Genomic DNA, 461,373 nt, shown 5'->3' with positions numbered 1-461,373 from the left:
AAATCAGGGTCTTCCTCAGGTGCGAACGTGACGATTCGAATAAGCTGTTCAGAAGCATCCAGCCATTTTTCAAAAAGAGGGCGATCGGGCTGCTTTATCCATTGAACAGGCTGTGCCCCTGCTTTATCTTTAGAAATAAAAGGACCTTCAAGATGGATACCTAAACATTGTGCCTGAACGCCTGCTTGTTCTTCATTGTATTGTTTCCACTGGGCGACATTTTTAAGTGCTTGCTCTATCTCATGATGGTTTTGAGTGATGGTTGTGGCTAAAAAACTTGTCGTTCCTTCTGATGGTAAGTTGTCAGCGAGTGTATTCATGGCTTCTGATGTCGCATCCATCATATCTGCTCCATATCCGCCATGGATGTGAATATCAATCATTCCGGGAAGTAAATAAAAGTTTTCCCGGGAAATATATACTTTTTCATAATTTCCTGTCGGTGGTGTTGTTGAAATATAGTCAATCTTGCCGCCGCGTAAACCGACAAAACCGTTTGCAATCATTTCGGTCTTTGTCACAATATGAATATTGGAGAGCAATAAAGAGTTGCTCATGATTGTGCCCCCTTTAGTCATTGTCTTTGACTTAGTTTACCCTTTTTAAGTATAGTTGTCTATACCAGTAAATGAACGGAAACAGGATCAGGATAAAATACTGTTTTGGGATCATCATTGAAAGTGATAAAATAGAGCTGTATTTCTGAATCGCCTGTGATAAAAGGAGGAAGAAGCGTGCCGAAAGTTCGTACGAAGGACATAATGGAACAATTTCATCTTGAACTGGTAAGTGGGGAAGAAGGGATTAATCGTCCCATTACAATCAGTGATCTTTCCAGACCAGGTATTGAAATGGCAGGTTATTTTACATATTACCCAAAAGAAAGAGTTCAACTTTTAGGGAAAACAGAGCTTTCTTTTTTTGAACAGCTCCCAGAACGCGAACGAAAGCAGAGAATGATGTCTCTTTGTACTGATATTACCCCTGCAATTATTTTGTCACGAGATCGTGAAGTGCCGAAGGAATTAATTGAAGCTTCAAATGAAAATGGTGTACCTGTGTTACGTTCAAGCCTAAAAACGACAAGACTTTCGAGTCGTTTGACCAACTTTTTAGAAAGCAAGCTTGCACCTACGACCGCGATTCATGGCGTACTCGTTGATGTATATGGTGTAGGTGTATTGTTAATTGGAAAAAGCGGAGTAGGAAAAAGTGAAACAGCCTTAGAATTAGTGAAGAGAGGACACAGGCTGGTCGCAGATGATTGCGTGGAAATCCGTCAAGAGGATCAGGATACGTTAGTCGGAAGCGCACCAGAGCTGATTGAACATCTTTTAGAAATCCGTGGATTAGGCATCATTAATGTGATGACCTTATTTGGAGCTGGGGCTGTCAGAAGCTATAAGAGAATTACGATTGTCATGAACCTTGAGCTTTGGGAACAAGGCAAACAGTACGATCGTTTAGGACTTGAAGAAGAGAAGATGCGAATCATCGATACAGATGTACCGAAGCTGACCATTCCTGTCCGCCCTGGTCGAAACTTAGCGGTTATCATTGAGGTGGCTGCGATGAACTTCAGGTTAAAACGCATGGGACATAATGCGGCGGAACAATTTACAAGTAAACTAGCCGATGTCATTGAAGACAATGGCCAAGATGAATAGGAGTTGTCTATATGAACGAAGCGATTCAGCCAATTGATCCGATTGCTTTTCAGCTCGGACCTCTTTCGGTTCATTGGTATGGTGTGATCATTGGGGTCGGAGCTTTACTAGGACTCTGGCTCGCACTGAGAGAATGTGAGAAAAGAGGAATCAATAAAGATACGTTTATTGATTTAATCTTATTTGCCATTCCAATAGCGATTATTTGTGCACGAATTTATTATGTATCCTTCGAATGGGATTACTATCAGCAGCACCCAAATGAAATCATTAAGATTTGGCATGGCGGAATTGCCATTCATGGCGGGCTGATAGGTGCTGTGCTGACAGCGATCGTATTTGCAAAAGTGAAAAAGGTGTCCTTCTGGAAAATAGCCGATGTAGCAGCACCTAGTATTTTACTAGCGCAGGCCATTGGACGCTGGGGGAACTTTATTAATCAGGAAGCGCATGGTGAGGCTGTTTCAAGAGCCTTTTTAGAGAATTTGCATTTGCCTGAGTTTATCATTAATCAAATGTATATTGATGGGACGTATTATCACCCAACGTTCTTATACGAATCATTATGGAATCTTGCCGGTGTTGTGATCTTGATTTTATTACGTAGAACATCGATGCGCAGAGGCGAAATCTTCTTGTCTTATTTAATTTGGTATTCAATCGGTCGTTTCTTTATAGAAGGTATGAGAACGGACAGTTTGATGCTGACAGAACATCTTCGAATCGCTCAAATGATTTCGATTGCCATTTTTGTAGTGGCTGTTCTGCTGATGATCTTTAGAAGAATAAAAGGGTACGCATCGATTCCGTATAAAGAGAACAACTCATCGAATTAAAGCAGGGGGATCAGAAGAGATGGGGGATACATGGAAAAACGGCTTAAAAGCAGGGCTATCGACAACTTGGACACTTGGAAAAGTCATCTTTCCAGTTACCATTCTCGTCAGTATCTTGCAGCATACGCCTGTTATGGATTGGATCATTCGATTCATACGGCCATTTATGGGGTTGTTTGGTCTTTCAGGAGAAGCGGCCATTCCACTTGTATTAGGAAATGTGCTGAATTTGTATGCGGGCATAGCTGCCATTTTGACACTAGATCTTCCTGTGAAGGAAGTGTTTATTTTGGCCGTGATGCTGTCCTTTTGCCATAACCTGATCATCGAATCGACTGTGGCAGCAAAGGTTGGACTGAGAGTGTCTGTCATTTTGCTTGTCAGAATCAGTCTTGCTGTTATTTCGGCTATTGTCATTCATCTCGTTTGGCAGGGAGGCCAGGAGCCGGCACAATATGGACTGCTGACAGCAGCTCAGACGGCTGATGTGCCTTCCAGCTGGTACATGATCGTCCTTCTCGCTTTACAAAAAGCCGTACTCGGTGTGCTCCAGCTCGCCTGTATCGTCATCCCTCTCATGATCATCATTCAATTCATGAGAGATTTAGGATGGCTCCATACGCTGTCTAAGTGGCTGTCTCCATTTACGAGAATGCTTGGAATGAAAGAAAATACGTCGATGACGATGGTCGCTGGGTTAACCATTGGTCTGGCATACGGAGCTGGCGTGATGATGAAGGCAGTGGAAGAGGACGGCGTGAGTAAAAAAGATTTAACCCTTGCTTTCATTTTCCTTGTTGCCTGCCATGCAGTGGTCGAAGACACGCTGATATTTATTCCACTTGGGATTCCTGTGTGGCCGCTTCTTGTCATCCGCCTGATATCTGCTATTTTATTAACAGCTGCCATTAGCTATATTTGGCGAAAGCGCGAGCTCGCAGCTGTTAGAAAGGAAGCCATATGAACGAATCAACTATTAACACCGTGCTGTTTGATTTAGATGGCACATTAATCAATACGAATGAATTAATTATTGCTTCATTTCAACATACGCTTGATCATTATTACCCTGGTCAGTACAGCCGTGAAGAGATCCTCCATTTCATTGGTCCGTCATTATTTGATACATTCTCTGCGATGGACCCTGATCTAACGAATGACATGATTCAGATGTACCGTACGTTTAATCATGAACAGCATGATCTGCTCGTGACTGAATATGAGACTGTTATAGATACATTGAAAGTCTTGCAGGATCGAGGATTTAAGCTTGGAATTGTCACAACAAAGATACGTGACACAGTGTTAATGGGATTGAAGCTGACCGGTTTAGAGCCATTCTTTGAGGTGATTGTGACGCTCGATGATGTCCAAAATGAAAAGCCGCATCCGGAGCCTGTCCAGCTGGCATTATCCAAGCTTGGCAGTGATCCACATGAAGCGGTGATGGTTGGCGATAATTATCACGATATTTTGTCTGGTCAAGCGGCGGGGACAAAAACAGCAGGTGTTGCTTGGTCAATTAAGGGAGAAGAGGCCCTTTTAAAGCATCGTCCTGATTTTATGCTAAAGAAAATGAGTGATCTCCTGGCGATTGTTGGAGCTGATTGAGTTGAGAAAAACAGATCGTTATCCTGTAAAAGGGGTCAATTCGTTACGACAAGTCTATCGGACGGTCCCCTTTTTCAAAGTGGTGAAAAACTTTATTTTCATTCAAATCGCACGGTACACGCCTTTTATGGGAATGAAAAATTGGATATACCGAACCTTTCTTCGTATGAAGGTCGGCGAAGATACAGCGTTTGCCTTAATGGTCATGGTGGATCTCATGTTTCCTGAGAAAATCACGGTCGGTCGAAATTCGGTGATTGGCTATAACACAACCATTTTGACCCATGAGTATTTGATTAAAGAATACAGACTTGGGGAAGTCTATATTGGGGATGAAGTCTTAATTGGAGCCAATTCCACCATTTTACCTGGTGTGACCATTGGGGATGGGGCGATCGTGTCGGCTGGTACACTTGTTCATAAGGATGTTCCAGCAGGCTCATTTGTTGGAGGAAATCCAATGCGCATGATTTATACGAAAGAAGAAATGAAAGCACGTCAATCTACGTCTGCTGAGTAGCTCGGCAGACTTTTTTGTTGACAATATGTTATGGTGTAACTATAATGATTACAACAGAGGTGAGAAAACATGAAAATCAGCAGCAGATTTACTGTCGCTGTCCATATTCTGGCCTTGCTATCACTTGAAAAAGGATCATTACAGACATCGGAGGATATCGCGGGAAGTGTGAATACAAACCCAGTGGTCATCCGCCGTATTATGAGTAAATTAAAAAAAGCAGGCTTAATCTCAACGAGTCTTGGCAAAGGCGGTTCTCAGCTGAACCGCAGTGAAGACGATATCACGCTGCTTGATGTGTATAAAGCGGTTGAAGTGGTGGATGAGGGAGAATTGTTTCAAATCCATGAAAGCCCAAATCCTGACTGTCCGATCGGTGCAAATATCCAGGCTGTGCTTGAGTTAATCTTGTGCCGCGCTCAAAGTGCGATGGAGCAAGTGCTTGCTGAGATCAAATTAAGTGAACTAACGCAGGTGTTAATCAAAAAAATTGGATGATCTATTCAATTTTTTTTACCTCTGTTGTAACTGAATTGGTTACATCTTTGTTTATCAAATAAAATCATTTTACAGGAGGAATTCATATGAAAATCGGTATTATTGGCGCTACAGGTAAAGCAGGACAGGAAATTGTAAAAGAGGCTCAATCAAGAGGACATGAGGTAACAGCCATCGTTCGAGATGCGAAAAAAGTGACAGATTCATCCGTAGCTGTTATTGAGAAGGATGTGTTTCATTTACAAGCAGAAGACATCAAAGGCTTTGATGTTATCGTCAATGCATTTGGCGCACCTGCTGGACAAGAGCACCTTCACGTAGAGGCAGGGAAAAAGCTGATTGATATTTTGAAAGAGGTACCCGATACGCGTTTAATCGTTGTGGGCGGAGCGGGCAGTCTATTTGTTGATGAAGCCAAAACAACAAGACTTGTTGATACACCAGAATTTCCAAAGGAGTATGTGCCTACTGCTTCACAGCAAGGTGAAAACCTAAAAGACCTTCAACAAACCGAAGGATTCAAATGGACTTTCCTCAGCCCTGCTGCATTCTTTGATCCAGCTGGCAAACGCACAGGTTCTTATGTGAAAGGGAAAGACCAACTGATTGTCAATTCTAAAGGTGACAGCTATGTGAGCTATGCCGACTACGCCATTGCGCTTGTCGATGAAATTGAGCAGGCTGCCCATGTTGGAGAACGTTTTACCGTTGTATCTGAAGGAGAATAAGTGATTCGTTGCCGCTAAAAACGATGAGTGAGGAGTTTAACGTATGAATGATCAAGAATTGTCTCTCATTTATGTATGGGATGCGTATTGTGGCTGGTGTTATGGGTTTTCCAACAGTATCCGTACTTTGCATGAGAACCATCCTGAAATGTCACTGACGCTCGTATCTGGCGGCTTATTTGTAGGAGAAAGAAGTCTTCCAATAAAGGAATATCCACATATATCAGAAGCAAATCAACGGATCAGTCAGCTAACTGGCGTTGAGTTTGGTGAACGTTATCAGAAGCTGCTAGCAAACGGGACATTTCTCTTAGACTCTGAGGCTGCAGCCATTGGGTTTTCAGCATTAAGATCCGTTGCTCCAGATCGTGCATTGTACTTGGCAGCATCGATGCAAAAGGCTTTTTATCAAGACGGAAAAAGCCTGAGCGATGATGAAACGTATCAGGAGATCGCTCTGGCACATCATCTTGATCCTAATGCCGTCATTGAACGAATGAAAACAAAAGAAGTCATCAATGATGCGTATGCCGACTTTGCGAAGGTTCATCAACTTCAAGTGAATGGATACCCTACCCTTTTATTAAAAAAAGGGGATGAATACTTCAGTGTAGGTGGAGGAGCGATGACAGCTGAAAAGCTTGAGGAGCGCCTGAAGGAAATCATAGAAGCATCATCATGAAAAAAACCATCCTCTATTCGGATAGAGGATGGTTTTTCATGTTTTCAAAGAGAAATTGTTCTAGGCTTTAATGATAATCGCCTGCCTGCCCATCTGTTCCCAAGAATCTTCAAACTGATCGCGATCGACTTTTTGATTCTTTTCTCCGTATGGGTTATTTAAGTAGACATGCTCCTTGTCATAGCCTGTGATGACCACGCTATGCATATTAAAGCTTACATCTATTTTGCCATTTGGTGTATTCCATGTTTCCATGTTATCTATTTTGTCAAAGGTGGATGTGGTAATCACCCAAACAGGATACCCTTTTTCAAGTGATTGATAGACGGCCTTTTTGACAGGTTTTCCGCTTAAGTCGACGACTTGAGCGCCCGCATGTTTTTTCGCAAGCTGATAAATAGGTTCATGGTATACACCAAGACCTGGTCCATTCTCCATATCGCCTACAAACCCGTCATGTGGGTCTCCTTTTAAGCCATTTTCATAATTGAGTGGAACACGTTTAATTTCATTTGCCAATGTGTCTTTCGTCACTTGCTCGTAGCCGCTGTAATGAAGAAGCATCGCTAAGCTTGTGACTTCGCATCCATTATAAAGCTTTGGGGCATCCATTTGATTGTAGAGGATGACGTCCATGGCTTTTTTGCTTCCTTTTAAGGAAGAATAGGTGGTATCTGTTTTTTTCGTTGATCGTGTTTCTTCAGCTGCGAGTGCCGTATCGTTTTCTTTTTCTTTGGCTGCTTCGTGTGGTGAAGCTGTCTTCTTGACTTGGTCGATTTGTGTCACGTATATAAATCCGAAATAAACAAGGCATGCGCACAACAAAGTTAAGATTAATGTCTGGATGAACTTCACTGTAATCTCCTGTGTTATTCAATATTTTTATGTATTATAGCACGTTCTTTCACCCAACATGCAGAAAAGAGACAGGTGTCACTTGAATGTAATAATTCCACAAATTTTTCGTGAAAATAGAGAGAAAATAAAAATGATTGATTTAATCACTTTATTTTGTTAGCATGTTATCATATTAGCGAACTAAAGGATTCGGAATTTTTTGTTTTAATGTGTTGGAGGTGCAGAAGAACATGTTTATGTTTGAGAAACCATATGGTATGCGGGATTCATTACCAGGATTGTATGAGACGAAGAAAAAAGTGAGACATTCCTTAACAGAGGTCATGAATGGTTGGGGTTACCGGTTGATGGAAACACCAACGCTTGAATTTTACGATACAGTCGGTGTTCAATCGGCGATTACAGATACACAGCTCTTTAAGCTGTTAGATCAGAACGGGCAAACCCTTGTACTCAGACCTGATATGACGGGACCTATTGCTAGAGTGGCAGCATCAAAGCTTCATGAACAGGCGTATCCACTTCGCGTTGGGTATGCGGCCAATGTGTTCCGGGCACAGGAAAGAGAAGGCGGGAGGCCATCAGAATTTGAGCAGGTCGGAATTGAGTTAATTGGAGACGGTTCGATTAGTGCAGATGCTGAAGTGATCGCGCTTGTCGTATTCGCATTAAAAAATGCTGGGCTCAAGTCCTTCAAAATCGCGATTGGGCATGTCGCTTTAGCAGAGACGTTATTTGTAGATGTACTGGGAAATACAGAGCGTGCAAACGTTCTTCGCCGATTCTTATATGAAAAGAATTATGTAGGATACCGTCAGCATGTGAAGCAATTGCCACTCTCCTCCATCGATAAAACGAGGCTGTTACAGCTTTTAGAGTTAAGAGGCGGCCAGGAAGTCACAGAGCGGGCAGAGGACATCGTCGTTTCACAAGAAGGAAAAGAGGTGCTTACGCAGTTAAAGTCGCTTTGGGAGACACTTGAAGATTACGGCTGTACAGAATATATCCGTCTAGATTTAAGCATGGTGAGTCATATGAGCTACTACACGGGTATTTTGTTTGAAGTATTTGCAGATCATGTTGGGTCAGTCATCGGAAGTGGCGGCAGATATGACCAATTGCTTGCTCATTTCGATGCACCTGCACCAGCTACAGGATTCGGACTTCGATTAGATCGTCTGCTTGAAGCACTTGATGCAAAAGAAATCAATGAACCGCAGGAGGCAGTGATTTTTAGTAAAGAACAAAGACTGGAAGCTTTTGCTTTTGCAGAAAAGGAGCGGTCAAAAGGGAAAAAGATCGTGCTGCAAGACTTAGCAGGGATTGAAAATATTGACGCGATGACCAAGGTATTTGAGCAGGTGACTTATTTTATCGGCGCTAGAAAGGGAGAGCAAAATGGGTAAAGTGTTGACGATGGCGATGCCAAAGGGCCGAATATTTGAAGAAGCCGCAGGGCTGTTAAGGCAGGCAGGATATCAACTGCCAGAGGAATTCGAGGATTCAAGAAAGTTAATCATCGATGTACCGGAAGAAAACCTCCGCTTTATTTTAGCGAAGCCAATGGATGTGACGACTTATGTAGAGCACGGTGTAGCAGATGTTGGCATTGCAGGAAAGGATGTCATGCTCGAAGAAGCTCGTGATGTGTACGAGGTGCTTGATTTAAACATCAGTAAATGCCATTTAGCGGTTGCCGGATTGCCGGGAGCCAGCTGGGGCGGTGTTGCACCGCGTGTGGCAACAAAGTACCCAAATGTCGCATCTTCCTATTTTAGAGAACAAGGGGAGCAAGTAGAGATCATTAAGCTGAATGGTTCCATTGAATTAGCACCGCTCATCGGACTCGCCGATCGTATTGTAGACATTGTCTCTACAGGTCAAACACTCAAGGAAAACGGACTTGTTGAAACGGAGCATATTTGTGATATTACATCACGGTTTATTGTCAATCCTGTGAGCTATCGGATGAAGGATGCGGTGATCGATGAAATGGCGCAGCGCCTTGCAAGAATCATTGAAGGGGAGGAAACATCATGAACATCACCTACATACAAGAAGGTGAGACAGAGACACTCTCGCTCAAACGGACTTTAGATACAGGCACGGAAGAGCAGCGCCTGGCTGTTCAGCGGATTATACAAGAAGTGAGGCTAAATGGTGATCAAGCGGTACAGTCTTTTACAAAGCAATTTGATGGGGTGCTGCTTGAAGATCCGCTTGTCACAGACGAGGAAATGACAAAAGCCTCCGAACGTTTGGACCCAGCCATGATTCAGGTGATCCAAACGGCTATCCGTCATATTCGCACATACCATGAGCGTCAGCTGACATCCTCTTGGTTTTATCACCAGCAGGATGGCTCGATGCTCGGACAAAAGGTGACACCACTTGATGCAGTTGGTGTGTATGTCCCCGGCGGAACAGCTGCTTATCCATCATCTGTTTTAATGAATGTGATTCCGGCGCTTGTCGCTGGTGTTAAGCGAATTGTCCTTGTGACACCCCCAGGGAAAGACGGCTACCTCTCTGACGCTGTACTCGTTGCTGCGAAGGAGCTCGGTATTACAGAGATGTATAAAATGGGCGGTGCACAGGCGATTGCGGCACTTGCCTATGGAACAGAAAGCATCCAGCCTGTTGATAAAATCACAGGTCCAGGCAACATCTATGTCGCACTGGCAAAGCGGGAAGTATTTGGTCAGGTAGACATTGATATGATTGCCGGTCCTAGTGAAATTGCGGTTCTAGCAGACGACACGGCCATAGCACATGAGGTGGCGGCCGATTTACTTTCTCAGGCAGAGCATGATGCGCTGGCATCTAGTATTTTGGTGACCCCGTCTAAGACACTTGCTGAAAATGTGCGAGCTGAGGTGCAAGCGCAACTGGACACCTTGCCAAGAAAATCAATCGCTGCACAATCCATACAACATCATGGCCGTATATACGTGACAGATTCCATGGATCGTGCAGTAGACGTCGTCAATCAGTTAGCGCCAGAGCATTTAGAGGTGCTGACAGCATATCCAGAATCATTTCTTGGTCAAATCAAGCATGCAGGGGCGATTTTTTTAGGGCGTTATAGCCCTGAGCCGGTGGGAGATTATTTTGCAGGACCGAATCACGTGCTGCCAACCAACGGAACAGCTAGATTTTCTAGCCCGCTTGGTGTGACCGATTTTCAAAAGAAAACGAGCATTATTTCATATAGTCAAGAAGCCTTTGAGACACACAGGGATAGCATTGCGGCTTTTGCCAGGTTAGAAGGGCTCGAAGCACATGCAAGGTCGATTGAATCGAGAAAGCGGGGGGAATCGTCATGAGACAGGCGGAAACAGCGAGACAAACAAATGAAACGAATATTTCATTATCGTTAGAGATTGATGGGGAAGGAAAAGCGGATATTCAAACAGATGTCCCTTTTATGACACACATGCTCGATCTATTTACGAAGCATGGACACTTTAATTTGACCGTCGATGCGAAAGGAGATACAGATGTTGATGATCACCACACAACAGAAGATATCGGCATCGTGCTTGGGCAAATGTTTAAGGAAGCGTTAGGTGATAAAAAGGGGATTAAGCGGTACGGGTCCAGCTTTGTTCCAATGGATGAAACGCTTGCCCAGGTCGTGGTCGACTTAAGTAATCGTCCTCATTTGGAAATGAGAGCGGCCTTTCCAAGTCAAAAGGTCGGTACCTTTGATACAGAGCTCGTACATGAGTTTCTTTGGAAGTTTGCGCTAGAAGCTCGTATTAACCTTCATGTAATTGTTCACTATGGAACCAATACGCACCATATGATTGAAGCTATCTTTAAAGCGATGGCACGTGCTTTAGATGAAGCAACAACCATTGATCCACGTGTGAAAGGGATTCCTTCAACAAAGGGGATGCTCTAATGATCGGAGTCATTGATTACGGAATGGGAAATTTGTTCAGCGTATCAAAAGCACTGGAACGAGCAGGTGCCCGTTATATCGTCTCCTCTGATGTGGAGGAGCTCAAAAAGGCAGATGCTTATATTTTGCCTGGGGTCGGTTCGTTTCGTGATGCGATGCAGCTGTTAAAACAGACAGGGCTTGAGGCGTTTATCCACCAAGTAGTGCAGGAAGGAAAGCTGCTATTTGGCATTTGTCTTGGGATGCAGCTGTTATTTGAAGAAAGTGAAGAGGCAGGGCGTACGAAAGGTTTGGGGCTGCTAAAAGGGCGTGTCGTTCTTCTAAAGGATCGTGACCAGGGTGGGCAAAGGCTGAAGGTGCCTCATATGGGGTGGAATGAGCTCACATTTCATCAGCCCTCCCCATTGTTTGACGGGGTATCCGAAGGATTTGCGTACTTTGTTCACTCTTATTATGTGAGGGATATGAATCCAGAAGAGCAATTAGCAAGCGCAGACTATGGCGTTCAAGTACCAGCAGTTGTTGGTAAGGGAAATGTGCTAGGCGCACAGTTTCACCCTGAAAAAAGCAGTACAACGGGCATGGCGCTGCTCAAACAATTTATTCAATTAGCAAACGAACAGAGGGTGAACAAATGAGTGAATTTACATTGTATCCAGCAATTGATATGAGAAATGGCAAATGTGTACGGCTCGTGCAAGGAGATTATGATCAAGAAACCATTTATGGAGATTCGCCGCTCGATATGGCGACGCGATTTGCAAATGAAGGAGCAAAGTGGATTCATCTCGTTGACCTAGATGGTGCGAAAGCGGGGAATCGCGTGAATCATGAGCATGTGCTGGCGATTGCTTCATCCTTAGATGTAAATGTACAAATTGGCGGCGGCATTCGGACAGAAGAAGACGTTGCCTTTTATATAAACAATGGTGTAGCTAGAGTCATCCTTGGCAGCTCGGCTGTTTCTAACCCTGCCTTTGTGAAAAAAATGCTTGCGCAATATGGGGAGAAAATAGCGATTGGCATCGATGCGCGAAATGGCTTTGTATCGACTGAGGGGTGGCTTGAAACGTCGAAAGTGAAGGCGGAGGATCTCTGCAAAGAATTGACAAAGGAAGGCGCGGAGGTCTTTATTTTCACAGATATTCAAATGGACGGCATGCTGGCTGGTCCCAATGTGGAAAGTACAGTTCGCTTAGCAGAAGCTACTGGCAAACAAGTTATTGCCTCAGGCGGTATCAGTTCGGTAGCCGATCTCCAAAAGCTGTCAGCACAAAAACAGTCAGGCGTTTCTGGTGCGATCATTGGAAAGGCACTTTATACGGAGCGGTTTACTTTAGCTGAAGCAATTGAAGGGCTTGACCGCGTATGATGACAAAACGAATCATCCCATGTCTCGATGTGAAGGAAGGTCGTGTGGTTAAAGGGGTGCAATTTCTCGGCTTAAAGGATGCTGGTGATCCGGTAGAATTAGCGCAGATATATGATGAGGAAGGGGCGGATGAACTCGTCTTTCTTGATATTTCTGCCTCTCATGAAGGCCGGAAAACGATGGTGGATGTGGTCAAGCAAGTGGCGTCCACTCTTGCCATCCCTTTTACGGTAGGCGGGGGAATTAACCACCTTGAAGACATGAAGCGCATATTAAGAGCAGGTGCAGACAAAGTATCTGTAAATACAGCGGCAGTTTTAAGACCAGAACTCATTTCAGAAGGCGCCGATTTTTTTGGTTCCCAGTGCATCGTCGTCGCAATAGATGCAAAGTACGATGAAGAGAAAAAAGCGTACATGGTTTATACACACGGAGGGCGTCGTCAAACGGATATAGAGGTTAGCGATTGGGCAAAAGAAGCCGTGCTGAGGGGGGCAGGAGAGATTTTGCTGACAAGTATGGATGCCGACGGTGAGAAAAAGGGCTTTGATCATCAATTAACAAAGCTTGTGTCAGAAGCTGTCACCGTACCTGTCATTGCTTCAGGAGGCGCTGGCAATGCTCAGCATATGCTGGAGGCATTTACAAAAGGAGAAGCGGATGCAGCTTTAGCAGCTTCCATTTTTCATTATAAAGAGACTTCAATTCAAGAGGTAAAGACATACTTGAGAGAACACGGGGTGAAGGTCAGATGAAACAGGCAAACGAATTATCCTTTCATGAGGCAGGCCTGATACCTGCGATTGTACAGGATGCTCAAAGTAAGGAAGTATTGACATTGGCGTATATGAATCAAGAATCCTATGAAAAAACACTAGAAACAGGAGAAACATGGTTTTACAGCCGATCAAGAAACGCGCTTTGGCACAAAGGCGCCACATCTGGACATACTCAGCGAGTCACATCCATTCGATATGACTGTGACAAGGATGCTCTGCTTATTCTTGTCTCACCAAGTGGACCAGCGTGTCACACTGGCAGCTATAGCTGCTTTTCGGAAGAAGGCGTGAAGCGTCAAACGGAAGAGCAGGATCGTTTTGCCATTTTAAATGAACTTGAACAGGTGATTGCGAAACGTCAGGCAGAAATGCCAGAAGGCGCTTATACAACCTATCTATTTGAAAAAGGGGTCGATAAAATACTGAAAAAGGTAGGGGAAGAAGCGTCAGAGGTCATCATTGCCGCAAAAAACCGGGATCAAGAAGAATTGAAATGGGAAACAGCCGATCTTCTGTATCACCTGCTTGTGTTATTACGTGAACAGCAATTGCCGCTTGATGATGTATTAAAAGTATTAAAAAAACGTCATCAAGGCGAGTAAAAAGCCGGGGGCACCTCTGGCTTTTTACTTTTGAGTGAAAAACAAATCCTTCCTTTTCTTTTGTTCTATGTGACGACTCTTGAAGTATGTTATACTACACACGGTACACTGTTCGAAATGGAGGGTATCAGTGAGTAAATACACTTCTCAAAATAATCACACACAAGTCGTCCAGCTATTCCAAGATGGGCATTACTTTTTTCATAAAGGTCTAAAAGCTTATAGAGAAAGAAATCTATCTAAAGCGAGTAAGCTAATACAGCGGGCTATCGTACTTGAGCCTGAAAATGTAGAAATGCTGTCACAGCTTGCTATTATTTATACTGAAATGGGTCATTTCCAACAATCAAATGAACTGCTTGATTTCATCCTTGAACATATTGATGAAAATATGTCTGAGTGTCACTATTTTAAAGCCAATAATTATGCGAATCTAGGACTCTTTCAAGAGGCATATAAGTCAGCGACTGCCTATGCTTCATTAGAAGAGAACGGGGAATTTGCAGATGAAAATGATGACCTTCTCGACTTGCTCGATATGAGTGACGAAGAGGACGAAGATTTTCCTTACGATCAGGATGACCTGATTGTGAAGCAGGATCAAGCAAATCACTTGCTGGAAAGCGGCAGGCTTGATGAAGCCATTGAGATGCTGGAACAGATGATTGTTGAGTATCCAGAATTTTGGTCAGCGTACAATAATCTCGCATTGGCCTATTTTTATTCTGGTCGAATCCATCAGGCGAAAGAAATGCTGAACCGGGTTTTAGATGAAAATCCGGGTAATCTGCATGCCCTTTGCAACCAGCTTGTCTTCTATCATTATGAAAAAGAAGAAGAAAAGGTCAATACGTTAGCAAAGCAATTAACGCACGTGTATCCAATATTAAGTGAACAGCGTTATAAGCTTGGCGCAACATTTGCCCTAGTTGGAGAATTTGAATGGGCCTTTAAATGGCTTTATTCTTTGTACAAAACAGGCTTTCAGGGAGATAGTACATTTTTATACTGGCTCGCAAGCGCAGCTTATTATACAGGTCACAAAACGCTTGCACAGACGGTTTGGGATAAGATGGTCGAAGAAGATATCGATGCAGATGAAATCAAGCCGTGGCAGGATAAACCTGAGGAGACTGAGCCAATGGTCTCCATTGAGGAGCGGCTGACGGCGTACTATGTAAGCAAACAAAAAGGGGAACGTGACGTTCTTCAATCTGTCCTTGATGCACGCGCAGCGAAAACCGCTTTTGAACAGCAATTCATTGAACTGCTCTTATACGAAGATGAAATGGAAGCACGGTCTTTTTCAGAAGATGCGGTTTTTGCAAAACAGGCGGCATCCAGCTTGGAAGAAGCTGTTCAGCCTGACAGCCATATGCCTTATTTTTGGTTATTCCATATTATTCAGCAGGCACGTGCTTCTGGCGTAGATAAGAAAAATGCGCCTGCATGGGCAGCAGCATCTTATTATTTATGGATAGAGGAGCAAGAAGAATCTATTAGCAAAAAAGAGATTGCAGCCTCTTTTCAAATCAGTGTTCAAACACTGTCTAAATATGAACAAGTCATTTGTACATTAATTGATTGAATAGGTAAATAGATTTAGAAGATTGCAGCATGGCCGAAAAGGTCATGCTTTTTTCTTGGATAAAAAGGTGGGATTTGCAAGGATTTGGCGAAGTATGACAATCACGACATGTTTTTGAAACATAAATGTAATAAAAATATTAGCTCATTTTGTCGATGTCTCATGTATAATGAAAATCGTGGATTAAAACAAAGACATATATTTAGATATTTTACTATACATAATGAAACACCTAGTGATAGAAACAATCTGGTCAACATCTGACTGATCAATCAGGAAGAAAGACATAGATAGCACAGATTGGACGCAGAGAATTTGCTGCTTTCTCATGTCGCTTGGAAATTGTCAAAGGAGGAACTATTCGTGAAAAAGTTTATTACTTTCGGTTTAGCTTCGGTCATCGGAGCGAGCAGTTTATTTATCCCATTTACTCATGAAGCAAACGCACAGAACTTTGAACAAAAGAAACAAGAGCTGGACAGCAAGCAATCTGAGGTTAACAAAAACCTTCAAAAGAAAAAAGATGAGCTTTCAAAGCTTGAAGCAAAACAAGAGGCACTTGCACTAAAGCTAAAAGAAATTGACGAGAAAGCTTTAAAAACAAGTGATCAAATCGAAGAAAAACAAAAAGAAAATGAACAAACGAAAAAAGAAATCAATGCATTCAAAAAAGACATTGCTGATACTGAAAAACGTATTGAAGATCGAAACAAATTCTTGAAAAAGCGTGTACGTGCGCTTCAAGAAAGCGGCGGTTCTACGAAATACATAGATGTATTACTAGGAGCGAAAAGCTTTAGCGATTTCATCAGCCGTGCAGGTGCAGTATCTACACTCATCAACGCAGACAGCGAAATCATTAAAGAGCAAGAAAAAGACAAAGCTGAGCTTCAAAAGTCTGAAAAGGAATTAAACACAAAGCTTGAAGATGTTCAAAAGACACTTACAAAGCTTGAAACACTTCAAACAGACTTGAATAAACAGCTTGATGAAAAAGACAAGCTATTCAAGCAAGTGAAAAAGCAAAAGGGAAGTGCTTCTTCTCAAATCAGCGAGTTAAACAGTGAGGCTAACAGCATTGCATCTGAAAAAGACGCAACAATCGCTGCTCAAAAACAAGCTGAAAAAGAAGCAAGAGAAGCAGCTCAAAAAGCTAAAGAAGAAAAAGTACAAAGACAACAGCAGCGTCAAGCTAGTGTTCAAGCAGAAGACAACAGCTCAACGAACGACAGCAGCCCGTCTTCAAATAACAGTAACAGTGGATCTTCAAATAACAACGATAATAACAACAACAGCAGTTCACCAAGCAAGAAGCCATCTACTGGCGGTGGATCACCTGTTAGCAGTAACGTAGGCGGAATCGAAGGTGCGATCAGCACAGGTTCTACCATTGTTGGACAATCTCCATATAAATGGGCTGGCGGCAGATCTCAAGCTGATATTGACGCACGTCGTTTTGACTGTTCTTCATTCGTTCGCTGGGCATTTGCATCAGCAGGCATCAACCTTGGACCAGTTGGCGGTACAACAACAGATACGCTTGTAGGTAAAGGAAGAGCTGTAAGTGCATCTGACATGAAACGCGGAGACCTTGTGTTCTTTGATACGTATAAAGTAAATGGACACGTTGGTATTTACTTAGGAAATGGTACATTCTTGAACGATAACAGCTCTCGCGGTGTTTCAGTTGACTCTATGAGCAATGTTTACTGGAAAAAAGCATTCAATGGCGTTGTAAGAAGAGTCGTTGAATAAATCATTACTTACTATATAACCGTAAACAGGCTTCCTTAAACAGCAGTTTAAGGAAGCTTTTTCTTTTTTTGAAGATATGAGCAAATGATTCGCTTATTATCCGCAGATTTAATAGGATATGGGTAAGGAATAAAACTAAGAGTGGGATGGATGCTTTCTGTCATGAATGGAAGCATCACCCAAGGGCATTCTAATAAGAAATGCTAGCAGCAATTGAAGAGGGAGTGACAGTTGTGTCAGAAGAAAAAATCTACGATACGATCATCATTGGAGCGGGACCTGCCGGAATGACAGCCGCTGTTTATACATCACGTGGAAATCTTTCAACATTGATGATTGAAAGAGGGATTCCAGGCGGTCAAATGGCTAATACGGAAGATGTCGAGAACTATCCTGGCTTTGAAAGCATTTTAGGGCCAGAACTTTCAAATAAAATGTTTGACCATGCGAAGAAATTCGGTGCTGAGTATGCATATGGCGATATCAAAGAAATCGTAGACGGTGAAGAGTACAAAATCGTCAAAGCCGGTTCGAAAGAATACAAAGGACGCTCTGTCATTATTGCAGCAGGTGCGGAATACAAAAAAATCGGTGCACCAGGTGAAAAAGAACTTGGCGGCCGAGGCGTCTCTTACTGTGCAGTATGTGACGGTGCTTTCTTTAAAAACAAAGAGCTCGTCGTCATTGGTGGAGGAGACTCTGCGGTAGAAGAGGGTGTGTACCTCACACGCTTTGCGTCAAAAGTAACGATCGTTCATAGACGCGATAAGCTTCGTGCACAAAGCATTTTACAAGCACGTGCTTTTGATAATGAAAAAATCGACTTCATGTGGAACAAAACCGTTAAACAAATTAATGAAGAAAACGGTAAAGTCGGCAGTGTGACTTTGATTGATACGGTGACTGGTGAAGAAGAAGACTTTAAAACAGATGGCGCCTTTATCTATATCGGAATGCTGCCACTGTCTAAACCATTTGAAAATCTCGGCATTACAAATAAAGAAGGCTACATCGAAACAAACGAAAGAATGGAAACGAGAGTGGAAGGCATTTTCGCCGCTGGTGACATTCGTGAAAAAACACTCCGTCAAATTGTGACAGCAACAGGTGACGGAAGTATTGCCGCACAAAGCGCACAGCATTATGTAGAAGAGCTTGCTGAAAAGCTCAAAGCAACGAAATAAAAGGCTGTCGTAAATCCTTAATATAGCGTCATGGGCTTTTAACTGGAATGTAACACGGGTGAAACAATTTTCCGTTATGATAAAACTAGTAATTGACCCCCTTTTATAAGGAATACATGTTTGGCACGGATGAGAATCCGTGTCCTTTTTTTTGCTTAAAATCAGAAATTCATGAGATGTTCACAAATGACGCATGGAGAACCATTAGTTGCTGTAAAATAAAGAGTAGAGAAATTGCCCGCCACTCCTTTCAGACGAAATTCGGTCTGATTTCGGTGAAGAAGGGGCATGTTCATTGTGGGAGTCAGGATGAACCTGTATAATAAGTTAAAGACATAAAAGAGTAGGTGACAGCTGATGCAACGAGTAACCAATTGTGTGCTGCATCACGAAGATCAAGTTCTCTTGCTGCAAAAGCCAAGACGGGGCTGGTGGGTAGCGCCGGGCGGAAAAATGGAAAGCGGAGAATCGGTCAAGGATTCAGTCGTTCGAGAGTATAGAGAAGAAACAGGAATTTATATTTTAAATCCACAGTTAAAAGGTGTTTTTACCTTTATCATAAAAGAAGGCGATCAAATCGTTCAAGAGTGGATGATGTTCACCTTTATGGCAGATTCATTTACTGGAAAAAACGTGACAGAGTCAGAGGAAGGCATTTTAAAGTGGCATGAAGTAAAGGATGTGCCGCATTTACCGATGGCACCAGGAGATTCCCATATTCTTGATTTCATGCTAAAGGGAAAAGGACTTCTTCACGGTACTTTTACGTATACACCTGATTTTGAATTGATTGCTTATCGGTTAGACCCTCAAGGAGACTAATACATGAACCGTTTTTATAAAGAAGGAGAGGAAGCAGGCATGAATACGCACAAACAAGGAGATATTCAGCTTGTGATTATTACAGGAATGTCAGGTGCGGGGAAAACCGTTGCCATTCAAAGCTTTGAAGATTTAGGTTACTTCTGTGTAGATAACTTGCCGCCATCACTTTTACCAAAGTTCCTAGAACTCATGAAGGATTCGAATTCGAAGATGAGCAAGGTCGCCCTTGTGATGGATTTACGCGGACGAGAATTCTTTGACAGCTTAGTTGCAGCCTTAGATGAAATGAGTGATCTTGGCTGGATCACACCAAGAATATTATTTCTAGATGCAAACGATAAGGTGCTTGTCTCAAGATACAAAGAAACGAGACGTTCGCATCCTCTTGCGACAACAGGTTTGCCGCTCGAAGGAATCGCAATGGAACGCGATCTGTTAGAAGAGTTAAAAGGCCGGGCTCAAATGATTTTTGATACATCGGATTTAAAACCAAAACAGCTTCGAGAAAATATTGTCACGCACTTTGCCACGACCCAAGGGCAGGTGTTTACAGTGAATGTGATGTCCTTCGGTTTTAAATACGGTCTGCCGATTGATGCTGATCTTGTATTTGATGTGAGATTTCTGCCGAATCCTTACTATATTGAGAGCATGCGTCCACAGACTGGAAACGATGAAGAAGTGCGTTCCTATGTAATGAAATGGAGCGAGACACAAAAATTCACAGAGAAATTAATTGACCTTCTCAGCTTTATGCTTCCGTCCTATAAACGAGAAGGAAAAAGCCAGCTTGTGATCGCTATTGGCTGTACAGGCGGACAGCACCGATCAGTGACGCTAGCGAACTACTTATCGGAGTATTTTAAAAATGACTACTACACTCATGTCACTCACCGGGACATTGAAAAGAGAAGCAGAAAATAGATGACGACACTTCCAAAGGTGGTCATTCTTGGCGGGGGCACTGGCTTATCTGTTTTGCTCAGAGGGCTAAAAACAAAGCCAGTGGATATTACCGCTATTGTAACGGTTGCTGATGACGGAGGCAGCTCAGGCAGACTGCGGCATGATTTGAATATTCCGCCTCCAGGCGATATTCGAAATGTCCTTGCAGCTCTCTCTGATGTTGAACCACTTGTAGAAGACTTATTTCAGCACCGTTTTAACAAAGGGAATGACTTAACAGGCCACTCACTTGGCAACCTCATTCTTGCGGCCATGACAAATATAACCGGTGATTTTTTTCATGCCGTCACAGAAATGAGCAAGGTCTTAAATGTAAGAGGAAAAGTCTTACCAGCAGCGAATTCAAGTGTTGTTCTACATGCTGAATTAGAAAATGGGCAAGTGGTAACAGGAGAATCAAAAATCCCAACCTACGGTGAGCGAATTAAACGCGTGTTCCTCACACCCAATACGATTGAGCCGCTCCCAGAATCGATTCAAGTCATTCGTGAAGCCGATTTGATCGTCATTGGACCTGGCAGCTTATATACAAGTATCTTGCCAAACTTACTTGTACCGCATATTGGTGAAGAAGTGATTCGTTCGAAGGCGAAAAAAGTGTATATTTGCAATGTCATGACGCAGCCAGGGGAAACGCTTTCCTACAGTGCAGCTGATCATGTGCAGGCATTAAACGATCATATGGATCGTCCATTTATTGATACCATTTTTGTGAACAATAAAGAAATTCCAGAAGAGATCAAAGCAAAATATGCAGAAGAACAGGCACAGCCTGTACAGTTCGACACAGATGTACTCAAGGCAATGGGACTGGAAGTCATCCCTGGGGAAATCATTACATACGACCAGCATGTGATTCGTCACGACACGCTGAAAGTAGCCGCGCTGCTTGTCGACCTGTTGCATAAGAAAAAATAGGAATGGGGGTGGCAAGGATGTCATTTGCATCCGAAACAAAAAAAGAGCTGACTAATCTGGACGTGAAGGACTGCTGCACAAAAGCAGAGCTTTCTGCCCTCATCCGTATGAACGGTTCATTATCTTTCTCTAATCGAAAATTAATTCTAGATATACAGACAGAGAACGCAGCCATCGCAAGACGGATTTATACGCTGCTAAAAAAGAAATATGATGTCACAGTCGAGCTGCTCGTTCGTAAGAAAATGAGATTAAAAAAGAATAATGTGTATATTGTCAGACTGGTAGAACGAGCGAAAACCATTTTAGAGGATTTGAAAATATTAGGTGAGCATTTTGTATTTGAGCGCAATATTTCAGAAGAGCTTGTAAAGAAAAGGTGCTGTAAGCGCTCCTATATGAGAGGTGCTTTTTTAGCAGGCGGTTCTGTGAATAATCCAGAAACGTCTTCCTATCACCTTGAGATTTTTTCACTATATAAAGAACACAATGATGCCCTTTGTGAGCTGATGAACCAATTTCATCTCAACAGTAAAACACTTGAGCGTAAAAAAGGCTACATCACATATATGAAAGAAGCCGAAAAAATTACCGAATTTTTAAGTGTTGTAGGTGCGCATAATTCACTTCTTCGCTTCGAAGACGTTCGGATCGTCCGTGATATGCGGAATTCCGTGAACCGGCTCGTCAATTGTGAAACAGCAAACTTGAATAAAACGATTGGTGCATCGCTGCGTCAGGTCGAGAACATCCAATTCATTGATGAAAAAATTGGACTTGATGCTCTGCCAGATAAGCTGCGTGAAATTGCAAAACTGCGAGTCGACTATCAAGAGGTCACGCTAAAGGAACTAGGAGAAATGGTAGAAAGTGGAAAGATTAGCAAATCAGGCATTAATCACCGATTAAGAAAGCTAGATCAAATTGCAGAACAATTACGAAACGGACAAGCTGTTACACTCAAATAGGAGAATGAAAAAGGGAGGCAGATCATATGGTGGAAAAAACGGTCACCATCCAGTTGAAAACAGGCTTGCAGGCACGTCCCGCTGCTTTGTTCGTACAGGAAGCGAATCGCTTTGGAGCTGAAATTTTTCTAGAGAAGGACGGAAAAAGAGTCAATGCGAAGAGCATTATGGGTCTCATGAGCCTTGCGATCAGCTCTGGGGTCACTGTTAAACTGATAGCAGATGGTGCGGATGAACAAGAAGCCATTGATGCGTTAACGGATTTTATCAATCAAGAAAACTGAGTCTCTTCACAGACTCAGTTTTTTTAGAAGGGAATGAACATGATGCAATCAGCATTTTTACAGAAGATCGGATACGAAGGACAGTCCATCACCTTTGATGACCTGCCTGCATTATTAAAAAAGATGGCCTACACCTTTCCATTTGAAAATAGATCTGTGCTGAACAAACAATCCTATGCCTTGAATCAAGAAGGATTGAAAGAGCATCTTCTTGAAGGAGGCAGAGGAGGTCTTTGTTACGATCTCAATCCTCTTTTATATTATGTGTTAAAAGAGGCAGGACTTGCTGTACAGCTCGTTCAAGGGACCGTGTATAACAAGGAAGCGGGCATATGGGCAATTGATGGTACGCACGTAGCCATGACGTTGAATCATCAAAACGAACGGTATCTTATTGATGCGGGTTTTGGTGTGAATTTACCTCTCCAGCCTGTACCCTTTACTGAAGAATGGGTGGAAGGAGCGTCTATTCGGTTTCGAGTCAAAGAAGAAGAAACTGAAAAAGGTACGCATCTTCTCCAATTAGATAGAGGAGAAGGCGCTGAAACAGGCTATGCATTTACATTGGAAGAGGTGAGTGAGCCTACATTGGTCCAAATGAGAGAGGAGATTTATGAAAATGAAGCCTCTCCTTTTAACAAAAGACCACTTGCTTCAAAGCTCACACCAACAGGACGTGTAATCGTCACCGAGGATCATGTCACTATACATGAACATGAAGAAGTGTCGAAAAAACCGCTGTCTCTGCCTTTTGAGGAATACGTGAAAACCCTGCTGCCATAAGTGGCATCAAAAAAACAGCCCTGCGTCAAATGGGGCTGTTTTTTGATTGATTATCGAATCCGTGTGAATGTCGCGTAATGGTCTGTTGTTTTGTAAATGAGCCAGTCACTTGAATACACGAGGCGGTCAGCATTGCGGAAGCCTGAGACGTAGTTGATATCTGCCTCACGCCATGTGCGGCCGCTTGCTGAAGGGAGACGTCCCTCCCGGTTAGAGAAAACATCTCCACCGATGCTTTTGCCTGGGGCAACCTCTGCTAGATTTCCCTTCGATGCCACCCATCCAAGAGCACTTGCTTGTGATTTTGTGATGTAGTTATCAGGCAGTCGTTTGTAGCGAATCAAATAATCTGCTACACCATCAAACGTATTAATGACGGCAAGGGTATGAACATCTGATGTCAGTTGAATAGAAGCTGTTTTATTTGTGGCGGTCGGTGTAAGTGGTGTTTCGGCATTGGCTTGCTGCGGAATAAAACCAGAAAACAGAATAGCAGCGATCAGAGCAAACATAGTAAAAACCGAACTGATTTTTTTCATCTTCATCCTCCTATTAAGGAAATCGGAAGCTGTCCTCTTGATGCTTGTCTACCTCATATTATAGCACCCGAATATGAAGGAAATGTAAAGAAACAGGATCTTTGCTAAAATGAGGCTTTTCTCCTGATATTCTTCTGATGAAATAAATAAAAAGACGCAGCTCTGAATCCTGCGTCTTTTCCGATTAAGATGAAGCAAGCTCCTTCACAATATCTACAGGGGCTTTGCCATCAATTCCATGAATCACATTATGAATGGCTCGTTTCAGCATAAGATCCCGCGTTGTTTCAGTAGCGGAACCGATGTGGGGAACAAGGGTGACATTGTTCATTTCTTTGAAAGGATGATTCTCCTGAAGCGGTTCCTGTTCAAACACATCAAGACCTGCGCCTTTGATCCATCCCTCTTGAAGCGCTTGAATGAGGCTTTTTTCGTCCACTGTTTTCCCGCGGGAGATGTTTACAAATAAAGCCGTTTGCTTCATTAACTTCAATTCTCGTTCGCCAATCATATGATACGTTTCATCGGTCAGCGGTGTAATCAACACAATGATATCAGCTTGCTTTAGTAGGTCATCAAGTGTGCAATATAAAGCGCCATATGCTGATTCAGCCTTTTCATTCCGGCTGCGGTTATGATACAGGACATTCATATCAAAACCATGTGCAGCTCGTTTGGCGACTTGCTCTCCGATTCGTCCCATGCCAATAATGCCAAGCGTTTGATGATGGACATCGATGCCAAAGATATCTTCTTCCTGTACAAATTTCGTCCATTTCCCCTCACGGATAAAACGATCAAGCTCGGCAATTCTTCGCGCAGAGGAAAGAATGAGTGAAAATGCAAGGTCAGCCACAGTATGATCGAGTGTATGAGGCGTGTGCGTTCCGATTATGCCTCTTTGCCTCATCACTTCTATATCGAAGTTGTCATAGCCAACAGAGTTATTGCTCACGACCTTGAGTTTTGGTGCGTGATCTAATAGCTCTTGATCGATTTTCGTCCCAGACGTTAAAAGACCATCAGCATGCTGCAATTTTTGAAACAAAATATCTTTTGGAATGGGGTCTTTGGATTGCCACACCTCGTATGTACAATGTTCCTTTAGTATTTCCTCAAATGAGGCAGGTAATGGTTTGGCGACAAAAATATGTGGTGTCACAGTCAACTCGCTCCTTTCACATGGTCATCTTGCTCCTTTTATTATAAAGCAACCATTTCGTCTGAACACGTTTGAAGGTTATCTGCTCAATATTTAATATACTAAAATAACGGAAAAGAGAGACATTTTCTTAGTGAAAAAGATTATTTATATGCCATCTGATGCATTTATTACTTAGATGGAAATCAGCTAATGGGAGATGTGACATATGAAGAAGCCGGTTTTTCTGAGAGATTATCTGACAAACTGGAAAATAGATCGAGATTTTTTGATAGAAAAAATTTGAAACATATTAAACGGGAAGGTCGTTTTCTACTAAACCATTTCATCGTCTTTTGGCGAGCAGAGAACGATAGATTGAAAGGAAGACCGCGTCCCCCTTGCGATGAAGCGTAAATGAGAGAAAATGATCGCATTTCTTCTCATCGTTTTCTCATTTTTTTCTTTTTTTTCTATCATTTTTCATCTTTAAGCTTGAGAACACACGAAAGAAAAGGAGGACAGGCAGGAGCTTACGTGACTTATAAAAAGATTGGGAGTTGGCAAAATGGGATCAAAATTAGAACAGATTCTTCAGCACAATTCAAAATTCGTACAAGAGAGACATTATGAGCCTTACAAAGTGGGGAAATTTCCTGAAAAGAAACTCGTCATATTAACTTGTATGGATACACGTCTTTTGGAATTATTGCCGCAATCCATGGGGCTGCGCAACGGTGATGCGAAGATCATTAAAAATGCGGGCGCCATCGTAACACATCCTTTTGGCAGTGTGATGCGGAGTATTCTGCTAGCAATCTATGAACTAAAGGCAGAAGAGGTATGCATTGTAGGACATCATGAATGCGGAATGGCAGGTCTTGCGGCAGATCCTTTACTTGAAAAGGCGAAAGCGCGTGGCATTGAAGAGAAATGTTTGAGCATTGTGAAAAACTCAGGAGTTGATTTAAAGGGATGGCTGACAGGCTTTGATTCGGTTGAAGAGAGCGTGTCCCAAAGTGTGAAATTGGTCAAAGAGCATCCACTTATGCCAAGTGATGTGGCTGTTCATGGACTTGTCATTCATCCAGCAACGGGAAAGCTGGATGTCGTTGTGAAAGATAATCAGATTGACGCACAGTATACCTAAATCATCTACACATACTTGAAGGAGGCCAACACATACCATGCGTTTTTATGGAAGATTTGAAGGATATGATTCATCAAAATTTAGACGTGATTTAATCGCTGGGCTTGTCGTGGGCGTTGTGGCAATTCCTTTAGGCATGGCTTTTGCCATTGCATCTGGTGTCGGACCAGAATATGGATTATACACAGTCATCGTTGCCGGCATTTTGATTTCATTGTTTGGTGGTTCAAAGTATCAGATCGGCGGGCCGACTGGGGCGTTTGTTCCAATTTTATTTAGTATCGTCAGCCAATACGGTATCGAAAACTTACTCATTGCCGGTTTTATGGCAGGGTGTATGCTTGTATTATTCGGGATATTCAAACTAGGGAAGCTCATGAAATTTATTCCTCGTCCGGTTATCATCGGCTTTACTGCTGGCATTGCTGTCATTATTTTTTCAGGGCAGATTGCCAACTTCCTCGGATTAAAGGGTGTTGAAAAGCATGAAAGCTTTTTCCTCAATATGAGAGAAATTGTGGTCCATCTCGGTACCGCAAACAGTCTTGCCATCATCACAGCTGTTATTGGGCTTATTGTGATTTTGGCGGCACAAAAATACATTCCCAAAATACCTGGTGCTCTATTAGGTCTATTGGCTTCAACGTTTCTAGCTGTTCTCTTTTTCCAAGGACAAGTTGAAACGATCGGCTCGGCATATGGGGAAATTCCTCGTCAGCTGCCAAGCTTTGCTTTTCCTGAATTAACGATTGAAAAAATGATCTACCTCCTCCCTCCAGCGATTGTCATTGCGCTTTTAGGTGGCGTGGAATCAATTTTATCGGCAATGGTCGCAGACAATATGAAAGGCTCAAAGCATGACAGCAATAAGGAGCTTGTTGGGCAAGGAATTGCCAATATGGCGGTACCGCTGTTCGGAGGAATTCCGGCGACTGGGGCGATTGCCCGTACGGCAACAAACATCAAAAATGGCGGAGCAAGCCCGATTTCTGGTGTTGTGCATGGCGTCGTCGTGCTGCTCATCTTAATGCTATTTGCGCCATATGCGTCGATGATTCCACTTGCTGCGATGGCACCGATTTTAATGTTTGTTGCTTGGAATATGAGTGAGAGAAAAGAGTTTATCAATATTGTAAAAGTGAAAAATGCGGATTCCCTTGTACTTGTTGTGACCTTCCTGCTGACGGTCATCGGTGATTTGATTATTGGCGTCACCGCAGGGCTCATTTTAGCCTTTATTGCTTTCATCAAAAAAATGAGCCAGACGACCAGCATTCATCCAAACGTTGCGGTTCCCCAGATGGAAACAGCAGCAGCTTTAGAAAAACAGACAGACCAGCAAGGCATTAGTATGTACGCCATTGAAGGGCCGCTGTTTTTCGGAACAACAGATTCACTCGAAAATTCGATTCTGGACCATGTTCAGACAAAGCCAAAAACGCTCATTCTGCTCATGAATAAAGTCAATTATATGGACACATCAGCAGAAGCGGTGCTGATGAATATCTCCAACCGGTTAAAGCATCATAATGGTAAGCTGATGATTGTCGGACTTCAATCACAGCCGAAAGAGCTTTTGCGTCGAACAGGTCTTTTCCATCATATTGGAAAACAGCATTTTTTTGAACGAACAGATGATATCTCACCACAGCAGCTATAAAGGTGGAAAAAAGCACGTGACGATGTGGTCACGTGCTTTTCAGTTCTGAAAAACGCTTTGTGAGTTTCTGTTGATGAGAGGAGAAGATCTCTTCTACTGTGACATCATAGAGATCGGTTAAAATAAGTAGATTCGCTAACACATCTCCCATTTCTTCAACGAGTTCTTTCTTCAACTCAGATGATTTTTGTTTTTGCTCGTCAGGCCGGTCACGTCCGATCTCGATGGCTCTAACAGCGCGAGCGAGTTCTCCTGTTTCTTCCATCAGGAACCCTAACCGGATAAACGGTCCGTATTCTGTCCAATTTCTCTTTTTGTAAAAATCCTTGATCCATTTCTCCATCTCATTTGTTTGCATTCTCTTTATACAGCTCCTTATATGGTGTGCACCTTTTGATTTTACACTATATATAGACGAAGCGGTTGTTTTTAAAAAAACAATTATAGTAGAATGAGTGGGTGAAGAAATCATAGAGAGAGATGGAGCTGTTTTGATGAAAACGATTTGTGTGTTTGCTGGTTCGAATCCAGGCGTGAAGGACGTCTACAAAGAAAAGGCTGTAGAGCTGGGGACTTATATGGCAGAGCATGACATCCGTCTTGTATACGGCGGTTCACGAATTGGATTGATGGGTGCCATTGCAGATGAGGTTTTAAGAAATGGCGGGCAAGTCATTGGAGTTATGCCTAAGGGGCTTTTTAGAGGAGAAGTTGTGCATCAAGAGCTGACAGAATTAATCGAGGTAACAGGAATGCATGAACGAAAAGCGAAAATGAGTGAGCTGGCTGATGGATTTATTGCGATGCCAGGCGGCTTTGGTACATATGAAGAATTATTTGAGGTGCTATGCTGGGCACAAATCGGCATTCACCAAAAGCCAATCGGCTTGTATCAAGTGAATGACTATTTCAATCCGCTCATTGACATGGTGAAGTTTAGTGTACAGGAAGGTTTCTCGAATGAATCACACCTCCAATTGTTACATGCCTCCAGCGAACCGGAGGAATTAATCACGCAGATGGCTTCTTATCAAACACCATCTCTTCAGCAGAAATGGACGGAGCTGTCTTAAAGCGTATTTCAACCACAAAAAACCGTCTGTTCGAGGAGCAGACGGTTTGTTTTGTCATATTATTTTTGTTCTTCTGCATTACGGGTCAAGACTTTGTCAATGAGTCCGTATTGAAGTGCTTCTTCCGCTGTTTTGAAGTTGTCACGATCTGTATCGCGCTCAATCACTTCGATTGGCTGACCAGTACGTTCAGCAAGTACTTGGTTCAGTTTATCGCGTAAAGAAAGGATTCGTTTTGCCGCAATTTCAATTTCTGTTGCTTGACCTTGGGCACCACCTAGTGGTTGGTGAATCATGACTTCACTGTTTGGAAGAGCATAACGCTTACCTTTTTCACCAGCAGCAAGCAGGAACGCACCCATAGATGCAGCCATACCAATACAAATGGTTGATACCTTTGGTTTAATAAATTGCATCGTATCGTAAATGGCCATACCAGCTGTGATTGAACCGCCAGGGCTGTTAATGTAGATAGAAATATCTTTTTCTGGATCTTCAGCTTCTAAGAAAAGCAGCTGTGACACGATGGAGTTGGCAACATTGTCATCGATCGCAGAACCAAGCATGATAATACGGTCTTTTAAAAGACGAGAATAAATGTCGTAAGCTCTTTCCCCACGATTTGTTTGCTCAATGACTGTAGGTATTAAATTCATAATGTTCCTCCTTCACCTTTTAGGTAAGTATGTAATTCAATGATACATTTTTGGTCAATAAAGGTCAAACAAAACGCAATCAAAAAATTCGACAGCCACATGTTATTTTTCCCAAAAATTATTTTTCTTAAACCATGGAAAAGGTTTAAAAAAATATGGTAAAACTTTGGCTATGCAGTGACCATGCTTCTCCTAGGATGGTTGACATTGTTCATTTGGCCATTTATTGATGGGATCATTTGTCTTGTCAAAACAGTGGATGAAGTAAATGAAAATATGGAACGAAAAATTATTGCATCTGTTAAAAGCGCATAAGTCGACATGTCTGCATCTTTTCGGTGCAGGCTTCTTCTTTGAAGTCATCAGAATATCATTGCTTTCTTGCAGCATTTCCCTTATAATTTGATATGCTGACGTTCAAAAACATATCGTGCGCTCGTAGCTCAGTTGGATAGAGCGGTGGTTTCCGGTACCACGTCTGCCGGGGGTTCGAATCCCTCCGAGCGCGTACTTGGCCTTGTTCACGATTGATAAAGGTCCAATTTAAACCCTCTCCTTTGGAGAGGGTTTTTTCGTTTTACTATATGTATCATTCACTTTTAAAACTGTTCATTTAATGGTTGTCTAATTATGCTATAATTAATAATTATTCTCAATTAAAGGTGGTTTCGCAAGTGAAAAAAATGATATGGTTGATCAGTTTGATGGCATTATTGTTAGTGGCATGCGGGCAGAAAGAGAATAAAGAGCAAGCAGCAAGTACACGTACATATACAACTGAAACGGGTGAAAAGATCACCATTCCTGCCAAGCCAAAGCGAGTTGTTGTTTTAACGGCGCAGCTTGGAAGTTTCCAAAAGCTTGGTGTGACACCAGTTGGGATGACGGATGTTTATCCTAAATCATCCTTTTTAGATGAAACAGGTGTGAAGCGGGTGCCTATCGAAAATGTGGAGGCGATTGCAAAGCTGAAGCCTGATTTGATTATTGCTTATTCTCAAAATGCACAGGTTGAAAAATATAAAAAGATTGCCAAAACGATCACATTCACGACAAGTGAACACAGCTTCAAAGAGATGCATATTGAAATCGGAAAGATTCTTGGAAAAGAAGCGTTAGCAAAAAAACAAATAAAAGAAATGGATGAGCAGTTAAAGAAAGACGGAGAAGAAGTCAAAGCAAAAATAGGTGATGACAAGACGTTCTCCATTATGGATGTCCAGCCAAAGCAAGTATACTTATTTGGTACTGATTTTGGCCGCGGCGGGGAAGTTATCTATCAAGGCTATGGATTCAGCCTGCCTGCAAAAGCAGAAAAGGCACTTCCAAAGGAAGGCTATCTTGGCATTTCGTTAGAAGAGATGAACCAGTATACAGGTGACTATTTACTTGTCCCCACAAAGGATGGAAAAGCGCCAAACCTAGATATCACGGGCAGCGGTGTATGGAAAAAGAATCGAGCGGTGAAGCAGGGACATGTTCTTTATTATTCAATCAATGAATTTATCTATGCAGATCCGATCTCAATTGAAAAACAGTCTGCTGCGTTTAAACAAATGCTGCTCAAAAAATAATAGAAAAAGGACAAAGCACTTAACTTGGGGCTTTGTCTTTTTTCTTCTAGTCATCTCTTAAAATACTGGTCATAAGACTCATTTCTTCCCTTTACAGGCGTATTTGTTGAGCCCGCTGGCTGTATATGATTAACATGGAAGAGAATTGACAATGAGGAGGGATTTCTTGTGGCAAAGATTTTATTGATTACATTTCCCGCTGAAGGGCATGTGAATCCTATGTTAGGGATCATCAAAGCATGGGCGGATCGAGGAGATGAAGTGCATGCGGTCACAACTGTACATTATGAGGAACGAATCAAACGCTTAGGCGCTCACGTACATAAACATCCAGACTATATTCGGACATTACACGTGGATGAAGGAAATCTCGATTCCATGCAGCCATTCTTTCATGCCATGTTGCAAACATCATTTGATATTTTAGAGGTGGTAGAAACACTTTCTCAGCAGCATTCATTTGATTTTGTCTATTTTGATATGTTTGGGGCAGGGGAGCTTGTTCGAGATTATTTACAAATTCGAGGAATCGGTTCAAACCCATCTTTTGTGCTGCAAGAGGCGCATTTTGATACACCGCTATACAGAAAGGATGAGAAAGCCGATCATCTGTTAGAAAGCATACAAGAGCGTTTTGGCGTTCAGCCAACGCGTTTGATGCAATTCATGAAAAATCGCGGAGAACTGAATATCGTGTATACAAGTGAATATTTTCAGCCGTCTGTCGATGCAGTGAACGACTCATTTGTTTTCATTGGACCGAGCTTTCTAAAAAGGGCAGATCAGCATGATTTCCCGCTGGAAGCACTTGAGCAAGAAAAAGTCGTCTTTATTTCGATGGGCACCGTTCTTGGGGATACAGAAGCATTTTTTAATATGTGTATTGATGCATTTGCCGACTTTGATGGAAAAGTGGTGCTCGCAACAGGTGAAAAAGTGGATCGGTCTCTCTTGAAAGAAGCACCTTCTCATTTTCTGATCGAGCCTTATGTGCCACAGCTTGAAGTACTTGAGCTGACAGATGTGTTTGTGACGCATGGCGGAATGAACAGTGTCAATGAAGGCATTCATTATCACGTTCCGATGGTTGTCATTCCGGTCGACAAAGATCAGCCGATGGTCGCACAAAGACTGACCGAGCTATCTGCTGCCCGTGCACTTGATAAAGACCAACTGACAGCAAAGCAGCTAAGAGAAACCGTGGAATCTGTTCTGGGAAGTAACACATACCGTGCTGGAATCGAAAAAATTGAAGAAAGCTTCCAAACAGCAGGCGGAACAGATAAAGCATTGCGGACGATTGATCAATGGATGCAGACGAAACAGACTCAATCATGAGTCTGTCAGCGTGTAGGCAAACCCTCGTATTTGGTGTCTGACGTGCATGAAAGTGGAATTGCTCTGCTTTGGTACCAGTCCTTCCAAGACTTCAAAGGTTTTCTATTACGCTGAAATGAATGGACTCACCTGTGCCATTTCAGCTTGACAAAAAATAACCAATCTTTTATTGTAAACGTAACAAACGACGGAAGGGTGACCCAATGCAATGAAGTACTAATCCTATGACCTGTAAGCAAAATGAAAAAACGAAGGCAGTGAGCAAACGATTGGTTTGCCATGTTTGCTGCGTTTTCATTTTTTAGCTTCGGAATAGGATGGTACAGCTTGGGAATCAAAGAATGAGGAGATTGATACGGGGATGTGTGTGTTCAAATAGGAACGGCACGTCATCCGAGATTGATCCGCTTATTTTTGTACACCATTTTGCCTCCTATTCTGAGAATGGGAGGCTTTTTCATGTCTCCTGATACGAAAGGAGTGGGTTGGATGTTAGTAAAAGCCAATCAGTTAAAGGTGTTTCGAAAAGATCGATTGTTATTTGATATTGAGGAACTTACCATCCATCAAAGTGACCGCATTGGACTTGTCGGGGCAAATGGCAGCGGGAAAACGACGTTATTGCATGTGCTCGCGGGACAAGAGACACCAGACAGTGGCACGTTTGCTGCCACAACGACCTGCACACTGCTTCCTCAGCTAAAACAAGCGGATGGCATACAGAGTGGTGGTGAGATGACCCAGGCTTATATTGAAAGCGCGTTAAACCGTCCTTCTGCCCTTTTATTAGCAGATGAACCAACGACTCATTTAGATACAGAGCACATTGAGTGGCTGGAAGAGAAGCTTCACAATTATCAAGGAGCCCTCATTGTCGTTTCACATGATCGTGCTTTTTTAGATGCGGTATGTACGGAGATTTGGGAGCTGGATCATGGACGGCTCAATCAATACAAAGGCAACTACACGCAATTTGCACATCAAAAAGAGCTGGCGCATCGTCAGCAGGTGGAAGCGTACGAAGCTTATACCCAAAAGAAAAAACAGTTAGAGCATGCGCTAGAAAAGAAAAAGAAAAAAGCCGACAAAGCTACAAAGCCATCCCAAAAGCTGAAATCCTCAGGGCCAAAAATTGCAAAGCCCTACTATGCAAATAAACAAAAAAAGCTGCAAAAAACAGCCAAATCGATTGAAACAAGGATGGAGAAATTAGAAAAGATTGAGAAAGTAAAAGACATTCAGCCCATTCAAATGACGCAGCATACAATGAAGGAAGTAGCGAGCCGTACCATTTTGCGAGTGAAAAATGTAGATGGCAAGGCGGGCGATCAATTGCTTTGGAAACAGGCGAATGTGGAAGTGAGAGGCGGGGACAAGGTCGCCATCATTGGCAATAATGGGAGCGGGAAAACGACATTTCTCCGAATGTTGGTAAATGGACATCTCGGAGTTTCTCGCTCAGAAGCTGTCAAGATCGGCTATTTTCGTCAAGATCTTTCAGGATTAAAGGTAGATGAATCGATTTTACAAAATGCGCTGAAAGAGGCAGTTCAAGATGAGACAGTGGTACGAACGGTTTTAGCGAGACTTGGATTTCGAGGAGATGACGTTCATAAACCTGTTGGGGTGTTAAGCGGGGGAGAACGGGTGAAGACTATGCTGGCGTCCCTGCTTGTCAGCGATGCCAATGTTCTCATGCTGGATGAACCGACGAACTTTCTAGATCTGGCGGCAGTTGAAGCGCTTGAAGGTCTATTGAAGGATTACCCGGGTACTGTTGTGTTCGTTTCCCATGATCGTAGACTGATTGAGAAGGTGGCGACTCGCATTTTCCATGTTCATGAAAAGCGTATTGAAGCATTTGATGGCACATATGAAGCGTATAAACAAAAAGGCGACAAACCAGCTGTTACCCAAAGAGAAGAGGAGCTTCTGTTAATTGATTTACAGCTGTCTGAAGTGCTCAGCCGGTTAAGTATTGAGCCATCTCAGGAGCTGGAGGAGACATTTCAAGTATTATTGAAACAAAAGAAATCTTTGGAGTCATAAAGAAAACCCCTGTGTTTATTGCACAGGGGCTTGTTCAAGTCGTTCTTTTTTTAATTGATCAAGTTCACTGACTGTGACGAGCTGATAGCCTTGTTTGGTGAGTTCATGAATGATCTTCACTGCTGCTTGAGCTGAGCTGTCATAAATATCGTGCATCAACACCGTTCTCCCATCTGCTGCATGTGAAAGAACGTGGTTTGTGATCTGCTGGCTGTTGCGAATTTTCCAATCCTCAGGATCAACATCCCATAAAGAGACCTTCATCCCAACTGCTTGATTGATGTCTTGATTTGTCCCACCATATGGCGGTCTAAAGTGCGTAGGTGTATACCCGCTCGCTTTCTCAATCAGCTTCTGAGTGTCCTTCACTTGTTTCACCGCCTCCTTTAAAGGCAGTCTTGTTAATAAAGGATGATTGTAAGAATGGTTTCCGATTTCATTTCCGCCTTTTAGAATATCGGCAAGCATATTAGGATAATACTGCACCCTGCTGCCTAATACGAAAAAGGTCGCATGTCCTTTATTTTCCTTCAGTGCTTCTAAAATCTTTGAGGTGGTCGCTGGATTCGGACCATCATCAAATGTGAGGGCGATGGCTTTTTTATTTGGATCAAGCTTTGATTTTTGCGGCAGCTTGACGGCTTTTCTTTTCGGATTTGGTTCTTTCATTTCATTTTGATTTTTGGTTTTATTCATATATTCTGGCTTCATTATATCTTTCAGCAGCGTCTTTTTAATCGCAAGTGTTTGGGGACCAAGATCTTCGCCGGCTACTTGAGATGCTGGGAAATAAAATTCTACATATTTCTCTTTCAAGGCAAATTGACTGAAGTTTTGAGCAGTAGGGGCTGTTCCTTTCTGAAGGAGCGTCTGATCCTTAGATAAGGTTTTGTCCTTTTGAAGCTCCGAATATGTAATGTAGGATAATTTCTTCAAAAAGTTGGTTTTAGGTAGAAATAAATCTTTTGTGTCAAGAAAGGTTTTTTTCTGAAAATCATAGTTGATCGTGAGATGATTGGTGATCCCATTTTGCTGACCTGTATAGGTATAAGTCGTAAAGCGAATAGCAGCCGACTGCTTCGCATAATGCACCATATCATAATCAATATTCAGTTCAAAGCGTTTGTTTTCATCGACGTCCTTGGCTTCACTAAACGTCTTTTTGAAATGCTCTAAAGCTGAATTGGCGTAGCTTTGAATCTTGTCATCTAGCTCTTTTTGATGAAAAAGAGGATAGTTGACTGCATATCTCATAAATTTCCCGTCATTTACGAGAGTGACGATTTCGACGTTTTTATAGTTCGTATCCTGCTTTACATTTTTCTTCTCGGTACCACTTGCTTGTTGATTCTGAAAGAAAGCAACGACTCCAATGACGATCGCAAGTGCAAATAGGCCGATACTCCATTTTCCCTTTAATGACACAACGTTCAAATCTCCTCTCAAGACGGGTCATTCTTTATCAGTTTGACATCTGTTTGTAATATTTTTATAACATTTGACTTACTTTTGTCATTTTAGAGGATATTCAGGCGGAATGTCAACTATTTTCCTATTAAACTATGAGAAAAAATGATAGATCATTTCAAACGAGCAAAGACTGTCATCTGCATACCTTCATTAATTAAAAAATAAGGTGTACATTGATTTTTGAGAGGCAGGCAGATATAATTTTGATGATTATGATTCTCATTTTCAAACAGACTTTTAATGAAGAAAAGGATGACACCGATTTTGCAGGATAAGCGAACACCTCAACAAAAACGATCATCATATATTCTGTTCTTTTTGATATTTTTTCTCGCCGTCCTTAGTTTGGCGGCTGCCATGTTTTTGGCTGTGTCATATGGTGCCAAAACATTGTCTCTGCAAACGGTTTGGACAGCTGTATTTGACTATCAGTCAGATGTCACAGAGCAGCAGATCATCCATGAATTAAGACTTCCTCGTGTTTTAGGAGCAGCTCTTGTTGGAGCGGCATTTGCCGTAGCGGGTGCGCTCATGCAGGGGATTACAAGAAACCCGCTGGCCGATGCGGGGATTTTAGGCATCAATGGCGGTGCGATGTTCGTGGTCGCTCTTTGTTTTGCTTTTTTCCCAGGAATCCCTTATTCGGCACTTATGTTGTTTTCCTTTATTGGTGCAGTGCTCAGTACGCTGCTGATCTTTGCGATTGGTGCGGCTGGTGGCGTTTTGACACCACTGCGCTTAACAGTAGCAGGAGCCGTTGTGGCTGCATTGCTTCATGCACTTAGCTCTGGAATCGCGATTTATTTTGACTTAAGTCAGGACCTTGCGTTTTGGTATGCAGGCGGAGTGGCAGGTGTGAAATGGCCGCAGCTGACAATTCTTGCCCCGGTCATTCTCGTAGTGATCGTATGGGCGATGCTATTAGGACGGTCACTGTCGCTACTGTCGCTTGGTGAAGATGTAGCGGCAAATTTAGGGGTGAAAACGCGACAAGTGCGAATACTAGGAATGGTAGCTGCTGTATTATTAGCAGGGGTTTCTGTATCAGCAGTCGGCTCCATTGGGTTTGTCGGTCTTGTCATCCCACATATCGCACGAAAGCTGGTTGGTGTAAACTATCGTTTCGTCATTCCGATGTCAGCGATATTAGGCGCGGTACTGCTTGTCTTTGCTGACCTTGCCAGCCGCACCGTTAATCCGCCGCGAGAGCTTGCCATTGGCGTGATGGTGGCACTTGTCGGTGTTCCTTTCTTCTTGTATATTGCCAGAAAAGAAGGGAGGAACCTGTCATGAGAGAGAAACAGCGGGCTCTTGTTGTGACAGTCGTTTTGTTTTGTTTAAGTGTGGCCGTTGTGCTGTATAGCTTAAATACCGGTACGCTGAAACTAAATCCTCTTGTAGTCGTCAAAACGTTATTCGGCTTTGGAGATTTTCAAAGTGAAACGGTGCTGTTTGACTATCGTCTGCCTCGAATCGTGGTAACGATGCTAGCTGGAATTGGTCTTGGTATTGCGGGAGGCATTTTGCAAAGTCTATCTCGTAACCCGCTGGCCGATCCAGGGATTATTGGACTGAATGCAGGCGCTGCATTTGGCTTAATCGTATTTGTGACGTATTTCCACGCACTAGAAGGCAATCCCTCTCTTCTTATTCCGCTCTTTACATTTGGCGGAGGGCTTCTTGCGGCAGCGGTCATCGTGCTTCTGGCGTATGACCGGCAGGAAGGGCTCGTTCCCATCCGGCTGATCCTAGTAGGAATTGCAGTTGCCGCGGGATTCAGTGCTTTGACGTTATTTTTGTCATTGAAGCTAGATGAAGATACATACACATTTGCTTCAAGATGGCTTGTCGGCAATGTCTGGGGGAGAGACTGGATTCATGTGTTAGCGCTTCTGCCTTGGATTGTATGCCTTGTACCGCTTACGCTGATGCAGTCAAGCACGCTCAATGCGTTGACATTAGGAGATGCTGTCGCCTCAAGTGTAGGTGTACGTGTTCAGCGTCAGCGTCTCCTTTTGCTGACCTTAGCTGTTGGTTTGGCGAGTGCAAGTGTTTCGATGACAGGCGGTATTGGTTTTATTGGACTTGTCGCTCCGCATTTGGCAAGGCGGCTTGTCGGCTCACTCCATCAATATTTTTTACCAGTTAGTGCGCTGATTGGCTTGTTGATTTTGGTCAGTGCCGATACAATTGGACGTTCCATCTTTGCCCCAAATGCCATACCAGCGGGTGTCGTTGTGGCTTTTATCGGCGCTCCTTATTTTCTCTATTTATTAGCAAAAACGAAATAAACAAGAAAGAGGAACTCATCATGAAAAAATTACTTGTGCTTGGTTTAACGCTCTGTTTTATCTTGCTTGCTGCTTGTGGTCAACAGGAAACAAAGAATACAACAACTCAAAATGATCATGGAACACCGAAAATTGCTTCCTTGTCTATTCATTTAACGAATGACTTATTAGCACTCGGTATCAAGCCAGCAGGCTCTGTTGTAGGAGGGGATTTAAAAGATTTCCTTCCACATGCGAAGAAGCAGCTGAGTGGTACGAAGAAGCTGGGCATCGCAGTCGATCCTGATATGGAGTCGCTGCTTGCATTACAACCAGATGTTATTTACGTTGATGAAGAACTAGCTGGACAAGATTTATCGAAATATAAGAAAATCGCCAAAACGGAAGTGTTTGATTTAAATAACGGCACTTGGCGTGATCATTTGAAAAAAATCGGCAAGCTCGTCAATAAAGAGAAAGAAGCCGATCAATATATTCAGGATTACAATCAAGAAGCAAAAGAAGTCAAATCGCTCATCAAACAAAAGATTGGAAACGGAAAAGTAATGGCGATCCGTGTGACGGCAAAGGAGCTTCGAGTATTTAGCATGAAGCGCCCAATGGGTCCAATTTTGTACAAGGATTTAGGCCTCACACCTGTCGATGGGGTGAAGAAACTGGACAGCAAACGGCCATTTGAAGTGATTTCTCAAGAGGTTCTTCCTGACTATGATGCAGATGCTATCTTTGTCGTCGTGAACCGTGATGATAAAGCGCAGCAGGCATTCAAGCAATTAGAAAAGACGCCGATTTGGAAGGGTCTAAAAGCTGTGAAGAACAATCAAGTCTATCCGATTGCCGATCAGCCATGGCTCGATTACTCAGCACTAGGCAATAAAATGGCTTTGGATGAAGCGAAAGAGATGTTTTCTACATCAAAATAAGATGAAATCAGGCATCATTCCTTATATAGGCATGATGTCTCTTTTTTTGATCCGGTCTTCTATTCTTTCGGTTTTTGCATACATATGAGAGAGAACGAGCCTTACCGGCCGTGAAGCGGAAGAAAGGGAGGGGTTACAGTTGGAAGTTCAAAAAATTAGTGCAGGTACAATCGCAAGGCTTGTGCTGCTTTTGCTCGCACTTGTCAACAGTGCGCTAACCGCTGCGGGAAAAAGCCCAATTCCTATTGATGAAGAAGGTATTCAGCAATTCATCACGTTAGCCTTTCTTGGAATTACATCTCTCTGGGCTTATTGGAAAAACAATGATATAACGAAAAAAGCACGAACAAAAAAAGCAGAATAAGAGGAAAAAGAGCCTTTTCATGATAAAAGGCTCTTTTTCAGCGAAGCGTCAAACGCTTCTCCCCGCAATTTGACTCTTCCTGAAAGGCTTACGCCCGTCGTTCTCCCATGTTGGCGAGGAATGCTTTTACTTCCTCAATGCTTAAGCCGATAGCTTTCGCCTCACTCATCAGACGCTTCCACTCTGTTATATTCGAATCCGTCAACTTTCTATGAGTGACATGTAACGTCTTTTCTTCCTGCTTCTTTCGGTACGTTTGGAGCAGCTGATAGAGTTCTTCTTTTGGCATGCCGGATTGGACGGCATTGACGATATGCTCCCGCCATTCGTGTTCACCACTCTCAGAGTCATGAAACATCAACGTCTCTGCATCAAATAGCTCTTGTAAATCAATCTCTAGCGAAGAGGATACCTTTTTTAAAAACTGGACAGATGGATTTCTGTGGACACCACGCTCAATCTTACTCAAATACGATTTAGAAACATGGGCATCTTCAGCCAACTGCTGAATGGAGTATCCTTTCCTCTTTCGGTAAATGCGTATCACCTTTCCTATCATTCGATCATCCCTTCTCCCTGGCGAATCGTACTGCGACCTTTTCGTTCATTATAAGAAATAAATTGTTCTTTATAAAATTCAAAAACGTAAGAATTAGGAAGTAAACAAAAGAAAACGAACGATTTCGTTCTTTAAAAAGAACTATAAGACCTATTATGACATTTTTCTTTGCGGGTATTATCTTTTATAATCCAATCATTAACAAAAAGAAACCATATATAACCTTTTTATGATGAAATCGGGAGGTATCTATGAATGAGATTATAGGTTTTAAGCAGCTGTTTTCTGTCATTAAAGAGAAAATGGCCCTTCTGATCCTGATTGTCCTGATCGTAACGGGCATTTCAGCCTACTATCAGTTCTATGTCTCGACTCCTGTATATCAGGCAACCACTCAAATTCTTGTTCATAAACGCAGCAATGACGCACAAGCGAACTTAAACGATATTCAGATGAACCTTCAATATACACGTACCTTTCAAGTTTTATTAAAAAGTCCGATCGTCATTGAAAAAGTAAAAGAAACACTCAACCTTACAGAATCAGCTGAAGGATTAAAACACAAAATTGCCACAAGTACAGAAAATGAGTCTGAGGTCATCAATATTTCTGTACAAGATGAGGATCGCGCAAAGGCAGTTGCCATTGCGAATACTGCAACAGAGGTGTTGCAAGAAGAAATCAAAAAAACCATGAATATGGATCGCATTAATGTTTTGTCTGAAGCCAAGCTGTCCAATACGATTCTTATGAATTCAAGAAAATTCGTTCATATCGTACTGGCACTAGGCGCCTCTTTATTAGGGGGGGTAACACTCATTTTCTTAATGAACCTACTCGATGATACTGTAAAACGAACACATCAAATAAGAGAAGAGATCGGATTGCCGTCGCTCGGCAGCGTCTATCGGATGCAGACAGACAGGAGGGCAAAAAAAGACAAGCAGTCCGTCATAACGGGAGGACAGAACATTGATCTTTAAAAGAAAGAAAAGAGAAAAGAGAGATTTATCCTGTATTTCTGTATTAGATCCTCACTCTGTCATAGCAGAACAATTTCGTACGATCCGAACGAACATCGAATTCACATCAATCCAAACAAGGCTGAAATCCATATTGGTGACATCCTCCTTGCCGAAGGAAGGGAAATCATTTACGGCTGCAAATCTAGCAGCTGTTTTTGCACAGCAGAAAAAGCGGGTGCTGCTAATGGATGCTGATTTGCGAAATCCGGTTGTTCATGAATATTTTGACCTGAGTCATCACACGGGCTTGACCAATGTGCTATTAAATAATTGCAGCTTGGAGGAAGCTATTTTACCCACACCTATTGAACATTTAGAGCTGCTTCCGAGTGGAACCATTCCGCCGAATCCAGCTGAGTTGCTCTCCTCACCTGTCATGAAGCAACTTTTTTATGAAATTGAACAGCAATATGACATGGTGATTGTTGATTCTGCGCCGCTTCTGCCAGTAGCCGATGCAAAGATCCTGGCGAACCGGACAGATGGAAGCATTCTTGTTGTCTTAAGCGGCAAAACCAAGATAGCTGCGGTGAAGAAATCAAAAGAAGTGTTAGACGGGACAACAGGTAAACTGCTTGGGGCTATGCTAAATGGCAAGAAAGAGAAAAAGGGAAGGCTGTATATGTATTAACAAGATTGATAGGTGATGTCTCCTAATCTTTAACAATGGAGGCACTCGATCCTGCTGTGGGCATGACCAATGCCTTAGATGCTCGTCATCAATAGTGGGATGTGAGGACGGGTTTGATGCCCATTTTACGTAAGAATAGTGATGCTTTAAAAAGGGGGAGGAGCGTTGACTTACGCCCAAAGATTATCAATCATCGTGGCACTAGATTCATATCTCATCTTAGTGGCTGTCTTTTTTGGTTTTCAATTTGTCCAAGAAGCGGCGTTAACTGTTTATACATTTGAAATGCTCGTCATTTCTTCGCTCAGTCTACTCATTGGGCACCATTTGTTTTCGTATATTTTTCACGTGTACAAGCAAGTATGGGCTTATACAGGGGTAAGAGAGCTATTTTCTTTAATGAAGACCTTTGTATGTTCTTTTTTATTTTCAATGGCAATGCTGTACCTCTTCGTGCAGACATGGCCCTTCCGTTTTTTATTCATCGTATGGCTTTTTCACGTATTATTCATCGGCTCATCTCGAATGGCGTCCCGGCTATTTCATGATGGGGCAAAGCGGCTGCAGGTAGAAAAGGAGCGGGCATTAATCATTGGCGCCGGATCAGCTGGGACGATCATCGTTCGTCAGCTACAGCAATCGAGTGATGTACATATTGAACCAGTCGCCTTCATAGATGATAACAAGACGAAGCATAAGCTTGAAATCATGGGACTGCCTGTTCTAGGGGGAAAAGAACAGATTCAAACAGCTGTTGTGATGATGGATATTCAAAAGATCATCATCGCCATTCCGTCCAAAAGCAGCCATACCTTAAAAGGGCTTTATAAAGAATGCGTAGCGACTGGGGTTAAAACGCAGATCATGCCGGAGATGGAGCAGATTTTAAAAGGAACCCATGCGCTGAATCAATTACGAGATGTACAGCCAGAGGATTTATTAGGTAGAGAACCAATTCAATTAGATTCAAGCCGTCTATCTGTCCATTTAAAGGGGAAAACCATCATGGTCACAGGGGCAGGCGGATCGATTGGATCAGAAATCTGTCGTCAAATTTGTGTGTTTGCTCCTCAAGCGATAGTGCTTGTGGGACATGGAGAATTTAGCATTCATTCTATTTTACTAGAGCTGAAAGAAATGTATGGGGATACCATCAGTCTCTATCCGCAAATTGCGGATATCCAAGATAAACAGAAAATGAGTGAAATCGTTGGTCAGTTTCAGCCGGATATGATTTATCATGCTGCGGCACATAAGCACGTCCCGCTCATGGAGATCAGTCCAAAAGAAGCAGTGAAAAACAATATTATCGGGACAAAAAATGTCGCAGAAGCTGCACATGAGCATGGCATTGAAACATTCGTCCTCATTTCCTCTGACAAAGCGGTCAATCCTGCCAATGTGATGGGCGCCACAAAGCGATTTGCTGAAATGCTGATCATGCAAATGGGGGCAAGCAGTGACACAAAATTTGTCGCGGTTCGGTTTGGAAATGTACTCGGAAGCAGGGGAAGCGTCATCCCAATTTTTAAGAAACAGATCGAACAAGGCGGTCCGGTCACGGTCACACACCCAGCCATGACAAGATATTTTATGACCATTCCAGAAGCATCAAGACTTGTTATTCAGGCGGGTGCCTTGGCGGAAGGAAGACAGATTTTCGTATTAGATATGGGGGAGCCAGTGAAAATTGTTGACCTCGCAGAAAACCTCATTCACCTCTCAGGTTACACCACAGACCAGATTCCGATTACGTTCACAGGCATTCGTCCTGGGGAGAAAATGTATGAGGAACTACTCAACCAGCATGAAAAAGCACAGGAACAAATTTTCCCGAAAATTCATATCGGCCATGCGCTGGACGGGGACCCATATGTGCTGAACCGCTTTATCCATGAATTTGACATGATGAGTGAAGAGCAAATGAGAGAAGCATTGTTTGTTGCCATCGAATCGGATGATTTGTTGTCTGAACAGATGAAAAGAGAGGGGGAAGCGCTTGCTGATGAAGAAAAAAGTCTTGTTTTGCGCAACGGTTGATTATCATTTTAAGGCATTTCACCTTCCGTATTTCCGGTGGTTTCAGGAACAAGGATGGGAAGTGCATACAGCGGCAAATGGTCAGCTGGAGCTTCCCTATGTGGATCAAGCGCACTCGATTCCGATTCAGCGATCTCCTTTTCATGTGCACAACCGGTTTGCGTATGTGGAGCTGAAGAAGCTGTTAGCGAAAGAGCACTACGACTTCATCCATTGCCACACACCAATGGGAAGTGTGATTGGCAGACTTGCAGCCAAAAGCGCGCGCAAAAAAGGGACGAAGGTTCTTTACACAGCACATGGCTTTCACTTTTGGCAAGGAGCGCCGCTTCAAAACTGGCTGCTCTATTATCCGATTGAGCGGTGGCTCGCCCGCCATACAGACGCTCTGATCACCATTAATGGAGAGGATTTTAAAAGAGCAGATCATCTATCAAAAGAGCGGACATCTGTTTATTATGTTCCTGGTATGGGTGTGGATATGAAACGATTTGCACCAGTTAATGAAAAAGAGAAGCAGCGTCTTCGTACAGTCCATGGCTTTTCTTCAGAAGATTTTATTGTGCTGTGTGCTGGCGAATTAAATGCGAATAAAAACCAAGGAATGCTCATCAAAGCATGTGCCCAGCTATATAGGAAAATACCAAATGTGAAGATCGTGTTTGCCGGGGAAGGGGCAAGGAGGCCGATGTATGAAAAGCTGGTTCACGAACTCCATCTTGAAAAGCATGTCCACTTTGCTGGTTTTTACAAACAAATTGAGGAATGGATGCATTTGAGTGATGTATGTGTGTCGACTAGTTTAAGAGAAGGGCTCGGCATGAATCTGCTTGAAGCGATGTCTGCGGAAAAGCCGGTCATTGCAACAGAGAATAGAGGGCACTGTGAGCTGATCAGACATGGCGTGAATGGTTTTTTAGTCAAACCGCATGATGTGAATGATTTGGCTGAATATTTGCACCAGCTTTATCACAAAAGAGATCAGCTGCCCCTCATGGGAAAAGCGGGGCGCTCCTTAGCCCATGCATTTGCACAGGAGCAGACGGTGAGTGCTATGGAAGAAATTTATACAACTTACATGGATCAAGCAGAGAAGGTGATGTGAGCATGCATAAGCCAAAGGTGTCTATCATCATGGGCGTCTACAATTGCCAAGACACAGTAGAAGAAAGTATTGAATCCATTCTTCATCAAACATATGACAACTGGGAGCTCATCATATGTGATGACGCATCAACAGACGGCACCTATGAAAAAGTGCTGTCCTATATAAAACGAGAACCTGAAAGAATTCGCCTTATCCGCAATGAGCATAATCAAAGACTCGCTGCCAGTCTGAATCGCTGTCTAGCTGAAGCGAGGGGAGACTTGATTGCAAGGCAGGATGGCGACGATATATCAGTACCTGATCGTTTAGAAAAACAGGTGCATTTCCTTGAATCACATCCTGAATATGATGTGGTCGGGACGGCGATGACCGTGTTTGATGAATCGGGTACAAAAGGTGTACGTACACTGATTTCAGAGCCTGATCGAAAAGTGCTGGCAAGAGGGACGCCTTTTTGTCATGGAACCATTATGATGAGGGTGGCTGCGTACAAGGCTTTAAATGGATATCGCTCTGTGAAAACAACGAGACGGATGGAAGATATTGATCTGTGGATCCGTTTTTTTGCTGCGGGGAGAAAAGGCTTTAATTTACAAGAGCCGTTATACCTTGTGAGAGAGGATGAAGCGGCTTTTCAGCGTCGTAAGTTTCAATATTCGATAGATAATGCTTGGCTCGTTTTAAAAGCATGCTGGTTATTAAAATTGCCGCCGGTTCATTATTTGTTTGCGCTAAAGCCGGTGGTCCGTGCCTGTTTATCACCGAAGATCATGAAATTTTATCACCAGCGGAAGCTGGAGGCGTCTTTGTTGAAAAGGAGGCCGATTCGGGATGAGTGAGCCAAAGCGTGTACTTCATATTGTGGGCGGGATGAACCGCGGCGGAGCTGAAACGATGATCATGAACATCTATCGTGCACTCGATAGAAATGTCCTCCAATTTGACTTCATTACCCACCGGAAGGAGGTCTGTGATTATGATGAGGAAATTCAGAGGCTCGGAGGACGTATCTTTTATGTCCCGAGTATTGGGGCTTCCTCTCCTTTGGCATTTGTTAGAACTTTGACAAAGACGATCAAACGAACAGGACCGTATCAAGCAGTGCATGCTCATACAGATTTTCAAACAGGCTTCTCTGCCCTTGCTGCGAAATTGGCGGGTGTGAAGGTGCGGATTTGTCATTCGCATAATACAGCTTGGAAACAGTCGCCAAATTGGGTAGACCATATGATGCTCAAAGGGTTTCGCCGGCTGATTTTTGCATTTTCTACAAAGCTTGTTGCATGCGGTGAGGATGCCGGCTCCTTTTTATTTGGGCAGAAAAAAATGAAGAATGGACAGGTTGAGGTGCTGCCGAATGGGATTGATTTATCCCTTTTCTTTCAGCCTGATCCAGAAGAAAAGGTGAAGATCAAAAAGCAGCTGGGTCTTCAGGAAAAGAGTATGGTGATAGGTCATATTGGCCGTTTTCATGAACAAAAAAATCACGTTTTTTTTATGGAACTGGCACAGACCTTAAAGAAGCAGGGGGTCTCATTTCAGCTCGTCCTTGTAGGGGATGGACCGCTGAGGCAGGTGGTTGAATCATATGCGGAGAAGGCCGGTTTGTTAGACAACATTGTCTTTACAGGCGTCGTATCGGACGTTCCAGAATATATGAAAGCATTTGATGTTTTTGTCATGCCTTCCTTGTTTGAAGGCCTTCCGCTTGTTTTAGTGGAAGCACAGGCATCTGGATTGCCTTGTGTGATTTCAGATCATATTACAGAGGAAGTAGATTTAGGCTGCGGTCTTGTGAAAAGAATGTCGCTACGGGATTCCGCGCATGAATGGATGAAGGCGGTGCTTGAAGCGTATCATGCAGAGCCTCCTCTTCAAGAAACCATTACGTCCCAGCTTGAACAAAGAGGGTTTGATGTCAAACAGAACATCACACGTGTGATGAGTGGATATGGACTGTAAGGAAGGAATGGCAGATGGCGGTATATTTGGTGAACATGATCATGGTCTATTTATGGTCGAGCTTTGCCGCATTTTACGGCAGGCGTGATGATACCATTCAAAGCGGATGGCGGCCTAACAAGATTCTCGTGTTATTTCCGTTTTTGTTTCTTTGTATTGTCGCTGGTATTCGGTACAAAGTAGGAACCGATTTTGTCACATATGGACAGATGTATGAGTTCTCCGTCAATTATGAAAAGCCTTGGCACATCTTCGGATTTGGTGTGGACAAGGCGGCCACTGACCCAGGATTTACATTTATTTTATGGATGCTCAATCAACTGTCCCATGATTCGCAAATCATGTATATCTCGGTTGGGGCGATCACTTATTTTTTTATCATCAAGACGCTCATTCAATATGGCCGTCCCTTTGAGCTGAGTATGCTGCTTTTTCTCGGCACCTTTCATTATTACGCTTCGTTTAATGGCATGCGTCAGTATATGGTGGCGGCGGTTCTTTTTTACGCCATCCGTCTTGTGATCAATGGTCAGTGGAAATTGTATTTTCCGCTTGTCCTCGTATGTTCATTGTTTCATTCATCGGCTCTTATCATGATTCCTGTGTATTTTATCGTGAGAACAAAATCGTGGTCATGGATGATGCTGGTCTTATGCATGATTTTCTTAGGGTTAACCGCTCTTTATGACCGATTTGTTTCCGTGTTTGTCGTGATGCTGCAAGGCAGTTCGTATGGGCATTACGAGGAATGGCTTACAACGAATACAAATGGAATGAATGTGACAAAAATCGGTGTATTGATTTTGCCGCTTTTGCTTGCTTTTCTTTATCGAAAACGGCTTCGTGAGCTGACGCCTGAGAGTGATTACGTTGTGAATTTTTGTTTGCTCGGTTTCTTGTTTGGGATCCTTGCCACAAAGGATGTCATTTATGCAAGATTTCACATTTATTTTGGCTTGTATCAGCTTATTTTACTGCCGTATTTCACACGCATTTTTGATCAGCGGTCTAATGTCTTTATCTATGTAGGGATTGCTGTTTGTTATATTCTGTACAGCATCATGCTGATGCCGTTCGATTCATCTGTGTTACCGTACAGGACGATATTTACAAAGTAGATTTTGAGAAAGGTGGGGCATGTTGTAATGCCAGCTATCAGTCTATTGGTCGCAGTCTACAATACGAGTCAGTATGTGGAGCAATGCCTTCAATCAATTGCAGATCAAAGTTTTTCAAATATAGAGGTCATTCTCGTAAATGATGGATCTACAGATCATAGCGGAGAATATCTTGAAGCATTTGCTTCGCAAGATCAGCGGTTTCGGGTCATTCATCAAACCAATCAAGGGTTAGGCGCTGTGAGGAACCGGGGCATCGAAGAAGCAAAGGGCACGTATATTGCCTTTGTTGATTCAGATGATATTCTAGCGCCTCATTACTGCGAAGCCTTGTATGAAAAAGCTGAAATGACCGGCGCAGATCTAGTTGTCAGTGAGTACTGGATTCAATTTGAACAGTCAAAGCGAACCATACCAACGACGTTTTTAGCCGAGCGGTCGGCCGAAAAAACGAGTTTAATTGAAGCGTTATTGCATGGAGACATTACGGGGTTCTCATGGAATAAGCTGTATCGACGTGCCTTTATCGAAGAACATCACATTCGATTTCCGCTGCGGGGGGAACTTGAGAACATAGAAGATCAATATGTGACGCTGCGCTGTTTTTCTTTATCACGCGGCATTGCCTTTGTTCATGAACCTCTTTATTACTACCGGGTTCATCTGTCTTCTATTGTGCAGCGATATCAGAAGCAGTATTTTCATCATGGACTAACCTTTTATCATGCGCAGCGCTTGTTTTTGACAGAATATGATGACATCTCTCTGTATGAAAAGGCACTTGATTTTTTTATTGTCAATCATACCCTTCATTGTATGCTCAACGAATGGAAGAGCCAAAATGCACTCTCTCTTCGGGAAAAGCTTGATCACATGCGGGAAATGGTGACACACGAGGCTTTTCAGCATGCTGTCAAACAAGTGGAACCATCGAAGCTCACCGCTCGAAAGCGAATGATTTTATTCCTTGCGAAGTGCCGGCTGGTTTATCCGCTGTCTGCCGCCGCTTCTAGCTATCAAAAATGGATCGAATATCAAACAAGGAAATAGGGGTGATGAGATTGACATTGCAGCAATTGAAGGCGCACGCCGCAGAGTGGCTGCTCTTAAAGGTTAAATATCCGCTTGAATATCGACTGAGCCGCCAAAGCCTGCCAGAGCGGAGTCATCAGAAGAAAATCATTCTCACGCTGCTGCCAGGACATGATAATTTAGGGGATCATGCGATTGCCTATGCGAGTTATTGTTTTTTAAAAGAGTACTTTCCCGCCTACGACATCATGGAAGTGGACATGAAGGAGATCTATCGCCTCGCCCGTCCGTTAAAGCGTATGCGGCACCCAGAAGATATCGTCTGTATCATCGGTGGGGGCAATATGGGGGACTTATACCGTTATGAAGAATGGACGAGACAATTTATCATGAAAACCTTCAAGTCCTATCCGGTGATTCAATTGCCGGCCACTGCCCATTTTACAGAAACAAAGAGAGGAAAAAGAGAGGAACGCCGCGCCATTCAAACATACAAACATCATCCAAGGCTGCTTCTCATGGCAAGAGATCAAACAACCTACACTTGGATGAAGCAGCACTTCCCTGATCAAGATGTGTGGAAACAGCCTGATATGGTGCTGACATTAGATGAATCAAACAAGGAACAAAAACGTGAAGGGGTTTTACTTTGTTTGCGAGAGGATAAGGAAGCGTATCTCACTGAAAAGGAGCGGCGGCAGCTAAAGCAGCATATTCAAGAGACATATGATCAAGTCGGTTTGATCACAACGACAATTGGCAAACGAGTGGATCGAACGACTCGCTTAGATGAATTATCTGCTTTATGGAAAGAGTTAAGTAAGGCGCAGGTCGTCGTGACAGACCGGCTTCACGGCATGATTTTTTGTGCGATTACGCAAACACCGTGTGTTGTCCTCAGGTCGTTTGATCATAAGGTGATGGAAGGGTATGAATGGGTGGCTCATCTTCCGTTTTTGACGCTATTAAAAGAACCGAATGAGGCGTCTGTGAAAGAGGCGATTCATCAGCTGATGAAAACGAGCAGACAAAAGGGAGAGGAAGCTGGATGAAGGCTTTTACACGCTGCGTGAAATCAAAATGAATCGAGCGTTTCTTTACAATGCCAGTGCAAACATCATGACGTTTGTCTTGATGATGCTTATGTCTGTTTGTTTAACACCGTATATCGTTCATACACTTGGAGTCGAAGCATTCGGCTTAATCCATCTGACGCAAAATATGATCAACTATTTATCGGTTATTACGGCGTCATTAAGTGCTGTGGTGGTGCGCTTTTTTTCTGTGGCGGCTCATAAAGGAGAAATGGAGAAGGCGCAGCGCTATCTCTCATCTTATTTCGTCAGTTCCATTTTTTTATCGATTAGCCTTTTTTTGTTTTGTCTGTTCATGTCCCGCCAGCTGGTAGAGTGGCTTCATGTGCCTGATGATCTCGCCAAGGACACACAGACCGCCTTTATATTAGGAGGTCTTTTATTTATGCTCAATTTTGTCATGTCCGGCATTGGGGCTGCGCCGTTTTATGCGAATAAGTTATATGTATCAAGTATTGGTCAGACCATTCAAATGTTTTTGAGGGCACTGATGATTGTGCTGCTGTTTACATGGATGGCACCCGCCATCTGGCATATTCCACTTGCGGCTGTGATAGGAAGCTTGGGGGCTATGGGAATTGGTATCTATTATTTTAAAAAACTCATCCCTTGGTTTTCGTTTAAGTGGCGGCACGTTTCACTATCTTCTAGTCTCACACTTGTTCGATCAGGGGTCTGGCATTCTTTTGAGCAAATGGGGATTTTGCTATTTTTACAGATTGATTTATTGATGACGAATCTGCTCATTGGAGCGGAAGCGACGGGACAGTATGCGGCGATATTACAATTTCCATTATTATTACGCACACTCGCAGGGACATTGGCGGTTGTATTTGCCCCAACGATTACGAAATTTTACTCGAATCAAGATGAAGAAGGTCTCATTCAATATGCAGCCAGTGCCATTAAGTGGAGCGGATTATTTGTCGCGTTTCCGGCCGCTCTGCTAGGAGGACTTGCCGGTCCGCTCATGCTTTTATGGCTTGGACCTGCCTTTGAAGAGCTGAAATGGCTTCTTATGATTCATGCTGCTTATTTATGCTTGACCTTGATGTTTTTACCGCTGACATATGTGCCGACCGCTTTTAATCGATTGAAGGTTCCAGCGGTGGTCACGCTCATATTAGGTGTATCCAATGTACTTTTTGCCTATGGATTGACTCATACGCTTCAGCTTGGTTTATACGGCATTGCATCAGCGGGAGCGATTGTTTTATTGATCAAAAATATTGTGTTTCTGCCATTTTATACGGCCCGCATCACGAATCAGAAACGCACCATCTTTTACAAACATACGATGGTTCCACTTGCAGGAGCGCTCATGATTTGGGGCGTCTGTGCAGGAATTCAAGCGATTTATGACGTGACGTCCTGGTGGGAGCTGTTTTGTATTGGCGGTCTATGTTTCTTTCTTTATATGGGCTACTTGTATCAATTTGCAGGAACAAAACGAGAGCGGCAACAGCTGGTGCATAAGGTAAAACAAGCTGTTTCCCGCTAGTGAGAAAAGGAGATTTCATGATGAAAAGAATGTTAGATGTGATGGTGGCATTGACGCTGCTCATCGCAGGCAGTCTTCTTTTTCTTCTGCTTTATGGACTGATTCGGTGGAAAATTGGGACGCCTGTGTTGTTTCGGCAGAAGCGGCCTGGTCTGTATGGCCGGCCATTTATGCTATATAAATTTCGGACGATGACCGATGAACGTGACGAGCACGGGGTGCTCCTGCCAGATCATCTTCGATTAACAAAAACCGGCGCCTTGATTCGCAAGCTCAGTCTTGATGAATTGCCGCAGCTAGTCAATGTCCTAAAAGGAGAGCTCAGTCTCGTTGGACCAAGGCCGCTTCTGATGGAATATCTACCGATGTATACAGAGGAGCAAGCAAGGCGCCATCTTGTCAAGCCTGGCATTACTGGATGGGCACAGGTGAATGGAAGGAACACGATCTCCTGGGAGGAGAAATTCACTTATGACCTCTGGTACGTCGAGCATCAATCGTTTTGGCTTGATATGAAAATTTTATGGATGACCTTGCTGAAAGTCATCAAAACAGAGGGGGTGCAGCAGCCGCATCATGCCACAGCTGAAAAATTCAAAGGAACCGATATGTAAAGAGCAACCGATTGGTTTAATTGGGGCTGGCGGGCATAGCAAAGTCATTCAAGAAATGATTGCTGCCCATCCCGATTACTCATTATGTGCCGTATTAGATGATCAATTTGAAGAGACTACGACTCAAAGCAGTATCTTGTATGGACCGATCTCCGTGAGTCAACAGCTGAGAGAGACAATGCCACATATGAAATGGCTGATTGCGATCGGACAAAATGAGAGCAGACAGTTAGTAAAGGAACGCCTCTCCTTTGAAAACACGGCATTTTCCACACTCATCCATCCACAGGCGGTCGTAAGTCCATCAGCGGTCATTGGAAGAGGAGCTGTCGTAATGGCAAGGGCAGTAGTTCAAGCCGATGCAGTAATCGGTGAACATGCGATTATCAACACAGGATCTATCGTAGAGCATGACTGTATACTCGAATCATTTGTCCATCTGTCACCGGGAGCAGTGTTAACTGGTTGTGTGTCTGTACGAATGGGAACCCATATTGGGGCAGGTGCTATTGTGATACCCGGGACATCAATCGGAAGCTGGACAATCATTGGCGCAGGAGCCGCAGTAACAAGAGATATACACGATCAGAAAGTCGCTGTAGGCGTTCCTGCAATAGAAATCAAAGATCGGAGAGAGGGTGGGAAATGATGCAAGAAAGAAAACGGATTTACTTATCACCACCGCATATCAGCGGAAAAGAGTATTTGAAAATAGAGGAAGCTTTCAAGAGTAATTGGATTGCACCGCTTGGACCTCTTGTGAATGAATTTGAGCAGGCAGTCGCGCGCTATGCAGGAGTGAATGCAGGAGCGGCTTTATCTTCTGGAACAGCAGCAATTCACCTCGCATTAAAGCTTATTGGCGTTGAAAAAGGGGACATTGTCTTTTGTTCCACCCTCACATTTGTGGCAACTGCAAATCCGATTTTATATGAACAAGCCACGCCCGTTTTTATTGATTCTGAAAGGGATACATGGAATATGTGCCCGCTTGCTTTAGAGAAAGCCTTTGTGGAATCAAAACGACTTGGAAAAAGACCCCGTGCAGTCATTGTCGTGCATTTATATGGACAAAGCGCAAAAATGGACGAGATCCTGGCGTTGTGTGAAGCATATGATGTGCCAGTCATTGAGGATGCGGCTGAATCGTTAGGTGCTCTATATAAAGGAAAAAAAAGCGGCTCAATGGGCAGGTTCGGCATTTATTCGTTTAATGGCAATAAAATCATTACAACATCAGGCGGCGGAATGCTTGTGAGTAATGATGAAGCTGCGATCGAACGCTGCCGCTTTCTCGCTTCACAGGCAAGAGAGCGCGCGATGCATTATGAGCATCAAGAAATAGGATACAACTATCGCATGAGCAACCTGCTAGCAGGCGTCGGGATTGCTCAGATGGAAATATTGGACGAGCGTGTTGAACAAAAGCGCCGCATTTTCAAGCGGTATCAGGATGCGTTATCTAAAGTAGAGGGTCTTTATTTCATGCCTGAATATCAAGACACCAAGTCCAACCGCTGGCTGACGACATTGACCATTGATCGCGATAAAAGAACCTCTCCAGTGGACATCATTGCTGCACTAGAAGAAGAACAGATTGAAGCAAGGCGTGTATGGAAGCCGCTGCACCAACAGCCGCTCTTTCGTGATTGTCCCTTTTATTCAGCGGCGAAAGGCACTCCCGTATCTGAATTGTTATTTGAAACAGGGCTTTGTCTCCCCTCTGGAACAAGTATGACAGACGCTGAACAGGATCGTATCATTGACACACTTCGTCATGCCCTGCGAGAAAAAACCTTCACCTCTTCACAGGCTGCTCACTCGTAAGCAGCCTGCCTCTCTTTTTATCAAATTCATCAATTTGTGGAATAAATAGGTTTATTTATTGTCAATTCGTTTTAAATATGATATTGACAACGGGGTCCTTCCTCCTTAAAATGAAAATGATTATCAGCATCAATTAGGAGGAACATCTTATGTTTATTAGGAGTCAATTTTTTCCGAAAATTAAAATAAATACAGTCATCCCTTTCCTGCTTATCTTTTTATTAGTAGGCTGTTCTCAAGCAAACAATGGGGCAGATGGAAACAAGGATCATCCTGACATGATCACGATGGCTTGGCCGAGAGATATTGGCGAAATGAATCCGCACGTATACAACCCATCACAATTGTTCGCGCAATCAATGATTTATGAGCCATTGGTCAGCTATCAAAAGAATGGAAAGCTAAAACCTGAATTAGCGAAATCATGGGATGTGTCAAAGGATGGCAAGGTGTACACGTTCCATCTAAGAGACAAAGTGACATTTTCAGATGGATCTGAGTTTAATGCAAACATTGTGAAAAAGAACTTTGATTCCATCTTAAAAAACAAGGATATACATAGCTGGTTAGGTGTGATAAAAAAGATCAAAAAGACAGAAGCAGTAGACAAGAAAACGTTTAAACTCACATTAACAGAGCCATATTATCCAACTGTTCAAGAATTAGCCGTTGTCCGCCCGGTTCGTTTCTTAGGCGAAGCAGGCTTCCCTAAAAACGGTGATACGTCAAAAGGAATTGAAAAACCAGTGGGGACAGGCCCTTGGGTATTAAAAACATATCAAAAAGATGACTATGCCATTTTCGAACGAAATGATCATTATTGGGGAGAAAAACCAAAGGTCAAAGAAATCAAAGTCAAGGTCATCCCAGATGCGGAAACGAGAGTCATGGCATTTGAAAAAGGTGATGTAGACATCCTTTACGGAGAAGGAACCATTAGCCTGGATGCCTACAAACAGTTAGAGGCGAGCGGTAAGTATGAAACAAAAATGTCAGAGCCTGTAGCAACGAGACAGCTTGTCATGAACACAAAAGTCGATCAGCTGTCAGATGAGAAAGTGCGACATGCCCTTCAATATGCGATCAATAAGAAATCAATGGTAGAAGGTGTCACCTCTGGCTTAGAGGATGAAGCAGATCACATATTGCCGACCAACATGCCTTACACATCTGATATTAAGGTGAAGTCGTTCCAATATGATGTAGACAAAGCGAAAGCATTGCTGGATGAAGCAGGCTGGACACTACCAAAAGGAAAAACCGTTCGTGAAAAAGATGGAAAAACGCTTGAATTTAGTATGATGTATGATTCAGCAGAATCGATTCAAAAAGCGATGGCTGAGACGCTTCAAGCAGAATGGGGTGCCATTGGCGTTGGTGTCAAACTTGAAGGTGTGGAACTGGCAACACAGGTGCAGCGCTTTAAAGCTAATAAGTTTGATATGAACTTCTTTAGCAACTACGGAGCGCCATATGATCCGCATACATTTATGAACGTCGTCTCATCAGATGGTTTTGGATTCAAAGAAGCCATCTCAGCCTATCCAAATAAGGACAAGCTGATCAAAGAAATGAGCGAAATTCCATCAACAACCAATGAAAACAAACGAAAAGCACTTTATTCGTCTGTCTTATCTTCATTACAGGATCAAGGGGCAATTGTGCCAATCTCTTATTTTAAAAAGACAGCCGTTTATCAAAAAAATGTGAAGGACTTTGAGTTCCCAGCAAATCGCGACGAACATCCATTCACAGGTATTAAGCTGAAGTAATAGAAGGAAGGTTAGGAAATGGGCCGCTATATCGTCAAACGCATGCTATCAATCATCCCTGTATTTTTATTAGCCACTCTTTTCACGACTGGTATGATTCACCTTTCGCCAGTTGACCCGGCTGAGGCATATTTAGCAGCGGCTCATATCCAGCCAACGGATGAAATATTAGCGCAAAAACGAAGTGAATTTGGTTTAGACCAACCGTTTTATATGCAGTATCTTCACACCATTGAAAAAGTCATTCATCTTGATTTTGGCAAGTCATATATGTCCAACCAGCCTGTGCTCAATGAGGTGATCTATAGAATACCAGCGACGATTCAATTGGCGCTGACTAGTCTACTGATTGCAATTTGTGTCAGCATTCCACTCGGCTTTTTCAGCGGCATGAGGAAAAATGGCATCGTTGATCATGTGAGCCGGCTCATTTCTTTCTTAGGAGCATCTATCCCTACGTTTGTCTTGGGGTATTTGCTCATCTTCTTTTTTTCAGTGAAGCTCGATCTTCTACCGGTAGAAGGGGTGGGAACATGGGAGCATCTCATCCTGCCGTCGGTCACACTGGCCGTCCCTTTAATTGCGATGTATACAAGGCTATTACGATCAAGTGTGAGTGAGGCGCTTCAAGAGCCGTTTGTTCAATATGCGAGAATCAGAGGATTAAAGGAACGGTCGATCATGTTCAAGCATGTATTGAGAATCGCGATATCGCCAATGCTGACAGGGCTTGGGGTGAATCTTGGCAAGCTGCTGACAGGAACCATTATCGTAGAGGCAGTTTTTTCATGGCCAGGGTTTGGGCGTTTCTTTATTGAAGCGATCTTTAACCGGGATCTGCCGGTCATTCAATTCTATGTCCTCATGGCAGCATGTATCTTTATCTTGAGCAGCTTGATTGTGGACTTACTTCAGCTGATCATTGACCCCCGTATTTCCAGAAAGGAAGGCCGCCAGACATGATGACAAAAGGAAAAAATCTCTTCTCTCATCAAAAGCTGATCTCGATCTGCGTGGTGCTCCTTGGTCTATTGCTGATTGTGACAATATGTGCGCCGTGGATCGCTCCACATGATCCGGCGGCTGTCAATCTAGCGATGAAGCTAAAGGGGTCTTCGTGGGAGTATCCTCTTGGGACAGATCAATTAGGCCGATGCAATTTATCTCGAATTTTATATGGTGCACGTGTTTCACTAGGCTGTGCGTTATTAATCTTTCTCTCTTCTTTATTGATTGGGTTAATCGTTGGTTTGTTGTCAGGTTACAAAGGTGGCTGGATCGATCACGTCTTAATGAGAATCTGCGACGGGATCATGGCATTCCCGAACCTAGTGCTGATCCTCGGATTAGTCGGCATCTTCGGTCCTGGACTTTCTCAAGTAGTGCTTGCCTTGATGCTTGTGCAGTGGGTATACTATGCTCGCGTCTTCCGAGGGATGGTGCTAAGTTTAAAAGAACAGAACTTTATTGCTGCTGCGAAAATTAGCGGAACATCCCACTGGAACATCATGAGAAAGCATATGATTCCAAATGTCCTGCCGCCACTCGCGGTCATTGGCACACTCGAAATGGGCTGGGCAATTATGGACATTTCAGCGATGTCCTTTCTCGGATTAGGCGTTCAGCCTCCTATGCCTGAATGGGGAGCGATGATCCATGAAGGGAAATCGTATATTCAAACGAATCCTCAGTTGATGCTGTATCCAGGTCTTGTCATCATGGCTGTCGTCGTCCTCTTTAATTTACTAGGAGAAGCCCTTTCAGAGAAATATGGTATCAAACGCCGTGTGTAAAGGAATGATCAATGTGCAAGAGTCCATTTTACAAATAGAGAACCTGCATGTGCAGACGAAAACGCCTCATGGGACAACCTCTCTTATTCAGGACGTATCGTTTGAAGTAGGGCGAGGTCAAATCGTTGGATTAATAGGTGAGAGCGGCTGCGGGAAAACGGTGACAAGTATGTCGATCTTACATATGCTTGACCGGAAAACAACGGATGTTACTGGTAGCATCACATTACAAGGACGAGAATTGATCGGTATGAGTGAAAGGGCTATGCGCTCTATTCGGGGCAAAGACATCTCATATATTATGCAAAATCCAATGAACAGCTTTACGCCAGTATGGACGATCGGTCATCAGCTGATTGAAACCATCCGCCGGCATACCACTGTCAGTAAAAGGCAGGCAAAAGCGAAGGCAATGGATGCGTTAGCGCAGATGAATCTGCCGCAGCCAGATAAGCTGTTAAACAAGTATCCTTTTGAACTAAGCGGCGGCATGCTGCAGCGTGTCATGATTGCCATGGCTGCCTGTATGCACCCGCCTCTCCTCATAGCAGATGAACCAACAACTGCTTTAGATGTACACACACAGAAGCTGGTGCTTGAGCATCTGAACCAAATTCGTCATGAGTATGGAACCGCCATTTTGCTCATTACTCACGACCTTGGCGTCATTGCAGAAATGGCAGATCAGGTTGTTGTCATGAGACAGGGAGAAATGGTTGAAAAAGCAGAAGTGCTTGAGCTTTTTGAAAACCCCAAGCATGATTATACAAAGAAACTATTAGCAGCTCGTCCATCCATCCCAGCTGTTTGCCCGATTTGAGGTGAGAAGGCCCTTGCATTTATTAGAAGTGAAAGCAGTTAGTCATTCATACAACAGCCGGTCGTTTCTGATGAGAAAAAAAGGCGCAGACCAAGTCTTAAACGGCGTCAATTTAATCATTGAAGAAGGCACGTGCGTCGGATTGCTGGGGCAAAGCGGCGCAGGGAAAAGCACGCTAGGCCGTATCATACTTGGTCTAGAGAAGCCAAAAGCCGGTCAGGTTCTTTTTGAAGGGCAGGATATTTATTGTGCAGATCAAAGAACACGCAAACATTATCGCCGGCATGTGCAAGCGGTGTTTCAAGATTCGTACTCGGCGGTGAATCCAAGGTGGACAGTCGAACAAATTTTATCCGAACCGCTTGAAAACTATGAAACCATGAGCCGAAAAGAACGCAAAATCGTGCTGATCCATTGGCTGGAAAGAGTCGGGCTCAGCGAAAAGGACTTGTCTAAATATCCGCATCAATTCAGCGGTGGCCAGCTGCAAAGGATCAACATTGCAAGAGCCTTATTGCTGCAGCCAAAGCTCGTCGTACTGGATGAATCCGTCAGCAGCTTAGACATGGTCACACAGGGTGTCATTTTAGATTTATTAGTAGAATTAAAGAAGGAACTAGGTGTCGCTTACTTATTTATTACACATGATATGACGGCAGCCTATCACTTAAGTGATCAATTGGCGATATTAGATCAAGGTGAACTTGTTGCTCAATTTCGATCAAAGGATGATTTCTTTTCATCTGAAGAGATAGCGGTGCAAAAGATGAGAGATGCAATGCTCGCAGACCATCCTTTGTCCCGAACAATTGGCAGACCGGTTCGATAAATCTTCATTACATCAATGCCTCTTTTAGAAGAGGCTCAGCGTGTAGACAAACCCTCGCATTCGTTGTCAGGTCTGCGCGCTGGTGCTCACGAATGTTCAATTCGCTCCGCGCCAGTGCTCGCCCTTCCTAGACTTCAAAGGTTTTCTATCACGCTGAAAAGAAGACAAAGTGCTAAAATAAAAATCATTTTAGCACTTTGTCAACAATCTAAGCCTCTTTTAGAAGAGGCTATTTTTCATGAAAGGCAGGTGGCATCGTGAACCATCGAGCGTATTTAGCTTTAGCCATTCCTTTAACCATCTCAACGATGACCACTCCATTACTTGGAGCTGTTGATACAGCAGTTGTCGGTCAGCTTGCCAACCCCGCGTATATTGGAGGCGTCGCGGTTGGCAGTCTCATTTTCAGTACACTCTATTGGCTCTTTGGTTTTTTGCGGGTGAGTACATCTGCTTTTGCCGCTCAGGCAAACGGGGCGCAGAGTGAAGAGCAGGGCGTACTTGCTTTTCTAAGACCCTTTTTAATCGCCATCATTGTCGGCCTTTGTTTTATTGCCCTACAATGGCCCATTATTCAATCTGCTTTTCTCGTGATCTCTCCGGCTGCGGATGTACGGCAATTTGCAGCAGATTATTTTCATATTCGGATTTGGGGTGCGCCGTTTACCTTAATGAATTATGTGATATTAGGCTGGCTGATGGGAATGGCAAAAATGAAAGAAGCCCTCTCTTTACAAATCTTGATCAATGTCATGAATATGGTCCTTGCCCTCCTGCTTGTTCATGTGTTTTCGTTTGCAGTCAAAGGGGTGGCGGCCGCGACATTGATATCTGAATTAACCGCCTTTGTATTAGGCGCATGGATCATCATGAAACATTCAAAAAACGGGTTCCAGATGCCGTCTATTAAGAAAATCATGGATACACAGGCAGTTCAGAAAATGTTTCATGTGAATAAAGACTTGTTTATTCGGACGATTTGTCTGCTTGTCGTGATTAACATGTTTACAGCAAAAGGTGCTTCTTTTGGAACAGAGATGCTGGCGGCCAATGCCATCTTATTTCAAATTCACTACATCATGGCTTATTTGTTCGATGGTTTTGCCAATGCATCCAGCATCCTTGTGGGGAGATCAGTTGGGGCAAATGATCGCACCCTTTATGAGAGAACTTTAACCCTTTCGAGGCAGTGGGCACTTGTCATGGCATGCCTAATTGCGTCGGTTTATTTTCTCTTAAAAGAGCCGATCTTGGGCTTGTTTACAAATCTTCCCCGTCTTTTAGATGTGACATTAGGCTATGCAGACTGGCTCGTTCTCTATCCGTTTGCCGCTTGTTTCGGTTTGGTCATATACGGTGTATTTACAGGTGCGACAGAAATTGCCCCTGTCAGAAATTCAATGCTGTTTGCGATGATCTTGTTTATCGTTGTTCAAGCAGCGGTTACGCCTATTTGGCATAATCACGGATTATGGTTTGCCTTTATCATCTATACTACCGGACGGTCTGGCTTTTTGATGATGTACAAATCAAGGCTGGATCAGAAGCTTTTCGCAAATGAAAAACACCCTTTGCCATCATGACAAAGGGTGTTCATGTTCATTCGCTTTCTTTTTTCACCTTTTGATACGCCTCATCAAGGTGCTGAATTCGCTTCAAAACCACAGCATTTTTGGTCAGCTGATCTTGTACAAGCGTTGACACCACTGAGCGGTAATAGGCATTCATGGCATGAATCTTGTCTTCATTTTGATTCATGGCGATGTGTTGTTTCAAGTTGTCAACAAAGTATGGAACGGAAAAAAGTTCAGACATGGGAATCACTCCTATTTCGTATATACGGTCCGTCAATCTTCATGTAAAATGATGAGAGGGAGGGGAGACAATGAGCCTTAATCTGCAACAAGAACAAGTATTAAAGCAGGTGCTCACACAAGAACTCAGGCAGGCCATTACATTGCTCCAGCTGAATAGCACTGAGCTTGGCGAGTATCTTGACCAGTTAGCGCTTGAGAACCCTCTGATTGAGCGGAAAGACACGGACAGCTATCAACCAGTTTATCATAAAAAATCTCAAGACCGAATGACAGAGCCGTATCGAACGCATCAAAAAGAAAGCCTGCAAATGTATTTAAAGAAACAAGCCATTGATTTGAATTTAAGTGAAAAGAATCAAAGGATCTTTCATTTTATGATCGAGTCCATTGATTCCAATGGCTATTTAAATGAACCAGTTGACGAGATGGCAGCAGTCTTAAAGGTGTCAGCTGAAGAAGTTGAAGCCGTCCTTCATCAGCTTCAATCGCTAGAGCCTGCCGGTATTGGCGCAAGATCTTTACAAGAAGGCATCCTGCTTCAGCTGAGAAGAAAAAAGGAGCGCTGGTATGAAGCTGAGCTGATCATCGATGAGCACTTCTTTCTCTTTGCAAGAAAGGCATGGAAGGAAATCGCGGCGAAAACAGGTATTTCCATGAAAACACTTCAAGCGGTACAAGATGAGGTGTCGCAGCTTGAACCAAGACCAGGCATCCATTTCTCATACGAAGAAGACCATGTGTATATAGAGCCGGATGTGACGATTACTGTCGTGCAAGACCACATCGCATTTGAGCTGAATCAGCGCGCTTTCCCAGACGTTGAAATGAATGAAGGATACTTCGCTATGATTCAAGACCGAAAGCGGCATGAAGCATATGTGTATCTAAAGGAAAAAGAGCAACAGTACAATTGGCTTCTCCAAGCGCTGAAGCAAAGAAAACAAACGATGACCCATGTCGTTCGTGAGATTATCTTACACCAGACAGATTTTTTCCTTACAGGGAAACATAAAATGAAACCGCTTACGATGAAGCGTATCGCAGATATATTGCAAGTGCATGAGTCAACAGTCAGCCGAACGGTGAAAGGGAAAATGGTGCAAACCCCTTATGGCCTCATGGAAATGAAGCAATTTTTCCAAGCAAAGCTAGAAGGACCCTCACTGGAAGAGGCGTCCAGCTACACAGTCAAGACGTACATCGCAGAGCTGATCCAAACGGAAAATAAGAAAAAACCGTATTCAGATCAGCAAATGATGACGCAGCTTCAGCAAACCTTTGGCATTCGAGTCTCACGCCGAACCATTGCGAAATATCGTGAACAAATGAATCTTCCATCATCTACACTGCGGAAGCGCTATGATTAAAAAGAAGTACTTGCCAGAAACATGGCAGGTGCTTCTTTTTTGTTGAAAGGGAGGCACATAGAAGATTTTTTGAAAATTAAATCGGGGAGACGTGTGAACGGAAATTTTGGGGTAAAGTATAAGATAGGGCATGAGCCGAAAAGGATAGACAACAGTGATGAGGTGAGACCAATTGAAATATAAACAAATCAAAACCAAAAAAATATATGAAGAAATTGCGGATGCATTAATCGAATCCATTCGCACTGGTGAGCTTCTTCCGGGAGAAAAATTAGATTCGGTTCAAGCGCTCTCAGAAAACTTTCAAGTCAGCCGTTCCGCTGTGAGAGAGGCGCTGTCTGCTCTCAAAGCGATCGGATTAATAGAGATGAAGCAAGGGGAGGGCACATATGTGAAGCAGTTCGATCCTGAACAGCTCGCATTTTCTTTATCTCCTGCATTTTTAATGAAGCAGCATGATGTCAGGCAGCTCCTTGAAGTGAGAACCATTATTGAAACAGGTGCTGTCAAAAAGGCGGCGCTGCTTCGGACGGACGATGACCTTCATCAGCTGCGTGATGCACTTGAACAAATGAAGCTGGCAGAAGCCCATGAAGAAATTGGTGAAGAGGCAGATCTCACCTTCCATCTCGCCTTAGCCAAAGCCTCGAAGAATGATGTATTAAAGGTGTTAATGAATCAGGTCTCATCCTTGTTAGTAGAAACGATGCGGGAAACGAGAAAAGTCGTGTTATTCTCAACGAAAGCCTCCATTCGGAAGCTTTACGAAGAACATGAACAAATTTACAAAGCCATCGTTGCAAGGCAGCCAGAAGAAGCAGAGAAAGCGATGCTTACGCATTTGAAAAATGTAGAAAATCTGCTCGGTGATGTGCTGCAAAAACCAGCAGAACAAACAGATACACAATAAGCTGTGCCGAATGATGGCACAGCTCTATTATTGACGAGAAATATGTAGCTTTTTCATTCGATATTGCAGACTTTGCCTGCTCATGCCCAATAAATTTGCAGTCTGTGAAATATTATCGTCCATTTTTTCTAAGTAATGGACGATGTATTGTTTTTCGAATCGTTCCATTTGGGTTTGGAAATCAGTCGTCTGATCTGGGCTTGTATACACAAAGGTGTCAGCAGCTGCGGTTTGCTGCAAAGAATTTGTTTGCAATTGCGCCTTAGGACGGTCTTCCCCGTGTTTAAATCTAAAATGATAGGGAAGGTGATGCATGCTTAAGTCGTCTTCATCCATCATCATATTCATCCCCGCCTCAATCACATGCTCAAGTTCTCTTACATTGCCTGGCCAATGATACGCCTTAAAAAGGGCAAGTACCTCTTCATCTGCCGCCTTCACCTTCATTTGAAACAGCTCATTATATTTTTGAATAAAATGATTCACAAACGTAGGAATGTCCTCTTTTCGTTCAGAAAGCGGCGGAATAAATAAGGTGACAATACCGAGACGATAAAATAAATCCTTGCGCATACGTCCACCTGCGATTGCATCCACAGGGTCCTCATTCATATTGGCAATCACTCTTACATCAACAGCAATTTCCTTTGTGCTTCCTAGCCTTCTCACACGTTTCTCCTGTAAGACGCGCAGTAGTTTTGCTTGAAGATGAGGATTTAATGAGTTGATCTCATCTAAAAGCAAGGTTCCTCCTTGCGCCTGCTCAAATAAGCCAGGCTGATCAGCTGCTCCCGTAAAAGCCCCTTTTTGTGTACCAAAGAGCAGGCTTTCAATCAAATTATCAGGCAGTGCCGCACAATTTTGGGTAATAAATGGTCCGGATGACCGGCTGCTGCCGTTATGAATGCTTTGAGCAAACAGCTCTTTCCCAGTCCCAGTTTCGCCAACAATGAGCACATAGGAAGAGGTGCGTGTCGCTCGTTTCGCATGCTCAATCACCTCTAAAAAGGCAGGGCTTTGTCCAATAATAGAATCGAAGGTAAAGCGGGTGCTTCCTTTTTTCTTCATATTGTGATGAATCAGCCGTTCCAGCTTGGTCACATCATTCGAAATTTCAACAGCCCCTTGAATGAGACCGTATCGAACGAGCGGGTATGTATGGTTAATCGTTGTGATTTCTTTTCCGTTGTAATTATGATACGTCTGCTTGGCATGTACGGTTTGTTTCCCGGTACGCAGCGCTTGGACAAGTGTACTGTGCATTTCATCTTGAAACGCGAAGAAATCGAGTACATTTTTATGGAGAACATCTGAGCGTTTCAATGATTCAATTTCCATCATTTTTTTATTATAAACAACAGTATTGCCATTCTCGTCAATGGCGTGAACCCCGACATCAATTAAATCGAGCATTTGTTTATATAAATCAATCTCATTTTCAAGCTTTGCGGTATGCATATCTTTTTTCACTTGCGCCACCTCCTGACGTTACCTCTATTTTACATGAAAAATTTTGCAGTTTCCTCTAAAAAATTTTGCGCATGCAAAGATATTTTGCGTAATGAATGAGGTAAACCCTTATGATCAAGCGGTCAGAAAGTTGGCACGATCCTTGCATAACATATGGATGAAGATGAACCCAATTGAAAAAAGCTACCTTACAGAAGGAGGAATAGATGATGACACAGACAAATGAATTGATTCAACAAACAGAACAATATGGAGCGGCAAACTATCATCCGTTGCCAATTGTAATTTCAGAGGCTGAGGGAGTGTGGGTGACAGACCCTGAAGGCAATCTATATATGGATATGCTGAGTGCGTATTCCGCAGTGAACCAGGGACATCGCCATCCCCGCATTATTGAAGCGCTCAAAAAACAGGCAGATCGCGTGACACTCACGTCGAGAGCCTTTCATAATGATCAGCTTGGTCCTTGGTATGAAAAAATTTGCAAACTGACGAATAAAGACATGGCACTGCCAATGAATACAGGTGCTGAAGCTGTAGAAACCGCTGTAAAAGCAGCGAGACGCTGGGGCTATGATGTGAAAGGAATCGAAGAGAATCGTGCAGAAATCATTGCGTGTGTTGGCAATTTCCATGGGAGAACGATGACGGCTGTGTCTCTTTCCTCAGAAGCAGAATACCAAAGAGGTTTCGGCCCAATGCTTCCTGGAATTAAGTTGATTCCTTACGGAGATATAGAAGCGTTACGTGAAGCTATCACACCACAGACAGCGGCTTTCCTCATTGAACCGATTCAAGGTGAAGCGGGTATTGTCATGCCGCCAGAAGGCTTCTTGAAAGATGCCAAAACGCTTTGTGAGCAAGAAAATGTGCTGTTCATTGCGGATGAAATTCAAGTGGGGTTAGCACGAACAGGTAAGATGTTTGCGTGTGATTGGGAAGACATTGAGCCAGATATGCTGATTCTTGGGAAAGCTTTAGGCGGCGGAGTATTCCCAATCTCGTGTGTTGTAGCAAACCGCGATATTTTAGGCGTGTTTAACCCTGGTTCTCATGGGTCTACCTTTGGAGGAAATCCTCTTGCGTGTGCGGTGTCGCTTGCTGCACTGGATGTTTTAATCGACGAAAAGCTTGCAGCCCGCTCTATGGAGCTTGGTGAATACTTCAAAGACAAATTGGCACGCATTCAAAGTCCTGTGATTAAAGAAGTGCGCGGCCGCGGACTATTTATAGGCATGGAGCTGACAGAGGCAGCTAGACCTTATTGTGAAAAACTGAAGCAAGCAGGTTTGTTATGTAAGGAAACTCATGAAACAGTCATCCGTTTTGCACCACCGCTGACCATTTCAAAAGAAGATTTAGACTGGGCGATTGGTCATATTGAAGCACTGTTTCAAGCTTAAATGGCAAAGGGGGAGGAAGCTTCACTTTCTCCCTTTCTTTTTCAACGAACAGCGAATTTTGTCAAAGGATGCTGAATAGAAGAGGGAAAGTGGGGAAGTGGATTTGATGCAAGAACAGCATAATGAACTAGAGCGTTCCATGAAAAGCAGACATCTTTTTATGATTGCCTTAGGCGGCGTCATCGGTACGGGCCTTTTCCTTGGATCAGGATTGATTATCCATCAGGCAGGACCGGGGGGAGCCATTCTATCGTTTATCATTGGCGGACTGTTAATGTATTTGGTCATGCTGTGTCTTGGAGAATTAGCAGTGGCGATGCCAACAGCCGGTTCCTTTCAGGAATATGCAACCAAATATATAGGCCCGTCCACAGGCTTTATGATTGGTTGGCTGTACTGGTTTAGCTGGGCGTGTACGATTGGTCTGGAGTTTACATCAGCAGGCATATTGCTCCAAAGGTGGTTTCCAGATATCCCGGTTTGGCTCTGGTGTCTAGCATTTAGCGTGATATTATTTGCCGTGAATGCCATCTCTGCTCGCAGCTTCGCTGAAACGGAGTTTTGGTTTTCAGCTATCAAGGTTGCGGCCATCCTATTGTTTATTATCATCGGAATTGGCGCAATTTTCGGAATGATTCATTTGAAAGGCGGAGAACCAGCCCCTTTATTTCGTCATTTGACGGATCATGGCGGACTATTTCCTAATGGTGTTTTTGCTATTTTATTAACCATGGTCACGGTCAATTTCTCCTTCCAAGGAACAGAACTTGTAGGGATCGCAGCAGGTGAGAGTGAAAGCCCTGAAAAAACATTGCCTCGATCAATACGGAATATTATTTGGAGAACGATGGTCTTTTTCGTTTTATCAATTGCGGTTCTGGCAGCACTTCTTCCATGGCAGACAGCAGGCGCTGTCGACAGTCCGTTTGTGGTCGTGCTGGACAAGGTCGGCATCCCATATGCCGCAGATATCATGAATTTTATTATCATCACCGCTGTCTTATCTGTAGCAAACTCTGGATTATATGCGTCATCACGTATGCTCTGGTCGCTTTCAAAGGACGGGAAAGGACCTGCTTTTACGAAAAAGCTGTCCAAGCGTAAAATCCCGATCAATGCATTATTGGTGACAATGGGTGTATCCGCTCTATCTCTGCTCACAAGTGTTGTGGCACCAAAAACGGTGTATGTGTGGCTTATTTCGATTTCTGGAATGGTTCTTGTTGTGGTGTGGATGTCCATTTGTTTGTCTCAATATTTCTTTAGAAAACAATTCATAAAAGATGGTGGAGATGTAAAGGATCTCGTCTTCCGTACACCGCTCTATCCATTTGTCCCACTAGCAGGCTTCATCGCATTTGGCATCGTGCTCATCAGCCTATTCTTTATTGAGGATCAGCGGATTGGCCTTTATTGCGGCGTTCCGTTCATGGCAGCCTGCTACATCATTTATTATCTCAAAATCAAACCGAAGGAAGAGGCAAAGCGTTTTGCCGAAGAGGAAGGAATCCCAAAAACATAAAAGACGACTATATCAAAAAAATGTGCATGCGGACCTCTTACGCATGCACACTTTCATTGATGAATTCATTCAATATAGAAAAAAATAAAATATTTTGAAAAGAAATATCATAGCAAGAACCTTGATGACAAGCAGGCTATCGGTGAAAATGTGTCTATTTTTTGTCTAAATGTGTTTGTAATAGTTGAAAATGCAAGATGATCCTGTTAAAATAATTAAAGAAAGCAGGGTTTGATTTTTTTTGGCTGTGGCGGGACGTTTTTTGTCACAGTGGGACGTTTTTAGTCCAACGTGAAAAGAAAGGGTCGTTAGCCATGAATCGTTTATTGGAAGCTCAAAAAAAATTATTGCCAGATCTTCTCATCGTTATGCAAAAACGCTACGACATTTTGCAGTACATCAGATTAGCTGAACCAATCGGCCGCAGAAGTCTTGCGACGAGTCTTGGTCTCAGTGAGCGCATCTTACGTGCTGAAGTTCAGTTTTTAAAAGAACAAAATCTGCTAGATGTCAAAACGAGCGGCATGATGCTGACGAGTGAAGGCCACGCTTTGCTTGAAATGCTTGAAGGAATGATGAAAGACGTTTTAGGTTTAACCTTTTTGGAAAATACATTAAAGAGGAAGTTAGGCCTAGAAGAAGTCGTGATCGTTTCTGGTGACAGTGACGAATCCCCGTGGGTGAAGCAAGAAATGGGAAGAGCTGCTGTCCAATGTATGAAAAAAAGGTTTACTGGAAATAATATCGTCGCCGTCACTGGCGGAACGACGATGGAAGCCGTTGCCGAAATGATGACCCCTGATGCCAAAAACAGAGACATGATGTTTGTCCCTGCGAGAGGCGGTCTTGGGGAGAATGTAAAAAATCAGGCAAACACCATTTGTGCCCACATGGCTGAAAAAGCTTCCGGTACTTACAAACTGCTGTTTGTTCCAGGACAGCTGTCAGAAGGTGCTTACTCTTCCATTATTGAAGAGCCGTCAGTCAAAGAAGTGCTTCAAACGATCAAATCATCCACGATGCTCATTCATGGAATCGGTGAAGCAAAAACAATGGCGATGAGACGAAACACACCAGCTGAAGATTTAAAAAAGATTGATGAGCATGACGCAGTGACAGAGGCCTTTGGCTATTACTTTAATCGTGATGGTGAGGTCGTCCACAAAGTGCACTCCGTCGGCATGCAGCTAGATGATTTAGAAAGCATTCCACACATCATTGCTGTTGCAGGTGGATCATCAAAGGCAGGGGCCATTGAAGCTTATTTCAAAAAACCCCGCCGAACGGTTCTCGTCACAGACGAAGGAGCCGCAAAAGAGTTATTAAGGGAGTCAATTGATCCCTCAATATAAACATTGTGACCTATAAAAGGAGGAAACATCATGGCAGTAAAAGTCGGTATTAACGGATTTGGACGTATTGGACGTAACGTATTTCGTGCAGCATTAAACAATCCTGAAGTTGAGGTAGTAGCGGTTAACGATCTAACAGACGCTAACATGCTTGCACACCTTTTACAATATGACTCTGTTCACGGAAAACTAGATGCAGAAGTTTCTGTAGACGGTACAAACTTAGTAGTGAACGGTAAAACAATCGAAGTATCAGCTGAGCGTGACCCTGCGAAATTAAGCTGGGGTAAACAAGGCGTAGAAATCGTTGTTGAATCTACTGGATTCTTCACAAAACGTGCAGACGCTGCAAAACACTTAGAAGCTGGCGCTAAAAAAGTCATCATCTCTGCTCCTGCTAACGAAGAAGATATCACAATCGTTATGGGTGTAAACGAAGACAAATACGATGCAGCTAGCCACGATGTCATCTCTAATGCATCTTGTACAACAAACTGCTTAGCTCCATTTGCAAAAGTACTTAACGATAAATTTGGTATCAAACGCGGTATGATGACAACAGTTCACTCATACACAAATGACCAACAAATTCTTGATCTTCCGCACAAAGACTACCGTCGTGCTCGTGCAGCTGCGGAAAACATCATCCCAACTTCTACAGGTGCTGCGAAAGCTGTTTCACTTGTATTGCCTGAACTTAAAGGTAAATTAAACGGTGGCGCTATGCGTGTTCCAACACCTAACGTATCTTTAGTTGACCTTGTGGCTGAATTAAACCAAGATGTAACTGTTGAAGATGTAAATGCAGCACTTAAAGAAGCAGCTGAAGGAGAACTTAATGGAATCCTTGGCTACAGCGAAGAGCCACTAGTATCTAGTGACTACAATGGTAATGCAAACTCTTCAACAATCGATGCTCTTTCTACAATGGTCATGGAAGGCAGCATGGTGAAAGTCATTTCTTGGTACGATAACGAGAGTGGATATTCTCACCGCGTTGTTGACCTTGCAGCTTACATTGCAAAACAAGGTCTTTAATTTCTCACACTGAAGGAACTCACTTGGTTCTTTCCTAGAGACACGATATAATGAAGACGGACAAGGGAAGGGGAAGCATCCCTTTCCCTTTTTCTCTGTTTTTATCCGTTCTGCACGATTTCTCGTTTTGATGAGGGCAAAATGGGAAAAGGATAAAGAGAGACTTGTCCAATGTGTAAGGAAACCAGAATAAAGGAGGATCTCCTGACGAGCATGAATAAGAAATCAGTAAAAGACATTGACGTAAAAGGTAAAGTTGTGTTCTGCCGCGTAGATTTTAACGTTCCAATGAAAGACGGAAAAGTGACGGATGATACTCGTATTCGCGCAGCATTACCAACGATTGAGTATTTAACAGGACAAGGCGCAAAGGTACTATTAGCTAGTCATTTGGGTCGTCCGAAGGGTCAAGTTACTGAAGAATTGCGTCTGACACCTGTAGCGAAACGTCTTCAAGAGCTTCTTGGACAAGAAGTGAAAAAAGCGGATGAAGCTTACGGCGACAACGTGAAAAAGCAAATCTCTGACTTAAAAGAAGGAGATGTGTTAGTGCTTGAAAACGTTCGTTTCTATCCTGGTGAAGAAAAGAACGATCCTGAACTATCAAAAGCATTTGCTGATTTAGCCGATGTGTATGTCAATGATGCGTTCGGTGCTGCACACCGTGCACATGCATCCACTGCTGGTATTGCAGCATATCTTCCGGCTGTTTCGGGCTTCCTCATGCAAAAAGAGCTTGAGGTTCTAGGAAAAGCCATTTTAAACCCTGATCGCCCATTTACAGCGATTATTGGTGGCGCCAAAGTAAAGGATAAAATCGGTGTGATTGAAAGTCTTCTTGATAAAGTGGACAACCTCATCATCGGCGGCGGACTTGCTTACACATTTGTGAAAGCACTAGGCCACGAAGTAGGAAAATCTTTATTAGAAGAAGACAAAGTAGATTTAGCGAAATCCTTTATGGACCGAGCAAAAGAAAAAGGCGTGAACTTCCTGATTCCAACAGATGTTCTGGTAGCCGACGACTTTTCAAATGATGCGAATACAAGCATTGTGCCAATCTCTGAAATTCCAAGTGATCTAGAAGCACTTGATATTGGAACAGAGACAATAGGCAAGTACGCTGATGTTATTAAAAACAGCAAACTTGTTGTTTGGAACGGACCAATGGGTGTATTTGAAATCGACGCATTCGCTAAAGGAACAAAAGCAATCGCAGAAGCACTGGCAGAAGCAAAAGATACATATTCTGTCATTGGCGGTGGAGATTCAGCAGCAGCTGTTGAGAAATTTGGTCTTGCTGATCAGATGAGCCATATTTCTACAGGCGGCGGCGCTTCACTTGAATTTATGGAAGGCAAAGAGCTTCCAGGTGTTACTGCATTAAACGATAAATAAGACCAAAACTGCTATAAGGAAGTGTCAATCATGAGAAAACCAATTATAGCTGGGAACTGGAAAATGAACAAAACACTTGGCGAAGCGGTTAGCTTCGTTGAAGAAGTCAAGTCATCCATTCCATCTCCTGACAAAGTGGAATCCATTGTCTGTGCGCCAGCCCTTTTCCTTGAAAAGCTAAACAGCCTTTCTAACGGAACAGACCTTAAAATTGGTGCACAAAACATGCACTTTGAAGAAAATGGTGCATTCACTGGTGAAATCAGCCCTGCTGCACTAAAAGATCTTGGCATCGGCTACTCAGTGATCGGTCATTCAGAGCGCCGTGAATTCTTCGCTGAAACAGATGAAACAGTGAACAAAAAAGCACATGCTGCATTCAAACATGGCATCGTTCCAATTATCTGTGTAGGTGAAACGCTTGAAGAGCGTGAAGCTGGCAAAACAAATGAACTTGTCGCTGATCAAGTGAAGAAAGCACTAGCTGGTTTAACAACTCAGCAAGTCGCTGAATCTGTTATTGCATATGAGCCAATTTGGGCAATCGGTACAGGGAAATCTTCTACAGCGAAAGATGCAAACGACGTTTGTGCGCATATCCGTCAAACGGTTGCAAGCGAATATGGTCAAGAAGCGGCATACAGCCTTCGCATTCAATATGGCGGAAGCGTGAAACCTGCGAATATTAAAGAATATATGGCAGAATCCGATATTGACGGTGCTTTGGTAGGCGGCGCAAGCTTAGAACCTCAGTCTTTCGTTCAATTATTGGAGGAAGGTCAATATGAGTAAGAAACCAGCTGCATTAATCATCTTAGACGGATTCGGTTTAAGAGGCGAAACAGTTGGTAACGCTGTTGCCCAAGCAAAGAAACCGAACTTCGACCGCTACTGGAACGAATTCCCGCATCAAACCTTAACGGCTTCTGGTGAGGCAGTAGGCCTCCCGCAAGGTCAAATGGGGAACTCTGAAGTTGGGCATTTGAACATCGGTGCAGGACGCATTGTGTATCAAAGCTTAACAAGAGTGAATGTTGCCATTCGTGATGGGGAATTTGAGAAAAACGAAACGTTCCTAGAGGCAATGACTTATGCAAAAGAGAATGACAAGGCCCTTCATTTATTCGGTCTCCTGTCAGACGGCGGTGTGCACAGCCACATTCAACATCTCTTTGCCCTGCTAAAGCTGGCGAAAAAAGAAGGCTTAACAAAGGTATACATTCATGGCTTCTTGGACGGACGTGATGTTGGTCAGAAGACAGCCAAAGTGTACTTAAAACAGCTTGAAGAACAAATCAAAGAAATCGGTGTCGGAGAAGTGGCAACACTTTCTGGACGCTATTACTCAATGGACCGTGACAAACGCTGGGATCGTGTGGAGAAAGCATATCGCGCGATGGCGTATGGTGAAGGCCCAAGTTATCAAAACATCTATGATGTCGTTGATGACTCCTATGAAAATGGAATCTACGATGAATTCGTTATTCCATCTGTCATCACGAGAGAAAATGGTGAGCCAGTTGCAAAAGTAAACGACGGCGATTCTGTGATTTTCTATAACTTCCGCCCAGACCGTGCGATTCAAATTTCGAACACCTTCACAAATGAAGATTTCCGCTCGTTTGATCGCGGAGAAGCACATCCGAAGAATTTACACTTCGTCTGCTTCACACACTTCAGTGAAACAGTTGATGGCTATGTTGCCTTCAAACCAGTGAATTTGGATAACACAGTAGGAGAAGTGCTAGCGCAAAATGGATTGAAACAGCTGCGGATTGCTGAAACAGAGAAATATCCTCACGTGACGTTCTTTATGAGTGGTGGACGTGAAGAAGAATTTCCTGGTGAAGACCGCATCTTGATCAATTCGCCAGATGTGGCAACCTATGATCTCAAGCCAGAAATGAGCGCTTATGAGGTAAAGGATGCACTTGTTGCAGACATCAATGCTGACAAGCATGATGCGATCATCCTGAACTTTGCTAACCCGGATATGGTTGGTCATTCAGGTATGCTCGAGCCAACAATCAAAGCCATTGAAGCAGTAGATGAGTGCTTAGGAGCTGTTGTCGACGCAATCCTAGCAAAAGGCGGACATGCCATCATCACAGCAGACCACGGTAACGCAGACGTGCTGATTACCGAAGAAGGAAAGCCGCATACTGCACATACGACAAACCCTGTTCCAGTCATCGTAACGAAAAAAGGTGCAACGCTTAGAGAAGGCGGCATTCTAGCCGATCTATCTCCAACGCTTTTAGACTTACTTGGTCTTGAAAAACCAAAAGAGATGACAGGAACATCATTGATTCAGAAATAACAAATTGATTCAAAAGGAGAGAAATAACGATGCCATACATTGTTGACGTATATGCACGCGAAGTATTAGACTCTCGCGGTAATCCAACAGTTGAAGTAGAAGTTTACACAGAATCTGGCGGCTTTGGCCGTGCACTAGTACCAAGTGGTGCTTCTACTGGTGAATATGAAGCAGTAGAACTACGTGACGGAGACAAAGACCGTTACCTTGGAAAAGGTGTTCTGACAGCTGTAAACAACGTAAACGAAATCATTGCACCAGAGCTTTTAGGCTTTGATGTCACTGAACAAGTAGCAATTGACAAAATGTTAATCGAACTTGACGGAACAGAAAACAAAGGGAAATTAGGCGCAAACGCAATCCTTGGCGTATCTATCGCTGTAGCACGTGCGGCTGCTGATTTCTTACAAATTCCACTTTACCAATACCTTGGTGGATTCAACTCCAAAACGCTTCCAGTGCCAATGATGAACATCGTCAACGGCGGAGAGCATGCGGATAACAACGTAGACATTCAAGAATTCATGATTATGCCTGTAGGTGCACCGAACTTCCGTGAAGCACTTCGCATGGGCGCACAAATCTTCCATAGCCTGAAATCTGTATTAAGTGCAAAAGGCTTAAACACAGCTGTAGGTGACGAAGGTGGATTCGCTCCAAACCTTGGTTCTAACGAAGAAGCACTTCAAACAATCGTTGAAGCGATTGAAAAAGCTGGTTTCAAACCAGGTGAAGAAGTGAAACTTGCAATGGATGCTGCATCTTCTGAGTTCTACAACAAAGAAGACGGTAAATATCATTTATCAGGTGAAGGTGTTGTGAAAACATCTGCTGAAATGGTTGACTGGTATGAAGATATGGTATCGAAATACCCAATCATCTCGATCGAAGACGGCCTTGATGAAAACGACTGGGAAGGTCACAAACTATTAACTGAGCGCCTTGGCAGCAAGGTTCAGCTAGTAGGAGATGACTTGTTTGTTACAAACACGAAGAAGCTTTCTGAAGGAATCAAAAACGGCGTTGGTAACTCAATCCTAATCAAAGTAAACCAAATCGGTACATTAACTGAAACATTTGATGCAATCGAAATGGCAAAACGTGCAGGATACACAGCTGTTATCTCTCACCGCTCTGGTGAAACAGAAGACAGCACAATTGCAGACATCGCTGTTGCAACAAACGCTGGACAAATCAAAACAGGTGCTCCGTCTCGTACGGACCGTGTGGCGAAATACAACCAATTACTTCGCATCGAAGATCAATTGGCTGAAACAGCACAATATCACGGCATTGCAACATTCTATAACTTGAATAAATAATGCCAGCAACGCGCTGCGTTCCGCTCTTATATCAGAGTGGGCGCAGCGTTTTTTTGTGTTGAATGAGATCCCGCAGCTGTTTCAATAGTCACATCCTATTTTTGTAAAAAATCGTCCTTCAGTCAGAGGGAAAGCGCGCAACTCCACCATTTATAAGCAATAGATCATGAAAAATCGACTAAAAATATGATCTGAAATGAACTTATGTTTTCTGTATGTGGGATGGTATCATTTTACATATATTAGGGGGTGATGAGATGCTGAATCCTTTTAGCCTTCGTTTTCCAGTAGGTGTGTATATGTATATCCTTCAGCTACTGGCGGCATATGATGAAAGGAAGCAACGAATTCTAACTTCTAAGAATGTACAGAAAAACGCATTTTGGATTTATGTCCTTGCCGCTATATTGGGCATTATTTCACTTGGAGCATTGATTTGGGCATGTAAGACCTTTGGAAAGGGCTCCAAATTTTTAGGAGAGTTCAAATTATTAGGCATGTACGTTAAAATCCAATGCGGTTTCTAACAGGGATGAGAACAGATGCAAGGTCATCTGTTCCATCTGAAACAAACGGAGGGATATGATGCTGTCACTACAATTACAAGAAAAAACGTATAGCCGCACCTTCTCTCTCCGTAATATTCAAATGAACGTGGAGAAAGGCCAGACGATGCTTCTTTTAGGGCATAATGGTGCAGGAAAGACAACGATGATTCAAGCTATGTTTGGGCTGACGCCATTTACTGGATACGTTTCCTTACATGGTGAACAGCTGAACCTTCAATCCTCAGCTCATATTTCCCTTTTGAAAAAACATGTTTCCTATATTTCTGACGATCATGCGTTGTTCGATTATTTAACACCGAGGGAATACTTTCAATTACTTCAGCTGCCAAATGAGAAAGATGTCACACGAGAAGAGACATTCACCGATTTGTTTGAGCTGAGTCCGTATATGGATCAGCCAATCGCTCAGCTGTCCCATGGCAATCAAAAAAAAACACAGATCATTTCGCAGCTTCTCAGACCATGTGATTATTATGTGTTCGACGAGCCAACGAACGGACTTGATCCAGATATGATGATCATCTTAAAAAATGTGCTCATGAAGCTGAGAGATCAAGGCGCTGGCATCCTGATTTCAACTCATCATTTGAGCTTTGGTGATACATTATATGATCATCTCATGATCTTAAGAAATGGTGACGTGAAGCTGAATATGTCCCGCCAAGAAACGAATGAGACATTTCCTCATCAGGCACTTGAAGAGATTTATAAAGAAGTAAATCGAGATTACTATATGCAGGTGGAGAGGTTACTCAATGATTTGGACACGACACGTTCTTCATAAAATCGAATGGGGCATGCTGACAACGAAAGGAAAGCAGCTTGGAAAAAAGTATCCTTTGCAGCTTCTCGCAGCTGCCGTTTTTTTCTTGCTCATCTATGCAATATACGTTGTCATCAGCCTGCGCTTTTACATGCAGGCAGGTGAAAGTGAGCCAGCTGCGCTATACCTCCAATTTGTCAAAATGTCGCTCTTACTATTAGGAGCAGGGATTGTGTTATCCCGCAATAAACTGAAGCGCCAAGAATATCAATTCTACTTTTTGAACAGTGCGATACAAAGTGTACCCTTTGTCCTTTGTGCGTATTTCTTTCCAGTGCTTTTTTGCTTCCTCATGGCTGGATTACTTTTTTTACCGATTGTATTAGGTCTTTTGATCACGGGTGTCACCCCATCTCTGTATTGGATCATCGTTGTTTGCATCACATGCGGCATATTGGCACTTTATACGCTCTCTTCATGGATGCTAATGCGGATCGGTGTAAGTCATTTCGTATCAAAAACAAAGGAGCATTTACTGCTACAAACAATCGGCTTTGCGGCACTTCAAGTACTCATATTTCTTCTTTTTCAAAAAGCAGTGGAGATGATCCATGTATGGCCGGCTGTCTATCTGACGTTGCTGGTGATTCTTCTAAGCGCTGGCTGGCTGTGGGTGAAGGGCTTAGCAGCTTGCTATGTTCATCAAATGTTTTTGCAGCTGAAAACAGAGATAAAGTCGTTCTCTTACCAGAAAATCAGGACGTATTCTTCCTTTCTGACGCACCTGCGGCAGGAAATGGTCTATTTCATTCGATCAGCTGTTTTTAAAGAACAAAGCATTTTGTTCCTCTTTCTCGTTTGTTTGACGATTGGGCTGCCATTTGTTTTTACGCCGGAAGAAACTGGATGGCTGTATGCCTTTATTGTGCAGTTTGCGTTAAAGGAAATATTGATCATGCTTCCACTGATGATTGGTAGAGAATATCATCTCAATCAACGGGCCATCTTTATGTTAAATACATCAAAGGGCGCGTATATATTGTCAAGAATTTTATTTTATTACACAATCAATTTACTCATTTATTTTGTGTATATTGGCCTTGCTTATTTGGTGATCGGTATTGAAAGTGAAGGTCATGGCTTGGCGAGTTTGTCTATTTTATTCATGACCGTCATGGCAGCCTGTACGGGGTTTGTCGTGAAAATCAGTGATTTTAATAAACTGTTTGTCATCGTGATGATGATTGCTGTATTCAGCTTCATCGATATGCTTTTATTAGAGTGGCTGTCAGCTAATATGTTTCTTCTTGCCACCGCTTATCTGCTTGGTTCACTTGCTTTTTTCAGTTGTATATATGCAGTGATGTTAAAAAGGCCGATATTGCGATGATGGGGCTTGTCATTAGTTTACTAGCGGTTGTGCTCATTCATGAACTCGGTCATATGCTGATGGTCATGGTGTGCAACAAAATTGAAAAAAGACCGCTCTTTGATTTTGTGGTCACGATTGATTGGAAGCATGTGGCGATCGTCCATGAGACATTTTCCCGGCCGAGCTTTAATCTGATGGTGGCACTTGCGGGTCCGCTGTTTCCGGTGCTCTGCTCGATTGTGCTTTTTTTAATGTGGAAGCATCCGGTGAGTCATCAGCTGCTGTTTTTTTCTTTACTGAACACTGTGATGCTGCATCCAGCTTGCCCAGACGGGAAAAATATCACAGCCAGTTTAAAAGAGATGAAGGAGAGAAAGAGATGATCAAAGTATTTCATTCGTTTTCTAGCGGCTTAACACTTGCGATGCTGTATATATTTTCTGTGTTTATGACCCCTGTCTTTTTACTGCTGCTAGAGGTCAATCATATTGAATCAAGTCCAACGCTGTTTGGCATGCCATTTTATAATATGAAAATTGAAGAGTATCAATTCAGCTCTGAGGCGACGCTTTTTGGATGCGTTGTCTGCTTTTTAGCTGGCGCTGGGCTTTATTTTTTCATTCAATATGTGATTCATGCTATGAAGAAGCGAAGAGCATAAAAAAAGCAGGCTGAACAAATAGTCAGTCTGCTTGAAATGTGAGAGACAGCCGTACCATATCCATACACTGAATCCCGTTTTCATAAATTGGTTCATCATAATGCTTAAGGAAGAAATCGCGATCGATCGACGTTAGGCGGAAGCCGCATTTTTGATAAAGTGCGAGCTGCTGAATACTCGAGTTGCCTGTGCCGATTTCAATCGTATGAAAACCAGTGGCTTTCGCTTCAGCGATCGCATGGCGGATCAGCTGCTTCCCAATTCCCCTTCCTTGCCATGACTCCTTCACAGCAACATTCATGATTTCCACTGAATGCTGAGAGAGCGATGATAGCACATAGACACCAATCACTTCCTGTTCATGAAAGGCGGCATAACAAGAGCCGGATTGCACATAAGCGAGAACCTTTTCCTTTGAAGGATCAGCTAATAGTAAAAGATCCATAGGGAGAGATTGATCATGAGATAATGGCCGAATCTGTATCACATTTTTTCATCCTTTCTATTCTTTAATATACCCTTGTTTCACGCCCCAATCATATTGGTCCTGTACCCACTGAGAGGGAGGATGATGAGTGACATTCGGGTCTTTTTTGACAGTTGGTTTCCTTGTAGATTGAGTGGTCTGCTTATTTGCTTGAGCAGTGGCTTTTGCTGCCGTCAGCTCTTTTTGAAGCTGGTCGACTTTTATCTCAAGCGCTTTACGCTGTTTGACCTCTTTTTCATAGGCTTTCTTTTCTTTTTTGAGCTTTTTTGTGACGGTGGCTATTTGCTTTTTTTGTTCATCGTTTTTATGCTTCATATCTGTTTGATCTGATGTTAACTGCGAGAGCTTCAGATCGCTCGTTTTGCTTTCTTGCTGGTGTGTTTTCTCTGCTTTTTCGATGGTCTGCTGCTGCCAAACAATCCAGCCACCTAAGGCAATAACTGCTACAGAAAGAAGAATGATCGTCATTGTTTTCTTCATGTGTGAACCCCTTTCTTTAAACCACTATTATCATCGGTTAAAGATATACAGGTTTTAACATCACAAGGGCATATTCACATCAGAATGGCAGACACTATGCAAAAAGGAGGGTGTCTGTTGATTTCCTTTATGATTCATGTTGTCGTCTCATTATTTGCTGTATCAAACCCCATAGGAAACGTACCTCTTTTCATCACCTTAACAGAGGGCTATACAGAAAAAGAGCGCTCCCAGACAGCCAAAAAAGCCACCGTGGTCTCTTTTATTATTTTGATTGCCTTTCTATTGGCAGGCAGGCTCATTTTCAAATTGTTTGGGATCGATATTCATGCACTCCGCATCGCTGGTGGTATTTTTATTTTTGGTATCGCTTACAATTTACTGAATGCAAAAGAATCACACGTCCAAAATCCTCATTCGGAGGAAAAGGCAGAAAGCAAAGAGAAGTCAGATATCTCCGTTACGCCGCTCGCCATTCCGATCATCGCTGGTCCCGGTACAATCGCTACAGTGATGAGTTTAACCCCGGGAAGTCAAGGGATGCTCCACATGTTTTCGATTCTAATCGGCATTGTCATCGTTCTTGCCATGACGTATTATGCCTTTCATTATTCAAGTTTTATTATGCGAAAAATGGGGAAAACAGAGATGAATGTCGTGACACGTTTGATGGGATTAATTCTGGCTATAGTGGCAGTTGAAATGATCGGCGCAGGCTTAAAAGGGATGTTTCCGATGTTTATGTCATAAGTGTATATAAAAAAGCTGTTTTTTTCTACAATGATGTAAAATAAAACAGCTTTTTTTAAGGTTTCGGCACATGCTTAAATACTTCTTCACTTTCAAAGAACTCAATTAAGCGGCTAATCCAATCATAGTAATCAAGACTTTCCTTGATTTCTGAAAGAAGCAGATTGATTTTATCCTCTGTTTCTTCTGGTAAATCTTCCTGTTCAAGCAGCTCTTGCAATTCCTTGCACGTTTTCTTATGTGCTTTACGGTTTTTACTGACAACACGTGTCCAATTGGCTGCAAACAATGAAATAAACGTTTGGTATTGATCTTGCTCAACATCATAAAGATCTTTACGTATTCCTTTTTCATAAACCTTTTCCGCAATATTTAAATCAAGCATTTCTCGAACGACTTGACTCATCCTCGTTTTGCTCATGCCGGTCGCCTCTGATAGCTCTTCCAGCGTCATTGGTTTACGGTTCATGTGAATGATACCAAGCACTCTACCCACTGTAGAAGAAAGACCAAAGGCATTCATGTTCTCTGCAGCTTTTTCAATATAATGATCCTGTGCTTTTTGAATGGCGCCTAGCGCTTGCTTGTCCACTCCCCGCTTCATCCCTTCACGACTGACAATTTGTAACACAATATATCATATACCTGTTTGTTGATGAAAACAATAAATATTGAGTAATTGCTAGTAATTTGGAGGAAAAAGGAGAGATATCTAGATATTACGGCGTTAACTGAAAATTTTATATAAATGTTATGCAATACAAACACATTATAAACTTTTTATTTTATAAAGTTTGCACTATAATGAATAAGGTGTAAATTTTCTGAATATATAGATCCAACTAATTGGAGGTGTCTCATTTGCTGAAACTAGAGAATGTATCTAAGACGTATAAAGGTGGAAAAAAAGCTGTCAAAAATATTGATTTAGACATAGCAAAAGGAGAATTTATTTGTTTTATTGGACCGAGTGGCTGTGGTAAGACCACAACCATGAAGATGATCAACCGACTCATCGAACCTTCCTCAGGAAACATTTTTATCGAGGGAGAAAATATTATGAAAAAAGATCCAGTTCAATTAAGAAGAAAAATCGGTTATGTGATTCAGCAAATTGGACTGTTCCCCCATATGACCATCGCGCAAAACATCTCACTTGTGCCGAAGCTCTTAAAATGGCCGGAAGAAAAACGGAAGGAACGAGCACGCGAACTGCTGAAGCTCGTCGACATGGGCCCAGAATTTTTAGAGCGCTATCCTCATGAACTCAGTGGAGGACAGCAGCAGCGCATCGGAGTTCTTCGCGCACTGGCAGCAGAACCCCCTCTGATCCTCATGGACGAACCATTTGGTGCACTTGATCCAATTACACGAGATACATTGCAGGAAGAATTTAAGAAACTGCAAAAAACGTTAAATAAAACCATCGTATTCGTCACACATGACATGGATGAAGCGATTAAACTGGCTGACCGAATTGTGATTTTAAAAGATGGAGAGATTGTCCAAGTAGGCACACCTGAAGATATTTTGCGTAACCCAGCCAACGAGTTCGTAGAAGAATTCATCGGAAAAGAACGCCTGCTTCAATCAAATCCGAATATGGAACGTGTAGAACAAATGATGAACACGTCACCAGTCACCATTACAGTCGAACAAACGTTGACTGATGCCATCTACATCATGAGAGAAAAGCGGGTCGATTCCTTGCTTGTAGTAGACGAACATGATGTGTTAAAAGGCTATATCGATATTGAAACAATTGATGCGAACCGCAGAAAAGCGGCTTTCGTTGGTGAGATCCTAAATACAGAGTTCTATACTGTACAAGAAGGCGCACTTCTCAGAGACACCGTTCGGAAAATCTTAATACGCGGTATTAAATATGTACCGGTTGTCGATGCCAAAGGGCATTTAAAAGGCATTGTGACACGGGCAAGTCTTGTAGATGTTGTGTACGACTCCATTTGGGGAGACGATACGCCAGCGTCTGCCATTGAAATGAACTAAGGGAGGTGGACACATGGATCAAATCATCGATTTTCTAGAGAAAAATGGTGGGGAACTCCTCACAAAAATGTGGGAGCATTTATATATTTCCTTAATCGCTGTCGTGCTAGGAATTATCGTTGCCGTTCCTTTAGGCGTCGTTCTCACGCGAATGAAACGAGGCGCAGGCTTTGTCATCGGTGTCGTGAATATCTTTCAAACACTCCCTAGTTTAGCGATTCTTGCATTTTTTATTCCTATTTTGGGGGTTGGGAAAATACCTGCAATCGTTGCTCTCTTTTTCTATTCGGTATTGCCTATTTTGAGAAATACGTATGCCGGCGTCCAAGGTGTGAACAAAAATCTGCTTGAATCCGGTAAAGGGATCGGCATGACGACATGGGAGCAAATTCGTCTTGTGGAACTTCCGCTTGCTGTACCGATCATTATGGCAGGTGTCCGAACGTCAACGATTTATTTAATTGGTTGGACAACACTTGCTGCTTTTATCGGTGGAGGCGGTCTTGGTGACTACATTTTGATTGGACTTCAGCTATACCAGCCGGAATACATTATTGCAGGTGCCATCCCAGTCACTATTTTAGCGGTTATCATTGACTTTACATTGATGAAGCTGGAGAAAAAAGTAACACCAGAAGGCTTAAAAGGATTGAAGGAAGTTTCATAAGGAGTTGGCTTATGTGAAAAATCGAAAAACAAAATGGATCAGTGCACTGCTTGCCGGATGCTTGCTATTGATAAGCGGCTGTTCACTTCCTGGACTAGCCGGCTCCTCAGGCAATACGCTGCGGGTGGGAGCACAAAACTTTACCGAATCAGAAATAATGGCCTATATGGTTAGCGAAATCATCGAACATTACACAGATAAAAAGACAACGATTGTGAAAAACTTAGGCTCCAATACCGTACAGCAGAAAGCAATGGAAAACGGTGATATCGACATTTCGGCGACAAGATATACAGGGACAGATTTGACAAGTACGCTTGGAATGGATGCGGAAAAAGACCCGGAGCGTGCAATGGAAATCGTCCAAAAAGAATTTAAGAAACGCTATGATTACAAATGGTTTGATTCCTATGGCTTTGATAATACGTATGCCTTTGCCGTGACGCAAAAGATGGCGAAGGAAAACAAGTTAGAAACGGTCTCTGACTTGAAAAAGAATGCGAAGAATTACCGGTTGGGTGTCGATAATATATGGCTCAAAAAGAAAGGCGACGGGTATGAAGGATTCGTGAAAACATACGGAATTGAATTTGGAAGCACGTATCCAATGCAGATTGGTTTAGTCTACGATGCATTAAAAAATGAAAAAATGGATATTGTGCTTGCCTATTCAACAGATGGACGAATCAAAGCCTATAACCTCAAAATCTTAAAAGATGATAAGCGGTTTTTCCCGCCATATGATGCATCGCCCGTTGTCCCGGAAAAAGTTTTAAAAGAGAACCCAGGGCTTGATAAGGTGATCAACAGACTGATCGGAAAAATTGATACAGAACAAATGCAAGAGTTGAACTATCAAGTCGACGGAGAGCTTCAAGAACCAGCCACCGTTGCGAAGAATTTCCTGGAAAAGCACAATTACTTTGAGTAAGATGGGGAGGTGTCACGGCTGATGGACACACTGCAGCAATTATGGACGTATTATCAGCAGAACGGTTCATATGTGTTAGAAGAATTTTATCGGCATTTTCTCATGTCAGCGTATGGGGTGCTGTTTGCGGCGATAGTCGGAATTCCAGTAGGCATCTTTGTGGCGCATTACCGTAAGCTGAGCAATTGGATCTTCGCCATTACCAACGTCATTCAAACCATACCGGCGTTAGCGATGCTTTCCGTGTTGATGCTCGTGTTAGGACTTGGCGCAAATACAGTCATCTTATCACTCTTTCTGTATTCGCTTCTGCCGATCATCCGCAACACGTATACAGGAATTGTCAGCATTGAACATGCTTATTTAGAAGCGGGTAAAGCGATGGGCATGACGAAATGGCAAGTGCTGAGAATGGTTGAATTACCGCTTGCTTTATCAGTTATTATGGCTGGTTTAAGAACTGCACTGGTCATCGCCATCGGCATTACAGCGATTGGGACATTTGTTGGTGCAGGAGGTCTAGGTGATATCATCATCAGAGGATCAAACGCCACAAACGGAACAGCCATCATTTTAGCAGGCGCTATTCCAACTGCACTCATGGCTATTATCGCTGACCTAGTCATGGGCTGGCTTGAACGCTATTTAAGCCCAACGAACAAGAAAAAAGAAAGAAAAGCATTAGCTGAAAAAAACATGACATCTGCTTAAGCGGTTGAAAAGACAAAACCTCCCTTACATCTGTAAGGGAGGTTGTTTTATAATGATCAGGCAGTTCACATGCGGTTATTTTATGATTCGAGCGTGATCCATTCAGTAGACCACTTCGAAATTTCCTCAAAAACGGGTGCAAGGGAACGCCCCATATCAGTTAAAGAATACTCAATACGCACGGGTGTTTCAGCAAAAACCTCCCGTTTTACAATGCCTGCTGCTTCCAGCTCTTTTAATCTCTCAGATAATACTCTTCCGCTTAAATTTGTCAGAGCGGCCTCAATTTCACTAAAGCGCTGCGGACTTGAGAGAAGCTGAAAAACAATCAGTGCAACCCAGCGTTTACTCAATAACTCAACTGCTTTTTCAAACCGCGGGCATATGTCAGATTGATTCATCTTTCTTCACTCCAATCTGAACTCATTATACCGTAAATTTGTCATAAATCAGCTCTAAAAGCTTGTCAATGATCAAAACATTCTATGATGACGAACGGCTGTTTAATATAAATAACAGATAGCGGTTAAGATCTTTTATTTCTTTTTTCGAAAGAGTTGACCAAATGTCTCCATCAAATAGCTCGAGATCACCAAGTTCATATTGCGTTGCGGCTTCCTTTATTTTGGATAATGCAATTTCCTCTTCCTTCAGCTGATGGACAGAAGAGGCTTCCTCAATATAGCCCGCAGCCTGCATCATTTCCTCATAAGGGACCTTTAATGCACCGGCTAGTTTTTTTATCGTAGGAGGCTTCGGAATGCCGCGTTTCCCATTTTCAATACGAGAAATACCAGCAGCACTGACCTCTGAATACATCGCTAATTGGTTCACTGACAGCTTCTTTTCCTCACGTAATGCTCTTAAGTATGCACCAAAGTTCATCAAGGCAAAACCTCACATGGTTATAGATTAGATATGTCTATTTTACTTGATTTGTTGACTATTGGCAACAAGTATACCATGAAAATATTGACATTAGTTAATAGTGAATGTATCTTAGGGTTATGCCCCGCTATTTGTTCGTCTTTTTTTGGTTGATGAGCGTGAGAAAGTATTCATTCAGCTGGCTGATGTCTTGTGCGGATAGCCTTTCCCATAGGTCTCCGTCAAAAATGGGAAGATGTTCTACATCCTTTTGAAGCGCCGTTTGATAGATTTTCAACACGGATTCATATTTTGGTTTCATTTCATGAACTTGTTCCTGTTCAATATGACCGGCAAGCAGCATTAAATCCTCATAAGGCACCTTCAAGGCGTGTGCTAATTTTTTTATGGTTAAAGGCTTCGGCACACCACGCTTTCCATTTTCAATACGAGAAATACCAGCAGCGCTTACACCTGAATACATGGCGAGTTGATTGACAGACATTTTTCTATTTTCTCTTAAAATGCGTAATTGTTCACCAAAGTGATTCATGACATCGAACCTCACATTTCAGTATATGACTTATTTTAGTATGATCATTGACCAAAGGAAATAGCAGAGGGGTAAAAGTGTTGACTTAAGTTAATGGATCTGTTTCATGTGAGCACCTACACGTTGTACATATTGATTCCATAGGAGGTTGTAATGATGGTCGAAAAGATTCAGATCAGGCGGACTTTTGTCATGCAGTATATGATCGAAAACGATATGTCTTTAAATCAGCTCGCTGATGAAATTGGCATTTCTCCTGCCACACTCAGCAGGGTATTAAATGGTCATCGGAAACCAGGCCAGCTTGTCATTGGCAAAATGATTCATTACTTTGATAAAAAATTTGAAGATCTATTTTACTATGAAGATGTTGACAAAAGTCAATGAACAAAATGATCAAGGAGGCAATGTCGTTGAAAAGAACTGGGATGGTCAGACATATTGATTCACTAGGCAGAATTGTTCTGCCTTCAGAAATGCGCAAGGTACTCAATATTAAAGAAGAGCAGCTTTTAGAAATTTTCATTGAAGATCAAACCATTATGCTGAAAAAATATGATGCAGATAAGAGCTGCCTGTTAACTGGACAAGTGACGAAGTATAACAAAAGCTATGGAAATGGGAAAGTGATGCTGAGTCTTGAAGGAGCTGAACGTTTGTTAGTAGAATTAAAACAGCTATTGAAAGAAGAAGCAACCCGTTAAAAACGTGTTTTTAACCGAAAATTGCATATAAAAAATGCTGCATACTACTCTTTGGAATGAAATTGAATCAAAATAACAAATAAAGTCGACAATATAGAGGGAATCTTTATTTTGATGTTTCGTGACATGCACCTTGTTTTCATGTAAAATAAAGTTATGTGTACCAGTTTGTCTGGAGGTGTTTTCATGCACGCATTTGTTATCACATTACTCGTAATTGTCAGTATCGCACTTATCATCGTTGTATTGTTACAATCTAGTAAAAGTGCTGGACTGTCAGGCGCTATTTCAGGTGGAGCCGAGCAGCTTTTCGGTAAGCAAAAAGCGAGAGGTCTTGACTTGATACTTCACCGTTTAACGGTTATTTTGTCAGTGCTTTTCTTCATCTTAACACTTGCATTGGCATATTTAGGCGTGTAAAGCGCGAGTAACAGAAGGTCTGATCTTTTTTCAGACCTTTTTTTATTATCAGCACTCTTTTGTTTTGTTTCATACATACAAGTGGAAAATATAAACCATATCGGAAGGAAAGGAAGTCACATCATGAAAGTTGTTACACCAAAACCATTTACGTTTAAAGGTGGAGAAAAGGCGGTGCTTCTTCTTCACGGTTTTACTGGGAATACAGCCGATGTTCGAATGCTTGGCCGTTATTTGAACGAAAGAGGGTATACGTGTCATGCACCACAATATAAAGGACACGGTGTGCCGCCAGAAGAGCTTGTCCATTCAGGCCCTGATGACTGGTGGAAAGATGTAGAAGAAGGCTATCAATTCTTAAAAGATGAAGGCTATGAGGAAATTGCGGTTTGCGGCCTATCCCTCGGAGGAGTTTTTTCATTGAAATTAGGTTACACTGTACCTGTAAAGGGAATTGTACCTATGTGTGCACCTATGTACATAAAAAGTGAAGAAGTCATGTATCAGGGTGTACTAGAATATGCCCGTAACTATAAGAAATTTGAGGGTAAGTCAGAGGAGCAAATTGAACAGGAAATGGAAGAGTTCAAGAAAACGCCAATGGATACACTGAGGAGCCTGCAAGAACTCATTGCAGATGTTAGAAACAATGTCGACATGATTTATTCACCTACTTTTGTTGTTCAGGCACGTCACGATCATATGATTAATACAGACAGTGCGAATATCATTTACAACGAAGTAGAGACAGATCAAAAGCATTTGAAATGGTATGAAGAATCAGGCCATGCGATCACGCTTGATAAAGAGCGCGAGAAGGTTCATCAGGATGTATATGCATTCTTAGAATCACTTGATTGGTCAGTTTAAATATATAGGGGGTTAGAGTGTGCAAAAAGAAGAATTTATGAATGAATTACTCGCTTTTATGAAAGATGAAGCGTATAAACCGTTAACCGTTCAAGAGCTGGAAGTGATGATGGAGATTACCAATCCTGATGATTATAAAGAGCTCGTCAAAGCACTTGTGATCCTGGAAGATCAAGGGCTCATCGTTCGCACGCGCAGCGATCGCTACGGTGTACCAGAAAAAATGAACTTGGTAAAAGGGAAGCTGTCTGCTCATGCAAAAGGTTTTGCATTTGTGACACCAGAAGAGTTTGGACAGGATGATATTTTCATTCCACCTAATGAGCTAGGCACAGCGATGAATGGTGATACGGTCATGGTTCGTGTCAGTCACAAATCAAACGGCACAAAAAAAGAAGGGACGGTCATCCGAATTCTGGAGCGTAATACTCAGACGGTTGTCGGTACCTACACAGAAACGAAAAGCTATGGCTTTGTCATTCCTGATGATAAAAAAATCACAACCGATATCTTCATCCCGAAATCCGCTAAAAATGGAGCGGTCGAAGGGCATAAAGTGGTCGTGACGCTGACTAGCTACCCAGAAGGAAGAATGAGTGCAGAGGGCGAAGTGACTGAAATTCTTGGTCATAAAAATGACCCTGGCATTGATATACTATCAATCATTCATAAACACGGCCTGCCAGGGGAGTTCCCTGAAGAAGCGCTTCAGCAGGCAGTAGACACACCTGAAACGATTGATGAAAAAGACCTAGAAGGCAGACGTGACTTACGCAACGAAACGATTGTAACCATTGACGGAGCAGATGCGAAGGACTTAGATGATGCCGTTACGGTGCAAAAGCTGGATGATGGCAAATATAAGCTAGGGGTGCATATTGCAGATGTCTCTCATTATGTCACAGAGAATTCCCCCATTGATCAGGAAGCTTATGAGCGTGGAACGAGTGTGTATCTCGTAGACCGCGTCATTCCGATGATCCCTCACCGCCTGTCAAACGGTATTTGCTCATTGAATCCGAAGGTCGATCGTCTCACGCTGTCTTGTGAAATGGTCATTGATCGAAATGGGAAGGTCGTCAAACACGAGATTTTCCAAAGTGTGATCAAAACGACGGAAAGAATGACCTATACTGATGTGAATAAGATTTTAGTCGATCAAGACGAAGAGCTTATAGACAAATACGAGCCGCTTGTGCCAATGTTCCAAGAAATGGAGAAGCTTGCAGAGATTCTTCGCGAAAAACGAATGGAGCGCGGGGCAGTAGACTTTGACTTCAAGGAAGCAAAAGTGCTTGTAGATGATGAAGGAGCGGCGAAAGAAGTTGTCGTTCGTGAGCGTTCTGTCGCAGAGAAATTAATTGAAGAATTCATGCTTGTTGCAAACGAAACGGTTGCAGAGCATTTCCACTGGTTGAATGTACCTTTCATCTATCGAATTCACGAAGAACCAAATCCTGAGAAGCTTCAGCGCTTTTTAGAGTTCGTGACAACGTTTGGTTACATTGTAAAAGGAACGTCGACAAACATCCACCCGCGTGCACTTCAAAGTGTACTTGATGCTGTGAGGGATCAACCAGAAGAAGTTGTGATACAAACTGTGATGCTTCGTTCGATGAAACAGGCGAAATATGATCCAGAAAGCATCGGTCATTTTGGTTTATCAACGGAATTCTATACACATTTCACATCACCGATCCGCCGTTATCCGGATTTAATTGTGCATAGACTGATCAGAACCTATTTGATTCAGAAAAAGACAGACGAAGCAACTCTAGAAAAGTGGGGCCAGCTGCTTCCTGAAATTGCAGATCATGCGTCTACAATGGAGCGCCGCTCAGTTGATGCAGAGCGTGAAACAGATGATCTCAAGAAGGCTGAATTTATGCTTGATAAAATCGGTGAAGAGTTTGATGGAATGATTAGTTCCGTGACGAACTTCGGACTATTTGTTGAACTGCCGAATACAATTGAAGGTCTTGTCCATGTCAGCTACATGACAGACGACTACTATCGCTTTGATGAGCAGCACTTTGCCATGATCGGTGAACGCACAGGAAATGTCTACCGTATCGGTGATGAAATCACAGTCAAAGTGGTGAATGTCAATAAAGATGAGCACTCGATTGATTTTGAAATCGTCGGTATGAAAGGCACTCGCCGTAAATCGGCAAAAGATTTTAAGTTTAAAAAACGAACAGATTCACCAGCGAAAAAAGGGCGCGGAGGCCAAAATGCCTCTGGGGATAAAGCCAAAGAGGATAAAGGCGGAAGTGACTGGTTCTCAGGCCGTAAGAAGAAGAAAAAGAAAAAACGCGTATTTGATAACGCACCAAAACAAAAGCGTAAAAAGAAAAAGTAACGTGACAAAAAGCAAATAGGGCATCACGCTCTATTTGCTTTTTGACCACATAGCGTCAGCGTTGTCTAAAGCTGGATTGTTTGATAAAATAATCCGTACGATTTGGACCGTGTTTGTGTCAAAAGGAGGGTGTACGCCAATGCCAAAGGGAGAGGGAAAGGTTGTTTCCCAAAACAAAAAAGCAAATCATGACTATTTTATAGAAGAAACATTTGAAGCTGGCCTTGTGTTACAAGGAACTGAAATCAAATCGATTCGTGCAGGAAAAGTGAATTTAAAAGATTCTTTTGCCAAAATCGAACGAGGAGAAGTGTTTCTTCATAACATGCACGTGAGCCCATACGAGCAGGGGAACCGTTATAATCATGATCCGCTGAGAACGAGAAAGCTGCTGTTTCATCGCAAGCAAATCAGTAAATTGATTGGTGCGACAAAGGAAGAAGGCTACTCACTCGTGCCTCTGAAACTCTATTTAAAAAATGGCTTTGCCAAAGTGTTGATCGGAATTGGTAAAGGGAAAAAGAAATACGATAAACGTGAAGATCTGAAGAAAAAAGATGCAAAACGTGAAATCGACCGTGCCTTCCGTGATCGACAAAAGCAATTCTAGATTCATGCAGATGTCTTGCTGAGAGCGGAAGCATTATGCTACAATATGTTATGCAGTAAACAATCATTGCTTTTCTTACAGAAACCACCAGTTGTTTCAAGCGATGAGATTGTTATAATAGTTATATACGGAAGCAGTTAAGCTGAACGTTTCCATCCCGTATATCCCTTTTACAAGGGGACGTTACGGATTCGACAGGGGCGGTTCGAGCTTGAGCTGCGAGCCGAGAGGCGATCTCGTTAACACGCACTAAATGTAACTGGCAAAACTAAAAGTTTTAACCAAAACTTAGCACTAGCTGCCTAATAAGTGCAGCGAGCTCTTCCTGACATCGCCTATGTGTCTGTGAGGAGCCCAATGAAGTAGGCTACGCTTACGTTTTCGTCTGAGGACGTAAGAAGAGATCCATCAGACTAGCTCTCCAAGCGCCCGTCAGCAGGCATGAGGATGAGTGAACACCAAATATGTTGACTACGCTCGTAGACGCTTAAGTAATCGATGTCTCTGGACGTGGGTTCGACTCCCACCGTCTCCATACATATGATTTCGAAGGAAATCAATGAGGTCAAAGTCCTTTCATATTAAGGGTTTTGGCTTTTTTCTATTGTCGGTGATTTATAAAACTTACAATGTAGTGAGCTAATAATAAGTGTTCTTTATATCAGGTTGACCTGAAGAGTTACCAATTCCAATGTCTTTGGTTAAAGTTTCTATTTTTTGCAGTTACGTTTTGTTGTTGGAGCATTTATAATTGAATGTACTATTGCATTATTTTTACAAGAATTATTTTCGGAAAAATAAATTTAAAATGAGGTACATAACATGATCAACTTCCAAGATAAAGTAGGCTTCATTTGGTCAATTGCAGAGATTTTACGTGGGCCATATAAGCCAGAAGACTATGGTGAAATTATTTTGCCATTAGCTGTATTACGCCGTTTTGATTGCGTATTAGAAAGTACAAAAGAAGAAGTGTTAGTGAAAGCAAAGCAGTATCCAAATATGACAGATGAAGCACGTGAACAAATTTTAAATCGTGTTTCTAAGCAGAATTTCCATAACATAAGTGAATACAATTTTAAAAAGCTATTAACAGACGCTGATAATATTGCTGAAAACTTACGTGACTATAAAAATGGTTTCTCAAAAATTGTTCGTGATATCATGGAGCACTTCGACTTCGATCGCCAAATCGATAAACTTGATCAAAATGACTTATTGTACTTAACGATTAAACGTTTTAGTGAAATTGATTTACATCCAGAAACAGTTTCAAACATTGAGATGGGTTATGTATTTGAGGAACTAATTCGTCGTTTTAATGAGTATGCTGAGGCCGGGGATCATTACACGCCACGTGAAGTCATTCGTTTAATGACACATTTATTATTTTCACATGATGATGCTAACATTTTAACAAAACCAGGTTTAACACAAACACTTTATGACTGTGCGGCTGGTACAGGTGGTATGGGTTCAGTTGCCCAAGAATATTTACTAAATCAAAATCCAACAGCACATTTGGAATTTTTTGGACAAGAGGTTAATCCTGAATCCTATGCGATTTGTAAGGCAGACTTACTTATTAAAGGTGAAGATGCACGTAATATCCGTTTAGGGAACACATTATCAAAGGATCGATTCCCACATGATACATTCGATTATTTAATTTCAAATCCACCGTACGGAGTGGACTGGAAATCATATGAGAAGGCGATTAAAAACGAACATCAGAAACAAGGTTTTGATGGTCGTTTCGGACCTGGTACACCTCGTACAAGTGATGGGCAGTTATTATTCCTCCTGCACTTAATATCAAAAATGAAGCCAGTCACAGTGGAAAATCCACAAGGCTCTCGTCTAGCCATTATTATGAATGGTTCGCCGTTATTTACAGGTGATGCAGGTTCTGGTGAAAGTGAAATTCGAAAGTATGTGCTTGAAAACGACTTAGTAGAAGGTATTGTGGCATTGCCGAACGACCTATTCTACAATACAGGCATTGCAACATACATTTGGATTTTAACAAACAATAAAGCGCCTCTTCATAAAGGGAAAGTGCGGTTAGTCAATGCAGTAGACTTCTCGAAAAAAATGAAAAAGTCGATGGGTAGCAAGCGTAACGAAATTACGGAAGAGCAAATTAATGAGATTGTTCGTTTATACGGTGATGCACAACCAAATAAGTACGTGAAGATTTTTGAGAATGAAGACTTTGGTTATGCGAAAATTACAGTAGAACGTCCATTACGTTTAAACTTCCAAGTAAATGAGGAGCGTTTGGCACGTGTAGTAGAGCAAAAAGGCTTTGCGAACTTAGCAATATCGAAGAAAAAAGGTGATGCAGGTCATTTTGAAATCGAAGAAGGGAAAAAGCTGCAAACACAAATTTTATATGTGTTACGCACGTTAGAAAGCGATACAGTATATAAAAATCGTGACGAGTTTACGAAAGTACTAAAAGATGCATTAAAACAAGCGGGCATTACTATCGGAGCACCTGTATTAAAAGCAATTTTAGCTGGTCTATCTGAAAAAGATGAAACAGCTGACGTATGTATGAAAAATAAAACAGACATCGAACCAGATCCTGATTTGCGTGATACTGAAAATGTACCGTTAAAAGAAAACATTCATGATTATTTTGCACGTGAAGTATTACCACATGTACCAGATGCATGGATTGATGAAACAAAAACAAAAATCGGCTACGAAATTCCTTTTACTCGCCATTTTTACAAATACACTGAATTACGTAGCTCAGCAGAAATTATGGAAGAGATTCGTGCATTAGAAGCGGAGATTACTGACCAGTTAAAGAAGGTGATGGTATGACTGTAGTTTTAAAGAAAAGCAAATTGAAATATCATTTAAAAGTTAAGAATGGTCGAGAAATAACAAATGAAGTGAATTATGGTAAAAATGTTATTAACGTATATGGATCGGGTGGAGTTTTTAAATATACTGATAAAAAACTATTTACTGGGCCTTCAGTATTATTTGGTCGAAAAGGAACGATAGGTAAACCTTTATATGTTGAAGGTGATTTTTGGGCTGTAGATACTATGTATTACACTGAGGTTTATTCAGGTAATTCTCCGAGATATTTTTATTATCTGTTAGAGGTATTCCCCTGGGGAAAAATTGTAACTCAAACAGCTTTGCCTAGCATTGTAGGGTCAGAGCTAGAAAATTATGAAGTAAATATCCCATCTGAAGAAGTCCAAAAAATCATAGCAAAATTTTTAGATCGTAAATGTGTTGAAATTGAGACTTTATTGAAGCATAAAGAACGTCTGTTAATATTATTGGAACAACAACGCCAATCAATCATCACAGAAGCTGTTACGAAAGGTTTAAATCCGAATGTGAAAATGAAAGATTCGGGTGTTGAGTGGATTGGTGAGGTTCCAGAGCATTGGGAGATAAAAAAAATTAAGCACATTACACAAGTAAAAAGAGGAGCGTCGCCTAGACCTATTGATGATCCAAAGTATTTTGATGATGATGGAGAATATGCATGGGTACGAATAGCTGATGTTTCAAGAGCAGGAATGTATTTAAATGAAACATCACAAATAATGTCTGAATTAGGTGCTTCATTAAGCATCAAACAATATCCAGGTGATTTATTTGTTAGTATTGCAGGTACTGTAGGAAAACCATGTATATCCAATATAAAATGTTGTATTCACGATGGATTTGTCTATTTCCCAAATTATAAGTATAATAAGAAATTTTTATACTATATATTTGCGTGTGGTCAGTCATATAAAGGTTTAGGGAAAATGGGGACTCAATTAAATCTAAATACAGACACAATTGGTGAGATAAAAATACCCTGGCCATCCGTAAAAGAGCAAGAGGATATTTTAAATAGACTTGAAGAAGAGGTAAATAAACTTGATAAATTGATAGGGTTGGTGAACTTTCAAATTAAAAAACTAACTGAATACCGTCAATCCCTAATCTACGAAGCAGTAACAGGCAAAATCGACGTATGTGATATGGAACTTGATTAAGTGAGGTGAATTGTAATGGCGATCGATACTACAGAAACAGGTTTTGAGACAAATATCGAATTAGCATTAATCGCGAATGGCTATAAAAAGCGTGTGTTAGAAGGTGAGGCAAGTAGTTCTTTCAAGCAGCATGCGATTGATGTTGAAGAGCTATTTGCATTTTTAGAAGATACGCAGGAAAAGCGGATGCGTACGTTAGAAAAATCGTATGGTCCTACTTATAAAGAACAAGTGTTAAAGCGCATTAAAGATCAGCTACATAAACAAGGTTTGGTTGAATGTTTACGTAAAGGGATTAAAGACCGTGGTGTGACATTACAGCTTGCGTATAATAAGCCACCTACGGATATGAATAAAACATTAAATGAGCAGTATGGGAAAAACCGCTTTAACGTTGCTCGCCAAGTGTTTTACAGTGATAAGCATAAAAACAGCTTAGATATGGTGGTGTTTTTAAACGGTTTACCACTTGTAGTGATGGAGCTGAAAAATCCATTAACAAACCAAACAGTTGAAGATGCGATGATACAATTAAAGAATGATCGTGATCCACGTGAGCAGCTATTTAAATTTAATGAGCGTGTTGCTGTCTACTTTGCCGTTGACCCAGATGAAGTGTTTATGACAACAAAGCTTGATAAAGGCAAAACGTACTTCCTCCCATTTAACAAAGGTAATAATGGCGGGAAAGGCAATCCGTTAACTTACGGTGACAACTATCGAACGCATTATTTATGGGAAGAAATTTTAGTACCTGATAGCTTACTCGATATTATATATCGCTTCATCTTTATTAAGAAAGACGACATTAAAGATTCAAACGGTGAAACAATAGGTGAGCGTCAAATGCTTATTTTCCCTCGCTTCCATCAGCTTGATGTTGTACGTAAGTTAGAAGCAGATGTTGCACAAAAACTTGTCGGTCATAATTATTTAATTCAGCACTCTGCGGGATCTGGTAAGACGAACTCGATCTCATGGCTTGCACACCGTTTAGCTAAGCTACATAACGAGGAAAATGAATCGATCTTTAGTAGTGTCATCGTGATTACCGATCGCCGAGTGTTAGATAAGCAATTGCAAGACGCAGTGTATCAGTTAGAGCATAAAGCAGGAATGGTCGAACCAGTCGATAAAAACTCAGAGCAATTAGCACGTGCTATTAATAGTGAAACACGCATTATTATTACAACGCTCCAAAAGTTCCCATTTATTTTGGAGAAAGTAGCGGGTTTAGAGCGAAAAAAATATGCAGTTATTATCGACGAAGCGCACTCATCTCAAGGTGGTAAAGCATCTACTGCCTTAACAAATGTTCTATCAGATAAGACATTAGAAGCAGCATATGAGGAAGACCGCATTGCCGAAGAAAACTTAGCTGATGTAGATGAGAAAATTGTAGAAGCCATTTTGAAAAGTGGGAAACAGGATAACGTATCGTTTTTTGCATTTACAGCGACTCCAAAGCCCAAGACGTTAGAGAAGTTTGGTACAGTTGGCATTGATGGTAAGCCAGAGGCCTTTCATCAATACACAATGCGCCAAGCAATTGAAGAAGGGTTTATTTTAGATGTACTTGAAAATTACACAACGTATAAAACGTTCTGGAAAATTGCCAAGACTGTCGATGATGACCCTGAAGTATCGAAGAAGCAAGCCACCAAAAAACTTGCTCAATACGTTTCATTGCATCCACACAGCATTGAACAAAAAACAGAAATTATCATTGAACATTATCGGAATTTTGTACAGCGGAAAATTGGTGGGCGTGCCAAGGCGATGGTCGTGACAGCAAGCCGTTTACATGCAGTACGTTATAAAATTGCTTTTGATAAGTATATTCATGAAAAGGGATATAACGATTTAAAAACAGTTGTGGCATTCTCAGGTACTGTAAAAGACGGTGGAATAGATTATACGGAGCCGGACATGAACAGTTTCTCTGAAAAAGAGCTACCTGATAAATTCAATTCAGATGAATTTAAAGTGTTACTTGTAGCTGAGAAATATCAAACGGGATTTGATGAACCACTGTTGCATACGATGTATGTAGATAAGCCATTAAGTGGTATTAAAGCGGTGCAAACCCTATCTCGTTTAAATCGTACTTGCCCAGGTAAAGAGGACACATTCGTACTGGATTTTGTAAATGAACCAGAGGTTATGAAAGCTTCATTCCAACCATATTACGAATCAACAAGCCTATCTGAAATTACGGACCCAAATATCCTTTATGATATGCAGGCTGACATCGAGCCTCATCAAGTATTTAAAGAAGATGAGGTGCAAAGGGTTAATGAACTTGAAGTAACAGACGGTGTGAAAAAGTCAACTAAGGCGCAAACAGAGTTAAATGCAATTCTTGACAAAGGTGTAGAGCGATATAAAAGGCTTTCAGAAGAAGAACAGTTTGATTTTAAACAAGCCGCAACAAAATTTATTCGTACGTATAGTTTCGTGCTACAAGTTGTAACGTTTATTGATCTAAGCTTACACAAGCAATATATTTATTTAACATACTTGTTGCGTAAGCTACCTCGTACAACTGGTGATAAGGACGTTTATTTAGCTGATGATATCGCACTTGAATACTATCGCAATCAAAAGGTATTCGAAGGGAGCATCGAGTTGGAAAAAACGGGTGGCATTGAACTTGATCCACAGAAGCATGGTGCTGGTGGTGTAGCTGAAGATGAGAAGGTGCGATTATCAAGCGTGTTAGAAAAGTTAAATGAGCGCTTTGGTACACAATTTACAGAAACAGATTTTCTTTCTCGTGAACAAGTGAAAGAGGACATGTTGAATGATGATGATCTCCGTCAGAAAGCGAAAAACAATACAAAAGAAAACTTCAAATTTGCTTTCGAAAAAACATTTATGAATTTTGTTATCGACCGAATGAGTAGCAATCAGGAGTTCTTTATGAAGATTTTAGAGAACGATGAATTTAAGTCGTACATTATGGAAGACATGTTGAATGAGGTATATGGAGAAGTGAATCGATGATGATTCTATCGAAATATCAGTCTAAGTCCTATAAGAAAAAAGATGACGGTCCGTCATCTTTTTTTGTAGGAATCACTGTTCAGTTTTTTGAGAAGGTTTAAGGAATCGAATAAACAAAGGGCTAACTACGAAAATAGCTATAATGAGTAAAAGTTTATTTGATATAAATTTCATAAACGTTGTATTAATGATATACAATGAAATGAGTAATAAATAACATACTAAGAATAGTAAACCAGACTTTCTTTTTTGAAACGGTTTATCTAAAAGAATGAGCATAAATAAACCTGCCATGATTATGATGAAGGTCATTTTTTTACCTCCCTATATTTATTGTGGGAATACACCAGATGGAACTGCTGCATAACCTAATCCGGTAAATCTTATTCTTACGCCATGTCCTTCATGTTCATCTTGAATCATTTGACCAAAGCCTACAAGCCCTCCACCTATTACTCCAGCAATAGCACTAGCTAGTTGAGTAGGAGGAATGGGTATGAATCTAGAAATGGCTGCGATTCCACTAGTAGCGCCCCCTCCAGCTTTGAAAGACTGATATAAAGATCTGGTCTCATTGCAATCAAAGTATAAGTTATATCCCCACCAATAAACATTGTGACCGTTCTTTCCGCATCCTTTAGATAATGTTGATACCTTATGATCAAGTGAATTAGTGTTAGATTCATCTAGCATTTTAATACTAAAATCAGGTTGAATAACAGCTTTCTTTTCAAGTACTAATTGGTTACTATACTTAAGCCACGCCTTTACTTCTGTAATTATTGAATGATCTAGATTCAAATCAGTATAATTTGACTTTAAAATAAGTGTTCCTTTTTTAGATAAATATAGATATGACTCTATCTTCTTTATGTCTTTCATACTTACCTTTGTTTTTTTAACATCTTTTTGTTCAGAATGAAGTGGTTGATTTTGTTCAGAGTTGTTAACATCTGATTTTTTTTCTTCCGCAGAGCCTACATTGGAAAAACCCGTTGTGGATATGATAATTGTTAACAAGCCTATCAATAGTTTAGAAAACTTTCTACGATTGTTTTTCTTCATTAAGTTTTCCCCTTCCATTTAATGTTTTCATCATTGTACTGCAAATAAAATATGGTGTGGTCATTATTATAAAAAAGGGTAAAAAAGTAGGTTTTAAATTGAGCTGGAAGATAATTTTCGGCGAATTTTTAATTAGTTAAAAAGGTGCCTTAAGACTCTTGTTGAGTGTGTTGTGAAAAAAAGAATAAACAAATGTCATAAAGATTTTAAAAAACCTCCAACCAAATCAAAATCACATCTTCCCATTTGTGACTTCCTCATATATAGTAAGATTAGACTAGTTCTAAATAACTGAAATTGGGGCGTTTACATGGATTCGATTGTTTTACATTTTATTGTGATCATGAGTGTTTCTGGCATTCTGTCCGTGATATTATCAATCATTGCTCATGCGAACCGCCACCGGTATATTGGCTGTCAATTGTTTATGTACATGTCTGGAGCAACTGCGATTTATATCTTTGGGCACACGTTTGAATTATTGGCAAGTACACCTAGGGAGATTATGTTCTGGGTTTGTTTTCAATACATGGGTCTTCCGTTCATCGCGCCATTCAGTCTAATGATTGTGCTGCAATTTACGGGATTCCATCAATATTTCACAAAGCGCCGCGTGCTTCTCATCTTACTGATTCCAACTCTCACCACCATTATGGTGTTCACCAATTCTTTTCATTCACTCTTTTATCGAAGCATCACGATGAATCCGGTAGACGGATTTTTATTGGCTGACTTTACGATTGGCTATTGGTATATCATTCATGGTGTCTATACATTTGGCTGTTCGATGCTGGCTATTTTTATGCTGGTTTGGTTTTTGCGTGTCACAAAAAAAGAATATTTAAAGCAGATTCTAATTTTGCTAGTGGGCATGTTACTGCCAATCACGACATCTTTTATCTATTTATTAGGTGTGACACCTCTTCATATTGACCCGGTCCCTGTGGTGATGTTTTTAACCAATGCACTCTACTTATGGGCGATTATGTCGTTCCAGCTCTTTAAGCTCTCTCCCATTGCGATGGAGCGTGTGTTTGAGCATATGTCTGAGGGGGTTCTCATTTTAGATCGATACCGGACACTCATAGATTACAACCCCGCTGCTGCATCGATCATTCCAGCACTTTCTAATAAAAAGGGGATTGGCTATAAAATAGACGATATTTTCTCAGGAATCATCAAAGATACTGACTTCATTCAGTGGCTGCGTTCTCCGCAGGATCATTCGCAATTTGATTTAATGTTGAAAAGGGAAAAAGATCATTCCAGCTATTATCACTTGACCGCATCGTCCCTATTTAATAGGAGAGGAGAGATCGAGGGCAGGCAAATTGTGATCAGTGATGTAACAGAGCAGCGTTTGCTTCAGGAAGAGCTGGAGCGCCGTGCGTATATTGATGGATTGACGAATATCTTTAATCGGTCTTCATTTATTGAACGAACGCAGATGATCCTAGAAGAGGATGCGCAAGATACGGCTGTTATGCTGTTTGATATTGATTTTTTTAAACAAATCAATGACACGCACGGACATCATATTGGAGACGAGGCGCTGCGTCATGTTGTCACCATTTGTCAACAGCATTTAAAAATGGATGATTTATTCGGACGATATGGCGGAGAAGAGTTTGCTATTTGTCTGCCGCATCATTCTTTTGAAGAGGCATGCCATATTGCGGAGCGAATTAGACATTCCTTTGAGATGAGTTTCTTTGAGAATGATGAGGAAAAAGTGCGGGTGACAGCGAGCTTTGGAATTGCTCACACAGCTTATGATCCCAATGTATTAGAAACTCTTCTATTTGAAGCAGACCAAGCTTTGTATATGTCAAAACGCCAAGGACGCAACCGGATTTATGCGTCCACTGGAGCGGACTATATGCTTTATGAAGAGCATTAACCTGCTGCTAGCTTCTCATTGACGGTTGTCCTGACATTCGATATGATAAACATAACATTTGAACGGTTTCCTAAAGGGGAGTAGCTTTTACGGTTTGGTCGTCATTACAGAAACATCCGTTGTTTCTCGGCCATTCCGGCATGAACATGTTAGCCAGACCTTTGCCTATCACACATGAGGCAAAGGTCTGGCTTTTTTAGGTCTTATTGCATCTGTGTGATGGGGGAGCGGGACAAATGATGCTTTCAATACCTCAGATGAAAGGATGATCAATCTTGAAAAAATATGTGATCTCTTTGCTCTTTTCCGGCACGCTTGTATTAAGTGGATGCTCTGGTTTGCTTGACCAAGTAAGTGATACAACGACATATGTCACAGAGGCAAATGAGTATGTGACGGACATTCAGCAATTTACGGAGAACTTTCCACAGCTCGCAGAAGAAGCTGTGAAAAACGCCGCCAAAAAAGCAGAATTAACCCAGCAGTTAGAATCATTGAAGGCAGACATTCAAGAATTTAATGAAATCACAGCACCCAAAATAGCAGAAGACCTGCATGCGCAGATCATTGAAAAAAATAAGGTGCTGTCAGAGGACATTCAGACGTATTTACAGCAATTGAAAGCAGACAACATCGACGTTGCTGCCATGCTTGAGGATCAGCAAGGATTGATCAAGCAGCTTCAGCAGTCCGTCAATCTATTGCAGGACATTGAACAATTAACAAACTAAAGCAAACACGATAGAGTGTATTCAGCATATCTTTGCCTTTTCCGGTGGAGATATGCTTTAATTTAAGTAAAGATAAGTCATATTAGAAAAAAGGTGATCACATGACAGAACATGAAGAAAGACATATGGCTTCGCCAAGAGCCGAGAAGGATAAAGATCAATTGATCAATCGGTTGAAACGAGTGGAAGGACAAGTGCGTGGGATTCAGCAAATGATTGAAAACGATCGTTACTGTATAGATGTTGTCAATCAAATCTCCGCTGTCAATGCGGCTTTGAAAAAGGTCAGTCTTCAATTGATGGAAAAGCATACCCATCATTGTGTAGCAGATGCAATCAAGAGCGGCAATGGGGATGAAGCCATTGAAGAGTTAATGACGGTCTTTACGAAACTGACAAAATCGTAGCATTTATATGTTTACATTGATACCCTACTAGTGTATAGTAAGGTGTAGAAAATGATTGATGGAGGCGATGAGAAGTGGAACAAGCAACACTTCAAGTGCAGGGCATGTCTTGCGGACATTGCGTGAAAGCAGTCGAAGGAAATGTAGGAGAACTAGCAGGTGTTGAATCTGTGAAAGTCCATTTAGACAAAGGAGAGGTGGAAGTTTCATTTCACCCAGATCAAGTCACGTTACACCGTATCTCTGATGTAATTGAAGAACAGGGATATGATGTCGTATAAATGAACATACGTGCTGCATAACAGCACGTATTTTTTTCAAAAAAAGATACCCCTATGGAGTATATGAAGAGGTGAGATGAATGAAAAAGGAAATTGATTTTCAAATTACGGGGATGACCTGTGCTGCCTGTGCAGGACGCATCGAAAAAGGATTGAACAGGCTGGAAGGTGTGGAGGATGCCAATGTGAATTTGGCGCTTGAAACATCTCATATTGTGTATGAAGCAGAACAACTCACACCAGATGATCTCAAGCAAAAAATTCAATCCTTCGGCTACGATGTGGTGATGGAGCAAGCGGAATTTGATATAGAGGGAATGACGTGTGCAGCGTGTGCCAACCGAATCGAGAAAAAAATAAACCGGATGGATGGTGTTGATCACGGATCTGTGAACTTTGCGCTGGAGACCCTTCAGGTCACGTATCACCCAGGCCAAACGTCTACAAGTGATATAAAGGAAGCGGTTCAGTCCATTGGGTATTCTTTAATTGAACCAGCTGTAGATGAAGCAGAGGAAGGAAAGAAAGATCATCGCCAAGTAGCAATAGAGAAGCAAACGGCACGCTTTTTATTTTCAATGATTCTGTCACTGCCGCTTCTTTGGGCAATGGTCAGTCATTTTTCTTTCACGTCTTTTATTTGGCTGCCTGAAGCGTTCATGAATCCTTGGGTTCAGCTAGCGTTAGCAGCGCCCGTTCAGTTCATTGTCGGCTGGCCCTTTTATGTAGGTGCGTATAAAGCGTTACGTAATAAAAGTGCCAACATGGATGTTCTTGTCGCACTTGGGACGTCAGCTGCGTTTTTCTATAGTTTATATGAAAGCATTCAGTCAGCGGTTCAAGGCACACATGAGGCAGCCCTCTATTATGAAACAAGTGCTGTACTCATTACGTTGATCGTGCTCGGAAAATTAATGGAAGCAAGAGCAAAAGGGAGATCATCAGAAGCGATTCAAAAACTGATGGGCCTACAAGCGAAAGAAGCGGTCATCGAGCGAGATGGGAAAGAGATGACCGTCCCTATTTCCGAAGTGAAAGTGAATGATCTTGTGTTTGTCAAACCGGGAGAGAAAGTGCCGGTAGATGGAGAGATCGTGGAGGGAAGAACCGCAATTGATGAGTCCATGATTACGGGCGAAAGTCTGCCTGTTGATAAAACGGCTGGTGATGCGGTCATCGGGGCAACGATCAATAAAAATGGGTTTGTGAAAGTGAAAGCGACAAAGGTTGGAAAAGAGACCGCCCTTTCACAGATTATTAAAGTCGTAGAACAGGCACAGGGCTCAAAAGCACCGATTCAAAGGATGGCCGATCAAATTTCAGGGATATTCGTTCCCATTGTTGTAGGAATTGCAGTGCTCACCTTCATGATCTGGTTTTTCTTTGTTGATCCAGGGAATGTGACTTCAGCACTTGAAACCTTTATAGCGGTCATCGTCATTGCGTGTCCTTGTGCACTCGGTCTTGCTACACCAACCTCTATTATGGCGGGTAGCGGCCGTGCGGCTGAATCCGGCATTCTGTTTAAAGGCGGAGAGCATTTAGAAGTGACCCAATCACTGGATACGGTGGTTTTAGATAAAACAGGGACTGTGACAAAAGGGGAGCCGAGTCTGACAGACGTAATAGTGTCTGCCAATTGGACAGAAAATACGCTCCTACAGTTAGCAGGATCAGCTGAACAACAGTCGGAACACCCGCTTGCCAGAGCGATCACAGATGGAATGAAGGAACAAGGTCTAGAAGCGGTCGAGATTGAAGCCTTCCAAGCTGACCCAGGTCATGGAATTGAAGCAAAGGCGGCAGGGCGCAAGCTTTTGATTGGAACGCGTAAGCTATTACAGAAACATCATATCCCATATGATCAAGTCGAAGCATCCGTCACAACGCTGGAGCAGCAAGGGAAAACGGCTATGCTTGTTGCCGTTGATGGAGAAGTCGCCGGCATTGTCGCGGTCGCAGATACGATCAAACCATCTTCACCTCAAGCGATCAAGCGTCTGAAAAAGCAAGGGATTCACGTCGTGATGATGACAGGTGATAACAAGATGACAGCAGAGGCGATTGCGAAACAGGCGGGCATTGATCATGTCATTGCTGAAGTTCTGCCTGAGGAAAAGGCTGCTCACATTGCGGCGCTTCAGGAACAAGGAAAGAAAGTCGCCATGGTCGGAGATGGCATCAATGATGCACCGGCCCTTGCGACAGCAAATATTGGGATGGCAGTTGGAACAGGGACAGATGTCGCCATGGAAGCAGCAGATATCACACTCATGACAGGAGACCTCCATGCCATTGCTGATGCGCTTGAATTTAGTCGAAAAACGATAAGAAACATCAAGCAAAATCTATTTTGGGCGCTTGCTTATAATTGTATTGGGATACCGATAGCTGCTTTAGGACTTCTTGCGCCATGGCTTGCAGGAGCAGCAATGGCCTTTAGCTCCGTGTCGGTTGTATTGAATGCGCTCAGATTGCAGCGACTGAAACCGGTTAGAGAGGGAGTGGCACAATGAAGCTGAATGTCAAATGGATTTGGACGATTAGTGCTTTGTTCTACGTTGCTCTGGTCCTTATTGGATATGCGATATACGATGGAGCTTATTTACAAAAAGATACACCAAGTGAACAAATACAAAATCATTAGGACTTCGCTCAAAAGCGAAGTCTTTTTTTAACAATTTTGTGGAAAAACCCACCTTTTAAAAGATTTTTCATAAAAAATTCACTTCTTTTTGTTCCTTTTTGTCGTTTTTTGTAGGTTCATCGTTAAGATGCGATTAAGCAACAAAGAAAGCGTTATCAAAAAAAGGGGGTTCACGTATGAAAAAGTTAGGTTTAGCTTCTCAAATACTCATTGCGCTTGTTCTGGGTGTTATCGTGGGAGCGCTGTTTTATCAAAATGAAACCGTTATTAATGTGTTAACGCCAATTGGCGATATATTCATCCATTTAATTAAAATGATCGTTCTTCCAATTGTTATTGCTGCGTTGATTGTAGCAGTAGCTGGTGTAGGGGATATGAAAACCATCGGAAGACTCGGTGGGAAAACGATTCTTTACTTCGAAATTGTCACAACGATTGCATTAGCAGTAGGACTGCTTGCAGCAAACGTCTTCCATCCTGGTACAGGAATTGACATGAGCAACATGGAAAAAGGCGATATCTCTAAATATGAAGAGACATCGAAAGCTTCTTCCGAAAAAGCAAGTTTCTCTGAAACGATTGTGCATCTAGTGCCAACAAACGTTTTCCAATCCATTGCAGAAGGTGATCTATTACCAACGATCTTCTTTACAGTCTTATTCGGATTAGGAATAGCCGCAGTAGGAGACAAAGGGAAACCAGTGTTAGGGTTCTTTGAGGGTATACTCGAAGCCATGTTCTGGGTGACCAATAAAGTGATGAAGTTTGCACCATTTGGTGTATTCGCGCTCATCAGTGTGACGGTGATCAAATTCGGGGTCGGAGCGCTTCTCCCGCTAGGTAAACTGGTACTTGTCGTTTACGGCACAATGGCATTCTTCGTGATTGTCGTACTTGGCATTATCGCAAAATTAGCTGGAACAAGCGTCTTTACACTATTTAGAGTGCTAAAAGAAGAAATCATTCTTGCATTCTCAACAGCAAGTTCAGAAGCTGTACTGCCTAGACTAATGGATAAAATGGAGAAGTTCGGCTGCCCGAAAGCGATCACTTCGTTCGTTATCCCAACAGGCTACACCTTTAACTTAGATGGAAGTGCCATCTATCAATCCATTGCCGCCATATTTGTTGCACAAATGTACGGCATGCCACTTTCCATCTATGAGCAAATTACGTTACTATTAATCTTGATGCTGACATCTAAAGGAATGGCTGGTGTACCAGGTGCATCAATCGTTGTTGTCATCACAACACTTGGTGCAATGGGACTGCCGCTTGAAGGACTTGCCTTCATCGTTGGGATCGACCGTATTCTTGACATGGTTCGTACAACTGTTAACGTATTTGGTAACTCACTTGCAGCCATTGTCATGTCTAAGTGGGAAAAAGTTTTTGATCAAGAGAAATCGAAGAAGTATATTGAGGAATTAAAACAACAAACAAAAGCAGCGTAAAAGGAGATCTTTTCAAATGACGAAGCTACAGGACAAGAAAGTTCGAATCGAACGAGACTTTCTAGGTGAAAAGGAAGTAGACACTCAAGCGTATTATGGAATTCAAACATTACGTGCAGTAGAGAACTTTCCAATTACTGGCTACCATGTTCATGAGGAACTCATCAAAGCATTAGGGATTGTCAAAAAGGCAGCCGCACTTGCAAATATGGATACACAGCGACTATATTCTGGTCTTGGAGACAAAATTGTTCAAGCCGCAGACGAAGTTATTGAAGGAAAATGGAACAATCAATTTATTGTCGATCCAATTCAAGGCGGGGCTGGCACTTCAATGAATATGAATGCCAATGAAGTCATTGCAAACAGAGCGCTTGAACTACTAGGAAAGGAAAAAGGTGCTTATACTGAGCTAAGTCCAAACACGCATGTGAACATGTCGCAATCAACAAACGACGTTTTCCCAACAGCGATTCATATTTCAACATTGAATATGATTGAAAAACTACTTTATACGATGGAAAACATGCATCAAGTCATGACAGAAAAAGCGCAAGAATTCGATCATGTCATCAAAATGGGACGTACGCATCTTCAGGACGCTGTTCCAATCAGACTTGGTCAAGAGTTTAGTGCTTATGCAAAGGTTCTTGCTCGTGATATTAAACGTATCAAGCAGTCTAGACAGCATTTATATGAAGTCAATATGGGAGCAACAGCAGTCGGAACTGGATTAAATGCTGATCCTAAATATATTCGCCAAGTGGTTGGCTATCTATCTGACATTAGCGGATTACCGTTAGTTGGAGCTGAAGACTTAGTCGATGCCACGCAAAATACGGATGCTTATACAGAAGTATCAGCTGCACTGAAAGTATGTATGATGAATATGTCCAAAATGGCGAACGATATTCGCTTGATGGCATCAGGTCCAAGAGCAGGCTTTGGTGAGCTTCACTTGCCGCCAAGACAGCCAGGTTCATCCATTATGCCAGGGAAAGTCAACCCAGTGATGCCTGAGGTCATGAACCAAGTGGCATTCCAAGTCATCGGAAATGACCACACGATCTGTCTTGCATCAGAGGCTGGTCAGCTTGAGCTGAACGTGATGGAACCAGTCCTTGTGTTCAACTTGCTTCAATCTCTCAGCATCATGAAAAATGTATTTGAGTCCTTCGTAGACAACTGCTTGCGTGACCTAAAAGCAGATGAATCTAGATTAAAAGAATATGTAGAAAAAAGTGCTGGTGTCATGACGGCGGTCAATCCGCATATTGGTTATGAAGCTGCTGCACGAATTGCCAGAGAAGCGATTCTTACAGGCGTATCTGTACGTGAGCTTTGTCTGCAAAATGATGTTTTATCAGAGGAAGAGCTTGATGTCATCTTGAATCCTTTTGAAATGACTAAACCAGGTATTGCTGGCGCATCACTTTTAGAAAAGGATCGTTTAGAAGATTAAGCGGCATCATGAGAAGCGCACACCGACAAAGTTCCGGTGTGCGCTTTTTCATGGATGTTTGTTTTTCTCAAGCCCACATAGTATACTATCGTCAATTATTAGGGATGTGACTGCGTTTGAATCTACTGAAAAAATGGCTAAATACAGAGCCTTATTTAATTGTGATGCTCATTGTACTGACACCGATTGGCGGAGAGTTTAAATTTTATCCTTTTGAGGACAGCTTTCGGGTCAGCTTTGGAACCGTTGTCTTTTTCTTTATCCTGCTTCAAATGAAAAAATTCCCGGCATGGGCAAGCGGTATCATTGCAGGGGTTTCTGTTTTTGCGTTTCGCGTGCTTCTTGATACAGCCGTCACAGGTCATCTTCCACTGGAAGAGGCAATTTCATTCAGATTTCCTCCCCTGCTTTATTACGTCGTCTATGGCACGCTCTTTTATTTATTAAAGGTCAGACGTTTCCGCGATCAGCCTTGGCTGATTGGAGCGACAGGTATCATCATGGAGCTATGTGCGAGCGTTGTTGAAATGATTGCACTTCGTGGCACCATCGATGAAATTTTAACGATGCGGACGCTGTTTCAACTTTTCGTTTTAGCGATTTTCAGAAGCTTTTTCGTGTTGGCTTGTTATACAATGATTCGCTTATATGAAGAGCAGGCGAGAGAGCGTCAAATGAAAAAGGAAAAGGAACATCTGCTCATGCTCCTGTCTAATCTTTACACGGAATCTACATACTTTCATAAAACACTTGCACATGCTGAGCACATTACAGCGACATCCTATCAATTGTATCAATCCTTGCATCACGCAAAGGATGCAGAGTCAGTGGATTTGAAAAAGCTCGGAAAAACAGCCCTGCAAATTGCAGGAGAGGTGCATGAGATCAAAAAGGATAACCAGCGGATTTTTTCTGCCTTATCAAAGCTGATTCATGAAGAAAATTTCCAGGCTTATGCAAGTCCTGCCCATATTGCTGGGCTTGTGATTCGTATCCATGAAAATTACGCAGAATCTCTTAAAAAAAACATTGTCTTTCATTATGATGAAGATGGGCAGCATCCCGCCTATCACGTGTATACCATTCTATCTTTGTTAAATAATATCGTTTCCAATGCTGTCGAAGCCATTCCGGTGGATGGAGAGGTGTCTCTCTCTATTTCCCAGAAAGAGAACCATGTGATTTTTCAAATTAGTGACAACGGGCCTGGCATTAAAGAGCGTAATCATCATGTGATTTTTAAACCCGGTTTTACTTTAAAATACGATCAGGCTGGGAATCCATCAAGCGGTATCGGGCTTTCCTATGTGAAGGATACAGCGGAGAAGCTTGGCGGAAGTGTTGAGATGAGGAGTATCCCAAATAAACAAACGATTTTCACGTTAACGATACCATTGGATCAAGTTAGTAGAAAAGAGGGGGTTGGGAGATGAGATTTTTTATTGTGGATGATGATGAAGCCGTGCGTTCTTCACTGGCTCAGCTTATTGAAGATGAAGAGCTTGGCATTGTCGCGGGGGAAGCAGAGGATGGCGCAGAGTTAACAGCAAGCTACTTAAATGATTTGCATATTGATATCTTATGTATTGATCTATTGATGCCGGAACGAGACGGACTTGAAACGATTCGAGCTATTAAGGATGAGTTTCATGGGAAATACTTAATGCTGTCACAGGTAGAAACAAAGGAATTAATCGGCCAGGCGTATACGCTTGGTGTTGAGTATTATGTGACAAAGCCAATCAATCGTGTAGAGGTCTTAAGTGTGCTCCACCTCATGATTGAGCGGCTTCATTTAGAGCATTCAATTGAAAATATTCAGCACTCACTCAAATCCGTCATGCAGTTTCAGCAGCGCGGTCAGACGAAAACGAAGCAGCGGGGGAAAAGTCTTGCAGAGGCAGGTCAGTTCTTGCTGGCGGAGCTTGGGATTGTCGGTGAGAAGGGGTCTAAAGATTTATTAGATATGATTCTCTTCACAGATCAATATTTAGCGCTGCATACCGATCATCATGATTCCTTTCCTTCTTTAAAGGTTATTTTCACGGGCGTCACCGAGGAAAAATTAAATGAGCCTTACACATCGGCAGACATTGCAAGAGAAGCGAAGGCAGCGGAACAGCGGGTAAGGCGTGCGATCAACCAATCATTGAAACATATCGCATCACTTGGGTTAACCGATTTTTCTCATCCGACCTTTGAAAATTACGCATCTAAATTCTTTGATTTCACCATCGTGCGAAAGAAAATGAGTGAATTAACAAAAGAGACGAGCGGTAGAGAAGAACATACCCGTATCAATGTGAAGAAATTTGTGCAGGTGCTCTACTACGAAGCAAAACGTATTTTTATGGAAGATTAAAAAAAGACATGCTCCCTCATGAGGGAGACATGTCTTTTTTGGTGATGGATTGCAGGTGCATCTGCAGTACGGAGCGTATGAGCTGAGGCGGTAAGCGATGAGGCTGCAAGATTCCATTCAATGCAAGTCCGTTGATGACCGCATAAAGCCGCTCAGTTTCGACTAAAAGATCGATATGATCAAGCAAGAGCCCATCCTCTTTTAATTTCATTAAACAATATTGGGTCATTTGGAAAAGCTCGTCATACATCTTTGCATTGAGCGGCTGTAAATCAGGTTCAGTCATCGACTTGACTGTAAAAGCCTGCCACACCTCCATTTCAAATCTTCGTTCTTCATCAAGTGGAAGAACCTGTTCCAATAACGCGAGGACATTTTCTTCCGTTGAACCGTTCAGCTGAAGTCCTGTCATCCGCTCTTTGACTCTTTCCTGAATCAATGTCATAGAGAAAAGAAATAGCTCCTGCTGTGTGGAGAAATAATGGCGCATAGAGCCCGCTGAAATGCCAGCTTCTACCGCTACTTTTCGTACAGAAGCGTTCTCCAATCCATCCTGTTTAATCACTCTCATGGCAGCTTGAGCGACTTTTTGTTTTTGTTTATGGTGATCGACGATTTTTGGCATACATTGATTTTAGCACAGCTATTGTTTTTTTAACACAGTTGTGTTACTTTTTATTTAGTACGATTGTATTAAAAAGGATGTGGTGAATATTGATCGGGTTATTGATTGTGGCATGTGAAATTGGATTTTGGCTGTTTATTCTGGTGGGTTTAACACTGCGTTATTTGCTTAGACAGAAAAAGTGGGGCGCCTTCTTTCTCATTTGTACACCGATTTTGGATCTCATTCTTCTTGCAGCGACGTATATGGATTTAAGGCAGGGGGCTGTGGCGAGTGTCATTCACGGGCTCGCGGCTGTTTATATTGGGGTGAGCCTCGCTTTTGGACAACAAATGGTGAAATGGGCAGATGTCCGGTTTGCTTATCGATTTGCAGGAGGCCCTAAGCCGAAGGGAAGACCAAAGTATGGGAAGGAACGGTCTGTGTATGAAATAGCCGGCTGGACACGGCATCTCGTCTCTTATGTCATCGGAGCCGGTCTACTATTTGGGTTATCTTTTCTCATCCAAGCACCAGAACGAACGGAAGCACTGATGCAGCTAGCGAGAGTATGGGGAATGGTCTTAGCCATTGATTTCGTCATTAGCATCAGCTATGTGATCTGGCCGAAAAAACACCCGCAAAATATAGCCAGCTAATAAAAAAGACAGGCGAAATCACTCCGCCTGTCTTTTCTTATGATGAAAGCCCTTTGTAAATGGTGTCAATATTCCATTTCATCATCTTATAGTAGCTGTCTCCATCTTCACCTTTCTTTCCAATGGAGTCAGTAAATACTTTTCCTTTAATCGGAACCCCAGTTTCTTCAGATAGGCTTTCAAGGCTGCGTTGATCGACACTTGTTTCAAGAAAGAGCGCAGGCACTTGATGATCTTTGACGAAATGAATGATGCGCTTCATTTGTCCAGGTGTTCCTTCATTTTCTGTGTTAATCTCCCAAATGTAGCCTGCCTTCAGTCCATAGGCATCTGCAAAATACTTGAAGGCTCCCTCACTTGTCACAAGACGCTTTTTGTCTTTTGGCAGCTGGTCGAACTTGTCTTTTGCTTCATCATGAAGCGCTTGAAGCTTTTTGATATAGGCTTCTGTATTTTTTTCGTAATCCTCTTGATGCTCAGGGTCCGCTTTAATAAGTGCATCTCTGGCATTTTTAGCATACAGAATCCCATTTTCGACATTTAGCCAGGCATGGGGGTCCTGCTGGCTTTCCAGTCCTTTTGAAGACAAGTGCTTTACTTTGACGCCTTTACTTAATTCGGCTACAGGTGCATCATCCCCGTCCTTGCCACTCGATTCGAGCAGCTTTTGAAACCAGCCATTCCCTGTTTCAAGGTTTAAACCATTATATAGAACAAGGTCTGCATCCGTTGTATGCTGAACATCCTTTGGCAGTGGGTCAAATTCATGTGGGTCTGTACCAATGGGAACAATGCTGTGAATAGAGACGTGCTCTCCGCCTACTTCCTTCACAATGTCATAAAGAATGGAGTAGGTCGTGACGACTTTTAATGTGCCGTCATCTTTGCCGGAATTATTTTGTTTTGTAGAACAGCCTGTGATGACCATAAGGGCAATGAATACTGCGGTCAAACGGATTGCAAATACCTTCTTCATATATGTCCTCCTTTTACATAGACGCTTCCTTTTTTAGCTGCGTTCGTTTTCGTTTAGACCTTAATGATCTCCATAGAATTCCTTGCTTTGGTGAAAGGATAAAGGCACTCCCGAATAAAATGGTCGCAACTAGCACGATAGAAGCGCCAGACGACAAGTTATACGTAAAACTAAGCCCAAGTCCGACGACGGCAGAAACTGCCCCGAAAAATGCAGATAAATAAATCATAATCCATAGCCGGTCTGTTAAGAGATACGCAGTGGCTGCCGGCGTAATAAGCATGGCAACGACAAGAATAATCCCAACAGTTTGCAATGAAGCAACGGTCACAAGGGTCAACAACGTCATGAGAAAATAATGGATCATTCGATTCGGTAAACCGTAAACCGAAGAAATCACCGGATCAAATGAACTAATGAGCAATTCTTTGTAGAAAACGATGACGGCCAGCAGGATAAAAATGCCGATGCCAAGCGTAATCCACATATCAGATGATCGAAATGCTAGAACGTTTCCAAACAAGATATGATATAAATCACTGGAACTTTTCAAAAATGTGATCAAAATGATCCCGATTGAGAAAAAAGCGGTGAAGACAATGCCAATTGCAGAGTCATTTTTAATGCGGCTGTTTTGACTCACGTATCCGATCCCAATCGCTGTTAATACGCCAGTTAAGACGGCTCCGAAGAAAAAGTTAATTCCCAGCATATAAGAGATGGCGACACCTGGCAGCACAGCATGCGATATGGCGTCTCCCATCAATGCCATGCCCCGTAAAATGATAAAGCAGCCAATGACCCCGCAAATAATGCCTACCATCACGGATGTAAATAACGCTTTTTGTAAAAACGCATATTCAAAGAGTCCGGTTAAAAATTCCATTACACGTCTCCTCCTGCTGATTTTAAGAATGGTAGCTGCGTTTCATATGCCTCCAGCATGACCTCTGGGCGAAGGATGTCGTGTACAGGTCCCGCTTTGATGAGTTTTTTATTTAACAGAACGAGATGACTGAAGTAATCATCGGCTTTACTTAAATCATGATGGACCACTAAAATGGTTTTTCCTTCATCCCGTAATTCCTTCAAAATGCGAATCATTGTTTCTTCACTTGCCATATCAATTCCAACAAATGGTTCATCCAAACAGAAGAGCTGTGCGTTTTGCGCAAGTGCTCTTGCAAGGAAGACACGCTGTTGTTGACCGCCGGATAACTCACCAATTTGTCTTTTGGCAAAGTCCTGCATGCCGACTTTTTCTAAACAGTGGTATGCATATGCCCGGTCTTCTTTTTTCGGACGTTTGATCAGGCCAAGCTTCGGATATGTTCCAAGTAGGACGGTATCCAGCACATGAATAGGAAACGTCCAGTCTAGATCATTTCTCTGAGGTACATAGGCGATCTGTTTTCTAACTTGTTTAAAGGGCTGTTCAAAAAAGCGAATATCCCCTTGGTCTTTTTCAATTAAATCTAAACATGCTTTGAGTAAAGTCGATTTACCGGCACCATTTGGACCTATGATTCCTGTCATCGTTCCTTCCTGTATGGAAAGAGAGATGTTCTCTAAAGCATCCTGCCCATGATATGAGACATGAAGACGGTCGATTGTTAAAGCATTTGGCATCTCTTGCGGCCCCTTTCAATCATCATTGCACTTCCTAAAGATATATGCATACATTAAATAATTTTGATTAAAGGATGAAATGATTCTCTAATCCTATTTTGTTTCCTTAGGGAAACTTTTATTTTATTCTAAGCGTCTGTCCTTCTTTTGTAAAGAGAAAAACTATATCTTATTCTGTAAGAGGGCAAATGATCGTTTTTATGTTATGCGCAGAGCGGTGGGCATGAGCTTGGTTTATTGAAAATCCGTGTGACAGAATGGGACACAAAAAAACCAATTATTTCTTCATAAATGATTGACAGAAGATAAGAAATCCTCATATAATAAGGGTAATCCAATATATGAATATATGCTCATATATAAAGTTTTTAATTTTTAATAGGTTGAATCGATCCAGGGAACGTTACTTATCATATAGAAAAAGGTGAGAACATGAAAAAGATGAAGGATGAATACGTATTAAGCGGTCTTGATTGCGGCAACTGTGCACGTAAAATAGAAACAGGTGTCAGCAAAATGGATGGAGTGGAAGCTTGCTCTGTTAACTTTGCGACAGGCACCTTGACTGTGACGCATGCAGATAAGCAAGAAACGATGTCAAAGCGAATTGAAAAAACTGTTCAGTCCATTGAACCTCATGTGAGTGTATCACCGAAAGAAGATGGTCATCATCACGATCATGATCACGGGACGAAAAATTTAAAAACGATTGTGCTGAAATTAATTGGCGGTGCAGTCATTGGAACAGCCGCTTTCTTTATACCTGAAGATGGTATATTAAAGTTCCTTATGTTCTTCGCAGCATATTTACTAGTCGGCGGTGATGTGGTTTTTAAAGCGCTGAAAAATATCGTGCGAGGCCAAGTATTTGATGAGAACTTTTTAATGACCATTGCAACAGTTGGTGCTTTTGTTATTCAGCAATATCCAGAGGCACTGGCAGTGATGCTCTTTTACCAAATTGGAGAGCTCTTCCAAGGGGCGGCAGTGAACCGTTCAAGACGTTCAATTAGTGAATTAATGAATATACGTCCAGAATACGCGAATCTAAAAGTCGGAAATGAAACGAAAAAAGTGAATCCAGAAGAAGTAAAAGTCGGTGACCGTATTGTCGTGAAGCCTGGTGAAAAAATTCCGCTGGATGGGCTCGTTATTGAGGGCTTCTCACTTGTTGATACATCCGCATTAACAGGGGAGTCGGTGCCGCGGGATGTAGAAGCGGGAAAAGAAGTTCTTGCAGGATTTGTGAATCAAAACGGTATACTTGAAATTGAAGTGCAAAAAGAGTTAAGCGAATCGGCCGTGACGAAAATTTTAGATTTGGTTGAGAATGCAAGCAGCCGAAAAGCGCAGACAGAAAATTTCATTACAAAATTTGCGAAATATTATACACCGGCTGTCGTCGTGCTCGCCTTATTGCTTGCCTTTGTGCCGCCGCTTCTTATTCCATCAGCACAATTGTCTGATTGGGTGTACCGGGCACTTGTCTTTCTCGTGATCTCTTGTCCTTGTGCTCTTGTTGTATCCATTCCATTAGGATTTTTCGGGGGAATTGGGGCAGCGTCTAAACGAGGCATCCTTGTCAAAGGCAGTAACTATTTAGAAGCATTGAATTCTGTGAAATATGCGGTATTTGATAAGACGGGCACGCTTACAAAAGGAAACTTTACAGTGACCAATATTGTCACAGCCAGTGACAAGTGGTCAGAAGAAGAGCTGCTTTCTTTTGCAGCACTAGCAGAAGCCCATTCCTCTCATCCTATTGCAGAATCGATTAAAGCGGCGTACAGCTCACCGCTTGATGAAAGTCAGATCGAAGCATATGAGGATATCGCGGGACATGGAATTAAAGCGACCATCAGCGGTTCTCACGTCTTAGCGGGAAATTACCGCTTGATGGAGCGAGAAGGTATTGCGTATGAAAAAGAAAAAAGAAGCGGAACCGTTGTGTACATGGCAATTAACGGTGAGTTTGCCGGATCAATCTTGATCGCAGATGAATTGAAGGACGATGCAATCGAAGCCGTTTCTGCTCTAAAAGCGTCTGGTATTCAAACCGTCATGCTCACTGGTGATGCTAAGCAAGTCGGAACTGCGGTCGCTAAGCAAATTGGCATTGATGAAGTACATGCAGAATTATTACCGCAGGATAAAGTAACGAAATTAGAAGAAATTGATCAGAAAAAAGCGCCTCAAGAAAAGCTATTATTTGTTGGGGACGGCATTAATGATACACCGGTATTAGCAAGAGCAGACATAGGAATTGCAATGGGCGGGCTTGGTTCAGATGCAGCTGTCGAAGCGGCTGATATCGTCATCATGACGGACCAGCCATCAAAGGTAGCTGAAGCCATCGCTGTTGCAAAACGAACAAGAAGGATTGTATGGCAGAATATCGCATTTGCCCTTTGTGTCAAAGGCGTTTTCCTATTACTCGGAGCATTCGGAATTGCGACGATGTGGGAAGCGGTCTTCTCGGATGTCGGTGTCACCGTACTCGCTGTTTTAAATGCGATGAGGGTCATGAAATAAAATTGTAAGGAAAATTTCATGAATACCATCTTTCATAATGGACCCCCTCTTGTTAAAATAGAAGAAGTTGGATAATGGCATTTTTCTAAGCTATTATCCAACTTCTTTTTTAAAGGAATGATAAAGATAAGGTAGGTGCTTATGTGAGTAAGAAAAATAATCAATCTTCATCCATTAAATTTGCTGTCATTTTAACCATTATCGCAGCTCTTCTCATCGGTATATTTGTTGTGATTGGAAACAAGAACAGCCAAGAAGCACAAACAGTTGACAGTAAGCCTTCGATTAAAGGACAGCCTGTCATAGGAGACAAAAACGCAGCGGTGCAAATTGTCGAGTTTGGGGACTACAAATGTCCGTCATGTAAATCATTCGAAACAGACATTTTCCCAAAACTGAAAGCAGACTACATAGATAAAGGCGATGTATCATTTTCATTTATTAACTTGCCACTGCCTGTTCATGGAGATGGCGCAGTGTTAGCAGCACTAGCTTCTGAAGAAGTATGGAAAGAAGATCCAAAAAACTTCTGGGCATTCCATGAAGCTGTCTATCAAGCACAGCCAGATAGTGAAGCAGAATGGGTTACGCCTGCTAAGCTGACTGAATTAGCGAAAAAGACAACAAAAATTGATACGGACAAACTCAAAGATAACCTATCAAAGAAAACGTATCAGCCGCAGCTGAACACAGACGATCAGCTTGTGAACAAATACAAAGTGAATTCAACACCAACGATTTTGATTAACAATAAACAAGTTCAAAACTTCTATGACTATGATGAAATCAAAGAATTAATTGATCAAGAGCTCAAAGGGAAGAAATCATGAAGAATAAGCTTATTTACTTGTACAGTGCTTGGATTGTCTCGATCGTTGCGACGATGAGCAGCCTGTATTTAAGTGAAATTAAGAAGTTTATTCCATGCGATATGTGCTGGTTCCAACGCATTTTCATGTACCCGCTCGTGCTTTTACTTGGAATTGCTACGTTCCGGGGTGATGTCAAAGTGAAGTATTACGTACTGCCTTTGGCTGTGATCGGTGCTGGCTTTTCCATCTATCATTATATGGAACAAAAGATCCCAGGCTTTGCGTCGATTCGCCCTTGCCTCAGCGGTATTCCTTGTTCTGTTGATTATTTGAACTGGTTTGGTTTTATCACCATTCCGCTGTTAGCACTTATTGCATTTATTCTGATCATCATCAGTATGCTGCTGTTAAATGCAAAAGAAGATTAAGAGATAGCCTGCTTTTTAGCGGGCTATTTTTTATTTTTGCAAAAAGATAAAATTTAAAGAAAATTTGTATTGCTTTTCGTTTATGTCAGATATACATTAAGGGAGTAGTGTTAGATGATCAGATCATGTAAGGAGATAAGCGGAAAATGGCATGGGAAGTCTTAAGTATCATTGGTATTATCGCATTCGCCATTAGTGGTGCGATAGTGGCAATGGAGGAAGAGTACGATATTCTTGGTGTGTACATTTTAGGGATTGTGACAGCATTTGGCGGTGGAGCGATTCGGAATCTATTAATCGGTCTTCCGGTGTCTGCTTTATGGTCACAGGGCAAGATGTTTACCATTGCTCTTGTATCCATTACGATTGTGTTTCTTTTTCCAAAGCTTTTGCTCAAGCACTGGAGCACATGGGGGAATTTCTCGGATGCGATTGGCTTAGCAGCGTTTGCGATTCAAGGTGCATTATTTGCTGTGCAAAGAGAGCTTCCACTCAGTGCGGTCATTGTTGCAGCCATTCTGACTGGAAGCGGTGGCGGAATTGTGCGTGATTTATTGGCAGGGCGAAAGCCGCTTGTGCTAAAAGCAGAGATTTACGCAGTCTGGGCAGCACTTGGCGGCTTACTCGTAGGACTCGGTTTAGCACAAGGAGAGATTGCTTTGTATTTGCTGTTTCTCATCCTCGTCGTATGCAGGGTTTGTTCCTATCTATTCAAATGGCGGCTTCCCGCTAGGTCTTATTTTTTAAATAAAGGGTAAAACGAGAAAAGAGCGATTTCGCTCTTTTTTTTGTGTTTGAAACGAGCTGGATGTCAGCAGGTAATGGAGTTTTCGTGTAAAATAAAAGCAGGGTCTTTTTGTTCATCATTGGAACAATACATATGATGAAAATTTTGTCAGCTGGCTGAATATCTGGATTCAGCCTTTTTTTGCCTAGATGGATTGTTATGTGTTGGTTTCACATTTTGCGGAATACTAAAGAAGCTCCTATGATCGGACGGATGAATCAACTCCAAATGAACACATCTTTGCATGTAAGCAAAACTTGACGAAAAAATTAAAAGAGGAGGGACACGTACTAGTGGAGATTTTTTTGGCAGTGCTCGTACTACTTGCACTCATTGCATCATCTAATATTATCAATCGTTTTGTCCCCTTTATTCCAGTCCCGTTAATTCAAGTGGGCTTAGGAATACTGGTGGCAGCTTTTCCTTCAGGTTTACATATTTCTTTAAATCCTGAACTATTCTTCGTTTTATTCATTGCGCCGCTGTTATTTAATGACGGGAAGCGTACCCCAAGGGACGAGCTGTGGAAATTAAGAGCGCCGATTCTTCTGTTAGCCCTAGGGTTAGTTTTTGCGACAGTCATTGTCGCGGGATATACCATCCATTGGATGATCCCAAGCATTCCGCTTCCAGCCGCATTTGCGCTTGCAGCGATTTTATCACCGACAGATGTGGTAGCAGTCAGTGCTCTTTCCAGCCGTGTGAACATGCCAAAGGGCATCATGAGATTGCTGGAAGGCGAGGGATTAATGAACGATGCATCAGGACTTGTTGCCTTTAAATTTGCCATTGCAGCAACAGTAACTGGCGCTTTTTCAATTGCTGAGGCATCCTTTAGCTTTGTCCTAATTGCCGCAGGTGGTCTATTGACTGGATTTATTCTATCCTTTTTTATCATTCGTTTTCGCTATTTTCTCCGCCGTTTAGGAATGGACGATGTCACGATGCATATCATTCTGCAAATCCTTACACCATTTGTCATCTATTTAGCAGCTGAAGAAATTGGTGTATCCGGTATTTTAGCCGTTGTTGCTGGCGGTGTGACACACGCTATTGAGCAGGATCGAATGGAAGCAAATTTAGCCAAACTGCAAATTGCTTCATCAAACACATGGAATATTATTTTATTTATTTTAAACGGACTTGTTTTCGTTATTCTTGGATTGCAGATTCCTGATGTATCGACAGTGATTTTCCAGGATGAAGCGTTTAATAATATGCAGGTCATCAGTTACATCTTAATCATCACGCTATGTCTCATGATCCTGAGATTCTTATGGGTATGGCTCTTCTGGGCAGGTAACTGGAGTGTAACGAAAAAGCAGAATGTGAAAAAACCGAAGCTGCGTGCTTCGATGCTGATGACATTCTCTGGTGTTCGTGGTGCTGTCACTTTAGCTGGTGCCTTCTCAATACCATTTACGCTTGCGGACGGATCACCATTCCCCGAGCGGCATTTGATTATTTTCCTCGCGGCAGGCGTCATTTTATGTACACTCATTTTAGCTAGTGTATTATTGCCTCTTTTATCTGAGAAAAAAGACAAGCAAATCGCCGTGGATTTGGATACAAAGGTTCAGCATGCGAAACGGAAGCTGCTGAGAAGTGCCATTAAAACCTTAAGAGAAGGAATGAATGAAGACAACAGGGAAGTGTCTCTAGCACTCATTAATGATTACCGAATGAAGCTGCGTAATATCCAGCGTGAGCCGTACCAATTCGGGATGAGAAGACAGGAACGAAAAATCAGATTGCATGGAATTAAAGCAGAACAAATGAAGCTTCAGCAATTAATTGATGAAGAGAAATTAGATAAAGAAGAAGCCTATGAGCTACAGGAGAGATTTCATGAGCTGGAAATGCTGTATTCAAACTCCTTCAAAATTCGTTTTTCAAAAGTGAAGTTCCTGCGCTTGCTTCAATGGCTCCAATTATGGCGACCGAATCAGCTCGTTTCCAGCGGTATTTTAGAAAACGAAGACTCGTACAAGCAAATCCGTAAGAAAACGGCAGAGGCTGCTGTGGACTCGATCAAACAGCATATGACCGATGAAAATAAACAAACGTGTCACCAAGTGATTGGCTTTTACAACCAAGTCATTTATCGATGTGAACACGGTCCAAGCTTCTTTCAGCAAAAAGATCGTTCGTTTGACCGGAAGAAAAAAGAGCTTAACTTCCAAGCTGTACAGACGATTCGAAATGAAATTCAAACTTTGTATGAAAATGGTGAAATCAATCGTGATATTGCCCATCATTTAAGGGAGTATATCAATGATATGGAAGCTGTTCTCTTGACCAATACGTAATGTTGTCATCTTTTTCCCTATGTTTTATGATGAAGAAAGAGAACGAGCAGGGGGAGATCAATGATGGCGTATTATGGAGCAATTGAAGCTGGCGGTACAAAGTTTTGTTGTGCAATTGGCAATGAGCACGGGGACATTCTCGAAGAAATGACGATTCCTACAGAGCACCCAGAAAAAACGTTGCAAAAGCTCATTCCATTTTTCGAGCAGCATGACATTGAAGCATTAGGGGTCGGCTCCTTTGGACCGATTTGTGTCCAAAAGGACGACCCTTCTTATGGTTATATCATGAACACGCCGAAAGTAGAGTGGAAGCATTACCCGTTCATCCCAGAGCTAGAGAAGCAATTAGAAGTCCCAGTATCTTTTACAACAGATGTCAATGCGGCAGCTTTAGGTGAATTAACAAAAGGAGCAGCCAAAGGGCTGAATAGCTGTATGTATATCACGGTCGGTACGGGGATCGGTGCTGGCGCTGTTGTAAAAAACGAGCTTCTTCACGGTCATTCGCATCCAGAGATGGGGCACATCCTTGTCAGGCAGCATGAATCAGACCCATTTGAAGGAGTCTGCCCAGCGCATGGAACGTGTTTAGAAGGACTGGCAGCTGGCCCAGCGATTGAGAAAAGGTGGGGGAAATCTGCCAAAGAGCTCACAGAGGAAGAAGCAGTTTGGGCACTTGAAGCCGATTATTTGGCGCAGGCACTGATGCAATACTCGCTCATTTTAAGCCCAGAGCGCATCATTATGGGCGGGGGCGTCATGAAGCAAAAACAGCTGTTTCCACTAATTCGAGAGAAGCTTGCTGTTTATCTCAATGATTATGTAGACCTGCCGCCGCTTGATACATACATTGTCTCTCCTGGACTTGAGGACAAGGCCGGCATGACAGGAGCTTTGCTGTTAGCCATCGAAGCGAAGAAAAACGCCTGATAATAGAGTTTTAATGGACAACGTGAGATAATGAAAAAGATGGAATCTATGAAAAAGGTGGTTGTTAAAATGGTTAAAAGCTTGAATGATACCGTAACACTGAATAACGGAGTGGAAATGCCTTGGTTTGGTTTAGGTGTATTCAAAGTGGAGGACGGCAATCAAGTGGTAGATGCCGTAAAAGCAGCCATACGAAACGGATACCGCAGTATTGATACGGCTGCCGTTTATAAAAATGAGACAGGCGTAGGCAAAGCGATTAAAGAATCTGGCGTGAAACGAGAAGATTTGTTCATTACGTCTAAAGTATGGAATACGGATCAAGGCTATGACAAAGCACTGGCTGCATTTGACGCAAGCTTGAATCGACTAGGTCTTGATTACTTAGACCTCTATTTGATTCATTGGCCTGGCCCAAATGCAGAAACATTTAAAGACACATGGCGTGCGCTTGAGAAGCTTTACAAGGATGGGAAAGTGAGAGCCATTGGCGTCAGTAACTTCTACATTCAGCATTTAGAAGAGCTGTTAAAAGATGCTGAGGTTGTTCCAGCCGTGAACCAAGTTGAATTTCATCCGAAACTGACACTTGTCGAACTGCGTCAATACGCAAAAGAAAAAGGCATTCAAATTGAAGCATGGTCTCCGCTCATGCAAGGAAAGCTATTAGATCATGACGTATTAAAGGACATGGCTGCACGCTACAACAAATCTGTTGCTCAGGTCATCTTGCGCTGGGATCTGCAAAGCGGCGTCGTGACGATTCCTAAATCAATCAACGAAGAACGCATTAAACAAAATGCAGATATTTTTGATTTCGAACTTTCAAAAGAAGACATGGAAAAAATCGATGCATTAAACAATAACGAGCGCGTCGGCTCGAATCCAGAGACGATGACGGTTGGGTTTGAATAAATGAAAAAAATCCTCTTTCTCATGTGAGAAAGGGGATTTTTTATGTACTGCTTCTTCGCACAGCCAAGAGCATAATAAAAGATAAAATCACAATACAAATCGTCCATGCCCAAGCAAGCTCCATGCGTCCAGAATCAATCGCCACATAAATAGCGGTTGGGAGTGTTTGGGTTTTTCCTGGGATGTTGCCGGCAAACATTAAGGTCGCTCCGAATTCTCCAAGGGCTCTTGCAAAGCTGAGGATGCTGCCTGACAAGAGGGATGGCAGGGCAAGAGGTACCGTAATATAGGCAAAGACTTGGAAGGAATGAGCGCCATCTACTTTTGCAGCCCCTTCAATATCTGACTCAACTGTAGAAAAGCCAGCCTTTGCTGATTGATACATGAGCGGGAATGCCACGACTGTCGAAGCAATGACCGCCGCCCACCATGTGAAAATGACCGGCTGATGGAAGATCCATTCAATCACGCCCCCTATTACACTATGCTTTCCGAATACGACGAGCAATAAAAAGCCAACGACTGTTGGCGGGAGAACGAGCGGCATCATCAGGAGCGTTTCCACAATCATTTTCCCTTTAAAAGTTGTTCGCTTCATCCAGAAGCCAATCGTTGTGCCAAAGACAGTGGCCAACAGTCCGCTAACGATGGCCACTTGAACGGACAGCCAAATGGGTGATAGAAAGTCTTCAGTGAGCATAGGCATTACGACACTTGAAAGCCGTATTTCTTAAAAATGGATGTGGCTTTATCAGATTGAAGAAATTGAAAAAAGGCCTTGGCTTCCGTTAGATGTTTTGTCCCTTTGACAATCCCTACTGGATATATAACCGGAGAGTGCATGTCCGAATTTGCTTCAGCTGCAATCTTTACCTTTTTGGAGACGAGGGCGTCTGTTTTATACACAACACCTGCTTCGACATTTTCAGTTTCAACGTAGCTTAGAACTTGTCGTACATCTTTGGCATAGACAGCATTCTTTTTCACTTGGTCCCATATGTTCAGTTTTGTGAAGATCTCTTTTCCATATGTACCAGCAGGAACCGATTCAGGTGTGCCAAGAGCCATCTTTCCTTTTATGTGCTGGACGTCTTGAAAGCTTTTAATAGAGGAAGAGCCATCTTTTGGCACAATAAGGACTAGCTCATTTTGTATGGCGTCCTTGATATAATCTTGATCAATGTCTCCAGATTGAACAAGTTCATCAAAGGGCTCTTCAGCTGCTGAGAAAAAGAGATCCGCTTTTGCTCCTTGAGCGATTTGCTGCTTCAATGCGCCGGATGACCCGAAGTTATTCGTTAATGTCACATGTGGATGCTGTTTGTGAAAGGAGACTTCAATTTCCTTTAGTGCATCCTGAAGACTTGCCGCTGCTGAAATCACAAGCTCTGTTTTTTTATTCGAATTAGATGGCTTCATCTCTGTTTGGCATCCACTCAGGAGCAAACATATGGAGATGAGGGCTAAGAATGTATACTTCATGTTCACACCTCTTATCATTCAATATCATGTAGTTCCCTTTATTATAAGCAAACTTATTTGAGCATTCATAGGCTTTCAGCAAAAAGAGAAAAGAAAAAGCCGCCAAATGGCGACTTTTAGCGTGACGACTAAGGAGATCGTTCTATCCTGTTTACTGCTGATAAAAACGCAGCAAATTCCCATTGATCACCTTGTCTGATAAGGAGAGCTCTTTATTGGCTTTTTCGATATAAGGCTGACATACCTCATCCTGCTTCACGGGTTCTTTTGTTTTTTGATCATAGCAGGTGTTTTTTGTATAGAGATAATCATCTGTAATAAAGTTACCGTTTCTCAGTACAGCGAAAGGCGTCCGTTCATTTGAAAATAAATCATTGCCGAATTGAATGGAATCCTTCGTTTCAATCCCTAGTAAGTGAAGAAGTGTTGGCTTTACGTCTATTTGACCAGCTGTTTCAGAAATCGTCTGCGGTGCTTGATCCGTGACACCAGGAATGTAAATTAAAAAGGGAACACGCTGCAGTTTGACCGCATCAAACGGTGTGATTTCCTCTTTATTGAGCAACTGTGCCATTGCCTCATGATGTGCCTCAGAGATGCCATAATGGTCACCCATGAGGACAAACATCGTATTGTTATACAATCCTTCTTCTTTCATACGGTCAAAAAATGTCTTAATTGCTTCATCTTGATAGCGGACGGTCGTCACATAGCGATTTAAAATGGTACTGGACGAATCATATTCATCAATAAACTGATCCTTCGGGTCAATTTCAAATGGAAAATGGTTGGTCAAAGTAATAAACGTACTGTAATAAGGCTGCTTCAACTTTTTTAAATGATCAACGGATTGATCAAAGAAGTCGATATCCTTTAAGCCCCAGCCAGTGGAATTCAGTTCATTGACATGATATGAATCGACATCATAAAAACGATCAATTCCTAGAGATTCATACATCACATCACGATTCCAAAACGTTTTATTATTTGCATGAAATTGGACGGATTCATAGTTTTCTTTTTTCAACTGCTTGTATAACGTGTCATATTCATTGTCACTTGCTGTGAAAAAGACAGCGCCGCTGCTAGAAGGATAGAGGGAATTAGCGACAATAAACTCTGAATCGGACGTCTTCCCCTGCTCTGTCTGCTGATAAAATTCATCAAAATAAAAACTCTTTTTAGCCAATTGATTTAAAAAAGGAGTGATATATTGTCCATTTACCTTTTGGTTCATGACAAATTGCTGCGTGGATTCAAGTGAAATGAACACAACGTTTTTGTCTTTAGCAAGTCCGAAGTACTCTTCGTTTGGTCCGCTGTAATCAGCCTTTGTGTAGTTTGCTACAGTAGAAAGCGTATCTTCATCTGCAAAGGCCTTTTGTCCAATGCGTGCCGTTTGGGCAGCACCGTCATACAGATGGAATTGGAACAGCCCGAGGTTTCTGACAATGACTTCACGATCATAAGAGCTTGTCAGAAATCGAGGGTGATCCATCATAGCTGAGCTGACATGAAACAATAGGAAGCTGCAACAGATCGCATAATATGTTTTGATCGTCTTGTATGACGCTTTTGGGGCTAATGGTTTGCGCTTGAGCAGCCAAGCAAGTACAACAAAATCAACGAGCATCAGCACAAAGAGCGGGTGGAATAATTCCGTCATACTGCTGCCCATATCTCCCATGTTCTTCGCTTGGAATAGCACGGGAATGGTAATGAAATCAATGTAAAAACCATAAAAGATCGTATTCGATATAAGAATCGCCGTAAGAATAAAATTTGCAGTCAATAAAAAGACCTTTTGTTTGGTTTCATTTAGAAAAAGAGCTATCCCAAACAAAGGGAGTAGAAAGCTAAGTGGATTGATCAAAAGTAGCCATTCATGAAACAGATTGGCCGTTCGTATGTGAAATCCTAGTTGATAAATGATGTATGTTTTCATCCACATGAAGAGGATGGAATACACTAAAAACCAGTGATTTTTGAAAAACGCTTTCATTTATGTATCTCCTCATCATTCTGTATTCAGCTGCAAGGCAAAAACACTTATCTTAAACCTACTAAAAAAATGAGGAATGATCAATTGATATCTTATTTTTTCGCAAAACTCTTTTTTATTCTGTTAGAACTGAATGGGGATAGATATGCCGCAGATGACGGCGATGTAATAGCAGGTGACGACAGTGAGAGCAGCTAGTACGACTTGTTCTCCTGTGCTGCCTGTTTTGACATAGAAGGGGAGACGCACTTTAATGGAAGCTGGAAATAAAAATTTAATGCCGTTTACTGTTCCAGCATCAAGGATAAGGTGGCTCGTCATTCCAACTAGTAAACCGATACTTAGGCTGTCATTTGGTATATATGTTGTCGCGAGAAAATAAATGATCAGCAGAAATAATAAACTGTGAGTGAACGTGCGATGACCGAATACGCTGCTGATCATTGCCGAGAGCAGCGGAAATTTTCTACCGATTTTACTTTTTGTATGGCAAAGGTCGGGGATCAAAGCACCTGCTGATCCAGCTGCAGCCATGATGACTGGGTCGAATCCGTAGTAGTAGGCGACGGCTGTTGAGGCGGCGATTCCGCCCATAATGTGTGTTTTTCCTGTCATGATGCGTACTCCTGTTCTATCTTTTGTTCAAGTACCCACTATATCAAGGGTGAATTCATTCAGCAAGGCTTATTTCTAAAGAAAAAGAGGACAAAAGGGTTGGCTGATTGGAAAAACATTCTATAATAAGGGGGAAGTCATGTTGATACTAACGATAAGGATGCGATTCGGATGGGTAATGCAGACATTTTAAAAGAAATTGTTCTTGTACATTATGAAGTCAGCCGTAAATTAAACCGCAAGTTACTTGAGTTAGAAAAAGACATCACGCCTCCGCAGATATATGCTCTTTCTATTTTGATACAAGGCAAAGTATCACATGCCGAAGAGCTGAAACAAAGACTCTCTTTAAACCCAGGTGCAGCCTCCATTGCACTCAATAAATTATGTGAGCAGGGCTATATTCAGAGAGAACGGGACAAAGACGACCCCTCGCTCGTCCGTTTAGAAGCCACCGAAAAAGGGCAGGCGATTTATGAGAAGCATACACGTCTTTTCGGAAAGGTGATTCAGCATATGATGTCAGACTTCACAAAGGAAGACTTAAAGACCTTTTTGACGTACCTGCAAAAAATGAGACAGACCTTTCATGATGATTGAGCCTTTCCACTTTGTATAATGCGGCGCACTGTAGCACAAATTAAACAGGCAACCGCATTTTATGAAAAGGGAGGAAACAGCGATGTCATTTTTCCAAAAGGATAAAAAGGCGAAAAGCGAGAAAGACCACAAGCAAGTAGATCAGCTGTTAGAAGAAGCAAGCAAAGAGCTAGCAGGCGATCCGCTTCAGGAAGCTGTACAAAAGAAGAAAAACAATGATCAATAAGCAGGTATAGGGCAGAGAAATGATTCTCTGCCTTTTTTCTATGTTTTTCCCTTTGACAGAAGTGAGAATGTTTGATAACCTTCGTGTAGTAAAAATGAATAGAAATCCTCACGCTATGTCTCAGTGAGGTAGAGGTTGCGCGGATGATGAGTCACTCATGGGAGAGATGGAATCGAAGATCATGAGAAAAAAGGCATCAGCGCCGAAGTGTAGAGAGAGCTCCAACTTTCTTTATGCTGGGTCTGCATTGAATAAATGCAGGACTGCCACGTCTTTGAAGCGTGGAGGGCTATCCGGAGATCAAGGTGTATGTTTTGAAAAGCATGGACTGTTGTTCAGGCTTTTTTTTATGTTCTGAGTACCGAAGATAAGGGTATGCTGTTAAGAAAGTGACCCATGATGAACATAAAGAATACAAGTCATTGCTTCACAAATATATCAATGAAGATACTGCCGGGTCTGGTCCGAAGTGAATATAACGGAGGTACGGAAATGGAACAGACAAAAAAATGGGGTTTTTGGTTATTGACGGCTTTTGTCGTCGGAAATATGGTAGGTTCAGGCATCTTTATGCTGCCAAGTACGCTTGCCCAGCATGCGAGTCCTTTAGGTGTGACGATGGCATGGCTTGTCACAGGTGGCGGTGTGCTGATGATTGCACTTGTTTTTGGGCATTTGTCCATTCATAAGCCGCAGCTAACGGCTGGACCACAAAGTTATGCAAGAGCGCTTTTTAACGATCCGAAAAAAGGGAAAGCGGCCAGTTTTACAATGGTTTGGGGATATTGGGTAGCAAGCTGGATTAGTAATGTCGCGATTATTACGAGTCTTGCCGGTTATTTAACGACATTTTTTCCTATTCTCACAGTGAAGACGGAGATTTTCACCTTTGGAAAAGAAGCGATCACACTTGGTCAGCTGACAACATTTATTGTATGTACCATTCTTCTTTGGGGAACACATACTATCTTAATTACAAGCTTAAGTGCTGCAAGTAAATTAAACTTTATTACGACCTTTTCAAAGGTACTTGGATTCGTCCTTTTTATTGTTGCGGGATTATTTGCATTCCAAACGGCATTATTTGAACATTATTACTTCCCAGTTGCAGCAAAAGGCGAAGGAATGCTCGGACTTGGAGGCCAAATTCATCATGCGGCCATTTCCACACTATGGGCATTTATTGGCATCGAATCTGCTGTCATTTTATCAGGAAGAGCGTCCTCGCAGCGCGATGTGAAACGTGCAACGATTACAGGTCTTTTAATTGCACTTTCTATCTACATGGTTATTACTTTGATTACAATGGGCGTCCTACCGCACGATCAGTTGCAAGGCTCAGATAAACCATTCGTTGACGTGCTTCAGCTCATTATAGGACCGGCTGGCGGAATTGTAATGGCATTGCTTGCGATTATTTGTTTATTTGGTTCGATGCTCGGCTGGATCTTACTTGGTTCAGAAGTACCGTATCAAGCAGCAAAGGCTGGCGATTTCCCGGCAGTATTTGCAAAAACAAACAAAAAAGGCAGTCCTGTTTTTGCTTTAACGGTTACAAACATTATGTCACAGCTGTTTATTTTCTCAGTGATGTCTCGTACGATTAATGAAGCTTTTACCTTTTTAACGACATCAGCGACACTTGCGTATCTCATTCCGTATATTGTGTCTTCGATCTATAGCTTTAAAGTCATCATGCAAGGTGACACGTATGATCTTCAAAAAGGGAAGCGAACAAGAGACGGAATCATTGCACTTGTAGCGATGGGGTATTCCGCTTGGGTCATTATTTCTGGAACAGCTGATTTGAAAACATTTGGACTTGGCATCGGTCTGTTTTTAGTAGGTATTTTGCTTTATCCATTCATGTCAAAAGGATTTGCCAAAGGAACAGAATAAGGGAAACGTTTCTTCACTTGTGGAGAAACGTTTTTTTATGATGCAGATGTTAAACGGTCCACAATAAACTCAAGCTGTCCTTCTAGTGACACTGGGTCATTAAAGAAGTAACCGACAGGATCGATTTCAAATACGTGTTTATTTTGTACAGCAGGAAGTGATGCCCAAATGCTGCTTTCATACACCTGGTCTCCTTTACTTTTTGAACCGCTCCATGGACTAGTGAAAATATAGTCGCCTGCGTATTCTGGCAGCTTTTCAAGGGAAATGTTTGCATAGCCGACCCCGCTGTCGATGGCATCTTTTTTAACTGCCTTTGGCGCACGTAATTTCAACTCGTCATAAATAATTTCGCCTCCGCGTGCAAAGGTGTTTCCAAAGATATAGATACCTTTATCAAAAGGTGACACGATTGAAACGGTTTTGCTGCCGACCGCTTTTGTTACTCTAGGCTTTACCTCAGCAATTTTGGTGTCCCATTTCGTGATCCATTCTGCTGCTTTTTTCGGTGTACCTGTCATTTTACCGAATTCTTTTAGTTGATCTTTAAAGGAATATTGATTGTATTTAATGGCAACGGTTGGCGCAATTTTTTTGTATTGATCAAATTTCTCGTCTTCTTCCCAAGCAATAATCATATCTGGATTCAAAGCGGCGACCTTTTCGACAGAAGGGGTTGTTCCAAGGTTTTTGACACCATCCGTTTTGCCTTTATAGAAAGGGTTTTTAAAGATGGGCGCAGTTGCAGCAATTGGTGTCTTGCCAAGTGTCACGAGGTCACCGTAGTAGCTTTCTGCTAGAAGCACAATTCGTTTTGGATCTTTAGGGAGTTTGACTTCACCTTTCACATCCTGATAGGTGATTGTGTCATCCTGATTGGCGCCAGATTTTTTATTTGAAGTGCTGCCGCAAGCAGCTGTAAACAGCATAAGAATGGCTAAGGAAATCAAAAGAAATCCAGATCGTTTTTTCACAAAGATTCTCTCCTATTCACTTTATTGTGATAATGATTCTCAATTTCAATTGTATCGTAACATGATGGGATGAAAAATGCATCGGCTATTTTAGGGCCTAAAGAAAAATGGTAAATTTCTCACGGTTTTTTGATGAAAATAAAGAAAATGTTCAGAACAATGATTTCAAAAAGAAAAGAAAGTGATATACTAGACTTCGAGATTGATAATCATTATCACTAATGAGGAATAGATTTGAACGGAAAGGAAGAGACTGGTTTTGGGCTCACAATCGAATAAACAGCTGCCGGCCAAAGACGATGCAATGGATATTGTCACAAAGCCCTTTGGAACAGCAGCTGTTGTCATCATAGGAATCATCGCTTTAGCATTTGGTCTTTTTTTATCGGTATCATTAGGAGCGGCAAACATTCATTTGCACACTGTGTGGGAAGCCATTTTTTATTTTGATCCACAACAAACTTCACATCAAATCATCCGGGAATTAAGGCTGCCTCGTACAATTGGAGCAGCACTCGTCGGTGCCTTTTTAGCCGTATCGGGGGCTATTATGCAAGGCATGACAAGAAATGCGCTTGCGTCTCCTGAAATTATGGGTGTGACAAATGGCTCTGCATTTGCGATTGCCATTGCGTTTGCTTTTTTCCCAGGACAATCTTCTTTTACATTAATTCTTTGGTCATTTGTTGGTGCGGCACTCGCTGCCTCTATTGTGTTTGGTGTCGGTACTCTTTCAAAAGGTGGATTGACCCCAGTGAAGCTCGCACTAGCTGGTACGGCTGTTGGGGCACTTTTAAGCTCCATCTCCTCAGCAATTGCCATCCGGTTTGACGTCGCTCAAGACATGAGCTTTTGGTATGCTGGCGGCGTGGCTGGTGTGAATTGGAGCAATATTAAGGTCATCATTCCAGTTGCGGTTGCGGGGCTGATCATCGCAATGATTCTTGCCCGCTCGATCACTGTTCTCAGCTTAGGTGATGAATTGGCAAAAGGGCTTGGACAGTACACGAAAACTGTCAAGGTACTTGGAATATTGGTCGTCATTCTTCTAACAGGTGCTGCTGTCTCAGTGGCCGGTTCTATTGGCTTTATCGGGCTTGTGATTCCTCATGTCACTCGTTTCTTGGTCGGAGTTGACTATCGATGGATTATCCCATGCTCAGCTATTTTAGGGGCGGTTCTGTTAATTTATGCAGACATTGCTGCAAGGCTGGTCAATGCCCCATTTGAAACGCCAGTCGGTGCCATTACTGCAATTATAGGCGTTCCTTTCTTCTTATATTTAGCTAGACGTGAAAGGAGCGGGATTTAGATGGAAATGGTGCAGCAGGCAAAGAAAAAGAAATACAAACGAACGATGCTCATGATCTTTTTGGCGATCGTGGCTGTGTTCCTTATTAGTTTAAATACCGGAGAAATTCGCATTTCTCCGATGGATACATTGAAAACATTTTTTGGATTCGGAAGTGAAATGGATGAGCTTGTATTATTCGAGTTCAGACTTCCAAGAATGGTCATCGCTTTACTTGTTGGCGCTTCTATCGCTGTATCAGGAGCGATTTGGCAAGGTGTTTCTCAGAACGGTTTAGCCGATCCAGGCATTCTTGGTGTCAATGCGGGCGCAGGCTTTGCAGTGGTTTTGTTTATTTTTGCTTTCCAAGGTACGATGTCAAACCTAGGTGATTTTACGATCTTTGTACTGCCGCTCTTCGCTTTTGTAGGTGCAGGCTTTGCTGCATTTCTCATCTATGTGTTAGCGTGGAAAAAGGGCATCACACCTGTTCGTTTGATCTTAACTGGTATTGGTGTCAATGCTGCATTTTCAGCAGCGATTGTGGTGATTCAATTAAAAATGAGCCCAAATGATTTTAACCAAGCCATTGTGTGGTTATCTGGAAGCATTTGGGGCTCAAGCTGGACGTATGTCCTGGCTGTCCTGCCATGGATGCTGATTTTCCTTGTATTAGCGGTTGTAAGAGCACGCTACTTAAATATCATGAATTTGGGTGACCAGCTTTCCTATGGCTTAGGGATTTCGGTTCATAAAGAAAGAAGCTTTTTTATGCTGATTGCTGTTGCATTAGCAGGTGCTAGTGTCGCTGTTGCAGGTAGTATCTCGTTCCTAGGGTTAGCCGCACCGCACTTGGCGAGAAAGCTTGTTGGACCAAAGCATCAAGGAATGATACCAGCCTCCGCGTTGATTGGCGCATTGTTATTATTACTGGCAGATACACTTGGCCGCGTCATACTTGCACCATCAGAGGTGCCAGTTGGTCTTGTCGTTTCGGCTTTAGGCGCACCTTACTTCATTTACTTATTGATGAAAACGAACTAAGAAGGAAGGAGAGTACAACATATGAAATCGCTCGAAACAGAAAAGCTTTGTATTGGCTATAATGACCGTTTGATTGTAGACGATTTAAATATCAGTATCCCAAAAGGCAAGGTGACGACATTGATTGGACCGAATGGGTGCGGGAAATCAACGATTTTAAAAACAATGTCCCGTATCATGAAGTCCAATCAAGGAGCTGTTTACTTAAATGGCCAGGCCATCCATCAAACGCCAACAAAAGAAATTTCAAAACAAATGGCGATCTTACCGCAGACTCCCGAAGCACCAAGCGGGCTGACAGTCTATGAGCTTGTGTCATATGGACGTTTCCCGCATCAAAATGGATTTGGACGCTTATCAAATGAAGATAAACGAATCATCAGATGGGCACTTGAAGAAACGGGTATGATTGCTTTTCATGACCGGCCAATTGAAGCACTTTCTGGTGGACAGCGTCAGCGTGTATGGATTGCGATGGCACTTGCCCAGGAAACAGAACTGCTTCTATTGGATGAGCCGACGACGTATTTGGACCTTGCACATCAGCTCGAAATTCTTCAGCTGTTAGAACGGTTAAACAGAGAGCAGGGACGAACTGTGTTGATGGTCATTCATGATTTAAATCATGCGGCACGTTTTTCTCATTACATGATTGCCCTCAATCAAGGAAAAGTTATCAAAGATGGGTCGCCTCATGAGGTCATGACCAAAGAGGTGCTTGGTCAGGTATTCCACATTGATGCAGAAATTGTACTTGATCCTAGAACAAATAAGCCGATCTGTTTAACATATGACTTAATGAATCATGAAAGAAAGCTAGAAGCTGTGAATGGATAATAGATGGACAAGGAACTCGGTGTGACTACCGGGTTTTTTTTGTCCTCGAAAATACCTAGTGTTTCCATTTTCTCCAGTTGATATTTTTCGCTTTTATGCAGAAAAGAGGTACTTTTTTACTTTAGACAATGGTAATATACGGTTAGAGATCATAGCTAGAAAGGAAAGAGATGCGTGGAAACAGCAAAAATATTGATTGCAGATGACGAAGAAGCAATTGTCAAAATGGTTGAACGCGTATTAAAAAAAGAAGGATTCAAGCATATATATAAAGCCTACCATGCAGATGAAGCATTAGATATTGTCAAAAACGAGGACATCCACCTCTTACTTCTAGACGTGATGATGCCTGGTAAGTCTGGCTTTGATGTTCTTCCTGAAATGAGAAAATATACGAAAGCGCCCATTTTCTATTTAACTGCAAGAACGTCTGATGTAGATAAACTGACCGGCTTTGCGCAGGGGGCAGATGATTACATTACAAAACCATTTAACCCGCTAGAGCTAGTGGCTAGAATTAAGGCTCACTTAAACCGAACTTATATCTCCTTGCAGGAAGACCAAGATGATGCCCAAAGCCGATATGAATATGCCCATTTCTCCTATCATCCTCATTCAGCCGAATTGAAAGTAAGAGGAGAGGTGACTGCATGCTCAGCCCAGCTTCTCTCCTTGCTGAAGTACTTTTGTGATCATCCGAATGTGGTTCTTTCAAAAGATCAAATCTATGAGAAAGTATGGGGCGTCCCATCATATGGTGATAACAACACCGTGATGGTTCATATCCGAAAGCTGAGAGAAAAGATCGAGTTAGATCCGAGTCAGCCAGAATATATTGTGACGATCCGTGGTATGGGCTATAAATTTATACCGCACCCAGCAAAGGTTCTTAAATAATTTATGAATTTACGAGCAAAACTCTTCTTTCACTTTGTTGGACAAATGTTTATTGTGATTGCCATTTTGATCATCGGAAATACGTTCTCTGATAATTTATATTTAAAAAAATACTACGAGAACATGGCTGAAACCGGTTTAACAAAAGCTGATGGAGATACACTCATGAGCTGGCTTTATTTTAACGAGGATGGAGAAATGGAAGCTGATGATCAGCTGAAACAAGCAGTGAGAAAACGAGACGGCTGGCTGCAAGTCATTGATTCAAAAAAACACAACGTCTATAGCTATCACCGCCCTAAGTCCATTCCAACTTCCTATCAAAAGGATGAAATGATCAAGATCTTTGAAAAAAGACAATTCAAAGATTATAAGATGTACTTCTGGCCAATTGAGATTGATCAAAAAAGCTTTATCGTGTTGTATGGGTTCAAAACGAACAGCACAAAGGTCGCCAATTATCTGAAGCAGCACGAGAAAGACTTGGCTGCACTCTCTCAATATTCGGTTGATACGAAAGAATTCTTGAAGAGAATGAATGGATCGGTGCATCTGTTCAATGATGAAGGGAAATATTTAAAGGGCATTCGAGCCAATACCAATTTGAAGCATGAGGTAACAGATGTTGAACTGCTCAAGTATCAATCAAAGCCTTGGGAGTTTAGAAGTGATCTGTCTTATATCAGGGTGAATAAAAACCGGTATATCATTATTTCTGTACCAAATAAAGTATACAGCCCAGATGGATTATACGATAAAGAAACAGACGCTTTAAATCAATATACGACCATCTTAATTGCAGGTCTTGCGATTACGATTATTATCGTCATGACATTATGGTACTCGTATCGCTATGGACTGCCGATCTATCACATTATCCGCTGGCTGATTTTCTTATCTAGAAATAAATTACAGGAACCAACAAATAGAAAAGGAATTCCAATTAGTAAAAATAAAAAAGGTCGTATTAAGCGGGAATACCGATTATTTGAGGATATTCTAAAAACAATGGATCAGCTCACGCTTACATTAAAAGAGAATGAAGCAAACCGAAGAAAAATTCAAACCACAAGGGAAGAATGGATTGCAGGATTGTCGCATGATTTGAAAACACCCCTTAGTACGATTTACGGCTACGGGCTCATGCTTGAATCTGATCAATATCAATGGTCCAAGGAAGAAGTCATGGAAATGGGACAGGTGATTCGTGAGAAATCAGAATACATGTCGACCTTGATTGAAGATTTAAACCTTACGTATCGATTGAAAAATGGGGCCTTGCCTATTAATCGAAAGCCGGTCGAGCTGGGTGAATTTTTAGCCTCTATTATGGACGAGTTTTCAAGAAGCTCTTTTTCTGAGGATTTTTCATCCTCTTTTGAAGATCAAACTAACGGTGTCATCTTTGAGATCGACAAAGCTTGGTTCAGACGAGTGATTGAGAACCTGCTGGCGAATGCAGTCAAGCATAACCAAAAAGGCACGCATATTACAGCTGTTTTGTCTGAAACAAATGAAGAAGTTCGGATCGAAATGAAAGACAACGGATGCGGAATGGCACAAGAAACGGTCGATCACTTATTTAACCGCTACTATAGAGGGACAAATACAAATGACCCAACGAATGGAACAGGACTTGGTCTGGCAATAGCAAAAGAGCTTGTCTTGCTGCATGACGGTGATATTCAAGTAGAAAGTGAACCAGGTGCAGGAACAACTATTGCGATTATCCTAAAAAAATCACCTCCTGTAAAATAGCCAAAAAACGATTTTCCTTTCTTAAGGAGATCGTTTTTTCCTGTTTTAGGATTGAAATCAACTTTATAAACGATTACAATTAAATTGTTAACGTGAACAAATTATTTTCATACGATAAGAGGGATGGGGGAATTTGATGAAAGCCTTTTTAGATGAGCAGTTTTTACTAAACAGTCCAACGGCGGAAAAGTTATACCATGAGTTTGCAAAGGATCTTCCAATCATAGATTACCATTGTCATTTAAGTCCTAAAGACATCTATGAAAATAAAACCTTCCGAAATATTACCGAGGCATGGCTTTATGGAGATCATTACAAATGGCGTGCCATGAGAGCAAACGGCATCCCTGAAACGCACGTCACGGGGGATGCATCTGATTATGATAAATTTTTGGCGTGGGCGAAGACCGTCCCTATGACCATAGGAAATCCGCTCTATCACTGGACCCATCTAGAGCTGAGAAGGTATTTCGGAGTCGAATACCTATTAAATGAAAAAAATGCAGATATCATTTGGCAGAAAATCAATGAAAAGCTGCAAGGAGAGGGATTTGGGGCGAGAGACTTCATCATGAAATCAAACGTTGAAACCGTTGTGACAACAGATGATCCGGTCGATTCACTTCAATATCATCAAAAACTGCGGGAAGAAGGATTTTCTGTACAAGTGCTTCCAGGGTTTCGACCTGATAAAGCACTCGATATAGCGAATGATCTGTTTGAAAAATATGTTCATGAGCTGGCAGAGGCTTCAGCTATCCCAATACAATCCTACCAAGACTTCTTGAATGCCCTCCGTGCGAGAATTGATTTTTTCCATGAACACGGCTGCTTGATCTCGGATCATGCCATTAATGAAATGACATATGAAGAAACGACACAAGAAGAAGTGGAGACCATCTTTCATAAAAGAATGTCTGATCATCCATTGACGGAAAAAGAGAAGATTAAATTTAAAACAGAGACATTCATTATGCTAGGTCAGGCTTACTGTGAGCGTGGCTGGGCAATGCAGCTTCATATCAATGCACTTAGAAACAACAATACGAAAATGTTTGAGAGGCTTGGACCAGATACGGGGTACGATGCGATGAATGACGAAGACATTGCAAAGCCGCTTTGCCGAATATTAGATCGTTTAGAACAAGAAGATGCATTGCCAAACACGATTCTGTATTCCTTAAATCCAAGGGACAATGTAGTGATATCAACATTGGCTGGAAGCTTTCAAGACGGGAAGACACCTGGGAAGATGCAGCACGGCACAGCTTGGTGGTTTAATGATACGAAGCAAGGAATGACAGAGCAGATGATGGCTCTTTCCAGTATCGGACTGATCAGCCGTTTTATCGGGATGCTGACAGATTCACGAAGCTTTTTGTCCTATACAAGGCATGAATATTTCCGAAGACTGCTTTGTGATATCATCGGGGATTGGGTAGAAAAAGGAGAAGTGCCCTATGACATTGAGCTGTTAGGGGAGATCGTGAAAGGAATCAGCTATGAAAATGCGAAGCGATATTTTCAATTTGACCGGGCAAAGCAGCTCCATCATCAAAGTAAAATCACATGAGGAAAAAGGCGAGAAAATGAAAGCGGTTTTATGATAAGATGGAAAAAAATCATAAAAGGCGGAATAGCATGACAGTCACAATTAAAGACATAGCAAAATTGGCAAATGTCTCTCATACCACAGTATCAAGGGCTTTGAATAACAGTCCTTTTATTAAAGAGAAGACAAAACAAAAGATTTTGTCGATTGCAAAACAGCTGAATTATTCACCAAATGTCCATGCCAGAGGCCTTGTATCACAAAAATCGTTTACAATCGGTCTGTTTTTTACGAGTTTAACAGAAGGCACATCCTCAAGCTTCTTTGTGGATGCGTTAAAAGGCGTCAATAGCGTCATGACAGAGCATTACAATCTGTTTGTTAGGGGTATTGACGATTTTCACGATTACACAACCATTCATAAACAGCGCTACGATGGCATTTTGCTGATGAGTCAAAGCGAGCACGATGAAGCGTTTATCCATCATGTCAAGAAACAGGGCATTCCAATCATTGTGCTGAACCGCCGTGTAGAAAGTAATGAAGTGATGAATATATTAGCAGATGATAGTCAAGGAGCATACCAGGCAGCGCACTATTTCATTCAGAAAGGCCATCAACAAATCGCCATCATTGAAGGAAAAGAAGGCTTTAAATCGACTCAGGAGAGAAAAGCTGGCTTTCTCCAAGCGTTAATTGATCACCATATTCCTATGAAAAAAGAATATATGATCAAGGGTGACTACCATATGAAAAGCGGCTATGAATCAATGGAATCCCTGCTGACACTTGATCATCCGCCAACAGCGCTTTTTTGCTCTAACGATGACATGGCCATTGGTGCGATGAATGCTTTATATGCAAAGGGCAAGACGTGTCCAGACGATGTCTCTATTATTGGTTTTGACGATATTGCATTTTCATCCTACACCACGCCTGCACTGACCACGGTAAAAAAGCCAATCGAAAAAATGTGTGCACTTGGAGCAGAAGCCATCCTATCGGTCATAAACGGTGAAGAGCAGGAAGAGGATCATATGGAAAAAGTGTATGTCCACACAGAGTTGATGATCAGAGATTCAGTCAAAAAGGTGCAGTAATCAGCATCTTTTATAGAAAAATGTTCACGTGTGCATAAATTGTAGAGAGGGGAATCCATTTGAAACGTTTATCAAAAACCATATACCCGGTGCCTGAGTATCCAGAAACGATTTTGCAGATTGGTGAAGGGAATTTTATGCGAGGCTTTATTAATTGGCACATCCAAAAGCTGAACGACTGCACAGATTTTAAAGGAAGAGCTGTTGTTGTTCCTCCGAGAAAAGGATCTGTTGCAGCTTTAAATGAACAAGATGGCTTATACACATTATGTATACAGGGCTATCATGACCAGCAAGAAATGAATGAGCGCATGGTCATTCAATCGATCAGCAGAGGAATCAGTACTTATACGGATTATGATGTTTTTTTACAAGTAGCTGAAAACCCCGATCTCCGTTTTGTCTTCTCCAACACGACAGAGGCAGGACTTATGTTCAGAAAGGAGGATCGCTTGGAGGATCGACCGCAAGCGAGTTTTCCAGGAAAGCTGACAGCGTTCTTATATCACAGGTTTAAAGCATTTGCTGGAGATGAACAAAAAGGGCTGATCATCCTTCCATGTGAGCTGGTCGAACATAACGGTGACCGCTTGAAGGGATATGTGATAGACATGGCAGCTGAGTGGGATCTGCCGCTTGCGTTTATCACATGGATCAAGGAAGCTAATACGTTTTGTAATACGCTTGTGGATCGGATTGTTCCTGGTTTTTCTAAGGAAGCAGCTGAAACTGTCCAAAAGGAAGAGGGGTATATCGACGAGTTGCTTGTATCGGCAGAATACTATCAGCTCTTTGTTATTGAAGCACCCGTCTTCGTACAAAAAGAGCTACCCTTTCAAGAAGCAGGTTTAAATGTCCTTTTTGTAGAGGATATTGCGCCTTATCGCATGAGTAAGGTACGGATTTTAAACGGTGCCCATACAGCGATGGTGCCAATCGCTTACTCATGCGGGGTAGAAACTGTAAAAGAGGCTGTGGATGATGAGGATGTTGGTACGTTCATCCGGCGGATGCTGGAGGAGGAAGTGCTGCCAGGGCTTGAGCTCTCTCGAGATGAGCTTCTTCTTTATACACAATCGGTTTGGGATCGCTTTTGCAATCCATTTGTGAAGCATCAATTGCTGGATATTGCGCTCAATGGTGTATCTAAGTTTCGAACCCGTATTCTTCCGTCATTGCTTGATTATGTTGAGCAAAAGAAACAGCTGCCAATGAAACTCGTGTTTTCACTCAGTAGCCTCATTTTTTTTTACAGATCACATGCAGATAAGATAAAGGATGATGAGACTGTACTGGTTTTCATGAAGGAAGCCTTTGAAGGAGAGAACCAATCTAATGAAGCGATCGCAGCTAAGATTCTATCATGTGAGTCATTATGGGGGAGAAATTTAACGGATATAAATGATTTGGTTCACGCTGTAGCTGATCAGCTTACCTTCATACAGGAGCAAGGGATGAGAGCGGCTGTTCAACGAATGCTGCAACATCATTATGAAAGTCAGGGGGAGAAGGCATGAAAGATTTTATTGTGATTCACCCTTCAGATAATGTCGGTATTGCTTTAAAAGTACTTGAACAAGGGGAGGAGCTGCAGCATCAAGATCATTCCGTTGTTTTAAAAGAGACCATCGCCAAAGGTCATAAGTTTGCATTGGCTGATATCAAGCAAAGAGAGAATATCATGAAATATGGCTACCCCATTGGGCATGCAACGACTGCCATTTCTGCTGGAGAATGGGTGCATACACATAACATCAAAACCAATCTATCAGGCAAGCTTGATTACGAATACAAGCCTTCATTCACAGATAACCCCTATGAAAAAACAAATCTTACATTTAAAGGATATAAACGAAAAAACGGGGAAAGCGGGATTCGCAATGAGCTTTGGATTGTCCCAACCGTTGGATGCGTAAATGGCATCGCCGATCAAATCATCCAAATTTTTACCGCTGAAATGGGCGGAAGCATCCATCCGTTTGAAACAGCACTCGTATTAAAGCACAATTACGGATGTTCACAGCTTGGGGACGATCATGAAAATACAAAAACCATTTTACAAAATGCCGTGAAGCATCCCAATGCTGGAGGAGTGCTCGTCCTCGGACTTGGTTGTGAAAATAACGATATTGACAATTTTCAGTCTACATTAGGTGAATATGACCGTGAGAGAGTGAAATTTTTAAGAAGCCAAGAAGTAGGTGATGAAATTGAGACGGGAGTCGCTTTACTCAAAGAAATTTATGAGGCAGCGAAAGAAGATCACCGTGAAGAGGTCCCGTTATCTGAGCTGAAAATCGGCTTGAAGTGCGGGGGATCAGATGGATTCTCCGGCATTACCGCAAATCCGCTTTTAGGAAGGCTGTCCGATTTTATTGTTGCTCAAGGAGGCACGACAGTGTTAACAGAAGTGCCCGAAATGTTTGGAGCTGAAACGATTTTAATGGAGAGAGCGGAATCAGAAGCGACTTTCGACAATATTGTGCAAATGATCAATGACTTTAAACAATACTTCATGGATCATCGACAGCCAGTATATGAAAATCCTTCCCCGGGAAATAAAGCAGGTGGAATTTCGACATTAGAGGATAAATCTCTCGGCTGTACACAAAAAGCAGGGACTTCTGACATTCAAGATGTGTTGAAATATGGGGAATTGCTGAAGCGAAAGGGCTTAAATTTATTAAGTGCGCCGGGGAATGATTTGGTTGCTTCATCTGCTCTTGCCGCTTCTGGCTGTCAGCTTGTCCTTTTTACAACAGGCAGAGGGACACCATTCGGCACGTTTGTCCCAACAATGAAGGTCTCGACGAATACAGCCTTATATGAAACAAAAAAACATTGGATTGACTTTAATGCGGGAGAATTGCTTGAAGATGTACAAGAAGATATTGTGTTAGAAAAATTCATTTCAACTGTCATTGATGTGGCGAGCGGAAAGCGATTAAATCATGAAAAAAACAATTTTAGAGAGCTGGCTATTTTCAAAACAGGTGTCACACTTTAAGGCGACTGGGGGATGAGAACATGTCTAAAAAACGGGATTTAATGTATATCACAGCAGGAACGGTACTCACAGGAATCGGACTCACTCGTTTAGCAAGGCAAGGGAAGAAAGACAAAGAAGCAAAAGGAATCGATCAAGTGTTAAAGCAGATAAAAGCACCGCTGTTCCCTGATCGTGAATTTAATGTGGTTCATTATGGTGCAGATGCGAAGGGGACCGAGCTTTCAACAGATGCTATCCAGTCTGCCATTGATGATGCGCACCGTTTGAAAGGGGGACGTGTGCTGATTCCAGAAGGGACGTTTGTGACAGGTGCGCTAGAATTGAAGAGTCATGTAGAATTGCATTTGCATGAGAAAGCGTATGTGGCATTCAGCCAAAACCGAAAGGACTATTTGCCGCTTGTACTGACAAGATATGAAGGGGTTGAGCTTTATAATTATTCACCTCTCATTTATGCACACCATGCAGAAAACATTGCCATTACAGGAGCTGGAACGCTTGATGGCAGAGGGGATGAGCATCATTGGTGGCCTTGGAAATATGGCACGAATGGCCAGCCTTCTCAAGATCGAGATCGTCAGCTTCTATTTGACATGGCTGAAAAAAGAATACCAGTAGAAGAAAGAGTGTTTGGAGACGGGCATTATTTAAGATCAAGCTTTATCCAACCTTACCAATGTCAGCAAGTTCTTATTGAGGGAGTGACAGTGAAGGATTCACCGATGTGGCAAATTCACCCTGTACTAAGTGAAAATGTGATTGTCCGTGGAGTCCATATTATCGGGCATGGACCAAACACAGATGGTGTCAATCCAGAGTCTTGCCGGAATGTGCTCATTGAAGATTGTTATTTTGATAATGGCGACGATTGTATTGCCATCAAATCTGGAAGGAACGAGGACGGACGGAGAATAGGGATTCCATCTGAAAACATTGTCATTCGTAGAAATAAGATGCGTGATGGACACGGCGGAGTGACGATTGGGAGTGAAATCACTGGCGGGGTAAGGTATGTCTATGCAGAGAATAATGTCATGGATAGTCCGAATCTTGACCGGGCACTGCGGATTAAAACCAACTCTGTCAGAGGTGGTACCATTGAACATATTTACTTTAAAAACAACACAGTCAAAAGCCTAAAGCATGAAGTGGTCTGTATCGACATGATGTATGAGGAAGGGGATGCGGGTCCACATCGTCCTGTTGTACGTCATATTCAAGTAGAAGGACTGAAAAGCAGCGGCGGACGATATGGTGTGAAAATAGCCGCCTACTCACATTCCCCCGTGACAAACTTCAACATGAAAAATTGCGTCATAGATCATGTGACGTATCCACTTTCTTTGGAGCATGCAGTAGCGCCTTCTTTTCAGAAAGTCGTCATCAATGGGGAACAAATTAATAAATAGATAGGCGAAAAACAGTCTTTTTAGAGGCTGTTTTTCTTTTATCAGAACGAAAAAGACGCTTTTAGAAATCACATATACAACCTATCTGCACTGTAGTATAATATTCCCGAAATTAGAAAAGAATTGACGGAGAGAATTCGTCAAGCAGTACATAAATCAGGGGGTTCATTCATGAAAAAGTTAACGGCCATTTGGCTATCGCTCCTGCTTGTGATGGGTGTTTTAGCAGGATGTGCAGGTGCTGAAACAGACCATAAAGCAAAGAGTTCACAAAATAACGAAACAACGACTGCGGCATTTCCTGTCTCGATTAAAGATGCAACAGGTAAAACAGTCGAAATCAAAGAACAGCCTAAACGAATTGTTTCATTAATTCCAAGTAATACAGAGGTTGCGTATGCGCTTGGTCTTGGAGATAAAATGGTTGGACGATCTGATTTTGACAATTATCCAAAGGAAGTTGAAAAGGTAGAGAAAATTGGCGGACTTGAATTCAATGTCGAGAAGGTGATTTCCTTAAAGCCTGATCTTGTACTAGCTCATGCCTCACAGATGGGATCAAAAGAGGGATTTAAACAGCTAGAGGATGCAGGAATTCAAGTACTGACTGTAAATGATGCCACTTCTTTTAAGGATGTGTACAAATCGATCAATATGATCGGTGAAGCAACAGGTGTAAAAGAAGTATCAACAAAGCTTGTAGACGAGATGAAAGCAAAATTGAATCACATCAAGAAACAAGCAGAAGCGATCTCCAAAGACAAACAAAAAACAGTCTTTGTTGAAGTTTCAGGTACGCCTGAAATTTATACAACAGGTACTCATACATTTATGGATGAAATGCTTTCTATTATCCATGCGAAAAATGCTGCTGGTGATCAAACTGGCTGGGTACAAATGACAGAGGAATCAATTATCAAACGAAACCCTGACGTGATCGTCACAATTGATGGTTCCAGTTTAGCTGATCTGAAAAAGAGAGACGGCTGGAATGCGGTCAAAGCAGTGAAGGAAAAACAAGTCTTTCAATTGAATACGGATCTCGCATCAAGACCGGGACCGCGATTGGTTGAAGGAGTCGAGGCTCTTGCGAAAAGCATCTATCCTGACACGTTCAAATAAATTCATCATCGCATACACACTAAGTGCTTTACTTCTTGTGGTGAGCATTGGAATGGGAATCTCCTTTGGAAGCTTAGGGATTCCCATTCCTTCTATTCTCCGTATATTTGTTCATGAACTATTCGGTGTGCAGATAGGCACAATAGATTCAATTGATCGCAATATTATGATGAATATCCGGCTGCCGAGAGTGATATTAGCGGCACTAGTCGGAGCAGCGCTGGCGTTATCTGGTGCAGCCTTTCAAGGTTTATTAAAAAATCCTCTTGCTGACCCATATACACTGGGTGTATCTCAAGGGGCATCAGTTGGAGCCGTCGCGACCCTATTTTTCAGTTTGCAGCTCCCTTTGCTCGGCAGTTTCACACTGCCTTTTTTCAGTATGATAACAGCGCTTGTGACCCTATGTCTCGTCCTCTTTTTTGCGCGTCTTGTTCATCGGGGGATGAGCATTTCCTCTTTAATTTTAACAGGAGTGATTTTCAGCTCTTTTTTGGGCGCGCTTATATCATTAATGATTGCTTTAACGGGTGATGATTTAAAAGAGATTATTCATTGGCTTCTTGGCAGTGTGTCCATGAGGGGCTGGCGCTATATTGCGCTTTTTCTTCCTTTCTTTCTGGTTGGGACCTTTGCATTAATGCTGATGGGGCGAGATTTGAATGTCATGACGTATGGCGAGGAGAAAGCAAAACTATTAGGTGTACATGTGAAAAGGAGCAAATATATCGTGCTGCTTGCTGGATCGATTCTGACTGGTAGTGCAGTAGCGGTGTCAGGTACGATCGGATTTGTGGGACTTGTGATTCCGCATTTTGTTCGCCTCTTAGCGATCACAGACCACCGGCACCTCCTGCCTTTGTCTATGCTGAATGGCGCTTCCTTTCTCGTTTTAGCAGATGTGTTATCACGCACGATCATTGAGCCGACTGAATTACCGATCGGCATCATCACAGCGTTAATTGGTGCCCCTGTATTCGGCATCATCCTCATCCGTAAATACAGAGGAGGGACGCATCTATGATTCAAGTGAAGGAAATCAAAGGTGGATATGGAGAGAAAGAGGTCATACGTGGCATCAGTTTTGAGGTAAAGCAAGGGGAATTTCTCGGTATACTTGGTCCAAATGGAAGCGGGAAGTCGACCTTGCTTAAAATGATCTCTGGGTTGCTGGAACCTGATAGTGGTGAAGTACGCCTGAGCGGTCAACTGATTCAATCCTATCGTCCAAAGGCGCTTGCGCAAAAAATGGCTGTTCTACCGCAGAAAACGGACCAAGCCTTCTCATTTACAGTGGAAGAAACGGTTCAATTCGGTCGTTATCCATATCAAAAAGGATGGTTGCAATCTGTTACCCAAGAGGATATGCGAATCGTAAACAAAGTAATGGAACAAACGGATGTTGCTCAATTTAAGGATCAATCTATTCATGAGCTAAGCGGGGGAGAACAGCAGCGTGTGTACTTGGCACAGGCACTAGCCCAGCAGCCTGAATATTTATTGCTGGATGAACCAACCAGTTTTCTTGATTTGGCCTATCAAAAAGACTTGCTTGATTTAATTAAAGAAGAGACCACTTCCTCTAGGCTAACGGTGATCGGTGTGTTTCATGATGTGAACATCGCCAGTTTGTATTGTGACCGGCTGCTGCTGCTTGATGAAGGAAAGACGGAAATAGTAGGGCTGCCGCATCACGTCTTGACGCCTGAGCGAATCAACCGTGTATATGAAACAGATGTAACACCGCTCCAACACCCGCGAAGGGCAAACCCTCAGTTGACCATTGAACCTGCGGGGGCTTCTGTAGCATCAAATGCAAAGTTAGCGGATGGGTGGAAAACGTATGGCGGAGAAGGAATGACGTTTTCCCTCAAACAGCCGCTCCGCATCCTTTCCTCACATCAGAAAAAGGGCGGCTTCTTTTGGAAAAGGTCTCTCGGAACGGGAAGTGAGATGCTTCGTGACGAGTTGGATGATCGTGAAGGACTATTGTTTTACGATCAAACAAGTGGACCAAAACAATTTGCTGCTGAAGACACAGACGACGACATGGTGCTTTACGGCATGCGTCATCAAGAAGAGTTGACCATTTGGCTTGTACTGAAAGAGTCTATATCAGACGGATCGTCTGTTCAGCTCATGGGGCAGCTTGTCCACATGATGAAACGGGAGACGAGCATGTTCATTCATCATCTATGTATCGCTGCTGCGGGTATGCAAGAAACGGAAGATGATGAGCATTTACACGAAAGATTAAAGCAGAAAGTGCACCTTCTTCTTTATTCATTGAATGCCATTTAAAAGTGAACCAAAGGGTTCGCTTTTTTGTTTATGATGCGATCACAGTACTTTAGTTAAACAAGTACATCCTTTTCACTTCAGGTTATACTAAAAGGACAAAGCAATAGACAAGGAGGAACACCAATGAAACTTTATACAAAAACAGGGGATCAAGGTCAAACAGGCTTGATCGGCGGGAGAGCCGATAAGGATGATGTGAGAGTAGAGGCGTACGGCACGTTAGATGAGGCGAATAGCTTCATTGGACTCGCGCATGCACATTTACGTCAGCATGGCGAATTGTTTCAAGACATTTTGTCAGAGCTGATTGTGATACAGCACGAGCTGTTTGACTGCGGCGGTGATTTGGCAGCAGTGAAACCACCGAAAGAAGGTAAATTAACTGAAATGTCTGTAGCAGTCCTTGAGCAAAGAATGGATGTCTATGTAGAAGAAGCCGCGCCACTCACGAAGTTTATTTTACCGGGCGGCCAGGAAGGTGCAGCTCTTTTACATGTGGCGCGGACAGTCGTCAGAAGAGCAGAGCGGCATATGGTGACGCTTGCGAAGCAGGAGGAGATTCCATCAGTTGCGCTCACATATGTAAACCGGCTTTCTGACTATTTATTTGCAGCTGCCCGAATCGTGAATCATCGGCTCGGTGAAGCGGATGTTGAATATGAACGAAGTGCAAACGTATTTCGGTCTAAATAAAGAACAGCACTCTTCAAATGAGAAGAGTGCTTTTTTATTGGATTCTACCGCTCAGTCTGAGCGAAGTTACGACTCTGGTCGCAACGAAAGATCAATCTGCGACACGTTTTGCCAGCTTTCTTTTTTGACTATAGTAAAAGCAAGGAGCAAGAAAGGAGGCATGAAGATGAAAATAACAAGTAAAACCATCATCGGTTCGATTTTAATGTTTGTCGGTCTATCCATCTTCTTCGGTGGTTCACTAGGAGGGCTGATCCCGATTCTGATTGGGGCGTGGCTCATCTATGTAGGTGTAAAGAAATATGAAAAAGGCAGTAAAACCTTCGGCGTCATTCTAGCAGTCATTGGTGTCATGATCGTTGTGCAAGCTCTGCCGTTTATCCTTGGAATCGCATTGGCTGGGGGGCTTCTCTACTTCGGCTGGACGATGATCAATGGTGAACAGGCAAAAGAATCATCAAGTAGATCATATATGGAGCCAAACACGTCACCGAAAATGGAAGAACCTATGCACACGTCATTTGATCAAGAATGGGAAGATTTTTTAAAGAAAAAATAAGAGGAGGAAATTCAAATGGTATTCAGAAGAATGAGAGATATGTTTGTTGCAACGGTCAATGAGGGCTTAGATAAAATGGAGAATCCACGTGTCATGCTAAATCAGTACGTTCGTGATATGGAGGACGATATTGCCAAAGCGAAACATGCGATCATCAAACAGCAAACGATTCAACAAGGCTTCCTGCGCAAAGCAGAAGAGACGGAAGCATTTGCTGATAAAAGAAAGAAGCAGGCTGAGCTGGCATTTCATGCAGGAGAAGAAGAATTAGCACGAAAAGCGCTCACAGAAATGAAGTATTTTGAAGAAAAGCATCAGGAATATCAGGAAGCTTATCAGCAATCTGTGAAACAATTAAAAGAGCTGAAAGAGCAATTGCAGCAGTTAGAAACGAAGCTGCGTGATATTAAAGACAAGAAGCAGGCACTCATAGCAAGAGCAAATGCCGCACAGGCAAAGCAGCATATGAACGAATCTATGAATAAAGTAGATAGTGAAAGTGCATATAAAGAATTTCTTCGAATGGAGAATCGTATCGAAGAAATGGAGACAAAAGCGGGCAGCTATACACAATTTGAGGATCAAGGATCATATGCTCATCTAGACTATGCTGATGAGGTTGAAAAAGAATGGCAGAAGCTCAAGCTGGAGAAGAAGCCTGAGCAGCAGCAAGCAAACTAAGAAATCAATGGCAGATCGGAAGAAAAGCAGGATTTTTCTTCCGATATTTGATTTCTTTCTGTTTCGCTTTTCCTTATAATGAAAAGGTCAGAAGATAAAGGGATGGTATGAATGAAGCGATTAATTGGTCTAATTTGTATACTTGTAGGTGTCTTTTTAATGATTGGGATGCTTTTCAAAAACGAAGATCTCTTTCATTTGAGTTTCTCCCGTGAAAAAGCAGTCACAACAGCTTCAGCGAAAAAAGATGAAATTGATCAATTAGATATTTCTCTTTCTGGATTTCGCGTGAAGGTAAAACCTGAAAATCGTTCCGATATTTCCGTGATGGTCGTAGGTGGAAAAGGGAAAATGTTTGCGGAACAATCAGGCAGTACATTTAACGTCCGTGCTGAAAATAAAGGATTCTTGTTTTTCTCTTCATTTGAAAAAGGAGAACTCTTAGTCAAAATCCCAACAGATTATCATAAAAATGTGAAGATTACGGGTGGAAGCGGGGTCAGTGAGATCGACGGCGAAGGGAAGCTTTCTCTTGAAGATGTGATCCTCAAATCAACAAGCGGAAACCTCAATGCCGAGAATTTCTCAGCAAACAAAGTCGAAATCAAAGCGACATCCGGCAGACTCTCTGTGTCTCACATCGATGCGAAAAATAGTGATATTGGAGCAACCTCAGGTCGTGCCGATATTAAAGATGTCAAAGGCGAAATGCAGCTAGAAATGACGAGTGGTAGATTGACGGCAAGCTTTGATACCATTGAATCACCTGTCTCCTTTCACATGACATCAGGCAGCGCAAAATTTAACCTGCCGGATGAAGGAGATTTTAACGTCAAAGTGAAAAAAACAAGTGGAAGTGTCGATCACTCCTATCATTTTGATCAAGCAGATAGTGAAGGTCGAGGCTTTACAGGTACGCAGGGAAAAGGGACACACTTAGTCGATATTGAAATGACAAGTGGAAACTTAAAGCTGCGGTAATGAACGGAAGAAAGGAAGGAGGCGAGTCAACTGCGTTTTTCAAGGAATCAAATTTTAGGCATCATTGTCGTGATTTTTGGTATTAATCTATTTCTCAAAATTATTGGGATCGGAGCCGAATTGTTTTGGCCCGTGTTTTTTGCGCTGGCTGGCTATTGGCTGCACTCAAGATCCAAACGTTGGCTCGGTTCAGTTTCCTATATTTTTGCCGGCTTTCTCTTTTTAAAATTCCTGCTCAATATTACATTTAGTCTCACAGGATATTTATTTGCGGCCTTTTTGATATATGCCGGCTATCGCTTATTGAAAAACAAACCCGTTTTTGATGTCGATAAAAAGGAAGCACCGGAGGGCGATAAGCCTTCTCTGAAAGTCAATCTTGAAAAAGAGGGCGAGCAAAAGAAAACAAAGAGCCAGACAAAGCCGCGCAAGGAGCATGACTTTTTTATCGGTGAAGTCAGGCTGATGAAAAAGCCGTTTCAATTAAGTGATTTGACGATTTCAGGGTTTATCGGGGATGTCAAAATCGACTTATCAAAGGCCATCATTGCAGAAGAAGAGAGCACGATCGTGATAAGCGGGCTCATCGGAGATGTGGATATTTTCGTACCGCAGGATATTGAAGTATGTGTGAGTGCTTCAGCTGCCATTGGTGATATGAAAATTATTGATGAAAAAAGAAGCGGATTCGGCAGTAAAGTGTATGTGATGACCGACAATTACGATGAGAGCAAACGAAAAGTGAAAATCTCCATCTCTTTACTGATCGGAGATGTGGATGTGAGATACTTATGAGGAAACTCCATCTAGGTATCCAGTGGCAATCTATTCGTCTTGGAGTAGGGATCTCGCTTGGTGTTGTCATCATGACGATGCTGCCCATGTTTTTTTATTATCAGCTTGATCCGATGATTCTCCTCTCTACCCGCTGGTTCGGCATCCCATTTTTTTGTATTTTACTGATCATTAGTCTTGCCATTGGGGTTTCTGCCTCACATGTATTTGGCTATCAGCATAAAAAGCGTCTTGATCAGCTTGTAGAGTCGATTTTAAAGTTTGAAAATGGGAACTTTGCATACAGACTGCCGTCTCTTGGCGACGATGAAATTGGCTTAGCGGCAGATCAATTAAATGAAATGGCGAAACGAGTGGAAGGTCAAGTAGCCTCTTTGCAAAAGCTCTCGAATGAGCGGGCAGAATGGCAGGTGCAAATGAAAAAGTCGGTCGTCTCAGAAGAACGTCAGCGTTTAGCACGAGAACTGCATGATGCGGTCAGCCAGCAGTTATTTGCGATTTCAATGATGACCTCTGCGATTCTTGAAGTCATGAAGGAAAAGGATGAAAAGATTTTAAAGCAGATGCGCCTAGTCGAACGAATGGCTGGAGATGCACAAAATGAAATGCGTGCCCTTTTGCTTCATCTCAGACCGATCACCCTTGAAGGAAAAGACTTGAAAAAGGGCTTGATTGAGCTCCTAAATGAATTTCAAGCAAAGCAGCCGATTGATATTGATTGGGAAATAGAAGATGATGTTCCGCTGTCTAAAGGAGTAGAGGATCACCTCTTCCGAATTGTACAGGAAGCCCTGTCAAATGTGTTCAGGCATGCAAAGGCGACAAAGGTGACGGTGCGTCTGCTCATTCGAAATCGGCAGGTGCAGCTGAAGATTATCGACAATGGGATCGGCTTTCAAACCGATCATGTGAAGACGGCCTCCTACGGACTGGAATCAATTCGTGAAAGAACAAGTGAAGTAGGCGGTGTCGCAGAGATTATGTCATTTGAAGGAAAAGGAACACAAATTGATGTGAAGGTTCCCATTTTTGATGAAGGAAAAGGAGAGAACGTTCGATGATTCGAGTGCTTTTAATCGACGATCACGAAATGGTGAGAATGGGGCTTGCTGCTTTTTTAGAGGCACAGGCTGATATTGAAGTCATTGGTGAAGCGTCAGATGGACAAAAAGGTGTAGAGCTAGCAGTTGAATTAAGGCCAGATGTCATTTTAATGGATCTTGTCATGGAAGGCATGGATGGCATCGAAGCAACGAATAGAATTTGTCAGGAAATTGAAGATGCACGAATTATCGTTCTGACGAGCTTTATTGACGATGATAAAGTTTATCCAGTGATTGAAGCAGGTGCTTTAAGTTATTTGTTAAAAACATCCAAGGCAGGAGAAATTGCAGATGCCATTCGGTCTGCAAGTATCGGCGAACCAAGACTAGAGTCAAAAGTAGCTGGAAAGGTGATGAATAAACTTCGTCATTCCTCAAATGGATCGATCCTTCATGATGCATTAACAGCAAGGGAAATGGAAATCTTGAAGCTGATTGCCGATGGGAAATCGAATAAAGTCATCGCTGAGGAACTATTTATTACAATTAAAACAGTGAAGACACATATTACAAACATTCTTTCCAAACTCGATGTAGAAGACCGGACGCAAGCGGCTGTGTATGCGCATCGTCATAAGCTGATTCAATAAAATAAAAAAAACAGCTTTCAAAAGAAAGCTGCTAGAACATGCGTAAATTTAGTCCTTCTGTCCTGTGATCGGACGTTCGGATAGTTGATGGAGCTCAGGAACTGGAAAAGCCTCCTGCTCCTCGGCCGATTTGTCTTCTAGGGCTTTCTTCATCTCGGATAATAGCTTTACGCTCTCCTTTGCCAATGCTGCCTTTTTCTCTTGCAAACCAATGATCTGTGAAAGTCCGACGAATATACCGCCTCCAACAAGAAGGAGCGCAGGGGTTTGTCCATAATAAATCACGATCAAAAATGTGCTCGAAAAGCTGTCGGCTTCAATGAAGAAATCTTCTTTTGATTGCATGAATACAACGACTAACAGGAGTATTCCTAGAATCAAAAATAGAATGCCGGCCGAAAGTAAAGCTCGTTTCATGATTGACACCCTTTTTTTCTTACCATTTTAACATACTCTATAAGGATTGTGTTGCGCCCTTAGTCCCGAAGTCACGGATTTTCACATTTACTTTGTAACGAATATCTGATTCACTAAAAATTTCATCCCAATGTTTTGCTTCTTTTCGAAAATCCTTCGGGTAGGCAATACTCGCCTTTTGATAGAACCCACAAATATCTGCTTTGATCTCATGCTGTAATTCACCGATGAAATCTTTAACGCTTGTCTCTAATCGACGCTTGACAACGCCTTCAATTTCTCTGAGATACTTTTCATTAAAAGCGTTTTCACGTTCATTCCAATCCTCAGACAATCGTCCATCAAGCTCCACTGACACATCAAATTGATATTTTCCGTTGGCTGATTTATTGGTTTTAATATGGTGCTTGAGTTTGAAAATCTCAAAAGAGTAGATGCTGTGTTCATATTCAAATTCAATGACTCCACCCAGTCCATCTCCAGTTAACAGATTGTATGACTGTACTGCTAACGGAGAGATATTGGTGAGAAATCGCTTATTCTTAATAATAGAGGCTCCATCGATCATTAATTTTCCTTGATCGACGCTGACTTTCGGAATAGCGAAAGATACATTGTTTTGCATGGCAGAAGAAATATCTCCTAATGAGACAGTCTTAAACATGAGAATGGTCGATTTTCTATTCTCAGAAAGATCGTATAAGGTCGTAGAGGCTGGCTGTCCCTCGTCATTGATTTTCAGCATGTCTCCAGGATTCTTAGAGGTCATAAAGACGAGGCCTCCTCTCCTCGTTTCATTGTCTCGAATGAATTGATTAATGACGAGGTCGAAATCATTCTCATTGATGAGTCCCTCAGAAAACAAAAACACCCGTAGCTGCTGTGCGAAAATGCGATGGCTTTTCAGCGCCGTTGTGAGGAATATTTGATGCACAGAATCCCCGTTTGTTTCAATGATTTTCGTAGGGTCTTTGATGTTTGATTCCTGAGAGATCTTTTGAGGAACGAGGACTTGCATAGATACCTTTAATTTATTCCCTTGGTCCCCTTTGTCTACTGCAAATCCAATCGCCATGTTAAGCTCCTCAATATTTGTACTATCCCAGCAACCGCTTAATAGAACCAGCGTCAAAAGAGCACAAGCTGCCTTCTTTTTCATGCTGTTTTCCGCCTCCTTTTGAAAAACACGATAATGAATAAGAGAAACGGGAGAATGCCGAACAGCAGGAAAAAGAGGTTGTTCACATAGGTTAAATAATTTCGCACTGTATCGACATCCTTTGGGAAAATCGCTGCAAAGTAAATGACAATTCCCATTAAAACAAGGACCACTTTTTTAGGAAACTTGGTCAGTTTAGACACCCCGATTGCAGCAAAAAATGTATATCCGACAAAGCTTGTATAAAGCTGAATCAGCCAAACGATAAGCAAAAAGGAGTCAATTCGTTCAATAAAAATCCCCTGAATATCAAATGATTGAAATAAGGCAATGGTCGGCCAAGTCAAAGTCGCCGTTTCTTTCACCGTGAACGCACCAACCACAAGAATATAGGTGAAAATATAGATGATCGCAGGAATCAAAAAGCCGACTGTACCATAAGCAAAGGTGTGTTTTTGCGTGTTCAAATAGGCAGGCATAAACAGAATCATTTCAATGCCTACAAACGAAATGGCTGATGCGTTCAAAGATTTGAAAACAGGGGAGAATCCCTCTCCTAAAACGGGACGGAGGTTATCTAGCTTAAATTCTTGCACGCTCAGTCCGTAAGCGACAAATAAGATGATGAGCGTCACAATCAGAATAAAAGGAAATAGCCTGGCTAAATCACCAATCCCTCCAATGACAAGATAAAAACCAACCAAAATAAAGCTGATCATTGTCATCGCTACAGGTGTGTTTTGAAGCAGAAAGAACTTCACCATTTCCGACATAGCCCGTACTTCATAGCTAGCAACGCCAAGAAAATAAATAATAATCAAGAGGTTGGCAAGCGTGCCAATCCATTTTCCAAGACCCTCATTCGTATAATCATAATATGAGGAGAAGGGGACTTTTTTCATCATCAGGACATTTGCAAAAATAAACACAATGTAAATGACACTCATGAGTAAGAGTGCAATCCAGCCGTCAGGTGTAGCCGCAGCCTGAGCCATTGCTCTTGGCAGAATCATCATACTTGCGCCTAGTGTTGTATTTGCAATAATGGCACTTGCCTGATAGCTTGATATCGACTCTTTATGATTGACCATCTCGTTCTCCTTTCTGTTGATTTCTTAAGGGCAATCGAATAATGGAATTGTCCTCGTTTTTATAGCTGAACACAAAATCTGGTGAGAAATATGGTGTGCCAAAACTTTTTTGCCGTGTGAGATGAGTAAGGAGTACGAGCATAAACAGCACAATCCCGTATAAACCAAAGGTAGCCGCAGCAAACATGGACACAAAGCGGAGCACACGAAAGGACATGCCCATCCCGTATTGAGGAACAGTAAAGGACGCAAGGGCCATCACGCTGACGATAATTACCATGATTGAGCTCACAATATGAGCCTGAACGGCTGCCTGCCCAATGACAACCCCGCCAACAAGTCCGATCGTTTGACCGAGCGGGTTTGGCAGCCTTAAGCCGGCTTCCCGCAGAAGCTCAATCGTCATCTCCATGATGAGTGCCTCCACAATAGGCGGAAAGGGGACATTTTCTCTTGTACTTGAGATCGAAATAGCTAGAGTTGTTGGTAAAAGTCCTTGATGGAACGACACAAGCGCAATATAAATGGCTGATAAAAATAATGTCAGAAAAATTGAGGTAAACCGCAGCATACGAATGAGAGAGGCGGCGATCCATCTTTCATAATAATCATCCGGTGATTGCATAATCGTCGCGAGCGAAGCAGGTACAATTAATACAAAAGGCGAATGATCGACAAAGATGGCGACTCGCCCATTGTTCAAAGCAGAGGCGACTTTATCAGGCCGTTCTGTGTTTTGAATTTGCGGAAAAGGAGAATACACATTGTCTTCAATGAGCTCCTCAAGAACACCAGAGTCTTGTATATCATCAATGGTGACTTGTTTGAGCCGTTTTTTTACCTCTTTTAAAACAGAGGTTTCAACGATACCGTCAATGTACATGATGGTCACTTGGGTGTATTTCTTTTCCCCGATCTTCATGTTACCTGTTTTGAGGTCAGGGTTTTTCAAGCGCTGTCGCACGAGAGCTAAGTTCGTGTTTAAATCTTCAATGAAGCCAACTTTCGGCCCTCTTACGACTGTTTCAGATGTAGAATCCCCTAAACTGCGTTTCTTTGTTCCCTTCGTTTCTAAAATATACGCATGCTGAAATCCATTAATCAGCACCACGCAATGCCCTTCAAAAATCGCATCGACCAATTCTTCAGAGGTCTTCACCGAACGTGTCGTCATCATGGATAAATTAGATTCCAGCTTCTCTTTTGTAAGAGACGTATGATCTTGGAGAAGCAGCTTTAAAAAGGTTTGAATCTCCATCTTTTCGTTCATTTCTTTTATGTATAAATAGTAAACAACCTGCCCGTGAGGCAGCGTTTTTTTCTCATGGACTAAATCATCCATTTCCTTTAATTGAGGGAGAATGACGGAGAGATTATCGTATAAGTGCTCTTTCAATGGAGTCTGATTCAAAATGATCACCCGCCTCAAATAACTTTTTCTTAGCATTACCTGCTTGAAAAAACAATATTCTGTGTTACATTATTTTGTGGTAAAAGAAAGAATGAGGGTTTTGGAGGAAACAAGATGGCACAAATTCGTTTAGCAGGAACAAAAGAGGAGATTGACCGTATTCTACAGTCGTTTGACAAGCATTATGAAGTGACATATACATCAAAGGATTACGGAAAAACGAACCCAAAATACAAATATTCGAAAGATGTCCGCGTTTATATTGAACTAAAATTAAAATAAAGATAAAATTTTAATTGAAAACGCTTAAAGGATTTTGGTTTTTTGTATAGAATAGAGTTGAGTGTATAAAGCTATGGAGGGATACATAATGACAGAATTTAGAATCGAAAAAGATACAATGGGCGAAATCAAGGTGCCAAAGGACAAGTTCTGGGGTGCACAAACACAACGAAGCAAAGAAAATTTCAAAATCGGTTCTGAGAAAATGCCAAAGGAAGTTGTGAATGCGTTTGCAATTTTGAAACGTAGCACAGCGATTGCCAACGAACGTCTTGGCAACCTTGAGAGCGAAAAAGCAGAAGCAATTGCTGCTGTATGTGATGACATCATCAGCGGAAAGTATGACGAGCATTTCCCGCTTGTTGTATGGCAAACAGGTAGCGGGACACAAAGTAACATGAATATGAACGAAGTCGTTGCAAATAGAGCAACTGTTTACTTGAAAGATAAAAATAGTGAGTTCAGCATTCATCCGAATGATGACGTCAACCGCAGCCAAAGCTCAAATGACACATTCCCAACTGCTATGCACGTGGCAGCTGTTTTAGCTGTGTACAAAAAATTATTGCCTGCGATTGATCAATTAAGAGCGACTCTTGATGAGAAAGCAAAAGCATATCAAGAGATTGTTAAAATCGGTCGTACGCATTTGCAAGACGCAACTCCACTGACAGTAGGTCAAGAAATTAGCGGCTGGGTGTACATGCTGGACCGTTCAAAAGAAATGATTCTAGAATCAACTGAAAAAATGAGAGAGCTTGCGATTGGCGGAACAGCTGTTGGTACAGGAATTAACGCACATCCTGAGTTTGGTCAATATGTCGCTGAGGAAATCAGCAAGCTGACAGGTCAAAAATTCAATTCTTCACCAAACAAATTCCATGCGCTGACAAGCCATGATGAAATTACGTATGCACACGGTGCCCTAAAAGCACTTGCAGCTGATCTAATGAAAATTGCCAACGATGTGAGATGGCTGGCAAGTGGTCCTCGCTGCGGAATTGGTGAATTGATCATTCCTGAAAATGAGCCAGGAAGCTCCATTATGCCAGGTAAAGTCAACCCAACTCAAAGTGAAGCTTTAACAATGATTGCAGCACAGATTATGGGGAATGATGCAACGATCGGTTTTGCTGCCAGCCAAGGAAACTTTGAGCTGAACGTATTTAAGCCGGTTATCATCTATAACTTCTTGCAATCAGTTGAATTACTTGCTGACGGTATGAACTCATTCCATGACAAGTGTGCAGTTGGAATCGAACCAAACCTAGAAACAATCGAGAAAAACTTGAACAATTCATTGATGCTTGTGACGGCACTTAACCCGCACATCGGATATGAAAATGCAGCGAAAATTGCAAAGCTTGCTCACAAAGAAGGTTTAACGTTAAAAGAAGCAGCACTTCAATTAGAGCTGTTAACAGAAGAGCAGTTTGAAGAGTTTGTGAAACCAGAAGAAATGGTGACACCGAAAGCAAAATAAGAACCAGGGGCGGCTGCCCCTGGTTTTTTTCATTGAACGTGATGTGGACAAAAATGAAACCAAGGTTGTGCCTTGGGTTCTACAAATGATCTTCTTTCAAAATACGCAAAAGTGATTCAGAGTGGGTTTGGAGCGGTGCGTATAATTTTAATTGATGCAGCATGCCTTTCACGATGACTTGTCTAGGTTTCTGTTTGTTTAATTCATTTTCTAGAATGCCGAGTGCTTCAAATAAATCAGGCTCGTCTTTCACTTCATAGTGTGCTTCAGCCTGCTCTCTTAATTCTTTTAAAAGAGATTCTGTCAGCGGGTCGAATGACCGTTCATAAATAGGACCAAACCAATCGCTCGCTTGATCTACAGAGATGAGCGGAAGATCATGTCGCTCCATCATACCGCCCATCAAATCATCGATACGGTGAATCATCGTTGCGGCTAGCTCCTCAGCCTCTAGCTGAAAATCATATAAAATCGCAAGCTCGAAATAAACGTGGCTCATTCCCTCAATCGTCAAACAAAGATCAGCCATATAAGGAATCGCTGCATCTCCATATACCTGCTTAATGTTATCAATGTGAAGCTGAATGGTGGCAAGTCTGATTTGTTTTGCGAGCTGCTGCGTTTCTTCATTCATTGGCAGTGCTCGATCGCTCAGCTGCATTTTAATAAAATCCTTTTGCTGCAAGATATTATCGTAGTAGACAGTGAGCTGCTTACGGTAGGCTTCCTTTGGTGTGCCTCCCTCTGTTTGAACCTCATGGATCCGGGTAAATACCTTATCGTAATAGTAATGTAAGATTGAAATGAGCAGTGCTTCCTTTGATTTAAAATAAAGATAAAAAGCACCCTTTGACATGTGGCATTCATCCGCAATTTCCTGAACAGACGTTGTATTGTAGCCTTTACTGGCAAACAATTTCATGCCGGCCTCAATGATCATTTTCTCTTTCTTCTTCAATATGAATGTCATCCTTTCTTACCGAGAGACAAATGTCTTAGGAAACGTGCGCAAAGAGATGTGACTTATCGGTCATAAACGACGAAAGTTTTCAAAAATTAATCAGATTGTAACTTGTTTTTTACAGTGTAATTCTTTATATTATAAAGTAAGGTGACCAACTGGTCAAAAAATGTGAAAGGATGATGTTCCATGAGAGAAATCGATGATATGATGAGACGCTTGCAAACAAAAGGAATTCAAGTAGAAAAAGTCAAAATGCCGAAAGAGACAACCATTGAAAAGAAATGGATGTATCAAGCTGGCAAGAAAATCAAAGCCACATACCGTGATTTCAATGGGTATTCATTCATCTAAAAAAGACTGCGATCAAAAACCTACAGTCTCTTCTTTGGTACCGTGATCGTATAACGTACACCTAGATCATCATTTTCAATTGATATAGACGCTTGATGCATGGAGAGAATTTTTTTGACAATGCTTAATCCAATACCGAATTCGCCCTTTTTTCCCTTACTAAAAGGTTCGTATAGGTTGGATAGCATATGTTCTTCAATTGGAGGACCGTCATTACGAATAACAATGCGTATTTGATCCTCTTCCTGTTTCATTTGAATATCAATTTTCCTTTTTGCGTAGCGAAGTTGATTTTCTAGTACATTCTCAAATAATTTGCTCCATTGTTCTGGATCGCCTTCAAGAGTAGCCTCATCATCTAAGTCCACGTTCCACTGTAATTCATTTTTCGACCAGCGTATTCGGTCGACCACTTCCAGCATCGTATTACTCAGTAGGAAGGAAGCATGTGCAGGGTGTTGATTTGATAAATAATCAAGCTTTGTTAAGTACAGCAAATCCTTGATTTTCTTCTCAAGCTTTTCCGCTTCACCTTCAATGACTTCCACCGTTTGTTCAAGATCTCCCTTAGGAAAAATACCATCTTTAATCGACTGCGTATAGCCGCGGATGACCATGACAGGTGTCTTTAAGTCATGTGATATATTTTGCAAAAGAGTCCGTTCTGTTTCATCCTTTTGAATGAGTTTTTGTCTCATTTCTTCAATGGTATGACCAAGCTTTCCGATTTCATCTTGCCGGTCAACGATGACAGGATCGTCCCAGTCCTCTTGTGCAATCCGCTTCACGTGCTTTTCAAACGCAACGATTGGACGGGATAAGTAGCGGGCAAGCCAAATCGATGGAATCCAGCTTAATAAAATAACGGTGCCCAAGATAAAGATCAGCTGTTTAAACAGCGTAAAGGACAGGTCATCTCGATAAGAGTCTGGCGCATAAGACAAAAGAATATATTGTGTATTGCCTGTTGATACTTTTTTGATGACAAAAAAGATGTGCTGGCCATTCACCTCTTCAGAATAGCGTTTCGTTGCGCTTTTTTGTTTTTTCACAAAGGATTGGATTTTCTCAATAAAGGCGTGCGGGAAAAACTGCGCCATTTGGTTTAATTCATCTGACGGAATCAGAATGTGCTGCACCGAGCGGTTTTCAGGTGTCGACTTTGGCGAGCCGTCTCGGTTCAACGGATATTCTGTGAGAACCTGTTGTTCATTTTCGATATTTTTATAAATTTCATTCGTGAAAAAATTTCGTAATGTATTGGAAAATAGAATGATCAGGACAATCGAGATGGTGAGCAAAATACCAGAGATGACGATCCAAATTTGAAAAGCGAGTGGTTTGTTCTTCATCCTTTTAGCATCCTATAGCCAAATCCATAGATGGTCTCGACCTTTAAGTCGGGCATTTTTTTGCGCAATCGTCTGACAAGGTCATCCACCACACGATCTGTCCCGAAGTAATCGTGTCCCCAAATTTTGACGAGAATATCTTCACGAGAAAAAGCATGTCCTTGATGATGTGTAAATATAAGCAGCAAGTCAAATTCCTTAGAAGTTAAGTTAATCAGCTGATCTCCTTCATACACCTCTCTTACATCCTCATGAATGACATAGGAGGAGACGGGTGTGACACTTTGCTGCTGCGGAGTATCGCTGTTTTTGTACACAAGCTCAAGCAGCTTTTGCACCCGAATGATCAGCTCGCGCGGAAGAAACGGCTTCGCAATATAGTCACTGCTTCCTAGCTCTAAACCGAGGACACGATCAATATCTGCGTCGCGTGCTGAAATGAAAATGACCGGTACGTCAGGTGATGCGGCTTTGATTTCTTTAATCAGTGTGTAGCCATCTGTATCAGGCAGCATGATATCTAAAATCCATAGATGCGGCGGCTTATTCATTGCTTCGCGTGCCGCTTCTCCGGTTAAAAAAGAGGAGACATTCCAATTTTCACTTTCTAAATATTTGGTTAAAAGTTCGTTTAAGTTTTGTTCATCTTCCACTAAATAAATGGTGTACGACAAAGTCTTCCACATCCTCTCACCGTCATTATAACGGGATACAAAGGCGGCATGTCAACAATCACATGCTTTTTTCACAATTTCACATATTCTTCTCATCATTATCCCATAATGTTTGTTTATGATAAGCTCAAGGGAAAAAAGGGCATAGATAAAAGGCAGATCAATAGGTGCTTTTCACGAATGTGCGCACCTTGCTTTTTTTCTATGAATAAGTATTATATAATTTGACATATTGTCATGTAGTATTTTCAATGATGTTGCCATTAAGAGGACATGAGTCCGATCTACACATATGAATCAAGCAAGTCATGAACATGATGTAAAGGAGTGTAAGCGATGGATTTCCGAAGAGAAGATGAAGAGAAGAAGCTGAATCAACAAGAAGATGTACATCAAGAGAATGAGAAACAAATAGACGAACCTGAAAAAGAAAAGGAACTCGTTTTTCAACCTCATGAAAAAGAAGCTTCTGCCACTCAGGAGAGTGTGACAAACCATTCTCCTCAAATGGGGGATGACCGTGTGTCGAAAAAGGAGAAAAAGCGGAAAGCAGCATGGCTCAGTCCGATCCTTGGAGGAATTATTGGCGGAGGCCTTGTGCTTGGCATTACACCGCTTTTGCCGCAGTCACAGGACACAGCAGCAAACACTCAAACGCAAACAGCGTCAAGTGAACCTGCAGCTTCTGAAAATTTCTCAACAAAACAAATTACCAATGCCACGAATGTCTCTGATATGGTAGAAGATTTAGAGCCAACCATTGTGGGAGTCTCAAACTATCAATCTACCCAAAATTCGTTTGGCCTTAGCGGTGATTCAACAGAAGCTGAAGCTGGAACGGGTTCTGGTGTCATCTTTAAAAAAGATGGCAAAAAAGCGTACATTATTACAAATAACCACGTAGTCGAGGGTGCCAATAAACTGAAAGTCACACTTTATGACGGAAAAACAAAAGAAGCGAAGCTTGTCGGCAGTGACGTGATGACAGATTTAGCTGTTGTAGAAATCAATGCAGACGGCATTGATAAAGTGGCGAGCTTTGGTGATTCTTCTAAGCTCCGTGCTGGGGACAAAGTGATCGCAATTGGGAACCCGCTTGGTGCCCAGTTCTCTGGTACTGTGACAGAAGGGATTATTAGTGGTCTTGATCGTACAGTTGAAGCGAACACATCGTCTGGTACGGTGGAAATGAATGTACTGCAAACAGATGCAGCGATCAATCCAGGGAACAGCGGTGGACCGCTTATCAATACAGATGGTCAAGTCATTGGTATCAACAGCTTAAAAATTAGCGAAAGCGGTGTGGAATCACTTGGCTTTGCAATTCCAAGTAACGATGTCAAACCGATTGTAGATGAGCTGTTGAAAAACGGAAAGGTTGAACGTCCTTACCTTGGCGTACAAATGATTGACCTTGAGCAAGTGCCTGAAACGTATCAAGAAAATACGCTCGGCCTATTTGATAAACAAATCGGCAAAGGGATTTACGTAAAGGATGTATCAAAAGGATCACCTGCACAAAAAGCAGGCTTGAAGTCTGGAGATGTCATCATCAAGTTTAAAGGAAAAAACGTGGCGAATAGCTCTCAGCTGAAAGAAATTTTGTACAAAGAAACAAAAGTCGGCGATAAAACGACAATGACTGTTATTCGTGAAGGGAAAAACAAGAACCTAGACATTACCCTCGGACAGTCTGAAACTGAATAAATGAAAAAACAGGTGGACGTTAAAGGTCTACCTGTTTTTTTATGCTTATTTTTTTGAAGAGAGTGTACGTAATATGATCTTTTCCCACATGCTCCAAGGCAGGAGCTGCTTTGCTGTAAATGAAAACCGCACTCCTTTCCCAATTGGATATCTCAGCTTTTTCAGTCGCTTCTTCTCGGCTAATCGAATCACAAGATCTGCGACTTCACGCGGGTCCCCGTAGTTTGATTTCTGGGCATTGATATGAGCCATCATTTTTTGATAGATGTGTATGTATTTCGAGCCTTCCTCTGGCTGCAACATGTGCTCGTTCATAGACGTGTTCCAAATATTCGTTTGGAAAGAGCCTGGCTCGATCAAGGCTACCTGTATACCGAACGAGGCCAGTTCAATGCGTAAGCTCTCTGTGTAGCCCTCTAAAGCAAACTTGGAGGATACATAAGGAGAAAGTGCGGGCATTCCCATTAATCCGCTGATGCTACTCATATTGAATATCTTTGCACCATTTGTCATCAGCGGAAGGACGGCTTGTGTCACTTCCATGACTCCGAAGACATTGACATCAAATTGGTGGCGGTACGTGTTAACTGGAACCTCTTCAGCAAAACCCGCATAGGCTGTTCCCGCATTGTTGACAAGCAGGGTAATGGGTGCGTAAGCATGTAGCTTTTTCTGAAATGCTTGAATTGACTGCGTGTCTGTCACATCTAATGCTTCAATATGTATCGATGCGGATAACGAGGCTTGCTCGATTTCTTCAGCAAGCTTTTTTGCATTGGCTTCCTGCCTGACACCTGCAATCACTTTATAGCCTTGCTTGGCGAGACCTATCGTGATGAGCTTGCCAAAGCCGCTATTGGCACCAGTTACAATGGCTGTCCTTTTCATCATCTCGTACCTCCTTTTTGTTTCAATTTACCATAGCCCGCTCTTTTATTGAATAACGAAAAGAAGGATGGAGAAGAATAAAAAGCGATGATAAGAAATAGGAGGTAGCACATGATGTGTTGGAAGAAGGCGGGACAAATAGGAGTGCTGCTTTTTATGCTGTCTGGCTGCCAATCGATTGAGCCGCTCCAGCAAACAAAGGAAGCAGAAGCAGAGAGTCTCTCAGCGGTTCAAATGAAGGAACTTCCATTTGAGCATCTCCACCTGTATGTTCAATACGGGCAGAAAAGCGAATTATACGAAGCCACCTATCGTCAGGCGAAAGGAAAAGAAGAAGCACTTATTCGTGATCATATGAACGGTGTCCGCTATGAAGGTGAAGAAGCATTACGCGAGATGAAGATGAAGCTAAATGATATGTCGATTCCTAGTGCGAAGATCAATGAAACGTATGTAAATGAGCTATTAGCTGCTTTTAATTTAGACGATGATTATCAGCGAATTCAGGTCGATATTAAGCTTGAAGATGGGACCAAACGTACATTCCAAAAGAAGAAGTAAAACGGAACTTTCTCATTTTTTAATTGAAAATGATTTTCAAGATCACTTAAATCTGATACACTAAATTGAGATAAGTGATCTTTTGCGTCTATATATAGACGATATTTCATATAAAAAATTTGCATGAGAAAAGGAGCGTTTGAGCGGAATGAGTGCCATTTCTACTGAAGCTTTAAGCTTAGGCTACGGAGAAACAATGATCATAGATGAACTAAATGTATCAATCCCTAAGGGTGAAATCACAGTATTTATTGGCAGCAATGGATGCGGTAAATCCACGCTACTTCGCTCTTTGGCCCGTCTCATGAAGCCAATGGGTGGTTCTATCCTGCTTGAAGGTCATTCCATTGCCAAATTACCAACAAAGGAAGTAGCGAAACAGCTCGCCATTCTTCCGCAAGGACCAGAAGCGCCAGAAGGATTAACCGTGCATCAGCTAGTGAAGCAAGGCAGATATCCTTATCAAAATTGGCTGAAGCAGTGGTCAAAGCAAGACGAGGAAGCAGTGAATCGTGCACTGAAGTCAACAAAGATGGAAGACCTTGCTGATCGAACGGTCGATTCATTATCAGGTGGACAAAGGCAGCGTGCATGGATTGCGATGACGTTAGCGCAGGAGACGGATATCATTTTGTTAGATGAGCCGACGACGTATTTAGATATGACGCATCAAATTGAAATTCTCGACCTTCTGTTTGACTTAAATGAAAAAGAGCAGCGCACGATTGTCATGGTTCTTCATGACCTGAATCTCGCATGTAGATATGCTCATCACCTTGTAGCGATTAAAGACAAGACGATTTATGCAGAAGGAAGACCAGAAACGGTCATTAATTGTGATCTTGTGAAAAATGTCTTTGATATGAACTGCCAAGTGACAACAGATCCTCTATTCGGAACTCCATTATGTATTCCGCATGGCAGAGGACGCTGTATTGTGCAGCAAGCGCAAGCGGAGACATTTCTCGCTGCAAGATAATCGTATGTCAAAAGCCTGACATCTGTTACGTACAGAGTCAGGCTTTTTTCTGAAAAAAGGAGCGGAAGATCAATGGGAAATGAACTAGACGAAAAGCTGGAAGGCTTGCTTGAGAAATATACTGAGCTGTTGCTTGGCGAATCAACAGACGCACTGAAACAAGATGTGAAACAGTGGGTAATCTATTCTCATATTGCAAAAAGTATGCCGCCTCTAGCAAAGCACTTTAATGAAACGTATCCAGAGGCTAAGGAAGAAATCAAAGAAACAATTCAGCGGATCAAACAAATGAACGAAGCTCATCGAGCGAATCAAGATCGCTAAAAAACTGCCAGCTCCATACTGGCAGTTTTTCTTTATGACATCTGTGATGGTCCGTATGGAGATTGTTCTGTCAGTGTTTGCTGGAATTTCTGGTGTGCCTGCTGGAGCTTTTGCTGCTCAGCGGCTTCAACAGAATACCACCCATATCGGAACATGACATCATATAAATGTCTTTGTGTTTTCTGAGTTTCTAGTGCAATTCGCTGAATATCCTGATAAAGAGATTCATGACTGAATTCATTGAGCGCTGTGTTGTATCCGCTTGTCATATATTTTTCAGTCGACAAGAGATCTGTGACAAAATCACGATCATTCATGTTTGTTGTCGTGGGAACCGGAGTTTGAAGATTCCCGATTTTTTGTTGGTTTTGTTGTTCCATGTTTTTTCCTCCTATTGCATAAAGCCAGTAGACTGGCCTTGTCCTGAGCTGCCTAAATGCTGAAGAATTTGTGTGTAATGCTGATGGTGCATTTGGCCCACTTGATTTAATTCTTGTTTCAATGTTTGTTCCTGGCAATGCTCGGCCATAAAGTGAGCCTTTTTCATAGCGATCAAGTTCCAATTCAGCATATCCTCTAAGTACAAGGAATCCTTCACTGAAATGACTTGCGGGGGCATATTCATTTGCTGATTGTTCAAGGTGTGTTCCTCCTTACGATTTTGTTTCCTTACTGATTCTTTTTATATTGTTGATTTTGACTAGTCTTTTTGCCGCCTAGGTCTGCTTCCTGTGATGGACCTGCGTTTCCTTTTACACTTGCAGCACTTACGCCTGCTTTCGATGGGTTTTTCTTCAAACGAGACATGTGGACATCACCTCCATTCTTACAATGCCCTCTCATCTTTAATTCATACGCCGCAAAGTAAGGCACATGAGAATGTGTAAATTTTTGAAATCCGCTCTTGAACTGTTTCGGAAAATCTTTTAAGATAAAGAAAGAGGCATTGCTTTTTTTTGGACAAAAAATGAATGACTATTCATTCAAAATGTTTAGGGGGATATATATGGGCAAACATATTCGCAAGGCGGCTGTCATTGGTTCAGGTGTCATGGGCTCAGGCATTGCTGCGCATCTAGCCAATATCGGGATACCAGTAACATTGCTAGATATTGTGCCAAACGAACTGACAAAGGAAGAAACGGCAAAAAAGCGAACGCTTGATCATCCTAGTGTTCGGAATAGATTAAGTCAAGAAGCGATGAAAAAATTGTTAAAGCAAAAGCCAGCACCTCTTACTTCAGCAAAAAACCTATCATACATCACACCGGGAAATCTCACAGATCACCTTTCCTTATTACATGATGCTGACTGGATCATTGAAGTCGTCACTGAAAAGCTCAGCATTAAACAACATGTATTCTCTCTCATCGACGAACACCGCAAAGAAGGCAGTATCGTATCAAGTAACACATCTGGAATTTCGGTTGAAAAAATGGCAGAAGGCCGATCAGAGGGATTTAAACGTCACTTTTTAGGTACACATTTTTTTAACCCAGCTCGTTATCTAAAGCTTTTAGAAATCATTCCTATTCAAGAAACAGATCCAGAAGTACTCCAATTTATGAAAACGTTTGGCGAGGATGTACTTGGTAAAGGCGTCGTTGAAGCGAAAGATACGCCGAACTTTATTGCCAATCGTATTGGTACTTATGGACTCCTTGTGACAGTGCGTGAAATGCTTGAAAACAAATACACCATTGGAGAGGTTGATTCGGTCACAGGACCCCTCATTGGAAGACCGAAAAGCGCGACTTTCCGTACTCTTGATGTTGTAGGGCTCGACACGTTTTTCCATGTAGCCCGCAACGTATATGACCAAGTAGAAGGAAAGGAAAAAGATATTTTCCAGCTGCCTGAGTTTATTGAACGAATGCTTGAAAAAGGATGGATTGGCAGCAAGGCAGGGCAAGGATTTTATCAAAAAAATGGAAAGTCCATTTTAGAACTTGACCCTGTGACGCTCACATACGGAGAACGAACGAAACTTAAAGATCCAGGCATTGAGATGGCAAAGCAGCAAAAGGGAACGAAAGCGAAATTGAAAGCGCTTATTTATCAAGATGGCCGTGCAGGACAATTGCTCTGGAACATGACGGCACCTGTGCTCCTTTATTCAGCTCAGTTAACAGGCGAAATTGCGGATGATATTCAGTCCATCGATAACGCAATGAAATGGGGATTTGGCTGGCAGCACGGTCCATTTGAGCTATGGGATGCAATCGGTGTGAAAAAAGCAGTCGAACGCATGGAAGCAGAAGGACACAGCATCCCGCAGTGGGTGCAAGACATGCTGTCAGAAGGACACGATACATTCTATCAAGAGAATGCTGATGGAGAGCGTGCGTTTTATCACAATGGGGCTTATGAACAGGAAAAAGGAAACGACAAGAATATTTCCTTAGCGAGATTGAAAAAGAAGCAGGGCGTGATTTTTAAAAATGCTGGTGCGAGCTTGATTGATATCGGTGATGATGTCGCCTTGCTCGAATTTCACTCCAAAAGCAATGCCATTGGACTAGATGTCATTGACATGATCAATCGCGCTGTCGATGAGGTGGAACAGAATTATAGAGGGCTTGTCATCGGAAACCAAGGGAAGAACTTCTGTGTTGGTGCTAACCTTGCTTTGATTTTAATGGAAGCTCAGGACGATAATTTCTTTGAAATTGACTTTGTGATCCGCCGCTTCCAGCAGGCAATGATGAAGGTGAAATATAGCGACCGTCCAGTCGTTGCTGCTCCGTTTGGTATGACACTCGGAGGCGGAACTGAGGTTTGTATGCCGGCAGCAGCTATTCAGGCGTCCAGCGAATCATACATGGGTCTTGTCGAAGCGGGAGTTGGACTGATTCCAGGCGGCGGTGGAAACAAAGAATTATACCTTCGCCATCTTCAAGGATCAGCTAAGCCGCCAGAGACCGCTATACAAGACGCCACGATGAAAACATTTGAAACAATTGCAATGGCGAAAGTGTCCACTTCGGCAGAGGAAGCGAGGGATATGAACATGCTTCGCGCGAGTGACCGAATCAGTATGAACGGAGATCACCTGATCTATGATGCGAAACAACTTGTGCTCTCTCTTGATGAAGCGGGTTATCGTGCGCCGCTCAAGCAAAAGGTGCCCGTCATGGGAGAAACAGGCTATGCAGCAATGATATTGGCGGCCGAAAATATGAGATTGTCTGGATACATTTCAGAGCATGACATGACCATTGTTAAAAAATTAGCTCATGTTATTTCCGGCGGGAAACTGCCATTTGGAACAGAGGTAGAGGAGCAATACTTATTAGAGCTTGAAAGGGAAGCCTTTTTAAGTCTTGTAGGAGAAGTGAAATCACAAGCACGCATGCAGCACATGCTCGTCAAAGGAAAACCTTTACGTAACTAAGGGGGAGTCAAAATGAGAGAAGCAGTCATTGTCGCTGGCGCGAGAACACCAGTAGGGAAGGCGAAAAAAGGATCGTTAAAACATGTTCGGCCTGATGATATGGGCGCATTGTGTGTAAAAGAAACAATAAAGCGTGCCGGTGATTACGACGGACAGATAGATGATTTGATCATCGGATGTGCAACACCAGAAGCAGAGCAGGGGTTAAATGTGGCTCGTAATATTGGAGCATTAGCAGGGCTTCCGTATACAGTACCTGCGATCACCATTAACCGCTACTGCTCATCTGGTCTTCAGTCAATCGCTTATGCGGGTGAACGAATCATGCTCGGTCAGGCAGAAACAATCTTAGCCGGTGGAGTCGAATCGATGTCACAGGTGCCAATGATGGGTCACTCCATTCGTCCGAATGCTCATTTGGCAGAGCAAGCGCCTGAATACTATATGAGCATGGGACACACGGCAGAGCAGGTGGCGCAAAAGTATCAGGTCACACGTCAAGATCAGGACGCCTTTGCGGTAAGAAGTCATCAAAAGGCAGCCAAAGCATTACAGGATGGAAAGTTTTCAGATGAAATTGTATCCGTTGATGTAACAGAGCGTCGGGTAGGGAAGCAATATCAATTAGAAGAACATCAATTCAAGTTTTCACAGGATGAAGGCGTGAGAGCAGGGACAACGGAAGAGATTCTTTCTACTTTGCGTCCGGCTTTCTCGACAAAAGGCACGGTGACCGCAGGAAACTCTTCACAAACAAGTGACGGCGCTGCATGTGTGATGATGATGGATCGTGAGAAAGCATCCTCACTTTCCCTTCAGCCTCTTGCCAAGTTCCGGGCGTTTGCTGTTGGTGGTGTACCGCCTGAGGTGATGGGAATCGGTCCGATTGAAGCCATTCCGCGTGCGCTGAAAATCGCTGGACTTGAGCTGAAGGATATCGGGCTGTTTGAATTAAACGAAGCGTTTGCCTCTCAGGCCATTCAAGTCATTCGTCATTTAGGAATCGATGAAGAGAAAGTGAATGTCAATGGCGGGGCAATCGCGCTAGGACATCCGCTCGGCTGTACAGGAACGAAACTGACACTGTCACTCATTCATGAAATGAAGCGGCGAAACGAGCAATTTGGCATTGTCACAATGTGTATCGGCGGGGGCATGGGAGCAGCAGGAATTTTTGAATTGATCTAAAGGGGGAAATCAGAATGAAAGCAATGGAAGAAGTAAAAAAGGGTGGAAGCTTCTTAATTGATGAGACGAATTATGAACATATCTTTACACCAGAGGATTTCTCTGATGAGCATCAAATGATTGGAAAGACAACAGAGGATTATATTTTACAAGACGTTGTTCCATATATAGATCAAATTGAAAACCATGAATTTGAGCATTCCGTCAGGCTTCTCAAAAAGGCTGGAGAGCTTGGGCTGCTAGGAGCTGACGTGCCTGAAGAATTCGGCGGACTTGGATTAGATAAAATTAGTTCAGCCATTATTACCGAGAAATTCTCCAGAGCAGGGAGCTTCTCGCTTTCCTATGGCGCCCATGTAGGCATTGGATCTCTGCCCATCGTGCTGTTTGGAAATCAAGCACAAAAGGAAACATATCTTCCTGGACTCGCTTCTGGAGAAACGATTGCAGCGTACGCCCTCACTGAACCAGGATCAGGCTCTGACGCCCTTGGAGCAAAGACAACTGCGGTCTTAAATGAAGCCGGAACTCATTATGTGCTGAATGGTGAAAAACAATGGATCACAAACTCCGCATTTGCCGACGTCTTTGTCGTATATGCGAAAATTGATGGTGAACACTTCTCTGCTTTTATCGTAGAAAAGGATTTTCCAGGTGTCCAAACGGGACCTGAAGAGAAAAAGATGGGCATTAAAGGGTCATCGACGAGAACATTAATACTTGAAGATGCTCAAGTGCCGAAGGAGAATTTACTAGGTGAGGCTGGCAGAGGTCACGTCATTGCCTTTAACATTTTGAATATCGGACGCTACAAGCTGGCTGTCGGGACAGTTGGTGCGTCAAAACGTGTCATTCAATTATCGGCAGAATATGCAAATCAGCGTAAGCAATTCCAAACGCCTATTTCTCGATTTAGCTTAATTGGTGAAAAAGTAGCCAACATGTCGGCAAAGCTCTATGCGATGGAAAGTGCTGTTTACCGCACAGTCGGATTATTTGAACAGCGCATGGGCCTATTAAGTGAAGAAGAGCAAAAGGACGGCAAAAAAATCGCCCAGTCCATTGCAGAATATGCGATTGAATGCTCTCTTTGTAAAGTGCTTGGCTCTGAAACTTTAGATTATATTGCGGATGAAGGTGTGCAGATTCACGGCGGATATGGATTCATGCAAGAATACGAGGTCGAAAGAGCCTATCGTGACTCACGGATTAACCGTATTTTTGAAGGGACAAACGAAATCAACCGTCTGCTTGTACCAGGCACATTCTTGAAGAAAGCGATGAAGGGAGAGCTTCCGCTGCTTCAAAAAGCGCAAACCTTACAGGAAGAGCTCATGATGATGATGCCGGAAGAGCCGGGTGATCAGCCGCTCGATCAAGAAAAATACTTGCTCGCCCATGCGAAAAAGATCGCCTTAATGGTATCTGGAATGGCGGCGATGAAGTATGGAAAAGCATTAGACAAAGAGCAAGAGATTCTTGTGAACATAGCGGATATCGTCAATGAACTGTTTGCTGTTGAATCGGCGATTCTGCGTACTGAAAAGGCAATCGCTGCATCAGGGCTAGATAAGAATACTCAAAAGCTTGCTTACACACAAATTTTCACGCAGGAAGCCTTCTTAAAAATTGAAGCCCATGCAAAAGAATCCTTGATCGCGATGGAAGAAGGAGATTCACTCCGCATGAATCTGTCAGCTCTTCGCAAACTGACAAGATTCACCCCGATCAATGTCATCGCCAAAAAGCGCGAAGTGGCGAAACGAATCTTTGAAGCAGAGAAATATATCGTATAAGACGGCTTAAAAGGTGCGGATATCACTCCGCACCTTTTTGTAAGCATACATTTAGGGTTTTAAAATATTTTGTGATAAAATGTTCTCACTACTTGCAGGAGGTGAAAATAGTGGCTTTAGATTTTTATGAATACCCATCTTGCGGTACATGCCGAAAAGCAAAAAAATGGCTGGAAGAACACAATAAAGACATCAACAGCATACATATCGTCGAAGAGACGCCTGATAAAGAAACATTAAAAGCGCTTTACGAAAAAAGCGGCTTAGAGCTGAAGAAGTTCTTTAATACAAGCGGACAGAAATACCGAGAGCTACAGCTGAAAGATCAACTTCCTGCAATGTCAGAAGGCGAGCAGCTCGAATTACTCGCATCTAACGGAATGCTGATCAAGCGTCCGATTACAACAGACGGTAAACGAGTCACAGTTGGATTTAATGAAGATACATTTAAAAGCGTCTGGAAATGATGTAACTTTCATTCAGATTGTGGTATCTTCAATATAGATTGAAAGAAAAGACTGGAGGGGTATTGAATGAGCACACCAAAAGATTTACGTTATTCAGAAGAACATGAATGGGTCAAAGTAGAAGGAGATAAGGTGCGTATCGGTATTACGCATTTTGCTCAATCTGAGCTAGGCGATATCGTGTTCGTTGAGCTTCCTGAAGTAGGAGACAAAATTACAGCGGACGAGCCTTTCGGAAGTGTAGAATCTGTGAAAACAGTTTCTGAGCTTTACGCACCGATCAACGGTACAATCGTCGAAGTGAACGATGAGCTGGATGACAGCCCTGAATTCGTCAACGACTCTCCATACGAAAAAGCATGGATGATCGTGGTAGAGCCAGCTGATACATCTGAAATTGAGAACTTGATGACTGCTGAGCAATATGAAGAAATGACAAAAGAAGACTAATTCACGTGAAATTGGACACTCTACCTTTATGGGGGGTGTCCAATTTGTCTTTTCAAAAAGAACATGTGGATATAACAGATCATGTCACTGGACGATTCAAAGAAAACGGCATGGTGCTGTATCATCAAAATGAAGAGATTGGCACGATGATTAGTGAAAACCAATATGAGTTAAAATCAGGTTATTCCTATGATCAAAATCGTTTTTATCGTCTGACGGATACATTGACCCACGGGACAGAAAAATATGTAGACTGTGATGATGAAAATGGCTGGTGCTAATCACAGATGAGGCTGCAGTGAGCATAAGGTGCAGTCTTTTTAGTGCAAGCGCCTAATCTTTACAACCTGAATGAAAAATTGTAATCTAAGGGAGAAGTGAACAACGTCAAAAGGGCCGGGTGATCGTGATGAATGTAGAGGTAGAAAAGGTCATCATTGTAGAAGGTAAAACAGACAAACAAAAGCTAAAAGAAGTCATAAGTGAACCTGTTACCATCATTTGCACCAATGGCACGATCAGTACATCGAAGTTGGATCAGCTCGTAGACGAATTATTGGGGAAAGACGTTTACATATTAGCAGACAGTGACGATGCAGGCGACAAACTGCGGAAGCAATTTCGAAAAGAATTCCCTGAAGCACTTCATCTTTTTGTCGACAGAACGTACCGCGAAGTGGCCGCTTCACCGTCAGCCCACATTGCATCTATCCTATTAGCTGCAAACATTGATGTTCATTCGAAATATATATGAGGGTGGACGTATATGAAAGAGATTGAAGAACACGAATTCAAGGAGATAAAGGACGATTTATTTCTTTTATACTTATATACACCGTTTTGCGGAACATGTCAGCTGGCAAAGAAAATGCTGGCTGTCGTAGACACCATGCAGCCGGATGTACCTTTTTATGAAAATAACTTAAACTACTCACCAGGCTTTGCGAAAACTTTTGAAATCGAAAGTGTTCCTTGCTTTCTACTGTTTAAAAAAGGTGAGCTGGTGCAAAAAGGCTATGCCTTTCACTCCGTTCCATATCTTCATGAAATGATTGAAACCGCTAAATAAAGCGGTTTTTTGTCATATTTCAAGCACTTCATCTGAAAATTTGTCGAGTTATTTATAAAGGACAAGCGAATGTTTGTAGAGAAATGTTATGTATAACCAAATGACAGGGAGGTTATACATGTGGAAAAAGTGAAAACCCATGGAAACACAGGGCAGCGATTATTGCTAAAGCCGCTGCTCTCATCATCATCCTTGAAGATTACATTTGAGGCGGAAACTGACTCTTGTACATTGATTGTGGATGAGCGTGGTGAAGTGAAGAAACTACCTGCAATTGAGTTATCGGATCTCATCTTTTATGGTGAGAGAAAAGAAATACTTCAATTATTAGATGGACATATGTCCTTACAGCAGTTAATTAGCAGGGGACAAGTGAAAGTAAAAGGGTCATTCCGTGCGCTCCTAAGACTAGAGGCGGTACTTTGGCTGACGAACGGTTTTTTTCGAAAAATGATAACTTAGTCGTTTACTTGGAAATTAGCGATTTACAGCGTTGACATATCTCGGGTAGCATGATATTCTACGTTAGTAAAAACATGAACATCACATAAAACAACATATTTTCTCTTATTAAGAGAGGTGGAGGGACGTGCCCTATGAAACCCGGCAACCGTCAGCATAGCTGAAATTGGTGCCAATTCACTCAAAGCCGCAATGCTTTGAAAGATGAGAGAAAGGCGTATTGAACATAAAAGGCCTTTCTGCTTGCATTGCAGTTAGGTCTTTTTTACTGACCTCACGTCAGGCACGAGGCATTGCAGCAGGAAGAATAAATAACGTATGTGATGGCAACCTATAGATTCAGCAAGAAAGCAGGTGAACAGACTGTGATCCATTTACAGAATGTATCAAAAACGTACCACTCAAAAAGCGGAAATGTTGATGCCGTGAAAGACGTCAACTTGGATATTGAGAAAGGTGAAATATTCGGAATTATCGGGTATAGCGGTGCCGGAAAAAGCTCGCTTATTCGCCTATTAAACGGTCTGGAGCTGCCAACAGCAGGAATTGTTGAAGTGGCAGGCAACCGGATCAATGAAGTATCGAATGCGAAACTTCGGATAGCAAGACAAGAAATCAGCATGATTTTCCAGCACTTCAACCTACTTTGGTCAAGAACGGTGAGACAAAATATTATGTTCCCACTTGAAATCGCAGGTGTAAAGGCATCAAAACAAAGAGAACGTGCGAATGAACTGATTAAATTGGTCGGTTTAGAAGGAAAAGAAAATGCGTATCCGTCTCAGCTAAGCGGCGGACAAAAGCAGCGTGTGGGAATTGCGAGAGCATTAGCAAATGATCCAAAGGTTCTTCTTTGTGACGAAGCGACGTCAGCGCTTGATCCGCAAACAACGGATTCTATCCTTGAGCTTTTAGCGGATATCAATAAACGATTAGGGCTCACGATTGTGCTGATTACGCACGAAATGCACGTTATTCGCAAAATTTGTCATCGCGTAGCGGTGATGGAGAATGGACGCATTGTCGAAGAAGGCGAAGTATTACGCGTCTTCAGACAGCCGAAGGAAGAAATGACGAAGCGATTTGTACAGCAGCTTGCTGAACCAGAGGAAGCGAAAGAAACAATCGAGCACGTCTTAGAGCGTGTAAAAGAAGGTCAGGTCGTACGGTTGTCCTTTATTGGCGATTCTGCCGAGCAGCCGCTCATCACTGAAATCGTTCGATCCTTCCAGGTCGATGTGAACATCCTTCAAGGAAAGATTTCTCAAACGCAGGAAGGCGCGTTTGGAACACTCTTTATCCATATTAATGGAGAAGATACCGAGGTAGAAAAAGCCATCGCCTATATCCAAAGTAAACAGGTTGAAATTGAGGTGATGACACATGTTTGAGAAATGGTTTCCGAACGTTGATTTAGATGTCATTTGGAATGCAACGGGTGAAACAGTCTATATGACACTCATTTCATTGGCGTTTGCATTTGTCATCGGAATTATTCTTGGACTCCTGCTTTTCCTTACAGGAAAAGGCGGTCTTTGGGAAAATAAACCGATCAATGCTGTCATCGGTGCAGTCGTCAACATTTTCAGATCGATTCCTTTTATCATTTTAATTATTCTTTTATTAGGGTTCACGAAATTCTTAATGCATACAATTCTAGGTCCAAATGCAGCACTCCCTGCCCTTGTCATTGGGTCAGCTCCATTCTATGCACGTCTTGTCGAAATTGCACTGCGTGAGGTAGACAAAGGAGTCATTGAAGCAGCACGGTCAATGGGAGCGAAAACATCGACCATCATTTTCAAAGTATTGCTGCCAGAATCATTGCCAGCCCTCATTTCAGGTATTACCGTAACAGCGATTGCTTTAATTGGCTCAACTGCGATTGCAGGTGCAATTGGAGCAGGCGGACTTGGTGACCTTGCTTATGTGGAAGGATACCAATCTGGTAATACAGATGTCACACTTGTAGCCACTGTGTTTATTCTCATCATCGTCTTTATTATTCAAATAATCGGTGATTTGATTACAAATAAAATTGATAAACGTTAAGGGAGGATTTATTCATGAAGAAATTGATTTTAAGTGCACTATTTCTAGCATTTGCAGGCATCTTAGCTGCATGCGGTTCATCTAATAACGCAAGTGATAGCAAAACCATTACGGTTGCCGCTTCAAAAACACCACATGCCGAAATTCTTGAAGAAGCAAAACCACTTCTAAAAGAAAAAGGCTACGATCTAAAAGTGAAAGTACTTAGTGATTATAAAATGTACAACAAAGCATTAGCTGAAAAAGAAGTGGATGCAAACTTTTTCCAACATATCCCTTACTTAAACGAAGAAAATAAATCAAACAAAGATTACAACCTAGTTAGTGCCGGTGCGGTTCACCTTGAGCCATTCGGTATCTACTCTAAGAAGTACAAATCAGTAAAAGATATTCCAAACGGCGGCACGATTATCATGACAAACAACGTAGCTGAACAAGGACGTATGCTTACCCTGCTTCAAAATGCAGGTGTCATCAAGCTTGATCCGAAGGTTGATACAATCAATGCAACGGTAAAGAACATCAAAGAAAACCCAAAGAATCTAAAGTTCAAAAAAATCGCTCCTGAACTAACAGCGAAAGCTTATGAAAACAGTGAAGGTGATGCTGTGTTTATCAACGTCAACTATGCGATTCAAAATAAATTGAATCCGAAAAAAGATTCAATTGAACTTGAGCAAACAAAGAACAACCCGTATGCAAACATCGTGGCTGTTCGCAAAGGTGAAGAAAAATCAGATAAGATCAAGACGTTAATGGAAGTTCTTCACTCTGATAAAATCAAAGAATTCATCGACAAAAAATATGACGGTGCTGTACTACCGGTATCTGAATAACCATGTGTTAACCTCGCTTTCATCAAAGCGAGGTTTTTTTGTGTATTTTTTCAAATCTCGCTCATAATAAAAATGTACAAATGACCTGAAGGGATGGAATGAAGATGAATGAACAGCATATGAGCGGATCCATGCAGCAATCACTGACTGATTATAAAACGGCAATGGGTGAATTTCAGAAGAAAATGCCGGTATTTGGGAAGAAATTCAATGAATTCACGGAGCAGTGCTTTCAGAGCGATTCATTAACGCAAAAGGAAAAACAAATGATTGCCCTTGGCATCAGTATTCATGCACAGGATGAATACTGCATGATTTATCATACAAAGGGAGCGCTCGACCAAGGCGCGACAGAAGAGAATTTGCTAGAGGTCGTCAGTGTGGCGGCAGCGTTCGGCGGCGGGGCAGCACTGAGCCAAGGGATTACTGTCGTTCAGCAATGTATTGACGAATTTGGAGGACAGACGCATTAAGGGAAGGATAAGATGGCATTTTTCCATCTCAAGGAGTTGAGTCGTTCTCAGCCAATTGTGTGAGAAAATATGCCAGCATAGCGCGTCATATCCCTTTTGAGTGAAGCCGCATGCCTTTGATACAATAAAGCTACACTCAAAGAAGGGAATGGTTTATTATTTGTTCGGACCATAGTACACTGGGATTGGATTATACCGCCGAGATGGAAAAGGCCATGCACAAGGCTCATGGCATGAGCTATGCAGAGTACGAAAGAGACCATGACTTACGGATGAAAGTGGAATATAAACGAGAGCAGTCCTATCGAGATGAGAAAAGGCAGCTCGCAAAAATGAATATACGAGGCTATTGATAGCTAAGGGGCGGGGAGAACAGTTTCCCGTCCTTTCTTTATGGAAACAGTCTTTTCGACATAAATCCTTTTATCCACCTGCATTTTTTGTTAGAATTTTGAGAGCATCCTCTCACGTATATCGTGAATGTGTTGTATTCAGTTTTAATTTGTTATAAAATTAGAATGAGAATAAATTGAGAATAATGATTATTTTGGAGGTATCGATATATGACTGCTTCGACATTAACAATTAAGGACTTGCACGTTGAGATTGAAGGGAAAGAAATCTTAAAGGGTGTAAACCTCGAGATAAAAGGTGGAGAATTCCACGCAGTAATGGGACCAAACGGTACAGGTAAATCAACTTTATCTGCTGCCATTATGGGTCATCCTAAATATGAAGTAACAAAAGGCAGCATTTTGCTTGATGGCGAAGATGTACTTGAAATGGAAGTAGATGAGCGCGCTCAAGCAGGTCTTTTCCTTGCGATGCAATACCCATCTGAAATTAGTGGTGTGACAAATGCGGACTTCCTTCGTTCTGCTATTAACGCTCGCAGAGAAGAAGGCGATGAAATCTCTCTAATGAAATTCATCCGCAAAATGGACGAAAACATGGAGTTCCTTGAAATGGACCCAGACATGGCGCAGCGCTACCTAAACGAAGGTTTCTCAGGCGGGGAGAAAAAACGCAACGAAATTCTTCAATTAATGATGATTGAACCAAAAATTGCGATCCTTGACGAAATCGATTCTGGTCTTGATATCGATGCGTTGAAAGTGGTTTCTAAAGGGATTAACAGATTGCGCGGCGAAAGCTTCGGCTGCTTAATGATCACTCACTATCAGCGTCTACTGAACTACATCACACCAGATCACGTTCATGTCATGATGCAAGGACGTATCGTGAAATCTGGCGGACCAGAGCTTGCACAACGTCTAGAAGCAGAAGGCTATGACTGGATTAAAAAAGAGTTAGGAATTGAAGACGAAACTGTTGGTCAAGAAGCGTAAGCGTTAGGAGGATTATTGATGACATTAGAAACGAAATTATCAGTAGATCAAGATTATGTCAAAAGCTTCTCCGAGAAGCATCAGGAACCGGCATGGATGAGTTCCCTTCGCTTACAGGCTCTTGAAAAAGCAGAAGACCTTCCAATGCCAAAGCCTGACAAAACGAATATTTCTAAATGGAATTTAACCAATTTCAAACAGCATACAGTCGAAAGTGCGCCATTTGGATCATTAGAAGAGCTTCCTGAAGAAGTGAAATCTCTCATTGATTTAGAGGACGCGGATAAGACAGTCTACATTCAGCGTGATCAAACGCCAGCATACTTGTCCCTTTCAACAGAAGCGAAAGACAAAGGCGTGATCTTCACTGATCTTCATACAGCGATCCGCGAACATGGAGATCTAGTGCAGAAATACTTCATGACTGATGCAGTGAAAGTAGATGAGCATAAACTAACCGCTTTACATGCTGCTTTAGTGAATGGCGGAGCTTTCCTTTATGTACCAAAAAATGTAGAACTTGAAGCCCCAATTCAAGCCATCTACCTGCATGAAAATGACGACACGACTTTGTTCAACCATGTCATCGTCGTAGCAGACGATCATAGTGCAGTCACATATGTAGAAAACTACATCAGTACAGCAAAACCTGAAGAAGCAATCTTCAATATCGTGTCCGAAGTGTTCACGGGAGCTAATGCCCGCGTCACTTACGGTGCAGTAGATAACCTTTCAGAAGGTGTCACAGTCTATGTGAACAGACGCGGTATGGCAAATGGCCGTGACAGTAAAATCGAATGGGCGCTTGGCTTGATGAATGATGGAGACGTCGTGTCTGAAAACATCACAAAGCTTATGGGCGACGGGACATTCGGTGATACAAAATCAGTTGTTGTCGGCCGCGGGAATCAAACGGAAAACTTTACAACAAGCATCATCCACTTCGGTAAAAACTCTGAAGGGTATATCTTGAAGCATGGTGTGATGAAGGATCAAGCATCCTCTATCTTTAACGGAATTGGTAAAATCGAGCATGGCGCAACGAAGTCAAATGCCGAGCAGGAATCACGTGTTCTCATGCTGAGTGAGAAAGCACGCGGTGACGCAAACCCGATTCTATTAATTGATGAAGATGATGTAACAGCAGGGCATGCTGCTTCTGTTGGACGTGTCGATCCAATTCAACTGTATTACCTCATGAGCCGCGGGATTTCCAAAGAAGATGCAGAAAGACTTGTGATTTATGGCTTCTTAAATCCAGTCGTCAAAGAACTGCCGATTGAAGGAGTTAAAAAGCAGCTCGTTTCTGTGATTGAAAGGAAAGTAAAATAATGAATATCAAAGACGTTCGTGAGCAGTTTCCAATCCTTCATCAGCAAGTGAACGGACATGATTTGGTGTATTTGGACAGTGCGGCGACTTCTCAAAAACCAAGAGTGGTCATTGATGCAATGAATGAGTATTACCGGTCTTACAACTCGAACGTCCACCGGGGTGTTCATACCCTTGGAACAAAAGCAACGGACGCATACGAGGGTGCCAGAGAGAAAGTTCGTGCATTCATCCGTGCTTCATCTGTCCAGGAGATTATTTTTACTAGAGGTACAACAACCGCACTGAATACAGTGGCGATTAGCTATGCCAGAGCAAACCTCAAAGAAGGCGATGAGATTGTCATTACGCACATGGAGCATCATGCGAATATCATCCCTTGGCAGCAAGCGGCAAAAGCAACTGGCGCCACATTGAAATATATTCCGTTACAGGAAGACGGCACGCTATCGCTTGAAGATGTGAAGCAAACGATCACACATCAAACGAAAATCGTCGCTGTCACACATGTCTCAAACGTACTAGGAACCATCAACCCGATTAAAGAAATCGCCAAAATTGCACACGATCATGGTGCCATTATTGTCGTCGATGGTGCGCAAAGCACGCCGCACATGCAAATTGATGTTCAAGATCTAGATTGTGACTTTTTCGCATTCTCTGGGCATAAAATGTGTGGACCGACTGGCATTGGTGTGCTTTACGGGAAGAAGGACCTTTTGAATAATATGGAGCCTGCTGAGTTTGGTGGTGAAATGATCGACTTTGTGGATCTGTATGATTCCACTTGGAAAGAGCTCCCGTGGAAATTTGAAGCGGGAACACCGATTATTGCCGGAGCAGTTGGACTAGGAAAAGCGATTGATTTCTTAAATGAAATCGGTATGGAGGAAGTCAGCCGTTACGAGCATCAGCTTGCCACTTACGCGCTTGAGCGCTTTAAGGAGCTTGAAGGTGCGACTGTTTATGGACCGCAGCACCGAGCTGGACTTGTGACGTTTAACTTAGACGACGTCCATCCGCATGATGCGTCAACTGTTCTGGATACAGAAGGTGTCGCCATTCGTGCTGGACATCACTGTGCACAGCCGCTCATGAAATGGCTTGGTGTATCAGCGACTGCAAGAGCAAGCTTCTATCTGTACAATACAGAAGAAGAGATTGACGAGCTCATCGCAGCGCTCCGTAAGACAAAGGAGTATTTTACGAATGTCTTTTAATGTAAACTTAGACACACTGTACAGACAAGTGATTATGGATCATTATAAAAATCCGAGAAACAAAGGTGTGTTAAACGACAGCATTGTCGTCGATATGAACAACCCAACGTGTGGTGACCGCATTCGTCTCACGATGAAAATCGAAGACGAAAAAGTCATTGATGCGAAATTTGAAGGAGAAGGATGCTCTATTTCGATGGCATCTGCCTCTATGATGACGCAGGCAATTAAAGGGAAAGATATTGAAACAGCTTTGAAAATGTCTCAGATTTTCTCCGATATGATGCTAGGAAAAGAATACGACGATTCCATTGATCTTGGTGACATTGAGGCGCTGCAGGGAGTGGCAAAATTCCCAGCCCGCATCAAATGTGCAACATTATCCTGGAAGGCGCTTGAAAAAGGCGCATCTGCCGAAGATAACGGCAAATCATAAGATTGGAGTGAAAATGGATGGCTAAAAAAATGCCAGATGTTGGTGAATATAAATACGGCTTTTCTGATAAAGACGTTTCCATTTTCCGTTCAGAGCGCGGACTGACAAAAGAGATCGTTGAAGAAATTTCTCGTATGAAAGAAGAGCCTCAGTGGATGCTCGACTTCCGTTTGAAATCTCTTGAGCTCTTTTACAACATGCCGATGCCACAATGGGGCGGAGATTTAAATGCATTAAACTTTGATGAAATTACGTACTACGTAAAGCCATCAGAGCGCTCTGAGCGTTCTTGGGATGAAGTACCAGAAGAAATCAAAGAAACCTTTGATAAGCTTGGGATCCCAGAAGCAGAGCAAAAGTACTTAGCAGGTGTATCTGCTCAGTATGAATCTGAGGTTGTGTATCACAACATGAAGCAAGACCTTGAAGATCTAGGCATTGTGTTTAAAGATACAGACAGCGCATTAAAAGAGAACGAAGACATCTTCCGTGAGCACTGGGCAAAAGTCATTCCTCCGACTGACAACAAATTTGCTGCGCTTAACTCGGCTGTATGGTCTGGTGGTTCATTTATCTACGTACCAAAGGGCGTCAAAGTAGATACACCACTTCAAGCATACTTCCGTATCAACTCTGAAAACATGGGTCAGTTCGAGCGTACACTGATCATCGTTGATGAAGGCGCACATGTGCATTACGTAGAAGGCTGTACAGCACCAGTTTACACAACAAACTCACTTCACAGTGCGGTTGTTGAAATCGTCGTGAAAAAAGGCGGCTACTGCCGTTATACAACGATTCAAAACTGGGCAAACAACGTCTTCAACCTTGTCACAAAACGTACAGTATGTGAAGAGAATGCGACAATGGAATGGATTGATGGAAACATCGGTTCTAAGCTGACAATGAAATACCCAGCGGTCATCCTAAAAGGTGAGGGCGCTCGTGGTATGACATTAAGTATTGCCCTAGCAGGTAAAGGTCAGCACCAAGATGCAGGTGCGAAAATGATTCACCTTGCACCAAACACATCTTCAACGATCGTATCGAAATCGATTTCCAAACAAGGCGGTAAAGTCACATACCGCGGAATCGTTCACTTCGGACGTAAAGCAGAGGGTGCACGCTCAAACATCGAGTGTGACACACTCATCATGGATAACAAATCAACATCTGATACGATCCCTTACAATGAAATCTTAAACGACAACATTTCATTAGAGCACGAAGCGAAGGTATCAAAAGTATCAGAAGAGCAGCTATTCTACTTGATGAGCCGCGGAATTTCTGAAGAAGAAGCAACAGAAATGATCGTCATGGGCTTCATCGAGCCATTCACAAAAGAACTGCCAATGGAATACGCCGTTGAAATGAACCGCTTGATTAAGTTTGAAATGGAAGGTTCGATCGGTTAATAATAAAAGACCAAAAACGTGAAATCAAACGTTTTTGGTCTTTTTGTTTTTGAAAAAATCCAATTCACATCTCGCTAGGCGAGTAAAACTCATCAAAGGCTTTAGACAAATCGTCAGCTGCAGATGTCAAGATCGTTTCTTCCTCTAAAATCGCTGTTCCTTGTGCTCGGACAATATGAAATTGTTGAAAGCCCATCAAGTTATGGAATATTTCATTTAGGTAATCATGTGAAAATTCCAGAGGTGTGTATCGATCGTTATTTGTGAAAATTGAGCCACTTGCTTGAAGCAAAAGTACACGATAATCGTCAGTCATCAGACCAACTGAACCATTTTCTGTATATTTAAACGTTTCTCTAGCAATAAAAATATTATCTATATAATCTTTCATACGTGAAGTCACATTGAAATTATGAACAGGTGACACGATCACAATTCGATGATGTGCTTTGAATTGAGCCAATAAAGCAGATGAAGCAGCAGCGATTTTTTCTTCGGTAGCTGTTAATGTTTGTTCAGATGCTTGCTTATTCCAAATACGTAGCAGCTGGTCTTTTTCGATACGAGGAATTTCAGTTTCATATAAATGTAAAATTGTTGGTTCATCATGAGGGTATCTTTCTTTAAACTGTTCTAAAAATAGTGTTTGCAGTTTGTTTGAATAACTTTCTCGATGAGTGAAATCAGGGTGCGCGTTAATGATTAATGTTTGCATATACATGCTCCTTTTCTTTTGATAAACTGAGTATAAAATATAAAGGTGACAAAACATGTCACCTTTTTCAGAAGGAAAATCAAAATGAAAAAATCAGAACGATTAAACCAAGAGCTTATTTTTTTAAGCGATAAGTACTCATTTCAATTAAAAGATTTAGAAACCGAATTTGGCATATCGAAACGTACGGCTTTGAGAGATATGGAAGAGCTAGAGTCCATGGGTTTAGCTTTTTATGTTGAAAATGGCAGACATGGGGGATATCGACTGGTGAAACAATCTCCAATGGTTCCTATATATTTCAATATCGATGAAGTTCAAGCTATTTTTTTCGCGCTTAAAGCGCTAGACCTAGTATCAGCAACACCATTTAAAAAGTCCTACTCACAAATTCGGCAAAAGCTGTTTGCGACAATGTCTGTTGAGAGAAAACAAATGATCACGGAGAATTTGGATGTGATTCATTACTATAATGTCGCACCAGTTAGTGAACAAAATCATTTGGAATTGATTTTACAGGCGATGATGGAAGATCAAATCGTGAGAATGACGTACACTCAATATGAAAATAAATGGATCAGGCTGCAATTTCTTGAGTTGTTTTATCGAAATGGGATTTGGTTCACCAAAGCATATGAAGTTCAAAATAAAAAGTGGGGCATCTATAGATGTGACTTTATGAAGGACTTGATCATTGAAGAAGAAGGCAGAGGCACCTTTACGAAGGAAGAATTAAAAGAATTGCAGCTCAAGTACGAAAAAACTTATCATGATATCTCATTTAAATGTCGTTTAACGGAACAAGGAAAAGAAAAGTTTTTGAAGAATCATTACCCGAATATGAGATTGGAGATCATTGATGATACTCCATATATTGTAGGTGGGTACAACCAAGAAAAATTATCGTATATGACTCACTATTTGATCTCATTTGGGAAGCATGTGAAAATTGAATACCCAGATGAATTAAAAGAGAGTTATTTGACTCAATTACAAGAAATGATTGAGCAGTATTGAAAGTGAACGGATTGTCTCTGAATTACAAACTTAACATATTAAAAAAGGCGAAATGTAGCCATTCGCCTTTTTTCTTTTCTTTTACTTCGCCGCATGAAATGTATTGGTTTTCGATCTGTCATTGACCTTCCCATACGTCAGCTGCCGCCAAATAAATTCCATCGGTCCATACTTAAACCGCTTTAACCAAAACGTACTGAAAAGCACAAGGAAGACATACACGCCAATAGCCATGAAGAACGTACCAGCCGGCTGAAGATGATCGACAAGCCCCGCTCCATATTTTAGAAATAGCATGGTTCCAATGATTGAGTGAAGCAAATAACAGGTTAGTGACATCCGCCCGACTTTGGTAAATACCATCAAAGCACCTCGCAGCTGAGGAACGTGTAGAAACAGCATCGCAAGTGTACTCATATAAAACATACTGCCAGTTAATCCTCCGTTTTGTTCCAGAGCAGTGGCCATGTTCACCCAGAGTGTATTTTCAAAAGGATTGATCGCTGCTATGATCGTACTGCCTTGTGTGATGAGAAAAGCGATGGTACAAATGATCCAAATGCGATTCCAAATCGTTTTTTTCGCCTCCATGTTTTTGAAAAACTCCATTTTCACAAAATAAACACCAAGCAAAAACATGAAGAACATGGAATAGACGATTGAAAATGAGCTGGAAGCCATCGTCACCATATCTGTCCATCGGTCACCAATAGATGCTAAATAAGTCAGACTGTTGTGGCTGGTCAAATCAAAATCGGCAAGGTCCGGCTTGCCCGATGAGCCTGTACTGATGGTATGAAGCAGCATTGTGAAAAAGGGTGTGAGCAATTGAATCACAAAGAGTGTGATCAGCCAGTATCGGATGGTTTTGGCTGTACGTTTGTAAAAGAAAAGCAATAAAAAGCCAGCGACTGCATAATACGCTAAAATATCACCAATCCAAACAAAAGTGACATGCAGAAGGCCAAATCCTAAGAGAATGGTTAATCTGCGGGCAAACAGCTTGTTCGGACTGTCCACCTTCTGAGCAGCTCGATCCATAAAAATCATAAAACCAACCCCGAATAGGAAGGAGAATAACGTAATGAATTTCCCTGAGGCGAACCAATTCACCAAGTTGTGAAAGACATCATTTGCTTCCATATCGAATCCCTTCGCCGAATCCACGATCAAAAAGTAATTCACCAGAATAATTCCCATTAAGGCAAATCCCCTTACGATGTCTAAGAAATGAACCCGATCTTTCAAACTCATCGCGTGTGCTACTTTGTTTGCATTCATATCCATGCTCCTTTTCTTGTTATAATAGATGTGATTCGGATCTAATCATTGATCCTTACAATGAATCAATATAAAGACCAATTCTTAACAATTTATGAAGAAGCAAATTTTGGGAAATGAATGTGACAAATTGATGGCAGACCTTCACTTTCATATCCTGTTAAGATTTATACCGTATTCTTTTCACGTTGTTAGATGATATATAGTAAAGACATAAAAGAAAGTACATCACGTATCATGAGGTGAGAGAGACATGACGCATCGAATATTAGTCGTAGAAGATGATCAGGATATTGGAGACCTTTTGCAGGAATCCCTTACACGCGCAGGATATGAGGTGCTGAGAGCAATGAATGGCGAGCAAGCATTGAAGCTTGTGAACGATTCACTCGATTTGGTGATTTTGGATGTGATGATGCCAGGTATTTCAGGCATCGAAACGTGCCAGCAGATGAGAGCCTCCTCTAACGTCCCGATTCTATTTCTGACAGCCAAATCAAGTACATTCGATAAAACCGAAGGCTTACTCGCCGGCGGGGATGATTATATGACAAAACCTTTTTCACAAGAGGAGCTTCATGCTAGAGTGATTGCACAATTACGCAGGTATACTGTCTATCAGGAAAAGAAGGAACAGGAAGAAACTTTTCTTGTTGGGGGCAAGCTAAGGGTGAGCGAAGAATTTAATGAAGTGTGGAAAGAAAATCAACAAATCAAGCTATCTGATTTAGAATATCGTATGTTGAAGCTGCTCATGAGCAGGCGAAACAAAATCTTTTCAGCCCAAAATATTTATGAGAGCGTGTGGGGACAGCCTTATTTCTATTGTTCCAACAATACGGTGATGGTGCATATTCGAAAGCTGCGTGCCAAAATTGAAGATGATCCTGCACGTCCTGTATATATCAAAACAGAATGGGGAAGAGGATACCGATTTGGCACATCGTAAATATACACTAGCCAAAAAGCTAGCACTATTGATTTTGACAGCTACGGTCGTGAGTGGACTTGTCTTTTTGACGCTGCAAAAGATCACCAATGACCTCATTGACGGATATTTGAGTTCGGACGAGTATTACGAGGAGGAGTCAGCCAAGTACATTCAAAAATTCAGCCGCTACGTGTCAGAGAATGAGCTGTCTTCTACAGATCGAAAAGCGTTTGGTGAGTGGGTGAAAAAAGAGAATTACATTAATTTGACCATCTTCAAGGATGAAGTGCTGCAATATAACTCTATCTATTCAGCTGCTGATGAATCGGCGTATGGAAAAGAAAAGGTGACCCAGTACGCTGAGCATCATTCGTATCCAGTTCAGTTTAGCGACGGTGAAGGCCGCGTCATGGTGGATGGTTTCTATTCATCTCGTTACCACGATCTTGCCTTTACACTCGAGCTGCTCGGAGCGACACTTATTTTTCTCCTCATTGTTCTGCTTGGCATTCGCAAAAGTTTACGCTACCTGCAAACGATTCACCAAGACATTCATATTCTTGAAGGTGGCGAGCTGGACTATGAGATGACGGTGAAAGGGCATGATGAATTAGCAATGATTGCCAAAAGTATTGAGGATCTTCGTAAAGCTTTTCTGGACAAGCTCCAAGCCATTGACGAGCTGCAAGAAGAGAGTCGCAGTCTGGTGACCGAGATGTCACACGATATGAGAACACCGCTGACGTCGCTGATGATGAATTTAGAGTTTGCGAAAAAAGAGGAGGCTGGAGCGGATACACGTAAAGATCAATATATAGTAAGTGCTTATGAAAAAGCACTGCAATTGAAAAATCTATCTGATAATCTGTTTGCCTATTTTCTACTTGATAAAGAACATGAACCTGAGCTTGAGACCGTTGCAGTCAAAGAGGTCATTTACGATCTCTTATCAGATCAGGTGGCGATCTTGCAGCAAGAGACATTCAAGGTTCATCTTTTAGGAGAGCTGCCCGACAGCTATATCAACGTGAATGTCGAGGAACTTGGCCGAGTGTTTGATAATCTGATGTCGAACATACTGAAATACGCCGATCCGAAAAAAGACATCAATCTCACGTTTCTATCCGATCAAGAAATGTTTGAGATCCATGTGAGCAATGCGATAAAAGAGACAAATGGCACGCAGGAAAGCACTGGACTTGGTGAACGAAGCATAAAACGAATGATGTCCCGCATGCACGGGCAGTTTGAAAGGATGGAAAAGAACGATGTTTACTACATCGTGCTGCGATTCTGGCACATCAAAATATAAATCACAAATGAATAACATGGAATGGAGAGACAATCTAATGAAACGATTCAACAACTTCCAAAAGGTACCCGATCTCTTGCAAGGTCTTCTGAATATCTGTCTATTCTTTCTGGCCATTGCATTAAGCGTCCTCTTAATTAGTGAAACTTGGTATATTGTCCAATTCGTCTACAAAACTTTGTTTAACAAAGGAGAAAGCTATTATGGGATGCTTGGAGAACTGCTGATCTTCTTTATGTATTTTGAGTTTATTGCCTTAATTATAAAATACTTTAAATCCAACTTTCATTTCCCGCTTCGCTACTTTATTTATATCGGCATCACAGCTGTCATCCGTTTGATTATCATCGATCATGAAGAGGCTGTATCGACGTTCTGGTGGGCGCTCGCCATTCTTGCTATGACCTGTGCACTCTTTATCGCCAATAAACGACATACCGCGCAGGAGCATGAAGAAGTGAAGTGAGGGAAGAAGACGAACGATTGCCGTTCGTCTTTTTTCGTGTAAGGGTATTGACGAGGTGAACACTTAGTCGTCATCTGTCTATTAATGAATAGAAGTGTATTTAGTTGAGTGATCAGCGGGATGAAAAAGGTTTTTAAAAAGCAATTTATCTGATGTACGTATTCTTATATGCTTTAGAAGCGTTTTCCTTCCAACGACATTCATCATCATGATTCTAGGAACAGGTGGCGATTGAATGCAAAGTTTTTTAGTAGAACAATTCCCTATACTTTAAACAAACAAGCGTTAAAATAAGTCATTGGTATTATACAAAGTCAGGCTTTTCTTATAAAGTAGGTATATATGAATCATTTAATATGTTAATTTATTTGTTGTGAAACTTTTTTTGGAGTGTACTTTCTTCTACACCATCATTTTCTATGGTAAAATACTCTAAAATACTATGTTATTGCTATAGAAAATCTTTATCTTTATTTAACAATAAAATTTTTGTTGGATTTCTTATAAAAGTATATAATTTAAAATAGGAAACTAAATTTAGAAGATTGTCTGGAAGCAAGATGATTGAAAGTAGAGGTCTTATATGGAGAAATTATTATCGATAATCATTCCTGTATACAATAAAGAAAAATTCTTAAAGAATTGTGTTAACTCCATTATCAATATTAATTTTGATAAAGAGAAAGTAGAAGCCATTTTTGTAGATGATTGCTCAACAGATTTATCTGTTGATATTTTGAAAGAATTTCAAAAACAACATTCATTTATAAAATTAATTCAATTAAGTAAGAACTCAGGCAGTCCTTCCTTACCGCGAAATGTAGGAATTTCAGAAGCAAAAGGAAAGTTTATAACACTTCTTGATGCAGATGATTGGCTAGATAAAGAGGGCTTTCCGAAATTATTACTTCAAGCAGAAAAAAATGATGCCGATATAGCTTTTGGTCTACTAGTAAAACATACAGATCATGCAATCAAAAAAGGAGCAAGGTTTACTTCCTTCGAAGAAAAAAATAGGTTAATTCCATATGAAATAGACAAAATTTTTAGATCTGTAGGTCCGCCTGCAAAAATCTTTAAAAAATCGATTGTGGACAATCATCAAATTGAGTTTAAACATATGAAGTATGGAGAAGATAAATTATTCTTTATTGAACTCATCTCTAAATGCAAAACAGCGTCTATGAATACAATTCCTGTATACCATATTAATCGATATAAATTTAATCAATCTCTTGTTGGAGAGACAAGTATACTTGAAAAAACAGAATATAATTTAAAAGTACTAGAAGCAGTCTTGAAATTAGACATTCCAAAACAAGCAGCATATAATGCCATAAATAGAATTATTGAGCTTGATTTTTTAATTAGACTTTTTAAGAGAAAACGATTTATCATAAGTGAAGAAAAAAATAAATATTATGAACTCTTTTTCCGTTTAGTTAAATTAATGAAAAGAAATGGATTGAATATTGAGGATTTTATTCAATGTGATAAACTTGCTCTTTTGTTTCAACTTATTTCAAATCAAGAAGAAGAACAATTGTTAGATTATCTTCTTATCTTAACAAATGAAGGAGCAGCTAATAAATATATAGAAGATAATAAGGTTTATTATACTTTGCCGCCTTCAATCTCATATGATAAACGAATATGCGAACCTTTTTTTGCAGTATATGATGGAACTAAAAGAGTAGATGGGGAAATGTATGAAACCGTCCGTATTTATTGTGATTCACAGAAGCTTGTAAATAAAGTGTTATTAGTTGAACTAGGTAACGATTTAAATGAAAAAGAAGTACCAACAATTATAAAAGACAATATAGTTTATATTAAATTGAACGACCTCGATAAAATTGATTATGACTATAATATTGTCATAATATATGATCGTTATAATCCTGTCATAGTTAATGCAACATACCCTAGTGCGAATCCATTACATCAATTAAATAGGCAAAAATTCAAAATTGAATTTATACAAGAAAAAAATCATAAAAATATAAATCTTGACCTTTATATAAACAAAGCACCTGTATCAGTTGTTACAACTTCAAAGATTAAAGTTTATGATGATCGTGATTTTAAACACTTTATAGGGCATGAAATTGAAAAGGGACAACTTTTAAAAATTAAAGATATTACCTATAGTAAAAAAGGTACTCCTAGATTAATTTTAAATACGAATCAATTTATTACAGCTAATAAAAAGTTTATACAAGAAATAGAATTGGATCAGTTAGTGAATTACATTACTGACATTCCGCAAAGAGTAAAAATATTAAAAAAATGCAATTTGTATGAAACTAAAAACTTCAAAAAAGATCCTATTTCTGTTTTGAAAAAAAACGATTTAATTGAAGTACACTCTATAGAATTTACAAAGAATTTAATCCCGAGACTCAAAACATCAGAAGGTTTATATCTAACAGCAAATAAAGAATTTGTGAATCAAGTTATTGAATAAAGATAAAAGGCTATAAGTAAAAAACTTATACTCTAAGATTGTAGAGAACTCATGTTTTTCTACAATCTTTTTTATTTGTTAACTTTTGTATGAAGAATTAAAGTATTTAAAAAGGTCTATTACCTGCTTAGTCTCGCTAAGCAGGTGTGTGGTAATCTGACTCTTAGCTGAATTTCGCACACTGGCATTTTGTTTTCCTGTCAATCAGTAGTAGTGAAGTCTTTCTTTTCATCGACATTCATCGTCAGTATTCTACCAACAGGGAGCGATCGTATGAGAACTATTCAAAGTTTATTACGAAAAAGAAATTTCATATAGTTGGTTATTTTAATCTATTCTTATAAGTTGAAATCAAATATCCAGATAAAGAGTCCAAATCTTCGGCATCATTGAAAGTAAAACCTTCCCATTGCGGAATATCACTCATTAGGATATAGGAATGAGGATGACTAGCGCTTGCTGGCCATTCTCGCTTCTGTTTGAAGGAGCGAAAAAAATTGAAAGATATCGAGACAGAACCGTTCTCATTTGCAAGTATGCAGCAGGCAGCTCCTGTTCAGATTCCAGAAAGACAATTCATGCCATCACACGACGGCACAAGCCTTGCGTATTATCCGTTTTTAGCAGAAAAAAAGAACGTGGCAAATGTCATTTTGATCCATGGCGGAGGCGCTCACAGCCTAGCTGGTTACGAGCATATCGCCGATACGCTGCAACATGATTTTCATGTGAATACGTTTTTAATCGATTTAAGAGGTCACGGCCATTCGGAAGGGAAAAAGGGTGATACACCTAGTGTCACAGATGTGTGGCACGATATTTCGCAGTTTGTGGATACGGTCAAACAGCAGCATAAAGGAGCCGTTTATCTCTGCGGTCATTCATCTGGAGCGGGATTACTGCTAAACTACCTATTTTGGCCGAAAAAAAGAGAAGTAGACGGTTACTTTTTTATTGCCCCTGAATTTGGCTATCAATCAGGCACTGCGAGCCCTAATCAAATCCCTTTTGCAACCGTTCAAGTATGGAAATTCGTGCTGTCTGCCATGACAAAAGGATTGTTGATGAGTCATTCTGAAGCCGTGCGTTTTCATTATCCGGCATGGGCAGTTGAGCAAGACCCGCTTTTGTTGACAGCCATCACCGTCAATCTAGCACTTGCCTTAACCCCATCTGTACCTAAAAAACAATTTGCGATGATGGATCGGCCATATGCGATGTTAGTAGGAAGTGATGATGAGCTGTATGATATAGAAAAATTTCCTGCCTATCATGAGCTGCCTGATGAAACGATTAGAAAACAATCAGTCTATGAAGTGATGGATGGACATACCCATTTGTCGGTGTTACTAGAAGCGGGAAAACGGATTGGAAGTGGCATCCAAATATGGAATCGTTCTATTTAGTATGAACAACTAGTCAACACTCTCCCTTTTTCTTAAAAATTTACATTGACACCATCCTTTTCTATGATAAAATCATAGTGTGATAATGAGAATCGTTATCAAACGATATGACTACATATAGAATGGATAGGTGAGGTACATGTTCAAAAAATCTTTTTGGTCGCTATTAGTTGTGCTCTCCATCGTTTTACTTGCAGCTTGCGGCAGCAATAGCAGTGAAGGCAAGTCAGATAGTAAAGAGAAAACGAGAACCGTTGAAAGCGCTATCGGTTCAACTGAAATTAAAGGATCGCCTAAACGTGTGGTGACGCTGTACCAAGGAGCAACCGATGCAGCAGTCGCGATGGGCATTAAACCAGTGGGTGTTGTAGAATCTTGGCTTGAGGCACCTACGTATAAATATTTAAGAGATGACTTAAAGGATGTCAAAATTGTTGGGCAGGAAATACAGCCAAACTTAGAGGAAATTGAAAAGCTTAACCCAGATTTGATCATTGCATCAAAAGTCCGCCATGAGCAAATTTTTGATCAGCTGAAAGAAATCGCTCCAACTGTTGCAACAGAAACAGTGTTCACATTTAAAGATACAGTGAAATTAATGGGTGAAGCGTTAAATCAGCAAGACAAGTCAAAAGAATTGCTAACGAAGTGGGATGACCGCGTCGCTGACTTCAAAGAAAAAGCGAAAAAAGACATCAAAAACTGGCCAATGAGTGTGTCTGTAGTGAACTTCCGTGCAGATCATGCTAGAATCTATCAAACTGGATTCGCAGGGTCAATTTTAACAGAGCTAGGCTTTGAAGGACCTAAGAATGTCAAAGATAAAAAGCAAGACATCATTACACTGACAGACAAAGAGAGCATTCCGCAAATGGATGCAGATGTCATCTATTACTTCATGGATGATCAAGATAAAGCCGTTGAAAAAGCATATAAAGAGTGGACGAGTCATCCTTTATGGAAGCAGCTTGACGCAGTGAAAGCGAAACAAGTGCATAAAGTCGATGAAATCACTTGGAACATGGGCGGCGGTATTATCGCTGCAAACATGATGCTTGATGATATTGATGATCGTCTCGGAATTGATAAATAAGGATAACAGAGGAGAAAATGTGAAAAACCATTTTCTCCTTTTTCCATAACAGATTGAAAGCGGGAATCAGATGAGAAGTTTATTAAAAAAGGATTCGAGCAAGGCGCTGCTGTTTGCTGGATTCGTCGTATTGATGGTGGTCTTTTTTATACTCAGCATTTCTCTTGGGCAAACCTCGATTTCCCTCAAAGCCACCATCCATGCGTTTCTTCATTTTGATGAATCGGATCCAAACAGTGTCATTGTCATGACATCCAGATTATCAAGAGCTTTAATTGCAACAGTTGTTGGATCAAGTCTAGCGATTTCAGGTGCACTGATGCAGGCATTAACGAGAAATCCGCTTGCAGCGCCAGATTTGTTAGGAATTAATGCAGGTGGACTATTTTTTATCGTCATTTCGATTGTTTTCTTTTCAACAGAGTCATTAACAGGCTATATGTGGACAGCCTTTTTAGGTGCGGCAATTGCAGGGATGCTCGTTTTTCTTTTGGGCTCCATTGGAAGAGATGGATTGACACCGGTCAAAATTGTCCTTGCAGGTGCGGCGATATCTGCACTGTTTGCGTCCTTTACACAAGGTCTTTTAATCGTGAATGAACAGTCGATTCAAAGCATCCTGTTCTGGATGGCGGGTTCAGTGTCTGGAAGAAGCATTGATATGCTGCTGCCTGTTTTGCCTTATATTTTAGGTGCAACAGTTGTGGCGCTGCTTCTTGGACGCTCCATCAATGTCCTTTTGTCAGGAGATGATATTGCAAAGGGGCTTGGTCAGCGTACCCTGGTGCTGAAAATCACGATGGGGGTACTCGTCGTCTTCTTAGCAGGTGGTTCCGTCGCTGTCGCAGGATCGATTGGGTTTGTTGGTTTTCTAGTGCCACATATTGTGAAAAAGCTTGTCGGACCTGACCACCGCTGGGTACTGCCGTATTGTGCCGTTGTGGGGGCGTCGCTTTTACTTGTCGCAGACCTTGCGGCTCGTTTTCTGATCATGCCGCAGGAAGTGCCGATTGGTGTCATGACGGCGGTAGCAGGAGCGCCTCTATTTGTTTATCTCGTGCGCAAGGGGTTGAAGACAGGTGGCTAAAACATATACAGTGCGTTCAAAGGGCGGGCGCATTTCATTTCAATTTTCAAAGCGGACGTTTTTGATTTTACTTTTATTGACGGCCATTGCTTTTGGGTTATTTATTCTCAGTCTCTGTATGGGCAGCCGATTTATTTCGCCTGTGGATGTGCTTCTTCATATAATCGGTCAGGGAGAGGGAAATACTTTTGTGCTCAATACACTGAGGATTCCAAGAACACTGCTGGCTGTCTTAGTGGGGGCCGCGCTTGCGGTATCAGGGCTTATTTTGCAAGGTTTAATTCGCAATCCGCTTGCATCGCCTGACATCATTGGGATTACGAGTGGTGCTTCGTTCGGTGCGATTATGTTTATTGTTTTTTGGATGGGCACTGTGCCTATTGCGTATCAATCCTTATGGGCGATTGCAGGGGCTTTTGCTGTCTCGTGTCTGATTTATTTGCTTTCATGGAAAAAAGGGGTCAAGCCGATTACACTTGTCCTAATGGGAATTGGGATTTCTGCCATTATGAAGGCGTGTGTGACGTTTACTCTTGTTCTTAGTGATACGATGACGACGACAAAGTCATATATCTGGCTGACAGGCAGTTTATATGGTTCTACGATGAAGGACGTCACGTCGATGCTTCCTTGGATCATGATCATTTTACCGATTGTCATGGTGTTAGCAAGAACGATGAATGTGAAGGAGCTTGGAGATGATCTCGCAACAGGTCTCGGGGTGAAAGTGCAGGCAAAACGGTTATTCTTTCTGCTGATGAGTGTGACATTGGCGGGGATTGCCGTTGCTTTTGCTGGCGGTATTGAATTTGTTGGACTCATGGCACCGCATGTTGCACGGATGATCATCGGCCGTTCGTTCATTGCGCTGGTCCCGGCATCTGCGCTTGTTGGAAGTATTCTCGTGATGCTCGCAGATTTAGTCGCTAGAACGGCTTTTCTACCGTTAGATGTACCAGCAGGTGTATTCACGGCCGCAATTGGGGCACCGTTCTTTATTTATTTGTTATACCAACAACGAAATCGATAAACGAAAGATGGAGGTTTTGATATGAGGCCAGAGTGGGTTGAGAGAGAATTACTTGATTTCGGGGTACACATCACAAATGAACCAATGACATCTGATCGCACACTTGCTGCGCTTTTTTCAGAAGCATCTGTCCTGCGTTTATTAGAGGCTGAAAAGGAAGCTATGCATGCACCGAATTTAGCTGTAGCGGCGTCGATGTTTTCAAAGCGTTATGCTTACTTAGCCGTCAGTTCCTCTTTGTACATGATGACGTTGTATGACGGTGTCTATCAGTTTCCACCGGAGGCATGTGTCTTTAGAGAGGATCGGAAAATTGAAATTGATGAGTCATTGTGTTCGTTTGTTCCATTAGAAGGAGATCGATATGAATGGAGAGAGCAGGTTGTGCATGCGCTGTTTACGGAGTGTGTCACACCTCTTTTAGATGTACTGAAGCGTACGTCAAGACTTCCGTATACCATTTTGTGGGAGAATATAGCGGTTCGTATCAATTCTCTTTATCGCAGCATGATGCGGGAGGCTGAAGACCCTGCGGTGAAGCAGCGCGTGCGGGAGGATTATCTGTATCTGAAGCAAGCAGCTGGTGATGTATTCGGAGCAAAACAAAATCCATTTCATCACAGCTTAAACTTAGATGACAGTTTACTAGTAACATCCAACCGTAAGACTTGCTGTATGTATTATAAGCTAGAGAAAAAATCGGAGAGTCTCGATTATTGTCTTGTCTGTCCTCTTGATAAAAAGAAAGGCACTGCTTGTTCGTAGCAGTGCCTTTCTTTTTTATTCCCAAATCTCACTTGCCCATTCTGGGTGATCGATAAAGGGATTGCGGTTGTTCTGGTATGTTTGATAAATGATCTCGTTGCGGTTCCGTTCGATTTGATCGACAGGATCTTGTTTGTGCCACTTGAGAAGTACGGACATTTTGCCGTGAAGAGGGGCGCTACCATTATTCACTTTGTCGTTTAATTCTAAATCTGGAAAGCGGTCATCTCCTTCGTACCGCACCGCCATATAAAAGAGCATTCTTGCCACATCCCCTTTCACCCGGCTATGAGGTTCGAATGAGTCGCTATCGTAGAAGTTGCCCGGCGCTCCCTTGTATTCATTTCCGCCCAGATCAAAATCTAAATTTCCTCGTGTGCTATTCGTTTGCACGTCTGTTGCTCGCAGATGATGGAGATCTGTACCTGGGCCCTGGCTTGTCCCAAAATTTCCGTGTGACTTAGCCCAGACATGCTCCCGGTTCCACTGGCCAACATTTCCGCCATTCGCTTGCTTTGAGCGAGAGACACCACTATAGAGCAAGAGCACGTTGTTTGGATTTTTTGGATCTTCATCTGTTTTCTTTAAGGCATCCCAAACTTGGCTGTAGGATAGCTGCTTATGATGATCAATAATATCGTGTAAAGCTTTCTTTAAAGCGGGTCCTGATTTGCCATTAGCAGATTGATAATAGGAATCGATTTGACTTGTAGCGGTTATTTTCGCTTGTTGTGCAGATGTTTCGTTTTGAAGCTGTAACGGGGAAAATGTGATGGTTTGGCTCGGTTCATTCAGAGTAAAGCTTTGAGCATTCGCAGCTTGCGGCAGTGGGGCGGCTAACGTACCGAATATCATGATTCCGGCAGCCACAGTTCCAAATAAGGTTCTCTTCATTCGATTTCCTCCTTGATAGGGAATGTATTCTCTTTATTTCTATCATAATGCCAGAAAGAAATAAATGGATTTATCGTAAATTTTATGTAATGAGTTCATAGGAAAAGAGATTGCTATTTTATCAGCATTACTGTATAAGTGGGCATATAGGATGACAGCAAGGGAAAGGATGGATAACGTGAAAGAACTGCAAATACCTTCAAGAACGATTATGACACCAGGACCTGTTGAAGTAGATCCCAGGGTGCTCCGTGTAATGAGTACGCCCATTCTCGGTCAATTTGATCCAGCATTTACACATATTATGAATGAGACGATGACCTTATTGCGGTCCCTTTTCCAAACAGAAAATGAATGGGCTTTTCCAATTGACGGCACGTCTCGTTCAGGGCTTGAAGCTGTGCTTGCCAGTGTTATTGAGCCGGGAGATTCAATGCTTGTGCCTGTTTTTGGCCGGTTCGGTCATCTTCTCATTGAAATAGGACAGCGCTATGGGGCTGATGTACATACAATGGAATGTGAATGGGGAACGGTTTTTGACCCTAGCGATATCATTCAGGAAATGAAGCAGATCAGGCCTAAAATCGTTGCGATGGTCCATGGTGAAACATCCACCGGACGGTTGCAGCCGCTTGAGCAAATTGGTGAAGCGTGCCGAGCACTAGATGCTTTGTTCATTGTAGACGCTGTAGCAACCATTGGCGGGGTCCAGGTGAAAGTGGACGAATGGAAGATTGATGCGGCAATTGGTGGTACGCAGAAGTGCTTGTCTGTTCCATCAGGCATGTCACCTATCACGTATAATGACCGGGTGGCAACTGTCGTTGAATCGAGAAAGAAAGTGGAAAAGGGAATTGCGACACAGGATGAATTGCAAGAGCAAATGGATATTTCTCCAATTAAAAGCAATTACTTTGATCTCAGCCAGCTCCAGGATTATTGGAGCCCTAGGCGATTAAATCATCATACAGAAGCGACAACGATGCTCTATGCACTTCGTGAAGGGGTTCGTGTTGTGCTGGAAGAAGGTCTGTCTGAGCGTTTCCAAAGGCACGCATTTCACGAGAAAGCCTTGATGAAAGGCCTTGAAGCGATGGGACTTGAATTGTTCGGTGATCCACATTGTAAAATGCCAGTTGTGACATGTATTGAAATTCCAAGTGGTATGGATGGAGAAGCGGTACGTGCCGATCTGCTTAAGCATTTTGGTATTGAAATTGCCAGCTCCTTTGGACCGCTAGCCGGACGTATATGGAGAATTGGCACAATGGGCTATAGCTGCCGAAAAGAAAATGTGCTGTTTGTGTTAGCAGGGCTGGAAGCAATTCTAATCAAACACGGTGCATCTATCCATTGCGGCGCAGGGCTTCAGGCGGCTCTTTCTATCTATGAACAAGATGAATAAAGTCAGACGGATACTCGCTATTTGCGGGTATTTTTTTATTTGGAAAAGAAAACTAAATTTTGAAAAACTAGACTTATAGACAGTGATATCGCTATACTGAAGAAGTTCTGATCATTTTTGTCATCATTTTCATTTATTTTGCAGAAAGAGGTTTTTTGATATGAAGAAAATGGGCAGATTATATATTTTGATGCTCAATATTTTTATTGCCATGCTTGGGTTTGGCCTCATTGTCCCTGTCATGCCAAGTTACATTGAAGCCTTTGGCGCAACTGGAAAAACACTCGGTTTTCTTGTCGCTGCAACTGGTCTTACACAGTTTGCTTTATCGCCGGTTGCAGGCGCATTGACCGATCGATTTGGACGTAGAAAATTGATCATTGCCGGGATTGCCGGCTTTACCATTGCCCAGTTTATTTTTGCATTTGCAGATCAGCTTTGGATGCTGTTTGTGTCTCGGTTTTTAGGTGGTGCAGCCGGGGCTTTACTCATGCCAGCCATGTTTGCATACATCGCTGATATCACAAGTGAGAAGGATCGAGGGAAAGGAATGGGGCTATTTAGTGCAGCAATGACGTTAGGCTTTGTCATTGGACCAGGCGTAGGCGGCTATTTGGTCGAGTACGGAATTGCTTTTCCTTTTCTCATCGCAGGTTCCTTTGCAGCTCTTTCTACCCTATTATCCATCCTGTTTTTACCTGAAACATTAACAAAGGAAAAGCAGGAAGAAGCACGGTTAAACAAAGACATTCATTTCAACCCGTTTGTACAAATGATGCAAGCTTTAAAGACATCGTACGGTTTTTTGTTTATATTGGCGTTTGTCCTCAATTTTGGCATCATTCATTTTGAATCGATTTTTGGCTTATATGTAGACCAAAAACATGGATTTACACCGAAGGATATTGCGTTTGTGATTACGGTTGCGGGTCTTGCTGGCGTGCTTGTCCAAGGTGCGTTGGTGAATGCCTCTGTGAAACGATTTGGTGAAATGCGCGTCGTGCGTTATGCACTGCTTGGAGCGGCTTTGATGCTCATCGTCTGCCGTGTTGCGCCGTCCTTTTGGCTGATCTTTGCAGGCTCTATTTTATTTTTGTCGGCTACTTCATTTGTTCGTCCAGCCCTCAATACATTGCTGTCCAAAATGGCAGGTAATCAGCAAGGAGTAGCGGGCGGCCTCAATACATCCTTTATGAGCCTTGCCAATATTGTCGGACCGAGCCTTGCGGGGATTTTATTTGATGTGAATATCGAGTTTCCTTTTATGCTTGGAACACTGGTGCTTTGCATAAGCTTCATTGCATCCATCGTGTGGGGAAAAAAAGTGCAGCATCCTTCTGCAATTTCTTAAAATTCAATTATAAAAAACCGATCAGCACAGATGGATCGGTTTTTTTATAATGGTCATCACCTTTTATATGTCACGACAGGTGATTTTTCTTTATGAAGCGCACGAATCATGGCATCATCTACATGCAAATGCTCTTTCACTAATTGAGGAGGGGTTAAGGCCATCCACTGATTCAACGAAATATCTGCAAAGCGATCACTTTTAAAAATTTCTAAAAACCAAAGGCTCGTTTGGCCGATATTTTGGATGTAATGTCCCATACCAAAAGGAACATATCCGACATCACCTGCTCTGTAATTAAAGGTGCGGGCAGTGCCCCCGGCTCCAAAGACCGTCATTTTGGCTGTACCGGTTAAATAGTATTGCCACTCATCATTATTAGGGTGCCAGTGCATTTCTCTCATGCCGTTAGGCTTTACTTCAACAAGCGCAGCTGCAATGGTTTTTGAAACCGGGAAATTTCGTGAATCGACGATGCGGACAGTTCCACCAGAGGTCGTCAGCGGTTTTTGGCGAAGCAGCTGGTACGTAAATGGCGGCTCGATACTTCCGTATGGATCAGATACCGTTTGGCTTTCTAATGATGCTGGCGGAGAGCCTTGAAACATGTAGCGCTGCTTATTCGGAATATCATCAAACAGCTTCTCAGGAACGCCAAAATTGTCGGAGAGAATGTTTTTCGGTGTATGGGCAAACCAGTCTGTGATGGTGAACGTATCAAATTCAGAAAAAGCGCCATCATCAAAGACTAAAAGAAATTCACACCCGTCCTCAAGTCCTTGAATGGAGTGCGGAATACCTGGGGGGAAATACCATAAATCTCCTTCTGCTACATCAGCGATCATATTTCGCCCTTCTGCATCTACAGAGGTGATGCGGGCTTTTCCTAAAATCATATACGCCCATTCAGCCTGCTTATGCCAATGAAGCTCTCGCACTCCGCCTCGAGTCAGCCGCATATTGACACCCGCAATCGTTGTGGAAACAGGCAGCTCTCGATTCGTAATTTCTCTCGACCAGCCGCCATGATTCAAATGCATATGTGTATCGGAATATGAAAATTTCAAATTGGGAATGGTTCCGGCATCTGTTTTAGGTGGAACAAGCATATCTGGGTTCTCAATATCTCGAAGGACGTCCCGCGGGCCTAGATCGGTGGCACCAGCGCCATCCTCTCGAATTGGCTGCGGGATGTGACGCAGCTCATCATCCATTTATCATCCCTCCTTGTGTATCACTTTCTCCTCCAAACTATATGAAGCTTCGGAAGAAAACATTCAATCAGGATGGGGTGAAAGAAGCATCTGAATACGTAATGCTAAGCGCAGCCTTAATGTGGTTTCAGGGTCTTTTAAGCTGATCCGAAGCAGCTCCTCACACTTCTCCAATCGATAAATGACCGTGTTGCGATGAATAGACAAACGTTTTGCTGTTTCTGAAATGTGGCAATGCGTTTCTAAATAGACAGATAAGGTGTGGAGGAGATTTTGACCGGCTTCATATAACGGGTGAAGGTGCATCTGGTGAAACGTGACTAAGTCCTTTCCTGGAATAAGCTTTAATAAATCTGGCACATCCTTTGCCTGATAGAACTGAATATATTCCCACTGCGCCGAGAGATGTCCGGCTTGAAGCGCTTCTAATGCTTCACTATAGCCCTCAGACAGATGGGTGATGCGACAACTAGTCAAGCTCGCGCCAAAGGAAATGGTGTGATTTACTTGAATGCTAACGAGCATCTGCAGCTGTTTCAAAAAAGAAAGGAGCCTTTCACTCATCTCTGACCAACTGCTCGTCTCTTCCATTAATACAATGCCCATATCACCTTTGACAAATAAAAAGGAAGGGAAAGGAGAGCTTGGAAGTGCGCTGTCGAGCAGATCAACGACTTGTTCTAACATCAGTTGCTGCTTCAAAAAATGAGTGGTCTCATGATACTGATCAAGCTGACAGATCATACATAGATAGCTGCTATCTACATTTAATCCAAACGCCTTCGCAATGTATGCAGCGTCTTGCTGAGAATACGATGGACCCTCTATCCATCTGCGAAACCCTTCATTTCTGGCACGCTTGGCCGTTTGCTGGGCAGTATATTGTCTCATTCGCGCAATCGAGATTTCGTGTACTGCTTGGTCAATGATGACTTGCAGTGTTTCATCCAGCGGAAGAATGAAGGAAGGGGTGATCACATACTCGCATGTTTGTTCGGTTAGATCAATCGGAAAGACAGAAAAGGTTTGCTTCGTATCTATTATCGAAAAATAATGAGGTGTCCTGCTTTGGAAAAAGGGGAGAATGCGTATCCAATCTGGGCTCGTGATGTGCGAGTTGCAGAGAAGACGCCCATGCTGGTTACACAAATAGACAGGCTTGTGAATCTTTTCGGCGATTTTTTGCAATGCTTCAAACTGGTTATCGTCTATGTTCATATCCACTAAGTCTCCTTTATTGAGAACTTAAGTTCTTGGTGAAGATGAATAAATAAATGGACAATCACTGTTCACTTCTCTGATATATATTATGTTATCAGCTCACATCATTTTAGATAGAATGTTGTCAACTAATATGACAAACAGAACTCATAATAAAATCACATACCATCAGTCATCTTCATTCAGAATTACCGGCAAATATGATATGTTGTAGACAGAAGAATTTCTTTCAGAAAGATGGGTATCCCAAGAGAAAAAGGCTTTCATGTGAGGAAGCCGTCTATACATGAAAGTGGCAAGAGGTGAGAAACATGATTTATATCGGATTAACTGGCTGGGGTGACCATGACAGTCTTTATCCGCCGAAAATCGGCAGCGCGCAAAAGCTGTTTCACTATTCATCTACGTTTCCCATTGTGGAGCTGGATGCCAGCTTTTATGCAGTTCAGCCTGAACGTAATCATGAAAAGTGGATCAAGGATACGCCAGATACCTTTCAGTTTGTCGTGAAAGCATATCAAGGAATGACTGGTCATCAGAGGGGCGAAATTCCGTTTACTTCGAAGGAAGAGATGTTTGACGCATTTATCCTTTCATTGACTCCGCTCATTCGTGAAGGGAAACTAGCCATGGTTCTATTTCAATTTCCACCATGGTTTGATTGCAAAAAAGAGAACGTCCTTTATTTAAGATGGTGTAAAGAGAAGATGGGGGACATTCCGTGTGCCCTCGAATTCCGTAACCGCACATGGTTCTCAGATGAATTTTATGAGCAGACCTTGTCCTTTATGGAAAAAGAAGGCTGGATTCATTCTGTCTGTGATGAGCCGCAAGTTGGAGAAGGCTCTATTCCGCCAGTCATACAAGCTACGCACCGTGATAAAACATTGGTCCGTTTTCACGGAAGAAATAAACAGGGCTGGCTTCACCCAGCAGATCATGAAAATTGGCGTGAAGTGCGATACTTATATTTATATAATGAAGCTGAATTAAAAGAGTGGAAAAAGAATCTCGACATCCTGCATCAGCAATCAAAAGATGTCTATGTCGTGTTTAATAATAACTCCGGCGGAGATGCAGCGACGAATGGCCAGCAGATGATTGATTTGCTGGATATTACGTATTCAAGCCTTTCTCCGAAGCAGTTAGATTTATTTAGTTAAATGAGAGCTGCGGCTTTCAATTTGAATGAGACGGTTCAGTGACAACTTGAGGGAGAGATCAACATGCTGCAGAAGCTATGGTTATATCATACAAACGACTTGCACAGCCACTTTGAGAACTGGCCAAAAATCGCAGCTTATATTGAGGAAAAGCGTCAAGTTCACGATCAGATGCTCTTGTTTGATATTGGCGATCATATGGACCGAGTGAACCTTGTGTCAGAAGCTGATTATGGAAAGGTAAACGTCAAGCTTCTCAATCAACTTGGCTATGATGGGGTCACGATTGGGAATAATGAAGGCATTACGCTGCCTCATGATCAGCTCGATCAATTGTACGAGCATGCACAATTTCCAGTGATCCTGTCTAATTTATTTGAGAAAGGCAAAAGGCCATCGTGGGCAAAGCCTTATCATATAATCCAAATGGAAAACGGACTGAAAATATGTCTCTTAGGCGTGACCATTGCGTATACACCTGTCTATGAAAAGCTGGGCTGGGAGATGACAGATCCGTTTGACAGCATACGGGACATGCTGCAGGAAGTGAAGGGACAAGCGGATATCATTGTGCTCTTATCCCATCTTGGTATCATCCATGATCGGGAGGTCGCCCGTGATTTTCCAGACATCGATATTATCCTAGGCTCACACACGCATCATTTGTTAGAACAGGGTGAAATGGACAATGGGGTACTGCTTGCATGCGCTGAAAAGTATGGGCATTATATTGGCTGTGTCGAGCTGACCATTGATACAGCGAGCAAAGAGTTAATCGAGAAAAAAGCAACGGTGCAGTCAGTGGATCAGCTGATCAGTGAATCAGATGAAGCGATCACTACCTTACACCAAGCAGAGAGAAGAGCGAAAGCCCTCATGCAGGAGAAAGTAACAGCGATTGAATCAAGGCTAGAAACGAAGTGGTTTGATGAATCCCCGCTTCCGCAGCTCTTAACAGATGCCATTAAAGATTGGTGCGGGGCAGATATCGGCATGATGAATGCAGGCATGGTGCTTGATTCATTAGAGGCAGGAATCGTGACAAGAGAAGAAGTCCATCGAATCTGCCCGCATCCCATTAACCCAATTAGGGTGACGCTTTCCGGTCAACAGCTCATCGAAACCGTTCGGCGTGCATGTGAAGAAAAAATGGAACAGCTACGCATCAAGGGCTTTGGCTTTAGAGGTGAACTGATGGGGAAAATGTTGTATAGCGGCCTCACTTATACAGTAGAAGAAGGCGAAACCAAACGGGTAAAGGATGTTTTTGTGCACGATCAATTGATCAGAAAAGACGCCTTATATACGGTTGGCACAGTCGATATGTATACATTAGGCTCTCTATTTCCTCATATCCGTGACCATGAACACATTGAATATTTCATGCCGGAATTTTTACGTGATGTGCTTACTTGGCGCCTGAAGGAAGCCACATGAAATCCGCTATAGCCTAACAACACTCGCCCTCTTGTCACATAGATTGTGATGAGAGGAGTGAAGGGATTTGGTGAATTTAACACCTATAACAATCGATGGACATTCCTTTACAGCCGTCACCGTCAAACTGCCGAAAACGAATTTTATGGCAGTGACAAATGAACATGGATATATCATGTGCGGTGCACTGGATGTCGGGCTCTTAAATGAAAAGCTTGCAGATAGAGGCATTATCGCAGGGAGAGCAGTTGGTGTGAGAACGATAGAGCAATTGCTTGATGCCCCTTTAGAATCTGTGACATACGCTGCAGAAGCGTTAGGCATTACAGCTGGAACCATTGGAAGAGACGCCTTATTAAAAATGGTCAAATAAAATGGAGAGATGATTCCTATCCCCCCGCCTGTCTGCATACACTTGTAGTGGAGAAGGGGGGATTTTTTATTGAGAATGAACCGCCGCTATCGCCCCTATAAAAAGGGCCCTTTGCCATTCCGATACGTCATGCTGCTTGCCATCTTATTCTTTGTACTCTCAACCGTCATTAGTCTATTTTTTATTAACCGCTCCATTAAACCAACCCTTATTCACATTGCTGAACTAGAAACAGAACGTATCGCCAATCATCTGATTCAATATTCCGTCCAAGACTTTGCAGACGATCAGGAGAATATGAAGGATATGGTGGTCATGAATACAAGTGAGAACGGAAAAGTAACGACCATCGATTTTAATGCGCAGGCAACATCGAAAGCAATGGCTGACCTGTCACGTCATCTTCAAAAAAATTTAGAGGACATTGAAAAGGGGAACTTTCAAAAAGAGGCAAAAGAAGCATTAAAGGATCAAACAGATGGACATGATGGCATTATATATAACATTCCGCTTGGGCAAGCGTCCGGAAATGCACTCATCGCCAACCTAGGACCAAAAGTGCCTGTACGGTTTAGTGTCATTGGTGATCCGCATACGGACGTTGAAAAAAACATTAAGCCTTATGGCATCAACAATGCCTTGATTGATATTAGTGTTCTAATCGAGGTCAAGGTGAGAGTCATTATCCCGTTTGCATCTGAAACAATCGTGGTCAAAAACTCAGTTCCCGTCTCCATCCAAGCCGTTCAAGGAGACGTACCAGATTATTACAATGGCAGCGGAACGAACTCAGGCGCTCCATCGATTGTTCTCCCAGAGAAAAAGGAGAAGAAAGAATAACAGCCCAAGGAATGATTGGGCTGTTTTTTGATGTGCAGTCATTGTAAATAAAAACCTCATTCACTACTTGATTCCATATGGATGAATGTGTCATGATCAATTTTAATTGTTATTAGGGGGAGCAGCTTTATGAAGAAACTTTATGTAAGTGGTATTTGTTTTTTGGTTTTTGCCATAGTATTTAGTGCTAAATATATCACAGCATCCATTTTACTGCTCAGAAATGAAAGTTTAAGTATCGATATTTTTAGAGGTATGTTTGACATGATTCCATTGGAAGTAACAGTTGTGTATTTCATTTTTCTCATCATGGGAATTCTATTTTTAATTTTAGGTTTGAAGGAGAAAAATGAGCAGTAACTTGCTTAGACATGAAAAAGGAGAAGAGTGCGAAAACGCTAAACTTCTCCTTTTCTTTAATGTCGTTTCCGCTCAGCTCTTTCCCACGCCCTTAAATGAGGGTATGGATCAAAAGACCATTCAGTTCTGCCATTGTCTTTATACATGCCATAGTGAAGATGCGGCGGAAATTTTCCTGCTGTGCCTGGAGGGCCATAACCGGAGCTTCCGACAGATCCAATGACCTGTCCGGGTTCAACAATTTGACCTGCTTTGAGTCCTTTTGCAAAGCCATTTAAATGAGCGAAGTAATGATAATGGTTATGAATATCTCGAATCCCAATCCGCCAGCCGCCAAAGCGGTTCCAGCCTTTCATTTCAATCACACCATACGATGTCGCACGAACGGGAAGTCCATAATGGGCAAATAAATCCGTACCCTCATGAATTCTTCTGCCTCCAAATCCTCTTGCATCTCCCCATGTACTCCGGTAGCTGTAGTCAGCTCCGACTGGAAGAGGGAAAGCGTGCTTTCCGAGGTCAAGATGACCATAGTGCTGATATAGCTTCATAAAAGATGAAATGATTCCAACGGTTTGATCTCGTCCATAATAGTCCCATAAAGCAATTTTTAATTGATCAATGCTGTTGCCGTAATGAAGCAAGTATTGAGCAAACGTGAATAATACATCCTCATCGTCATCGCTGTTCGCTTTTCCATCCCCGTTTCCATCAAGTCCAATTCCATCAAACACTTTAATGCTTAAAGGAGAGGTATCCTGCTTATTCGGGTTTTCAGGGCCGATCCACATTTCCCGGGGAATGTAGATACCAATGACGCCTTTTTGTTTCGGTAAATCTCTTCTGCTTTTTCGAATATTGTGCTCATACTGATCAACCGCAGCAAGTACATACCATGGAACCTGTGTCGTGATGGCGACTTTTTCGTATAGTGCCATTCGCTGCTTTAGTACATCTGGCTGCTTGCCTTCCCCTTGTGCATGAACAGGTAAAGGGAGCATTGAAAGAGCGATTATGATGGCTAAAACCACTTTCACAAACGTCCATCTCCTTTCATCAAGCATCGTCTTCTACCGTTTAGTGTGGTTAGATCACCCTATTTCATAAGAAGAAAATGTTAGTAATTTTCTTGTGATTTTTTTAGGAGGCTTTTGGGTATTTTTGCAGCTCATTCCCTTGTTGTTCAATCTGTACTATGTTAAAGTGTCTAAAGAAAAGGCTTTAGGCCGAAGATTCAATTTTTTGCAGCTTCTTAGCTGCATCCATCGTATATAGCAGGAAGATTTTTGTAGATGCACCTTTAACGAATTCATATGGAGATGATGGAATTGGCAAAGAAGGAAGAGCACGTAAGAAAACCGGACTGGCTTAAAATTAAGCTGAATACGAATGAAAACTATACCGGTTTGAAAAAAATGATGCGGGAAAACAACCTGAATACCGTTTGTGAGGAAGCAAAATGTCCGAATATTCATGAATGCTGGGCAGTGAGAAGAACCGCTACATTTATGATCCTTGGATCTGTTTGTACGCGCGCATGCCGTTTCTGTGCGGTGAAAACTGGACTTCCAACTGAGCTAGACCTGCAAGAGCCAGAACGCGTGGCAGATTCAGTGGCTTTGATGAACTTAAAGCATGCTGTTATAACAGCGGTTGCAAGGGATGACCAAAAGGATGGCGGAGCAGGTGTGTTTGCTGAAACCGTTCGTGCCATTAGAAGAAAAAGCCCATTTACGACAATTGAAGTTCTCCCTTCAGATATGGGCGGCAATTACGATAATTTGAAGACGTTAATGGACACACGTCCTGACATTTTAAATCACAATATTGAAACCGTTCGCAGATTAACGCCAAGGGTTCGTGCGCGTGCTACATATGATCGTTCATTAGAATTCTTGCGCCGTGCAAAAGAAATGCAGCCCGACATTCCAACGAAATCAAGCATTATGATTGGACTCGGTGAAACGAAGGAAGAAATCATTGAAGTGATGGATGATCTTCTTGCTAACAACGTCGATATTATGGCGATTGGTCAGTATTTACAGCCTTCGAAAAAACATCTAAAAGTTCAAAAATACTATCATCCGGATGAGTTTGCAGAGCTGAAAGAAATTGCGATGTCAAAAGGCTTTAGTCATTGTGAAGCTGGACCGCTTGTGCGCTCTTCCTACCATGCAGATGAACAAGTAAACGAAGCGTCTAAAAAGCGTCAGGCGCAAGCATAACAAAGAAAACGCCAGAGATCTCTGGCGTTTTTTCTCGTGTTAATTTTGGCCGTAAGGGGCATTTCTTCTCATGGTACGGTCGGAATTCGTCATACCATTTGCATCTTCTTTCGTAGAAATATCCCCACCTTGAGGAGAATATTTCATTTGTTGAATTGTTTTGGTTAAGATTTGATCAAAATCACGTGAATTGGTTTGAAGACGTGAAAAATTGGTAATGGATTGAAAGTGCTCTGGATTATCAGAGACGTATACATGATAATAACGAGGGAGAACAGAAACCGCCGTTTTCTTTACTTGATCGGCAGATTCATCCCGGTTTTTGTTGCCTGTTCGATACACAATCAGTGCATCCTCATCTGTCACAAGTGTGGCTGCATCTTTGATGTTTGGCAGCTGCACAGTTAAACTTGTAATAACGTGGGCAAGATGCTCGCGATTTAAAGCAGGTGTTCTTTCTTTCTGATCTGTTACTTGCTGGCGCTGATAACGAACATATCCTGCTCTGTTTGTGTCTGCTTCTGGCATGTTGGAATTATTCCCTTCATGACGATCCGACAAACGGATGGTTTTACTTGAAGAATCTTCATCCACTTGCCGGTTCATACCTGATTGAAAGCCGCACCCGCCTAAAAGCATGCTGAGAAGAATCGCGGCTGTCAGTTGTTTCTTCATAAAAGTGACCTCCTTTTTTCTTTAGCTTCGGCTAAAACGGAAAAAACATGCTTTAGCAATTGATGGAGTTCTTCCAATGAATTATCATTAAAGATGGATCGTTTAAAAAGAGGTGAGAAGATGATCGTCATTCAAAATGCTACTTTTGATCTTGTAAGAGATATTAAAGACGGTTTTGATGAAGAAGCGTTTAAAGCAAGGTACTCAGATATTTTAAATAAGTACGATTATATTGTGGGGGACTGGGGCTACAATCAGCTGAGATTGAAGGGGTTCTTTGATGACCAAAACCAAAAGGCCACATTTGATACAAAAATCAGCACACTCGATGAATACATTTATGAATACTGTAATTTTGGCTGTGCCTATTTTGTCTTAAAACGAATCAGAAAATAACGCAAAGGGGAGCGTCATGATGTATTTCGTAGACAGAAAAAAAATTGAAGAGACATTACGTTTTTTCGAGGATCAATATGAGTTGATGCGTAGTCATCAAACATGGACAAGTCCACTAGAGAAAAAAGCGCTGGAACGAATTGTTCATTTGCTCGTCGAATGTATTCTTGATACAGGAAATGACATGATTGATGGCTTTATTATGCGTGATCCAGGAAGCTATGATGACATCATGGATATTCTTGTTGATGAAAAGGTTGTACCAGAAGAGGAAGGCAGTCAGTTGAAAAAGCTTGTCTCGTGCCGTAAAACACTTGTACAGCAATACCAAGAAGTGGTTCATCACGACTTGCTGCAGGTGATCAGCGAGGTTGAGCATGCGCTACAGGTTTTCCCAAACCGCATCCGTACCTACTTAGAGCAGGAGCTTGGCCCAGTATCAGCATTTAAATAAACCATTGGAGATGTGAGCATCATGAAATACAAAGGCTATTTAATTGATTTAGACGGGACGATGTATAAAGGAACAGAAAAGATTGAAGAAGCAGGTCAATTTGTTCAAAAGTTAAATGAGCTAAACATTCCCTACTTGTTTGTCACGAATAACTCGTCACGCACGCCAAAGCAGGTAGCAGAAAAACTTTTTTCATTCAATATCCCAGCAACAGAAGAACAAGTCTTTACAACAAGTATGGCAACAGCCAATTATATTGCCGAACAAAAGAAAGACGCGTCTGTTTATGTCATCGGTGAAGAAGGAATCAAGCAGGCCATTGAAGAAAAAGGGCTGACGTTTGGTCAGGAAGACGCTGATTTCGTTGTTGTTGGAATTGACCGCGACATTACATATGAAAAATTCGCAGTCGGTGCGATTGCCATCCGTCAAGGCGCACAATTTGTTTCAACAAATGGAGACATTGCTATTCCAACAGAAAGAGGGCTTTTGCCAGGCAACGGCTCGTTAACATCTGTATTGACCGTTACCACTACAGTCCAGCCAACATTTATCGGAAAACCAGAATCCATCATCATGGAACAAGCCATGCGGGTGCTCGGGACCGATGTGTCTGAGACGCTCATGGTGGGCGATAACTATGATACGGATATTATGGCAGGGATGAATGCAGGAATGGACACATTACTCGTTCATACAGGCGTGACAACAAAAGAGCTGCTTCAGAAATATGACAAACAGCCAACCTATGTCATTGATTCATTATCAGAGTGGATTGAGCGATGATCATAAAAAAAGAGGACAAGCGTTATGCGCGCGTCCTCTTTTTTGCTTTATTCCACATTTCTCGCACTATGTGCCAGCCTGCTTGATGCTGCAGCAGCAATGGCGCCGACAATGTCATCTAAAAAGGTGTGGCACTCTCCTGTGGATTTATCGTTGAGTGTCCCGAGAATTCCTGGTTTTTCTTTATCGATATATCCGTAATTCGTAAAGCCAATCGAACCATAAATATTGACGATAGCAAACGATAAAATTTCATCAACACCATACAGGCTTTCGTCTGTTTCTAGAATAGACTGAAGCGGCTCGGTCAGTTTTTTTTGCTCGGCGAGTACGTCTAGTTCGATGCCTGTTAATATCGCATTTTGGACTTCTCGTTTTGCGATGACACGCTCCACATTGTGGATGCATTCTGTCATGTCTAAGCCAGGATGATATTTTTCCTGTAAAAAGTAGACAAGGTCTGCTATATCTTGAATGGATACGCCTCGTTCTTGTAAACGGCGTCTTGCTGTTTTTTCTACTTCGTTCATCTCATGATGATGTGGCATATATTCCTCACCCAATCCTCGTAATTTGTCCACAACGTGTAAAAAGCTTCGGATAGTAAATAGTATTCATAAATCCCTCAACCTGCGACTAAGATATGATAAGAGATCGATCATATGAACGCAGGTGAAAACATGAAAGAAACCATTTATCACACATTTGGTATTGATGTGCGTCAACTTATGCCATATGGCAGTTATCAGAGCTTTCAAACGTCGGAGGCTCTCTTTATCATTGTTCCTGTGTCTCATTTGCGAGAAGAAGAACTCACAGAGCTGTTTCATATCAGTCAGTATTTACTGAATGCCGGAGACCCATACGTCGCTGTGTTTGAATTAACAAATGAAGAGAAGCCCACCTTTACTCATGGAAAGGAGCTGTATGCTTTACTAAAGGCAGCACCGCCGATCTCAAGCCGTTCGTTTCAACAGGCGTCAGAGCTGGCGGCCTTTCATGTCAGGGGAAGAGGATTTCCATATGAGGTGTCTGAAACAAAACGAGTGGGAGCCTGGAAGGAATTGTGGGCAAAACGGTTAGATCAGCTTGAAGGCTTTTGGATGCAGCAAATGCACCAAAAACCACTGGAACGGTTTGAAAAAAAATTCATCGAATCCTTTCCGTATTATCTAGGATTAACGGAAAACGCCATTCAATATTTAGTAGATACTGAGCTGGATGATGAACCGAAAGAATGCGACTCAGGCACTGTCTGCCACCAGCGTTTTTCGCGGAGGACGTGGCCGCATGAGCAGCCGCTTCGTTTACCTGTAGATTGGGTCTTTGATCATCCAACCCGGGATATTGCCGAATACTTAAGAGAAACCTTTGTCCAGCATAAGGAAGATTTAATTGAAGAGGGTTTTTCCTTTCTTCAGCAATATGAGCAGGTGACACCACTTTCTTCTTTTTCTAAGCGTTTGTTATACAGCCGCTTGTTGTTCCCGCTTCATTATTTTGAAATTGTGGAAGGCTACTACATGTCGGGAGAAACTGAAAAATCATATTATGAAGAACGGCTAGATTACGTCTTAAATGATGCCAATCGCTATGAATACTTTCTAAAGGTCTTTCAAGAAATGAGTGCCATGCGAAGCGGCGGGAGCCTCATTCCACCTGTTGGCTGGATCACAGGTCCACTGATTTGAAGTTTCAGTGAACAGATGAAACGTCTCTTTTCTCTTGAGGCGTTTTTCGTTATGCTTAAAGAAATCAATCAAAGGAGTGTTCTTCTTGACGAAACCTTATGTCTATATCACAAGAAAGCTGGATGAAGCATCACTTACACCACTAAAAGAAGTCGCTCATATCGAGATGTGGCCAAGCGAAGATGAGTCGTGTCCACGAGAAGAATTAGAAAAACAAGCAGCGAAAGCGGATGCGCTTCTCACCATGCTGTCAGATCAAGTAGATGAAGCCCTTTTATCAAAGGCTCCACATGTTAAGGTGATCGCAAACCTTGCTGTGGGTTATGACAATATTGATCTTGAAGCCGCTAAAAAGCGCAACATCACCATTTGTCATACGCCTGATGTATTAACGGAATCCACGGCTGATTTAGCCTTTGCCCTTCTGATGGCATCAGCGAGACGGATTGTCGAGGCGAGTGATTGGATTAAGGAAGGAAATTGGACAGGCTGGGGCCCGCTTCTTCTTGCAGGAGCTGATGTTCATCACAAAACCCTTGGAATTGTCGGCATGGGCAGCATCGGAACAGCGCTTGCCAAGCGGGCAGCAGGTTTTGACATGAAAGTGCTGTACCATAACCGGTCAAGAAAGCCAGAGGCACAAGCGCAGCTCGGCGTGACCTATGCGGCTTTTGAGGACTTGCTCACGCAGTCTGATTTCATTGTCTGCCTGACGCCGTTAACCCCAGAAACGAAAGACATATTTAATGAAAAGGCATTTGATCTGATGAAGAACTCTGCTTATTTTATTAACGTATCAAGAGGACAGACTGTGGATGAGGATGCTTTATATGAGGCAGTCACGACAGGAAAAATTGCCGGCGCTGGTCTGGATGTATTTAGACAGGAGCCTGTCAGCCCATCTCATCCGCTAACAACATTACGTAACGTCACGGTTCTCCCTCATATTGGCAGTGCAAGTGTCGAAACGAGAAAAACGATGATGCGTTTATGTGCTGAAAATATTGCGCTTATCTTACAAGGTCAGCAAGCTAAAACGCCGGTTCGTTCATCATATCAGGCTCCCTGAGTTTCGAGAGCTTTTCTGACAAAAATATTTTGAAAATATAGAATCTTGATATAAATAGCTATTAAGCGGTTTCATTCTCACAATCTCATATTTTATTACCTTGTCAAAATGAGGATACCCCTTTATAATGTGTGTACATTGAATGTCTGTGTTAGGTTAACAAATGTCTTTTTAGAGAGGACATTGACGGAGAAAGGTGGAATTTCAGGTGAAGGCAATTCGAGTTGGACTATTAGGATTAGGAACAGTGGGGAGCGGTGTCGTCAAGATTATCCAAGATCATCAGGATAAATTAATGCACCAGATCGGCTGTCCGGTATTAATACAAAAAGTACTTGTAAGCAATCCTGATAAAAAGAGAGATGTGGATGTGGCAAGAGAGGTCTTCACAACTGAAGTATACGATGTGATTAGAGATCCAGAGATTGACGTCATTATTGAAGTGATGGGCGGCATTGAAGAGACAAAACAATATTTAATAGATGCGTTAAATGAGAAGAAGCATGTTATTACCGCCAATAAAGATTTAATGGCACTTTACGGAACAGAGCTTTTACATGTTGCGAAAGAAAATGGCTGTGATCTTTATTATGAAGCAAGTGTCGCCGGAGGAATTCCGATTCTGCGTACGCTGGAGGAAGGATTAGCCTCTGACCGAATTACGAAGATGATGGGGATTGTGAACGGCACAACGAATTTTATTTTAACGAAAATGAACGTCAATAAAAGCGCATATGAAGATGTCTTAAAAGAAGCGCAGGATCTTGGCTTTGCAGAAGCAGACCCAACAGCTGATGTAGAAGGACTAGATGCAGCAAGGAAAATGGCGATTCTTGCAAGACTCGGATTTTCCATGAATGTGGAATTAGAGGATGTAAAGGTCAGGGGCATCTCTGACGTTTCTGATGAAGACATTAATTTCAGTAAACGATTTGGCTACACAATGAAGCTCATCGGAATTGCCCAGCGAGACGGAGAAAAAGTAGAAGTTAGTGTCCAGCCAACCTTACTCCCTGATCACCATCCGTTATCATCGGTCAACAATGAATTCAATGCGGTGTATGTCTATGGGAGTGCTGTAGGAGAAACGATGTTTTACGGACCTGGAGCTGGAAGTCTGCCAACGGCAACCGCTGTTGTATCAGACTTAGTCGCAGTCATGAAAAACATGCGTCTTGGCGTAAACGGAAGCGGATTTATCGCACCGCAGTTTGAGAAAAAGATCAAATCACCATCGGAAGTATTTGCTCAGCAATTTTTAAGAATTCATGTTAGAGATCAAGTCGGGGCATTCTCCCGTATTACATCTATTTTTTCTGAAAGAGGCATCAGCTTTGAAAAGATCCTTCAGCTTCCTGTGAAAGGGCATGATGAGCTGGCTGAAATTGTGATTATTACACACCAGACCTCAGAAGAAGATTTCTCAAATATCCTGCAAAAATTAAACGATCTCGACGTGGTGGTTCAAGTGAAGAGCACGTACCGAGTAGAAGGGAACGGTTTAAGCTGATGAAGTGGAATGGACTTATTGAAGAATTCCAAGAATTCTTACCAGTAAACGAATCAACACCAAAACTAACATTAAATGAAGGGAATACCCCGCTGATCCACCTCGCCAAGCTTTCGGAAAAACTAGGGATTGAGCTTCATGTGAAAACAGAAGGCGTCAACCCAACAGGCTCTTTCAAGGACCGCGGGATGGTCATGGCTGTTGCAAAGGCAAAAGAAGAAGGCAATGATACGGTCATGTGTGCTTCGACAGGGAATACTTCTGCAGCGGCAGCGGCTTATGCAGCCCGTGCTGATATGAAATGTATCGTCATCATTCCAGACGGAAAAATTGCCTTTGGCAAGCTTGCACAGGCTGTGATGTACGGAGCAGAGATCATTGCGATTGACGGTAACTTTGATGATGCACTGAAAATCGTCCGCAGCATCTGTGAAAAATCGCCGATTGCCCTTGTGAACTCTGTCAATCCGTACCGAATTGAAGGACAAAAAACGGCGGCATTTGAAATCTGTGAGCAGCTAGGCTCGGCTCCGGACGTACTGGCGATTCCTGTTGGAAATGCAGGAAACATCACTGCCTACTGGAAAGGCTTCAAGGAATACCATGAGAAAAAAGGAACTGGGCTGCCTGTCATGCGCGGCTTTGAAGCAGAAGGTGCAGCAGCGATCGTGCGAAATGAAGTGATTGAACAGCCAGAAACTGTGGCAACTGCCATCCGTATCGGAAATCCTGCAAGCTGGAAACAAGCTGTGGCGGCGGCAGATGAATCAAACGGAAAGATTGATGAAGTGACAGACGAAGAAATTCTTCATGCATATCAATTGATTGCACGGTTAGAAGGCGTGTTTGCAGAGCCAGGCTCATGTGCGTCTATCGCAGGAGTGCTAAAGCAGGTGAAATCCGGAGAAATCAAGCCAGGCAGTAAAGTTGTTGCGGTATTAACAGGCAACGGATTGAAAGATCCGAATACGGCCATTGATATTTCACAAATCAAGCCGGTCACACTTGATGCAGATGAAGACCAAATTCTTGAACACTTAGAAAAGGCCGCGCGCGTATGAGTAAAGCCTCCATGCTTTTTTCAATCACAGTACCGGGAAGCACTGCCAATTTAGGACCAGGCTTTGATTCAGTTGGAATGGCGCTCAGCCGCTATTTAAAGCTATCGGTCTATGACCATGATAGCTGGCTGTTTGAAGCAGAAACAGATGTCGTGTCTGGGATTCCATCAGGCACCGACAACCTCATTTATCAAACAGCCAAAAAGGTCGCAGATCACTTTGGAAAAACACTCCCGCCTGTTTATGTCAAAGTGTGGAGTGATATTCCATTGGCACGGGGGCTGGGAAGCAGTGCTGCTGCAATTGTGGCAGCCATTGAGCTAGCCAATCAGCTTCTCGAATTAAATATGCCGGATGATCAAAAGCTCTTTTTTGCAAGTGAGGTAGAAGGCCATCCAGATAATGCGGGTGCCTCTTTATTCGGAGGTTTACTGATTGGTCTTCATGAAGAAGACAAGACACATGCTGTCAAAGTGCAGCATGTGGATATAGATGTTGTTGTCGTGATTCCTTTTTATGAAGTGCTGACAAAGGATGCCCGTGATGTCCTGCCAGAGGATTTTTCCTATAAACATGCCGTCAGTGCGAGTGCTGTGAGCAACGTGCTTGTTGCGGCATTAATGACGCAAAACTGGCCGCTTGTTGGAGAAATGATGAATAAGGATTTATTTCATCAACCTTACCGTACAATGCTCGTCCCAGAGCTGTCGAAAGTAGAGCATGTCGCTTCGCTAAAAGGAGCGTATGGAACGGCATTAAGCGGTGCTGGTCCGACAATCTTAACCTTAGTTGAAAAAGGGAAGGGAGAAGCGCTGAAAAAGCAGCTTGCCCAAAACTTCCCGCATTGTGAAGTAGATTTGCTGACAGTACCAGTAGAAGGTGTTGTCGTGGAGCATGATCCTGTCAATCAAGTAAAGAACGTGCTGTAAAAATGCAATTTCCAGCGTGTAGGCAAACCGTCAGTCCTGCGTGCTGGTGCTCACGAATATTAATTCGCTCCGCTCCAGTACTCGTCCTTCCTAGGGCTGCAAAGGTTTTCTATCACGCTGAAAAGAAGAAAAAGAGCTAAAATAAAGATCATTTTAGCCCTTTTTCAATAACCTGAGAACGTGCTGTAAAAATGCACGTTCTTTTTTTATTCTTGTTTTTATAAAATGAAGCAGGGATTATTATTTAGAGGATCGAACTATTTTTTATGCATAAAAGGAGGAGATACATTCATGAAGAAACTGATGACAGCAGAAGATTTAACGAAGATTGTTTCTGTTTCTCATCCGGTTTATTCACCAGATGGAAAAAAGGCGGTTTTTACAAAGGTCACGGTGAATGACAAAAAGGACGATTACAACATCCATTTATGGGTTCGAGATGAAGAGACAGAGGAGCTGTCACAATGGACATTTGAGGATGGAAAGCATCATCAGCCAGTGTGGTCAAAAGACAGCAGGCAGCTTGCGTTTATTTTGCAAAAGCCAAAGGGAACTCCCCAGCTTGCACTGATTCAGAGCGAGGGAGGCGGTGTGCGCACCTTAACGGCGATTCCTTACGGGGTATCTCATCCTGTCTTTTCACTAGATGGAGCTTTCATTTATGCGGCTGTGTCACTGAAACCATCAGAATCTGTTCATGATGAAAAGAAGGAAGAGCGAGATGAGTTCGCTCCTGCGGTATATGATGATTTGACCTATAAAGCAGATGGCAGAGGTTTTTTAGATGGGCGTTTTACGCAGATCATTCAAGTGGATACTCACTCAGGAGAGGTAGAGGCTGTCACAAGCGGGCAGCATCATCATGTGAATCACATGCTCTCTCCTTGCGGGAAATGGCTTGCCTATATTCAATCAAATCCTCAGAAACCTTACATAAGTGACGTGTGCCTCCGATCATTAGAGGATGGTACGACAAAGAAAATCACACAATCATCAGGCGCTTATTCTACCATGTCTTTTGCTCCTAATGGAGAAAGCCTCGTGTATATCGGACATGAGCGCGAATTTCAAAATGCTACTTTCCCAGCATTATGGCTGTATGATCTGAAGGAGGGAAATGTCGTTCAGTTGTCAGAAATGCTCGATATGTATGTGGGCAACTGTATGGCAGGGGATAGCGTTATGGGCGAAGCCAATCAGCTTCCGCAGTGGACAAAGGATAGCCAGGGATTTTATGCACTTGTTTCTGATCAAGGCAGTACAGGGATTTATTATTTCTCTGTTGAAGGCTTAGCCTATCCTGTTCGATTAGAGGCAGAACATATCACAAACTTCAGCCTTCATCCAGATGAATCCAAATTATTGCTTAGCCGACTGTCACCCGTTTCACCAAGTGAGCTGTATGAGCTGACATTAGGGGAGGCGGATCTAAAGCAAATCACGTTCGAGCATGATGAATTCCTCAAGGAGCATGTCCTATCGGTACCAGAGCCATTTTCGTTTCAGTCAAAAGAAGGCGACGAGGTGCAGGGCTGGTTTATGAAGCCCTCCCAAATGGAAGAGGGGAAGACTTATCCGCTTATTTTAGAAATTCATGGCGGACCGCATGCCATGTATGGTTATACGTATTTTCATGAATTTCAAATGCTCGCCGCTGAAGGCTATGCCATCGTATATATCAATCCTCATGGCAGTCATGGATACGGACAAATGTTTACCGACCGTGTGAGAGGGAGCTATGGTGACGTTGATTATGAGGATGTCATGCTGGCTGTTGATCATGTGCTGAAAGCCTATGATTTCCTTGATGAGACAAGACTTGGAGTGACAGGCGGCAGCTATGGCGGTTTTATGACCAACTGGATTGTCGGACAGACCGACCGTTTTCACGCAGCCGTCACACAGCGGTCCATTTCAAACTGGATTAGCTTCTATGGCATCAGTGATATCGGTTATTACTTCACAAGATGGCAGATTGATGGGAATATTTATGATTCAGTCGATAAGCTATGGGATCGTTCGCCGCTCAAGTATGTGAAACAGGTGAACACGCCGCTTCTCATCCTGCACAGCGACGAAGACTATCGCTGCCCAGTTGATCAAGCAGAACAGCTTTTTGTAGCACTGAAGGAGCTTGGGAAAGACACAAGGCTCGTCAAATTCCCGAAAGCTTCTCATGATTTATCCAGAAGCGGACATCCGGGGCAGCGTATTCAAAGACTGACCTTTATAAAGGACTGGTTTAGAGAGAAGTTAAGCTAATAATAAAAAAACGACCCAAATCGGGTCGTTTCAGCGTGATGACAAACCCTCGCATTCCGTGTCAGTCCTGCGTGCTGGTGCTCACGAATATCAATTCGCTCCGCGCCAGTACTCGTCCTTCCTAGAATTCAAGGGTTTTCATATCACGCTGAAAAAGGCTAATACTGAAAAAAACGACCCAAATTCGGGTCGTTTTCATGTCATATATGAATTAGAAAACCTGTTCAACTTCTACAACGCCAGGCACTTCTTCTAATAATGCGCGCTCAATACCGGCTTTCAATGTAATGGTTGAACTTGGGCAGCTGCCGCATGCACCAAGAAGACGTAATTTCACAATGCCATCTTCAATGTCTACAAGCTCACAGTCTCCACCATCACGTAATAGAAATGGACGAAGTTTGTCCAGTACTTCCTGTACTTGGTCTTTCATTTCGACTTCAGTCATTGGATATAATCGCTCCTTTCACAACATATCACCATTATATTCATCTGGACGATAAAAATCTATTGATTGGTTTCAAAGTTTCCTTCTCATTATAGCACAAACTCATCTTGAAACAAAAAGTGATTTTGACTTTTTTCATACAGAAAATTCAGCTAAAATAAAGAAAGAATAGGGGGCTTGCCAAATGAATCAAACCGTCGATCTTTATGTATATGGAAGAGATGTACTTTGCGCTAGCTGCGTGAATCTGCCTTCTTCAAAAGATACATTTGAGTGGTTAGATGCAGCATTAAAACGAAAATATCCGAATCAGCCGTTTCGCATCACATATATTGATATTGAGCACCCACCAGAAAACGAACACCAAAAGGAATTGTCTGAACGAATTCTTGATGATGAATTCTTTTATCCGCTTGTCTTAGTAGAAGATCAAATTGTCGGAGAGGGCAATCCAAAATTAAAAGACATCTATCAAGAAATGGAGAAATACGGATACAAGAAGAGCAGTGAATAAACTGTTCTTTTTTTCAAAAATAAATCGAACAAACGTTCCTTTTTAGGTTGAAAAAGAACGTTTGTTCGATTATAATCAAATGAAAGGAGCGTGAGCATCATGAATTATTTACTGAAACAATCTCTTCATCAGCAAATACCAATTGAGATGATTTATATGAAGAAAAACGGAGAGTGCACGAAGCGTAAAATCATTGTCCACCGTCAAACGGACCAGCTCATTCAAGCGTATTGTTTATCAAAAAAGACGATGAGAACGTTTCGTAAAGACTGCATCCTTGCCCTTGCTCCGATTAAATTGACCCGTTCATCGGCACATGCCGTTTCATAGAAAAAAGCTCCCTCGTCATGAAGGAGCTTCACATGATGTTAGCCATTGTGATGCTTGTACATCCAAAGGAGTCCGGATTTTAGAAGTCTTGGTACACGGCCAATAAGTGGACGATCTGCTACTAAGCCAAAGCCGGCTTTTTTCCCTAAAGAGCCTAAGACACCTTTTAGCTTAAACTGAGGATAAGCCTCAGGAAGCGGCTCGTTTTTCCAGCGTTTTTGCAGAGATTGGACAATTTGTTCTGCCTGCGCCTCGGCAAGCTGTGCACTTGGGGCATGCGGCAAGCTTGCGCAATCACCCACGACATAGACGTGCTCATCTCCGGGGAGATTGTGATGAGGTGTTAGTACGACGCGGCCTTGTGCGTCTTTTTCAACATCCATCTCTCGTATCACTTTGCTTGGCTGAATGCCTGCTGTCCATACGGTGACCTCTGCTTCAATGGCGTCATCATGGTTGTAAACAACACCTTCTTCAACCTTCGTAATATTGGCACAGTTAATGATCTTTACGTCATTTTCTTCAAACCACTTTTGCACATATAAACTTAATCTTTTTGGGAAGCTTGATAGAATCAGCTCTCCGCGGTCAAAAAGAATAATGTTTAAATCAGCACGGCTTTCTCTTAATTCACTGGCTAGCTCTACCCCGCTAAGTCCAGCACCGACGATACCAACCGTTGCACCTGCACCCAAATTGTTTAATTTGTTATACGTATGTCTTGACTGATCAATGGTTTGAATGCTGTATGTATGTTCTTTCGCACCAGGGACATTATGATACTTGTCCTCACAGCCGAGTCCAATCACCGTGTCGTCATAAGGAATGGGTTCACGGTCGCTGAATAAGATCTGTTTGTTTTCAATATCAATTTTTTCTACTTCCCCATATTGAATATCCAGCTTCGGATGCTCTGGAAAAGATACTCGGATGTGATGATCAGAGATCGTTCCAGCAGCGAGTGCATAATATTCTGTTTTTAAACAGTGGTAAGGATTTCGATCAATTAATGTGATAGTAACATCATCAGGTAATTGATTTGGCAATAAGCGGTGGAGAACCCGCATATTCCCGTAACCTCCGCCGATCAAGACTAAATTTTTCATGACGATTCTCCTTTTCCCCGTAGACATTGAAAAACACTTATACTAAAAAACTTTAAGTTAAAATACCAAATAAAATTATATCGAATTTACTGTGAAACCACAATAATTGTTTCAAAATAACCTACATATTCATTAGTTAGTCCTAAATAGTAAAACATTTTACGAGTAATAGGCGTAACGATACAGGTGAAGCTCATGTTTTGACTAATAGAAGGAATTTCGGTAGGATGGTAAAGCAATGTGAGGTGAAGCAAAGTGTTCCCACTGATCGAATTTTGTGTAAGTAATCTTGCGCAAGGGTCTCAAGAAGCAAAAGAGAAGCTTGATAAAGACCCAAACCTAGACGTTATGGAATACGGCTGTTTAAGCTACTGCGGCAAATGTATGGACTCCCCATTTGCACTCGTGAATGGAGAATTTGTTTCAGGAGAAAATGCAGAGCAGCTAGTCGAGCGTATTTATGCTTTTATAGAGGAAAATGAGATGTTTTAAATGCACCACATGGGTCATGAGGTGCATTTTTTTCATACTTTCAGTTTCCATTTTCAAGGAGAATTAATAGAAAGCGCATCCAATATGTTATGCTAATAAAATATCTTCAAAATGAAGCATCACACGAGAGAAAATGAGGCATATGCATAATAAAAGCCCCTTGCCATGGCAGCAAAGAGCTTTTATGTATGAAAAACGGGGGATGATAAGATTGTCTCCTGAATCGACTCCTTTTATACTATAAAGAAACAACATTTTTGGAGGACGCTCATGACATCATTTCAATTCACGAAAATGCACGGATTAGGAAATAATTATATTTACGTCAATCAGATGAAGGAACAGCTTCCAGAAGAGCAGCTATCAGAGATAGCAATCCGCGTGTCTTCTGTTTATACAGGAATCGGTTCAGATGGTATGATCCTCATTTGTCCATCAGATATTGCACCTGTGAAAATGCGCATTTTCAATAATGATGGATCAGAGGGTAAAAATTGCGGCAACGGTCTGCGCTGCGTCGCAAAATATGTGTATGAGCATCAAATCGTAACAGACACAACGTTTCAGATTGAAACATTGTCAGGACTCGTTGAAGCGACCGTTCATGTGCAGGATGGTCACGTACATTTAGTGACAGTTGATATGGGAAAACCTCGTTTTGAAAAAGAAGAAATGCCGATGCTTGGTGAACCAGCAAGCACAACGATTAATGAACCGCTTGATTTTGGCACGACGACCTTAAACGGAACGGCTGTTTCAATGGGAAACCCGCACATCGTTTTTTATTTAGAGGACATTGAAAAGGCACCGCTTGATACAGTTGGACCAATCATCGAAAAACATGACATGTTCCCAGAAGGCGTCAATGTAGAATTTGTAGAAGTGGTCAGTGAAACAGAACTGCATTTTCGCGTGTGGGAAAGAGGGTCTGGCATTACTCAAGCCTGCGGAACGGGAGCTTGTGCGGCGGCCGTATCCACGATTGTGAATGGACAGGCGAAAAAAGAAACGGACATGACGGTTCACTTAGCAGGCGGAGATCTCATCATTCGCTGGAAAGACAATGAGCATGTGCTCATGACAGGACCTGCTGAAACGATTTGTGACGGCACATTTTATTTGTAAACCATTTATTTGAGAAAAGGCACCATCACGTTTATAATTGAAAAGAAACATCCAGTCAAAAGGAGGGATGATCATGAGTACACCAGTAACCATTACAGAAGATGCTGCACTGCAGATTAAAGATATGATGAAAGAACATGAAGAAGAAAATGCGTTCCTACGAGTTGGCGTAAAAGGCGGCGGCTGTAGCGGTCTTTCATACGGAATGGGCTTTGACCATGAAGTTTCAGAGAAAGACACGCAGTTCGAACAGCAAGGCATCCAAGTCCTTGTCGATTCCGAAAGCCTTGATATCATGAACGGCACCATCATTGACTTCAAACAATCACTAATGGGCGGCGGTTTCACCATCGACAATCCGAACGCGATTGCTTCATGCGGATGCGGCTCTTCTTTTAGAACAGCGAAGAATACCGGTACGCCGGAAGAGTGTTAACAACTGATCATGGATTAAGATAAGCCTTCTTGTTCGTTTGTTTTTGTAAACAACACGATCGAGGAGGCTTTTTTATTGAGGAAAATCAACCATAAAAAAAGACACTCATTCAGTGTCTCTTTCTCATATAGCTTCTTCTATTTTCAACAGTTCTTTATCCAAGACATCCACCAGCTCTTGGGTGCTAAACATATAGATCACCACTTCTTTATTGCCATCTTCCACATGAACTTCAATCACAATTTTAATCTTTGCTTGTTTTTCATGGTACACCACTTCAAAAGTACCCACTTTTTTCGTTTCATTGTTTTTATTCATTTTTTGAACTTTAGAGAGTATCTGTTTGATTTCTTGATCACTCAAACCAGAATCTAAAATTGAAGTGGACACATGCTTTAAAAAAGGTTCTAGTTGATCAACATCCATATTCAATCCTGCTGCGAACTGAGCATAATGTTTATTGTAGTCTTTTGCAAACAGTTCAACTGAGCCACCAATCATCAGTAACAAGCTCAAACTGATTATTAAACGCTTAAACATCTTTCCACCTATCCTCCATTATATCTTCTTCATTTCCTATATCGGTTGATCAGATAAAACCTTCATTCTCACTTCAACAATTTATAAATCGCTCAATTTTGTTACAGCTTGCTCTCACAACTGGCTATTTCCACCCGAAAAGAGTATCATGAGAACCAAACATAAACTGTAGGTAGAAAAGAGGTTGCTGAGGTTTGAGTGAACAAATCAATTGCAGGAACTGTCATGAACTGATTCCGTATCGTTCCAAAACGTGTCCAGCTTGCGGGATTGAGAAGCCGCTTCCGAAAAAGGAACGTGTGAAGGATCGGGTGATTTTGGTTGTGGCAGGGATTGTTGTGGTGCTGCTTGCTGCAATGGTACTTGGAATGGCGAATGCCTATATTGGGGTTTTTAAATAAACGAAAAAGGAGTTCCGCTAGTGGGAACTCCTTTTTTTGATCTCGCTTATTTGTTTTCAAATAAGCTTGTGGAATGAAGAGGCTGTACACGGGCTTTCGGGTCCATGTAGGCTTTCGCATTATTGACAGCCGTTGGTGCTTCACCGAATCCGCTGGCAATTAATTTGACTTTTCCTTCATACGTACAGATGTCTCCTGCCGCATAGAAGCCTTCAATGTTTGTTTCCATTGTGGATTTCACGACGATCGAGTTCTTTTCGATTTCAAGACCCCATTGCTTAATTGGTCCAAGAGAGGAAACAAAACCGAAGTTGACGATCACGTCGTCCACATCAAGCACTTGTTTTTTATCGCCTTTGACTTCTTCTAGCACAATCTGTTCAATGCGGTCTTCACCAATGAGCTCGGTTGGCACAAATGGTGTCACGACATTGACTTTCGAATTGTGCAGGTTTTCTACACTGTGCTCATGTGCGCGGAATTTATCGCGGCGGTGAATAATGGAAACCTCTTTTGCGATAGGTTCAAGCATCAGTGCCCAGTCCACCGCAGAGTCTCCGCCGCCAAGAACAGCGACACGTCTGCCAGCAAATTGATTCAAATCATTAATGAAGTAATGCAGGTTGCTTCCTTCATATGATTCTGCTGCATCTAGTTCAAGCTTTCTCGGTTGGAATGCACCGTTACCAGCTGTGATGATGATCGTTTTAGAATAATGAATCTCTTGATTTGTCACAAGTTTAAAGATACCATCTGCCTGTTTTTCAACTGTTTCAACTGCTTGCTCTAAGCAAATGGTTTGATCAAATTTATCCATTTGTTCCTTTAAGTTATCAATTAATTCTTGTGCGCGGATTTTTGGAAAACCAGCCACATCATAAATGTATTTTTCAGGGTAAAGAGCGGATAATTGACCGCCGAGCTGAGGAAGGCTTTCAATGATTTTCACACTTGCCTGTCTCATGCCACCGTAAAACGCAGTAAACAATCCTACTGGGCCGCCCCCGATAACGGTAATGTCATATACCTTAGAATCTTCTTGCATTCCTTTAATCCTCCCAAATGAAAATTGTTATCACTATATCATATCATACCACACATCGTCGTTTGACTTGTTTTGAAAAACTTGTCGTTTTTTGATGTCGAAGCTTTGAAAAAGAGGAAAAAGTGAGAAAGACCGTTTATCATAAGGATTTTCAGTTTAAAGCCTTGAAAATTGGATCAGAACTCGCTATTATTGTTAAGGGAACTAAATATTAATTTTTTATGAATTTTTGTCGGATACGGTCAAATGCTTTCGTTTTATGTAGGTGAAAGTTCAGATTTTCACATACTTATTTTTTTGTTTAAATTTCATAAAATGCCGCAAAGCGGTTGAGAATAACGATATGTAATTCTTTATCCGTTTTACAGCAAATTTAAAAAAGGTGGATGTGATTCCAGTGAATAAACCGAAAATCGTTGTATTAGGTGCAGGTTATGGCGGATTAATGACTGTAACAAGATTAACAAAACAGCTTGGCACAAATGATGCGGACATTACTCTTGTGAACAAGCATAATTATCATTACGAAACAACATGGTTACATGAAGCAAGTGCAGGTACACTTCATCATGACCGCTGTCGTTATCAAATCAAAGATGTGATTAACAGTTCCCGTGTCAACTTTGTACAAGCAACAGTTGAAAGCATTAATAAGGAAGAGAAGAAAGTCGTGACATCAGATGGCGAACTTTCTTACGACTACCTTGTTGTTGCGCTTGGTGCTGTTCCTGAAACATTTGGTATTGCAGGACTGAAAGAATATGCATTCTCAATCTCTAACATCAACTCTGCTCGTCAGCTTCGTGAGCACATTGAGCTTCAATTTGCGACATATAATACGGAAGCTGAAAAACGTCCAGAGCGCTTGACAATCGTTGTCGGCGGTGCGGGCTTCACAGGTATTGAGTTCCTTGGTGAGCTTGGAAACCGTGTGCCTGAGCTTTGCAAAGAGTATGATATTGATCAAAAAGATGTGCGCATCATCTGTGTAGAAGCTGCACCAACAGCTCTTCCAGGATTCGATCCTGCATTGATCGACTATGCAATGAACTACCTTCAAGGTAAAGGCGTTGAGTTCAAAATTGGTACAGCGATCAAAGAATGTACGCCTGAAGGCATCATTGTTGGAAAAGACGATGATACTGAAGAAATCAAAGCTGAAACTGTTGTTTGGGCTGCTGGTGTACGCGGTAACCCAATCGTTGAAGAAGCTGGATTTGAAAACATGCGCGGCCGCGTAAAAGTATCTCCAGATCTTCGTGTACCAGAAAATGATGATGTATTCATCATCGGTGACTGTTCATTGATCATCAATGAAGAAATCAACCGTCCATACCCACCAACTGCACAAATCGCGATGCAGCAAGGTGAAACAGTAGCGAAAAACCTTGCTGCACTAGTGAAAGGTGGTTCTCTTGAAAGCTTTAAGCCAGACATCAAAGGAACAGTTGCTTCTCTTGGTGAACACGACGCTGTAGGTGTTGCGTTTGGTAAAAAACTTCAAGGAACAAAAGCTTCAGCAATGAAGAAAATCATCGACAACCGTTCTTTATTCATGGTTGGCGGACCAGGACTTGTTCTGAAAAAAGGAAAATTCAAGTTCTTCTAAACCATCATAGACAAAAACGTGTATCCTCGTGATACACGTTTTTTTTGACATATTTTCTTACTTGGTTATCGGCAGTAAAGTATGGTATGATAAATTATCAGAAAATTTAGATTAAGGGAGTGAGCAATATGAATGCACATACAAAAGAAAAGAAGTCCACCTGTCAATATTGTTCGGGGAAAGGATATTTTCAGCTATTGCTCGGCGGATCTGAAACATGTGAGGAATGTAAAGGGACAGGAAAGAAGCTTTAATCCATCTGCTTTTTCCATTGATTGACTTCATCTCTATTTCCAAGTTAAACTAATGATGGGATATTTGGGGGTGGAGATGAAGTGATCAGTTTACCAGTCGTTATCATTTCAGTTATTTTATTTTTCGTGTTATTCTTCGGCATTGGCTTTTTGCTCAATATGCTGCTGAGAATGTCATGGATTATGGCTATTTTATATCCAATTGTATGCCTTTTCATTATCAATAATCAAAAGATGATCGCTTATGTCAGAGAACCGGGCACCGCTTTTTCAGGAATAGGAGACCGCATTGTCTCTCTCGCTGCGGCCGATATCATGATCTTGTTAAGTGGTCTGATTGGTGCAATTGCATCAGGTTTTGTCATCAATGCACTTCGAAAAAGAGGATATCAAATGTTTTAACTCACTTGTGGACATGCAAGTGGGTTTTTTTGTTTCTCCTTTGCATAGTTTCCATTTTGTTTGGAAACAAATAGATGGGTAGAGGAGTGACAAATAAAGATGAAAACATGGATGAAACGATTGTTCATGACAGCCCTTTTTATGCTTGCTCTTTTGACAAGCTTTACGGGCATATCTGGAGTCGAACCAAGTGATGTAGCTGCCTGGGTGAAAGAGACTGACCCTGGCAAGCAAGTATCTTCTTTTTTCCAACAGCCAAAAAGAGAAACGATGGCACTCAAAAGTGATGACTTGCGGGCTATTTCTCTCGAAGAAGCGTTTAATTGGAACGATTACCCGAAGCAAAAGGTTGTCGCCACAGGCTATACAGCAGGTGTGGAATCAACAGGTAAAACGAAGGAACACCATGCATATGGCATTACATATTCAGGCGTCAAAGTGAAACGTGATTTATATTCAACCGTGGCTGCAGATCCATCAGTCTTTCCGATTGGAACTGTTCTCTTTATCCCAAACTACGGCTACGGAGTGGTCGCAGATACGGGAAAAGCCATTAAAGGTCATAAGCTTGATTTATACTATGAAACCGTAGATGATGTGTATAGAGAATGGGGTAAAAAAGTGCTCGATGTGTATATCATCAAAAAGGGCGAAGGAACGTTAACGGAAAAAGACTTAAACCAGCTTAATGAAGCAAAATCAATGCAAGTATTCCGTCAGCAGTTTCAAGCCAATAAAGAATAAAAAAGCTTTGGACAAGTTTTAGGTCCAAAGCTTTTTCGCTTCTACATGAAGTAATAATCTAAGATGAGTGTCAGTAAGACCCCTGTTAAGCCGCCAAAGAAGACTTCAATCGGCTTATGACCAAGAAGCTCTTTCAATTTCTTTTGCTTTTCTTTTTCTTCCGCACTCGGGAAATTCTTTGCTTCAGAAACAAATCGGTTAAAATCTGTTACCAGCTTGTTCAGTACAGTCGCCTGTTCTCCTGCCTGTCTGCGTACACCTGTTGCATCGAACATGGTAATAATCGCAAAGATGGCTGAAATCGCAAAGATCGATGTATTTAGCCCGTGCTCTAAAGCCACTGCTGTTGAGAGTGCTGTTACGGCTGCGGAGTGTGAACTTGGCATTCCGCCTGTGCTTGTAATGAGCGACCAATCTAGTCGTCTAGAAATGATAAATTGAATCGGTACTTTTACAAATTGAGCAAAAAAGATGGCTGCAAGGCTGGCAAGCAGCGGAAAATTCGTCAGTACGCTCATGAACAAGAAACATCCTCTCTGTAAGAAAAAATATCGTGCAAAATGGTGGACTGTGTACCCTAGTATGATGAAAAAATGATAGCAGATTCAAATGCTGCCAAGTCCATGTTCAATTATAACATTAAAGAAAGTAGATGTGGAACGAGGAGACGCGGACGGGCTGTACAAGTTTTCATCGCTTTTTCATGATGCCCTTCCGCGTGTGAAAATATAAATGTTCATCAAGTAAAGACAGACTGGCAATGATCGTATAGACCCGCAAATTTTGATATAATAGAAGTTCCAATGTGAAAAATGGAGTTCATTGAAGGAGCGTGTGATAAATATGTTTTTCTCGACAAATGAATGGCAACATAAAGATACACTGGCGATCGGACTTTTTCAAAAGAGCCAATTATCAGGAAAAGCAAAAGAAATGGATGAATTACTTGAAGGACGAATCACTGAATTATTAAAAGAAGGCGATATTTCATCTAAACGAAATCAGCTTTCGAAGTTTTTCCCATCCCCTGAAACAGGCATCAAACGCATTTATTTTGTCGGGCTTGGGAAGGAATCAGATTACACGTTTGAAGAGGCAAAAGAAGGGTTTGCCCATCTATTTAAAAAGCTTCATCAAGATAAAAAGCAAGCGGTTTCGGTCTTGCTGGACACGTTTATAGGAAAGGATCTGCCTGCCCAAGATGCAGCCCATGCCCTTTCTGAAAGCTGCCTTTTAGCTACATATGAATTACAAGATTTTAAACATAAAACAAATGAGCCGGATCGCTTCATCGAATTTGTTTATGCAATGACGGATCATGATACGACTGAAATTCAGGCAAGTCTGAAAGTGGGCGAGGTCTACGGACAGTCCGTCAATTCGGCTCGTACCCTTGTGAATATGCCGCCGAACATGCTCACATCCTCTGATCTGGCTTCGTACGCGGCAGAGCTTGCGTATAAATACGAATTTGAGATTGAAATTTTAGATAAAGAACAAATGGAAGAGCTCGGGATGGGCGGGATTCTAGCTGTCAATAGAGGCTCAACAGAACCACCAAAGCTCATCGTTCTGAAATATCAAGGCAAGGAAGAATGGACGGACGTGATTGGTCTTGTCGGTAAAGGCATCACATATGATACTGGTGGCTATTCGTTAAAGCCAAGAGCCAGTATGGTTGGGATGAAAACTGATATGGGCGGCTCAGCCTCTGTTTTAGGTGCTATGGAAATCATCGGTGAACTGCGCCCAGAGCAAAATGTCATTGCTGTCATTGCCTCAACCGATAATATGATCTCGGCTGACGCCATGAAGCCAGATGACGTCATTGTGTCGCTTAGCGGTAAAACAATCGAAGTACTGAATACGGATGCAGAGGGGCGTCTTGTTTTAGCAGATGGGGTGACATATGCGAAGCAGCATGGTGCCTCTGTCCTTGTAGACGTGGCGACATTAACAGGCGGAGTCATTGTGGCACTTGGAAATGAGACAACAGGCGTCATGACGAATAACGATGAACTGTATGCCCAGTTTAAAGAGGCATCAGAAGAATGCGGTGAAATGATTTGGCAGCTGCCAATCACTGAAAAAGATAAAAAGCGCGTACGAAACAGCAAAATGGCGGATCTCAATAACTCACCAGGCCGTGATGGACATGCGATCATGGCAGGAGCATTCATTGGTGAGTTTGCTGAGGATACGCCTTGGGTTCACTTGGATATTGCAGGAACAGCAACAACAGAAAAGCCTTCATGCTTTGGGCCAACAGGGGCGACAGGTGTGATGGTAAGATCACTCGCAACGTTTGTGGAACGATTTGAAGGAAAGAAATAAAGGATGAGGCTCTGCCAAATGGCGGGGCCTTTTTTATGTAGGACAAACGCCATTTGACGTAGTATTTTTTCTATGGTAACATACGTTGGTACTTTAATTATCTACTACATTAGTAAACTAAAGGATTTCGGGGGTTTCACCATGAATGCAGTTGTTTTAGCGGTTGTTTTAATGTTGATATTAAGCTTGCTGCGGGTCAATGTCGTGATTGCACTGTCACTTGGTGCTTTAGCTGGCGGACTTGCGGGTGGGTTAGGCCTGGGAGGAACAGTGGAAGCCTTTACTGACGGGCTCGGAGGAAATGCGACAGTGGCGATTAGTTATGCGCTTTTAGGGGCATTTGCTGCGGCGCTGACAAAAACGGGTCTTCCAGATGCGATGGTTGAAGGAGCAGTGAAGCTTTTAGGAAAAGAAGGCGACTCAAGAAGAAAAACATTATCAAAAGTACTGATCATTCTTGTGATTTTGATCGTATCTTGTTTTTCACAAAACGTCGTTCCTGTTCATATTGCCTTTATTCCAGTCTTAATTCCGCCATTATTAAAAGTGTTTAACGAGCTTCAAATTGACCGTAGACTGCTAGCGTGTGTCATGACCTTCGGACTCACTGCACCATATATTTTACTTCCAGTCGGTTTTGGACAGATTTTCCACGGAATGCTTCGTGATAATATGAAGGATGCAGGTCTAGCTGTGAATTTAGCAGATATTCCATATGCCATGCTGATCCCTGTTGGGGGGATGGTGCTAGGATTGATCGTCTCCCTTTTCATGTATCGTAAGCCAAAAGTATATGAGAATCGCGATATTACAGATGTAGAGAAATCAGCGTATACGACAAAAAGTCTATTCTTTGCCGGTCTTGCCATTCTCGTGTCCTTGATTGTCCAGCTTTATCTGTCTCAAAGCCTTGGCGTGGAAGGGATGATCTTCGGTGCACTTGCAGGACTGCTTGTCTTGTTTGTAACCGGAATGATGAAACGCGATGAAGCAGATCAACTGATTACATCTGGAATGAACATGATGGCATTTATCGGTTTTGTCATGCTTGTTGCGGCTGGCTTTGCCAACGTTTTAACCAAAACAGGAGACATTGAAACGCTTGTTAAAGCATCTTCTCAATTTATCGGCAACAGCCAAAGTCTCGCGGCCATTTTAATGCTGCTTGTGGGTCTGCTTGTGACAATGGGGATCGGATCATCATTTGCCACGATTCCGATTATTACGACCATCTTTGTTCCACTTTGTTTACACCTTGGATTTAGTCCAATGGCGACCATTGCCATTATTGGTTCGGCTGCGGCTGTTGGGGATGCAGGTTCACCTGCAAGTGACAGTACGCTTGGACCGACATCTGGATTGAACATGGATGGACAGCATCACCACATTTGGGGTACATGTGTCCCGACTTTTATCTATTATAATATTCCGCTTGTTCTATTCGGCTGGCTTGCGGCAATTATCCTGTAAGATGAAAAGCTTGTAGAGAAAACGATGATGTTTTTTCTATAAGCTTTTTTGTTGTTCACAAACGAAAAAATAATTAGGACTAAAGTATGTATTAAATGAATCTTTCTTCCTCTATTTTACGTATATATGCTGATAAAAATGAAAAGGGGAAGATGGGACATGTCATTTTTTAAAAAGCTAGCGGCAAGTGCAGGGATTGGTGCGGCAAAGGTAGATACCATTTTGGAGAAAAACGCTTATTATCCTGGACAAGAGGTAAGGGGAACTGTCCATGCAAAGGGCGGAAAAATCTCTCAGGACATCCGCTATATTGATGTTAAGATTCAAACACAGTATGTGATTGTGCAAGATGATGAAGAGCGTCGAAAATATGTGGATATCATTTCTTTACGGGTGACGGATTCTTTTACCATCCAGCCTGGCGAAAAACAAGAATTTCCGTTTTCATTTATTCTTCCGATTGATACCCCGATGACTATTGGAAAAGTAGAAATTGCCGTAGTGACAGACCTTGATATCCAAGGCGGAATTGATAAATCTGACTATGACCGTATTTTTGTGGAAGCACATCCTTGGGTGAAAAATGTACTGGAAGCAACTAGTCATCTAGGCTTCCACCTGAACGAAGCAGACTGTGAACAAGCGCCTTACTTCCAGCGTCGTCTGCCATTCGTTCAAGAATTTGAGTTTATTCCGACATCAGACGACTATCGTTATATGCTTGATGAGTTAGAGCTGATTTTTCTGATAGATGAAGGCGGATTAGACATTGTTTTCGAAGTCGACCGCAGAGCAAGAGGACTCAGAGGGTGGCTTGAGGAGATGTATCATGATGGAGAACAGCTTGTGCGCTACCGCTTCAGTCCATCAGATCTTGAAGATGTAGAAGTGCTTGTAGGGATGCTAGAAGGAATCATCAATCAATACGCTGAGTAATGATGAAAAAAAGAGCCTAAATGAAGAGAGGCTCTTTTCTCTATGTTCAACTTGTAGATGATGTCTGCACTTATGATGCGGCTTGTTGTTTTCGAAAGGACGTGGCTTTTGAAACAGAGCGATAAATTTTAGGTGCCAGCATCGCAAGCAATATCGTCAAAGCGTAGTCTTTCACCATAAACCAGATCATAAAGAACCACGTGGTTTGATAGGAAATGGGTGCATTCAGCCACACATTTAATGCGAGATACGTATAAGTCGTTCCGATCACATACATGACGGTCGTACCTGCAATAGCTGCAAGCAAAAAGCGGCCAAAGCCAGGATTTTTTCTTTTTTCTAAAATGAATCCAGCTAACCAAGCAGCAGGAATATACGATAAGACAAAACCACCGCTTTTACCTAAAATCACCCCAAAGCCTGCTGAGAACTGTGCGAATACAGGTGCGCCAGCAATTCCGACCAAGGCATATACAATCATAGCTAATGCACCAAGCCGTCTGCCGAGCAAAAGACCAGCAAGTACACAAAAAAACGGCTGCATCGTAAGTGGAATTCCGCCGACTTGCAAAAACGGCACAATGGATGTGATATTGGCTCCAATCGCCATGAGTGCAGCAAACATTCCGACTAACACAAAATCAGCGGTTCTTGTTTTCTGTTGCATGATGTTTCCCCCTGTCTTATCTGTACAAATAGATTAAGGGGAGGAGGACTATTTGTCAACCTGTTTTTATTGTTGGTTAACAATAAAACCCGCCCATCAAAAGGGCGGGTCTGTATTAAGCTTCTGTCATAGAAGACGCATCGATCGCTTGATGAACAGGTACATAATCATAGCCGAGATCACGAGCGACGGCTTCATATGTGATATGTCCGTTCATGACATTGACACCTTCTGCAATGGCTTTGTTTTCTTGAATGGCTTTTGCAGCGCCTTTATTAGCAATTTGCAGCGCATATGGAACGGTGACATTCGTTAAAGCAACAGTCGATGTCCGTGGAACTGCTCCAGGCATATTGGCGACAGCATAATGTAAAATACCGTGTTTTTCATAAGTAGGTTGATCATGTGTTGTGATATGATCTATGGTTTCGACAATGCCGCCTTGGTCAATGGCTACGTCTACGATGACGGAACCGGGCTTCATTTGCTTCACCATTTCTTCCGTCACAAGCGTTGGTGCTTTGGCACCTGGGATCAGTACCGCACAAATGAGAAGGTCTGCCTCACTGACTGAATCGGCGATGTTGACAGGGTTAGACATTAACGTTTTCATTTGATGACCAAATTGATCGTCCAGCTGACGTAAGCGTTCTGCGTTTACGTCAATAAGAGTGACATCTGCGCCAAGTCCAATCGCCATTTTCGCTGCGTTTGTTCCAACAACACCGCCGCCTATAATCGTGACCTTCCCTCTTGATACCCCTGGTACGCCTGCGAGCAAGATGCCTTTACCGCCTTTTGGCTTTTCTAAAAATTGTGCACCGATTTGGGCGGCCATTCTGCCTGCCACTTCAGACATAGGTGTTAAGAGAGGGAGTGATTTTCCGTCCGTTACAGTTTCATAAGCAATAGCTGTGACGCCTTTTTGTTTTAAAGCTTCAGCCAAGGAGGGCTCTGCAGCAAGATGCAGGTACGTAAATAAGATGAGTCCTTCTCTGAAAAATGAATATTCCTCAGGTAATGGTTCTTTTACCTTCATGATCATATCAGAAGATGCCCACACATCTTTCGCTTGATCAAGAATTTCTGCACCAACAGATACATAATCGTCATCAGTGAATCCGCTTCCAAAACCAGCGTTTGTTTCAATCAAAATCTGATGTCCAGCTGAAAGTAATTGAGAAGCTGCTCCTGGTGTTAATGCCACTCGGTTTTCATTGTTCTTAATCTCTTTCGGAATGCCGATGATCATGTTTATTCCTCCCATGCTTATCTATTCATATTGTATGTCTAGTGTATCCTGAATGTTTAAAAAATGCTTCGGTTGAAATAAAAAATAAAAAAACGCCTCTTTGTGAAATTTCACAAATGGACGTTTTTTAGCTTCATATCAAGGTATATGGTCATTTTCTCATTCATGTTTTTTAAATCGATTTCTGCAATGTCTGTAATGCGTTTTAATCTGTAATTCAATGTATTGATGTGGATGTTTAATTGCTTTGCCGCAATATTGGCATTGCTGTCACAGTCAATAAATCGTTCAAGGGTTTCGACTAGGTTGGAATGGTGCCTCAGGTCGTAATCTTCCAGCTTTGATAATGAGTAACTGGAGTAAGATGAGCCCCTTCGTTTTTCAGCGAGGACATCTAAATATTGATAAATACCAAGTTCAGAAAAACTGTGTAAACGTTCGGTTTCAACAGGGAAGCGCTCTTTTGTTTTTAATACAGCGAGTGCTTCTTTATAGGATGGCTGAATATGAGAGATGTTATCGTAAATTCCACCAATCGCTGCTTGAACGTGATGGATATGATAACGGTCAGACAGCTGCTGCAGCATGCCACTTGTGAATTGTTTAATATCCTGCAGCGGGTGCTCTGTTTTTGGTGAGACAAGAATAATGAATTCGTGAAAATCAACAGTCGTTAACAGCACTTGGACTTGCTGCGTTGTTTCAAGCAGATAAGATAGCTTTTTTTCTGTGTCCTCTGTGAGTTCGTCACGAAGGCGGAAGATGATGATGGCATACGTGTCTGGACATCTGATGCCGAGTCTTAAAAATAGGTCGAGCATCTCATCCTTTTCATGAATATGACCTGTGAGCATCTTCCAAAAAAGCTCCTGATTGCGTACTTCTGTTTTCGTTTTACGAATTTGTAAGTTAAGTAATTTGTTTTTAACAGCATGTGCTGCCATCTTCAGAAGGTCCATGTCTTCTTCTGAAAAAGGCTGCGTGGATTCAATCGCCCAGATAAATCCGAGTACTTCTTTGTCCTTCCAGATTGAAATGGCAACCCTGCTAGATAAACCCACCTCTGCAATTTGAGGGACACGAAGCGGTTCGTCTGTTTTAAGAAGTGTAGGAATGATGCCGTCCTTCCAAAGCCGATTAATGACCTTTTCCGGTACGCGGCGGGAGATAATGGTTGAAGTTCTGGCGGGATCAGTAAAATCATTATGTGTGCTATAAGCCAACAATCGATGATGCGTATCTTCTATAGTAATAGGGCAATTGAGCACATCACTAATTTGGTCTGCCACATCCTCTAAACGATCAAGACTATACTTAAATGGATCCGTCTTTTTTGTCATAAAAACCCCTGCTTTTTCGAATATTTCACGTACTTACATTATGAAGAGAAAGAGGTACGTAAATCAATAACAAAATGCCATAAATTTAAAAAAGAGATCGCTATGAGAAGCGAGCGCATCGATGCTGAAAGATGGCGAAAAAGAAATAGTACAATAATAACGTAGTAATAAATCAATAGGCGGAAAGATTCAGTGAAGTGTGTCTACACTTATTAAGAATATATGACCAAAAAAATGTTAAATAATAGATAAAAAGCGAAAATACAGTAATTCTATAGACTCATTTTGTAAAATAAAAACAGATTTGTTTGACTGTGTATCATTTCTGTTTTTATAATAATAACGTCAAAAAATAAGTGGATTAGCCCATTATATGGCGGCTATGCACGGGAGGTAATGAGGAATATGTCAGGAATTATTCGTGTAACCCCAGAAGAACTAAGAGCGACCGCTAAGCAATATGGTGTTGAAAGTCAAGAAGTGTTAAACCAAGTTGATCGTCTAAATAGAATGATCTCAGATTTAAAAGGAATGTGGGAAGGTGCTTCTAGTGAAGCATTTGCTGATCAATACGAGCAGTTAAAGCCTTCATTCATCAAAATGTCTGATCTATTAACAGATGTCAGCAATCAGCTTGATCAAACGGCAAATACACTTGAAAGCACTGACCAAGACATCGCCAGCCAAATCCGCGGCTAATCAAAGGGATTTCCTTTCTAAGTGTGAAAAGCAGAAAAAGCGCCGAGTCTGTCAATGGATGCCGGCGCTCTTTCTATTTTGTGAGGTGGAAATTTGTGTATATCGATATTACCATCGACTTAAAAAATTATGATGGCAGTGTGTTTGATTTGAGACTATCAAATTATTTACATATTAAACAAGTCATCCATATCGCCTGGCAGGCAAAACAAATCTCACTTCCTAAGCGAGAAGGCGGCTGGGTGCGAGTAGTCAATAAGAAAGCTGTGTTTTCAGGCGAATATAAGCTGTCAGACTGTGGAATCACCACAGGAGACAGGCTGGAAATACTATGAAAGGACTTTTGTAAATGGCAGATAAAAAGAGTTCCTATTTAGAAGAACAATTAGAAGCAGTGATGAAAAAAGAGGGCGTAACCTACAGCTTCATTTTTCAAAGAGAGACCATTAAACTCTTAGACGGTTTAGAAGCGGCACCAATCAAAGACATCAATCCTTCATTCAAAAAAGAGATTCAATTAACTGAAGATGAGGTCATTATTTCTATTCAACCGCCTCCTGCCTATCAGGAATTTCGTTTCATCCATGCGAAGGATGAAAAAAGCAAATGGATTTTTTCATACCAGCTTGTCGATGCAGTGTGCAAACACGACGTGAAGCGGCTGCATCCTATTGTTTCTCCTGAAAACATTGTTTTTCATCAAGGCTTAGCTCCTGCACTTTTGCATTACGGCGTCAAAGAAAGCATCCCGCCATATGAAACGGATGAGCATCGTCTGTTAAAAGAGGTCAAAGCCGTCATTCTTCGAGTGGTGGACCATGAATATCAGTTTCAAGAATATGTGGCTTACAGCGAGACGCTGAAATTATCTGAACTGGCAAAAGAGATCAGCGAAACGCAGTCTCTGGAAGAATTGTCTGCCCTGATTCAGCAAAAGATCGAAGCGATTGAAACGAAAGAGAAAACGCTATTGACCATTCCGAAAAAGAAATGGAAGGTCGAACGATATGTCGGACTAGGTCTGCTTGTCCTATTAATCCCTGCATTGGTGTACACCATCTACACCTTCTTTTTTGCAATGCCGAAACAAGAAGCGTATGTCGAGGCAAACAAATATTATCTCAACAAACAGTACAGCCAAGTGGTGGATACGTTAGAAAAATATTCAGCCAATCAAATGCCGGTCTCTCTTCAATATGAACTGGCCATTTCGTATGTACAAACAAATCAAGGCAATCTGTTACTCGATCAGCATAAAAAAGAAATCACAGATACATACACATTACAGACTGATCCGCAATATTTCCTTTTCTGGATTCATATCGGACAAGGCAATAGCAAGGAAGCACTTGATATTGCACGGGTACTTGGAGACGACCGGTACATATTTACGGCACTCGTCGCCTACCGCAATGACATTCAAAACGATGACAGTCTTTCTGCTGAAGAAAAACAAAAACAGCTAGATCCGATCATTAAGGAAATGGCGAAATATGAAGAAAAAGAAACAACGGAGACAAGCACCAATGACTCCTCGGGCGCAAGCCAAACAGATGAAACAGCTGAACAAAAAGAGCAGTCAAAAACCGATCAAGAGAAAAAAGAGAAAGAATCTGAAGCGAAAAAGAAAACCTCTCAGACGAAAAAAGATGAGAAAAAATAATTCTTTCGATACAACTGACAGTTGGTGCTGTCCCATGAGGAGGTGGAGCGTTTGGGTCTTCTTTGGGTTTTTTATGAGGAGGATTATCAAACCGTCCGTTTAGACGAGCAGTTCAATCGAGAAGCTGTGATTGGACCTGAAATAGAGCATACGGTGACAATCCCTTCACTTTCGTTTGATGAAGGGGTCATCCGTTTAACTCCCGATGAACCGAATGATGGCTTTTCCATTTATCAGGGTGAAGAGAAGAAAGGCACATTGCTTCCACATGAACCATATAAGCTTAATACACTGACACTTATTTTAATGGAAGCACATCATGATCAACACATTTATTACCTAGGAAATAGAGTCGAGCTGTCTTTTTCACGTGAGAACAAAGATGAGATCGATGTGTGGAAAGAACAAGCGCATTCTATGTTTCAAGATGCGAGACAGTTTACTTTGGAGAAAATCGAAGGAACTTGGTACGTCATGCCTCAGGACGAAACGATTTATGTGAACGGGAAAAAAATTCACGGTCCAGAGACAATTGATGCTGGAGATGAGCTGTTCTGGAACTTTCTGACGGTGACATTGAAAGATGATGATTTATTGCAGGTGACTGCATATGAACCATTTCAAACACGTTTGGAAAAAACAAGAGCACCAAGCACAGAAACAAAACAAAAATATCCTTTATATAGACGAACACCACGTTTAATTTATGATCTGCCAGATGACCGGGTTTCCTTTAGCTTTCCTTCGCAGGAGAGCGAAAATAACAGCAGAGGGCTTTGGCTTGTTGTCCTCCCGCCGCTTGTGATGCTTCTTGTGATGGGAATTGTCGCTCTTGTCCAGCCGCGCGGAATCTTTATTGTCGTGTCGATGGCGATGTTTATCATGACATTAATCACATCGTCTGTTCAATACTTTAAAGAGAAATCACAACGCAAAAGACGGGAAGAGAAACGGCAGCGAGTCTATTCTCTTTACTTAGAAAATAAACGAAAAGAGCTGCAAGAGCTTTACGACCGCCAGCAATATATTTTGACGTATCATTATCCGTCATTTGAACAAATGAAGTATTTAACGTCAGAAATTAGCGGCCGAATTTGGGAAAAAACACTTGTGAGTGATGATTTCTTGCAGCTGCGTCTTGGGACGGGCGCAGTTCCGTCAAGCTATGAACTATCGATGAGCGGCGGTGATATGGCCAATCGTGATATCGATGACTTAATGGAACAAACGCAGCACATGCAACAGGTCTATCGTGAAGTGAAGGATGTACCTATCACATTCGGTCTTGCCGATGGCCCAACTGGATTGATTGGAAAGCCAGCCATTGTAAAAAAGGAGCTTCATCAGCTTGTCGGACAGCTTGCTTTCTCGCATAGCTATCATGATTTAAGATTTGTGTTTATTTTTCATGAGCAAGAGTATGAGAATTGGGAATGGATGAAATGGCTTCCGCATTTCCAGCTGCCTCATACATACGGCAAAGGGTTTATTTACAACGAACAAACACGTGATCAGCTGTTGTCCTCCATTTATGAAATTTTACGTGAGCGTGATCTAGAAGAAGAAAAAGAGAAGAAGATCTTTACGCCTCACTTTGTGTTTATCGTGACAAATCATGAGCTCATTGCGGAACATGTGATTTTAGAATATTTAGAAGGCAGCCGAACTGACCTTGGCATCTCCATAATTTTTGCTGCTGAAACAAAGGAAAGCTTAGCTGAAAATATCTCGACGCTTGTCCGTTATATTAACGAGGAAGAAGGAGATATTCTCATTCAGCACAAGAAAGCCGTCCGAATTCCATTTCAGCTTGATACACATGAGCGCAGGGACAATGAGCTATTTGCCAGAACGCTGAGAACATTAGATCATCAAGTTGGCATGACCAATTCGATTCCTGAAACGGTCTCCTTCCTTGATCTTTTTCATGCCAAACAGGTAGACGAGATTGGCATTCGTGAAAAGTGGCTCACATCAGAAACGGCCAAATCACTCTCTGTGCCAATCGGTTATAAAGGAAAAAATGACATTGTGGATCTGAACCTGCACGAAAAAGCACACGGCCCGCACGGCCTGTTGGCGGGAACAACAGGATCAGGGAAAAGTGAATTTTTACAGACGTATATTTTATCGCTCGCTGTACACTTTCACCCGCATGAAGTCGCATTCCTATTGATTGACTATAAAGGAGGCGGAATGGCGCAACCGTTCCGGAATATTCCTCATTTACTTGGCACGATCACCAATATTGAAGGCAGTAAGAACTTTAGTGAAAGGGCGCTTGCTTCAATTAAAAGTGAATTGAAGAAAAGACAACGCTTGTTTGATCAATATCATGTGAATCACATCAATGATTATACGAAGCTCTATAAGGAGAAAAAGGCTGAACAGGCAATGCCTCATTTATTCTTAATCTCTGATGAGTTCGCTGAATTAAAAAGTGAAGAGCCGGACTTTATTAGAGAGCTTGTCAGTGCTGCACGTATCGGCCGAAGCCTCGGGGTCCATCTCATTTTAGCTACACAAAAGCCAGGCGGAGTCATTGATGATCAGATTTGGAGTAACTCCCGCTTTAAGGTCGCACTAAAAGTACAAGATGCGTCAGACAGTAAGGAAATATTGAAAAATAGTGATGCGGCGTCTATTACCGTTACAGGCCGCGGCTACTTACAAGTAGGAAACAATGAAATCTATGAATTGTTCCAATCAGCTTGGAGCGGTGCGCCTTATATGGAAGATGGCTACGGATCAGAAGATGATATTGCCATTGTGACAGATACGGGACTTATTCCGTTATCTGGGGTAAGTACAGAGCCGGCTGTGAAAAAGGAGACAGTGTCGGAGATTTCTGCTGTTGTGGATGAAATTGAACGTATGCAGCAGAAGCTTGGGATTGAGAAGCTCCCAAGTCCTTGGCTTCCACCGCTCGAAGAACGGATTCCAAAATCACGTTATGCGTCAAGTGAAGAGCATGTCTTCCATTTTGCGCTTGTCGATGAGCCAGATCAGCAAAGCCAGCATCCACTTTCTTATCACATGATGGAGGATGGAAACATTGGCATCTTTGGTTCCTCCGGCTACGGAAAATCACTTGCTGCCACAACACTGCTCATGAGCTTTGCGGAGAGATATTCACCGGAAGAATGGCATGCGTACATTTATGACTTCGGAAACGGAACATTGCTTCCGTTAGCCAAACTGCCGCACACGGCGGATTATTTCTTAATGGATCAAATGAGAAAGATTCAAAAGTCGATGACGCGTCTGCGGGAAGAAGTTGAATACCGCAAGCGGTTATTCAGGCAGCAAGAAATGAGTCATATCAAAATGTACAACGCCTTAAATGAGAAAAAGCTCCCATTCATTTTCATCGTGATCGACAACTTTGACATTGTCAAAGACGAAATGCATGAACTTGAATCTGAATTTATCCAGCTGAGCCGTGATGGTCAATCATTAGGAATTTACTTCTTGATTACAGCGACTCGGGTAAATGCAGTCCGCCAATCTCTTATGAACAACTTGAAAACAAAGGTCGTCCATTACTTAATGGATCAAGGAGAGGCGTACTCGATTATTGGCAGACCGAAATTTAGCTTAGAGCCGATTCCGGGGCGAGTCATTATCAACAAAGAAGAGCTTTACTTTGCACAAATGTTCCTACCAGTTGAAGGAGAGAACGATCTCGAGCTGTTTGAGCATTTGAAACAAGAGATTCAGCTTCTTCATGATCGCTTTGAATCAGCTGAAAAACCAAAACCTGTACCAATGCTTCCTGATAAACTAACCATTTGGGAGCTAGAGAATCGCTTAGAAGAACAAAAACAGCCTTATGACATTCCAGTTGGACTAGATGAGGAATCTGTTGCACCTGTTTACTTTGACTTGAAGAAGAATAAACACTGCCTCATCATCGGTCAAACGCAGCGAGGGAAAACAAATGTGACAAAACTGATGCTTGATCAGCTTTTAGCAGCAAAACCTGAGAAGCTGGCCGTCTTTGATTCGATTGATCGGGGTCTCTCTCATTATGCAAAAGAAGAGAACATTGATTACCTTGAAACAAAAGATGATATCACCGAATGGGCAGAGGAAATAGACCGTTTATTCAAGGTGCGGGAAGAGATGTACGTCGAAGCTGTGCGCCGGGGAGAGACTGATCAGTTGTCGTTCCCTCAAATTGTGCTTGTGGTTGATGGGATCACGCGTTTTCAGCAGACAATTGACCCGCGTCTTCAAGATCAATTGGCTGATTTCATGAAATCATATGCGCACCTAGGCTTTAGCCTGATCGCATCAGGAAATCATACCGAATTCAGTAAAGGCTATGATGCACTCACAAACGAAATCAAACAAGTTCGTCATGCCATGTTACTCATGAAAAAATCAGAGCAAAACATCATACCGCTTCCGTATGCAAGACAAGAACCAGATATTCAGCCAGGCTTCGGGTATTTGGTTGAGAACGGGAAAGAGAAGAAAATTCAGGTTCCTTTATGTGCGGTAGAAAGGAAGAGTGTTCAATGACAGAGCAGCAAAAAAGCTCCATCAAAATCGTATCGACGATGATATTGATTCTTGTTCTGCCGGTTTTATTTTTCCACCTCATTGGAGATGACCCGGCAAAACAGAAAAAGAATGCCACACGTAATATTGCTGTGGTCAATGAGGATATGGGAGCGAGCGAAAGTGAAAACACTGCTCGTTTCGGACAAGATGTCGTCGCCGCATTATCAGAGCGTCCAGATTATACATGGACCGTAGTGAACCGCAGTGCGGCGGAAAATGGACTGAAAAGCAGAAAGTATGACGCTGTCCTCTATATCCCGTCTGATTTCTCTAAAAATGTGCTGAGCTATGATAAAGACCATCCTGAAAAGGCATCCATTCAATTTTCCATTCAAGATCAGCTCAATTCAGTCAATAAAGAGAAAGTGCAAAGAGAGCTGGAAAATGCGCAAAAGAAAATGAATGAACAGATGTCGACGTTATACTGGAGTTTTGTATCACAGGAAATCGGCAATGTCAGAGAAGAGTTTGAGCATATTGTCGGCAAAGAAGTCGAATTCCAAAACACGATGTATAACTTCTATAAGCCAAACTCAAACAAACTATCAGACGCGGTTCAGCAGCAGAAGAAACAAATAGAAGAATTAAAAAATGCGATGACCGACTCGCAGAAACAGTATAAAGACGGTCTGACTACAACAGAAGAAGCAAAGAACCAGTTAAAGGACTTTGTGAAAGTAGTCGATCAGTACCAGCAGTATCAAGACAAACAAAAGGACCTCTTGATCAAAGCGCAATCGACAAACCAAAAACAAATCCAGCAGGGGCTCAAACAGCTTGCTGATATCCAAAACCAAAATGCCCGCAGCTTTAGTGATCAAATGGGCGGACTCAAAACAGACATCAACGGGGTACAAAGTCAGCTGAACACAACGGACAGCGCCATCCAATCTGTTCAAAAGTCAAGAGAAGAAGCCATTCCTAAGCAATCAACGGGATTAACGGAACTTGTGATAGCGTCTCAGAAGGAACTAATTAAAAACTATGAAGAGCGTTACTTAGAAGACTATCGAAATAAGATATCAGCCTTGCAGACAAAGCTATTGGCAAAAAGGCAAGAGTTGATGGACGAGCCTGAGCCGCCAGTTGATTCTGAAGATGACGGGCCATCAGATCAAGATAATGAAAACCCAGAAGATATTGGGATGAACCTAGATGAAGAAACAAATGAGCTCGCGCAAATTTCAATAGAAATGAACGACCTTGCGGATCAATTAGGAGAACAGGAGACACCGCCTTCGGCTGGAGATGGGGAAGAAGGTGAAAGTGGTGAAAATCCTGCTCAGCCAGATACCGGCAGCAAGAATTCATCACAGGATGACCTAAAAGCACTCTCAACTCGCTTAGATGAAGTGAAAAAGAAAATTCAAGAAAAAGCGGCTGCTCATAATGACGAATTGAAAGACAAAGTGAGTCAAATGAGTAAAGAGCTTGAGAGTCTGACGAAAAAAGTAGATAAACTTGAAAAGATGATTCTATGGTTACAAGATCGATATAACGTCATTCCGAATGAAATCAAAAATCAAGAATCATCCATTGTAAGCAAAGTAAAAGAGCTGAAGCGCAGTAACTCACCGATTAGTCATGCCTTTAGCGATCATCTTTTTGAGAAAAAGTTTGAAACAAAATCAACAAGAACTAAAAAATTAATGGAGTATTCTAATCAACTCTCTCAGCTAGAGCTGATGATCGCAAATGTCTACCTACCATCTAATAACTCTTCTTTATATGACGCAAAAGAAGAGAATATCCAGTCCATCCTCTCCATCAAAAAAGAGGAAACAGACAACTGGGATACGCTCAAAAAACAAATGCTGACGTCAAACGAGGATGTGTCTACTTTTATTGATGAGATGCAGAAGTTTTCAGATGGCTATGCAGAATACATTTCGACTCAGCAGGCAAGCATGGAACAGGAATTAAACACAATTTCTGAAAGTGCGGACAATGTTGCGGAGCAAATGGCTGATCAAGGAGATGCAGTGTATACGGCAGACCTTGCAGGCAGTTCTATTGTTGTCAGTGCACAGGATTCAATTGGTCAGGAAGTGCTTCGACTTTCTGAAAATATGAGTTCGTTAACCGACCGCCAAAAAGGGGTGGCGGATTATACGAATAACATTGAAGAGAGTGTCACAACGGTCCAAGAAAAAGCGGATACGCTGAATGAAAACTGGAGCAAGAATGTTCATTCCACGAAGCTTGTTCAGCAAGATTTGAAAGGTATTTTAGGAAACACATTAAGCGATCAAGGCAACAGCAACTATGTGTATAATCACTTAGCCAATCCGCTGAAAATTAGCGGTGATGTACCAGAAGAAAAAACGCAGACTGTACCGCCAGTGGTCATTTTGGTCATTGTGATGATCAGTAGTTTGTTAATTGGCTTTTTCAGCTCGTATTATGCGGCAGCTCCGATGCTGGTTAAAGGTGCACTGTTTGGCATCTTAAATCTATTAGTCGGACTCATGATCAGCTTGTTCGGACTGAACATTTACAAGCTTGCAGATGATCAAGCGATTCAATGGTCCATTTTCACGATTTTACTATTGGTGGCTTGCTCCGCCTTTATTCGCACGGCGTTCCATTTCGGCTCTATTGCCGGATGGATGGCAGCAACGGCGCTTATTTTCTTCTTTGTCGCACCATTAATTGATTTGGTGATGCCGAATTTCCATTTCACAAATCCAGTGACAGACGTGTACCTGTCCATCCAATATGGAGATGGAGATCACTTTGGAATGGGTGTTATAGGATTAGTGATTTTAACTGTCCTCTTCATGGCCATCCCGCTTGTGACAAAGCTATGGAAAGATAAAACGGAGGAACGTGATGTGACTCATGAGGCTTAATCTGTTCGTGAAAGGGATGGCACTTGGTGTCATGTCCCTTTTTCTCATCATTCCTGCTGCTTTCGCTGCTGGTGAAGATACGGATACAAATGTCAGGCCGAATGAATATCAAGAAAAAGAACTCAATATTAACTCAAGTATATTGAGGGATCAAACGAAATACGAACAAAGCAAAAAGACATCAACAGTTAAAACAGACATTCATTTTGCTGAACCGCCTAAAACTCCGGGAGGGTCTCTTTCTCCGCAGCTTTTCAGTGATCTAAAAGAGAACCCGCCCAAAACATCAGCACACATGATGGAAGAGATGAATATCTCTTTTCGTGATGCCGCTGTATCGGCACCTTCTGGCGATGATCACAAGAAGCAGTCATCCGCACTGCTTCCGATCATCTTTAGTTTCTTAATCGTCTTTGGCATCGTTGTGATGTTTATTCTAATTCCAAAGGTGAATGTGAAGGCTGAGAAGAAATAGCCTGTCTCTTTAAAAAGAGGCAGGTTTTTCTTTATGCAGATTGCTTGAAGTCGTACCGTTTCACTACGTAAAATAAGGTTATCAAGGGAGGAGATTGTCATTCGAATTTCAATCGTTACAGGCGGATCAAAAGGATTTGGCCTAGCACTTGTGAACCGGCTGCTCTCACGCGGAGATCATGTGTACACGGCAGCAAGAAGTGCATCACCGATTTCTCATCCGAAGCTTACACATACACAGGTCGACCTGACAGATGAGAAAGCAGCAGCCAAATGGCTTCAAGATTGTCTCACGCCGCAAACACTGGCAGCAGCTGATGACATCTTATTCGTTAATAATGCAGGCATGGTGACACCAATCAAGCGTGTGGGGCAAGGCGGACAGGATATGCTTCATCAGCATTATACGCTGAATCTTGTGATTCCTGTTTTGCTGAGCCATGTGTTTGTTAAGCAGACTCAATCATTTAATGGAAAGAAATCGATTGTTCACCTTTCTTCTGGAGCGGCGAAAAATGCTTATAAAGGCTGGAGTGCGTATTGCAGCTCAAAGGCAGGACTTGATATGTTTATGAGGACTTTGCATGAGGAACAGCAGGACGAGGCGTATCCAATCAACACGTTTTCATTTTCCCCAGGCACGATTGATACAGATATGCAGGGAGAGATTCGGAAATCATCAAAACAGGACTTCGAACAAATTGAACGTTTTCAGCAATTATATGAAACAGGTACTTTGAAGAGTCCAGATGAAGTCGCAAGTATTTTGCTCGATCTTTTAGCGGATGATCCAGCTGGCGGCTGCGTATACGATGCACGTGACTATGGAAAAAAGCAGTCATAACGACTGCTTTTTTCCGTCTTGTACAAGCAAAACCGGCTAATTTGACATAAGCTAATCTTGAGACTCATAGAAAATATAACAGAACATTTGAGTTTCTTTTCAGAATATGTTAGGATGCTAAAAATATAGATAAGGAGGGGTTTCCATGAGAAAGGTTACATTAATGGATGTTTACACCCATCCAGTTGCTCAAAAGTATTTAAATCGTTCAGGAAAAGCCCATGCGATTGCTTGTGCTTATCACGCATTCAAGCTGGCGATGAAGGCTGGGATTAACCCAGATCTGGCTGTGAAAGCAGCGCTCTTACATGACATTGGCCATTATGAATGGTATACAGCCGGCGGAGAGTGGGATTACGAGACATATAGACGAAATGATATTCATGCCATTAAAGGTGCAGAGCGGGCACATAAACTGCTCATACGGCTCGGGGAGGAACCAAAAGCAGCCAAAGATATTGCACTTGCGATTCTGCTTCATACAGATTCCTATTTGCCAGAGGGCGACCTTCATAAGGACACACTTCAACAAATTGTGAAGAAAGCAGATGAAATGGATGAAGAGCCTGGCGGACACCACCATTACAGACAAATAGACGAATCACTCGCAATGAAAAAAATTGCCGATTTGGATCAGAAAGTGCAGCAGGCACTTCAGCCCATGAAACGCTCTGTTTAATATGGAATGTCTCCATGAATCGTTCCGTGCTGATCGACATACAATGTTCGAATAACGGTACGGTTAAACGCAGATGTCCCTGACGTAGTGAGTCCAGTGTATTGCACCGTGACGGAATAAGCACCTTCTTTTTTCAATTGAATAGCTGATGAGGTACTTGTTTTCAGTGGATGATCCTTTTGTGCGTCTTTAAAGTAATTGGTTTCCACTGATTTGCTTAACCGCTTAATCAGACCGCTTGAATGGGTCGATGCGCCCCCTGATTTCGATGCAGCTTCTTTAATTTCTTCATTTAATGGTGAATCAAAGGATACAAGCAGCAGATAAGGAGCCTTTTTTCCTGAATTCGATTGAATCGTCCATTTTCCAGGAACGGGTTTATTGATTTTTACATGGTGTGAATATGCGCCTTTATAAGGGAAAGATGTTTCCGATGTCTTAAGGTTTGTTAAGACATCGCCATTTGGGGCAATGATTTCGGGCTGCGTCTCCTGCCTTTCATTTAACCACTGGATCGATAAGCCATTCGTTCCTTCCTCTACATAGAACGCTTCTGTTTTATCCTTTTCACTTTCTCCACCTTTCACATAAACATCTGTATTGAGCTCGGCAGAAACGGGCTCTTGTTCCTCTTTATGTTTATTTTCAGCGCTCGCGGCATTTGCCAGCAGCTGATGCTGGAACACAGGAAACATACTTGTGCCGTTTTTGATTGAATGGTGATCCCATTTTCCCGTTAAAATATTGTTTGCATACGATAGTCTTGTGCTGTTTACCGTGACAGCACCATCATTTGCACCAAAGCTCTTTAAATACATGCCGCCTAAATATAGCACACCGCCAAATGTTCCCCATTCCGAGCCAGAGTAGGTGACATATTTATTGGGAAACGCCTCAAGCTGGTCGGTTTCACTTCGAAAAGCCGCCATCAGACCGGTTTGCAAAGAATAAAGCGCGTCGCTTTTTTGTCCAAGAATTTCCGCAAGCCAGCTTCCGCCCTTGCTATACGCTAGATCCGCAAGCGGTGTCCCGTTATGAGGAGAGCCGAGAGTAATGACTTTTTCCACATAGGGATGGGCTTTGAAATACACCAGGGCGGACTGTGTATCGACCCCTCCTTTACTATGACCAATCACAATGAGTTTTCTACCAAACGCATCATAGATTTCTTTGAGCTTTTCTGCTAATAGTTTGCCGTTCTTTTTCATGTCCTGATCTGGATACAAATCTATGAATGCGCTTTCGTATCCGTTCAGAACAGCCTGCTTTGCCATATCGTTTCGATCGGACCAAGTGGAGGAGGAGCTGTTAATGCCATGAACAAAAACAAGTGGTGGTTTTGATCCGTCTTTTTGAACGGGCTCTTCTCCTTTAAACCACTTCCCTGGCGTCCCAGGTGGATCTCCAATTGTGCCTGCATACGCATAACTTGCAGAGGATAGAAAGAGCATGACAAAAACAATATAGATGAGTTTTTTCAAGACAATTCACCTCTTCAAATGATTTAAATGGTTGGCAGCACCAATCTATTATACTTCTAAAAAATGTAAAAACGTACCTGTTGTTAAAATATGGTATTGGTGTTGTGGGATTGCTCTGAGTGACATTCACATGGGTTCATGCATACGCTGTGGGTAAATACACAAGTAAAGGGGCGAGTAGTATGGCACAACAAGGAAGTCCACAGCTTGTTTCATTAGTTGATCCATATGTTTATCAAACATTGCAGAAAGTGGTCGGTATGAGATTAATTGTGCAAACAGTGAAAGATACGGTCCGTGGGAAATTGAAGGAAGTCATGCCGGATCATATTGTCATAGAAGCGGGGGCGAAATCAGTTTTTTATGTGCGGATCCAGCAAATCGTGTCGGTGATGCCTGATCACAGTGAAAGAGTGTAACAAGCAGACGCATAGGTGTCTGCTTTTTTTCATGCTTATAGAATGTATATCTAGAAAAAGTGCATGATATACCAATTGTTCTTTTTTTTTCAAAAAATGAGGTTCTAAAAACAAGAAGCAGTTGACAGAAGGTGGGTTGAATAGTAGTTTTTTAATAAGATCAATATGTAACAGGAGGAGCATCTTTGTTAAAATCTAAAGTTCATTTTTGGACATTCCAAATATTACTTGTTTTACTCATTGTGTATGTATCAACAAAGGTTTCGTTTTTATTTCAGCCGATTATTTTATTTGCGTCAACACTGTTTGTCCCTATCTTGCTGGCAGGTATTCTCTTTTTCATTTTTAATCCAATTGTGCGATTCTTGTCCAAGAAGATTCCTAGGTCACTCGCCATCCTGATTATTTATCTCCTGTTCATCGGACTCATCACATTCATCGTCAATGCTGCCGGACCTGTCATTGTCACGCAGTTAGGCGGACTTGTCAAAAGCTTCCCTGGATATGTGACGGACATGCAGAAATTTATCAATGACTTTTCGCATTCTAAAACATTTACTTGGATGATGAGCCAAGATTATGTGTCTGTCTCAAAGTTTGAACAGACGGTCGTTTCGACATTAAAGGCATTACCGGAAAACATTGCTTCAAGCATGTCTGCAGTGTTTGGCGTGATTGCGAATATTGCCTTAGCCGTCATCACAGTTCCATTTATTTTATTTTATATGCTGAAAGACGGGCATAAGTTTCCGGACAAGCTCGTTCAGTTCTTACCAATGCCTTACCGCAAGGAAGGGCTCAAGATCTTCAAAGAATTAAACGACACGCTCGCAGCCTACATACAGGGGCAGATTATTGTCTGTTTGTTTGTCGGAGTCGCTTGTTTTATTGGATATTTATTAATTGGTGTGAAATATGCGCTTATTCTCGGTATTATCATTGCGGTCACAAATGTGATTCCATACCTTGGACCATATCTTGGAGCGGCACCAGCTGTGCTGATTGCCTTTCTTGATTCGCCTGGAAAAGCAGTGGTGACAGTGATTGTGATTCTTGTCGTGCAGCAAATTGACGGAAATGTCATTTCTCCATTGATCATTGGGAAACGCCTGAACACACATCCTTTGACCATTATCTTGTTATTAATTGGGGCAGGAAGCTTTGGTGGCATACTTGGCATGATCTTTGCGGTTCCTGTCTATGCACTGCTCAAAGCCATCACCCTGAATATTGTCAGATTGGTTCAGCTGCGTCAGCGGTCTCGTAAAGAACAGCATTTAAACGTCTAAGTCAGGGCAAATGCACAACTTTTCCCTTTCTGCATAAGATGATTGACATAAGCAGATAGGGGGAGATTCTGATGCCTGCCATCGTTGGACCTATTCATATCGAGTCATTAGGAGGAAATGGTGCAGCTACTTTCGGTGATGTACTGGCCATTGCTCCTTTAGCTGTAGACCACTCGACTGGCGGGGCTGGAGCCTTTAATTCAGGTGATTATATGTCTCTTACAAGTGATCCAAATGCGACGATGCTTTGGGACTTCACATTGTTTGACCAGCCTCAATCATTTAATGCATAGAAAGACAGCTGGTGATGACGTATCAGCTGTCTTTTTTATTTGTGATACACGTATTGTTGAGCTGGGCATATGATGTAGATAGAAAAGGTGGTGGAGCAATGCCAGCGATTGTTGGACCTATTCATATAGATCGTGTGTACGGAAATGGGGCGGCACATTTCGGTGATGTTTTTGCCATTTCACCAAAAAGTGTTGATCACTCCGCCGGTGGTTCAGGTACCTATAATGCAGGGGACCTCGTCCAATTTTTTAACAGTCCAAACGTCACATTTGTTTGGGATTCAAATCTTATTAGTCAGCAAAAAAGCTTCAATGCGTAGCCAGCTTTGAAAGGGAATTCCTTTTCAGAAGCTGTCTTTTTTTATGGTACAATGGATATGGATGTAAGAAGAAAAAAGAGGTGTGAACAGAGTCAAATGAAAATTAGAAAAGCACACATCACAAGCCGACAACCAAAGACCTACAATGTATATTTACATGAAAATAAAAAAGAATATAAAACGCTTGTTGCCGTACCTGATATTGAATGGAGTATCTCCATTGCGTACGAGGACGAAAAAGAGCAGCTGATCCATACGCTCGAGCAATCCTTAATGGAAAGAGCAGAAACAGACGAAGCCCGTGAACTTGCACTAAAGATTGTGCACTGGGTCACAGAAATGTAAATTTTAAAACCAGGAGTGAAAACAGCGATGAAAGAAGAATCCGTAGACTTTTATTTGCAGCAAGGGATATTTGGACATGCTGAAACAAAACCCGATGAACGAAGAATGTTTCTCGGTTCATTAAGAGAACGAGCGCTTCTTGCCCTGACAAAGGGACAGGTATCACGAAATAAACCGTATCAAGAGGTCGAACAAATATTAAAGGTCAACCGTCAGGCCACTGTTCTTTTAAATGGTGAGTTGTCCTATGCTTCTTATTCTCAATATGTGAAAATGGCTAATGCCGCTGGATGTTCCTTTAAAGTGGTGAATCATCATGAGGCACATTCACCTTTTGGTCTTGTGATAGAGCTGCCGAATGCGGTCAATCAAGAACACATCTATATAGAAGATGAGCTGTTTCAAAAGGCTTTTGCTCACGAATCTGTTGAATAGGTTTCCCTAGTGAAATGAATAAGCTATAATGAGTCAAAAGAGCATATGGGAGAGATGCGGATGGGCAAAGCATTGATTTGTATTGATTATACCGTTGATTTTGTTGCAGACGATGGAAAATTGACATGCGGAAAGCCTGGACAGGCGATTGAGCCTAAGATCACAGAGATCACTTCTTCTTTTATTGATGAAGGGCACTTTGTCGTCTTTGCAGTCGATCATCATGAGGAGCAAGACCCTTATCATCCAGAGACAAAGTTATTTCCGCCCCATAATATTCGCGGGACAAAGGGAATTGAACTTTATGGCAAACTAAGTTCACTATTTCACACGTCAAAGCATTTAAAACATGTCTACTATATGGAAAAAACAAGATACTCTGCTTTTGCAGGCACTCAATTAGAAATGAAACTGCGCGAGCGTGGCATCACTGAACTTCATTTAGCCGGCGTATGTACCGATATTTGTGTACTTCATACAGCTGTTGATGCGTACAATAAAGGCTTTGAACTTGTGATTCACGAGAATGCTGTAGCGAGTTTTAATGAAGCGGGGCACGAGTGGGCACTTTCTCACTTTGAGCAGTCGCTTGGTGCGAAAGTGGTTAAGTAAGGGAAGGAGAATGGAAGTTGGAGCATCGGTTTATTGACGACAGTTTATCACTACATACAGACCTTTATCAAATTAACATGGCAGAAACGTATTGGAGAGACGGCATTCATGAGAAGAAGGCAGTGTTTGAACTCTTCTTCAGAAAGCTTCCATTTGACAATGGCTTCGCTGTATTTGCTGGTTTAGAGAAAGCGATTGAATATTTATCGGACTTCTCCTTCACCGAAAGTGATCTAGCGTATTTAAAAGACGAACTCGGTTATAAAAGCGATTTCATTGATTATTTAAGCGGGTTGTCCTTTACAGGCTCCCTTCATTCAATGCGGGAAGGCGAAATTGTCTTTGCAAATGAACCGATTATGCGCATCGAGGCAACGCTAGTAGAAGCGCAGCTAATCGAAACCGCCTTGCTGAATATTGTGAACTTCCAGACGCTGATTGCAACAAAGGCAGCTCGGATTAAAGGAATCATTGAAGACGAGACAGCACTAGAATTTGGAACAAGACGTGCACATGAAATGGATGCAGCAATGTGGGGAGCAAGAGCGGCACTCATCGGCGGCTTTCAGGCGACAAGTAATGTTCGTGCTGGGAAACGCTTCAACATCCCAGTGTCAGGAACACATGCTCACGCACTTGTACAAGCATACCGTGATGAATATACGGCATTTAAAAAATACGCTGAAACCCATACAGACTGTGTCTTTTTAGTCGATACGTATGATACCGTGAGATCCGGTATTCCAAATGCCATTAAGGTAGCGAAAGAATTCGGAGACAAGATCAACTTTATTGGTGTCAGACTTGATAGTGGTGATCTTGCCTACTTGTCTAAAAAAGCTAGAACGATGCTGGATGAAGCTGGATTTCATGACGCAAAAATCATTGCATCAAGTGATCTCGATGAACATACCATCATGAATTTAAAAGCACAGGGTGCCAAAATTGATGTGTGGGGTGTTGGAACAAAACTGATCACAGCATTTGATCAGCCAGCTCTCGGTGCAGTGTATAAGCTTGTGTCCATTGAAGAGAATGGTAAGATGAATGACACCATCAAAATTTCATCCAACCCAGAGAAAGTGACAACACCAGGACGTAAACGTGTGTACCGCATTATCAACCAATTGAATCATCACTCAGAGGGTGACTACATTGCGCTCGAAGAGGAAGATGTTCATAGTGAGGATAAGCTGAAAATGTTCCACCCTGTGCATACATTTATCAGCAAATTTGTCACAAACTTTGTGGCGAAGGATCTACATGTCCCGATTTTTGAACAAGGAAAACTTGTATATGACAATCCGGATATTCAAACAATTCAAGCCTATGTGCAGGAGAGCCTCGGACTTTTCTGGGAGGAATATAAACGAATCAGCAAACCAGAAGAATATCCAGTCGATTTGAGTCAAAAATGCTGGGATAACAAGATGCAGTTTATCCATGACGTGAAAAATAAAATTAAACTAGAGCTTTATGAAAGCTAATGTTGGAAGAAAAGGAGATCATCAAGCCGGGTGATCTCTTTTTTTTATTTTTTGACCGATTCAAATTGAACCATAAGCGCAATCATTTGGTATACTGAAAGCACATCTTGTTTGTCATTGCATAAAGGAGGATTGGAGCAGTTGAGGGTGTTTGTTGCGAGACAGCCTATTTTTAACAGAAAAGAACAAGTCGTATCATATGAGCTACTTTATAGAGATAGTGAAACCAATACATATAGCGCTGAAGATGGTGACCAAGCGACAACGGACCTCATTATTAACAGTTTTTTAAATATCGGCATCGAAACATTGACAGAAGGCAAAAGATGCTACATTAATTTCACCGAAAGCTTACTTTCGTCTGATCTGCTCACCTATTTTGATCCGCATCAGCTTGTGATCGAGATATTAGAAAATGTCCCGATTACCCCGGCACTTATTATGAGATGTAAGGAATTAAAAAAATGGGGATATACGATTGCACTTGATGATTTTTTTCTAAGCGGATCACATTTCAGTGACAAGTTGCTTGACGAACTCCTCTATTGCATTGATATTTTAAAAATTGACTTTCTAAAGACCACATCGGAAGAACGTAGAAAAATTCTACATACCTATAAAAAATATCGACTTCGTTTCCTTGCAGAAAAGGTGGAAACGCGAAGAGAATATGAAGAAGCGCTAGAAGCCGGCTTCCATTTGTTTCAAGGGTATTTCTTTAGTGAGCCGCATGTTATATCAGGACGAGCATTATCGACCAGCTTCCATGCGTACCACCAGCTTTTAAATGAGCTGAGCAAGGAACAGCCGAATATCCAGGTCGTGACACATTTTATTGAAAGTGACCTTTCGCTATCATACCAATTATTAAAAATGCTCAATTCAGGCGGCATGAGACGTCTTTATCAAATCAAAAGTATCCGGCAGGCGATTATTCTGCTCGGGTTTAATGAAATTAGGCGCTGGATCTTTATTCTTTCATTTAAAGAATTGAATGTTCAAGCCAATTCAAGCCAAAAAGAAATTATTAAAATGTCCTTCATTCGGGCGAAAACGTGTGAACTGATTGCGAGTCGTACCGAACGAGAGCACCCAGCCTCTTATATGCTGACAGGCATGTTTTCTCTCATTGATACACTTGTCAGGGCAGATATCACAGAACTTGTAAAAGAGCTGCCACTTTCTGATGAAGTGGGCGAGGCACTGCTTGGCTATGAAAATGATTATTCATTTGTACTCGGTGTAGCCAAACGGATTGAACGAAATGAATGGGATGATGAGATGTTAGATGGGAATCTCCCGAAGCAAGAAGCCTACGGATGTTATATAGAAGCCATTGAATGGTGTCATAAAATGTTTGAATCTTAAAAGCCGCTCACGTCAGAGCGGCTTTTTTTGTTATGCCCACTGTAAAAGAAGAAACAGTCTGCTAGAGGCGAGAGACAAGTAGATACGAATGCCTTCTGGACTAAAGCGGATGTCAATACCACTTTTCACACCGATTTGTTTCAGCATTCTGATGACACTTGTCGAATCAGAGCGCTCAGCAGCCTCCATGATCCGCTGTGCAAACGAAAGTGAGCTGGAAATCTGCTGTGTAATAAGTGAAGCATCAGCAACAAGTCGGGCTGATTCCTTTGCGGCTCGTTGAAACGAGTGGGCATCTACTGGAGGAAAAGTCATAGGCGTGCGCGAATATGCACGGCTCATTGCGGGACCTTGCAAAGCAGGATAAGGAACATAGTAAAACACGTGGTCACCTCTTCTCTCATTGACGTGAAATTGGACGGATATCTGTTCTAAATGTATGTAGAAAATCAGAATAAAGAATCAAAATGATCTTTCTATCTTTATAAATCCAACATAAAAATAGGTACTTTTGCGGTCAATTTCGGTGAATGTCGCCAAAAAATTGCGGTGTCCACAATGGGGTCTGTCGTCTGACCTATAACACGCAAAACCGAGGTTATAGAAGGGATCGTATGTTCTGTTGTGAGAGAAGTGTGACGAATGATGCCTATTCTTGTCGCAAAAATGACGAAGTTCCTTTGAAATTAAGATAAAAGTATGATTTGAAAAGTCAGAAAATGATGAAAAAAGACCTATTGAATTTTGCGGTATCACGCACACATTTTGTGCATACTTTTCGGTGAAAAAATACTCAATTACATTTACACTGTTAGTAACAGATCAAATACTTATGACCCAATCACCATACACAAATACATTGATCTTCCAAAAAAGGAGAGTGGAATCGATGGAAAAGTATGAAATCGAAGAACTTAAACAATTATTATGGAAACTTGAAAACGAAATTAGAGAAACAACGGCTTCTCTTCATAACATTAACAAAAGCATTGATCAATACGACAAATATGAATATGTGAAAATTTCTTAAAGACTTGATAATCATCAAGTCTTTTTTTTATCCAAATACATACAAAAAAAGGATATATTATTATATAATTGTTAAGTAGTGATGTCAGTGGACATTTGCTCATGTCTTTTTAGTAAAATAAAAGGCGGAAGGGTGAGGGACAAGACCGAGTATGCTAAACTATCTAGAGAATACAAAAATCAAGCAGAATATGTCTGATTTTATTCAACATGCAGTCAGGCAGAAAGATTTACAGCAACTGCTTTTAGAATTTACAGATATAAAGAATGAATTTCCCTTTGGGCAATTGGCTTACAAGCATTATGAGGCATTTGGCGGACAAGACAAGCAAGCGATTACACAATTGGCAGCAGGGATTGAACTTCTCATCTTATCAGCCGATATATTAGATGATATCGAAGATCAGGATAAAGATTCGTATCCTTGGATGAAATGTCAGAGCGGAATTGCGATTAATGCGGCGAATGTTCTTTTTACATTGAGTTTTGAAGTCTTTTCAAAGCTTGAGCATGCAACGGAAATTTTACACAGTGTATATACTTATTCTATTCAATCAATGCAAGGACAGCATATGGATATGACACTGGAGCCAGAGAATGAGCAGGATTGTTTAAATATCATGAAGTCAAAAGCAGGATCACTGTTTGTGTTACCCTGTGTGTTAGGGGTTATCTTGGCAACAGGTTCTTTTGAAAAGAATGTAGAAGAATATGCGTATTATCTTGGAATGGCGGAGCAGCTTGAAAATGACTATTTAGGTCTTTTTAATAAAGAGAATATTGATTTTAAAAGAATGCAAACATTACCGCTAGTTTACTTGAAAAATGAGTTTAATCCATCTAGTTCAGACTTGCTAAGGTATTTTCAATCAAAGGATAAGAGTGCCGGCTCTGAAGAATTAAAGGATAAATTAAAAAAATCTGGTGCTCAACAATATGTATTTATTATGAGAAACCTTCTCAGAAATAAGTTTAAAGAAACATTCAAGAAACTACATTTAGAGGCTTCAAAAAAGAAAAAACTGATACTTTTTTTAATTGGAGATGGAGAAGATGAAAATTCAGGAATTGGTTAGTTATTTAGTGGAGAATCCTTCAACATTAAATCAAATCGTTAATGGGAACGCATCACTGCTTCACGTTGATCAAGAAACTGCAAGTATTATTGTTGACGGATTCCAGAAAGAAGACGTTATTAAAGCAATCATATGGTCAACTGCTTGAGTAGATAAATATTATGAGAAAGTTTTACTCTAAGTTAACAGTTATATTAGTTATCCTTAGCTTCATCTATGTGATTTATATCTCTTATATCAACGTATTTAATATTTTTGTTGGAGCAGCTGTTAAGGAAAATAGTCACGGTCAACTTGAGGTAGTGGATGTCGATAATTTTACAGATAGCTATCTAGCTGGAGTTAGAAAAGGCGATATCATACTTGAAGTGAATGGGAATAAAAAACCAGTTGAAGAAGTTAAAAGAGGTTTTTTAGCTAATGTTAAAAGTTTAGTCGTTGATAGACATGGTGATAAAATTGATTTAGAGAATGTAAGGTTATTGAGTCAAGCGAATCTGTTTATTTATCTAATACCAGTCATTCTTTATTCCATCTGTCTATTTTGTATATTTATGATTTTAAAAATGAATAAAGCAAACCAAAAAGAGTCAGCTTATATTTTAGCTTTATTTCTTTTGGCGGTGTCTATAGGTTATGTAAGTTCTGGTGGTTCTGGAAAAGGAGAGGCTATCAGTCGTATTCTTGTAATCGTTACAATGAATATTGTACCTCCACTATATATGCACTTTATGTATCAATATTTAAAAGAATTAGGAACAGAAATTATTCGTCGTCGAGTTCTTTTTTATTTGTATCTAGTTCCAGTTACTAACGTTTTATTAGTTTTATTCTATAAAAATAAAGCTGGACCAGTAGATCTATTAGCATATGTCAATTTACTTTCATTTTTTGTTCTGGCTTTCCTTTCGATTATTATCACTATAAGGGCTGCTAAAAAATTGAAAGACAATGAAGTCAGCAATGTACTTCGAGCATTTGCACTCATTTTAATCTCAGCATTCAGTCCATTCATGCTATTTTTTATCATTCCTTATTTTTTTGGTATATATTTTATTTCACCATATGTTGTAGCATCGTTTGTTCTTTTAATTCCTTTTTTCTTAGTCTATCAATTTATGTCAAATAAGCTGTATAATGTTGATTTCTTTATGGGGAGGATTAAATACTACGGTTTTTTAGCGATTACACCAACAATACTAGTGGTTGTTCTTTTTGATTTTATTCAAAAGCCGAATGCAAATTTCTATACAGTGAAATTTACGATCATCACGTACATTCTTATGCTCACCGTTTTCTACTTTAAAGAAATCATCGATTTCCGCTTTCGTCTGAAGCGTTTTTCAGAGAAGCATAATTATCAGGACAGCATATTTAAATTCACGCAGCTCATTCGTGAGGCGTCATCACTTCATCAAGTATTGTATCATTTAAAATACACCATCTTAGAAGTACTTGTTGTGAACAAAGCCTTTGTGCTTGAAGTGAAGGCAGATGGACAAATTGTTGAAATTGATGAATCAATAGAAGAAAGCCAGCTATGGAAAGATTATGTGGATCAATTTCAAGATATTTTAGGTGAAGTCGGAAAAATCATTGCGCTTGATAAAGGGTTCATGATGAAAATTGGTGAGCGGGGCGGTCACTCTTTTGTGATTTGCTGTTTATCTAATTTACGTACACCTAAATTGACGCGGGATGAGATTTCTTGGTTGAAAACATTGGCATTTTACACAAGTGTCAGTTTAGAAAATGTCGTCAAGATTGAAGAATTGATGGAGCATCTTGAAGATTTGAAGCAGCGTGAAGCGAACCCCGCTTGGCTGAAAAAAGTCATGTTTGCGATGGAGGAAAAACAGCGCTCCGATTTAGCGAGGGATCTTCATGATTCCGTGCTGCAGGATTTGATATCGCTGAAAAGACAGTCAGAGATGTTTTTAACGAATTTCCAAAACGATCAATGCCCAACGTCTATTGAACAATCGCTTATCTCATGGAATGAACAAATGTCTAAGGTGATTCAAACGACGAGAGAAACGTGTCATGAACTTCGGCCGCAGCTGCTGTACGATTTAGGTTTAGTGAAGGCGATATCGAAGCTGACTTCTCAAATTCAGGAGGAAGCACCATTTCATATTCGGCTGAATACGACACGCTTTGATAAGGAGCTGGACATTGATATTGACTCCCAGCTCAATATTTACCGAATTGTTCAGGAGCTGTTATCCAATGCCTTGAAACATTCTCAAGCCAGCCAAGTGCTCGTAATGCTGATTTGTATTAAAGATCAGGTTGTTCTTCACTACGAGGATGATGGAGTTGGGTTTGACGCAAGACATCTTGATCAGCACACCATGAGCATGGGCCTTTCTGGCATCAGAGAACGAGTCAAGGCGTTAAATGGGAAGCTTCACATTCACACAGCACCTGAAAAAGGGCTGAAGGTGAAAATTGAAATGGAATTGTAACGATTTATTAAGGAATAAGACTTGGCATCTGCCAAGTCTTTTATATAAAATGGAAGTGAGTGATTTAAAGGGAGGAAGACATGAAGAAGATATTGGTCATTGATGATCATCCGGCTGTCATGGAAGGGACAAAAAGCATATTAGAATCAGATCAGCAGCTATCAGTCGATTGTTTAAGTCCTGATGCAGAAGCCGCCTTTTTAAAGACGCATGACTTTTCCATCTATGATGTGATTTTGATGGATTTAAATCTCGGGGATATCAATGGAATGGACATTGCGAAACAAATTCTAGAAACCAACCAACAAGTGAAAATCATCATTTATACAGGGTATGAAGTAGATGATTATTTTGAAGAGGCCATTCGGGCTGGATTGCACGGTGCAATTAGTAAAACAGAGACAAAAGACAAAATTATTGAATACATACACCGCACATTGCAAGGAGAAGTTGTCATTCAGCTATCCTATTTAAAGAAATTAATTTCACAGCAGCAAGAAAAGCCAGAACAGGCGCAGGAGACCGATCACGAGCTGTTAACAGAGCGAGAGTGTTTGATCCTCAGAGAAGTGGAAAAAGGATACACGAACCAAGAGATTGCCGATGTGCTGCATTTGAGCAAACGCTCGATTGAATACAGCTTGACGTCCATCTTTAATAAGCTGAATGTTGGCTCTCGAACCGAAGCGGTGTTAATTGCAAAATCTGAAAGTGTGCTGTAAACGTGTGAAGGGAGAGAACCCTGATGGAAGTGAGTGGATCAAATACACTGCTTGAGGCACTGGGGATTGAGATTGTAGAGTGTAATGAGTCTCGATGCGTAGCGACAATGCCAGTTGATCACAGAACAAAACAGCCATTTGGACTGCTGCACGGAGGAGCTTCTGCTGCTCTAGCAGAAACAGTGGCAAGCATGGGAGCTGCGGCTCATTTAGACTTAACTCAGCAAGTTTGCTCAGGGATTGAAATCAATGCCAATCACTTAAAATCTGTACGTGATGGAGTAGTGACAGCGACGGCTGTTCCTGTACATGTCGGGCGCCGTACAATGGTATTTCAAATTGATATTAAAGATGATCGAGACCGGCACATCTGTACGTCAAGATGCACACTTGCTGTCATTGATCGCATATAAAAAAGCTCCCGGTGCAGCGGAAGCTTTTTTAGGTTGGATTGATTCATAAAAAGGTTTTTCCATAGAAATAAAAGAAAGGACCCCACATGTGAGGTCCTTCTTTCGGTTTATAAGTACGAGTCTTCTTTGCGTTTAATCACGAAGTTACGAAAACCGCCATAATCATCCTGTACACTTCGTTTGTCCATCTTGACCCCCGTATTGTAGGCGGCTCTTCCGATCAAGTGTGCGCCGACTGGAGCTGTTAAAAAGATAAAGACAATCCCAAGTAGGATCTTCGCAGAAATAATCCCTGCAAGAAACCATTCGTGAAAGAACACCCCAACTAATATGAGGACAACCCCAAGTGTCGATGCTTTTGATGCAGCATGCATACGTGTATAAACATCCGGCAGGCGAAGAACGCCAATGGCTGAAATGAGACAAAGGATGGCGCCAAGCAGGATAAAGAAAATGACAATAGCTTTAGCGATGACGATCATTTTCAATCACTTCCCCTTTCTCAAGGAATTTGGAAAAAGCGACAGTGCCGATAAAGGCAAGGATACCGAGCAGTAAAATAATTTCAAAGAACGTTGTCGTTTTCAGCAAAATAGAAACGATAGCTGTCATCCCAATTAAATTGATTCCTATCGCATCAAGCGCACTTACACGATCAGGAATAGAGGGCCCTTTGATAACCCGTATCACAAAAAGAAAGGTGGACAGCGCAAGAATGCCAAGTGAAATTTGTAATATGAGCTCCATTACTTACCGCTCACCTCCTGAATCGCTTTTTCAAATGAAACCCGGATATCGTGAATGGCTTTTTCTGCATCTTCAATATCCATCGCGTGAATGTATAAAATGGAACGATCATCAGAAATATCAATGACGAGTGTACCTGGTGTCAATGTAATCATATTAGCCAGTATGGTGATTTCCCAATCCGTTTTCAAATCTGTACGAAAGGCGAAAATACCGGGCTTAATGGTGAGCTTTGGAGATAATACGGTCTTTAATACACTTAAATTGGCAAGAAGCAGCTCCCGAATAAAAATCAATACGAGCTTGAAAATCGCAAACAGGGCATAGCCGTAAAAACGCTGCGGAAAAAACCGCCGAAGCATAAAAATGGCGACCATCCCTAGTACAAAGCCTGATACAAAGTCTGCGGCTCTGTATGTATCATTCATAAACATCCATGTAAAGGCGAGGAGAGCGTTTAGTAATATTTGAAAGGCCATGTTCATCTACTCCTTCAGCACAGCTTGAATATATTTTTCTGGTGTTGAGAGCATTTCCGCTGCTTGATTGATATAAGGGGCAATGAACTCTGTCCCTAACCCAATGGCAAGCGACAAGATCACAAGCAGTACGCCAGGGTACACCATTCCTTTAATCGACGGTTTCCTTCTTCGCATATCTTGATCCTCGCCCCAAAATGCGAGTATGAAGATCCTCATAATCGAATACAGGACAAGAAGGCTGGACATTAAGACAAGGATAGAAAAGGTCATGTGTCCAGCAGAAAATCCACCTTCTACAATCTTTAGCTTTCCAACAAACCCACTCAGAGGAGGAATTCCTGCTAGGGATAAAGCCGAAATGAAAAACATCCACCCTAGTAAAGGCTGAGATTGAATCAGTCCGCCCATCTTTTTCAAGTGATTGGTGCCAGCATACACAAAGAGTGCACCTGCCAGCATAAATAAAGCGCCTTTAATCACCATGTCATGAATGAGATAATAAATGGCCCCTTGGAGTGAGGCGGGTGTATTGGCTGCAATCCCAAACAAAATGACCCCAACTGCTGTGACAATGTTATAGATGACGATCTTTTGCACATCAGAATAGGCAATAGAGCCAATCACACCGAATATCACCGTAAGTGCGGCAAACCAAGCCATGAGTGTATGTGTAAACCCTGTATCATGTATAAAAATTAACGTAAAAACTCTGGCAATCGCATATAAGCCAACCTTTGTCAGCAGTGCACCAAATAGAGCAGAAATAGCCGCTGGCGGTGCATGATATGATCCTGGCAGCCAGAAATAAAGCGGGAAGATCCCAGCTTTTAAACCAAATACAATGAGAAACAGAATAGAAATGACAGTGATTAATCCTGTTTGCCCTGATTCAGCTATTTTCACGCTTAAATCAGCCATATTCAAAGTGCCCGTGACTGCATATAAGCAAGCGACACCGACGATAAATAAAGCCGATGAGATGATATTAAACACAATGTATTTGAGTGATTCTCGAAGCTGCGGTTTTGATCCGCCCAGTACAATGAGCATGTATGATGCCATCAGCAGCAGTTCAAAGAATACAAACAGGTTAAAAATATCGCCTGTTAAAAAGGCCCCACTTACGCCAGCTAACAAAAATTGTACGCCAGAGTAATAGAAAAGCCGCTCCTTTTCCTTCCCAATTGTTTGAAAGGAGAATAGAACTGTCACTAGCCCAACAACGGAAGCGGTGAGCACAAGGAGCGCAGCAAACTGATCGGCCACAAGGGCAATCCCAAATGGTGCTTTCCAGCCTCCTAAATAGAGAGTTTGAATCCCATTAGTAAAGATGGTTTGGACTAAATACACATTACAGACAATGGCTAAGAGCGAAGCAAACACACTAAAGCCTCTCGACAGCATGATGTTCTTATTCATAAAGATCAATAGTGTAGCAGCTAATAATGGAATTAAAATTGGCAGGATCACGAGATTATTCATGCTGATCATTTCCTCTCATTTGATCCATGTCATCTGTTCGCAGCTCTTGGAAGGCACGGAAGGCCATGACAAGTAAAAAGGATGTCACACCAAAAGCAATGACAATGGCTGTTAAAATTAATGCTTGTGGTAATGGATCTACATAGGATGTGAGCCCCTCTTTTAAAATAGGTGGAGCTCCTTTTTTTAAGCCGCCCATTGTCAAAAGAAGCAAATGGACGCCGTGGCTCAAAACAGCAGTACCGACGATGACCCGTAGAAGGCTTTTTGAAAGCATTAAATAGGTCGCCGCCATAAAAATAATACCGACGATTATAGACATTAGAAATTCCATTATTCCTTCTCTCCAATCGTTTGAATAATGGTCATGGTGACACCGACAACAACTAAATATACACCGATATCAAACAGTACGGCTGTCGCCAGTTCTGTTTTCCCTAAAAACGGCAGTTGAAAATAATCAAATGCATGGGATAGAAAAGGTGCACCGAATAGAAAGGATCCCATACCCGTCAGGATCGCGACGAGCAGCCCGGTCGCTGCAACATAAATAAAGTTAAAGGGCAGAATACGTCTCACTGTTTTCAGATCGTAGGCTAAGAGCAGAAGGACGACAGCACTGGCACTCATCAGGCCGCCAATGAACCCCCCGCCAGGATTGTTATGTCCCGCAAGAAATAAGTGAAGGGAAAAAAGCAAGATGATGAATGCTGTGATTTTTGTTGTGACTTGTAAGAGCATATCATTCGTATCAATCTTCCTCATCGCCGCACGCCTCTCTTCCGTTTTCCTTGTGCCTGTGCCTTTAATAATCCATAAATACCGAGTGCCGCAATGGCAAGTACGGTAATTTCAAAGAGTGTATCAAAGCCCCTGAAATCTACAAGAATGACATTGACAATGTTGTCGCCGCCAGCAAGTTTATAGCTGTTTTCAATAAAGTAAGTTGAAATGGACTCAAGTGACTGCTGACTTGTGGAAGCAAAAGCAAGACAAGTGACAGTGAGACCAACACCTATTGAAATGATCAAATTGGTTAATTTGAATTTTCTCGTTTTTTGCTTCAAGCTTAGCTTCGGCAAATGATAGAAGCAAAGTAAAAACAGTGCGACAGAAATCGTTTCAATAATCAGCTGTGTCAGGGCAAGGTCAGGTGCCCTGAAAATCACGAAGAATAATGACAGCGTGTATCCCATGACACCTAGAGCAATAATGGCAGTTAAGCGTGAGCGGGCGAATACGGTCGTGACCGTCGCCGCCACCATCACAAGTGAAAGAATGGCTTCATACGTGCCAATTGGCGCAGCTTTTTCTGTTTCAAATGAGAAAGCTTGCTGATAGAACATCACGCTGCCAAGTACAATAATCATGAACCCAAACACATAGACAAGGTAATCACGAAGGAAACCGGTCATATAACTGTTTGTCAGGCGGTATGAACCTTTTTCTAAACCGATTAGAGAACGATCGTATAACGTGTTAAATGACCATTTTTCCTTAAATATATTGTACATTGGACGCCATTTTGACAACGTTAAATAGCCGATTGTACCAAGTACAACAACACCTATCGTCATATAGAGCTCTGGTTGGAAACCGTGCCACGCTTCAATTTTTACTGCAAAACGGCTTCCTGTTTCAATGGCTTCCGGGATGATCGCAGCAATCGCGGGTTCAATGACCGAGTAGGCAAGAATATTAGGGAAAAAGAAGAAAGTGACCACAAGTGCAGCGAGAATGATTGGCGGAATGAGCATGCCAATCGGTGCTTCATGCGGTTTTTTCTCTAATTGGTCTACATTCAGACGACCTCTAAATGTTTTAAAGAGAAGCATCATACTGTAAATGAACGTAAAGACACTAGCGAGCCAAGCAATTGCTGGAAAAATAGCGCCCCATGTCGAAATATCTGTAAAGTTGATCTCAGAAATACGTAACATACTTGTGAAAAACAGCTCTTTACTTAAGAAGCCGTTAAATGGCGGTAGTCCAGCCATTGAAAATGTACCGATTAGCGTAATCGTAAAGGTAATCGGCATGATGGTCATTAAACCACCTAATTTCCGAATGTCACGAGTACCTGTTTCGTGATCGATAATACCTGCTGCCATAAAGAGACTGCCTTTAAACGTAGCATGGTTAATGAGGTGAAAAATAGCAGCAAGAACGGCTGCGCCAAAAAAGGCAGGGTTGTTTTCATGAATCGCAGCTGCGCCGACGCCAAGCATGAGCATAATCATGCCGAGCTGACTAACTGTCGAGTAGGCCAGAATGGCTTTCAAATCATTTTGCCGGACGGCATGGAATGATCCCCAGAATAATGTGATAAGTCCGACAATGGATATGGTCCAGAACCACACCTCTGATATAGCAAAGATCGGACTGAAGCGGGCAACAAGATAAATACCGGCTTTCACCATCGTAGCAGAATGCAGATAACTGCTCACAGGGGTAGGTGCTTCCATTGCATCAGGCAGCCAGATATAGAATGGGAATTGCGCTGATTTCGTAAAGGCACCTAGTAAGATCAGGATCATGGCAGGGATAAAGTAAGGTGATGCCATAATGAGCTGAAGCTGATTGACTGCTTCACGAATACTGAATGAATCAGTGATCAGGTAGATGAGGATGAAGCCACCAAGCATAGCTAATCCGCCAAAAACAGTAATAAGCAGTGATTTGGTTGCACCATATCTAGAGCGCTCCCGCTTATACCAATACCCAATTAAGAGGAAGGAAGAAATACTCGTTAGCTCCCAAAACAAGTACAGAACCACCATATTGTCAGAGAGAACCACACCAAGCATAGCGGTCATAAACATTAACAAATACGTATAGAAAGAGCCAAGCTGTTCTTTTTCTTTTGATAAGTAGAAAATACTGTACAAGACCACAAGTGCGCCAATACCTGTAATTAATAATGCAAATAACAGGCTAAGGCCATCGACATATACAGTAAAATTCATCCCTAAAGATGGAATCCATTCAGCTTGTGAGAAAAGCGTTCGTCCATTCGAGGTAATGTGTAACATTTGGACAAAATAGCTAAATAATAGAATAGGCAAGATAAGAACAAACCACCCTGTATGTATACGCTTTACGTATTTAAAAAGAAAAGGCACAACAAACGCAAGCAAAAAAGGCGATAGGATGGCGAAGTGAATAAGCTGCAAGAATATAAACCTCCTTCAATCAATATAAATTTCACGTTCTAAAGAACTGGTAAATAAAATTATAGCGTAAATACAGACATAGTGCATTGGTTTGAACTGAATTACAGCAAATTGTATTTGTTTTGAGTTCTTTTGACCACAAAAAATATTTTATCAAAAATAAAACTCGTTGTATATTGTTTTGTATTTCGTACATGCTTTTCTTAAAGGAGCTGATTACATGAAACTAAAAGCGGGCATCAGCTTAAGCATATTCTGCACGATTTTAGGAGGAGCATTCTTCATAGAACGAAATGATCAAAAAAGGTGGCAGGCGGAAAGTGAATGGCCGTTGTTTTCAGAACATCTTCTCTATATGACCTATCAAGAAGCAAGACAATATCCATTCCAGCCAAGAGAATATATACGAGTAGTTTCTGCTGAAGAATAAACCCTTATAGGATAAAAGAAATATAAAAAAAGCATGTGCCCGGGGACTGACCCCCGTTTTTGAGACAGGGATCAAAACACCTTTATACAGCCAATTGCCGATAGTTTATCGGTGATTGGTTGTTTAGTTTCGTTTGAATACGAATGTTGTTATAATAATAAATGTATTCTTTGACAGTGCGTTCTACGATGCTGGTCGTAGTGCGGTCAATCCTGTTAAGATAGAACGTTTCAGACTTTAGTGAGGAATGAAACGATTCGATGGAGGCATTATCAGCGGGCGTCCCTTTACGGGACATGCTCATGGTAATGCCTTTTATATGAACAGCTTTCTGATACTCGTAAGATGTATACACAGAACCTTGATCGCTATGTAACACGCAATTCTCAGGCAGTGCTGGGAGCTGATTAAGTGTGTTTAAGATAAAGTCTGTGTCCTGCTTATCACCAATCGTAAAAGCAATCACTTCTCCATTATATAAATCCAATATACTGGAAAGGTACAATTGTTTCTGTCCATAAGGCAAATACGTGATGTCCGTTACTAGTTTTTCAAGAGGGCGATCAGACTGAAAGTTCCGATCCAGTATGTTATCGGCCACGGCATAGGGCTGCCCATTCTTCTTACGCTTTTTCATTTTAACCCGGCATTGCCACTGGTTTTTCTGCATGATGCGTTGAACAGTTTTATGGTTAATACGCATTCTCCTTTTTAGTATGGCTGTGATTTTTCGATAACCATATCGATATTTGTGCTTTCGGCACAACGTGCCGACCTGTTTCTCTAGTTGTCTTTTAGAATGATTCTGAGTCAGATCCTTTTTCCATCTATAATACGAAGTACGTAAGATGCCTAAATGGACACAGATGTCCTGTACCGTCATCGTTTTGCACAATTCTTCTACCAGTTTGATTGACGTTTCCTTATCAACTTCCTTTCCAATTCGTTGTACTTTTTTAAAACTTCATTCTGTTGACTCAAATAGCGATTTTCTGCCTGCAGTCTCTCTAATTCGGAAGAGTACTCGGGACCCTTTCCATAGGTATATTGTTTTCCAACAGGCTGTTCGAACCGGTGTGTATCCCCAGCTTTATGCCACCTCACCCATGTCTGAACCTGCGTCTTATTCTTGATATTCAATTTCTGCATGATCTCTTTCATAGGTACGCCTGCCAATCTCATTTCTACAGCCTTCTGTTTGACTTCAACCGGATAACTCACTCTTGTCCCCATAGAAAAAACACCTCCATGTTTTATTTCGGATCACAACGATCCATTTTCAAACTTGAAGGTGTTTTTTATTTGTCTCATCTTATGGGGTCAGTTCCCCGTAATAGAGCCCATGCTTTTTATTGTTTGATTAAGTAAACATTCTAAGTAAGATTGTTGCGCAGATCACAGTTGCTGCTCCGCCAAGACGTGTAGATACTTGTGCGAAAGGCATGAGACCCATTCTTCCAGAAGCTGAAAGGATCGCAACGTCACCAGTACCGCCAAGTCCGCTGTGACAGCCTGTCACAATCGCAGATTCTACTGGGTACATGTTCATCAATTTCCCAACGAAATAACCAGAACCCACCATTCCAAGAACGACAGCGATACATACACAAACGAATGGAATAGAAATCACTGTTGCTACATCATCAAGTGGAATGTATAGAATCCCTAGACCGACCATAAGTGGCCATGTAAAGCTTCTTGATACAAACTTGTAGAACTGCTGTGAGCCATCTTGCAGATGCTGAGGCATCACGTTTAAGTATTTGATTAAAGCGGCAAGGACAATCATTAAGATTGGACCAGGAATATGAACAAAGCTTTCTAACAAACCACCAAAAATGAACGTTGTACAAGCAACGAGTACACCAGCACCCATTAAACCAAAATCAACTTTTGGATCCATATCAGGCTGTTCAAAAATTTCATTTGCCTCTTTAGACTTTACAAGACGACCATTTCCGTTTAGTTCAGGACGTTTTTCACCAAGCTTCTTCATTGCGCCAGCACAGATAATGGCAATGACGTTCCCAATGACGGCAGCAGGAATTAATTGAGAGATTAATGACTCTGCTGATACACCAAGAATTTGTGAATAAGCAATAGATAATGGCAAAATCCCTTCTCCAACACCACCGGCAATAATCGGAACAATAATAAAGAAGAACGAATGATGCGGTGTGTAACCAACTAAAAGACCAACAAGAATTCCGGCAGTCACAGCTGCAATTGTACCTGCAACAAGAGGAACAAACATACGAATAAGGCCTTGTACTAAAACAGTTCGCTGCATCCCAAGAATACTACCTACTACAAGAGCAGAAATATAGAAGTAAAGGAAGTTCGACGTCTTCATAAGAGACGTAACCGCTTCCAACGAGTTCGGATTCAGAACATGAAAAAAGACCAGGAACGATGGTACGAATAAAGAAAGAATCGCCGGTCCACCAATATCTTTTAATATCGGAATACGTTGTCCTATATCTCCAAGGAAAATCCCCAAAATCATAATAACAGCGAAACCACCAAGCATATTTGCTGGAATTTTATTAAAATAAGCGGCAGTTAAAATAATCGCTGCAAGTACTAAATACACAGGTAAGTCAATAACACCAATTTTCCAAGACATGATCTTACGGAAAACGCTTTTATTATTGTCAGAATCGTCTGTAATCGATTTCAATTGTTGTGTATTAGCCACATAAACACCCCCAAATGCTATTTGTCTCAATTGTAGAAGATTCTGTGACACTCATCTATTTATTAAACTAAATTAAGTGTAATAAAAGTAAAATAAACAGGAGTTTTTATGTTTTTATCATACAAAAATCCCCTGAAGGTAGTTTATCCTTCAGGGGATTGATCATACATCGTTATTATCGTTTTCCTTTTAAATAAGGTGTCCCAAGTGCTTTCGGTGCATCTGCTCGGCCGATGAAGCCAGTGAGTGCTAGGATGGTCAGCACATATGGTGCAATGAGCATATACACGTTCGGTATATCTTGGAATAGCGGCAGGAGAGAGCCAATAATGCTTAAACTTTGAGCAAATCCAAAGAATAAAGCAGCGCCCATTGCGCCGAATGGGTGCCATTTACCGAAGACAAGTGCAGCTAGTGCGATGAAGCCTTGTCCAGTAATGGTCGCATGTGAGAAATCAAGTGCGATGGTTGACGCATAAACAGCTCCGCCAAGACCACCAAACAGTCCACTAATAAAGACACCGATATAGCGCATCCGGTACACTTTGATTCCCATTGTATCAGCAGCCATTGGATGTTCTCCGACTGCACGAAGACGAAGACCAAACGGCATTTTAAATAAAACAAACCAAGCTACAACCGCAAGCGCTAATGCGAGTATGGACGTATAATAAACATCTTTAAAGAAGATATCGCCAATTATCGGAATGTCACTTAAAAGGGGAATATCCCCTTTATAGAAAGGCTCTGTAATTTTATCTGTTTGAGCTTTCCCGTAAATGAGTTTCACGACAAACAGCGTAGCGCCAAGTGCCAGCATATTAATGGCAACACCACTGACCGTTTGATCTGCACGGAATGTAATGGTCGCAACTGCATGAATCAGAGAGAACAATCCGCCAATCGCCATTCCGACGAGGAGCCCAAGCCACGGGGTCAAGGCGCCAAATGTATCAGCAAAAAACAAGTTAAAGATAATACTGGAAAATGCTCCGACGACCATCAAACCTTCAAGACCGATATTCACAACACCTGATCTTTCTGAAAAGACGCCTCCAAGAGCGGTTAAAATAAGTGGTGCAGCATAGACAAGTGTTGCTGGGACGATGATTTCAAGAATTTGCAGAAATCCCACTTATTTTCCCCCCTTTTTCTTCATTTGGTTCATCACAAGACGGATAATATAGCTTGAGGCGACGAAAAGAATAATGATCGCAATGACAATATCAACGACCTCAGTCGGTACGCCAGATTCAAGTGGCATATTTAAAGCGCCGACCTTCAATCCACCAAGCAATAATGCGGCTAATACGACACCAATGGCTGTGTTACCGCCTAATAAAGCAACAGCGATTCCATCAAAACCGACGCCAGTGAAGGCATCTTTTATTGAAGCATATTCGAAGGTTCCTAATCCCTCCATTGCCCCTGCTAAACCTGCAAAAGCACCAGAAATTAGCATTGAATATATAATATTTTTTCTCACATTCATTCCTGCATATTGGGAGGCGTGTGGATTCATACCAACAGCTCGCAATTCAAAACCTTTAGAGGTTTTTTGGATAATGATCCACATAATAACGGCAGATATAATAGCTACAATAATTCCGTTATGCATGCTTGAGAAATCAGTTATTTTTTCAAAAAAGTCAGAGTGCAAAGAGGCTGTGGATTTGATATTATCTGTTTTATCTTTATGATCTGTAAGAACATTTGTAATAATAAAATTTGTCACATGAAGGGCAATATAGTTCATCATAATGGTGACGATCACTTCATGAACATAAAAACGAGCTTTTAAAAAACCAGGAATAAAGCCCCATAATGCACCAGCAGCAGCTGCAGTGATGAGTGCAAGCGGCAGATGAATATACATAGGTGCATTGACAGTTGTTCCGATCCAAACAGCAGCTATCCATCCAATGAGCATTTGACCTTCTACACCGATATTAAATAGGCCTGTCCGAAATGCAAAGGCAACCGCAAGACCTGATAAAATATAAGGTGTCACTTGCCTGATGGTTTCTCCCATATAATAGGTTTCCCCGAAAACGCCATTCCAAAGGGCGCTATATCCTTCAATGACACTATAACCGCTTGCCAGCATAATAATGGCCCCAACTAAAAGGCCAAGTACAATGGCTATAAGCGGAATCAGCAGATTTGTTAAGCGATTAGACATTTGCTTCTTTCCCCACTTCCTGTTGCGTACTTCCAGCCATTAATAGACCAAGTTCTTGCTCTGTTGTTTCTTTTGGATCAACGATAGCAATAATGCTGCCTTCAAAAATAACAGCAATTTTATCACTGACATTCATAATTTCATCAAGCTCGAATGAGATGAGCAGGACGGCTTTGCCTTTGTCCCTTTGCTCAATGAGGCGCTTATGAACAAATTCAATCGCACCAACATCAAGTCCACGTGTCGGCTGAGCGGCAATTAATAAATCAGGATTGCGGTCAACTTCACGGCCAATAATGGCTTTTTGCTGATTCCCGCCTGACAGGGCGCGCGCCTCTGTGTATTCACTCGGTGTTCTGACGTCATACTCGGCAATGATTCGCTTTGCCTTTTCATAAATATTTTTCATATTCATCAAGCCAAATTTTGAGTATGGACGCTGATAATACGTTTGTAAGGAAATATTTTCTCCTATTGAAAAATCAAGCACGAGTCCGTGTTTATGACGGTCTTGAGGAATATGTCCAATTCCAGATTCGGTCACCTTACGAGGCGGAAGATTTTGAATGGCTTTCCCGTTCAGCATGATCGTGCCAGATTCTGATTTTTTTAGACCAGTAATGGCTTCAATTAATTCAGATTGACCATTGCCATCGACTCCAGCAATACCGACAATTTCTCCAGCCTTTACTGAGAGGTTGAGATGTTTGACTGCTTCAATTCCTCGCGCGTCTTTTACCGTAAGGTCTTGAATGTGAAGTACTTCCTCAGCAGGAGAGGCTTCTTTTTTGTCTGTCTTAAATGAAACTTCACGACCGACCATGAGGCTTGCAAGCTCATCTTTGTTTGTGCTTTCCACATCAAGTGTACGAATGCCCTGGCCTTTTCGAATAATGGTGACGCGGTGACAGGCATCCATAATTTCTTTCAGTTTATGCGTAATTAAAATAATGGATTTGCCTTCATTAATTAAGTTTTTCATAATTTGTATGAGTTCTTTAATCTCTTGAGGTGTTAAGACGGCTGTTGGTTCGTCGAAGATCAAAATATCAGCGCCGCGATAAAGTGTTTTTAAAATTTCTGCACGCTGCTGCATGCCGACAGAGATGTCAGATACTTTTGCGGCAGGGTCTATTTTTAAGCCATAGCGGTCAGAAAGCTCTTGTACTTGCTGTATGGCTTGTTCTTTGTCGATCTTTCCAAATTTCTTGGGCTCTTTTCCTAAGATAATGTTTTCAGCGACGGTGAAGGTATCGACAAGCATAAAGTGTTGATGCACCATACCGATGCCTAAATCACTTGCATCATTCGGGCTAGAGATGGACACAGGTTTTCCATGAACCTTGAGTTCACCTTTTTCAGGCTGGTAAAGACCGAAAAGCACGTTCATGAGCGTTGATTTTCCAGCGCCGTTTTCACCAAGCAGCGCATGAATTTCGCCCTTTTTTAGCTGCAGCGTAATGTTGTCGTTTGCTACAATGCCAGGGAATTCTTTGCGTATATTCAACATTTCAATGACATAATCCACAGGTTTAACCGCTCCTTTTTTAGGGTGCTGATGAAGATAAAAACTAGCAAAAGAAAAGCTGCAAAACGAGGCTGCAGCTTTTCTTTTACCACCTTTTACGAATAAAGAGGAGGTAAAGGAGAGGCAAGGGGATAAGACGCGCTTATCCCGATGCTCAAATTAAGCTTTAAAATCTTTTAGTTCATCACGTGTTGCAGGGATTTTCACTTCGCCCTTGATGATTTTTTGTTTCCATTCTTCAATTTTCTTTAACACATCTTTATTAAGGTTGTCCTGAGATGGAGAGATGTCAACGCCGCCTTCTTTCAGACCGTATGTGATCACTTGACCGCCAGGGAATTTACCTTCTTTTGCTTTTGTTGTTAAGTCTTGTACTGCTGTGTCAACTTTTTTAATCATAGAAGTAAGGGTGACACTTTGTTTTGTTCCAGGTACTTTTCCTTCGTCATACTGATCTTTATCAACACCGATGACCCAGACATTTCGATTTGGATCTGCCTTTTTTAAATTAGTTGCTTCTGTGAAGACACCATTTCCAGTGCCGCCAGCAGCATGATAGATGATGTCGACGCCAGATTTGTACATGCTTTCAGCTGTTGCTTTTCCGATGTCAGCTTTATCGAATGCACCAGCATATTTCACTTCAACTTTTGCTTTCGGATTAGCTGCTTCAACGCCTGCACGGAAACCAACTTCGAATTTTCTGACTAATTCAGAGTCAACTCCGCCGACAAAACCAATTTTGTTCGATTTTGTTGTAAGAGCAGCCGCAACACCCACAAGGAAGGATCCTTCGTTTTCGTTAAACATTATGCTTGCTACATTGTCTTTTTTTACAACTGCATCAACGATAGCAAAGTGGTTTTTCTTACGTTGATCGGCTATTTTTGAAATGGCGCTCTCCATTTTATAACCGATACCATAAATGAGGTTGAATTTTTGCCTGACAAGTGTATTTAAATTTGTTGGATAATCTGCATCGGTTTTGGATAGTAGATAATCAAAGCCGTTTTTACCTTTTTTTAGATTGTTGTCTTTTCCAAATGCTTGTAAACCTTCCCAAGCTGATTGGTTAAACGATTTGTCATCGACACCACCGACATCAGTTACCATTGCAACAGTGAATTGATCTTTATCTTTTTTGCTTTCACCGCTGTTTGAGCCAGAGTTGCCGCATGCTCCAAGGATGGTTCCTGCTGCTACGACTAAGGACAATGCTAGTCCAATTTTGCGCTTCTTCAAAACATAACCCCCTATAAAATTTAAAAGTTTCAGAAAAGTCTCGCGAAAAAAGGCCGACCTACCTCTTCTCACCCTTCTGAATAGGGTATTTTATCCTGCTTTCTTCTGAAACTTATGGAGGGCAGGAGAGAAGGTGTAAGACATCAGACTTATATCTCGTTGAACTAATCAATCATAATTTATCATTTCCAATCGAATAAATAAATAGAAATTTGTTTTATTTTTAAAAAAATGTTAAAAGGCTAAATTCGATGTCTTTTTATGTGCTGAAATATGATATAATGCCGCTTTTGTGATGTGATCTACTACAGTGGAACCGCTGATATCAAGGGGTTTGTCACATCGTGTTCCATAAAAAAACATCTGGCCTCTGTTTAAGGTCAGATGTGTCAAATTATAGATATTGCTGAATTAAATTCATATTTGTTGTACTGAGTTTATATTGGAAAACAGGGCGTCCAATTGTCCCGTATGCCATTTCAACATCAACTACTTCGATGTCCTCAAGGAATTTCAAGTATTTTCTAATAGAGACTTGAGAGATTTCTGTATGATTCGCTAGGTCTTCGGTCGTGAAAGCCTGATGACCGAATGATTGAATACTTGTCCAGATGAGTTTGAGTGTGCTTTTGGTCAGGCCTTTTGGCAGAAGGACTTTTTCCGTCTCTGCTTTTTTATGAAAGAGCTTCGCATCTAAATCATTTTGCGAGATGCTGTTCATCGTTTGGTACAACGCGTGTTTTCGTTTATATTCTGAGAGCGCTGATTGGAAACGTTCAAATTCAAACGGCTTGATTAAATAATCAACAGCCCCGTTTCGCATCGTTTGCTGGACCACGTCGACTTCATTGGCAGCTGAAATGACAATGACATCAACCGAATGATTTTGTTTGCGAATTTCTGATAATAATGCCAGGCCATTTTGTCCAGGCATATAAATATCGAGCAGTACGAGGTGAATGGCTTCTGTTTTTAAGATGTCCAGTGCCTGCTGAAAAGAGGTGGCAATCCCTTTTAATTCAAAGCCCTCGATTTGGGTCAGGTAGCGTTTGTTCAGCTCCCCAACCATTGGATCATCTTCTACTATTAACACATTAATCATGTGAATCCTCCTTTTGTTTATACGGAATGCGGAGACTAAAGGTCGTTCCTTCTCCTTTTTCACTCGTGACAATCAAATGTCCGTTCAATTTTTTGATGCTTTGGTCAACGAAGTAGAGACCGAATCCTCTGTCTTCGCCTTTAGTTGAAAAGCCTTGATCAAACATGATGTCTTGTTCTTCTTTTGTGAGACCAACACCTGTGTCTGTAATTTCAATATGAAGCTGCTCCTGAACGTATCGGAATGAGATCGAGATGTTTTTCGTCTCAGTATGAGAAACAGCATCGAGTGCGTTATTTAACAGGTTGCCAATGACGGTAATGAGATCATGCGTCACTGCCGGGTCCTCTGAATTTGGGACTTGTGTGCTGCATATGACTTCTAAGGTCGCGCCTTGTTCCCTGATATAGCTTTGTTTTCCTAGTAAAAATCCTGCTAAAACAGAGTTTTTCACATGGTTGATGATTTCATTTGTTTCCGTCTGCTGATAGATCGCAATATCTTTGATATAAGTGCCAAGGTCATCGTAGTTTTTGAGCTGAACCAATCCTAAAATGACATGAAGCTTGTTCATAAATTCATGCGACTGGGCACGGAGGGCATTTGCATACATTTTGACTCCGCTCAGCTGCTCAGCCAAGTGTTTGACTTCTGTTTTGTCACGGAAGGTGGCGATTGCTCCAACGATCTCGCCCTTTACCGTAATCGGGACTTCGTTAAATACGAGCTCCAGTCCGTTCATTCTCACGTCGCGGTCAAGCAGTGGCTTGCGTGTTTCAATGACTTGCTTTAGGCCGCTTGAAGGGAGGAGCACCTGAACATCTTGTTCTCTAGGATCAACCATAATGCCCATATTATGAAAGAGCCGTTTCGCTTCAGCATTGGCGAGCTTGATTTTACCGTGCTGATCGACGGCAAGAATCCCTTCTTTTGTTGATTCTAGCATGGCGCTTCGTTCTTTTAATAATGTAGCAATCTCATCGGGCTCTAGTCCAAACATAATTTTCTTCACTTTTCGTGCCACAATGAGTGCTCCGATGATACCAGAAAGAAGACTGAGCGATATGACGAAGTAGAGTGGGAGTAAGCTTTGGTGAATAATCAAGTCAATTTCCTTTAACGTAATCCCTACTGCCACAGCCCCGAGCTGCTTTCCGTCTTGATCATAAACAGGAACAAAAGCGCGCATGGATCTGCCTAGTGTTCCAGAAGCTGTACTAATATGTTCTTTACCCTGTAATGCTAGTTTTTCATCACCGCCAGCAAACCGCTTCCCGATCTTCTGCGGATTTGGATGGGTTTTGCGAATGCCGTTCATATCCATCACGACAACGAATTCAGTTTTGGTGATTCGCTGAACACTTGTTGTATATTGACGCAGTGCAGAGTATGAATGCTTTTCTAATGATTTCGCCGTGATCGGTGCCTCTGCGACCATTTTGGCAGTGGAGAGGGCGATGTCACGTTCCTGCTGATGAATGTTCTTAGCTGTTTCTGACCAGATCGTAAAGAAAGTGATACAAAGGGAGATCAGGACAACGATACAAACAAAAATCGTCAGCCGTGTTTGCAGTCTTAATGTTTTTTTCACGAGTATACCCCTAACGCACGATTTTTTCGTAATAGTAATACTTTAACGGGAAAATGTAAGTTTGTGAAGGAATGTACGTGCAAAATCACAAATTTGATTTTGCTGCCAGTTTACTTTGAAAGCATCTTGTCAATCCGTTTTAAGTGAGCCATAATAAATGTGAGCTTATGAGAAAGGATCTATTTATGAAAAATACATATTTGACTGGATATTTTCCGCTGATTTCGATTTTACTATTCAGCTCTGCTTTTTCGATTTTCACAGTAGGGATTACGACTGATTTCTTGACTCAAGCAGGTATTTTAAAAGGAATGCTGGAATTCTTCTCGGAACAGGGCATCCGGCTTGCTCTTTTTGCTGCTTTTGCACTTGTTTATTTTATGATTTTATCTGCCTTGAAACTGATTGCAGATACGGTGTTAGAGTTGGCGCTACTCTTTTTCGCGAAAGACCCTGAAGGAGAGAACTTAAAGAAAATTCGGATTGCATCCGTTGTTTATTTATTTGCCAGCTTGCTTGCATTTCTGCTGACGCAGCAGCTGATTCTGCTTGTCGGACTATTTGTTTTAGCAGGTCTTGTCTATTTTATCTGGGTAGTGGTCCGCATTTATCAATCGCTTTCCATGCTAAATTTAATTGGATTTATGATGTTTATTTTGCTGTTTTGGGCCACGTTTTTAATCGGCATTTTGTACTTATTTATTAAGCTTTATAATAGTGTTATGGCAAGTCTTCCTTCATAAACAGACAAAGAAAGCATCCTCCGATAGTGGAGGATGCTTTTTTTATGATAGAAACCGTTTTTGAATATCCGGTGTAGGTATCATACAAGATGTTTTTTGACCGAACCATTTGTAGCGATTTTTCGCTATCCGCTCATAAAACCAATCACGGATAGGGCGCGGAATGGCAAGGAATAAATAACTCCATCTGTAGATCCCTTTTAAATGCCGCGTGGCTTTTAAAATGCCTGTCGACTTCGTATAAAGGGTGCCTTTTTCAATATAAATGAATGAATTAAACTCATCTAGAGGCAAACCGTTTTCTTTTAAAATGCGCTGCCCTGTCTCTGATTGTAATGAAGCAAACATCATTCGCTCATTTGGATCACGTTTAATCACAAACTGAACAGCGCCGCTGCACACGTTGCAGACACCATCAAATAAAATCAAATGGGGTGGATGTGTTGAATGCATTGCAATCAAACCTCCTGTTTATCTGGCGTATTGCATCGTATTCTTCCAAATACGTAAGTGCGGACTTGAGCTGTAAATAGATTCAACCGTTCCTCTATCTCTTCCAACCCATACACCCATTGTATATTGATCTGTCAGTCCAACAAACCAAATGTCTTTGTAGTCATTGGATGTCCCTGTTTTACCACCAATGTAAGGGGAACTGAAATTCGCTTTTTTCCCTGTTCCGCTTTTTACAACGGAGGCAAGCAGTTTACGCATGGTGTCATTTGTCCGCTGAGAATACACTTGCTTCGGTGACTCTTTCCACTTGTAAAGGGTTTTACCGTTTAAGTCTGTCACCTTTGTGATCGAATGATTTTGCGTGTAAGCACCTTGGTTGCCAAAGACGGTATACGCATCTGTTATTTCTAGCGGCGAGAAGCCCTTCGTAAATCCGCCAAGTGCAGAAGGCAGGCGATAATCATCCGCTACGATATGTTCGAATGAGAATTTCTCTAAGTAGCTAAATCCCTTTTTGACACCAACTGTATCCAGCATTCGGATCGCAGGTGTATTGTAAGAGTTCTTAAAGGCTGTTTCAAGTGTGACGGTTCCATACGTTTTATGATTATAGTTCTGCGGACAGTATCCGCTGCTACAAAACTTGCCGGCACTAATTTTGCTTGAAGCTGTTGCACCGGTTTGGTCGATGTAAGGACCATAGTCTAAAAGCGGCTTAATCGCAGAACCAGGCTGTCTTTGCGCTTGATAGGCGTAGTTGAAATCAAACTTTTTATAGTTCTTCCCGCCAGCAAGTGCAACAATTTGATGTGTTTCATGATGAATGACCGCTGATCCGCCTTCTACACCTTGGTAAGGTAGTTGCGCATTGAGCTGATAGACGGCTCGCTGCTGTAAGGAAGGATCAAGTGCCGTATAAATTTTGACACCATCCTGAAGCAGAGCACTAACCTTTTCAGATAATTCTTTTTGAATGGCTTTTTTTGCTCCATCTGTTTTGGCCTTCTTCAAGCGTTTTGTAAAGCCTTCCTGATCTGACACAAGATCGGTAAATTCCTCATTGGCATATGTCACATAGTCAGGGTAAAGGTTTTTCTTTTCACTCAAGGACAGGCTGATTTTTTGTTTGACGGCTTTTTTGTATTGCTTTTTGGTGATGACGCCGTCTTTCTTTAAAATACCTAGCAGTCGTTCTTGGCGTTTCTTTGTGTGTTTGAATTGCTTCAATGGGTCATACAGTGTTGGGTTGTTTGGAATCGCAGAGATAAATGCCATCTGTGCAAGCGTTAAAGAACTAAGCGGCTTATCAAAATAGTAATTAGCCGCAGAACCGACACCGTAAACACCATTACTGAAATAAATCGTATTTAGATAGCTTTCGAGAATTTCATCTTTCGAGAATTTCCGCTCTAATTCATAGGAATAGAGCAGCTCTGTAAACTTTCGGGTGAACGAACGTTCATGGCTTAAATATAAATTACGAGATAATTGCTGTGTGATCGTACTTGCGCCTTGGCTAATGCCATGGTTTTTCACATTTGAGGCAAGGGCACGAACAACTCCCATAAAGTCAATGCCTTTATGGTCATAAAAGTTACGGTCCTCTGAGCGGAGGAACAGCTCCTTCACATGATCAGGAATTTTATCATACGTGACGAACACTCGGTTTTCATCGTTTGATACGATCTCAGAGATGAGAGAACCATCCCGGTCATACATATAACTGTTTTGGGAAAAATCTATCTTTTCCAGCTTGATTTTTTGATCAAGCACTTCGTTCACAGGCTTCACACTTGCAGCTTCTTCCTTTGATAGATAAAAAGTCAGAACAAATAATGGAATGAGGGCAGCAAGTAATAACCAACCAATCATTGCACGAAACATGAGGTCACTCACTTTCTTCAATTTTCTAGCCATATCGTACCATTCTTTTGCGAATACGAGAAGGTTATTTTTAGAAAAGAATGGGCTTGAAGTCTAGTGAATAAGGCTTCTACACAAGAAAAAAGAGTATCTGATGTTGGATCAGACACTCCTTTCTTTTGCCTTGGACTGTGAGCGGACTGCCCATAAAAATAATGCGCCAAATAGAAAAATTCCGGCGGTGACATAAAAGACAGCTGGAATCCCGTAATGACTCGCCACAATGCCGCCAATCACCGGACCGACAACATTCCCAAGAAAGCGGAAGCTGACATTGTATCCAAGCACTTCCCCTTGCATAGAGGCAGGTGCTTTGATCCGAATATATGCCGTCGTACACGGAATAATCCCGCCAAGTGCCATCCCGTATAGAAAGCGGAAAAGTACTAACATCGCATAGGAATCCGCCATTGCTTGCGGGATGAATAAAATAGAGGAGAGGATGAGAAGGGCAAGCAGCACCTTGTCGTGACCAATTCGATCTCCGAGATCTCCCCATTTTCGTGTAAAGAGCAGGTTGCCAAGTCCAGTTGCAGAGAACGCAAGACCTGCATAAAATGCGAGATTAACAGGACCGTGTAAATCATGAATGTATAAAGCCAAAAGTGGCTGAATGCTAAAGTTCCCTACTTGTGTAATAAACGTTAAAAGCATCGTGACGACAAGCAAAGGCTGTTTGAAAATATGAACGAGCACATCCTTCCGTGAGTAAGAAACGCGCCTCGCTTCTTTTGAACGGATGGGATGTTCTTTCACTCCGAAAATAATCACAATTGCTGACGCATAAATGACAGCCGCTGTGAGGAAAAACGTATAAATAAATCCGACGCTGTCTGCCATGAATCCGCCCATTAATGGACCAAACAATCCTCCGGCAACATTACTCATCTGCATCGTACCAAGGGTTTTACCGGCAGTTGCCTTTTCCGTCTGTGCAGAGATGAGTGCCATTGAAGTCGAGATAAAGCCTGTGACAAGCCCCATGAAGAGCCGCAGGGCGAATAGCTGATAAACGGTTTGCACAAGCCCCATTAATAGAATACTTGTTGCAATCCCAATCCCGTTAATGAGCAAAATCTTTTTATAGCCATGCCGGTCTCCAATCCGTCCCCAAATCGGAGAAATCAGAAAGGCCGTTAAAAATGTGACGCCAAAGACATAGCCGCTCCATCTTTGGACAAATTCATTTGAATAACTGCTATCAAGAGATTCTATGTAAAGTGATAAAAAAGGGACGATCATTGTAATGCTGGCAGATACAAAAAAGTTCACAAACCACATGATGTATAAGTTTTTCTTCCTGTTTGTGATAGAGACCACCTTCTTTATTTATTTCGTGTTCCTTAATAATTATAAAGGAAAATAAACGATCTTTCATCTGATGGATAGGTTGGGCATAGTGAATCTGCATTATTTTCAAGAAAATGAAGTGATTTCAAGGTCCGTCTTAATATAATGGTATCAGAATGAAAAACTGACGAAAAAGTGAGGTGAGACTGGTGGAACAGAAGACGGTGCTTGTGGTCGATTTTGAATTTACGATGCCTGATGGAAAGTATCATCCGCAAAATTTTTTTCCTGAAATTATTGAAGCTGGGGTAGTGAAAGCGGCAAGTGAAACGATCATAGACACGTTCTCTAGCTACGTCAAACCGAAAAAGTTCCCGAAGCTGACGAAGCGCTGTAAATCGTTCCTCGGCATTACGCAGCAGGATGTAGAGAGCGGGATTTCCTTTGAGGCATTTATCGAGAAGCTTGTGTCGCTTGATGGGGGAGAGGATTGTGAGATTATTACATGGGGCAATATGGACATGAAAGTGCTGAAGCAAAACTGTATGCTCAATCACATTGCCTTTCCTTTTAAGGGGAAGCTGAGGGACCTTGCCTTTGAATATAAAACTTTTTTTGGTGATCGCACACTGACAGGGCTTCGGAAAGCGGCAAAGGAATACGGCAGTGAAGGAGCTGGTAAGCATCATAAGGCACTAGATGATGCCATGACGACTTATCAGCTGTTAACCCTTTTTGAAAAAGACAGAGCCTATGTGGAAAATCCGCAAACAACCAAAATTGGTGAGCTGATTGATTTCTCACACTTTTTTGATTCGGCTGATTAGCGGGCGTCTTCTGGAAAATAATCTTTTTCGAGAGAAGATAGGCATGCTCTTGATTTTTCAGCCCATTTTGAATCATCCGCATGGAGCGCTTGTTTTAATTTTTCTACAGCTTCTTTTAGTGATACTTGATAATCTGGTATAACGCCATCATAAGGCTTCACCATATGATGAGGGATATTCGTCTGTTCACGATAGGCCAAAGCCCGTCTTTCTTGGAAAAAAGGCACGTCTGCTTCTTTTGGGTGATGCAGGTCGCCTTGAGTGGGATGTGTCAGAACGGCTTTTACTTGAACGAGATAGGCCGATGGTTTCACTGCTGTCACTTCCCCAACGTAAACACCTGTTTTATAAAATCCTTTCACAACTTGTCCAATTTGAATGTCTGTCATGTGAAATTCCTCCATTTCCTTCTCATAGGAAGGTATTTCATTTCTTTTAGCCAATATAGTGAAGTAAACGAGCAAAAGGGGGAATGGCGAATGCTGTCGTTCATCGCACTCTTTCTACTGTATTTTCCTGAAGATAAAAGGGAGTACATCCCAGCGGCAATCACCACGGTGATTTTCTTTATGGCTGCATTTATTTGCTTTCGTCTGATCGTTCGTGCGTCTAAGAAGCAGGAGCGGATAGATGAAAAAAAGACAAAAAAAATGGAGTGATCATTTTCTTCTTGTATCTTCAGGAAACTTCACGGTAACGGTTGTACCAGACTGAAGCGAGCTTTTGAAACGAATGGTGCCATGGTGATTTTCAATGATAGAAAATGTTACGGTCAGCCCAAGTCCAGTCCCTTTATTTTTCAAGGTGTAATAGGGTTCGCCAAGCTTTTTCATTTGGTTTTCTGTCATTCCTACACCGTTATCTACGAAATAAATGCATATTTTATGATTTTCTTTTGAAGCAAAAAGTTCAATTTTCCCTTCGTGTTCTGGGGCTGCTTCAATCGCATTTTTGATTAAATTAATCATGACTTGCTTAATCTTCGTTTCATCACCTTGAATGTATAAGTCTGGTTCAATGGATTGATGAATCGTGACCGATTTGAAATTCGCATAGGATGTCATCAGTGATGCACATTCCTCGAGTAATTTAGATAGGTTGAGAGATTCAATTTGATAATAATTTTGTTTCGCAATGTCAAGATAACTCGTAATAATATCCTGCGCCCTGTCTAACTCGGACAGAACGAGATTTTTATAATCTTTATTGGTTGACGTCTCTTTTGTATTGTCACTAGAAAAGAGCAATTGGATAAAGCCTCTCACCACTGTCAGCGGATTGCGTACTTCATGGGCAACGCTTGCAGCGAGTTCACTTACAATGGTCAGCTTTTCTGATTGGACGAGCTGTGTTCTCATTTGCGCATTTTCTTTCACGAATTCAATGGAATAGATACTTAGCACGAGAAAGAATATGTAGTAAAGAGTTGAGAAAAATAACTCAAGTAACTTCTGCTGCATAATAAAGGCCGGGCTGTATTCCATTATGCTGACCGCAAATAGTCCAATGTAAATAAAGAATCCTTTGGATAAACCGATAAGCACTCCATACATCAGCTTTTTCAGCTTCGGATATTGACGCCATTTCCGGTAGAACAGAAATGGGATGAAAAAGTAAATCGGTACGACAATGAGTCCAACCCATAAAAAAGAGCCATACATCACGAATTTGACCATGGAACTTATCAAGATGGCGACGATCCCAGCTGTGTAGCCTCCGTATAAAATGGCAAGTACAAGAGGGATGGATTGAAGGCCAGTCTGCAAGTCTAAAATCGAACCAACTGGATACATAATACATAGTGCTGAAGAGATGGATGCGAATACTGTGATGAGCAGTTTATTCGTTTTTGGGAAATGAGCAGGGGTCCGGCTTAGCCATAGCGCATGATATAAAAAGATTGGAAATAGAATAAAAGATACATGGAGCAGAAAATCCTTGAACATTTCCATTTAAATGCTCTCCTCGTAAATAATAGTAATTCCTCTCATTATATCATTTCATGTACAAAGTAGATATGATAAAAGGAGGGTTTTTTTCTTTAAAAAGAACACCCGTGAGGATGTTCTTTCGATCATATAGGCCTTATTCAGATGATTGCGTAAACGCTTGTTGAAGGCGTTTCAATCCTTCTTTGACTGTTGAAGCAGGACAGCCGAGATTCATCCGAATAAAGCCGTCTCCTTCGAGTCCGTACACGTGACCAAGCTCTAGGATCACTTTGCCCTTTTTTAGCAAATTGCGTTTCAATTCCGCTTGACTGAATTGATAATCCCGAATGTCTAGCCACAATAAATAAGAAGCATCTGGTTTCATATAACGCATGTTTGGAAGATGTTCGTCCATATAGTCCATTGCCATTTTCATATTGTTTTCGAGATAAAGAACAAGTGCATCAAGCCACTCATCCCCATGGCGGTATGCTGCTTCCATCGCAGGGATCGCAAAAGCATTCAGTTTGGCCAGTCCGTTTCTTTGCATTTCATTGTTGAAAAGGGTTCTTTTTTCTTCATCGGAAATGATAATGGCAGATGCTTGGAGGCCAGCTAAATTAAATGTTTTACTTGGTGCAATGCAAGTCACTGTGATATGTGCTATGTCGTCAGAAAGACTAGCAAATGGTACATGCTGCTTTCCGTATAGCATCAAATCAGAATGAATCTCATCTGAAACGACTGTGACACCGTGCTTGATACAGAGGTCTCCTACTTGCTTTAGTTCCTCTTTTGACCACGCTCTTCCGGACGGATTATGCGGATGACAGAGGAACATGAGCTTCGCTTCAGGTCTGCTTAATTTTTTCTCTAAATCATCAAAATCCATGACATAGCGGTTGTTTTCTATTTTTAAAGGATTGGTTGAGACTGTTCGTCCATTTCGTTCAATCATTTGATAAAAAGGTGTATACACAGGGGACTGTATGACGACTTCGTCACTTGGTTCTGTATAGGCTTGGACTGCAAAACTAAGTGCCGTGACAATCCCAGGTGTGAAGGTGACAGCTTCTGTCTGGATCGACCATCCATGCCTTCTTTTGAGCCATTCAGCTACTGCCTGCTGCGTATCCTGATCTTGAAAAGCATAGCCAAATACACCGTGATCCAATCGCTTTTTTAATGCATCAAGGACGACCTGCGGCGCTTTAAAATCCATATCGGCTACCCACATTGGCAGCGCATCTGTTGTAAGGAATAAAGACTCTGCTTGATCCCATTTCACTGATTTTGAACCTTTACGTATGATCTGTTCGTCGAAATTCATGAAACCCACCTCTAGCCGTTTTTCAACCATTGTTGGTTGTGCTAAAATAAACATCACAAAATTTATTATAAGCGGTGATACCGATGAAAGATAGTCAAGCTGTAGAAGAGATGATTCAACTCATTAAGGCATGGGACCCTTTTCAATATGGGGAGGATTTTTATGAAACGGAGCCTGCTGACGTCATCAGTGCATTATACGACGCAGAAGACTCTTTATCTTTAGCAAAAGACATTCAAGCCATTTATCATCACTCATTTGAGCAGCTCCTGCCTTTTGAGAGCTGTCAACATATAGCGAATCAGCTTTTCGTCATACGAGACAGCAGCTCCTGCACACGCTAAGACAGGCTGAAATGTCCGATTTGATCAGACACAAAGACCGGATTTTCCTCAGGAACGAGGTGCCCGGTTTTTTTTAATGCGTGCAAGGTCGAGTTTGGCAGATCCTTGTGCAGCCTCTCTCCTATTTGGATGGGAACGATTCGATCTTCCTCACCCCAAATGAGCAGCACGGGTGTCTCCATTTTCTTTAGGACATCCGAGGTCAAATCCCCTTCCCGGTGCCGAATCAAGCGGAAAATCCCTCGGAAAATTTGATCATCAGAAAAAGGCTTTAAATATCCATCCACCATCTCTTGATCAATGATGGAATGATCATGCACAACAGCCGTTAAATTTTTCATGATGCCTTGCTTCAAGAGCTTTCTTTTAAGATAGAGATAAAAATAAGGAATATATGTGCTGTAAACAACTGATCTCTTTGATTTATTTAAATATCCTGAGCTGCACAAAAGGACCGCCTTTTCAAATAGGTCTGGCCGTTCAGATGCGGCATATAAAGCAATTTGGCCGCCCATCGAATGACCCACAAGGATCGCATGCTGAATCTGTAAGTAACCAGCTAGCTCGATAATGATCTTTGCCATGTTGCGATAGCTGTAAATAAACGTATTCGACTTCTCGGACTGTCCAAATGGCGGCAGATCGATCGCGATTAAATTGAAGTCTTGTTTCAGAAGCGGGATGAGCTTTCGATAGCTGAAGGTAGAAGAGAAAAGACCATGAATTAAGATCAATGTTTTCTTCCCCTGATTTGGATAGTGCTCGTAATAGATGTCTAAACCGAATTTACTTTTCATATAAGCTGGCTGAACAATGTCCATACTCATCACTCCGATACTTGATACTCTCTCTGTTAGGTGACTGTATTGTACCCTAAAAAGTGGATTTTAAGCTATGGTTAGCATCTTTTCCCTGCTTAGCATAATGGGAAAAACGTGCTATAATGTTCAGAAGATTTTTTAAAACTAGCTTTTTACAATCTGAGGTGTGAAATCAAATGAAACTAACAGAAAAAGAAACTGAAATATTAGAGATTTTAGATGAAAACAGCCGTGCCGATTTAAATACAATTGCAAAAATGGCAGGCGTGACAACAGAAGAAGCAGAAGCGATTATTCAAAAACTTGAAGATCAAAAAGTCATTATTGATTACTCAACCATGATTGACTGGCGTAAAGTAGATGGTCACGAAGGCGTCACAGCAATGATTGATGTCAAAGTGACACCAAAAAGAGGCGTCGGATTTGATGAAATTGCTGAACGTATTTACCGCTTTCAGGAAGTGGAGTCTGTCTATCTCATGTCAGGTGTTTACGATCTATCTGTTGTGATCCGCGGAAGATCTATGTCTGATATTGCCCGCTTCGTGTCTGAAAAATTATCGACACTTGATTCCGTTGTTTCAACAACTACCCACTTTATTTTGAAGAGATATAAACATGATGGGAAAGTGTTTGAAACAGGAGACGATGACAAAAGAATCGTGGTGTCACCTTAAATGAAAAAGTCTTATTTATCTGAAACGGTGCAAAGCATTCAGCCGTCAGGTATTCGGAAATTCTTTGATTTGGCAGCCACAATGGAAGGGGTCATTTCCCTTGGTGTTGGCGAGCCAAATTTCGTGACAGCTTGGAATGTCAGAGAAGCAAGTATTATGTCATTAGAACAAGGGCTTACCTCTTATACGGCGAATGCAGGGTTATTATCTTTGCGAAAAGAATTGAGCAACTATTTATATAAGCGGTTTTACATTGACTACAGTCCTGAAGAAGAACTGATTATCACAGTTGGCGGAAGCCAGGCACTTGATTTGGCGTTTCGTGCGATTTTAAACAGCGGGGATGAAGTGATCATTCCAGAGCCTTGTTTCGTAGCATATGGGGCCCTTACGACACTTGCGGGCGGAGTACCTGTTTATTTAAGTACATCGGCTGAAAAAGATTTCAAAGCAGATTCTGCGGATCTTCGCACGAAGCTGACGCCTAAGACAAAAGCGATCCTGCTTTGCTCACCATCAAATCCAACTGGCTCAGTCTATTCAAAGGAAGAGCTTGAAGATATTGCTCAATTTGCAAAAGAGCATGACCTTCTCATTATCACGGATGAGATTTACGCAGAGCTGACGTACGATGAAGCTTTTACAAGTGTGGCGGCAATTCAAGATATGAAGGAAAGAACGATCCTCATTTCAGGCTTTTCAAAAGGGTTTGCTATGACTGGCTGGCGCTTAGGATATGTGGCAGCACCACCTGTACTGCGCGATGCCATGCTGAAAATACACCAATATTCTATGATGTGTGCGCCCTCTATGGCACAATATGCAGCAGAAGAAGCCTTGAAAAATGGGCTTGAAGATGTAGAGAAAATGAAGAAAAGCTACAGAAGGCGGCGAAATTTGTTTGTCGGCTCTTTGAATGAACTAGGGCTCACATGTCACCAGCCAAACGGCGCATTTTACGCTTTCCCGTCCATTAAAACGACGGGCATGACGTCAGAACAATTTGCTGAGGAGCTGCTCCTAAGTGAAAAAGTAGCCGTAGTCCCTGGTAATGTCTTCGGACCGAGTGGTGAAGGTCATATTCGTTGTTCATATGCTTCGTCTCTTGACCATCTTCAGGAATCACTTTCAAGAATCCAGCGCTTTTTGCAGGAACGACAAGTGAAAGAAGAAGCACCTGCCATCATCAAATAAAAAAAGGCATCAATCCATTAGGACTCATGCCTCTCAAATTAGGGGGGAATACTAGAAAGCATTCTTGTTTTCAGGTATTCCCCCTTTTGAACTGATCTAAACCCAATTAAAAAATATTTTGCGTAAAAGACCGTTCTGTGATATAGTTTTTAATTGCGTATAAACGAATATTAAAACATTTATTTAGGAGTTGTTATCATGGCGACAAAGTTTGAAGTAGGCAGTGTTTACACTGGTAAAGTAACAGGATTACAAGCGTATGGTGCGTTTGTTGCATTAGATGAAGAAACTCAAGGACTTGTGCATATTTCTGAAGTAACACATGGTTTCGTAAAAGACATCAACGAGCATCTTTCAATTGGTGACGAAGTTCAAGTGAAAGTTCTTTCTGTTGATGAAAAAGCTGGTAAAATCAGCCTTTCCATCCGTGCTACACAAGAAGCACCTGAAAGAAAAGAAAGCAAACCAAAGAAACAAAGACCACAGCAAGTGAAAGAAGAAGCTGCTACACCACAAGGTTTCAATACGCTTAAAGATAAACTTGAAGAGTGGATTGAGCAGTCTAACCGTAAAGACTTAATCAAGAAATAAAAAAAGCACCGCTTCAAACGGTGCCTTTGGCTGCCTCGTATAGGCGGCCTTTTTTATGTCTTTTTGTTTAGCGAACCTCTGGATTCGGCTCGTCACGGCGAACAGCTTCTTCGCTTGGCTTGAACAATAGACCAAGGTTAACAAGACCTGCAATTCCAACAAGACCATAAATAATACGTGATAATGCAGAGCCTTGTCCGCCAAAGATCGCTGCTACTAAGTCAAATTGAAAAAAGCCGATTAGTCCCCAGTTAATAGCACCGATAATCGTGAGCACGAGGGCAATACGCTGAATAGCACTCATCGTGATTCCTCCTTTCGCTACAGCATCAATACATTTATATTTTGCAGATTTTTAGCCAAACTATGCGTAAGAAAATGGATTAAAGCAAATTACTTTACTTTTGGAATGATTGAGGCGCATAATGTAGCGCGAGGAGGAGATCAAATGGATCGATTTACTTATTGGAACCCAACGAAATTAATATTTGGAAAGGGAGAAGTTTCAGCCCTTTCAGATGAACTCAAACACTACGGAAAAAACGTATTACTTGTATATGGTGGAGGCAGTATTAAACGAAACGGCCTTTATGACCAAGTTGTCAGCATCCTAAAAGAATCAGGAGCTGCAATCACTGAACTTGCTGGTGTTGAGCCAAACCCGCGCTTAACAACGGTAAGAAAAGGGGTTGAGCTTTGCAAAGAGAACAACGTTGACTTTATTTTGGCAGTTGGCGGCGGCAGTGTTATTGATGCAACGAAAGCGATCGCAGCCGGAGCCAAGTACGATGGAGATGCTTGGGATATCGTGACGCGTAAGCATGTCCCAATGGAAGCAATTCCGTTCGGTACGGTGTTAACCCTTGCTGCAACAGGTTCTGAAATGAACTCTGGATCAGTGATCACAAACTGGGAAACAAATGAGAAATATGGCTGGGGAAGTCCAGCAGTTTTCCCTAAATTCTCTATTCTTGATCCAGTGAACACATTCACTGTACCAAAAAACCATACGATTTATGGCATGGTTGATATGATGTCTCACGTGTTCGAACAATATTTCCATCACACGGAAAATACACCTTACCAAGACCGGATGTGTGAAGGGCTTCTTCGTACAGTCATTGAAACAGCACCGAAGCTGATTGGCGATCTAGAGAACTATGAGCTGCGTGAAACGATCTTATTCACTGGGACCATTGCGCTCAATGGTATGCTGTCAATGGGAGCACGCGGTGACTGGGCATCTCACAACATCGAGCATGCGGTATCTGCTGTCTATGATATCCCTCATGCAGGCGGACTTGCGATCTTGTTCCCGAACTGGATGAAGCATGTCATTCAGGAAAACCCAGGCCGCTTTAAACAATTAGCGGTACGCGTATTTGATGTGGATCCTGCGGGCAAAACAGACGAAGAAGTGGGCTTAGAAGGAATCGACAAATTGTCAGCTTTCTGGACAAGTCTTGGCGCACCGAACCGTTTAGCGGACTATGATATCAACGATGAGAAAATTGATTTAATCGCAGATCGTGCAATGGCACGCGGTGAATTTGGTCAATTTAAAAAGCTAAACAAAGAAGATGTTCTAGCTATTTTGAATGCTTCTTTATAATCAAACAATGAAAAGATAATTGCTTTCGAGCAGTTATCTTTTTTTGAGTTCGACGTGTACATATGTTAAAGTAGTCTTTCATGTTTTTGGATATATACGCTGTAAGGAGATGTATCAACAGATGGAAAATTTTATTTATTATAATCCAACGAAATTAAAGTTTGGAAAAGGACAACTAGACGGACTAAAAAGCGAACTCGCTCGTTATGGAAAACGAGTGTTACTTGTATATGGTGGAGGCAGCATTAAGAAAAATGGCCTTTATGATAATGTGATCAGCGCGTTAAATGAAGCAGAAGCTGACGTATTTGAGCTGTCAGGTGTTGAACCAAACCCGCGCCTCACCACAGTGAAAAAAGGAATCGACATCTGCCAAAATGAAAAAATTGATTTCTTATTAGCTGTTGGCGGCGGTAGTGTGATCGACTGTACAAAAGCGATTGCAGCCGGAGCGGAATATGACGGAGATGTGTGGGACATTATCTCAAAGAAAACAACCGCTCAAAAAGCATTGCCGTTTGGCACAGTGCTGACACTTGCGGCAACTGGTTCTGAAATGAATCCAGACTCTGTCATCACAAACTGGGAAACAAATGAAAAATATGTGTGGGGCAGTTCAGTCACTCATCCTGCTTTTTCAATTTTAGACCCTGAGCATACTTATTCAGTGCCAGAAAACCAGACGGTGTACGGCATGGTCGATATGATGAGCCACGTCTTCGAGCAATACTTCCATAATGTCAAAAACACGCCGCTACAGGATCGGATGTGTTTTGCTGTTCTTCAAACAGTCATCGAGACAGCACCAAAACTGCTTGAAGACTTACAAAACTATGAGCACCGTGAAACGATCCTTTACGCAGGAACGATCGCTTTAAATGGCACGCTGCAAATGGGTTACTTTGGCGACTGGGCGTCCCATACGATTGAGCATGCAGTATCGGCTGTCTATGACATTCCGCATGCAGGCGGACTTGCGATCCTCTTCCCAAATTGGATGCGTCATACACTCGATCACAATGTGGAGCGCTTTAAAAATCTCATGCTGAACATGTTTGACATCGAGACAGAAGGAAAATCTGATCGTGATATCGCATTAGAAGGTATCGACAAGCTGTCAGCATTCTGGACAAGCCTCGGTGCACCAAGCCGTCTAGCCGATTATGACATTGGTGAAGATCAGCTGGACAAAATTGCCGACATTGCGGCGAAAGAAATGGAATACGGTGATTTTGGTAACTTTATGAAACTTGGTCGTGATGACATTCTTTCTATTTTGAAAGCTTCTTTATAATCCTGCGTGCCGTTTCTCTCTATGAGAAACGGCTCAGCGTGTAGACAAACCCTCGCATTCGGTGTCAGTCCTGCGTGCTGGTGCTCACGAATGTCAAATTCGCTCCGCGCCAGTACTCGTCCTTCCTAGACTTCAAAGGTTTTCTATCACGCTGAAAAGAAGACAAAGGGCTAAAATCAAGATCATTTTAGCCCTTTGTCAACAATCTGTGCCGTTTCTCTCTATGAGAAACGGCTTTTTGCTATCGGAGTGACGATCACTTGATTTCAATAGCTAGTTCCGCTAAAGTGAAAGGGACAGAACTAACGTAATGGAGGGCTTACAAGCGATGACACATATTCAATTTGACTACTCAAAAGCGTTACCTTTCTTTCAAGAACATGAGCTTACATATTTAAAAGATTTTGTGAAGGTGGCCCATCATAATATTCATGAACAAACGGGTACAGGCAGTGATTATTTAGGCTGGGTTGACTTGCCGAAGCAATATGATCGCGAAGAATTTGCCCGCATTAAAAAAAGTGCAGATAAAATTAAGTCAGACTCTGATGTCTTGCTTGTTGTCGGAATTGGCGGTTCGTATCTCGGCGCACGTGCGGCGATTGAATTTTTGAACCACTCTTTCTATAACACGCTGCCAAAAGGCAAACGCAAGACGCCACAAATCATCTTTATTGGAAACAACATCAGTTCTTCTTATTTAACAGATGTGATGGATCTATTGGAAGATGCAGATTTCTCTATTAACGTTATTTCAAAATCTGGTACAACAACAGAGCCAGCGATTGCGTTCCGCATCTTTAAAAAGCTCCTCATTGAAAAATACGGTGCCGAAGAAGCGAAAAAACGTATTTATGCAACAACTGACAAGGCACGCGGTGCATTGAAAACATTAGCAACAGAAGAAGGCTACGAATCATTTATCATCCCTGATGATGTAGGTGGACGCTATTCAGTCTTAACAGCAGTAGGTCTATTGCCAATCGCTGTGAGCGGTGCAGACATTGATCAGATGATGGAAGGTGCGGCAAAAGCAAGCGAAGACTTCGCTTCATCTGAGCTTTCTGAGAATGCGGCATACCAATATGCTGTCGTCCGTAATGTCCTTTACAATAAAGGCAGAACGATTGAAATGCTGATTAACTATGAGCCAGGACTGCAATACTTTGCAGAATGGTGGAAACAATTATTCGGTGAAAGTGAAGGGAAAGATGAAAAAGGAATCTATCCTTCATCTGCGAACTTCTCAACAGATCTTCATTCACTTGGTCAATATGTTCAAGAAGGAAGAAGAGACTTGTTTGAAACAATCGTTAATGTAGACAAGCCTCGTCATGAGCTTGTCATCGAAGCAGAAGAACAAGACCTTGATGGCTTGAACTATCTAGCAGGAAAAACGGTTGATTTTGTTAATAAAAAAGCATTTGAAGGAACGATGCTTGCTCATACAGATGGAAAAGTACCGAATCTGATCGTCACAATTCCTGAGATGGATGCTTATACATTCGGATATCTCGTTTACTTCTTTGAGAAAGCATGCGCGATGTCTGGATATCTACTAGGCGTCAATCCATTCGACCAGCCTGGCGTAGAAGCTTATAAAGTGAATATGTTTGCTTTATTAGGAAAACCAGGCTTCGAAGAGAAAAAAGCCGAACTTGAAAGCCGACTGAAACAATCATAAGAATGAAAAGCACACCTTTGAAGGGTGTGCCTTTTTTATTTTCTCACGGTTCCTGTGCAAGCCTCCTTACGCTCTGTACATAGAATAATGAGTAGAGGAGGGTGAAACATGAGAACGAATCATATTTACATTCACGATATTTCAGACCAGGCAATCGTCAACTTTGGCAATGTCGGACGCATTTGTCCTATGAGTGCTACGAAGGAAACATCAGGTTCCGTCAGTGCGAACGAGACGAATCAATCATCCAATCAAAACTTATTTGATGCCACTTTTTCAAACAATGTACAAATCACGAGAGATAGATGTATGAATTCTTCTCTTTAACGAAACCTATTAGACAAAAGGAGGGTTTCGTATGATTCATGTACCATCCAGGCTGCCTGGTGAAAGCTTTTCACTTTACCATTTAGAAGAGACGATGAAGCCGCTCGGTTATGTTATTAATGGTAACTGGGATTACGATCACGGATACTTTGATTATAAAATTGATAATCGTGATGGCTATACTTTTCTCAGAGTTCCTTTTACAGCCGAAAAGGGCCAGCTGGATCAGCCAGGCGTTGTGGTGAAACTGGGAGATCCATTTCTCTTAAAGCATGTCTATCAAGATAAGTTAGATGATCATGCGATGGTTGGAAATGTGGGAGCATCCTTTAACCAATTCCAAGAACCAAAAGAGAAAGATGGAGATGTATCAAAAGCTTATACTGAGATTGGCTTTTCGCTCGTCAAGGAATTAGAAGACGCACTGCTTTAAAGGCTGATTAGTTCATCCTCTGGATGAAGCTCATAATCAAAGGGAGGATTCATCATGGGTCCTTCTTTTTTTTGTACACCGACAATGATCACATGATGCTCTAAAAAATGATGGAGCGCTGTTAAGAATGTTTCTCCGGCTAACGAAGCTGGAACCGGTATGATGGTGATCTGTTTATGCAAGGTCATATGTCGTTTTTTCTTTAACGCTTTGAACTGTTCCTTTAAAAGAAAATGCTCGACCATTAAATGATTGACTGCATCAGAGGTATGAATGACTTGATTGGCGCCAGCCCGCTCGGCATTTTTCACGTAACGATCTGTTAAAATTTCAATTAAACAGTATAGAGAAGGGTTTAATCCTTTTGCTGCAAGTAATGTTAAAACACTCTGCATATCAGCTGTCACTTCATTCTCGTGCTGATCTGCGGTAATCATCAGTGCATCTGCACCTGAAATATTGGCTTTGCGAAGTGTGCCATCTTCGGTGCCATGTCCTTTAATAAAATGAACATTCTCTAAAAGCGGCCCTTCCTTCAAGGAGTCATCAATCAGCACAATCGGCATAGCTGGATCAATTGTTTGAAACGACTGAAGCAGTTTGTTCGTTTTCTCATTCCAGCCGACGATAATGAGATGTCCTTTCCCTTTAAAGGCGACCTTTCCTTCTACATAATGGTGCTGCTTGCTGAACACAGCGGCGGCAAGTGTGGCGAAATAAGCCGTGACAAAGCTTGCCCCGATCAGAATCAGCGCCATACCTGCGATTTGTCCGGGCATGGTTTGCGGCACAAAATCACCGTAGCCGACCGTCGCAACTGTAATGAGGGCCCACCAGATCCCATCAAAGATCGTATGATACTGCTTCGGTTCAAGTAAAACGATTAATTGTCCAAAAAAAAGAAGCAAGAAACAGATGATGATGGCAATTCGAAGATACAGTGGCCACCTTAGCCAAGCGATAAAGATACGATTTGATTTCATTGGACTCTTCCTTTCAGGAAACTGCTAATGTCAGTATGCCCGATTGAGGAAACATTTTTTCATCTTCGTCATGTAGATCCCATATCTTAAAATAAGAGAGAAGAAGGAGGGAATGCGAATGTCGTTCGTTCAAAAGACCGTACTTCTTTTTATCGGCGCTCACTTTTTATCATCAGCTATGATCTTACTTGTTTTTGACTTAAATGCGGTGAATCATTTTATGAATGATTTTTCATGGCTGCACTTTTTTCAAAACCTATACGGAACGGTGACCTTTTATACAGCATGCTTAGGTGTGTTCTTCTTTTTCATTGGCGTGGTGATCCCCCTTAAAAAGACCTAGTGCTTTTTTCTGTACACGTTACATAAAAGTCATTAAAATTGTAAATAAATATATAAAATAAAAAGGAAGCTGATGAGCATGCTGTTTTTTTATTTTTTAACTTTTGCCGCATTGGGATTATCATTTTGGGCACAATTTAAAGTAAAGAATAATTTTGAAAAGTATTCAAAGGTTGAAGCATCCAGTATGAAAACAGGTGCGGAAACCGCTCGACATATTTTAGATCTCAACGGGTTATACGACGTGCCTGTTGAACCGGTAAGAGGAACTTTGACTGATCATTACGACCCGACGCAGCGTGTGGTTCGCTTATCTGAACCTGTGTACTACGGCCATTCCATTTCGGCCATTTCAGTCGCATCACACGAGGTTGGACATGCCTTGCAGCATCAGGAATCCTATGGTGCGCTTGTCTTGAGACATAAGATCTTTCCTGTCGTGAACTTTGCATCTGGTGTTGCCCCGCTTCTTTTCCTTGGTGGAATCTTACTTGGCAGCCTTAACTTAATCGGGCTTGGGATCATTTTGTTCTCAGCGGCTGTGTTCTTTCAGCTTGTGACATTGCCTGTCGAGTTTAATGCAAGTTCTCGTGCGAAAGATATCATTGTTTCAGAAGGAATCATTAGAAGCAGTGAAGAAAGAGGCGTGAACAAGGTGTTAAATGCTGCCGCTCTTACGTACGTCGCAGCAGCCCTTGTCTCCTTGTTTGAATTGCTCCGTTTTGTAATGATCTTCCTAAATGGCCGTAATGATTAATTGATGCCAGAGGAGGTGAGCCCTTACCATTGTTAGGTAAGGGTTTTTTTGTATATTTTAAACGTATTTTTAGTCATATTACTCATTGCTGCGACAGCATTTTTTGTTGTCACTGAATTTGCGATTGTGAAAATTAGAGGCTCTAAAATCAATCAACTGATTGAGAGCGGAGATAAGAGAGCCATTCACGTACAAAAGCTTATATCAAATCTCGACGAATATTTATCCGCCTGTCAACTCGGCATTACCATTACCGCTTTAGGCTTAGGGTGGCTGGGCGAGCCGACGGTGGAGCATTTTCTGCATCCACTGTTTGAGGATTTGGGGCTTCATTCCGCATTAACCGACATCCTATCGTTTATCATCGCATTTGTGATCATTACGTTTTTACATGTCGTTGTGGGAGAACTGGCGCCTAAAACGATTGCCATTCAAAAGGCAGAGGCGGTCAGCCTTGTGACAGCAAAGCCACTCATCTTTTTCTATAAAGTCATGTACCCGTTTATTAAAGCATTAAATGGATCTGCGCGAGGCATTGTGAAATTATTCGGTTTTCATTCTGTCAAAGAACATGAAGTGGCGATCAGTGAGGAAGAATTGCGTCTCATTTTATCTGAAAGCTATGAAAAGGGTGAGATTAACCAATCTGAGTACAAATATGTGAATAAAATTTTTGAATTTGATAACCGAGTGGCGAGAGAGATCATGATTCCTCGTACAGAAATTTCAGCCATAGAGATTGAACAGACGCTTGAAGACGTGACACATTATATGCTGAACGAAAGATACACACGCTACCCCGTCATTAAAGAAGACAAAGATCATGTGATTGGTGTCATCAATAGCAAAGATGTGTTTAAGGCGAGTTTCCTGAATCAAGATGTGACAATTGAAGACTTAATGCGTCCTGTGATACGGGTGATTGAAAGTACGCCTGTTCAAGAATTGCTCATTTTGATGCAAAAGGAACGAATTCATATGTCAGTGCTCGTAGACGAATATGGAGGAACAGCCGGGCTTGTTACAGTAGAGGACATATTAGAGGAAATCGTGGGCGAAATTCGTGATGAATATGATCAAGATGAAACACCTCATATCGTCAAAAAAGGTGACTTCCATTATGTAATGGATGGGAAAGCCTTGATTGATGAAGTGAATGATTTATTGGATTTAGCTATAGAGAATGATGATGTTGATACAATTGCTGGCTGGATGATGACACATAAATTTGATATTGAGATTGGAGATACGATTGAAGCAGAAGGCTGTGAATTTACCATCATAGATGCGGAAGACCATCATATTCGGACCATTGACATCAAAAAGGTCCACTTTTCCTAAAAACCTCGTAACACTTGACGAGGTTTTTTTACTTGGTAAACTTTAGGTGGGAGAATACCTTCCACCGATAAACAGTGATTGATTTCACATAAAAAGGGTATGGTTTTATAGAAATAACAAAAGGGAGCCGCTCATATGAAAAAAATCAATGTACAAACAAACAGACGTGATGAGATGATCGACGTGACGAACGAGGTCCATCAATATATTAAGGAAACAGGTATTCAAAACGGAACCGTCATCGTCTACTGTCCTCATACGACAGCAGGGATGACCATTAATGAAAATGCGGACCCAGATGTGAAACGAGATATGCTCCGCCGGCTTGACGAAATCTTTCCGTGGGAACATTCGAAGGACCGCCATATGGAAGGAAATACAGCCGCACATATGAAAGCGAGCTATATGGGTGCCTCGCAGCATGTTCTCATCCATCATGGTGATCTTGTCCTTGGCACATGGCAGGGAATCTATTTCTGTGAGTTTGACGGACCGAGACATCGCCATTTTTATATACAGGTGTCATCAAACGAGTAAGAGATGGGGGACATAAATGGGGGATATCACGAAATTACTGCAAATCAAATATGGGATGATCCAAGCACCAATGGCAGGAGGTGCCGTGACACCGCAGCTGGCAGCCGCTGTTTCGCAATGCGGGGGACTTGGCAGTTTGGCAAGTGGATATGTGCAGCCTGACCATTTGAGGCAGCAGATCAAACAGGTCAAACAGCTGACAACGGGCCTGTTTCAGGTCAATGTATTTGTACCAGAGCCAATTTCTGAAGTCAAAAAAGAGGATGTGGCTTTTTGGGAGAAGAGATTGCCAGCAAGACAAGTAGCTGATAGTCTGCCGAGCGAAGAGGAATTGTGGCATGATTTTGAACAGAAAATTAACATTCTTTTGGAAGAAGACGTACCGGTCGTTTCCTTTACCTTCTCTTGTCCAAATGAACAAACGATACATCGCTTAAAACAAAAGGGGATCTTTTTGATCGGAACCGCCACAACAAAAGAGGAAGCACTGCTTTTAGAGGAAAAAGGGATGGATGCCATTGTTCTGCAAGGAAGTGAAGCAGGGGGTCACCGAGGTACCTTTTTACCTGCAAAAGGAGATGCCCTGATGGGACTCTTTAGCCTAATCTCTGACGTCCAGACGCTCTGTCATGTGCCATTGATCGCCGCAGGCGGGATTACAGATCGAACAGGTGTGGAAGCCGCTCTAGCGCTTGGAGCGGATGCGGTGCAAATCGGCACACGATTTTTAGCCAGTCAGGAAAGTGCTGCGGCAGACGTATACAAAAAGGCGATTTTACAGGCAGAAAGCAGTGAAACAAAGATCACAAGGCTTTTTTCTGGAAAAAGAGCAAGAGGTATTGTGAATCAGTGGATGGAGGAAGAAAGACAGAATGAAGATAGGGTTCTTCCTTATCCGGCTCAGCATGTATGGACGACACCGATGCGAAAAGCAGCAGCCGCTGCGGGTAACCCTGATCAAATGGCTCTTTGGGCGGGACAGGGCGTCGGTCGCATTCACTCGATTTTAACCGTTGAGGAGATCATGCATGAACTGACGCACATATAAAATCATGTTGGGTGGTGTGAAAGGGTGGACATCTTAAAACATTCATACCGAAAAAAAGGACAAATTGAATTTTGGTTTGATGAATTTCCGCACTCTCCTGCCGTCCTTACGCCCATTCGTCATTACTATTTTGTTCGTTATGTAAAATGGAGCCGGCACGATCCGCCGGTCACAAGAAAAGACTTAGAAAAAATGGAGCTCCTTGCGAACACGATGCTTGGCACGCTGCAAGATTATCGAAAGCGCAAGGCATACAAAAGCGCAAGGCATACAAAAGCCCCTTGTCATAACCACTAGACAAGAGGCTTTTTTTAGCTGCCAAACATTTGCCTGAGATAAATCACATCCATCCGAGTAGTCTGCGGCAATAGATAAGCAGATTGAACAGCACCTGGCCGCCTTCTCTTATTCAATTTATCGATAATTTCTGCCGCTGTTAAAATCCCTAGTCCATGTCCGTAATATTGATCTTCACCTAAGTAAATCACATTTTCCCCGCGCCACTGTGACTGCTGATAGCTAAATTCTGGATTCTCGAAATATAAGCAATCCCCATAGATAAAGTCATTCCCGCGCTCTGTATAAATCGACAATGTATCATAATGCCAGTCATACAGGGTTAGACTGCGAAGCCTTCGGTTAAACTTCTCGTCTCCTACCGTTTGCAAGACGCCCATATAAAACACGATGACAATGGCGGTGGCACATTCAAATGCATATTGTGAGCCATTTTCAAAAATGTCTTTAATGCCTCTAGATGGTTCGACTTGATAGCGCAGCTCTAATGCCCCTGCTTCCGATACGCGCCAAAAGGCGTCATTTGCACGGGACCTTTGAAAGATGGCAAATGAGGCACCACTTTTATGCAAATCTCTTGCAGCATTCATAATGTTCGATCTCAATGTGACCTCAAATAACAAATCAGATGCTTGCCTGTAGCGGAACGTATCATTTGAGGCTTGTAACTGCATCAAAATGATCCGCTTTTGTCCTTCTAGCTGAAATGAAGCCAGCTGCTCATTTGTCACTGGCTGTCCTGAAAGGATAATCATATGAAAAGCGCCCCCTTTTGTATTAGCGTATGCAGGGTGCTTGGGCAATGAATCAATTTGTGGAAATAAACAAAAAGGCATCCATTTTATTAGAAAAACATGAAAATAATATGAAGATGTCCGATATATAACATATCGTTTAAAAGGAGGAAAAACATGAAAAATGCATTAAAATGGTTGAAAAAACCATCGATTTCTAAGAGACTGATTATTTCATTCACTCTCGTTCTTGTCTTGCCAATTATTACACTCAGTACGATTTCATATCAGATTGCCAAAGAAGAATTAGATCATGAAATCATGTACGGAGCAAACACAAGAGTCAATGAACTGAATGATATGATCCAGCAAAAGCTTATGAATAAGGAAAACGCAGTAAAACTCTTTACTGAAACATCTACTGCTGCAGACTTTAAGAAGAACAACCAGGATGAACTGTATGAGCATTTCGAGATATACAGTAAAATCAATGAAGATGATGTGGTTGGATTTTATGCAGCAAGTAAAAAGCGTGATTTCATTCAGTTTCCTAAAGTAGACATGCCAAAAGGCTATGATCCAACAACGCGCGATTGGTATCAACTAGCTATGCAGGATGACAGTGGTAATCCAGTTGTAACCAACCCATACATCTCTGCTACAACAAACGGTATGGTTGTCACGATTGCCCAGCGTCTGAAGGACGGATCTGGGGCGATCGGAATTGACATTGATGTGCAAGACATTGTCGATAAAATAAAAGAGATTAAAATCGGACGTCAAGGATATCCAATTATTGCAAATAAAAACAAACAAATTGTGGCTCATCCAGAAGAAAAGTCAGGATCTAAGGTCACTGAAAATATTTCATCTATCCTTTACAGCGGAAAAGAAGGAACGTCAACTTATGAGAATAAAGGAGAACAAAAGCGTCTCGTTTTTGTGACAAATGATTTAACAGGTTGGAAAATTGCTGGAACGATGTTTGTATCAGAAACAGAAGAAGCAGCACAGCCAGTTTGGAATTCTGCCATTATTCTTTTAATTTCTTCTTTTATCCTTGGCGGTATTGCGATCTTCTTTATCGTTCGCTCCATCACAATTGGACTTCGAAAGCTTGTTGATTTCTCAGAAAAGGTGAGTGATGGTGATTTAACCGAAACCCTTGAAACCAAATCGAAGGATGAAATTGGAGATCTCACGAGAAGCTTTAGCAAAATGAGTGAATCCCTTCGTGACGTCATTCGAGCGGTACAGCAATCTGTCGACAATGTGGCTTCCGCTTCCGAGGAGCTGACGGCAAGTGCCAGCCAAACAAGTCAAGCAACCGAGCATATCACAATGTCGATTGAACAATTTTCAAACGGAAATGAAGCACAAAACGAGAAAGTCGAATCTAGTACGAATCAGCTTGTGGCAATGAATGAAGGATTACAAGGCATGTCACAAACGTCATCAGAAGTGGCTACTGTCTCACTTCAATCGACAGAGGCAGCTGGTCAAGGCGGCCGAATTGTTGAAAGCACAGCGAGCCAAATGAAACATATTGATACATCTGTACAAGAAGCAGAACAAGTCATGAAGCAATTAGAATATAAGTCTAAAGATATTACGAGCATTTTAAATGTCATTAACGGCATTGCAGATCAAACGAATCTTCTTGCGTTAAATGCAGCCATCGAAGCAGCTAGAGCAGGCGAATCAGGACGCGGCTTCTCTGTCGTGGCAGAAGAAGTGAGAAAACTAGCTGTCCAATCGGCAGACTCAGCGAAAGAAATAGAAAAACTCATTCAAGAAATTGTGTTAGAAATTGCTAAATCTCAAGATATGTTCAAAACGGTCAATCGAGAAGTACATGCAGGACTTGGTATGACAGAAGAAGCAAAAGAAAGCTTCCAGAACATTTATGAGGCGGCAGAAGGAATGTCGAAAAAACTGACGCAATTAAACGATACAGCCATTGATCTATCGAGCGGTTCGAAGCTAGTTTCACAAGCTATGCAGGAGATGCGCCAAGTCTCTAGAGAAAGTGCGGCGAACATTCAGGACATTGCGGCTTCTGCTGAAGAGCAACTTGCATCTATGGAAGAAATATCATCTTCTTCAGTGACACTATCTAACATGGCAGAGGAACTAAAAGAGCTCACAAGTCAATTTAAAATTGATTAAATAATGATGAAAAAATACCCAAAATTGTCTGGGTATTTTTTTTATATTTTAAACATCGTTTTCAGCCTGTAAAAATAAACCTTTCATCCGATAATAACTTTAGAGAAGTAAAGGGGGAAAGAGAAAATGGGGAAAATGATCCAATGGTTAAAAAAACCATCCATTTCAAAAAAATTAATTATGGCTTTTTTGGTAGTCCTTATCCTGCCAACCACTGCACTGACAATTAGTGCATTTTTTACATCAAAGACAGAGCTAGACAAACAGATTATGGGCAGTGCAATGAGTCAAGTCAATGCATTTGATACTTTAATCAATGAGAATATAGGAAATAAAGCAGATGCTGTGGCTCTGTTTACAGACTCACTCAAAGCGTCTAATCTCCAAGAAAAAAATAGAAATTCGACCATTAAAGAATTGCAGCAATTTGGAAAAATTAATGAAAAAGATGTTTCCGCTATCTATGCAGGCTCCGAAAAGGGATTGTTTATGCAATATCCTGTTCAAAAGATGCCTGATGGCTACGATCCGAGAGAGCGCCCATGGTATCAAGAAGCGCTCAATGCAGAAAACGGTAAACAAGTCATCACAAAACCATATGTAGCAGCCTCCACAGGCAAAATGGTCATCACCATTACTCAAAAAATGAAAGATGGTTCAGGTGTTATTGGACTTGATATGGAAATTAACACCCTGATTCAAAAGTTAAAAGAAATCAAAATTGGGCAAAAAGGTTATGCCTTCATCATGGAGAAAGATAAAACAGTTTTAGCAGATCCGACCCAAAAGGCAGGAAGTCAAGTCAATGAGAATCTAGCAAATATTATTTATAAAAACAAAGAAGGAAGCGGCAGCTACACACTCAAAGGAATAGATAAAAAGGTTGCGTATGTGACCAATGAATTAACCGGCTGGAAAATAGGTGGAACGATGCTCGTATCAGAAGTAGAAGATGCAGCAAAGCCCGTTTTCAATACAGCCATTATTGTGTTCAGTGTGACACTTATCGTAGCAGGTACCCTCATCTTCTTTATCGTCCGCTCTATATCTAAAAGATTATCCAACCTTGCCCGCTTCTCGAAAAAAGTCAGCGAAGGTGATTTGCGCGATAAGCTTCAGATCCAATCAGATGACGAAATTGGCCAAGTTGGGAAAGGCTTTAATACAATGATTGACTCATTAAGAACCCTCATTGGTGCCGTCCAAACCTCAGTCGAAAATGTCGCTTCTTCATCAGAAGAACTGACCGCCAGCGCAGGGCAAACAAGTAAAGCAACAGAGCATATTACACTAGCCATTGAACAATTTTCAAATGGAAATGAAAGTCAAAATGACAAAGTCGAATCCAGCTCAGAAGAGTTAGATGAAATGAACCGTGGCCTTCAGCACATGAATGAGTCGGCTGAATCCATTACTGCTTCATCGATCAAATCAACAGATATCGCAGGGGAAGGCGGACAGCTTGTCGAAAAAACCGCTTCTCAAATGAATGTCATTGATCAGTCCGTGAAAAAAGCAGAGAATGTCATCAGCGCTCTTGAAAGTAAATCAAAAGACATTACACAAATTCTAGGTGTCATCAATGGAATCGCCGACCAAACGAATCTACTTGCGCTAAATGCAGCAATTGAGGCAGCAAGAGCTGGGGAATCCGGCAGAGGCTTCTCCGTTGTAGCAGAAGAAGTAAGAAAACTGGCTGTTCAATCAGCCAATTCAGCGAAAGAAATCGAGAATTTGATTAAAGAGATCGTTCAAGACATCGATGTATCACAGGAAGTATTCACTGCGGTGAATCGAGAAGTTCAATCAGGCTTAAGCTTCACTGAACAAACAAGAGTCAGCTTCCACAATATTTTCGAAATGACAAAAGAAATTTCTGACCAGCTTCAAACAATGAATCAAACGGTTGTCCAGCTTTCAAATGGCTCTGCACATGTGTCAGAGGCTGTCCGTGAGATTGCAGACGTCTCACGTGAAAGCTCCGCAAACATTCAAGACATTGCGGCTTCAGCGGAAGAACAGCTGGCATCTATGGAAGAAATCAGCTCCTCCTCTGCTACGCTTTCATCAATGGCAGAAGAATTGCGTGATTTGATCAGTAAATTTAAAGTCGAATAGACATAATGAAGAGCCCTTCAGCTAGAGGGCTCTTTTCCAATTGAGTAAATCAAAAGAAATAGGTAATTTTACTTATTTTTATTTATTTTCGAACATTAAGTCTTGAAAAATAATTCATATTACCTAAGAATAGAAGAGAAAGACCACAAATCATAATCCAAAAGGAGCAGAGTCATGAAAAAAATCAACTTTTTTAAGCACTTTACAATGTCGAAGAAATTAATTACTGCATTCTTAGCGATTCTCCTAGTGCCAATTCTCGTATTGGCAGCATTTTCTTATGAAGTGGCATCAAAGTCTCTCAATGATGAGATTATGTCTAGTGCTGCAAATGGTGTTCAGCAATTAAACGAACTCATTAATAAAGATGTACAGCCTAAAATTGATATCGTTTCTTATTTATCGAAATCGGTGAAAAAGAGTGAATTGACTTCTAAAAACAAGGATTTACTCAAGGTGAAATTAGAGCAATTATCGGAAACAGATGAAGATGTAGTGGAAGTATTCATTGCAGATCAAAATGGTAAACTAACCGAATATTCCGAGATTCATAAAGGTAGTGCGGCGAGTGCAAAAAACGAACCGTGGTTTCAACAATCGATGGGAGATGAGAAACTCATCATTTCAGATCCTTTTGTCGACAAGTCATCAGATGACCTGCTCATCACAATATCAGAACAGTTAGCAGATGGTTCTGGTGTGATTGGAATCAATGTGCGCTTGAACACGATCGTGAAAGATACAAACAGTATCAAAATAGGCAAAGAAGGCTATGCGTTTGTCGCGACTCCAGATCAGCACTATGTTGCCCATAAAACAGACAAGCCTGGGGCGAAATTGACAGGTGATTTCATCACGAAATTGTATGATAAAAAACAAGGCAGTTTCAAATATGAATACAATGGACAGCCGAAGCAAATGTTCTTTGACACAAATGAAGCAACAGGCTGGAAGCTTGCTGGAACCATGTATGTGGACGAAGTCCATGAAGCTGCAAAACCAGTGCTCGACTTAACAATGATCATACTGGCAGTTGCGATTGCCATAGGCGGAATTGCGATTTATTTTATTATTAAATCGATCCGAAAGCCACTGATAGCACTCTCTGAATCGGCTGAGAAAATCAGTCAGGGTGATCTGACCCAGCACATTGAAGTTCGTACTCATGATGAAATCGGTAAGCTTGCGCAGAGCTTTAACGAGATGTCAGCTAAGCTGAAACAAGTCATTCAAGCTGTTCAAAATTCCATTGAAAATGTGGCCGCCTCTTCTGAAGAATTAACAGCAAGTGCGGGACAGACCGCTCAAGCGACTGAGCATATCACATCATCTATTGAACAGTTCTCAAACAGCAATGAACATCAAAATGATATGATCGAAAAAAGCTCAGTCCAGTTAAACGAAATGGATCGCAGCTTATCCCATATGGTCGATACGACCTCTCATATGATGGAATCGTCGATTGATTCAAGCAAAACGGCTCAGGCTGGTGGAGAACTTGTTCAAAAAACAGCAGGGCAAATGCAAACCATCGAGCAGGCAGTGAAAGAAGCAGAGCTTGTTATTCAAGGCTTAGAGCAGAAATCAAAGGACATTACGAACATTCTGGGGGTCATTAACGGCATTGCCGACCAAACCAATCTCCTAGCTTTAAATGCTGCGATAGAAGCCGCTCGGGCAGGAGAAGCAGGTAGAGGTTTCTCTGTTGTTGCAGAAGAAGTTCGTAAGCTGGCAGAGCAATCCGGAAGCTCTTCAAAGGAAATTGAAAGCTTGACGAACGAGATTGTAGAGGAAATTCAAAAATCACAGAACATGTTTAAACAAGTAGCAGGTGAAGTACAATCTGGATTAAATATTACAGATGAAACGAAAATCAGCTTTGAGAAAATCACCGATAAAACATCAGAAATGACAGAACAAATGAAACAAATGAACGGAACGGCCAAAGAACTATCGCATGGCTCAAATGATATTTCACATGCGGTGAATCAAATCAAAGAGCTTTCACGAGAAAGCTCCGCAGGCTTCCAAGATATCGCAGCATCCGCAGAAGAACAGTTGGCATCTATGGAAGAGATTAGCTCCTCCTCTGCTACGTTATCTCAGATGGCAGAAGAGCTAAGAGAGCTCATTAAACAATTTAAAATGTAAGAGTATAAGGAAGCACCTGACGTTTTGGCGTCAGGTGTTTTTCCATTCAATGCATATAATTTGGGTATTTTGGTCTTATTTAGACTTTAATAAGTTAAAAAAGTAAAGAACGTAGTAGTGCTTCCGATATATATACTATCTTACTAAAAGGAGTTTTCTTTTTTATGAAATTCATACAGTATTTCAGAAAGCCATCTATTTCAAAAAAGCTCGTATTCTCTTTCTTATTCATTCTTTTATGCCCAATCATTGTATTGGCATTCTCTTCATATCATACGGCGAGCACCTCCTTAAATGATCAAATCATGCAAAGTGCAAAGGAGAACGTCGAACAGCTAGATAAAAATATTACGAAGGTTGTGAAAGTGAAAACAGACGCAGCCGATTTCTTTAGCAAATGGATCACGGAGAAAAAGCTTAAGCAAAAAGGCACGACAGATATTCAAGGGCGCTTTGAACAGTTCATGAGTATGAATGATGACACAGAAGGCATTTTTGTCGCTTCAAGTGATGGCAAAGTGTTTTCAAGATATCCTAACAAAAAAATGCCTGCTGACTATGTCGCAACGGAGCGGGATTGGTATAAAGACGGCTGGGCGAAAAACGGAGAGCTGTCTGTTTCAGCACCGTATCCAACAGCTTCCACAGGTACGCTTGTGGTCACCATCTCTAAAAAGTTAGAGGACGGATCAGGAGTCATTGCAATGAACCTAGATATTGCAAATCTAGTAAAAGAATCAAATAGCATAAATATCGGGAAACAAGGCTATGCCTTTATCGGAAGTCCGGATCGTACCTTTGTTGCCCATCCTACGAAAAAAGCTGGAACAAAATTATCTGGTGAATGGCTAGAAAAGCTTTATTCACAAGATGAAGGTTCTATGAGTTATATGTTTGAAGGAAAAGAAAAGCAAATGGAATTCACCACAAACAAAGCGACTGGCTGGAAAATTGTCGGTACGATGTTTGTGACAGAAGTAGAAGAAGCTGCACAGCCAGTCTTTAACATGGCCGCTATCATTTTAGCAGGCGCGCTCATCATTGGCGGGATTCTGATCTTCTTGATCATCCGTTCCATTACAAAACCACTATCTATACTTGTCTCTTCTTCAAAGAAAATCAGTGAGGGAGATTTAACAGAAAAAATTGATGTCCGGTCAAAAGATGAGATTGGACAGCTAGGCACAAGCTTTAATGAAATGAGTGAATCATTAAGAGATGTCATCCAAGCAGTACAAACATCTGTAGAAAACGTGGCTTCTTCATCTGAAGAACTGACAGCAAGCGCAGGTCAAACAACAAAAGCAACCGAACATATCACATCATCTATTGAAACATTCTCAAACGGAAACGAAAATCAAAGCGAAATGGTGGAGCAAAGTGCGGCTCATTTAAAACAAATGAATGAAGGTCTGAACGAAGTCGCAGAAACATCTAATGTCATCACAGCATCATCTATTCAATCAAGAACAGTCGCGGAATCAGGCGGACAGCTTGTGGAGCAAACCGTTGGCCAAATGAAGACGATCGACCATTCAGTGAAAGAAGCTGAAGGGGTGATCAACGGGCTAGAGCATAAATCAAAAGACATCACAAACATCCTAGGCGTGATTAACGGCATTGCGGATCAAACGAATTTACTTGCACTCAATGCTGCCATTGAAGCAGCACGTGCAGGTGAGTCAGGCAGAGGCTTCTCTGTTGTCGCAGAGGAAGTACGTAAACTTGCAGTTCAATCATCAGATTCAGCAAAAGAGATTGAAAAGCTTGTGAAAGAAATTGTATCTGAAATCGAAACATCTCAAAATATGTTCAAATCAGTGAATGAAGAAGTGAAGAATGGTCTTTCCATTACAGATCAAACGAAAGAAAGCTTCTCACAAATTAATCAGCAAACAGCGGAAATCGCTACAAGAATGAATGAAATGAATACAACAGTACGCGAGCTTTCAAAAGGATCTGAGCAAATTTCTAAAGCAGTGCATGAAATTGCAGATGTATCACGAGAGAGTTCAGCAAGCATCCAAGATATCGCTGCATCTGCTGAAGAGCAGCTTGCTTCTATGGAAGAGATTAGTTCTTCCTCTACGACTCTTTCCCAAATGGCGGAAGAATTACGTGATTTAATTAAAAAATTCAAGATCAGCGAATAGGATCAAGTGGTTCTCCTCAAGGGGAACCGCTTTTCTTTTTAAGAGGTCATCTCGTACAATAGAGGAAATCGAAAGAATAGGAGAGATGTTATGCGTTTATCAAATAAGAAGGTCATTGCGTTTGTCAGTGATGATTTTGAAGATTTAGAGCTATGGTATCCGGTTCTACGTTTAAGAGAAGAAGGGGCAACTGTGCATCTTGTAGGAGAAAAAGCAAATCATGAGTACACCGGGAAGTATGGTGTGCCGGCCGTATCTGATGCAGATTTTTATTCCATTCAAGCGGATGAATATGATGCTGTGCTTGTCCCAGGAGGATGGGCGCCAGATAAACTGCGCCGTTATCCAGAAGTGTTAAACATCGTTCGTTCATTTGATGAAAAGGCGAAACCAATCGGGCAAATTTGCCACGCTGGCTGGGTGCTGATTTCAGCAGGAATCCTGCACGGCAAAAAAGTGACAAGTACACCTGGTATTAAAGATGATATGACAAATGCTGGAGCGGACTGGTTTGATGAAGCAGTTGTCACAGATGGTCACCTCGTCTCGAGCAGACGTCCGCCGGACCTTCCTCCATATGTGAAAGCATTTGCGGATGTGTTAGCGGCAACATAAACAATGGATCCACAACAAAAAACAAAGGGCGAACTTGCACATCATGTTCGCCCTTTGTTTATCATTTCATGCCCATTCATTTTATCTATCGGCAGGAAACCTCACGCCCATTTGTTTTCTCGCCTCGTCCATGACGGACATGGTTTGAACAGATAAGGCAAATGTATTGACCGGAGACTGACTCATTCCTTGCTGAATACACTCAATAAAATGACAGATTTCATAATACATGGCTGGCTGATCATCTTTGAGAGAGATGTCGGTATGGTGTCCTTGCCGATCATGGATCGTGATATGCGAAGGACGGTGGAATTGATCAATCACCATCGTCGCATCCTCTCCTTGAATTTCCGCAGATAAATGAGACGTTGAAATTTTAGAATGAAAAAGGAGTGCTTGATGCCCGTCATATTGTAAAAGGACAGAGCCGCTCCCATCTACACCAGAAGAAAGCTTATAGCCTCTTGCGGTGATTTGATTCGGCAGACCAAATAAATAGACCACCGGGTAGACGAGATACACACCGATATCCATTAAAGAACCATTGGATAATTCAGGCTTAAAAGCATTTGGAATCTCGCCATTTCGGTAGGCATCGTATCTTGAGGAATATTTACAGTAATGAGCGACCACTTGCCGAATGGGTCCGAGCTGATCAAGATGCTGTTTGATTTGAAGGAAGTTGGGCAGAAATGTCGTTTTCATCGCTTCCATCAAACACACTTGATGTTTTTTCGCTGCAGCAATCATCTCTTCCACTTCTTTTCGGCGAGAGGCGAATGGTTTTTCGCATAAAACGTGCTTTTGGTGCTCCATCATCAACATGGCCTGCTCCTTATGAAGGGCATTTGGACTCGCAATATACACGGCATCAAACGCATCACTTTCTGCCATTTGATGTAAGTTCGTGAAAACTGTATCAATACCGTATTTTTCGGCAAATGCCTGGCCTTTTTCAGCGGACCGTGAATAGACGGCTGTACATGTAAAATCAGCTACTCCTTCACCGGCCTGTAAGAATCGATCTGTAATCCAGTTCGTTCCGATGACAGCAAATCGAATCATGTCGTTCCCTCCTTCTACTTTTCTCTGATTATACATCCTTTGAAAGCGTTTGTATGAAAGAACATTCTTTTTATTGAAAAGCGGATGAAACCTTTATATAGGCTGATGCGTCTTACATAAAGGATATAAATGTACGAAAAGGGGTAGTTTCTTCCTTCATTCGGGTAATACTCTGATAGAAGGGAGAGGAGGAAACGACCATGAAGCGCGTCCTGCATATAGGAAGTACATACGTCTTTGCGCTTTTATTCATAGCAGCCGGTATTTTTCATGTGATAGAGCCGAGCGGCTTTGCCCGTATGATGCCAGGCTGGCCATATCCATATGTAATGGTCTATGCGACGGCATGCTTAGAATGGCTGCTTGCTGTCTTGCTGCTTTTGCCAAATGTCAGGATCGCAGCAGCAAAAATCATTGCTGTCTATCTTGTCCTCATTTTCCCTGCAAACTTATTTGCTGCACGAGAGGGAATTCCATTTCCAGGTCAAGAAAGCACAGAGCAGTCTTTGCTATGGATAAGACTGATAGGACAGCCAATTCTGATTGTATGGGTGATGTCCATTGCAAAATGGGAAAAAAAGCTGAAACAATGACCACCATATCATGATCAGGTAGTGTACAATTTATTCATAAATAAGCCCGAGTTTGGAGGAACGATATGAATTCTATGCAAATGTGGAGCAGTCGATTTAGAAAATTTTTTCTTGATAACAAGTTTGTTCTCTTTTTACTCGTCCTGCTATTAATCGGATTGAATATCCTTGTTTTCATGAAAACATCCTTTATTTTCACACCGCTCATTGTACTCGTCAAAACCATTGCCTTACCGATTATTTTAACGGGGGTCGTGTATTATTTATTAAATCCGATTGTCAATTTGTTAGAGAAGTTTAGAGTCAAACGGATCTTTTCGATTTTGCTTTTATATATTGTCATTATTGGCATTATTACAGTGACGATCGTGTCTATTATTCCGTTTTTACAAGCGCAAATGATGAGTCTGTTTCATAATCTTCCGAAATATGTTGATACGGTAGAAGATCAGATTAGACAACTAACGGGAAGCAACTTCATTAATCAAGCGCAAAAAGCGATGAATTTTAACGTTTCTGAATTGGTGAGCAAAGCGTCAAGTCAAGCGACGAAAATTTTGGAAAGTACCTTTACCGGAGTGGGGACATTCTTAGGGGCGCTCACTGAAGTCATCATCTCGATCGTGACCGTTCCGTTCATTCTGTTTTATTTATTAAAAGACGGCAAAAAATTACCTGACTATTTCTTGAAATTTATTCCGAATAAGTTTAGAGAACATACACATATCGTGCTTCACGAAATGAACCATCGCCTGAGCTCTTATATTCTCGGACAGATCATTGTCAGCTTTTGTATAGGTGTTCTTCTTTTAATTGGTTATATGATCATTGGGTTAGACTATGCCTTTTTGTTAGCTATCATTGCGGCATGTACAAGTATTGTGCCTTACCTTGGTCCAACGATTGCCATTACACCAGCGATTGTGATTGCCCTTGTTACGTCACCAATTATGCTGCTCAAACTAATCATTGTCTGGACAGTTGTTCAGCTCATTGAAGGGAAATTTATCTCACCTCAGGTCATGGGGAAAAACCTTCATATCCATCCAATCACGATTATCTTTGTTCTCTTAACAGCAGGTAAATTGTTCAGCGTAGTCGGCATTATTGTTGCGATTCCGACATATGCCGTCCTGAAGGTCATCACGACCCACTTGTTTGATTGGTTCAAAATGCGATCCAATTTGTATAAAGAAGAAAAGGTTTAATGTCATAATCTTTTTTTGAAAAAAATATAGTATCATAAAGACGAGCTTTCGATGAAGGAAGCTTGTCTTTATGCGGACATAGATGGTTGCCTGTTCAAAAGATCAGAATTGAAAGGAAAGAAAATCATGAATCTATGGGATTTATTCGTGGCACTGGTTTTAGGAATTGTCGAAGGATTAACAGAGTATGCACCTGTCTCGTCTACAGGTCACATGATCATTGTCGATGATCTATGGTTAAAATCAAAGGAAATCATTACGCCAGAGGCGGCAAACACATTTAAAGTCGTGATTCAGTTAGGCTCTATTTTAGCTGTCATGATTGTGTTCAAGGATCGGATTTTGAACTTGTTAGGCTTAAAGAAAAATATTACTGAAGAACAAAAGCGCAGCGGGCATAAGCTGACCATTGCTCAAATTGCAGTAGGACTCGTCCCAGCCGTCATTTTAGGATTCTTATTTGAAGATTATATTGATAAATACTTGTTTGACGTGAGAACAGTTGCTGTCGGTTTGATTTTAGGCGCAGTGCTGATGCTTGTCGCTGACTGGATCAATAAACGTAAAACAGAAACAAGCTCTGTCGATAACATGACGTACAAACAGGCGCTTTATATCGGACTGTTTCAATGTTTGGCGTTATGGCCAGGCTTCTCTCGCTCAGGTTCAACAATCGCAGGTGGTGTTATTCTTGGTTTGAATCACCGTGCGGCAGCTGACTTTACATTTATTATGGCGATGCCGATTATGGCGGGCGCAAGCTTCTTAACACTTGTGAAAAACGCCGAATATTTAACAACAGACATGCTGCCATTCTTTATCGTCGGCTTTGTGAGTGCATTTGTTGTGGCTCTCTTTGTTGTTCGATTCTTCCTAAAACTGATCAATAAAATCAAGCTGGTGCCTTTTGCAATATACCGAATTATCCTAGGTGTGATTTTATTTATCCTATTCATGTAATGCTGAAAACTACTATTTAACTACTCTTTAAAAAGAGTAGTTTTTTTGTTATTCCAACTCTTTTAAACAGTAAAATCACCCTCTTAATTGGTAGAAAAAGAAGTTTTTTCATAAATTAGTGTTTAAGAGACAAGAGAAGGGGTAGTACATAAACATACCAATTAAAGGAGGAGTTAGAAATAATGAGAAAAACAAGCAAATTTTTTGTTAGTTCTGTGATCGCTACGTCAATGGTTGCTGCCCCTCTATCTCTTACGACTTTTGGTCAAACGGCTGAAGCTGCAACGACAACAGGTGTTGATGGAAGTGTCTCTATTGATCCAGTAGCCATTGCCGATAAAATTGAACAAGCAGTAAAATCATCTCAAAATCGTGATGGGTTCGTTAAAAATGCAGCTTACAGCGCCTTCTATGAAGCAGGTCAAAACTATAACGTCGTAGTCCAAAACTTAAGCCAAGACCATGACTTTAGCGGACTGAACAATGTGGTTTACTATGATAGTGTTGAATATGATGGTATTACGTTTGGTATTTGGGTATTCGAAGATGGGACGTTCGTCAATAATGGAGACGGTGGCTATATTAACTGGACATTTGTTGGTAGCTTTGACCGTGAGGAAGGAAGCGGCACTGTCGACTTCCATAAAAGATTCTAATCTTATTGTTAAAAGTCTGCCGATTCACCGGCAGACTTTTTTTATAACGCACATTCTTCTATGTCAAAACCTAAATCTTCAATGATATGATGATCCATTTGGACTTGCTGACCTTTTGTTGTCAAATAATCGCCTACGAAAATGGAATTTGCCGCATAAAGGGCAAGCGGCTGAAGCGTCCGTAAATTGAACTCTCTGCCTCCAGATACTCGAATTTCCTTGGTTGGATTGACAAACCTCATGAGTGCCAACACTTTCAATGCTTTGACCGGATGTGTTCGTTCTTGATGCTCAAGTGGTGTTCCTTCAATTGCATGAAGAAAGTTGACTGGAATAGAATCCGCATCAATGGCTCTGAGCGCAAAAGCCATTTCGACAATTTGCTGGTTGGTTTCACCCATTCCAATGATAACCCCTGAGCAAGGTGACATGCCCGACTGTTTGACCTCCTCAAGGGTCGACAAGCGGTCATGATATGTATGAGTTGTCGTAATGTGAGCATGATGATCTTGATGTGTATTGATATTGTGATTGTACCGATGAACCCCTGCTTCCTTCAGCCGCTTCGCTTTGTCTTCATTTAATAACCCAAGACATGCACACACCTTCAAAGGCATGGTCTCAGTGATCTCTTTTACTGCTGCCGTCACCTCATCTAATTCTCTGTGAGAAGGTGCTCGGCCGCTCGCGACAATACAATAAGTCCCCGCTTTTCTCTTGAGCGCCTCACGCGCGCCAGCCACAATCGTTTTTTGATCAAGCATTGTATATCGTTCAACCGGTGCTTTAGAAATGATCGACTGTGAACAATAACCACAGTTTTCAGGACAATAACCGCTTTTTGCGTTAAAAATCATATTTAATTTCACCTTATTTTGAAAAAAATGAAATCGTACTTGATAGGCTGCATGCATGATAGATAATAATTCTCTATCGTCAGCTTCAAGAATATCTAGACCTTCTTGCAGCGTGATCCGTTCATTTTTCAGCGCTTTCTCTGCTATCGCTTCCCAAGACAAAGACATTGGTTTTCCCATCATAAGCTCCTCTCATTATGTTAACTTATTTTTATTAAAAGTTAACATAATGGATAGTCGTTGGCAAGCATTGGATAAATGAAGTCTACAAAAATACTTGAAGACACACAAAAAGGCGATGATCATGAAGTCATCGCCTTTTTATATGTAAAGCTTTATAGCTTATCGAACAGTAATATAGTTAATCACAAGCTCGCCTAGTGAATTATAGTAGGAAACTGTGACAGAACCACGTTGTACGGCACGAATCCAAGTGAAGTTCGGAGCTGTTTGATCTAATTGAATGGCATATGTTGCGCCTGACACAGAAATTTGACTTGCTGGAAGAGAGACGGCGATTGAAGAACCTACAGTAAGCGTACGGTTCACTGTAATCACTTTATTCATAATAGGAGCTTTTGCTATAACTGGTTCTTTTGGCTGTGCAGCTACATGAGCCCCTTCAGTTTGAGAGAACGTAAGAGCACCTAAAGCAGCTAAAGACAGTGTACAAGCTTTCATTAATTTTTTCATCGGTAACACTCCTTTTTTTGGTATATACATATATTAATAATAATAGTATTATATGTCAATTAAATATGTGGAAAAAAGAGTATTTATGGTGAAATTTGTCACATATTATTCATGGGTCGTCTCTTTTTTCGGGGAAAAAGAGACATAAAAAAAAGCTGGGCGTATCCCAGCAATGTAAAGCTTTATGAAAAGAGATGATCAATCGTCGTCTCGCTGTTTTGGCTGACGGCCTTTTTGCTTCTCTTTTTCTTTAATGTAGTGAATAAAATCGATGGTTTGTCTTCGTGCTTCTTCGGAAAAATCGGAGGCAGCCTTAAATGCAATTTGCAAATCAGGATCGTCTGCAAGGTCGGCATCAATTCCGCCTTTGTCCTTACCTGTGAGAAGATAGTCCGTTGAGACCCCGTATAACTCGGCGATTTTCACAATCATTTCACCGTCAGGCTTTCTCAAGCCATATTCCCAATTTGCATAAGTGGACATCGCCTTTAATCCGAGTTTTTTAGCAACCGTTGACTTGCTCCATCCATGCTTCTCTCTTAATTCAGTTAAAATCTTTCCAGTCAAATTATCCATTGGAAACACCTTTTTTCATGTTATGAGTAAATTTTATCATGAATTACACGGAAAAGATAAATAATTACACAAAAAGAATAAAAAATGATTGACTTACTCGTTTTGTGTATATTATCATAATGAATATAACTTACACATATTGAGTAAGAGGTAGAAAGATGAAACTTGAAAATTTACGAGAAGAACGCATTTTACAAGGAAAAACACAAACCTATATGGCGAAAAAGTTAGGGTATAAGTACACGAGCGGCTATGCAAATATAGAAATGGGCAGAACGAAGACCAGCTTAGAAATAGCAAAGCATATTGCAGATTTGCTAAATAGGGGTGTTCAAGAGCTTTTTTTTTGATCAAAAGTTACACGAAATGAGTAACTTCTTTAAAGGAAAAGCACTTCTTTGAAAAGGAGAGACAAACAAAATGAATATTGAACATCCAATGGTAGCGCAGATGAATGACTTTGGATATCTAAAAAGCTACTGGTCATATGACATGACACGTTATGGGTATCAAGCAGAGATTGAGGAAAGTCTGGAGGGATTTGAAGAAGATGAAACATCAGATGACGTTTGATGCCAGAAAGGAAGCGCAGCTTTGTTTAGTCCAAGCTGGCGGCTGGATGACCTTTCATCATCAGAAACCGGTGTTTGTTTTTTCCACATCAGAAGACAAGCAAACATACATGACCCTCTTGGCGGAAAAGGTCGCTGAAGCAAAAAAGGAGGAATCAAGACGACATGAAACGATGGAAGAAAATCATGGCAATCCTCAAATGCTTGCTCAAAGCGAGTAAAAACGAACAAAACATCCGTCAGTGGGAAAAGGATGACGGGAGATCATAACATGGTCATCCATTTCATTATTGAGGCAGAGTTTTTGTTAACAAAAGATACATTGATAAAAAGAATACGAGCAGCAGCAAAAGCGCAATGCCCGCATAAAATAAAAGACGCACTATCACTCGAGATTCGTTTATTTGACGACATGCCGCTTGACATAGCTGACTGTCAAATCAAGCGTACATACGCAGAAAAAGGTTTGATACGTCCAGTGAACGTCAGCATCTTTCAGCCCCGACTACACCATATTCAAGAAGCACTTCATTCTATTGCGGATAGGGCCCCTCTACAGATTGTCGATTTAAGAGTTTCCCAGTTTTATAGTATGCGTCCAAGAATTGAAATCATTTTAAATACGATAGGTGATGGCACGAAGTCCTCACCAATTAAGGAGACAAGCATATGAACGAGCCAAAACAATTATTCATTCAAGAAAACCAGACATTTGTCGGTGAGATGGAAACAGGAAAAATTCAAGTCATCGTGTTAGATGGGAATGTAGGAACAGCTTATCAGATAGATGTACCTGAACATGGAAAAACCATTATCCAAACGGCAAAAGGTCATTTTGCAAGAGTAGACCACGAGATTGGTTTTAAAATCAGCTAGATCACTGAACAGATCACAACATCATACGTCCAAGACGGAAAGCCTGCGGACACTGATCAAGACCCTATGAAAAGGGGACTGATTGGTGTCCGTTTTTTATTTTCTTAAAAAAGGGAGAGAGCCAATATGCAAGATTTACTTATCGAATACAAACGAGCATTAAAGGATGCTAGAAAAAGATATGAACCATATAGAGAAAAAGAAGACAAACAGCTGTCAGATCAAGAGAAGCATGATAAAAAAATTATCGCTAGTATGGTCAGCGATCTCGAATACGTCGTGGAATGGCTTCAAATTGGCAGACAGCCAGGCGCACGCAGAGGATTAGACAGACGTTCAGTCTATCAGCGCACCATTCTAGCAAATCCAGAAGTGTTAGAGGCTTTATCACATGAATATACACTCATCCAAGAAAATGAAAAAGAAGTCAGTGAGCGGGACAAGAAACGAATTGACGAAGCCTTGTCCGTTTTAACGGATCGAGAAAAGGACGTATTCTTCATGCACACAACACAAGGATTATCGTTTAGCGAGATTGCGATTATGCTGGATGTGAAAAAAGGAACTGTCCAAAAACATATGGAGAGAGCTCGGACAAAGATGTCCAAAAAAGTACAAGAACGCCTATTCGAAGCAGCTGAATAGGCGTTTTTTCTTTTACAAAATAAATGGAGCAACACTTGTCTTACAGTTGCCACCTATAGTTAGAAAGACCAAACGGATGTTTGCTAGCCCTACACAAATGATTCCTTCACAGAAAATCGTTCGAATTAAAAGGAGGCGGCAGGTGAATGTAAATGAAAGATAAACGGATAGAAGCCAAGCAAGATTATATGAAAGGGATGACGTACCAGCAAATTGCTGATCATTACAATGTCTCGATCCATACCGTGAAATCATGGAAAAGACGATACGGATGGCAAAGGCAAAAAGGTTCGTCAAAGCAGGCACACTCGATCTTCAATCAGTTTCTTTCAGATGAAACAATTGAAATCATGGAGAAAATGAGCGGGCGTACATCGCTTGATTTAATCTGGGATCAAATTCAAATTCAATATGCTGCCATTATTCGGGCGCAGCGCATCATGTATGTGTCAGATCAAGATGACATGATCAAAGAGCTGAAAAAGGCGGCATACATGCCTTCTTCATTAGAAGAAACAGTAGAAGGCATTCAGCCAGAACAAGAAATCAGCACAGAAGAATATTCGTTTCAATTTTCATGGGATCGGCATGCCACCTTTTTAAATGCCCAATCCCGTGCAATGGGAGAGCTCAGGCGTCTCATTAAACAGTTTGAAGAGCTTGCACATGCGAAGGATGAACGAAGATTAAGGCTAAAGCAAATTGAACTGACCATCGAAAAAACAAAAAAAGCAGTGCGCGAAGAAAAAGAGGAAGATCTTCACATCATGATCAAGCGAAAAGAGGATAACTCATGACGTCATTGATTGAAAAAGAAGTCAATCCTCACTTTGAACATTTTCTATTCGATTGGAATCAAAAGTTTCAATTTTTAGTAGGCGGCTACGGCTCCTCGAAAAGCTATCACATTGCGTTAAAACTCATTTTAAAGCTGCTGGAAGAAAAACGGACAGCACTTGTCATTCGAGAAGTATATGATACGCACCGTGAATCAACATTTTCTCTCTTACAAGAGATCGTCAGCGATCTTGGCATCGATCATTTGGTGAAGTGCCGCAGTTCGCCGCTTGCCTTGACGTTTCGAAATGGCAGCAGCATCTTATTCAAAGGGCTGGACAAGCCTGAGAAATTGAAATCGATTAACAACATCTCGATGATTTGGATTGAGGAGTGTTCAGAGGTTTCTTATGAAGGCTTTAAAGAGCTGCTTGGAAGATTGAGGCATCCGTCCTTACCGCTTTATATGATGTTATCGACCAATCCTGTTGGTCAAGATAATTGGACGTACAGACATTTCTTTCGAGATGAACAGCTGAAGCGATTTGTCCTAGATGACGAAACCTTATACAAAAAACGCACCGTTGTGATCAAGGATACGTACTATCATCACTCCACAGCGGAAGATAACCTATTTCTCCCTAAAAGCTATGTGAAACAGCTGGATGAGCTGAAAGAATACGACCCAGACCTCTATCGAATTGCGAGGAAAGGCTATTTCGGCATCAATGGAACAAAGGTTTTTCCTCAATTTGAGGTAAGAAATCATTCTGATGTATTAGAAGCGATTCAGCAGATTGACCGGCCGCTAAAACGAGCAGGCATGGATTTTGGATTTGTTGAATCATACAATGCCCTCATTCGATTAGCCGTCGACCATGAAAAAAAGTACTTATATATTTACTGGGAATATTACGACCGCGGGAAAACAGATGATGAAACAGCTGTTGACCTAAAAGAGTTCATTGAATCAAAGGAACTCATCAAAGCCGATGCAGCCGAGCCTAAAACCATTCACTATTTTCGGCAACTTGGATTTCAAATGGTGGCAGCACATAAGTTCCAAGGCTCGCGTTTGCAGTATACGAAAAAGATCAAACGGTTTAAGAAAATCATTTGCTCTGATGCTTGTCCGTATACAATCTATGAACTTCAATCACTGACCTATAAGGCAGATAAGGATGGACGTTTAGAGGAAGATACATTTCAAATCGACCCGCACACATTATCAGCGATCTGGTATGCGCTGGATGATTATGAAGTGACGGATTTGAAACAGTCCGCCTCAGAGCGTGTCCGTCCAAACAGAGAGAGGAGGTCCATACAATGAAACAATTGAAAGCAACGATTATGAAGGCAAACATGTCTGATCATACAAAACAAATGTATGCAGATGAATTTTCCTATGAAAAAGATGACATTGTTCCCCCTCCTTACAACATCAATGAATTAAAAAGCATGGCAGAATATTCAACCATTCTTCAGCAATGTATTGATGCGTACAAAACGAATATTTTAGGCTTTGGATTTGGGGTGGAATACGCCTTTGACTTTAATGCAGAAGGTGTAAAACTGGCAAAAAAGAAAGCCGCAGAAAAGGAATGGACAAGACTTGAAGAGTTTACGAAGTACATGAACTATGATGAGTCCGCTGATGTGATTCTTGGCTATGTCCTCGAAGACCGAGAGAAAACGGGCAATGGTTTTTTAGAGGTGCTGAGAGATGGACAAGGAAAGCCGGCCGGAATCGAGTATTTAGATGCGCTTCATATCCGCATTTGCAAGCTTAGTGAGCCAGTCGACGTCGAATTCAGGTACACCGAAAATGGCGAAATGAAGACAATGAATCGAAAGAAACGATTCCGTAAATATGTACAGGTAATCAACGAAAAGAAAGTCTTCTTCAAGGAGTATGGTGATCCGCGCATTTTGCACTGTGAAACAGGCAAGTACGATGACACTACACCAGAGCCGCTTCGCGCAACAGAAGTGATTCATTTTAAAATTGGCAGTGGAACGTATGGGATTCCCCGCTGGATTGGCAACATCGTCAATATGTACGGAGCACGCAAGGCAGAGGAGCTGAACTATCTTTATTTTAAACAAGGGCGGCATGTACCAGGTGCCATCATTGTCGAAAATGGCATGCTGTCAGAATCCTCTTATCAGCAGCTTCAAGATTATATGGACGATATTGAAGGATCTGATCATGCACATAAATTTCTATTGCTTGAAGTTGAAGGTCTGCCGACAGAAAAAGGGTTAACGGGAGAAGAAGATGTCTCAAATGTCAAAGTAAACTTCAAATCTCTAGCTGAGATCCTGCAAGAAGATGCGCTTTTTTTAGAATACGATGAAAAAACAAGAAACAAAATCCGCTCTGCGTTTCGCCTTCCGCCAATTTACACAGGTGAGTCTCAAGACTATAACAAAGCGACAGCAGATACAGCGCGTAAAACAACAGAAGAGCAAGTATTTCAGCCGGAACGTCATCTCATCACAGGAAAACTCAATACTCTTTTCCTGCCGGATCTTGAAATTTGGCATGTCCGTTTTCTATTAAATGGTCCTGATTTTAGAGACCCATTAGAGATTGCCAAGGTACTGACACCATTTATTCAGGCGGGAGCAGTGTCACCAAACGATTTGCGCGATCTAGCAGGAAGAATTCTCGGAAAAACGCTAGAGGAATGGCCTGAGGAACTGTATCACCGCCCTTTAGAAAGCCGCATGAAATCAGCTGAAGAAAAGCCTCAACCAGAGCCGGACCAGCTGACGAAATAAACAGAAGCGAGTGCGCTTTTTTGAAAGGGGGTGAACATATGCCAAGAGAACTAAAAAACGCTAAAATTACGCATGTTTCCTACGTGGACAAAGCAGCGAACAAGAAGAAATTCTTTCTGATGAAAGCAAAGAAAAAGCGGCCTGACTTTCAAAAGGAGGTCAGTGTCCTGACAAAGGCAGAAGATGCTCATCGCCTCGTGTACGGAGTCGTGTATGAGCCGAATACGCCTGATGCACATCAAGACTTTATGACAGCCAAGGAAATTGAAAGAGCGGCACACGGCTTTATGAAGGATGCCCGTCATATTGACAAGCAGCATGATTTTCAGGATGGTGTTGGCGAAGTGGTTGAATCATATATTGCTCCGGCTGATGTTGAAGTGGGAGGGGAGCTGATTCGCAAAGGATCTTGGGTGCTTGTGACAAAGGCTTCCCAAGAGATTTGGGATCAAATTCAGAAAGGCCACATTACAGGCTATTCAATGGCTGGAACGGCGGACATCGTCGCCATAGAAGAACAAGATCAGCTTCTATCTCAAGATACAAATGAGAGAGGGCTTTTTTCTTTGCTGAAAAATTTCTTTTTAAAAGAGGAAGGTGCAAACATGTCACAACCATTTTGGAACGTTTTAGACCATCTGCTGGAAACCTTACAGTCAAGTGATGGTGATGAGGCGGAAGTAAGAGCTGCCTTAGAACAGCTCATTCCAATCATGCAGGACATCCTGAAGACAGAGGATGTACTTCAAACGATTGGTGAAAGGCCAGCAGACGTACAAAAAGAAGAGGCCGCTTTGACGACGGATCAAGTACGAGAGCTCGAAAAAGCAAAAAAGGCCATCGAAAACGTCTTGCAGCAGGCTGAACAGCAGGAAACAGAACAAACAGGGGAAGAACCTGTCCAAAAAGTGCTCGAGCAAGTCGTTGCACCGATTCGTCATCAGCTCTCTTCCTTAGAGAAATCAGCTAGCAGAGAAAAAGCAGCAATGCAGGAAGTGCTTCAGCAGCAGCTTTTGCCTATTTCAGAGCGGATTCACATGCTTGAAAAGGCAAGGGGCATATCAAAACAAACAATCCATGATACACAAAACGACACGACAAAACCCATATGGGATGGCTTACTATAAGCCGAAATAAGGAGGAAACAGTGTGAGAAATCAAGAGTTGATTCGTAAGGCTGAAATGACACTTGCCAGCTTAAAAACCGGCGGTCTCATGAACGCAACCCAATCCAACACATTCATTAGAATGATGCAAAACACACCAACCGTTTTAAATGATGCACGCATCATTCCGATGGAAAGTGATTCACAAAAAATCGAAAAAATCGGCTTTGGCCAGCGTATTTTGCGCCCGGCAGAGGAAGGCAAAGCGCTTGATGCGAAAGACCGTGTTGTCCCAGCGACAAGCACTGTCCAGCTAAATGCAAAAGAGGTCATTGCAGAAATTCATATGACCTACGACAGCATTGAAAACAATATTGAAAAAGACGGAATTCAGCAGACCATTATGCAAATGCTTGCTGAACGAGCGGCCGTTGATATTGAAGAGCTCATCGTCAATGGGGATACGACTTCATCAGATCCGTTTTTAGCCCAAATGGATGGCGTGAGAAAACAAGCAGTATCTCATATTGTTGATGCAAATGGAGCGGAAATTAGCCGCCAAATGTTTAAACAAGCCTATAAAGCGATGCCGTCAAAATATTTACGTGTACCTCAGGATTTCCGTTTCTACACATCCCCAAGTTTAGAGGTGGAATGGAAGGATCAAGTAGCAAACCGTCAGACAACTCTCGGAGATGCGGTGATTCAAGGCGGACTTTCTTCTGCATTCGGTGTGCCGGTCAAAGGTCTTGCCAATATGCAGCCATATGACGAAGCGGGAACAGACGTATCAGATATTTTGCTGACACACCCTAAAAATATTATCGTAGGTTTTTCTCGTCATATTCGAATTGAAGTAGAAAAAGATATTCGTAGCCGGAAATTTATTATAGTTCTGACAGCGAAGCTAGACAGCAAATTTGAGGAAGAGGATGCTGTAGCAAAAGTGATGAAAGTGAAAGAGTAGGTGACGGCAGGTCATGATTATTTCTCCTGAAGAACTGCAAGCCTATTCTGTATTTGAGCGTGTGAAAAATCGATCTGTAGAAAGACTGACAGCAGATATTATCGAAGCAGAAGCTGCGGTATTTCAGATCGTCGGTCATGATTTCTCAAGCGAAAAATATCAGCCCCTCCCTGAAAAAGCAAGAATCGCATTATTAAAAATGGCTCAATATTTTGCCATGCTGAATGATGATGAGTCTATGATGAAAGGCTTTACGTCAGAGAAAATGGGTGATTATTCATATGCGAAGGCAGCTGATCAAGTGAAAGGCAAACCTTATGTATATGCCCTGCTTGTCGATTACATTGAACCATCATTATCGGGCGGCAGTACCAAATTAAAGGTGAGATCATTATGAGTTATCAATCTCTCTTAACAGACCGCTGTGATCTTTTTCACCTTGAACATCAGGAGGCTTCCCGAGGAAAATTTGGGATTCCAGCTGATGACTTACAAATGACTCTTTCCTATCCTGATGCGCCTAGCCTGACGGACCTGGCTTGTTATGTCATAGAAAAAAATCAGTCACTTGTGCAAGAAGAGCCGAATACAGTGATTTATCAATCCTATCTTGTCCATTTTCCTTTAGCAAGTGATATTCGCCTACATGACAAAATGGTGTGGAACGGCGTCTCACTTAAGTTGCAGCAGCCCAAAATAATGAAAAATCATCACATTGAAGTGATGGCAGTCAGGAAGGAAAATCTATGAAAATTGATGGACTTGACCGGCTACTTTCACAGCTGGAAACAGCGTGTGCTGGCGGCTTAAAAGCAGAATATCAAGATTGGCTAGAGGATATGGGCCTAGAGCTTTTGGACATCATTCAAGATGAGCTAATCAAGGAGAATACTGTCGATACAGGCCGGCTTCTAAGCTCTTTTACGCAAGGAGACAAGGAGAATCATTTTCTCATGTCAAAAGGTGGTCTCACACTTGAAGTGGGAACGCAGCTTGAATATGCCTCCTATGTCAATGACGGACATGCTACTTCTTCAAGTGGGGAGCGAAGATGGGTGCCTGGCAGGTGGGCTGGCAGCCGCTTTGAATATGATCCGAATGCAAAGACAGGAATGATGCTTGCCTCTCAATGGATAGATGGAAATGGCTACTGGGATCATGCTGTCATGCTCTATGAGCAAATGTTTGAACGGTCGCTGGATCGAAAGCTTCAAAGCTGGTTCGATCGACATTTTGGGAGGTGATGAAATGAATCAAGAAGTCGGGGCAATCATGCATTATATTTACACACACTTTCCTGTGACAATGTATGATCGTCTTTTACCAGAGCGTTTTCAAGTACCATCCGTTTATGTGCCGCCCGTAACAGTCATCAGCGGTCCAGATACGGTATCTACGTTTATGAAATCTTATTCGCTGCAAGTGAAAGTGTTTCATATGGATTCAGAAAAAGCGCATGACGCGGCAGAAACGATTGTTGATGCATTGCTTGCTGATCGTCAAATGATTCAGATGATGAGTGAAGATGGAGAGGTGCTTGATGATTATGTCCGCATAAAAAGAGTGGAAACCAGAATGTTAGATCAAGGCGTAGCAGCGATTGTCCTGACGTGGGATAGCAGTTATTGGTACAACCGAGACAAACAAGCAAGCCTTGAAGATATCAATTTTTCAGATGGGGTGATCAAACGTGAGCAAGACTAAAAAAGCAGAGCCCGCTCAAACAGCTGGCGAAGAAAAAGAATTTGGCTTTTCATTTGAAGCCTTAAAGGAGCACAGTAAGGATCTTTTTGGTGTTAAACCAGAAATCCTTGAAGGTGCTCTTTTTTATATCAAACATCAACCAATTACAAAAACAGAAGCGAAAAAGCACATTGATGCTTTTTTGTCCAAGGAGGTTTAAAGGATGAACGGAGGCACATTTACACCAGGTACAGAGAAAAAGCGTCCTGGCATTTACTTTAATTTTAAAACAACAGCAGAGCAGCGAATTACTTTAGGCGATCGAGGTACGGTGGCACTTCCTCTTGTGATGAGCTGGGGAGAACCAAAAACCTTTATTTCCATTTCCAATATGGAAGACTTAAATAAAAAGGTTGGACTTAATATTGATGACAAGTCGCTTCTTCTTTTCCGTGAAGCAAAGAAAAAAGCGCAAACAGTCTTGCTTTACCGTCTAAACGAAGGGGAGCCAGCCAAAGCTGAAATCTCAGAAAACTTTGTGGTTACAGCCAATTATGGCGGTCTAAAAGGAAATGAGATCACCATTCAAGTGGCAGAAAATGTACTCGACAGCACCAAACGTGACGTCATTACTTATCTTGGAACAGATATTGTGGATAAGCAGATTGTGACGGATGTCAAAGATCTTGTGAAAAACAAATATGTTCAATTTTCTGGTGAAGGTGAAGCAGTTATCACAGCTGGTGTGGCACTAAGCGGCGGAAAAAACGGTGTGGCAAGTGTCGCAGATTATACAGCTTTCCTAGAAGCAGCAGAAACAGAATACTTTGATGTCATTGCGCTCCCAGTCGATAATAGTGAGCAATTAAAAGCAACCTTCGCTTCATTTATCGAGCGTCTACGTGATAAGCAAGGACGTAAGGTGCAAGGCGTTGTCGCTAACTATGCAGCTGACCAAGAAGGCATCATTAATGTGACAAGTGGTGTTGTGCTGGAAGATGGAACAGAACTAACACCTGCTCAAACAACAGCTTGGGTCGCAGGGGCTAGTGCAGGTGCAAACTTCAATCAGTCACTCACCTTTGTGGAATACGAAGGAGCGGTAGATACATTAGAACGCCTTGATAATGATCAAGTAGAATACCGGTTATCACAAGGGGAGTTCCTCTTCACCTTTGATGCGAGAGACCGCACGGTGAGTGTTGAAAAAGATATTAACTCTTTAACAAGCTTCACAGCTGAAAAGAATCAGCAAATGGCGAAAAACAAAATCATTCGTGTGCTTGATGCCATCAACAATGATTTAACGTTCGAATTAAAAAATCTGATTAAATTACGCAAAGCCAATGGCAATGACATTCCAGCATCCGATGATGGAGTGCAGCTTGTGAAAACACTGATTACACAGTATCTCACACAGCTTCAAGATGGCAGCGGCATTACAGGCTTTAACTCAGAAACAGATATCGTCATCGGTCTCAATGAAGATCGTGATGGATTTATCATCGATCTAGCTGTTCAACCAGTAGATGCAGCAGAAAAATTCTATTTCAATGTGGAGGTGAAGTAAGATGGCTTTTAAAGCGCAAAATACAATTTCAGGTAAAGAGGGTCGTCTTTTCTTAGAAGGTGAGGAACTTGCCTTTATCAAAACGTTTGAAGCAAACGTGGAAAAAAACAAATCAGAAGTCAACGTGATGGGCCGCCGAATGACTGGTCATAAAACAACTGGGGCAAACGGAACAGGAACGGCAACATTCTATAAAGTTACGTCTCGTTTCGTTCAATTAATGCTCAACTATGTGAAAAAAGGGGAAGATCCTTATTTCACTCTTCAAGCGGTGATTGACGATAAATCATCAGGCCGAGGTACTGAGCGTGTAACATTATTTGATGTCAACTTCGATTCAGCTAAAATTGCTGGACTTGATGTCGATTCAGAAGCACTAGAAGAAGAAGTACCGTTTACGTTCGAGGACTTTGATCTTCCTGAAAAGCTGAAGAATTCCTTTTAATGAACAAAAGGCATACAAATGACGAAAATATATGTTGTTTTTATTTTATTCAGCAATATGGTATAATTTTTCATAGTTACAGAGTAGCTACAAAAGAGTGACTGTGTAACCCCAAAGATTTTCTTAGAAATATGTTTACATGCAAAGTACTTTGCATAAAATAAAAAGAAGCCAGGATGCGTCAACATCCCGGCAATGTACAATTCGGCCCTCAAGGGGCTGGCTAATCGAATAGGATACTTTAGGATAGACTTCCCTTTTACCTACCAAAGCTCAAGGGGGAGTCTATTTTTTGTCTATATACGTCAACAGGGTTATAATAAATGACCCGAAAGCAAGCATTAACATTAGTGCTTGAAATGTTGACATGAGCATCACCCCCTTCCTATCGGGGGATGAGCCAGACACCCTTGAGCTAGCCGTTCAATTGTACAATTTAAATTATACATGAAAAGATTGGAAAGCACATTCAAAAATGGATGTGCTTTTTTGCATTCAAAAAAACATAACAAAGGGAGTTTTTAAACATGAGCGAAAAACAAACATTTGATCTTTCATTTTTTATGCCAGGACAAACAGTAGAAGCAGAAGAGGTCAAAGTGCCAATTTCTAAGCGTTTTGTTGATAAAAAAGGGAATGTCATTCCTTTTGTCTTTAAAGCCATTACAACTGAACGCATTGATGAACTGGAAAAAGAAAACACCACGTTCAAAAATGTCAAAGGAAGAGGCCGTGTGAAAGACTTAGACAGCCAACGCTTCTACGCACGTATTGCCATTGAATCAACGATTTACCCAGATTTCCGCTCAAAGGAATTAAGAGAAGCCTACAGCACACAAGATCCAGTTGAAGTCGCAAAACGTGTATTATCTGTCGGCGGTGAATACGCAAACTGGTTAAACAAGGCCATTGAAATCAACGGATTCGAAGACGAAATTGAAGATTTAGAAGAAGCAGCAAAAAACTAATAAAAGATGGGGATAAAGAAGCCGTGTTTTTATATTACGCCATGCATGAGCTTCACTACTCCCCATCTGAACTCCTAGATTTATACGAATCACCAAGACCGTTCAAAGCACTCCTATTCGGACTCATCAGCTACAAGCTCGACATGCTAGAAAAAGAAGCAAAGAAAGGAGGGAAATAATTGGCGAAACTCACTGCACGATTTGAATTAGAAGACAAAGTATCGAAGAAGCTGCTGCGAATACAAAAGCGATTTCAAACATTTGAGAAGCAGCTCAAACCATTTAGAAAACCGGTGAAAATAAACCTGGATATAGATGACAAGAAATTAAAAAACTTCAGTTTATCGCTTCGAAAAATTTCAGTGATTTCCATGAGACTGGATCAAGGAATCTTTCGTGATCTTAAAGCATTAAACAATCAGTTAAATATGCTCCCGAATCACTTGGTCTTATCCATTCAAGCGAAGGGGCTAAATGTCATTAAATCCAGCATAAATCGTTTAAAGCAAGCGGGAACAAGCCCCATTATGCTGACGTTTAAACTAAACGATCAATTGTCAGATAAAATGTCATCAATCAAAAAATCTATCTTTCAGCTCATGAACAGAACGTACTATATGAGATTAAACATGGTTGACCAAGCCACCGCTGCAATTCAACGAATCAAAAAGACACTCAAAAGCTTGACGATGTCTAAACACGAAATCAGAGTGTCTGTTCAAGACAATGCAAAGAGTAAGTTGAAAAAACGAGATCAAGCAGAGTCGGTTGTGAAAGAACAAAACATAAAAAAAGAACCTGAGGCTGTTAGTCCGTCAGTGAAAGCGGAAGATCCTAAACAGAGCTGGCTCCAGAGCCTTGCCAATAAGGGATTAAGTGAAATTCAAAAATATGCAGGTGACGTTGCAGATAAAGTGAAGGAAAAATTGAGTCCTAGAAAATTTTGGGATGAAAAGGCACTTCCTTGGGTTGAAAATAAAATAGAAGAGTACAAGCAAGACGTGATCGGAAGAATTAAAGAGAAGATTAAATTTAATCCTGAAAAAAAACTAGATCAATTAGTGAAGGCTGGATTAGATCGACTCTTAGGTGCAAGTGATCAATCAAGTGAAAGTACCACTCAGACACCAACAACAGCGCCAACAACAGCACCAACATCTACACCATCAAATCCAGCTCCCAAAACGAAACCACAGTCACGAGGTGGAAAAGGCTTGTTTCGCAATAGTTGTTGCCCCTGTTGTGCAAGAGGTTTAAGCAGGGGAGGATCTACTAAAACTAAAAATCGAAATGGTCGCTCACCAAGACAGACAAGAAATCCAAATGCTACATCAAGGGCCGAAATGAATAGAAGACCCCCAAGTAGATTAGGGAAGCTGAAAACAAATGCAGGTAAATTATTTGGAAAAATCCCTAATGGACTAAAGAAAGGTGCGGGTATCGCAGCTTCAGCTGGTGGACTTACGGGTTTAGTGAAAGGTAGCAAGGGGTTAAGTGGATTAGGGAAAGCGATGAAAAGTATAGGTAAAGGGAGCGGCAAGTTATTAAAGAAAGTACCTATTCTAGGAAGTGTACTTAGTGCAACAAATCTAATCGGTATGAACAAAGAGAATGCTGGTGAAAAGATTGGTACGACTGGAGGCGGCATCGCCGGCGGAATGGCAGGTGCTGCAGCAGGTGCAGCTATTGGAAGCGTAGTCCCGGGGATAGGTACAGCCATCGGCGGTCTAGTAGGTGGCATCGCTGGAAGTATGGGCGGAGAATCTATCGGTGAAACAATTGGGAAATGGTTTGATGGCGGCGGATTTGAAAAGATTGGCCAAAAAGCCATTGAAATCAAAAATCAAATTGTCGAAGTTTGGTCAACAGTCGCGGCTTGGTTCACAGAAAATGTCTGGACACCATTAAGCAGTACGGTTGTCACAGTAGCGTCAGCCATTTGGTCAAGTTTAGTCAATGCCTGGACATGGATACAAGAAACGTTCAGTGCAGTAGCAGGCTGGTTTATTGAAAATGTCTGGACACCGCTCAGCGACACAGTCGTTACAGTAGCAACGACCATTTGGACAAATCTAGTCAATGCTTGGACATGGATACAAGAAACGTTTAGTGCAGTAGCAGGTTGGTTTATCGAAAACGTTTGGACACCGCTCAGCGACACAGTCGTTACGGTAGCAACGACTATCTGGTCAAGTTTAGTCAATGCCTGGACATGGATACAAGAAACGTTCAGTGCGGTAGCGGGTTGGTTTATTGAAAACGTTTGGACACCACTGAGCAGTACAGTTGTTACAGTCGCTACAGGGATTTGGACAGCATTATCAAATGCATGGAAAAAGATACAATCAATCTTTGGAGCTGTATCGACATGGTTTATGGAAAATGTGTGGAATCCACTTGTAGATACGGTAGGAACCATTAAAGACAGTTTCGGTAAAAAGTTTGAAGAAGCATATAAAGTGGTGACAGATATATGGGATGGATTATCCAAATGGTTTGAGGACAACATTCAAAAGCCGATTGTAAAAGTAGCAGAAGCTATTGGTGATGGGTTTTCTAAAGCGTTTGGCTGGGTTAAAGATTTGTTTAATAAGGCTGGCGGTGGGGTTGATTTTGTATTGAAACATGTCTTTGGAGGTGCTGATAACAATGCCACAGGCGGCTATATCACCCAGCCAACCTTATCATGGGTCGGTGAAGCTGGTAACGAATTTGTCATTCCAACTCAAAATAACCGAGGGCGCGGGAAGATGCTGCTTGCTCAGGCTGCTTCTCAACTTGGAATGTCTGTTATGCCAAGCGGAGCAGCTGGAAATCAAGTATCAAGCTCTCCAGCTCCTACAGCAGTAGCTTCATCATCTTCTGTCGGTTCAATAGACGGATCGGTCGCGATGACTGGGAACATTCAAGCCTCCAGCATAGGCGAGCAATTTAATAAGGATTTTGAACAAGGATTAAATCAAAAAATGATTACACTTGATCAATGGAAACAAAAGAATATTCAGCAGCCTTTTGGTCAATTGACCTCAGACTCAAATAAGTATGGTCAGCAAACAGTTGCTGCTTTTGCGAATGGTCAGCAGGTGACACCAACAGGAACAGACAGCTTTTTGCAAAGTCGTGTAAAAGCACCATACCAACAAATGATGACAGCATCGCCAACTTGGGGTTCTGGAACGGTTAGTGGTTTTGCCACAGGTCAAAATGCCACATCAGTTGGTACTAGCCAATACGTAGATCAGCACATCAAACAACCATTTCTACAAGCAAAACAAGAATCACCAGGCTGGGGCTCAGGAATGATGGATGCCTTTAACAGTGGCATGCGTTCAAAAGCAAGTGAAGTCACACAAGCCGCCAAAGAAATGGCGAAGAAAGTAGAGCAGGCGTTTAGAGAGGAATTAGACATTCATTCCCCTTCACGCGTCATGATGAGTCTTGGGAAATTTGCATCGATCGGTGTCGTCAAAGGGCTCGACTCAGTGGATGTGAAAAAGTTTGCTGAAAATCAGGCTGGTTCATTAATTGGAGCTTTCAGCGGTATGGGGGCTTCGGGTCTTAGTGTTCAGCAATGGCTCATGGCAGCTCTCATGGCAACTGGCACATCGATGAACTGGCTTCCAGGTCTGATGACCATTGCGCAGCATGAATCGAATGGAAATCCGAGAGCAATCAACTTATGGGATTCTAACGCCAAGAAGGGAACACCTTCTAAAGGCTTAATGCAAACCATTGGACCGACGTTTAACTCCAATAAAGGCAAGGGCATGAATAACATTTGGAACCCAATTCATAATGCCGTAGCAGCCATTAACTACATTAAGGGCAGATATGGAACAGTCTTCAATACACCGGGATTACGAAGTATGAGAAGAGGCGGACCTTATAAAGGCTACGCAAATGGTGGACTGATTACTCAGGAGCAGGTTGCTAGAGTCGGTGAAGGAAACAAACGCGAATGGATCATTCCTGAAGAAAGAGGCATTCGCGGAAGGTATTTATTAACGCAGGCAGCCAAGGCACTTGGGATGCAAGTATATGATCCAGCAAATGCGTCTGCTCCTTTACCAGAATCACAGATGCAGCAAGTCACCTCAGCTCAGTCTTCTAGTCGTACGGCATCGTCAAGTAATAAGCAAATCACCATTCAATTGAATGGGGATCAGCATTTTCATAATGGACAAGATCAGCAATCGCTTGTCGAAAAAATTAGACAAATGCTCGTAGATGAACTGGAAGTAGAGCTTCATACAGGAACGAAGGGGGTCGTGATCGATGGGTAAATCAGTGTATCAATTGTGGATTTCCCAAGGAAAGGACAAGTTGCGATTCCCTGTCCTTCCATCTGAACTTGAAATCACAAATAACGTACAAAATGAAACGGTAAAGGTTGCCTCTTTTGGAGAACTGACCTTTATTGATGTCCCATCGGCTAAACAAGTATCATTCACTTCATTATTTCCTAAGAAATATTCGCCAATTGCTGAATATAAAAGCATTCCATCACCGGAGAATGCGATAGCGAAAATAGAACGAATGATGCGTTCGAAGAAGTCTGTGCGGTTGATTGTAACGGGGACAAAAATCAATATGACGTGCAGCATTGAAAGCTTCACCCATAAAGAAGGATCCTACGATATTGGCGATCGTGAATTTACGATCGAGTTAAAGGAATACAAAACCGCATCGCCTAGGAAAATTAAACGAAAGAAAAAAGCAAAACAAACGAAAAAGAAAAGGCCTTCAAAAACACCGCCAAAAATGTACACCGTCAAAAAAGGGGATACGCTATGGACCATTTCAGGCAGGTTTTATGGCGACAGTACAAAATGGCGGCGTATTTGGAATGCCAATAAATTAGCGATGATTAAACGGAGCAAACGCAATATTAAGCAGCCGGGGCATTGGATTTTCCCTGGACAAAGGTTAAAAATACCACAATAGGGGGGCTGGCATTGATCGAGCTTTTTGCCATCAGAAGCGGCACCATGTATGAGCTTGTCACAGAGAGTGTGACACTTCAGGGGCAAAGGTATCAAGCCCCTCGCTCTATTCAAGCAAATATTATCACAAAGCAAGGGAGTCAAACATATTACCGTATCTCAGAAGGGGACACGGTTCTTTTTAAATGGAAAGGAAAAGAGCTGTTCAGAGGCATTGTGTTTTCTCGGACGCCTGTTGAAGGGAAACTGACCTTTACCGCATACGACATGCTTCAATATTTGGTGAAAAACCAAGATGTTTATGTTTTTTCAAAACAAAGAGCAGATCAAATCTTGAGACGGATTGGGGCTGACTTTCAAATTCCAATGACCTCCATCGCCAATACAGGTCATGTCATAAAATCACTAGTGTTTAAAAACGATACGAGCCTATATGACATGATTCTGAAAGCATTAAAAGAGACAAAGCGGCAAACCGGCAGAAACTATCAAATCTATTCTGCTAAAGGAAAGATGGGGCTGAGAGCTTGGCCAGATCCAGAGGACGTATGGGTCATTGAATCAGGTGTCAATCTCATTGGCTATCAGTACAGCACCTCGATTGAAGAGACAGCCACTCGTGTCAAGCTGCGCACGTCTGCAGATGAACAAGGGAAAAATAAGAAAAAAGGCAGCAAATCAGAGATTGTAGTGGTCGAACAGGATAAAGCAGGTCAGAGTAAATACGGTATTTTACAACATGTTGAGACGGTTACAGGACAAATCAACCAGCCGCAGCTGCAAAAAAGAGCCAAAGTACGGCTGGCAGAGAAAAAAGGCGTGAAACAAGAAGTCAAAAGCATCCAAGCGCTAGGCATTCCTGAACTGCAAAGCGGTCTTCCAATCTATTTGAAAATCCCTGAAATCAACGTAAAAAAAACGTACTGGATCGATCAGGACAAACATGAATTCAGTGGGGTGAAACACACCATGACAATTGATGTCGTTGAGAAAAATTCCATTCCAAAGGGTGATCAAGCGTGAGGTTAAGTGAAGCGATTAAACGATTAGCAGTGAATGCTGTAGACGCCGCCTCTCCAATTGATCTGGTGGTTGGAGAAGTCACGGCAGTTTCTCCTGTAAGCATCCGGTTAAATGAAAACCATAAACTGATCATCCCGGAAGAATTACTGATTTGGCCAAAGCGTCTAAACAAGGGTGAGGATGATGAACTGAAAAGGGGAGACAGCATTATGGTGCTGGCAATGGCAGGAGGGCAATCCTTCTACATCATCGACAAATTGTAAGGGAGGTGATGAACGTGGCACTTTCACCAGAGGAAGAAATTGAGGAAACAGAAGAAGACGAAGAGGTGGAAACCTCAACGACGTATCGAATAGATGTTGAAACTGGCAGACTGACAGGTGAAACCATTTCAGGTATTGAAGCAATTCGTCAATTCGTTTATATGACACTTAGGACAGAGCGGTATGCACATCCTATTTACAGTCACGACATTGGCACTGAAATTCAGGAGCTCTTGACGGATACAGAAGCCACGGATGAATACAAAGAAATGGAGATTCCGAGGCTACTAGAGGAAGCATTGATTGTGGACGAACGGATTGATCATATTGAAGAGATAGAGGTCACTAAGGAAAATGACTCGTTTCATGTCAAGCTAGCTATTGTCACAGATGAAGGCACATTAGAAATAGAGGAGGTGATGGAGAGCGATGTTTGAGGAACAAACGTACGAAGCATTAATGGAAAGAATGCTAGACAGACTGCCAGATGACATAGATAAAAGAGAAAACAGCGTCATTTGGAATGCCTTGGCACCTGCTGCCGCTGAACTGGCCCAGTCCTATATTTGGCTTGATCAAGTATTCGAGCTGGTCTTTGCAGATACAGCACAAGGAGAGTTTCTAGATCGGCGGGCTGCTGAAGTAGGAATTGAAAGAAAACCAGCGACTAAAGCGGTTTGGTCCGCAGCTATTCAGCCGGAGGATATCAATATCCCAGCTGGCTCACGGTTTTTTATTGAAGACGTCTATTTCCAATATTCGATTGATGGCACGCTAGAATGCGAGACACCTGGCAGGGTCGGCAATGGTCAATTAACAGATCAGCCGCTACTTTCACTTGATACAATCCCAGGGCTTGAATCGATTATCATGAAAGATTTGGTGATACCCGGACAAGAGGAAGAAGATGACGCTACGTTATATGATCGCTACTTAATACGTGCTAGGCGGGAGGCTGTCAGTGCCAACAAGGCACATTATAAAAAATGGGCTGAGGAAGTGACAGGGGTTGGCAGAGCGAAGGTATTCCCGCTTTGGAACGGAGAAGGGACGGTCAAAATTGTCATTACAGACGGCAATCTAGATGTTGCATCAGATCTGCTTGTTAAAAGAGCACAGGAATATATTGACCCAGTACCAGGCGAAGGAGAAGGACAAGCGCCTATCGGTTCAAAAGCGACCGTCGAAAGCGCCAAATGGCTGAATATTGACATAGAAGTAGCCGTCGAACTTCAAATGGACTGGACCCTTGAAGGAGCGCAGAAAGAAATAGAAGAAAAGGTCAAAGCGCTGTTGAAATCAATCGCATTTGAAAAGAGTACCATTCGAATGTCCGCATTAAATGACATTCTGTACCATTCAGAAAGTGTATCAGATTATGCAAACGTGTTATTGAATGGGGAGTCAAAAAACTTAGTGTTACAGGACATTGAGATACCGCGTCTGAGGCAGGTGAAGGTTATTGAGCAAACAGGATGAAATGAAAAACTACTTGCCGCCATATTTTACAGAGATTTATGAAGTCGATCACCTGCTCAAAACAGAAGCGCCAGAGTTTGAGCAATTGGATGAATCCATTTTCGATTTAACGGATCAGTTCTTCCCTTTGACAGCGACATGGGGATTGAATAGATGGGAAAGAATGCTGAAGGTGCAGCGAGAATCAGATGATTCCATTGAACTTCGCAGAGCACGCTTACTCAATATGATGTCAAACATTCCACCGATCACGTATCTTTCATTAGAGAAATCGGTGAATCGCTTTCTCAAAAATCCAAGTGCCAGCATCCGTCTGACCACCAATCGCTATCATTTCGCCTTACGTGTGAACCTAGATGATCTGCAAAACACTAGATATATTGTAGAAATACTTGAAACGTTAAAGCCGGCTCATTTGGCTTATACGTTCACTGCATTTCATCATACCGATGTACATGAAAAAAATGATCATCACGGGAGGCTCACACTGCGAAGCAGAGTGGGTTTTTTCGATCATATCCCAATTTTACTCAATGGTGAATTTGTATTAAATGGTACGTTTTATCTGAGCGGAACTCGAGGGACAACCGATGTACCTGCTCGTTTTCGGCATTCGTTGAAGATGAGAATGCCGCTTCAGCACAAGTCAGAAACCACATATCGCATGAATTATGTCATGACTGGATCGGTACATGAAACAAGGCAAAAAGCGGCACTGACATTACGCACAAAAAACCAGCTGTCAAATCAAACCAAAAAGAAAATGACGTTCCGATTGCCAGTACAAGTCCAAACTGAACAGGGCGGCAGCTTACTAATTAAGGATCATTACTGGATTCTCGACGGATCTGTTCCGCTCGACGGATCAAAAATGCTAGCAGCTACTTCTCAAAAAATAGAGCTATAAGGAGGATCACAATGGCTGATCAATTAACCGTAACAACACTATATGCACGTCAACAAATGGCAAAGGCAAGAGCAGAAGGAACAAAACTCACAAAAGTCGTCAAAATGGCATTTGGAAATGGCGGGACGAAGGATGGGAAACCGATCTCACTAGACGGCACTGAACAAAAACTCAAAAAAGAACTCGTCCAAAAAGAGATTGATTCGTTTACATTCATGGAACCAGCAAAAATCCGCTACACCTGCACGATCGCCGAAGGAGAACTTGCAGGAGAAGTCATCAACGAACTAGCACTTGTCGACGAAAGCGGCAAATTCACCGCCATCCGCACCATGACAGACAAACAAAAAGACGGCGACATCGAATTTGTTTTTGAGATTGATGATATTTATTAATGGAGGGGAATGAAATGGACATCAAATCACCTTTACCGTTTGAAACCTCTGACAAAGCACATGCCAACTTATTTAACCGGATGGTCGACACTCTAGTTGAGAATGACAATGCGCTCAGGCTACAAATAGAAGGAATCACAAATGAAAGCTTATTTAAACTTACAGGCGATCAAGCCATTCAAGATGCATCAGTCAGCGGTGAGGAATATCCAGATGGCATTACGTTCATGGATATTGGACAAGCGAATGATACCGGATATCCTACGAGATTTGGCTTTGTGAAAAATGAAAAATATAGTAACTTTCGATTTGTTCAATATTACTATGGGACTGGAAACGAAGCGGGCAGTTATTTTGATAGCACGGGTACATGGTGCCGTCATTGGTGGACTGGATCTGGTTGGACCGACTGGCATAAGCTCTCTGGATTCTGTCATGCCAATATAGGTACAACTGGAAAACAGTTATTAACCAAAGGTGAGTATCAAAAAGTCCTTTTTAATCGAAAGATAAAAGACAGTCATAACAATTTTGATATCAAAAATAATCGCTTCATCTGCCCTGAAAACGGAATGTATTCAGTGAATGCAGGTGTTTATGTTGAAACCTTTCAACGATACGCAAACTTTGAATTATCGATCTATTTAAATGGTAGAAGGTATAAAAATATTGCACATCAAAGACAGAGTCCGACAAGCCCATCTGATGTGTTGAGCTTTAGTATGGGACTTTATGGTGCTGCGAACGTACCGGCTAATAAAGGGGATTATATAGAAATTTACATGTATGCAGGATATGACGGAGATGTTAGTCGTTATGTATCAGATAATTCAGGCTGGTACAACTATTTCGATATTACGGAATTAGGCGGCCGCAATTTCCCGAGAGTGTAGGAGGATTCTAATGATTTTATATGAAGCCATTAAATATAAATACCCTGATGCGGACCCGCAAAAGGATTTTGAATTAAGAAATGACGGTGCTGGTTCGTATATAGATGAGTGGCATCTAGATGTGCCAAAGCCAACGGCAGAAGAATTGAAAGAATGGTGGGAGGAATCTCAAATCAATCCAAGGTATCAACCGCCTCTTCCGCTAGATTATCTAGCACAAGAAGTAGCCAAAGAAAAGCTCATGAGAAAACAGCTTGAACATCAATGTGATCATCTAACAAACGAAATAAAAGCGCTAAAAAATGAGCTCCTTTTATATAAAAGAGAGCGTGAATCATGAATTATTGGGTGATGGCGTTGTATTTTAAATGGGTGACCCCTGAATTGGTCAAACAAGCGGTGGAACTAGGCGATTGTTCAATGGAAGATTTAAAAACAGGATATGAACAAAGGATGCTCACTCTAGAGCAGCTACAAGAAATGGAACCAAGCATCAAAGCAAGGGAGTGAAAACTGAATGGAAATAAAAGAACCAAAACCTTTTGAAGTAAATGATAAAGCACATGCTGATTTGTTTAATGACATGGTCAAAGTACTTCTTGAAAATGATCATGGATTAATAGAGCAGTTCTTAAAACATACAAATGATTCGAGAGTACACGCATCTGAAACAGAAAAGAAGAAATGGAATAATTCACAGAACTATAAGATCACAGCAGATAGTGGAAGACAGCTGATTAATGTATCTGCTGACGGCAGAATATTTGATGCGATAAAAGATAAAGGAACATGTACTTTTTATGCAGCTGCTGGTGTGGAGGATTCTCCGGCTTCATCAAATGTCTCAATCAGAGGGCTGCAGACAGTAGGTCAAGAAAATATTGGCTCTGGTTTTGCGATGGATAGTTCAGGTAATGCTTATTTTTTCTATTACGAAGCCGGACATACGTCGATTAAATGGACAAAGCTGCCTACAGAAAGCGATAGAAAAAGATGGGATAACGGTCAATTAGTAAAAATCACACAAGATGATGGAAAGCCCTTTTATCATGGATTTGCTAGCGAAACAGACTACAATACCCTTATGGAGACAGGGATGTATCTTATATATAATACTGGAGTGAACGGTCCATCGCCTTCCCATAATCGAGTGTTTTTATTGGTCATGAGTTATGGCAGTACATTAGTACAAATAGCATACGAATCTGTTTATGGGAAGAACACATACTTTAGAGTTCTTAGACACAAAGCACAATCATGGACACCATGGGAGAAGCAAATCACGCTATCAGATCTATTAGAAGGTTCATGGGAAACACCTAAAGAGATTAGTGGCAATTGGAAGGAATATGACCCTATTAATTTGCCAGTGAAATATCGAAAGAATCTCTTGGGGGAAGTTGAGATAGTAGGTGCTATAAAAGGTGGGATTTTAGGAAATAACCCAGTGTTTATTTTGCCTGAAGGATATCGGCCGCAGCAGGCAATCCATTTTGTGGGTATCGCTTCGAGTATAGGGACACCTGGAGTACCTCAATTCCATCGAACCTTAGTAGATAAGAATGGAAATGTATGTGTGCAATCATCTTCAAATAATGCTAATCCAACTGAGTTTATTACATTTGGTTTTAAGTTCAGTACAAGATAATTCCATAAACAATGTGAAAGGAGAATCACATGAAGATAAAAGACACCACGTACTTTCAAAACAAGTGATACAGCCCATGCAGATCTGTTTAATGACATGGTAAAGGTTATTATTGAAAATGATGCTGAACTATTAAATCATATCAATCAACACGAAAATGATGTAACATCTCATGCATCTAAAACAGAAAATCAGAAATGGAATCAATCTCAGCTATATAAAATGACGAATGATAACGGATCCCAGTTGATCAATATCCCATCTGGCGGCAGTATTTATAACGGGATAAAATCGTTAGGTGCCTGCTTTTTATAAAGCTGCATTTGATGTGGAAAAACAACACGGGTATGAATCAGCGACACAGGAGTATATAGATAGCCTAAAGCAAGCCCCTCTCCCGCCAAGTGATATAGAACTTTTAAAGAAACAAAATGCTTTGTTATCGAAACAACTCATGCAACTATTAACTATGCAAAAAGTAGGTGCTTCAGAATGATGTTTCCGACTGTAGCGGATATCAAACAATTCTGGGACTGGCAGTGTTACGACTCAGAGGACATAGCAATTTATGTAAGCATTGGCTGGATCTCGGCAGAAGACTATCAAAATATAACTGGAGAAATATACGAAGCCTAATGGCTTTATTTTTTTGCCGGAAAGAAGGTGATTTCAATGGAAGTAGATGTTGTTCAAAACTTAATGACACAAGGCCCGTTTGCCGTTCTTTTTTGTTGGGTGCTGTTTTATGTATTAAACACAACAAAGGAAAGAGAAAACAAGCTCAATGAACAAATCGAGGCGCAAAATGATGTGTTAGCAAAGTTTAGTGAGAAGTATGATGTGGTGATCGACAAACTCGACAAAATTGAACGGAATTTAAAATAGGAGGAGAAATCATGAAGACATTCGACAAAGGCACTGTGATTCGCACAGTGCTTCTTTTTATTGCGCTCATCAATCAAACGCTTGTCATGTTTGGACAGACGGTGCTGCCGATTAGTGAGGAGCAAGTACAAACCGCTGGTGAGGCACTATATGTAGCAGGTTCCACCATTTTTACGATGGTTACAGCCATTATCGCTTGGTTTAAAAACAATTATGTAACCTACAAAGGTCAATTACAAAAAGATACCCTGAAACAAAGAGGGCTAACAAAATAATCGTTTAAGGAGAAACAATATGGTCAATATCATTCAAGCCTATATTCCAAAACACAACCGCAACAGACCAGGAAATACGATGAAGCCGCTCTATATTACGGTGCATAATACCTCTAACACGGCAAAAGGTGCAAATGCGGGGAGTCACGCTGCGTTTGTTGCACGTTCAAGTACCGGAGTCAGTTGGCATTACACTGTCGACAATCAAGTGATTTATCAACATTTACCGTTAAACGAAAACGGCTGGCACGCAGGAGATGGCAGAGGCAATGGCAATATGAAATCAATCGGAATTGAAATTTGTGAAAATGCAGACGGCAACTTTGAACAAGCAGTCGAAAATGCCCAATGGCTCATTCGAAAGCTAATGGGCGATTTGGGAATTCCTTTATCAAATGTAGTGCCTCATAAACATTGGAGCGGGAAAGAATGTCCAAGGAAATTGCTCGGACGGTGGGATCAATTTAAAGTTGGAATAGCCACAGATCGTACCGGCAGCAAAAGCACAAGAAAGCCAGTTCGAACAGAGAGCTTGAGTCACAAAGCACCAGTTACCAAACAGAAATCGTCAAATCTGCCATCTGGCATCTTAAAAATAACCAAGCCCTTAACAAAAGGACCACAAGTCATAGCCGTGCAAAAAGCCTTATCCTCCCTCTATTTCTACCCAGACAAAGGGGCAAAAAACAACGGGGTTGATGGCTATTATGGATCAAAAACAGCGAATGCGGTCAAGCGGTTCCAGCTTATGAATGGTCTAGCGGCAGATGGGATATACGGTCCGAAGACGAAGAACAAAATCGAACGATTGCTGAAAAAGTGATCATTCATAAAGTGCTATCAGCAGGTGAATGGATTTCCCCTTGCTGATAGCTAACAAAAAATGACATCATTTGTGATATAATCGACCGAATCACTATCATAAGGGGAGAGTGAAATGAAAAAGGAACTGTTCCAAGTCATCATACTGTCAGTGCTGCTCATCTATTTCTTTTATCACGGAATGACGAGTGATTATCCTGTGTCTTACACAATTATTCTCATCACGGCTTATGTCTCTGTGATTGCGTACCGCATCATAAAGATATTAAGGTTAAGAAAAAACAAAGAACAAACAGAGCTGTAAGAAATAAATACATAAAAAAACCATCCTTGATTTCTCAAGAATGGTTTTTCGTTATGGAGCATAGCGGGATCGAACCGCTGACCTCTACGCTGCCAGCGTAGCGCTCTCCCAGCTGAGCTAATGCCCCGATGTGTTACGACATAATTTATTATAATCAATCCTCCTGTAAAATTCAAGCTTTAAAACGCACACACATCTTCTATTTATCTTTCTGATCAATCGGGATATAGTCAAAGATTTCCCCTGAATGAACAGAGTCTGCTAAGCGTCTCAGCCAGTCATAGTAGGCTTTTGAGCTTTCAAGCTGCTCTATGAGCTGCTGCGCTTCCTCTCTTATATGTTCCTCCAGCTGATCATCACGAGCCACCTCTTGAAGCCGCACTTGCGCTTCTTCTATCGCCGCTAAATTGACCTCGACCTCTCGTTCCCATTTTTGTGGAAAGAAGTTCATGAAAAACTTAAAAAAGTCTTTTTCAGCAACAAAGCTATGTTTTCTTCGTCCTCGGTGAAAGGTCTTTTTGACAATATTCATGTCTTGGAGTTTTTTCACACCCGTACTCATACTTGGCTTGCTCATTTGCAGCTCTTCACGCATTTCATCCAGCGTCATTTCTTCATTTAAATACATGGTCCCATAGAGAATACCAGCACTTCGTGTAATTCCATAGAGATCCATCGTTTCAGCTATGGAATCAATGACTAGATCTTTAGCAGCTAAAAAACGATCCTCTGCTTGTGACTGCTCCTGCTTTTTCATCTTGTCCCTGCTTTCTATTTAGAGAATTCAATACGTTCAAAAAAATCTTTATGGACTATATGTTAACGAAAGAATGCAAAATGTCAAAAGAAAATGAAGCATATCTCCCTTTGACAGAAAAATTTGAACATGATACGTTAATTATGTTCAAAACGTTAAAATTTTATTTAACAAATTTATTGAAAAGAATCAGAGGAGGTTCCTTCTATGAGTCAAACACTATTTATAGATGGACAATGGGTTGGCGCCAAAAGTGGCGACACGCGGGATATCATCAATCCATTTAATCAAGAAGTGATCGCGACAGTCAGTGAAGGATCAAGAAATGACGCGCAGCTCGCCATTAAGGCAGCGAGAAAAGCCTTCGATCAAGGTGACTGGGCAAACTTGCCTGGACTTGAAAGAGGAAATATGGTGTTTAAGATTGCTGAATTGATTAGACGTGATCTTGATGAACTAGCCAAATTGGAATCGCTTGATACTGGTAAAACAGTAGAGGAAAGCAAAGCTGATATGGACGATATTGCGAACGTGTTCCAATATTATGCAGGGCTTGCCGACAAAGATGGTGGGGAAATCATTGCGTCGCCGATCCCGAACTCAAAAAGTGAATTAGTCAGAGAGCCTGTCGGTGTATGCGGGCAAATTACTCCTTGGAACTATCCATTGCTTCAAGCGAGCTGGAAAATCGCTCCTGCTCTAGCGGCGGGGAATACAATCGTATTAAAGCCAAGTGAAATTACACCACTCACCACGATCAAAGTATTCAAACTCATGGAAGAAGCAGGCATTCCAGCAGGGGTTGCGAACCTAGTCCTTGGGCCAGGTGCAACGGTTGGTGATGAGCTTGCTGTGAATGATCAAGTAGATTTGATTTCATTTACAGGCGGTATTGAAACAGGCAAGAAAATCATGCAGGGAGCCAGTGGGAATGTGAAGAAAATCGCCCTTGAGCTCGGCGGAAAAAATCCGAATATTGTGTTTCAAGATGCTGATTTAGACGTAGCGGTTGACCAGGCAATGAATGCTGTGTTTTTCCATTCAGGGCAAGTGTGTTCAGCAGGTTCACGTTTGCTAGTGGAAGAATCCATTCATGATGAATTTTTAGAAGAACTGGTGAAGCGTACGAAAAAAATCAAGCTAGGCAACGGCTTTGATGAAGAAACCCAAAGCGGCCCGCTCATCTCAGCTGAGCATCGAGAAAAAGTAGAAAAATACGTCAGCATTGGGTTAGATGAAGGCGCCAAATTAGAAACAGGCGGAAAAAGACCTGACGCAGAGGAGCTTTCAAATGGGTTCTTCTACTTGCCAACGATTTTCTCAGGCTGCACGTCAGAGATGCGGATTGTCCAGGAAGAAGTCTTTGGCCCAGTATTGACAGTTGAATCCTTCCGTACAGAGGAAGAAGTGATTGAGCTGGCAAACGATACGATTTATGGATTAGCAGGAGCCGTGTGGTCTTCTGATATCAGCAAGGCCGAAAGAGTCGCTCGTCAATTAAGATTAGGCACAGTTTGGATCAATGATTTCCATCCTTATTTCGCTCAAGCACCTTGGGGCGGATATAAACAATCAGGTCTAGGACGTGAATTAGGGCGCACCGGGCTCGAGGAATATACGGAGCTGAAGCATGTATATCGTAATACAAAACCTGAAGCGATTCGTTGGTTTCAATAAAAATCACACATTTGGAGGAGATTCTATATGACATTAAATATGAAAATTGAAAGCATGCAGAAATTCCATACATTTGAAATTCCGACTGTCATCAAACATGGCATCGGTGCAGTGAAACATGTTGGGGAAGAAGTAAAAGCATACGGTGTCTCAAAGGTATTACTTGTAACAGACCCAGGTATTTACCTGGCGGGCGTGGTAGATCCAGTGATTGCTTCATTAAAAGAAGCACAAATAGATGTGGTGCTATTTGATAAAGTAGAGCCAAACCCGCCAGTCCGTTTAGTGAATGAAGGCTCTGCGTTATATGAAAAAGAAGGCTGTAATGGATTAGTTGCAGTAGGCGGCGGAAGCTCAATGGATACAGCGAAGGCGATCGGTGTAGAAGCGACGCATGAAGGCTCAGTCCTTGATTACGAAGCGGCAGAGGGAAAAAAACCGCTTGAAAAGAGAATCCCACCTTTAACCACTATTCCAACAACGGCTGGTACAGGTTCAGAAGTAACGCAGTGGGCAGTGATTACAGATGAAGAAAGAGAATTCAAATTCAACACAGGTGGCCCGCTCATTGCAGCTCACCTCACAGTCATTGATCCAGAGCTTCATGTATCCATGCCGCCTCATGTGACAGCAATGACTGGAATTGATGCACTTGCACACGCCATTGAATGCTATACAATGAAATTTGCTCAGCCTATTACAGATGCGGTCGCGCTCATGGCCATTGAATATGCAGCTCATTATATTCGCCGTGCCTTTGCCGATGGTGAGGACTTAGAAGCCAGGTATGGAATGGCACAAGCTGCAATGCTTGCCGGGCTTTCTTATGGAAGCGAATCAGCTGGAGCTGCACATGCGATGAGTCAAACACTCGGAGGCATTATTCCTGTAGCGCACGGTCAGTGTGTCGCAGCAATGATGGGACCGGTGATGGAGTATAACTGGAAAGGGTATCCCGAAAAATTTGCTCGTATTGCGCAAGCATTTGGAATTAATATTAGCCGAATGTCAACAGAGGAAGCCGCAAAAGCAGCAGTGAACTGGATGTATGATTTAGTGGAAGACCTAGAAGTTCCTTCATTAGAAGAACAAGGTGTATCAAAAGATATGATTGACCGCTTATCTAAAGAAGCAATGAAAGATCCGCAAACAATTGGAAACCCAAGAGATCTAAACGAAAAAGCGTACAACTGGATTTATGCTCGCTGTTTTGATCTAACACCTAAAACAGTGTAACAATGAAAAAAGGCTAAAATGATCTTTATTTTAGCCCTTTGTCTTCTTTTCAGCTCAGCGTGATAGAAAACCTTTGAAGTCTAGGAAGGACGAGTACTGGCGCGGAGCGAATTTGACATTCGTGAGCACCAGCACGCAGGACTGACACCGAATGCGAGGGTTTGTCTACACGCTGAAAAGGCTCCCAAAAGGGAGTCTTTTTTATGTCTTATAGCTGTTCTTTAATTTCTTTGATTTGATGGATATGGCGTTTTTCGTGTGCGCCGATAAAATCAAGATATTGCTTAAGGGATAACTCTTCAAACACAGGGTGTGCAATGACGCGCTTGAAATCATCCTCAGTAAATGTTGATAAAATTTGATTGAGCTGCTCACGTGCTGTATCAAGCTCATCTTTTAAATGTGTAGGTGTCACATGCTTGCGCTCAGGCTCAACAATACTAGGCGCAGTCGCTTTTCTAGAACGATTCTCTGCCATTTCCACCGGCTTTGGCTCATATTCTTTGATCGGTGCTTTTTTTCCCTCAGCAGCTAGATGTTTTGCTGCCACGAGGTCCATCTTCTTTAAATGATCTGCCACCTCTTGAATACTCCAAGTATCATCAGATAATTTTTGATTCAATTGTTCTTCGTTCAAACCTTGTAGCTCTTGCCACAATTCTTGTCTTGCATCATGTAATAAACTCATTTTCATCACCTCAAGATCAAATTTTAACATACTGGTACATGACAATCATTCTTTAGCTATCGGCGAATTCCTGTGAAGAATTGTGAGGAAATTTGAAACCTTTACAAAAGTGGTTCGTATTACCTGTTAGAAGGAATACATTGGAGGTGAGCATGGTCTAAATGAAACAAAGGCTGTTCATTTCATGAAGAAAGGGTGAGGAAGATGGATGTGTTCGGGCTGCCACTTCAGACGCTGTATTTATACATATTGATGATATCAGGAATCCTGACACTTGTTTTCGTCTTTTTCGGCGATGTATTTGATGGATTGTTTGAAGCGATTCCTGTTCCATTCCTTCAACCAACATTAATTCTCGCATTTCTTACCTTTTTCTCGGCTGGAGGGTTTATCTCTGAAAAAACAGCAATTGTAGGGAGTGGACTTGGCGCAGTCTTATCTGCCATCCTCGCAGTAGTTCTTGTGACCTGTTTGAATGTATTTGTCTTAGTCCCGCTTTCCTCAGCTGAAGAATCTCTCTCATATACGGAGGCCGACTTAAAAGGAAGAACTGGGGAGATCATTGTATCTGTTCCAAAAGACGGGTTTGGAGAAGTGCTGTTAATTAGTAATAGCGGGAAAATCTCAAAGCCTGCCGTCAGTTTCGACGAAGAGGAGATTCCATATGGAACTCAGGTACTGGTCGTCGAAGTGAACAAAGGCGTCTTATCAGTTATACCAAATGAAGAAATCTAGGAGGGAATGCTATGCCAGGAACAACCATTTTGATTATCATTGGAATTGTGCTTGTGATTCTGATTGCACTTATTGGTGTATTTGTTTCGAAATACCGGACTGCAGGTCCAGATGAAGCGTTAATCGTCACAGGAAGTTACCTAGGAAGTAAAAATGTCCACGTGGATGAAGGTGGAAACAAGATTAAGATTGTAAGAGGAGGAGGTACCTTTGTACTCCCTGTTTTTCAACAAGCAGAGCCGCTCAGCTTACTATCTAGCAAGCTAGATGTTTCAACACCTGAAGTCTATACTGAACAAGGTGTTCCAGTCATGGCGGACGGAACAGCCATCATTAAAATCGGCGGATCGATTGAAGAAATTGCTACTGCTGCAGAGCAATTTTTAGGTAAAACAAAAGAAGACCGCGAAAACGAAGCGAGAGAAGTTTTAGAAGGACACCTTCGCTCCATTTTAGGGTCAATGACAGTTGAAGAGATTTATAAAAACAGAGAGAAATTTTCTCAAGAAGTACAGCGTGTCGCTTCTCAAGATCTAGCGAAAATGGGCCTTGTCATTGTATCGTTTACAATCAAAGATGTCCGTGATAAAAATGGCTATTTAGAATCACTAGGTAAACCTAGAATTGCCCAAGTGAAACGCGATGCAGATATTGCAACAGCAGAAGCAGATAAAGAAACACGTATCAAACGTGCAGAAGCAGATAAAGATGCGAAGAAATCTGAGCTTGAGCGTGCCACTGAAATCGCTGAAGCAGAAAAGATCAATGAGCTGAAAAGAGCAGAATTCAGACGTGAACAAGATACAGCAAAAGCAAGTGCCGACCAAGCGTACGATCTTGAAACAGCACGTAACCGTCAGCACGTAACTGAACAAGAAATGCAAGTGAAAATCATTGAACGTCAGAAGCAAATTGAATTAGAAGAAAAAGAGATCCAGCGTCGTGAGCGTCAATACGATTCTGAAGTGAAAAAGAAAGCAGATGCGGATCGTTATGCGGTTGAGCAGTCAGCTGCGGCGGAAAAAGCGAAACGCCTCGCTGAAGCAGATGCCAAGAAATACAGCATTGAAGCAATGGCAAAAGCAGAAGCTGAGAAAGTCCGAATTGACGGGCTTGCCAAAGCGGAAGCTGATCGTGCGAAAGGGGAAACAGAAGCAGAAGTCATTAGACTGAAAGGACTTGCGGAAGCGGAAGCGAAAGAGAAAATCGCTGAAGCATTCGAACAGTATGGTCAGGCAGCAATCCTTGATATGATTGTGAAAATGCTTCCTGAATATGCGAAGCAAGTCTCTGCACCACTTTCTAACATTGATAAAATTACGGTTGTGGATACGGGAGGTAACGGAGAAGGTAGCGGTGCCAATAAAGTCACTGGCTATGCTACAAACCTCATGTCCAGTCTGCAAGAAAGCCTGAAAGCATCCTCTGGAATTGACGTCAAAGAAATTATTGAGAACTTTTCCGGCAAAGGCAATGTGAAGCAAAGCATTCAGGAACTAACGAATGAAATCAAACAACCAAGAAAAAAAGAGATCGCTGATACTCAAATAGAAGAATAAAATCAATAGACACCTTCCATCAGAAGGTGTCTATTTGGCATGCGCCCGATATGGATTCCTTTTTACATATGAAGAAAGATTTACGAGAATACCAGCAGATATCATCATGAACACTAGGGAGGAGCCGCCATAACTAATGAAGGGAAGCGGAATGCCTGTGATCGGAAGAAGACCAAAGACAGCACCTAAATTAAAGACTGCTTGGAGCATGATTTGAAACGTAAGCCCGATCGTTAACAGTTTTCCAAAAGGGTCATGTAAAGCCCGCACAATTCGCATTGCGCGATACATGATGAGTAGATATGCACCCATCACAATCAAAATCCCCATGATGCCCAGCTCTTCACTGATAATGGCCATAATAAAATCCGTATGGGCTTCGGGGAGAAAGCCTAGCTTTTGAATACTCCCGCCTAAGCCATTCCCTGTCAGTCCGCCTGAATTCATTGCGAGATACGAATGAATCAGCTGATAGCCATCTCCATCTTCATACTGAAAAGGATCACGAAAAGAAGTCAGCCGCTTCAAACGGTAAGGTGCTGTCACTGCAAAAAAAGTGATACCTGCTACGGCAGTCGATCCTAGCAAAATAAGATGGCGCGTTTTCAGCCCAGCACATAATAAAATGATGCCACAGCTTGATAAAATAGACACAGCTGTGCCTAAATCAGGCTGCTTTAAGATTAATAAAAAAACAAGACTTAAAAGGATGAGTGGCGGTAGCACGCCTTTTTTAAAAGATGTAATGTACGCCTGTTTTTTCGCGTACACATAGGCAAAATAGATCACCATCACTAGTTTCACAGCTTCAGAAGGTTGGAGCATAAGAGAGCCCAGCTGAATCCACCGCTGTGAATTGTTTTTGACAACACCGATTCCAGGAATCAGGACTAGGATGAGACATAGCAATGACAGCATGACAAGCCATTTCATCCATTTACGATAAATCTGATAAGGGAAAAGAGCGGCAATGAAGAAAAAGAATCCCCCAATCAGGAGCCATTGCCATTGTTTGATAAAGAAATAGCTGCCCTTCTCATACTTCACTTCTCCTAAAGGATAACTTGCACTGTACACCATCAGTAAACCAAATAAGCAGAGGAACACAATCGTTCCAACAAGAACGCGGTCAACTTTTTTGAAATGAGATAGAAGAAATGCCATCATCTTCAATTCCAGTTGTCTCCAAACATATAGGATGATGACCTGATATTGACACTAAACACGAGGCCAATGGCGGTCATGTTAGTCAATAGCGCACTGCCTCCATAGCTGATAAAAGGAAGCGCAAGTCCCGTCACAGGCATTAAACCGATTGTCATCCCTACGTTTTGGAAAACTTGAAACACGATCAGCCCAACGACACCTGCACATATGTACAATCCATAAAGCGTATTAGCATGCATAGCCACATGAATGATTCGGTAAATCATCATTAAGTACAAACACATCAAAAGGGAGGCGCCGATAAAACCAAACTCCTCACCAATGACGGCAAAGATAAAATCCGTATGCGCTTCAGGGATATTACCTCCTTGTACTTGATGCCCCTGTGTAAAACCGCTACCTGATAATTGACCTGATCCAATGCCGAGCATCGATTGTTTCAGCTGATACCCGTATGTTGAATCAAATTCATCGGGAGAGAGCCAGCCATAAATGCGATCAAGCTGATGTGGCTTAATGATTTTTGTGAAATGCTCAAAGTGTTCGTTGTGTAAGTAGACCAAAAATGAAAGAAGTGCAAGAAAAGAAGCCATTAATGCGGCCATCATCTTGCTAGAAATTCCTGACACAAGCATCAGTGTAAAGGCGATAGATAATATCACGAGCGCTGTCCCTAAATCAGGCTGAATTAAGATGAGGAAAAAAGGGACAACGGTCCAGCAAACGATTTTACTTGTAGGAATGATGCTTTCTTTAAACGAAAATCGCTGATGCTTGTATTGGTTCAAGACAGCCGCTAGCAGCAGGATCACAAAAATTTTCATGAACTCTGATGGCTGAACTTTAATTGAACCGAAGCTGATCCATCTTTGGGATCCGTTTTGACTCGTTCCGAAAAAATGCACAAGAATAATGAGAAAAATACCACCTGTAAATAACCGAAAAGATAAACGCTCAAGAAGTTCATAATCAAAGTATGCAGCAACGGCCATAAGACCGAAACCGACGATATACCAGAAAATTTGTCTTTTGACGAAATAAAACATATCCTGCGATTCATACTGTCCTGATCCGCTATATACAGCTATCAGGCTGATGACAAATAAACAAATCACAGTGAGTAAAAGTATGAAGTCAATGTTGTACTGTTTTTTCATAGCTTCTTTTCCTGCTACCTATTTGTCAGCTGGTCTATGACGATTTTCACAGCCGCAGCATCATCAATATAGCCGATCGGAAAAATAAAATCTGGTATTAAGTCAACAGGCATAATGAAATAAAGGAGTGTGCCCCCCATCAGCATTAATTCTCGAGAAGTACCTCGTTCGGTCATAAATAAGCTGTACATGTCTTTCAAATGCTGAAGGAATGGCCCGGCGCCGTTTACCGCCTCCATCTTTTTCTCAAACTTTGCTGAGATCGTTTCTTTTCCCTCGTTTGTTTGGCTATAGGTCTCATATTCGTTTAGCTTTTGTTTCAATTTGGTCTGACTAAATGTACCGTCGTAGACCTTCTCATCTTTCAGTGTTTTTTCGATCTCTACGACCGTTTGTATGAACGTATCACTATGTACCTTTTCGTTTTTGATTGGAAACCCTGAAGCAGCTAATAGTTGATCTAATGATAGGTTCAGAGAATCTGAAAGCCGCTGCAGATGATTCAAAGTTGGTTTTCTTTTTCCATTCATGATTCGAGACAGTGTCGCTTTATCAATTCCTGTGTACGTGCTGAGCTCTCTTAAAGATAGAGAACGTTGTTGCAATCTTTCCTTTAAGAGAGACCCAAGCTCAGTTGTTTTAGAATCCATTTTACGCCATCCTTTGTATGATGTATCAACTCTTCTATAAAAGAAGTCGTACCCAATATAAAGGCATGTTGACAAAATGTCAACGAATATCCTTTATTGATTGAATTATAGGAAATAGGAATTTATCATAATAAAGATAGGATGAAAACAGTGAGAAGGAGTGGCGCGAATGAAGGTGAGGCATGCTGTACAACAAGATATTCCTAAAATTTCCGAAATACATGTGAAGAGCTGGCAGACGACTTATCAAGGCATTATTAATCAGGATTATTTGGATGGTTTAAATATAGAAGATCGAGAAGAGAGCTGGAGAAGAAGGTCACTTGAAGGGACGTTTGTCGCAGAAGATGCCGAGGGGGTATTTGGTTTTGCTTCTTTTGGAAAACAACGTGATGAGCGCTATCCAACATATGATGGAGAACTTTACGCGATCTATTTATTGCAAGAGAAACAGAGATCAGGAGCAGGTATTGCTTTAATTGCAGAAGGAGTGAGTTATTTAATAGAGAAAGGGTATCAGAATATCATGCTGTGGGTATTTGAACAAAATTCGGCAAAGCATTTTTATCAAAAGCTTCAACCTCATTTTGTCGTTACCAGCCAGTTCGAGCTGGCTGGCGAGAAGCATGATGAAATAGGGTATGGGTGGGAGCTGCCTGTATTAAATGACCATCTACACCGAATTAAATCGTCAGCTTCCAGTAATAATGAGAGAAAAAAGTGAAAAGCACAGCTAGCAACATATAAGAGATAAGAGGAGAAGCTTCTACTTTTCCTTTTATTCCTGCTATTTTTAAAGCTTCATGGAAACCTGCCAAAAAATAAGCAAGACTGAGAATATAGCAGCACAGCATAATGGAGTAAGGGTTCATTGGCGTACCTCCAACATGAAATCTTCTACTATTAATAGATTCCATAGAGCGGCAAATTATGCATAAAAAAATAACCAGCTGAAATCAGCCAGTTATTTTTGGTGCGGAAAAACCAAACGAGATGCACTTGGTATGAGTATGCAAAGAACGATACTGCAAATAATAAATGAAGGAACCATATATGTGCTGTTATAAATTAAAGAGTAAACCCAACCTGGAGTTCCTTTTGGTGCATAATGAGAAAAGAAAACAACACCAGAGATAAAGAACGTCAACAGTCTAAAGAAACTTGCAACAAATACGGATAAGGTAATATAGAAGAATTGCTGCTTTCGCTTTTGATCCTGAATGGCTTTTTTAATCAATCCAGAAAATAGGCCGCTTAGGGAAATGACAACAGATGCGACGAAATAATCGAGAAATCCTTGAACTGGTGTAGCGATAATAGGGCCATTCATCAGCTGAAGGCCTGCAATAAGCACACCAATGATAAACCCGGTTGATATTCCCCATCTAATAGACATAAGAATGACGGGTATCATAATCAGCGCAAGAGATCCGCCGTTCGGCATTCTTAAAAAGAGACCTGATAAGTAATCTAATACTAGTGCAAGTGAAGTCATAATTGCGATTTCCATCAGTCGTACCAATTGATTTGATTGCTGCATAAAAAAATCTCCCTTTTCATGAATTGAGCAAGGAGAGACCGTGTAAGGATGAGTATGTTATTCATAGAAAAACATATCGAGTTGAATACACCACATGTATTCAATTGAATCCACATTCCTACTTCAGTATTAACTGACAGGTTCAAAGGGTCAGAACAACGAATGTTCACTCTCAGCACAAAGCTCCCCCTGCGGTTATTTAGTTTTCTTCTATTATAAATATACTAAAGACCTTCAGGATCAACAATAGAGAATTCCTGTGACAATCAATTTTTGTATAATTATATAGGAAGAGATAAGAAAAAATAAATTATTTAGAAAAAATACTTGTTTCCTCTCTCAAAAGGTGTTATATTTGTATTCGCCGCTAAAACAGCGCGGTTATTAAATAACATAAAGAAAAAAGTTGTTGACTTTATCTTGATAGAATGTTATATTAATAAAGTCGCCTTTGAGAGACGGAGAAGATGATCTTTGAAAACTAAACAAGACAAAACGTACCTGTTAATTCGAGTTTTTATAAAAAAATCCTATGTTATATCATAGGTAGTCAGTCAAACGCTGACGAAAAACAAAACTTCGGTTTTGTACTTTTTCGGAGAGTTTGATCCTGGCTCAGGACGAACGCTGGCGGCGTGCCTAATACATGCAAGTCGAGCGAACAGAAGGGAGCTTGCTCCCGGATGTTAGCGGCGGACGGGTGAGTAACACGTGGGTAACCTGCCTGTAAGACTGGGATAACTCCGGGAAACCGGAGCTAATACCGGATAGTTCCTTGAACCGCATGGTTCAAGGATGAAAGACGGTTTCGGCTGTCACTTACAGATGGACCCGCGGCGCATTAGCTAGTTGGTGGGGTAATGGCTCACCAAGGCGACGATGCGTAGCCGACCTGAGAGGGTGATCGGCCACACTGGGACTGAGACACGGCCCAGACTCCTACGGGAGGCAGCAGTAGGGAATCTTCCGCAATGGACGAAAGTCTGACGGAGCAACGCCGCGTGAGTGATGAAGGTTTTCGGATCGTAAAGCTCTGTTGTTAGGGAAGAACAAGTGCGAGAGTAACTGCTCGCACCTTGACGGTACCTAACCAGAAAGCCACGGCTAACTACGTGCCAGCAGCCGCGGTAATACGTAGGTGGCAAGCGTTGTCCGGAATTATTGGGCGTAAAGGGCTCGCAGGCGGTTTCTTAAGTCTGATGTGAAAGCCCCCGGCTCAACCGGGGAGGGTCATTGGAAACTGGGAAACTTGAGTGCAGAAGAGGAGAGTGGAATTCCACGTGTAGCGGTGAAATGCGTAGAGATGTGGAGGAACACCAGTGGCGAAGGCGACTCTCTGGTCTGTAACTGACGCTGAGGAGCGAAAGCGTGGGGAGCGAACAGGATTAGATACCCTGGTAGTCCACGCCGTAAACGATGAGTGCTAAGTGTTAGGGGGTTTCCGCCCCTTAGTGCTGCAGCTAACGCATTAAGCACTCCGCCTGGGGAGTACGGTCGCAAGACTGAAACTCAAAGGAATTGACGGGGGCCCGCACAAGCGGTGGAGCATGTGGTTTAATTCGAAGCAACGCGAAGAACCTTACCAGGTCTTGACATCCTCTGACAACCCTAGAGATAGGGCTTTCCCTTCGGGGACAGAGTGACAGGTGGTGCATGGTTGTCGTCAGCTCGTGTCGTGAGATGTTGGGTTAAGTCCCGCAACGAGCGCAACCCTTGATCTTAGTTGCCAGCATTTAGTTGGGCACTCTAAGGTGACTGCCGGTGACAAACCGGAGGAAGGTGGGGATGACGTCAAATCATCATGCCCCTTATGACCTGGGCTACACACGTGCTACAATGGACAGAACAAAGGGCTGCGAGACCGCAAGGTTTAGCCAATCCCATAAATCTGTTCTCAGTTCGGATCGCAGTCTGCAACTCGACTGCGTGAAGCTGGAATCGCTAGTAATCGCGGATCAGCATGCCGCGGTGAATACGTTCCCGGGCCTTGTACACACCGCCCGTCACACCACGAGAGTTTGTAACACCCGAAGTCGGTGAGGTAACCTTTATGGAGCCAGCCGCCGAAGGTGGGACAGATGATTGGGGTGAAGTCGTAACAAGGTAGCCGTATCGGAAGGTGCGGCTGGATCACCTCCTTTCTAAGGATATATGGAGCAGTGTGCGTTTTCGTCTTGTTTAGTTTTGAAGGATCATTCCTTCAAGACATGTCTCTAGCGAGACAGGATTGTTCTTTGAAAACTAGATAACAATAAGTAATACATTCACATTGAATGCAATGCAAAGTTCATCACACATAGTGATTCTTTCTAAAGTAAGAAATGGTTAAGTTAGAAAGGGCGCACGGTGGATGCCTTGGCACTAGGAGCCGATGAAGGACGGGACGAACACCGATATGCTTCGGGGAGCTGTAAGCAAGCTTTGATCCGGAGATTTCCGAATGGGGAAACCCACTGCTCGTAATGGAGTAGTATCCATACTTGAATACATAGAGTATGAGAAGGCATACCCGGGGAACTGAAACATCTAAGTACCCGGAGGAAGAGAAAGCAAATGCGATTCCCTGAGTAGCGGCGAGCGAAACGGGAACAGCCCAAACCAAGAGGCTTGCCTCTTGGGGTTGTAGGACACTCTATACGGAGTTACAAAGGAACGATATAAGCGAAGAGGTCTGGAAAGGCCCGCCAAAGAAGGTAACAGCCCTGTAACTGAAATGTTGTTCTCTCCAGAGTGGATCCTGAGTACGGCGGAACACGTGAAATTCCGTCGGAATCCGGGAGGACCATCTCCCAAGGCTAAATACTCCCTAGTGACCGATAGTGAACCAGTACCGTGAGGGAAAGGTGAAAAGCACCCCGGAAGGGGAGTGAAATAGATCCTGAAACCGTGTGCCTACAAGTAGTCAGAGCCCGTTAAAGGGTGATGGCGTGCCTTTTGTAGAATGAACCGGCGAGTTACGATCCCGTGCAAGGTTAAGCAGAAGATGCGGAGCCGCAGCGAAAGCGAGTCTGAATAGGGCGCATGAGTACGTGGTCGTAGACCCGAAACCAGGTGATCTACCCATGTCCAGGGTGAAGTTCAGGTAACACTGAATGGAGGCCCGAACCCACGCACGTTGAAAAGTGCGGGGATGAGGTGTGGGTAGGGGTGAAATGCCAATCGAACCTGGAGATAGCTGGTTCTCTCCGAAATAGCTTTAGGGCTAGCCTCAAGGTAAGAGTCTCGGAGGTAGAGCACTGATTGGACTAGGGGCCCCTACCGGGTTACCGAATTCAGTCAAACTCCGAATGCCGATGACTTATCCTTGGGAGTCAGACTGCGAGTGATAAGATCCGTAGTCGAAAGGGAAACAGCCCAGACCGCCAGCTAAGGTCCCAAAGTATACGTTAAGTGGAAAAGGATGTGGAGTTGCTTAGACAACCAGGATGTTGGCTTAGAAGCAGCCACCATTTAAAGAGTGCGTAATAGCTCACTGGTCGAGTGACTCTGCGCCGAAAATGTACCGGGGCTAAACGTATCACCGAAGCTGCGGACTGTTCTTACGAACAGTGGTAGGAGAGCGTTCTAAGTGCTGTGAAGTCAGACCGGAAGGACTGGTGGAGCGCTTAGAAGTGAGAATGCCGGTATGAGTAGCGAAAGACGGGTGAGAATCCCGTCCACCGAATGCCTAAGGTTTCCTGAGGAAGGCTCGTCCGCTCAGGGTTAGTCGGGACCTAAGCCGAGGCCGAAAGGCGTAGGCGATGGACAACAGGTTGATATTCCTGTACCACCTCCTCACCATTTGAGCAATGGGGGGACGCAGGAGGATAGGGTAAGCGCGGTATTGGATATCCGCGTCCAAGCAGTTAGGCTGGGAAATAGGCAAATCCGTTTCCCGTAAAGGCTGAGCTGTGATGGCGAGCGAAATTTAGTAGCGAAGTTCCTGATTCCACACTGCCAAGAAAAGCCTCTAGCGAGGTGAGAGGTGCCCGTACCGCAAACCGACACAGGTAGGCGAGGAGAGAATCCTAAGGTGATCGAGAGAACTCTCGTTAAGGAACTCGGCAAAATGACCCCGTAACTTCGGGAGAAGGGGTGCTTCTTAGGGTGTTAAAGCCCCGAGAAGCCGCAGTGAATAGGCCCAGGCGACTGTTTAGCAAAAACACAGGTCTCTGCGAAGCCGTAAGGCGAAGTATAGGGGCTGACGCCTGCCCGGTGCTGGAAGGTTAAGAGGAGCGCTTAGCGTAAGCGAAGGTGCGAATTGAAGCCCCAGTAAACGGCGGCCGTAACTATAACGGTCCTAAGGTAGCGAAATTCCTTGTCGGGTAAGTTCCGACCCGCACGAAAGGCGCAACGATCTGGGCACTGTCTCAACGAGAGACTCGGTGAAATTATAGTACCTGTGAAGATGCAGGTTACCCGCGACAGGACGGAAAGACCCCGTGGAGCTTTACTGCAGCCTGATATTGAATGTTGGTACAGCTTGTACAGGATAGGTAGGAGCCTTGGAAACCGGAGCGCTAGCTTCGGTGGAGGCATCGGTGGGATACTACCCTGGCTGTATTGACCTTCTAACCCGCTGCCCTTATCGGGCAGGGAGACAGTGTCAGGTGGGCAGTTTGACTGGGGCGGTCGCCTCCTAAAATGTAACGGAGGCGCCCAAAGGTTCCCTCAGAATGGTTGGAAATCATTCGCAGAGTGTAAAGGCACAAGGGAGCTTGACTGCGAGACCTACAAGTCGAGCAGGGACGAAAGTCGGGCTTAGTGATCCGGTGGTTCCGCATGGAAGGGCCATCGCTCAACGGATAAAAGCTACCCCGGGGATAACAGGCTTATCTCCCCCAAGAGTCCACATCGACGGGGAGGTTTGGCACCTCGATGTCGGCTCATCGCATCCTGGGGCTGTAGTCGGTCCCAAGGGTTGGGCTGTTCGCCCATTAAAGCGGTACGCGAGCTGGGTTCAGAACGTCGTGAGACAGTTCGGTCCCTATCCGTCGCGGGCGCAGGAAATTTGAGAGGAGCTGTCCTTAGTACGAGAGGACCGGGATGGACGCACCGCTGGTGTACCAGTTGTTCTGCCAAGGGCATCGCTGGGTAGCTATGTGCGGACGGGATAAGTGCTGAAAGCATCTAAGCATGAAGCCCCCCTCAAGATGAGATTTCCCATTCCGCAAGGAAGTAAGATCCCTGAAAGATGATCAGGTTGATAGGTCTGAGGTGGAAGCGTGGTGACACGTGGAGCTGACAGATACTAATAGATCGAGGACTTAACCTATATTCTAATGTGAAGCTTGAACATTGTTATCTAGTTTTGAGAGAACATTCTCTCCATCAGGTTTGGTGGCGATAGCGAAGAGGTCACACCCGTTCCCATACCGAACACGGAAGTTAAGCTCTTCAGCGCCGATGGTAGTTGGGGGTCTCCCCCTGTGAGAGTAGGACGCCGCCAAGCTTTTCTAAGGATCAGTTCCATACGGAACTGGTCTTTTTTGTGCTTCTTGAGAAAATATGCTGTTGGTTGCACTTGTTTGATGAACGTTTGGACACTCTAACTCATTTACAAGCATGTGAAACACATTAAAACAAAAGAGATCGAGCGTTTCAGTTAAACCAGTAGAGAGTTAGGTTAATAGATGATAGAAGAGCTCTGTATCGTTATTAGTAGATAATTCTATTTCGGACATACTGTATCTAATGTGAGATGTTAATATTTATAAAGGAATTGCCCGTTTTTAAAGAGAATATAGAGTGGACAAGTTTAAGTGATGAACGTTAGATCACGCTGTTTGAATAGAGGAAATAACGGTCATTTGTTAAAAGAAATACGTAATGAAAATTGAAATAAATTTTTTTTAATATAGCCTTTACAAATGATGAAAACCTGTATATAATAATCTTTGTCGGATCGAGAGATTCCTACATAGTGGAGGATTAGCTCAGCTGGGAGAGCATCTGCCTTACAAGCAGAGGGTCGGCGGTTCGAGCCCGTCATCCTCCACCATATTTATTCTTACATAATGTTGGGATAGATAAAGCCGGTGTAGCTCAACTGGTAGAGCAACTGACTTGTAATCAGTAGGTTGGGGGTTCAAGTCCTCTTGCCGGCACCACTTTCATATGGTAAGATAGACAAGTCGCTTTTAAAGCGAGCCATTAGCTCAGTTGGTAGAGCATCTGACTTTTAATCAGAGGGTCGAAGGTTCGAGTCCTTCATGGCTCACCATTTTCATGCGGGTGTGGCGGAATTGGCAGACGCGCTAGACTTAGGATCTAGTGTCTTTATGACGTGGGGGTTCAAGTCCCTTCACCCGCATAGCCAAACAAAATAAAGAAATCCTGTAATGCGGAAGTAGTTCAGTGGTAGAACACCACCTTGCCAAGGTGGGGGTCGCGGGTTCGAATCCCGTCTTCCGCTTATACCATCCACGCCGGGGTGGTGGAATTGGCAGACACACAGGACTTAAAATCCTGCGGTAGGTGACTACCGTGCCGGTTCAAGTCCGGCCCTCGGCATTATACAATAAGCGCCCGTAGCTCAAGTGGATAGAGCGTTTGACTACGGATCAAAAGGTTAGGGGTTCGACTCCTCTCGGGCGCGCCATTAAGATCGGGAAGTAGCTCAGCTTGGTAGAGCACTTGGTTTGGGACCAAGGGGTCGCAGGTTCGAATCCTGTCTTCCCGACCATCTTTTATGGGGCCTTAGCTCAGCTGGGAGAGCGCCTGCCTTGCACGCAGGAGGTCAGCGGTTCGATCCCGCTAGGCTCCACTTTTAAAAGATTATTTTGATCATGGCGGTGTAGCTCAGCTGGCTAGAGCGTACGGTTCATACCCGTGAGGTCGGGGGTTCGATCCCCTCCGCCGCTATAAAGGACCTTTAGCTCAGTTGGTTAGAGCAGACGGCTCATAACCGTCCGGTCGTAGGTTCGAGTCCTACAAGGTCCACCATCTATACGGAGGAATACCCAAGTCCGGCTGAAGGGATCGGTCTTGAAAACCGACAGGGGTGTCAAAGCCCGCGGGGGTTCGAATCCCTCTTCCTCCGCCATATTTTTTAAAAACTTATATCATCGCGGGGTGGAGCAGTTCGGTAGCTCGTCGGGCTCATAACCCGAAGGTCGCAGGTTCAAATCCTGCCCCCGCAACCAAATTATTTTATTTACCAATGGGGAATGCTCTTTGAGTACAACCAAAATGGTCCGGTAGTTCAGTTGGTTAGAATGCCTGCCTGTCACGCAGGAGGTCGCGGGTTCGAGTCCCGTCCGGACCGCCATTTTTAAAATGAATACTTGGCTCGGTAGCTCAGTTGGTAGAGCAACGGACTGAAAATCCGTGTGTCGGCGGTTCGATTCCGTCCCGAGCCACTTTTATAAAAAAATATTGATAGTATGGCGGTTGTGGCGAAGTGGTTAACGCACCAGATTGTGGCTCTGGCACTCGTGGGTTCGATTCCCATCAATCGCCCCATACATATTTTTGCGGGTGTAGTTTAGTGGTAAAACCTCAGCCTTCCAAGCTGATGTCGTGGGTTCGATTCCCATCACCCGCTCCATTTGTATATCCGTTCATGGGCCTGTAGCTCAGCTGGTTAGAGCGCACGCCTGATAAGCGTGAGGTCGGTGGTTCGAGTCCACTCAGGCCCACCATGATATTCCGCAGTAGCTCAGTGGTAGAGCTATCGGCTGTTAACCGATCGGTCGTAGGTTCGAGTCCTACCTGCGGAGCCAAATGGAGAAGTACTCAAGTGGCTGAAGAGGCGCCCCTGCTAAGGGTGTAGGTCGCGCGAGCGGCGCGAGGGTTCAAATCCCTCCTTCTCCGCCATTTATCTGGCCCGTTGGTCAAGCGGTTAAGACACCGCCCTTTCACGGCGGTAACACGGGTTCGAATCCCGTACGGGTCATGTTTAAAAGAGATCTTGTCAAAGATCTCTTTTTTATTTTCTTCAAAAAAGAAAGACCGCCATTATAGCGGTCTTTTTTACATGTTCATGGAATAGATCGTATAAGACAAGTATGTTGCAAAGAAGCCCCATAAGACATAAGGAATTAGTAAAATTGGAACGACTTTGCTTAGTTTACGTGAGACGATGACAAGAGCAAGTGCTGTCAGTGCTACAAGCAGGCAGTCGATCGTAGCGGCAAATAGATCTTTTTGTGTAAATTGAAAAAAACTAAAGGCTTGATTAAATACATAATTTAAAAGAAAAAGAATCCAAAATGGTAAAGTGATTTTTTGAAATCCGTACTTTCCATAAATGATCGCTGCGGACAACGAGATGAGAGCAAATAAGACAGCCCACACAGCACCAATTACTCCACCACTCGGTGTCCATTCCGGTTTATTTAATGCATCATACCACTCTCTGTCAATCGGAAACAAGAACCCGGCAATAGAGAATAATGCGTATGTAATAAAGAAGACAACCACTGCCCAAACGATACTTTTTCTAGCCATTAAGAATCTCCTCCAATCAAATTCACTCTTAAAATGATTTCCCAATCATTACATGATATAAACATAAAGCCCCCAATATGAGGGGACTAATGATTTTCTTCTGTATAAGGTTCTTTTTCGTACGGCTTCAAGTCACCAAATACCGTCATGATGCCTTCTTCGTCTAATGCTTTTTCATAGGCTTCGTGAGCTTTATTTGGATATACTTTACTTGCCTTGCCTTCAATATCAGCAGCTGCGAATCCTTCATAGTCTTCGACATAATCTTCATCTTCTGATTGTGTATACACATCATCGTATGTCAATGGAGGAAATTCCATATCAGACGGCGTATCAGAGTTTCCGTAGCGTTCTACGTCTTGATATGCATCCTCTCCATCATAGGCTGCACTTTCTTCATTTTCGAATTTCCCTGATGGCGGACTTAATAAATCCTCTTCAATCGGACGGTTTTGTGAAACGGTTTGTTCTTTTGAATGCTCTGTGCATGTGACGGCACTAGGTAAGGCTTCTAAGCGTTCCTTTGGGATAGGTGATTTACAGACCTTGCATAGGCCATAAGAGCCGTCTGTGATGGCTTGAAGTGCTTCATTAACGTCTAACAGATGTTCATGTTCCAAACTGTTTAACGCAATATCCTTCCCGCGTTCGAACAGCTCTGTCCCTTGATCACCTGGGTGATTATCATAGGCTGACAGGTCTCCTACCGAATCATAAGGAAATGATACTTTTTGTTCATCGTCATGGCTTTTGGCTTCGAGTTCGTGCTTTTCATCGAGAAGTCGCTGCTTCAAATGATGTAATTCGTCTTTAGACAACAAAGCGATCATCCTTTCATATCAAACATAATGTTAGTATGAGCAATTTTATCTGTAAGACTAGTTCCAATTTGAAGCAATTCCTCATGAAAAAACGCCTGCGGCTGCAGGCGTTCTTTGTTACGCGATATAGTATTGTAAGATCAAAGCGATTGTCAGCAGAAAACCGAAAAATGTATTGGTTTGAGCTGTAGATTTCATGGCATTCATTAATTGAATTGGTTTTTCTTTTTGCCTAAATTCTTTGATAGCTGTATATGCTTTTGGCACACTGAGTAAAACAAGAAGACTCCAAAGGCCGACAATATCTGTGAAGATATAAACAAAAATAAGTACATAAGAGAGCAAAAACATGGAAAGTAAAATGTTCACAGCAGCCTTTCGCCCAGCAAGAATAGCAAGTGTTTTTCGTCCATTTTCTTTGTCGCCGTCTAAATCGCGGATATTGTTTGATAGTAAGATGGCACCAACTAAAATAGAAATTGGTAATGAGACGAGAACAGCTTTAGACGTTAGTGTGCCTGTTTGAATATAGAAACTGATCAGGATGATTCCTAGTCCCATAAAAGCACCTGACACAAGTTCTCCAAACGGTGTATATGCAATAGGAACAGGACCGCCTGTATAGAAATAGCCTGCTGCCATACAAATGAGTCCTATCAGTGCAATCCACCAGCTAGACATCATGCAAATATACACTCCTAGTAGTAAAGAAAGCGCAAATAGTGCATAAGCAAGGCCGAGAACGGTTTTAGGCTTCACGCCATTTCTGACAATGGCGCCGCCGATGCCGACAGATTTCTCATTGTCCAATCCGCGAACATAATCAAAGTACTCATTAAACATGTTCGTTGCGATTTGGATAAACATAGATGCAAACAGCATAGCTAAAAATAGCCCAACATGTATTTGACCACTTGGAAGTGCTAGAACAGTTCCTAAAGTAACGGGAATAAATGCTGCTGTTAATGTATGCGGTCGTAGTAAATTCCACCAAATCCGCCAGTTCTTATCAGGCTTAATCGGTGAAAGCTGATCTGATATCGATTGATGCTGCATAAAATATACTCCTTTAAATAAAAAAATACGTACACGTCCAAATTCCAGTTTAGCAAAGTTCAAAAAGGTGTCAATATATTGATGCGATGAAACCTGAAAAAGATGTTTGCTAATCGTTGCCATATCCAGAGAAAGCTTGATCTTAGAACAAGACTTTCCATTTTTCTTATAGATGCTCTCGTTTCAAGAAGCAGAGCGAAAAAATCTAGAAAGCGTGATATAATAAGGATTCGAGGTTTTAAAAGCTGTTTTCTTTACTAAGTTCATCTGTTAAGGTTTATAATAGAAAAGCAGGTCATTCGACATACTCGAATGTTCATGTATTTTTTCATTATGGTTTTATTTTTTTATGTTATTTCATGGATTTTGGAGGAATGTATCATGGTGACAACAGTGCAAAGTACTTTCCGGCAGGAAGCGCTTGCGACATTAGAAGAAGCGAATAACGTCAACCATGCTGTTTTGATAAGCTACTCCAGAAGAGTTGACGATCTGGATCCTCTTGCCTTTTTCCAAAGCGGCGAAGCGGATTTTTTAGGCGAGCGGTTTTTTTGGTCTGATCCAGAAAGCCAAATGATATTTTCTGGACTTGGCAGAGCGGCCGTTATTAAATCATCTGAGCAAGGCAAGGAACGATTTGATACAGTCCATCAAGAATGGGAACAGCTGAAGCAGCACATGTTCCATTTTCATGATGAGAAGGAGTTAAGGCAAGCGGCTGTTGGTCCGCTTTTATTTGGAGGATTCTCATTTGATCCGTATGAAGAGAAGGCGCGTCACTGGGAAGCTTTTGGCGAGGCTCATTTTTTTGTGCCATCGATGATGCTCACTGTCTCGAAAGAAGGCACGTTTCTTACGATCAATGAATGGAAGCAGGTGGACGGTAATGTTCATCAGCTCATTCAAGAATTAGAACAAAAAGCCTCTCATTACGAAACATTACCGCTCAGACATGGTGGACAAGCTGAACTTGTTCATATGGAAGAACGAGATGTGAAGGAATGGATGAAGGCGATCCAAGAAGCGACAGACCACATTCGTGCAAACGAATATGAAAAGGTTGTTTTAGCAAGAGAAGTCTTGCTTCACTATAAAAATCAAATTGAACTCGCTCCACTGTTATCAGAATTATTAAAGCATCAAACAACGAGTTATGTATTTGCGGTTGAGCAGGGGAGACAAGCATTTGTCGGAGCTACGCCGGAACGCTTAGTGAAAAAAAGCGGCGGAGAGGTCTTTTCATCTTGTTTAGCAGGTTCGATTGTTCGTGGAAAAGATGAAGAGGAAGATCGAGCATTAGGCAAGGAACTGCTGCATGATGAGAAGAATTTGATTGAACATCAAATTGTTGTCAATATGATTGAGCAAGCATTTGAGGCCAATTGCCTTCGCGTGCATAAACCAAATCAACCTAGTCTTTATAAAACAAAAAACATTCAGCATTTGTTTACACCGATTGTAGGAGAAATTAAAAGCAGCTGTTCTCTTTTTTCATTAATTGAACAGCTCCATCCGACGCCAGCATTAGGCGGATATCCGAAGGAAAAGGCGGTTGAGGTCATTCGTGAAATCGAACCGTTGAAACGTGGCTGGTACGCAGCGCCGGTAGGGTGGATTGACTCTCAGGATAATGGAGAATTTGCTGTTGCCATTCGGTCAGGTCTTATTGAGGAAGACCATGTTCGTTTGTTCGCTGGCTGCGGCATTGTAGAGGATTCCCTTGCAAAGCAGGAGTACGAGGAAACGCAAGTGAAATTAAGACCAATGCTATCTGCTCTTGGAGGTCGTCCTATTGAATAATCAAATCATGACAATATATATTGGCAGATTGATGGATGAATTTGTCCAAGGTGGCGTACAAGAGGCAGTTGTCTGTCCAGGTTCTCGTTCGACCCCGCTTGCAATGCTGGCTCTAGCCCACCAAGACATCAATGTCCATGTATTAGTGGATGAACGGTCTGCTGCTTTTTATGCGCTTGGTCTTGCAAAAGCAAGTCAAACTCCAGTGCTGCTTATTTGTACGTCAGGTACAGCAACAGCTAACTTTTACCCAGCCATTGTAGAGGCACATTATTCCCGTGTCCCACTTATTGTTTTAACTGCTGATCGACCGCACGAATTGAGGGAAGTTGGGGCACCTCAAGCGATTGATCAGCAATTCTTATTCGGTAAGTTTGTTAAATGGTTCACAGACTTAGCGTTGCCAGAAGAAAGTCAGACGATGTTACGCTATGTTCAGACGGCTGCGGCAAGAGCAAATCATATGTCGATGCAAGAGCCGAAGGGACCTGTACAAATCAATGTCCCTCTGAGAGAACCATTGCTTCCTGATTTGTCTATTGATCCTTTCGAGCGAGAAGAAACAGACCGGAAAAAAGTATTAGCTACAGGACAGGCTTTCCCAAATGATGATGCGATATCTGAAATTGTGACGGTCATGAACCGTTCCAAAAAGGGACTGATTGTGTGTGGCGAGCTTCATACGGAGGAAGAGAAAGAGGCAGTAATACGTCTTTCAAAAGCCTTGCATATACCGATTTTAGCGGACCCGCTTTCTCATTTGCGAAATGGTCATGAGCATGCAGATCTTATTATTGATGCGTATGATTCTTTATTGAAAGATGAAGTATTGCAGCAGCACCTATTGCCGGATATGGTTATTCGTTTTGGACCGATGCCTGTGTCTAAGCCTTTATTCAAGTGGCTGGAAAAACATGCGGAAGTGAATCAGATTGTTGTTGATGCTGCTGGAGGTTTTCGAGATCCTGGGCTGAGTGCTTCATATGTCATTGAAAGTGATGTGGCAGCTTTTGTAGATGAAGTAGTCAATAGAGCGGATCAACGTGAGGATACAAGTTTTCTAAAGCGCTGGCAGCATGCTAATTCATCATTCAGAACGCATGCTTCCCATTATTCTGATGAGGATCTGTCATTTGAGGGGAATGTGTACCGTCAGCTTCAGCATCTTTTGCCGAAGGAGAGTGTCCTGTTTATCGGGAATAGTATGCCGATTCGTGATGTGGATACATTTTTTGAAGCGCAATCGAAGCCTTTTCGAATGATGGCGAATCGAGGAGCAAATGGTATTGATGGTGTTGTGTCTACAGCACTTGGCACGTATGCAGCTTTGAAACAGCCGGTCACCTTAGTGATTGGAGATTTATCATTTTACCATGATATGAATGGTCTCCTTGCAGCGAAGTTGATGGACATTCCACTGACGGTTGTGTTGTTAAACAATGATGGAGGAGGCATCTTTTCTTTCCTTCCGCAGGCGTCTGAGGAACCGTATTATGAAAAACTCTTTGGTACACCGACTGGACTGAATTTTGAGTATGCTTCGAAGTTGTATGGGGGAACCTATGCGAAACCGTCAACGAAACAAGAATTACATGATGTCTACAAGGCGCATATAGAAGAGCCTGGACTTCATTTAATTGAAATTGATACAGATCGGCATTCTCGTGCAAGCAAGCATCGTCAAATGATGGATGACATATTGGAAGAAGTGAAAAAAGAATGTCTTCTTTCATAATACGGATGCGTGATGGTGTGGCGTACGAGGTGGTGGATCAGAATCCATCAGGTGAGAATGCCACGCTATGCTTACACGGCTTCACTGGAAGCGCGGCTTCTTGGACATTCTTGAATGCTTATATGGGAAATACAAGATTGATTCAAGTCAGCCTGCTTGGACATGGCCGCACGGACTCACCAGAAAGTATAAGAAGATATGCGATGTCGCATCAGCTAGCAGATCTTGCAGAGATTTTAAACCAATTAAAGCTTCACAAAGTGAATATTCTCGGATATTCTATGGGAGGACGTATTGCTTTATCATTTGCCTCTCGTTATTCAGAGCGAGTCAACAAGTTGATTCTAGAGAGTACCTCTCCAGGGCTTCGTACGTTTAAAGAGCGGATGGCAAGACTCAAACATGATCATCAGCTGGCTCAGAAAATGAGACATGAAGGTTTAGTGAAGTTTGTGGATTTTTGGGAGAGTATTCCACTGTTTGCTTCGCAGAAAACTTTATCAGCTGACACGCAGGCTCAACTACGAGAGGAAAGGCTAAAAGCCAATCCACTTGGACTGGCTCGCAGTTTAGAAGGCATAGGAACAGGTTCGCAGCCCTCTGTTTGGAAGGCTTTAAAGCATATGAATTTACCTGTTTTGTTGATTTGTGGAGCGCTTGATGAAAAGTTCTGCAATATCGCCACATGTATGCAGCAGGAGCTTGAAGGCAGTCAATTTATATTAGCTGAGCAGGCTGGGCATACAGTTCATGTGGAACAACCACATTTTTTTGGTAAAATAGTTAGTGAGTTTATTACCCAAGGTTAGAGGAGGAACTATTGATGGCTATTGAATGGCAAACTGAGCGTCAATATGACGAAATTTTATATGAAACATGCAATGGGATTGCAAAGATCACGATTAATCGTCCACATGTACATAACGCGTTTACACCAAAGACTGTGAGTGAATTGATTGATGCATTTTCACGTGCTCGTGATAATTCAAATGTTGGTGTGATCGTACTTGCAGGTGCTGGCGGCAAAGCATTCTGTTCTGGTGGAGATCAAAAAGTACGCGGTCATGGCGGTTATGTAGGAGACGATCAAATTCCGCGTCTAAATGTACTCGACTTACAGCGTTTAATTCGTGTGATTCCAAAACCTGTTGTTGCGATGGTTGCTGGTTATGCAATCGGCGGCGGGCACGTTCTTCATATTGTATGTGACCTGACAATTGCAGCAGATAATGCGATTTTTGGACAAACTGGTCCAAAAGTAGGCAGCTTTGATGCTGGTTATGGTTCAGGCTACCTTGCACGTATTGTTGGTCATAAGAAAGCGAGAGAAATCTGGTACTTATGCCGTCAATACAATGCACAAGAAGCGCTTGATATGGGACTTGTTAATACTGTTGTACCATTAGAGCAGCTTGAAGAGGAAACAGTGAAGTGGTGCGAGGAGATGCTAGAAAAGAGCCCGACTGCTTTACGATTCTTGAAGGCTGCATTTAATGCAGATACGGATGGATTAGCTGGAATTCAACAATTTGCAGGAGATGCGACACTTCTTTATTACACAACAGATGAAGCAAAAGAAGGACGCGATTCCTTTAAGGAAAAACGCAAGCCAGACTTCGGTCAGTTCCCGCGTTTCCCTTGATTCAATCATACCGATGAAAAACAGCTTAGTGCATCAGACTAAGCTGTTTTCTTTTACGAAAAGGAGGTGTCGTGATGAAGCAACCGAATTGGCTGCTGCACCGTGCTTATTTAACACCAGAAAGAGTCGCGCTCATTTATCAGGATAAAAAGTGGACATTTCGCAATTTAGCTTATGAAGTCAATGAGCTTTCAAATAGACTTGCACAAACATTATTAAAAAAAGGGGAAACGGTCGGGATTCTGATGAACAATCATCCTCAAATGGTGATGCTTGTTCATGCTTGTTTTTCATTGGGATTCAAAATCGTGCTATTGAACAATAAGTTAACAAAAGCTGAAAGGCGCTATCAACTTGAAGATGCAAAAGCAGCCGCCTTATTTACTGAACCGGTTTATGCAAGTGATCATAAGGGTGATCTACCCGTTTATACAATGGAGACTTTACCTGAAGCAGGTCACGACAATGTAAAGAAAATCGAAAGCGAATTTGATTTGAATGAAACAGCAACGATCATGTATACATCTGGCACAACAGGACAACCAAAAGGGGTCGAGCAAACGTTTGGCAATCATTTTCATAGTGCTGTTTCCTCTGCACTCAATGTGGGCCTCAGAGAGGATGACCGCTGGCTTATTGCACTGCCTCTTTTTCATATTAGCGGGTTATCCGCTTTATTTAAGTCTGTGATTTATGGGATGACTGTCGTACTTCATCAAAAGTTTGATGTCGATGAAGTAAAGGGTTCGATTGAACACCATCGTGTGACGATGATATCTGTTGTTCAAACGATGTTATCCCGTTTATTAAGCAGGCTGGAAGAATGTCCGTCTTCTTTGCGCTGTCTTTTATTAGGCGGAGGACCTGCGCCTTTTGCGATGCTTCAAGAAAGCAAAGAGAAAGGTTTCCCTGTGTTTCAATCCTACGGCATGACAGAAACCTGTTCACAAATTGTGACCCTTGCGCCTGAATTTAGTGTAGAGAAGCTTGGATCAGCGGGAAAACCCCTTTTTGGATGTGAGCTGAAAATTCAAGATGGTACACGCATTTGTCGTCCTTTTGAGCATGGCGAAATTATGGTGAAAGGGGCAAATGTCATGAAAGGGTACCTTTACCGTGAAGAGGCGACCGTGGCTGCTTTTGATCAAGGCTGGCTGAAAACGGGTGATATCGGCTATGTGGATGAGGAAGGATTTTTATTTGTGCTTGACCGCCGTTCAGATTTAATTATTTCTGGCGGTGAGAATATTTATCCTGCTGAAATTGAAGCGATCCTGTTAACACATCCGCATGTAAAGGAAGCCGGAGTGACGGGTATGTATGATGATAGATGGGGAGAGGTACCAGCTGCCTTCCTTGTCACAGACCATAAAATACCGGAGAACGAGCTCTATGCTTTATGTGAGTCGCATCTAGCAAAATATAAATGGCCTGCCGCTTTTCACTTTGTGGACGAGCTGCCAAGAAATGCGTCAAATAAATTGCAGAGGCACAGACTCAAGTCAAAGGGGTTTTTAGATGATTCAAATTGAACGAGTGATTTTATATCATGTCACGATGAAGCTCAAGCAGCCATTTACCACAAGTCTTGGGACCATCTCGGAGCGTGAGTTTATTATTGTCGAGGTAAAAGATCAAACGGGATTGACTGGATGGGGAGAGGTGTCAGCCTTTTCTTCTCCTTGGTATACAGAAGAAACCATTGAGACTTGTTACCATATGCTGAGAGCTTTTTTTATACCAAATGTGCTGACACGCACCTTTACACACCCTTCAGAAATACCAGACAGCCTGTACCAATTTAAAGGCAATAGGATGGCGAAAGCGGGAATTGAAGCGGCTGTTTGGGATATTTATGCGAAGCGTGAGAATAAGTCGTTACGAGATGTATTAGGCGGCACCAAGGATAGAATACCTTCTGGTGTTGTGGCGGGGTTAGGACCCGTTGATGACCTGCTGAAGCAAATACAGCAATTTGTGGACCAAGGTTATCAGCGGGTGAAGGTGAAAATTAAGCCGGGGCAGGATATTGGACTCCTTAAAAAAATTAGAGAGTCTTTCCCTCATCTCCCGCTAATGGCGGATGCAAACTCTGCTTATGAGTTAAAGGATATTAGCAAGCTCAAGCAGCTCGATGACATTCGTTTATTAATGATTGAACAGCCATTAGCTGCAGATGATATCGTCGATCATCGCCATTTGCAAAAGCATTTAAAAACACCGATATGTTTGGATGAAAGTATTTGTTCCTTAGATGATGCTAGAAAAGCGGTAGAGCTTGGTAGCTGTCAAATTATTAATGTGAAGCCTTCACGAGTTGGTGGGCTGACAGAAGCCCTTAAAATCCATACATTCAGTAAGGAGCATCAAATTCCGTTATGGTGCGGTGGAATGATTGAAACAGGTATTTCCCGCGCGCAGAACGTGGCACTTGCTTCGCTTCCGCAATTTACAATTCCAGGTGATATTTCAGCTTCGTCAAAATATTGGGAGCAGGATATCATTTTTCCTGAAATCAAGGTTGAAAATGGTTTTATAGAGGTACCTCGTTCCCCAGGAATGGGCGTAGAAGTGGATTATCAAGCGCTTCGTTCCTTTTCAGATAAAATTGACGTCTTTACAAAACATGATTTTGTGATGTGAAAATGAGGTATTCACCTTTTGCACATCCAATAAAATCTATATATAGTGAGAGAAAGTTTTTCCTTCCTGTCTCAACAAAAAAGAAAGAGCGGTGATCCGCTCTTTCTTACTCTTCTACCAGTTTGCTGTCATAAGCAAGCTGTCCAATATAGTGATCCATTTCACTGGGCATGTCTGCTGCATGGCCATATTCATAATCCCAAAGGTTTAAAAAGGAGTGAGCAGCCTGATAAAATGCGGCTTCGTCCGCGTCATGAATTTCGTCAAAAAACGTTTGAAGCAGCCGATCGTGTTTCAATGCGATGCGCCTCCTTAAATGAGACTTAAAGATCTTGTGGTTTAAACGTTTTACAATCCGTTTCTTCACTTTTTTCAGCCGTTTTTCCTGTGTGGCTGACGACATAGATTGCATCTGCCCCACAGCGGTTTCCAGCATTCCAATAGGAACAGTTATTGACTTCACAAAGGATTTTTTGACTCATACAGATGACCTCCTTTTGAGTATGTCTTTCTTCTATAATGTAACCGAAATGAACCTCATCCATTCACGTTAATCTTCCTGGCGAATATAGCGCTTATCCTTCATAAACAATTTCCAGAAGAAATAGAACCCAGGGAATAAGATGATAAAACCTACAATATACGTGATAAATAATGCTCTAAATGTCACAGGGTCTGTAAATCCAGACATGATTGTAATATCTGGATAGGCCATATAAGGCAAATGGGCACGTCCGTACACATAGCTTGCTAAAAAATATTGAACGGTAATCGCAATGACAGCTAAACGCGGCCGGCCTTTCCGATGCTTAAACCGGCTATTTGGTAAAAATAGAGCCAGCCCTGCTAGCAAAAACATCAGGAGTGATACAAGAAGAATAGGGATGTTCTGCATCATTTTTGTGAACAGCCAATTTGCCTCGCTTCTTAATGTCAGCATGATGAAAAAGGCCATCATGAGTGAAAGCGGACCCGTAATGAGCGCTCCTCTTCTATAAATGCTGTAAGCTTCATCTTCATCAGCCACATTCGAGAAATCAGCTAAAAGCAATGACGAAAGAAAAAGGGTGCTAAAAATGGCAAAGCCGACAAAAGAATAGACATTTGCACTTGTAAAGACCAGTCCAAGATCTAATGAGTAGTTGTTGTTCTCCTCAAAGATAAATCCACCATGTGTAATCGGAAGAACCATGATCAGGATCGATGGAATGATAAAGCCGCTAATCCCTGAAATATAAGTCACTGCTTTTCTGTATTTTTTAGGGAGAGAATGAGAAAACACGAGAAATCCGCTTCGCAGTGCAAGAAGCAATAATATGATGCTACCGGGTATTAATAAAACAGTACCAAGGACAAAGGTCGCACCTGGAAACATGCTAAACAACGCAACAACAATTGCCACAATGAATACGTTAGTTACTTCCCATGTTGGAGAAAGGTACTTATTTGCGATATTAGCGGCCTTTGTTTGTTCTTTATTCATATAAATCATGGACCAAAATCCTGCGCCGAAATCCATTGATGCCATCACTGCATAGATAAAAACGAACCCCCATAAGATGGTGATTGCAATGAGTGCATCAGTTGTCACATCCATTTGCATCTTGATCGCTCCTTTTTAAGATTCTGTTAACCGTAGGTCTTCTTCAATCGAATGTTTTCTAAAGTAGTACGTTAGCACAATCACAGTTGCTATGCCTAAGATGAGATAGACAATGGCAAAAAGGATAAAGAGTGTGCCAATTGAGCCTGATGATGTGACGACCTCTGAGGTTTTGAGCATTCGATAAATAACCCATGGCTGACGGCCTGTACATGCAAAGATCCAGCCGAACTCAATGGCCAAAAGACTAAGGGGCCCGCCGAATAAGTAAAGAAAAAGGAGCCACTTCGGATAATGATCGCGTTTTAAAATTTTACGGTAAAGCAGTGCTAACACCGCAAACAAAATGAGGACTGAGCCAATAATGACCATGCCGTTAAATAACGTGTGAATAAATAAAGGCGGCCACTCATCACGAGGGAAATCATTTAAGCCTTTGACCACCGTATCAAAGCTATTTCCTGCCAGAAAGCTAAGCGCCCAAGGGATTTCAATTGCTCCTTTAATTTCCTTTGAATCGGCATCAGTAAAACCACCTATTGCGAGCGGCGCATGTGATTGTGTTTCAAATAAACCTTCAGCACCAGCTAACTTTTCTGGCTGATATTCATACAGAAGCTGAGCAGACTCATGACCATTTATGGCCGTTAGAAATGAGAAGAGGCCTCCTACAATAAGTCCAAGAAAAAGGGCTTTTCGATGAAACGTATAGAGTTTCTCATTCTTTCTTGTTTTGAGCATTTTAAAAGCTGCCACTGATGCAATCACAAAAGCACCTGTTGTAAAAGCAGACAGCACGACATGTGTCGCAGTTACGACAAAGCTTGGATTGAAAAAGGCCTTCCAGGGCTCGATATTCGTAATTTCTCCATTGACCATTTGAAAGCCAGCAGGAGTTCCTTCAAACGCATGTACGTTTGTGATCAGAATCGCTGAAGCGGCTGCGCCGATCACGACAAAAATAACGGTAATGATGCGCATAGCAGGTGATAGGCGATCCGCTGCGTACACATAAATAGACATAAATAATGCTTCAATAAAGAACGCATAAATTTCAATCTGAAATGGAAGTGACATGACCTTTCCGATGACCTCCATAAAACCTGGCCATAGAAGAGCGAGCTGGGTACCAGCAATCGTGCCTGTTGGAATGGCGACACCTAACAAGACAGCCTGCGCTTTCGTCCACCGTTTGGCCATGACAGCATAGTGAGGGTCCTTCGTTTTTTGGAAGATGAGTTCAGCTAACAAAATCATTAGCGGGATGCCGACGCCAAGCGAGGCATAAATAATGTGAAAGCCCATGGTTGTGCCGAACAGGCTTCTAGCTAAAACGAGATCAGTCAATTTTTTCTCCGCCTTTCTTATCACTTCTCTTTTTCATGATGTTATTATTCTCCACCATTTTTAGATTATTCTTCCTGACTAAGAAAGCTTGATTTTTGACAAGTTGTAAAAGAGGGAGTAGAATATAAATATAAAACGTAATCATTACGTTTTGATAACGAAAGGAGTTTTGACATTGAAAAGAGATATTCATCCAACCTCACATGAAGTTGTATTTATGGACGTAAACAGCGGTTACCGCTTTTTGAGTAAATCGACAAAGTCATCCAATGAGACAGTAGAATGGGAAGATGGGAAAACGTATCCTGTCATTAAAGTAGAAACAAGCTCTGATACGCATCCTTTTTATACAGGACGCCAAAAATTCGGAGAAAAAGGCGGAAGAGCCGAGTTGTTTAAGAAAAAGTATCAAATGTAATATAAAAAGCACACCCTACAATGGTGTGCTTTCAGCATGTAGACAAACCCTCGCATTCGTTGTCAGTCCTGCGTGCTGGTGCTCACGAATGTCAAATTCGCTCCGCGCCAGTACTCGTCCTTCCTAGACTTCAAAGGTTTTCTATCAAGCTGAAAAGAAGACAAAGGGCTAAAATCAAGATCATTTTAGCCCTTTGTCAACAATCTGAAAGCACACCCTACAATGGTGTGCTTTTTTACAGCAAGAAACCCCGGATAATCACCCGGGGTTTTAACAATTAATCATTTAAAGCGGTTTTTAAGGTCTTTAGATTTTGTTTCATTAAGCTGACGTAGCTTTCGCCATTTTTGGCATCATCTTCAGTAATAGATTCTAGATTTTTAAGTGTGAGGCTTTTTGCCCCAATTTCACTGCGGATCGTATCTGAGACTTTGCTGCTGACGTTGTTTTCAAAAATCACATATTGAATGTGATGCTTTTCAGCTTTTTGTACAATGCTTTCGAGCTGCTTTTGTGAAGGCTCTTCAGAAGCGGATAACCCTAATACACTGATTTGTTCAATGCCGTAGCGCTTTTCCCAATAACCGTAGGCTGCGTGGGAAACAAGGATTTCTTTATGTTTTGCTTTAGATAACGTTGTGTTGAACTCTTGATCTAGCGATTGCAAATCCTTTTTTAGTTTTTCGTAGTTTTTTGTGTATTCGTCTTTATGATCTGGATCTAATGAAACGAGTGTATCTTTAATGTTTTTCGCCATTTGCTGTGCATAAACAGGGTCTAACCATGCATGAGGATCTTTATCTCCGTGATCGTGTCCATCATGGTCATGATCTTCCCCTTCATGATCGTGATCATGGTCTTCGCCGTCTTCATGTGAATGCTCTTCTTTTGTCGATAACAACTTGATGCCTTCGGCTGCTTTGACTGTTTTCACGCCTTGGTCTTTTAACGTAGAAGCGGTTTTGTCAGCGAATGCTTCAGCGCCTGTGCCGCTGTAGATGAAGGCGTCTCCTTCAGCCATTTCAACCATCGTTTTTGAACTTGGTTCAAAGCTGTGTGCATCTGCATTGGCAGGGTACACGCTTTGCGCATGAACATGAGAACCACCAATTTTTTCAGTGAAATCTTGAATCGGGAAAATTGTGGTGTAAACGGTTAGTTTTCCGTCTGCTTTCCCTTTTGAAGCATTTGTCCCCGCACTGCTTGAGCAAGCGGCAAGACCGATCGCAAATAAAGCAGCTGTTAACATATAAAAGATTTTTTTCATGTGGAAAATGTCTCCTCTCAATCTATTAGATAGAAATGATTACGATTTAATGTCCTGAGTTATTGTATCGTAATAATTACGATTTGAAAAGAGGAAAATAAAAAATTTTCATCAGCAGATGTTTCCTTTAAAAAAAATGCGCTGCAAAACGTGACGAAATTTCTCACATTGTGCTATATTTATTTTTAAAAAAGATAAAGGAATGGACAACGTATGAAACTTTTAGAAGAAATCATCGAATATAATCAACAATTTATTGAAGAAAAGAAATACGAAGAATTTACAACAACGAAGTTTCCACAAAAAAAAGCTGTCGTTCTGTCATGTATGGATACAAGACTTGTCGAGCTGCTTCCACGTGCAATGAACATGAAAAATGGAGATATCAAGATCGTTAAAAGTGCTGGTGCTCTTGTGTCTCATCCATTTGGAAGTATTATGCGAAGCATTTTAGTGGCTGTTTATGAATTAAATGCTGACGAGGTTTATGTCATTGGGCATCATGATTGCGGTATGAGCAAAATAGACAGCCAAACACTTTTAAACAAAGCCATTGAGCGTGGTATCCCAGAAAAACGTATTGAAGTACTGGAATACTCAGGAATCGATTTTAAACAGTGGCTCAAAAGCTTTAGTTCGGTTGAAGAGAGCGTGAAGGACAGTGTGTCCGTTGTGAAAAATCACCCGCTTCTCCCATCAAATGTGCCTGTGCACGGTCTTGTCATTGATCCTGGAACTGGCAAGCTTGACGTAGTCGTCAACGGATATGAAGAAAAATAATTTATTTTTCCTTTTTCGGCGGGACAGGATCGATGCCGCCAGGATGGAGCGGATGACATTTTAAAATCCGTTTGATGGTGAGCCAGCCGCCTTTTAAAGCGCCATGCGTTTTGATCGCTTCTAGCCCATAGTTTGAGCATGTTGGGTAAAACCGGCAGCTAGGCGGTGTAAGAGGGGAAATACATTTTTGATAAAAGCGTATGATGCCGATAAAAATTTGTTTCATAAAGGTTCCTCCTTGTCTATCTTTCACAGTATAAGAAAAAAGGACAAGGAAGGAAAGTTTTATAAACTAAACTGGTCGGAGAAATATGTTATAATATAGGAAATTGCAATTATAGGAGTGGTGATTATGCCTTCAGTTGAAAGCTTTGAACTTGATCATAATGCTGTAAAAGCGCCATACGTTCGTCATTGTGGCGTTCATAAAGTGGGATCAGATGGAGAAGTCAATAAATTTGATATTCGTTTTTGTCAGCCAAACAAACAAGCAATGAAACCTGATACGATTCATACATTAGAGCATTTACTTGCGTTTAACATTAGAACACACTCAGAGAAATACGATCATTTTGATATCATTGATATTTCTCCAATGGGCTGCCAGACAGGCTACTATTTAGTGGTCAGTGGTGCACCAACTCCAAAAGAAATCGTTGAACTTCTTGATGCAACATTCAAGGATGCAGTTGAGGTAACAGAGATTCCTGCTGCAAACGAAGAGCAATGCGGTCAAGCGAAGCTTCATGACCTTGAAGGTGCAAAACGTTTGATGCGTTTCTGGCTTTCTCAAGATCAAGAAGAGCTTCTCAAAGTATTTGGTTAATCGATCATAAACCGGACATGATGATGTCCGGTTTTTTTGTATTCGATCATGAGATGTCAAAATAGGGGATATTTGTTAAAATGGACATGTCAGTAAAAGAAGGGGGAACTCGGGATGCGAAAAATGTTGGGAATGATATTGATGCTTTTGTTACTAAGTGCATGTGGGAACTCTGCAGCAAATAGTGGCAAAGGGGAGGTACCTGAGCTATTAGAAGTGAAGCTTACAGGACCTGAACAAGTGGAGAAAAATGAAAGCGTTATAGTAAAAGCAGCTGTCACATATGGTGATACGCCTATTGATGATGCAGACGATGTTCAATTTGAAGTGTGGAAAGATGGCGATAAGGATAACAGCAAGATGATTCAGCCAAAGAAAGAGAACAATGGTGTATATGAATTGCATACAGCCTTTAAAAAAGATGGCCTTTATATCATACAAGTCCATGTGACAGCTAAACAGCAGCATAATATGCCAAAGACAAATATCCATGTAGGTGATGTGAAAAAAGAGAGTTCATCTACTGAAGAAGAAACCTCACATCATTAAGTGTCATTTTATTTCGGGTTAGGACGTTGGTTTGGTTCAGCATCCTGTGGTGAATCGATTTTATGCTTATATTCATAAGCCTTCGATGTTGTCCACAACGATAAAAAGACAACGATTGAGATAATGATAAAGCTGATAATTCCAAGTAGCAGCATCTAACTCCCTCCTTATTTCCATATTAACATATATTTCATGCAGTCAAAATAGAAGAAATTCATGGCAGGTTTCAGTATAATAGGAAAAGGGTATTCTCATACTAAACGCAATTACATAAGGAGGAATAAACATGTCTGAAAAATTATTACACGTCGTCAATAAACAAGTAGCTGATTGGACTGTGCTTTACGTAAAATTACATAACTATCACTGGTACGTAAAGGGAAAAGACTTCTTTACACTCCATGAGAAATTTGAGGAACTTTATACAGAAACAGCGACATACATTGATGATTTGGCTGAGCGTATGCTCGCGTTAAATGGAAAGCCTGTTGCGACAATGAAAGAATGCTTGGAAATTTCTAGCATTCAAGAAGCTGAAGGTAATGAATCAGCGGAGCAAATGGTGAAAAATCTATATGATGATTTCTCCAATATCGCTGAGGAATTAAAGCAAGGAATGGAGCTGGCTGGAGAAGTTGGCGATGAAACAACAGGAGATATGCTGCTTGCGATTCATCAATCTATCGAGAAACACAACTGGATGCTTAAAGCATTTTTAGGATAATACGTATGTGGAAGGAATGTCGATCATGAAGAGATCGACATTCCTTTTTTGTTGGAATCGGGACAGACAGCCCATTGAAATCATAGGGCTTTCAGCCGAAGAGAAAAGAGAAGGGAGGGGAGAAGATGTCTTCTATTGCAGGAATGATGAGTCAGCAAGTCGCGAGCATTCAAAAAACACTTAATATTAGTTTGTTGAATTCACAGCTTGCTACGAATACAGCACAAGCCATGGTCATGCTGGATCAAGTTCAGCAGCAGCCTCAAGCTGTTCAACCAAAGGATTCAGACGCTCGCTTTATTGATGTGAGAGTCTAAAGATGGAAGCCGCCGCACAAGGCGGCTTTTTTTCTTGTCATCACTCTGTCTGATTTAAAAGGCAACGCCTTATTTTTTGTCGTCCAAGCTATTGCGAAGATCTAGCATATAATATTGAGGTAAGGAGTTCCACTCTGAAAGGATGTTGATGCCAAGTGAGCAAGGATTTAGGCATCTTTTCGTTGTTTACAGTCAGTTTGTCAGCGATGGGCTTTCTGTTTGGTGGAGCAGGAAATTTACTGATGATATTAGTAACACTCATGGCCATTGAATTAATTTGTTCAAGCCTAAGAGAATCTTTGACAGGGCAGCTCACAATGAAACGTTTTTCTACACGGCTTGTTCGAAAGATTGTGACGGTCTCCTTAATATCCATGGCGCATTTCTTCGATGTCATGCTGAAGACAAATGGGATGATTAAGGATTTAGCGATCATCTTCTATATTATTTATGAATCTTACCAAATCGTCTCGACAGCCAATGCCCTCGGAATTCCCATTCCACAGTTGTTTATTGATGTGTTGGACATGTTAAAAAATAAATTGCGCAAAAAGCCGTAATTTCTTCATATCTGGTCATACTAAAGGAAAAAGGATGAATCAGATGACGAGACACACATATTATGTATCCGTACAGGATGGGTCGATATCGCAGCATAGAGATGCGGCGGCTTGGCAATTTCAAATAGAAGCAGACGATGATCAAATTTTGCAGCTGAGAGACTATTTCGATGAACAGTATATGACAGATTGGAAAGGCTTCTTTCGAGCGCATGTTCCGTATCTTGAATATCATTATGACAGTCCGAATGATGAAATGGATCGAAAAAGAAAAGAGATATACTCAATGATTTTCGAGCTCGGGAATGAAGAGACAAAGAGCTTTATTGAAACAAATGGATTAATGAATTGAAAAAGCATGTAGAGATTTTCTACATGCTTTTATTTTCGCGGTTGTAAGATGCCTCCGATCAGGTCACTAAGCCCGCCTCTATTCTCTTGCTGAGATGTCTGTGAATTAGTGAATTCATGAGAGGAGTTCTGGCTCTGAGGCTTATAACGGTTATCATCTAAACCAACCCGTAAGCCGGATGTACGCTCAGATGGCTGGATAATGACAATTTGGTCTTGTTCTTGGAACTCAAATAAGTAGGATTCACCAGATGTTTGTCCGATGAGGGTCTTCCAGTTCACATCTAATTTGACCTTCGGTGCTTTACCTGTCCAAGCAACGATGGCGTCAGGGTCTACACGGCAAGGGGCTTTTAAAATGAGCGGGTTTCCATTTGTTTTAATGGCGACCTGCGCCCCGTGGCCTTGATAGGAGAGCTTTGATGTAAACAGTCCTTTCTGTGATAAAATCCCTACGCCTACTGGTGTCACGCCGTAATGACATTCCTCAGTAAAGGCAAGTAAATCCTCACTTTCTACACTTACATGCTGCCAAGGACCGCTCGGCTCAAGATTAATCACTGTCACGTGCTCGCTGGAATCAGCCAAATAACAAGTACCTTGTCCACTTACTTCCATCACCTCAAGGTTTTCACCTGTCAATTTTCTGCTGATATGGTTAAATACTTGACTGACCATATTTCCTTTGTTCGTACCGAGTAGTCGTTTGCGGTATTGAAACGTACCTTGATCGGCAATCATTGCGCCTTTTTTCGCAAAAAAGATTCCGCTGCCTTCTGCTTGTAAAGTGAGTTCTTCTATCGTGTTGAAATGAAATCCCATTGGTGCCGGCTCCTTTCCTGCGTCAAGATGTGAATCCGTAGATGCGGCATAAGTCATTTAAATCTAGCGTAGTTCCTTGTCCGGTTGCGATGATTTTCCATTCTTCTTCATCTCTTGTGAGTTGAGCGCAAATGATGGAGGTACAATACGAATAATCTTCTGTTAATTGAAAGGTACAAATCTCTTGTTGTGAGATTTGATCAGTCAGATGCACGTAAGCGTTCTCCACTTGTCCAAAATGATGCTTGCGCTCGTGTGCATCATGTATCGTGGCTGTTACAACGATTTTATGAATATTAGGAGAGACTCTGCTTAATTGCATAATGATCATTTCATTGTCTCGATACCCGCCGCCAAATTGATGATCACCAAGATGGCGAACAGCCCCGTCTAAGCTTTGCTGCTGATGATAATAGATCAGATGGCTTGGAGACAACAGTTTGTCCTCTTCATTTAAGAGAAACACTTGCGTATCTAAATCAATTGGCTGGCCAGCCAAATCCCAGCCAAGCCCGATTTGAATTTGGTCGATATTTGGATTGTCTTTAGTTAAATCTAGCTTTTGCCCTTTGATGAGGTGTTTCTTGATCACCTCATGAGGGGCGTCTTCTTTTTCAATTTTACTGGGCGTAAGCGATTGATCTTTTTCTTGTTTTGACCCATTTGTTATCCTCATGCTGTTTTCCTCCTCGTCGTAATAGGACAAACACTAATTGATTTACGTCATTAAGGGATAAAAGGTTTCATGATTAAAATGGGGTGAAGTTGGGGATGATAAAAAGGTTTTAGCAACGATACCTCATTTTAAATACAGACGAAATGAAACCACTCGTTTGTTTCACTTTTGATAAAAATTCTTCAGAGAAATGTGATCTGTGGTATGATGTTTTACAAGAAGCAAGGACAGGATATGAGGGATTTTACATGCATGTATTTAAAGACTATTATCATAATACGGTCAAGCTCTCCTTTGAAGAGAAGCCTTTTTCAAGTCATCCAAAGCATGTTTGGGCCATCTGCCGTTACCAGGGGAAATGGCTGCTCACTGAACATGAGGATCGGGGCTATGAGTTTCCAGGAGGGAAAGTTGAGCCAAATGAAGAAGCAGACCAAGCCGCTATACGTGAGATTCAAGAAGAGACGGGTGCTGTTGTTCGTGAATTAACGTATATTGGCCAATATCAGGTGCTAGGCAGAGAAAAGATCATCGTAAAAAATATTTATTTCGCTGATATTGAAAGGCTAGTGAAGCAAGACACGTATTTTGAAACGAAAGGTCCTGTTCTTTTCGCAGACTTGCCAAGATCCATCGCAAAAAATAAGAATTTCAGTTTTATTATGAAAGATGATGTGTTAAGACAAAGTCTTGCTTATTTAGAAAAGAACGGTTTGATTCGTTAAAAAAAGCGAGCGCAGGGAGACCATCCCTGCGCTTTTTATTTTTGGAGAAAACGGCGTTCGAGCCATTCCACAAGCTGGTACATGATGGTAGCAAACACAGCAATAATGAAAAGACTTAAGAACACGAGTGTAAAGTTGAAGACTTGAAAGCCGTATATGATCATGTAGCCAAGCCCTTTTGAGGATACAAGAAATTCCCCTACAATGACCCCAACCCAAGAAAGACCAACATTCACTTTGATGGCAGAAATCATCGTTGGAATACTAGCTGGCAAAATGACCTCACGAAAGACGACGCTTTTTTTCGCGCCAAAGGTTTTCATCACCTTTAAATAATTCTCATCGATCTCTTGAAAGGCAGTGTAAATGACGATCGTCGTAATGATCACACTAATGATCGCACCCATGGCGACGATGCTAATCATACCAGGTCCAAGGGCAACAATTAAAATGGGGGCGAGGGCAACTTTTGGCATGGCATTTAAAATAACTAAATAAGGATCAAGAACGTTTGCGAATCGGGTAGACCACCATAAGGCGGCAGCGAGCAAAATGCCGCAAAAGGTACCAAGTAGAAAACCGAGCACCGTTTCAAATAATGTAATACTCATATGATTCATTAGAGAACCATCTTGAATTTTTTGCACAAACAATTGGCAGACTGCAGATGGTGAACTGAAAATAAGCGGATCAATGAACCTGAAATGACTGGCAAGCTCCCAAAGCGAAAAGAAGCTGGCGAATATGATGAGCTGATAGATACGTGTGATCCGTTTTTCCATTCGGTATTTTTTGCGATAGGCTTCATGTAAAAGGTCACTGTGTTTCAACTGTTTTCAGCTCCTTCCAAATCGTTTGAAAGAGCTCTTGGAAATGCGGGGTCTGTCTCGCTTCAAAAGGAGAGAGAGCCCTTATGTCGTCTGGAACGGTAAAGATTCGCTGGATAGAGCCTGGATGTTTTGAGAATAAGAAAATGCGGTCACTCATCGCAATGGCTTCGCCAATGTCATGTGTCACAAGGACTGCTGTTTTTTGATAGTCTTTTAATGTGTGAAAGACGAGATCTTCTAATGTGAGTTTGGTTTGGTAGTCTAGCGCTGAAAATGGCTCATCTAGTAAAAGCAGACCGGGATCAACTGCAAGCGTTCGGGCGAGAGCCGCACGCTGCCTCATTCCGCCAGACAGCTCCTTCGGATATTTTTCCTCGACTTCAGGCAGTCCAAGCTTTGGCAGTAAATCAAGGGCAGCTGAGGTGGCCTCATGCGAATCTTGTTTCGCAATTTTCAACCCGAGAATGACATTTTCCTTGATGGTCTTCCAAGGAAACAAATAATCTTGCTGGAGCATATAGCCGATTTGATGCTCCTGTTGATTTGGTTCTTTTCCTTCGATTAAAATTCGACCTTCAGAGGGCGGCGTAATTCCTGCGATGATAGACAGCAAGGTGGTTTTTCCGCAGCCGCTGGGACCAATAAATGAGATGAATTCACCTTGGTCTATCTCCATATTGATGTGCTGTATAGCTGTTGTTTTTTCTTTTAAAGAGAAGTACGTATGGGTCACATGGTCAATTTGAAGGAAAGACATGTGCTACCTCCTATTCTATTTGTGATCTGTGACCTTCTTTGCAATGGATGAATCGACAAGTTGTTTGTACGGGATAAATTCCGGCAATTCACCGCTCTCCTTCATGATTTCCTGCAATTTGTTCCATTCTTCTTCATTTAGAAGGGGATCTGTTGCATAGGAATCTTGCTGTTTGTAGCGTTTGATGGCAGTTGATAAGACTTCAAGATCTGTATCAGGAAAATGAGACTGAATGGCCTTTGCGATCTCCTCAGGCTGCTTGGCTTCTACCCATTTCTGCGCTTTGTAAATGGCTCGGATGAAGGCTTCAGCGGTCTCTTTGTTTTCCTCTAAGTAACTCTTCTTTGCCATGAAGGTGGTATATGGCACCTTGCCAGAAGCTTCTCCAAAGGAGGCGGTAATGTACCCTTTCCCTTCTTTTTCGAGTAAGGAAGCGGTCGGTTCGAATAACTGTACAAAATCGCCAGTTCCAGAGGAGAACGCACCTGAAATGTTGGCAAAATCAATATTTTGAATCATACGAAGATCCTTTTTTACATCAATGCCTTCTTTTTTCAAGACATATTCACCAACCATTTGCGGCATGCCGCCTTTCCGCTGTCCTAAGAAGTCTTTTCCTTTTAATTGATCCCAAGAGAATTGGTTTACTTTCTCCCTTGAAACAAGAAATGTGCCGTCTGTTTGTGTCAGCTGTGCAAAGTTTATGACAGAATCCTTTGTGTCTTGAGCCTCTACATAGATAGAGGATTCAGACCCAGTCAGGGCGATATCAGCACCGCCTGATAAGAGAGCTGTCATCGTTTTATCGCCGCCCCAAGTGGTTTTTAGTTCAACCTCCAGGCCTTCTTCTTTGAAGAAATCCTCTGATAAGGCGACATATAGCGGAGCATAAAAGACCGAATGGGTCACCTCGGCTACTTGTACGGTCTGCTCTTGTTCTTTTTTACAGGCGACAAATGGAATAAAGAGCAGGACGACGACGATGAATGCCAGTCTGACTTTGATGGAACGATTCAAGAGTAATTCGCCTCCTTTGTTCTAGATCACTATTAAAGTATGTGAAAAGGGATTTTTGGTGAGTGCCTAGACGAAAATAAGAAGCGCATTGTTTATTTATAGAACGCGTCTTTTTTTCTATACTAGAGGCATGAAGGCTTTCTTGAATTTGGCAGAAATAAAGGAGCGGTTTCGTGTATAGATTGAGTTGGGTATTTATTGGATGGTATTTAGTAGGTCTGATCTTAATGGTCTTTTTTGAAGTGCCAGCATGGCTTCAGTTTGCAAACGGAATCTTTCTTGTGCTGTATGCTTGCTGCGTCATCGAGATTGGGCGACAGATATATGGGTCATGGGGGTTTGTCATCAAAAGGGCAGTCATTGTCGGGGTGCTTACATTTACGGTGGAGTGGGTAGGGATCACAACGGGGTTCCCATTTGGGGCCTATGACTATTATCCGACGCTAGGTTTTCTAGTGGCGGGGGTACCGTTAACCATTGCATTTGCTTGGGTTGGCGTGTTTTTAAACAGCCTTTTTTTATCCAGTCAGCAGTCAAAGTGGAGACGAGCCGTCGAAACAGGGATATGGATTGTGTTGCTTGACCTCATATTAGATCCAGTAGCAGCTGAGCGGAAGTTTTGGGTGTGGTATGACGGCGGTGGGTTTTATGGTATTCCTTTTGAGAATTTTGTGAGCTGGGGTATGATTGGAGCAGGACTTTCATTTCTTTTCCCGCTTGTCTCAATTGATCAAAAGGTACTCAGCTGGACGAGTCGTATTTATCAGGCGATGGTGTTCTTTTTTGGTCTTTTGGCATTAAAGGGCGGACTCGATGTCATTTTTTATTTAGCACTGATCATTGTCATTTTGTGTGAAGGAAGGGTTCGATTTGAAAGAAAGCGACAAAAGCCGATCGTTTAGACGTCTATTTTCACTTTATCTAGAGCGATATTTACTCCATAAGCATTTCCGCTGTGTCATGATGAAAGGTTCGGTGGACCCGAAGGAAAACCTGCCAGTTCTTTATCTCGCCAATCATAGCTCATGGTGGGATGGACTGATCATTTTTCTTTTAACAGAAAAGGCGTCTGAACTTGATCACTACATGATGATGGAAGAGAAGCAGCTGAAGCAATATGCTTTTTTCCGAAAGCTTGGAGCGTTTCCAGTTCATAAAGAGAATCTGAAAAGTGTGAAGCAAGCATTAATGACTGCAAGAGAGAACATGCAGGATGGCGGAGCGGTATGGCTTTTTCCACAGGGGAAAATTATGCATCAGGACGTGAGACCGCTTGAACTGGAAGGCGGGGCTTCTTTTTTAGTGAGGCAATTTGAACAAGTCGTGGTGAAGCCTGTAACCTTGCAGTATACATTTAATCAATATCAAAAGCCGATAGTTTCTGTTGTGTTCGGTGATGATGCCATCGTATCTGGAAGCTCCCTGCGAAGCAAGGACATGACGCGTATACTTGGCGATCTGCTTGAAACGCAGTTAAACAGACATCAATCACAGATCATTGCGGATCCTGATTTTTCAATTAACGAAGAATTTAAACAGGTCACAAGGACAAGTCAGTCAACAAGTGATGCGTTTGATTCTTTTAAAAAGTGGGTGAGAACATGGCGCTCTTCTTAACTGTAATCAGTGTGCTGTTGCTTTGTCAGTTTCTATTCACCATATGGAATATGAAGCAGTTCCCTGTGTTAAAGCCCGCTTCCTTTTCGCCAGATGAACCTATTTCGTTATCGATCTTGATTCCGGCTAGAAATGAGGAGAAACGGATAGAAGCCTGTCTTCAGTCGATCGTTGATCAACGTCTTTATCCGAAAGAGGTAATTGTACTTGATGATCATTCGGCCGATCAGACAAGAGCGATTGTGGAGCGCTTCTCACAAACATATCCATGGATTCGTGTGCAGTCAGGCCGGCCATTAAAGCCAGGCTGGCTAGGAAAATCATACGCCTGTTCTCAGCTCGCTGAGGTGGCGGCTTCTGATTGGCTGTTATTTTTAGATGCGGATGTCCGGTTGAAACGGGGAGCAATTGAAGCTGTGTATGAGCAGTTATGCGCGCAAAAAATGGGCATGCTGTCAGGTTTCCCAGAGCAAAAAACAGGAACATTCTTTGAGCATCTTGTCGTTCCCATGATGATGTTTACGATTGGCTGTCATCTGCCTGTGAAGTGGGTCAGAAAATCAAAGAATTCGGCTTTTGCCGCCGCACATGGGGGCTTTATTGCCATTGAAAAGAGTTGCTATCACAATATCGGCGGGCATGAAGCGATTAAGGATTCGCTAGTGGATGATATGGCATTGGCTAGACGGGTGAAGGAACAAGGCTTTCCGTTCACACTTGCAAGCATTCATCCGTTTGTGTATATGAGAATGTATGAGAGTGGACAAGAGGTATGGGAAGGTTACAGGAAAAATTTGTTTCCAGGTGTCAATCGAAGCATTGCTTTGTTAAGCAGTGTCTTTTGTTTATACACCCTGCTTTATTTGGCTCCAATCATTTGCTTGATGGTGGCTTTGCTAAAGCTGGATGTGCTTAGTATATGCTTAGCCATTCTTTGCTACGGACTAGGTGTGTCGATCAAAGCGGCAATTGATATTGAGAACGGAAGAACATCTGCAATGGCCTTTTTATTACCGCTCAGTATTTTGAGTCTGATCGCCATTGGCTTTGCTTCTATGAAAATCGGGCTGAAAAAAGAAGGGTATGAATGGAAAGGGAGAAGGTACGAATGAAAAAAGTGATCATCATCGGCGGCGGGCTTGGTGGATTATCAGCAGCGATCCGCTTACAGTCACGCGGGGTTCAGGTCACCATATTAGAAAAAGAAGCAGCTTTAGGCGGGAAATTGCAGCGCCATCAAGGGGCTGGCTATTCTTTTGATCTAGGACCGAGTACCATTACAATGAAGTCATACTTTGAGGAAGTATTTGCTTCCTGTCATAGACGGATGGAAGATTACGTCACATTTTATCCGATTTCTCCTCTGACCAAAAATGTTTTTTCAGATGGACATACGGTCGAATTTACGCCGAATATTGAGCAGATGGAATCACAAATTGCAGCATTCAGTCCTGAAGATGCGAAGCAATACCGTGCATTTTTACAGGAATCAAAGATGCTTTTTCAACAGGCTGAGGATCAGTTTTTAAATCGTTTGTTATTGACGTGGAAGGATAAGGCGGATGTAAAGCTCGTGAAAGCATTTCTCTCTGTCAAACCGTTTACAACCGTTCAACGTTTGCTGCGTCAATATTTCCATCATCCGCATACATTGGCGATGTTTGGACGGTATGCTACATACATCGGCTCTTCTCCCTATGAGGCTCCGGCTATTTTTAATATGATGGCGTATTTAGAAGGGGAGAAAGGGATATATGCAATAAAGGGCGGTACATATCGTTTAGTTGAAGCATTTGAGACTTTGGCAAAGGAATTAGGCGTACAGATTCACCTGAATGAACAAGTCAACAAGATTCATGTGAAGGACCGGCGAATCAAAGGAGTAGAAACGGCTCACCAGATGTATGAAGCAGATCAAGTCATTGCCGGAGCGGACGCGCTGACTGTCTACCGCCATCTGATTGATGAGAAAGACCGTCCGAGCTTTTTAAATCAAAAGTTTGCTGCCATTGAACCGTCACTATCTGGCTTTGTTCTCTTATTAGGTGTACCTAAAGTCTATGAACAGCTGTCCCATCACAATGTGTTTTTCCCAGAGAATTATGAGCAAGAATTCAAGGATATTTTTCAGAAAAAACAACTGCCTCAGGATCCAACGCTTTACATATGTTATTCAGGTCATTCAGAACCAGCTTTAAGCGGAGGACCGGGAAGAAGCAACTTGTTTGTACTGGCGAATGCGCCTTATGTGACAAAAGAGCAAGATTGGGACATGCTAAAGGAGACATACCCGCAGCTTATGAAAACAAAATTAAAGGAAAAGGGTCTCTTTGATCTGGATAATGTGGCCGAATATGAAGCGGTTCAAACTCCGCTTGATCTGCAGCAGAAAACGGGCGCATATTATGGAGCCATTTATGGTATGTCTTCCAACTCGTTCAAGCAGGCGTTCTTCCGCATCAATAATCAGTCAAAGGACATTGAAGGACTTTGGTTTGTTGGAGGAACGAGTCATCCAGGCGGCGGCACGCCGATGGTGACTAAATCAGGCCAGCTTGTGGCAGAAGCGATCATCAAGCATTTGACGTAAGAACAGATGAAAAGGAGAGAAATCAAGTGATTGTGGAAAAAAGAAGGTTTCCGTCCCCCCATCCGCATATTCACTTATTTACAGTGACCTATGAGGCAGATGGACTTCGGATCAAAGGGTTGCTCGCTGAACCAGCCGGAGAAGATCTCTATGATGGCTTTTTGTATTTAAGAGGCGGCATAAAAAATGTGGGGATGGTCAGACCAGGCCGGATTGTGCAATTTGCCGCGCAGGGATTTGTTGTATTTGCGCCCTTTTACAGAGGAAATCAGGGAGGCGAAGGAAACGAAGACTTTGCCGGAGAGGACCGGAAAGATGCTTTTGCTGCCTTTCAATTGTTAAAGCATCATAAAAAGGTGAAGCAGGATCGTATTCATATCTTTGGTTTTTCGCGCGGAGGCATTATGGGCATTTGGACCGCTGTTGAAATGAAACAGGAGGCCGCTTCCTTTGTGACATGGGGAGGCGTCAGTGATATGAAGCTCACCTATGAAGAGCGTGTGGATATGAGAAGGATGATGAAACGTGTGATTGGCGGTCCCCCGCACAAGGTGCCAGAGGCCTATGAGGATAGAACGCCTTTAAATGATGTGGATAAAATTGAAGCGCCTGTTCTCATCATCCACGGAGAAGAGGATCAGAATGTATCCATTGAGCATGCGTATTTATTAGAAAATGCGCTGCGTCAGCACGGAAAGTCAGTGGAGACTTGGTATTTCCATGGATACAACCATTATTTTCCGCCGCAGCATAATCGGGAAATTGTCAGAAGGCTGACGACGTGGATGCACAGCCGGAAAAGCGGAAATGTGGTAAAATAAGCAGTATAACGAAATTTAGAAAGTAGGGGGATTTTCAATATGGGAATGCCTGTTGAATTTAATACAATGATTGTCACGAAGGGAAAAGAGACAAGAATTGAAGAGAATGTATTTGAACTCATGAAGGAAGGGTACCGCATTTATCCATTAAATATTCCGCTTGAGGTGCGTAAAACGAAAGACGGAGAAAAAACAGGGACAGCACTCGTTGAAAAGCTAGAGCTTACAGACAATGTGACAAAGGTGACTTACCGTCTCGTATCATTACATTCAACGAACTAACAAAAAAAGCTGAGGGAATGATTCCCCTCAGCTTTTGTCATTTGATTATACGAGTGGTCCGCCTTTGGCTTCAATGTCACTTGCTGCATGGCTGAATTTTTGGAAGTTCTTTTTAAATTCATTGGCAAGGAAGTGTGCTTTTTCTTGATAAGCCTCTTGGTCATCCCATGTTTTAGATGGTTGAAGCACTTCATCTGGTACGCCAGGAATATGAAGCGGGATGTGTAATCCAAAGATGTCATCAGTGATCATTTCGGCGTTGTCGAGGTCGCCTTCGATCGCTGCTTGCACCATTGCTCTTGTATGCGCTAGGTTCATACGTTTGCCTGTACCATAACCTCCGCCAGTCCAGCCTGTATTCACAAGGAATACTTTTGCGCCGTGCTCATCAATTTTCTTGCCAAGCATTTCAGCATAGACGTGAGCTGGAAGCGGCAAGAATGGTGAACCAAAGCAAGTAGAGAATGTCGTTTCTGGTGATGTGACACCGCGCTCAGTTCCTGCTAATTTACTTGTGTAACCGCTCAAGAAATGGTACATCGCCTGTTCTTTTGTTAAACGGCTGATTGGAGGTAAAACGCCAAATGCATCAGCTGTTAAGAAGACAATGGCAGATGGGTGTCCTGCGATACTTGGCTTCACGATGTTATCAATCATTTCGATTGGGTAAGCAGCTCGTGTGTTTTCAGTGAAGAACGTATCATCATAATCTGCTTCACGTGTTTCTTCATCAAGCACAACATTTTCAAGAACTGATCCAAAGCTGATGGCTTTGTAGATTTGCGGCTCTTTTTCTTCGCTTAAGTTCACACATTTCGCATAGCATCCGCCCTCAATATTGAAGACTCCTGAGCCAGACCAGCCGTGTTCATCGTCACCGATCAGCTTGCGGCTTGCACTTGCAGAAAGCGTCGTTTTCCCAGTACCTGAAAGGCCGAAGAATAGTGCGACATCGCCTTCTTGACCGACGTTTGCTGAGCAGTGCATGGATAAAATATCTTGCTCAGGAAGCAGGTAGTTCATGACAGAGAAGATGGACTTTTTCATCTCTCCTGCATACTCTGTTCCACCGATCAGAATGGTGCGTTTTTCAAAAGAAACGATAATAAACGTTTCAGAGTTTGTGCCATCTGTTTCAGGATCTGCTTTAAAATGCGGTGCAGATAAGATGGTGAATGGTTTTTCGTTTGAAGAAGGTGTTGATCCGTCAGGTCTGATGAATAGTTGCTTTGCAAAGAGATTGTGCCATGCAAATTCGTTTACCACTGTAATTGGCATACGGTATCTTTCATCTGCGCCGGCAAATCCTTCAAAGACGAATAGTTCATCACGTTCTTTTAAGTATGACACAACCTTTGTATATAAACGGTCAAATGCTTCTTTAGAAATCGGCTGGTTGACTTGACCCCAATCAATTTTATGTTCAGAGCTTTCTTCTTTCACGATAAATTTATCTTTAGGCGAACGTCCTGTGTAGGCACCCGTTGTAGCACGGACAGCTCCTGTTGATGTTAAAACGCCTTCATCACGTGCCAAAATCTTTTCAACAAGTTTCGGAACAGATAAATTTTGGTGCGTATTTTCTAATGAGAGCAATGACTGCAAATCTTCTTTTAAATCCACTGAGTTCATAAAAAAACCCTTCCTTTACCGTTGAATTTGTTTTGTTTCAATTAGTATAACACATTCATAACAATAGTCTATACTATTTAAATATTTTTGTGTGTGTTTTTTCATTTCTGCTATGAAAATATGCTTTTTGGTGATGCTCATATTGTGGTGAAAAAAAGGGAAGATAATTCTGATGAAGCATTGACATGACGCAAGTGTTTAAGATAAGATATCTTATTGAACGGATACTCTTATCCCGAGTTGGTGGAGGGACAGGCCCGATGAAGCCCAGCAACCGGTTTCTTATGAAAAGGCATGAATATGCTGAGAAACCAAGGTGCTAACCTGATGCAAGGTACAAGAACACCTTGAGCGATAAGAGTGAAAGGCATGCGATCCCAGACCCTTTCCTCGCAATGAAGGAAATGGTTTTTTTATTTTTGGGACATCATATGAACAAATTGCCAATAACATCTCTAATAGAAACGTTTTCAAATATAAGAGGGAACGAGTTCCGTATCATATTGGAGGCCTCATCTTGGGATGATGTGGTCTTGTACAGGAGGAAATAGCCATTATGAGTCAAAATCGTCGTTTATTTACTTCAGAATCAGTGACAGAAGGACATCCGGATAAAATCTGTGATCAAATTTCAGACAGCATTTTGGATGAAATTTTAAAGAAAGATCCAAATGCACGTGTTGCCTGTGAAACTTCTGTTACAACGGGTCTCGTATTAGTAAGCGGAGAAATTACAACGTCTACTTATGTCGATATTCCAAAGACGGTGCGTGACACGATTAAGGAAATTGGCTACACGCGTGCGAAATATGGTTTTGATGCGGAAACATGTGCAGTGCTCACATCTATTGATGAACAGTCTGCTGATATTGCGCAAGGTGTAGACAAAGCGCTTGAAGCACGTGAAGGCACAATGACTGAAGAAGAACTTGATGCGATCGGTGCAGGTGACCAAGGATTGATGTTTGGTTTTGCCAACAACGAAACCGAAGAACTTATGCCGCTGCCGATTTCACTAGCGCATAAATTATCTCTCCGTTTAACTGAAGTTCGCAAGGATCAAACACTTTCTTATCTACGTCCAGATGGAAAAACACAAGTAACAGTAGAATATGATGATCAAAATAAACCTGTTCGTATTGATACAGTGGTTATTTCTACGCAGCATGCACCAGAAGTGACGCTTGAACAAATTCAAAGCGACTTAAAAGAGCATGTCATCAGCCCTGTCGTTCCAAGTGAACTGATTGATGAACAGACAAAATACTTTATTAACCCAACTGGCCGTTTCGTGATCGGTGGACCTCAAGGGGATGCTGGTTTAACTGGACGTAAAATCATCGTTGATACGTATGGCGGATACGCTCGTCATGGCGGCGGTGCTTTCTCTGGGAAGGACGCAACAAAGGTTGACCGTTCAGCGGCATACGCTGCTCGTTACGTAGCGAAAAACATTGTAGCTGCCGGCCTTGCAGATTCTTGTGAAGTACAACTTGCTTATGCAATTGGTGTTGCACAGCCTGTATCGATTTCAATTGATACTTTCGGAACAGGAAAAGCTTCTGAAGAAAAATTAATTGAAGTGGTTCGTGCGAACTTCGATCTTCGTCCAGCTGGCATTATTAAAATGCTTGACCTGCGTCGTCCGATCTACAAACAAACAGCTGCATACGGACATTTCGGCCGTCATGATTTAGATCTTCCGTGGGAAAAAACGGATAAAGCCGATACACTTCGCAAGGAAGCATTAGGACAATAACAACATATAAAACCGCTTATTTTAAGCGGTTTTCCTTTTGATTAAAAAAAATTCTACAATAAGCGAAAAAATGTGAAACAAAATCGGACAAATAACTGTCTAATTATAGGTCTACTTTTAAGAAATAACATAACGTGGAGGCAATAATATGTGTGGGTTTGTTGGTGTGTTTAATCACCGTCCATTGTCCGAAACTACTGAGCAGGAAGAGTTAATTAAACAAATGAATCGTCTCATCGTTCACCGTGGTCCGGATGATGAGGGTTACTTTCATGATGAGCATGTAGGATTTGGATTTAGACGTTTAAGTATTATAGATGTTGAGCACGGAAAGCAGCCGCTTTCTTATGAAGATGAAAAGTATTGGATTATTTTTAACGGGGAAATTTATAACTATGTGGAGCTGAAGGAAGAGCTTGTGAAAAAGGGCTATACGTTCAGCACAGATTCTGATACGGAAGTACTGCTTGCCACATACCGTCATTATAAAGAAGAAGCGGCTTCTAAGCTTCGCGGCATGTTTGCATTTTTAATTTGGGATAAAGAAGCGCAGCAATTATATGGCGCAAGAGATCCTTTTGGTATCAAACCGCTTTATTTTACACAAATGGATGAGCAAGTGTATTTTGCGTCTGAGCGCAAAAGCTTGATGGCTGTGAACGAGAACATTTTATTTGATGAGACTTCATTGCAGCAGTACATGTCGTTCCAATTCGTTCCTGAGCCAAATACGCTTGATCAAAAGGTGCATAAAGTTGAGCCTGGTCATCAGTTTATTTTACGCCCAGGACAGGAGATCGAATTTAAGACATACTGGAAAGTTCAATTCAAGCCTGAGCAAACACAAGAACAGAAGTTAATCGAAGAAGTACGTGATGCGATCTATGATTCTGTGAAAGTTCACATGAGAAGTGATGTACCTGTTGGTTCATTCCTCTCAGGTGGTATTGATTCTTCCTTCATCGTGTCTGTCGCAAAGGAATTACACCCTGAACTGAAGACATTCTCTGTTGGCTTCCAGCAAGATGGCTTTAGTGAAGTCGATGTCGCGAAGGAAACAGCTGATAAGCTAGGCTTACAAAACTTCAGCGCCGTCATTTCTCCAGAGGAATATATGAACGAGCTTCCGAAGATTGTCTGGCATTTAGACGATCCTTTAGCTGATCCGGCGGCGATTCCATTGTATTTCGTGGCAAAAGAAGCGAAGAAACAAGTGACGGTTGTTCTTTCAGGTGAAGGAGCGGACGAGCTGTTCGGTGGATATAATATTTACCGTGAGCCTATTTCTCTTAAACCATTTGAATCTGTACCATCTATGCTGAAAAAGCTTCTTCTTCGTCTGGCTCGTTTAATGCCAGAAGGAATGAAAGGGAAGAGCTTTATCGTTCGCGGCTGTACGCCATTAGAGGAACGTTATATCGGTAATGCGAAAATCTTTGAAGAGCCAGTGAAGAAAAACCTCTTAAAGCATTATGATCCAAGCATCACGTATCGTGACGTAACGAAGACATACTTTGAGGAAAGCGCAGGCTACAGTGATATTAACAAAATGCAATATGTTGATATCCATACGTGGATGCGCGGAGACATCTTATTGAAAGCAGACAAGATGACGATGGCGAATTCTCTTGAGCTTCGTGTTCCATTCCTTGATAAGGTCGTTTTTGAAGCGGCTTCTAAAATTCCAGAAGAGCTGAAAACAAAAGATGGCACAACGAAATATTTATTGCGTAAAGCAGCAGAAGGCATTGTGCCTGACCATGTGTTAAACCGTAAAAAGCTTGGTTTCCCTGTGCCAATTCGTCATTGGTTGAAAAATGAGATGAATGCTTGGGCAAAAGACATCATCAAAAACAGTCAAACAGATGAATACATTAACAAAGAGTATGTGCTTGATTTATTAAATGAGCATTGTGCTGGTAAAGCAGATCATAGCCGTAAGATTTGGACCGTCCTTATCTTTATGATTTGGCACAGCATTTATGTGGAGCGCAGCATTGATCCAGAGCAGTTGAATCATCAACCGAAAGAAGTTATCTTTAGTTAATGAAAAAAGGTTTTCAGCACAAAGCTGAAAACCTCAGCGTGTAGACAAACCCTCGCATTCGGTGTCAGTCCTGCGTGCTGGTGCTCACGAATGTCAAATTCGCTCCGCGCCAGTACTCGTCCTTTCTAGACTGCAAAGGTTTTCTATCACGCAGAAAAGAAGACAAAGGGCTAAAATAAAAGTCATTTTAGCCCTTTGTCAACAATCTGAGGTTTTCAGCACAAAGCTGAAAACCTTTTTTGTTATGATAGAAAGCGGCGGAAAAGGGTAAAATAACAAGCGGTTCATAGTTATTGCTTAATATCCTGAAAAAAACATGATAAAGTGAAGATACGCGTATGATGTTAACGGGATATAAGGGAACGATAGTATTGTCCTTTTTCTACATATTCTCTACGGATTCTGTCCATGTCTTGGATATCTTCATCTGTTAACTGCCGGACGACCTTGGCTGGACGGCCGAAAGCGAGTGATCCTTTTGGAATGACCTTTCCTTGAGGGACAAGACTACCTGCACCGATAAAGGCACCTTCGCCAATTTCTGCACCATCGAGAATGATAGACCCCATACCAATGAGGGCATTTTTTCGAATGATTGAGCTATGTAATGTGACTTGGTGTCCAATGGTAGCACCATCTTCTATAAGAAGTGTTTTTCCAGGACTTTGATGCAGACAGGATAAATCTTGAATATTGACGTTTTTTCCAATTCTCACAGGAGCGACATCGCCTCTGATGACGGTTTGGAACCACACGCTCGAATATTCTCCAATCGTGACATCTCCAGTAATGGTGGCGTTATCTGCAACAAAGACCGATTCATGAATCTCAGGTGTAAACTGATGATATGGATAAATCACTTTTTCGACTTCCTTTCTTAATACAACATTTGTGAGGTGTTTACTTTGTGGACTTGGCATGCTGAAAGACCAGTTGGTACAATTGTGATTGTACATGGTGCGAGTGAATATCACGGCCGATATAAATGGGTGATCGAAATGTGGCGAAATGCCGGCTATCACGTCGTCATGGGTGACCTCCCTGGGCAAGGGACATCGACACGTGCGCGCGGCCACATTCGTTCGTTTCAAGAATACATTGATACAGTAGATGAATGGATCGAACATGCGAAATCATTCAGACTTCCTACTTTTTTACTTGGACACAGTATGGGCGGACTCATTTCAATTGAGTGGGTCAAGCAGTATACCCATACGAAGATTGATGGCCTTATTTTATCATCACCTTGTTTAGGTCTGCAATTTAAACCGAAGAAGCTAATGGATTTTGCATCAAAAGGTCTAAATGTGCTCGCACCGTCCTTTAAAGTCGAGTCAGGGCTGTCGATTGAACTAGCCACACGAAATCAGGCTGTGATTGAGGCAGACTCAAATGATTCCCTTTACGTAACAAAGGTGTCGGTTCGCTGGTACCGAGAGCTGATCAAAAATATTGATGCAGCCATGCAGCCTACGAATGTCTTTAAATCGATTCCGCTCCTTTTAATGCAGGCGGGCGATGATAAAATCGTCGATAAAACGAGGGTGATCAAATGGTTCAATGGCATTGAATCAACCAATAAATCATATCGTGAATGGGAAGAGCTGTATCACGAAATTTTTAATGAACCGGAAAGAGAAGATGTGTTTAAGGCAGCAAGAGCCTTTACAGATCAATATATTTGATGGTGAGCTTTTAAGTTAGGGGTGGATTGATTTGTCAGTACCAGAGCGTCCTTTTGCACTGATGACAAAGGTGTATAAAGATATTTTTCCGCTTGTTCATCAGGAGCTAAAAAAGTGGCGAGCTCATGCAGAAATGATTGAAAATGAAGAACTGCGAACGCAGGCATTAGCAAGCATATCGAGTAAAACCTTTCACTGCGAAGGCGGAGGTATTTTATCTCTTCTAGCAGGTGAGGCGAAAGAAACGTGTATTGAATTCATTGTGGCGTATCAAACCATCAGTGATTACTTAGATAACCTATGTGACCGCAGTACGTCGCTTGATCCAAAAGATTTTCATATGCTGCATCAAGCAATGAGAGATGCGCTTGATATTCATGCTGAGCTCAAGCCGTATTATCAATTCCGTGATGAGCAAGAGGATCATGGGTATTTACATGCGCTTGTCCGCACATGTCAAGACGTGCTGTCACGCCTTGAGCATTATTCGATTATTCAGCCGTATTTACACACGCTGTGTGATTATTATAGTGATTTACAAGTACATAAACACGTGGTCCCTCATGAACGTGTGCCTCGACTAGAGTCATGGTTCCGCCAATATGAAAAGGATTTGCCTAAGATGGAATGGTATGAATTTTCAGCTTGTGCAGGATCAACGTTAGGGATTTTCTGTCTTGTGGCGTACGCGCTGCAGCCGGACTTTACAGAAAAGCAGGCGAAGCAAATTTACGAAAGCTATTTCCCTTATATTCAAGGTCTGCACATTTTACTTGATTATCTAATTGACCAAGAAGAGGACCGGCTTGGAGGAGATCTGAACTTTTGCTCCTACTATGCCTCTCATCATGAGATGATGGATAGACTTCAGCATTTTATTGAAAAAGCGGATGAACAGCTGAAAGGCATTCCGCACGAAAACTTTCACAAATTAATTAACAGAGGATTATTGGCAGTCTATTTGTCCGATGAAAAAGTAACAGCCCAAAAAGAGATGAATAAGCTGGCAAAACGGCTGATCAAATCAAGCGGGAAAACATCGTTCTTTTTCTATATCAACGGAAGAGCTTACCGGACCTATCAGAAAATGCCTTGGATGAAATCCTCATAAAAAAGCTCAAATCCATTAGGATTTGAGCTTTAGCTTTTTTTCAATGGCGACCACAAAAGGCGGGTCGTTTTGAATATTCATGTATTGATATGATAAAACTTGTACCTCTTCATGAGGAAGTGATCTGCAATAGTCGAGAAGCACTTCTTTTTCTCTTTTCCCTTCTGGGTGTCCATGATAAATCACAAGGACGATCAGACCTCCGGGTTTAAGCCAGTCGAGGAGCTGCTCAATGGCTTCAATGGTTGTATCGGCATGAGTAGTGACGGCTTTATCGCCTCCGGGCAAGTACCCAAGGTTAAACACCGCACCAGAGATATGTGCATATACATCTCTTGGCAAGTGTTGAGCCAGTTTTTCATGACCATCGTGAATCAGATGAACATATGGATATCCCTCGCCAAGCCTTTGGCGCGTCTGCTGTATGGCTTCTTCTTGTACGTCGAATGCGAAAACTTGTCCATCATGACCGACAAGATCAGCTAAATAGAGTGTATCGTGGCCATTTCCCATCGTTGCATCAATGACGATGTCGCCTTTTTGACAAGCCCGTTCTAACAGCTCTTTACTAAAAGGGAGCATGCGTTTCAAGATCATTTTGCTGCTTCTTCCAATCTGACGAAACGTTTGCCTTGGTAGCTGTTACGTCTTTCAAGCTCAGCATTAATGGCATTTAATACTTCCCACTTATTTACACTCCACATTGGACCGACCATTAATTCAATAGGGCCATCGCCTGTAATACGATGAATAATCATTTCTGGCGGCAGGATCTCTAGCTGATCACAAACAAGCTGGACATATTCTTCCTGGCTTAGAAACTCCAATTTGCCTTTTTCATATTGCTTGACCATTGGGGTTCCTTTTAAAAGGTGAAGCAAATGAATTTTAATTCCTTGCACATCTAAATCAGCAACAGCTTTTGCTGTCTCCATCATCATGTCCCGGTTTTCAAGAGGCAAGCCGTTGATGATATGCGAGCAGACACGAATGCCGTGTTTTCGCAGTTTTTCTACACCTTCTACGTAGCATTCATAATCATGGGCACGGTTAATGAGCATCGCTGTCCGTTCATGAACCGTTTGAAGACCAAGCTCTACCCAGAGATAAGTGCGCTCATTTAATTCAGCTAAATACTCCACCACGTCATCTGGCAGGCAGTCAGGTCTTGTCGCAATAGATAAACCAACCACACCATCCAAATTCATCACGGTTTCAAATTTTTCCTTTAAAACAGGAAGCGGGGCGTGTGTGTTTGTATACGCCTGAAAATACGCCATATATTTTCCGTCTTTCCATTTTGTATGCATCCGGTCTTTGATTTCGTTAAATTGAGTGACGAGATCATCCGCCCGGTTTCCTGCAAAGTCACCAGATCCTGCGGCACTGCAAAATGTACAGCCTCCGTGGGCTACAGTACCATCACGGTTTGGGCAGTCAAAGCCGCCATCTAATGCCACTTTAAATACTTTATGACCAAAGTGCTCTCGCAAATGATAGTTCCATGTGTGATAGCGTTTTTCGCTGTTTGAATATAAAAAAGGGTTATGCTGATCCAAGTCAGTAACCTCCTTGCGTAATAATAGGCATCCTTAAAGTTTAACAAAAATCATGAAGGAGGACAATTGAATCTGTCCAACATTTTCTTTAGTGAAAAAGCTTTACGTGGGCAAAATAGGCGTGAGCAATGATGAAATGGAGGGAATGCAGGATGGCAACAAGGCAGTCGATCGACGAATTTATCCAAAAAAGTACTGAAACCCTTGAGTTTGCAAATGAGCAATTTGATTTGAACTTACGCCAAGAGCATTATAATGAGGACGAATTTTCTAAGGCGCAGCTTATGCTTGAAGATGCAGTCAACGAATTAGAAAAATTAAAAGATATCGCCAATGACCAGCAAAGAGAGCGGTTAGATAGGGCGCGTGTTCAAATTCAAAGCTTGCAAAATCAAATGATTTTAGGTATTTCTTACGACAACGAATGATAAACAGATCCTTTTTTAAAGGGTCTGTTTTTTATTTTTGATAGGCTATTGATTTTTTATTTGAGTGTCTATATTGTATTGAGTGTACTACATCAACTAATACACTAAAGACACTTAAAAAGTGAAGAAAGGTGTTCAACCATGAAAAAAGAAAAAAAACCAATCAATTTGAAGTGGATGGTGCTGGCTGTTGTGTTAGCATGTACATTTTTTTTCGTTCTCGTTTTCATTGGTTTTGAAGTTCAAAAAGATTTGATACTTAATTCAATCCCTTTAATGCAAGGGCATGAACAAGCAATAGGACTGCAAAAGCATGAATGAGGAAAGAGGGAGCCGTCATGATTCAAATAGATCCACGAAGCGCTGCGCCAATATATGAACAAATCATTGAGCAACTCAAAATTTTATGTCTAAAAGGTGTAATGAAGCCTGGTGACAAACTGCCCTCTGTCAGAGAGCTCGCCACTATTATCATCGCCAATCCAAACACCGTCAGTAAAGCATATAAGGAGCTTGAGCGGGAAGGGATTATTGAAACACTAAGAGGTCGCGGTACGTATGTAACAGTAGAGGCTCAGTTAAAGCTGAATGAAGGGAAGGTATTGGAGATGAAGGAGCAATTAAGACAACTCATTATAGAAGCTCATTATGCCGGTATTGATATTCAACAACTGAAGGAATGGATAGAAGAGATCGGCTCAAGTCTTGAGGGAGGAAAAAAAGTTGATTGAGGTTAGAAATGTATCGAAGACATTAAATGGTCGTGAAGTACTCAGTAACGTTTCCTTCAAAATAGGCGAAGGTGAGATCTTTGGTTTGCTTGGCAGGAATGGCTCTGGTAAAACAACACTTCTCCGCTTGATTCAGCAAATTCTTCTTCCAGATGAAGGAGAGATTTATTTTAAAGACGTGCTTGTGAAAGACCACCCGTTAGTAAAGCAAAATATTGTGTATATGCCAGTCGTCAATCCCTACTTTGACAGATACAATTACGGGCAGCTTGTCCAGCTGTTAAAGCATATTTATCCGAAGTTTGACGTGACATATGCCAATGAGCTTGTGAACCGCTATGAAATTCCGGAAAAAGTAAAATACCGTGAACTATCGACAGGGTTAAAAAAGCAGCTCTCATTAATTTTAAGCTTTGCGATCAAGCCAGCCGTGATTCTGTTAGATGAACCGACAGATGGTATTGATGCCGTCACAAGAAATGATGTTCTTCAGCTCATGATCGACGAGGTAGCGGAACGTGAAACGTCGATTCTCATCACATCGCACCGATTAGAGGATATTGAGCGTATGTGTAACCGAATCGGGTTTTTAGAAGGAAATCAACTCACAAGTGTCATGGATCTTGATGAATTAAAGAATGATTATCTCAAAATCCAGATGGCTTTTGAAGAAGATATGAACTTGAGTATACGAAAAAATGGTGTTGCTATATTAGATCAAGCTGGCATTTTTTATACAGCGCTTGTTCTTAAAACCGATGTAGAGGCTAAAGAGTACTTAAAGTCGCTGCAACCAAAAGTATGGCATGAACTGCCTGTCAATTTAGAAGAAGTATTCATTGCAAAGTTTGGAGGGAAACGGAGATGGTGAAGCGGCAATTATTATATAAGGAATGGAAGCAATCAGAGCTGACATTTATTTTAGTCATGCTGGTTGCGGTGTTTGCAACGCCCTTTGCATTCTTAATGGAATATTCGTCTTTTCAAACATGTCTAAAGGATGCAGAGTGTATTGTAGATTCACCGCGTTTTTCTTATTTCTTTAATACAGATGTGTTTCTCTCCCTTTCTTGGTTAATGGGGGTCTTCTTTGCTGTCATTCAGCTAGGATTTGAGAGAAATAAAGGGCATATGGACTTTACCTTATCTTTGCCGTTTAACAGAAGTACAATATATCATACAAAGTTTTTCTTAGGTGCTGGAATCATTGCAATCGTTCATGCCGTATCGTATGTTCTTACGTATTTACTTATTTTGGGACTGAATCCACTAGAGACATCTGGCTTTCATAGCGGTTATGTCATTTCATTTGTGACCTCCTTAATGTTTTATAGTTTATTTTTTGCAGCTGGTACTTTAACCGGAAGTTCCATTTCACAAGCAATTGTTGGGTTCAGCACAGCTATTTTACCCTTTTTAGTGATCGGATTACCGATTGTTCATTTAGATTTTATCTTGAAGACAAGTGGGGATTGGTTAGATAAGAGCTTCGTTCATTTGATATCGCCTATGTCTCCAATTATTTACATTACAACTGAACCTTTCCAATCTGATTATCCTCATTGGTTCTCGGGTGAAAAAATTATTATCCCTATTGTCATGATGGTTCTATTTTATCTAATTGGTTTAATTAGCTTTATAAAACATCCAATTGAACGAAATGGCCGTTTCTTTCTTTATCAAAAAATCGACCGGCCCATTCAGATTATGGTTATTGTCTTCGGTGTTCTAGGATTTGGCTGGGTTGGATTTTCTTCAGATAATTCTATATTTGGTTATATCGCTGGCATGCTTATTGGTGGAGCTGTAGGCGCACTAACAAGTTATTTCTTAATATATCGAAAAAGATAAACAGAGAGTAGGGGAGTAGAGATGATTCAGGTTCAAGCGTTAGATCATGTGTTTACAATTGGTAAAAAAGGCAGAGAGAATGAGATTCCTGTGCTAAAAGGGATTGACCTATCCATCAAAAGAGGCGACATTGCTTGTATTGTGGGTCGGAGCGGTTCGGGGAAATCGACCTTATTGAACTTAATTTCAGGATATATTACGCCAACGAGCGGACAAATTGTCATTGATGGGACCGATGTGACTGGCTTTAATGAAAAAGAATGGGCGGACTTCCGCTTAGATCATTTTGGTTTTATCTTTCAAAGCTTTCAATTGATCGGGAGCTTAACGACGTATGAAAATGTTGAACTTCCGCTCACTTTAAAAGGTGTGAAGCCGTCTGAACGAAAGGCGAAAGTAGAAGAAATGCTGAAACGAGTAGGTCTAGAACATCATGCAGGGCATTACCCGAATGAGTTGTCAGGCGGGCAGCAGCAGCGTGTGAGTATTGCAAGAGCCTTGATTTTAAATCCATCTATTATTTTAGCGGATGAACCAACAGGCAGTCTAGATTCAGAAACCGAAGGAGAAATTTTAGCCTTTATCCAGCAGCTCAATCGTGAAAAAGGAATCACGTTTGTTATTATTACACATGACGATGAAGTCGCTTCAATCGCAGATACCACGTTCCAGCTTCATGATGGTGTATTAAAGAAAGGGGAACAATCCATTGAAATTTAGAGATCAGGTCAAATTCATTAGAAGAAACATGAAGAAAAATAGATTGCGTGTGTTTATGACCATTCTTGCGACGACAATGGCATGTTCTTTCTTAATCGTTTTAGCATCTGTTGGTTTTGGTCTGCAAAAATCGGCGCAAGATGAAATCATGAAACAGCAAATCATCACAGAAGTGAAAGTGTTAGGCAAGGAAAAAGGTGACGTCAAAGTAGATGATTTAAAGAAATATGATCATGTGAAATCTGTCGTCTCGAGAACGGCGCTCATTCCAACGGTAAACGTCGAGCTCGATGATCGCTCAGGTGAAACGCAGGCTGCTCTAACCGATATGAAAGAAGAAAAAGAAGCAGGGCTTGAGCTAGACCGAGGGAAAGTCCCAACATCAGCGAACGAAATTGTGGTCGGGTATCATATGGCTGAACAACTGTGGACAAAAAAAGAACGCCAAGCCTATGAAAAAAAATTAAATCAGACATCAAATGGTGAAGAAATGCCAAAGGAGCCTAAGGGCTACACGAAAGATATTTTAAATAAAGTGATTCAAGTCAAAGTACCAAAACTCAATGAAGAAAATGAAGTCGTCAAAGAAAAAACATTTGATTTCCGTGTAGTAGGTGTGTTGAAAAAGCCGAATCTGGAGTGGCAAGAGGATCATAAAATTTTTATTCCGAATGCGTATGAAAAGGAATTTGGTCAAATACTCGATCTGTCTCCTGAAGCAGGAAATGTCGAGAAAATGACTTCTGTTTATGCAGATAAATTCGACAATGTCGGTGCACTCACGAATAAGCTGACAGATGAGGGCTACCAAGTCATCTCTGTGACGAATCAGCTTGAAGGTATGGATATGTTCTTTACAGTCTTCAAAATTGGACTTATTTTTGTTGGATGTATTGCGGTCATTATTTCTGCAATTGGTATTTTTAATACGATGACAATGGCAGTAACAGAGCGAACACAAGAGATTGGTATTATGAAAGCCATTGGCGCGAATCCATCGATTATCAAGCGAATGTTCCTGATGGAAAGTGCTTATATTGGGGCGATTGGGTCAATCATCGGAATTATCATCTCATATATCATTAGTTTCGCCGTCAATTTAATCATTCCAGCTATTTTGTCGTCCATGTCAGAGGGAGGGTCAAGTGATCAATTCTCGATCACCTTCTCCTACATTCCACTCAGCCTTGTGATTACGGCAACAGTGATTAGCGCAGGGGTAGCGATCCTTTCAGGGCTCAACCCAGCACGTAAAGCAACAAAAACGAATGTATTAGCAGCATTAAGAAGAGAAATCTAAAAAAAGAACCTCCTAAGGCACCCAATTGGGCTGACAGGAGGTTCTTTTTTTCGTGACAAAAATGGCTATTGCTTAGGTGCCCGGTACCCTGCACGCTCTGCTTCTTCTACGGAGCAAAACATTTTGGTTACATTTTTGGTTCTAGAGTAGTATCTGCTGCTCGGTGTGTGATAAATACCGTTGACACTTCCTTTAATGTTACAGGCTGCAGATTCTTTTTTTGTTTCCTTCTGTGATTCATGACCGCCTGTACTTTTTCCTTCATCTTTAGGAGCGGAGCGCTGAACGGTAGAAGACTCCGTATCGCTGCTATTTTTCTTGTTCTCTTTTTTAAGTGTTTCAATGCTTGAGGCAAGCTTGTCTATTTTCTCTTCAAGCGCTTGAATGGTCTTTTCTTGCTTTTTGACTGTTTCTTTTTCTGAGGTGATGGTTTCTAGCTTTTTCGCTAGTTTTTCTTTATCCTTTGTTGCGTCCTCTAAAGAAGCGGTAAGTTCCTCTTTATCAGCTTTTAAGCGCGTTATGTCAGATGTGAGCTGCTTTTGATCCTTTAACAGCTGTTCTGAAGATGGATCTGCTTGTGCCTTCGGTGCATCTGTGGCAGCAAACGGTAATGACATAATGGAAAAGATGAGACCCAAGATCAAGAAAGGATAAAATAGTTTCTTTGAAAAGATCTGCGCATTCTGGTGTTTGAGTAATAAGAAATTGACGGCATATCCTATGGCAAAACAAACACATAAAAGACCTATGATGAGTAACATCATCATCTAGTAGCCCCCCTACATCTTTCATTACACCTATCATACCTCATTTTTCCATTTTTAGGGGGCGTATCAACTAAAAAAACCCTGTTTTACACAGGGTTTTCAGCTAATGGTAATCCTTTGATTGCTTCCTTAACCGTCAAATAAGTGATTGTATCCTGAAAATCTGTATCCAAGTCTTTCATTTTCATTGCAAGCTGCGGTTTGATCCCTGTGATGATCAGTTCGGTTCCGGTTAGATTAAGAAGACGATGCAGCTTGAAAATGCGTGCTGCAACGGAATCATCGACATCGATTAAACCAGAAAGATCGACAATTAAATAATCATCCTTTGAATCATCTAATATACAAGTTAACTTCGCGACAATCGCATCAAAGCGTTCTTCAGATAGTTTTCCAATGAGTGGGAGAGCAGATACACCATTTTTGATTGGGACGATTGGCGTCGAAAGAGAGGTGACTTCCTGTAAGGAATCTTCTAGGAGCTGTTCATATTCTTTCTGTTTCGTAATATCCTTTTGAAAGCCAATGAAAAATGTTTTATCATCTTGTTCAATGTATAGAGGATCTATATTGAGTTCATTCCAAAAAAAAGTACCGTCTTTTTTATAATTTTTTAGCTGTGTGGTAATAGGTGTTTTATTCTGTATTCCATGACGTATTAAATCGAGCTGCTTTTGATCTGTGTCTTTCCCTTGAAGGAATCGACAATTACGCCCAAGAATCTCATCTGGTTTGTATCCAGTCATGTGTGTAAAGCCATGATTCACATAAACGATAGGGTTATCCTCTAAAGAAGGGTCTGTAATGACAACACCGATCCGCGCATGATCTAGCGCTTTTTTTATGAGTTCAAGCTGTTTTTGTAAGCCGAAGATGTTCGAGCTGACCATATTACCCTCCTTTGTTGCTGCTATCAGACATATCAAATGGTTGTCTTTTCAACCAAAGGTATTCCTTACTAACGTAACATAACATATGTTCTGTTTCAACGATTGCAATGGCTTTGTTAAATTTGTCATCATAGTTTGTCCTCCATTAGAATATAGTAAGTAAGGAGACTTTTCTTTAGAAAAAGAAGGAATCAATTGCTTATAATTCATAAAATGACATAAATAGTTAATATGAATTAGGTAAAAATGATTCCAATGCATCAAGATTGTTTTGGGTCATTCACATATAATGGAAGAAACAAGCTTTTTTTCTTCGTTAGAGAGAATAGACCTTTTACATGGATTATGACGGAACAGCAGAATGGCATTACAGGGGGCTGGACAGCCTGAAGTCGCTTTACTATTCTAAGGGCTTTAGGAAGGTGATGAAAATGCTGCAACAAGTCATTATTGCTTGCGCCATTGGAGGGGTCATGGGCATTCTCGGTCACGTAAAGAAAAAAGGCAGGCTAGAGAAGCCCAGAATGACAAAAAAGTTTATTTATTTAGGGTTTATTGAAGATTGGCTCGTTGGGATGATTGCCGCTACACTGCTTGTCTTATCCTCAAATCCCGATTCTAGTCTGCACTTGGTCATCTTATCAATTATTTCAGGTTACGGAGGAGAAGCAGTTCTGCGAAGCTTTGATTTTGTAAGAGAACAGCATTCACAGAATGCAGACTCCAACCGTCATAACCGATCTCCACACGAATAATATCCTCTACTTTACCCTGATCTAGGGTACATTCCCATTGTATACAAACCTGCTTGCACTTATGATCATAATTCTATAAAATACTACTTAGATGACGGTTACGATAAGAACAGTGAAGAGGAGTAGTAGGAAAGCAGTATTTGTCTTTAGAGAATTGACGGCTGGTGAAAGTCAATCAAATCTGCTTCTGAACTCGCCTCAGAGTTGCAGTTGCGTTAAAGCTTCTGTCGCATGTCTGCGTTAAAGATATTAAGTGAGCGTACAAACAGAAAGTTACGCTAACAAGGGTGGTACCGCGGGAACCAAAAAATCTCTCGTCCCTTTCCAGGGATGAGGGTTTTTTGTTGATTTTAGAAAAATCTGAATTCTTGCAGTGGTCATCTGAGCAGATACAGCCGTACATATTAAAGGAGGTTTTCACATTGAGTTTTCAGCATCGGGAAATTGAAAAGAAGTGGCAGGATTATTGGCTGACACATAAAACATTCGCCACATCTGACTCGGAAGATAAACCAAAGTTCTATGCACTTGATATGTTTCCATACCCATCAGGAGCAGGACTTCATGTCGGGCACCCTGAGGGCTACACAGCAACGGATATTTTATCACGCATGAAACGTATGCAGGGATATGATGTTCTTCATCCAATGGGATGGGACGCATTTGGTCTTCCAGCAGAACAGTATGCACTAGATACAGGGAACGATCCGGCGGTCTTTACAGAAGAGAACATCAATAACTTCCGCCGCCAAATTCAATCACTAGGGTTCTCATATGATTGGGATCGAGAAATCAACACGACTGATCCAAATTATTATAAATGGACACAATGGATTTTCTTGAAATTGTACGAAAAGGGATTGGCGTATATCGATGAAGTACCAGTGAACTGGTGCCCAGCGCTTGGTACAGTCCTTGCAAATGAAGAAGTCATTGATGGAAAAAGTGAACGCGGAGGGCATCCGGTTGAAAGACGTCCGATGAAGCAATGGATGCTAAAGATTACGGCATATGCGGACAGGCTGTTAGAAGATTTAGAAGACATTGATTGGCCTGAAAGCATTAAAGATATGCAGCGTAACTGGATCGGACGTTCAGAAGGTGCACATGTTCATTTCGAAGTAGAAGGACATGATGAACAGTTTACTGTATTTACAACGCGTCCTGATACATTATTTGGTGCAACCTATGCGGTACTTGCACCAGAACATGCACTTGTTGAAAAAATCACAACAGCTGCTCAAAAAGAAGCAGTCGAAGCATATATGAAAGAAATTCAATCTAAGAGCGACTTAGAGCGGACAGATCTTGCAAAAACGAAGACGGGTATTTTCACAGGCGCTTATGCCATCAATCCATTAAATGGTGAAAAGATGCCGATCTGGATTGCAGATTACGTGCTGGCTACTTATGGAACAGGCGCGATTATGGCGGTACCTGCCCATGATGAGCGTGACTATGAATTTGCCAAAACATTTGATCTGCCAATCAAGGCAGTTGTCGAAGGCGGAGACATTGAAAAAGAAGCTTACACAGGTGATGGAAAACACATTAACTCTGATTTCCTCGATGGATTAGGAAAAGAAGAAGCGATTGAAAAAGTCATTGCATGGCTGGAAGAACATCAAAAAGGCGAAAAGAAAGTCACTTATCGTTTAAGAGACTGGCTATTTAGCCGCCAGCGTTATTGGGGTGAGCCAATTCCAATTATTCATTGGGAGGATGGAACTTCTTCAGCTGTTTCTGAGGAAGAGCTTCCACTGATTTTGCCTAAGACGACTGAGATTAAGCCAAGTGGTACAGGTGAATCACCTTTAGCCAATATTAAAGATTGGGTTGAGGTTGTCGATCCTGTTACAGGTAAAAAAGGACGCCGTGAAACCAATACAATGCCGCAATGGGCAGGCAGCTGCTGGTATTTCTTACGTTATATTGACCCGCATAACTCAGAAGAGCTTGCATCTCCTGAGAAGCTAAAGAAATGGCTTCCTGTTGATGTATATATCGGCGGAGCAGAACATGCTGTACTTCATCTTCTATATGCACGCTTCTGGCATAAGTTCTTGTATGATATCGGTGTTGTTCCGACAAAAGAACCTTTCATGAAATTGTTCAACCAAGGAATGATTCTTGGGGAAAATAATGAAAAAATGAGTAAATCAAAAGGAAATGTCGTCAATCCAGATGATATCGTAGAATCTCATGGTGCGGATACATTACGACTTTATGAAATGTTCATGGGACCTTTAGATGCATCAATCGCTTGGTCTGAAACAGGACTTGATGGCGCTCGCCGTTTCCTTGATCGTGTATGGCGTCTATTCACAAATGAAGATGGCACAATCAGTGATAAAGTAACGGAGCAAACTGGAGGCGCATTAGAACGAAGCTATCATGAAACCGTGATGAAGGTAACAGACCATTATGAAGGCCTGCGCTTCAATACAGGGATCTCACAATTAATGGTGTTTATCAATGATGCCTACAAGGCTGATACACTTCCGAAAGAATATGCAGAAGGCTTTGTGAAACTACTTTCTCCAATTGCACCGCATGTAGCGGAAGAGCTTTGGAATAAACTTGGTCATGAAGGGTCTATTTCTTATGAAGCATGGCCGCAATATGACGAGTCAAAGCTTGTCGACGATGAAGTAGAAATTGTCGTACAATTGAATGGGAAAGTGAAAGCAAAATTAACCGTTCCTGCTGATGCAACAAAAGAACAGTTAGAAGAGCTTGCGAAAAATGATGCACGTGTAAAAGAACAGCTTGAAGGGAAAACCATTCGCAAAGTGATTGCGGTTCCTGGGAAGCTTGTCAATATTGTTGCGAATTAGTGATGACACCCATCGGTATGAACCGGTGGGTGTTCCTTATTTCCCGGGACATAATTTTGTCGAAAACAAGGTGATTGCACTATCGATCTCGTATGTTAACAGATGATCAACAAAAGGAGGAGTGACGTCAATGGAAAAGGAAAGCAAACGTGAACAACTGCTCAGTCTGTTAGGAGAAATGCCAGAACGCCATCGCGTGGAGGCATATACGTTAAAGATCGAGGATCGTGAATCGTACGTAGTCGAAACACTCATTCTTTCAATTCATGGTGTGGAGGAAGTGCCCGCTTATTTTGTGAAGCCAAAGGATACGGTGAAAAAAAGACCCGTTGTGCTCTTTCAGCACTCTCATGGTGGGAACTACGTCGATGGGAAGGAAGAGCTCATCAAGGGTGCTCATTATTTGCAAGAGCCTTCATATGCGAAAGAGTTCACCTCAAAAGGCTATAGTGTCCTGGCTATTGATCATGCAGGATTTGGTGAGAGAAGAGGAAGAACCGAAAGTGAAATTTTTAAGGAAATGCTTTTAACAGGGAAAGTGATGTGGGGCATGATGCTGTATGAAAGCATGTGTGCAATTGATTATGTGCTGTCTCGACCTGATGTGCTGCCGGACCGGTTAGCTGTTTTTGGAATGTCAATGGGCGGGCTTCTTTCCTGGTGGACGGCTGCGCTTGATGAGAGGGTCAGTGTGTGTATTGATCTTTGTGCACAGGTCGATCACCACACATTAATTGAAACGAACAATTTAGACAGGCATGGCTTTTATTACTATGTACCAAGCTTAGCAAAGCACTTTACGGCAGCTGATATTCAAGCAATGATTTTTCCAAGGCCGCATTTAAGCTTAGTTGGAAAACTTGATCCACTCACGCCTGCTGAAGGCGTCGCACGCATTCAAAAGGGATTGAGCCAAACTTATCAAGCGGCTTCATTGAAAGAACGGTATCAGCTTGTTGGTCTTCATGCAGGTCATTTTGAAACAGCCGCTATGCGTCACGAGGCCACTCGATTCTTAAAAAAATGGCTGTAATCTATAAAGGCTTGGACATACTACGTCATTAGAAAGGAGGAGACACATGAAGAAGATCACGATCATTGGCGGGTGCGGTGTGATCGGCCGTATTTTAACAAAAACGCTCTCTTCTGAGTATGAGATCACCATTATTGATCAAGCGAGCTGTGTAAAAGGAGTTATTATTGCAGATGCAACGAATGAACAGGAATTATATGAGGCGATTCCGCGAGATACAGATGTCATCATACACCTTTTAAACATGGAGATGACGCATGATGTGATGAATCATGAGGAGTTTGAAAAAATGAATGATATTTTTTGGAGGAGCTCTTATTCTATGTTTCGATCAGCTATAAGTCTCGGCATACGAAAAGTCATTTTTGCAAGCAGCAATCATGTGACTGATCGTTATGAAAAAGATGGACGCTCCTTACTAGGGAGACATATTACAACAAACGATGTACCTGCGACTAAAAATGTCTATGGCATTTTAAAATTTGCTTCTGAACAGCTAGGCCGTCTGTTCCACGATCAAACGGGAATGTCTGTTATCAATTTACGGATTGGAACGGTTGTGACAGATGAGATGGAGGCATTACACGAGAAAGAACGGACGAAACGAACACTTCTTTCACATGAAGATCTAGCAGGGATGATAAAGGCAGCGATTGAAACGGCCGTTCCCTTTGGGACATATTATGCCGTATCAGAAAACGAAGAAAAGCCTTGGTCTACGGAAAACACGAAGCAGGAGTTAGGCTACAGACCTGATGTGAATACGACGGAAATCCTTGAAGAAAATGATCGGGCGTAGGGCATAATCATGTCATTAGCTGATGATCTTATTCTTTTGTTTCATGAGCATAAAAGCACGACTGACAGGATCGACCCAGTTGGACTGTCAAGATGATTATAGACGCTTTCTTCCCCCATTTGTTACATTTTAATCACGATATCGTCACAGGCTGCAGCTTATTTTCGGATAAAATGATAACGCTTTCAAAGAAAGGGTGTGATGAACATAGATCGTTCTATTAAAGGCCGATTGTTCAACTTATTTAATTACTCTTTTCTACTCATGTTCGCATTAATATGTGTGCTTCCGTTCATCCATGTCATTGCAGCCTCTTTTGCTACAGTAGAAGAGGTCATCACGAAGAAGTTTATCTTGTTCCCGACCACGTTTTCTTTAGAGGCCTATCGGTATATTTTCTCTACGGATATTGTGTACCGCAGCCTTATCGTGTCCATTCTTGTGACACTCGTTGGAACAGCTGTCAGCATGTTTTTGTCCTCACTCATGGCATATGGGCTGTCTCGTCAGGAGTTAAAAGGCCGGAGAACATTGATGTTTCTCGTTGTCTTCACGATGCTATTTAGCGGAGGCATGATTCCGACGTTTATTGTGGTGAAAACACTTGGTCTACTTGATACCTATTGGTCACTGATTCTACCGGTTGCGATCAATGCGTTCAATTTGATCATTTTGAAAAACTTCTTTCAAAACATTCCGGCAAGCCTTGAGGAATCAGCAAAGATGGATGGCTGTAACGATTTAGGGATTTTCTTTAAAATTGTGCTGCCACTTTCTTTGCCAGCTATTGCGACCATTTCACTTTTTTATGCCGTGACGTATTGGAATACGTACATGACCGCCATCCTGTATTTAAATGATTCAGTGAAATGGCCGATTCAGGTACTTCTAAGGCAGATTGTCATTGTTTCGAGCGGAATGCAAGGGGATATGTCGGATATGGGATCATCCACACCACCGCCAGACCAAACGATTAAAATGGCTGTCATTGTGGTAGCCACCATTCCTGTTCTGCTTGTCTATCCATTTATTCAAAAGCATTTCAACAAAGGGGCATTACTAGGTTCTGTAAAAGGTTAAAAAGAAGGAACAACGGAGGGATCTTATGGGGAGAAAGAAATTATGGTTGATTGCGTTTGTCCTGTTATTTGCAGCAAGCGGTATTCTATCCGCATGTTCAAGCAAAGGAACAAGTTCATCAGATGAAAAGGTTGATTTAGACAAAAAAGTGAAGCTGACATGGATGGCCATTTTGTATCATCAGCAGCCGCCGAAAGATTCGGTTTTAAAAGAGATTGAGAAGCTCACAAATACAGAACTTGATATTACGTGGGTGCCGGATGCTGTGAAGGAAGACCGGTTAAATTCTGCACTTGCCGCCGGGAATTTGCCGCAGATCGTGACGATTCAAGACATTAAGAATTCGTCTGCTATTAATGCGTTCAGATCAGGTATGTTCTGGGAAGTTGGTCCGTATTTAAAGGATTATCCAAATTTAAGTAAGATGAACGAACTGATTAATAAAAACGCCTCTATAGACGGTAAGCTTTATGGCATTTATAGAGAGAGACCACTTTCAAGACAAGGAATTGTCATTCGAAAGGATTGGCTTGAAAATTTAAATTTGGATACACCAAAAACCTTAGATGATCTTTATGAGGTAGCGAAAGCCTTTACTGAAAAAGATCCGAATCAAAACGGAAAAGCGGATACAATTGGCTTTACGGATCGGAACGATTTGATTTATGGCGCATTTAAAACACTTGGTTCATATGAGGGAATGCCAACAGACTGGAAAGAAGAAAACGGCAAATTCACGCCAGACTTTATGACAGATGAGTACATGAATACGATGAATTATATGAAAAAACTGCGTGATAATGGCTATATCAACAAAGACTTCCCTGTGACAAGCAAAACACAGCAGCAGGAATTATTCTCACAAGGAAAAGCAGGAATCTATGTTGGAAATATGGTTGATGCTGTGAACTTGAGAGATGACGCGACAGATAAAAACATGAAAGTCGATATCTTGAACCGAATCAAAGGTCCAGATGGCAAAGAACGGGTGTGGGCATCAGGTGGTCATAATGGCATCTTCGCATTCCCTAAAACAAGCGTGAAATCAGAGGCAGAATTAAAGCGAATTTTGGCCTTCTTTGATCGCATTGCAGAAGAAGATGTCTATGGTCTCATGACGTACGGTATAGATGGTGAGCATTATAAGAAAGAAGAAGGGAATACATTTGTCAGGGAAGAAAGCCAAGTGAAAAGCTGGCAGACAGATGTACAGCCGCTTGTCAGTCTAGTAGGCATTGATAAACGTTACTTGAAAAATAAAGGGGATGCAGTTCGTACAAAATATGAAGAGCTAGAAGAAGACAATCAAAAGATCATCGTCGCCAACCCTGCTGAAAGCCTGTATTCAGAAACAGCCTCAGAACGAGGAAATGAATTGAAAAAAATCATCGATGATGCGACCTATAAGTTCATTCTTGGAGACATCAGTGAAGATCAATTTAAGAAAGATGTAGAGAAGTGGAAATCAAATGGTGGTCATAAAATCATAGAAGAATATGAAGCTTCCTTTAAAAAATCAAAATGATCAACATCAACACCCCCGCACAGTTAAAGAGCGGGGGTGTTTTTATTAAAAATCAAAGTTGTCTGGGTCTGGACCGATACGTTTGTTTTCATTTAAGTCAGAAAGACGTTTCATATCCTCATCAGATAAGACAAAATCAAATATATCTGCATTTTCTTTTAAACGATGCGCTTTCGTTGATTTTGGAATGGTAATGACGCCTTTTTGCACATCCCAGCGCAAAATAATTTGAGCAGGTGTTTTGCCGTATGTGTCCGAGAGTTCTTTGATCACCGGATGATGAAGCAGTTCCCCCTGCATTAGCGGTGACCAAGCTTCCATTTGAATACCATGTGTGTTCAAATACGTATAGAGTGCTTCCTGCGTTAGTTTTGGGTGAAACTCGACTTGATTGATGGCTGGTATGATGTCTGCATCTTTTAATAGTTCGTCTAGATGATGCGGCTGGAAGTTGCTCACACCAATGGCTCTAACCTTTCCTTCACGATACAAGGTTTCCAGCGCACGCCAAGCGTTTTTATATTTTCCTTCAACCGGCCAATGGATTAAATATAGATCCAAGTAGTCAAGCTGAAGTTTTTTCAAGCTTTCCTCATATGCTTGTAGAGTGGATTCATATCCTAAATCGGCATTCCACACTTTTGATGTCACAAAGAGGTCTTCGCGGCGCAGTCCTGTTTCTGCAAGACCAAGTTGTATGCCTCGTCCAACCCCTTCCTCATTGCCATAAATAGCCGCTGTATCAATACTGCGATATCCTATTTGAATGGCTGTTTTGACGGCGTCTATTAATTCTGCACCATCTTCAACCTTGAATACACCGAGACCAAATCCTGGCATGTGGACCCCATTGTTTAATGTTTTTGTACTTTGTAAATGATTCATTTTGAACACTCCTTAGATGGTTTGATTTTGTTCTTGTTGTTCCATTCGAAAACTAATCATCGTGAGAATCGCTGCGATGAGGACCATGATACCGCCGACCCAGCCTGTATGCACAAGCCCAAGAGTATCTGTCACGATGCCTCCTAAAAATGAGCCGATGGCGATACCAGCATTAAAGGCAGCAATATTCATAGCGGAAGCGACGTCGACTGCTCCTGGTGTGTATCTTTCTGCAAAATCAACGACAGCTACTTGAAGCCCTGGTACATTCATGAAAGCAAACAGTCCCATCAGCATGACGGTTGCGATGCCTAGCACCGTAAATCCAGCAGTCAAGCTAAGGATAAACAAAATGATGCTTTGGATGATAAACATGTAAATCAGTGCTTTCATTGGCTGCTCATTAGCAGCCTTTCCGCCAATGACATTTCCAGCTGCGATCGTGATCCCGTATAAAAGCAAGATCAATGCCACCGCCCCAGGCGCAAGACCTGTCACATGCTGTAAGAGAGGGGATAAATACGTAAAGACGACAAAGGTTCCTCCGTATCCTGTTGCTGTAATGACAAATAGAAGCAAGATTCTTTTTGTTTTTAATAAGACCGCTTGATCCTTAAATGATGTTTTCACGCCTTGCTTTAATTGAGATGGAACAAGAAAATAGTTAGATATTAGTGCAATCAGACCAATAATGACAATCACACCGAATGATGTCCGCCACCCGAGCTCATGGCCAAGAAATGTCCCGAATGGCACGCCCGTCACAGTAGCAACTGTTAATCCAGTGAACATGAAGGCAATCGCACTTGCCCGTTTTTCTTTCACTACAAGTCTTGCAGCAATCGTAGAGCCAATGGACATAAAGATTCCATGGGACAAGGCTGAAATGATCCGTCCGATTAAAAGTACTGAAAAGGTCGGAGCCATCGTGGCAAGTGTATTTCCAATCAAAAAGACGAGCATAATGAGCAAAAGCAATGTTTTTCTTTTCATCGTTGAAGTCAGAGAAGTCAAAATAGGCGCGCCGAATGTCACACCAAGTGCATATAAAGAGACGGTCCAGCCCGCCTGGCTGACGCTCACTCCAAAGTCCTCCGAAATCATTGGCAAAAGACCGACACTAATAAATTCAGTGGTTCCTATAGCAAAAGCACTAATAGCTAGTGCGAGAAGGGCAAAGTGGTTTTGTTTTTTCTTCATGAATCAGTTCACATCCTTCTGTGATGACATTTTGATAGACGAAGCCGATCGGCAAGAGTTATTATCTAACATAGATGACGAAAAAAAAAGTACGTACTTTTTTGTAATATAGGTACTAAAAAGTGCCTGTTCGTATAAAGAGGAGTGAGGATTTAATGGAAAAGAAAAAATATAATATCTCCGTGGAAGCGACCCTTGAGGTCATTGGCGGAAAATGGAAGTGCGTGATTTTATGTCATTTAACACATGGGAAAAAACGTACAAGTGAATTGAAGCGGCTCATGCCAAACATCACACAAAAAATGCTTACACAACAGCTGAGAGAGCTTGAAAGTGATGGGGTGATTAACCGGATTGTGTATGAGCAAGTGCCGCCTAAAGTGGAATATGAATTAAGTGAATACGGTCAGTCGCTTGAAAGAATTCTCAATGCGCTATGTGATTGGGGAGCAGCTCATATTGAACGTGTGTACGGAGAGCCGCTTTCAGTGCTAGAAGACAGCATTTTAAATGAACAGTTTAAATAAAAAAGTCCCGCTTCCTATGAGAGCGGGACTTTTTGTCTTATATGCCTTTTTTCTGGTCACGGTATTTGCCAGGGGTCGTGCCTTCTAGTTTTTTGAAGGAACGGATGAAGTTTTGCGGGTTTTTATATTTCAGTTTTTCCGAAATTTCTTTGACGGACATATCGGTCTCCACGAGCCAGTTTTTGGCGACATGGTGTCTGTAGGATGAGAGATATTCACTAAAGGAAATATCCATTTCCTTTCTAAAAATACTGCTTAAATAATTTGGGTTGTAATGCAGGCGTGTGGCAATTTCATCCAATGTGAGATCTGAGTCGAATTCTTGATGAATGATATGGATGATCTTTTCTGAGATGTTTTTGTATTGTGATTCCTCGCGTGCACCTAGCTGGTCAATAATCGGCCGAATGATCTCATGTTTCAGCCATGCTTCGGTATCTTCAAACGTTTTAAATTCAAAAATCGTATCATACAGCATTTTATTGTCTTCGACCTCAAATAATTCAATGCCAAGCAAATGCATCAGCTCAATCAAATTGTTTAAAAAACGGGCGAGGGCGATATGGTACTCGTGCGGTCCTGCATTTTTAGAGAAAATGGATTGCAGGAGCACATGTAAATAGTGATCTGCCTTGCCTTGATCACCTGCTTTCATCGCATCAAATAAATCATGCTGCAGCTGCTTTGGAAAATGGGTTTTAAACGTTTTTCCTTGCTGGATATGTTCATATAAGATAATGGACTTTTTCTCTGCTTTGAGTCTGTATTTTAAGGCCTCTTTTCCTTCAATGTAAGCCTGTTTTGCCATCGTGAGCTCCTGAAACTGGCGGCTGATTCCGATGCTGATCGATAAACCAAGCTGTTCCTCGATACGCAGCTGAATCGTTTCCGCTAATTGGTTTAAATATTCAGTAAACTCTTCATCTGACTTTGAGTGATTTAGGATAATCGTCGTTTGATGCTGATTGACAACTGTTGGCTGAAGGTGCTCCTCTTGCGGAATAATCTGCTCAATCAGTCCATTGATCGCAAATAAAAGTAAGTCAGCATCCTTTTTTTCATAAGGTGTTCCTTTTAGCGTATCAATTTGGGTCACAAGCATGGATAAGTGAGACCAGTCCTGAGGGAATCCTAAACTTTGGAACCGGTTGTTAATCTCTTCTTCTGTCAATTTTCCGAGTAATAGCCGCACCATAAAGTATTGCTGGAGGTGCGTGACTTGCTGCTCAATACGTTCCTCTAAATCATTGTTTTGATCCTTCATTTGTTTAATACTCGATTCAATCAACTCAAATTCATTTTGAAAAGGCTGCTTTTGCAAAAAGGATTCATTGCGTGCAAAGGACTCATATAACAAGCGGATTGGTTTATAAAAATGTCTGGACCCAAACCATGAAAATAGTAATGAAAGCGCTAACAAAATAAAGCAGATAATAAAGGTGATCCACCCAATTGATTTCGTTTGTGCCTTGAGTTCTGGTATGGAAACAAAGGATAGGTACGTCCATTCGTTATAGTCTGATTTTTGAAACGTAATTTGATAGTTTAGTTCCTCGATCTTCATGTTAAATTGACCTGATCGCTCTTCACGTGATAGGACATGCTTGACGAACTCTTGATTTTTCAAGGATTCACCAATTTGTTCTTTGCGGTTATGTAACAGCACTTTTCCATTAGTATTAATGACAAACATACTGTCAGATTGAGAGAAGTCCGGCATATTGTCAGCAATCATGCAGCTCGGAATGCTGGCGACAGCGATCCCTTTTTTCTGGACACTGTTCATAGGGAGTTGTTTGATTAAGTTCACATTGTATTTGCAAAAGGAGGCTTTTCCTTCTTTTGTCGCAACAAGTGGATTATTCTCTTCAAGTGCCCAGCTGGAATGACTCGGAATATTGAGGTAAGAGGTGAGCGCTTTCTCTTGGTCTCCACTTGTGACATGATAAAGCCCCGAATTGTTCATGTACCAGTCTTCCATTTTACTGACGAGCGTAATATTGGAAAGATCGGTGTCAAAGGTTTGCAGGTAGTTCAGTTCCTGCTGTACTTGATTATAAAGCTGGAATTGGTCTGGATTTAAAGGTTCTGCCAGTGTTTGAAGGAGAGGCGGCGAACTGACATAGTGAGTGAGAGAATGATCAACTGTCTTTAAAATATGCTCAATATTGGATTGCGTTTGTTTAACGCTGTCCAGCTTTTCATTTGAGATATTTTCGAGTGCTGTTTTTTGTGAATGCTGATAAGAAAAAATACCGACAATGATGACAGGAATCGTACTAAGCATGAAAAAAAACGTGACGAGCTTGTAATAAAATTTATATTGCCTTCTTTTCATAAAACCCCCCATTTCAAACGGAACAATCTTTTCCTCTTTATTTATTAATCCAAAAATCTGGTAGGTTTGTCAATAATCATTTTCTGAGATTAGGATCATTTTCTCATGTTTTATGTAACGTTTTGAGTAGCTTCCCCTAAGTAAATATGATCTGATGATATGATTGTAGACGGATTTTTCATCCTTAAGATACAGTTAACACATGCACCAGCATGAGGGGAGGCTTTATCTATGAAAACAGAGGATGTCACTGCCAAGGGTGTGCCTGCGGCAGCTTTGAAAAAAGAAAGAAGAAAGCGCTTACTTAATCAAATGCTTAGTCAAAAGTTTTTGTATGTCATGATTTTGCCAGGGCTCATTTATTTTCTTGTCTTTAAATATGTGCCGATGTGGGGGCTGATCATTGCCTTTCAAGATTATCAGCCGTTTCTCGGTATTCTTGGCAGTGAGTGGGTTGGCTTCAAACACTTTATTCGATTGTTTACAGAACCAACATTTTTCATCTTATTAAAAAATACACTGATTTTATTTGCCATGAATGTCGTGATTTTCTTTCCAATTCCGATCTTATTGGCCTTGCTTTTAAACGAGGTCAGATTGGCATTGTTTAAGAAATTTGTGCAGACGATGATATACATTCCTCACTTCATGTCATGGGTGATTGTCGTGTCCTTATCCTTTGTTTTGTTAACAGTAGATGGCGGGTTAATCAATGAATTGATTGCTTTCTTTGGAGGGGAAAAGATTAACTTCCTTCTTAGTCAGGAATGGTTTAGGCCGATGTACATTTTACAAGTGATTTGGCGGGAAGCAGGTTGGTCGACGATCATTTACCTTGCGGCGATTACAGCGGTAGATCCGCAGCTATATGAAGCAGCGAAAATGGATGGAGCCGGCAGACTGAGACAAATGTGGCACATCACTCTCCCTGCCATTAAAAGCGTAATTGTCGTTCTGCTTATTTTAAAAATTGGTGACACATTAGAGCTTGGCTTTGAGCATGTCTACTTATTACTCAATGCAACGAACCGGGAAGTAGCAGAAATCTTTGATACGTATGTTTATACAGCTGGTCTTAAGCAAGGGCAATTCAGCTATAGTACCGCTGTTGGTCTATTTAAAGCAGCCGTTGGACTCATTTTGGTTATGCTGGCGAACCGTTTAGCGAAGAAATTTGGGGAAGAAGGTATTTACTAAAAAGGGAGATGAAAAAGAATGACATTATCGACTAAAAAGGAATCACCACTTGAGCATGCAGAGAAATTAGCACAAACAATTATGAAAGCGCATACACCGATCGAGCTACCTCCAGCTGGAAGATGGCATTATCATCAAGGCGTTTTTCTTTGCGGTGTGATGAAGCTATATGAGTCAACGGGGAACGAGACATATTTCAATTATGTGAAAAGCTACGCAGATTCGCTCATTGATGAGTATGGAAACCTGTTATTCCGGAGAGATGAGCTTGATGCGATCCAAGCAGGGCTCATTTTATTCCCTCTTTATGAACGAACAGGAGAGAAGCGGTATGTGCTGGCAGCGGAGAAGCTCCGCGGGCTTTATCGCACATTGAATCGCACATCTGAGGGCGGATTTTGGCATAAAGACAATTATGCTTATCAAATGTGGCTGGATGGTCTCTACATGGGCGGACCTTTTGCCTTAAAGTATGCAAAGCTGAAAGATGAAGAGGAACTGGTGGATATGGTGATCGAGCAAGAGCATCTCATGAGAAAGCATACAAAAGATGAAAAAACAGGTCTGTATTATCACGCGTGGGACGAACGAAAAGTGATGCCATGGGCTGATCAAAAGACAGGCTGTTCTCCCGAGTTTTGGGCAAGGTCATTTGGCTGGTATGTCCTTGCATTAGCAGATATGATCGAGGATCTGCCAGAGCAGCATGAGGGGCGAAAGGTGTGGAAGGAAACGCTGACAGACATGCTGGAAAGTGTAGCTAGGTACCAGGATCAAGACACAGGTCTCTGGCATCAAATCATTGATAAAGGTACTCATAGCGACAACTGGCTTGAAAGCTCTGGATCGTGTTTATTCATGTACGCCATGGCAAAAGCCATGAACGAAGGGTATGTCAGCCTTCGCTACGCTGATCATGTGGTGAAAGCATATCAAGGCTTAATTCAGCATAAGACGGCTGAGACAGAAAACGGTGATTTTACCATCAATGATATTTGCATCGGAACATCTGCTGGATTTTATGATTACTACGTCGGTAGAGAGAGAAGTACAAATGATTTGCACGGGGTAGGCGCTTTTATTATGGCGTTAACTGAGCTAGAGAAGCTGCCTGTTTTTCAAAAGGCATGAAGAGGCAAAAAAGGGCTGCGGCATGGCTCCTCAGCTTCATCGCTGCCTTTTGTTTGTCAGCCTGTCATGGGAAAACAAACGGTATCGATGTTCTGATTTTTTCTGACATGTCAAAGGGGATGAAGGATCAATTAGTCGAGAAGGCTTTTCAAACGGACCAAGAAACGTATAGCGTCCACATCTTTCCCGCGATTCCTGAAAAACTTCTTGTTGAAATTACCGCAAAAGAGGGGGATATCATGCTTGTCCCGGAAGAAATGTTTCGAACGTATGATGATCCTGAAAGCTTTCAACTGCTTGAAGAGATGGGTATAGATGATCAAGTGGCAGGGCCATATACGATCGAAGATCAAAAGACAGGGAAAACGGTTGATTATGCGGTTCAAGTCAATAAAGGCACGAAAAAGCTAAACGGCTATACCTTTCGATTACATCGAGATATGGTCGCTTTTATTCCCGTTTATGCAGACAAGTCCAAAGAGGCGCTGTCTCTCATGAAACAGCTTCGTGAAAATCGATAGAAAAAGGGGTGAGGCCTGTGAAACGGATCGTGGTTTGCGGACTCAGTCATCGTGCGTTCAATATGTTTATTAAACCACTCACAGAGGATTTCAATGAGCATTACAGGATTACAGGGCTTTTAGATATAGATCATCATCGGTATACACTTTGTCAGGAGCGTTTTCCATCACTGCGGGGCGTCTCGTTTTTTCATGAAGAGGCATTTGATCAAATGGTGAAGGAAGCAAAGCCAGATATCGTCATTGTGGCAGGCAGGGATGACACACATGTCACCTATATTTTGCAAGCACTTGACCATGATCTCGACGTCATCACTGAAAAGCCGATGGTGACAACAGCAAAAGACGCCAAAAAAGTAATGGAAAAAGAAAAGGAAAGTAAAGGAAAGGTCACAGTCACTTTCAATTATCGCTACAATCCATTTCATCGAAAGATCAAAGAACTCATTTTAGAAGGGAAGATTGGAAGGGTCACATCTGTTGAACTGAGCTGGCTCATTGATACGTATCATGGTGCTAGTTATTTCAAAAGGTGGAACCGAACGCGGCGATTCTCTGGCGGGCTATCCATTCATAAATCGACGCATCATTTTGATTTGGTCAATTGGTGGATCAATCAAAAGCCGAAGCAAGTATTTGCCTATGGGGCGCTGAACTATTACGGAGATAAAAGTCCTTGGAATCCTTTGCAGGGGGAAGAAAACAGGTATTGCGGAACATGTCATGTGAAGGATAAATGTCATTATGAAGCAAGGTGGAATCCGAGGGTAGTACGCTCAAAGGTCGAGGACGATCATATCGAATCCGGTCAGGAGCAAACGCAACAATACACCAATTATCGCCCAGACGCCTGTATTTTTGATGAGGAAATTGACATTGAGGATACATATGTGGCATCAGTGGCATATGACCAAGGGGCTCTCTTCAGCTATTCGATTCAATTCTCAGCGCCTTACGAAGGATATCGGCTTGCCATAAATGGGACGAAGGGGCGCATTGAAACAAATGAGTTTCATGTGCCATCAAGAATTCCTTTTCAATTCCCAGAACAGACGATTTCTTATTATCCGATGTTTGGAGCAAAAGAGACGATTGAAGTTGTGAAGCAGCCTGGGGGACATGGCGGCGGAGATCCTCTGCTTTTGGCCGATTTATTTATAGGGAAAGATCCTTTAATTCACTATGACATATCAGCAGGGGCAGAGGCTGGTGCTTATTCAATTGCACTTGGGGAAGGCATGTGGCGGTCTGTTGCAGAGAAGCGCCCAATTGACATAGAAGAGTTGCTTCAGAAAGAGACGGTGTCATAAAAAAAGAGAGGAGGGGAAAGAGATGGATCATGATGGTTCAATGAGCAGAATGCTTCGAATGTGTGAGTGGGTGATGCGACTCGCCTATACAAATTTGCTATGGCTACTGTTCACCATGCTGGGACTTGGGATCTTTGGATTGATGCCTGCGACCACTGCGTTATTTTCGGTGATGAGAAAGTGGATACAAGGGCATGAGCAAGTTAGCGTTTTCCGGACTTTTTGGAAGGTGTACCGTGAGGAGTTTGTACGCTCTAACTTGATTGGAGTGGCGCTTTTGATCATAGGAACGATTATATACGTAGACCTTGCGTATATTTATCCAACAAGCTGGTTTTTGCATGTGCTTCGTTTTGCCATTTATATCTTTGGTTTTCTCTTTGTTGTGAGCTTGTTTTATATTTTTCCGCTGCTGGCTCATTATGATTGGAAAAAACGTCTCTATCTGAAATTCTCTCTTTTGCTTGGTATTTCATATTTGCAATATACACTCTGTATGCTCGTTTTCTCGGCTCTGCTGTTTGTTCTCTTTGCTTATTTGCCGGGGATCGTGCCGTTCTTTAGTGTGAGTATACTCGCCTATGGTCATATGTGGCTCGCCTACCAAGTATTCAAAAAAGTAGAGTTCGAAAGTGAGCAGCAGACAGCCGAAGTAAAGAAACGCCTGCCGTCTTTCCTGCAATCGAAGCGGGTGAATACACAGTGATGCAGTTCATTTGCTATAATGGTGTCACCGTGATTAAAAGGAGAGATGAGCACCGTGTCAGTAAAAGAAATCTCAATAGAAGAATTAAAACAAAAGCTAGAGCAAGAAGAAGCCATTCAGCTTGTTGATGTGCGTGAGGACGAGGAAGTAGCAGAAGGAATGATTCCAGAAGCTGTCCACATCCGAATGGGAGATATCCCCGAGAAACTGGATGCATTCGATCAAACGCAGGAGTATTATATTATTTGCCGCTCTGGTAAACGTAGTGAAAATGTCTGCTATTTCCTAGAAGACCAAGGCTATCAAGCGACCAATGTCGTTGGCGGAATGCTTGCTTGGACAGGAGAAACAAAACCGAAGCTGTAAACAGAAGTCCTTTCATCTCATAGATGAAAGGCTTTTTTGTTCATATGCCCGCCCTGATGTGCATAAAGATAGAGTAGCGAGAGAAGGGAGAGTGGCATATGTGCTAAAGGTAGCTGTATTTGATGAAGAGCATGAAAAAGATTTGCAGAGCGAAATCAATCTTTTTTTAAAAGGAATGGATGACGACCAAATCATTGACATCAAGTACAATGTAGCGGTGATCTGTGAGCAAGGAGGAGAACAGCTCTACTGTTTTTCTGCACTCATTTTATATAAAAAATAGACGGTATCAAAAAAAGGACCTGTTTGAAGGGTCCTTTTACTTTGTTTAACTGGCGTCAATATATAAACGATGCTTGTTGCAGTGAACACATTGAAAGAGATAGCCTTGCAGATCCCCGCCGTTGACAAGCCATTGCTTTAGGTTCTCTTTCGTTAATCCTCCGCCGCTGCAAATGTCTTCGATATCTTCTGTGAGCTCTTCCTCTAAATGTTCTATCTCTTTCCATCCGACATACTGGACGATCGCACAAAAATCTCCGCAATGGCTTAACCAATATTCCTGCTGCCAGCCGCGATAACCTGGTGTTCTATAGATCAGTTCATCTATATATTCCTCTTGCTCAACGTCGTCACAGCTTGCATCGTCTTGAAAGATGCCATCGTATTTTTTAGCGGCTGAACCATCTTTAATGCACCAAGGGCAAATTCCCTTCACATCTTCAACAGAATAAAATGGACCATGATACACATATTCTCTTTCTTTTTCACAAACAGGACATGTCGTAGGCTCTTTTTTGATCACGTTTAACGAAACTGGATCTGGGTTGTACTTGAATGTAGGCAGCGTCATATAAACCTCCATTATGTAGAAATGATTTCATCATTATTTTACAGGAGTCATCCTGCTTGCAACAATCTTAAATTGTATATATAGATAGAAAAAAGCCGTTCTTATGAGGAACGGCTTTTCAGCGTGTAGACAAACCCTCGCATTCGGTGTCAGTCCTGCGTGCTGGTGCTCACGAATGTCAAATTCGCTCCGCTCCAGTACTCGTCCTTCCTAGACTTCAAAGGTTTTCTATCACGCTGAGCTGAAAAAGAAGACAAAGGGCTAAAATAAAGATCATTTTAGCCCTTTGTCAACAATCTGAAAAGCCGTTCTTATGAGGAACGGCTTTTTTCGCTTGAGATTATGCTTTTTTTACTCTTGGACTTCGTGGTTTACTGACTTTATTGGCTTGCTTGATGGCTCTTCGTTCATCATTCAATGACTTATACAGTGAGATAATCATCAAAATAATGACAACGGAGAATGGCAAGGCTGCGAGCTTGGCTGTATTTTGCAGGGCTTCAAGTCCCCCTGAAAATAAAAGTACGGCAGCAACAGAAGATTGGATGATACCCCAGCTAACTTTGACACTGCCAGAAGGGTTCAATGATCCATAGGTTGTCTGCATTCCAAGCACAAATGTAGCTGAATCAGCCGATGTAATAAAGAATATAGCGATTAAAATAAGTGCTAGAATCGATGTGATCATCGCCAGCGGATATTCATTTAGTACACCGAAGAGCATTGTTTCTGTTGATAGACCCGCAACAGAAACAATATTCTTTTGCTGTAAATCCATCGCAGATACACCGAAAATCGAGAACCATAGGAATACTAGGATAGAAGGAGCCACTAAGACACCTACTAAAAATTCTCGAATCGTTCGTCCGCGTGACACCCTTGCGATAAAGATACCGACAAATGGTGCCCAAGAAATCCACCATGCCCAATAAAAGATTGTCCATCCATTAATCCATTCTCTCTTCTCAGGATCATTTGGAGATAGACGGAAGCTCATTTGAACGATGTTGGATAAGTATTGCCCAATTGAGTCAGTAAATGAATTTAAGATAAAAACAGTTGGACCTACCAAAAGTAAGAAAAACATCAGAACAGCTGCTAATACCATGTTGATATTACTTAAATATTTAATGCCTTTTCCAATCCCGCTTAGAGCAGATGCAAGGAAAAGCACCGTCACAATCATGATAATGATCAATTGTGTGCTAAAAGCATTCGGAATTTGAAACAGGTAATTCAATCCACCGTTTATTTGTGCCGCGCCTAATCCTAGGCTTGTCGCAACACCAACTACAGTTGCAAATACCGCAATACAATCGATGGTTTTTCCGATCCATCCATTCGTTTTATTTCCTAAAACCGGCTGCAACGTTGCACTGATTAAGCCAGGTGCATCTTTTCTGAATTTAAAGTAAGCAATACAAAGTGCAACAATGGCATAAATAGCCCATGCATGAAGCCCCCAATGGAAAAAAGTATATCGAAGGGAATCTCGGAATGCCTGCGCCGTTTCAGTATCACCTGTTGGTGACTGGATAGCATAGTGGCTGATTGGTTCAGCTGCTCCGTAAAAAACAAGACCAATTCCCATACCGGCACTAAATAGCATCGCAAACCAAGAAAATAAGCCGAATTCAGGCTCTTCCCCAGGTTTTCCTAGCGTAATCTTACCGATCGGGCTAAAGATAAAGAATAGACAAAAGCCGACGAGTAGTGACACCACTAACAAGTAATACCAGCCAAAGTCATTTGTAATGTATGTTTGGATTTGATCTGTGACATTTTGCAGTGTTTCTGGAGAAAAAGCTCCCCATATGACGGTAACAAATGTGATCGCAATCACAATCCAAAATACACTTGATACGTTTTTCACACCATCTCACTCTCCTGTTGTTCTACACGTTTAAGCAGAGGATTTACTTAATATCCCCTAACTCAACTAATTTCAAACAAAAAGAGGCGAGCTTCTCACTCGACCTCTACTTTACCGTAACATGTTTTGCTTCCATTAATCAACTATCGATATGTGAAGATGATTTTTCTTCGATTCGTTTACGAAGACGGTAGACGTATTCTTTTAAACAAACAGCGAAGATGGTAAACGCCAAAACAATGGCTACTTTTAACGGGTTAATGGACAGCTTCAAGAAAAAAGCGGCTGTCAAGCTAATAACGACTGCAAATACAATTGGAAATGCACGTCTGATCATTGATCTCTCTCCTTTGCTTCTAGTGCAGCATTCATACCAGCAAGTCTGCCTGTTACAAGTGCTGACGTGATATTGTATCCGCCTGTATAACCATGGATGTCTAGAATTTCTCCGCAGAAATAAAGACCGGGCATTTTTTTAGACGCCATTTTTTTCGGTTCAATTTCTTTCACAGAAACGCCGCCTCCTGTGACAAACGCTTTGTCCAAAGAGAGTGTACCGTTCGCATGAACGATAAAATGTTTGCAATCATGGGCGAATGCACGCAGTTTGTCCTTAGCAAGACCAGAAAAAGTGTCTTGCGGATCTATACCGTTCCTCTCTAACAGAAACAATAAATAGCGTTCTTGCATCCAAGACTTTAGGACATTTTTAATGGCTTTTTTTGGTTCATCTTTTAGGTCTCGATGAAGCTTTTGGAACAGATCTTCGTCATTAAGCTTCGGATATAAGTCTATTTGCAGACGGACGACCTGCTGTTTTTTCAATTCTTTCACCACAAATCCGCTGCATCTAAGAACAGCTGGGCCGGATAAGCCAAAGTGTGTAAAGATCATATCCATGACATGTGTGACGACGGGTTTTCCTTTTTTATTTAAAACACTGACAGCCACACTTCTTAAAGAAAGCCCTTGGAGCACTTTTTCTTTTATAAAACGTTCATCTGATGTGACCGGTACTTCTGTTGGGAAGAGCTCTGTAATTGTATGACCAGCGGCTTCTGCCCATGCGTAGCCGTCACCAGTAGAACCAGTATGCGGCACACTTTTTCCGCCAACAGCAATCACAATGGAATTACTTGAAATTTTTTCATCATTATTTGTAACAATTCCGGCTGCTTGTCCGTCTTGATACAGAACTGTTTTAATCTTTTCATTCGTTCGAATGGTAACATTGAGGTTGCGGAGCCTGTCTAAAAGGGCATCCACAACAGATTGTGCTTTGTTTGAGACAGGGAACATACGTCCATGGTCTTCTTCTTTAAGTTCAATGCCGAGGTTTTCAAAAAATGAAATAATATCCTCGTTATTGAACTCAGAAAATGCACTATATAAAAAACGGCCGTTTCCGGGAATATGCTTGATGATTTCTTCTACTGGAAGGCGATTGGTGACGTTACAGCGTCCACCGCCAGAAATGGCAAGCTTTCTGCCAAGCTTGGTTCCTTTGTCAATTAACAGAACAGTTGCACCGTGCTCTGCTGATGCAATCGCGGCCATCAGTCCAGAAGGTCCACCGCCTATGACAATGACATCATAATGTTTCATGTTACATTCCTCTTTCTACTTTCAGTCATTCATCTATTATAACGAAAATTGGGGAAGGCTGAAATATGAATTGATTGGTTTTGTACCTTCTGTATTGGATTTGTTACCTGTGCGTCGAAATGATGTGGTAAAATAGTTGAGTTGAATATTCATTAGAAAAATGGTGGTTAAGCGCATGTCTAATAAACTGCTTCGTGGTACGTTGGTTTTAACGATAGGGACTTATCTCTCTCGTATTCTTGGTATGATTTATTTAATTCCATTTAGCGCAATGGTTGGAGCTACTGGTGGAGCGCTATTTCAATATGGATACAATCAGTATACGATCTTTTTAAGTATTGCTACGCTTGGTTTTCCAACAGCGGTATCAAAATTTGTTTCTAAATATAATGCAATCGGCGATTATGAGACAACGAGAAAAATGTTCAGGGCGGGTATGTCGGTCATGCTTGTCACCGGGATTATCGCCTTTTCTATTTTATATTTGACCGCACCGATTTTTGCCAAGATTCAGCTTGGCGGATCAAATGAAATAGGCGGTTTGACTGTCGATCAAGTGGTATATGTGATTCGGATGGTCAGTTTAGGTCTTTTGGTTGTACCTATTATGAGTCTTGTGCGGGGGTTCTTCCAAGGACACTCTATGATGGGACCGACAGCTGTTTCCCAAGTCATTGAGCAGCTTGTCAGAATCATCTTTCTACTAACAGCAACGTTTATTATTTTAAAAGTGCTTGATGGCGGTCTTGTCATCGCTGTCGGATATGCCACATTTGCAGCACTTATTGGCGCATTTGGCGGTTTATTCACGCTTTATTTATATTGGCTGAAGCGCAAGGATCGACTCTTATCCATGCAGCCGAATACAGGTGCTTCCTCTGACTTATCTTATAAGCAAATGTTTACAGAGCTATTTAGCTATGCGGCACCGTATGTGTTTGTTGGACTAGCGATTCCAATTTATTCTTATATAGATACAAACACTATTAACAGAGCCATGATTGCATCAGGACATCAGGATATTAGTACAGCGGTATTGTCTATTGTGACGTTATATTTACCGAAGCTCGTGATGATTCCTGTGTCGCTTGCAACAGCGTTTGGCTTAACCTTGATACCAACGATTACAGAATCATTTACAGCTCGTAACTACAAGCTGCTCAATAGACAAATTGATCAGACAATGCAGGTCATATTATTTTTCGTGCTGCCTGCTTCATTTGGTATCTCGGCATTGGCTGGACCGGTTTATTGGTTTTTCTATCCGTCTGTTCATCCTGAGATTGGGATGTCAATTTTGTTCTGGTATGCACCTGTTGCGTTATTGTTTTCTTTATTCACCATTAATGCAGCGATTTTGCAGGGAATTAACAAACAAAAATTTGCCATCGTCAGTCTGTTGTTAGGGATCATCATTAAAACGGTTCTGAACATTCCGTTAATCAGTTGGCTGCAAGGAAATGGTTCTGTGCTTGCAACTGCGTTAGGCTATAGCGCGTCCATCTTGTATATGTTTATCATGATTAAGCGCCATGCCGGCTATTCGTTCCGCAGGATTTTCAAACGATTTATTCTCATTGGTATTTTGACTGCGATTATGGCTGTAGTGGCGTATGTGACATGTCAGCTTGTGAACCAAGTGATTTCGTATGAAGGTGGAATTGTTAATGCGGGTATTGTCATTTTGATTTCAATGATCACTGGTAGCGGTGTGTATCTGTTCCTGTCATATAAGGTAGGATTACTTGAGCGTGTACTCGGCAGCCGTATGCCGAAATTTTTAAGAAAAAAGAGTTAAGAAGAGGTGGAGTTTCATGAGGCTTGATAAATTGCTTGCTAGCAGCGGCTTTGGTTCAAGAAAAGATGTAAAGAAGCTGGTCAAGGCACGGGCAGTCACCGTGAATGGAGAACTGGCGAAGCAGGTGAAAGATCATGTTGATCCATCGAATGATGAAGTGCTCGTACACGGAGAGCGTGTAGAATATAAAGAATTCATTTACTTAATGATGAACAAACCAGATGGGGTCATCTCAGCAACTGAAGATTTGCGGGATGAAACGGTTGTCGATTTACTTGAGCCGGAGGATATCGCAAGGGAGCCATTTCCTGTCGGGAGACTGGACAAGGATACAGTCGGTCTTCTCCTCCTCACAAATGATGGACAGCTTGCACATCAATTACTTTCTCCAAAAAAGCATGTGCCAAAAACGTACGAAGTTCATTTGAAATATCCATTAGGAGATCAAGACATCAAGCGCCTTGAAGAGGGTGTTATCATTTTAGATGATTACCGTACGAAGCCGGCAAAGGTTGAAGTAGATGCGAATGAAAGTGAAGATACACGCATCCGTTTAACGATTACTGAAGGAAAGTACCATCAAGTGAAGCTGATGGCGCAAGCGGTGGGAAATGAAGTCATCTTTTTAAAAAGGCTCTCGATGGGGGCTGTCACTTTAGATGAAGACCTAGCGCCTGGAGAGTACCGTGAATTAACGGATGAAGAATTAGACAGCTTAATCAATCGACCATAAATATAGAACAAAAGACAAAAGAAAAGAACCGGCATGTCGCCGGTTCTTTTTGTTATATGGACAGTTCATTATACGCTTAAGATGATATTTTTACTTTTTTTCTCGTTGTTTCCCATTTGCCTCTGCTTGGACTATGAACAAGATCGTTATAGGCAAGCACGTTTAAGTCTCTTTGAATGGTTCTAGGTGTGATCCCGAATTCATCAACCAGCTCTTGTGTCGTCACAAGACCTTTCTCTTGAATGAACATATAGACTGATTTTATTCGAGTCATCATACGGTTTGTTGAAGGTTTCAAAAAACCACTCCCTATCAATAAGATCGGATGGACTTGACTAACCACAACTTACTACACTAAAACTGCGAAATAAGGACATGCAACAATGGTAAATGTTCGTGTTTCTTAATGTTTTATTCTATTATACACGTTATTATGCATCTAGTTCCACCAAAAAGTCAACTTTACATGTTATTTAACTTGTCTTCATGAATCGAAACATGGTATATACCATGTTTTGAATTCGGTTACAACCCAATGGGGGTAAGGCGTATGGAGAATACTGTCACATTCAAACGCCCAAAAATGAAACACAGAAAATTTACAAAATAAAAAATTCACTCATCTTAAAAAGACACATCCCTTGTTAGAATGTGCCTTTTTTGTTTCTGTTATCCTTCTAAGAAAAAGAGCTGAATGAAAAATAAAATGGCAAAGATAAGGACAAGAACATGTACTTCTCTCCATTTCCCTTTTGCCAGTTTCACAAGTGGATATGAAATAAATCCAAGTGAAATTCCGGTTGAAATACTAGATGTCAGCGGCATGGAAAGGATCACTAGAAAAGCAGGGAATGCTTCGTCTAGCTCGTTCCAGCGAATGCGTGACACGGAGTTCATCATCAAGCACCCGACAATGATGAGAACAGGTGATGTGATGGATGGTAAAGAAGAAATAGCCTGAACGAGCGGACCGAAAAACAATGCCACAATAAACAGTGCAGCGACCGTTAAAGACGTTAGCCCGGTTCTTCCGCCAGCAGCAACCCCAGAGGATGATTCAATATAAGCTGTTGTTGGGCTTGTCCCAAACATAGAACCGATCGTCGTTGCAGCAGAGTCAGCGAGCAGGGCTCTGCGTACCTTTGGCAGCTGGCCTTTTTTCATGAGTCCGGCTTGTTCAGCCACTCCGATCATTGTGCCCGTTGTATCAAAAATCGTCACTAGTAAGAAGGAGAAGACGACCGCATATAAATGATGAGAGAATACATCACCAAAGGCAGCGAATGGATTTGTAATCAGCATACCTTCTGGCAGTGCAGGGATGTCCATCAGCATCTTAGGGAAATGAAGCTGTCCTGTTACAAGGGCAATCAGTGTCGTTGCTAACATGCCGATAAACAGAGCACCATTGATTTGAAGTACCATTAAAATAACAGAGATCATTAAGCCGACAAGCGTTAAAATGACAACAGGCGAGCTTAAGTTGCCAAGCTTCACTAGATTTTCCGGGTCAGCTGTGATAATCCCAGACTGACGGAGGCCGATAAATGCAATAAAAAGCCCGATTCCGGCTGTAATGCCGTATTTTAAATTATCTGGAATGGCTTGAATCAGTTGTTTTCTAAGGGATGTTAACGATAAAATAAAAAAGAGTATACCAGCAACAAATACCGCACTGAACGCTGTTTGATAGCTGATGCCGCCACCACCGACAACTGTAAAGGTGAAATAGACATTCAGCCCCATACCTGGTGCAATCGCAATCGGATAGTTTGCAAAAAGTGCCATCCAGAGTGTACCGACGACAGCAGCGATAATTGTTGCAGTAAAGACTTGGTCAAAAGGAATGCCTGCTTTTGAAAGAATTCCTGGATTAACGGCAACAATATATACCATGGTAAAGAATGTCGTCATACCAGCGATTAATTCTCTCTTTATGTTGGTTTGGTTTTCTTTTAACTGAAACATAAAATCCTCCATTTACGAACATTATTACAAAACAATTAATATAATATTCGTTTTAAGGGTGGATTGCAACCTTTTTTCAAGGAGGAATGGAAAAATGAATTGGGAAGCTGAAGTCATACGAAAAAAAGACGACTTAATAAAGGACACACAATCTTTTTTGCAAATTGAAAGTGTCCTTGATGAAGAAGGTGGAAAAGAAGGACAGCCATTTGGTGAAAAAGTCGATCAGGCCCTTCAGTATATGCTGAAGAAAGGGGAATACGAAGGCTTCACAGTCAAGAATGTGGATGGCTATGCAGGTCATATTGAATATGGAGAAGGCGAAGACATTGTAGGTGTGCTATGCCATGTGGACGTTGTGCCTGCTGGTGACGGCTGGACAACCCCGCCATTTTCAGCAGACATAAGAGAAAATAAAATATTTGCACGAGGCGCCATTGATGATAAAGGGCCAACCATGGCGGCTTTCTACGCACTGAAGATGTTAAAAGATACTGGGATGAAGTTGTCAAAAAAGATTCGAATGATCATTGGAACAGATGAAGAAAGTGATTGGCGCTGTGTGGACCATTATTTCAAGCATGAGGAGATGCCACAAATTGGATTCGCGCCAGATGCTGATTTTCCGATTATTCATGCTGAAAAAGGGATCGTTGATGCCATTGTGTCATTTACATATCAACGTACAGAACAACATCAGCGCTATACGCTCAAGCAATTCACATCGGGTATGCGGCTGAATATGGTGCCGGATGATTCAACTGCCACTGTGACAGCGGCACAAGAACGCGATGCTGAATCATTAAAAACAGCTTTTGAAGCTTATCTTGCTGACAATCAATTATCAGGTGAGGTAAGGAATGTAGCGGATGGACTGCATTTCACATTAAAAGGTGAATCAGTTCATGCCATGGAGCCAGCGCATGGCATCAATGCGGGCATTCATATGGCCAATTTCCTATGTGGACAAGAATTAGATGAAGACGGGCTTGCGTTTACCTCTCAAATCAATGCTTTATTTGATCAGGATACAAGAGGGATAAAGCTGGGGATTGCTTGCAAAGATGACATTAGCGGAGATTTGACTTTAAATGTTGGCACGATCCGCTATACACAAAGCGAGGAAGCGAAGCTAGGATTAAATGTCCGCTATCCAGTGACAGCAGACGGCAAGGACGTTAAAAAAGGGATCGAAGGCATCAAAGGGGCTACCCTTCTGAAATTTGACGACAGCCCTCCGCATCACGTCTCAAAAGATCATCCGCTTGTGAAAACATTGCAGCGGGTATATGAGGAACAAACGGGAGATCCAGCTCATCTGATTGCCATTGGTGGAGGAACGTATGCGAGATCTTTAGAAGCGGGCGTTGCCTTTGGTCCTCTCTTCCCTGGCAGACCAGATTGCGCACATCAGAAGGAAGAATATATCGAAATCGACGACTTACTAAGAGCAACCGCTCTATATGCTCAAGCCATGTATGAATTGGCAAAATAGAAAAAGAGAAGAGGGGATTCACAGTGAAAAAAATGTTCTTATGCTCTTCATTCAAAGACAGCTATTCTCTCTTGTCTGACTTTGCGGGTGAATCATTAAAAGGAAAACGCGTGACATTTTTTCCAACAGCAAGTGCTGTGGAAGAAGTCACGCACTATGTGGAGGCAGCGAAAGAAGCCTTTCATCAACTCGGTATGCAGCTAGAAATCGTTCAAATAGCTGAGCAGTCTACCGAAGAAATCATAAAGATGATAAAACAAAATGATGTGGTGTACGTATCAGGAGGCAACACCTTCTATTTGCTGCAGGAATTGAGAAAGCACGGTCTCGATGACGTGCTAAAAGAAGAAATCAATAAAGGCAAGCTGTACATTGGTGAATCCGCAGGGAGTATCATCATGGCGCCAAGCATTGAATATATTTCCGTGATGGATGATCGGCAGAAGGCACCAGAGCTTTCATCTTATCAAGGATTCAATGAGATAAGCTACTGTCCGGTACCGCATATGTACAATACCTATTTAGGCGAGGCTGCGCAGCAAATCATGGAGCAGTATGAGCAGACGCTCGATTTATGCCCGCTTACTGATGAGCAGGCTTTACTCATCACAGGGGAGCAGGCTGAGGTGAAGGCTGTCAAATCGTCCTAACCGAGAAAAGAAGAAAAAGGAACAGGGATTCATTGCCCTGTTCCTTTTTTAATCTTGAAAAACATCACTTGATAAGTATCGTTCGCCTGTATCTGCTGTCATACAGATCACAATTTGATCTGCCGGCAATTGCTTGGCTTTTTCAATCGCAGCATAGCAGGCTGCACCAGATGATGGACCAACTAAAATTCCTTCAAGACGGGCAAGCTGACGTGTGATAGTGTACGCATCTTCATCGCTTACTTGCACGATCTCATCATAGACATGCTCATTTAAAATATGAGGAATAAATCCTGGACTTGTGCCAACAAGTTTATGTTTGCCAGGTTTCCCGCCAGATAAGACTGGAGATCCCTTCGGCTCTGCCACACGTATGGTTAAATGAGGGAATGCTTTCTTTAATTCCTCACCAGTGCCTGTAATGGTTCCGCCAGTTCCTGCTGTTGCGACAAAGGCTCCAAGGGGCTTGCCAAGTTGTTTGACAGCTTCTATGATTTCAACAGCCGTTGTGCCTCTATGAGCATCTGGATTCGCTCTATTATCAAATTGCATCGGGATAAAGCTATGAGGAATTTGAGCTGCCAGCTCCTCTGCTTTGCGAATACAGCCTGGCATTTTTTCTTCTCCTGGGGTTAAAATGACCTGCGCCCCGTAAGTCTTCAAAATATTGATTCGTTCCTTTGTCATCGTATCAGGCATCACAAGGATGGCTTGATACCCTCTAGCTGCTGCGTTCATAGCTAAACCAATCCCTGTATTCCCACTCGTCGGTTCAATAATGGTCGCTCCTTTTGTAAGCTTCCCTTGTTTTTCAGCCTCAACGATCATATTGTAAGCAGCGCGGTCCTTCACACTGCCGCTAGGATTAAACGATTCCAGCTTTAAATAAACAGCTGCCGCATTGTCTGGCTGAAGCCGCTGTAATTGAACAAGTGGTGTATCGCCAATCAGCTCAGCTATATTTTGTGCAACCTTCATCATGTGACACCCTTTCTTCTCATTCCGCATTTCTTTAGTTATACTATCATCAATGGGGATTCGTAAAGTTTGTTATAAAAGGACAGGTGATATTGTGTCAGAAAACCGTCATTATTTTATTGGGGTTCACATCCCTGAACAACTTGCGCATCAAATCAAAAAAGACATTGATCAAAGAAGCGGACTGTCTTTTCAAAAATGGACAGCACCACATGATTATCATGTGACCTTGATCTTTTTAGGTGCCATTCCAGATGAGCGCTTAAAGAAGATCATCGAGCTGCTTGAGATCCTCTCAAAGGAAGCCGCTGCATTTTCACTTGAGCTGAATGAGGTCGGACAGTTTGGCACGAAGGAGCGTCCGAGAGTCTTTTTTGCAAAACCTGATGAAAGTGAACCGCTCATGCAATTAAGAGAAAAGGTGAAAGAAGCCGTATTGTCAGCAGGACATCCTGTTGAAAAGAGACCGTTTCATCCGCATATGACGATTGCACGCAAATGGAACGCGGATCACTCTTTTGCAGAACAAGCGCCTTTACGCAAAGAGCCATACGTGATAGAGGTTTCTTGTATGACTCTATATGAAATACGTCCGAGAGAAACCCCGCGTTATCACGCAATCAAACAATTTGCACTACATAAATGATTCTAAAAGTTGGAGTGAGCAGCAGATGGCGCAAATTATCAAAATTCAAGATTGTATATCACGATATGAACAAGACCCGCATCACTACATCAATCAATTCATTCGATTGAAAAAGCAAAGGTGGGACGAGTTAAAAAAAGCTTCAAAAGAGAAGACGCAGCATTCATTTGACCAAATCTCTGAACAAGTGCCTAAACAAGAGGAGGAAAAGAGAAAGAAATTCTCCTTAAAGAGAAAGCAAAAAGAAGCCGATATGAAGAAGGAACGGGACCTGAGTCTTTTTAACGAGCCGACAGATATAGAGCAAGGTGTCTTTACAAACGTTCCTACAGATGAAACGAAGCTCATTCATTTTTTTAAAGATCATCTATTCGATGTTCAATTAAAATGGGCGAGCTCGACGATTTCCAACATTTCGACCGTTTCCCATCACATTCGATATGACGAAAAGCTGCGCATGCTTGCTAGGCAGCTTCCGGATTCATATTTTGTGATGTACAAACCGGTGCTGCTCATTCAAAAAGCAGAGATGGAATTATGTCCAGTCCTCATTACGCCGCTGGAAGTGATTTGTTTATCCTTCTTAGAGGCAGAGCCTGACAGCGTATATATCGGAACGAAGGAACGTTTTTGGGAAAAGCGGGCGAATGGGAAAGCGGTTCAGTCCGTTTTGAATCCTTGCGCAAGCCTTCTACGCTCTGGCACCGTCGTGTCAAAGATCTTACAGCAAAGCGGTGCCCATCTTCCTGTGAAAAAAATCTTGATCAGCCGTACCTCTTATATTGACTTACCGGAAGTTCCATACGGGATGGAGGTTGTCGATAAGAAGAAGGCGGAAGATTGGTTTGAAAAGCAGCGGAAAAATACTGCGCCGACAAAGCATCAGCAATTTAAGGCGACAAAAGCATTGCTTGCTTATGGTGAATCAGACAGCAAAAGAAGGCAGGAATGGCTCGATTAAAGGCATAATGGAAGGTCACGAAAAATGAGACCTGAGTGGAGCTAATATATGAATGAATGGTACTTTATCGTTAATCCAGCAGCAGGACATGGAAAAGGACTTCGTACATGGAGGAGCATAGAGAAAGAACTACAGAAGGTGGAGATCTCATATCGATCGTTTCTCACCCAGCATGAAGGTCATGCAGAAGTATTGGCAAGACAAATTAGCGCCATGCAAGATGACAGGCTGAAGCGCCTGATTGTCATTGGCGGTGACGGAACCATTCATGAAGTCCTAAATGGCTTAAAGGAAATGGATCATGTGCAGCTAAGCTTTGTCCCCGCCGGTCATTGGAATGATGCGGCGAAGGGCCTTGGCATCCATCGTCAAGATGTCCTAAAAGAAGTGAGAAAGCAAAAGAGAATGCTCACCAAAACATTTTCACTCGGCTCCTTTCAAGATCACGCAGAAAGCGCGCAATCCGTTCTCTTTCTCAATCATATCGGTGCGGGGTTTGATGCGCATGTGCTAAGGAAAACAGTGTATTTCAGAGGAAAAAAGTGGTTGAAACGACTGGGGCTTGGGTTTATCATCTACCCGCTGTCATTTCTCCATTCTTTATGGTCCTTTAAGCCGTTCGACCTTGCGCTGTTTATTGAAAACGAGAAGAAGGTCTTTCGCCAAGTGTGGTTTGTGATTGTTTGTAATCACCCCTATTACGGAGGCGGGCTGGAAGCAGCACCAGAAGTGAGCGCGAGGCAGCCAGGCTTTCAAACACTCGTTGTCACAGATTTGAATCCATTTAAAGTGCTCTTGTTTCTAAGTGCGATGGTGTTTCGCAAGCACCTTGGAATGAAGGGCGTTACCCTGTTTCAGCACGAAGAAGCGTACTTGGAGGCAGATGGAAAAATCTTATTTCATGCAGATGGAGAAGTGATTGGTGCAACGCCTGTTTTTGTGAAGACGAGTGATCGCTCCTTAAAATTACGTGCTTAAATCATGTCTCATGAATGTCCTAGTCAAAGAACCATGAAAAAAGCCTTTCTTTTCATAAGGTTCTTGTCCTGATTTTCTAGTTTTGCTTGACGAGTATAAGAAGGTAACGATAAAATCTATAGGACGGCTATTGTTTAGCATCTCATTCTCAATAGCTGTCCTTTTTGTTTTTATGATCATATAAATAAAAAAAGAAACAGCCTATTGACCTTCAATCGGCTGAATTTTGTCGACTAAAAAAGCACGATTTAAAATATTTTAAGAAATGATGGGTTGAAAATTGATATGAACTGGTTGGGACAAATATTAGGTAGCGAATGGCACATCTCTCCTGCTGGAGGCGCTACGGGAGATGCGTACTTCGCAACACACAATGACCAAAAGCTATTTTTAAAACGCAATACGTCACCGTTTCTTGCGGTTTTGTCAGCTGAAGGCATTGTGCCGAAGCTTGTCTGGACAAAACGGATGGAAAATGGGGATGTCATCACTGCGCAGCACTGGCTGAGCGGCAGAGAGCTGAAGCCAAAGGACATGAATGACCGTCCTGTCGCAGAGCAGCTAAGAAAAATTCATACATCGAAAGAATTGCTTGATATGCTGAAACGATTAGAGAAGCACTCTCTAGACCCAGCATCCATTCTGAAGCATTTAAAACAGTCCATATTTAAAGAGCAAATTGATTCGCGCGACGTCACACGTGCCATCCAGTACTTAGAGAAGCATGTGGAGGCAGTTCAATTTGAAGACAAGGTCGTGTGTCATTGTGACCTCAATCATAATAATTGGCTGCTGACAGATGAAAACCAGCTTTACTTGATCGATTGGGATGGGGCGATGATTGCTGACCCAGCCATTGATCTTGGACCACTTTTATACCATTATGTTGAAGAAGAGAACTGGGAAAGCTGGCTCTCAATGTACGGTGCCCCACTGACGGACAATTTGCGAAAACGCATGGCTTGGTACGTCCTCGCTGAAACCGTATCGTTTGTCGTGTGGCATAAAAGAAAAGGAAATGAAAAAGCGCAGCAAGAAGTGCAAGCGGAGCTGAGCGCACTCTTACAGCGGTTAAACATTCATTAAGACAGAGGAATATTCTCGACCCACTCTGACAAATGCGATTGATGCGCCTCAATATGTGCATCAATAGAACTGACAGAAGTGCCCTTTTGGCTGTAATCATAAATATCTGTTAATAATTGACGAATGTCGGCATCAAGGTCTTCTTTTGCCAGCATGAATTGAATCACGCGTCCCACCTGTTCATATTCTGCAACAGTCCCGCAGCAATCCAACTGGTGATCGGTTAAAATATCTTTGATTAATTGAAGCTGATGTTGACGGTTTAATCCCATACGTATGCTCCTTTTCTGCGTGTCATTTATGTGGTTAAACTGTGCATTCAGCGCCCAATTTATACATGCGGCAGACCAGCTCAAGCGAAGGGCTGGTCTTTTTCATATGCGCATAAAGATGCTGTCTTGCGGGTCTTTATGTTTCATGGTATCTTGATAAAATGTAAAGAAAATAGAGGTGTATCAAATTGAGAATGCGACATAAACCATGGGCTGATGATTACTTAGCTGAAAATGCTCATATTGCCTTAGCAAGCCCCGAGCAATATAAAGGGAAATGGCATGAGCTATTTGGAAATGATCATCCAATCCATATCGAAGTTGGCACAGGAAAAGGGAGCTTTATCGCTGGAATGGGCAAGCTTCATCCTGATATCAACTATATTGGCATTGAATTATTTAAAAGTGTCATTGTGACAGCAGTAGATAAAATCAAAGAGACAGATGTTGAAAATGTAAAGCTTTTGAACATTAATGCGGAAACGCTGACAGATGTGTTTGCGGCAAATGAGATTGACCGAGTGTATTTGAATTTCTCTGATCCGTGGCCAAAAGCAAGACATGAAAAGCGCAGATTGACGTTTAAGGCCTTTTTAGAGCGATATGAACATATTCTTCGTCCAGGCGGTGAATTGCATTTCAAAACAGATAACCGTGGGTTATTTGAATATTCTATAAAGAGCTTTTCTGCATATGGCCTTCTTTTAACGTATGTAAGCTTAGATTTACATAAGGACGGACTAGAAGGAAATGTGATGACGGAATACGAAGAGAAATTCTCGTCTATGGGACAACCTATCTATCGATCAGAAGTGAAATTTCCAGAATAACAAGTGACATCAAGCTGGCTGCAAAAAAAATTGCAGTCAGTTTTTTTCATGAAAAGATTGATGCATGCGATTTTTGGCTGTATTTGCTACGATAGAAAAAGGAGGGATGACAGCAATGGAGACAATGAACATAGGTGACATGGAACTGTTCTGGTTAAACGGGGGAGATACACACATGGACGGCGGTGCGATGTTTGGTGTGGTGCCAAAGCCGTTATGGTCAAAAAAATACCCGGTGAACGATCGCAATCAAATTGAACTGCGGTGTGACCCAATCCTTATACGGTGGAATGGTCTCCATTTTTTAGTGGATTCCGGCATCGGATCAGGTAAGCTGACGGATAAACAAAAACGCAATTACGGTGTAACAGAAGAGACGAAATTGGAAGAGTCACTCGCGGCACTCGGCCTGCAAACAGCAGATATTGATTACGTTTTAATGACGCATCTTCACTTCGATCATGCAAGCGGATTAACAAAACGTGAAGGAGAAAAGCTCGTGTCTGTTTTTCCGCAAGCAAAAATCATCACATCCAAAATCGAATGGGATGAAATGAGGGCGCCTAACATCCGCTCAAGAAATACATATTGGAAAGAAAACTGGGAGCCTGTAGCAGATCAAGTGGTGCCATTTGAAGAAAGCATCGAAGTAATAGAAGGCATTCAGCTGCATCATACAGGCGGTCATAGCAATGGCCATAGCATCTTAACGCTCACAAGTCAGGGCGAAACAGCGATTCATTTAGCTGACATTATGCCAACGCACGCTCATAAAAATCCATTATGGGTCTTGGCATATGATGATTACCCAATGACTTCAATTCCAGCTAAGCAAAAATGGCAGGCATATGCAGAAGAAAAAAATGCGTGGTACTTGTTTTATCATGATGCGATTTACCGCGCTGTTAAGTGGGATGAAGATGGGCAAATCACACATGAAGTCAAAAGAGAAACAGGGAGATAAAAGATCATCTGCATGTTTTTTCGCCTTTCACACAAAATAACGACAAAATGAACTTGTGAAAGGAAGAGTGCAGGTGAACCAATTTTATCGTGTACATGGTGATGTCATTGAAACACCATTAAGAGGGATGGAAGTCATGTCCGTCCCTTATTTAAACAAAGGGGTTGCATTTACGAAGGAAGAGCGGGAAGAGCTTGGTTTAAAGGGATTTCTACCGCCTAAAGTTTTAACATTAGAGGATCAGGCAAAGCGTGCATATGAGCAGTTCAAGGCACAGCCGGATGAACTTGGGAAAAATGTGTATTTAACATCACTTCATGACAGAAACGAAGTGCTTTTTTACAAATTATTAAATGAGCACTTGGCAGAGATGCTGCCGATTGTCTATACACCGACGGTTGGAACAGCCATTCAGCGTTATAGCCACGAGTATCGAAAGCCAAGAGGGCTTTATTTATCAATTGATGACTTGGAAGGCATGGAAGAGATATTTGCCTCTTACGGTGTGGATGAATCCATTGACTTAATCGTTGCGACAGATGCAGAAGGTATTTTAGGTATTGGAGACTGGGGTGTTGGCGGTATTGCCATTTCAGTCGGGAAACTTGCTGTTTATACAGCTGCAGCAGGCATTGATCCTAGCCGCGTGCTGGCCGTAGTACTTGATGCCGGGACGAACCAAGAAAGTCTCTTGAATGATCCGCTTTATGTTGGAAATCAGCATTCTCGCGTTCGAGGCGAGCGTTATGATCAGTTTATCGATCAATATGTAGAGCTTGCCCGCGCAACCTTTCCAAATGCACTCCTTCACTGGGAAGACTTTGGGACAAAAAATGCACGAGCCATATTGGAAAAATATAAGGAACGGATCTGTACATTTAATGATGACATTCAAGGAACTGGAGCTGTTTCACTTGCTGCGGTTCTGGCATGTGCAAAAGCTTCGAAGGTTCCGCTGAAAGATCACCGAATCGTCATTTTCGGAGCGGGTACGGCAGGGATTGGCATAGCGGAGCAGATCCGTGATGCGATTGTCAGAGACGGAGTCAAAGAAGAGGAATCATATGATCATTTCTGGTGTATTGATAAAACAGGTTTACTTACAGATGATTCGCCTGACATTCAGCCATTTCAAAAGCCATATGCAAGACGTTCTGACGAAGTAAAGGATTATGCCCGTAATGGTCCTAAGCATTCCATTGATTTATTAGAGGTCGTCAAACAGGCTAAACCAACCATCTTAATTGGCACCTCGACAGTAGGAGGAGCATTTACAGAGGAAATTGTGAAAGAAATGGCGTCACACGTAGAGCGCCCAGCCATTTTACCGATGTCGAACCCGACACCTCTTTCAGAAGCAAAGCCTGCAGATCTCATTGAGTGGACAGAAGGTCGCGCCCTTGTGACAACGGGAAGCCCATTTGACCCTGTCGAATATGGTGGCGTGACATATGAAATTGGGCAAGCGAATAATGCTCTTGTGTTCCCAGGGCTTGGTCTTGGAACGATTGTGTCTAAAGCACGCCTCATGACAGACAGCATGTTTGTTGCGAGTGCTGAAGCGATTGCCAGCATGGTCAATGTCGGAAAGCCGGGTGCAGCGATGCTGCCAAGTGTTGATCAGCTTCGAACCGTTTCAGCGACAGTAGCTGTTCGTGTGGCGCAAGCAGCGATCGATGAAGGAATTGCAGAGGAAACGCCTGAGTACCTTATTCAGGCAGTACAGGACGCTATGTGGCATCCTGTGTACAAAAAAATCAAAGCCATATAAAAAAGAAGCTTCGCAAGGACACCCTTTGCGAAGCTTTCTTTATCAAGCCACAGAATCAATGACATCCACAATCATGCCTGTTTTGGCATCAATCATGACTTCGTACTGTTCAAGCTCGCCAAAGGCTGAGCGAGTAATGCCAGATTTGTACACATCAATCGTTTCACCATTTACGTTATACGGTTCTGGTACAGTATAAATCCAAGAGCCATCAATTGGGCCGCGCTGTTTAAAAGCGGATTTCACAATTTTTAATGCTTTTTCAGACGAGATATACGTAGGGAAAAATACTTTCTTTGCAACAATTGCAGCGGCTACGCCAATACTCGCACCAATCAGAACATGTTTTAACTTCAACGTGCTGCACCTCCGTATTGCTGTTTTTTCCATTATACAAAACTTGTCCATTGATGTTAAGGAATCCGAATAGTTGAAAGCATATTCAAAATTTCTGGAGAGATACTTGGAAAACCGAAAGAATTCTTATAGTATAAAGTGAGTGTTATTTTTATAGGAATATATATGGTCATTACATAGAAACGAGGTAAATCGTAGAATGAATGAAGAAACATTGTCACTTTTCCGAAATTTAACAGAATTACAAGGTACTCCAGGTAATGAGCACCATGTGCGTGCTTTTATGAAAAAAGAACTTGAGAAATATTCTGACGAACTCATTCAGGATCGTCTTGGCGGTGTGTTTGGGGTTCGCAAGGGACCGGAGAACGCACCTAAAATCATGGTGGCTGGTCATATGGATGAAGTGGGATTCATGGTTTCATCCATTACAAAAAACGGGATGATACGCTTCCAAACACTCGGCGGCTGGTGGAGTCAAGTCATGCTGGCGCAGCGTGTCGACGTTCATACCGATCACGGGCCAATTCCTGGTGTCGTCTCTAGTACACCGCCTCATCTTCTAACACCAGAACAAAAAAGCAAACCTGTGAAACCATCAGACATGCTCATTGATATTGGTGCAGACAGTGAAGAAGAGGCAAAAGAACTTGGCGTTCGCCCAGGACAGCAAATCGTGCCTGCAACAGTCTTTACCCCTATGGCGAATCCTAAAAAGATTTTAGCGAAGGCTTGGGATAACCGCTATGGCTGCGGACTTGCGATTGAATTATTAAAAGAAATAAAAGACGAACCACTTTCATGTCATCTGTATTCAGGTGCAACGGTTCAGGAAGAAGTAGGGCTTAGAGGGGCAGAAGTAGCTGCGAATATGATTCAGCCGGATCTGTTTTTTGCTTTAGATGCAAGCCCTGCAAACGATGTGACAGGTGACAAAACCCAATTCGGCCAGCTTGGTAAAGGTGCACTTTTGCGTATTTTTGATCGAACCATGATTACGCACCGCGGGATGAGAGACTTTGTGCTTGATACGGCTGAGTCAAACAATATTCCATACCAATACTTCGTATCACCAGGTGGTACGGACGCTGGACGTGTGCATATTTCAAACCAAGGCGTGCCTTCTGCTGTCATTGGAGTGTGTGCTCGCTACATTCACACAAGTCATTCAGTATTGCATGTGGATGATTATGCAGCGGCAAAAGAATTAATTGTCCGTCTTGTGAAAAACTGTGATCAAAGTACAGTGGATTCTATTTATCAACAGGTGTAAATATAATCAAAAGGCTGCCTCTTTCAAGAGAGCAGCCTTTTGTTATTGCTGTTCAAACACGTAAGATAACGCCTTGATCGCTTGGTTCACGGTTTCCACAGTGATATTCGCTTTGTTTGATAGTTCCTTTAACGGATGGTGCAGTTCTTTTGGGCGGATCAAAATGAGAGGTTTCCCTTTAGCGATGGCAGCAGACGCATCCATTGCCGTGTTCCACTGTTTATATTTCTCACCAAAGCGGGCAATGACGACGTCTGCCTTGTTTAATAGCATCTCAGTACGGAAATTGTTCAAATCAGAAGCAGCATCATCTTTGTAAATGGCATTCGGCTGCTCACCTAAAATGTCCTCACCAATGTGATCGGAGCGGTCATGATTTTCCATTGGACCAACAAATGTCACTGGCAGTTTCAACGATTGGCTTTTCTCCTTGATTTCATCACGCCACTTGCTATGAATTTCTCCTGCTAAATAGACGGTTAATTGCATAACGATCTCCTCCTTTTGTACAAACTTAGTAAAGGTTTGCCCTGTTTCTTTTCATGTTACACAAGAAGTGCTTGATAAAGCAAAAAAAATATGATTATGATATTCATGGTAGAGACTATTTTTTCATCGTAAGAATACTACATATAATGGGAAGGACAGGCCTCTTCGTCTTTCCTATGAGAAAGCAGGAAGACGACGTTGATGACTTATTTGAAAAGAAAGGGAATCTCCCTTTCGCCAAAAGTGTACTTCATTGATGCACTCTCTTATATGGCTTTAGGTCTATTTGCTACATTAGTAGTAGGTCTGATTTTAAAAACAGCAGGCGGTTTGTTATCACTTCCGCTCATCATCAAAATGGGAACACTCGCAATGGGGCTCATGGGACCAGCAATTGGTGTAGCCGTAGCGTACCGGTTACAGGCATCTCCATTGATCATTTTTGCAAGTGTTGTTTCAGGTGCTGCAGGAGCAGAGCTTGGTGGACCTGCTGGAAGCTTTGTCGCAGCATTAATTGGTGTAGAACTCGGCAAACTGGTCAGTGGTGAGACAAAAATTGATATTATTTTGACACCGCTTGTCACCATCATCACTGGTTTTTCCACCGCCGCTTTGATCGGTCCAGGGATTGAAGCCGTGATGACAGGGCTTGGCAGGCTCATCATGTGGGGGACTGACCAAAGTCCGCTGATCATGGGCATGCTAGTAGCAACCATTGTTGGACTTGCCCTCAGCTCACCAATTTCAAGTGCTGCGCTTGCGCTCATGCTTGATTTAAGCGGTCTTGCTGCTGGTGCTGCAACGATTGGCTGCTGCGCTCAAATGGTCGGTTTTGCCGCTGCTGGCTTTAGAGAAAATCGTTTTGGTGGTCTTGCTGCTGTCGGTATTGGCACGTCAAAATTGCAGCTGCCGAACATTGTAAAAAATCCCCTTATCCTTATTCCGCCGACGATAGCGGGCCTCATTCTCGCGCCAATTGGTATTATTGGCTTTGGGATGGTCAATAATGCGGCAGGGGCAGGAATGGGAACGAGTGGCCTTGTTGGACAGCTCATGACACTGACGGTTATGGGATTTCATCCATCTGTTTTTCTAGCGATTGCTCTTTTGCATATCGTTGGCCCGGCAGTGATTAGTTTGGTAGTATCAGAATGGATGAGAAAGAAAGGCTATATACAATTCGGAGATTTAACCATACAAACTGGAGGAATGAAACATGAAAAAAATTGAATCAAACGAAGAATTACAAAAAGTGATTCAAGAAGACTTAACAGTATTGCTATTTTCAGCGGACTGGTGCCCAGACTGCACCTTTATCGAACCATTCTTGCCAGAGCTTGAAGCAAACTACCCAGAATTTGAGTACTTCTATGTGGATAGAGATCAATTTATTGACACTTGCGCAGAGTGGGAAATTTACGGCATTCCAAGCTTTTTAGTATTTAAAAATGGGCAAGAGATTAACCGCTTTGTCAGCAAGGATCGTAAAACGAAGGAAGAGATTGAAGCATTTTTAACAGATTCTCTTTCTAAATAATGAAAGGAGAGTCTAAATCATGGCAAAAATGACATCAAGACAGCTTGCGAACGAACTCAAAAGCCGTCTGACAAATGACAGCTGGTCACACCAGTTTGACCGAGAAAAAGACACGCTTCGTATTGAAGATAAACAAACAGGCAAAGGGATCACACTAGAGCTCCCGCCAATCATTGCAAAGTGGGAAGTAAAGCCTGATGAAACATTGGATGAGATCGTTTATTATGTGAAAGAGGCGCTAAGTGCCATGAAAGGCGAAGCGCAGCACATCTCAGGAAAAGAAAAGCAAATTTATCCGGTCATTCGATCCACTTCCTTTCCCGAGACATCAAGTGACGAGATTCCGCTCGTTTTTGATGAGCATACAGCTGAAACGAGAATCTACTATGCACTTGACCTTGGAAGCACCTACAGGTTAATTGATGAAAAGATGCTTCAAAAGGAAAACTGGACAAAAGAGCGAATCAGGGAAACCGCAAGCTTCAATGTCCGCTCACTTGAAACTGTGGTGAAAATGGATGAAGTGGCAGGCAACCGGTTTTATTTCTTCCGTGCGAATGACGGATATGATGCAAGCAGACTTTTAAAAGAATCGATTTTACAAGAATACGCGCAAAAAATAGAAGGACAGATGGCCATTTCTGTCCCCCATCAAGATGTATTCATCATTGCAGATGTTCGCAATGAATCAGGCTATGATATTTTAGGACAGATGTCGATGAGCTTCTTCGCCAGCGGCACGGTTCCGATTACCGCATTGTCATTTTTATATGATGAGGGCAAGCTTGAACCGATTTTTATTCTTGCTAAAAGCAGACCAAAACAGCAGTAGAAGGGAATTTTGAAGAATGAACGTTTTTTATAATGCAGAAGGTGTAGGCGACACACTCCTTATTTCATTGAAAGATGTGACGAGAGAAGAAGTAGGTCATGAGACGTTTGGAGATGTCGTAAGAATCTTCAATCAAGAAACAAAAGAAACAACAGGTTTTAATATCTTCAATGCGTCCACTTACATGAAAATTGAAGAAAACGGATCTGTACCGCTTTCTGAAACACTTGTTCAAGATATCAACGAAATTTTAAACCGCAATGGTGTCAGTGAAACGTTGACTGTGGATCTATCACCAAAATTTGTTGTCGGTTATGTAAAGGAAAAAGAAAAGCATCCGAATGCAGATAAATTAAACATTTGCCAAGTGGATGTTGGCGATGAAACATTACAAATCGTGTGCGGTGCACCAAACGTTGATCAAGGTCAATATGTCGTGGTTGCAAAGGTTGGGGCAGTGATGCCAAGCGGTTTAATCATCAAAGATGCTGAGCTAAGAGGTGTTCCATCAAGCGGAATGATTTGTTCAGCAAAAGAATTAGATCTTCCAGACGCGCCTGCTGAAAAAGGAATTCTTGTTCTAGAGGGAAGCCATCAAGCTGGCGAACCCTTTCAAGCATAACCTCCCATAAACGGGCACATCAGAGCGAAGATTGTGTTATACCAAAAGTCACTAAGTACGTACTTAGTGACTTTTTTTCATCTACAGACAGCACAAATAGCAAAGAGCGGCACTTTTCTCGCTTTTCTGCATGAAAAAGCAATGGTATACTAAAAATCGCCCAAGAAAACGTAAGGGGAGTTAAAGTGAGTGATAAATGATGAGTTGGTTAGATAAATTTTTTAGTGTATTTTTAGGAGAAGAAAAGAAAGAAGAAAAAGCTGTGAGACCTGAGGAAGGTCCAGTTGCACCAAAGCAGCCAGTTTTTGAACAGCATAAAGAATATAAAAAAATTGAAGATACAAAAGTCTATTATGAATATCCGACAGGCAACTTCCGCTTTCCGCTCGTTCCAGATGAACCTCAGCGTGACGGAGTAAAGCGGGAAAGAAGACGCTCAAAGCAAGGCCAGTCAAAGGCTAAGCAGAAGACCTATGAGTCAAAACAAACGGTTCAGCCTGACATGAATAAAAAGCCATTCAAACCAGAGCAAATTCCATCACCGATCTATGGCTATCATCAGGATATGCGTCCGAAACGAACAGAGTCGAAAGAAGAATCATCTTCTGTTCAAATGAAAGCAGCAGAAACAGCGCAGCGTGTCACCCTGTTATCAGAAGAGGCAGAGCGTGAACGAAATGTCAGACAGCAAATGAACATTCCATCAATACGAAAAGAAAATCGTATGGAAGAAACAGTTCCAGCGCCATCAGAAGAAAGAGTGGACATGCAAACAGACGTGACCCCGCTTACTTTGCAAGAGGAGCTCGCTTATCACGATCACGTTCAATCAACGATGGAGCGTTTAAATGACGAGCCTTTCATTCAAACAGAGGAAAAAGAGCCAGCCTTTTCTGAGCCTCAAGACCACATTGAAGCTGACTTACATCATCAGCCAGCCGAAGTATATCACAAGCCGCCGGTAGAGTCTGAGCCTGTACAGGATGTTTCCAGTGAAAACGAAGAAATACAAGACAAACCGGTAGAACAGTTTGTAGATCATACTCAGGAAATAGAAATAGAACCGTTGACATTCGAAACAGCGGAAGACACGCATTCCGCTATTGAAATGGAAGTAGACATACCGGCAGAAGAAGTAGAGGTACTAGACGTCATCTCAGCAGAACCAGTCGAGGAAATAGAAGCTGATTCCTTAGAAGACCATCAAGAAGAAGTGCCAGCGGCAGCATTGGAAGAAACAGAGCCAGTTGCCGAGCATGATCTGCAAGAAGAGCAATTGATAGAAGAAGCGGAAATAGTAGAAAATCAAGTGATGCCAATAGAACAAGAAGCAGACGATGAGACCCCTACTGAACGAGTAGAACCTGTCATAGAGCAGCAAGAAAAGCAAGAACAAGTGCATGAAGTGATGGAAGAAAAACCGAAACAGGCATCTCCTCAGCCACAACGTGCAAGCGGACAAACCTCAACGGTTCCTTTTAACGTCATGATGTTAAAAAGTGATCAACGCGTGCAAGGACAAAAGAAAGCAGCAGATGGACAAGGATATGTGTTTCCAAGCCTCGCCCTTTTAGATGTACCTCCGGCTCAAAAAGGAGAGGACGGGACATGGGTGAAAGAGCGGGCAGAGCTGCTCAATGCCACGCTGAAAAATTTCAATGTCAGAGCAAGTGTTGTTCATGTCACGCAAGGCCCTTCTGTGACAAGATTTGAAGTACATCCAGAACCAGGTGTCAAAGTGAACAAAATCACGAACCTGTCAGATGATATTAAACTCAGTTTGTCCGCAAAGGATATACGAATTGAAGCACCGATTCCAGGAAAGAACACGATCGGGATTGAAGTGCCGAACCTTCACAGTAAAATGGTTTTCTTACGAGAGATGATCAGAAGCAGTGCGTTTAGAGACAATCCATCTCCTTTAACAGCAGCACTTGGATTAGATATCTCAGGACAGCCTGTTGTCGTTGATCTGCAAAAAATGCCGCATGGCTTAATTGCTGGAGCAACAGGTTCAGGAAAAAGTGTCTGCATCAATACCATTTTAGTAAGCTTAATGTTTAAAGCATCACCAGATGAAGTGAAAATGCTTTTAATCGACCCTAAAATGGTCGAATTAGCGCCGTATAATCATATTCCGCATCTCGTGAGTCCTGTTATCACTGATGCTAAGACAGCGACAGCTGCTCTGAAATGGGTAGTGGATGAAATGGAAAGACGCTACGAGCTGTTTGCGCACTCTGGTGTGAGAGAAATCAAACGATTCAATGAGCTTGTCAAAGAAAAACAAATGGGTGAAAAACTACCTTATCTTGTCGTGGTGATCGATGAGCTCGCTGATTTAATGATGGTCGCACCAAATGAAGTCGAAGAAAGCATTTGCCGAATCGCGCAAAAAGCAAGAGCGTGCGGCATTCACTTATTGATTGCGACACAAAGACCTTCTGTAGATGTCATCACAGGTCTGATTAAAGCCAATATTCCAACAAGAATTGCTTTCTCTGTCTCAAGTCAGGTAGATTCTAGAACCATTATTGACATGGCAGGTGCAGAAAAGCTTCTCGGAAAAGGAGACATGCTCTTCTTAGAAAATGGCTCCGGCAAGCCTACGAGGCTGCAAGGGAACTTTGTATCAGACCGCGAGATCGATCAAGTGGTGGCACATGTGAGGAAACAACGCAAGCCGGTGTTCCTTTTCGAACAGGAGGAATTAATGCTCCAAGGCTCTGCGATTACAGATGAAGACGAATTGTTTATGGATGCCTGCCGTTTTGCCATTGAGCAGAATAGCGCTAGTACATCGAGTTTGCAGAGAAGATTTAGAATTGGCTACAATCGTGCAGCCAGATTGATCGACATGATGGAACGCGAGGGCATGATCTCTGGTGCAAAAGGCAGTAAGCCAAGGGAAGTCCTCATGACACTGAGTGACTTAGAACAGCTGATCTAAACAAACCACTTCATTTTTTTCATAAACATGGTATGATAGCACATAGGTGCAATTTTGGAATTGGACGCTTTTCGCATGCCTGTCAGAACGCTTTTTTATGTAAAATGAGCGAAAGCAGGTGTTAGAAATAGGAAAGTTGTCGGATACTAATCATAGTTAATATTGATTAGAATAGGAAGATCGGAAAAAAATCTTTATTTGGAGCTGCGATCTGTGAGCCGCTAGAGACGAAAATCACAAGTTGCAAATTGAAATGAGCGTCATATACTGTAAGTCAGATAGACGTTTGTTGGAGGTACAATTATGACTGTTTATCATTTTGTTGGAATAAAAGGGACAGGTATGAGTCCACTGGCCCAAATTCTTCATGATACTGGGTATACTGTCCAAGGATCGGATATCGAAAAACATATCTTTACACAAAAAGCATTAGAAGAGAGAAATATTAAAATTCTTCCATTTGACCCAGATAATATTCAGCCAGGGATGACCGTCATTGCAGGTAATGCATTTCCTGATACACACCCTGAGATTGAACGCGCCCTTTCTGAAGGGATTCCTGTCATTCGTTACCATAAATTCCTTGGAGAATACATGGATACATTCACAAACGTTGCGATTACTGGTGCTCATGGTAAAACGTCAACAACAGGTCTGCTTGCCCATGTGATGCAATCAGCGAAACCAACTTCATACTTAATCGGTGATGGATCTGGTATGGGGAAAGAAAACAGCGAGTATTTTGTATTTGAAGCATGCGAATACCGCAGACACTTCCTCAGCTATCATCCAGACTATGCGATCATGACCAATATTGATTTTGATCATCCTGATTACTTCTCGGATATTGACGACGTGTTTGATGCGTTTCAAAACATGGCACTTCAAGTGAAAAAAGCCATTATCGCTTGCGGTGATGATGAGCATCTGCCTAAGATTCAAGCGAAGGTACCTGTTGTGTACTACGGTTTCAATGAAGAAAATGATTTCCAAGCACGCAATGTTGTGAAAAACACGGAAGGCACTACATTTGATGTCTTTGTACGAAATACGTTTTATGATACCTTCTACATCCCTGCCTATGGAAATCATAATGTCCTTAATTCATTAGCTGTGATTGCATTATGTCACTATGAAGCCATTGATGTAGAGCTCATCAAAGGGGCACTCACGACATTTGGTGGTGTCAAACGCCGCTTTAATGAAAAAGTAGTCGGTGAGCAGGTTTTAATTGACGACTATGCCCATCACCCAACGGAGATTGAAGTCACAATTGAAGCAGCACGCCAAAAGTATCCAGACCGTGATATTGTCGCTGTCTTCCAGCCACATACCTTCACACGTACACAGCAATTCTTAAGTGAATTTGCTGATAGTCTGAAAAAAGCGGACTATGTATACCTATGCGATATTTTCGGTTCAGCCCGTGAAAACATTGGGAAGCTGAGTATCGAAGATTTACGAGAAAAAATCCCGCAGGCCCAATTGATTGCAGAAGAAGATACATCTGTGCTGAAAGCGCATAGAGATGGGATTCTGATCTTTATGGGAGCAGGAGATATTCAAAAATATTTGCGTGCTTATGAAAAAGTCGCTGTATAAATACTTAAACGAAAAGTGCCGTTTTGATCGGCACTTTTTTTATTTTGAATAAAATGTGACAAAGGGGCTAAATGTGTCAAGAACTGCTGCTTTTTTTCATTCGCTGTGGACAGGAATTAGTCAATAAGTGTAGAATTATTAATCAATCGGTCATTCTAGGCGATGTTTGAATGATACAACGAGAGGGTATTGAATTAAATATGCCCGCAACAAAGGAGGTATCAGATGATTATTATTCTATATCTAAGCGTTGCACTGATCGCAATTGCTTTCCTCATTCTTGTCATCTACTTGTCCAAAACATTAAAATCCTTACAGCTGACATTAAAGAATGTTGCATCAACTTTAGAAGGTCTTGAAGGTCAGATGCAAGGGATCACCACAGAGACAGCACAGTTGCTACATAAGACGAATCAGCTTGCTGAAGATATTCAAGACAAATCGGCAAAACTCAACACAGTTGTGGATGCGGTGCAGGGAATTGGCGGCTCGATCAACCAATTTAATACAAGCATAAAGCAGGCAGCTGGTGCGGTTTCTTCATCCGTTGAACGAAATCAAGAAAAAGTCACGGATGTGATAAGCTGGAGTAACGTAGCACTTGAAATTTATAAAAAATGGAAACAACGAAAACACCAAAAATAAACCATTTTCGCATAGGAGGAATAATCATGAGCAAAGACGGAATCAATAGCAAAGACTTTTTGATCGGAACACTTATTGGTGGCATAGTTGGTGCAACAACAGCATTATTCTTAGCGCCGAAGTCAGGGAAAGAGCTTCGCGATGATTTGAACAACCAAGCGAATGCTTTAAAAGACAAAACAGATCAACTCACAACAGATGCAAAGGAAAAAGGCACTGAATATGTGACGATTGCGAAAGATAAAACGTCTGAATTATCTCAGCTGGTGGCAGAGCAGTCAAACCAAATTTTAGACAAAGTGAAAGACATAAAAGAACGTGCAGCTGGAAAAGCTAATCATATGAAAAGTGAAGCAGAAGATGCGGCAGCTGACCTAGCAAGTGAAGCATCAGATGTAGCAGATGAAGCCAAAGTACGAGCACAAGAAGCGAAATCAGAAATTGAAGATGGCATTAAAGATGTCAAAGAAAAAGTAGAACAATCGACTAAAGGCTAACTCTTACTGCACAGAGTGAAGAAGGAGAACATCATGTCAAAACAACTCATTGAAACAGAAGAACAGTTTGATCAACTAACGAATCAAGATGGGACCTTTGTCTTTTTTAAGCACAGTTTGACATGTCCGATCAGTCAAGCGGCTTTTCAAGAGTTTGAAGCATTTGCGTCTGCACATGAAGACGTGCCAACTTATTTCTTGCAAATTCAAAACACAAGAGAGCTTTCATCCTATGTGACAGAAAAGTCAGGGGTAAAGCACGAAAGTCCCCAGGCACTCGTCTTTAGCGGTGGAAAAGTAAAATGGCATGCATCCCACTCAAGCATTACAAAAGAAGCACTTGAACATAATGTGTAGAAGAAACGTCAGCAATTGCTGACGTTTTTTTGATAAAAAAAGGTTTACTTCAATCAAAACTATGCTATAATCTTACACATAATACTTTATCGCTTAAAAGCGTTTGGGTAATAAAGAAAATTTTCGTGACAATTCCGAAATCTTTGTTTATAATAAACCCTATCATGAGAGAATGAAAAAAAAAGCGAGAACAGGCAGAGGAAAGGATGACAAAAATGAGCAACAATGAACTAGAACAATTGAGACAGCAGGCAGATGAACTAAATCTTCAAATCTTAAAACTGATCAATGAAAGAGGAAGCATTGTAAAAGAAATTGGAAAAGCGAAAGAAGCGCAGGGTGTCAACCGTTATGATCCTGTCAGAGAGCGCACAATGCTGAACCAAATTCTTGAAGCAAATGATGGACCATTCGAAAACTCAACAATTCAGCATATTTTCAAAGAGATTTTCAAAGCAGGCCTAGAGCTTCAAGAAGATGACCACAGCAAAGCACTTCTTGTTTCTCGTAAGAAAAAATCGGAAAATACAATCGTGAACATCAATGGAGAAGCGATCGGTGATGGGAAACAGCGTTTCATCGTTGGACCATGTGCTGTTGAAAGCTACGAGCAAGTCGCAGAAGTGGCGGCAGCAGCGAAACAGCAAGGACTAAAACTACTTCGCGGAGGTGCATTTAAACCACGCACAAGTCCATACGATTTCCAAGGACTTGGTGTAGACGGTCTGAAAATTCTAAAGCGTGTAGCGGATGAATACGGTCTTGCTGTCATTAGTGAAATCGTCAATCCTGCTCATATTGAAGAAGCGATTGAGCATATCGATGTCATCCAAATTGGTGCACGAAACATGCAAAATTTCGAGCTATTAAAAGCAGCCGGATCTGTGAAGAAACCAGTTCTTTTAAAACGTGGTCTTGCAGCGACTATTTCAGAATTCATCAATGCAGCTGAATACATCATCGCCCAAGGAAATGACCAAATCATCCTTTGCGAGCGCGGTATCCGCACATATGAAACAGCGACAAGAAATACACTAGATATTTCTGCTGTGCCAATCTTGAAACAAGAAACACATTTACCAGTCTTTGTTGATGTGACGCACTCAACTGGACGTAGAGATCTTCTCCTTCCGACAGCGAAAGCAGCTCTTGCGATTGGAGCAGACGGTGTCATGGCAGAAGTACATCCAGATCCATCTGTTGCTCTATCTGACTCAGCGCAGCAAATGGACATTCCTCAATTCGAAAAATGGTTAGATGCGTTAAGACCACTTGTCAACATTCACGCATAATCATAGATAGAAAAGCCGCCGGATGACTGCCCGGCGGTTTTTCTATGGATAAAATACGATGAAGATTGGGAATGAAAGGAAAAGAGCACATTGCAAGCTTTAAAAGTGCTTGTTCACAATGTTTTCATTTTTAAAATTCAATAGAATCTGCTAAGATCGTTGTCATAGCTGACGTTCTCGACGATTTTTCATGAAATATGATTCAATTTACAGGTAACAAGCTCATTAAAGTTTGTTTAATTTAGTTATAAAAAGAAAGGGAACGTTTTCATATGGTGAAAAAACGTGTATAATTTCATAAAAGAATGTCATTTTGATGTAGATTGAAAAATTATGTGTCTCTTTTCATCGTTTTAATGACAAATAGGATATTATTTTCCTCGTATCTGACATGTCTCTATCCAATTGGTGAATGCTATAGATATGAAGTGTATTTGAAGGAGTGATTTATGTGAATAATGTTACAATATATGATGTAGCAAGAGAAGCAAATGTAAG

At 42.0% G+C, this 461,373-nt stretch carries 477 protein-coding genes, 23 tRNA genes, 3 rRNA genes, 1 other RNA gene, 4 pseudogenes, 4 riboswitches and 1 other annotated feature (2 of these 513 cut by a window edge); of the genes and pseudogenes, 382 read left to right on the top strand and 126 right to left on the bottom strand.

Annotated elements, in window-relative coordinates; genetic code table 11:
- A protein-coding gene (nagA, locus tag MHI33_RS18750; protein WP_106067322.1) for an N-acetylglucosamine-6-phosphate deacetylase crosses the window boundary here: on the bottom strand, positions 1–557 show its beginning. The gene continues 634 nt to the left of window position 1, outside the view; 557 of the gene's 1,191 nt are visible here — the first part of the coding sequence; it begins with the start codon at positions 555–557; its stop codon lies off the left edge, out of view.
- Positions 558–734: 177 nt separating this feature from the next.
- On the opposite strand from nagA, the gene hprK reads away from it, so the two are divergent.
- From hprK to MHI33_RS18710, 8 genes are all read left to right on the top strand, one after another.
- Positions 735–1,667, top strand: a complete 933-nt coding sequence (gene hprK / locus MHI33_RS18745) for an HPr(Ser) kinase/phosphatase (protein WP_003212943.1) — start codon at positions 735–737, stop codon at positions 1,665–1,667.
- An 11-nt stretch (positions 1,668–1,678) separates the two neighbouring features.
- A complete protein-coding gene (gene lgt, locus MHI33_RS18740; protein ID WP_106067321.1) occupies positions 1,679–2,503 on the top strand; it encodes a prolipoprotein diacylglyceryl transferase in 825 nt (274 codons plus the stop codon).
- A 19-nt stretch (positions 2,504–2,522) separates the two neighbouring features.
- Entirely contained in the window at positions 2,523–3,467 is a 945-nt protein-coding gene (locus MHI33_RS18735) for a nucleoside recognition domain-containing protein (RefSeq protein WP_044139376.1), read from the top strand.
- Entirely contained in the window at positions 3,464–4,114 is a 651-nt protein-coding gene (gene ppaX / locus MHI33_RS18730; protein ID WP_065097960.1) for a pyrophosphatase PpaX, read from the top strand. The genes MHI33_RS18735 and ppaX overlap by 4 nt, the downstream gene beginning before the upstream one ends.
- A 1-nt stretch (position 4,115) precedes the next feature.
- Positions 4,116–4,634 (top strand): acyltransferase, encoded by a 519-nt coding sequence (locus MHI33_RS18725; protein WP_106067319.1) that lies wholly within the window; start codon positions 4,116–4,118, stop codon positions 4,632–4,634.
- 69 nt (positions 4,635–4,703) lie between these two features.
- Positions 4,704–5,132, top strand: a complete 429-nt coding sequence (locus MHI33_RS18720) for an Rrf2 family transcriptional regulator (RefSeq protein ID WP_003213266.1) — start codon at positions 4,704–4,706, stop codon at positions 5,130–5,132.
- A gap of 86 nt (positions 5,133–5,218) precedes the next feature.
- The gene (locus MHI33_RS18715; RefSeq protein ID WP_340913097.1) at positions 5,219–5,860 is read left to right on the top strand and encodes an NAD(P)-dependent oxidoreductase; all 642 of its coding nucleotides are present in this window, start codon (positions 5,219–5,221) and stop codon (positions 5,858–5,860) included.
- Between the two features lie 43 nt (positions 5,861–5,903).
- Positions 5,904–6,542, top strand: coding sequence for a DsbA family protein (locus tag MHI33_RS18710; protein ID WP_268483126.1), 639 nt, complete (start codon positions 5,904–5,906; stop codon positions 6,540–6,542).
- Positions 6,543–6,602: 60 nt separating this feature from the next.
- On the opposite strand, the gene MHI33_RS18705 is transcribed toward MHI33_RS18710, so the two are convergent.
- On the bottom strand, positions 6,603–7,397 hold the full coding sequence (locus MHI33_RS18705; protein WP_340913093.1) for a C39 family peptidase: 795 nt from the start codon (positions 7,395–7,397) through the stop codon (positions 6,603–6,605).
- A gap of 233 nt (positions 7,398–7,630) precedes the next feature.
- On the opposite strand from MHI33_RS18705, the gene MHI33_RS18700 reads away from it, so the two are divergent.
- The 17 genes from MHI33_RS18700 to MHI33_RS18620 all read left to right on the top strand — a co-directional run bounded on the left by MHI33_RS18700 (position 7,631) and on the right by MHI33_RS18620 (position 23,331).
- Positions 7,631–8,806, top strand: coding sequence for an ATP phosphoribosyltransferase regulatory subunit (locus MHI33_RS18700; RefSeq protein WP_268483124.1), 1,176 nt, complete (start codon positions 7,631–7,633; stop codon positions 8,804–8,806).
- A complete protein-coding gene (gene hisG, locus MHI33_RS18695) occupies positions 8,799–9,440 on the top strand; it encodes an ATP phosphoribosyltransferase (protein WP_003213329.1) in 642 nt (213 codons plus the stop codon). The genes MHI33_RS18700 and hisG overlap by 8 nt, the downstream gene beginning before the upstream one ends.
- On the top strand, positions 9,437–10,726 hold the full coding sequence (gene hisD, locus MHI33_RS18690) for a histidinol dehydrogenase (RefSeq protein ID WP_217012123.1): 1,290 nt from the start codon (positions 9,437–9,439) through the stop codon (positions 10,724–10,726). The genes hisG and hisD overlap by 4 nt, the downstream gene beginning before the upstream one ends.
- Complete coding sequence (gene hisB / locus MHI33_RS18685; RefSeq protein ID WP_058013608.1) at positions 10,723–11,307, top strand: imidazoleglycerol-phosphate dehydratase HisB; 585 nt, start codon at positions 10,723–10,725, stop codon at positions 11,305–11,307. The genes hisD and hisB overlap by 4 nt, the downstream gene beginning before the upstream one ends.
- Positions 11,307–11,945 carry an imidazole glycerol phosphate synthase subunit HisH gene (gene hisH, locus MHI33_RS18680; protein WP_268506826.1) on the top strand — a complete coding sequence of 213 codons (639 nt, stop codon included), beginning with the start codon at positions 11,307–11,309 and terminating at the stop codon, positions 11,943–11,945. Before hisB ends, hisH begins: the two co-directional genes overlap by 1 nt.
- Positions 11,942–12,679 carry a 1-(5-phosphoribosyl)-5-[(5-phosphoribosylamino)methylideneamino]imidazole-4-carboxamide isomerase gene (hisA, locus tag MHI33_RS18675; RefSeq protein WP_106067313.1) on the top strand — a complete coding sequence of 246 codons (738 nt, stop codon included), beginning with the start codon at positions 11,942–11,944 and terminating at the stop codon, positions 12,677–12,679. Before hisH ends, hisA begins: the two co-directional genes overlap by 4 nt.
- Positions 12,676–13,434, top strand: coding sequence for an imidazole glycerol phosphate synthase subunit HisF (gene hisF / locus MHI33_RS18670; RefSeq protein WP_106067312.1), 759 nt, complete (start codon positions 12,676–12,678; stop codon positions 13,432–13,434). Before hisA ends, hisF begins: the two co-directional genes overlap by 4 nt.
- Positions 13,431–14,060 (top strand): bifunctional phosphoribosyl-AMP cyclohydrolase/phosphoribosyl-ATP diphosphatase HisIE, encoded by a 630-nt coding sequence (hisIE, locus tag MHI33_RS18665; RefSeq protein WP_340913084.1) that lies wholly within the window; start codon positions 13,431–13,433, stop codon positions 14,058–14,060. The genes hisF and hisIE overlap by 4 nt, the downstream gene beginning before the upstream one ends.
- A 130-nt stretch (positions 14,061–14,190) precedes the next feature.
- Positions 14,191–15,648, top strand: coding sequence for a tetratricopeptide repeat protein (locus MHI33_RS18660; RefSeq protein WP_268506828.1), 1,458 nt, complete (start codon positions 14,191–14,193; stop codon positions 15,646–15,648).
- Positions 15,649–16,011: 363 nt separating this feature from the next.
- Positions 16,012–17,403, top strand: a complete 1,392-nt coding sequence (locus tag MHI33_RS18655) for a C40 family peptidase (protein ID WP_340913082.1) — start codon at positions 16,012–16,014, stop codon at positions 17,401–17,403.
- 233 nt (positions 17,404–17,636) lie between these two features.
- Complete coding sequence (gene trxB, locus MHI33_RS18650; protein ID WP_034620189.1) at positions 17,637–18,587, top strand: thioredoxin-disulfide reductase; 951 nt, start codon at positions 17,637–17,639, stop codon at positions 18,585–18,587.
- Between the two features lie 357 nt (positions 18,588–18,944).
- A complete protein-coding gene (locus MHI33_RS18645) occupies positions 18,945–19,409 on the top strand; it encodes an 8-oxo-dGTP diphosphatase (protein ID WP_003213484.1) in 465 nt (154 codons plus the stop codon).
- Positions 19,410–19,448: 39 nt separating this feature from the next.
- A complete protein-coding gene (rapZ, locus tag MHI33_RS18640; RefSeq protein ID WP_340913873.1) occupies positions 19,449–20,336 on the top strand; it encodes an RNase adapter RapZ in 888 nt (295 codons plus the stop codon).
- Entirely contained in the window at positions 20,337–21,296 is a 960-nt protein-coding gene (locus tag MHI33_RS18635; protein WP_126740918.1) for a gluconeogenesis factor YvcK family protein, read from the top strand. It begins immediately after the preceding gene.
- 17 nt (positions 21,297–21,313) lie between these two features.
- Positions 21,314–22,264 (top strand): DNA-binding protein WhiA, encoded by a 951-nt coding sequence (whiA, locus tag MHI33_RS18630; RefSeq protein ID WP_044139391.1) that lies wholly within the window; start codon positions 21,314–21,316, stop codon positions 22,262–22,264.
- A 26-nt stretch (positions 22,265–22,290) separates the two neighbouring features.
- Positions 22,291–22,548 (top strand): HPr family phosphocarrier protein, encoded by a 258-nt coding sequence (locus MHI33_RS18625; RefSeq protein WP_044139392.1) that lies wholly within the window; start codon positions 22,291–22,293, stop codon positions 22,546–22,548.
- A gap of 39 nt (positions 22,549–22,587) precedes the next feature.
- Complete coding sequence (locus MHI33_RS18620; protein ID WP_340913074.1) at positions 22,588–23,331, top strand: arylamine N-acetyltransferase family protein; 744 nt, start codon at positions 22,588–22,590, stop codon at positions 23,329–23,331.
- A 50-nt stretch (positions 23,332–23,381) separates the two neighbouring features.
- On the opposite strand, the gene MHI33_RS18615 is transcribed toward MHI33_RS18620, so the two are convergent.
- Positions 23,382–23,876, bottom strand: a complete 495-nt coding sequence (locus MHI33_RS18615) for a ribonuclease (RefSeq protein ID WP_376765241.1) — start codon at positions 23,874–23,876, stop codon at positions 23,382–23,384.
- A 178-nt stretch (positions 23,877–24,054) separates the two neighbouring features.
- Positions 24,055–25,032, bottom strand: a complete 978-nt coding sequence (locus MHI33_RS18610) for a 2-hydroxyacid dehydrogenase (protein WP_065097976.1) — start codon at positions 25,030–25,032, stop codon at positions 24,055–24,057.
- A 547-nt stretch (positions 25,033–25,579) separates the two neighbouring features.
- Here MHI33_RS18610 and MHI33_RS18605 point away from each other — a divergent pair.
- Together MHI33_RS18605 and MHI33_RS18600 are read left to right on the top strand one after the other, a co-directional pair.
- Positions 25,580–26,161: a beta-class carbonic anhydrase gene (locus MHI33_RS18605; protein WP_065097977.1), complete on the top strand. Its 582-nt coding sequence runs from the start codon at positions 25,580–25,582 to the stop codon at positions 26,159–26,161.
- A 37-nt stretch (positions 26,162–26,198) separates the two neighbouring features.
- The gene (locus MHI33_RS18600) at positions 26,199–27,821 is read left to right on the top strand and encodes a SulP family inorganic anion transporter (RefSeq protein ID WP_340913071.1); all 1,623 of its coding nucleotides are present in this window, start codon (positions 26,199–26,201) and stop codon (positions 27,819–27,821) included.
- A gap of 28 nt (positions 27,822–27,849) precedes the next feature.
- Here MHI33_RS18600 and MHI33_RS18595 read toward each other — a convergent pair whose 3' ends face one another.
- Positions 27,850–28,179 carry a MazG nucleotide pyrophosphohydrolase domain-containing protein gene (locus MHI33_RS18595; RefSeq protein WP_113768112.1) on the bottom strand — a complete coding sequence of 110 codons (330 nt, stop codon included), beginning with the start codon at positions 28,177–28,179 and terminating at the stop codon, positions 27,850–27,852.
- 136 nt (positions 28,180–28,315) lie between these two features.
- Here MHI33_RS18595 and MHI33_RS18590 point away from each other — a divergent pair, with 136 nt between their 5' ends.
- Positions 28,316–28,894, top strand: a complete 579-nt coding sequence (locus MHI33_RS18590; RefSeq protein ID WP_044139006.1) for an LOG family protein — start codon at positions 28,316–28,318, stop codon at positions 28,892–28,894.
- Between the two features lie 59 nt (positions 28,895–28,953).
- Here the strand turns inward: MHI33_RS18590 and clpP are convergent, their stop codons facing one another.
- The gene (gene clpP / locus MHI33_RS18585) at positions 28,954–29,550 is read right to left on the bottom strand and encodes an ATP-dependent Clp endopeptidase proteolytic subunit ClpP (RefSeq protein ID WP_003212962.1); all 597 of its coding nucleotides are present in this window, start codon (positions 29,548–29,550) and stop codon (positions 28,954–28,956) included.
- A 432-nt stretch (positions 29,551–29,982) separates the two neighbouring features.
- Here clpP and MHI33_RS18580 point away from each other — a divergent pair.
- The 4 genes from MHI33_RS18580 (at position 29,983) to abc-f (ending at position 34,511) form a co-directional block, all read left to right on the top strand.
- A tRNA-Arg gene (locus MHI33_RS18580) sits at positions 29,983–30,058 on the top strand.
- Between the two features lie 175 nt (positions 30,059–30,233).
- Positions 30,234–31,124 carry an ABC transporter substrate-binding protein gene (locus MHI33_RS18575; protein WP_268453913.1) on the top strand — a complete coding sequence of 297 codons (891 nt, stop codon included), beginning with the start codon at positions 30,234–30,236 and terminating at the stop codon, positions 31,122–31,124.
- A gap of 168 nt (positions 31,125–31,292) precedes the next feature.
- Positions 31,293–32,462, top strand: coding sequence for a macrolide family glycosyltransferase (locus MHI33_RS18570; protein WP_268506832.1), 1,170 nt, complete (start codon positions 31,293–31,295; stop codon positions 32,460–32,462).
- A 489-nt stretch (positions 32,463–32,951) separates the two neighbouring features.
- The gene (gene abc-f / locus MHI33_RS18565; RefSeq protein ID WP_340913872.1) at positions 32,952–34,511 is read left to right on the top strand and encodes a ribosomal protection-like ABC-F family protein; all 1,560 of its coding nucleotides are present in this window, start codon (positions 32,952–32,954) and stop codon (positions 34,509–34,511) included.
- 15 nt (positions 34,512–34,526) lie between these two features.
- Here abc-f and MHI33_RS18560 read toward each other — a convergent pair whose 3' ends face one another.
- Positions 34,527–35,936 carry a polysaccharide deacetylase family protein gene (locus MHI33_RS18560; RefSeq protein ID WP_340913062.1) on the bottom strand — a complete coding sequence of 470 codons (1,410 nt, stop codon included), beginning with the start codon at positions 35,934–35,936 and terminating at the stop codon, positions 34,527–34,529.
- 309 nt (positions 35,937–36,245) lie between these two features.
- Between MHI33_RS18560 and MHI33_RS18555 the strand changes: the two genes are divergently transcribed.
- The 4 genes from MHI33_RS18555 (at position 36,246) to MHI33_RS18540 (ending at position 39,559) form a co-directional block, all read left to right on the top strand.
- On the top strand, positions 36,246–37,274 hold the full coding sequence (locus MHI33_RS18555) for a FecCD family ABC transporter permease (protein WP_181462028.1): 1,029 nt from the start codon (positions 36,246–36,248) through the stop codon (positions 37,272–37,274).
- Positions 37,271–38,272: a FecCD family ABC transporter permease gene (locus MHI33_RS18550; protein WP_065097981.1), complete on the top strand. Its 1,002-nt coding sequence runs from the start codon at positions 37,271–37,273 to the stop codon at positions 38,270–38,272. Before MHI33_RS18555 ends, MHI33_RS18550 begins: the two co-directional genes overlap by 4 nt.
- Positions 38,273–38,289: 17 nt before the next feature.
- A complete protein-coding gene (locus MHI33_RS18545; protein ID WP_340913871.1) occupies positions 38,290–39,195 on the top strand; it encodes an iron-hydroxamate ABC transporter substrate-binding protein in 906 nt (301 codons plus the stop codon).
- A gap of 139 nt (positions 39,196–39,334) precedes the next feature.
- The gene (locus MHI33_RS18540) at positions 39,335–39,559 is read left to right on the top strand and encodes a phage holin (RefSeq protein ID WP_012011330.1); all 225 of its coding nucleotides are present in this window, start codon (positions 39,335–39,337) and stop codon (positions 39,557–39,559) included.
- An 88-nt stretch (positions 39,560–39,647) separates the two neighbouring features.
- Here the strand turns inward: MHI33_RS18540 and slrR are convergent, their stop codons facing one another.
- Positions 39,648–40,118 carry an HTH-type transcriptional regulator SlrR gene (slrR, locus tag MHI33_RS18535; protein WP_106067304.1) on the bottom strand — a complete coding sequence of 157 codons (471 nt, stop codon included), beginning with the start codon at positions 40,116–40,118 and terminating at the stop codon, positions 39,648–39,650.
- Between the two features lie 251 nt (positions 40,119–40,369).
- Between slrR and MHI33_RS18530 the strand changes: the two genes are divergently transcribed.
- The 19 genes from MHI33_RS18530 to MHI33_RS18440 all read left to right on the top strand — a co-directional run bounded on the left by MHI33_RS18530 (position 40,370) and on the right by MHI33_RS18440 (position 60,867).
- On the top strand, positions 40,370–41,101 hold the full coding sequence (locus MHI33_RS18530; protein WP_065097983.1) for a YveK family protein: 732 nt from the start codon (positions 40,370–40,372) through the stop codon (positions 41,099–41,101).
- The gene (locus tag MHI33_RS18525) at positions 41,091–41,774 is read left to right on the top strand and encodes a CpsD/CapB family tyrosine-protein kinase (protein ID WP_065097984.1); all 684 of its coding nucleotides are present in this window, start codon (positions 41,091–41,093) and stop codon (positions 41,772–41,774) included. The genes MHI33_RS18530 and MHI33_RS18525 overlap by 11 nt, the downstream gene beginning before the upstream one ends.
- A 165-nt stretch (positions 41,775–41,939) precedes the next feature.
- Positions 41,940–43,814, top strand: coding sequence for a polysaccharide biosynthesis protein (locus MHI33_RS18520; RefSeq protein ID WP_106067303.1), 1,875 nt, complete (start codon positions 41,940–41,942; stop codon positions 43,812–43,814).
- The gene (locus MHI33_RS18515; protein ID WP_185107823.1) at positions 43,780–44,919 is read left to right on the top strand and encodes a glycosyltransferase family 4 protein; all 1,140 of its coding nucleotides are present in this window, start codon (positions 43,780–43,782) and stop codon (positions 44,917–44,919) included. The genes MHI33_RS18520 and MHI33_RS18515 overlap by 35 nt, the downstream gene beginning before the upstream one ends.
- Positions 44,920–44,921: 2 nt before the next feature.
- Entirely contained in the window at positions 44,922–45,761 is an 840-nt protein-coding gene (locus MHI33_RS18510; RefSeq protein WP_340913052.1) for a glycosyltransferase family 2 protein, read from the top strand.
- The gene (locus MHI33_RS18505) at positions 45,754–46,884 is read left to right on the top strand and encodes a glycosyltransferase family 1 protein (RefSeq protein WP_340913049.1); all 1,131 of its coding nucleotides are present in this window, start codon (positions 45,754–45,756) and stop codon (positions 46,882–46,884) included. Before MHI33_RS18510 ends, MHI33_RS18505 begins: the two co-directional genes overlap by 8 nt.
- A 14-nt stretch (positions 46,885–46,898) precedes the next feature.
- Positions 46,899–48,002 (top strand): EpsG family protein, encoded by a 1,104-nt coding sequence (locus tag MHI33_RS18500; RefSeq protein WP_340913045.1) that lies wholly within the window; start codon positions 46,899–46,901, stop codon positions 48,000–48,002.
- Positions 48,003–48,029: 27 nt separating this feature from the next.
- Positions 48,030–49,052 carry a glycosyltransferase family 2 protein gene (locus MHI33_RS18495; protein ID WP_340913042.1) on the top strand — a complete coding sequence of 341 codons (1,023 nt, stop codon included), beginning with the start codon at positions 48,030–48,032 and terminating at the stop codon, positions 49,050–49,052.
- A gap of 5 nt (positions 49,053–49,057) precedes the next feature.
- Positions 49,058–50,086 carry a polysaccharide pyruvyl transferase family protein gene (locus MHI33_RS18490; RefSeq protein ID WP_340913039.1) on the top strand — a complete coding sequence of 343 codons (1,029 nt, stop codon included), beginning with the start codon at positions 49,058–49,060 and terminating at the stop codon, positions 50,084–50,086.
- Positions 50,087–50,114: 28 nt separating this feature from the next.
- Entirely contained in the window at positions 50,115–51,629 is a 1,515-nt protein-coding gene (locus MHI33_RS18485; RefSeq protein ID WP_065097991.1) for an MATE family efflux transporter, read from the top strand.
- A gap of 20 nt (positions 51,630–51,649) precedes the next feature.
- On the top strand, positions 51,650–52,243 hold the full coding sequence (locus MHI33_RS18480; RefSeq protein ID WP_012011319.1) for a sugar transferase: 594 nt from the start codon (positions 51,650–51,652) through the stop codon (positions 52,241–52,243).
- Entirely contained in the window at positions 52,206–52,892 is a 687-nt protein-coding gene (locus MHI33_RS18475; protein WP_340913034.1) for an acetyltransferase, read from the top strand. Before MHI33_RS18480 ends, MHI33_RS18475 begins: the two co-directional genes overlap by 38 nt.
- A complete protein-coding gene (locus tag MHI33_RS18470) occupies positions 52,892–54,070 on the top strand; it encodes a DegT/DnrJ/EryC1/StrS family aminotransferase (protein ID WP_340913870.1) in 1,179 nt (392 codons plus the stop codon). The genes MHI33_RS18475 and MHI33_RS18470 overlap by 1 nt, the downstream gene beginning before the upstream one ends.
- Positions 54,071–54,219: 149 nt before the next feature.
- Entirely contained in the window at positions 54,220–55,842 is a 1,623-nt protein-coding gene (gene nikA, locus MHI33_RS18465) for a nickel ABC transporter substrate-binding protein (protein ID WP_065097994.1), read from the top strand.
- A gap of 18 nt (positions 55,843–55,860) precedes the next feature.
- Positions 55,861–56,805, top strand: a complete 945-nt coding sequence (gene nikB / locus MHI33_RS18460; protein ID WP_044138987.1) for a nickel ABC transporter permease subunit NikB — start codon at positions 55,861–55,863, stop codon at positions 56,803–56,805.
- The gene (nikC, locus tag MHI33_RS18455) at positions 56,802–57,635 is read left to right on the top strand and encodes a nickel ABC transporter permease subunit NikC (protein WP_044138986.1); all 834 of its coding nucleotides are present in this window, start codon (positions 56,802–56,804) and stop codon (positions 57,633–57,635) included. Before nikB ends, nikC begins: the two co-directional genes overlap by 4 nt.
- A 4-nt stretch (positions 57,636–57,639) precedes the next feature.
- A complete protein-coding gene (locus tag MHI33_RS18450; RefSeq protein WP_181462029.1) occupies positions 57,640–58,455 on the top strand; it encodes an ABC transporter ATP-binding protein in 816 nt (271 codons plus the stop codon).
- A 13-nt stretch (positions 58,456–58,468) separates the two neighbouring features.
- Complete coding sequence (locus MHI33_RS18445) at positions 58,469–59,284, top strand: ATP-binding cassette domain-containing protein (protein WP_106067301.1); 816 nt, start codon at positions 58,469–58,471, stop codon at positions 59,282–59,284.
- A 257-nt stretch (positions 59,285–59,541) separates the two neighbouring features.
- Entirely contained in the window at positions 59,542–60,867 is a 1,326-nt protein-coding gene (locus tag MHI33_RS18440) for an MATE family efflux transporter (RefSeq protein ID WP_106067299.1), read from the top strand.
- A 16-nt stretch (positions 60,868–60,883) separates the two neighbouring features.
- On the opposite strand, the gene yvfG is transcribed toward MHI33_RS18440, so the two are convergent.
- Positions 60,884–61,099 carry a protein YvfG gene (gene yvfG, locus MHI33_RS18435; protein WP_003213121.1) on the bottom strand — a complete coding sequence of 72 codons (216 nt, stop codon included), beginning with the start codon at positions 61,097–61,099 and terminating at the stop codon, positions 60,884–60,886.
- Between the two features lie 70 nt (positions 61,100–61,169).
- Between yvfG and rpoN the strand changes: the two genes are divergently transcribed.
- Both rpoN and MHI33_RS18425 read left to right on the top strand, forming a co-directional pair.
- Positions 61,170–62,468 (top strand): RNA polymerase factor sigma-54, encoded by a 1,299-nt coding sequence (gene rpoN / locus MHI33_RS18430; protein ID WP_106067298.1) that lies wholly within the window; start codon positions 61,170–61,172, stop codon positions 62,466–62,468.
- Between the two features lie 172 nt (positions 62,469–62,640).
- On the top strand, positions 62,641–63,378 hold the full coding sequence (locus MHI33_RS18425) for a FadR/GntR family transcriptional regulator (protein WP_106067297.1): 738 nt from the start codon (positions 62,641–62,643) through the stop codon (positions 63,376–63,378).
- A gap of 27 nt (positions 63,379–63,405) precedes the next feature.
- Here MHI33_RS18425 and MHI33_RS18420 read toward each other — a convergent pair whose 3' ends face one another.
- Positions 63,406–64,848 carry a sigma-54 interaction domain-containing protein gene (locus MHI33_RS18420; protein ID WP_106067296.1) on the bottom strand — a complete coding sequence of 481 codons (1,443 nt, stop codon included), beginning with the start codon at positions 64,846–64,848 and terminating at the stop codon, positions 63,406–63,408.
- Positions 64,849–65,057: 209 nt separating this feature from the next.
- On the opposite strand from MHI33_RS18420, the gene MHI33_RS18415 reads away from it, so the two are divergent.
- The 13 genes from MHI33_RS18415 (at position 65,058) to MHI33_RS18355 (ending at position 78,568) form a co-directional block, all read left to right on the top strand.
- Complete coding sequence (locus MHI33_RS18415) at positions 65,058–66,251, top strand: ornithine--oxo-acid transaminase (protein WP_340913020.1); 1,194 nt, start codon at positions 65,058–65,060, stop codon at positions 66,249–66,251.
- A gap of 106 nt (positions 66,252–66,357) precedes the next feature.
- Entirely contained in the window at positions 66,358–67,773 is a 1,416-nt protein-coding gene (locus MHI33_RS18410; RefSeq protein ID WP_065097999.1) for an amino acid permease, read from the top strand.
- Between the two features lie 314 nt (positions 67,774–68,087).
- The gene (locus MHI33_RS18405) at positions 68,088–69,125 is read left to right on the top strand and encodes a sugar-binding transcriptional regulator (protein WP_003212739.1); all 1,038 of its coding nucleotides are present in this window, start codon (positions 68,088–68,090) and stop codon (positions 69,123–69,125) included.
- A 30-nt stretch (positions 69,126–69,155) separates the two neighbouring features.
- Complete coding sequence (gene gap / locus MHI33_RS18400; RefSeq protein WP_044138978.1) at positions 69,156–70,163, top strand: type I glyceraldehyde-3-phosphate dehydrogenase; 1,008 nt, start codon at positions 69,156–69,158, stop codon at positions 70,161–70,163.
- A 213-nt stretch (positions 70,164–70,376) separates the two neighbouring features.
- Positions 70,377–71,561, top strand: coding sequence for a phosphoglycerate kinase (locus tag MHI33_RS18395; protein ID WP_044138977.1), 1,185 nt, complete (start codon positions 70,377–70,379; stop codon positions 71,559–71,561).
- A 30-nt stretch (positions 71,562–71,591) separates the two neighbouring features.
- On the top strand, positions 71,592–72,353 hold the full coding sequence (gene tpiA / locus MHI33_RS18390; protein WP_340913015.1) for a triose-phosphate isomerase: 762 nt from the start codon (positions 71,592–71,594) through the stop codon (positions 72,351–72,353).
- Positions 72,346–73,881 carry a 2,3-bisphosphoglycerate-independent phosphoglycerate mutase gene (gene gpmI, locus MHI33_RS18385; RefSeq protein ID WP_003213111.1) on the top strand — a complete coding sequence of 512 codons (1,536 nt, stop codon included), beginning with the start codon at positions 72,346–72,348 and terminating at the stop codon, positions 73,879–73,881. The genes tpiA and gpmI overlap by 8 nt, the downstream gene beginning before the upstream one ends.
- A gap of 29 nt (positions 73,882–73,910) precedes the next feature.
- A complete protein-coding gene (gene eno, locus MHI33_RS18380; RefSeq protein WP_003212752.1) occupies positions 73,911–75,203 on the top strand; it encodes a phosphopyruvate hydratase in 1,293 nt (430 codons plus the stop codon).
- 257 nt (positions 75,204–75,460) lie between these two features.
- Positions 75,461–75,730 (top strand): hypothetical protein, encoded by a 270-nt coding sequence (locus tag MHI33_RS18375; RefSeq protein WP_044138975.1) that lies wholly within the window; start codon positions 75,461–75,463, stop codon positions 75,728–75,730.
- A 58-nt stretch (positions 75,731–75,788) separates the two neighbouring features.
- Complete coding sequence (locus MHI33_RS18370; protein WP_185107835.1) at positions 75,789–76,556, top strand: ATP-binding cassette domain-containing protein; 768 nt, start codon at positions 75,789–75,791, stop codon at positions 76,554–76,556.
- Positions 76,528–77,925 (top strand): hypothetical protein, encoded by a 1,398-nt coding sequence (locus MHI33_RS18365; protein WP_340913008.1) that lies wholly within the window; start codon positions 76,528–76,530, stop codon positions 77,923–77,925. The genes MHI33_RS18370 and MHI33_RS18365 overlap by 29 nt, the downstream gene beginning before the upstream one ends.
- Positions 77,922–78,290, top strand: coding sequence for a hypothetical protein (locus tag MHI33_RS18360; RefSeq protein ID WP_340913004.1), 369 nt, complete (start codon positions 77,922–77,924; stop codon positions 78,288–78,290). The genes MHI33_RS18365 and MHI33_RS18360 overlap by 4 nt, the downstream gene beginning before the upstream one ends.
- Entirely contained in the window at positions 78,287–78,568 is a 282-nt protein-coding gene (locus MHI33_RS18355; RefSeq protein WP_340913002.1) for a hypothetical protein, read from the top strand. The genes MHI33_RS18360 and MHI33_RS18355 overlap by 4 nt, the downstream gene beginning before the upstream one ends.
- A gap of 22 nt (positions 78,569–78,590) precedes the next feature.
- On the opposite strand, the gene MHI33_RS18350 is transcribed toward MHI33_RS18355, so the two are convergent.
- Positions 78,591–79,055, bottom strand: coding sequence for a GNAT family N-acetyltransferase (locus MHI33_RS18350; RefSeq protein WP_050944183.1), 465 nt, complete (start codon positions 79,053–79,055; stop codon positions 78,591–78,593).
- A gap of 15 nt (positions 79,056–79,070) precedes the next feature.
- Positions 79,071–79,535, bottom strand: a complete 465-nt coding sequence (locus MHI33_RS18345) for a hypothetical protein (RefSeq protein WP_268484135.1) — start codon at positions 79,533–79,535, stop codon at positions 79,071–79,073.
- Between the two features lie 117 nt (positions 79,536–79,652).
- On the opposite strand from MHI33_RS18345, the gene MHI33_RS18340 reads away from it, so the two are divergent.
- A complete protein-coding gene (locus MHI33_RS18340) occupies positions 79,653–80,285 on the top strand; it encodes a MarC family protein (protein WP_340912996.1) in 633 nt (210 codons plus the stop codon).
- A 55-nt stretch (positions 80,286–80,340) separates the two neighbouring features.
- Here the strand turns inward: MHI33_RS18340 and MHI33_RS18335 are convergent, their stop codons facing one another.
- Complete coding sequence (locus MHI33_RS18335) at positions 80,341–80,877, bottom strand: GbsR/MarR family transcriptional regulator (RefSeq protein ID WP_012011291.1); 537 nt, start codon at positions 80,875–80,877, stop codon at positions 80,341–80,343.
- A 269-nt stretch (positions 80,878–81,146) separates the two neighbouring features.
- Here MHI33_RS18335 and MHI33_RS18330 point away from each other — a divergent pair, with 269 nt between their 5' ends.
- The 4 genes from MHI33_RS18330 to MHI33_RS18315 are packed head-to-tail and all read left to right on the top strand — an operon-like array spanning position 81,147 to position 84,604.
- Positions 81,147–82,295 (top strand): betaine/proline/choline family ABC transporter ATP-binding protein, encoded by a 1,149-nt coding sequence (locus MHI33_RS18330; protein ID WP_282061676.1) that lies wholly within the window; start codon positions 81,147–81,149, stop codon positions 82,293–82,295.
- A 13-nt stretch (positions 82,296–82,308) separates the two neighbouring features.
- Positions 82,309–82,962 (top strand): ABC transporter permease, encoded by a 654-nt coding sequence (locus tag MHI33_RS18325; protein WP_003213477.1) that lies wholly within the window; start codon positions 82,309–82,311, stop codon positions 82,960–82,962.
- Between the two features lie 13 nt (positions 82,963–82,975).
- On the top strand, positions 82,976–83,893 hold the full coding sequence (locus tag MHI33_RS18320; protein ID WP_340912987.1) for an osmoprotectant ABC transporter substrate-binding protein: 918 nt from the start codon (positions 82,976–82,978) through the stop codon (positions 83,891–83,893).
- 21 nt (positions 83,894–83,914) lie between these two features.
- Entirely contained in the window at positions 83,915–84,604 is a 690-nt protein-coding gene (locus tag MHI33_RS18315; RefSeq protein ID WP_065098005.1) for an ABC transporter permease, read from the top strand.
- Positions 84,605–84,684: 80 nt separating this feature from the next.
- Here the strand turns inward: MHI33_RS18315 and MHI33_RS18310 are convergent, their stop codons facing one another.
- From MHI33_RS18310 to MHI33_RS18300, 3 genes are all read right to left on the bottom strand, one after another.
- Positions 84,685–85,005, bottom strand: a complete 321-nt coding sequence (locus MHI33_RS18310) for a winged helix-turn-helix transcriptional regulator (protein ID WP_044138965.1) — start codon at positions 85,003–85,005, stop codon at positions 84,685–84,687.
- Between the two features lie 82 nt (positions 85,006–85,087).
- Positions 85,088–85,489 (bottom strand): helix-turn-helix domain-containing protein, encoded by a 402-nt coding sequence (locus MHI33_RS18305; protein ID WP_340913869.1) that lies wholly within the window; start codon positions 85,487–85,489, stop codon positions 85,088–85,090.
- Between the two features lie 130 nt (positions 85,490–85,619).
- Positions 85,620–86,024: a helix-turn-helix domain-containing protein gene (locus MHI33_RS18300; RefSeq protein WP_044138963.1), complete on the bottom strand. Its 405-nt coding sequence runs from the start codon at positions 86,022–86,024 to the stop codon at positions 85,620–85,622.
- A 153-nt stretch (positions 86,025–86,177) separates the two neighbouring features.
- Here MHI33_RS18300 and MHI33_RS18295 point away from each other — a divergent pair, with 153 nt between their 5' ends.
- The 10 genes from MHI33_RS18295 to MHI33_RS18250 all read left to right on the top strand — a co-directional run bounded on the left by MHI33_RS18295 (position 86,178) and on the right by MHI33_RS18250 (position 98,018).
- Positions 86,178–86,411 carry a helix-turn-helix domain-containing protein gene (locus MHI33_RS18295; RefSeq protein WP_106067294.1) on the top strand — a complete coding sequence of 78 codons (234 nt, stop codon included), beginning with the start codon at positions 86,178–86,180 and terminating at the stop codon, positions 86,409–86,411.
- Positions 86,412–86,437: 26 nt separating this feature from the next.
- Positions 86,438–86,728, top strand: a complete 291-nt coding sequence (locus MHI33_RS18290) for an AbrB/MazE/SpoVT family DNA-binding domain-containing protein (RefSeq protein WP_044138961.1) — start codon at positions 86,438–86,440, stop codon at positions 86,726–86,728.
- 186 nt (positions 86,729–86,914) lie between these two features.
- The gene (gene secG / locus MHI33_RS18285) at positions 86,915–87,148 is read left to right on the top strand and encodes a preprotein translocase subunit SecG (protein WP_003212746.1); all 234 of its coding nucleotides are present in this window, start codon (positions 86,915–86,917) and stop codon (positions 87,146–87,148) included.
- A 123-nt stretch (positions 87,149–87,271) separates the two neighbouring features.
- Positions 87,272–88,018, top strand: a complete 747-nt coding sequence (locus tag MHI33_RS18280; RefSeq protein ID WP_044138960.1) for an alpha/beta hydrolase — start codon at positions 87,272–87,274, stop codon at positions 88,016–88,018.
- 19 nt (positions 88,019–88,037) lie between these two features.
- Positions 88,038–90,380, top strand: a complete 2,343-nt coding sequence (gene rnr, locus MHI33_RS18275) for a ribonuclease R (protein WP_065098008.1) — start codon at positions 88,038–88,040, stop codon at positions 90,378–90,380.
- Between the two features lie 139 nt (positions 90,381–90,519).
- The gene (smpB, locus tag MHI33_RS18270) at positions 90,520–90,990 is read left to right on the top strand and encodes an SsrA-binding protein SmpB (RefSeq protein WP_065098009.1); all 471 of its coding nucleotides are present in this window, start codon (positions 90,520–90,522) and stop codon (positions 90,988–90,990) included.
- A gap of 176 nt (positions 90,991–91,166) precedes the next feature.
- Positions 91,167–91,528: a transfer-messenger RNA gene (ssrA, locus tag MHI33_RS18265) on the top strand.
- Positions 91,529–91,812: 284 nt separating this feature from the next.
- Positions 91,813–93,825, top strand: coding sequence for a type I restriction-modification system subunit M (locus MHI33_RS18260; RefSeq protein ID WP_065098010.1), 2,013 nt, complete (start codon positions 91,813–91,815; stop codon positions 93,823–93,825).
- On the top strand, positions 93,822–95,012 hold the full coding sequence (locus MHI33_RS18255; RefSeq protein ID WP_065098011.1) for a restriction endonuclease subunit S: 1,191 nt from the start codon (positions 93,822–93,824) through the stop codon (positions 95,010–95,012). The genes MHI33_RS18260 and MHI33_RS18255 overlap by 4 nt, the downstream gene beginning before the upstream one ends.
- A gap of 15 nt (positions 95,013–95,027) precedes the next feature.
- A complete protein-coding gene (locus MHI33_RS18250) occupies positions 95,028–98,018 on the top strand; it encodes a type I restriction endonuclease subunit R (protein ID WP_065098012.1) in 2,991 nt (996 codons plus the stop codon).
- 330 nt (positions 98,019–98,348) lie between these two features.
- Here the strand turns inward: MHI33_RS18250 and MHI33_RS18245 are convergent, their stop codons facing one another.
- Positions 98,349–99,083: a hypothetical protein gene (locus tag MHI33_RS18245; protein ID WP_223252853.1), complete on the bottom strand. Its 735-nt coding sequence runs from the start codon at positions 99,081–99,083 to the stop codon at positions 98,349–98,351.
- 310 nt (positions 99,084–99,393) lie between these two features.
- Here MHI33_RS18245 and MHI33_RS18240 point away from each other — a divergent pair, with 310 nt between their 5' ends.
- The 10 genes from MHI33_RS18240 (at position 99,394) to MHI33_RS18195 (ending at position 110,327) form a co-directional block, all read left to right on the top strand.
- Entirely contained in the window at positions 99,394–100,983 is a 1,590-nt protein-coding gene (locus MHI33_RS18240) for a histidine kinase N-terminal 7TM domain-containing diguanylate cyclase (protein ID WP_340912973.1), read from the top strand.
- A 275-nt stretch (positions 100,984–101,258) separates the two neighbouring features.
- The gene (locus MHI33_RS18235) at positions 101,259–101,714 is read left to right on the top strand and encodes a DUF6376 family protein (protein ID WP_106036520.1); all 456 of its coding nucleotides are present in this window, start codon (positions 101,259–101,261) and stop codon (positions 101,712–101,714) included.
- Between the two features lie 101 nt (positions 101,715–101,815).
- Positions 101,816–102,121: a metal-sensing transcriptional repressor gene (locus MHI33_RS18230; RefSeq protein ID WP_003212640.1), complete on the top strand. Its 306-nt coding sequence runs from the start codon at positions 101,816–101,818 to the stop codon at positions 102,119–102,121.
- 74 nt (positions 102,122–102,195) lie between these two features.
- Complete coding sequence (gene copZ / locus MHI33_RS18225) at positions 102,196–102,402, top strand: copper chaperone CopZ (protein ID WP_012011271.1); 207 nt, start codon at positions 102,196–102,198, stop codon at positions 102,400–102,402.
- Positions 102,403–102,482: 80 nt separating this feature from the next.
- Complete coding sequence (locus MHI33_RS18220; RefSeq protein ID WP_340912966.1) at positions 102,483–104,918, top strand: heavy metal translocating P-type ATPase; 2,436 nt, start codon at positions 102,483–102,485, stop codon at positions 104,916–104,918.
- The gene (locus MHI33_RS18215) at positions 104,915–105,049 is read left to right on the top strand and encodes a hypothetical protein (RefSeq protein WP_260564453.1); all 135 of its coding nucleotides are present in this window, start codon (positions 104,915–104,917) and stop codon (positions 105,047–105,049) included. The genes MHI33_RS18220 and MHI33_RS18215 overlap by 4 nt, the downstream gene beginning before the upstream one ends.
- Positions 105,050–105,225: 176 nt before the next feature.
- Positions 105,226–106,503, top strand: a complete 1,278-nt coding sequence (locus tag MHI33_RS18210; RefSeq protein ID WP_003213370.1) for a cation:dicarboxylate symporter family transporter — start codon at positions 105,226–105,228, stop codon at positions 106,501–106,503.
- 16 nt (positions 106,504–106,519) lie between these two features.
- A complete protein-coding gene (gene aspA, locus MHI33_RS18205) occupies positions 106,520–107,965 on the top strand; it encodes an aspartate ammonia-lyase (protein WP_340912960.1) in 1,446 nt (481 codons plus the stop codon).
- Between the two features lie 116 nt (positions 107,966–108,081).
- Positions 108,082–109,398 carry a sensor histidine kinase gene (locus tag MHI33_RS18200; protein WP_065098019.1) on the top strand — a complete coding sequence of 439 codons (1,317 nt, stop codon included), beginning with the start codon at positions 108,082–108,084 and terminating at the stop codon, positions 109,396–109,398.
- Entirely contained in the window at positions 109,395–110,327 is a 933-nt protein-coding gene (locus MHI33_RS18195) for a response regulator (protein WP_044138951.1), read from the top strand. The genes MHI33_RS18200 and MHI33_RS18195 overlap by 4 nt, the downstream gene beginning before the upstream one ends.
- A gap of 16 nt (positions 110,328–110,343) precedes the next feature.
- Here the strand turns inward: MHI33_RS18195 and MHI33_RS18190 are convergent, their stop codons facing one another.
- A complete protein-coding gene (locus MHI33_RS18190; RefSeq protein WP_111913089.1) occupies positions 110,344–110,952 on the bottom strand; it encodes a TetR/AcrR family transcriptional regulator in 609 nt (202 codons plus the stop codon).
- A gap of 89 nt (positions 110,953–111,041) precedes the next feature.
- Between MHI33_RS18190 and MHI33_RS18185 the strand changes: the two genes are divergently transcribed.
- Positions 111,042–111,590, top strand: coding sequence for a hypothetical protein (locus tag MHI33_RS18185; RefSeq protein WP_113768087.1), 549 nt, complete (start codon positions 111,042–111,044; stop codon positions 111,588–111,590).
- Between the two features lie 37 nt (positions 111,591–111,627).
- On the opposite strand, the gene MHI33_RS18180 is transcribed toward MHI33_RS18185, so the two are convergent.
- The 3 genes from MHI33_RS18180 to MHI33_RS18170 are packed head-to-tail and all read right to left on the bottom strand — an operon-like array spanning position 111,628 to position 114,195.
- On the bottom strand, positions 111,628–112,566 hold the full coding sequence (locus tag MHI33_RS18180; protein WP_113768086.1) for a metal ABC transporter substrate-binding protein: 939 nt from the start codon (positions 112,564–112,566) through the stop codon (positions 111,628–111,630).
- A gap of 13 nt (positions 112,567–112,579) precedes the next feature.
- Positions 112,580–113,452: a metal ABC transporter permease gene (locus MHI33_RS18175; RefSeq protein WP_340912951.1), complete on the bottom strand. Its 873-nt coding sequence runs from the start codon at positions 113,450–113,452 to the stop codon at positions 112,580–112,582.
- On the bottom strand, positions 113,452–114,195 hold the full coding sequence (locus MHI33_RS18170; RefSeq protein WP_058013687.1) for a metal ABC transporter ATP-binding protein: 744 nt from the start codon (positions 114,193–114,195) through the stop codon (positions 113,452–113,454). Before MHI33_RS18170 ends, MHI33_RS18175 begins: the two co-directional genes overlap by 1 nt.
- Positions 114,196–114,627: 432 nt before the next feature.
- Here MHI33_RS18170 and MHI33_RS18165 point away from each other — a divergent pair, with 432 nt between their 5' ends.
- The 7 genes from MHI33_RS18165 to MHI33_RS18135 all read left to right on the top strand — a co-directional run bounded on the left by MHI33_RS18165 (position 114,628) and on the right by MHI33_RS18135 (position 122,911).
- Positions 114,628–116,727: a heavy metal translocating P-type ATPase gene (locus tag MHI33_RS18165; RefSeq protein ID WP_321160727.1), complete on the top strand. Its 2,100-nt coding sequence runs from the start codon at positions 114,628–114,630 to the stop codon at positions 116,725–116,727.
- 143 nt (positions 116,728–116,870) lie between these two features.
- Positions 116,871–117,557 (top strand): DsbA family protein, encoded by a 687-nt coding sequence (locus MHI33_RS18160; protein WP_058013689.1) that lies wholly within the window; start codon positions 116,871–116,873, stop codon positions 117,555–117,557.
- Complete coding sequence (locus tag MHI33_RS18155) at positions 117,554–117,967, top strand: disulfide oxidoreductase (RefSeq protein WP_003212957.1); 414 nt, start codon at positions 117,554–117,556, stop codon at positions 117,965–117,967. Before MHI33_RS18160 ends, MHI33_RS18155 begins: the two co-directional genes overlap by 4 nt.
- Positions 117,968–118,113: 146 nt before the next feature.
- Positions 118,114–118,725 (top strand): trimeric intracellular cation channel family protein, encoded by a 612-nt coding sequence (locus tag MHI33_RS18150; RefSeq protein ID WP_003212961.1) that lies wholly within the window; start codon positions 118,114–118,116, stop codon positions 118,723–118,725.
- Positions 118,726–119,047: 322 nt separating this feature from the next.
- Positions 119,048–121,063, top strand: a complete 2,016-nt coding sequence (locus MHI33_RS18145) for a Na+/H+ antiporter (protein WP_003212699.1) — start codon at positions 119,048–119,050, stop codon at positions 121,061–121,063.
- Positions 121,064–121,126: 63 nt separating this feature from the next.
- Positions 121,127–121,996 (top strand): ROK family protein, encoded by an 870-nt coding sequence (locus tag MHI33_RS18140; protein ID WP_113768083.1) that lies wholly within the window; start codon positions 121,127–121,129, stop codon positions 121,994–121,996.
- 69 nt (positions 121,997–122,065) lie between these two features.
- A complete protein-coding gene (locus tag MHI33_RS18135; protein ID WP_012011253.1) occupies positions 122,066–122,911 on the top strand; it encodes an aldo/keto reductase in 846 nt (281 codons plus the stop codon).
- Positions 122,912–122,951: 40 nt separating this feature from the next.
- Here the strand turns inward: MHI33_RS18135 and modB are convergent, their stop codons facing one another.
- The 4 genes from modB to MHI33_RS18115 form a co-directional block, all read right to left on the bottom strand.
- Positions 122,952–123,617, bottom strand: coding sequence for a molybdate ABC transporter permease subunit (gene modB, locus MHI33_RS18130; RefSeq protein ID WP_044140928.1), 666 nt, complete (start codon positions 123,615–123,617; stop codon positions 122,952–122,954).
- Positions 123,617–124,393, bottom strand: coding sequence for a molybdate ABC transporter substrate-binding protein (gene modA / locus MHI33_RS18125; RefSeq protein ID WP_265208506.1), 777 nt, complete (start codon positions 124,391–124,393; stop codon positions 123,617–123,619). Before modA ends, modB begins: the two co-directional genes overlap by 1 nt.
- 151 nt (positions 124,394–124,544) lie before the next feature.
- Entirely contained in the window at positions 124,545–126,395 is a 1,851-nt protein-coding gene (locus tag MHI33_RS18120) for an LTA synthase family protein (RefSeq protein WP_126740890.1), read from the bottom strand.
- A 123-nt stretch (positions 126,396–126,518) separates the two neighbouring features.
- Complete coding sequence (locus MHI33_RS18115; RefSeq protein WP_044140925.1) at positions 126,519–127,010, bottom strand: metal-dependent hydrolase; 492 nt, start codon at positions 127,008–127,010, stop codon at positions 126,519–126,521.
- A 171-nt stretch (positions 127,011–127,181) separates the two neighbouring features.
- On the opposite strand from MHI33_RS18115, the gene MHI33_RS18110 reads away from it, so the two are divergent.
- The 3 genes from MHI33_RS18110 (at position 127,182) to MHI33_RS18100 (ending at position 129,735) form a co-directional block, all read left to right on the top strand.
- Positions 127,182–127,610 carry a MarR family winged helix-turn-helix transcriptional regulator gene (locus MHI33_RS18110; RefSeq protein WP_044140924.1) on the top strand — a complete coding sequence of 143 codons (429 nt, stop codon included), beginning with the start codon at positions 127,182–127,184 and terminating at the stop codon, positions 127,608–127,610.
- 82 nt (positions 127,611–127,692) lie between these two features.
- Positions 127,693–127,836 carry a small acid-soluble spore protein SspJ gene (sspJ, locus tag MHI33_RS18105; protein WP_003213383.1) on the top strand — a complete coding sequence of 48 codons (144 nt, stop codon included), beginning with the start codon at positions 127,693–127,695 and terminating at the stop codon, positions 127,834–127,836.
- A 121-nt stretch (positions 127,837–127,957) separates the two neighbouring features.
- Positions 127,958–128,136, top strand: a riboswitch (Lysine riboswitch).
- 192 nt (positions 128,137–128,328) lie between these two features.
- Entirely contained in the window at positions 128,329–129,735 is a 1,407-nt protein-coding gene (locus MHI33_RS18100) for an amino acid permease (RefSeq protein ID WP_319610284.1), read from the top strand.
- A 35-nt stretch (positions 129,736–129,770) separates the two neighbouring features.
- Here MHI33_RS18100 and MHI33_RS18095 read toward each other — a convergent pair whose 3' ends face one another.
- Complete coding sequence (locus MHI33_RS18095; RefSeq protein WP_185107868.1) at positions 129,771–130,709, bottom strand: iron-hydroxamate ABC transporter substrate-binding protein; 939 nt, start codon at positions 130,707–130,709, stop codon at positions 129,771–129,773.
- A gap of 259 nt (positions 130,710–130,968) precedes the next feature.
- Between MHI33_RS18095 and MHI33_RS18090 the strand changes: the two genes are divergently transcribed.
- The 20 genes from MHI33_RS18090 to MHI33_RS17995 all read left to right on the top strand — a co-directional run bounded on the left by MHI33_RS18090 (position 130,969) and on the right by MHI33_RS17995 (position 152,432).
- Positions 130,969–132,021: a FecCD family ABC transporter permease gene (locus MHI33_RS18090; RefSeq protein WP_065098029.1), complete on the top strand. Its 1,053-nt coding sequence runs from the start codon at positions 130,969–130,971 to the stop codon at positions 132,019–132,021.
- Positions 132,022–133,044: a FecCD family ABC transporter permease gene (locus tag MHI33_RS18085; protein WP_065098030.1), complete on the top strand. Its 1,023-nt coding sequence runs from the start codon at positions 132,022–132,024 to the stop codon at positions 133,042–133,044.
- Between the two features lie 21 nt (positions 133,045–133,065).
- Positions 133,066–133,881 (top strand): ABC transporter ATP-binding protein, encoded by an 816-nt coding sequence (locus tag MHI33_RS18080; protein ID WP_065098031.1) that lies wholly within the window; start codon positions 133,066–133,068, stop codon positions 133,879–133,881.
- 174 nt (positions 133,882–134,055) lie between these two features.
- Positions 134,056–134,778 (top strand): response regulator transcription factor, encoded by a 723-nt coding sequence (locus tag MHI33_RS18075; RefSeq protein ID WP_113768078.1) that lies wholly within the window; start codon positions 134,056–134,058, stop codon positions 134,776–134,778.
- 3 nt (positions 134,779–134,781) lie between these two features.
- Positions 134,782–136,536, top strand: a complete 1,755-nt coding sequence (locus MHI33_RS18070; protein ID WP_340912935.1) for a sensor histidine kinase — start codon at positions 134,782–134,784, stop codon at positions 136,534–136,536.
- A gap of 136 nt (positions 136,537–136,672) precedes the next feature.
- Entirely contained in the window at positions 136,673–138,109 is a 1,437-nt protein-coding gene (uxaC, locus tag MHI33_RS18065) for a glucuronate isomerase (protein ID WP_185107872.1), read from the top strand.
- A gap of 68 nt (positions 138,110–138,177) precedes the next feature.
- Positions 138,178–139,188, top strand: a complete 1,011-nt coding sequence (locus tag MHI33_RS18060; protein ID WP_065098035.1) for a LacI family DNA-binding transcriptional regulator — start codon at positions 138,178–138,180, stop codon at positions 139,186–139,188.
- A 59-nt stretch (positions 139,189–139,247) separates the two neighbouring features.
- A complete protein-coding gene (locus tag MHI33_RS18055; protein ID WP_340912928.1) occupies positions 139,248–140,705 on the top strand; it encodes a tagaturonate reductase in 1,458 nt (485 codons plus the stop codon).
- Positions 140,702–142,195, top strand: a complete 1,494-nt coding sequence (locus MHI33_RS18050) for a UxaA family hydrolase (RefSeq protein WP_106067288.1) — start codon at positions 140,702–140,704, stop codon at positions 142,193–142,195. The genes MHI33_RS18055 and MHI33_RS18050 overlap by 4 nt, the downstream gene beginning before the upstream one ends.
- Positions 142,196–142,215: 20 nt before the next feature.
- Positions 142,216–143,607 carry a glycoside hydrolase family 28 protein gene (locus MHI33_RS18045; protein WP_106067287.1) on the top strand — a complete coding sequence of 464 codons (1,392 nt, stop codon included), beginning with the start codon at positions 142,216–142,218 and terminating at the stop codon, positions 143,605–143,607.
- Between the two features lie 171 nt (positions 143,608–143,778).
- On the top strand, positions 143,779–144,729 hold the full coding sequence (locus tag MHI33_RS18040; RefSeq protein WP_106067286.1) for an ABC transporter substrate-binding protein: 951 nt from the start codon (positions 143,779–143,781) through the stop codon (positions 144,727–144,729).
- Positions 144,695–145,753: a FecCD family ABC transporter permease gene (locus tag MHI33_RS18035; RefSeq protein ID WP_106067285.1), complete on the top strand. Its 1,059-nt coding sequence runs from the start codon at positions 144,695–144,697 to the stop codon at positions 145,751–145,753. The genes MHI33_RS18040 and MHI33_RS18035 overlap by 35 nt, the downstream gene beginning before the upstream one ends.
- Positions 145,750–147,030, top strand: a complete 1,281-nt coding sequence (locus MHI33_RS18030; RefSeq protein ID WP_106067284.1) for a heme ABC transporter ATP-binding protein — start codon at positions 145,750–145,752, stop codon at positions 147,028–147,030. Before MHI33_RS18035 ends, MHI33_RS18030 begins: the two co-directional genes overlap by 4 nt.
- Before the next feature lie 123 nt (positions 147,031–147,153).
- Positions 147,154–147,723, top strand: a complete 570-nt coding sequence (locus MHI33_RS18025) for a cob(I)yrinic acid a,c-diamide adenosyltransferase (protein WP_106067283.1) — start codon at positions 147,154–147,156, stop codon at positions 147,721–147,723.
- Positions 147,724–147,889: 166 nt separating this feature from the next.
- Positions 147,890–148,282: a hypothetical protein gene (locus MHI33_RS18020; RefSeq protein WP_065098043.1), complete on the top strand. Its 393-nt coding sequence runs from the start codon at positions 147,890–147,892 to the stop codon at positions 148,280–148,282.
- Between the two features lie 15 nt (positions 148,283–148,297).
- Entirely contained in the window at positions 148,298–148,963 is a 666-nt protein-coding gene (gene liaH / locus MHI33_RS18015; protein WP_340912917.1) for a stress responsive protein LiaH, read from the top strand.
- Positions 148,964–149,074: 111 nt separating this feature from the next.
- Positions 149,075–149,944, top strand: a complete 870-nt coding sequence (gene liaG, locus MHI33_RS18010) for a LiaG family protein (protein ID WP_340912914.1) — start codon at positions 149,075–149,077, stop codon at positions 149,942–149,944.
- 30 nt (positions 149,945–149,974) lie between these two features.
- Positions 149,975–150,739: a cell wall-active antibiotics response protein LiaF gene (liaF, locus tag MHI33_RS18005; protein WP_268508373.1), complete on the top strand. Its 765-nt coding sequence runs from the start codon at positions 149,975–149,977 to the stop codon at positions 150,737–150,739.
- Complete coding sequence (liaS, locus tag MHI33_RS18000) at positions 150,736–151,800, top strand: two-component system sensor histidine kinase LiaS (protein WP_044140903.1); 1,065 nt, start codon at positions 150,736–150,738, stop codon at positions 151,798–151,800. The genes liaF and liaS overlap by 4 nt, the downstream gene beginning before the upstream one ends.
- Positions 151,797–152,432: a response regulator transcription factor gene (locus MHI33_RS17995; protein WP_340912909.1), complete on the top strand. Its 636-nt coding sequence runs from the start codon at positions 151,797–151,799 to the stop codon at positions 152,430–152,432. The genes liaS and MHI33_RS17995 overlap by 4 nt, the downstream gene beginning before the upstream one ends.
- A 48-nt stretch (positions 152,433–152,480) precedes the next feature.
- Here MHI33_RS17995 and MHI33_RS17990 read toward each other — a convergent pair whose 3' ends face one another.
- Genes MHI33_RS17990 through MHI33_RS17975 form a run of 4 tightly spaced genes read right to left on the bottom strand, consistent with a single transcriptional unit; the run spans position 152,481 to position 156,510 of the window.
- Complete coding sequence (locus MHI33_RS17990) at positions 152,481–152,849, bottom strand: hypothetical protein (RefSeq protein WP_003212877.1); 369 nt, start codon at positions 152,847–152,849, stop codon at positions 152,481–152,483.
- A gap of 37 nt (positions 152,850–152,886) precedes the next feature.
- Positions 152,887–154,008: a Ger(x)C family spore germination protein gene (locus MHI33_RS17985; protein WP_340912907.1), complete on the bottom strand. Its 1,122-nt coding sequence runs from the start codon at positions 154,006–154,008 to the stop codon at positions 152,887–152,889.
- Positions 154,005–155,099, bottom strand: coding sequence for a GerAB/ArcD/ProY family transporter (locus MHI33_RS17980; protein WP_339160467.1), 1,095 nt, complete (start codon positions 155,097–155,099; stop codon positions 154,005–154,007). Before MHI33_RS17980 ends, MHI33_RS17985 begins: the two co-directional genes overlap by 4 nt.
- Positions 155,086–156,510 (bottom strand): spore germination protein, encoded by a 1,425-nt coding sequence (locus tag MHI33_RS17975; RefSeq protein WP_340912903.1) that lies wholly within the window; start codon positions 156,508–156,510, stop codon positions 155,086–155,088. The genes MHI33_RS17980 and MHI33_RS17975 overlap by 14 nt, the downstream gene beginning before the upstream one ends.
- Before the next feature lie 114 nt (positions 156,511–156,624).
- Here MHI33_RS17975 and MHI33_RS17970 point away from each other — a divergent pair, with 114 nt between their 5' ends.
- Together MHI33_RS17970 and fumC are read left to right on the top strand one after the other, a co-directional pair.
- On the top strand, positions 156,625–156,792 hold the full coding sequence (locus MHI33_RS17970; protein ID WP_003213147.1) for a YvzF family protein: 168 nt from the start codon (positions 156,625–156,627) through the stop codon (positions 156,790–156,792).
- Positions 156,793–156,880: 88 nt separating this feature from the next.
- Positions 156,881–158,275 carry a class II fumarate hydratase gene (gene fumC / locus MHI33_RS17965; protein ID WP_065098049.1) on the top strand — a complete coding sequence of 465 codons (1,395 nt, stop codon included), beginning with the start codon at positions 156,881–156,883 and terminating at the stop codon, positions 158,273–158,275.
- Between the two features lie 79 nt (positions 158,276–158,354).
- On the opposite strand, the gene MHI33_RS17960 is transcribed toward fumC, so the two are convergent.
- On the bottom strand, positions 158,355–159,233 hold the full coding sequence (locus MHI33_RS17960; protein WP_065098050.1) for a TetR/AcrR family transcriptional regulator: 879 nt from the start codon (positions 159,231–159,233) through the stop codon (positions 158,355–158,357).
- A 192-nt stretch (positions 159,234–159,425) separates the two neighbouring features.
- Here MHI33_RS17960 and spxO point away from each other — a divergent pair, with 192 nt between their 5' ends.
- Positions 159,426–159,590: an anti-adapter protein SpxO gene (gene spxO, locus MHI33_RS17955; RefSeq protein ID WP_278176507.1), complete on the top strand. Its 165-nt coding sequence runs from the start codon at positions 159,426–159,428 to the stop codon at positions 159,588–159,590.
- Positions 159,591–159,610: 20 nt separating this feature from the next.
- Here the strand turns inward: spxO and MHI33_RS17950 are convergent, their stop codons facing one another.
- Together MHI33_RS17950 and MHI33_RS17945 are read right to left on the bottom strand one after the other, a co-directional pair.
- Complete coding sequence (locus MHI33_RS17950) at positions 159,611–160,942, bottom strand: HAMP domain-containing sensor histidine kinase (RefSeq protein ID WP_065098051.1); 1,332 nt, start codon at positions 160,940–160,942, stop codon at positions 159,611–159,613.
- Positions 160,939–161,616 (bottom strand): response regulator transcription factor, encoded by a 678-nt coding sequence (locus MHI33_RS17945; RefSeq protein WP_340912893.1) that lies wholly within the window; start codon positions 161,614–161,616, stop codon positions 160,939–160,941. Before MHI33_RS17945 ends, MHI33_RS17950 begins: the two co-directional genes overlap by 4 nt.
- Positions 161,617–161,952: 336 nt before the next feature.
- Here MHI33_RS17945 and MHI33_RS17940 point away from each other — a divergent pair, with 336 nt between their 5' ends.
- On the top strand, positions 161,953–163,323 hold the full coding sequence (locus MHI33_RS17940) for a S1C family serine protease (RefSeq protein ID WP_340912891.1): 1,371 nt from the start codon (positions 161,953–161,955) through the stop codon (positions 163,321–163,323).
- Between the two features lie 45 nt (positions 163,324–163,368).
- Here the strand turns inward: MHI33_RS17940 and MHI33_RS17935 are convergent, their stop codons facing one another.
- The gene (locus MHI33_RS17935) at positions 163,369–164,214 is read right to left on the bottom strand and encodes an oxidoreductase (protein WP_223252852.1); all 846 of its coding nucleotides are present in this window, start codon (positions 164,212–164,214) and stop codon (positions 163,369–163,371) included.
- Between the two features lie 111 nt (positions 164,215–164,325).
- Here MHI33_RS17935 and MHI33_RS17930 point away from each other — a divergent pair, with 111 nt between their 5' ends.
- From MHI33_RS17930 to MHI33_RS17920, 3 genes are all read left to right on the top strand, one after another.
- Positions 164,326–164,772, top strand: coding sequence for a YusW family protein (locus MHI33_RS17930; protein ID WP_340912887.1), 447 nt, complete (start codon positions 164,326–164,328; stop codon positions 164,770–164,772).
- Positions 164,773–164,920: 148 nt separating this feature from the next.
- Entirely contained in the window at positions 164,921–165,751 is an 831-nt protein-coding gene (locus tag MHI33_RS17925) for an ABC transporter ATP-binding protein (protein WP_340912884.1), read from the top strand.
- 72 nt (positions 165,752–165,823) lie between these two features.
- Positions 165,824–166,075: a YusU family protein gene (locus MHI33_RS17920; protein WP_044140890.1), complete on the top strand. Its 252-nt coding sequence runs from the start codon at positions 165,824–165,826 to the stop codon at positions 166,073–166,075.
- A 32-nt stretch (positions 166,076–166,107) separates the two neighbouring features.
- Here the strand turns inward: MHI33_RS17920 and MHI33_RS17915 are convergent, their stop codons facing one another.
- From MHI33_RS17915 to MHI33_RS17905, 3 genes are read right to left on the bottom strand one after another with little or no spacing between them, the layout of a single operon-like run.
- A complete protein-coding gene (locus MHI33_RS17915) occupies positions 166,108–166,455 on the bottom strand; it encodes a spore coat protein (RefSeq protein ID WP_044140889.1) in 348 nt (115 codons plus the stop codon).
- An 11-nt stretch (positions 166,456–166,466) separates the two neighbouring features.
- Positions 166,467–166,700: a hypothetical protein gene (locus MHI33_RS17910; protein ID WP_235355586.1), complete on the bottom strand. Its 234-nt coding sequence runs from the start codon at positions 166,698–166,700 to the stop codon at positions 166,467–166,469.
- A gap of 44 nt (positions 166,701–166,744) precedes the next feature.
- Positions 166,745–166,882 (bottom strand): YuzL family protein, encoded by a 138-nt coding sequence (locus MHI33_RS17905; RefSeq protein ID WP_003212904.1) that lies wholly within the window; start codon positions 166,880–166,882, stop codon positions 166,745–166,747.
- A 199-nt stretch (positions 166,883–167,081) separates the two neighbouring features.
- On the opposite strand from MHI33_RS17905, the gene MHI33_RS17900 reads away from it, so the two are divergent.
- The 19 genes from MHI33_RS17900 (at position 167,082) to sufB (ending at position 184,014) form a co-directional block, all read left to right on the top strand.
- The gene (locus MHI33_RS17900; RefSeq protein WP_340912881.1) at positions 167,082–169,469 is read left to right on the top strand and encodes a 3-hydroxyacyl-CoA dehydrogenase NAD-binding domain-containing protein; all 2,388 of its coding nucleotides are present in this window, start codon (positions 167,082–167,084) and stop codon (positions 169,467–169,469) included.
- A gap of 12 nt (positions 169,470–169,481) precedes the next feature.
- Entirely contained in the window at positions 169,482–170,657 is a 1,176-nt protein-coding gene (locus MHI33_RS17895; RefSeq protein ID WP_106067274.1) for an acetyl-CoA C-acetyltransferase, read from the top strand.
- A gap of 14 nt (positions 170,658–170,671) precedes the next feature.
- A complete protein-coding gene (locus MHI33_RS17890; RefSeq protein ID WP_340912878.1) occupies positions 170,672–172,453 on the top strand; it encodes an acyl-CoA dehydrogenase family protein in 1,782 nt (593 codons plus the stop codon).
- A gap of 110 nt (positions 172,454–172,563) precedes the next feature.
- The gene (locus MHI33_RS17885) at positions 172,564–172,920 is read left to right on the top strand and encodes an arsenate reductase family protein (RefSeq protein WP_003213086.1); all 357 of its coding nucleotides are present in this window, start codon (positions 172,564–172,566) and stop codon (positions 172,918–172,920) included.
- A 66-nt stretch (positions 172,921–172,986) separates the two neighbouring features.
- Positions 172,987–173,370 (top strand): glycine cleavage system protein GcvH, encoded by a 384-nt coding sequence (gene gcvH, locus MHI33_RS17880; protein ID WP_003213614.1) that lies wholly within the window; start codon positions 172,987–172,989, stop codon positions 173,368–173,370.
- A gap of 44 nt (positions 173,371–173,414) precedes the next feature.
- Positions 173,415–173,651, top strand: coding sequence for a YusG family protein (locus tag MHI33_RS17875; protein ID WP_106066273.1), 237 nt, complete (start codon positions 173,415–173,417; stop codon positions 173,649–173,651).
- A 128-nt stretch (positions 173,652–173,779) separates the two neighbouring features.
- Positions 173,780–174,124, top strand: coding sequence for a toprim domain-containing protein (locus MHI33_RS17870; protein ID WP_044140882.1), 345 nt, complete (start codon positions 173,780–173,782; stop codon positions 174,122–174,124).
- 12 nt (positions 174,125–174,136) lie between these two features.
- Positions 174,137–174,439 carry a thioredoxin family protein gene (locus MHI33_RS17865; RefSeq protein ID WP_106067272.1) on the top strand — a complete coding sequence of 101 codons (303 nt, stop codon included), beginning with the start codon at positions 174,137–174,139 and terminating at the stop codon, positions 174,437–174,439.
- Positions 174,440–174,559: 120 nt separating this feature from the next.
- Positions 174,560–174,901, top strand: coding sequence for an SCP2 sterol-binding domain-containing protein (locus tag MHI33_RS17860; RefSeq protein WP_340912875.1), 342 nt, complete (start codon positions 174,560–174,562; stop codon positions 174,899–174,901).
- Positions 174,902–175,003: 102 nt separating this feature from the next.
- Positions 175,004–175,112, top strand: a riboswitch (SAM riboswitch).
- Positions 175,113–175,266: 154 nt separating this feature from the next.
- Positions 175,267–176,292: a methionine ABC transporter ATP-binding protein gene (locus tag MHI33_RS17855; RefSeq protein ID WP_265208478.1), complete on the top strand. Its 1,026-nt coding sequence runs from the start codon at positions 175,267–175,269 to the stop codon at positions 176,290–176,292.
- The gene (locus tag MHI33_RS17850) at positions 176,285–176,953 is read left to right on the top strand and encodes a methionine ABC transporter permease (RefSeq protein ID WP_044140880.1); all 669 of its coding nucleotides are present in this window, start codon (positions 176,285–176,287) and stop codon (positions 176,951–176,953) included. The genes MHI33_RS17855 and MHI33_RS17850 overlap by 8 nt, the downstream gene beginning before the upstream one ends.
- A 14-nt stretch (positions 176,954–176,967) precedes the next feature.
- Positions 176,968–177,789 (top strand): methionine ABC transporter substrate-binding lipoprotein MetQ, encoded by an 822-nt coding sequence (metQ, locus tag MHI33_RS17845; RefSeq protein ID WP_044140879.1) that lies wholly within the window; start codon positions 176,968–176,970, stop codon positions 177,787–177,789.
- 104 nt (positions 177,790–177,893) lie between these two features.
- Entirely contained in the window at positions 177,894–178,262 is a 369-nt protein-coding gene (locus MHI33_RS17840; RefSeq protein ID WP_003212803.1) for a carboxymuconolactone decarboxylase family protein, read from the top strand.
- Between the two features lie 215 nt (positions 178,263–178,477).
- Positions 178,478–178,615 (top strand): hypothetical protein, encoded by a 138-nt coding sequence (locus MHI33_RS17835; RefSeq protein ID WP_162839378.1) that lies wholly within the window; start codon positions 178,478–178,480, stop codon positions 178,613–178,615.
- Positions 178,616–178,825: 210 nt separating this feature from the next.
- A complete protein-coding gene (gene sufC, locus MHI33_RS17830) occupies positions 178,826–179,611 on the top strand; it encodes a Fe-S cluster assembly ATPase SufC (protein WP_044140878.1) in 786 nt (261 codons plus the stop codon).
- 18 nt (positions 179,612–179,629) lie between these two features.
- On the top strand, positions 179,630–180,943 hold the full coding sequence (gene sufD / locus MHI33_RS17825) for a Fe-S cluster assembly protein SufD (RefSeq protein ID WP_044140877.1): 1,314 nt from the start codon (positions 179,630–179,632) through the stop codon (positions 180,941–180,943).
- A complete protein-coding gene (locus MHI33_RS17820; RefSeq protein WP_106029292.1) occupies positions 180,943–182,163 on the top strand; it encodes a cysteine desulfurase in 1,221 nt (406 codons plus the stop codon). The genes sufD and MHI33_RS17820 overlap by 1 nt, the downstream gene beginning before the upstream one ends.
- On the top strand, positions 182,153–182,599 hold the full coding sequence (gene sufU / locus MHI33_RS17815; RefSeq protein WP_008347017.1) for a Fe-S cluster assembly sulfur transfer protein SufU: 447 nt from the start codon (positions 182,153–182,155) through the stop codon (positions 182,597–182,599). Before MHI33_RS17820 ends, sufU begins: the two co-directional genes overlap by 11 nt.
- 17 nt (positions 182,600–182,616) lie before the next feature.
- Positions 182,617–184,014 carry a Fe-S cluster assembly protein SufB gene (gene sufB / locus MHI33_RS17810; protein WP_003213112.1) on the top strand — a complete coding sequence of 466 codons (1,398 nt, stop codon included), beginning with the start codon at positions 182,617–182,619 and terminating at the stop codon, positions 184,012–184,014.
- Positions 184,015–184,078: 64 nt separating this feature from the next.
- Here the strand turns inward: sufB and MHI33_RS17805 are convergent, their stop codons facing one another.
- Positions 184,079–184,729 carry an FMN-dependent NADH-azoreductase gene (locus MHI33_RS17805; protein WP_265208472.1) on the bottom strand — a complete coding sequence of 217 codons (651 nt, stop codon included), beginning with the start codon at positions 184,727–184,729 and terminating at the stop codon, positions 184,079–184,081.
- An 84-nt stretch (positions 184,730–184,813) separates the two neighbouring features.
- Here MHI33_RS17805 and MHI33_RS17800 point away from each other — a divergent pair, with 84 nt between their 5' ends.
- The gene (locus MHI33_RS17800; RefSeq protein WP_340912867.1) at positions 184,814–185,746 is read left to right on the top strand and encodes a helix-turn-helix transcriptional regulator; all 933 of its coding nucleotides are present in this window, start codon (positions 184,814–184,816) and stop codon (positions 185,744–185,746) included.
- 81 nt (positions 185,747–185,827) lie between these two features.
- Here the strand turns inward: MHI33_RS17800 and MHI33_RS17795 are convergent, their stop codons facing one another.
- A complete protein-coding gene (locus MHI33_RS17795; protein ID WP_265208470.1) occupies positions 185,828–187,027 on the bottom strand; it encodes a DUF418 domain-containing protein in 1,200 nt (399 codons plus the stop codon).
- 253 nt (positions 187,028–187,280) lie between these two features.
- Here MHI33_RS17795 and MHI33_RS17790 point away from each other — a divergent pair, with 253 nt between their 5' ends.
- From MHI33_RS17790 to MHI33_RS17750, 9 genes are all read left to right on the top strand, one after another.
- Complete coding sequence (locus MHI33_RS17790) at positions 187,281–187,976, top strand: response regulator transcription factor (protein WP_106067267.1); 696 nt, start codon at positions 187,281–187,283, stop codon at positions 187,974–187,976.
- Positions 187,963–189,270: a HAMP domain-containing sensor histidine kinase gene (locus MHI33_RS17785; RefSeq protein ID WP_268508364.1), complete on the top strand. Its 1,308-nt coding sequence runs from the start codon at positions 187,963–187,965 to the stop codon at positions 189,268–189,270. The genes MHI33_RS17790 and MHI33_RS17785 overlap by 14 nt, the downstream gene beginning before the upstream one ends.
- A 37-nt stretch (positions 189,271–189,307) precedes the next feature.
- The gene (gene psiE, locus MHI33_RS17780) at positions 189,308–189,736 is read left to right on the top strand and encodes a phosphate-starvation-inducible protein PsiE (RefSeq protein ID WP_034659895.1); all 429 of its coding nucleotides are present in this window, start codon (positions 189,308–189,310) and stop codon (positions 189,734–189,736) included.
- Between the two features lie 583 nt (positions 189,737–190,319).
- Positions 190,320–192,203, top strand: a complete 1,884-nt coding sequence (locus tag MHI33_RS17775) for a glycosyltransferase family 2 protein (RefSeq protein ID WP_217012159.1) — start codon at positions 190,320–190,322, stop codon at positions 192,201–192,203.
- 497 nt (positions 192,204–192,700) lie between these two features.
- On the top strand, positions 192,701–193,609 hold the full coding sequence (locus MHI33_RS17770) for an alpha/beta fold hydrolase (RefSeq protein ID WP_340912859.1): 909 nt from the start codon (positions 192,701–192,703) through the stop codon (positions 193,607–193,609).
- Between the two features lie 139 nt (positions 193,610–193,748).
- Positions 193,749–194,702, top strand: coding sequence for an ABC transporter substrate-binding protein (locus MHI33_RS17765; protein WP_065098068.1), 954 nt, complete (start codon positions 193,749–193,751; stop codon positions 194,700–194,702).
- Between the two features lie 70 nt (positions 194,703–194,772).
- On the top strand, positions 194,773–195,789 hold the full coding sequence (locus MHI33_RS17760) for a FecCD family ABC transporter permease (protein WP_065098069.1): 1,017 nt from the start codon (positions 194,773–194,775) through the stop codon (positions 195,787–195,789).
- Positions 195,782–196,819 carry a FecCD family ABC transporter permease gene (locus tag MHI33_RS17755; RefSeq protein ID WP_003212627.1) on the top strand — a complete coding sequence of 346 codons (1,038 nt, stop codon included), beginning with the start codon at positions 195,782–195,784 and terminating at the stop codon, positions 196,817–196,819. The genes MHI33_RS17760 and MHI33_RS17755 overlap by 8 nt, the downstream gene beginning before the upstream one ends.
- 21 nt (positions 196,820–196,840) lie before the next feature.
- Positions 196,841–197,584 (top strand): IucA/IucC family C-terminal-domain containing protein, encoded by a 744-nt coding sequence (locus MHI33_RS17750; RefSeq protein WP_113768052.1) that lies wholly within the window; start codon positions 196,841–196,843, stop codon positions 197,582–197,584.
- Positions 197,585–197,599: 15 nt separating this feature from the next.
- Here the strand turns inward: MHI33_RS17750 and MHI33_RS17745 are convergent, their stop codons facing one another.
- Positions 197,600–198,478, bottom strand: a complete 879-nt coding sequence (locus MHI33_RS17745) for an endonuclease I family protein (protein WP_217012161.1) — start codon at positions 198,476–198,478, stop codon at positions 197,600–197,602.
- A gap of 169 nt (positions 198,479–198,647) precedes the next feature.
- Here MHI33_RS17745 and MHI33_RS17740 point away from each other — a divergent pair, with 169 nt between their 5' ends.
- Both MHI33_RS17740 and MHI33_RS17735 read left to right on the top strand, forming a co-directional pair.
- Positions 198,648–199,883 carry a pyridoxal-phosphate-dependent aminotransferase family protein gene (locus MHI33_RS17740; protein WP_217012196.1) on the top strand — a complete coding sequence of 412 codons (1,236 nt, stop codon included), beginning with the start codon at positions 198,648–198,650 and terminating at the stop codon, positions 199,881–199,883.
- A 160-nt stretch (positions 199,884–200,043) separates the two neighbouring features.
- Entirely contained in the window at positions 200,044–201,234 is a 1,191-nt protein-coding gene (locus tag MHI33_RS17735; protein WP_044140861.1) for a tetracycline resistance MFS efflux pump, read from the top strand.
- A 56-nt stretch (positions 201,235–201,290) separates the two neighbouring features.
- Here the strand turns inward: MHI33_RS17735 and MHI33_RS17730 are convergent, their stop codons facing one another.
- Together MHI33_RS17730 and MHI33_RS17725 are read right to left on the bottom strand one after the other, a co-directional pair.
- Positions 201,291–202,448, bottom strand: coding sequence for an oxalate decarboxylase family bicupin (locus tag MHI33_RS17730; RefSeq protein ID WP_340912851.1), 1,158 nt, complete (start codon positions 202,446–202,448; stop codon positions 201,291–201,293).
- Between the two features lie 63 nt (positions 202,449–202,511).
- Positions 202,512–203,666 carry a PucR family transcriptional regulator gene (locus tag MHI33_RS17725; protein WP_126740862.1) on the bottom strand — a complete coding sequence of 385 codons (1,155 nt, stop codon included), beginning with the start codon at positions 203,664–203,666 and terminating at the stop codon, positions 202,512–202,514.
- 314 nt (positions 203,667–203,980) lie between these two features.
- Here MHI33_RS17725 and MHI33_RS17720 point away from each other — a divergent pair, with 314 nt between their 5' ends.
- From MHI33_RS17720 to MHI33_RS17700, 5 genes are all read left to right on the top strand, one after another.
- Positions 203,981–204,832, top strand: a complete 852-nt coding sequence (locus tag MHI33_RS17720) for a DUF72 domain-containing protein (protein ID WP_278176430.1) — start codon at positions 203,981–203,983, stop codon at positions 204,830–204,832.
- Between the two features lie 63 nt (positions 204,833–204,895).
- Positions 204,896–206,269, top strand: coding sequence for a bifunctional metallophosphatase/5'-nucleotidase (locus tag MHI33_RS17715; RefSeq protein ID WP_340912846.1), 1,374 nt, complete (start codon positions 204,896–204,898; stop codon positions 206,267–206,269).
- Positions 206,270–206,336: 67 nt separating this feature from the next.
- Entirely contained in the window at positions 206,337–206,642 is a 306-nt protein-coding gene (locus MHI33_RS17710; RefSeq protein WP_012011159.1) for a YunC family protein, read from the top strand.
- Between the two features lie 75 nt (positions 206,643–206,717).
- Positions 206,718–207,482, top strand: coding sequence for a sporulation protein YunB (yunB, locus tag MHI33_RS17705; protein WP_034282711.1), 765 nt, complete (start codon positions 206,718–206,720; stop codon positions 207,480–207,482).
- A gap of 129 nt (positions 207,483–207,611) precedes the next feature.
- Complete coding sequence (locus tag MHI33_RS17700) at positions 207,612–207,842, top strand: hypothetical protein (protein ID WP_113768047.1); 231 nt, start codon at positions 207,612–207,614, stop codon at positions 207,840–207,842.
- A 56-nt stretch (positions 207,843–207,898) separates the two neighbouring features.
- On the opposite strand, the gene MHI33_RS17695 is transcribed toward MHI33_RS17700, so the two are convergent.
- Entirely contained in the window at positions 207,899–208,843 is a 945-nt protein-coding gene (locus tag MHI33_RS17695; RefSeq protein WP_223250688.1) for a M23 family metallopeptidase, read from the bottom strand.
- A gap of 327 nt (positions 208,844–209,170) precedes the next feature.
- Between MHI33_RS17695 and lipA the strand changes: the two genes are divergently transcribed.
- The gene (gene lipA / locus MHI33_RS17690; RefSeq protein ID WP_034317455.1) at positions 209,171–210,067 is read left to right on the top strand and encodes a lipoyl synthase; all 897 of its coding nucleotides are present in this window, start codon (positions 209,171–209,173) and stop codon (positions 210,065–210,067) included.
- A gap of 39 nt (positions 210,068–210,106) precedes the next feature.
- Here lipA and MHI33_RS17685 read toward each other — a convergent pair whose 3' ends face one another.
- On the bottom strand, positions 210,107–210,742 hold the full coding sequence (locus MHI33_RS17685; protein ID WP_185106880.1) for a YhcN/YlaJ family sporulation lipoprotein: 636 nt from the start codon (positions 210,740–210,742) through the stop codon (positions 210,107–210,109).
- Between the two features lie 120 nt (positions 210,743–210,862).
- Here MHI33_RS17685 and MHI33_RS17680 point away from each other — a divergent pair, with 120 nt between their 5' ends.
- From MHI33_RS17680 to MHI33_RS17670, 3 genes are read left to right on the top strand one after another with little or no spacing between them, the layout of a single operon-like run.
- Positions 210,863–211,138: a YutD family protein gene (locus MHI33_RS17680; protein WP_003213192.1), complete on the top strand. Its 276-nt coding sequence runs from the start codon at positions 210,863–210,865 to the stop codon at positions 211,136–211,138.
- Between the two features lie 19 nt (positions 211,139–211,157).
- Positions 211,158–211,592, top strand: a complete 435-nt coding sequence (locus tag MHI33_RS17675) for a DUF86 domain-containing protein (protein ID WP_126740932.1) — start codon at positions 211,158–211,160, stop codon at positions 211,590–211,592.
- 18 nt (positions 211,593–211,610) lie between these two features.
- Complete coding sequence (locus MHI33_RS17670) at positions 211,611–212,378, top strand: TIGR01457 family HAD-type hydrolase (protein ID WP_340913863.1); 768 nt, start codon at positions 211,611–211,613, stop codon at positions 212,376–212,378.
- A 47-nt stretch (positions 212,379–212,425) separates the two neighbouring features.
- On the opposite strand, the gene MHI33_RS17665 is transcribed toward MHI33_RS17670, so the two are convergent.
- Entirely contained in the window at positions 212,426–212,926 is a 501-nt protein-coding gene (locus MHI33_RS17665) for a phosphatidylglycerophosphatase A family protein (protein ID WP_113768044.1), read from the bottom strand.
- Between the two features lie 132 nt (positions 212,927–213,058).
- Here MHI33_RS17665 and yutH point away from each other — a divergent pair, with 132 nt between their 5' ends.
- The 6 genes from yutH (at position 213,059) to MHI33_RS17635 (ending at position 220,900) form a co-directional block, all read left to right on the top strand.
- The gene (gene yutH / locus MHI33_RS17660; protein ID WP_065099109.1) at positions 213,059–214,069 is read left to right on the top strand and encodes a spore coat putative kinase YutH; all 1,011 of its coding nucleotides are present in this window, start codon (positions 213,059–213,061) and stop codon (positions 214,067–214,069) included.
- Positions 214,070–214,154: 85 nt separating this feature from the next.
- Positions 214,155–215,138 carry a 2-hydroxyacid dehydrogenase gene (locus tag MHI33_RS17655; protein ID WP_340912837.1) on the top strand — a complete coding sequence of 328 codons (984 nt, stop codon included), beginning with the start codon at positions 214,155–214,157 and terminating at the stop codon, positions 215,136–215,138.
- 208 nt (positions 215,139–215,346) lie between these two features.
- Complete coding sequence (locus MHI33_RS17650) at positions 215,347–216,648, top strand: homoserine dehydrogenase (protein WP_044140849.1); 1,302 nt, start codon at positions 215,347–215,349, stop codon at positions 216,646–216,648.
- Entirely contained in the window at positions 216,648–217,709 is a 1,062-nt protein-coding gene (thrC, locus tag MHI33_RS17645; protein ID WP_340912832.1) for a threonine synthase, read from the top strand. The genes MHI33_RS17650 and thrC overlap by 1 nt, the downstream gene beginning before the upstream one ends.
- On the top strand, positions 217,706–218,638 hold the full coding sequence (gene thrB / locus MHI33_RS17640) for a homoserine kinase (protein WP_111912001.1): 933 nt from the start codon (positions 217,706–217,708) through the stop codon (positions 218,636–218,638). The genes thrC and thrB overlap by 4 nt, the downstream gene beginning before the upstream one ends.
- Before the next feature lie 291 nt (positions 218,639–218,929).
- The gene (locus MHI33_RS17635) at positions 218,930–220,900 is read left to right on the top strand and encodes a S9 family peptidase (RefSeq protein ID WP_340912828.1); all 1,971 of its coding nucleotides are present in this window, start codon (positions 218,930–218,932) and stop codon (positions 220,898–220,900) included.
- 211 nt (positions 220,901–221,111) lie between these two features.
- On the opposite strand, the pseudogene MHI33_RS17630 reads toward MHI33_RS17635, so the two are convergent.
- Positions 221,112–221,411: pseudogene (locus tag MHI33_RS17630) on the bottom strand (NifU family protein).
- 121 nt (positions 221,412–221,532) lie between these two features.
- Between MHI33_RS17630 and MHI33_RS17625 the strand changes: the two are divergent.
- Complete coding sequence (locus tag MHI33_RS17625) at positions 221,533–221,862, top strand: YuzD family protein (protein WP_106029275.1); 330 nt, start codon at positions 221,533–221,535, stop codon at positions 221,860–221,862.
- 99 nt (positions 221,863–221,961) lie between these two features.
- Entirely contained in the window at positions 221,962–222,192 is a 231-nt protein-coding gene (locus MHI33_RS17620; protein WP_058013767.1) for a hypothetical protein, read from the top strand.
- Positions 222,193–222,230: 38 nt separating this feature from the next.
- On the opposite strand, the gene MHI33_RS17615 is transcribed toward MHI33_RS17620, so the two are convergent.
- A complete protein-coding gene (locus tag MHI33_RS17615) occupies positions 222,231–223,298 on the bottom strand; it encodes an NAD(P)/FAD-dependent oxidoreductase (protein ID WP_106066299.1) in 1,068 nt (355 codons plus the stop codon).
- Positions 223,299–223,553: 255 nt separating this feature from the next.
- On the opposite strand from MHI33_RS17615, the gene MHI33_RS17610 reads away from it, so the two are divergent.
- The 3 genes from MHI33_RS17610 (at position 223,554) to erpA (ending at position 225,351) form a co-directional block, all read left to right on the top strand.
- Positions 223,554–223,790, top strand: coding sequence for a YuzB family protein (locus MHI33_RS17610; RefSeq protein WP_003213414.1), 237 nt, complete (start codon positions 223,554–223,556; stop codon positions 223,788–223,790).
- 270 nt (positions 223,791–224,060) lie between these two features.
- Entirely contained in the window at positions 224,061–224,915 is an 855-nt protein-coding gene (dapF, locus tag MHI33_RS17605; protein ID WP_044140842.1) for a diaminopimelate epimerase, read from the top strand.
- Positions 224,916–224,988: 73 nt separating this feature from the next.
- On the top strand, positions 224,989–225,351 hold the full coding sequence (erpA, locus tag MHI33_RS17600) for an iron-sulfur cluster insertion protein ErpA (RefSeq protein WP_340912823.1): 363 nt from the start codon (positions 224,989–224,991) through the stop codon (positions 225,349–225,351).
- Between the two features lie 123 nt (positions 225,352–225,474).
- On the opposite strand, the gene MHI33_RS17595 is transcribed toward erpA, so the two are convergent.
- The gene (locus MHI33_RS17595; protein ID WP_065099088.1) at positions 225,475–225,891 is read right to left on the bottom strand and encodes a hypothetical protein; all 417 of its coding nucleotides are present in this window, start codon (positions 225,889–225,891) and stop codon (positions 225,475–225,477) included.
- Positions 225,892–226,085: 194 nt separating this feature from the next.
- Here MHI33_RS17595 and MHI33_RS17590 point away from each other — a divergent pair, with 194 nt between their 5' ends.
- Positions 226,086–226,292, top strand: a complete 207-nt coding sequence (locus MHI33_RS17590; RefSeq protein WP_012011136.1) for a hypothetical protein — start codon at positions 226,086–226,088, stop codon at positions 226,290–226,292.
- 46 nt (positions 226,293–226,338) lie between these two features.
- On the opposite strand, the gene yumC is transcribed toward MHI33_RS17590, so the two are convergent.
- Positions 226,339–227,337, bottom strand: coding sequence for a ferredoxin--NADP reductase 2 (yumC, locus tag MHI33_RS17585; RefSeq protein WP_044140839.1), 999 nt, complete (start codon positions 227,335–227,337; stop codon positions 226,339–226,341).
- A gap of 391 nt (positions 227,338–227,728) precedes the next feature.
- On the opposite strand from yumC, the gene MHI33_RS17580 reads away from it, so the two are divergent.
- The 4 genes from MHI33_RS17580 to MHI33_RS17565 all read left to right on the top strand — a co-directional run bounded on the left by MHI33_RS17580 (position 227,729) and on the right by MHI33_RS17565 (position 230,346).
- Positions 227,729–228,946 (top strand): NAD(P)/FAD-dependent oxidoreductase, encoded by a 1,218-nt coding sequence (locus tag MHI33_RS17580; protein WP_161792789.1) that lies wholly within the window; start codon positions 227,729–227,731, stop codon positions 228,944–228,946.
- A 128-nt stretch (positions 228,947–229,074) separates the two neighbouring features.
- Entirely contained in the window at positions 229,075–229,200 is a 126-nt protein-coding gene (locus MHI33_RS17575; protein WP_157957789.1) for a YuiA family protein, read from the top strand.
- A gap of 81 nt (positions 229,201–229,281) precedes the next feature.
- Positions 229,282–229,602, top strand: a complete 321-nt coding sequence (locus MHI33_RS17570) for a YuiB family protein (RefSeq protein WP_044140838.1) — start codon at positions 229,282–229,284, stop codon at positions 229,600–229,602.
- A gap of 99 nt (positions 229,603–229,701) precedes the next feature.
- On the top strand, positions 229,702–230,346 hold the full coding sequence (locus tag MHI33_RS17565) for a 3D domain-containing protein (RefSeq protein WP_340912818.1): 645 nt from the start codon (positions 229,702–229,704) through the stop codon (positions 230,344–230,346).
- 41 nt (positions 230,347–230,387) lie between these two features.
- On the opposite strand, the gene MHI33_RS17560 is transcribed toward MHI33_RS17565, so the two are convergent.
- Positions 230,388–230,864, bottom strand: coding sequence for a divergent PAP2 family protein (locus MHI33_RS17560; RefSeq protein ID WP_044140837.1), 477 nt, complete (start codon positions 230,862–230,864; stop codon positions 230,388–230,390).
- 325 nt (positions 230,865–231,189) lie between these two features.
- Here MHI33_RS17560 and MHI33_RS17555 point away from each other — a divergent pair, with 325 nt between their 5' ends.
- The 3 genes from MHI33_RS17555 to MHI33_RS17545 all read left to right on the top strand — a co-directional run bounded on the left by MHI33_RS17555 (position 231,190) and on the right by MHI33_RS17545 (position 235,086).
- Positions 231,190–232,680 carry a leucyl aminopeptidase gene (locus MHI33_RS17555; RefSeq protein ID WP_050944058.1) on the top strand — a complete coding sequence of 497 codons (1,491 nt, stop codon included), beginning with the start codon at positions 231,190–231,192 and terminating at the stop codon, positions 232,678–232,680.
- A 141-nt stretch (positions 232,681–232,821) separates the two neighbouring features.
- Entirely contained in the window at positions 232,822–234,150 is a 1,329-nt protein-coding gene (locus MHI33_RS17550) for a Na+/H+ antiporter family protein (RefSeq protein ID WP_340912814.1), read from the top strand.
- Between the two features lie 159 nt (positions 234,151–234,309).
- Positions 234,310–235,086: a sporulation protein gene (locus MHI33_RS17545; protein ID WP_340912813.1), complete on the top strand. Its 777-nt coding sequence runs from the start codon at positions 234,310–234,312 to the stop codon at positions 235,084–235,086.
- Between the two features lie 70 nt (positions 235,087–235,156).
- Here the strand turns inward: MHI33_RS17545 and MHI33_RS17540 are convergent, their stop codons facing one another.
- The 3 genes from MHI33_RS17540 to MHI33_RS17530 form a co-directional block, all read right to left on the bottom strand.
- Positions 235,157–235,753 carry a biotin transporter BioY gene (locus MHI33_RS17540; RefSeq protein ID WP_003212636.1) on the bottom strand — a complete coding sequence of 199 codons (597 nt, stop codon included), beginning with the start codon at positions 235,751–235,753 and terminating at the stop codon, positions 235,157–235,159.
- Positions 235,754–235,868: 115 nt separating this feature from the next.
- Positions 235,869–237,005, bottom strand: a complete 1,137-nt coding sequence (ald, locus tag MHI33_RS17535) for an alanine dehydrogenase (protein ID WP_061409499.1) — start codon at positions 237,003–237,005, stop codon at positions 235,869–235,871.
- A gap of 110 nt (positions 237,006–237,115) precedes the next feature.
- On the bottom strand, positions 237,116–238,345 hold the full coding sequence (locus tag MHI33_RS17530; protein ID WP_044140830.1) for a PucR family transcriptional regulator: 1,230 nt from the start codon (positions 238,343–238,345) through the stop codon (positions 237,116–237,118).
- A gap of 405 nt (positions 238,346–238,750) precedes the next feature.
- On the opposite strand from MHI33_RS17530, the gene MHI33_RS17525 reads away from it, so the two are divergent.
- The 8 genes from MHI33_RS17525 (at position 238,751) to MHI33_RS17490 (ending at position 250,125) form a co-directional block, all read left to right on the top strand.
- Positions 238,751–239,044, top strand: coding sequence for a WXG100 family type VII secretion target (locus tag MHI33_RS17525; RefSeq protein ID WP_003213769.1), 294 nt, complete (start codon positions 238,751–238,753; stop codon positions 239,042–239,044).
- A 95-nt stretch (positions 239,045–239,139) separates the two neighbouring features.
- On the top strand, positions 239,140–239,379 hold the full coding sequence (locus MHI33_RS17520) for an EsaB/YukD family protein (RefSeq protein ID WP_003213579.1): 240 nt from the start codon (positions 239,140–239,142) through the stop codon (positions 239,377–239,379).
- 14 nt (positions 239,380–239,393) lie between these two features.
- A complete protein-coding gene (essB, locus tag MHI33_RS17515) occupies positions 239,394–240,707 on the top strand; it encodes a type VII secretion protein EssB (RefSeq protein WP_065099081.1) in 1,314 nt (437 codons plus the stop codon).
- 51 nt (positions 240,708–240,758) lie between these two features.
- Entirely contained in the window at positions 240,759–245,234 is a 4,476-nt protein-coding gene (gene essC / locus MHI33_RS17510) for a type VII secretion protein EssC (RefSeq protein WP_113768037.1), read from the top strand.
- The gene (gene esaA / locus MHI33_RS17505; protein WP_340912811.1) at positions 245,231–248,128 is read left to right on the top strand and encodes a type VII secretion protein EsaA; all 2,898 of its coding nucleotides are present in this window, start codon (positions 245,231–245,233) and stop codon (positions 248,126–248,128) included. The genes essC and esaA overlap by 4 nt, the downstream gene beginning before the upstream one ends.
- A complete protein-coding gene (gene essA / locus MHI33_RS17500) occupies positions 248,118–248,603 on the top strand; it encodes a type VII secretion protein EssA (protein ID WP_340912808.1) in 486 nt (161 codons plus the stop codon). Before esaA ends, essA begins: the two co-directional genes overlap by 11 nt.
- A 99-nt stretch (positions 248,604–248,702) precedes the next feature.
- Positions 248,703–249,446, top strand: a complete 744-nt coding sequence (locus MHI33_RS17495; protein WP_065099077.1) for a (S)-benzoin forming benzil reductase — start codon at positions 248,703–248,705, stop codon at positions 249,444–249,446.
- Positions 249,447–249,591: 145 nt separating this feature from the next.
- Complete coding sequence (locus MHI33_RS17490; protein WP_003212819.1) at positions 249,592–250,125, top strand: HD domain-containing protein; 534 nt, start codon at positions 249,592–249,594, stop codon at positions 250,123–250,125.
- On the opposite strand, the gene MHI33_RS17485 is transcribed toward MHI33_RS17490, so the two are convergent.
- Positions 250,122–251,606: an esterase/lipase family protein gene (locus tag MHI33_RS17485; RefSeq protein ID WP_268454910.1), complete on the bottom strand. Its 1,485-nt coding sequence runs from the start codon at positions 251,604–251,606 to the stop codon at positions 250,122–250,124. The two genes, MHI33_RS17490 and MHI33_RS17485, sit on opposite strands and share 4 nt — an antisense overlap.
- Positions 251,607–251,788: 182 nt before the next feature.
- Here MHI33_RS17485 and MHI33_RS17480 point away from each other — a divergent pair, with 182 nt between their 5' ends.
- From MHI33_RS17480 to MHI33_RS17440, 9 genes are all read left to right on the top strand, one after another.
- Complete coding sequence (locus MHI33_RS17480) at positions 251,789–252,025, top strand: YuzF family protein (RefSeq protein WP_003213721.1); 237 nt, start codon at positions 251,789–251,791, stop codon at positions 252,023–252,025.
- A 185-nt stretch (positions 252,026–252,210) separates the two neighbouring features.
- Entirely contained in the window at positions 252,211–253,314 is a 1,104-nt protein-coding gene (locus tag MHI33_RS17475) for an AI-2E family transporter (protein WP_003213254.1), read from the top strand.
- A 71-nt stretch (positions 253,315–253,385) separates the two neighbouring features.
- On the top strand, positions 253,386–253,607 hold the full coding sequence (locus tag MHI33_RS17470) for a spore germination protein (RefSeq protein ID WP_065099075.1): 222 nt from the start codon (positions 253,386–253,388) through the stop codon (positions 253,605–253,607).
- 98 nt (positions 253,608–253,705) lie between these two features.
- Positions 253,706–253,927 carry a spore germination protein gene (locus tag MHI33_RS17465; protein ID WP_050944046.1) on the top strand — a complete coding sequence of 74 codons (222 nt, stop codon included), beginning with the start codon at positions 253,706–253,708 and terminating at the stop codon, positions 253,925–253,927.
- Positions 253,928–254,023: 96 nt separating this feature from the next.
- The gene (locus tag MHI33_RS17460) at positions 254,024–254,272 is read left to right on the top strand and encodes a YueH family protein (RefSeq protein WP_034660684.1); all 249 of its coding nucleotides are present in this window, start codon (positions 254,024–254,026) and stop codon (positions 254,270–254,272) included.
- A gap of 27 nt (positions 254,273–254,299) precedes the next feature.
- Positions 254,300–254,707, top strand: coding sequence for a YueI family protein (locus tag MHI33_RS17455; RefSeq protein ID WP_044140823.1), 408 nt, complete (start codon positions 254,300–254,302; stop codon positions 254,705–254,707).
- Between the two features lie 60 nt (positions 254,708–254,767).
- Positions 254,768–255,319, top strand: a complete 552-nt coding sequence (locus MHI33_RS17450) for a cysteine hydrolase family protein (RefSeq protein ID WP_012011112.1) — start codon at positions 254,768–254,770, stop codon at positions 255,317–255,319.
- Positions 255,320–255,336: 17 nt separating this feature from the next.
- Entirely contained in the window at positions 255,337–256,806 is a 1,470-nt protein-coding gene (locus tag MHI33_RS17445; RefSeq protein ID WP_058013789.1) for a nicotinate phosphoribosyltransferase, read from the top strand.
- Positions 256,807–256,947: 141 nt separating this feature from the next.
- Positions 256,948–258,174: an EAL and HDOD domain-containing protein gene (locus MHI33_RS17440; protein ID WP_106066310.1), complete on the top strand. Its 1,227-nt coding sequence runs from the start codon at positions 256,948–256,950 to the stop codon at positions 258,172–258,174.
- A 30-nt stretch (positions 258,175–258,204) separates the two neighbouring features.
- On the opposite strand, the gene MHI33_RS17435 is transcribed toward MHI33_RS17440, so the two are convergent.
- Positions 258,205–258,558 carry an inner spore coat protein gene (locus MHI33_RS17435; RefSeq protein ID WP_113768032.1) on the bottom strand — a complete coding sequence of 118 codons (354 nt, stop codon included), beginning with the start codon at positions 258,556–258,558 and terminating at the stop codon, positions 258,205–258,207.
- A gap of 505 nt (positions 258,559–259,063) precedes the next feature.
- Here MHI33_RS17435 and degQ point away from each other — a divergent pair.
- From degQ to MHI33_RS17405, 6 genes are all read left to right on the top strand, one after another.
- On the top strand, positions 259,064–259,204 hold the full coding sequence (gene degQ, locus MHI33_RS17430) for a degradation enzyme regulation protein DegQ (protein WP_003213123.1): 141 nt from the start codon (positions 259,064–259,066) through the stop codon (positions 259,202–259,204).
- 151 nt (positions 259,205–259,355) lie between these two features.
- Complete coding sequence (locus MHI33_RS17425; RefSeq protein ID WP_106029260.1) at positions 259,356–260,279, top strand: polyprenyl synthetase family protein; 924 nt, start codon at positions 259,356–259,358, stop codon at positions 260,277–260,279.
- Entirely contained in the window at positions 260,257–260,427 is a 171-nt protein-coding gene (gene comX / locus MHI33_RS17420) for a competence pheromone ComX (protein WP_012011107.1), read from the top strand. The genes MHI33_RS17425 and comX overlap by 23 nt, the downstream gene beginning before the upstream one ends.
- A 13-nt stretch (positions 260,428–260,440) precedes the next feature.
- Positions 260,441–262,747: a sensor histidine kinase gene (locus MHI33_RS17415; protein WP_340912795.1), complete on the top strand. Its 2,307-nt coding sequence runs from the start codon at positions 260,441–260,443 to the stop codon at positions 262,745–262,747.
- A gap of 80 nt (positions 262,748–262,827) precedes the next feature.
- Complete coding sequence (locus tag MHI33_RS17410; RefSeq protein WP_003213500.1) at positions 262,828–263,469, top strand: response regulator transcription factor; 642 nt, start codon at positions 262,828–262,830, stop codon at positions 263,467–263,469.
- A gap of 23 nt (positions 263,470–263,492) precedes the next feature.
- Positions 263,493–263,882 (top strand): hotdog fold thioesterase, encoded by a 390-nt coding sequence (locus MHI33_RS17405; protein WP_003213775.1) that lies wholly within the window; start codon positions 263,493–263,495, stop codon positions 263,880–263,882.
- A 107-nt stretch (positions 263,883–263,989) separates the two neighbouring features.
- Here MHI33_RS17405 and mnhG read toward each other — a convergent pair whose 3' ends face one another.
- From mnhG to MHI33_RS17370, 7 genes are read right to left on the bottom strand one after another with little or no spacing between them, the layout of a single operon-like run.
- Positions 263,990–264,364, bottom strand: a complete 375-nt coding sequence (mnhG, locus tag MHI33_RS17400; protein ID WP_003213369.1) for a monovalent cation/H(+) antiporter subunit G — start codon at positions 264,362–264,364, stop codon at positions 263,990–263,992.
- Entirely contained in the window at positions 264,348–264,629 is a 282-nt protein-coding gene (locus MHI33_RS17395) for a Na(+)/H(+) antiporter subunit F1 (protein ID WP_003213177.1), read from the bottom strand. The genes mnhG and MHI33_RS17395 overlap by 17 nt, the downstream gene beginning before the upstream one ends.
- Entirely contained in the window at positions 264,629–265,108 is a 480-nt protein-coding gene (locus tag MHI33_RS17390) for a Na+/H+ antiporter subunit E (protein WP_044140819.1), read from the bottom strand. The genes MHI33_RS17395 and MHI33_RS17390 overlap by 1 nt, the downstream gene beginning before the upstream one ends.
- 6 nt (positions 265,109–265,114) lie before the next feature.
- Positions 265,115–266,593 (bottom strand): Na+/H+ antiporter subunit D, encoded by a 1,479-nt coding sequence (locus tag MHI33_RS17385; protein ID WP_034620106.1) that lies wholly within the window; start codon positions 266,591–266,593, stop codon positions 265,115–265,117.
- Positions 266,586–266,927 (bottom strand): Na(+)/H(+) antiporter subunit C, encoded by a 342-nt coding sequence (locus MHI33_RS17380; protein ID WP_003213576.1) that lies wholly within the window; start codon positions 266,925–266,927, stop codon positions 266,586–266,588. Before MHI33_RS17380 ends, MHI33_RS17385 begins: the two co-directional genes overlap by 8 nt.
- Positions 266,927–267,358, bottom strand: coding sequence for a Na(+)/H(+) antiporter subunit B (locus tag MHI33_RS17375; protein WP_034620105.1), 432 nt, complete (start codon positions 267,356–267,358; stop codon positions 266,927–266,929). The genes MHI33_RS17380 and MHI33_RS17375 overlap by 1 nt, the downstream gene beginning before the upstream one ends.
- Positions 267,355–269,766: a Na+/H+ antiporter subunit A gene (locus MHI33_RS17370; RefSeq protein ID WP_106067672.1), complete on the bottom strand. Its 2,412-nt coding sequence runs from the start codon at positions 269,764–269,766 to the stop codon at positions 267,355–267,357. Before MHI33_RS17370 ends, MHI33_RS17375 begins: the two co-directional genes overlap by 4 nt.
- 220 nt (positions 269,767–269,986) lie before the next feature.
- On the opposite strand from MHI33_RS17370, the gene MHI33_RS17365 reads away from it, so the two are divergent.
- Positions 269,987–270,196, top strand: coding sequence for a hypothetical protein (locus MHI33_RS17365; RefSeq protein WP_012011099.1), 210 nt, complete (start codon positions 269,987–269,989; stop codon positions 270,194–270,196).
- 82 nt (positions 270,197–270,278) lie between these two features.
- Here MHI33_RS17365 and MHI33_RS17360 read toward each other — a convergent pair.
- The 8 genes from MHI33_RS17360 to malK all read right to left on the bottom strand — a co-directional run bounded on the left by MHI33_RS17360 (position 270,279) and on the right by malK (position 280,539).
- A protein-coding gene (locus tag MHI33_RS17360; RefSeq protein WP_340911867.1) for an IS3 family transposase occupies positions 270,279–271,429 on the bottom strand; the annotation gives its coding sequence in 2 pieces (ribosomal slippage) (positions 270,279–271,156 and positions 271,156–271,429; 1,152 coding nt in all).
- 127 nt (positions 271,430–271,556) lie between these two features.
- Complete coding sequence (locus MHI33_RS17355) at positions 271,557–272,894, bottom strand: 2-hydroxycarboxylate transporter family protein (protein WP_003213451.1); 1,338 nt, start codon at positions 272,892–272,894, stop codon at positions 271,557–271,559.
- Between the two features lie 175 nt (positions 272,895–273,069).
- On the bottom strand, positions 273,070–274,029 hold the full coding sequence (locus MHI33_RS17350) for an ABC transporter permease (RefSeq protein ID WP_003213713.1): 960 nt from the start codon (positions 274,027–274,029) through the stop codon (positions 273,070–273,072).
- Positions 274,030–275,076: an ABC transporter permease gene (locus MHI33_RS17345; protein WP_065099073.1), complete on the bottom strand. Its 1,047-nt coding sequence runs from the start codon at positions 275,074–275,076 to the stop codon at positions 274,030–274,032.
- Complete coding sequence (locus MHI33_RS17340) at positions 275,069–276,604, bottom strand: ABC transporter ATP-binding protein (RefSeq protein WP_065099072.1); 1,536 nt, start codon at positions 276,602–276,604, stop codon at positions 275,069–275,071. The genes MHI33_RS17345 and MHI33_RS17340 overlap by 8 nt, the downstream gene beginning before the upstream one ends.
- A 159-nt stretch (positions 276,605–276,763) precedes the next feature.
- Positions 276,764–277,846 carry a BMP family lipoprotein gene (locus MHI33_RS17335; RefSeq protein ID WP_065099071.1) on the bottom strand — a complete coding sequence of 361 codons (1,083 nt, stop codon included), beginning with the start codon at positions 277,844–277,846 and terminating at the stop codon, positions 276,764–276,766.
- A gap of 394 nt (positions 277,847–278,240) precedes the next feature.
- Complete coding sequence (locus tag MHI33_RS17330; protein WP_044140812.1) at positions 278,241–278,948, bottom strand: response regulator; 708 nt, start codon at positions 278,946–278,948, stop codon at positions 278,241–278,243.
- Entirely contained in the window at positions 278,941–280,539 is a 1,599-nt protein-coding gene (malK, locus tag MHI33_RS17325) for a malate sensor histidine kinase MalK (protein WP_044140811.1), read from the bottom strand. The genes MHI33_RS17330 and malK overlap by 8 nt, the downstream gene beginning before the upstream one ends.
- A 185-nt stretch (positions 280,540–280,724) precedes the next feature.
- On the opposite strand from malK, the gene MHI33_RS17320 reads away from it, so the two are divergent.
- Positions 280,725–281,282, top strand: a complete 558-nt coding sequence (locus tag MHI33_RS17320) for a YufK family protein (protein ID WP_044140810.1) — start codon at positions 280,725–280,727, stop codon at positions 281,280–281,282.
- 42 nt (positions 281,283–281,324) lie between these two features.
- Here the strand turns inward: MHI33_RS17320 and MHI33_RS17315 are convergent, their stop codons facing one another.
- The 3 genes from MHI33_RS17315 to MHI33_RS17305 all read right to left on the bottom strand — a co-directional run bounded on the left by MHI33_RS17315 (position 281,325) and on the right by MHI33_RS17305 (position 284,942).
- Positions 281,325–281,735: a thiol-disulfide oxidoreductase DCC family protein gene (locus MHI33_RS17315; RefSeq protein ID WP_106067615.1), complete on the bottom strand. Its 411-nt coding sequence runs from the start codon at positions 281,733–281,735 to the stop codon at positions 281,325–281,327.
- Positions 281,736–281,753: 18 nt separating this feature from the next.
- Positions 281,754–283,655, bottom strand: coding sequence for a transglycosylase domain-containing protein (locus MHI33_RS17310; protein WP_044140808.1), 1,902 nt, complete (start codon positions 283,653–283,655; stop codon positions 281,754–281,756).
- A gap of 108 nt (positions 283,656–283,763) precedes the next feature.
- A complete protein-coding gene (locus MHI33_RS17305) occupies positions 283,764–284,942 on the bottom strand; it encodes an MFS transporter (protein WP_044140807.1) in 1,179 nt (392 codons plus the stop codon).
- Between the two features lie 218 nt (positions 284,943–285,160).
- Here MHI33_RS17305 and kapD point away from each other — a divergent pair, with 218 nt between their 5' ends.
- Positions 285,161–285,778 (top strand): 3'-5' exonuclease KapD, encoded by a 618-nt coding sequence (gene kapD, locus MHI33_RS17300; RefSeq protein WP_003213730.1) that lies wholly within the window; start codon positions 285,161–285,163, stop codon positions 285,776–285,778.
- Here kapD and MHI33_RS17295 read toward each other — a convergent pair.
- Positions 285,775–286,167: a kinase-associated lipoprotein B gene (locus MHI33_RS17295; protein ID WP_044140805.1), complete on the bottom strand. Its 393-nt coding sequence runs from the start codon at positions 286,165–286,167 to the stop codon at positions 285,775–285,777. The two genes, kapD and MHI33_RS17295, sit on opposite strands and share 4 nt — an antisense overlap.
- Before the next feature lie 90 nt (positions 286,168–286,257).
- Between MHI33_RS17295 and MHI33_RS17290 the strand changes: the two genes are divergently transcribed.
- A complete protein-coding gene (locus MHI33_RS17290) occupies positions 286,258–286,437 on the top strand; it encodes a hypothetical protein (protein ID WP_044140804.1) in 180 nt (59 codons plus the stop codon).
- On the opposite strand, the gene MHI33_RS17285 is transcribed toward MHI33_RS17290, so the two are convergent.
- Both MHI33_RS17285 and MHI33_RS17280 read right to left on the bottom strand, forming a co-directional pair.
- Positions 286,438–287,730, bottom strand: a complete 1,293-nt coding sequence (locus MHI33_RS17285; protein ID WP_340912779.1) for an ATP-binding protein — start codon at positions 287,728–287,730, stop codon at positions 286,438–286,440.
- Positions 287,731–287,863: 133 nt separating this feature from the next.
- Entirely contained in the window at positions 287,864–289,039 is a 1,176-nt protein-coding gene (locus MHI33_RS17280; protein ID WP_265208429.1) for a MalY/PatB family protein, read from the bottom strand.
- Between the two features lie 83 nt (positions 289,040–289,122).
- Here MHI33_RS17280 and MHI33_RS17275 point away from each other — a divergent pair, with 83 nt between their 5' ends.
- On the top strand, positions 289,123–289,383 hold the full coding sequence (locus MHI33_RS17275) for a YugE family protein (RefSeq protein WP_003213422.1): 261 nt from the start codon (positions 289,123–289,125) through the stop codon (positions 289,381–289,383).
- Here MHI33_RS17275 and MHI33_RS17270 read toward each other — a convergent pair.
- Positions 289,380–290,204 (bottom strand): alpha/beta fold hydrolase, encoded by an 825-nt coding sequence (locus MHI33_RS17270; RefSeq protein WP_050944033.1) that lies wholly within the window; start codon positions 290,202–290,204, stop codon positions 289,380–289,382. The genes MHI33_RS17275 and MHI33_RS17270 overlap by 4 nt on opposite strands.
- Before the next feature lie 176 nt (positions 290,205–290,380).
- Here MHI33_RS17270 and MHI33_RS17265 point away from each other — a divergent pair, with 176 nt between their 5' ends.
- The 3 genes from MHI33_RS17265 to yugI all read left to right on the top strand — a co-directional run bounded on the left by MHI33_RS17265 (position 290,381) and on the right by yugI (position 292,666).
- On the top strand, positions 290,381–290,881 hold the full coding sequence (locus tag MHI33_RS17265; RefSeq protein WP_003213765.1) for an Lrp/AsnC family transcriptional regulator: 501 nt from the start codon (positions 290,381–290,383) through the stop codon (positions 290,879–290,881).
- Positions 290,882–292,075, top strand: a complete 1,194-nt coding sequence (locus MHI33_RS17260; RefSeq protein ID WP_340912775.1) for an aminotransferase — start codon at positions 290,882–290,884, stop codon at positions 292,073–292,075.
- A gap of 198 nt (positions 292,076–292,273) precedes the next feature.
- Positions 292,274–292,666 (top strand): S1 domain-containing post-transcriptional regulator GSP13, encoded by a 393-nt coding sequence (yugI, locus tag MHI33_RS17255; protein ID WP_003213420.1) that lies wholly within the window; start codon positions 292,274–292,276, stop codon positions 292,664–292,666.
- Positions 292,667–292,733: 67 nt separating this feature from the next.
- Here yugI and MHI33_RS17250 read toward each other — a convergent pair whose 3' ends face one another.
- Positions 292,734–292,970: a DUF378 domain-containing protein gene (locus MHI33_RS17250; RefSeq protein ID WP_003212952.1), complete on the bottom strand. Its 237-nt coding sequence runs from the start codon at positions 292,968–292,970 to the stop codon at positions 292,734–292,736.
- Between the two features lie 144 nt (positions 292,971–293,114).
- On the opposite strand from MHI33_RS17250, the gene MHI33_RS17245 reads away from it, so the two are divergent.
- The 5 genes from MHI33_RS17245 (at position 293,115) to MHI33_RS17225 (ending at position 298,016) form a co-directional block, all read left to right on the top strand.
- A complete protein-coding gene (locus tag MHI33_RS17245; protein ID WP_044140798.1) occupies positions 293,115–294,278 on the top strand; it encodes an iron-containing alcohol dehydrogenase in 1,164 nt (387 codons plus the stop codon).
- Between the two features lie 121 nt (positions 294,279–294,399).
- Positions 294,400–295,572 carry an iron-containing alcohol dehydrogenase gene (locus MHI33_RS17240; protein ID WP_265208427.1) on the top strand — a complete coding sequence of 391 codons (1,173 nt, stop codon included), beginning with the start codon at positions 294,400–294,402 and terminating at the stop codon, positions 295,570–295,572.
- Positions 295,573–295,900: 328 nt separating this feature from the next.
- Complete coding sequence (locus MHI33_RS17235) at positions 295,901–297,256, top strand: glucose-6-phosphate isomerase (protein WP_012011080.1); 1,356 nt, start codon at positions 295,901–295,903, stop codon at positions 297,254–297,256.
- 108 nt (positions 297,257–297,364) lie between these two features.
- A complete protein-coding gene (locus MHI33_RS17230) occupies positions 297,365–297,583 on the top strand; it encodes a spore germination protein (protein WP_265208425.1) in 219 nt (72 codons plus the stop codon).
- 31 nt (positions 297,584–297,614) lie between these two features.
- Entirely contained in the window at positions 297,615–298,016 is a 402-nt protein-coding gene (locus tag MHI33_RS17225) for a YugN-like family protein (RefSeq protein ID WP_012011078.1), read from the top strand.
- On the opposite strand, the gene MHI33_RS17220 is transcribed toward MHI33_RS17225, so the two are convergent.
- Positions 298,013–298,999 (bottom strand): potassium channel family protein, encoded by a 987-nt coding sequence (locus tag MHI33_RS17220; protein WP_003213017.1) that lies wholly within the window; start codon positions 298,997–298,999, stop codon positions 298,013–298,015. The genes MHI33_RS17225 and MHI33_RS17220 overlap by 4 nt on opposite strands.
- Positions 299,000–299,117: 118 nt before the next feature.
- Here MHI33_RS17220 and MHI33_RS17215 point away from each other — a divergent pair, with 118 nt between their 5' ends.
- From MHI33_RS17215 to MHI33_RS17190, 6 genes are all read left to right on the top strand, one after another.
- Positions 299,118–299,342, top strand: coding sequence for a hypothetical protein (locus MHI33_RS17215; protein ID WP_003213467.1), 225 nt, complete (start codon positions 299,118–299,120; stop codon positions 299,340–299,342).
- Positions 299,343–299,423: 81 nt separating this feature from the next.
- Positions 299,424–300,098, top strand: a complete 675-nt coding sequence (locus MHI33_RS17210; RefSeq protein ID WP_265208607.1) for a zinc metallopeptidase — start codon at positions 299,424–299,426, stop codon at positions 300,096–300,098.
- Between the two features lie 48 nt (positions 300,099–300,146).
- Positions 300,147–301,439, top strand: a complete 1,293-nt coding sequence (locus MHI33_RS17205) for a hemolysin family protein (protein ID WP_268492720.1) — start codon at positions 300,147–300,149, stop codon at positions 301,437–301,439.
- A 135-nt stretch (positions 301,440–301,574) separates the two neighbouring features.
- Positions 301,575–301,976 (top strand): secondary thiamine-phosphate synthase enzyme YjbQ, encoded by a 402-nt coding sequence (locus MHI33_RS17200; RefSeq protein ID WP_044140792.1) that lies wholly within the window; start codon positions 301,575–301,577, stop codon positions 301,974–301,976.
- Between the two features lie 16 nt (positions 301,977–301,992).
- Positions 301,993–303,024, top strand: coding sequence for a nitronate monooxygenase (locus MHI33_RS17195; RefSeq protein WP_340912767.1), 1,032 nt, complete (start codon positions 301,993–301,995; stop codon positions 303,022–303,024).
- A gap of 24 nt (positions 303,025–303,048) precedes the next feature.
- Positions 303,049–303,321 (top strand): hypothetical protein, encoded by a 273-nt coding sequence (locus MHI33_RS17190; RefSeq protein ID WP_044140790.1) that lies wholly within the window; start codon positions 303,049–303,051, stop codon positions 303,319–303,321.
- A gap of 14 nt (positions 303,322–303,335) precedes the next feature.
- On the opposite strand, the gene MHI33_RS17185 is transcribed toward MHI33_RS17190, so the two are convergent.
- Complete coding sequence (locus MHI33_RS17185; protein WP_044140789.1) at positions 303,336–304,076, bottom strand: protein-glutamine gamma-glutamyltransferase; 741 nt, start codon at positions 304,074–304,076, stop codon at positions 303,336–303,338.
- 156 nt (positions 304,077–304,232) lie between these two features.
- Here MHI33_RS17185 and MHI33_RS22120 point away from each other — a divergent pair.
- The 8 genes and pseudogenes from MHI33_RS22120 to MHI33_RS17160 all read left to right on the top strand — a co-directional run.
- Positions 304,233–305,282: pseudogene (locus MHI33_RS22120) on the top strand (cache domain-containing protein); the annotation flags it as partial.
- The gene (locus MHI33_RS22115) at positions 305,274–306,224 is read left to right on the top strand and encodes a methyl-accepting chemotaxis protein (RefSeq protein WP_372706104.1); all 951 of its coding nucleotides are present in this window, start codon (positions 305,274–305,276) and stop codon (positions 306,222–306,224) included. The pseudogene MHI33_RS22120 and the gene MHI33_RS22115, both read left to right, overlap by 9 nt.
- Positions 306,225–306,350: 126 nt before the next feature.
- Positions 306,351–307,397: pseudogene (locus MHI33_RS22110) on the top strand (HAMP domain-containing protein); the annotation flags it as partial.
- Positions 307,392–308,342, top strand: coding sequence for a methyl-accepting chemotaxis protein (locus tag MHI33_RS22105; RefSeq protein WP_371475563.1), 951 nt, complete (start codon positions 307,392–307,394; stop codon positions 308,340–308,342). The pseudogene MHI33_RS22110 and the gene MHI33_RS22105, both read left to right, overlap by 6 nt.
- 174 nt (positions 308,343–308,516) lie before the next feature.
- Positions 308,517–309,554 (top strand): annotated as a pseudogene (locus tag MHI33_RS22100) (HAMP domain-containing protein); the annotation flags it as partial.
- Positions 309,546–310,493, top strand: coding sequence for a methyl-accepting chemotaxis protein (locus tag MHI33_RS22095; RefSeq protein WP_376699979.1), 948 nt, complete (start codon positions 309,546–309,548; stop codon positions 310,491–310,493). The pseudogene MHI33_RS22100 and the gene MHI33_RS22095, both read left to right, overlap by 9 nt.
- A gap of 164 nt (positions 310,494–310,657) precedes the next feature.
- Positions 310,658–312,646 carry a methyl-accepting chemotaxis protein TlpB gene (gene tlpB, locus MHI33_RS17165; protein ID WP_268453834.1) on the top strand — a complete coding sequence of 663 codons (1,989 nt, stop codon included), beginning with the start codon at positions 310,658–310,660 and terminating at the stop codon, positions 312,644–312,646.
- Between the two features lie 90 nt (positions 312,647–312,736).
- Positions 312,737–313,261 (top strand): type 1 glutamine amidotransferase domain-containing protein, encoded by a 525-nt coding sequence (locus tag MHI33_RS17160; RefSeq protein ID WP_044140784.1) that lies wholly within the window; start codon positions 312,737–312,739, stop codon positions 313,259–313,261.
- Between the two features lie 81 nt (positions 313,262–313,342).
- On the opposite strand, the gene MHI33_RS17155 is transcribed toward MHI33_RS17160, so the two are convergent.
- A complete protein-coding gene (locus MHI33_RS17155) occupies positions 313,343–314,326 on the bottom strand; it encodes a Gfo/Idh/MocA family protein (RefSeq protein WP_340912753.1) in 984 nt (327 codons plus the stop codon).
- Between the two features lie 200 nt (positions 314,327–314,526).
- Between MHI33_RS17155 and MHI33_RS17150 the strand changes: the two genes are divergently transcribed.
- The 4 genes from MHI33_RS17150 to MHI33_RS17135 all read left to right on the top strand — a co-directional run bounded on the left by MHI33_RS17150 (position 314,527) and on the right by MHI33_RS17135 (position 317,743).
- The gene (locus tag MHI33_RS17150) at positions 314,527–314,919 is read left to right on the top strand and encodes a DoxX family protein (protein ID WP_065099051.1); all 393 of its coding nucleotides are present in this window, start codon (positions 314,527–314,529) and stop codon (positions 314,917–314,919) included.
- 65 nt (positions 314,920–314,984) lie between these two features.
- Positions 314,985–316,127, top strand: coding sequence for an AI-2E family transporter (locus MHI33_RS17145; RefSeq protein ID WP_003213553.1), 1,143 nt, complete (start codon positions 314,985–314,987; stop codon positions 316,125–316,127).
- Positions 316,128–316,253: 126 nt separating this feature from the next.
- Positions 316,254–317,087 carry an undecaprenyl-diphosphate phosphatase gene (locus MHI33_RS17140; protein ID WP_034660680.1) on the top strand — a complete coding sequence of 278 codons (834 nt, stop codon included), beginning with the start codon at positions 316,254–316,256 and terminating at the stop codon, positions 317,085–317,087.
- A gap of 182 nt (positions 317,088–317,269) precedes the next feature.
- Complete coding sequence (locus MHI33_RS17135) at positions 317,270–317,743, top strand: hypothetical protein (RefSeq protein WP_003212767.1); 474 nt, start codon at positions 317,270–317,272, stop codon at positions 317,741–317,743.
- 41 nt (positions 317,744–317,784) lie between these two features.
- On the opposite strand, the gene bioB is transcribed toward MHI33_RS17135, so the two are convergent.
- From bioB to MHI33_RS17120, 3 genes are all read right to left on the bottom strand, one after another.
- Positions 317,785–318,780: a biotin synthase BioB gene (bioB, locus tag MHI33_RS17130; RefSeq protein WP_065099049.1), complete on the bottom strand. Its 996-nt coding sequence runs from the start codon at positions 318,778–318,780 to the stop codon at positions 317,785–317,787.
- A gap of 162 nt (positions 318,781–318,942) precedes the next feature.
- Positions 318,943–319,293: a hypothetical protein gene (locus MHI33_RS17125; protein WP_065099048.1), complete on the bottom strand. Its 351-nt coding sequence runs from the start codon at positions 319,291–319,293 to the stop codon at positions 318,943–318,945.
- 198 nt (positions 319,294–319,491) lie between these two features.
- Positions 319,492–319,869 (bottom strand): helix-turn-helix domain-containing protein, encoded by a 378-nt coding sequence (locus tag MHI33_RS17120; RefSeq protein ID WP_044140780.1) that lies wholly within the window; start codon positions 319,867–319,869, stop codon positions 319,492–319,494.
- A gap of 158 nt (positions 319,870–320,027) precedes the next feature.
- Between MHI33_RS17120 and MHI33_RS17115 the strand changes: the two genes are divergently transcribed.
- The 18 genes from MHI33_RS17115 (at position 320,028) to MHI33_RS17030 (ending at position 331,294) form a co-directional block, all read left to right on the top strand.
- Positions 320,028–320,219 carry a helix-turn-helix transcriptional regulator gene (locus tag MHI33_RS17115; RefSeq protein ID WP_340912747.1) on the top strand — a complete coding sequence of 64 codons (192 nt, stop codon included), beginning with the start codon at positions 320,028–320,030 and terminating at the stop codon, positions 320,217–320,219.
- Between the two features lie 70 nt (positions 320,220–320,289).
- A complete protein-coding gene (locus tag MHI33_RS17110; protein ID WP_185106834.1) occupies positions 320,290–320,442 on the top strand; it encodes a hypothetical protein in 153 nt (50 codons plus the stop codon).
- Complete coding sequence (locus MHI33_RS17105) at positions 320,420–320,662, top strand: hypothetical protein (protein ID WP_065099047.1); 243 nt, start codon at positions 320,420–320,422, stop codon at positions 320,660–320,662. Before MHI33_RS17110 ends, MHI33_RS17105 begins: the two co-directional genes overlap by 23 nt.
- A gap of 50 nt (positions 320,663–320,712) precedes the next feature.
- Entirely contained in the window at positions 320,713–321,114 is a 402-nt protein-coding gene (locus MHI33_RS17100; protein WP_044140778.1) for a hypothetical protein, read from the top strand.
- Complete coding sequence (locus tag MHI33_RS17095; RefSeq protein ID WP_012011053.1) at positions 321,111–321,317, top strand: XtrA/YqaO family protein; 207 nt, start codon at positions 321,111–321,113, stop codon at positions 321,315–321,317. The genes MHI33_RS17100 and MHI33_RS17095 overlap by 4 nt, the downstream gene beginning before the upstream one ends.
- 126 nt (positions 321,318–321,443) lie before the next feature.
- Complete coding sequence (locus MHI33_RS17090) at positions 321,444–321,962, top strand: sigma-70 family RNA polymerase sigma factor (protein ID WP_044140776.1); 519 nt, start codon at positions 321,444–321,446, stop codon at positions 321,960–321,962.
- Positions 321,963–322,114: 152 nt separating this feature from the next.
- A complete protein-coding gene (gene terS, locus MHI33_RS17085; RefSeq protein ID WP_044140775.1) occupies positions 322,115–322,759 on the top strand; it encodes a phage terminase small subunit in 645 nt (214 codons plus the stop codon).
- A gap of 8 nt (positions 322,760–322,767) precedes the next feature.
- Entirely contained in the window at positions 322,768–324,069 is a 1,302-nt protein-coding gene (locus MHI33_RS17080) for a PBSX family phage terminase large subunit (RefSeq protein ID WP_340913860.1), read from the top strand.
- Positions 324,066–325,523: a phage portal protein gene (locus MHI33_RS17075; protein WP_340912740.1), complete on the top strand. Its 1,458-nt coding sequence runs from the start codon at positions 324,066–324,068 to the stop codon at positions 325,521–325,523. The genes MHI33_RS17080 and MHI33_RS17075 overlap by 4 nt, the downstream gene beginning before the upstream one ends.
- Positions 325,524–325,561: 38 nt before the next feature.
- On the top strand, positions 325,562–326,650 hold the full coding sequence (locus tag MHI33_RS17070) for an XkdF-like putative serine protease domain-containing protein (protein ID WP_065099044.1): 1,089 nt from the start codon (positions 325,562–325,564) through the stop codon (positions 326,648–326,650).
- A 22-nt stretch (positions 326,651–326,672) separates the two neighbouring features.
- Positions 326,673–327,596, top strand: coding sequence for a phage major capsid protein (locus tag MHI33_RS17065; protein WP_065099043.1), 924 nt, complete (start codon positions 326,673–326,675; stop codon positions 327,594–327,596).
- 13 nt (positions 327,597–327,609) lie between these two features.
- Positions 327,610–327,993: a protein YqbG gene (gene yqbG, locus MHI33_RS17060; RefSeq protein ID WP_065099042.1), complete on the top strand. Its 384-nt coding sequence runs from the start codon at positions 327,610–327,612 to the stop codon at positions 327,991–327,993.
- Positions 327,990–328,346 carry a YqbH/XkdH family protein gene (locus MHI33_RS17055; protein WP_044140769.1) on the top strand — a complete coding sequence of 119 codons (357 nt, stop codon included), beginning with the start codon at positions 327,990–327,992 and terminating at the stop codon, positions 328,344–328,346. Before yqbG ends, MHI33_RS17055 begins: the two co-directional genes overlap by 4 nt.
- A complete protein-coding gene (locus tag MHI33_RS17050) occupies positions 328,343–328,840 on the top strand; it encodes an HK97 gp10 family phage protein (protein WP_065099041.1) in 498 nt (165 codons plus the stop codon). The genes MHI33_RS17055 and MHI33_RS17050 overlap by 4 nt, the downstream gene beginning before the upstream one ends.
- A gap of 4 nt (positions 328,841–328,844) precedes the next feature.
- Positions 328,845–329,300 (top strand): phage tail terminator family protein, encoded by a 456-nt coding sequence (locus tag MHI33_RS17045; RefSeq protein ID WP_065099040.1) that lies wholly within the window; start codon positions 328,845–328,847, stop codon positions 329,298–329,300.
- On the top strand, positions 329,287–329,499 hold the full coding sequence (locus MHI33_RS17040) for a hypothetical protein (protein ID WP_003212736.1): 213 nt from the start codon (positions 329,287–329,289) through the stop codon (positions 329,497–329,499). Before MHI33_RS17045 ends, MHI33_RS17040 begins: the two co-directional genes overlap by 14 nt.
- A gap of 3 nt (positions 329,500–329,502) precedes the next feature.
- Positions 329,503–330,849, top strand: coding sequence for a phage tail sheath family protein (locus MHI33_RS17035; RefSeq protein WP_065099039.1), 1,347 nt, complete (start codon positions 329,503–329,505; stop codon positions 330,847–330,849).
- Between the two features lies 1 nt (position 330,850).
- Positions 330,851–331,294, top strand: a complete 444-nt coding sequence (locus MHI33_RS17030; protein ID WP_003213309.1) for a phage tail tube protein — start codon at positions 330,851–330,853, stop codon at positions 331,292–331,294.
- Between the two features lie 285 nt (positions 331,295–331,579).
- On the opposite strand, the gene MHI33_RS17025 is transcribed toward MHI33_RS17030, so the two are convergent.
- The gene (locus MHI33_RS17025; protein ID WP_080772987.1) at positions 331,580–331,669 is read right to left on the bottom strand and encodes a putative holin-like toxin; all 90 of its coding nucleotides are present in this window, start codon (positions 331,667–331,669) and stop codon (positions 331,580–331,582) included.
- Positions 331,670–331,821: 152 nt separating this feature from the next.
- Here MHI33_RS17025 and MHI33_RS17020 point away from each other — a divergent pair, with 152 nt between their 5' ends.
- From MHI33_RS17020 to MHI33_RS16925, 20 genes are all read left to right on the top strand, one after another.
- Positions 331,822–332,262 (top strand): phage tail assembly chaperone, encoded by a 441-nt coding sequence (locus MHI33_RS17020; protein WP_012011040.1) that lies wholly within the window; start codon positions 331,822–331,824, stop codon positions 332,260–332,262.
- 41 nt (positions 332,263–332,303) lie between these two features.
- On the top strand, positions 332,304–332,441 hold the full coding sequence (locus tag MHI33_RS17015; protein WP_088002055.1) for a hypothetical protein: 138 nt from the start codon (positions 332,304–332,306) through the stop codon (positions 332,439–332,441).
- Positions 332,442–336,545, top strand: coding sequence for a transglycosylase SLT domain-containing protein (locus MHI33_RS17010; RefSeq protein ID WP_231129538.1), 4,104 nt, complete (start codon positions 332,442–332,444; stop codon positions 336,543–336,545).
- A complete protein-coding gene (locus MHI33_RS17005) occupies positions 336,538–337,206 on the top strand; it encodes a LysM peptidoglycan-binding domain-containing protein (protein WP_065099038.1) in 669 nt (222 codons plus the stop codon). The genes MHI33_RS17010 and MHI33_RS17005 overlap by 8 nt, the downstream gene beginning before the upstream one ends.
- An 11-nt stretch (positions 337,207–337,217) precedes the next feature.
- The gene (locus MHI33_RS17000) at positions 337,218–338,228 is read left to right on the top strand and encodes an XkdQ/YqbQ family protein (RefSeq protein ID WP_065099037.1); all 1,011 of its coding nucleotides are present in this window, start codon (positions 337,218–337,220) and stop codon (positions 338,226–338,228) included.
- A complete protein-coding gene (locus MHI33_RS16995; protein ID WP_065099036.1) occupies positions 338,225–338,491 on the top strand; it encodes a DUF2577 family protein in 267 nt (88 codons plus the stop codon). Before MHI33_RS17000 ends, MHI33_RS16995 begins: the two co-directional genes overlap by 4 nt.
- 14 nt (positions 338,492–338,505) lie before the next feature.
- The gene (locus MHI33_RS16990) at positions 338,506–338,928 is read left to right on the top strand and encodes a DUF2634 domain-containing protein (protein WP_012011034.1); all 423 of its coding nucleotides are present in this window, start codon (positions 338,506–338,508) and stop codon (positions 338,926–338,928) included.
- Positions 338,921–339,970 (top strand): baseplate J/gp47 family protein, encoded by a 1,050-nt coding sequence (locus MHI33_RS16985; RefSeq protein ID WP_065099035.1) that lies wholly within the window; start codon positions 338,921–338,923, stop codon positions 339,968–339,970. Before MHI33_RS16990 ends, MHI33_RS16985 begins: the two co-directional genes overlap by 8 nt.
- Positions 339,954–340,877, top strand: coding sequence for a YmfQ family protein (locus MHI33_RS16980; RefSeq protein ID WP_065099034.1), 924 nt, complete (start codon positions 339,954–339,956; stop codon positions 340,875–340,877). The genes MHI33_RS16985 and MHI33_RS16980 overlap by 17 nt, the downstream gene beginning before the upstream one ends.
- A gap of 11 nt (positions 340,878–340,888) precedes the next feature.
- On the top strand, positions 340,889–341,272 hold the full coding sequence (locus tag MHI33_RS16975) for a phage tail-collar fiber domain-containing protein (RefSeq protein WP_065099033.1): 384 nt from the start codon (positions 340,889–340,891) through the stop codon (positions 341,270–341,272).
- A gap of 14 nt (positions 341,273–341,286) precedes the next feature.
- Entirely contained in the window at positions 341,287–342,165 is an 879-nt protein-coding gene (locus MHI33_RS16970) for a hypothetical protein (RefSeq protein ID WP_065099032.1), read from the top strand.
- A 10-nt stretch (positions 342,166–342,175) separates the two neighbouring features.
- Positions 342,176–342,505 carry an XkdW family protein gene (locus MHI33_RS16965; protein WP_065099031.1) on the top strand — a complete coding sequence of 110 codons (330 nt, stop codon included), beginning with the start codon at positions 342,176–342,178 and terminating at the stop codon, positions 342,503–342,505.
- The gene (locus tag MHI33_RS16960) at positions 342,502–342,675 is read left to right on the top strand and encodes a hypothetical protein (protein ID WP_003212881.1); all 174 of its coding nucleotides are present in this window, start codon (positions 342,502–342,504) and stop codon (positions 342,673–342,675) included. The genes MHI33_RS16965 and MHI33_RS16960 overlap by 4 nt, the downstream gene beginning before the upstream one ends.
- A 7-nt stretch (positions 342,676–342,682) precedes the next feature.
- On the top strand, positions 342,683–343,813 hold the full coding sequence (locus MHI33_RS16955) for a pyocin knob domain-containing protein (protein WP_065099030.1): 1,131 nt from the start codon (positions 342,683–342,685) through the stop codon (positions 343,811–343,813).
- 96 nt (positions 343,814–343,909) lie between these two features.
- Complete coding sequence (locus MHI33_RS16950) at positions 343,910–344,128, top strand: hypothetical protein (protein WP_065099029.1); 219 nt, start codon at positions 343,910–343,912, stop codon at positions 344,126–344,128.
- A 177-nt stretch (positions 344,129–344,305) separates the two neighbouring features.
- Complete coding sequence (locus MHI33_RS16945) at positions 344,306–344,449, top strand: XkdX family protein (RefSeq protein WP_185106824.1); 144 nt, start codon at positions 344,306–344,308, stop codon at positions 344,447–344,449.
- Between the two features lie 36 nt (positions 344,450–344,485).
- A complete protein-coding gene (locus tag MHI33_RS16940; protein ID WP_003213245.1) occupies positions 344,486–344,698 on the top strand; it encodes a BhlA/UviB family holin-like peptide in 213 nt (70 codons plus the stop codon).
- Between the two features lie 11 nt (positions 344,699–344,709).
- Entirely contained in the window at positions 344,710–344,973 is a 264-nt protein-coding gene (locus tag MHI33_RS16935; protein ID WP_003212734.1) for a phage holin, read from the top strand.
- A 19-nt stretch (positions 344,974–344,992) separates the two neighbouring features.
- A complete protein-coding gene (locus tag MHI33_RS16930; protein ID WP_065099028.1) occupies positions 344,993–345,796 on the top strand; it encodes a peptidoglycan recognition protein family protein in 804 nt (267 codons plus the stop codon).
- A 114-nt stretch (positions 345,797–345,910) separates the two neighbouring features.
- Complete coding sequence (locus MHI33_RS16925) at positions 345,911–346,099, top strand: hypothetical protein (RefSeq protein WP_044140750.1); 189 nt, start codon at positions 345,911–345,913, stop codon at positions 346,097–346,099.
- Positions 346,100–346,153: 54 nt separating this feature from the next.
- Here MHI33_RS16925 and MHI33_RS16920 read toward each other — a convergent pair.
- Both MHI33_RS16920 and cudC read right to left on the bottom strand, forming a co-directional pair.
- A tRNA-Ala gene (locus tag MHI33_RS16920) sits at positions 346,154–346,226 on the bottom strand.
- Positions 346,227–346,298: 72 nt separating this feature from the next.
- Positions 346,299–346,856, bottom strand: coding sequence for a choline uptake/conversion transcriptional regulator CudC (cudC, locus tag MHI33_RS16915; RefSeq protein WP_265208383.1), 558 nt, complete (start codon positions 346,854–346,856; stop codon positions 346,299–346,301).
- Between the two features lie 207 nt (positions 346,857–347,063).
- Here cudC and betB point away from each other — a divergent pair, with 207 nt between their 5' ends.
- Together betB and MHI33_RS16905 are read left to right on the top strand one after the other, a co-directional pair.
- Positions 347,064–348,533, top strand: coding sequence for a betaine-aldehyde dehydrogenase (gene betB, locus MHI33_RS16910; RefSeq protein ID WP_126741612.1), 1,470 nt, complete (start codon positions 347,064–347,066; stop codon positions 348,531–348,533).
- A gap of 27 nt (positions 348,534–348,560) precedes the next feature.
- Positions 348,561–349,769, top strand: coding sequence for an iron-containing alcohol dehydrogenase (locus MHI33_RS16905; protein WP_065098974.1), 1,209 nt, complete (start codon positions 348,561–348,563; stop codon positions 349,767–349,769).
- A gap of 208 nt (positions 349,770–349,977) precedes the next feature.
- On the opposite strand, the gene MHI33_RS16900 is transcribed toward MHI33_RS16905, so the two are convergent.
- Positions 349,978–350,457 (bottom strand): DinB family protein, encoded by a 480-nt coding sequence (locus tag MHI33_RS16900; RefSeq protein ID WP_217013237.1) that lies wholly within the window; start codon positions 350,455–350,457, stop codon positions 349,978–349,980.
- 204 nt (positions 350,458–350,661) lie between these two features.
- Here MHI33_RS16900 and MHI33_RS16895 point away from each other — a divergent pair, with 204 nt between their 5' ends.
- Together MHI33_RS16895 and MHI33_RS16890 are read left to right on the top strand one after the other, a co-directional pair.
- On the top strand, positions 350,662–351,192 hold the full coding sequence (locus MHI33_RS16895) for a hypothetical protein (RefSeq protein WP_065098973.1): 531 nt from the start codon (positions 350,662–350,664) through the stop codon (positions 351,190–351,192).
- 11 nt (positions 351,193–351,203) lie between these two features.
- Positions 351,204–352,751 carry a flotillin family protein gene (locus tag MHI33_RS16890; RefSeq protein ID WP_003213366.1) on the top strand — a complete coding sequence of 516 codons (1,548 nt, stop codon included), beginning with the start codon at positions 351,204–351,206 and terminating at the stop codon, positions 352,749–352,751.
- Between the two features lie 30 nt (positions 352,752–352,781).
- Here MHI33_RS16890 and ftsW read toward each other — a convergent pair whose 3' ends face one another.
- Genes ftsW through MHI33_RS16875 form a run of 3 tightly spaced genes read right to left on the bottom strand, consistent with a single transcriptional unit; the run spans position 352,782 to position 355,725 of the window.
- Positions 352,782–353,915, bottom strand: a complete 1,134-nt coding sequence (gene ftsW, locus MHI33_RS16885; RefSeq protein WP_445661792.1) for a putative lipid II flippase FtsW — start codon at positions 353,913–353,915, stop codon at positions 352,782–352,784.
- A gap of 5 nt (positions 353,916–353,920) precedes the next feature.
- The gene (gene rodA, locus MHI33_RS16880; RefSeq protein ID WP_106067637.1) at positions 353,921–355,075 is read right to left on the bottom strand and encodes a rod shape-determining protein RodA; all 1,155 of its coding nucleotides are present in this window, start codon (positions 355,073–355,075) and stop codon (positions 353,921–353,923) included.
- A gap of 14 nt (positions 355,076–355,089) precedes the next feature.
- Complete coding sequence (locus MHI33_RS16875) at positions 355,090–355,725, bottom strand: DUF1232 domain-containing protein (protein WP_126741614.1); 636 nt, start codon at positions 355,723–355,725, stop codon at positions 355,090–355,092.
- A gap of 169 nt (positions 355,726–355,894) precedes the next feature.
- On the opposite strand from MHI33_RS16875, the gene MHI33_RS16870 reads away from it, so the two are divergent.
- Positions 355,895–356,449 (top strand): GNAT family N-acetyltransferase, encoded by a 555-nt coding sequence (locus tag MHI33_RS16870; protein ID WP_326480578.1) that lies wholly within the window; start codon positions 355,895–355,897, stop codon positions 356,447–356,449.
- A 240-nt stretch (positions 356,450–356,689) separates the two neighbouring features.
- On the opposite strand, the gene thiT is transcribed toward MHI33_RS16870, so the two are convergent.
- Entirely contained in the window at positions 356,690–357,265 is a 576-nt protein-coding gene (gene thiT, locus MHI33_RS16865) for an energy-coupled thiamine transporter ThiT (protein WP_044140737.1), read from the bottom strand.
- A 98-nt stretch (positions 357,266–357,363) separates the two neighbouring features.
- Positions 357,364–357,465, bottom strand: a riboswitch (TPP riboswitch).
- A 392-nt stretch (positions 357,466–357,857) separates the two neighbouring features.
- Here thiT and MHI33_RS16860 point away from each other — a divergent pair.
- The 24 genes from MHI33_RS16860 to MHI33_RS16745 all read left to right on the top strand — a co-directional run bounded on the left by MHI33_RS16860 (position 357,858) and on the right by MHI33_RS16745 (position 365,141).
- Positions 357,858–359,406, top strand: a 16S ribosomal RNA gene (locus MHI33_RS16860).
- A gap of 182 nt (positions 359,407–359,588) precedes the next feature.
- Positions 359,589–362,519: ribosomal RNA gene (locus MHI33_RS16855) — 23S ribosomal RNA — on the top strand.
- Positions 362,520–362,580: 61 nt separating this feature from the next.
- Positions 362,581–362,696, top strand: a 5S ribosomal RNA gene (rrf, locus tag MHI33_RS16850).
- The 16S, 23S and 5S rRNA genes sit together here with 21 tRNA genes alongside, the layout of an rRNA operon.
- Positions 362,697–363,169: 473 nt before the next feature.
- Positions 363,170–363,245, top strand: a tRNA-Val gene (locus MHI33_RS16845).
- 33 nt (positions 363,246–363,278) lie between these two features.
- Positions 363,279–363,354: transfer RNA gene (locus MHI33_RS16840), tRNA-Thr, on the top strand.
- 37 nt (positions 363,355–363,391) lie between these two features.
- Positions 363,392–363,467, top strand: a tRNA-Lys gene (locus MHI33_RS16835).
- Between the two features lie 7 nt (positions 363,468–363,474).
- Positions 363,475–363,557, top strand: a tRNA-Leu gene (locus tag MHI33_RS16830).
- Positions 363,558–363,587: 30 nt separating this feature from the next.
- Positions 363,588–363,659: transfer RNA gene (locus MHI33_RS16825), tRNA-Gly, on the top strand.
- A 12-nt stretch (positions 363,660–363,671) separates the two neighbouring features.
- Positions 363,672–363,757, top strand: a tRNA-Leu gene (locus MHI33_RS16820).
- Between the two features lie 11 nt (positions 363,758–363,768).
- A tRNA-Arg gene (locus MHI33_RS16815) sits at positions 363,769–363,845 on the top strand.
- Positions 363,846–363,852: 7 nt separating this feature from the next.
- A tRNA-Pro gene (locus MHI33_RS16810) sits at positions 363,853–363,929 on the top strand.
- Positions 363,930–363,937: 8 nt separating this feature from the next.
- Positions 363,938–364,010, top strand: a tRNA-Ala gene (locus MHI33_RS16805).
- Between the two features lie 24 nt (positions 364,011–364,034).
- Positions 364,035–364,108, top strand: a tRNA-Met gene (locus MHI33_RS16800).
- Between the two features lie 4 nt (positions 364,109–364,112).
- Positions 364,113–364,189: transfer RNA gene (locus MHI33_RS16795), tRNA-Ile, on the top strand.
- Between the two features lie 7 nt (positions 364,190–364,196).
- A tRNA-Ser gene (locus tag MHI33_RS16790) sits at positions 364,197–364,289 on the top strand.
- A gap of 23 nt (positions 364,290–364,312) precedes the next feature.
- Positions 364,313–364,389 (top strand) — tRNA-Met (locus tag MHI33_RS16785).
- 48 nt (positions 364,390–364,437) lie between these two features.
- A tRNA-Asp gene (locus tag MHI33_RS16780) sits at positions 364,438–364,514 on the top strand.
- 18 nt (positions 364,515–364,532) lie between these two features.
- Positions 364,533–364,605: transfer RNA gene (locus MHI33_RS16775), tRNA-Phe, on the top strand.
- 27 nt (positions 364,606–364,632) lie between these two features.
- A tRNA-His gene (locus MHI33_RS16770) sits at positions 364,633–364,708 on the top strand.
- A gap of 11 nt (positions 364,709–364,719) precedes the next feature.
- Positions 364,720–364,793: transfer RNA gene (locus MHI33_RS16765), tRNA-Gly, on the top strand.
- A gap of 17 nt (positions 364,794–364,810) precedes the next feature.
- A tRNA-Ile gene (locus MHI33_RS16760) sits at positions 364,811–364,887 on the top strand.
- A 6-nt stretch (positions 364,888–364,893) separates the two neighbouring features.
- Positions 364,894–364,968: transfer RNA gene (locus tag MHI33_RS16755), tRNA-Asn, on the top strand.
- Positions 364,969–364,971: 3 nt separating this feature from the next.
- Positions 364,972–365,062, top strand: a tRNA-Ser gene (locus MHI33_RS16750).
- 7 nt (positions 365,063–365,069) lie between these two features.
- Positions 365,070–365,141 (top strand) — tRNA-Glu (locus MHI33_RS16745).
- Between the two features lie 77 nt (positions 365,142–365,218).
- On the opposite strand, the gene MHI33_RS16740 is transcribed toward MHI33_RS16745, so the two are convergent.
- The 3 genes from MHI33_RS16740 to MHI33_RS16730 all read right to left on the bottom strand — a co-directional run bounded on the left by MHI33_RS16740 (position 365,219) and on the right by MHI33_RS16730 (position 367,572).
- The gene (locus MHI33_RS16740) at positions 365,219–365,695 is read right to left on the bottom strand and encodes a TspO/MBR family protein (protein WP_106066853.1); all 477 of its coding nucleotides are present in this window, start codon (positions 365,693–365,695) and stop codon (positions 365,219–365,221) included.
- 86 nt (positions 365,696–365,781) lie between these two features.
- Positions 365,782–366,516 carry a TraR/DksA C4-type zinc finger protein gene (locus tag MHI33_RS16735; RefSeq protein WP_106066854.1) on the bottom strand — a complete coding sequence of 245 codons (735 nt, stop codon included), beginning with the start codon at positions 366,514–366,516 and terminating at the stop codon, positions 365,782–365,784.
- 117 nt (positions 366,517–366,633) lie between these two features.
- The gene (locus MHI33_RS16730; protein ID WP_340912698.1) at positions 366,634–367,572 is read right to left on the bottom strand and encodes a 1,4-dihydroxy-2-naphthoate polyprenyltransferase; all 939 of its coding nucleotides are present in this window, start codon (positions 367,570–367,572) and stop codon (positions 366,634–366,636) included.
- Positions 367,573–367,953: 381 nt separating this feature from the next.
- On the opposite strand from MHI33_RS16730, the gene MHI33_RS16725 reads away from it, so the two are divergent.
- The 6 genes from MHI33_RS16725 to menC all read left to right on the top strand — a co-directional run bounded on the left by MHI33_RS16725 (position 367,954) and on the right by menC (position 375,392).
- Complete coding sequence (locus tag MHI33_RS16725; RefSeq protein ID WP_106066855.1) at positions 367,954–369,372, top strand: isochorismate synthase; 1,419 nt, start codon at positions 367,954–367,956, stop codon at positions 369,370–369,372.
- Positions 369,365–371,107, top strand: coding sequence for a 2-succinyl-5-enolpyruvyl-6-hydroxy-3-cyclohexene-1-carboxylic-acid synthase (menD, locus tag MHI33_RS16720; protein WP_106066856.1), 1,743 nt, complete (start codon positions 369,365–369,367; stop codon positions 371,105–371,107). The genes MHI33_RS16725 and menD overlap by 8 nt, the downstream gene beginning before the upstream one ends.
- Complete coding sequence (gene menH, locus MHI33_RS16715) at positions 371,092–371,916, top strand: 2-succinyl-6-hydroxy-2,4-cyclohexadiene-1-carboxylate synthase (protein WP_065098667.1); 825 nt, start codon at positions 371,092–371,094, stop codon at positions 371,914–371,916. The genes menD and menH overlap by 16 nt, the downstream gene beginning before the upstream one ends.
- A 14-nt stretch (positions 371,917–371,930) precedes the next feature.
- Complete coding sequence (gene menB / locus MHI33_RS16710; RefSeq protein WP_003217719.1) at positions 371,931–372,749, top strand: 1,4-dihydroxy-2-naphthoyl-CoA synthase; 819 nt, start codon at positions 371,931–371,933, stop codon at positions 372,747–372,749.
- Between the two features lie 74 nt (positions 372,750–372,823).
- The gene (locus MHI33_RS16705; protein ID WP_340912693.1) at positions 372,824–374,281 is read left to right on the top strand and encodes an o-succinylbenzoate--CoA ligase; all 1,458 of its coding nucleotides are present in this window, start codon (positions 372,824–372,826) and stop codon (positions 374,279–374,281) included.
- Positions 374,268–375,392, top strand: coding sequence for an o-succinylbenzoate synthase (menC, locus tag MHI33_RS16700; RefSeq protein ID WP_319609870.1), 1,125 nt, complete (start codon positions 374,268–374,270; stop codon positions 375,390–375,392). Before MHI33_RS16705 ends, menC begins: the two co-directional genes overlap by 14 nt.
- 106 nt (positions 375,393–375,498) lie before the next feature.
- On the opposite strand, the gene MHI33_RS16695 is transcribed toward menC, so the two are convergent.
- From MHI33_RS16695 to MHI33_RS16680, 4 genes are all read right to left on the bottom strand, one after another.
- The gene (locus MHI33_RS16695) at positions 375,499–375,690 is read right to left on the bottom strand and encodes a hypothetical protein (RefSeq protein WP_044142132.1); all 192 of its coding nucleotides are present in this window, start codon (positions 375,688–375,690) and stop codon (positions 375,499–375,501) included.
- Between the two features lie 25 nt (positions 375,691–375,715).
- The gene (locus tag MHI33_RS16690; protein ID WP_111911374.1) at positions 375,716–375,874 is read right to left on the bottom strand and encodes a DUF1540 domain-containing protein; all 159 of its coding nucleotides are present in this window, start codon (positions 375,872–375,874) and stop codon (positions 375,716–375,718) included.
- Between the two features lie 68 nt (positions 375,875–375,942).
- Entirely contained in the window at positions 375,943–376,989 is a 1,047-nt protein-coding gene (locus MHI33_RS16685; RefSeq protein ID WP_185108921.1) for a cytochrome d ubiquinol oxidase subunit II, read from the bottom strand.
- 21 nt (positions 376,990–377,010) lie between these two features.
- Complete coding sequence (locus MHI33_RS16680; RefSeq protein WP_065098664.1) at positions 377,011–378,342, bottom strand: cytochrome ubiquinol oxidase subunit I; 1,332 nt, start codon at positions 378,340–378,342, stop codon at positions 377,011–377,013.
- A 175-nt stretch (positions 378,343–378,517) separates the two neighbouring features.
- Between MHI33_RS16680 and MHI33_RS16675 the strand changes: the two genes are divergently transcribed.
- Positions 378,518–378,760, top strand: coding sequence for a type B 50S ribosomal protein L31 (locus MHI33_RS16675; protein ID WP_003217579.1), 243 nt, complete (start codon positions 378,518–378,520; stop codon positions 378,758–378,760).
- A gap of 277 nt (positions 378,761–379,037) precedes the next feature.
- Here the strand turns inward: MHI33_RS16675 and MHI33_RS16670 are convergent, their stop codons facing one another.
- Positions 379,038–380,027: a metal ABC transporter solute-binding protein, Zn/Mn family gene (locus MHI33_RS16670; RefSeq protein ID WP_044142135.1), complete on the bottom strand. Its 990-nt coding sequence runs from the start codon at positions 380,025–380,027 to the stop codon at positions 379,038–379,040.
- A 213-nt stretch (positions 380,028–380,240) separates the two neighbouring features.
- On the opposite strand from MHI33_RS16670, the gene MHI33_RS16665 reads away from it, so the two are divergent.
- Positions 380,241–380,807, top strand: a complete 567-nt coding sequence (locus MHI33_RS16665) for a beta-class carbonic anhydrase (RefSeq protein WP_044142136.1) — start codon at positions 380,241–380,243, stop codon at positions 380,805–380,807.
- 1 nt (position 380,808) lies between these two features.
- Here MHI33_RS16665 and yidD read toward each other — a convergent pair whose 3' ends face one another.
- Entirely contained in the window at positions 380,809–381,033 is a 225-nt protein-coding gene (yidD, locus tag MHI33_RS16660; protein WP_003217666.1) for a membrane protein insertion efficiency factor YidD, read from the bottom strand.
- A 126-nt stretch (positions 381,034–381,159) separates the two neighbouring features.
- Between yidD and MHI33_RS16655 the strand changes: the two genes are divergently transcribed.
- Together MHI33_RS16655 and MHI33_RS16650 are read left to right on the top strand one after the other, a co-directional pair.
- The gene (locus MHI33_RS16655; RefSeq protein WP_003217624.1) at positions 381,160–381,633 is read left to right on the top strand and encodes an S-ribosylhomocysteine lyase; all 474 of its coding nucleotides are present in this window, start codon (positions 381,160–381,162) and stop codon (positions 381,631–381,633) included.
- Between the two features lie 114 nt (positions 381,634–381,747).
- Positions 381,748–382,182 (top strand): FixH family protein, encoded by a 435-nt coding sequence (locus MHI33_RS16650; protein ID WP_065098662.1) that lies wholly within the window; start codon positions 381,748–381,750, stop codon positions 382,180–382,182.
- Between the two features lie 8 nt (positions 382,183–382,190).
- Here the strand turns inward: MHI33_RS16650 and ytzI are convergent, their stop codons facing one another.
- Positions 382,191–382,337 carry a YtzI protein gene (gene ytzI / locus MHI33_RS16645; RefSeq protein WP_034665318.1) on the bottom strand — a complete coding sequence of 49 codons (147 nt, stop codon included), beginning with the start codon at positions 382,335–382,337 and terminating at the stop codon, positions 382,191–382,193.
- Between the two features lie 131 nt (positions 382,338–382,468).
- Between ytzI and MHI33_RS16640 the strand changes: the two genes are divergently transcribed.
- From MHI33_RS16640 to MHI33_RS16625, 4 genes are all read left to right on the top strand, one after another.
- Positions 382,469–382,906: a Dps family protein gene (locus tag MHI33_RS16640; RefSeq protein WP_044142138.1), complete on the top strand. Its 438-nt coding sequence runs from the start codon at positions 382,469–382,471 to the stop codon at positions 382,904–382,906.
- Between the two features lie 125 nt (positions 382,907–383,031).
- Positions 383,032–383,223 carry a hypothetical protein gene (locus MHI33_RS16635; protein WP_003217712.1) on the top strand — a complete coding sequence of 64 codons (192 nt, stop codon included), beginning with the start codon at positions 383,032–383,034 and terminating at the stop codon, positions 383,221–383,223.
- Between the two features lie 155 nt (positions 383,224–383,378).
- Positions 383,379–383,783, top strand: a complete 405-nt coding sequence (locus MHI33_RS16630; protein WP_044142140.1) for a phage holin family protein — start codon at positions 383,379–383,381, stop codon at positions 383,781–383,783.
- A 43-nt stretch (positions 383,784–383,826) separates the two neighbouring features.
- Entirely contained in the window at positions 383,827–384,135 is a 309-nt protein-coding gene (locus tag MHI33_RS16625; RefSeq protein ID WP_044142141.1) for a hypothetical protein, read from the top strand.
- A 29-nt stretch (positions 384,136–384,164) separates the two neighbouring features.
- Here MHI33_RS16625 and MHI33_RS16620 read toward each other — a convergent pair whose 3' ends face one another.
- Together MHI33_RS16620 and MHI33_RS16615 are read right to left on the bottom strand one after the other, a co-directional pair.
- The gene (locus MHI33_RS16620) at positions 384,165–384,956 is read right to left on the bottom strand and encodes an AIM24 family protein (protein ID WP_044142142.1); all 792 of its coding nucleotides are present in this window, start codon (positions 384,954–384,956) and stop codon (positions 384,165–384,167) included.
- 22 nt (positions 384,957–384,978) lie between these two features.
- Positions 384,979–385,632 (bottom strand): TerD family protein, encoded by a 654-nt coding sequence (locus MHI33_RS16615; protein WP_065098661.1) that lies wholly within the window; start codon positions 385,630–385,632, stop codon positions 384,979–384,981.
- Positions 385,633–385,880: 248 nt separating this feature from the next.
- Between MHI33_RS16615 and ytkD the strand changes: the two genes are divergently transcribed.
- Positions 385,881–386,357: an RNA deprotection pyrophosphohydrolase gene (gene ytkD, locus MHI33_RS16610; protein WP_044142144.1), complete on the top strand. Its 477-nt coding sequence runs from the start codon at positions 385,881–385,883 to the stop codon at positions 386,355–386,357.
- Positions 386,358–386,392: 35 nt separating this feature from the next.
- Here ytkD and MHI33_RS16605 read toward each other — a convergent pair whose 3' ends face one another.
- Genes MHI33_RS16605 through MHI33_RS16595 form a run of 3 tightly spaced genes read right to left on the bottom strand, consistent with a single transcriptional unit; the run spans position 386,393 to position 388,961 of the window.
- A complete protein-coding gene (locus tag MHI33_RS16605) occupies positions 386,393–387,139 on the bottom strand; it encodes an ABC transporter permease (protein WP_411814193.1) in 747 nt (248 codons plus the stop codon).
- Positions 387,140–387,173: 34 nt separating this feature from the next.
- Positions 387,174–387,944, bottom strand: a complete 771-nt coding sequence (locus MHI33_RS16600) for an ABC transporter ATP-binding protein (RefSeq protein WP_044142147.1) — start codon at positions 387,942–387,944, stop codon at positions 387,174–387,176.
- A gap of 15 nt (positions 387,945–387,959) precedes the next feature.
- Positions 387,960–388,961 (bottom strand): ABC transporter substrate-binding protein, encoded by a 1,002-nt coding sequence (locus tag MHI33_RS16595; protein WP_126741762.1) that lies wholly within the window; start codon positions 388,959–388,961, stop codon positions 387,960–387,962.
- Positions 388,962–389,134: 173 nt separating this feature from the next.
- Here MHI33_RS16595 and MHI33_RS16590 point away from each other — a divergent pair, with 173 nt between their 5' ends.
- From MHI33_RS16590 to MHI33_RS16565, 6 genes are read left to right on the top strand one after another with little or no spacing between them, the layout of a single operon-like run.
- The gene (locus MHI33_RS16590) at positions 389,135–389,863 is read left to right on the top strand and encodes a carotenoid biosynthesis protein (protein WP_106065804.1); all 729 of its coding nucleotides are present in this window, start codon (positions 389,135–389,137) and stop codon (positions 389,861–389,863) included.
- Positions 389,832–390,578, top strand: coding sequence for a lysophospholipid acyltransferase family protein (locus MHI33_RS16585; RefSeq protein ID WP_268453132.1), 747 nt, complete (start codon positions 389,832–389,834; stop codon positions 390,576–390,578). The genes MHI33_RS16590 and MHI33_RS16585 overlap by 32 nt, the downstream gene beginning before the upstream one ends.
- A complete protein-coding gene (locus tag MHI33_RS16580; RefSeq protein ID WP_126741761.1) occupies positions 390,563–391,690 on the top strand; it encodes a glycosyltransferase in 1,128 nt (375 codons plus the stop codon). The genes MHI33_RS16585 and MHI33_RS16580 overlap by 16 nt, the downstream gene beginning before the upstream one ends.
- A complete protein-coding gene (locus MHI33_RS16575) occupies positions 391,687–393,168 on the top strand; it encodes a phytoene desaturase family protein (protein ID WP_340912669.1) in 1,482 nt (493 codons plus the stop codon). Before MHI33_RS16580 ends, MHI33_RS16575 begins: the two co-directional genes overlap by 4 nt.
- Before the next feature lie 26 nt (positions 393,169–393,194).
- Positions 393,195–393,989 (top strand): alpha/beta hydrolase family protein, encoded by a 795-nt coding sequence (locus MHI33_RS16570; protein WP_065098654.1) that lies wholly within the window; start codon positions 393,195–393,197, stop codon positions 393,987–393,989.
- A 39-nt stretch (positions 393,990–394,028) separates the two neighbouring features.
- Positions 394,029–394,271: a DUF2584 domain-containing protein gene (locus tag MHI33_RS16565; RefSeq protein WP_044142154.1), complete on the top strand. Its 243-nt coding sequence runs from the start codon at positions 394,029–394,031 to the stop codon at positions 394,269–394,271.
- 45 nt (positions 394,272–394,316) lie between these two features.
- On the opposite strand, the gene pckA is transcribed toward MHI33_RS16565, so the two are convergent.
- Positions 394,317–395,903, bottom strand: coding sequence for a phosphoenolpyruvate carboxykinase (ATP) (pckA, locus tag MHI33_RS16560; RefSeq protein WP_012010978.1), 1,587 nt, complete (start codon positions 395,901–395,903; stop codon positions 394,317–394,319).
- A 227-nt stretch (positions 395,904–396,130) separates the two neighbouring features.
- Positions 396,131–396,264: riboswitch (SAM riboswitch) on the top strand.
- Positions 396,265–396,459: 195 nt separating this feature from the next.
- Here pckA and metK point away from each other — a divergent pair.
- Positions 396,460–397,662: a methionine adenosyltransferase gene (metK, locus tag MHI33_RS16555; RefSeq protein WP_106066859.1), complete on the top strand. Its 1,203-nt coding sequence runs from the start codon at positions 396,460–396,462 to the stop codon at positions 397,660–397,662.
- 148 nt (positions 397,663–397,810) lie between these two features.
- Positions 397,811–399,709, top strand: a complete 1,899-nt coding sequence (gene asnB / locus MHI33_RS16550; protein WP_044142155.1) for an asparagine synthase (glutamine-hydrolyzing) — start codon at positions 397,811–397,813, stop codon at positions 399,707–399,709.
- A gap of 344 nt (positions 399,710–400,053) precedes the next feature.
- On the opposite strand, the gene MHI33_RS16545 is transcribed toward asnB, so the two are convergent.
- A complete protein-coding gene (locus MHI33_RS16545; RefSeq protein ID WP_012010975.1) occupies positions 400,054–400,569 on the bottom strand; it encodes a gamma carbonic anhydrase in 516 nt (171 codons plus the stop codon).
- Positions 400,570–400,614: 45 nt separating this feature from the next.
- Between MHI33_RS16545 and MHI33_RS16540 the strand changes: the two genes are divergently transcribed.
- Complete coding sequence (locus MHI33_RS16540) at positions 400,615–401,394, top strand: alpha/beta hydrolase (RefSeq protein ID WP_065098653.1); 780 nt, start codon at positions 400,615–400,617, stop codon at positions 401,392–401,394.
- Positions 401,395–401,425: 31 nt separating this feature from the next.
- Positions 401,426–402,505 carry a tetraprenyl-beta-curcumene synthase family protein gene (locus tag MHI33_RS16535; protein WP_065098652.1) on the top strand — a complete coding sequence of 360 codons (1,080 nt, stop codon included), beginning with the start codon at positions 401,426–401,428 and terminating at the stop codon, positions 402,503–402,505.
- 15 nt (positions 402,506–402,520) lie between these two features.
- Here MHI33_RS16535 and MHI33_RS16530 read toward each other — a convergent pair whose 3' ends face one another.
- Together MHI33_RS16530 and MHI33_RS16525 are read right to left on the bottom strand one after the other, a co-directional pair.
- Complete coding sequence (locus MHI33_RS16530) at positions 402,521–403,102, bottom strand: class I SAM-dependent methyltransferase (protein ID WP_065098651.1); 582 nt, start codon at positions 403,100–403,102, stop codon at positions 402,521–402,523.
- Positions 403,099–404,064 carry a TIGR01212 family radical SAM protein gene (locus MHI33_RS16525; protein ID WP_012010971.1) on the bottom strand — a complete coding sequence of 322 codons (966 nt, stop codon included), beginning with the start codon at positions 404,062–404,064 and terminating at the stop codon, positions 403,099–403,101. Before MHI33_RS16525 ends, MHI33_RS16530 begins: the two co-directional genes overlap by 4 nt.
- A gap of 152 nt (positions 404,065–404,216) precedes the next feature.
- Between MHI33_RS16525 and MHI33_RS16520 the strand changes: the two genes are divergently transcribed.
- The 7 genes from MHI33_RS16520 (at position 404,217) to MHI33_RS16490 (ending at position 409,094) form a co-directional block, all read left to right on the top strand.
- A complete protein-coding gene (locus MHI33_RS16520; RefSeq protein WP_340912655.1) occupies positions 404,217–404,492 on the top strand; it encodes a YtzC family protein in 276 nt (91 codons plus the stop codon).
- Positions 404,493–404,633: 141 nt separating this feature from the next.
- Complete coding sequence (locus tag MHI33_RS16515; protein ID WP_003217546.1) at positions 404,634–404,813, top strand: hypothetical protein; 180 nt, start codon at positions 404,634–404,636, stop codon at positions 404,811–404,813.
- Between the two features lie 17 nt (positions 404,814–404,830).
- On the top strand, positions 404,831–405,223 hold the full coding sequence (locus MHI33_RS16510; protein WP_065098650.1) for a GntR family transcriptional regulator: 393 nt from the start codon (positions 404,831–404,833) through the stop codon (positions 405,221–405,223).
- On the top strand, positions 405,216–406,094 hold the full coding sequence (locus MHI33_RS16505; RefSeq protein WP_044142161.1) for an ATP-binding cassette domain-containing protein: 879 nt from the start codon (positions 405,216–405,218) through the stop codon (positions 406,092–406,094). The genes MHI33_RS16510 and MHI33_RS16505 overlap by 8 nt, the downstream gene beginning before the upstream one ends.
- Positions 406,088–407,074 carry an ABC transporter permease subunit gene (locus MHI33_RS16500; RefSeq protein ID WP_185107185.1) on the top strand — a complete coding sequence of 329 codons (987 nt, stop codon included), beginning with the start codon at positions 406,088–406,090 and terminating at the stop codon, positions 407,072–407,074. Before MHI33_RS16505 ends, MHI33_RS16500 begins: the two co-directional genes overlap by 7 nt.
- A gap of 21 nt (positions 407,075–407,095) precedes the next feature.
- Entirely contained in the window at positions 407,096–407,794 is a 699-nt protein-coding gene (locus MHI33_RS16495) for an ABC transporter ATP-binding protein (protein ID WP_044142163.1), read from the top strand.
- Positions 407,784–409,094 carry an ABC transporter permease gene (locus MHI33_RS16490; RefSeq protein ID WP_340912651.1) on the top strand — a complete coding sequence of 437 codons (1,311 nt, stop codon included), beginning with the start codon at positions 407,784–407,786 and terminating at the stop codon, positions 409,092–409,094. The genes MHI33_RS16495 and MHI33_RS16490 overlap by 11 nt, the downstream gene beginning before the upstream one ends.
- Before the next feature lie 65 nt (positions 409,095–409,159).
- On the opposite strand, the gene MHI33_RS16485 is transcribed toward MHI33_RS16490, so the two are convergent.
- On the bottom strand, positions 409,160–409,861 hold the full coding sequence (locus MHI33_RS16485) for a sunset domain-containing protein (RefSeq protein ID WP_065098646.1): 702 nt from the start codon (positions 409,859–409,861) through the stop codon (positions 409,160–409,162).
- Positions 409,862–409,947: 86 nt separating this feature from the next.
- Positions 409,948–410,751 (bottom strand): PAS domain-containing protein, encoded by an 804-nt coding sequence (locus MHI33_RS16480; protein WP_003217570.1) that lies wholly within the window; start codon positions 410,749–410,751, stop codon positions 409,948–409,950.
- 425 nt (positions 410,752–411,176) lie between these two features.
- Between MHI33_RS16480 and MHI33_RS16475 the strand changes: the two genes are divergently transcribed.
- The 6 genes from MHI33_RS16475 to MHI33_RS16450 all read left to right on the top strand — a co-directional run bounded on the left by MHI33_RS16475 (position 411,177) and on the right by MHI33_RS16450 (position 418,780).
- The gene (locus MHI33_RS16475) at positions 411,177–411,506 is read left to right on the top strand and encodes a DUF4257 domain-containing protein (RefSeq protein ID WP_223250657.1); all 330 of its coding nucleotides are present in this window, start codon (positions 411,177–411,179) and stop codon (positions 411,504–411,506) included.
- Positions 411,507–411,609: 103 nt separating this feature from the next.
- Positions 411,610–411,831, top strand: a binding site (T-box leader).
- Positions 411,832–411,928: 97 nt separating this feature from the next.
- On the top strand, positions 411,929–414,343 hold the full coding sequence (gene leuS, locus MHI33_RS16470) for a leucine--tRNA ligase (protein WP_065098645.1): 2,415 nt from the start codon (positions 411,929–411,931) through the stop codon (positions 414,341–414,343).
- A 130-nt stretch (positions 414,344–414,473) separates the two neighbouring features.
- The gene (locus MHI33_RS16465) at positions 414,474–415,376 is read left to right on the top strand and encodes a dienelactone hydrolase family protein (protein ID WP_111911352.1); all 903 of its coding nucleotides are present in this window, start codon (positions 414,474–414,476) and stop codon (positions 415,374–415,376) included.
- A gap of 46 nt (positions 415,377–415,422) precedes the next feature.
- Positions 415,423–416,175 carry an NAD-dependent epimerase/dehydratase family protein gene (locus MHI33_RS16460; protein ID WP_340912645.1) on the top strand — a complete coding sequence of 251 codons (753 nt, stop codon included), beginning with the start codon at positions 415,423–415,425 and terminating at the stop codon, positions 416,173–416,175.
- Between the two features lie 219 nt (positions 416,176–416,394).
- Positions 416,395–417,255, top strand: a complete 861-nt coding sequence (locus tag MHI33_RS16455; protein WP_087976618.1) for a carbohydrate ABC transporter permease — start codon at positions 416,395–416,397, stop codon at positions 417,253–417,255.
- A gap of 25 nt (positions 417,256–417,280) precedes the next feature.
- Positions 417,281–418,780: an extracellular solute-binding protein gene (locus MHI33_RS16450; protein ID WP_065098641.1), complete on the top strand. Its 1,500-nt coding sequence runs from the start codon at positions 417,281–417,283 to the stop codon at positions 418,778–418,780.
- Between the two features lie 45 nt (positions 418,781–418,825).
- On the opposite strand, the gene MHI33_RS16445 is transcribed toward MHI33_RS16450, so the two are convergent.
- Positions 418,826–419,665 (bottom strand): aldo/keto reductase, encoded by an 840-nt coding sequence (locus tag MHI33_RS16445; RefSeq protein WP_185107175.1) that lies wholly within the window; start codon positions 419,663–419,665, stop codon positions 418,826–418,828.
- Positions 419,666–419,677: 12 nt separating this feature from the next.
- Positions 419,678–420,865 (bottom strand): MFS transporter, encoded by a 1,188-nt coding sequence (locus MHI33_RS16440; RefSeq protein WP_340912639.1) that lies wholly within the window; start codon positions 420,863–420,865, stop codon positions 419,678–419,680.
- A gap of 155 nt (positions 420,866–421,020) precedes the next feature.
- Between MHI33_RS16440 and MHI33_RS16435 the strand changes: the two genes are divergently transcribed.
- Positions 421,021–421,392, top strand: coding sequence for a winged helix-turn-helix transcriptional regulator (locus MHI33_RS16435; protein ID WP_003217763.1), 372 nt, complete (start codon positions 421,021–421,023; stop codon positions 421,390–421,392).
- 37 nt (positions 421,393–421,429) lie between these two features.
- On the opposite strand, the gene MHI33_RS16430 is transcribed toward MHI33_RS16435, so the two are convergent.
- The gene (locus MHI33_RS16430; protein WP_340912636.1) at positions 421,430–423,730 is read right to left on the bottom strand and encodes a helix-turn-helix domain-containing protein; all 2,301 of its coding nucleotides are present in this window, start codon (positions 423,728–423,730) and stop codon (positions 421,430–421,432) included.
- Positions 423,731–423,961: 231 nt separating this feature from the next.
- Between MHI33_RS16430 and MHI33_RS16425 the strand changes: the two genes are divergently transcribed.
- The 7 genes from MHI33_RS16425 (at position 423,962) to MHI33_RS16395 (ending at position 429,244) form a co-directional block, all read left to right on the top strand.
- Entirely contained in the window at positions 423,962–424,927 is a 966-nt protein-coding gene (locus MHI33_RS16425; RefSeq protein WP_003217645.1) for an ABC transporter permease, read from the top strand.
- An 18-nt stretch (positions 424,928–424,945) separates the two neighbouring features.
- Positions 424,946–426,058, top strand: a complete 1,113-nt coding sequence (locus MHI33_RS16420; RefSeq protein WP_340912633.1) for a glycoside hydrolase family 88/105 protein — start codon at positions 424,946–424,948, stop codon at positions 426,056–426,058.
- A complete protein-coding gene (locus tag MHI33_RS16415) occupies positions 426,055–426,579 on the top strand; it encodes a lipoprotein YteS (protein WP_340912630.1) in 525 nt (174 codons plus the stop codon). Before MHI33_RS16420 ends, MHI33_RS16415 begins: the two co-directional genes overlap by 4 nt.
- 17 nt (positions 426,580–426,596) lie before the next feature.
- Positions 426,597–427,889, top strand: a complete 1,293-nt coding sequence (locus MHI33_RS16410) for a Gfo/Idh/MocA family protein (protein ID WP_340912628.1) — start codon at positions 426,597–426,599, stop codon at positions 427,887–427,889.
- Between the two features lie 22 nt (positions 427,890–427,911).
- Entirely contained in the window at positions 427,912–428,595 is a 684-nt protein-coding gene (locus MHI33_RS16405) for a YesL family protein (RefSeq protein WP_106065789.1), read from the top strand.
- Positions 428,596–428,649: 54 nt separating this feature from the next.
- Positions 428,650–428,961 (top strand): rhodanese-like domain-containing protein, encoded by a 312-nt coding sequence (locus MHI33_RS16400; RefSeq protein ID WP_003217560.1) that lies wholly within the window; start codon positions 428,650–428,652, stop codon positions 428,959–428,961.
- A gap of 100 nt (positions 428,962–429,061) precedes the next feature.
- Positions 429,062–429,244, top strand: coding sequence for a sporulation protein Cse60 (locus MHI33_RS16395; RefSeq protein WP_003217582.1), 183 nt, complete (start codon positions 429,062–429,064; stop codon positions 429,242–429,244).
- 45 nt (positions 429,245–429,289) lie between these two features.
- Here the strand turns inward: MHI33_RS16395 and MHI33_RS16390 are convergent, their stop codons facing one another.
- The 4 genes from MHI33_RS16390 to MHI33_RS16375 form a co-directional block, all read right to left on the bottom strand.
- The gene (locus tag MHI33_RS16390; RefSeq protein ID WP_044142183.1) at positions 429,290–429,814 is read right to left on the bottom strand and encodes a CbrC family protein; all 525 of its coding nucleotides are present in this window, start codon (positions 429,812–429,814) and stop codon (positions 429,290–429,292) included.
- A gap of 340 nt (positions 429,815–430,154) precedes the next feature.
- Positions 430,155–431,687 carry a glycine betaine transporter OpuD gene (gene opuD / locus MHI33_RS16385; protein ID WP_340912622.1) on the bottom strand — a complete coding sequence of 511 codons (1,533 nt, stop codon included), beginning with the start codon at positions 431,685–431,687 and terminating at the stop codon, positions 430,155–430,157.
- 139 nt (positions 431,688–431,826) lie between these two features.
- Positions 431,827–432,024, bottom strand: a complete 198-nt coding sequence (locus MHI33_RS16380; RefSeq protein WP_003217594.1) for a hypothetical protein — start codon at positions 432,022–432,024, stop codon at positions 431,827–431,829.
- On the bottom strand, positions 432,021–433,292 hold the full coding sequence (locus tag MHI33_RS16375) for a BaiN/RdsA family NAD(P)/FAD-dependent oxidoreductase (protein WP_044142185.1): 1,272 nt from the start codon (positions 433,290–433,292) through the stop codon (positions 432,021–432,023). The genes MHI33_RS16380 and MHI33_RS16375 overlap by 4 nt, the downstream gene beginning before the upstream one ends.
- Before the next feature lie 175 nt (positions 433,293–433,467).
- Between MHI33_RS16375 and MHI33_RS16370 the strand changes: the two genes are divergently transcribed.
- A complete protein-coding gene (locus tag MHI33_RS16370; RefSeq protein ID WP_044142186.1) occupies positions 433,468–435,090 on the top strand; it encodes a putative polysaccharide biosynthesis protein in 1,623 nt (540 codons plus the stop codon).
- Between the two features lie 16 nt (positions 435,091–435,106).
- The gene (locus MHI33_RS16365; RefSeq protein ID WP_044142187.1) at positions 435,107–435,823 is read left to right on the top strand and encodes a pseudouridine synthase; all 717 of its coding nucleotides are present in this window, start codon (positions 435,107–435,109) and stop codon (positions 435,821–435,823) included.
- A 76-nt stretch (positions 435,824–435,899) separates the two neighbouring features.
- Here the strand turns inward: MHI33_RS16365 and MHI33_RS16360 are convergent, their stop codons facing one another.
- On the bottom strand, positions 435,900–436,121 hold the full coding sequence (locus MHI33_RS16360) for a DeoR family transcriptional regulator (protein WP_008356419.1): 222 nt from the start codon (positions 436,119–436,121) through the stop codon (positions 435,900–435,902).
- Between the two features lie 371 nt (positions 436,122–436,492).
- Positions 436,493–437,791 carry an NCS2 family permease gene (locus tag MHI33_RS16355; RefSeq protein WP_340912619.1) on the bottom strand — a complete coding sequence of 433 codons (1,299 nt, stop codon included), beginning with the start codon at positions 437,789–437,791 and terminating at the stop codon, positions 436,493–436,495.
- 94 nt (positions 437,792–437,885) lie between these two features.
- Between MHI33_RS16355 and pepV the strand changes: the two genes are divergently transcribed.
- The gene (pepV, locus tag MHI33_RS16350) at positions 437,886–439,286 is read left to right on the top strand and encodes a dipeptidase PepV (protein ID WP_340912616.1); all 1,401 of its coding nucleotides are present in this window, start codon (positions 437,886–437,888) and stop codon (positions 439,284–439,286) included.
- Between the two features lie 23 nt (positions 439,287–439,309).
- The gene (locus MHI33_RS16345; protein ID WP_065098627.1) at positions 439,310–439,936 is read left to right on the top strand and encodes a Type 1 glutamine amidotransferase-like domain-containing protein; all 627 of its coding nucleotides are present in this window, start codon (positions 439,310–439,312) and stop codon (positions 439,934–439,936) included.
- Positions 439,937–439,984: 48 nt separating this feature from the next.
- Here the strand turns inward: MHI33_RS16345 and cysK are convergent, their stop codons facing one another.
- A complete protein-coding gene (gene cysK, locus MHI33_RS16340) occupies positions 439,985–440,914 on the bottom strand; it encodes a cysteine synthase A (RefSeq protein ID WP_445661781.1) in 930 nt (309 codons plus the stop codon).
- Between the two features lie 94 nt (positions 440,915–441,008).
- On the opposite strand from cysK, the gene thpR reads away from it, so the two are divergent.
- The 4 genes from thpR (at position 441,009) to MHI33_RS16320 (ending at position 444,585) form a co-directional block, all read left to right on the top strand.
- Positions 441,009–441,560: an RNA 2',3'-cyclic phosphodiesterase gene (gene thpR, locus MHI33_RS16335; RefSeq protein WP_052465550.1), complete on the top strand. Its 552-nt coding sequence runs from the start codon at positions 441,009–441,011 to the stop codon at positions 441,558–441,560.
- 25 nt (positions 441,561–441,585) lie between these two features.
- Positions 441,586–442,521 carry a hypothetical protein gene (locus tag MHI33_RS16330; protein ID WP_340912608.1) on the top strand — a complete coding sequence of 312 codons (936 nt, stop codon included), beginning with the start codon at positions 441,586–441,588 and terminating at the stop codon, positions 442,519–442,521.
- Positions 442,522–442,569: 48 nt separating this feature from the next.
- Positions 442,570–443,499: a YegS/Rv2252/BmrU family lipid kinase gene (locus MHI33_RS16325; protein ID WP_044142195.1), complete on the top strand. Its 930-nt coding sequence runs from the start codon at positions 442,570–442,572 to the stop codon at positions 443,497–443,499.
- Positions 443,500–443,784: 285 nt separating this feature from the next.
- The gene (locus MHI33_RS16320; RefSeq protein ID WP_189286481.1) at positions 443,785–444,585 is read left to right on the top strand and encodes a phosphotransferase family protein; all 801 of its coding nucleotides are present in this window, start codon (positions 443,785–443,787) and stop codon (positions 444,583–444,585) included.
- Here the strand turns inward: MHI33_RS16320 and MHI33_RS16315 are convergent.
- Positions 444,582–444,857, bottom strand: coding sequence for a YtzH-like family protein (locus MHI33_RS16315; protein WP_126740821.1), 276 nt, complete (start codon positions 444,855–444,857; stop codon positions 444,582–444,584). The genes MHI33_RS16320 and MHI33_RS16315 overlap by 4 nt on opposite strands.
- A gap of 188 nt (positions 444,858–445,045) precedes the next feature.
- Between MHI33_RS16315 and trmB the strand changes: the two genes are divergently transcribed.
- The 3 genes from trmB to MHI33_RS16300 all read left to right on the top strand — a co-directional run bounded on the left by trmB (position 445,046) and on the right by MHI33_RS16300 (position 448,422).
- Positions 445,046–445,687 (top strand): tRNA (guanosine(46)-N7)-methyltransferase TrmB, encoded by a 642-nt coding sequence (gene trmB, locus MHI33_RS16310; protein WP_265208019.1) that lies wholly within the window; start codon positions 445,046–445,048, stop codon positions 445,685–445,687.
- 115 nt (positions 445,688–445,802) lie between these two features.
- On the top strand, positions 445,803–446,651 hold the full coding sequence (locus tag MHI33_RS16305; protein ID WP_265208020.1) for a YtnP family quorum-quenching lactonase: 849 nt from the start codon (positions 445,803–445,805) through the stop codon (positions 446,649–446,651).
- A gap of 73 nt (positions 446,652–446,724) precedes the next feature.
- Positions 446,725–448,422, top strand: coding sequence for an NAD-dependent malic enzyme (locus MHI33_RS16300; RefSeq protein ID WP_340912601.1), 1,698 nt, complete (start codon positions 446,725–446,727; stop codon positions 448,420–448,422).
- Positions 448,423–448,464: 42 nt separating this feature from the next.
- Here the strand turns inward: MHI33_RS16300 and MHI33_RS16295 are convergent, their stop codons facing one another.
- Positions 448,465–448,779: a PepSY domain-containing protein gene (locus tag MHI33_RS16295; RefSeq protein ID WP_065098623.1), complete on the bottom strand. Its 315-nt coding sequence runs from the start codon at positions 448,777–448,779 to the stop codon at positions 448,465–448,467.
- Positions 448,780–448,978: 199 nt separating this feature from the next.
- Here MHI33_RS16295 and MHI33_RS16290 point away from each other — a divergent pair, with 199 nt between their 5' ends.
- Complete coding sequence (locus MHI33_RS16290) at positions 448,979–450,052, top strand: M42 family metallopeptidase (RefSeq protein WP_044142200.1); 1,074 nt, start codon at positions 448,979–448,981, stop codon at positions 450,050–450,052.
- Between the two features lie 42 nt (positions 450,053–450,094).
- Here MHI33_RS16290 and MHI33_RS16285 read toward each other — a convergent pair whose 3' ends face one another.
- Positions 450,095–450,541 carry a YtoQ family protein gene (locus MHI33_RS16285; RefSeq protein WP_340912595.1) on the bottom strand — a complete coding sequence of 149 codons (447 nt, stop codon included), beginning with the start codon at positions 450,539–450,541 and terminating at the stop codon, positions 450,095–450,097.
- Positions 450,542–450,742: 201 nt separating this feature from the next.
- Between MHI33_RS16285 and MHI33_RS16280 the strand changes: the two genes are divergently transcribed.
- From MHI33_RS16280 to ccpA, 11 genes are all read left to right on the top strand, one after another.
- Positions 450,743–451,771 carry a PTS transporter subunit IIC gene (locus MHI33_RS16280; protein WP_044142202.1) on the top strand — a complete coding sequence of 343 codons (1,029 nt, stop codon included), beginning with the start codon at positions 450,743–450,745 and terminating at the stop codon, positions 451,769–451,771.
- A complete protein-coding gene (locus tag MHI33_RS16275; protein WP_003217665.1) occupies positions 451,758–452,078 on the top strand; it encodes a thioredoxin family protein in 321 nt (106 codons plus the stop codon). The genes MHI33_RS16280 and MHI33_RS16275 overlap by 14 nt, the downstream gene beginning before the upstream one ends.
- A gap of 19 nt (positions 452,079–452,097) precedes the next feature.
- Positions 452,098–452,910: a DUF1444 domain-containing protein gene (locus MHI33_RS16270; protein ID WP_340912592.1), complete on the top strand. Its 813-nt coding sequence runs from the start codon at positions 452,098–452,100 to the stop codon at positions 452,908–452,910.
- A gap of 16 nt (positions 452,911–452,926) precedes the next feature.
- Positions 452,927–453,532, top strand: coding sequence for a YtpR family tRNA-binding protein (gene ytpR, locus MHI33_RS16265; RefSeq protein WP_044142204.1), 606 nt, complete (start codon positions 452,927–452,929; stop codon positions 453,530–453,532).
- Between the two features lie 196 nt (positions 453,533–453,728).
- On the top strand, positions 453,729–456,482 hold the full coding sequence (locus MHI33_RS16260) for a DNA translocase FtsK (RefSeq protein WP_340912589.1): 2,754 nt from the start codon (positions 453,729–453,731) through the stop codon (positions 456,480–456,482).
- Positions 456,483–456,785: 303 nt separating this feature from the next.
- On the top strand, positions 456,786–458,084 hold the full coding sequence (gene murC / locus MHI33_RS16255; RefSeq protein WP_340912587.1) for a UDP-N-acetylmuramate--L-alanine ligase: 1,299 nt from the start codon (positions 456,786–456,788) through the stop codon (positions 458,082–458,084).
- A 225-nt stretch (positions 458,085–458,309) separates the two neighbouring features.
- Positions 458,310–458,729 (top strand): DUF948 domain-containing protein, encoded by a 420-nt coding sequence (locus MHI33_RS16250; protein WP_340912585.1) that lies wholly within the window; start codon positions 458,310–458,312, stop codon positions 458,727–458,729.
- A 26-nt stretch (positions 458,730–458,755) separates the two neighbouring features.
- On the top strand, positions 458,756–459,226 hold the full coding sequence (locus MHI33_RS16245) for a YtxH domain-containing protein (RefSeq protein ID WP_340912583.1): 471 nt from the start codon (positions 458,756–458,758) through the stop codon (positions 459,224–459,226).
- A gap of 33 nt (positions 459,227–459,259) precedes the next feature.
- Positions 459,260–459,583: a bacillithiol system redox-active protein YtxJ gene (gene ytxJ, locus MHI33_RS16240; protein WP_003217729.1), complete on the top strand. Its 324-nt coding sequence runs from the start codon at positions 459,260–459,262 to the stop codon at positions 459,581–459,583.
- A 215-nt stretch (positions 459,584–459,798) separates the two neighbouring features.
- A complete protein-coding gene (locus MHI33_RS16235; protein ID WP_003217626.1) occupies positions 459,799–460,875 on the top strand; it encodes a bifunctional 3-deoxy-7-phosphoheptulonate synthase/chorismate mutase in 1,077 nt (358 codons plus the stop codon).
- A gap of 451 nt (positions 460,876–461,326) precedes the next feature.
- Positions 461,327–461,373, top strand: partial view of a catabolite control protein A gene (gene ccpA / locus MHI33_RS16230; protein ID WP_034665514.1) — the start only. 955 nt of this gene lie beyond the right edge of the window; the window shows 47 of its 1,002 coding nt (coding positions 1–47); its start codon is at positions 461,327–461,329; the stop codon falls past the right edge of the window.

The sequence above is a fragment of the Bacillus sp. FSL K6-2971 genome, assembly GCF_038006405.1.
Lineage (GTDB): Bacteria > Bacillota > Bacilli > Bacillales > Bacillaceae > Bacillus > Bacillus pumilus.
The sequence above is the reverse complement of the archived record's forward strand: the minus strand, read 5'-3'. Positions and strand labels throughout refer to the sequence as shown.

What these genes read in the sequence shown, in the direction of transcription:
- MHI33_RS17775 (WP_217012159.1), top strand. Translation starts at nt 190,320, where the DNA reads ATGGAGAAATTATTATCGATAATCATTCCTGTATACAATAAAGAAAAA.
- MHI33_RS17700 (WP_113768047.1), top strand. Translation starts at nt 207,612, where the DNA reads ATGAAGAAACTTTATGTAAGTGGTATTTGTTTTTTGGTTTTTGCCATA.
- MHI33_RS18190 (WP_111913089.1), bottom strand. Translation starts at nt 110,952, where the DNA reads ATGCCAAAAATCGTCGATCACCATAAACAAAAACAAAAAGTCGCTCAA.
- spxO (WP_278176507.1), top strand. Translation starts at nt 159,426, where the DNA reads ATGAGAGAAATCGATGATATGATGAGACGCTTGCAAACAAAAGGAATT.
- MHI33_RS18510 (WP_340913052.1), top strand. Translation starts at nt 44,922, where the DNA reads ATGCATAAGCCAAAGGTGTCTATCATCATGGGCGTCTACAATTGCCAA.
- MHI33_RS17980 (WP_339160467.1), bottom strand. Translation starts at nt 155,099, where the DNA reads ATGGTCAATCATAAAGAGTCGATATCAAGCTATCAGGCAAGTGCCATT.
- MHI33_RS22105 (WP_371475563.1), top strand. Translation starts at nt 307,392, where the DNA reads ATGATTGACTCATTAAGAACCCTCATTGGTGCCGTCCAAACCTCAGTC.
- MHI33_RS18485 (WP_065097991.1), top strand. Translation starts at nt 50,115, where the DNA reads ATGAATCGAGCGTTTCTTTACAATGCCAGTGCAAACATCATGACGTTT.
- cudC (WP_265208383.1), bottom strand. Translation starts at nt 346,856, where the DNA reads ATGAAAAAGCAGGAGCAGTCACAAGCAGAGGATCGTTTTTTAGCTGCT.
- dapF (WP_044140842.1), top strand. Translation starts at nt 224,061, where the DNA reads ATGACATCATTTCAATTCACGAAAATGCACGGATTAGGAAATAATTAT.
- MHI33_RS16955 (WP_065099030.1), top strand. Translation starts at nt 342,683, where the DNA reads ATGGAAATAAAAGAACCAAAACCTTTTGAAGTAAATGATAAAGCACAT.
- MHI33_RS16365 (WP_044142187.1), top strand. Translation starts at nt 435,107, where the DNA reads ATGAGGCTTGATAAATTGCTTGCTAGCAGCGGCTTTGGTTCAAGAAAA.
- MHI33_RS17185 (WP_044140789.1), bottom strand. Translation starts at nt 304,076, where the DNA reads ATGATTATCCTTTCAGGACAGCCAGTGACAAATGAGCAGCTGGCTTCA.
- psiE (WP_034659895.1), top strand. Translation starts at nt 189,308, where the DNA reads ATGAAACGATTCAACAACTTCCAAAAGGTACCCGATCTCTTGCAAGGT.
- MHI33_RS17365 (WP_012011099.1), top strand. Translation starts at nt 269,987, where the DNA reads ATGAAACTAAAAGCGGGCATCAGCTTAAGCATATTCTGCACGATTTTA.
- MHI33_RS17025 (WP_080772987.1), bottom strand. Translation starts at nt 331,669, where the DNA reads ATGCTCATGTCAACATTTCAAGCACTAATGTTAATGCTTGCTTTCGGG.
- MHI33_RS16495 (WP_044142163.1), top strand. Translation starts at nt 407,096, where the DNA reads ATGATTCAGGTTCAAGCGTTAGATCATGTGTTTACAATTGGTAAAAAA.
- MHI33_RS16375 (WP_044142185.1), bottom strand. Translation starts at nt 433,292, where the DNA reads ATGAAACATTATGATGTCATTGTCATAGGCGGTGGACCTTCTGGACTG.
- MHI33_RS18150 (WP_003212961.1), top strand. Translation starts at nt 118,114, where the DNA reads ATGGCATGGGAAGTCTTAAGTATCATTGGTATTATCGCATTCGCCATT.
- MHI33_RS18020 (WP_065098043.1), top strand. Translation starts at nt 147,890, where the DNA reads ATGAAAATAACAAGTAAAACCATCATCGGTTCGATTTTAATGTTTGTC.
- hisD (WP_217012123.1), top strand. Translation starts at nt 9,437, where the DNA reads ATGAACATCACCTACATACAAGAAGGTGAGACAGAGACACTCTCGCTC.
- MHI33_RS18135 (WP_012011253.1), top strand. Translation starts at nt 122,066, where the DNA reads ATGGTTAAAAGCTTGAATGATACCGTAACACTGAATAACGGAGTGGAA.
- MHI33_RS16445 (WP_185107175.1), bottom strand. Translation starts at nt 419,665, where the DNA reads ATGAATCATTTACAAAGTACAAAAACATTAAACAATGGGGTCCACATG.
- MHI33_RS18480 (WP_012011319.1), top strand. Translation starts at nt 51,650, where the DNA reads ATGAAAAGAATGTTAGATGTGATGGTGGCATTGACGCTGCTCATCGCA.
- hisG (WP_003213329.1), top strand. Translation starts at nt 8,799, where the DNA reads ATGGGTAAAGTGTTGACGATGGCGATGCCAAAGGGCCGAATATTTGAA.
- MHI33_RS18645 (WP_003213484.1), top strand. Translation starts at nt 18,945, where the DNA reads ATGCAACGAGTAACCAATTGTGTGCTGCATCACGAAGATCAAGTTCTC.
- MHI33_RS18595 (WP_113768112.1), bottom strand. Translation starts at nt 28,179, where the DNA reads ATGCAAACAAATGAGATGGAGAAATGGATCAAGGATTTTTACAAAAAG.
- menB (WP_003217719.1), top strand. Translation starts at nt 371,931, where the DNA reads ATGGCTATTGAATGGCAAACTGAGCGTCAATATGACGAAATTTTATAT.
- MHI33_RS18490 (WP_340913039.1), top strand. Translation starts at nt 49,058, where the DNA reads ATGAGATTGACATTGCAGCAATTGAAGGCGCACGCCGCAGAGTGGCTG.
- hisH (WP_268506826.1), top strand. Translation starts at nt 11,307, where the DNA reads ATGATCGGAGTCATTGATTACGGAATGGGAAATTTGTTCAGCGTATCA.
- mnhG (WP_003213369.1), bottom strand. Translation starts at nt 264,364, where the DNA reads ATGATCGTCATCGCTAAAGCTATTGTCATTTTCTTTATCCTGCTTGGC.
- thiT (WP_044140737.1), bottom strand. Translation starts at nt 357,265, where the DNA reads ATGCAGCAATCAAATCAATTGGTACGACTGATGGAAATCGCAATTATG.
- MHI33_RS16725 (WP_106066855.1), top strand. Translation starts at nt 367,954, where the DNA reads ATGGTGACAACAGTGCAAAGTACTTTCCGGCAGGAAGCGCTTGCGACA.
- sufU (WP_008347017.1), top strand. Translation starts at nt 182,153, where the DNA reads ATGTCTTTTAATGTAAACTTAGACACACTGTACAGACAAGTGATTATG.
- MHI33_RS18255 (WP_065098011.1), top strand. Translation starts at nt 93,822, where the DNA reads ATGACTGTAGTTTTAAAGAAAAGCAAATTGAAATATCATTTAAAAGTT.
- MHI33_RS17145 (WP_003213553.1), top strand. Translation starts at nt 314,985, where the DNA reads ATGAATTCTATGCAAATGTGGAGCAGTCGATTTAGAAAATTTTTTCTT.
- hisA (WP_106067313.1), top strand. Translation starts at nt 11,942, where the DNA reads ATGAGTGAATTTACATTGTATCCAGCAATTGATATGAGAAATGGCAAA.
- murC (WP_340912587.1), top strand. Translation starts at nt 456,786, where the DNA reads ATGACTGTTTATCATTTTGTTGGAATAAAAGGGACAGGTATGAGTCCA.
- MHI33_RS16640 (WP_044142138.1), top strand. Translation starts at nt 382,469, where the DNA reads ATGTCTGAAAAATTATTACACGTCGTCAATAAACAAGTAGCTGATTGG.
- MHI33_RS17135 (WP_003212767.1), top strand. Translation starts at nt 317,270, where the DNA reads ATGAGAAAAACAAGCAAATTTTTTGTTAGTTCTGTGATCGCTACGTCA.
- MHI33_RS16440 (WP_340912639.1), bottom strand. Translation starts at nt 420,865, where the DNA reads ATGAAGAAAAAACAAAACCACTTTGCCCTTCTCGCACTAGCTATTAGT.
- MHI33_RS16945 (WP_185106824.1), top strand. Translation starts at nt 344,306, where the DNA reads ATGATGTTTCCGACTGTAGCGGATATCAAACAATTCTGGGACTGGCAG.
- sufD (WP_044140877.1), top strand. Translation starts at nt 179,630, where the DNA reads ATGACATTAGAAACGAAATTATCAGTAGATCAAGATTATGTCAAAAGC.
- MHI33_RS16250 (WP_340912585.1), top strand. Translation starts at nt 458,310, where the DNA reads ATGATTATTATTCTATATCTAAGCGTTGCACTGATCGCAATTGCTTTC.
- MHI33_RS17260 (WP_340912775.1), top strand. Translation starts at nt 290,882, where the DNA reads ATGAAAAAGTCTTATTTATCTGAAACGGTGCAAAGCATTCAGCCGTCA.
- MHI33_RS17800 (WP_340912867.1), top strand. Translation starts at nt 184,814, where the DNA reads ATGAAAAAATCAGAACGATTAAACCAAGAGCTTATTTTTTTAAGCGAT.
- betB (WP_126741612.1), top strand. Translation starts at nt 347,064, where the DNA reads ATGAGTCAAACACTATTTATAGATGGACAATGGGTTGGCGCCAAAAGT.
- MHI33_RS16275 (WP_003217665.1), top strand. Translation starts at nt 451,758, where the DNA reads ATGAAAAAAATTGAATCAAACGAAGAATTACAAAAAGTGATTCAAGAA.
- MHI33_RS16515 (WP_003217546.1), top strand. Translation starts at nt 404,634, where the DNA reads ATGAAAAAAGAAAAAAAACCAATCAATTTGAAGTGGATGGTGCTGGCT.
- sufC (WP_044140878.1), top strand. Translation starts at nt 178,826, where the DNA reads ATGACTGCTTCGACATTAACAATTAAGGACTTGCACGTTGAGATTGAA.
- liaG (WP_340912914.1), top strand. Translation starts at nt 149,075, where the DNA reads ATGAAGCGATTAATTGGTCTAATTTGTATACTTGTAGGTGTCTTTTTA.
- MHI33_RS18220 (WP_340912966.1), top strand. Translation starts at nt 102,483, where the DNA reads ATGAAAAAGGAAATTGATTTTCAAATTACGGGGATGACCTGTGCTGCC.
- MHI33_RS16900 (WP_217013237.1), bottom strand. Translation starts at nt 350,457, where the DNA reads ATGAGTTTATTACATGATGCAAGACAAGAATTGTGGCAAGAGCTACAA.
- MHI33_RS17990 (WP_003212877.1), bottom strand. Translation starts at nt 152,849, where the DNA reads ATGAAACGAGCTTTACTTTCGGCCGGCATTCTATTTTTGATTCTAGGA.
- MHI33_RS17765 (WP_065098068.1), top strand. Translation starts at nt 193,749, where the DNA reads ATGTTCAAAAAATCTTTTTGGTCGCTATTAGTTGTGCTCTCCATCGTT.
- MHI33_RS17555 (WP_050944058.1), top strand. Translation starts at nt 231,190, where the DNA reads ATGTTTTTCTCGACAAATGAATGGCAACATAAAGATACACTGGCGATC.
- MHI33_RS17410 (WP_003213500.1), top strand. Translation starts at nt 262,828, where the DNA reads ATGAAGAAGATATTGGTCATTGATGATCATCCGGCTGTCATGGAAGGG.
- MHI33_RS18250 (WP_065098012.1), top strand. Translation starts at nt 95,028, where the DNA reads ATGGCGATCGATACTACAGAAACAGGTTTTGAGACAAATATCGAATTA.
- MHI33_RS16890 (WP_003213366.1), top strand. Translation starts at nt 351,204, where the DNA reads ATGCCAGGAACAACCATTTTGATTATCATTGGAATTGTGCTTGTGATT.
- MHI33_RS17905 (WP_003212904.1), bottom strand. Translation starts at nt 166,882, where the DNA reads ATGTCTCGTTTGAAGAAAAACCCATCGAAAGCAGGCGTAAGTGCTGCA.
- MHI33_RS17395 (WP_003213177.1), bottom strand. Translation starts at nt 264,629, where the DNA reads ATGGAGCTCATATTACAAATTTCACTTGGCATTCTTGCGCTGTCCACC.
- rpoN (WP_106067298.1), top strand. Translation starts at nt 61,170, where the DNA reads ATGAGCCTTAATCTGCAACAAGAACAAGTATTAAAGCAGGTGCTCACA.
- MHI33_RS18550 (WP_065097981.1), top strand. Translation starts at nt 37,271, where the DNA reads ATGAGAGAGAAACAGCGGGCTCTTGTTGTGACAGTCGTTTTGTTTTGT.
- MHI33_RS17030 (WP_003213309.1), top strand. Translation starts at nt 330,851, where the DNA reads ATGGCTTTTAAAGCGCAAAATACAATTTCAGGTAAAGAGGGTCGTCTT.
- MHI33_RS17330 (WP_044140812.1), bottom strand. Translation starts at nt 278,948, where the DNA reads ATGATTAATGTGTTAATAGTAGAAGATGATCCAATGGTTGGGGAGCTG.
- MHI33_RS18260 (WP_065098010.1), top strand. Translation starts at nt 91,813, where the DNA reads ATGATCAACTTCCAAGATAAAGTAGGCTTCATTTGGTCAATTGCAGAG.
- MHI33_RS16285 (WP_340912595.1), bottom strand. Translation starts at nt 450,541, where the DNA reads ATGCAATTAACCGTCTATTTAGCAGGAGAAATTCATAGCAAGTGGCGT.
- MHI33_RS18050 (WP_106067288.1), top strand. Translation starts at nt 140,702, where the DNA reads ATGAAAGATTTTATTGTGATTCACCCTTCAGATAATGTCGGTATTGCT.
- MHI33_RS17730 (WP_340912851.1), bottom strand. Translation starts at nt 202,448, where the DNA reads ATGGATGATGAGCTGCGTCACATCCCGCAGCCAATTCGAGAGGATGGC.
- MHI33_RS17625 (WP_106029275.1), top strand. Translation starts at nt 221,533, where the DNA reads ATGAATCAAACCGTCGATCTTTATGTATATGGAAGAGATGTACTTTGC.
- MHI33_RS18450 (WP_181462029.1), top strand. Translation starts at nt 57,640, where the DNA reads ATGATCAATGTGCAAGAGTCCATTTTACAAATAGAGAACCTGCATGTG.
- MHI33_RS16280 (WP_044142202.1), top strand. Translation starts at nt 450,743, where the DNA reads ATGACTTATTTGAAAAGAAAGGGAATCTCCCTTTCGCCAAAAGTGTAC.
- MHI33_RS16435 (WP_003217763.1), top strand. Translation starts at nt 421,021, where the DNA reads ATGGAAAAGAAAAAATATAATATCTCCGTGGAAGCGACCCTTGAGGTC.
- MHI33_RS17985 (WP_340912907.1), bottom strand. Translation starts at nt 154,008, where the DNA reads ATGAAAAAGAAGGCAGCTTGTGCTCTTTTGACGCTGGTTCTATTAAGC.
- MHI33_RS18625 (WP_044139392.1), top strand. Translation starts at nt 22,291, where the DNA reads ATGGTGGAAAAAACGGTCACCATCCAGTTGAAAACAGGCTTGCAGGCA.
- MHI33_RS18100 (WP_319610284.1), top strand. Translation starts at nt 128,329, where the DNA reads ATGGAACAGACAAAAAAATGGGGTTTTTGGTTATTGACGGCTTTTGTC.
- MHI33_RS18615 (WP_376765241.1), bottom strand. Translation starts at nt 23,876, where the DNA reads ATGAAGATGAAAAAAATCAGTTCGGTTTTTACTATGTTTGCTCTGATC.
- nikC (WP_044138986.1), top strand. Translation starts at nt 56,802, where the DNA reads ATGATGACAAAAGGAAAAAATCTCTTCTCTCATCAAAAGCTGATCTCG.
- MHI33_RS17940 (WP_340912891.1), top strand. Translation starts at nt 161,953, where the DNA reads ATGGATTTCCGAAGAGAAGATGAAGAGAAGAAGCTGAATCAACAAGAA.
- MHI33_RS17615 (WP_106066299.1), bottom strand. Translation starts at nt 223,298, where the DNA reads ATGAAAAATTTAGTCTTGATCGGCGGAGGTTACGGGAATATGCGGGTT.
- MHI33_RS16330 (WP_340912608.1), top strand. Translation starts at nt 441,586, where the DNA reads ATGGCGCAAATTATCAAAATTCAAGATTGTATATCACGATATGAACAA.
- MHI33_RS18110 (WP_044140924.1), top strand. Translation starts at nt 127,182, where the DNA reads ATGGGTAATGCAGACATTTTAAAAGAAATTGTTCTTGTACATTATGAA.
- MHI33_RS16615 (WP_065098661.1), bottom strand. Translation starts at nt 385,632, where the DNA reads ATGAGGATAACAAATGGGTCAAAACAAGAAAAAGATCAATCGCTTACG.
- MHI33_RS18500 (WP_340913045.1), top strand. Translation starts at nt 46,899, where the DNA reads ATGGCGGTATATTTGGTGAACATGATCATGGTCTATTTATGGTCGAGC.
- MHI33_RS17215 (WP_003213467.1), top strand. Translation starts at nt 299,118, where the DNA reads ATGTCGTTCGTTCAAAAGACCGTACTTCTTTTTATCGGCGCTCACTTT.
- MHI33_RS17490 (WP_003212819.1), top strand. Translation starts at nt 249,592, where the DNA reads ATGAGAAAGGTTACATTAATGGATGTTTACACCCATCCAGTTGCTCAA.
- MHI33_RS16485 (WP_065098646.1), bottom strand. Translation starts at nt 409,861, where the DNA reads ATGATGATGTTACTCATCATAGGTCTTTTATGTGTTTGTTTTGCCATA.
- MHI33_RS17035 (WP_065099039.1), top strand. Translation starts at nt 329,503, where the DNA reads ATGAACGGAGGCACATTTACACCAGGTACAGAGAAAAAGCGTCCTGGC.
- eno (WP_003212752.1), top strand. Translation starts at nt 73,911, where the DNA reads ATGCCATACATTGTTGACGTATATGCACGCGAAGTATTAGACTCTCGC.
- MHI33_RS17525 (WP_003213769.1), top strand. Translation starts at nt 238,751, where the DNA reads ATGTCAGGAATTATTCGTGTAACCCCAGAAGAACTAAGAGCGACCGCT.
- MHI33_RS18600 (WP_340913071.1), top strand. Translation starts at nt 26,199, where the DNA reads ATGCGTTTTTATGGAAGATTTGAAGGATATGATTCATCAAAATTTAGA.
- MHI33_RS17470 (WP_065099075.1), top strand. Translation starts at nt 253,386, where the DNA reads ATGCCTGCCATCGTTGGACCTATTCATATCGAGTCATTAGGAGGAAAT.
- MHI33_RS18710 (WP_268483126.1), top strand. Translation starts at nt 5,904, where the DNA reads ATGAATGATCAAGAATTGTCTCTCATTTATGTATGGGATGCGTATTGT.
- MHI33_RS17595 (WP_065099088.1), bottom strand. Translation starts at nt 225,891, where the DNA reads ATGTTTAAGCGTTTAATAATCAGTTTGAGCTTGTTACTGATGATTGGT.
- liaH (WP_340912917.1), top strand. Translation starts at nt 148,298, where the DNA reads ATGGTATTCAGAAGAATGAGAGATATGTTTGTTGCAACGGTCAATGAG.
- MHI33_RS16480 (WP_003217570.1), bottom strand. Translation starts at nt 410,751, where the DNA reads ATGGTCAGCTCGAACATCTTCGGCTTACAAAAACAGCTTGAACTCATA.
- MHI33_RS18475 (WP_340913034.1), top strand. Translation starts at nt 52,206, where the DNA reads ATGCCACAGCTGAAAAATTCAAAGGAACCGATATGTAAAGAGCAACCG.
- MHI33_RS18515 (WP_185107823.1), top strand. Translation starts at nt 43,780, where the DNA reads ATGAAGAAAAAAGTCTTGTTTTGCGCAACGGTTGATTATCATTTTAAG.
- tlpB (WP_268453834.1), top strand. Translation starts at nt 310,658, where the DNA reads ATGAAATTCATACAGTATTTCAGAAAGCCATCTATTTCAAAAAAGCTC.
- MHI33_RS18530 (WP_065097983.1), top strand. Translation starts at nt 40,370, where the DNA reads ATGAATGAGATTATAGGTTTTAAGCAGCTGTTTTCTGTCATTAAAGAG.
- MHI33_RS16465 (WP_111911352.1), top strand. Translation starts at nt 414,474, where the DNA reads ATGGAAAAGGAAAGCAAACGTGAACAACTGCTCAGTCTGTTAGGAGAA.
- MHI33_RS18180 (WP_113768086.1), bottom strand. Translation starts at nt 112,566, where the DNA reads ATGAAGAAGGTATTTGCAATCCGTTTGACCGCAGTATTCATTGCCCTT.
- MHI33_RS16420 (WP_340912633.1), top strand. Translation starts at nt 424,946, where the DNA reads ATGACATTATCGACTAAAAAGGAATCACCACTTGAGCATGCAGAGAAA.
- MHI33_RS16575 (WP_340912669.1), top strand. Translation starts at nt 391,687, where the DNA reads ATGAAAAAAGTGATCATCATCGGCGGCGGGCTTGGTGGATTATCAGCA.
- MHI33_RS16905 (WP_065098974.1), top strand. Translation starts at nt 348,561, where the DNA reads ATGACATTAAATATGAAAATTGAAAGCATGCAGAAATTCCATACATTT.
- hisIE (WP_340913084.1), top strand. Translation starts at nt 13,431, where the DNA reads ATGAAACAGGCAAACGAATTATCCTTTCATGAGGCAGGCCTGATACCT.
- MHI33_RS17865 (WP_106067272.1), top strand. Translation starts at nt 174,137, where the DNA reads ATGAAAGAGATTGAAGAACACGAATTCAAGGAGATAAAGGACGATTTA.
- MHI33_RS17805 (WP_265208472.1), bottom strand. Translation starts at nt 184,729, where the DNA reads ATGCAAACATTAATCATTAACGCGCACCCTGATTTCACTCATCGAGAA.
- MHI33_RS16430 (WP_340912636.1), bottom strand. Translation starts at nt 423,730, where the DNA reads ATGAAAAGAAGGCAATATAAATTTTATTACAAGCTCGTCACGTTTTTT.
- MHI33_RS16405 (WP_106065789.1), top strand. Translation starts at nt 427,912, where the DNA reads ATGGATCATGATGGTTCAATGAGCAGAATGCTTCGAATGTGTGAGTGG.
- MHI33_RS17285 (WP_340912779.1), bottom strand. Translation starts at nt 287,730, where the DNA reads ATGGAAATGTTCAAGGATTTTCTGCTCCATGTATCTTTTATTCTATTT.
- MHI33_RS17530 (WP_044140830.1), bottom strand. Translation starts at nt 238,345, where the DNA reads ATGACAAAAAAGACGGATCCATTTAAGTATAGTCTTGATCGTTTAGAG.
- MHI33_RS16730 (WP_340912698.1), bottom strand. Translation starts at nt 367,572, where the DNA reads ATGCAGCATCAATCGATATCAGATCAGCTTTCACCGATTAAGCCTGAT.
- MHI33_RS17280 (WP_265208429.1), bottom strand. Translation starts at nt 289,039, where the DNA reads ATGAATTTCGACGAACAGATCATACGTAAAGGTTCAAAATCAGTGAAA.
- MHI33_RS17895 (WP_106067274.1), top strand. Translation starts at nt 169,482, where the DNA reads ATGAGAGAAGCAGTCATTGTCGCTGGCGCGAGAACACCAGTAGGGAAG.
- MHI33_RS16270 (WP_340912592.1), top strand. Translation starts at nt 452,098, where the DNA reads ATGGCAAAAATGACATCAAGACAGCTTGCGAACGAACTCAAAAGCCGT.
- yidD (WP_003217666.1), bottom strand. Translation starts at nt 381,033, where the DNA reads ATGAAACAAATTTTTATCGGCATCATACGCTTTTATCAAAAATGTATT.
- MHI33_RS18590 (WP_044139006.1), top strand. Translation starts at nt 28,316, where the DNA reads ATGAAAACGATTTGTGTGTTTGCTGGTTCGAATCCAGGCGTGAAGGAC.
- MHI33_RS16625 (WP_044142141.1), top strand. Translation starts at nt 383,827, where the DNA reads ATGACGAGACACACATATTATGTATCCGTACAGGATGGGTCGATATCG.
- MHI33_RS17540 (WP_003212636.1), bottom strand. Translation starts at nt 235,753, where the DNA reads ATGCAACAGAAAACAAGAACCGCTGATTTTGTGTTAGTCGGAATGTTT.
- MHI33_RS17695 (WP_223250688.1), bottom strand. Translation starts at nt 208,843, where the DNA reads ATGCTCCCTTTACCTGTTCATGCACAAGGGGAAGGCAAGCAGCCAGAT.
- metK (WP_106066859.1), top strand. Translation starts at nt 396,460, where the DNA reads ATGAGTCAAAATCGTCGTTTATTTACTTCAGAATCAGTGACAGAAGGA.
- MHI33_RS16940 (WP_003213245.1), top strand. Translation starts at nt 344,486, where the DNA reads ATGGAAGTAGATGTTGTTCAAAACTTAATGACACAAGGCCCGTTTGCC.
- MHI33_RS18325 (WP_003213477.1), top strand. Translation starts at nt 82,309, where the DNA reads ATGGATCAAATCATCGATTTTCTAGAGAAAAATGGTGGGGAACTCCTC.
- MHI33_RS17140 (WP_034660680.1), top strand. Translation starts at nt 316,254, where the DNA reads ATGAATCTATGGGATTTATTCGTGGCACTGGTTTTAGGAATTGTCGAA.
- MHI33_RS17725 (WP_126740862.1), bottom strand. Translation starts at nt 203,666, where the DNA reads ATGAACATAGACGATAACCAGTTTGAAGCATTGCAAAAAATCGCCGAA.
- MHI33_RS18345 (WP_268484135.1), bottom strand. Translation starts at nt 79,535, where the DNA reads ATGAAGAAAACAATGACGATCATTCTTCTTTCTGTAGCAGTTATTGCC.
- MHI33_RS18175 (WP_340912951.1), bottom strand. Translation starts at nt 113,452, where the DNA reads ATGGAATTTTTAACCGGACTCTTTGAATATGCGTTTTTACAAAAAGCG.
- MHI33_RS16460 (WP_340912645.1), top strand. Translation starts at nt 415,423, where the DNA reads ATGAAGAAGATCACGATCATTGGCGGGTGCGGTGTGATCGGCCGTATT.
- MHI33_RS17055 (WP_044140769.1), top strand. Translation starts at nt 327,990, where the DNA reads ATGAGTTATCAATCTCTCTTAACAGACCGCTGTGATCTTTTTCACCTT.
- MHI33_RS18085 (WP_065098030.1), top strand. Translation starts at nt 132,022, where the DNA reads ATGGAAATGGTGCAGCAGGCAAAGAAAAAGAAATACAAACGAACGATG.
- MHI33_RS17950 (WP_065098051.1), bottom strand. Translation starts at nt 160,942, where the DNA reads ATGAAGAACAAACCACTCGCTTTTCAAATTTGGATCGTCATCTCTGGT.
- abc-f (WP_340913872.1), top strand. Translation starts at nt 32,952, where the DNA reads ATGTTAGTAAAAGCCAATCAGTTAAAGGTGTTTCGAAAAGATCGATTG.
- MHI33_RS17750 (WP_113768052.1), top strand. Translation starts at nt 196,841, where the DNA reads ATGAGGCCAGAGTGGGTTGAGAGAGAATTACTTGATTTCGGGGTACAC.
- MHI33_RS18715 (WP_340913097.1), top strand. Translation starts at nt 5,219, where the DNA reads ATGAAAATCGGTATTATTGGCGCTACAGGTAAAGCAGGACAGGAAATT.
- cysK (WP_445661781.1), bottom strand. Translation starts at nt 440,914, where the DNA reads ATGAAGGTTGCACAAAATATAGCTGAGCTGATTGGCGATACACCACTT.
- MHI33_RS17455 (WP_044140823.1), top strand. Translation starts at nt 254,300, where the DNA reads ATGAAAGAAGAATCCGTAGACTTTTATTTGCAGCAAGGGATATTTGGA.
- MHI33_RS16690 (WP_111911374.1), bottom strand. Translation starts at nt 375,874, where the DNA reads ATGAGTCAAAAAATCCTTTGTGAAGTCAATAACTGTTCCTATTGGAAT.
- MHI33_RS17005 (WP_065099038.1), top strand. Translation starts at nt 336,538, where the DNA reads ATGGGTAAATCAGTGTATCAATTGTGGATTTCCCAAGGAAAGGACAAG.
- MHI33_RS17635 (WP_340912828.1), top strand. Translation starts at nt 218,930, where the DNA reads ATGAAGAAACTGATGACAGCAGAAGATTTAACGAAGATTGTTTCTGTT.
- MHI33_RS18120 (WP_126740890.1), bottom strand. Translation starts at nt 126,395, where the DNA reads ATGAAAGCGTTTTTCAAAAATCACTGGTTTTTAGTGTATTCCATCCTC.
- MHI33_RS18575 (WP_268453913.1), top strand. Translation starts at nt 30,234, where the DNA reads ATGATATGGTTGATCAGTTTGATGGCATTATTGTTAGTGGCATGCGGG.
- MHI33_RS18140 (WP_113768083.1), top strand. Translation starts at nt 121,127, where the DNA reads ATGGCGTATTATGGAGCAATTGAAGCTGGCGGTACAAAGTTTTGTTGT.
- MHI33_RS17235 (WP_012011080.1), top strand. Translation starts at nt 295,901, where the DNA reads ATGACACATATTCAATTTGACTACTCAAAAGCGTTACCTTTCTTTCAA.
- MHI33_RS17920 (WP_044140890.1), top strand. Translation starts at nt 165,824, where the DNA reads ATGGGAAATGAACTAGACGAAAAGCTGGAAGGCTTGCTTGAGAAATAT.
- modA (WP_265208506.1), bottom strand. Translation starts at nt 124,393, where the DNA reads ATGAAGTATACATTCTTAGCCCTCATCTCCATATGTTTGCTCCTGAGT.
- MHI33_RS18700 (WP_268483124.1), top strand. Translation starts at nt 7,631, where the DNA reads ATGTTTATGTTTGAGAAACCATATGGTATGCGGGATTCATTACCAGGA.
- MHI33_RS17735 (WP_044140861.1), top strand. Translation starts at nt 200,044, where the DNA reads ATGAAGAAAATGGGCAGATTATATATTTTGATGCTCAATATTTTTATT.
- ytxJ (WP_003217729.1), top strand. Translation starts at nt 459,260, where the DNA reads ATGTCAAAACAACTCATTGAAACAGAAGAACAGTTTGATCAACTAACG.
- ytkD (WP_044142144.1), top strand. Translation starts at nt 385,881, where the DNA reads ATGCATGTATTTAAAGACTATTATCATAATACGGTCAAGCTCTCCTTT.
- yqbG (WP_065099042.1), top strand. Translation starts at nt 327,610, where the DNA reads ATGATTATTTCTCCTGAAGAACTGCAAGCCTATTCTGTATTTGAGCGT.
- MHI33_RS18165 (WP_321160727.1), top strand. Translation starts at nt 114,628, where the DNA reads ATGAAAAAGATGAAGGATGAATACGTATTAAGCGGTCTTGATTGCGGC.
- erpA (WP_340912823.1), top strand. Translation starts at nt 224,989, where the DNA reads ATGAGTACACCAGTAACCATTACAGAAGATGCTGCACTGCAGATTAAA.
- MHI33_RS17240 (WP_265208427.1), top strand. Translation starts at nt 294,400, where the DNA reads ATGGAAAATTTTATTTATTATAATCCAACGAAATTAAAGTTTGGAAAA.
- hisF (WP_106067312.1), top strand. Translation starts at nt 12,676, where the DNA reads ATGATGACAAAACGAATCATCCCATGTCTCGATGTGAAGGAAGGTCGT.
- yumC (WP_044140839.1), bottom strand. Translation starts at nt 227,337, where the DNA reads ATGCAAGAAGATTCTAAGGTATATGACATTACCGTTATCGGGGGCGGC.
- MHI33_RS16875 (WP_126741614.1), bottom strand. Translation starts at nt 355,725, where the DNA reads ATGGATTCTAAAACAACTGAGCTTGGGTCTCTCTTAAAGGAAAGATTG.
- MHI33_RS18360 (WP_340913004.1), top strand. Translation starts at nt 77,922, where the DNA reads ATGATGGGGCTTGTCATTAGTTTACTAGCGGTTGTGCTCATTCATGAA.
- MHI33_RS16685 (WP_185108921.1), bottom strand. Translation starts at nt 376,989, where the DNA reads ATGGATGTGACAACTGATGCACTCATTGCAATCACCATCTTATGGGGG.
- MHI33_RS17195 (WP_340912767.1), top strand. Translation starts at nt 301,993, where the DNA reads ATGGGGGATATCACGAAATTACTGCAAATCAAATATGGGATGATCCAA.
- MHI33_RS16500 (WP_185107185.1), top strand. Translation starts at nt 406,088, where the DNA reads ATGGTGAAGCGGCAATTATTATATAAGGAATGGAAGCAATCAGAGCTG.
- MHI33_RS17795 (WP_265208470.1), bottom strand. Translation starts at nt 187,027, where the DNA reads ATGAATGCAAACAAAGTAGCACACGCGATGAGTTTGAAAGATCGGGTT.
- yutH (WP_065099109.1), top strand. Translation starts at nt 213,059, where the DNA reads ATGAAAGAAACCATTTATCACACATTTGGTATTGATGTGCGTCAACTT.
- MHI33_RS22115 (WP_372706104.1), top strand. Translation starts at nt 305,274, where the DNA reads ATGAGTGAATCCCTTCGTGACGTCATTCGAGCGGTACAGCAATCTGTC.
- MHI33_RS16325 (WP_044142195.1), top strand. Translation starts at nt 442,570, where the DNA reads ATGAATGAATGGTACTTTATCGTTAATCCAGCAGCAGGACATGGAAAA.
- MHI33_RS17295 (WP_044140805.1), bottom strand. Translation starts at nt 286,167, where the DNA reads ATGACAGACATTCAAATTGGACAAGTTGTGAAAGGATTTTATAAAACA.
- MHI33_RS17565 (WP_340912818.1), top strand. Translation starts at nt 229,702, where the DNA reads ATGAAAACATGGATGAAACGATTGTTCATGACAGCCCTTTTTATGCTT.
- MHI33_RS16425 (WP_003217645.1), top strand. Translation starts at nt 423,962, where the DNA reads ATGAAAACAGAGGATGTCACTGCCAAGGGTGTGCCTGCGGCAGCTTTG.
- pckA (WP_012010978.1), bottom strand. Translation starts at nt 395,903, where the DNA reads ATGAACTCAGTGGATTTAAAAGAAGATTTGCAGTCATTGCTCTCATTA.
- MHI33_RS17970 (WP_003213147.1), top strand. Translation starts at nt 156,625, where the DNA reads ATGGCACAAATTCGTTTAGCAGGAACAAAAGAGGAGATTGACCGTATT.
- MHI33_RS18375 (WP_044138975.1), top strand. Translation starts at nt 75,461, where the DNA reads ATGCTGAATCCTTTTAGCCTTCGTTTTCCAGTAGGTGTGTATATGTAT.
- MHI33_RS17790 (WP_106067267.1), top strand. Translation starts at nt 187,281, where the DNA reads ATGACGCATCGAATATTAGTCGTAGAAGATGATCAGGATATTGGAGAC.
- rodA (WP_106067637.1), bottom strand. Translation starts at nt 355,075, where the DNA reads ATGAAAAAACAGTACAACATTGACTTCATACTTTTACTCACTGTGATT.
- MHI33_RS16895 (WP_065098973.1), top strand. Translation starts at nt 350,662, where the DNA reads ATGGATGTGTTCGGGCTGCCACTTCAGACGCTGTATTTATACATATTG.
- MHI33_RS17910 (WP_235355586.1), bottom strand. Translation starts at nt 166,700, where the DNA reads ATGAATATGCCCCCGCAAGTCATTTCAGTGAAGGATTCCTTGTACTTA.
- MHI33_RS16315 (WP_126740821.1), bottom strand. Translation starts at nt 444,857, where the DNA reads ATGGGATTAAACCGTCAACATCAGCTTCAATTAATCAAAGATATTTTA.
- MHI33_RS16305 (WP_265208020.1), top strand. Translation starts at nt 445,803, where the DNA reads ATGGAGACAATGAACATAGGTGACATGGAACTGTTCTGGTTAAACGGG.
- metQ (WP_044140879.1), top strand. Translation starts at nt 176,968, where the DNA reads ATGAAGAAATTGATTTTAAGTGCACTATTTCTAGCATTTGCAGGCATC.
- MHI33_RS17075 (WP_340912740.1), top strand. Translation starts at nt 324,066, where the DNA reads ATGAAACAATTGAAAGCAACGATTATGAAGGCAAACATGTCTGATCAT.
- fumC (WP_065098049.1), top strand. Translation starts at nt 156,881, where the DNA reads ATGACAGAATTTAGAATCGAAAAAGATACAATGGGCGAAATCAAGGTG.
- MHI33_RS17620 (WP_058013767.1), top strand. Translation starts at nt 221,962, where the DNA reads ATGAATTATTTACTGAAACAATCTCTTCATCAGCAAATACCAATTGAG.
- MHI33_RS17345 (WP_065099073.1), bottom strand. Translation starts at nt 275,076, where the DNA reads ATGTCTAATCGCTTAACAAATCTGCTGATTCCGCTTATAGCCATTGTA.
- MHI33_RS17415 (WP_340912795.1), top strand. Translation starts at nt 260,441, where the DNA reads ATGAGAAAGTTTTACTCTAAGTTAACAGTTATATTAGTTATCCTTAGC.
- MHI33_RS16925 (WP_044140750.1), top strand. Translation starts at nt 345,911, where the DNA reads ATGAAAAAGGAACTGTTCCAAGTCATCATACTGTCAGTGCTGCTCATC.
- MHI33_RS18210 (WP_003213370.1), top strand. Translation starts at nt 105,226, where the DNA reads ATGAAAAAGTTAGGTTTAGCTTCTCAAATACTCATTGCGCTTGTTCTG.
- whiA (WP_044139391.1), top strand. Translation starts at nt 21,314, where the DNA reads ATGTCATTTGCATCCGAAACAAAAAAAGAGCTGACTAATCTGGACGTG.
- MHI33_RS18300 (WP_044138963.1), bottom strand. Translation starts at nt 86,024, where the DNA reads ATGAATCACTTTGGTGAACAATTACGCATTTTAAGAGAAAATAGAAAA.
- secG (WP_003212746.1), top strand. Translation starts at nt 86,915, where the DNA reads ATGCACGCATTTGTTATCACATTACTCGTAATTGTCAGTATCGCACTT.
- MHI33_RS18195 (WP_044138951.1), top strand. Translation starts at nt 109,395, where the DNA reads ATGAGATTTTTTATTGTGGATGATGATGAAGCCGTGCGTTCTTCACTG.
- MHI33_RS17820 (WP_106029292.1), top strand. Translation starts at nt 180,943, where the DNA reads ATGAATATCAAAGACGTTCGTGAGCAGTTTCCAATCCTTCATCAGCAA.
- MHI33_RS17310 (WP_044140808.1), bottom strand. Translation starts at nt 283,655, where the DNA reads ATGGCTAGAAAATTGAAGAAAGTGAGTGACCTCATGTTTCGTGCAATG.
- thrB (WP_111912001.1), top strand. Translation starts at nt 217,706, where the DNA reads ATGAGTAAAGCCTCCATGCTTTTTTCAATCACAGTACCGGGAAGCACT.
- MHI33_RS16415 (WP_340912630.1), top strand. Translation starts at nt 426,055, where the DNA reads ATGAAGAGGCAAAAAAGGGCTGCGGCATGGCTCCTCAGCTTCATCGCT.
- sspJ (WP_003213383.1), top strand. Translation starts at nt 127,693, where the DNA reads ATGTCATTTTTCCAAAAGGATAAAAAGGCGAAAAGCGAGAAAGACCAC.
- MHI33_RS17935 (WP_223252852.1), bottom strand. Translation starts at nt 164,214, where the DNA reads ATGATGAAAAGGACAGCCATTGTAACTGGTGCCAATAGCGGCTTTGGC.
- MHI33_RS18030 (WP_106067284.1), top strand. Translation starts at nt 145,750, where the DNA reads ATGATTCAAGTGAAGGAAATCAAAGGTGGATATGGAGAGAAAGAGGTC.
- MHI33_RS16655 (WP_003217624.1), top strand. Translation starts at nt 381,160, where the DNA reads ATGCCTTCAGTTGAAAGCTTTGAACTTGATCATAATGCTGTAAAAGCG.
- gap (WP_044138978.1), top strand. Translation starts at nt 69,156, where the DNA reads ATGGCAGTAAAAGTCGGTATTAACGGATTTGGACGTATTGGACGTAAC.
- MHI33_RS22095 (WP_376699979.1), top strand. Translation starts at nt 309,546, where the DNA reads ATGTCAGCTAAGCTGAAACAAGTCATTCAAGCTGTTCAAAATTCCATT.
- MHI33_RS16605 (WP_411814193.1), bottom strand. Translation starts at nt 387,139, where the DNA reads ATGGAAAAACGGATCACACGTATCTATCAGCTCATCATATTCGCCAGC.
- uxaC (WP_185107872.1), top strand. Translation starts at nt 136,673, where the DNA reads ATGAAAGCCTTTTTAGATGAGCAGTTTTTACTAAACAGTCCAACGGCG.
- MHI33_RS17245 (WP_044140798.1), top strand. Translation starts at nt 293,115, where the DNA reads ATGGATCGATTTACTTATTGGAACCCAACGAAATTAATATTTGGAAAG.
- MHI33_RS16740 (WP_106066853.1), bottom strand. Translation starts at nt 365,695, where the DNA reads ATGGCTAGAAAAAGTATCGTTTGGGCAGTGGTTGTCTTCTTTATTACA.
- MHI33_RS17270 (WP_050944033.1), bottom strand. Translation starts at nt 290,204, where the DNA reads ATGGACATTGTTCAGCCAGCTTATATGAAAAGTAAATTCGGTTTAGAC.
- bioB (WP_065099049.1), bottom strand. Translation starts at nt 318,780, where the DNA reads ATGGGAAAACCAATGTCTTTGTCTTGGGAAGCGATAGCAGAGAAAGCG.
- MHI33_RS18280 (WP_044138960.1), top strand. Translation starts at nt 87,272, where the DNA reads ATGAAAGTTGTTACACCAAAACCATTTACGTTTAAAGGTGGAGAAAAG.
- MHI33_RS17890 (WP_340912878.1), top strand. Translation starts at nt 170,672, where the DNA reads ATGAAAGCAATGGAAGAAGTAAAAAAGGGTGGAAGCTTCTTAATTGAT.
- MHI33_RS16390 (WP_044142183.1), bottom strand. Translation starts at nt 429,814, where the DNA reads ATGACGCTGCCTACATTCAAGTACAACCCAGATCCAGTTTCGTTAAAC.
- MHI33_RS18245 (WP_223252853.1), bottom strand. Translation starts at nt 99,083, where the DNA reads ATGAAGAAAAACAATCGTAGAAAGTTTTCTAAACTATTGATAGGCTTG.
- MHI33_RS17840 (WP_003212803.1), top strand. Translation starts at nt 177,894, where the DNA reads ATGAATGAACAGCATATGAGCGGATCCATGCAGCAATCACTGACTGAT.
- rapZ (WP_340913873.1), top strand. Translation starts at nt 19,449, where the DNA reads ATGAATACGCACAAACAAGGAGATATTCAGCTTGTGATTATTACAGGA.
- tpiA (WP_340913015.1), top strand. Translation starts at nt 71,592, where the DNA reads ATGAGAAAACCAATTATAGCTGGGAACTGGAAAATGAACAAAACACTT.
- MHI33_RS16930 (WP_065099028.1), top strand. Translation starts at nt 344,993, where the DNA reads ATGGTCAATATCATTCAAGCCTATATTCCAAAACACAACCGCAACAGA.
- MHI33_RS17110 (WP_185106834.1), top strand. Translation starts at nt 320,290, where the DNA reads ATGAATATTGAACATCCAATGGTAGCGCAGATGAATGACTTTGGATAT.
- MHI33_RS17375 (WP_034620105.1), bottom strand. Translation starts at nt 267,358, where the DNA reads ATGAGGAAGATTGATACGAATGATATGCTCTTACAAGTCACAACAAAA.
- asnB (WP_044142155.1), top strand. Translation starts at nt 397,811, where the DNA reads ATGTGTGGGTTTGTTGGTGTGTTTAATCACCGTCCATTGTCCGAAACT.
- MHI33_RS17100 (WP_044140778.1), top strand. Translation starts at nt 320,713, where the DNA reads ATGGTCATCCATTTCATTATTGAGGCAGAGTTTTTGTTAACAAAAGAT.
- yugI (WP_003213420.1), top strand. Translation starts at nt 292,274, where the DNA reads ATGGCGACAAAGTTTGAAGTAGGCAGTGTTTACACTGGTAAAGTAACA.
- MHI33_RS17685 (WP_185106880.1), bottom strand. Translation starts at nt 210,742, where the DNA reads ATGAAGAAACAACTGACAGCCGCGATTCTTCTCAGCATGCTTTTAGGC.
- MHI33_RS18355 (WP_340913002.1), top strand. Translation starts at nt 78,287, where the DNA reads ATGATCAAAGTATTTCATTCGTTTTCTAGCGGCTTAACACTTGCGATG.
- MHI33_RS17105 (WP_065099047.1), top strand. Translation starts at nt 320,420, where the DNA reads ATGAAACATCAGATGACGTTTGATGCCAGAAAGGAAGCGCAGCTTTGT.
- MHI33_RS17675 (WP_126740932.1), top strand. Translation starts at nt 211,158, where the DNA reads ATGTATTTCGTAGACAGAAAAAAAATTGAAGAGACATTACGTTTTTTC.
- ytzI (WP_034665318.1), bottom strand. Translation starts at nt 382,337, where the DNA reads ATGCTGCTACTTGGAATTATCAGCTTTATCATTATCTCAATCGTTGTC.
- MHI33_RS18415 (WP_340913020.1), top strand. Translation starts at nt 65,058, where the DNA reads ATGACACAGACAAATGAATTGATTCAACAAACAGAACAATATGGAGCG.
- MHI33_RS16450 (WP_065098641.1), top strand. Translation starts at nt 417,281, where the DNA reads ATGGGGAGAAAGAAATTATGGTTGATTGCGTTTGTCCTGTTATTTGCA.
- MHI33_RS16975 (WP_065099033.1), top strand. Translation starts at nt 340,889, where the DNA reads ATGGCTGATCAATTAACCGTAACAACACTATATGCACGTCAACAAATG.
- MHI33_RS17480 (WP_003213721.1), top strand. Translation starts at nt 251,789, where the DNA reads ATGGCACAACAAGGAAGTCCACAGCTTGTTTCATTAGTTGATCCATAT.
- gpmI (WP_003213111.1), top strand. Translation starts at nt 72,346, where the DNA reads ATGAGTAAGAAACCAGCTGCATTAATCATCTTAGACGGATTCGGTTTA.
- pepV (WP_340912616.1), top strand. Translation starts at nt 437,886, where the DNA reads ATGAATTGGGAAGCTGAAGTCATACGAAAAAAAGACGACTTAATAAAG.
- slrR (WP_106067304.1), bottom strand. Translation starts at nt 40,118, where the DNA reads ATGATAGGAAAGGTGATACGCATTTACCGAAAGAGGAAAGGATACTCC.
- MHI33_RS17460 (WP_034660684.1), top strand. Translation starts at nt 254,024, where the DNA reads ATGAAAATTAGAAAAGCACACATCACAAGCCGACAACCAAAGACCTAC.
- nikB (WP_044138987.1), top strand. Translation starts at nt 55,861, where the DNA reads ATGGGCCGCTATATCGTCAAACGCATGCTATCAATCATCCCTGTATTT.
- MHI33_RS17835 (WP_162839378.1), top strand. Translation starts at nt 178,478, where the DNA reads ATGCACAAGGCTCATGGCATGAGCTATGCAGAGTACGAAAGAGACCAT.
- menC (WP_319609870.1), top strand. Translation starts at nt 374,268, where the DNA reads ATGATTCAAATTGAACGAGTGATTTTATATCATGTCACGATGAAGCTC.
- lgt (WP_106067321.1), top strand. Translation starts at nt 1,679, where the DNA reads ATGAACGAAGCGATTCAGCCAATTGATCCGATTGCTTTTCAGCTCGGA.
- MHI33_RS17900 (WP_340912881.1), top strand. Translation starts at nt 167,082, where the DNA reads ATGGGCAAACATATTCGCAAGGCGGCTGTCATTGGTTCAGGTGTCATG.
- MHI33_RS16870 (WP_326480578.1), top strand. Translation starts at nt 355,895, where the DNA reads ATGAAGGTGAGGCATGCTGTACAACAAGATATTCCTAAAATTTCCGAA.
- modB (WP_044140928.1), bottom strand. Translation starts at nt 123,617, where the DNA reads ATGCCTATGCTCACTGAAGACTTTCTATCACCCATTTGGCTGTCCGTT.
- MHI33_RS17550 (WP_340912814.1), top strand. Translation starts at nt 232,822, where the DNA reads ATGAATGCAGTTGTTTTAGCGGTTGTTTTAATGTTGATATTAAGCTTG.
- clpP (WP_003212962.1), bottom strand. Translation starts at nt 29,550, where the DNA reads ATGAATTTAATACCTACAGTCATTGAGCAAACAAATCGTGGGGAAAGA.
- MHI33_RS18505 (WP_340913049.1), top strand. Translation starts at nt 45,754, where the DNA reads ATGAGTGAGCCAAAGCGTGTACTTCATATTGTGGGCGGGATGAACCGC.
- MHI33_RS18230 (WP_003212640.1), top strand. Translation starts at nt 101,816, where the DNA reads ATGACAGAACATGAAGAAAGACATATGGCTTCGCCAAGAGCCGAGAAG.
- MHI33_RS17465 (WP_050944046.1), top strand. Translation starts at nt 253,706, where the DNA reads ATGCCAGCGATTGTTGGACCTATTCATATAGATCGTGTGTACGGAAAT.
- MHI33_RS18395 (WP_044138977.1), top strand. Translation starts at nt 70,377, where the DNA reads ATGAATAAGAAATCAGTAAAAGACATTGACGTAAAAGGTAAAGTTGTG.
- yvfG (WP_003213121.1), bottom strand. Translation starts at nt 61,099, where the DNA reads ATGTCTGAACTTTTTTCCGTTCCATACTTTGTTGACAACTTGAAACAA.
- MHI33_RS17870 (WP_044140882.1), top strand. Translation starts at nt 173,780, where the DNA reads ATGAATGTAGAGGTAGAAAAGGTCATCATTGTAGAAGGTAAAACAGAC.
- MHI33_RS17380 (WP_003213576.1), bottom strand. Translation starts at nt 266,927, where the DNA reads ATGGAATTTCTAATGTCTATAATCGTCGGTATTATTTTTATGGCGGCG.
- MHI33_RS16370 (WP_044142186.1), top strand. Translation starts at nt 433,468, where the DNA reads ATGTCTAATAAACTGCTTCGTGGTACGTTGGTTTTAACGATAGGGACT.
- hisB (WP_058013608.1), top strand. Translation starts at nt 10,723, where the DNA reads ATGAGACAGGCGGAAACAGCGAGACAAACAAATGAAACGAATATTTCA.
- MHI33_RS18405 (WP_003212739.1), top strand. Translation starts at nt 68,088, where the DNA reads ATGAATCGTTTATTGGAAGCTCAAAAAAAATTATTGCCAGATCTTCTC.
- MHI33_RS18025 (WP_106067283.1), top strand. Translation starts at nt 147,154, where the DNA reads ATGAAACTTTATACAAAAACAGGGGATCAAGGTCAAACAGGCTTGATC.
- MHI33_RS18070 (WP_340912935.1), top strand. Translation starts at nt 134,782, where the DNA reads ATGAATTTACGAGCAAAACTCTTCTTTCACTTTGTTGGACAAATGTTT.
- liaS (WP_044140903.1), top strand. Translation starts at nt 150,736, where the DNA reads ATGAGGAAACTCCATCTAGGTATCCAGTGGCAATCTATTCGTCTTGGA.
- MHI33_RS18080 (WP_065098031.1), top strand. Translation starts at nt 133,066, where the DNA reads ATGAAATCGCTCGAAACAGAAAAGCTTTGTATTGGCTATAATGACCGT.
- sufB (WP_003213112.1), top strand. Translation starts at nt 182,617, where the DNA reads ATGGCTAAAAAAATGCCAGATGTTGGTGAATATAAATACGGCTTTTCT.
- MHI33_RS18365 (WP_340913008.1), top strand. Translation starts at nt 76,528, where the DNA reads ATGATTTGGACACGACACGTTCTTCATAAAATCGAATGGGGCATGCTG.
- MHI33_RS18720 (WP_003213266.1), top strand. Translation starts at nt 4,704, where the DNA reads ATGAAAATCAGCAGCAGATTTACTGTCGCTGTCCATATTCTGGCCTTG.
- MHI33_RS17720 (WP_278176430.1), top strand. Translation starts at nt 203,981, where the DNA reads ATGATTTATATCGGATTAACTGGCTGGGGTGACCATGACAGTCTTTAT.
- MHI33_RS16235 (WP_003217626.1), top strand. Translation starts at nt 459,799, where the DNA reads ATGAGCAACAATGAACTAGAACAATTGAGACAGCAGGCAGATGAACTA.
- MHI33_RS17450 (WP_012011112.1), top strand. Translation starts at nt 254,768, where the DNA reads ATGGGCAAAGCATTGATTTGTATTGATTATACCGTTGATTTTGTTGCA.
- MHI33_RS18470 (WP_340913870.1), top strand. Translation starts at nt 52,892, where the DNA reads ATGCAAGAAAGAAAACGGATTTACTTATCACCACCGCATATCAGCGGA.
- MHI33_RS18060 (WP_065098035.1), top strand. Translation starts at nt 138,178, where the DNA reads ATGACAGTCACAATTAAAGACATAGCAAAATTGGCAAATGTCTCTCAT.
- nikA (WP_065097994.1), top strand. Translation starts at nt 54,220, where the DNA reads ATGTTTATTAGGAGTCAATTTTTTCCGAAAATTAAAATAAATACAGTC.
- MHI33_RS16970 (WP_065099032.1), top strand. Translation starts at nt 341,287, where the DNA reads ATGGACATCAAATCACCTTTACCGTTTGAAACCTCTGACAAAGCACAT.
- MHI33_RS16950 (WP_065099029.1), top strand. Translation starts at nt 343,910, where the DNA reads ATGGTAAAGGTTATTATTGAAAATGATGCTGAACTATTAAATCATATC.
- MHI33_RS17545 (WP_340912813.1), top strand. Translation starts at nt 234,310, where the DNA reads ATGTCATTTTTTAAAAAGCTAGCGGCAAGTGCAGGGATTGGTGCGGCA.
- thrC (WP_340912832.1), top strand. Translation starts at nt 216,648, where the DNA reads ATGAAGTGGAATGGACTTATTGAAGAATTCCAAGAATTCTTACCAGTA.
- MHI33_RS17220 (WP_003213017.1), bottom strand. Translation starts at nt 298,999, where the DNA reads ATGAAATCAAATCGTATCTTTATCGCTTGGCTAAGGTGGCCACTGTAT.
- MHI33_RS17390 (WP_044140819.1), bottom strand. Translation starts at nt 265,108, where the DNA reads ATGGCCTTTCAAATATTACTAAACGCTCTCCTCGCCTTTACATGGATG.
- ppaX (WP_065097960.1), top strand. Translation starts at nt 3,464, where the DNA reads ATGAACGAATCAACTATTAACACCGTGCTGTTTGATTTAGATGGCACA.
- MHI33_RS17560 (WP_044140837.1), bottom strand. Translation starts at nt 230,864, where the DNA reads ATGAGCGTACTGACGAATTTTCCGCTGCTTGCCAGCCTTGCAGCCATC.
- MHI33_RS16635 (WP_003217712.1), top strand. Translation starts at nt 383,032, where the DNA reads ATGTCTTCTATTGCAGGAATGATGAGTCAGCAAGTCGCGAGCATTCAA.
- MHI33_RS17290 (WP_044140804.1), top strand. Translation starts at nt 286,258, where the DNA reads ATGCTGTCGTTCATCGCACTCTTTCTACTGTATTTTCCTGAAGATAAA.
- MHI33_RS16290 (WP_044142200.1), top strand. Translation starts at nt 448,979, where the DNA reads ATGAATGAAGAAACATTGTCACTTTTCCGAAATTTAACAGAATTACAA.
- MHI33_RS16670 (WP_044142135.1), bottom strand. Translation starts at nt 380,027, where the DNA reads ATGAAAAAAATCTTTTATATGTTAACAGCTGCTTTATTTGCGATCGGT.
- MHI33_RS16380 (WP_003217594.1), bottom strand. Translation starts at nt 432,024, where the DNA reads ATGATCAGACGTGCATTTCCAATTGTATTTGCAGTCGTTATTAGCTTG.
- MHI33_RS17930 (WP_340912887.1), top strand. Translation starts at nt 164,326, where the DNA reads ATGTGTTGGAAGAAGGCGGGACAAATAGGAGTGCTGCTTTTTATGCTG.
- MHI33_RS18155 (WP_003212957.1), top strand. Translation starts at nt 117,554, where the DNA reads ATGAAGAATAAGCTTATTTACTTGTACAGTGCTTGGATTGTCTCGATC.
- MHI33_RS18635 (WP_126740918.1), top strand. Translation starts at nt 20,337, where the DNA reads ATGACGACACTTCCAAAGGTGGTCATTCTTGGCGGGGGCACTGGCTTA.
- MHI33_RS18620 (WP_340913074.1), top strand. Translation starts at nt 22,588, where the DNA reads ATGATGCAATCAGCATTTTTACAGAAGATCGGATACGAAGGACAGTCC.
- MHI33_RS18240 (WP_340912973.1), top strand. Translation starts at nt 99,394, where the DNA reads ATGGATTCGATTGTTTTACATTTTATTGTGATCATGAGTGTTTCTGGC.
- MHI33_RS17305 (WP_044140807.1), bottom strand. Translation starts at nt 284,942, where the DNA reads ATGTGGTTTGTGAACTTTTTTGTATCTGCCAGCATTACAATGATCGTC.
- smpB (WP_065098009.1), top strand. Translation starts at nt 90,520, where the DNA reads ATGCCAAAGGGAGAGGGAAAGGTTGTTTCCCAAAACAAAAAAGCAAAT.
- MHI33_RS18495 (WP_340913042.1), top strand. Translation starts at nt 48,030, where the DNA reads ATGCCAGCTATCAGTCTATTGGTCGCAGTCTACAATACGAGTCAGTAT.
- MHI33_RS17150 (WP_065099051.1), top strand. Translation starts at nt 314,527, where the DNA reads ATGAAGCGCGTCCTGCATATAGGAAGTACATACGTCTTTGCGCTTTTA.
- menH (WP_065098667.1), top strand. Translation starts at nt 371,092, where the DNA reads ATGTCTTCTTTCATAATACGGATGCGTGATGGTGTGGCGTACGAGGTG.
- MHI33_RS16620 (WP_044142142.1), bottom strand. Translation starts at nt 384,956, where the DNA reads ATGGGATTTCATTTCAACACGATAGAAGAACTCACTTTACAAGCAGAA.
- MHI33_RS17665 (WP_113768044.1), bottom strand. Translation starts at nt 212,926, where the DNA reads ATGCCACATCATCATGAGATGAACGAAGTAGAAAAAACAGCAAGACGC.
- MHI33_RS17320 (WP_044140810.1), top strand. Translation starts at nt 280,725, where the DNA reads ATGAAAAATACATATTTGACTGGATATTTTCCGCTGATTTCGATTTTA.
- MHI33_RS17200 (WP_044140792.1), top strand. Translation starts at nt 301,575, where the DNA reads ATGAAAAAAATCAATGTACAAACAAACAGACGTGATGAGATGATCGAC.
- MHI33_RS17995 (WP_340912909.1), top strand. Translation starts at nt 151,797, where the DNA reads ATGATTCGAGTGCTTTTAATCGACGATCACGAAATGGTGAGAATGGGG.
- MHI33_RS16475 (WP_223250657.1), top strand. Translation starts at nt 411,177, where the DNA reads ATGAAAATGCTGCAACAAGTCATTATTGCTTGCGCCATTGGAGGGGTC.
- MHI33_RS17575 (WP_157957789.1), top strand. Translation starts at nt 229,075, where the DNA reads ATGAATGCACATACAAAAGAAAAGAAGTCCACCTGTCAATATTGTTCG.
- gcvH (WP_003213614.1), top strand. Translation starts at nt 172,987, where the DNA reads ATGAGCACACCAAAAGATTTACGTTATTCAGAAGAACATGAATGGGTC.
- MHI33_RS16965 (WP_065099031.1), top strand. Translation starts at nt 342,176, where the DNA reads ATGATTTTATATGAAGCCATTAAATATAAATACCCTGATGCGGACCCG.
- essA (WP_340912808.1), top strand. Translation starts at nt 248,118, where the DNA reads ATGAGGCTTAATCTGTTCGTGAAAGGGATGGCACTTGGTGTCATGTCC.
- MHI33_RS17740 (WP_217012196.1), top strand. Translation starts at nt 198,648, where the DNA reads ATGGATAACGTGAAAGAACTGCAAATACCTTCAAGAACGATTATGACA.
- MHI33_RS18605 (WP_065097977.1), top strand. Translation starts at nt 25,580, where the DNA reads ATGGGATCAAAATTAGAACAGATTCTTCAGCACAATTCAAAATTCGTA.
- MHI33_RS17015 (WP_088002055.1), top strand. Translation starts at nt 332,304, where the DNA reads ATGCATGAGCTTCACTACTCCCCATCTGAACTCCTAGATTTATACGAA.
- MHI33_RS17090 (WP_044140776.1), top strand. Translation starts at nt 321,444, where the DNA reads ATGCAAGATTTACTTATCGAATACAAACGAGCATTAAAGGATGCTAGA.
- degQ (WP_003213123.1), top strand. Translation starts at nt 259,064, where the DNA reads ATGGAAAAGTATGAAATCGAAGAACTTAAACAATTATTATGGAAACTT.
- MHI33_RS17125 (WP_065099048.1), bottom strand. Translation starts at nt 319,293, where the DNA reads ATGAAAAAATTAATGAAAGCTTGTACACTGTCTTTAGCTGCTTTAGGT.
- MHI33_RS18310 (WP_044138965.1), bottom strand. Translation starts at nt 85,005, where the DNA reads ATGAATCAATCTGACATATGCCCGCGGTTTGAAAAAGCAGTTGAGTTA.
- MHI33_RS17745 (WP_217012161.1), bottom strand. Translation starts at nt 198,478, where the DNA reads ATGAAGAGAACCTTATTTGGAACTGTGGCTGCCGGAATCATGATATTC.
- MHI33_RS17275 (WP_003213422.1), top strand. Translation starts at nt 289,123, where the DNA reads ATGAAAGATAGTCAAGCTGTAGAAGAGATGATTCAACTCATTAAGGCA.
- MHI33_RS17265 (WP_003213765.1), top strand. Translation starts at nt 290,381, where the DNA reads ATGAAACTAACAGAAAAAGAAACTGAAATATTAGAGATTTTAGATGAA.
- MHI33_RS18115 (WP_044140925.1), bottom strand. Translation starts at nt 127,010, where the DNA reads ATGACAGGAAAAACACACATTATGGGCGGAATCGCCGCCTCAACAGCC.
- MHI33_RS16355 (WP_340912619.1), bottom strand. Translation starts at nt 437,791, where the DNA reads ATGTTTCAGTTAAAAGAAAACCAAACCAACATAAAGAGAGAATTAATC.
- MHI33_RS16565 (WP_044142154.1), top strand. Translation starts at nt 394,029, where the DNA reads ATGGGAATGCCTGTTGAATTTAATACAATGATTGTCACGAAGGGAAAA.
- MHI33_RS17230 (WP_265208425.1), top strand. Translation starts at nt 297,365, where the DNA reads ATGAGAACGAATCATATTTACATTCACGATATTTCAGACCAGGCAATC.
- aspA (WP_340912960.1), top strand. Translation starts at nt 106,520, where the DNA reads ATGACGAAGCTACAGGACAAGAAAGTTCGAATCGAACGAGACTTTCTA.
- MHI33_RS18410 (WP_065097999.1), top strand. Translation starts at nt 66,358, where the DNA reads ATGCAAGAACAGCATAATGAACTAGAGCGTTCCATGAAAAGCAGACAT.
- MHI33_RS17070 (WP_065099044.1), top strand. Translation starts at nt 325,562, where the DNA reads ATGCCAAGAGAACTAAAAAACGCTAAAATTACGCATGTTTCCTACGTG.
- MHI33_RS17760 (WP_065098069.1), top strand. Translation starts at nt 194,773, where the DNA reads ATGAGAAGTTTATTAAAAAAGGATTCGAGCAAGGCGCTGCTGTTTGCT.
- MHI33_RS18040 (WP_106067286.1), top strand. Translation starts at nt 143,779, where the DNA reads ATGAAAAAGTTAACGGCCATTTGGCTATCGCTCCTGCTTGTGATGGGT.
- MHI33_RS17160 (WP_044140784.1), top strand. Translation starts at nt 312,737, where the DNA reads ATGCGTTTATCAAATAAGAAGGTCATTGCGTTTGTCAGTGATGATTTT.
- MHI33_RS17680 (WP_003213192.1), top strand. Translation starts at nt 210,863, where the DNA reads ATGATCGTCATTCAAAATGCTACTTTTGATCTTGTAAGAGATATTAAA.
- MHI33_RS17850 (WP_044140880.1), top strand. Translation starts at nt 176,285, where the DNA reads ATGTTTGAGAAATGGTTTCCGAACGTTGATTTAGATGTCATTTGGAAT.
- MHI33_RS18315 (WP_065098005.1), top strand. Translation starts at nt 83,915, where the DNA reads ATGGACACACTGCAGCAATTATGGACGTATTATCAGCAGAACGGTTCA.
- yunB (WP_034282711.1), top strand. Translation starts at nt 206,718, where the DNA reads ATGAACCGCCGCTATCGCCCCTATAAAAAGGGCCCTTTGCCATTCCGA.
- MHI33_RS17045 (WP_065099040.1), top strand. Translation starts at nt 328,845, where the DNA reads ATGAATCAAGAAGTCGGGGCAATCATGCATTATATTTACACACACTTT.
- MHI33_RS17225 (WP_012011078.1), top strand. Translation starts at nt 297,615, where the DNA reads ATGATTCATGTACCATCCAGGCTGCCTGGTGAAAGCTTTTCACTTTAC.
- MHI33_RS16580 (WP_126741761.1), top strand. Translation starts at nt 390,563, where the DNA reads ATGGCGCTCTTCTTAACTGTAATCAGTGTGCTGTTGCTTTGTCAGTTT.
- MHI33_RS17315 (WP_106067615.1), bottom strand. Translation starts at nt 281,735, where the DNA reads ATGCATTCAACACATCCACCCCATTTGATTTTATTTGATGGTGTCTGC.
- ftsW (WP_445661792.1), bottom strand. Translation starts at nt 353,915, where the DNA reads ATGGCATTTCTTCTATCTCATTTCAAAAAAGTTGACCGCGTTCTTGTT.
- MHI33_RS16245 (WP_340912583.1), top strand. Translation starts at nt 458,756, where the DNA reads ATGAGCAAAGACGGAATCAATAGCAAAGACTTTTTGATCGGAACACTT.
- esaA (WP_340912811.1), top strand. Translation starts at nt 245,231, where the DNA reads ATGACAGAGCAGCAAAAAAGCTCCATCAAAATCGTATCGACGATGATA.
- MHI33_RS16320 (WP_189286481.1), top strand. Translation starts at nt 443,785, where the DNA reads ATGAACTGGTTGGGACAAATATTAGGTAGCGAATGGCACATCTCTCCT.
- MHI33_RS16960 (WP_003212881.1), top strand. Translation starts at nt 342,502, where the DNA reads ATGAATTATTGGGTGATGGCGTTGTATTTTAAATGGGTGACCCCTGAA.
- MHI33_RS16600 (WP_044142147.1), bottom strand. Translation starts at nt 387,944, where the DNA reads ATGTCTTTCCTTCAAATTGACCATGTGACCCATACGTACTTCTCTTTA.
- MHI33_RS18215 (WP_260564453.1), top strand. Translation starts at nt 104,915, where the DNA reads ATGAAGCTGAATGTCAAATGGATTTGGACGATTAGTGCTTTGTTCTAC.
- MHI33_RS17405 (WP_003213775.1), top strand. Translation starts at nt 263,493, where the DNA reads ATGGAAGTGAGTGGATCAAATACACTGCTTGAGGCACTGGGGATTGAG.
- MHI33_RS17115 (WP_340912747.1), top strand. Translation starts at nt 320,028, where the DNA reads ATGAAACTTGAAAATTTACGAGAAGAACGCATTTTACAAGGAAAAACA.
- MHI33_RS18170 (WP_058013687.1), bottom strand. Translation starts at nt 114,195, where the DNA reads ATGCCAAATGCTTTAACAATCGACCGTCTTCATGTCTCATATCATGGG.
- MHI33_RS18370 (WP_185107835.1), top strand. Translation starts at nt 75,789, where the DNA reads ATGCTGTCACTACAATTACAAGAAAAAACGTATAGCCGCACCTTCTCT.
- MHI33_RS16520 (WP_340912655.1), top strand. Translation starts at nt 404,217, where the DNA reads ATGGCAACAAGGCAGTCGATCGACGAATTTATCCAAAAAAGTACTGAA.
- MHI33_RS16530 (WP_065098651.1), bottom strand. Translation starts at nt 403,102, where the DNA reads ATGATCTTGAAACGCATGCTCCCTTTTAGTAAAGAGCTGTTAGAACGG.
- essB (WP_065099081.1), top strand. Translation starts at nt 239,394, where the DNA reads ATGGCAGATAAAAAGAGTTCCTATTTAGAAGAACAATTAGAAGCAGTG.
- MHI33_RS16705 (WP_340912693.1), top strand. Translation starts at nt 372,824, where the DNA reads ATGAAGCAACCGAATTGGCTGCTGCACCGTGCTTATTTAACACCAGAA.
- MHI33_RS17155 (WP_340912753.1), bottom strand. Translation starts at nt 314,326, where the DNA reads ATGATTCGATTTGCTGTCATCGGAACGAACTGGATTACAGATCGATTC.
- MHI33_RS16985 (WP_065099035.1), top strand. Translation starts at nt 338,921, where the DNA reads ATGTTTGAGGAACAAACGTACGAAGCATTAATGGAAAGAATGCTAGAC.
- MHI33_RS17250 (WP_003212952.1), bottom strand. Translation starts at nt 292,970, where the DNA reads ATGAGTGCTATTCAGCGTATTGCCCTCGTGCTCACGATTATCGGTGCT.
- MHI33_RS18045 (WP_106067287.1), top strand. Translation starts at nt 142,216, where the DNA reads ATGTCTAAAAAACGGGATTTAATGTATATCACAGCAGGAACGGTACTC.
- comX (WP_012011107.1), top strand. Translation starts at nt 260,257, where the DNA reads ATGAAAATTCAGGAATTGGTTAGTTATTTAGTGGAGAATCCTTCAACA.
- MHI33_RS17020 (WP_012011040.1), top strand. Translation starts at nt 331,822, where the DNA reads ATGAGCGAAAAACAAACATTTGATCTTTCATTTTTTATGCCAGGACAA.
- MHI33_RS18305 (WP_340913869.1), bottom strand. Translation starts at nt 85,489, where the DNA reads ATGAACTTTGGTGCATACTTAAGAGCATTACGTGAGGAAAAGAAGCTG.
- MHI33_RS16650 (WP_065098662.1), top strand. Translation starts at nt 381,748, where the DNA reads ATGCGAAAAATGTTGGGAATGATATTGATGCTTTTGTTACTAAGTGCA.
- MHI33_RS16260 (WP_340912589.1), top strand. Translation starts at nt 453,729, where the DNA reads ATGATGAGTTGGTTAGATAAATTTTTTAGTGTATTTTTAGGAGAAGAA.
- MHI33_RS17095 (WP_012011053.1), top strand. Translation starts at nt 321,111, where the DNA reads ATGAACGAGCCAAAACAATTATTCATTCAAGAAAACCAGACATTTGTC.
- MHI33_RS17050 (WP_065099041.1), top strand. Translation starts at nt 328,343, where the DNA reads ATGAAAATTGATGGACTTGACCGGCTACTTTCACAGCTGGAAACAGCG.
- ytpR (WP_044142204.1), top strand. Translation starts at nt 452,927, where the DNA reads ATGAACGTTTTTTATAATGCAGAAGGTGTAGGCGACACACTCCTTATT.
- MHI33_RS16665 (WP_044142136.1), top strand. Translation starts at nt 380,241, where the DNA reads ATGAAACTTTTAGAAGAAATCATCGAATATAATCAACAATTTATTGAA.
- MHI33_RS17915 (WP_044140889.1), bottom strand. Translation starts at nt 166,455, where the DNA reads ATGGAACAACAAAACCAACAAAAAATCGGGAATCTTCAAACTCCGGTT.
- MHI33_RS17425 (WP_106029260.1), top strand. Translation starts at nt 259,356, where the DNA reads ATGCTAAACTATCTAGAGAATACAAAAATCAAGCAGAATATGTCTGAT.
- MHI33_RS18735 (WP_044139376.1), top strand. Translation starts at nt 2,523, where the DNA reads ATGGGGGATACATGGAAAAACGGCTTAAAAGCAGGGCTATCGACAACT.
- MHI33_RS18295 (WP_106067294.1), top strand. Translation starts at nt 86,178, where the DNA reads ATGATGGTCGAAAAGATTCAGATCAGGCGGACTTTTGTCATGCAGTAT.
- ald (WP_061409499.1), bottom strand. Translation starts at nt 237,005, where the DNA reads ATGATCATCGGCATTCCGAAAGAGATTAAGAACAATGAAAACCGAGTG.
- terS (WP_044140775.1), top strand. Translation starts at nt 322,115, where the DNA reads ATGAAAGATAAACGGATAGAAGCCAAGCAAGATTATATGAAAGGGATG.
- MHI33_RS16935 (WP_003212734.1), top strand. Translation starts at nt 344,710, where the DNA reads ATGAAGACATTCGACAAAGGCACTGTGATTCGCACAGTGCTTCTTTTT.
- MHI33_RS17715 (WP_340912846.1), top strand. Translation starts at nt 204,896, where the DNA reads ATGCTGCAGAAGCTATGGTTATATCATACAAACGACTTGCACAGCCAC.
- MHI33_RS17385 (WP_034620106.1), bottom strand. Translation starts at nt 266,593, where the DNA reads ATGAATAATCTCGTGATCCTGCCAATTTTAATTCCATTATTAGCTGCT.
- MHI33_RS16510 (WP_065098650.1), top strand. Translation starts at nt 404,831, where the DNA reads ATGATTCAAATAGATCCACGAAGCGCTGCGCCAATATATGAACAAATC.
- MHI33_RS17925 (WP_340912884.1), top strand. Translation starts at nt 164,921, where the DNA reads ATGAGTGCCATTTCTACTGAAGCTTTAAGCTTAGGCTACGGAGAAACA.
- MHI33_RS17120 (WP_044140780.1), bottom strand. Translation starts at nt 319,869, where the DNA reads ATGGATAATTTGACTGGAAAGATTTTAACTGAATTAAGAGAGAAGCAT.